The 461373-nt window shown below is 62.9% G+C and carries 422 protein-coding genes, 3 tRNA genes, 2 pseudogenes and 2 riboswitches (2 of these 429 running past the window's edge); of the genes and pseudogenes, 193 read left to right on the top strand and 234 right to left on the bottom strand.

Annotated features, from left to right (window positions below; translation table 11 throughout):
• Positions 1-727 carry the 3' portion of a LysR substrate-binding domain-containing protein gene (locus tag ACLGL5_RS18975; protein ID WP_069093368.1) on the top strand. Its footprint begins 191 nt before the window's first position, so only the last 727 of its 918 coding nucleotides appear in the window; the start codon falls outside the window, past its left edge; the stop codon is at positions 725-727.
• A gap of 18 nt (positions 728-745) precedes the next feature.
• Here the strand turns inward: ACLGL5_RS18975 and ACLGL5_RS18970 are convergent, their stop codons facing one another.
• The 8 genes from ACLGL5_RS18970 to ACLGL5_RS18935 form a co-directional block, all read right to left on the bottom strand.
• On the bottom strand, positions 746-1018 hold the full coding sequence (locus ACLGL5_RS18970) for a DUF3303 domain-containing protein (RefSeq protein ID WP_019857211.1): 273 nt from the start codon (positions 1016-1018) through the stop codon (positions 746-748).
• A 21-nt stretch (positions 1019-1039) separates the two neighbouring features.
• The gene (locus ACLGL5_RS18965) at positions 1040-2503 is read right to left on the bottom strand and encodes a RimK family ATP-grasp domain-containing protein (RefSeq protein ID WP_069091775.1); all 1464 of its coding nucleotides are present in this window, start codon (positions 2501-2503) and stop codon (positions 1040-1042) included.
• Positions 2500-3606 carry a peptidase C39 family protein gene (locus tag ACLGL5_RS18960; RefSeq protein ID WP_038645656.1) on the bottom strand — a complete coding sequence of 369 codons (1107 nt, stop codon included), beginning with the start codon at positions 3604-3606 and terminating at the stop codon, positions 2500-2502. Before ACLGL5_RS18960 ends, ACLGL5_RS18965 begins: the two co-directional genes overlap by 4 nt.
• A gap of 207 nt (positions 3607-3813) precedes the next feature.
• Positions 3814-4605 (bottom strand): anti-sigma factor family protein, encoded by a 792-nt coding sequence (locus ACLGL5_RS18955; RefSeq protein WP_069091774.1) that lies wholly within the window; start codon positions 4603-4605, stop codon positions 3814-3816.
• Positions 4602-5120 carry an RNA polymerase sigma factor gene (locus tag ACLGL5_RS18950; protein ID WP_038645651.1) on the bottom strand — a complete coding sequence of 173 codons (519 nt, stop codon included), beginning with the start codon at positions 5118-5120 and terminating at the stop codon, positions 4602-4604. The genes ACLGL5_RS18955 and ACLGL5_RS18950 overlap by 4 nt, the downstream gene beginning before the upstream one ends.
• Before the next feature lie 161 nt (positions 5121-5281).
• Positions 5282-8035, bottom strand: coding sequence for a DUF2339 domain-containing protein (locus tag ACLGL5_RS18945; RefSeq protein WP_069091773.1), 2754 nt, complete (start codon positions 8033-8035; stop codon positions 5282-5284).
• Between the two features lie 184 nt (positions 8036-8219).
• Positions 8220-8981 carry a DNA repair protein RecO gene (recO, locus tag ACLGL5_RS18940; protein WP_019857205.1) on the bottom strand — a complete coding sequence of 254 codons (762 nt, stop codon included), beginning with the start codon at positions 8979-8981 and terminating at the stop codon, positions 8220-8222.
• Positions 8982-9114: 133 nt separating this feature from the next.
• Positions 9115-10266, bottom strand: a complete 1152-nt coding sequence (locus ACLGL5_RS18935; protein WP_069091772.1) for a porin — start codon at positions 10264-10266, stop codon at positions 9115-9117.
• A 715-nt stretch (positions 10267-10981) separates the two neighbouring features.
• Between ACLGL5_RS18935 and ACLGL5_RS18930 the strand changes: the two genes are divergently transcribed.
• Together ACLGL5_RS18930 and ACLGL5_RS18925 are read left to right on the top strand one after the other, a co-directional pair.
• On the top strand, positions 10982-11785 hold the full coding sequence (locus ACLGL5_RS18930) for a CPBP family intramembrane glutamic endopeptidase (protein ID WP_038645647.1): 804 nt from the start codon (positions 10982-10984) through the stop codon (positions 11783-11785).
• Positions 11786-11916: 131 nt separating this feature from the next.
• A complete protein-coding gene (locus tag ACLGL5_RS18925) occupies positions 11917-13422 on the top strand; it encodes a winged helix-turn-helix domain-containing protein (RefSeq protein WP_069091771.1) in 1506 nt (501 codons plus the stop codon).
• A 184-nt stretch (positions 13423-13606) separates the two neighbouring features.
• Here the strand turns inward: ACLGL5_RS18925 and era are convergent, their stop codons facing one another.
• From era to rpoZ, 9 genes are all read right to left on the bottom strand, one after another.
• Positions 13607-14539: a GTPase Era gene (era, locus tag ACLGL5_RS18920; protein ID WP_010915105.1), complete on the bottom strand. Its 933-nt coding sequence runs from the start codon at positions 14537-14539 to the stop codon at positions 13607-13609.
• Complete coding sequence (gene rnc / locus ACLGL5_RS18915) at positions 14524-15237, bottom strand: ribonuclease III (RefSeq protein WP_069091770.1); 714 nt, start codon at positions 15235-15237, stop codon at positions 14524-14526. Before rnc ends, era begins: the two co-directional genes overlap by 16 nt.
• A 4-nt stretch (positions 15238-15241) precedes the next feature.
• Positions 15242-15991, bottom strand: a complete 750-nt coding sequence (gene lepB, locus ACLGL5_RS18910) for a signal peptidase I (protein ID WP_010915103.1) — start codon at positions 15989-15991, stop codon at positions 15242-15244.
• 78 nt (positions 15992-16069) lie between these two features.
• Positions 16070-16483 (bottom strand): holo-ACP synthase, encoded by a 414-nt coding sequence (gene acpS, locus ACLGL5_RS18905; RefSeq protein ID WP_064985015.1) that lies wholly within the window; start codon positions 16481-16483, stop codon positions 16070-16072.
• Complete coding sequence (locus ACLGL5_RS18900; protein WP_019857197.1) at positions 16480-17079, bottom strand: DUF2062 domain-containing protein; 600 nt, start codon at positions 17077-17079, stop codon at positions 16480-16482. Before ACLGL5_RS18900 ends, acpS begins: the two co-directional genes overlap by 4 nt.
• 263 nt (positions 17080-17342) lie before the next feature.
• Positions 17343-17723: a VOC family protein gene (locus tag ACLGL5_RS18895; RefSeq protein ID WP_019857196.1), complete on the bottom strand. Its 381-nt coding sequence runs from the start codon at positions 17721-17723 to the stop codon at positions 17343-17345.
• A 67-nt stretch (positions 17724-17790) separates the two neighbouring features.
• The gene (pyrE, locus tag ACLGL5_RS18890; protein WP_069091769.1) at positions 17791-18369 is read right to left on the bottom strand and encodes an orotate phosphoribosyltransferase; all 579 of its coding nucleotides are present in this window, start codon (positions 18367-18369) and stop codon (positions 17791-17793) included.
• A gap of 31 nt (positions 18370-18400) precedes the next feature.
• Complete coding sequence (locus ACLGL5_RS18885) at positions 18401-20629, bottom strand: RelA/SpoT family protein (protein WP_019857194.1); 2229 nt, start codon at positions 20627-20629, stop codon at positions 18401-18403.
• 128 nt (positions 20630-20757) lie between these two features.
• Complete coding sequence (gene rpoZ, locus ACLGL5_RS18880) at positions 20758-21159, bottom strand: DNA-directed RNA polymerase subunit omega (protein ID WP_019857193.1); 402 nt, start codon at positions 21157-21159, stop codon at positions 20758-20760.
• A 320-nt stretch (positions 21160-21479) separates the two neighbouring features.
• Here rpoZ and ACLGL5_RS18875 point away from each other — a divergent pair, with 320 nt between their 5' ends.
• Entirely contained in the window at positions 21480-22061 is a 582-nt protein-coding gene (locus ACLGL5_RS18875) for a LabA-like NYN domain-containing protein (protein ID WP_010915096.1), read from the top strand.
• 11 nt (positions 22062-22072) lie between these two features.
• A complete protein-coding gene (locus ACLGL5_RS18870; RefSeq protein WP_038645642.1) occupies positions 22073-22729 on the top strand; it encodes a uracil-DNA glycosylase in 657 nt (218 codons plus the stop codon).
• Positions 22730-22739: 10 nt separating this feature from the next.
• Here ACLGL5_RS18870 and ACLGL5_RS18865 read toward each other — a convergent pair whose 3' ends face one another.
• Entirely contained in the window at positions 22740-23753 is a 1014-nt protein-coding gene (locus ACLGL5_RS18865; protein ID WP_069091768.1) for a zinc-binding alcohol dehydrogenase family protein, read from the bottom strand.
• Between the two features lie 110 nt (positions 23754-23863).
• Here ACLGL5_RS18865 and ACLGL5_RS18860 point away from each other — a divergent pair, with 110 nt between their 5' ends.
• On the top strand, positions 23864-24226 hold the full coding sequence (locus ACLGL5_RS18860; RefSeq protein WP_171903274.1) for a winged helix-turn-helix transcriptional regulator: 363 nt from the start codon (positions 23864-23866) through the stop codon (positions 24224-24226).
• 31 nt (positions 24227-24257) lie between these two features.
• Here ACLGL5_RS18860 and ACLGL5_RS18855 read toward each other — a convergent pair whose 3' ends face one another.
• The 3 genes from ACLGL5_RS18855 to dapA all read right to left on the bottom strand — a co-directional run bounded on the left by ACLGL5_RS18855 (position 24258) and on the right by dapA (position 26474).
• Positions 24258-25001 carry a glycoside hydrolase family 25 protein gene (locus ACLGL5_RS18855; protein ID WP_069091767.1) on the bottom strand — a complete coding sequence of 248 codons (744 nt, stop codon included), beginning with the start codon at positions 24999-25001 and terminating at the stop codon, positions 24258-24260.
• 86 nt (positions 25002-25087) lie between these two features.
• Positions 25088-25567: an SsrA-binding protein SmpB gene (gene smpB, locus ACLGL5_RS18850; protein WP_006202221.1), complete on the bottom strand. Its 480-nt coding sequence runs from the start codon at positions 25565-25567 to the stop codon at positions 25088-25090.
• 25 nt (positions 25568-25592) lie between these two features.
• The gene (dapA, locus tag ACLGL5_RS18845; protein ID WP_494372954.1) at positions 25593-26474 is read right to left on the bottom strand and encodes a 4-hydroxy-tetrahydrodipicolinate synthase; all 882 of its coding nucleotides are present in this window, start codon (positions 26472-26474) and stop codon (positions 25593-25595) included.
• Positions 26475-26777: 303 nt separating this feature from the next.
• Here dapA and ACLGL5_RS18840 point away from each other — a divergent pair, with 303 nt between their 5' ends.
• Positions 26778-28808: a lytic transglycosylase domain-containing protein gene (locus ACLGL5_RS18840; protein ID WP_069091766.1), complete on the top strand. Its 2031-nt coding sequence runs from the start codon at positions 26778-26780 to the stop codon at positions 28806-28808.
• 367 nt (positions 28809-29175) lie between these two features.
• Positions 29176-30075 (top strand): alpha/beta fold hydrolase, encoded by a 900-nt coding sequence (locus ACLGL5_RS18835; protein WP_069091765.1) that lies wholly within the window; start codon positions 29176-29178, stop codon positions 30073-30075.
• Between the two features lie 71 nt (positions 30076-30146).
• On the opposite strand, the gene ACLGL5_RS18830 is transcribed toward ACLGL5_RS18835, so the two are convergent.
• Positions 30147-31223, bottom strand: coding sequence for a tyrosine-type recombinase/integrase (locus tag ACLGL5_RS18830; protein ID WP_171880396.1), 1077 nt, complete (start codon positions 31221-31223; stop codon positions 30147-30149).
• A gap of 241 nt (positions 31224-31464) precedes the next feature.
• On the bottom strand, positions 31465-32604 hold the full coding sequence (locus tag ACLGL5_RS18825) for a porin (RefSeq protein ID WP_494372741.1): 1140 nt from the start codon (positions 32602-32604) through the stop codon (positions 31465-31467).
• A 471-nt stretch (positions 32605-33075) separates the two neighbouring features.
• Between ACLGL5_RS18825 and ACLGL5_RS18820 the strand changes: the two genes are divergently transcribed.
• Positions 33076-33166, top strand: a tRNA-Ser gene (locus ACLGL5_RS18820).
• A 294-nt stretch (positions 33167-33460) separates the two neighbouring features.
• Positions 33461-34669, top strand: a complete 1209-nt coding sequence (locus ACLGL5_RS18815) for a porin (protein ID WP_019857181.1) — start codon at positions 33461-33463, stop codon at positions 34667-34669.
• 248 nt (positions 34670-34917) lie between these two features.
• Here ACLGL5_RS18815 and ACLGL5_RS18810 read toward each other — a convergent pair whose 3' ends face one another.
• Positions 34918-36582, bottom strand: a complete 1665-nt coding sequence (locus ACLGL5_RS18810) for a tetratricopeptide repeat-containing sulfotransferase family protein (protein WP_494372740.1) — start codon at positions 36580-36582, stop codon at positions 34918-34920.
• A 121-nt stretch (positions 36583-36703) separates the two neighbouring features.
• On the opposite strand from ACLGL5_RS18810, the gene ACLGL5_RS18805 reads away from it, so the two are divergent.
• On the top strand, positions 36704-37816 hold the full coding sequence (locus ACLGL5_RS18805) for a pyridoxal phosphate-dependent aminotransferase (RefSeq protein WP_069091761.1): 1113 nt from the start codon (positions 36704-36706) through the stop codon (positions 37814-37816).
• On the opposite strand, the gene ACLGL5_RS18800 is transcribed toward ACLGL5_RS18805, so the two are convergent.
• Entirely contained in the window at positions 37813-38343 is a 531-nt protein-coding gene (locus tag ACLGL5_RS18800; RefSeq protein WP_064985036.1) for a MarR family winged helix-turn-helix transcriptional regulator, read from the bottom strand. The two genes, ACLGL5_RS18805 and ACLGL5_RS18800, sit on opposite strands and share 4 nt — an antisense overlap.
• Positions 38344-38524: 181 nt before the next feature.
• Here ACLGL5_RS18800 and ACLGL5_RS18795 point away from each other — a divergent pair, with 181 nt between their 5' ends.
• From ACLGL5_RS18795 to ACLGL5_RS18765, 7 genes are all read left to right on the top strand, one after another.
• The gene (locus ACLGL5_RS18795; protein WP_019857177.1) at positions 38525-38809 is read left to right on the top strand and encodes an acylphosphatase; all 285 of its coding nucleotides are present in this window, start codon (positions 38525-38527) and stop codon (positions 38807-38809) included.
• Positions 38810-38892: 83 nt separating this feature from the next.
• Positions 38893-39534 (top strand): TetR/AcrR family transcriptional regulator, encoded by a 642-nt coding sequence (locus tag ACLGL5_RS18790; protein ID WP_038645625.1) that lies wholly within the window; start codon positions 38893-38895, stop codon positions 39532-39534.
• Positions 39535-39606: 72 nt separating this feature from the next.
• A complete protein-coding gene (locus ACLGL5_RS18785) occupies positions 39607-40770 on the top strand; it encodes an isovaleryl-CoA dehydrogenase (protein ID WP_019857175.1) in 1164 nt (387 codons plus the stop codon).
• A 2-nt stretch (positions 40771-40772) separates the two neighbouring features.
• Positions 40773-42380 (top strand): carboxyl transferase domain-containing protein, encoded by a 1608-nt coding sequence (locus tag ACLGL5_RS18780; RefSeq protein ID WP_069091760.1) that lies wholly within the window; start codon positions 40773-40775, stop codon positions 42378-42380.
• Between the two features lie 2 nt (positions 42381-42382).
• Positions 42383-42913, top strand: coding sequence for an O-acetyl-ADP-ribose deacetylase (locus ACLGL5_RS18775; RefSeq protein WP_069091759.1), 531 nt, complete (start codon positions 42383-42385; stop codon positions 42911-42913).
• A gap of 120 nt (positions 42914-43033) precedes the next feature.
• The gene (locus ACLGL5_RS18770; RefSeq protein WP_069091758.1) at positions 43034-43411 is read left to right on the top strand and encodes a hypothetical protein; all 378 of its coding nucleotides are present in this window, start codon (positions 43034-43036) and stop codon (positions 43409-43411) included.
• 46 nt (positions 43412-43457) lie between these two features.
• Positions 43458-45440, top strand: coding sequence for an acetyl/propionyl/methylcrotonyl-CoA carboxylase subunit alpha (locus ACLGL5_RS18765; protein WP_069091757.1), 1983 nt, complete (start codon positions 43458-43460; stop codon positions 45438-45440).
• Between the two features lie 82 nt (positions 45441-45522).
• Here ACLGL5_RS18765 and ACLGL5_RS18760 read toward each other — a convergent pair whose 3' ends face one another.
• Together ACLGL5_RS18760 and ACLGL5_RS18755 are read right to left on the bottom strand one after the other, a co-directional pair.
• Positions 45523-46644, bottom strand: coding sequence for a branched-chain amino acid ABC transporter substrate-binding protein (locus ACLGL5_RS18760; RefSeq protein WP_027046653.1), 1122 nt, complete (start codon positions 46642-46644; stop codon positions 45523-45525).
• A 425-nt stretch (positions 46645-47069) separates the two neighbouring features.
• On the bottom strand, positions 47070-47336 hold the full coding sequence (locus ACLGL5_RS18755; protein ID WP_010915070.1) for an SEL1-like repeat protein: 267 nt from the start codon (positions 47334-47336) through the stop codon (positions 47070-47072).
• Between the two features lie 438 nt (positions 47337-47774).
• On the opposite strand from ACLGL5_RS18755, the gene ACLGL5_RS18750 reads away from it, so the two are divergent.
• The 5 genes from ACLGL5_RS18750 (at position 47775) to ACLGL5_RS18730 (ending at position 51456) form a co-directional block, all read left to right on the top strand.
• A complete protein-coding gene (locus ACLGL5_RS18750) occupies positions 47775-48116 on the top strand; it encodes a DUF2147 domain-containing protein (protein WP_019857170.1) in 342 nt (113 codons plus the stop codon).
• Positions 48117-48341: 225 nt separating this feature from the next.
• Positions 48342-48497 (top strand): hypothetical protein, encoded by a 156-nt coding sequence (locus tag ACLGL5_RS18745; protein WP_019857169.1) that lies wholly within the window; start codon positions 48342-48344, stop codon positions 48495-48497.
• 41 nt (positions 48498-48538) lie between these two features.
• Positions 48539-48733, top strand: coding sequence for a hypothetical protein (locus tag ACLGL5_RS18740; protein WP_019857168.1), 195 nt, complete (start codon positions 48539-48541; stop codon positions 48731-48733).
• A gap of 116 nt (positions 48734-48849) precedes the next feature.
• The gene (locus tag ACLGL5_RS18735) at positions 48850-50313 is read left to right on the top strand and encodes an AMP nucleosidase (protein WP_236952097.1); all 1464 of its coding nucleotides are present in this window, start codon (positions 48850-48852) and stop codon (positions 50311-50313) included.
• Positions 50314-50379: 66 nt separating this feature from the next.
• The gene (locus ACLGL5_RS18730) at positions 50380-51456 is read left to right on the top strand and encodes an endonuclease/exonuclease/phosphatase family protein (RefSeq protein ID WP_245307112.1); all 1077 of its coding nucleotides are present in this window, start codon (positions 50380-50382) and stop codon (positions 51454-51456) included.
• A 141-nt stretch (positions 51457-51597) separates the two neighbouring features.
• Here the strand turns inward: ACLGL5_RS18730 and ACLGL5_RS18725 are convergent, their stop codons facing one another.
• The 3 genes from ACLGL5_RS18725 to ACLGL5_RS18715 form a co-directional block, all read right to left on the bottom strand.
• Entirely contained in the window at positions 51598-52194 is a 597-nt protein-coding gene (locus ACLGL5_RS18725; RefSeq protein ID WP_064985041.1) for a DUF922 domain-containing Zn-dependent protease, read from the bottom strand.
• 137 nt (positions 52195-52331) lie between these two features.
• Entirely contained in the window at positions 52332-54011 is a 1680-nt protein-coding gene (locus ACLGL5_RS18720) for an electron transfer flavoprotein-ubiquinone oxidoreductase (protein WP_069091756.1), read from the bottom strand.
• Positions 54012-54074: 63 nt separating this feature from the next.
• Positions 54075-54221, bottom strand: a complete 147-nt coding sequence (locus tag ACLGL5_RS18715) for a hypothetical protein (RefSeq protein ID WP_155249083.1) — start codon at positions 54219-54221, stop codon at positions 54075-54077.
• Positions 54222-54231: 10 nt separating this feature from the next.
• On the opposite strand from ACLGL5_RS18715, the gene ACLGL5_RS18710 reads away from it, so the two are divergent.
• Genes ACLGL5_RS18710 through ACLGL5_RS18700 form a run of 3 tightly spaced genes read left to right on the top strand, consistent with a single transcriptional unit; the run spans position 54232 to position 56673 of the window.
• Positions 54232-54876 carry a hypothetical protein gene (locus ACLGL5_RS18710; RefSeq protein ID WP_081296151.1) on the top strand — a complete coding sequence of 215 codons (645 nt, stop codon included), beginning with the start codon at positions 54232-54234 and terminating at the stop codon, positions 54874-54876.
• 51 nt (positions 54877-54927) lie between these two features.
• On the top strand, positions 54928-55803 hold the full coding sequence (locus ACLGL5_RS18705; RefSeq protein WP_069091755.1) for a uracil-DNA glycosylase: 876 nt from the start codon (positions 54928-54930) through the stop codon (positions 55801-55803).
• Positions 55804-55860: 57 nt separating this feature from the next.
• A complete protein-coding gene (locus ACLGL5_RS18700) occupies positions 55861-56673 on the top strand; it encodes a helix-turn-helix domain-containing protein (RefSeq protein ID WP_019857160.1) in 813 nt (270 codons plus the stop codon).
• Between the two features lie 83 nt (positions 56674-56756).
• Here ACLGL5_RS18700 and ACLGL5_RS18695 read toward each other — a convergent pair whose 3' ends face one another.
• Positions 56757-57716, bottom strand: coding sequence for a DMT family transporter (locus ACLGL5_RS18695; RefSeq protein ID WP_069093366.1), 960 nt, complete (start codon positions 57714-57716; stop codon positions 56757-56759).
• The gene (locus ACLGL5_RS18690) at positions 57713-60019 is read right to left on the bottom strand and encodes a xanthine dehydrogenase family protein molybdopterin-binding subunit (protein ID WP_069091754.1); all 2307 of its coding nucleotides are present in this window, start codon (positions 60017-60019) and stop codon (positions 57713-57715) included. Before ACLGL5_RS18690 ends, ACLGL5_RS18695 begins: the two co-directional genes overlap by 4 nt.
• Positions 60020-60170: 151 nt before the next feature.
• Between ACLGL5_RS18690 and pepN the strand changes: the two genes are divergently transcribed.
• Together pepN and ACLGL5_RS18680 are read left to right on the top strand one after the other, a co-directional pair.
• A complete protein-coding gene (gene pepN / locus ACLGL5_RS18685; RefSeq protein ID WP_069091753.1) occupies positions 60171-62816 on the top strand; it encodes an aminopeptidase N in 2646 nt (881 codons plus the stop codon).
• A 195-nt stretch (positions 62817-63011) separates the two neighbouring features.
• The gene (locus tag ACLGL5_RS18680) at positions 63012-65333 is read left to right on the top strand and encodes a PAS domain-containing sensor histidine kinase (protein WP_019857156.1); all 2322 of its coding nucleotides are present in this window, start codon (positions 63012-63014) and stop codon (positions 65331-65333) included.
• A 45-nt stretch (positions 65334-65378) separates the two neighbouring features.
• Here ACLGL5_RS18680 and ACLGL5_RS18675 read toward each other — a convergent pair whose 3' ends face one another.
• The 20 genes from ACLGL5_RS18675 to ACLGL5_RS18580 form a co-directional block, all read right to left on the bottom strand.
• Entirely contained in the window at positions 65379-65849 is a 471-nt protein-coding gene (locus ACLGL5_RS18675; RefSeq protein WP_494372739.1) for an EF-hand domain-containing protein, read from the bottom strand.
• Positions 65850-65988: 139 nt separating this feature from the next.
• Positions 65989-68949: a bifunctional [glutamine synthetase] adenylyltransferase/[glutamine synthetase]-adenylyl-L-tyrosine phosphorylase gene (locus ACLGL5_RS18670; protein ID WP_069091751.1), complete on the bottom strand. Its 2961-nt coding sequence runs from the start codon at positions 68947-68949 to the stop codon at positions 65989-65991.
• Entirely contained in the window at positions 68949-70427 is a 1479-nt protein-coding gene (locus ACLGL5_RS18665; RefSeq protein ID WP_019857153.1) for a sensor histidine kinase, read from the bottom strand. Before ACLGL5_RS18665 ends, ACLGL5_RS18670 begins: the two co-directional genes overlap by 1 nt.
• 8 nt (positions 70428-70435) lie before the next feature.
• Positions 70436-71110 carry a response regulator transcription factor gene (locus tag ACLGL5_RS18660; RefSeq protein WP_027046649.1) on the bottom strand — a complete coding sequence of 225 codons (675 nt, stop codon included), beginning with the start codon at positions 71108-71110 and terminating at the stop codon, positions 70436-70438.
• A 355-nt stretch (positions 71111-71465) separates the two neighbouring features.
• Positions 71466-73016 carry a Do family serine endopeptidase gene (locus ACLGL5_RS18655; RefSeq protein ID WP_069091750.1) on the bottom strand — a complete coding sequence of 517 codons (1551 nt, stop codon included), beginning with the start codon at positions 73014-73016 and terminating at the stop codon, positions 71466-71468.
• Between the two features lie 133 nt (positions 73017-73149).
• Positions 73150-73617 (bottom strand): cytochrome c-type biogenesis protein, encoded by a 468-nt coding sequence (locus ACLGL5_RS18650; RefSeq protein WP_038645598.1) that lies wholly within the window; start codon positions 73615-73617, stop codon positions 73150-73152.
• Positions 73614-75605 carry a heme lyase CcmF/NrfE family subunit gene (locus ACLGL5_RS18645; protein WP_038645596.1) on the bottom strand — a complete coding sequence of 664 codons (1992 nt, stop codon included), beginning with the start codon at positions 75603-75605 and terminating at the stop codon, positions 73614-73616. Before ACLGL5_RS18645 ends, ACLGL5_RS18650 begins: the two co-directional genes overlap by 4 nt.
• 38 nt (positions 75606-75643) lie before the next feature.
• Entirely contained in the window at positions 75644-76087 is a 444-nt protein-coding gene (ccmE, locus tag ACLGL5_RS18640) for a cytochrome c maturation protein CcmE (protein WP_010915048.1), read from the bottom strand.
• Between the two features lie 8 nt (positions 76088-76095).
• A complete protein-coding gene (gene ccmI, locus ACLGL5_RS18635) occupies positions 76096-77235 on the bottom strand; it encodes a c-type cytochrome biogenesis protein CcmI (protein WP_069091749.1) in 1140 nt (379 codons plus the stop codon).
• Between the two features lie 172 nt (positions 77236-77407).
• Positions 77408-77845 (bottom strand): RT0821/Lpp0805 family surface protein, encoded by a 438-nt coding sequence (locus ACLGL5_RS18630; RefSeq protein WP_038652364.1) that lies wholly within the window; start codon positions 77843-77845, stop codon positions 77408-77410.
• 208 nt (positions 77846-78053) lie between these two features.
• A complete protein-coding gene (locus tag ACLGL5_RS18625; RefSeq protein WP_069093365.1) occupies positions 78054-79424 on the bottom strand; it encodes an ATP-binding protein in 1371 nt (456 codons plus the stop codon).
• Between the two features lie 40 nt (positions 79425-79464).
• A complete protein-coding gene (locus ACLGL5_RS18620; RefSeq protein WP_019857144.1) occupies positions 79465-80130 on the bottom strand; it encodes a response regulator transcription factor in 666 nt (221 codons plus the stop codon).
• 71 nt (positions 80131-80201) lie between these two features.
• Positions 80202-80501 carry a hypothetical protein gene (locus ACLGL5_RS18615; RefSeq protein WP_019857143.1) on the bottom strand — a complete coding sequence of 100 codons (300 nt, stop codon included), beginning with the start codon at positions 80499-80501 and terminating at the stop codon, positions 80202-80204.
• A 172-nt stretch (positions 80502-80673) separates the two neighbouring features.
• Complete coding sequence (locus ACLGL5_RS18610) at positions 80674-81081, bottom strand: DUF3168 domain-containing protein (protein WP_038645591.1); 408 nt, start codon at positions 81079-81081, stop codon at positions 80674-80676.
• A 246-nt stretch (positions 81082-81327) separates the two neighbouring features.
• A complete protein-coding gene (locus ACLGL5_RS18605; protein WP_120145518.1) occupies positions 81328-82047 on the bottom strand; it encodes an SDR family NAD(P)-dependent oxidoreductase in 720 nt (239 codons plus the stop codon).
• 113 nt (positions 82048-82160) lie between these two features.
• Positions 82161-82967 carry an ABC transporter permease gene (locus ACLGL5_RS18600; RefSeq protein ID WP_069091748.1) on the bottom strand — a complete coding sequence of 269 codons (807 nt, stop codon included), beginning with the start codon at positions 82965-82967 and terminating at the stop codon, positions 82161-82163.
• Complete coding sequence (locus tag ACLGL5_RS18595; protein WP_069091747.1) at positions 82967-83800, bottom strand: ABC transporter permease; 834 nt, start codon at positions 83798-83800, stop codon at positions 82967-82969. Before ACLGL5_RS18595 ends, ACLGL5_RS18600 begins: the two co-directional genes overlap by 1 nt.
• Before the next feature lie 20 nt (positions 83801-83820).
• Complete coding sequence (locus tag ACLGL5_RS18590; protein ID WP_069091746.1) at positions 83821-84933, bottom strand: ABC transporter substrate-binding protein; 1113 nt, start codon at positions 84931-84933, stop codon at positions 83821-83823.
• A gap of 69 nt (positions 84934-85002) precedes the next feature.
• Positions 85003-86097: an ABC transporter ATP-binding protein gene (locus ACLGL5_RS18585; protein WP_019857137.1), complete on the bottom strand. Its 1095-nt coding sequence runs from the start codon at positions 86095-86097 to the stop codon at positions 85003-85005.
• Positions 86098-86233: 136 nt separating this feature from the next.
• Complete coding sequence (locus ACLGL5_RS18580) at positions 86234-87121, bottom strand: LysR substrate-binding domain-containing protein (protein WP_019857136.1); 888 nt, start codon at positions 87119-87121, stop codon at positions 86234-86236.
• Positions 87122-87196: 75 nt separating this feature from the next.
• Here ACLGL5_RS18580 and ACLGL5_RS18575 point away from each other — a divergent pair, with 75 nt between their 5' ends.
• The 14 genes from ACLGL5_RS18575 (at position 87197) to ACLGL5_RS18510 (ending at position 102059) form a co-directional block, all read left to right on the top strand.
• Complete coding sequence (locus tag ACLGL5_RS18575; RefSeq protein ID WP_069091745.1) at positions 87197-88783, top strand: zinc-binding metallopeptidase family protein; 1587 nt, start codon at positions 87197-87199, stop codon at positions 88781-88783.
• 40 nt (positions 88784-88823) lie between these two features.
• Positions 88824-89756, top strand: a complete 933-nt coding sequence (locus ACLGL5_RS18570; protein WP_010915034.1) for a dimethylarginine dimethylaminohydrolase family protein — start codon at positions 88824-88826, stop codon at positions 89754-89756.
• Positions 89757-89915: 159 nt separating this feature from the next.
• Positions 89916-90533: a cupin domain-containing protein gene (locus tag ACLGL5_RS18565; RefSeq protein WP_019857133.1), complete on the top strand. Its 618-nt coding sequence runs from the start codon at positions 89916-89918 to the stop codon at positions 90531-90533.
• A 140-nt stretch (positions 90534-90673) separates the two neighbouring features.
• Entirely contained in the window at positions 90674-91615 is a 942-nt protein-coding gene (locus ACLGL5_RS18560; protein ID WP_019857132.1) for an ABC transporter substrate-binding protein, read from the top strand.
• 92 nt (positions 91616-91707) lie between these two features.
• Positions 91708-92508, top strand: coding sequence for an ATP-binding cassette domain-containing protein (locus ACLGL5_RS18555; RefSeq protein WP_019857131.1), 801 nt, complete (start codon positions 91708-91710; stop codon positions 92506-92508).
• A complete protein-coding gene (locus ACLGL5_RS18550) occupies positions 92505-93518 on the top strand; it encodes an ABC transporter permease (RefSeq protein WP_019857130.1) in 1014 nt (337 codons plus the stop codon). The genes ACLGL5_RS18555 and ACLGL5_RS18550 overlap by 4 nt, the downstream gene beginning before the upstream one ends.
• A gap of 1 nt (position 93519) precedes the next feature.
• On the top strand, positions 93520-94608 hold the full coding sequence (locus ACLGL5_RS18545; protein WP_019857129.1) for a phosphotriesterase family protein: 1089 nt from the start codon (positions 93520-93522) through the stop codon (positions 94606-94608).
• Positions 94609-94641: 33 nt separating this feature from the next.
• Complete coding sequence (locus ACLGL5_RS18540; protein ID WP_038645574.1) at positions 94642-95412, top strand: glutamine amidotransferase; 771 nt, start codon at positions 94642-94644, stop codon at positions 95410-95412.
• 2 nt (positions 95413-95414) lie between these two features.
• Positions 95415-96326, top strand: a complete 912-nt coding sequence (locus tag ACLGL5_RS18535) for a ribokinase (RefSeq protein ID WP_069091744.1) — start codon at positions 95415-95417, stop codon at positions 96324-96326.
• Entirely contained in the window at positions 96323-97168 is an 846-nt protein-coding gene (locus tag ACLGL5_RS18530) for a BtpA/SgcQ family protein (RefSeq protein WP_069091743.1), read from the top strand. Before ACLGL5_RS18535 ends, ACLGL5_RS18530 begins: the two co-directional genes overlap by 4 nt.
• Positions 97165-98409 (top strand): Zn-dependent hydrolase, encoded by a 1245-nt coding sequence (locus ACLGL5_RS18525; RefSeq protein ID WP_069091742.1) that lies wholly within the window; start codon positions 97165-97167, stop codon positions 98407-98409. Before ACLGL5_RS18530 ends, ACLGL5_RS18525 begins: the two co-directional genes overlap by 4 nt.
• A 238-nt stretch (positions 98410-98647) precedes the next feature.
• Positions 98648-100801, top strand: a complete 2154-nt coding sequence (locus tag ACLGL5_RS18520; protein ID WP_019857123.1) for a transglycosylase domain-containing protein — start codon at positions 98648-98650, stop codon at positions 100799-100801.
• 111 nt (positions 100802-100912) lie between these two features.
• On the top strand, positions 100913-101497 hold the full coding sequence (locus ACLGL5_RS18515) for a DUF1214 domain-containing protein (RefSeq protein WP_019857122.1): 585 nt from the start codon (positions 100913-100915) through the stop codon (positions 101495-101497).
• The gene (locus ACLGL5_RS18510) at positions 101490-102059 is read left to right on the top strand and encodes a DUF1254 domain-containing protein (protein WP_038645568.1); all 570 of its coding nucleotides are present in this window, start codon (positions 101490-101492) and stop codon (positions 102057-102059) included. Before ACLGL5_RS18515 ends, ACLGL5_RS18510 begins: the two co-directional genes overlap by 8 nt.
• A gap of 51 nt (positions 102060-102110) precedes the next feature.
• Here ACLGL5_RS18510 and ACLGL5_RS18505 read toward each other — a convergent pair whose 3' ends face one another.
• Complete coding sequence (locus ACLGL5_RS18505) at positions 102111-102296, bottom strand: hypothetical protein (protein WP_083246684.1); 186 nt, start codon at positions 102294-102296, stop codon at positions 102111-102113.
• 210 nt (positions 102297-102506) lie between these two features.
• Between ACLGL5_RS18505 and ACLGL5_RS18500 the strand changes: the two genes are divergently transcribed.
• Positions 102507-103541, top strand: a complete 1035-nt coding sequence (locus ACLGL5_RS18500) for a DUF2336 domain-containing protein (RefSeq protein WP_069091740.1) — start codon at positions 102507-102509, stop codon at positions 103539-103541.
• On the opposite strand, the gene ACLGL5_RS18495 is transcribed toward ACLGL5_RS18500, so the two are convergent.
• The 3 genes from ACLGL5_RS18495 to ACLGL5_RS18485 all read right to left on the bottom strand — a co-directional run bounded on the left by ACLGL5_RS18495 (position 103519) and on the right by ACLGL5_RS18485 (position 106624).
• Positions 103519-103866, bottom strand: coding sequence for a DUF1491 family protein (locus tag ACLGL5_RS18495; RefSeq protein ID WP_019857119.1), 348 nt, complete (start codon positions 103864-103866; stop codon positions 103519-103521). The two genes, ACLGL5_RS18500 and ACLGL5_RS18495, sit on opposite strands and share 23 nt — an antisense overlap.
• Before the next feature lie 207 nt (positions 103867-104073).
• The gene (locus ACLGL5_RS18490; protein ID WP_064982929.1) at positions 104074-104886 is read right to left on the bottom strand and encodes a peptidoglycan-binding domain-containing protein; all 813 of its coding nucleotides are present in this window, start codon (positions 104884-104886) and stop codon (positions 104074-104076) included.
• Positions 104861-106624, bottom strand: coding sequence for a sensor histidine kinase (locus tag ACLGL5_RS18485; protein ID WP_038652361.1), 1764 nt, complete (start codon positions 106622-106624; stop codon positions 104861-104863). The genes ACLGL5_RS18490 and ACLGL5_RS18485 overlap by 26 nt, the downstream gene beginning before the upstream one ends.
• Positions 106625-107156: 532 nt before the next feature.
• On the opposite strand from ACLGL5_RS18485, the gene ACLGL5_RS18480 reads away from it, so the two are divergent.
• Both ACLGL5_RS18480 and ACLGL5_RS18475 read left to right on the top strand, forming a co-directional pair.
• A complete protein-coding gene (locus tag ACLGL5_RS18480) occupies positions 107157-107507 on the top strand; it encodes a DUF5330 domain-containing protein (protein WP_019857116.1) in 351 nt (116 codons plus the stop codon).
• A gap of 102 nt (positions 107508-107609) precedes the next feature.
• Positions 107610-108038 (top strand): SufE family protein, encoded by a 429-nt coding sequence (locus ACLGL5_RS18475; RefSeq protein WP_019857115.1) that lies wholly within the window; start codon positions 107610-107612, stop codon positions 108036-108038.
• An 82-nt stretch (positions 108039-108120) separates the two neighbouring features.
• Here the strand turns inward: ACLGL5_RS18475 and ACLGL5_RS18470 are convergent, their stop codons facing one another.
• A complete protein-coding gene (locus ACLGL5_RS18470) occupies positions 108121-108546 on the bottom strand; it encodes a Ros/MucR family transcriptional regulator (protein ID WP_019857114.1) in 426 nt (141 codons plus the stop codon).
• Between the two features lie 446 nt (positions 108547-108992).
• The gene (locus ACLGL5_RS18465; protein ID WP_038645559.1) at positions 108993-109361 is read right to left on the bottom strand and encodes an SH3 domain-containing protein; all 369 of its coding nucleotides are present in this window, start codon (positions 109359-109361) and stop codon (positions 108993-108995) included.
• Between the two features lie 114 nt (positions 109362-109475).
• Between ACLGL5_RS18465 and ACLGL5_RS18460 the strand changes: the two genes are divergently transcribed.
• From ACLGL5_RS18460 to ACLGL5_RS18440, 5 genes are all read left to right on the top strand, one after another.
• Positions 109476-111599: a S9 family peptidase gene (locus tag ACLGL5_RS18460; RefSeq protein ID WP_069091738.1), complete on the top strand. Its 2124-nt coding sequence runs from the start codon at positions 109476-109478 to the stop codon at positions 111597-111599.
• Positions 111596-112222 (top strand): LysE family translocator, encoded by a 627-nt coding sequence (locus ACLGL5_RS18455; RefSeq protein ID WP_069091737.1) that lies wholly within the window; start codon positions 111596-111598, stop codon positions 112220-112222. The genes ACLGL5_RS18460 and ACLGL5_RS18455 overlap by 4 nt, the downstream gene beginning before the upstream one ends.
• A 150-nt stretch (positions 112223-112372) precedes the next feature.
• Positions 112373-112762 carry an SET domain-containing protein gene (locus tag ACLGL5_RS18450; RefSeq protein ID WP_027046644.1) on the top strand — a complete coding sequence of 130 codons (390 nt, stop codon included), beginning with the start codon at positions 112373-112375 and terminating at the stop codon, positions 112760-112762.
• 231 nt (positions 112763-112993) lie between these two features.
• Entirely contained in the window at positions 112994-113473 is a 480-nt protein-coding gene (locus ACLGL5_RS18445; protein WP_069091736.1) for a hypothetical protein, read from the top strand.
• Positions 113415-114206, top strand: a complete 792-nt coding sequence (locus ACLGL5_RS18440; RefSeq protein WP_069091735.1) for a serine hydrolase domain-containing protein — start codon at positions 113415-113417, stop codon at positions 114204-114206. The genes ACLGL5_RS18445 and ACLGL5_RS18440 overlap by 59 nt, the downstream gene beginning before the upstream one ends.
• Positions 114207-114216: 10 nt before the next feature.
• On the opposite strand, the gene ACLGL5_RS18435 is transcribed toward ACLGL5_RS18440, so the two are convergent.
• The 4 genes from ACLGL5_RS18435 to ACLGL5_RS18420 all read right to left on the bottom strand — a co-directional run bounded on the left by ACLGL5_RS18435 (position 114217) and on the right by ACLGL5_RS18420 (position 117433).
• Complete coding sequence (locus ACLGL5_RS18435) at positions 114217-115167, bottom strand: cytochrome c (RefSeq protein ID WP_069091734.1); 951 nt, start codon at positions 115165-115167, stop codon at positions 114217-114219.
• 9 nt (positions 115168-115176) lie between these two features.
• Positions 115177-115614, bottom strand: coding sequence for a c-type cytochrome (locus ACLGL5_RS18430; protein ID WP_019857107.1), 438 nt, complete (start codon positions 115612-115614; stop codon positions 115177-115179).
• 162 nt (positions 115615-115776) lie between these two features.
• Positions 115777-116376, bottom strand: coding sequence for a superoxide dismutase (locus ACLGL5_RS18425; protein WP_069091733.1), 600 nt, complete (start codon positions 116374-116376; stop codon positions 115777-115779).
• Positions 116377-116554: 178 nt separating this feature from the next.
• Positions 116555-117433, bottom strand: a complete 879-nt coding sequence (locus tag ACLGL5_RS18420; protein WP_069091732.1) for a branched-chain amino acid aminotransferase — start codon at positions 117431-117433, stop codon at positions 116555-116557.
• Positions 117434-117587: 154 nt separating this feature from the next.
• Between ACLGL5_RS18420 and ACLGL5_RS18415 the strand changes: the two genes are divergently transcribed.
• Positions 117588-118247, top strand: coding sequence for a haloacid dehalogenase type II (locus ACLGL5_RS18415; RefSeq protein ID WP_019857104.1), 660 nt, complete (start codon positions 117588-117590; stop codon positions 118245-118247).
• A 174-nt stretch (positions 118248-118421) separates the two neighbouring features.
• Positions 118422-119252, top strand: a complete 831-nt coding sequence (locus ACLGL5_RS18410; RefSeq protein ID WP_019857103.1) for a L,D-transpeptidase — start codon at positions 118422-118424, stop codon at positions 119250-119252.
• A gap of 85 nt (positions 119253-119337) precedes the next feature.
• On the opposite strand, the gene ACLGL5_RS18405 is transcribed toward ACLGL5_RS18410, so the two are convergent.
• The 7 genes from ACLGL5_RS18405 to ACLGL5_RS18375 all read right to left on the bottom strand — a co-directional run bounded on the left by ACLGL5_RS18405 (position 119338) and on the right by ACLGL5_RS18375 (position 125441).
• On the bottom strand, positions 119338-120150 hold the full coding sequence (locus tag ACLGL5_RS18405) for a 3-methyl-2-oxobutanoate hydroxymethyltransferase (RefSeq protein ID WP_038645545.1): 813 nt from the start codon (positions 120148-120150) through the stop codon (positions 119338-119340).
• Positions 120151-120159: 9 nt separating this feature from the next.
• Positions 120160-120942, bottom strand: coding sequence for a hydroxypyruvate isomerase family protein (locus tag ACLGL5_RS18400; RefSeq protein ID WP_038645542.1), 783 nt, complete (start codon positions 120940-120942; stop codon positions 120160-120162).
• Position 120943: 1 nt separating this feature from the next.
• Positions 120944-121255 carry a MocE family 2Fe-2S type ferredoxin gene (locus tag ACLGL5_RS18395; protein WP_019857100.1) on the bottom strand — a complete coding sequence of 104 codons (312 nt, stop codon included), beginning with the start codon at positions 121253-121255 and terminating at the stop codon, positions 120944-120946.
• Positions 121256-121360: 105 nt separating this feature from the next.
• Positions 121361-122185: an ATP-binding cassette domain-containing protein gene (locus tag ACLGL5_RS18390; protein WP_069091731.1), complete on the bottom strand. Its 825-nt coding sequence runs from the start codon at positions 122183-122185 to the stop codon at positions 121361-121363.
• On the bottom strand, positions 122182-123186 hold the full coding sequence (locus ACLGL5_RS18385; RefSeq protein WP_064982938.1) for an ABC transporter permease: 1005 nt from the start codon (positions 123184-123186) through the stop codon (positions 122182-122184). The genes ACLGL5_RS18390 and ACLGL5_RS18385 overlap by 4 nt, the downstream gene beginning before the upstream one ends.
• Before the next feature lie 155 nt (positions 123187-123341).
• Positions 123342-124322, bottom strand: coding sequence for a sugar ABC transporter substrate-binding protein (locus ACLGL5_RS18380; protein WP_064982940.1), 981 nt, complete (start codon positions 124320-124322; stop codon positions 123342-123344).
• Positions 124323-124433: 111 nt separating this feature from the next.
• On the bottom strand, positions 124434-125441 hold the full coding sequence (locus ACLGL5_RS18375) for a sterol desaturase family protein (RefSeq protein ID WP_064982942.1): 1008 nt from the start codon (positions 125439-125441) through the stop codon (positions 124434-124436).
• 286 nt (positions 125442-125727) lie between these two features.
• Between ACLGL5_RS18375 and ACLGL5_RS18370 the strand changes: the two genes are divergently transcribed.
• The gene (locus ACLGL5_RS18370) at positions 125728-126765 is read left to right on the top strand and encodes a LacI family DNA-binding transcriptional regulator (protein WP_069091730.1); all 1038 of its coding nucleotides are present in this window, start codon (positions 125728-125730) and stop codon (positions 126763-126765) included.
• 37 nt (positions 126766-126802) lie between these two features.
• Here the strand turns inward: ACLGL5_RS18370 and ACLGL5_RS18365 are convergent, their stop codons facing one another.
• The gene (locus ACLGL5_RS18365) at positions 126803-128350 is read right to left on the bottom strand and encodes a helicase HerA-like C-terminal domain-containing protein (RefSeq protein WP_069091729.1); all 1548 of its coding nucleotides are present in this window, start codon (positions 128348-128350) and stop codon (positions 126803-126805) included.
• A 307-nt stretch (positions 128351-128657) separates the two neighbouring features.
• On the opposite strand from ACLGL5_RS18365, the gene ACLGL5_RS18360 reads away from it, so the two are divergent.
• Positions 128658-130100 (top strand): methylmalonyl-CoA mutase subunit beta, encoded by a 1443-nt coding sequence (locus ACLGL5_RS18360; RefSeq protein WP_027046642.1) that lies wholly within the window; start codon positions 128658-128660, stop codon positions 130098-130100.
• Positions 130097-132220, top strand: coding sequence for a methylmalonyl-CoA mutase (scpA, locus tag ACLGL5_RS18355; protein ID WP_069091728.1), 2124 nt, complete (start codon positions 130097-130099; stop codon positions 132218-132220). Before ACLGL5_RS18360 ends, scpA begins: the two co-directional genes overlap by 4 nt.
• An 11-nt stretch (positions 132221-132231) precedes the next feature.
• Here scpA and greA read toward each other — a convergent pair whose 3' ends face one another.
• Positions 132232-132705: a transcription elongation factor GreA gene (greA, locus tag ACLGL5_RS18350; RefSeq protein ID WP_069091727.1), complete on the bottom strand. Its 474-nt coding sequence runs from the start codon at positions 132703-132705 to the stop codon at positions 132232-132234.
• Between the two features lie 108 nt (positions 132706-132813).
• Between greA and ACLGL5_RS18345 the strand changes: the two genes are divergently transcribed.
• Positions 132814-134190, top strand: coding sequence for a TIGR03808 family TAT-translocated repetitive protein (locus tag ACLGL5_RS18345; RefSeq protein ID WP_069091726.1), 1377 nt, complete (start codon positions 132814-132816; stop codon positions 134188-134190).
• On the opposite strand, the gene ACLGL5_RS18340 is transcribed toward ACLGL5_RS18345, so the two are convergent.
• Both ACLGL5_RS18340 and ACLGL5_RS18335 read right to left on the bottom strand, forming a co-directional pair.
• On the bottom strand, positions 134183-135187 hold the full coding sequence (locus ACLGL5_RS18340) for an asparaginase (protein WP_064982951.1): 1005 nt from the start codon (positions 135185-135187) through the stop codon (positions 134183-134185). The two genes, ACLGL5_RS18345 and ACLGL5_RS18340, sit on opposite strands and share 8 nt — an antisense overlap.
• A gap of 29 nt (positions 135188-135216) precedes the next feature.
• Complete coding sequence (locus tag ACLGL5_RS18335) at positions 135217-136383, bottom strand: acetyl-CoA acetyltransferase (RefSeq protein WP_069091725.1); 1167 nt, start codon at positions 136381-136383, stop codon at positions 135217-135219.
• 200 nt (positions 136384-136583) lie between these two features.
• Here ACLGL5_RS18335 and betI point away from each other — a divergent pair, with 200 nt between their 5' ends.
• The 5 genes from betI to betB all read left to right on the top strand — a co-directional run bounded on the left by betI (position 136584) and on the right by betB (position 142888).
• Positions 136584-137174, top strand: coding sequence for a choline-binding transcriptional repressor BetI (gene betI / locus ACLGL5_RS18330; protein WP_019857087.1), 591 nt, complete (start codon positions 136584-136586; stop codon positions 137172-137174).
• The gene (betC, locus tag ACLGL5_RS18325) at positions 137171-138700 is read left to right on the top strand and encodes a choline-sulfatase (protein ID WP_069091724.1); all 1530 of its coding nucleotides are present in this window, start codon (positions 137171-137173) and stop codon (positions 138698-138700) included. Before betI ends, betC begins: the two co-directional genes overlap by 4 nt.
• A complete protein-coding gene (locus ACLGL5_RS18320; protein ID WP_083246683.1) occupies positions 138700-139701 on the top strand; it encodes a threonine/serine dehydratase family protein in 1002 nt (333 codons plus the stop codon). The genes betC and ACLGL5_RS18320 overlap by 1 nt, the downstream gene beginning before the upstream one ends.
• Entirely contained in the window at positions 139694-141346 is a 1653-nt protein-coding gene (gene betA, locus ACLGL5_RS18315; RefSeq protein WP_019857084.1) for a choline dehydrogenase, read from the top strand. The genes ACLGL5_RS18320 and betA overlap by 8 nt, the downstream gene beginning before the upstream one ends.
• A gap of 78 nt (positions 141347-141424) precedes the next feature.
• Entirely contained in the window at positions 141425-142888 is a 1464-nt protein-coding gene (gene betB / locus ACLGL5_RS18310; protein ID WP_069091722.1) for a betaine-aldehyde dehydrogenase, read from the top strand.
• Between the two features lie 7 nt (positions 142889-142895).
• Here betB and ACLGL5_RS18305 read toward each other — a convergent pair whose 3' ends face one another.
• Positions 142896-145136, bottom strand: a complete 2241-nt coding sequence (locus tag ACLGL5_RS18305; protein ID WP_069091721.1) for a mannose-1-phosphate guanylyltransferase/mannose-6-phosphate isomerase — start codon at positions 145134-145136, stop codon at positions 142896-142898.
• A gap of 41 nt (positions 145137-145177) precedes the next feature.
• Positions 145178-146077, bottom strand: a complete 900-nt coding sequence (locus tag ACLGL5_RS18300) for a LysR family transcriptional regulator (protein WP_019857081.1) — start codon at positions 146075-146077, stop codon at positions 145178-145180.
• A gap of 101 nt (positions 146078-146178) precedes the next feature.
• Here ACLGL5_RS18300 and ACLGL5_RS18295 point away from each other — a divergent pair, with 101 nt between their 5' ends.
• The 4 genes from ACLGL5_RS18295 to ACLGL5_RS18280 all read left to right on the top strand — a co-directional run bounded on the left by ACLGL5_RS18295 (position 146179) and on the right by ACLGL5_RS18280 (position 148767).
• A complete protein-coding gene (locus ACLGL5_RS18295) occupies positions 146179-147063 on the top strand; it encodes an NmrA/HSCARG family protein (protein WP_069091720.1) in 885 nt (294 codons plus the stop codon).
• A gap of 75 nt (positions 147064-147138) precedes the next feature.
• Positions 147139-147215: transfer RNA gene (locus ACLGL5_RS18290), tRNA-Pro, on the top strand.
• Positions 147216-147633: 418 nt separating this feature from the next.
• Entirely contained in the window at positions 147634-148086 is a 453-nt protein-coding gene (locus tag ACLGL5_RS18285; protein ID WP_019857079.1) for a pyridoxamine 5'-phosphate oxidase family protein, read from the top strand.
• A gap of 33 nt (positions 148087-148119) precedes the next feature.
• Positions 148120-148767, top strand: a complete 648-nt coding sequence (locus ACLGL5_RS18280) for a DUF6064 family protein (protein ID WP_069093364.1) — start codon at positions 148120-148122, stop codon at positions 148765-148767.
• 177 nt (positions 148768-148944) lie between these two features.
• Here ACLGL5_RS18280 and ACLGL5_RS18275 read toward each other — a convergent pair whose 3' ends face one another.
• Positions 148945-149160: a hypothetical protein gene (locus tag ACLGL5_RS18275; protein ID WP_141700919.1), complete on the bottom strand. Its 216-nt coding sequence runs from the start codon at positions 149158-149160 to the stop codon at positions 148945-148947.
• A 170-nt stretch (positions 149161-149330) separates the two neighbouring features.
• Here ACLGL5_RS18275 and ACLGL5_RS18270 point away from each other — a divergent pair, with 170 nt between their 5' ends.
• The 5 genes from ACLGL5_RS18270 (at position 149331) to ACLGL5_RS18250 (ending at position 152159) form a co-directional block, all read left to right on the top strand.
• Complete coding sequence (locus ACLGL5_RS18270) at positions 149331-149837, top strand: hypothetical protein (protein ID WP_141700918.1); 507 nt, start codon at positions 149331-149333, stop codon at positions 149835-149837.
• A gap of 120 nt (positions 149838-149957) precedes the next feature.
• On the top strand, positions 149958-150239 hold the full coding sequence (locus tag ACLGL5_RS18265) for a hypothetical protein (protein WP_069091719.1): 282 nt from the start codon (positions 149958-149960) through the stop codon (positions 150237-150239).
• 593 nt (positions 150240-150832) lie between these two features.
• The gene (locus ACLGL5_RS18260; RefSeq protein WP_038652355.1) at positions 150833-151048 is read left to right on the top strand and encodes a hypothetical protein; all 216 of its coding nucleotides are present in this window, start codon (positions 150833-150835) and stop codon (positions 151046-151048) included.
• 4 nt (positions 151049-151052) lie between these two features.
• Positions 151053-151490: a hypothetical protein gene (locus ACLGL5_RS18255; protein ID WP_038645501.1), complete on the top strand. Its 438-nt coding sequence runs from the start codon at positions 151053-151055 to the stop codon at positions 151488-151490.
• A 324-nt stretch (positions 151491-151814) separates the two neighbouring features.
• Positions 151815-152159: a hypothetical protein gene (locus ACLGL5_RS18250; protein WP_069091718.1), complete on the top strand. Its 345-nt coding sequence runs from the start codon at positions 151815-151817 to the stop codon at positions 152157-152159.
• 46 nt (positions 152160-152205) lie between these two features.
• Here the strand turns inward: ACLGL5_RS18250 and ACLGL5_RS18245 are convergent, their stop codons facing one another.
• From ACLGL5_RS18245 to ACLGL5_RS18230, 4 genes are all read right to left on the bottom strand, one after another.
• Complete coding sequence (locus tag ACLGL5_RS18245; protein WP_069093363.1) at positions 152206-153825, bottom strand: ABC transporter ATP-binding protein; 1620 nt, start codon at positions 153823-153825, stop codon at positions 152206-152208.
• A 17-nt stretch (positions 153826-153842) separates the two neighbouring features.
• Positions 153843-154964: an ABC transporter permease gene (locus ACLGL5_RS18240; RefSeq protein ID WP_069091717.1), complete on the bottom strand. Its 1122-nt coding sequence runs from the start codon at positions 154962-154964 to the stop codon at positions 153843-153845.
• A complete protein-coding gene (locus ACLGL5_RS18235; protein ID WP_069091716.1) occupies positions 154957-155880 on the bottom strand; it encodes an ABC transporter permease subunit in 924 nt (307 codons plus the stop codon). The genes ACLGL5_RS18240 and ACLGL5_RS18235 overlap by 8 nt, the downstream gene beginning before the upstream one ends.
• A 162-nt stretch (positions 155881-156042) precedes the next feature.
• The gene (locus tag ACLGL5_RS18230) at positions 156043-157635 is read right to left on the bottom strand and encodes a peptide ABC transporter substrate-binding protein (RefSeq protein WP_019857068.1); all 1593 of its coding nucleotides are present in this window, start codon (positions 157633-157635) and stop codon (positions 156043-156045) included.
• A 283-nt stretch (positions 157636-157918) separates the two neighbouring features.
• On the opposite strand from ACLGL5_RS18230, the gene ACLGL5_RS18225 reads away from it, so the two are divergent.
• Both ACLGL5_RS18225 and ACLGL5_RS18220 read left to right on the top strand, forming a co-directional pair.
• Complete coding sequence (locus ACLGL5_RS18225; protein ID WP_019857067.1) at positions 157919-158365, top strand: TadE/TadG family type IV pilus assembly protein; 447 nt, start codon at positions 157919-157921, stop codon at positions 158363-158365.
• Positions 158366-160135 carry a Tad domain-containing protein gene (locus ACLGL5_RS18220; RefSeq protein ID WP_019857066.1) on the top strand — a complete coding sequence of 590 codons (1770 nt, stop codon included), beginning with the start codon at positions 158366-158368 and terminating at the stop codon, positions 160133-160135. It abuts the gene before it with no gap.
• Positions 160136-160186: 51 nt separating this feature from the next.
• Here ACLGL5_RS18220 and bglA read toward each other — a convergent pair whose 3' ends face one another.
• The 10 genes from bglA to ACLGL5_RS18170 all read right to left on the bottom strand — a co-directional run bounded on the left by bglA (position 160187) and on the right by ACLGL5_RS18170 (position 176368).
• On the bottom strand, positions 160187-161833 hold the full coding sequence (bglA, locus tag ACLGL5_RS18215; protein WP_064982970.1) for a beta-galactosidase BglA: 1647 nt from the start codon (positions 161831-161833) through the stop codon (positions 160187-160189).
• Positions 161833-163830 (bottom strand): glycogen debranching protein GlgX, encoded by a 1998-nt coding sequence (gene glgX / locus ACLGL5_RS18210; protein ID WP_069091715.1) that lies wholly within the window; start codon positions 163828-163830, stop codon positions 161833-161835. Before glgX ends, bglA begins: the two co-directional genes overlap by 1 nt.
• Positions 163831-164002: 172 nt before the next feature.
• Positions 164003-165631: an alpha-D-glucose phosphate-specific phosphoglucomutase gene (locus tag ACLGL5_RS18205; RefSeq protein ID WP_069091714.1), complete on the bottom strand. Its 1629-nt coding sequence runs from the start codon at positions 165629-165631 to the stop codon at positions 164003-164005.
• A 3-nt stretch (positions 165632-165634) separates the two neighbouring features.
• The gene (gene glgA / locus ACLGL5_RS18200) at positions 165635-167080 is read right to left on the bottom strand and encodes a glycogen synthase GlgA (protein WP_069091713.1); all 1446 of its coding nucleotides are present in this window, start codon (positions 167078-167080) and stop codon (positions 165635-165637) included.
• A gap of 83 nt (positions 167081-167163) precedes the next feature.
• Positions 167164-168429 (bottom strand): glucose-1-phosphate adenylyltransferase, encoded by a 1266-nt coding sequence (gene glgC, locus ACLGL5_RS18195; protein WP_019857060.1) that lies wholly within the window; start codon positions 168427-168429, stop codon positions 167164-167166.
• 34 nt (positions 168430-168463) lie between these two features.
• Positions 168464-170683 (bottom strand): 1,4-alpha-glucan branching protein GlgB, encoded by a 2220-nt coding sequence (glgB, locus tag ACLGL5_RS18190; RefSeq protein ID WP_069091712.1) that lies wholly within the window; start codon positions 170681-170683, stop codon positions 168464-168466.
• A gap of 106 nt (positions 170684-170789) precedes the next feature.
• Positions 170790-173258 (bottom strand): glycogen/starch/alpha-glucan phosphorylase, encoded by a 2469-nt coding sequence (locus ACLGL5_RS18185; protein WP_069091711.1) that lies wholly within the window; start codon positions 173256-173258, stop codon positions 170790-170792.
• Positions 173259-173389: 131 nt separating this feature from the next.
• Positions 173390-174172, bottom strand: a complete 783-nt coding sequence (locus ACLGL5_RS18180; protein WP_019857057.1) for an ATP-binding cassette domain-containing protein — start codon at positions 174170-174172, stop codon at positions 173390-173392.
• Positions 174169-175230, bottom strand: a complete 1062-nt coding sequence (locus ACLGL5_RS18175; protein WP_019857056.1) for an ABC transporter permease — start codon at positions 175228-175230, stop codon at positions 174169-174171. The genes ACLGL5_RS18180 and ACLGL5_RS18175 overlap by 4 nt, the downstream gene beginning before the upstream one ends.
• 160 nt (positions 175231-175390) lie before the next feature.
• Entirely contained in the window at positions 175391-176368 is a 978-nt protein-coding gene (locus ACLGL5_RS18170; protein ID WP_394811859.1) for a sugar ABC transporter substrate-binding protein, read from the bottom strand.
• Between the two features lie 268 nt (positions 176369-176636).
• Here ACLGL5_RS18170 and ACLGL5_RS18165 point away from each other — a divergent pair, with 268 nt between their 5' ends.
• From ACLGL5_RS18165 to ACLGL5_RS18150, 4 genes are all read left to right on the top strand, one after another.
• Positions 176637-177863, top strand: a complete 1227-nt coding sequence (locus ACLGL5_RS18165; RefSeq protein WP_019857053.1) for an ROK family transcriptional regulator — start codon at positions 176637-176639, stop codon at positions 177861-177863.
• Entirely contained in the window at positions 177864-178310 is a 447-nt protein-coding gene (locus tag ACLGL5_RS18160) for an RbsD/FucU family protein (RefSeq protein WP_019857052.1), read from the top strand.
• Complete coding sequence (locus ACLGL5_RS18155) at positions 178307-179230, top strand: carbohydrate kinase family protein (RefSeq protein ID WP_019857051.1); 924 nt, start codon at positions 178307-178309, stop codon at positions 179228-179230. The genes ACLGL5_RS18160 and ACLGL5_RS18155 overlap by 4 nt, the downstream gene beginning before the upstream one ends.
• A 262-nt stretch (positions 179231-179492) precedes the next feature.
• Positions 179493-180635 (top strand): DegT/DnrJ/EryC1/StrS family aminotransferase, encoded by a 1143-nt coding sequence (locus ACLGL5_RS18150; RefSeq protein ID WP_069091710.1) that lies wholly within the window; start codon positions 179493-179495, stop codon positions 180633-180635.
• 13 nt (positions 180636-180648) lie between these two features.
• On the opposite strand, the gene cysQ is transcribed toward ACLGL5_RS18150, so the two are convergent.
• From cysQ to cysD, 3 genes are read right to left on the bottom strand one after another with little or no spacing between them, the layout of a single operon-like run.
• Positions 180649-181440 (bottom strand): 3'(2'),5'-bisphosphate nucleotidase CysQ, encoded by a 792-nt coding sequence (cysQ, locus tag ACLGL5_RS18145; protein ID WP_019857049.1) that lies wholly within the window; start codon positions 181438-181440, stop codon positions 180649-180651.
• Between the two features lie 10 nt (positions 181441-181450).
• Positions 181451-183388 carry a sulfate adenylyltransferase subunit CysN gene (cysN, locus tag ACLGL5_RS18140; RefSeq protein ID WP_069091709.1) on the bottom strand — a complete coding sequence of 646 codons (1938 nt, stop codon included), beginning with the start codon at positions 183386-183388 and terminating at the stop codon, positions 181451-181453.
• 2 nt (positions 183389-183390) lie between these two features.
• On the bottom strand, positions 183391-184296 hold the full coding sequence (gene cysD / locus ACLGL5_RS18135; RefSeq protein WP_019857047.1) for a sulfate adenylyltransferase subunit CysD: 906 nt from the start codon (positions 184294-184296) through the stop codon (positions 183391-183393).
• A 590-nt stretch (positions 184297-184886) separates the two neighbouring features.
• Here cysD and ACLGL5_RS18130 point away from each other — a divergent pair.
• The gene (locus ACLGL5_RS18130; RefSeq protein WP_069093362.1) at positions 184887-186140 is read left to right on the top strand and encodes an O-antigen ligase family protein; all 1254 of its coding nucleotides are present in this window, start codon (positions 184887-184889) and stop codon (positions 186138-186140) included.
• 18 nt (positions 186141-186158) lie between these two features.
• The gene (locus ACLGL5_RS18125) at positions 186159-187112 is read left to right on the top strand and encodes an NAD-dependent epimerase/dehydratase family protein (protein ID WP_069091708.1); all 954 of its coding nucleotides are present in this window, start codon (positions 186159-186161) and stop codon (positions 187110-187112) included.
• Here the strand turns inward: ACLGL5_RS18125 and ACLGL5_RS18120 are convergent.
• On the bottom strand, positions 187091-187645 hold the full coding sequence (locus ACLGL5_RS18120; RefSeq protein ID WP_171903273.1) for a sugar transferase: 555 nt from the start codon (positions 187643-187645) through the stop codon (positions 187091-187093). The two genes, ACLGL5_RS18125 and ACLGL5_RS18120, sit on opposite strands and share 22 nt — an antisense overlap.
• A 154-nt stretch (positions 187646-187799) precedes the next feature.
• Complete coding sequence (locus ACLGL5_RS18115) at positions 187800-189788, bottom strand: nucleoside-diphosphate sugar epimerase/dehydratase (RefSeq protein WP_069091707.1); 1989 nt, start codon at positions 189786-189788, stop codon at positions 187800-187802.
• A 397-nt stretch (positions 189789-190185) separates the two neighbouring features.
• On the opposite strand from ACLGL5_RS18115, the gene ACLGL5_RS18110 reads away from it, so the two are divergent.
• A complete protein-coding gene (locus ACLGL5_RS18110; protein WP_141700917.1) occupies positions 190186-191637 on the top strand; it encodes a phosphomannomutase in 1452 nt (483 codons plus the stop codon).
• A 197-nt stretch (positions 191638-191834) separates the two neighbouring features.
• On the opposite strand, the gene ACLGL5_RS18105 is transcribed toward ACLGL5_RS18110, so the two are convergent.
• Positions 191835-192767, bottom strand: coding sequence for a glycosyltransferase family 2 protein (locus tag ACLGL5_RS18105; RefSeq protein WP_019857041.1), 933 nt, complete (start codon positions 192765-192767; stop codon positions 191835-191837).
• 406 nt (positions 192768-193173) lie between these two features.
• Between ACLGL5_RS18105 and ACLGL5_RS18100 the strand changes: the two genes are divergently transcribed.
• From ACLGL5_RS18100 to ACLGL5_RS18090, 3 genes are all read left to right on the top strand, one after another.
• Positions 193174-194061, top strand: coding sequence for an ABC transporter permease (locus ACLGL5_RS18100; protein WP_236952106.1), 888 nt, complete (start codon positions 193174-193176; stop codon positions 194059-194061).
• Positions 194062-194066: 5 nt separating this feature from the next.
• A complete protein-coding gene (locus ACLGL5_RS18095; protein WP_010914947.1) occupies positions 194067-194768 on the top strand; it encodes an ABC transporter ATP-binding protein in 702 nt (233 codons plus the stop codon).
• Between the two features lie 339 nt (positions 194769-195107).
• Positions 195108-196271, top strand: a complete 1164-nt coding sequence (locus tag ACLGL5_RS18090; protein ID WP_494372944.1) for a sulfotransferase family protein — start codon at positions 195108-195110, stop codon at positions 196269-196271.
• A 95-nt stretch (positions 196272-196366) separates the two neighbouring features.
• On the opposite strand, the gene ACLGL5_RS18085 is transcribed toward ACLGL5_RS18090, so the two are convergent.
• The 14 genes from ACLGL5_RS18085 to ACLGL5_RS18020 all read right to left on the bottom strand — a co-directional run bounded on the left by ACLGL5_RS18085 (position 196367) and on the right by ACLGL5_RS18020 (position 214479).
• Positions 196367-198196 (bottom strand): rhamnan synthesis F family protein, encoded by a 1830-nt coding sequence (locus ACLGL5_RS18085; RefSeq protein WP_069093358.1) that lies wholly within the window; start codon positions 198194-198196, stop codon positions 196367-196369.
• A gap of 345 nt (positions 198197-198541) precedes the next feature.
• The gene (locus tag ACLGL5_RS18080) at positions 198542-200455 is read right to left on the bottom strand and encodes a rhamnan synthesis F family protein (RefSeq protein WP_245307111.1); all 1914 of its coding nucleotides are present in this window, start codon (positions 200453-200455) and stop codon (positions 198542-198544) included.
• A gap of 44 nt (positions 200456-200499) precedes the next feature.
• Entirely contained in the window at positions 200500-202434 is a 1935-nt protein-coding gene (locus ACLGL5_RS18075) for a rhamnan synthesis F family protein (protein WP_069093357.1), read from the bottom strand.
• 101 nt (positions 202435-202535) lie between these two features.
• Positions 202536-203594: an NAD-dependent epimerase/dehydratase family protein gene (locus ACLGL5_RS18070; RefSeq protein ID WP_069091702.1), complete on the bottom strand. Its 1059-nt coding sequence runs from the start codon at positions 203592-203594 to the stop codon at positions 202536-202538.
• Between the two features lie 292 nt (positions 203595-203886).
• Positions 203887-206394: a glycosyltransferase family protein gene (locus ACLGL5_RS18065; RefSeq protein ID WP_069091701.1), complete on the bottom strand. Its 2508-nt coding sequence runs from the start codon at positions 206392-206394 to the stop codon at positions 203887-203889.
• Complete coding sequence (locus ACLGL5_RS18060; RefSeq protein WP_069091700.1) at positions 206391-207263, bottom strand: hypothetical protein; 873 nt, start codon at positions 207261-207263, stop codon at positions 206391-206393. Before ACLGL5_RS18060 ends, ACLGL5_RS18065 begins: the two co-directional genes overlap by 4 nt.
• Before the next feature lie 70 nt (positions 207264-207333).
• Positions 207334-207957, bottom strand: a complete 624-nt coding sequence (locus ACLGL5_RS18055; RefSeq protein WP_083246678.1) for a class I SAM-dependent methyltransferase — start codon at positions 207955-207957, stop codon at positions 207334-207336.
• Between the two features lies 1 nt (position 207958).
• Positions 207959-208969 (bottom strand): glycosyltransferase family 2 protein, encoded by a 1011-nt coding sequence (locus tag ACLGL5_RS18050; protein WP_245307107.1) that lies wholly within the window; start codon positions 208967-208969, stop codon positions 207959-207961.
• A 301-nt stretch (positions 208970-209270) separates the two neighbouring features.
• Positions 209271-210149 carry a dTDP-4-dehydrorhamnose reductase gene (rfbD, locus tag ACLGL5_RS18045; protein WP_069091696.1) on the bottom strand — a complete coding sequence of 293 codons (879 nt, stop codon included), beginning with the start codon at positions 210147-210149 and terminating at the stop codon, positions 209271-209273.
• Positions 210146-211216 carry a dTDP-glucose 4,6-dehydratase gene (gene rfbB, locus ACLGL5_RS18040; RefSeq protein WP_069091695.1) on the bottom strand — a complete coding sequence of 357 codons (1071 nt, stop codon included), beginning with the start codon at positions 211214-211216 and terminating at the stop codon, positions 210146-210148. The genes rfbD and rfbB overlap by 4 nt, the downstream gene beginning before the upstream one ends.
• 19 nt (positions 211217-211235) lie before the next feature.
• Entirely contained in the window at positions 211236-211787 is a 552-nt protein-coding gene (gene rfbC, locus ACLGL5_RS18035; RefSeq protein WP_019857026.1) for a dTDP-4-dehydrorhamnose 3,5-epimerase, read from the bottom strand.
• 3 nt (positions 211788-211790) lie between these two features.
• Positions 211791-212672: a glucose-1-phosphate thymidylyltransferase RfbA gene (gene rfbA, locus ACLGL5_RS18030; protein ID WP_038645459.1), complete on the bottom strand. Its 882-nt coding sequence runs from the start codon at positions 212670-212672 to the stop codon at positions 211791-211793.
• A 132-nt stretch (positions 212673-212804) separates the two neighbouring features.
• The gene (locus tag ACLGL5_RS18025) at positions 212805-213824 is read right to left on the bottom strand and encodes an NAD-dependent epimerase (RefSeq protein WP_069091694.1); all 1020 of its coding nucleotides are present in this window, start codon (positions 213822-213824) and stop codon (positions 212805-212807) included.
• Between the two features lie 64 nt (positions 213825-213888).
• A complete protein-coding gene (locus tag ACLGL5_RS18020; RefSeq protein WP_027046626.1) occupies positions 213889-214479 on the bottom strand; it encodes a biotin transporter BioY in 591 nt (196 codons plus the stop codon).
• 113 nt (positions 214480-214592) lie between these two features.
• On the opposite strand from ACLGL5_RS18020, the gene ACLGL5_RS18015 reads away from it, so the two are divergent.
• Entirely contained in the window at positions 214593-215501 is a 909-nt protein-coding gene (locus ACLGL5_RS18015) for an MBL fold metallo-hydrolase (RefSeq protein WP_019857022.1), read from the top strand.
• A gap of 51 nt (positions 215502-215552) precedes the next feature.
• On the opposite strand, the gene ACLGL5_RS18010 is transcribed toward ACLGL5_RS18015, so the two are convergent.
• A complete protein-coding gene (locus ACLGL5_RS18010; protein WP_019857021.1) occupies positions 215553-216338 on the bottom strand; it encodes a DUF1499 domain-containing protein in 786 nt (261 codons plus the stop codon).
• An 80-nt stretch (positions 216339-216418) separates the two neighbouring features.
• Positions 216419-218047 (bottom strand): fatty-acid--CoA ligase, encoded by a 1629-nt coding sequence (locus ACLGL5_RS18005; protein ID WP_019857020.1) that lies wholly within the window; start codon positions 218045-218047, stop codon positions 216419-216421.
• A 323-nt stretch (positions 218048-218370) separates the two neighbouring features.
• Between ACLGL5_RS18005 and ACLGL5_RS18000 the strand changes: the two genes are divergently transcribed.
• Positions 218371-218727 (top strand): hypothetical protein, encoded by a 357-nt coding sequence (locus ACLGL5_RS18000; protein ID WP_010914922.1) that lies wholly within the window; start codon positions 218371-218373, stop codon positions 218725-218727.
• A 131-nt stretch (positions 218728-218858) separates the two neighbouring features.
• Positions 218859-219248 carry a DUF427 domain-containing protein gene (locus ACLGL5_RS17995; protein ID WP_019857019.1) on the top strand — a complete coding sequence of 130 codons (390 nt, stop codon included), beginning with the start codon at positions 218859-218861 and terminating at the stop codon, positions 219246-219248.
• Between the two features lie 31 nt (positions 219249-219279).
• Here the strand turns inward: ACLGL5_RS17995 and ACLGL5_RS17990 are convergent, their stop codons facing one another.
• Together ACLGL5_RS17990 and ppdK are read right to left on the bottom strand one after the other, a co-directional pair.
• The gene (locus ACLGL5_RS17990) at positions 219280-220020 is read right to left on the bottom strand and encodes a polysaccharide deacetylase family protein (protein ID WP_027046625.1); all 741 of its coding nucleotides are present in this window, start codon (positions 220018-220020) and stop codon (positions 219280-219282) included.
• A 208-nt stretch (positions 220021-220228) separates the two neighbouring features.
• Entirely contained in the window at positions 220229-222907 is a 2679-nt protein-coding gene (gene ppdK, locus ACLGL5_RS17985; RefSeq protein ID WP_069091693.1) for a pyruvate, phosphate dikinase, read from the bottom strand.
• 224 nt (positions 222908-223131) lie between these two features.
• Between ppdK and ACLGL5_RS17980 the strand changes: the two genes are divergently transcribed.
• The 3 genes from ACLGL5_RS17980 (at position 223132) to ACLGL5_RS17970 (ending at position 224160) form a co-directional block, all read left to right on the top strand.
• Positions 223132-223476, top strand: coding sequence for a VOC family protein (locus tag ACLGL5_RS17980; RefSeq protein WP_038645446.1), 345 nt, complete (start codon positions 223132-223134; stop codon positions 223474-223476).
• A 128-nt stretch (positions 223477-223604) separates the two neighbouring features.
• A tRNA-Gln gene (locus tag ACLGL5_RS17975) sits at positions 223605-223679 on the top strand.
• A gap of 112 nt (positions 223680-223791) precedes the next feature.
• Positions 223792-224160 carry a VanZ family protein gene (locus tag ACLGL5_RS17970; RefSeq protein WP_069091692.1) on the top strand — a complete coding sequence of 123 codons (369 nt, stop codon included), beginning with the start codon at positions 223792-223794 and terminating at the stop codon, positions 224158-224160.
• 49 nt (positions 224161-224209) lie between these two features.
• Here ACLGL5_RS17970 and smc read toward each other — a convergent pair whose 3' ends face one another.
• From smc to ACLGL5_RS17955, 3 genes are all read right to left on the bottom strand, one after another.
• A complete protein-coding gene (gene smc, locus ACLGL5_RS17965; protein WP_069091691.1) occupies positions 224210-227668 on the bottom strand; it encodes a chromosome segregation protein SMC in 3459 nt (1152 codons plus the stop codon).
• A gap of 117 nt (positions 227669-227785) precedes the next feature.
• The gene (locus ACLGL5_RS17960) at positions 227786-228529 is read right to left on the bottom strand and encodes a DsbA family protein (RefSeq protein WP_069091690.1); all 744 of its coding nucleotides are present in this window, start codon (positions 228527-228529) and stop codon (positions 227786-227788) included.
• Between the two features lie 154 nt (positions 228530-228683).
• Positions 228684-229193 (bottom strand): DUF721 domain-containing protein, encoded by a 510-nt coding sequence (locus ACLGL5_RS17955; RefSeq protein ID WP_019857012.1) that lies wholly within the window; start codon positions 229191-229193, stop codon positions 228684-228686.
• 55 nt (positions 229194-229248) lie between these two features.
• Here ACLGL5_RS17955 and mutY point away from each other — a divergent pair, with 55 nt between their 5' ends.
• Both mutY and ACLGL5_RS17945 read left to right on the top strand, forming a co-directional pair.
• Positions 229249-230382 carry an A/G-specific adenine glycosylase gene (mutY, locus tag ACLGL5_RS17950; protein WP_083246677.1) on the top strand — a complete coding sequence of 378 codons (1134 nt, stop codon included), beginning with the start codon at positions 229249-229251 and terminating at the stop codon, positions 230380-230382.
• Positions 230383-230392: 10 nt separating this feature from the next.
• Complete coding sequence (locus tag ACLGL5_RS17945) at positions 230393-231031, top strand: HAD family hydrolase (RefSeq protein ID WP_069091688.1); 639 nt, start codon at positions 230393-230395, stop codon at positions 231029-231031.
• A gap of 40 nt (positions 231032-231071) precedes the next feature.
• Here ACLGL5_RS17945 and ACLGL5_RS17940 read toward each other — a convergent pair whose 3' ends face one another.
• The gene (locus tag ACLGL5_RS17940; protein WP_019857009.1) at positions 231072-232205 is read right to left on the bottom strand and encodes a site-specific DNA-methyltransferase; all 1134 of its coding nucleotides are present in this window, start codon (positions 232203-232205) and stop codon (positions 231072-231074) included.
• Positions 232206-232381: 176 nt separating this feature from the next.
• On the opposite strand from ACLGL5_RS17940, the gene ACLGL5_RS17935 reads away from it, so the two are divergent.
• Positions 232382-233071 (top strand): HAD family hydrolase, encoded by a 690-nt coding sequence (locus ACLGL5_RS17935; protein ID WP_027046621.1) that lies wholly within the window; start codon positions 232382-232384, stop codon positions 233069-233071.
• 53 nt (positions 233072-233124) lie between these two features.
• On the opposite strand, the gene ACLGL5_RS17930 is transcribed toward ACLGL5_RS17935, so the two are convergent.
• Entirely contained in the window at positions 233125-233850 is a 726-nt protein-coding gene (locus ACLGL5_RS17930) for a hypothetical protein (RefSeq protein WP_027046620.1), read from the bottom strand.
• A gap of 129 nt (positions 233851-233979) precedes the next feature.
• Between ACLGL5_RS17930 and thrC the strand changes: the two genes are divergently transcribed.
• The 4 genes from thrC to ACLGL5_RS17910 are packed head-to-tail and all read left to right on the top strand — an operon-like array spanning position 233980 to position 240187.
• Positions 233980-235377: a threonine synthase gene (gene thrC / locus ACLGL5_RS17925; RefSeq protein WP_019857007.1), complete on the top strand. Its 1398-nt coding sequence runs from the start codon at positions 233980-233982 to the stop codon at positions 235375-235377.
• A 14-nt stretch (positions 235378-235391) separates the two neighbouring features.
• On the top strand, positions 235392-236684 hold the full coding sequence (locus ACLGL5_RS17920) for a M16 family metallopeptidase (protein ID WP_038645432.1): 1293 nt from the start codon (positions 235392-235394) through the stop codon (positions 236682-236684).
• Positions 236685-236698: 14 nt separating this feature from the next.
• Entirely contained in the window at positions 236699-237295 is a 597-nt protein-coding gene (locus ACLGL5_RS17915; RefSeq protein WP_069091687.1) for a GNAT family N-acetyltransferase, read from the top strand.
• Between the two features lie 3 nt (positions 237296-237298).
• Positions 237299-240187, top strand: a complete 2889-nt coding sequence (locus ACLGL5_RS17910; RefSeq protein WP_069091686.1) for an EAL domain-containing protein — start codon at positions 237299-237301, stop codon at positions 240185-240187.
• A gap of 21 nt (positions 240188-240208) precedes the next feature.
• On the opposite strand, the gene ACLGL5_RS17905 is transcribed toward ACLGL5_RS17910, so the two are convergent.
• On the bottom strand, positions 240209-240817 hold the full coding sequence (locus ACLGL5_RS17905) for a YqgE/AlgH family protein (protein ID WP_027046619.1): 609 nt from the start codon (positions 240815-240817) through the stop codon (positions 240209-240211).
• A gap of 171 nt (positions 240818-240988) precedes the next feature.
• Here ACLGL5_RS17905 and ACLGL5_RS17900 point away from each other — a divergent pair, with 171 nt between their 5' ends.
• From ACLGL5_RS17900 to ACLGL5_RS17890, 3 genes are all read left to right on the top strand, one after another.
• A complete protein-coding gene (locus tag ACLGL5_RS17900) occupies positions 240989-241795 on the top strand; it encodes a protein-disulfide reductase DsbD domain-containing protein (protein WP_019857003.1) in 807 nt (268 codons plus the stop codon).
• Positions 241796-241882: 87 nt separating this feature from the next.
• Positions 241883-242365: a peroxiredoxin gene (locus ACLGL5_RS17895; RefSeq protein WP_038645430.1), complete on the top strand. Its 483-nt coding sequence runs from the start codon at positions 241883-241885 to the stop codon at positions 242363-242365.
• 93 nt (positions 242366-242458) lie between these two features.
• Positions 242459-242935 carry a DUF2938 domain-containing protein gene (locus ACLGL5_RS17890; protein ID WP_069091685.1) on the top strand — a complete coding sequence of 159 codons (477 nt, stop codon included), beginning with the start codon at positions 242459-242461 and terminating at the stop codon, positions 242933-242935.
• 8 nt (positions 242936-242943) lie between these two features.
• Here ACLGL5_RS17890 and ACLGL5_RS17885 read toward each other — a convergent pair.
• From ACLGL5_RS17885 to coxB, 15 genes and pseudogenes are all read right to left on the bottom strand, one after another.
• Positions 242944-243248, bottom strand: a pseudogene (locus ACLGL5_RS17885) (type II toxin-antitoxin system RelE/ParE family toxin).
• Positions 243249-243270: 22 nt separating this feature from the next.
• The gene (locus tag ACLGL5_RS17880) at positions 243271-243519 is read right to left on the bottom strand and encodes a ribbon-helix-helix domain-containing protein (RefSeq protein WP_069091684.1); all 249 of its coding nucleotides are present in this window, start codon (positions 243517-243519) and stop codon (positions 243271-243273) included.
• A gap of 110 nt (positions 243520-243629) precedes the next feature.
• Positions 243630-244208, bottom strand: coding sequence for a histidine phosphatase family protein (locus ACLGL5_RS17875; RefSeq protein WP_064983019.1), 579 nt, complete (start codon positions 244206-244208; stop codon positions 243630-243632).
• Between the two features lie 40 nt (positions 244209-244248).
• On the bottom strand, positions 244249-244782 hold the full coding sequence (rnhA, locus tag ACLGL5_RS17870) for a ribonuclease HI (RefSeq protein WP_038645426.1): 534 nt from the start codon (positions 244780-244782) through the stop codon (positions 244249-244251).
• An 11-nt stretch (positions 244783-244793) separates the two neighbouring features.
• Positions 244794-245756 carry a homoserine kinase gene (locus ACLGL5_RS17865; protein ID WP_069091683.1) on the bottom strand — a complete coding sequence of 321 codons (963 nt, stop codon included), beginning with the start codon at positions 245754-245756 and terminating at the stop codon, positions 244794-244796.
• 5 nt (positions 245757-245761) lie between these two features.
• On the bottom strand, positions 245762-246772 hold the full coding sequence (gene ispH / locus ACLGL5_RS17860) for a 4-hydroxy-3-methylbut-2-enyl diphosphate reductase (protein WP_069091682.1): 1011 nt from the start codon (positions 246770-246772) through the stop codon (positions 245762-245764).
• Between the two features lie 88 nt (positions 246773-246860).
• Positions 246861-247616, bottom strand: coding sequence for an SURF1 family protein (locus ACLGL5_RS17855; RefSeq protein WP_064983022.1), 756 nt, complete (start codon positions 247614-247616; stop codon positions 246861-246863).
• On the bottom strand, positions 247613-247999 hold the full coding sequence (locus ACLGL5_RS17850; protein WP_019856995.1) for a DUF983 domain-containing protein: 387 nt from the start codon (positions 247997-247999) through the stop codon (positions 247613-247615). The genes ACLGL5_RS17855 and ACLGL5_RS17850 overlap by 4 nt, the downstream gene beginning before the upstream one ends.
• 2 nt (positions 248000-248001) lie before the next feature.
• Complete coding sequence (locus ACLGL5_RS17845) at positions 248002-248493, bottom strand: L,D-transpeptidase family protein (RefSeq protein ID WP_027046618.1); 492 nt, start codon at positions 248491-248493, stop codon at positions 248002-248004.
• 91 nt (positions 248494-248584) lie between these two features.
• A complete protein-coding gene (locus ACLGL5_RS17840) occupies positions 248585-249466 on the bottom strand; it encodes a cytochrome c oxidase subunit 3 (protein ID WP_019856993.1) in 882 nt (293 codons plus the stop codon).
• A 1-nt stretch (position 249467) separates the two neighbouring features.
• Positions 249468-250100 carry a cytochrome c oxidase assembly protein gene (locus tag ACLGL5_RS17835; protein ID WP_069091681.1) on the bottom strand — a complete coding sequence of 211 codons (633 nt, stop codon included), beginning with the start codon at positions 250098-250100 and terminating at the stop codon, positions 249468-249470.
• Positions 250100-250264: a cytochrome c oxidase system small membrane protein gene (locus tag ACLGL5_RS17830; RefSeq protein ID WP_010914891.1), complete on the bottom strand. Its 165-nt coding sequence runs from the start codon at positions 250262-250264 to the stop codon at positions 250100-250102. The genes ACLGL5_RS17835 and ACLGL5_RS17830 overlap by 1 nt, the downstream gene beginning before the upstream one ends.
• On the bottom strand, positions 250261-251205 hold the full coding sequence (locus ACLGL5_RS17825) for a heme o synthase (RefSeq protein WP_069091680.1): 945 nt from the start codon (positions 251203-251205) through the stop codon (positions 250261-250263). The genes ACLGL5_RS17830 and ACLGL5_RS17825 overlap by 4 nt, the downstream gene beginning before the upstream one ends.
• A 74-nt stretch (positions 251206-251279) precedes the next feature.
• Positions 251280-252932 carry a cytochrome c oxidase subunit I gene (gene ctaD, locus ACLGL5_RS17820; protein ID WP_019856990.1) on the bottom strand — a complete coding sequence of 551 codons (1653 nt, stop codon included), beginning with the start codon at positions 252930-252932 and terminating at the stop codon, positions 251280-251282.
• Between the two features lie 38 nt (positions 252933-252970).
• Complete coding sequence (gene coxB / locus ACLGL5_RS17815) at positions 252971-253855, bottom strand: cytochrome c oxidase subunit II (RefSeq protein WP_027046617.1); 885 nt, start codon at positions 253853-253855, stop codon at positions 252971-252973.
• 376 nt (positions 253856-254231) lie between these two features.
• Between coxB and ACLGL5_RS17810 the strand changes: the two genes are divergently transcribed.
• From ACLGL5_RS17810 to ACLGL5_RS17795, 4 genes are all read left to right on the top strand, one after another.
• Positions 254232-254792, top strand: a complete 561-nt coding sequence (locus ACLGL5_RS17810; protein ID WP_027046616.1) for an invasion associated locus B family protein — start codon at positions 254232-254234, stop codon at positions 254790-254792.
• 159 nt (positions 254793-254951) lie between these two features.
• Positions 254952-256364 carry a metalloprotease TldD gene (gene tldD, locus ACLGL5_RS17805; protein WP_019856987.1) on the top strand — a complete coding sequence of 471 codons (1413 nt, stop codon included), beginning with the start codon at positions 254952-254954 and terminating at the stop codon, positions 256362-256364.
• A 64-nt stretch (positions 256365-256428) separates the two neighbouring features.
• The gene (locus tag ACLGL5_RS17800) at positions 256429-256785 is read left to right on the top strand and encodes a Sir2 family NAD-dependent protein deacetylase (RefSeq protein ID WP_494372943.1); all 357 of its coding nucleotides are present in this window, start codon (positions 256429-256431) and stop codon (positions 256783-256785) included.
• 393 nt (positions 256786-257178) lie between these two features.
• Positions 257179-257853: a transglutaminase-like cysteine peptidase gene (locus ACLGL5_RS17795; RefSeq protein ID WP_171903324.1), complete on the top strand. Its 675-nt coding sequence runs from the start codon at positions 257179-257181 to the stop codon at positions 257851-257853.
• Positions 257854-257970: 117 nt separating this feature from the next.
• On the opposite strand, the gene ACLGL5_RS17790 is transcribed toward ACLGL5_RS17795, so the two are convergent.
• The 4 genes from ACLGL5_RS17790 to ACLGL5_RS17775 all read right to left on the bottom strand — a co-directional run bounded on the left by ACLGL5_RS17790 (position 257971) and on the right by ACLGL5_RS17775 (position 263195).
• The gene (locus tag ACLGL5_RS17790) at positions 257971-258240 is read right to left on the bottom strand and encodes a hypothetical protein (protein WP_069091678.1); all 270 of its coding nucleotides are present in this window, start codon (positions 258238-258240) and stop codon (positions 257971-257973) included.
• A 243-nt stretch (positions 258241-258483) separates the two neighbouring features.
• The gene (locus ACLGL5_RS17785) at positions 258484-261054 is read right to left on the bottom strand and encodes a caspase family protein (RefSeq protein ID WP_494372942.1); all 2571 of its coding nucleotides are present in this window, start codon (positions 261052-261054) and stop codon (positions 258484-258486) included.
• A 141-nt stretch (positions 261055-261195) separates the two neighbouring features.
• The gene (locus ACLGL5_RS17780) at positions 261196-262434 is read right to left on the bottom strand and encodes a class I SAM-dependent RNA methyltransferase (RefSeq protein WP_069091676.1); all 1239 of its coding nucleotides are present in this window, start codon (positions 262432-262434) and stop codon (positions 261196-261198) included.
• Positions 262431-263195: a TlyA family RNA methyltransferase gene (locus tag ACLGL5_RS17775; RefSeq protein ID WP_069091675.1), complete on the bottom strand. Its 765-nt coding sequence runs from the start codon at positions 263193-263195 to the stop codon at positions 262431-262433. The genes ACLGL5_RS17780 and ACLGL5_RS17775 overlap by 4 nt, the downstream gene beginning before the upstream one ends.
• Before the next feature lie 173 nt (positions 263196-263368).
• Here ACLGL5_RS17775 and ACLGL5_RS17770 point away from each other — a divergent pair, with 173 nt between their 5' ends.
• A complete protein-coding gene (locus ACLGL5_RS17770; protein WP_019856978.1) occupies positions 263369-263770 on the top strand; it encodes a GFA family protein in 402 nt (133 codons plus the stop codon).
• On the opposite strand, the gene ACLGL5_RS17765 is transcribed toward ACLGL5_RS17770, so the two are convergent.
• The 6 genes from ACLGL5_RS17765 to ACLGL5_RS17740 all read right to left on the bottom strand — a co-directional run bounded on the left by ACLGL5_RS17765 (position 263767) and on the right by ACLGL5_RS17740 (position 268732).
• On the bottom strand, positions 263767-264060 hold the full coding sequence (locus ACLGL5_RS17765) for a hypothetical protein (RefSeq protein ID WP_069091674.1): 294 nt from the start codon (positions 264058-264060) through the stop codon (positions 263767-263769). The genes ACLGL5_RS17770 and ACLGL5_RS17765 overlap by 4 nt on opposite strands.
• A 148-nt stretch (positions 264061-264208) precedes the next feature.
• Positions 264209-266122, bottom strand: a complete 1914-nt coding sequence (dxs, locus tag ACLGL5_RS17760) for a 1-deoxy-D-xylulose-5-phosphate synthase (protein WP_069091673.1) — start codon at positions 266120-266122, stop codon at positions 264209-264211.
• Between the two features lie 101 nt (positions 266123-266223).
• Positions 266224-267144: a pirin family protein gene (locus tag ACLGL5_RS17755; protein WP_069091672.1), complete on the bottom strand. Its 921-nt coding sequence runs from the start codon at positions 267142-267144 to the stop codon at positions 266224-266226.
• Positions 267145-267184: 40 nt separating this feature from the next.
• A complete protein-coding gene (locus tag ACLGL5_RS17750; RefSeq protein WP_010914875.1) occupies positions 267185-267451 on the bottom strand; it encodes a DUF2277 domain-containing protein in 267 nt (88 codons plus the stop codon).
• A gap of 99 nt (positions 267452-267550) precedes the next feature.
• On the bottom strand, positions 267551-267802 hold the full coding sequence (locus ACLGL5_RS17745) for an exodeoxyribonuclease VII small subunit (protein WP_027046614.1): 252 nt from the start codon (positions 267800-267802) through the stop codon (positions 267551-267553).
• A 3-nt stretch (positions 267803-267805) separates the two neighbouring features.
• The gene (locus ACLGL5_RS17740; RefSeq protein ID WP_019856973.1) at positions 267806-268732 is read right to left on the bottom strand and encodes a histone deacetylase family protein; all 927 of its coding nucleotides are present in this window, start codon (positions 268730-268732) and stop codon (positions 267806-267808) included.
• 121 nt (positions 268733-268853) lie between these two features.
• A riboswitch (cobalamin riboswitch) is annotated at positions 268854-269033 on the top strand.
• 101 nt (positions 269034-269134) lie between these two features.
• Here ACLGL5_RS17740 and bluB point away from each other — a divergent pair.
• Positions 269135-269713: pseudogene (gene bluB / locus ACLGL5_RS17735) on the top strand (5,6-dimethylbenzimidazole synthase); the annotation flags it as partial.
• A gap of 167 nt (positions 269714-269880) precedes the next feature.
• Here the strand turns inward: bluB and ACLGL5_RS17730 are convergent.
• The gene (locus ACLGL5_RS17730; protein ID WP_019856970.1) at positions 269881-270864 is read right to left on the bottom strand and encodes a hypothetical protein; all 984 of its coding nucleotides are present in this window, start codon (positions 270862-270864) and stop codon (positions 269881-269883) included.
• 94 nt (positions 270865-270958) lie between these two features.
• A complete protein-coding gene (locus tag ACLGL5_RS17725) occupies positions 270959-271567 on the bottom strand; it encodes a TetR/AcrR family transcriptional regulator (RefSeq protein ID WP_019856969.1) in 609 nt (202 codons plus the stop codon).
• Between the two features lie 119 nt (positions 271568-271686).
• Here ACLGL5_RS17725 and ACLGL5_RS17720 point away from each other — a divergent pair, with 119 nt between their 5' ends.
• Positions 271687-272910 carry an MFS transporter gene (locus ACLGL5_RS17720; RefSeq protein WP_069091671.1) on the top strand — a complete coding sequence of 408 codons (1224 nt, stop codon included), beginning with the start codon at positions 271687-271689 and terminating at the stop codon, positions 272908-272910.
• A 57-nt stretch (positions 272911-272967) separates the two neighbouring features.
• Here the strand turns inward: ACLGL5_RS17720 and ribB are convergent, their stop codons facing one another.
• Together ribB and aroC are read right to left on the bottom strand one after the other, a co-directional pair.
• On the bottom strand, positions 272968-274068 hold the full coding sequence (gene ribB / locus ACLGL5_RS17715) for a 3,4-dihydroxy-2-butanone-4-phosphate synthase (RefSeq protein WP_069091670.1): 1101 nt from the start codon (positions 274066-274068) through the stop codon (positions 272968-272970).
• Positions 274069-274144: 76 nt separating this feature from the next.
• Complete coding sequence (gene aroC / locus ACLGL5_RS17710; protein WP_069091669.1) at positions 274145-275260, bottom strand: chorismate synthase; 1116 nt, start codon at positions 275258-275260, stop codon at positions 274145-274147.
• A 184-nt stretch (positions 275261-275444) separates the two neighbouring features.
• Between aroC and ACLGL5_RS17705 the strand changes: the two genes are divergently transcribed.
• Complete coding sequence (locus tag ACLGL5_RS17705; RefSeq protein ID WP_019856964.1) at positions 275445-275705, top strand: DUF1344 domain-containing protein; 261 nt, start codon at positions 275445-275447, stop codon at positions 275703-275705.
• 10 nt (positions 275706-275715) lie between these two features.
• Here the strand turns inward: ACLGL5_RS17705 and ACLGL5_RS17700 are convergent, their stop codons facing one another.
• From ACLGL5_RS17700 to ACLGL5_RS17685, 4 genes are all read right to left on the bottom strand, one after another.
• Positions 275716-276303, bottom strand: a complete 588-nt coding sequence (locus ACLGL5_RS17700; RefSeq protein ID WP_064983034.1) for a histidine phosphatase family protein — start codon at positions 276301-276303, stop codon at positions 275716-275718.
• A gap of 52 nt (positions 276304-276355) precedes the next feature.
• Positions 276356-277174, bottom strand: a complete 819-nt coding sequence (gene fabI, locus ACLGL5_RS17695; protein WP_019856962.1) for an enoyl-ACP reductase FabI — start codon at positions 277172-277174, stop codon at positions 276356-276358.
• A gap of 105 nt (positions 277175-277279) precedes the next feature.
• On the bottom strand, positions 277280-278209 hold the full coding sequence (locus tag ACLGL5_RS17690; RefSeq protein WP_019856961.1) for a DnaJ C-terminal domain-containing protein: 930 nt from the start codon (positions 278207-278209) through the stop codon (positions 277280-277282).
• A 261-nt stretch (positions 278210-278470) separates the two neighbouring features.
• Positions 278471-278932: an RT0821/Lpp0805 family surface protein gene (locus tag ACLGL5_RS17685; RefSeq protein ID WP_027046613.1), complete on the bottom strand. Its 462-nt coding sequence runs from the start codon at positions 278930-278932 to the stop codon at positions 278471-278473.
• Between the two features lie 40 nt (positions 278933-278972).
• On the opposite strand from ACLGL5_RS17685, the gene pdxH reads away from it, so the two are divergent.
• Complete coding sequence (pdxH, locus tag ACLGL5_RS17680) at positions 278973-279590, top strand: pyridoxamine 5'-phosphate oxidase (RefSeq protein ID WP_069091668.1); 618 nt, start codon at positions 278973-278975, stop codon at positions 279588-279590.
• A gap of 12 nt (positions 279591-279602) precedes the next feature.
• On the opposite strand, the gene ACLGL5_RS17675 is transcribed toward pdxH, so the two are convergent.
• Positions 279603-280355 carry a crotonase/enoyl-CoA hydratase family protein gene (locus tag ACLGL5_RS17675; RefSeq protein ID WP_038645383.1) on the bottom strand — a complete coding sequence of 251 codons (753 nt, stop codon included), beginning with the start codon at positions 280353-280355 and terminating at the stop codon, positions 279603-279605.
• A gap of 31 nt (positions 280356-280386) precedes the next feature.
• Positions 280387-282156, bottom strand: coding sequence for an acyl-CoA dehydrogenase family protein (locus ACLGL5_RS17670; RefSeq protein WP_069091667.1), 1770 nt, complete (start codon positions 282154-282156; stop codon positions 280387-280389).
• A 214-nt stretch (positions 282157-282370) separates the two neighbouring features.
• On the opposite strand from ACLGL5_RS17670, the gene ACLGL5_RS17665 reads away from it, so the two are divergent.
• Together ACLGL5_RS17665 and ACLGL5_RS17660 are read left to right on the top strand one after the other, a co-directional pair.
• The gene (locus ACLGL5_RS17665; protein WP_064983566.1) at positions 282371-282607 is read left to right on the top strand and encodes a hypothetical protein; all 237 of its coding nucleotides are present in this window, start codon (positions 282371-282373) and stop codon (positions 282605-282607) included.
• A gap of 134 nt (positions 282608-282741) precedes the next feature.
• Positions 282742-283854 carry a glycoside hydrolase family 25 protein gene (locus tag ACLGL5_RS17660; RefSeq protein WP_069091665.1) on the top strand — a complete coding sequence of 371 codons (1113 nt, stop codon included), beginning with the start codon at positions 282742-282744 and terminating at the stop codon, positions 283852-283854.
• A gap of 17 nt (positions 283855-283871) precedes the next feature.
• On the opposite strand, the gene purD is transcribed toward ACLGL5_RS17660, so the two are convergent.
• Both purD and ACLGL5_RS17650 read right to left on the bottom strand, forming a co-directional pair.
• Positions 283872-285149 carry a phosphoribosylamine--glycine ligase gene (gene purD, locus ACLGL5_RS17655; RefSeq protein ID WP_069091664.1) on the bottom strand — a complete coding sequence of 426 codons (1278 nt, stop codon included), beginning with the start codon at positions 285147-285149 and terminating at the stop codon, positions 283872-283874.
• 154 nt (positions 285150-285303) lie between these two features.
• Complete coding sequence (locus ACLGL5_RS17650) at positions 285304-286125, bottom strand: phytanoyl-CoA dioxygenase family protein (protein WP_038645374.1); 822 nt, start codon at positions 286123-286125, stop codon at positions 285304-285306.
• A gap of 90 nt (positions 286126-286215) precedes the next feature.
• On the opposite strand from ACLGL5_RS17650, the gene ACLGL5_RS17645 reads away from it, so the two are divergent.
• Positions 286216-287127, top strand: coding sequence for a LysR family transcriptional regulator (locus tag ACLGL5_RS17645; protein ID WP_069091663.1), 912 nt, complete (start codon positions 286216-286218; stop codon positions 287125-287127).
• A gap of 68 nt (positions 287128-287195) precedes the next feature.
• Positions 287196-288179 (top strand): 4-hydroxybenzoate octaprenyltransferase, encoded by a 984-nt coding sequence (gene ubiA, locus ACLGL5_RS17640; RefSeq protein ID WP_038652324.1) that lies wholly within the window; start codon positions 287196-287198, stop codon positions 288177-288179.
• A gap of 196 nt (positions 288180-288375) precedes the next feature.
• Here ubiA and ACLGL5_RS17635 read toward each other — a convergent pair whose 3' ends face one another.
• The 3 genes from ACLGL5_RS17635 to ACLGL5_RS17625 form a co-directional block, all read right to left on the bottom strand.
• Entirely contained in the window at positions 288376-288942 is a 567-nt protein-coding gene (locus tag ACLGL5_RS17635) for a DUF6101 family protein (RefSeq protein ID WP_019856949.1), read from the bottom strand.
• Between the two features lie 184 nt (positions 288943-289126).
• A complete protein-coding gene (locus ACLGL5_RS17630) occupies positions 289127-290557 on the bottom strand; it encodes an FAD-binding oxidoreductase (protein WP_069091662.1) in 1431 nt (476 codons plus the stop codon).
• 31 nt (positions 290558-290588) lie between these two features.
• A complete protein-coding gene (locus ACLGL5_RS17625; RefSeq protein WP_069091661.1) occupies positions 290589-291542 on the bottom strand; it encodes an L-threonylcarbamoyladenylate synthase in 954 nt (317 codons plus the stop codon).
• Between the two features lie 216 nt (positions 291543-291758).
• Between ACLGL5_RS17625 and ACLGL5_RS17620 the strand changes: the two genes are divergently transcribed.
• Entirely contained in the window at positions 291759-292160 is a 402-nt protein-coding gene (locus tag ACLGL5_RS17620) for a hypothetical protein (protein WP_064983046.1), read from the top strand.
• 182 nt (positions 292161-292342) lie between these two features.
• The gene (locus ACLGL5_RS17615) at positions 292343-292732 is read left to right on the top strand and encodes a hypothetical protein (protein WP_027046609.1); all 390 of its coding nucleotides are present in this window, start codon (positions 292343-292345) and stop codon (positions 292730-292732) included.
• A gap of 77 nt (positions 292733-292809) precedes the next feature.
• Here the strand turns inward: ACLGL5_RS17615 and ACLGL5_RS17610 are convergent, their stop codons facing one another.
• Together ACLGL5_RS17610 and glyS are read right to left on the bottom strand one after the other, a co-directional pair.
• Complete coding sequence (locus ACLGL5_RS17610; protein ID WP_069091660.1) at positions 292810-293148, bottom strand: ATPase; 339 nt, start codon at positions 293146-293148, stop codon at positions 292810-292812.
• 200 nt (positions 293149-293348) lie between these two features.
• A complete protein-coding gene (gene glyS, locus ACLGL5_RS17605; protein ID WP_069091659.1) occupies positions 293349-295727 on the bottom strand; it encodes a glycine--tRNA ligase subunit beta in 2379 nt (792 codons plus the stop codon).
• Between the two features lie 194 nt (positions 295728-295921).
• Between glyS and ACLGL5_RS17600 the strand changes: the two genes are divergently transcribed.
• Positions 295922-296098 carry a hypothetical protein gene (locus tag ACLGL5_RS17600; RefSeq protein ID WP_019856943.1) on the top strand — a complete coding sequence of 59 codons (177 nt, stop codon included), beginning with the start codon at positions 295922-295924 and terminating at the stop codon, positions 296096-296098.
• Between the two features lie 3 nt (positions 296099-296101).
• Here ACLGL5_RS17600 and ACLGL5_RS17595 read toward each other — a convergent pair whose 3' ends face one another.
• A complete protein-coding gene (locus tag ACLGL5_RS17595) occupies positions 296102-297046 on the bottom strand; it encodes a glycine--tRNA ligase subunit alpha (protein WP_064989496.1) in 945 nt (314 codons plus the stop codon).
• A gap of 204 nt (positions 297047-297250) precedes the next feature.
• Here ACLGL5_RS17595 and ACLGL5_RS17590 point away from each other — a divergent pair, with 204 nt between their 5' ends.
• Positions 297251-297712, top strand: coding sequence for a GNAT family N-acetyltransferase (locus ACLGL5_RS17590; RefSeq protein WP_069091658.1), 462 nt, complete (start codon positions 297251-297253; stop codon positions 297710-297712).
• 110 nt (positions 297713-297822) lie between these two features.
• Here the strand turns inward: ACLGL5_RS17590 and ACLGL5_RS17585 are convergent, their stop codons facing one another.
• The 5 genes from ACLGL5_RS17585 to ACLGL5_RS17565 form a co-directional block, all read right to left on the bottom strand.
• Positions 297823-299598: a tetratricopeptide repeat protein gene (locus tag ACLGL5_RS17585; RefSeq protein WP_027046608.1), complete on the bottom strand. Its 1776-nt coding sequence runs from the start codon at positions 299596-299598 to the stop codon at positions 297823-297825.
• A gap of 183 nt (positions 299599-299781) precedes the next feature.
• Complete coding sequence (locus ACLGL5_RS17580; protein ID WP_064983053.1) at positions 299782-300219, bottom strand: DUF1284 domain-containing protein; 438 nt, start codon at positions 300217-300219, stop codon at positions 299782-299784.
• Entirely contained in the window at positions 300216-300809 is a 594-nt protein-coding gene (locus ACLGL5_RS17575; RefSeq protein ID WP_027046607.1) for a biotin transporter BioY, read from the bottom strand. Before ACLGL5_RS17575 ends, ACLGL5_RS17580 begins: the two co-directional genes overlap by 4 nt.
• Before the next feature lie 187 nt (positions 300810-300996).
• Entirely contained in the window at positions 300997-301665 is a 669-nt protein-coding gene (locus ACLGL5_RS17570) for a GntR family transcriptional regulator (RefSeq protein ID WP_019856938.1), read from the bottom strand.
• A gap of 108 nt (positions 301666-301773) precedes the next feature.
• A complete protein-coding gene (locus ACLGL5_RS17565; protein WP_019856937.1) occupies positions 301774-302790 on the bottom strand; it encodes a polyprenyl synthetase family protein in 1017 nt (338 codons plus the stop codon).
• 205 nt (positions 302791-302995) lie between these two features.
• On the opposite strand from ACLGL5_RS17565, the gene ACLGL5_RS17560 reads away from it, so the two are divergent.
• From ACLGL5_RS17560 to moaB, 6 genes are all read left to right on the top strand, one after another.
• Positions 302996-303220, top strand: coding sequence for a putative signal transducing protein (locus ACLGL5_RS17560; RefSeq protein ID WP_027041409.1), 225 nt, complete (start codon positions 302996-302998; stop codon positions 303218-303220).
• Positions 303220-304035, top strand: a complete 816-nt coding sequence (locus ACLGL5_RS17555) for a tRNA1(Val) (adenine(37)-N6)-methyltransferase (RefSeq protein ID WP_069091657.1) — start codon at positions 303220-303222, stop codon at positions 304033-304035. The genes ACLGL5_RS17560 and ACLGL5_RS17555 overlap by 1 nt, the downstream gene beginning before the upstream one ends.
• Positions 304036-304114: 79 nt before the next feature.
• Positions 304115-304975 (top strand): S49 family peptidase, encoded by an 861-nt coding sequence (locus ACLGL5_RS17550; protein ID WP_019856934.1) that lies wholly within the window; start codon positions 304115-304117, stop codon positions 304973-304975.
• A 140-nt stretch (positions 304976-305115) separates the two neighbouring features.
• Positions 305116-305301: a membrane protein gene (locus tag ACLGL5_RS17545; protein WP_019856933.1), complete on the top strand. Its 186-nt coding sequence runs from the start codon at positions 305116-305118 to the stop codon at positions 305299-305301.
• 26 nt (positions 305302-305327) lie between these two features.
• Positions 305328-306215, top strand: a complete 888-nt coding sequence (locus ACLGL5_RS17540; protein WP_069091656.1) for a 4-(cytidine 5'-diphospho)-2-C-methyl-D-erythritol kinase — start codon at positions 305328-305330, stop codon at positions 306213-306215.
• Position 306216: 1 nt separating this feature from the next.
• Positions 306217-306762, top strand: coding sequence for a molybdenum cofactor biosynthesis protein B (moaB, locus tag ACLGL5_RS17535; RefSeq protein WP_064983060.1), 546 nt, complete (start codon positions 306217-306219; stop codon positions 306760-306762).
• 31 nt (positions 306763-306793) lie between these two features.
• On the opposite strand, the gene ACLGL5_RS17530 is transcribed toward moaB, so the two are convergent.
• Both ACLGL5_RS17530 and ACLGL5_RS17525 read right to left on the bottom strand, forming a co-directional pair.
• Complete coding sequence (locus tag ACLGL5_RS17530) at positions 306794-307768, bottom strand: hypothetical protein (protein WP_069091655.1); 975 nt, start codon at positions 307766-307768, stop codon at positions 306794-306796.
• Between the two features lie 143 nt (positions 307769-307911).
• Positions 307912-308439 (bottom strand): glycosyltransferase, encoded by a 528-nt coding sequence (locus tag ACLGL5_RS17525; RefSeq protein WP_019856929.1) that lies wholly within the window; start codon positions 308437-308439, stop codon positions 307912-307914.
• A gap of 150 nt (positions 308440-308589) precedes the next feature.
• Between ACLGL5_RS17525 and ACLGL5_RS17520 the strand changes: the two genes are divergently transcribed.
• Positions 308590-309744 (top strand): PA0069 family radical SAM protein, encoded by a 1155-nt coding sequence (locus ACLGL5_RS17520; RefSeq protein ID WP_027046604.1) that lies wholly within the window; start codon positions 308590-308592, stop codon positions 309742-309744.
• A 153-nt stretch (positions 309745-309897) separates the two neighbouring features.
• Positions 309898-310593 carry a ribonuclease HII gene (gene rnhB, locus ACLGL5_RS17515; protein WP_019856927.1) on the top strand — a complete coding sequence of 232 codons (696 nt, stop codon included), beginning with the start codon at positions 309898-309900 and terminating at the stop codon, positions 310591-310593.
• A gap of 122 nt (positions 310594-310715) precedes the next feature.
• Here rnhB and ACLGL5_RS17510 read toward each other — a convergent pair whose 3' ends face one another.
• From ACLGL5_RS17510 to ACLGL5_RS17480, 7 genes are all read right to left on the bottom strand, one after another.
• Positions 310716-311207, bottom strand: coding sequence for a F0F1 ATP synthase subunit B (locus ACLGL5_RS17510; protein ID WP_019856926.1), 492 nt, complete (start codon positions 311205-311207; stop codon positions 310716-310718).
• A gap of 10 nt (positions 311208-311217) precedes the next feature.
• Positions 311218-311817: a F0F1 ATP synthase subunit B gene (locus ACLGL5_RS17505; protein ID WP_069091654.1), complete on the bottom strand. Its 600-nt coding sequence runs from the start codon at positions 311815-311817 to the stop codon at positions 311218-311220.
• Between the two features lie 67 nt (positions 311818-311884).
• Positions 311885-312109: a F0F1 ATP synthase subunit C gene (locus ACLGL5_RS17500; RefSeq protein ID WP_013896722.1), complete on the bottom strand. Its 225-nt coding sequence runs from the start codon at positions 312107-312109 to the stop codon at positions 311885-311887.
• A 76-nt stretch (positions 312110-312185) separates the two neighbouring features.
• Positions 312186-312944, bottom strand: coding sequence for a F0F1 ATP synthase subunit A (locus tag ACLGL5_RS17495; RefSeq protein WP_019856924.1), 759 nt, complete (start codon positions 312942-312944; stop codon positions 312186-312188).
• Positions 312945-313028: 84 nt separating this feature from the next.
• Positions 313029-313436: an AtpZ/AtpI family protein gene (locus tag ACLGL5_RS17490; protein WP_064983063.1), complete on the bottom strand. Its 408-nt coding sequence runs from the start codon at positions 313434-313436 to the stop codon at positions 313029-313031.
• A gap of 256 nt (positions 313437-313692) precedes the next feature.
• Positions 313693-314877 carry a cell wall hydrolase gene (locus ACLGL5_RS17485; RefSeq protein ID WP_069091653.1) on the bottom strand — a complete coding sequence of 395 codons (1185 nt, stop codon included), beginning with the start codon at positions 314875-314877 and terminating at the stop codon, positions 313693-313695.
• 177 nt (positions 314878-315054) lie between these two features.
• A complete protein-coding gene (locus ACLGL5_RS17480) occupies positions 315055-316314 on the bottom strand; it encodes an MFS transporter (RefSeq protein ID WP_245307104.1) in 1260 nt (419 codons plus the stop codon).
• A gap of 120 nt (positions 316315-316434) precedes the next feature.
• On the opposite strand from ACLGL5_RS17480, the gene ACLGL5_RS17475 reads away from it, so the two are divergent.
• Positions 316435-317352 (top strand): LysR substrate-binding domain-containing protein, encoded by a 918-nt coding sequence (locus tag ACLGL5_RS17475; RefSeq protein ID WP_038645336.1) that lies wholly within the window; start codon positions 316435-316437, stop codon positions 317350-317352.
• An 18-nt stretch (positions 317353-317370) separates the two neighbouring features.
• Here the strand turns inward: ACLGL5_RS17475 and der are convergent, their stop codons facing one another.
• Together der and ACLGL5_RS17465 are read right to left on the bottom strand one after the other, a co-directional pair.
• Positions 317371-318810 carry a ribosome biogenesis GTPase Der gene (gene der / locus ACLGL5_RS17470; protein ID WP_019856920.1) on the bottom strand — a complete coding sequence of 480 codons (1440 nt, stop codon included), beginning with the start codon at positions 318808-318810 and terminating at the stop codon, positions 317371-317373.
• A 63-nt stretch (positions 318811-318873) separates the two neighbouring features.
• Positions 318874-319539, bottom strand: coding sequence for a tetratricopeptide repeat protein (locus tag ACLGL5_RS17465; protein ID WP_069091652.1), 666 nt, complete (start codon positions 319537-319539; stop codon positions 318874-318876).
• Between the two features lie 236 nt (positions 319540-319775).
• On the opposite strand from ACLGL5_RS17465, the gene ACLGL5_RS17460 reads away from it, so the two are divergent.
• A complete protein-coding gene (locus ACLGL5_RS17460; RefSeq protein ID WP_069091651.1) occupies positions 319776-320783 on the top strand; it encodes a polysaccharide deacetylase family protein in 1008 nt (335 codons plus the stop codon).
• A 30-nt stretch (positions 320784-320813) separates the two neighbouring features.
• Here ACLGL5_RS17460 and sbmA read toward each other — a convergent pair whose 3' ends face one another.
• The 3 genes from sbmA to ACLGL5_RS17445 all read right to left on the bottom strand — a co-directional run bounded on the left by sbmA (position 320814) and on the right by ACLGL5_RS17445 (position 323688).
• Complete coding sequence (gene sbmA / locus ACLGL5_RS17455; RefSeq protein WP_019856917.1) at positions 320814-322073, bottom strand: peptide antibiotic transporter SbmA; 1260 nt, start codon at positions 322071-322073, stop codon at positions 320814-320816.
• A 114-nt stretch (positions 322074-322187) separates the two neighbouring features.
• Complete coding sequence (locus ACLGL5_RS17450) at positions 322188-323348, bottom strand: YbfB/YjiJ family MFS transporter (protein ID WP_069091650.1); 1161 nt, start codon at positions 323346-323348, stop codon at positions 322188-322190.
• A 115-nt stretch (positions 323349-323463) separates the two neighbouring features.
• Positions 323464-323688 (bottom strand): hypothetical protein, encoded by a 225-nt coding sequence (locus ACLGL5_RS17445; protein WP_019856916.1) that lies wholly within the window; start codon positions 323686-323688, stop codon positions 323464-323466.
• Between the two features lie 96 nt (positions 323689-323784).
• Here ACLGL5_RS17445 and ACLGL5_RS17440 point away from each other — a divergent pair, with 96 nt between their 5' ends.
• The 3 genes from ACLGL5_RS17440 to ACLGL5_RS17430 all read left to right on the top strand — a co-directional run bounded on the left by ACLGL5_RS17440 (position 323785) and on the right by ACLGL5_RS17430 (position 326420).
• Positions 323785-324699 carry a LysR substrate-binding domain-containing protein gene (locus tag ACLGL5_RS17440; RefSeq protein ID WP_069091649.1) on the top strand — a complete coding sequence of 305 codons (915 nt, stop codon included), beginning with the start codon at positions 323785-323787 and terminating at the stop codon, positions 324697-324699.
• Positions 324700-324784: 85 nt separating this feature from the next.
• Positions 324785-326041 carry an aminopeptidase gene (locus ACLGL5_RS17435; RefSeq protein WP_069093355.1) on the top strand — a complete coding sequence of 419 codons (1257 nt, stop codon included), beginning with the start codon at positions 324785-324787 and terminating at the stop codon, positions 326039-326041.
• A 22-nt stretch (positions 326042-326063) separates the two neighbouring features.
• Entirely contained in the window at positions 326064-326420 is a 357-nt protein-coding gene (locus ACLGL5_RS17430; RefSeq protein ID WP_019856913.1) for a DUF488 domain-containing protein, read from the top strand.
• A gap of 101 nt (positions 326421-326521) precedes the next feature.
• On the opposite strand, the gene ACLGL5_RS17425 is transcribed toward ACLGL5_RS17430, so the two are convergent.
• Positions 326522-326872, bottom strand: coding sequence for an ArsC family reductase (locus ACLGL5_RS17425; protein ID WP_069091648.1), 351 nt, complete (start codon positions 326870-326872; stop codon positions 326522-326524).
• A gap of 99 nt (positions 326873-326971) precedes the next feature.
• On the opposite strand from ACLGL5_RS17425, the gene ACLGL5_RS17420 reads away from it, so the two are divergent.
• Positions 326972-327097 carry an SRPBCC family protein gene (locus tag ACLGL5_RS17420; RefSeq protein ID WP_280949018.1) on the top strand — a complete coding sequence of 42 codons (126 nt, stop codon included), beginning with the start codon at positions 326972-326974 and terminating at the stop codon, positions 327095-327097.
• Positions 327098-327192: 95 nt separating this feature from the next.
• Here the strand turns inward: ACLGL5_RS17420 and ACLGL5_RS17415 are convergent, their stop codons facing one another.
• A complete protein-coding gene (locus ACLGL5_RS17415; protein WP_019856911.1) occupies positions 327193-327546 on the bottom strand; it encodes a SnoaL-like domain-containing protein in 354 nt (117 codons plus the stop codon).
• A 183-nt stretch (positions 327547-327729) separates the two neighbouring features.
• Between ACLGL5_RS17415 and ACLGL5_RS17410 the strand changes: the two genes are divergently transcribed.
• A complete protein-coding gene (locus ACLGL5_RS17410; RefSeq protein WP_069091647.1) occupies positions 327730-328434 on the top strand; it encodes an SOS response-associated peptidase in 705 nt (234 codons plus the stop codon).
• Between the two features lie 463 nt (positions 328435-328897).
• Here ACLGL5_RS17410 and ACLGL5_RS17405 read toward each other — a convergent pair whose 3' ends face one another.
• The 6 genes from ACLGL5_RS17405 to ACLGL5_RS17380 all read right to left on the bottom strand — a co-directional run bounded on the left by ACLGL5_RS17405 (position 328898) and on the right by ACLGL5_RS17380 (position 334762).
• The gene (locus ACLGL5_RS17405; RefSeq protein WP_069091646.1) at positions 328898-329983 is read right to left on the bottom strand and encodes an ABC transporter ATP-binding protein; all 1086 of its coding nucleotides are present in this window, start codon (positions 329981-329983) and stop codon (positions 328898-328900) included.
• Positions 329973-330581, bottom strand: a complete 609-nt coding sequence (locus ACLGL5_RS17400) for a cupin domain-containing protein (protein WP_069091645.1) — start codon at positions 330579-330581, stop codon at positions 329973-329975. Before ACLGL5_RS17400 ends, ACLGL5_RS17405 begins: the two co-directional genes overlap by 11 nt.
• 280 nt (positions 330582-330861) lie before the next feature.
• Positions 330862-331932 carry an ABC transporter substrate-binding protein gene (locus ACLGL5_RS17395; protein ID WP_069091644.1) on the bottom strand — a complete coding sequence of 357 codons (1071 nt, stop codon included), beginning with the start codon at positions 331930-331932 and terminating at the stop codon, positions 330862-330864.
• A 25-nt stretch (positions 331933-331957) separates the two neighbouring features.
• Positions 331958-332779 (bottom strand): ABC transporter permease, encoded by an 822-nt coding sequence (locus ACLGL5_RS17390; protein ID WP_019856905.1) that lies wholly within the window; start codon positions 332777-332779, stop codon positions 331958-331960.
• A complete protein-coding gene (locus tag ACLGL5_RS17385; RefSeq protein ID WP_069093354.1) occupies positions 332776-333660 on the bottom strand; it encodes an ABC transporter permease in 885 nt (294 codons plus the stop codon). The genes ACLGL5_RS17390 and ACLGL5_RS17385 overlap by 4 nt, the downstream gene beginning before the upstream one ends.
• A 196-nt stretch (positions 333661-333856) precedes the next feature.
• Positions 333857-334762: an SMP-30/gluconolactonase/LRE family protein gene (locus ACLGL5_RS17380; protein ID WP_069091643.1), complete on the bottom strand. Its 906-nt coding sequence runs from the start codon at positions 334760-334762 to the stop codon at positions 333857-333859.
• A 106-nt stretch (positions 334763-334868) separates the two neighbouring features.
• Between ACLGL5_RS17380 and ACLGL5_RS17375 the strand changes: the two genes are divergently transcribed.
• The 13 genes from ACLGL5_RS17375 to ACLGL5_RS17315 all read left to right on the top strand — a co-directional run bounded on the left by ACLGL5_RS17375 (position 334869) and on the right by ACLGL5_RS17315 (position 346940).
• Positions 334869-335591 (top strand): FadR/GntR family transcriptional regulator, encoded by a 723-nt coding sequence (locus ACLGL5_RS17375; protein ID WP_069091642.1) that lies wholly within the window; start codon positions 334869-334871, stop codon positions 335589-335591.
• Entirely contained in the window at positions 335588-336790 is a 1203-nt protein-coding gene (locus tag ACLGL5_RS17370) for a mandelate racemase/muconate lactonizing enzyme family protein (RefSeq protein ID WP_064983189.1), read from the top strand. The genes ACLGL5_RS17375 and ACLGL5_RS17370 overlap by 4 nt, the downstream gene beginning before the upstream one ends.
• A 25-nt stretch (positions 336791-336815) precedes the next feature.
• The gene (locus ACLGL5_RS17365; RefSeq protein ID WP_069091641.1) at positions 336816-337793 is read left to right on the top strand and encodes a sugar ABC transporter substrate-binding protein; all 978 of its coding nucleotides are present in this window, start codon (positions 336816-336818) and stop codon (positions 337791-337793) included.
• A gap of 78 nt (positions 337794-337871) precedes the next feature.
• The gene (locus ACLGL5_RS17360) at positions 337872-338849 is read left to right on the top strand and encodes an ABC transporter permease (protein WP_019856899.1); all 978 of its coding nucleotides are present in this window, start codon (positions 337872-337874) and stop codon (positions 338847-338849) included.
• Positions 338850-338852: 3 nt separating this feature from the next.
• Positions 338853-339584, top strand: coding sequence for an ATP-binding cassette domain-containing protein (locus tag ACLGL5_RS17355; protein WP_010914799.1), 732 nt, complete (start codon positions 338853-338855; stop codon positions 339582-339584).
• A gap of 15 nt (positions 339585-339599) precedes the next feature.
• Positions 339600-340355 carry an SDR family oxidoreductase gene (locus tag ACLGL5_RS17350; RefSeq protein ID WP_069091640.1) on the top strand — a complete coding sequence of 252 codons (756 nt, stop codon included), beginning with the start codon at positions 339600-339602 and terminating at the stop codon, positions 340353-340355.
• A gap of 16 nt (positions 340356-340371) precedes the next feature.
• Positions 340372-341241 (top strand): aldose 1-epimerase, encoded by an 870-nt coding sequence (locus tag ACLGL5_RS17345; protein WP_069091639.1) that lies wholly within the window; start codon positions 340372-340374, stop codon positions 341239-341241.
• A gap of 160 nt (positions 341242-341401) precedes the next feature.
• On the top strand, positions 341402-342559 hold the full coding sequence (locus ACLGL5_RS17340; protein ID WP_019856895.1) for a fumarylacetoacetate hydrolase family protein: 1158 nt from the start codon (positions 341402-341404) through the stop codon (positions 342557-342559).
• Between the two features lie 18 nt (positions 342560-342577).
• Positions 342578-342718 carry a hypothetical protein gene (locus tag ACLGL5_RS17335; protein ID WP_019856894.1) on the top strand — a complete coding sequence of 47 codons (141 nt, stop codon included), beginning with the start codon at positions 342578-342580 and terminating at the stop codon, positions 342716-342718.
• Between the two features lie 228 nt (positions 342719-342946).
• Entirely contained in the window at positions 342947-343882 is a 936-nt protein-coding gene (locus tag ACLGL5_RS17330) for a substrate-binding domain-containing protein (protein ID WP_019856893.1), read from the top strand.
• 120 nt (positions 343883-344002) lie between these two features.
• Positions 344003-344989, top strand: a complete 987-nt coding sequence (locus ACLGL5_RS17325; protein ID WP_020628799.1) for an ABC transporter permease — start codon at positions 344003-344005, stop codon at positions 344987-344989.
• A 3-nt stretch (positions 344990-344992) separates the two neighbouring features.
• Complete coding sequence (locus tag ACLGL5_RS17320) at positions 344993-345784, top strand: ATP-binding cassette domain-containing protein (RefSeq protein WP_019856891.1); 792 nt, start codon at positions 344993-344995, stop codon at positions 345782-345784.
• A gap of 133 nt (positions 345785-345917) precedes the next feature.
• Entirely contained in the window at positions 345918-346940 is a 1023-nt protein-coding gene (locus tag ACLGL5_RS17315) for a LacI family DNA-binding transcriptional regulator (RefSeq protein WP_038645303.1), read from the top strand.
• 328 nt (positions 346941-347268) lie between these two features.
• On the opposite strand, the gene ACLGL5_RS17310 is transcribed toward ACLGL5_RS17315, so the two are convergent.
• Entirely contained in the window at positions 347269-347859 is a 591-nt protein-coding gene (locus tag ACLGL5_RS17310) for a TetR/AcrR family transcriptional regulator (protein ID WP_069093353.1), read from the bottom strand.
• Positions 347860-348348: 489 nt separating this feature from the next.
• On the opposite strand from ACLGL5_RS17310, the gene ACLGL5_RS17305 reads away from it, so the two are divergent.
• Positions 348349-351525, top strand: a complete 3177-nt coding sequence (locus ACLGL5_RS17305) for an efflux RND transporter permease subunit (RefSeq protein WP_064983574.1) — start codon at positions 348349-348351, stop codon at positions 351523-351525.
• A gap of 15 nt (positions 351526-351540) precedes the next feature.
• Positions 351541-352695, top strand: coding sequence for an efflux RND transporter periplasmic adaptor subunit (locus tag ACLGL5_RS17300; protein ID WP_019856885.1), 1155 nt, complete (start codon positions 351541-351543; stop codon positions 352693-352695).
• 38 nt (positions 352696-352733) lie between these two features.
• Here the strand turns inward: ACLGL5_RS17300 and ACLGL5_RS17295 are convergent, their stop codons facing one another.
• Positions 352734-353648: a LysR substrate-binding domain-containing protein gene (locus ACLGL5_RS17295; RefSeq protein WP_032920999.1), complete on the bottom strand. Its 915-nt coding sequence runs from the start codon at positions 353646-353648 to the stop codon at positions 352734-352736.
• A gap of 101 nt (positions 353649-353749) precedes the next feature.
• Between ACLGL5_RS17295 and ACLGL5_RS17290 the strand changes: the two genes are divergently transcribed.
• The 8 genes from ACLGL5_RS17290 to ACLGL5_RS17255 all read left to right on the top strand — a co-directional run bounded on the left by ACLGL5_RS17290 (position 353750) and on the right by ACLGL5_RS17255 (position 363559).
• Positions 353750-354538: a HalD/BesD family halogenase gene (locus ACLGL5_RS17290; RefSeq protein WP_069091638.1), complete on the top strand. Its 789-nt coding sequence runs from the start codon at positions 353750-353752 to the stop codon at positions 354536-354538.
• A 121-nt stretch (positions 354539-354659) separates the two neighbouring features.
• Positions 354660-355352, top strand: a complete 693-nt coding sequence (locus ACLGL5_RS17285; RefSeq protein WP_069091637.1) for a GntR family transcriptional regulator — start codon at positions 354660-354662, stop codon at positions 355350-355352.
• A 37-nt stretch (positions 355353-355389) separates the two neighbouring features.
• Positions 355390-356493, top strand: a complete 1104-nt coding sequence (locus ACLGL5_RS17280) for a mandelate racemase/muconate lactonizing enzyme family protein (RefSeq protein WP_069093352.1) — start codon at positions 355390-355392, stop codon at positions 356491-356493.
• A gap of 1 nt (position 356494) precedes the next feature.
• The gene (locus ACLGL5_RS17275) at positions 356495-357679 is read left to right on the top strand and encodes a mandelate racemase/muconate lactonizing enzyme family protein (RefSeq protein ID WP_069091636.1); all 1185 of its coding nucleotides are present in this window, start codon (positions 356495-356497) and stop codon (positions 357677-357679) included.
• A gap of 265 nt (positions 357680-357944) precedes the next feature.
• A complete protein-coding gene (locus ACLGL5_RS17270) occupies positions 357945-359609 on the top strand; it encodes an ABC transporter substrate-binding protein (protein ID WP_019856879.1) in 1665 nt (554 codons plus the stop codon).
• Between the two features lie 71 nt (positions 359610-359680).
• The gene (locus tag ACLGL5_RS17265) at positions 359681-360634 is read left to right on the top strand and encodes an ABC transporter permease (protein WP_083246670.1); all 954 of its coding nucleotides are present in this window, start codon (positions 359681-359683) and stop codon (positions 360632-360634) included.
• The gene (locus ACLGL5_RS17260; protein ID WP_038645296.1) at positions 360631-361509 is read left to right on the top strand and encodes an ABC transporter permease; all 879 of its coding nucleotides are present in this window, start codon (positions 360631-360633) and stop codon (positions 361507-361509) included. The genes ACLGL5_RS17265 and ACLGL5_RS17260 overlap by 4 nt, the downstream gene beginning before the upstream one ends.
• Complete coding sequence (locus ACLGL5_RS17255) at positions 361502-363559, top strand: dipeptide ABC transporter ATP-binding protein (protein WP_069091634.1); 2058 nt, start codon at positions 361502-361504, stop codon at positions 363557-363559. Before ACLGL5_RS17260 ends, ACLGL5_RS17255 begins: the two co-directional genes overlap by 8 nt.
• Positions 363560-363684: 125 nt before the next feature.
• On the opposite strand, the gene ACLGL5_RS17250 is transcribed toward ACLGL5_RS17255, so the two are convergent.
• Positions 363685-364605 carry a LysR family transcriptional regulator gene (locus ACLGL5_RS17250; protein WP_069091633.1) on the bottom strand — a complete coding sequence of 307 codons (921 nt, stop codon included), beginning with the start codon at positions 364603-364605 and terminating at the stop codon, positions 363685-363687.
• Between the two features lie 113 nt (positions 364606-364718).
• Here ACLGL5_RS17250 and ACLGL5_RS17245 point away from each other — a divergent pair, with 113 nt between their 5' ends.
• The 5 genes from ACLGL5_RS17245 (at position 364719) to ACLGL5_RS17225 (ending at position 370798) form a co-directional block, all read left to right on the top strand.
• Entirely contained in the window at positions 364719-365423 is a 705-nt protein-coding gene (locus ACLGL5_RS17245) for a DUF427 domain-containing protein (RefSeq protein ID WP_245307103.1), read from the top strand.
• 88 nt (positions 365424-365511) lie between these two features.
• Positions 365512-366276, top strand: coding sequence for an SDR family oxidoreductase (locus tag ACLGL5_RS17240; protein WP_069091631.1), 765 nt, complete (start codon positions 365512-365514; stop codon positions 366274-366276).
• Between the two features lie 421 nt (positions 366277-366697).
• Positions 366698-367672, top strand: coding sequence for an ABC transporter substrate-binding protein (locus ACLGL5_RS17235; protein ID WP_019856871.1), 975 nt, complete (start codon positions 366698-366700; stop codon positions 367670-367672).
• Between the two features lie 76 nt (positions 367673-367748).
• Positions 367749-368822: a quaternary amine ABC transporter ATP-binding protein gene (locus ACLGL5_RS17230; protein ID WP_069093350.1), complete on the top strand. Its 1074-nt coding sequence runs from the start codon at positions 367749-367751 to the stop codon at positions 368820-368822.
• Positions 368819-370798, top strand: a complete 1980-nt coding sequence (locus ACLGL5_RS17225; protein WP_019856869.1) for an ABC transporter permease — start codon at positions 368819-368821, stop codon at positions 370796-370798. The genes ACLGL5_RS17230 and ACLGL5_RS17225 overlap by 4 nt, the downstream gene beginning before the upstream one ends.
• A gap of 134 nt (positions 370799-370932) precedes the next feature.
• Here the strand turns inward: ACLGL5_RS17225 and ACLGL5_RS17220 are convergent, their stop codons facing one another.
• A complete protein-coding gene (locus ACLGL5_RS17220; RefSeq protein WP_038645283.1) occupies positions 370933-372291 on the bottom strand; it encodes a trimethylamine monooxygenase in 1359 nt (452 codons plus the stop codon).
• Positions 372292-372554: 263 nt separating this feature from the next.
• On the opposite strand from ACLGL5_RS17220, the gene ACLGL5_RS17215 reads away from it, so the two are divergent.
• Entirely contained in the window at positions 372555-373268 is a 714-nt protein-coding gene (locus ACLGL5_RS17215; RefSeq protein WP_064983208.1) for a helix-turn-helix domain-containing protein, read from the top strand.
• On the opposite strand, the gene ACLGL5_RS17210 is transcribed toward ACLGL5_RS17215, so the two are convergent.
• The 4 genes from ACLGL5_RS17210 to ACLGL5_RS17195 are packed head-to-tail and all read right to left on the bottom strand — an operon-like array spanning position 373265 to position 377048.
• Complete coding sequence (locus ACLGL5_RS17210) at positions 373265-374305, bottom strand: heme-dependent oxidative N-demethylase family protein (RefSeq protein ID WP_019856866.1); 1041 nt, start codon at positions 374303-374305, stop codon at positions 373265-373267. The genes ACLGL5_RS17215 and ACLGL5_RS17210 overlap by 4 nt on opposite strands.
• Before the next feature lie 9 nt (positions 374306-374314).
• Positions 374315-375280 carry a PDR/VanB family oxidoreductase gene (locus ACLGL5_RS17205; RefSeq protein ID WP_010914761.1) on the bottom strand — a complete coding sequence of 322 codons (966 nt, stop codon included), beginning with the start codon at positions 375278-375280 and terminating at the stop codon, positions 374315-374317.
• The gene (locus ACLGL5_RS17200) at positions 375277-375873 is read right to left on the bottom strand and encodes a dimethylamine monooxygenase subunit DmmA family protein (protein WP_069091630.1); all 597 of its coding nucleotides are present in this window, start codon (positions 375871-375873) and stop codon (positions 375277-375279) included. Before ACLGL5_RS17200 ends, ACLGL5_RS17205 begins: the two co-directional genes overlap by 4 nt.
• A 41-nt stretch (positions 375874-375914) precedes the next feature.
• Positions 375915-377048 (bottom strand): aminomethyl transferase family protein, encoded by a 1134-nt coding sequence (locus tag ACLGL5_RS17195; protein WP_038645279.1) that lies wholly within the window; start codon positions 377046-377048, stop codon positions 375915-375917.
• A 287-nt stretch (positions 377049-377335) separates the two neighbouring features.
• Between ACLGL5_RS17195 and ACLGL5_RS17190 the strand changes: the two genes are divergently transcribed.
• From ACLGL5_RS17190 to ACLGL5_RS17115, 16 genes are all read left to right on the top strand, one after another.
• The gene (locus ACLGL5_RS17190) at positions 377336-377623 is read left to right on the top strand and encodes a hypothetical protein (RefSeq protein ID WP_027046594.1); all 288 of its coding nucleotides are present in this window, start codon (positions 377336-377338) and stop codon (positions 377621-377623) included.
• A gap of 12 nt (positions 377624-377635) precedes the next feature.
• The gene (locus tag ACLGL5_RS17185; RefSeq protein WP_019856864.1) at positions 377636-378013 is read left to right on the top strand and encodes a hypothetical protein; all 378 of its coding nucleotides are present in this window, start codon (positions 377636-377638) and stop codon (positions 378011-378013) included.
• 32 nt (positions 378014-378045) lie between these two features.
• Positions 378046-378207, top strand: a complete 162-nt coding sequence (locus ACLGL5_RS17180) for a hypothetical protein (RefSeq protein WP_019856863.1) — start codon at positions 378046-378048, stop codon at positions 378205-378207.
• 13 nt (positions 378208-378220) lie between these two features.
• Positions 378221-379618, top strand: coding sequence for an APC family permease (locus ACLGL5_RS17175; RefSeq protein WP_019856862.1), 1398 nt, complete (start codon positions 378221-378223; stop codon positions 379616-379618).
• Positions 379619-379662: 44 nt separating this feature from the next.
• A complete protein-coding gene (locus tag ACLGL5_RS17170; RefSeq protein WP_064983215.1) occupies positions 379663-380352 on the top strand; it encodes a hypothetical protein in 690 nt (229 codons plus the stop codon).
• The gene (locus tag ACLGL5_RS17165) at positions 380349-380678 is read left to right on the top strand and encodes a hypothetical protein (RefSeq protein ID WP_019856860.1); all 330 of its coding nucleotides are present in this window, start codon (positions 380349-380351) and stop codon (positions 380676-380678) included. The genes ACLGL5_RS17170 and ACLGL5_RS17165 overlap by 4 nt, the downstream gene beginning before the upstream one ends.
• Positions 380679-380763: 85 nt before the next feature.
• On the top strand, positions 380764-381660 hold the full coding sequence (locus ACLGL5_RS17160; RefSeq protein WP_019856859.1) for a class II glutamine amidotransferase: 897 nt from the start codon (positions 380764-380766) through the stop codon (positions 381658-381660).
• Between the two features lie 4 nt (positions 381661-381664).
• Positions 381665-382396, top strand: a complete 732-nt coding sequence (locus tag ACLGL5_RS17155) for a GltB/FmdC/FwdC-like GXGXG domain-containing protein (protein WP_019856858.1) — start codon at positions 381665-381667, stop codon at positions 382394-382396.
• Positions 382397-382402: 6 nt separating this feature from the next.
• On the top strand, positions 382403-383731 hold the full coding sequence (locus ACLGL5_RS17150) for an FMN-binding glutamate synthase family protein (RefSeq protein ID WP_019856857.1): 1329 nt from the start codon (positions 382403-382405) through the stop codon (positions 383729-383731).
• 34 nt (positions 383732-383765) lie between these two features.
• On the top strand, positions 383766-385073 hold the full coding sequence (gene glnT, locus ACLGL5_RS17145) for a type III glutamate--ammonia ligase (protein ID WP_019856856.1): 1308 nt from the start codon (positions 383766-383768) through the stop codon (positions 385071-385073).
• A 93-nt stretch (positions 385074-385166) separates the two neighbouring features.
• Positions 385167-386420 (top strand): sarcosine oxidase subunit beta family protein, encoded by a 1254-nt coding sequence (locus ACLGL5_RS17140; protein ID WP_038645276.1) that lies wholly within the window; start codon positions 385167-385169, stop codon positions 386418-386420.
• Between the two features lie 16 nt (positions 386421-386436).
• Positions 386437-386712, top strand: a complete 276-nt coding sequence (locus ACLGL5_RS17135) for a sarcosine oxidase subunit delta family protein (protein WP_019856854.1) — start codon at positions 386437-386439, stop codon at positions 386710-386712.
• Positions 386712-389693 carry a sarcosine oxidase subunit alpha gene (locus ACLGL5_RS17130; protein ID WP_019856853.1) on the top strand — a complete coding sequence of 994 codons (2982 nt, stop codon included), beginning with the start codon at positions 386712-386714 and terminating at the stop codon, positions 389691-389693. Before ACLGL5_RS17135 ends, ACLGL5_RS17130 begins: the two co-directional genes overlap by 1 nt.
• Positions 389686-390312, top strand: a complete 627-nt coding sequence (locus ACLGL5_RS17125; protein WP_027046593.1) for a sarcosine oxidase subunit gamma — start codon at positions 389686-389688, stop codon at positions 390310-390312. Before ACLGL5_RS17130 ends, ACLGL5_RS17125 begins: the two co-directional genes overlap by 8 nt.
• 267 nt (positions 390313-390579) lie before the next feature.
• On the top strand, positions 390580-392949 hold the full coding sequence (locus ACLGL5_RS17120; protein ID WP_069091629.1) for a trimethylamine N-oxide demethylase: 2370 nt from the start codon (positions 390580-390582) through the stop codon (positions 392947-392949).
• A gap of 248 nt (positions 392950-393197) precedes the next feature.
• The gene (locus ACLGL5_RS17115) at positions 393198-394907 is read left to right on the top strand and encodes a trimethylamine N-oxide permease (protein ID WP_069091628.1); all 1710 of its coding nucleotides are present in this window, start codon (positions 393198-393200) and stop codon (positions 394905-394907) included.
• Positions 394908-394979: 72 nt separating this feature from the next.
• Here the strand turns inward: ACLGL5_RS17115 and ACLGL5_RS17110 are convergent, their stop codons facing one another.
• From ACLGL5_RS17110 to ACLGL5_RS17090, 5 genes are all read right to left on the bottom strand, one after another.
• Positions 394980-396329 carry an LLM class flavin-dependent oxidoreductase gene (locus tag ACLGL5_RS17110; protein WP_069091627.1) on the bottom strand — a complete coding sequence of 450 codons (1350 nt, stop codon included), beginning with the start codon at positions 396327-396329 and terminating at the stop codon, positions 394980-394982.
• Positions 396330-396518: 189 nt separating this feature from the next.
• Complete coding sequence (locus tag ACLGL5_RS17105; protein ID WP_019856849.1) at positions 396519-399659, bottom strand: efflux RND transporter permease subunit; 3141 nt, start codon at positions 399657-399659, stop codon at positions 396519-396521.
• A 242-nt stretch (positions 399660-399901) separates the two neighbouring features.
• The gene (locus tag ACLGL5_RS17100; RefSeq protein WP_069091626.1) at positions 399902-401044 is read right to left on the bottom strand and encodes an efflux RND transporter periplasmic adaptor subunit; all 1143 of its coding nucleotides are present in this window, start codon (positions 401042-401044) and stop codon (positions 399902-399904) included.
• Between the two features lie 54 nt (positions 401045-401098).
• Positions 401099-401707 (bottom strand): TetR/AcrR family transcriptional regulator, encoded by a 609-nt coding sequence (locus ACLGL5_RS17095; protein WP_069091625.1) that lies wholly within the window; start codon positions 401705-401707, stop codon positions 401099-401101.
• Between the two features lie 185 nt (positions 401708-401892).
• Positions 401893-403533, bottom strand: a complete 1641-nt coding sequence (locus ACLGL5_RS17090; RefSeq protein ID WP_069091624.1) for an acyl-CoA synthetase — start codon at positions 403531-403533, stop codon at positions 401893-401895.
• Between the two features lie 203 nt (positions 403534-403736).
• Here ACLGL5_RS17090 and ACLGL5_RS17085 point away from each other — a divergent pair, with 203 nt between their 5' ends.
• Both ACLGL5_RS17085 and ACLGL5_RS17080 read left to right on the top strand, forming a co-directional pair.
• The gene (locus ACLGL5_RS17085; RefSeq protein ID WP_069091623.1) at positions 403737-404702 is read left to right on the top strand and encodes a sugar-binding transcriptional regulator; all 966 of its coding nucleotides are present in this window, start codon (positions 403737-403739) and stop codon (positions 404700-404702) included.
• Positions 404703-404789: 87 nt separating this feature from the next.
• Complete coding sequence (locus ACLGL5_RS17080; RefSeq protein WP_069091622.1) at positions 404790-406844, top strand: bifunctional aldolase/short-chain dehydrogenase; 2055 nt, start codon at positions 404790-404792, stop codon at positions 406842-406844.
• 66 nt (positions 406845-406910) lie between these two features.
• Here ACLGL5_RS17080 and ACLGL5_RS17075 read toward each other — a convergent pair whose 3' ends face one another.
• The 3 genes from ACLGL5_RS17075 to ACLGL5_RS17065 all read right to left on the bottom strand — a co-directional run bounded on the left by ACLGL5_RS17075 (position 406911) and on the right by ACLGL5_RS17065 (position 410600).
• Positions 406911-407963: a substrate-binding domain-containing protein gene (locus tag ACLGL5_RS17075; protein ID WP_027046591.1), complete on the bottom strand. Its 1053-nt coding sequence runs from the start codon at positions 407961-407963 to the stop codon at positions 406911-406913.
• Between the two features lie 48 nt (positions 407964-408011).
• On the bottom strand, positions 408012-409007 hold the full coding sequence (locus ACLGL5_RS17070; protein WP_019856842.1) for an ABC transporter permease: 996 nt from the start codon (positions 409005-409007) through the stop codon (positions 408012-408014).
• Positions 409008-409088: 81 nt separating this feature from the next.
• Complete coding sequence (locus ACLGL5_RS17065) at positions 409089-410600, bottom strand: sugar ABC transporter ATP-binding protein (RefSeq protein ID WP_069091621.1); 1512 nt, start codon at positions 410598-410600, stop codon at positions 409089-409091.
• A gap of 137 nt (positions 410601-410737) precedes the next feature.
• Here ACLGL5_RS17065 and mtnK point away from each other — a divergent pair, with 137 nt between their 5' ends.
• Both mtnK and mtnA read left to right on the top strand, forming a co-directional pair.
• Positions 410738-412012, top strand: coding sequence for an S-methyl-5-thioribose kinase (gene mtnK / locus ACLGL5_RS17060; RefSeq protein ID WP_038645258.1), 1275 nt, complete (start codon positions 410738-410740; stop codon positions 412010-412012).
• Positions 412009-413103, top strand: coding sequence for an S-methyl-5-thioribose-1-phosphate isomerase (mtnA, locus tag ACLGL5_RS17055; RefSeq protein ID WP_069091620.1), 1095 nt, complete (start codon positions 412009-412011; stop codon positions 413101-413103). Before mtnK ends, mtnA begins: the two co-directional genes overlap by 4 nt.
• A 12-nt stretch (positions 413104-413115) precedes the next feature.
• On the opposite strand, the gene ACLGL5_RS17050 is transcribed toward mtnA, so the two are convergent.
• Positions 413116-413655: an Lrp/AsnC family transcriptional regulator gene (locus ACLGL5_RS17050; RefSeq protein WP_027046589.1), complete on the bottom strand. Its 540-nt coding sequence runs from the start codon at positions 413653-413655 to the stop codon at positions 413116-413118.
• 48 nt (positions 413656-413703) lie between these two features.
• On the opposite strand from ACLGL5_RS17050, the gene ACLGL5_RS17045 reads away from it, so the two are divergent.
• The 4 genes from ACLGL5_RS17045 to dhaL all read left to right on the top strand — a co-directional run bounded on the left by ACLGL5_RS17045 (position 413704) and on the right by dhaL (position 417415).
• Positions 413704-414879, top strand: a complete 1176-nt coding sequence (locus ACLGL5_RS17045; RefSeq protein WP_069091619.1) for an MFS transporter — start codon at positions 413704-413706, stop codon at positions 414877-414879.
• A gap of 101 nt (positions 414880-414980) precedes the next feature.
• A riboswitch (FMN riboswitch) is annotated at positions 414981-415129 on the top strand.
• A gap of 78 nt (positions 415130-415207) precedes the next feature.
• Entirely contained in the window at positions 415208-415681 is a 474-nt protein-coding gene (locus ACLGL5_RS17040; protein ID WP_027046588.1) for a 6,7-dimethyl-8-ribityllumazine synthase, read from the top strand.
• A gap of 75 nt (positions 415682-415756) precedes the next feature.
• Positions 415757-416764 (top strand): dihydroxyacetone kinase subunit DhaK, encoded by a 1008-nt coding sequence (locus tag ACLGL5_RS17035; protein ID WP_069093349.1) that lies wholly within the window; start codon positions 415757-415759, stop codon positions 416762-416764.
• Positions 416765-416779: 15 nt separating this feature from the next.
• Positions 416780-417415, top strand: coding sequence for a dihydroxyacetone kinase subunit DhaL (gene dhaL, locus ACLGL5_RS17030; RefSeq protein ID WP_019856834.1), 636 nt, complete (start codon positions 416780-416782; stop codon positions 417413-417415).
• On the opposite strand, the gene derI is transcribed toward dhaL, so the two are convergent.
• From derI to ACLGL5_RS17015, 3 genes are read right to left on the bottom strand one after another with little or no spacing between them, the layout of a single operon-like run.
• Positions 417412-417855 (bottom strand): D-erythrulose-4-phosphate isomerase, encoded by a 444-nt coding sequence (gene derI / locus ACLGL5_RS17025; protein WP_019856833.1) that lies wholly within the window; start codon positions 417853-417855, stop codon positions 417412-417414. The two genes, dhaL and derI, sit on opposite strands and share 4 nt — an antisense overlap.
• A gap of 27 nt (positions 417856-417882) precedes the next feature.
• Entirely contained in the window at positions 417883-418641 is a 759-nt protein-coding gene (locus tag ACLGL5_RS17020; protein ID WP_069091618.1) for a triose-phosphate isomerase, read from the bottom strand.
• A gap of 48 nt (positions 418642-418689) precedes the next feature.
• Positions 418690-419460, bottom strand: a complete 771-nt coding sequence (locus ACLGL5_RS17015; RefSeq protein ID WP_027046586.1) for a DeoR/GlpR family DNA-binding transcription regulator — start codon at positions 419458-419460, stop codon at positions 418690-418692.
• Positions 419461-419734: 274 nt separating this feature from the next.
• Between ACLGL5_RS17015 and fba the strand changes: the two genes are divergently transcribed.
• Positions 419735-420799 (top strand): class II fructose-bisphosphate aldolase, encoded by a 1065-nt coding sequence (gene fba / locus ACLGL5_RS17010; protein ID WP_069091617.1) that lies wholly within the window; start codon positions 419735-419737, stop codon positions 420797-420799.
• A gap of 62 nt (positions 420800-420861) precedes the next feature.
• On the opposite strand, the gene ACLGL5_RS17005 is transcribed toward fba, so the two are convergent.
• The 23 genes from ACLGL5_RS17005 to ftsZ all read right to left on the bottom strand — a co-directional run bounded on the left by ACLGL5_RS17005 (position 420862) and on the right by ftsZ (position 449268).
• Positions 420862-421803, bottom strand: a complete 942-nt coding sequence (locus tag ACLGL5_RS17005) for a sugar phosphate isomerase/epimerase family protein (protein ID WP_038645243.1) — start codon at positions 421801-421803, stop codon at positions 420862-420864.
• 49 nt (positions 421804-421852) lie between these two features.
• On the bottom strand, positions 421853-422911 hold the full coding sequence (locus ACLGL5_RS17000) for a class II aldolase/adducin family protein (protein ID WP_032920996.1): 1059 nt from the start codon (positions 422909-422911) through the stop codon (positions 421853-421855).
• Positions 422911-424428, bottom strand: a complete 1518-nt coding sequence (locus tag ACLGL5_RS16995; RefSeq protein ID WP_019856828.1) for a glycerol-3-phosphate dehydrogenase — start codon at positions 424426-424428, stop codon at positions 422911-422913. The genes ACLGL5_RS17000 and ACLGL5_RS16995 overlap by 1 nt, the downstream gene beginning before the upstream one ends.
• 45 nt (positions 424429-424473) lie before the next feature.
• On the bottom strand, positions 424474-425514 hold the full coding sequence (locus ACLGL5_RS16990) for a 2-hydroxyacid dehydrogenase (protein WP_019856827.1): 1041 nt from the start codon (positions 425512-425514) through the stop codon (positions 424474-424476).
• Between the two features lie 15 nt (positions 425515-425529).
• Positions 425530-427083 (bottom strand): FGGY-family carbohydrate kinase, encoded by a 1554-nt coding sequence (locus tag ACLGL5_RS16985; protein ID WP_038645241.1) that lies wholly within the window; start codon positions 427081-427083, stop codon positions 425530-425532.
• Positions 427083-428207 (bottom strand): ABC transporter ATP-binding protein, encoded by a 1125-nt coding sequence (locus ACLGL5_RS16980; protein ID WP_038645239.1) that lies wholly within the window; start codon positions 428205-428207, stop codon positions 427083-427085. Before ACLGL5_RS16980 ends, ACLGL5_RS16985 begins: the two co-directional genes overlap by 1 nt.
• Positions 428204-429322, bottom strand: a complete 1119-nt coding sequence (locus ACLGL5_RS16975) for an ABC transporter ATP-binding protein (protein WP_064983245.1) — start codon at positions 429320-429322, stop codon at positions 428204-428206. The genes ACLGL5_RS16980 and ACLGL5_RS16975 overlap by 4 nt, the downstream gene beginning before the upstream one ends.
• Positions 429323-429324: 2 nt before the next feature.
• Complete coding sequence (locus tag ACLGL5_RS16970) at positions 429325-430182, bottom strand: carbohydrate ABC transporter permease (RefSeq protein ID WP_019856823.1); 858 nt, start codon at positions 430180-430182, stop codon at positions 429325-429327.
• Positions 430183-430191: 9 nt separating this feature from the next.
• Positions 430192-431115 (bottom strand): carbohydrate ABC transporter permease, encoded by a 924-nt coding sequence (locus ACLGL5_RS16965; RefSeq protein ID WP_027046585.1) that lies wholly within the window; start codon positions 431113-431115, stop codon positions 430192-430194.
• A gap of 159 nt (positions 431116-431274) precedes the next feature.
• Entirely contained in the window at positions 431275-432720 is a 1446-nt protein-coding gene (locus tag ACLGL5_RS16960; protein ID WP_069091616.1) for an ABC transporter substrate-binding protein, read from the bottom strand.
• A gap of 45 nt (positions 432721-432765) precedes the next feature.
• Positions 432766-433740: a sugar-binding transcriptional regulator gene (locus ACLGL5_RS16955; protein ID WP_019856820.1), complete on the bottom strand. Its 975-nt coding sequence runs from the start codon at positions 433738-433740 to the stop codon at positions 432766-432768.
• A gap of 239 nt (positions 433741-433979) precedes the next feature.
• Positions 433980-435215, bottom strand: coding sequence for a VWA domain-containing protein (locus tag ACLGL5_RS16950; RefSeq protein ID WP_069091615.1), 1236 nt, complete (start codon positions 435213-435215; stop codon positions 433980-433982).
• Positions 435208-437451, bottom strand: a complete 2244-nt coding sequence (locus ACLGL5_RS16945) for a DUF5682 family protein (protein ID WP_069091614.1) — start codon at positions 437449-437451, stop codon at positions 435208-435210. The genes ACLGL5_RS16950 and ACLGL5_RS16945 overlap by 8 nt, the downstream gene beginning before the upstream one ends.
• Positions 437452-437455: 4 nt before the next feature.
• Positions 437456-438535 (bottom strand): ATP-binding protein, encoded by a 1080-nt coding sequence (locus ACLGL5_RS16940; protein WP_038645231.1) that lies wholly within the window; start codon positions 438533-438535, stop codon positions 437456-437458.
• Between the two features lie 19 nt (positions 438536-438554).
• The gene (locus tag ACLGL5_RS16935) at positions 438555-439994 is read right to left on the bottom strand and encodes a DUF5691 domain-containing protein (protein WP_069091613.1); all 1440 of its coding nucleotides are present in this window, start codon (positions 439992-439994) and stop codon (positions 438555-438557) included.
• Positions 439991-441376 carry an SWIM zinc finger family protein gene (locus ACLGL5_RS16930; protein ID WP_244748247.1) on the bottom strand — a complete coding sequence of 462 codons (1386 nt, stop codon included), beginning with the start codon at positions 441374-441376 and terminating at the stop codon, positions 439991-439993. The genes ACLGL5_RS16935 and ACLGL5_RS16930 overlap by 4 nt, the downstream gene beginning before the upstream one ends.
• A gap of 123 nt (positions 441377-441499) precedes the next feature.
• On the bottom strand, positions 441500-442780 hold the full coding sequence (locus ACLGL5_RS16925; RefSeq protein WP_069091611.1) for an MGH1-like glycoside hydrolase domain-containing protein: 1281 nt from the start codon (positions 442778-442780) through the stop codon (positions 441500-441502).
• Between the two features lie 22 nt (positions 442781-442802).
• Positions 442803-443843, bottom strand: coding sequence for an ABC transporter ATP-binding protein (locus ACLGL5_RS16920; RefSeq protein ID WP_069091610.1), 1041 nt, complete (start codon positions 443841-443843; stop codon positions 442803-442805).
• Positions 443844-443864: 21 nt separating this feature from the next.
• The gene (locus ACLGL5_RS16915) at positions 443865-444701 is read right to left on the bottom strand and encodes a carbohydrate ABC transporter permease (RefSeq protein WP_441939092.1); all 837 of its coding nucleotides are present in this window, start codon (positions 444699-444701) and stop codon (positions 443865-443867) included.
• 5 nt (positions 444702-444706) lie between these two features.
• Positions 444707-445552 (bottom strand): carbohydrate ABC transporter permease, encoded by an 846-nt coding sequence (locus tag ACLGL5_RS16910; protein WP_019856811.1) that lies wholly within the window; start codon positions 445550-445552, stop codon positions 444707-444709.
• Between the two features lie 147 nt (positions 445553-445699).
• A complete protein-coding gene (locus ACLGL5_RS16905) occupies positions 445700-446971 on the bottom strand; it encodes an ABC transporter substrate-binding protein (RefSeq protein WP_069091608.1) in 1272 nt (423 codons plus the stop codon).
• Between the two features lie 35 nt (positions 446972-447006).
• A complete protein-coding gene (locus ACLGL5_RS16900) occupies positions 447007-448050 on the bottom strand; it encodes a substrate-binding domain-containing protein (RefSeq protein ID WP_069091607.1) in 1044 nt (347 codons plus the stop codon).
• Positions 448051-448230: 180 nt separating this feature from the next.
• On the bottom strand, positions 448231-449268 hold the full coding sequence (gene ftsZ / locus ACLGL5_RS16895) for a cell division protein FtsZ (protein WP_019856808.1): 1038 nt from the start codon (positions 449266-449268) through the stop codon (positions 448231-448233).
• Positions 449269-449658: 390 nt separating this feature from the next.
• Here ftsZ and ACLGL5_RS16890 point away from each other — a divergent pair, with 390 nt between their 5' ends.
• Together ACLGL5_RS16890 and ACLGL5_RS16885 are read left to right on the top strand one after the other, a co-directional pair.
• Positions 449659-450357: a GntR family transcriptional regulator gene (locus tag ACLGL5_RS16890; RefSeq protein ID WP_051726749.1), complete on the top strand. Its 699-nt coding sequence runs from the start codon at positions 449659-449661 to the stop codon at positions 450355-450357.
• A 288-nt stretch (positions 450358-450645) separates the two neighbouring features.
• On the top strand, positions 450646-452001 hold the full coding sequence (locus tag ACLGL5_RS16885; protein WP_064983262.1) for a glutamine synthetase family protein: 1356 nt from the start codon (positions 450646-450648) through the stop codon (positions 451999-452001).
• Positions 452002-452005: 4 nt separating this feature from the next.
• Here ACLGL5_RS16885 and ACLGL5_RS16880 read toward each other — a convergent pair whose 3' ends face one another.
• A complete protein-coding gene (locus ACLGL5_RS16880) occupies positions 452006-452866 on the bottom strand; it encodes a MurR/RpiR family transcriptional regulator (RefSeq protein WP_069091606.1) in 861 nt (286 codons plus the stop codon).
• A 164-nt stretch (positions 452867-453030) separates the two neighbouring features.
• On the opposite strand from ACLGL5_RS16880, the gene murA reads away from it, so the two are divergent.
• The 7 genes from murA to ACLGL5_RS16845 form a co-directional block, all read left to right on the top strand.
• Entirely contained in the window at positions 453031-454287 is a 1257-nt protein-coding gene (gene murA / locus ACLGL5_RS16875; protein WP_038645220.1) for a UDP-N-acetylglucosamine 1-carboxyvinyltransferase, read from the top strand.
• Positions 454284-455162, top strand: coding sequence for a glucosamine kinase nucleotide-binding domain-containing protein (locus ACLGL5_RS16870; RefSeq protein ID WP_069091605.1), 879 nt, complete (start codon positions 454284-454286; stop codon positions 455160-455162). Before murA ends, ACLGL5_RS16870 begins: the two co-directional genes overlap by 4 nt.
• A gap of 170 nt (positions 455163-455332) precedes the next feature.
• On the top strand, positions 455333-456256 hold the full coding sequence (gene murQ / locus ACLGL5_RS16865; protein WP_038645216.1) for an N-acetylmuramic acid 6-phosphate etherase: 924 nt from the start codon (positions 455333-455335) through the stop codon (positions 456254-456256).
• A 173-nt stretch (positions 456257-456429) separates the two neighbouring features.
• Entirely contained in the window at positions 456430-457947 is a 1518-nt protein-coding gene (locus tag ACLGL5_RS16860) for an ABC transporter substrate-binding protein (protein WP_069091604.1), read from the top strand.
• A gap of 34 nt (positions 457948-457981) precedes the next feature.
• Positions 457982-458941 carry an ABC transporter permease gene (locus ACLGL5_RS16855; protein WP_069091603.1) on the top strand — a complete coding sequence of 320 codons (960 nt, stop codon included), beginning with the start codon at positions 457982-457984 and terminating at the stop codon, positions 458939-458941.
• Positions 458941-459780 carry an ABC transporter permease gene (locus ACLGL5_RS16850; protein ID WP_069091602.1) on the top strand — a complete coding sequence of 280 codons (840 nt, stop codon included), beginning with the start codon at positions 458941-458943 and terminating at the stop codon, positions 459778-459780. Before ACLGL5_RS16855 ends, ACLGL5_RS16850 begins: the two co-directional genes overlap by 1 nt.
• A protein-coding gene (locus ACLGL5_RS16845) for an ABC transporter ATP-binding protein (protein WP_069091601.1) crosses the window boundary here: on the top strand, positions 459777-461373 show its 5' portion. The gene runs 152 nt beyond the window's last position; 1597 of the gene's 1749 nt are visible here — the first part of the coding sequence; the start codon lies at positions 459777-459779; the stop codon falls past the right edge of the window. The genes ACLGL5_RS16850 and ACLGL5_RS16845 overlap by 4 nt, the downstream gene beginning before the upstream one ends.

Raw genomic sequence — 461373 nt, 5'->3', positions numbered from 1 at the left:
CGGCGTGGAGATGCTGCCTCGGTTGACCATGGCCTTCCACGAAATCGGCAGTGTCTCGCGCGAATTGGGCGGCGATGCCTTCCGCCCGCGCCTGGTGGTGTCGGTGCCGCCTTCCATGGCGATGGGCTGGCTTTCGCAGCGTCTGTCGGGCTTCGTCGCAAGCCACGGCGCCGCCGACATCTCGCTGCGCGGCGACGACGACCCGGTGCCGTTCGACCGCGAACTGATCGACATCAGGCTCTCCTACGGTCCGCATTATCGCGAGCACCCGACCGAGGACATCACCCGGGACGCCGTCTATCCGGTCTGCGCACCGAGGCTTGCCAGCGCGATCAAGGCGGACGCCGGTCCGCTCGCCGGGCTGTCGCTGATCCACACCGACTGGGGACCAACCGGCGCCTCGTTTCCGTCCTGGCGCAACTGGTTCGAGGCTGAAGGTGTCCAACCTGGCCGGGCGGCGCAGCGGGGCCTGTCGGCCAACTCGTCGCGCGCCGCCCTCGACCTCGCCATTTCGGGGCTGGGTGTGGCACTGGCGCAAGGGGTCTATTGTGCCGAGGCGGTGGAGGACGGCAGGCTGGTTCGGCCCGCCGCCAGGGCGATCGCACTGCGCCAGCCCTATTGCCTGACCATTCCCGAGCGCAGCGCCAGGCGCGCTGTCGTGGCGGCATTCCGCGATTGGCTGATCGAGGAATGCCGTCGCGCCGTGGGCTCGCCGGCGCTGCGTTGACCCGTCGGGCTCGCGTGGTCACAGGTGACCGCTCAAGGCCGCCACCATTTCCTTGCTCGTCGCCACCGGAATGATCTCGAACTCGACCAGATCGGCCCATTCGATCACCCAGCGTTGCAGCAGCGTGACGTCGTCCGTCTCCACCAGCAGGAAGCAGCGGCTCATGTCCGCGGCGATCCAACTGTGGTGAACGACAAGCTCCTCCGGCTTCAGGCGGCCCCGATCGCGGAAACGGCGGTAGATATCCTTGCGGTCGCAGCCGGTGAAATCCTCGATCACGATGAACTGCATGTTTTCCCCTTGGTGGACTTGTTACCGCCCCGGCCGGTCGAGCCGCTCCAGGAACCACTGCGTCAGCCGCACCCAGACCTCGTCCTTTTCGCCGGAATCCTCCCAGCCATGGTCGAGATTGGGGTTGTCGTTGACCTCGATGACGAAGACGCCGTCCTTGGTCTCCTTGAGGTCGACGCCATAGAGGCCGTCGCCGATGCAGCGCGCCGCCTTGACCGCCGTCTCGACGACATGGGCCGGCGTCTCCTTCAGCGTGAAGGTCTTGATGCCACCTTGGTCGGGCTTGCCATTGGCCTTGTGGTTGACGATCTGCCAGTGCTTCTTGGCCATCAGATAGTGCACGGCAAACAGCGGCTGGCCGCCGAGCACGCCGACGCGCCAGTCATATTCGGTCGGAATGAATTTCTGCGCGATGAGGAGGTCGGAATCCTCCAGCCACTCGGTCGCAAGCCGTGTCAGTTCCTCAAGATTCTCGCATTTCTTGACGCCGCGCGAGAAGGACGAATCCGGGATCTTCAGCACGAGCGGGAAGCCCAGCGTCTGCGCGGCCACTTCGAAGTCGGAGGTGCCGGCGATCATCACGGTCGGCGGCACCGGTACCTTGTTGTAGGCCATCAGCTCGTTGAGATAGACCTTGTTGGTGCAGCGGATCATCGACAGCGGATCGTCGATGACGGGCATGCCTTCCTGCTGGGCGCGGCGGGCGAAACGATAGGTGTGGTTGGAGATCGAAGTGGTCTCGCGGATGAACAGCGCATCGTAGTTCGCGAGCTTGGCAAGATCCTTCCTGGTGATAGGCTCGATTTCGACGCCCATCTTTTCGGCGATCTTGGCCCAGTAGCGCAGCGACGAGATTTCCGACGGCGGCAGTTCCTCGTGCGGATCGACCAGCGTGGCGAAGGTGTAGCGCGCCGGCGTGCGCCCCTTGGTGTCGCGCCATTCACGGTTGGTGTAGGTCTCCAGGCACTGGATGAAGCTTTTTTCCTCGTCCTCGGTCATACGCGCCAACGGATGGAAGCCGATCTTGCGGATCGAAGCCCATTCGGCACTGTCCTTGATGTGAACCTCGAGCGCCGGCGCCCGGAACCAGTCGAACAACAGCTTGGCGAAGCGGTCCCAGACTTTCGACGGGCCGATGCCGAAAAAGATGCACACCTTGGCTGGAAAGGCGCCGCCGAGATCCTTGCGGCATTTGTTGAGCGCCAGTTCCAGTTCCGGCAGCGCATGTTCGTAGAGCTTGCGTTCGGACAGGTCGATCATCGTCTCAACGGTCGGAATGACCTTGTGGCCGCGCGAACTCGCCAGCAGCGAGGCATAGTAGCCGCGGCTCTGGTAGCCGTAATTGTTGGACAGGTTGATGACCTTCGGCCGCTGGCCGCGGAACAGCGACGGATGCGCGAGATAGTCGCGATTGGTGATGATCTTATGCGGTGTCGCCACCTGGTCGAGATCGCTCTGCCGGCCGGTAAGGATGACCCAGGTCATTGTGTGTCGCGCTTCCCCAGAGTGATGGCGGCACGCAGTCCGTCGCGGCCGAACTGCGCCATGTTCATGAAGATGCCGTAGGGCACGGGAATGTTGGCGGCATCAAGGATGGTTTCCTGCCTTTCGTCCTCGACCCAGGGATCGTGGATAAGAATATGATCGCCATCGTCGCCGATGGCCAGCACCCAGTGCGGCACCTTCTTGCCGAACATCAGGAAACCGCTGATCAGCACCAGCACCAGTTTTCCCTCTGATATCGCGGTTCTGATGTCATCGATGGTGAAGGAGCGGTAATTCACCGGGATGCCGTAAAGTTCCGCGCGGCGGCGAAAGTCGACCTGGGCCAGTTCCATCACGCGGCGCTTGTCCTCGCTGCGCACCGATTGCAGAAACAGCGCGCCGTAGAAGGAAACAAAGATCTCCGCCGCGAGCCCGCTTTCATAACCCGAGACAGCCAGGCCGAATGGTTCGCAGCCGCCCGGCCCCGACATCATGAAGACGGTCGTGGCCTCGCGCCAGAGGCGGATTTCCATCACCGGATCGGGCACGAAGTCGCGGTCGAAATTGGCCATGGCCATCATCAGGCAGCATGGGCCGCAGGTGAACTCGCAGGTCTGCTGGTAGAACGGCACCCTTGTGGCGACCGGAAGGTCGCCGCGCAGGGTTTTCTCATAACGAAGCGCGGTCGCGCCGTCCTCGTAATAGCCAGGCTCGCGGCCAATCTTGCGGTAGCCGGCCCGCTCGTAGATGCGGATGGCGCGGTCGTTGTCCTCGCGCACTTCGAGACGCAGCATCATGCGATCGTGCCCGAAGGCCGCTTCCTCCGCCGCAGTCAAAAGCTGGCGCCCGATGCCAAGCGCGCCGAAAAATGGACCGACGGCTATGGAATAGAGCCGCGCCACCCCACTGCCCTTGCGGAACAGCACGATCGCGTAGCCGGCGACGCGGCCGTCGAGCTCGGCGACCAGCGTCTCAGCGGTCTCGCGCTCGATGAAAAGGCGAAAGGATCGACGGGAAATGCGATCGCTCGAAAAAACGGCTTTCTCGATGGCGGCGAGATCATCGACGTCAGACGCGCGGGCCGTACGGATCTCGGCAGGCATGCGACTTGAGAAAACCTCGATTGCGTTGCGGAAACGGCCCCGATCAAAAGCGTCGCAAACACCGGCCGAAGCGCCAGTATTCATCAAGCGCTATCGCTCCTTGATTAGGGCCGAATTGTGACAGTTTCGGCGGCGGCAAGGAAGCTCGCGGGCTTTGAGCAGGATCCCTGTTTGATAGGCCACCGGCTGCGAACAATTGCGGCCAACTCAGCTTGCGAGACCCGACAGAAGCTGGCCATAGGCATTCTTGGCAACGACCGCCAATTGCTCGCGCGGCAGCGAGCCGACGACGGCGCAGCCATAGCCCTTGTCCAGCCAGTAGACGGCCTGCGGGCCGTCCTGCGCCGAAGCATAGGTGCCCTTGGCATTCTCCACCGATTCCGCGGTGACGAAGAGGGATATGCGCTCGCCCTTGTCGTCCTCGTAGAGCAGCATCGCGGCCTTGCTGTCGCCGGCCGGCAGCAAGCGGCCGCCAACCAGTTGGAAGCCGTTCGCGGTCAGGTCCGGCGCCACCAGCTTCAGCCCGACCCGGTTGGACAGCCAGGTCTGCAAATGATCCTTGTCGCTGGCCGGCACTTCCACGGCATGCCGCTTCTCGGCGGCGTAGATGACATGGGCGGCAATCGCCTGTTCGGCGAGCCGATCTTCCGCCGGGTCCTCCTGTCCGATGCCGTCCATGCCGGCAAAGTAGCCGCCAAATCCACCCGTGGCCAAAAGCACCGCCGCGGCAGCGGCAAGCCACCAGCGCGAGCGCGGCACCGCAGCCTTAACCGGCGCTTCGCCGAGGACCACCTTGCGCAAGCGCGCGGGAACAGGTTCATCCAGCACGCCGGCAAAGGCCGAGCGCAACGCCTCCCGGTCGGCTGTGAAGCGGGCGCTCCTGGCCTTCATCTCGGGGTTGGCGTCCAGCCAGGCATCATAGGCGGCGCGCTCGTCGGCCGGCAGTTCGCCGTCGAGCGCCATATGGATGTCACGTTCTGAAAAATCGCGGCGGATCATTTCTCGACGATCCTTATCGCGCGGCGACGCGCCGTGTCATCCAGCAAGCCGCGCAGTTCCTCACGCCCGCGCGCGATGCGCGACATCAGCGTGCCGGCGGGCACACCCAGCATGTTGGCGGCCTCGGCATAGGAGAAGCCTTCGATGGCGACCATGACAAGAGCCGCACGGCGATCGGGGCTGATTGCCTGCAGCGCGTTGATGATCTCACGCGAGGCGATGCCGTCCAACTGCTCTGCCGGCTGGGCCACCGCCTCGCCCGCTTCCAGGGGCAGCATCGCCGCTTCGCCGCGACGGTTCACCTTGCGCATCTGGTCGATGAACAAATGATGCATGATCGTAAACAGCCACCTCCTGGGGCTTTCTCCCGTCTGCCAGTTGTCGAGCCGCACGAGTGCGCGCTCGAGGCAGTCCTGGACAAGGTCGTCGGCAGAATCCCGGTCGCGCAACAGCGAGCGTGCGTAGCGGCGCAGGCGCGGTATTTCGCCAAGGATTGCTGCCTTCTTTTCGTCCATGACCGCTGGTTCTGAAATCGCCCTTGTTGATCCCGATTCAACGCGCCTTCCCGGCGCGACGCAAGCGGCCAGCGCGAAGCGGTCCACCGCCCCGGTCACCCAAGCAATGAGATAACGCTGGCGGGTACCGGTTTATTCCCGGCTTGATTGAACGCCTGCCGTCATTGCTCGACGACCGGTATCTCCTCCCTCGCCGCCCTGGTCAAAAGCCGCTGGTAGAACAGGCCAATGCCGATCAGCACGCCGCCGAGGCCGATGAAGGACAGCGCCCTGAGTACGCCCTCCAGTTCCGACATGTCGAAGAGGAAGACCTTCAGCACGGCAATTGCGATCAACGCGGCCGAGGCAATGCGCAGCACCTGCGACTTCAGCCAGACGCCGGCGGTGAGCAGCGCCACGCCGATCACCAGCCAGAGCGCCGAATAGGTGTAGGTTTCCAACTGGCCGAGCCCGCTCCACAGGCCGATGAACTCACCCTTGAACAGCCGCCTGACCGACAGGGTGGCATAGGCAAAGGCAAGCAGCGCCGCGACCAGCGCCAGCATTGCCGAATACCATTTTGGCCGCTTGCCCCTGACATAGAGCGCCAGTCCGCCGGCGGCGACGGCCGGCAGGAGATAGGCAAGGAACAACAGGTTGAAGACCGGGATCCGGCCGGTCGATTCGTCCGTAAACAGCGGATTGAGCACCACGAAGTGCCGGATGACGATCAGGGCGACCGAAACCACGCCCGCTGCCATCGAACCATAGCGCAGCACCGAACTTGGCGAGCGCATGTCGAGGGCGACCAGGATGGCGCCGGCGCCGATGGCAATCAGCGTGTAGATCGCCTGTTCGGCGAGCGTCATCGGACCCGTGTCGATGACACCGCCATGCATGGCGTGACGCACCAGCATGGCGACGGCAAGCAGCGCAAACAGCGCCGCCGCGGCTTCCATGACGAGGCGCGGCCGGCCATTGGTGGTGCGGGCGAGTTGCCAGGCGCCGAAGCCAAAGGCGAGCGCCGGGACGCCATAGCCCGGCAGCAGCCAGTTGAACACCGGTGTCGTCGACAGGAACTCGGCGCCGACGATGGTCGGATCGAAGGCGACGCGGCCAAGCACGGCGATCACCGCGCCAACCGAAATCCAGCCTAGCACCGGGTAGGAGCGCCAACGCGTGGCCATCGCCGGCACTATGACTGCTGCACCAAGCAGAATGGTGGTCCAGCCGGAATTGAAAGCCATGTGCAGCATCAAGAGGCCGGCGATCGCCGAGCCTCCGAGGGCAAACGACACCGCTATGCCGCCCTTGAGCGGCGGCTCTTCGGCGCGCGCGATCCACTCGCCACCGGCGGCGAAAACCACGACCAGCAGTGCTGCGGCGGCGGCGTAGACAAAGTCGCGGTCGAGATTGCCGAACGTGAACCAGAGCGCCAGCAGGATGACCAACGGCACGATGATACCCGATGCCGCCCATGAGGCGGATCGAAGCGAGGAAGATGCCGCGAATTTGCGGGCGGCCCAAAGGCCCGCGCCGATGAAGACCAGGCCGAGCGCAATGCCGATGCGCAAGGTCAGGGCATTGGACGTCGCCACGGGCAAACCATCGACACCGAGTGCGCCGGCCGAAAAGTCGGACACGATCGAGGTTGGCGGGATGATGCCGAGATAGATCATGACCGTCGCCAGTCCGGCGGCGTAAAGCAGCGGTAGCGCCAGCGGGCGATAAAGCGCGACGGCCACCATCGCCGCGAGGATCGCGGCGCCCGGCAAGGCATAGCCGGCCGCGGCGAAGGCTGGGTCGACCGACAGGCCCAGCGCCGAGAAGGCAACGAACAGGGCAGGCACGATGGACGGCCAGTCGAAGGCCCTGGCGGCGACGATTTCATCACGGCGACCGAGCCAGACAAAAGCGAGGACGGCCAGGGTGACGGCGTCGATGAACAGGATGGAGGAGAGGTTCGCAGCCGGCGCGTTGGTCATATAGAGAATGGTCCAGATGCCGGTGCAGAAAAAGGCCGCCGCCACCAGCGCTTTCCAGTCGCGCATGCGGGCGATGACGCTGGTGGCGGCGAGCACGATGGCGAGGTAGCCGAACAACGCCCAGGGGTTGGGCGCCTGGGAGGCGATCAGCATCGGCGTCACCATGGCGCCGACAAGACCGATGCCGGCCAGGGCCAGGCCATGGACCAGGGCAGCCGCGATCGTCGCCACAGCGATGGCCCCAAGCAGCGTGAAGGCAAGCGCCGGGCCAATGAAGCCGTAAATGCCATGGGCGGCATAGACAGTGCCGAACAGGATGAAGGCACCGGCCGCCGTCAGGATCGCCGGAACATAGGCGCCGGCAACGCCTTGCACCGGCACCTTGAAGCCGGTGCGGCGTATGAACTCGCCGCCGGCAACCAGCACCAGCCCAAGCACCGCCGCCATGGTGAGCCGCACGCCGGGGCCGAAAATGCCAGCCTCGATTGTGTAGCGGATCAGGAACAGGCCACCCAGTGCCAGCGCGATGCCGCCGACCCAGACCGCCCAGCGCGTGCCGAGTGCCGTCTCGATATCCGGCTTGCCGGGGGCCTTGGAGGCTGCAACCGGCTCGACAGGTTCTGCTGCCTTCGGAGCCTCGCTCGTGGACCAGGGGCCGGACACAGCCTCGCCAGCCGGAGCTTCCGTTTCTGTAGCCGGCGCCTGTACGACCGGTTCACTCACCGCCGGCGAGGCAATATCGGCCGTGGCCGCGACCACCGGCGCCGCTTCGGCCTTGCCATCGGCCGCCATCTGTTCTGCCGGCTTGGCCACCGGCGGCACGGCGCCTGAAAGGACGAGACTGCGCAGCGCGCCAAGTTCGCGTTCGATCAGACCGATGCGGCTCTGCTGACGCGAAATAATGACGAACAAGGCGATGATGGCGACAAGCCCGATCAGGCTTTCAAACATGGCGGTTCCCCCAAACCAGGCCAGTTTTCACTGACGTTTCATCTCACTGACATCCAAATACGGCGGCTAAACGGCTGAAAAACTCAACGCGCCGCCAGATTGGCGGCTGGAACATGTCTCGGTACCGAAAGCCAAGAGCTTGCCGCCGAGCGACGAATCCGACCCCGATAAAGTTCGACCTCCATCATGCGGCATTGTCTCCGGCAATGGCCTTGCGCGTCGCATGATGCTTGCGCAAGGCGGCGAGAAAGCCGGCGCGGGCATCGGGCTGTTCGATACCGCGCGGCTCATAGACGTGGCGCGTGAAGAAAAACCCGGTGAGCCGGAAGGCGTCCTCGATCGCGGCTGGATCTCCGCGCAGGCCGGAGCCGCGTTGCAGAAAGGCGGGCAGCGCCAGCATCTTGTCGCGCCATGGCGCGCCAGCTTCGCGCGACACCGCGCGGCCCGACTTCGGCGAGACATAGGCCAGATCCTGCCTTGTGCCGGTGGCGGCGCATTGGCTGAGGTCGAGGCCGAAGCCAAGTTCGTCAAGGATCAGAAGTTCGAAGCGCGCCACCAGTTCGCCGGCAGCATCGGGATCGTCGAGATGGACGATCATCACGGAAAGCGCCTCGTAAAGGCCGCCATGGGCGTCACGCTCGGGCAAGAGACGCAGATGCGCGGCCATGGTCTGCAGGCCGTAGACGGCAACGGCGCTGTCCATCAGCCTGGCAGCGTTCATCTCGATCGCCTCGGCCTGGAACGTGCCGAGATGCTCGTCAAGGCGCGCCCGCCATAAGAGATCGACGCGATTGCCGGGCTGGAGAACAGGTTGCTGCTTGCGCGAGCGACCGCCGCGCACGAGGCCGAGATGGCGGCCATGCACACGGGTCATCACCTCGAGTATGGCGCTGGTTTCGCCATGCTTGCGAGTGCCGAGAATGATTCCCTCGTCGCGCCATTCCATGCCCAGAGCTTTTCACCGATCGGGTGGCGAAATCAAGGTATGGGCTTGGCGCCTGGGCCGGCTCTCGCACCCACGCATAAAAAACCGCCCGCAGCGATACGCTCCGGGCGGCCTGGTAAGGTCAGTCGATCGGTTAGAACGAGCGCTGGAAGCGAACGATGCCGCCGACGCTGTCCTTCTTGTTGGCCTTGCTCCAGTTGCCGTAGAGGGACGGGTTGCCATAGTTGCCGTAGTGATCCCAGTCGACTTCGGTCGTGATCGTGAAGCCGGGGACGATGGTGTAAGCGACGTTCGCCGCAAGAGCGTAGTTCTTGTCGTCGTCAGCCGAAACCTGGACGTTGAACGCGGTCTTGTCGTTGAACTTGTAGGTGCCGCCACCCCAGACGGCCCAGTTGCCGCCCCACGGCTTGTACTGGCCACGGCCCTTGGAGAAGTCGCGGAGATTATCGTCAGTGCCATAGCCGCCCATGACGAAAAGGGCCAGTTCCTTGGTGACGTTGACATCCAAGCGAACCTTGCCGGCCACTTCCTCGTAGTTGCTGTCATAGGCGACGACACCGGTGATCGCACCCCAGTCACCCTTGTACTTCAAGCCACCGACGACATGCGGAACGTAGCTGTCGATCGTGTCGCTGATGCCCGAAGCATCGGTGCCTTCTTCGAGCGAGACGACGCCCGAGAAGCCGCTGCCGGCGTCAAAATAGTAGCTGATAAGGTTGGTGTCCTTGATACCATACGGGATGATGGTGTCCTGGATGACATTGCCGGCGTAGCCGATGAACGAGTCATACGTCGTCTCGTCCTTACCGACGCGCAGGCCGCCGAGCTGGATCCAGGCGAAGTTCAGCGTTACCGCCTTGTTAACAGCCTGCCAGTCGGTGGCGCCGCCAGTATAGTCACCAGACTTGTTGCCGAACTGGAAGCGGGTCTCGGTGAAGGTCTTCAACGTACCGAGCTCGGTTTCCTGACCGGTGTAGGTCCTCAGCGCGAAGCGCATGTTCTTGTAGTAGGTGTCGTGCCTACCGTCGCCCATGTGATCGGCAACGTTGTTGACACCATCCAGCGTGCCCGAATCGCCGACGCCGATGTCATAGCGGAGATAGCCGCCGATGCGCAGGCAGGTCTCGGTGCCGGGGATGTAGAAGTAGCCGGCGCCGTAGACGTCGCAGATCTTGACGTATTCGGCGGGTTCCGGTTCGGCGACGACGACCGCGTCGGCGGCGCGAGCGCCGGAGACCGCGATCAGGGCCGCGGCTGAGCCGAGAAGGAGGCTCTTGATGTTCATTTTCTGACCTCTCCAGTCATAGTTTAAATGGCTTCGGATTTGTGGCTGGCGGATATGTTTTCCCGCCTCACCTCCACAACGAAAAAGGCGCGCACCGCGTCCCCTTTTCGCGGCGAACATACCCATCAATCTTCCGCCTTCAATGACGGTTTTGAAAATAACGGCGATTCACGGAACAGTTTTATGCCGTGTTGCACAAATAACACTAGCTGCGGCACAATCGGAACAACGTCATAAAATAAATATATATGCCGAAAATTTCTCGGCTAACCATATTCTCGAGGCAATGTATTTTGGCACGTCCGCTGCAGTCGCCAATATAACATCGACTTTTCGAAGATATCCTTATTGCTTTTCGCAGAAATGACCATGGCAATTCATCATCGTTTGAGGGCACGCCAGTGCTGCGACGATGCCGGCGCAGCCGATCGGCTTTGCCGAGGCAAACCAGCATCGCCTGGAATGCTGCCCCATTGATAATCGCGTGACGGAGCAGACTGGACACGGCGCAAACAGGCTCGGCCCGCCATAAAATCGGAAATCTTTCAGAAAGCGCTCGGGATTCTTGGCTGCAAAAGCGCCAAAAATCCTGGGTCGGCCGATGTGGCCAACACGGCCTGCTGAACAATTCGGCTGGGTTGTTTCCAGAGGCATGTCGACCGATCGGGCAGTCCGGCGACCTCTCATAGATCCCTGCCCGCTGAGAGGACCTGCGATGACTTCCTTGTTGAGCCTGGTGCGAAGGCACCAGCTGACTGCCTTCTTTTCATTGACGATTGGCCTCACCTGGCTGGCCTTCATTCCGTTCTACATGTCGAATGGCGACAGCATTCCCTGGTTCACGTTCGGTCCGATGGTCTCAGGCTTTGTCGTCGCGGCTGTCTCCGGCGGCTGGAGTTCGGTCAAGGCCATCCTCAGCGCGATGGTGAGGTGGCGGGTTCGTCCGATATGGTATCTGGTGGCGTTCGGCCTGCCGTTCGGAACGCAGTTGGCCTCGATCCTGATCAATCCGATGCTTGGCGCAGCGGCGCCGGCCTGGAGCAACGTCCCGGCGCTGTCCGAGATGCTGCCGATCATTGCGCTCTACGCTCTCTTCAGCGGCCCGCTCGGCGAAGAGCCGGGGTGGCGCGGTTTTGCAACGCCACGTCTGCTTGCCAGTCAGCCGGCACTCGCCGGCAGCCTGATCCTCGGTGTGATCTGGGCTATCTGGCACTTCCCGCTCGGGCTTGTCGGCGACCTCAGCCTTTACGGCACGATCAACGTCGTCCTGGCGGGCGTGGTGTTCACCTGGCTCTATCAGAACACCGGCAGCGTGCTTCTTGCCATCATCATGCACGTCACGCACCAGAACAGCGTCCGTTTCCTAGGCAAGGTGTTCATCGGCGGTGACTATGTGCAGCAGCAGTGGATCGCCGTGGCGATCTGGGCAATCATCGCGGTGGCCATCGTCGCTTACTACGGCACCGAAAGCTTCGTCCGGCGGCCAAGGACGCAACTCGCCGTGGCTGGCGCGGTCTAGGCTCGTATTGAGCGCGGTGTCCGAAGCCGGGCGCCGCGCCTCTTCGTCGGCCGCTGGACACGTATGGGTCTTGACCCAGCCCGTCAGCCATAGCCCAATGCCGGCATGGCTTCCACGGAGCAGGCCTTTTGATGGCGGTCTTGGCCACCGACCAGATTTTTCAGTTCGGCGGTTTCACGCTCGATCTGGGCAAGGGCACGCTCAGCCGGGCCGACCAGCCGGCCTTTCTGCGGCCGAAGTCCTATGCGTTGCTGACGCACCTGGCCCGCAACATCGGCCGCGTGGTGCCGAAATCAGAACTGATGGACACGGTCTGGCCAGGCGTTTTCGTCACCGAGGATTCGCTGACGCAATCGGTGCGCGAAATCCGTAAGGTACTCGGCGAAGAGTTGGTGCGAACGGTGTCGAAGCGTGGCTACATGCTGGTGGCCGAGACTGAAGCGGTGCGCGAACCTGGCGCACAGCCGATCGTGGCGGTGCTTAGATTCCGCAATGACAGCGCGGATCCGGCCGACGACGCAATCGTCGACGGATTTGCAGAAGACATTATCAACAGCCTCGCCCGCTTCGGCACGGTGACGGTGCTGGCGCGCAACTCAAGCTTTTCGTTTGCGTCCCATTCGCCCGCCGAATGGCCGGCCATCCGCTCGCGCATCGGCGCTGACTATCTTGTCGAGGGCTCGGTGCGGCGGCAGGCGGACCGCATCGTCGCCGCGGTCAATCTTGTCGATGCAGCCAGCGCCACCCAGATCTGGGGCGATCGCTATCAGGCCGAGGCTGCCGGGCTGTTCGCCATCCAGCAGGATATTGTCGAGGAAATCGTCGGCCGGCTGGTGGTGCGGGTCACCAATGCCGGGCTGCAGCGCGCCGCACGACGACCGGTAACCAGCCTGGCCGCCTATGAGCTGGTGCTGCGCGGCGTCGCCTTGCTGCGCGACCCGGCGCAGAGCGACCTGCAAGGAGCGGCAGAGCTGTTCGAGGCCGCGATAGCCAAAGATCCGGGCTATGGCCTCGCCCATACCTATCTGGCGCTGTCGTATGTGCTGAACAGCGAATTCGGACCCACCAGCGATGCCCTGCTGGCGAAGGCCCGCGACCTTGCCGACAAGGGTATTGCGTTGTCCCCCGATCAGGCAACCGCACACCGCATTCAGTCACTGGTGCGGCTCAGCCTGCGCGACCACGAGGCGGCCGAGCATCATTTGCGGATCGCGCTTCAGCTCAATCCAGGCGACGCCGAATGCATCGGGCAGATGGGGCATCTGCTAACCATGCGCGGGCGGGCGCTCGAGGCGCTTGCCTGGCTGGCGCGCGCGATCAGGATCGATCCGCTCAATCCGCACTGGTACCAGTACGATCGATCGCTGGCGCTCTACATGCTGGGTGAGTACAGGCCGGCCGCCGAGGCGCTGGAACTGGCGACGCGGCCGACGCCATGGATCCGAACGCGACTTGCCGCGTGCTATGCGCAGCTCGGCAACATGGAAGCGGCAAGGCGCCAGGCCGCGCTGGTCAACGCCGATGGCTCCGATTTCTCGTCGGTCGAGTATGCGAGGTCTGTCGTTCCGTTCGAAAACAGGGCTGACGCGGAGCATCTCGCCAATGGCGTGTTGCTGGCGCTTGGACAGCCGCGGTAGTCTGATGTTCCTTTCCACTTGCGGGGAACAGGCCCCCGGCGGACCAAAGCCGTGTCAATGGTAAGCTTGCTATCCAAAGGCCGCTAGAGCGTTTCACCGTTTCATGGAAACGGCGAACCACTCTGACTCTTTGTTTTGACGCAATTCCGGACGGAAAACCGCTCACACTTTTCCTGGAATTGCTCTAGTGCGGGAATTCGAGCCCCATCTCGCGGTAACGCTCGGGATCATCGCCCCAGTTCTCGCGCACCTTGACGAACAGGAAGAGGTGCACCTTCTGCTCGAGGATACCTGCGATCTCCATGCGTGCCGCCTGGCCGATGGCGCGGATGGTTTCGCCCTTGTGGCCGAGCACGATCTTCTTCTGGCTGTCGCGCTCGACATAGATGGTTTGGTCGATCCGCACCGAGCCGTCCGGCTTCTCTTCCCATTTCTCGGTTTCGATATGCGAGGAGTAGGGCAGTTCCTGATGCAGCCGCAGATAGAGTTTTTCGCGGGTGATCTCGGCCGCGAGCTGGCGCATCGGCAGGTCGGAAATCTGGTCTTCCGGATAGTACCAGGGGCCGGCCGGCAGAGCCTGCGCCAGATAGTCGAGCAGGTCCTTGCAGCCGGAGCCGGTCAGTGCGGAGACCATGAAGGTGCGCTTGAACGGCACTTTCTCGTTTGCCGCCGCGGACAGGGCCAGAAGCGTCTCGTGCTTCACCCGATCGACCTTGTTGAGGATCAGCGCCATCGGCTGGCGCACATCCTTCAGCCGTTCGAGGATGGCGTCGGCATCACCCCGGATGCCGCGTTCGGCATCGATCAGTAAAAGCACGATATCGGCATCCTTGGCGCCGCCCCAGGCGGTGGTCACCATCGCCGTATCGAGACGCCGCTTGGGCTTGAAGATACCGGGCGTGTCGACGAAGACGATCTGCGCATTGTCATGCGTGGCGATACCGCGCACGATGGCACGCGTCGTCTGCACCTTGTGGGTGACGATCGACACCTTGGCGCCGACCAACTGGTTGACCAGCGTCGACTTGCCGGCATTCGGCGCGCCGATCAGCGCGACGAAGCCGGAATGCGTGGCGGGGGTTTCAGCAGTTTCAATATCGGTCATGCCGCGTTCCATACACCTTCGCGCAACAGAAGGGCAGCTGCGGCTGCCTGCTCCGCTTCACGTTTGGAACGACCGCTGCCGGTCGCCGGCTGAAATGCACCGACCCTGACACTGACGGTGAACAACGGATCGTGGTCCGGCCCCTCGCGGCTGTCGATCTGATAGGCCGGAACGGCACTTGCCGCCTGATGCGCCCATTCCTGCAATTCGGTCTTGGCGTCGCGGCGCGCGGCACCGGAAGCCTGCGAACGCGGGCGCCAGTATTTGTGAATGAAGGCGCGTGCCGCCTCGAGGCCACCGTCGAGATAGAGCACGGCGATCAGCGATTCCAAGGCATCGGCGCGCAGATTGACGCGCTTGCGCCCCTCCACCCCGCGCACATCCGATCCGGCGCGGATCAGGTCCGGCAGCCCGATATGTTCGGCTATCTCGGAAAGCGCCTCGGCGTTGACCAGCGCATTGAGCCGCAGCGACAATTCGCCTTCCGCCGCATCGGGAAACGCCGCCAGCAACATATCGGCAACGACGAGGCCCAGAACCCGGTCGCCGAGAAACTCGAAACGCTCGTAATCGGTGCCGGCATTGACGCCGCGGGCGCTGGCATGGGTCAGCGCGCGCTGCAGGCGCTGGCGGTCGGCAAAGGCGTGGCCCGTGCGTTCCACCAGCGCTTCGGCGAGCGCATCGGCGGTCAACCGTCTTGTTGCCGCCATGACCCTAGTTGACGAAATGGAACAGGCGCGAAACGCGCATCAGCGACGGCCATTTCCAGATTTCGAGAGGGCTCGCCTTGCCGGCGATCGAGAAGAAGACAAGGTTGGCGCGACCAACCAGGTTCTCAGCCGGAACGTAGCCGACGGTGAACCGGCTGTCGGCGGAATTGTCCCTGTTGTCTCCCATCATGAAATAGTGGCCGGGCGGCACGTCGAATTCGCGCGTGTTGTCGCCGATCGAATTCGGATTGAGGTCGAGCGTGTCGTAGCTGACGCCGTTGGGCAGGGTTTCCCGGTAGACGTCGATCGGCTGAGGCATTTCGGTGATATCGGGATTGTCGATCTGGCCGGTCTTTACGCGCGGCACGCCGACACCGTTGATGAACAACTGGCCATTCTTCATCTGGATCTTGTCGCCGGGCAGGCCGACCACGCGCTTGATGTAGTCGACGGACGGATCCGGCGGGAACTTGAACACCACAACGTCGCCGCGCTTGGGCTCGGAGCCCCAGATGCGGCCCGAGAAGAGGTCAGGCCCGAACGGCAGCGAATAGCGCGAATAGCCGTAGGACCATTTGGTGACGAACAGATAGTCGCCCTCCAGAAGCGTCGGCCGCATCGATCCCGACGGGATCGAAAAGGGCTGGAATAACAGCGTGCGGATGACCAGCGCGAGCAAAAGCGCCTGGACGATGACGCTGACGGTTTCGCCAAGCCCGCCGGATTTCTTCTGGGATTTTTCAGCCACGCTCATGTCGTCCTCGATTGTGCGTTGGATGGTATAGAGTCTCGGCGCGCGCTGGGCAACGTCAATGCCGGTCGTCAGATGCAATCAATGTGGCGCTTGTTCGACGGGCAACGCCTCGATGATCACAAAGGCTTGAGCGAGCGGGAAATCATCGGTGATGGTGAGGTGGATCGCCGCCCTGTGCCCTGGGGGCAGGATTTTTTCGAGCCGGGCCAGCGCGCCGCCGGTCAGCGCCATGGTCGGCGCGCCGCTGGGCAGGTTGACGACACCCATGTCGCGCCAGAACACGCCTTGCGCCATGCCCGTACCCAGTGCCTTGGCGCAGGCCTCCTTAGCGGCGAAGCGCTTGGCGTAGGAGGCAGCGCGGGCTCGTCGGTTTTCCGAACGCGCCTGTTCGACCTCGGTGTAGATCCTCTGGACGAAGCGCTGGCCGTGATGTTCCAGCGATTTCTCGATGCGCCTGATATCGATCAGATCACTGCCTACACCGATGATCATCGCGTAGCGGAACCAATGCTTGCTCCAGGATGAGGCGGTTGCTGGCGGCGGCTTGCGCGCTCGGCCAGCCGCTTGCGCCTCTGCTCGCGAAAGACATTCATGCCCCAGCGCGTGACGCCGTAGAACAGGAGGCCAAACACCAGCCCGAGCGGCACCGCGCCGATCAGCATGGGTTCCAGCACGGGATGCCACAGTTTCGCGAAAGAAAGCGTGTGCAGCATCTCGCCCAGATGCGCCGGCGGACCATGTGCCGGCAGGCGATCGTGCAGGATGAGCTTGCCGGTTTCCCAGGACGCGCCCCACAGAATGGGAAAAGTCAGCGGATTGCCGAAGAAAACAGCGCCCAGTGCCGCCGCCACCAGATTGCCGGCGATCACCCAACACAGAACGGCGGCAATGATGAAATGGAAGCCCACGGGAAAGAATGAAGCGAAGACACCAGCCGCCACACCGGCTGCCACCGCGTGCGGCGTGGCCTTCAGCCGCAGGATGCGCTTGGAGAAATACTGCAGCGAGCGCGAGAACGAGCGGCGCGGCCACAGATAGGTGCGCACCCGCTCCAAAAGACCATCAGGCTTGCGGCGACGAAAAAGCACTCTCTTCCTATTCCCGATACGTTACAGCTTGCGTTCCGGCTGTCTTCAGCCGGACTTCAACCGCCACATCTTGCGCTTTACGGTCACCCGAAGGCAATCGCGACTTTGATATAGCGATCCGCAACCCCGACAACAACCGAAGGCTACCTGTGCAGCGGCCGCGCCACCATAATCTTTGGTAAGGTTCACGTCTCCAACACCTGACAATCGCGGCGAATTTGAGAATGGCTTCGGCCTATTGTCGCAGCCGGATGTCTGAGACACTACCGCAAGTACTGGCTGACTTCGACAAGATTGCCGTCCGGATCGCGGAAATAGACAGACATCATCGGACCGCGCGCCCCGATGCGTTCGACCGGCCCCAGTTCGAGCACGACGCCATTGGCTTCGAGACGGGCGCGGATTTCGTCGAGCGGCCGTTCGGTGATCAGGCAGAAATCGCCTGACCCTGGCGTCGGCGCCTTTGCCTTCGGCTCGAAAGTGCGGCTGATCTCGTGGACATTGATCTTCTGGCCGCCAAAAGCCAGCGCTGTCGGCCGGCCCGGCGTGTCGATGCGCTCGAAACCCAGCACGCGCTGGTAAAAGGCGCAGGTCGCTTCGAGCGACGCCACTGTCAGCACGAAATGGTCGATCCCGACGATCATTTCGAATTGCCTTCACGCATGTCGTCACTCCCAAAACCGCCGCAGACTTTTTGGGCGACATGCATGGTCAGATATTGCGACTGCCAGGCTTGACCGCCGGTATCGCGGCAAGCTCCGGCGGCAGCCGGTCCGGCGGATAGGCCGGAACCTCGTATTCGGCGAGCGCGATCAGCGGCACGCCGACATGGGTCTTGCCGGCGGAACGGTCGATGATGCAGGCGGCCGCCGCCACCTCGGCGCCAAGCTCGCGCAGGCACTCGATGCTTTCGCGGATCGACAGGCCGGTGGTGACGATATCCTCGACGATGACGACGCGCGCACCCCTGGCGATCTCGAAGCGGCGCAGGCGGAACTCGCCCCCTTCCCGCTCGACCCAGATCGCCGGCACGCCGAGATGGCGCGAGGTTTCGTAGGCCGGGATCAGGCCGCCGATCGCCGGGCCGACGACATAGTCGATCTTGCCTGGCACCGCTGCCCGGATCTTTTCGGCCAGCGCCTTGCAAAGCCGCTCGGTCTTGTCGGCATGCATGAACACCCGCGCCTTCTGCAGGAAGACCGGGCTGCGCAGGCCCGACGTCAGGATGAAATGCCCCTCCAGAACAGCACCCGCCTCGCGGAAAATGCCCAGCACTTCATCGGTCTTCATCTGCGCCTGCCCCCCAGATAGATCAGCCATGTCAGCCATTCACACGCCGTGCGTCGCTGACGCTCGAATTGTCCTTGAGCTGCGACAGCAGCCGGTTGAGGTGCTTCAGATCCCAGACTTCGAGATCGATCAGCATTTCGGTGAAGTCGGGCGCCGTGCGCACCATCGACAGCGTATGGATGTTGGCGTCATTGGACGCAACGACCTGGGCGATATCGGCGAGCGAGCCCGGCGCATTGATGGCGGTGACCGAGACACGCGCGGGGAAGCGCTCCTTGGTGCGCTCGTCAATGTCCCAGCGCACGTCGATCCAGCGCTCGGGCTGGTCATCGAAAGCCTGCAGCGCCGGCGACTGGATCGGATAGATGGTGATGCCGGTGCCCGGCTGGACGATGCCAACGATGCGATCGCCGGGCACAGCACCCTCCGGCGCGAAGCGCACCGGCAGGTCGCCGCGTACGCCGCGGATCGGCACGGCGCCGTCACGCGGCTGGTCCTTGTCCTTGCGCGCGGCCCGGCCCGGAATCTGGAACAGCATGCCAGCGGCGTTGCGGATCTTCGACCAGCCCTCCTCGCGCTGCTTGGGCGCGGCCGGCGTGACGCGTTCGTCCTTGTAGTCTGGGAAGACCGCCTTCATGACGTCGGTGGAGGCAAGTTCGCCACGACCGACGGACGCCAGCACGTCCTCGATGTCCTTGCGCGCCAGCCGGTGCAGCACCGGCTTCAGGCTTTCCTTGGTGAAATTCTTGCCGGCGCGTTCGAAGGCGCGTTCGAGAATACGCGCGCCGAGGCCGGAATACTGCTTGCGAATGGCGTTCTTGGTGGCCCGGCGGATGGCGGCGCGCGCCTTGCCGGTGACGACGACCGATTCCCACGCCGCCGGCGGCACTTGCGCCTTGGAGCGGATGATCTCGACCTCGTCGCCATTCTTCAGTTCCGTCATCAGCGGCATGATGCGGCCGTTGACCTTGGCACCGACGCAGGTGTCGCCGACATCGGTGTGCACCGCATAGGCGAAATCGATGGGCGTGGCGCCGCGCGGCAAGGCAATCAGCATGCCCTTTGGCGTGAAGCAGAACACCTGGTCCTGGAACAGTTCCAGCTTGGTGTTCTCGAGGAAATCCTCGGGATTGTCGCCTTCGGCAAGCTGCTCGATGGTGCGCCGCAGCCAGGCATAGGCATTGGTCTCCTTCGAGATCGCATGGCCGGCACCGTTCGTCTTGCCGCCGGTGTCCTTATAGATCGAGTGCGCCGCGACGCCGTATTCGGCGATCTTGTTCATCTCGCGGGTGCGGATCTGCAGCTCGACGCGCTGACGCGACGGCCCGACAATGGTGGTGTGGATCGAGCGATAGTCGTTCTGCTTCGGCGTCGAGATGTAGTCCTTGAAGCGGCCGGGCACCATCGACCATGTGGTGTGGATGGCGCCAAGCGCGCGGTAGCAGTCCTCGACCGTATCGACCACGACGCGAAAGCCGAAAATGTCGGACAGCTGCTCGAAGGACAGCGCCTTGGCCTCCATCTTGCGGAACACCGACCAGGGCTTCTTCTGGCGGCTCTTCACGCCGGCGTTGATGGCATGCTTTTCAAACAGCCCCGACAGCGCCTTTTCAATGTCGGTCAGCACGCCCTTGTTGCGCTCGAATATCTCGGCAAGCCGCGCGGTGACGGCGCGATAGGCTTCCGGATTGATGTAGCGGAAGGCGATCTCCTCCAGCTCTTCGCGCATGCCTTGCATTCCCATGCGCCCGGCCAGCGGCGCATAGATGTCCATCGTCTCCTCGGCAATGCGCAGGCGCTTGGCCTCCGGCATGTGGTCGAGGGTGCGCATGTTGTGCAGGCGGTCGGCAAGCTTGACCAACAGCACGCGAACGTCTTCCGAGATCGCCAGAAGCAGCTTGCGCAGGTTCTCCGCCTGCTCGGCCTTCTTGGAGACGAGATCGAGCTTCTTCAGCTTGGTCAGGCCCTCGACCAGCTTGCCCATTTCGGGGCCGAACAGATCGTCGATCTCGGCCCGCGTCGCCGTGGTGTCTTCGATGGTGTCGTGCAACAGGGCGACGGCGATCGTTGCCTCGTCCATGTGCATTTCAGTGAGGATGGCGGCGACTTCGAGCGGATGCGAGAAATACGGATCGCCGGAAGCGCGCTTCTGGTGGCCATGCTTCTGCATGGCATAGACATAGGCCTTGTTGAGCAGCGCCTCGTTGACGTCAGGCTTGTAGCGCTGGACGCGCTCGACAAGCTCATACTGACGCATCATGGGCGGAATCTCTCAGCGATGAAATGAATCATGCGCCGCACTGCTGTACGGCGCATGTCATAGATAGCCACGAAACTGCCGGGACGGAAGTGCCGGAAACGCGTTCCGGGCAGGTCCAGAAAACTCTCTTAGTAGTCGTCGCTCTTTTCCGGCGGTACCAGACCTTCGATGCCGGCCAGCAGGTCTTCCTCGGTCATGCGATCGAAGGTGATGTTGTCCTCGGCATCGTCGGTTTCAGCGGCCGCGACAGCGCCGCCGGTCTGATCGGCGATCACCTCGCCTTCAGCCTCGGGCTCGTCGACCTCGACATGCTTCTGCAGCGAATGGATCAGATCTTCCTTGAGGTCGTCGGGCGACAGCGTCTCGTCGGCGATCTCGCGCAGGGCGATGACCGGGTTCTTGTCGTTGTCGCGAGGAACGGTGATCTGCGCGCCCTGGCTGATCTGGCGGGCACGGTGGCCGGCCAAAAGCACCAGCTCGAAGCGGTTGTCGACCTTGTCGATGCAATCTTCAACGGTTACGCGGGCCATGGACTGCCCCTTTCATGCCTGGATTTGATGGAAAACAGGGGCGGTCCATAACCCGAACGCGGCCAAAATACAAGCATCATGGCATTGGCGGGACTATTGGGTGCTCAATCCCTGCCCAAACACCGGATCTGGCAAACAGCCCGCGTCGTTCGTTCGACGCCGCGATCACAATTGCTTGCATTGCCGCATCACGCCTTGGATTGCCACCAAACTGGCGTTATCTCGAATGGACAAGGTCAGCCGGTTTATTATGAGCCTGACCGATAGTCGCTACCGCATTTCGTTTAGACGGCCGCATTTTTCGAAAAGGAATATTTTCCATGTTCGACCCACGTGAAAAAATCGCCTTGTTCATCGACGGTGCCAATCTCTACGCTACGTCGCGGGCGCTCGGCTTCGACATCGACTATCGCAAGCTGTTGTCGAGTTTCCAGAAGCGCGGCTATCTCTTGCGCGCCTATTATTACACGGCACTGGTCGAGGATCAGGAATACTCCTCGATCCGCCCGCTGATCGACTGGCTCGACTATAACGGCTTCAAGGTGGTGACCAAGCCCGCCAAGGAGTTCACCGATTCGACCGGCCGCCGCAAGATCAAGGGCAATATGGACATCGAACTGACGGTCGATGCGCTGGAGCTCGCCGATGTCGTCGACCACTATGTCATTTTCTCCGGCGATGGCGACTTCCGCACGCTGGTCGAGGCGCTGCAGCGGCGCGGCCGCAAGGTGTCGATCGTCTCGACCATGGCCTCGCAACCGCCGATGATCTCGGACGATCTGCGCCGCCAGGCCGACCATTTCATCGACCTGACGACGCTGAAGAACGAAGTCGGCCGCGATCCTTCCGAGCGGCCCGTGCGACGGCCCGAACCGGCTGAAGTCGATGAGGACGACTACTGAGGCCGGTTGCCTTGACCGCCCTCTCCCAAGCCGAACCGGGTCGCGACTGCCCGCTCTGCCCGCGGCTGCATGATTTCATTGCGCAGTGGCGGCAGCGCGAGCCGTCCTGGTTCAACGCGCCGGTGCCGACCTTCCTGCCGCCGCAGGGCGAGGACAGCGTCCAGCTTCTGATCGTCGGGCTGGCGCCCGGCCTGCGCGGTGCCAACCGCACCGGCCGCCCCTTCACCGGCGACTATGCCGGCGACCTGCTCTACTCGACGCTGATCGCGCACGGCTTTGCACGCGGTGAGTTCAAGGCGCGGCCCGATGACGGGCTGGAGCTTGTCGGCACCGCGATCACCAATGCAGTGCGCTGTGTGCCGCCGGAGAACAAGCCGGTGGGCGCCGAAATCTCGACCTGCCGCAGCTTCCTGGTGCCGACGATCGCACGCTTTCCCAAGCTACGCGCGGTGCTGGCGCTTGGGTCCATCGCGCACCAGTCGACCGTGCGCGCGCTGGGCGGGCCCGTCGCCGCCTATCCGTTCAAGCATGGCGGGCAGCTGCCGGCCGGCGGCGTCACGCTGTTTTCGAGCTATCACTGCTCGCGCTACAACACCAACACCGGCGTTTTGACGGAGGCGATGTTCGTCAGCGTGTTCAGCGAGATCGCGGCGTTCCTGCAGAAATAACCACCGCCCTTCAAAACCCCTCCAGCACGATCTTGCCCTTGGCCTTGCCGGTTTCGATCAGCGCATGAGCGCGCTTCAGATTGGCGGCATTGATGGTGCCGAAGGTTTCACCCAAGGTGGTGCGGATGACGCTTGCGTCGACCAGGCGCGACAGCTCGTTCAGATGTTCGCCCTGTGCGGCCATGTCCTGCGTCTCGAACAGCGAGCGAGTGAACATCAGTTCCCAATGCACCGAAACGCTTTTGCGTTTGAACGGATTGATATCGAGCGTCTGGGGATCGTCGATCAACCCGAACCGGCCTTGCGGTGCGATCAATTCGGCAATCTCGGCCAGGTGCCGGTCGGTGTTGGTTGTCGAGAACACGAAGGCCGGTGCGCCGATACCGAGTGCCGCGACTTCGGCAGCCAGCGGCTTGGAATGATCGATGACATGATGGGCGCCAAGCCCAAGCACCCAGTCGCGTGTCTCTGGCCTCGATGCGGTGGCGATCACCGTCAGATCGGTCAGTTGGCGCGCAAGCTGCACCGCGATCGAGCCGACGCCGCCAGCGCCGCCGATGATCATGATGGCGTTCGCGGCACCCACGACAGGCTTCTTCACGTCAAGGCGATCGAACAGCGCCTCAAAGGCGGTGATCGCCGTCAGCGGCAGCGCCGCGGCCTGCGCATACTCGAGCGAGCCGGGCTTGCGGCCGACGAGGCGCTCATCGACAAGGTGGAACTCGGCATTGGTACCTTGCGGCGCGAGCGCACCGGAATAGAAGACGTCGTCTCCGGGCTTGAACAGGGTGGCATCCGGCCCCGTTGCAACGACACGGCCGGCGGCGTCCCAGCCAAGCACACGCCAGCTTCCGGCCTCGGGTTTGGCACTCCGCCGTATCTTGGTGTCGACCGGATTGACCGAGATCGCCTTTACCTCGACCAGCAATTGACGGCCTTTCGGCTCCGGCTTGGGCAGGTCGATGTCGACAAGGGACGCCTCATCGGTGATGGGGGCTGGGACTTGATAGCCGACGGCGCGCATTTCGATCTCCGCAATTGCTGTTGAGCTTTGTATGCGGCAGAGATGCGGATTATGTGCGCAAGGCGCAAGAATGCACATATAAAGCGCATAGTGTCGAAAAGGATACCGTCATGCCGCGCATTCGCCATGAACGACTCGATTGCAGCCCTGGCTGCAGCGTGGAGGGAACGCTGCGCTATATCGACGGAAAATGGAAAGGCGTCGTGCTCTACCATCTGTTCGAAGGGACGCTGCGCTTCAACGAGATCCGCCGGCGCATTCCCAACTGCACACAGCGCATGCTGACCAACCAGCTGCGCGAACTGGAAGCCGATGGGCTGATTGCTCGCAAGATCTATCCGGAAGTGCCGCCGAAGGTGGAATACAGCCTGACGCCGCGTGGCAGAAGCCTGGGGCCGGTGATCACAGCCCTGAAAGAGTGGGGCGATGCGAATGTGACGCTGGCGCCGCAGGTTTCGCAGGCTGCAGCATAAAGCGGCAGTGAGCGCTGTCCCCTGAATGAGTTCACGGGGATGGCGGAGCTTCCGGAAGGATCGATCCCGGTGATGCTGTGGACAGCGCGGCCAGCACGGCCGGCCCGCCCTGCAGAACGTTCAGGTCGACGTCACCCTCGATGCCATCCACGCGGCCCCGGTTGTGGTACTGCCAATAGACCCAGTCGTGGCGGTCCGGTTCCACCAGCAGCGAGCGAAGCCAGAGCGGGCGAGCAGCGATCTGCCCGGCATAGGCAGCCTCAGCCTCATCGGTCAGATAGACGATCGCCGTCTTGCCGAACGCCGCCTCGACAGGTCCGAGGAAAGCCTGGAGTTCGGCATTCAACTGTTCGGGCGATGGGCGCTGCGGACAGTTGCCGCCGAACTCGACATCGACCACCGGCGGCAGCAAGGGCTGATCGTGCGGTACCACCGAGATGAAATTCTTCGCCTGGTCGGCGCCGGGCCGGCAGAAGGTGAAGAAATGATAGGCGCCTACGGCGATGCCGGCCGCACGGGCCTCACGTAGATTGGTGGCAAAAGCGCGATCGACATGATCGCCCCCCTCGGTCGCCTTGATGATGGCGAAGGCGACATCGTCGGCGGCAGCCCGCCGCCAGTCGATCTGGCCTTGATGATGCGAGACGTCGATGCCCCTGACCGGATATTTGTTACGGTCGGGAGAATAGGTGTGGAAGTAAAAGAAGCCGCCGGCCACGGCCATCGCTGCAAAAACCAGGCTCATCGATCCCCAGAGGATGATCCGGTTCTTCAAAGCGATCCCCCCTGGTACCTGCCGGTTGCGCCTCCCCGAAATTTGGAAGCCAACCTGGCTTTTCGAGGGCTACCGCCTGATGTCTCTCACCCACGCTCCTTCAAGAGCCGGCCCTTCTCGCGCGACCAGTCGCGCTGTTTCTCGGTCTCGCGCTTGTCGTGCAGTTTCTTGCCGCGGCCGACGGCGAGCAGCAGCTTGGCGCGGCCCTGATCGTTGAAATAGATTTTCAGCGGCACCAGCGTCATGCCTTCACGGTCGACGCTCTGCGACAGCTTGGCCATCTCGCGCTTGTTGAGCAGGAGTTTGCGCCGCCGCCTGGGCTCGTGGTTGAAGCGGTTGGCCTGCAGATATTCGGGCAGATAGGAATTGATCAGCCAGATCTCGCCGCCTTCGACCGAGGCATAGCTGTCCTGGATATTGGCCTGGCCCTGGCGCAGCGACTTGACCTCGGTGCCGGTCAGCACCAAGCCGGCCTCGATCGTGTCGAGCACCTCATAGGAAAACCGCGCCTTGCGGTTTTCCGCAACGGTCTTGTTGTTGGGATCGGCTTTTCTGACTTGATTCATGATGTGGAGAGGTGGCGCCTCATCCTCAATTAATCAAGCCGGCGTGCTTCATGGCCGCATCGATCTTCGCCGCGGTCAACTCCTCGACCGTGACCAGTGGCGAGCGCAGCACATTCTCGACCTTGCCCAGCTTCGACAGCGCGTATTTGGCGCCGGACACGCCGGGCTCCAGGAAGATCGCCTTGTGCAGGGGCAGGAGACGGTCCTGCAGCTCAAGCGCCTTCGCGCTGTCGCCGGAGAGCGTCGCCTCCTGGAATTCGGCGCACAGCCGCGGTGCGACGTTCGAGGTCACCGAGATGCAGCCGACACCGCCATGAGCGTTGAAGCCGAGCGCCGAGGCATCCTCGCCGGAAAGCTGGATGAAATCCTTGCCGCAGGTCATCCGCTGCTCGGACACACGCTCGACCTTACCGGTCGCGTCCTTGACGCCGACGATGTTCTTGAAGTCGTGCGCCAGCCGGCCCATCGTCTCCGGCATCATGTCGATCACCGAACGCGGCGGGATATTGTAGATGATGATCGGCAGCTTGGTCGCCTTGGCGACGGCGGCGAAATGCTCGTAGAGGCCGCGCTGCGTCGGCTTGTTGTAGTAGGGCGTGACGACGAGCGCAGCGTCGGCGCCAACCTTTTCGGCATATTGCACGAGGCCGACGGCTTCCGCCGTGTTGTTGGAACCGGCGCCGGCGACGACCGGAGCGCGGCCCTTGGCCACCTCGATGCAGACCTTGACGACATGGCGATGCTCGTCATGCGACAGCGTCGGCGACTCGCCGGTGGTGCCAACCGGAACCAAGCCTGTCGTGCCTTCCCCGAGCTGCCATTCGACAAAGGCGCGAAAGGCTTTCTCGTCGAAACGCCCGCTCTTTTCGAACGGTGTCACGAGCGCAGTAAGCGAGCCTCTCAGCATGTCGTCCAACTCCTTGGGACTTGTTTGTTTATGCATGTCGTTGTCCCAAAACCGGTATCCACTTTTGGGCGACATGCATCGGTGTTTTGTCGATCAGTTTATCGTGCGCGCCTTCTAACCGAAAGCGAAGCGGCGCACCATAGTCTCGACATGGTTGCGCGGCAAGCATCGCCATGGTGCCAGCAAGCGCAATTCGAACGGCCTCGATAACTCTTTGTTTACGAGCCCTTCACGACCTAAGTTTAGGCTTCGAGGCATCTTCGCCTGCTGGTAGAATGCTGGGATAAGGAAAGACACGAGACCATGCCGACCCGTCGGCCTCACCTCTTCGCACTGCTAGGCGCCATCGCCGCGCTGATGCCCGGCGTGGCGATCAGCGGCAGCGTGGATGCGCGGGTCACCTCGGCGATCCCGATGCCGAGCCCGCAGGACAGTGCGCAGCAGGCCCCCTCACCCAGCGTCGCCCCGTTGAAAACTGGGCTCGACGCACTGGCCGCCGGCGATATCCCCGGCGCTCGCGGTGTGCGCGATGCGCTTCCCCCCCAATCGCTCGACCAGCACATTCTGGCCTGGGCGATCGCACTTTACGGTGGCGACAAGGTTCCGAGCGGCGACATCGCCGCCGCCGCGAAGATGCTGCCCAACTGGCCGGGCACCATTGCCTTGCGCAAGAACAGCGAGCGGGCGCTCTATCGAGAAAACCCCGCTCCCGACATCGTCATTGCGGCGTTCGATGGCAGCCAGCCGCAAACATTCGAGGGCGTCATGGTTCTCGCCCGCGCCTATGTGGCGACGGGCAATGTCAAGGCTGCGCGCTCGGTGCTGTCGCCGTTCTGGCGCACCACGGTCCTGGAAGCCAAGGACGAGACGGCGCTGATCAAGGAATTCGGCGGTCTGATCCCTGCCGCCGACCACCGTTTTCGCATGGACCGTATGTTCTATGCCGACCGGGTGAATTCCGCGCTGCGCATTGCCGGCCTCGCCGGCGCCCAGCAGTTTGCCGAGGCCTGGGCCGCGGCCGATAGAGGCGACAAGAATGCGTTGAAACTGCTGACGGCCGTCCCGGTATCCCAGCGTTCTGCCGGCTATTTCTTCGCGCAGGCCGAATATCTGCGCAAGCAGGAGGATTTTGCCGGCGCCGCCGCCGTGGTGATGAAGGCGCCGACGGACCGCGAGGCTCTGGTCGACCCGGACGCTTGGTGGGTCGAGCGCCGGGTGCTGTCGCGCGAACTGGTCGACCAGGGCGACATGAAGACAGCGTACAAGATTGTCGCCACGCATGCCGCTGAAAGTGCGGCCAATGCGGCCGAGGCCGAGTTCCATGCCGGCTGGTATGCGCTGCGTGGCCTCAACGACCCCAAGCTTGCCGCGACGCATTTTTCGCGCATCGCCGACCTTGCCCAAGGGCCGATGACCCTGTCGCGCGCCTATTACTGGCTCGGCCGTGCCGCGGAAGTCGGCGGTCCCGGCAACGCCAAGGACTATTTTGGGCGCGCCGCCAACTACGGCACGACCTTTTACGGGCAGCTTGCCGCCGAACGTGTCGGCCGGCAGGCGCTCAACATCGTCTATCCCACGCCCAGTGCCGCCGACCGGCAGAATTTTGCCGGCCGCGAGGCGGTCAGCGCGATCAAGCGGCTGCAGGAGGCAGGCTATGATCGCTATGCCGAAACACTCTATCGCGACCTTGCCGGCCAATTGACCAGCCCGGGCGAACTGGCGCTGCTTGCTGTCCTTGCCGAGAAGCAGGGCAACCATTTCATGGCGCTGAAGGTCGGCAAGATCGCCGGCGCGCGCGGCATCGATGTCGGCGCGTTGTCGCATCCGCTCGGCGTCATTCCTGATTCGGCCAATATTTCCGGTTCGGGCAAGGCGCTGGCCTATGCGATTGCCCGCCAGGAGAGCGAATTCAACATCGGTGCCGTATCCAGCGCCGGCGCGCGCGGGCTGCTGCAGCTGATGCCGGGAACCGCCAAGCAACTGGCGAAGAAGGCCGGATTGCAGTTTTCGCAGGCGCGGCTGACCACCGACGCCGGCTACAACGCCACACTCGGCTCGGCCTTCCTCGGCGAGCAGCTCGATCGCTTCAACGGCTCCTACGTGCTGACCTTCGCCGGCTACAATGCCGGCCCCAACCGGGCCAGCCAGTGGGTGGCGAAGTACGGCGACCCGCGCGGCAAGGACATCGATGCGGTGGTGGACTGGATCGAGCGGATTCCCTACACGGAAACAAGAAGTTACGTGCAGCGCGTGATGGAGAATTACGAAGTCTACAAGATGCGTATTTCCGGCAAATACGACATCGTCGGCGACCTCGTGAACGGGCGGAGTTGAGGCTTCTCGGTGCCTCTCCGCTTGTGGGGTGAGCAGCCGGCTCGCGTAAGCGAATTCATCGCGCCGGTGGCACGATGAGAGACCAGCGAACGCCGGGACACAACAAGCAGCGGGGAAATCCAGTGGACCTTTTGAGGGGGTTCAACGCCCGAAGGCTGGGAGTCTGCGAAGGGCCGGATGGTGGCCGATCCGCCCGACGGCGAATCGGGTCTTCACAGTTCGAAGCTCGAAAAGCCAACGAATTGGCTTTTCGTCGGCTACGCGCCCCCCTCCCACCTGACAAGGGGAGAAGGAAAGGCCTTCATTTGACCGATCCTGCACTCGTCTGTAGCAGTCGAAAACAATCCGGCCAGGGAATCTTTTTCAGATGTCAAGCACCGAAGAATTTGGCGACTTCTTCTACGCCGCGCCTGACGGGCTGAGACTTCATGCCCGCGTCTATGGCGAAGCGAAGTCCGGACATTGGCCGGTCATCTGCCTGCCTGGGTTGACCCGCAATGCACGGGATTTTCATGAGCTGGCACTTTATCTTTCGATGCGATCGCCAGTACCGCGCCAAGTGGTTGCGTTCGACTATCGCGGACGCGGACAGTCGGCCTACGATCCCGATGTCAGCCACTACAATGTCGGCGTCGAGGCCAGCGACATCCTTGCCGGGCTGGCCGCGCTTGGCATTGAAGGGGCGGTCTTCATCGGCACCTCCCGCGGCGGACTGATCATCCATGTGCTTGGCGCGCTGCGGCCGGCCGTGCTGAAAGCCATTGTTCTCAACGACATCGGGCCGGTGATCGAGCCGGCCGGCCTCGCCCACATCCAGTCCTATCTCGAACGCGCACCGAGGCCGAAAACCTTCCCCGAGGCGATGGATGCCCAGCGCAGCGTTCACGGCAAGGATTTTTCCAAGCTCAGCGACGCCGACTGGAGGCGGATGGTGGGAGCGCTCTACCGCGAGACGGCTCAAGGGCTGTTGCCGGATTTTGATCCGAAACTGGTCGATACGGTCGCCAATCTCGACCTGTCACAGCCATTGCCGGCGCTGTGGCCGCAGTTCGAGGCGTTGGCCGCCATTCCCCTGCTCGCCATACGTGGCGCCAATTCGAAATTGCTGTCGGCTGAAACGCTGGACGGGATGCGAAAGCGTCATCCGATGATGGAAGCGATCACGATCGACGGCCAGGGCCACGCGCCGTTCCTTGAAACCGGCAGCCTCCCCAGCGATATAGCGACCTTCCTTGATCGGGCTGAGCGCGGGCGTCAAACGAAGTAGACCCCAAGACCAGACCTGGTCCTGGGGCCGCCATGACAGTATATGCAGGCCTTAGGAACTGTTTTGGGGAACTATTTGACCTTCGAGCTTTTCCCGGACGCTTTGGCTGGCTTCGCTGCGCCCGCCTCGCTCGTCTTGCCCCGCTTTGGCGCGGAAGCCGCGGTCAATGGTGACGAGAACACAGAGCTTTCGGCGTCGCGCGCCGACTCTTCGCTTCGCGGCGTTTCGAGCACCACAACGCAGCCGTCGAGATCATTGGTGGCCAGATGCGCGTAGCGCATGGTCATCGACAAGGTCTGATGGCCGAGCCACATCTGCACGCGCCTGATGTCTATGCCGCCCTGGACAAGACGCGAAGCACAGGTGTGGCGCAGGATGTGCGGCACGACCTGATCGTCGGCACCAAGACCGACTTCAGCCTTAGCCTCGTTCCAAATGGCACGATATTGCGCCTGGCTAAGCTTGGTGAACGGACCTTTGGGCCGGCGGCCCTCGGTCGGAGGCAGCTTGATCACTTCCTTGACCCGCTCGGTCATCGGAATGGTGCGGCTGCGGCCGGATTTGGTGATCCAGAAGGAGACGCGATGTTCCTGGATGTCGTTCCAGATCAGTCCGAGCGCCTCGCCAAGACGGCATCCAGTGTCGACCAGGAAGACGGAAAGCCTGTAGGCATCCTCGCTGCGGCTTCTGATGGCAGCGAACAGCCTTGCCTCTTCCTCCCTCTCGAGGAAGCGAATCCGTCCCGCCCGCTCCTTCTGGCGGCGGAACTCGGGCAGACTGTGGATATCTCCCATCTTGTAAGCCTTGCGCAGCAGTTTGCTAAGGGCAGCCATCTTTCGATTGATGGTTGCGTTGCTGTTGCCGCGCTGGCGCAATGTGCCGATAAGGTTGTCAAGGGTACTCTGGTCAAAGGCGCTGAAACACTCCCCAAGGAGGATCTCGTCTATCTCGCCGATGAAAGAGCTGACATTGTATTTATGCCGCCCATCATCCCACAGTATGTCTCGATAGGCTGAAAAAAGCTCTCCGACTCGGTACGACTTTACTTCTCTTATCTTGTTGTAAGTGTACTTAATCTTTGAATTCTGAGAAGAAAACATCGAAAACGGATCCGGGGGGCTACCCTCTTGAATCGCTTCGTTGGTCATAATTCGTCTCACCCCCGAGTGGATAGATCAGCCCTATCCGCTTGGAAGCGTCCTTTCAAGAGATTTAATCACGCGGTTGTGATCTCATCCGCCCATCTGCGAATCCCACGAAATCACTCTGCGGACTTGTTCAGCTACCGATTCCCCCTCTTCCTTCGTTTGCGTTGACCCAGTCACGAAACAAAAAACAGCCCGGGCGTTTGTGCGCCCGGGCTGGATTTCACCTGTAAGGAACCAGCCCTTAGAACGAGCGCTGGAAGCGGAGGATACCGCCGATGCCGTCGAAGCTGGAGTGATAGTCGCTGGCAGAAGCGTTGATGTAGTCAACTTCGCCAGTGATCGTGAAGCCGGGGACGATGTCATAGGCAATGTTGGCCGCCAGGCCGAACTTCTTGCCATCGTCATACGAAGCCTGCACGTTGAACGAGGTCTTCTCGTTGAACTTGTAGCTACCGCCGCCCCAGACTGCCCAGCTGCCGTCCCACAGTTTGAAGAAGTTGTGGCCCGTGTTCGGATCCGTGACGTCGTCCTTGTTTCCGAAGCCAGCCATCAAGAACAGCGACAGTTCGTTGGTGGCGTTCACGTCCAAGCGAGCCTTGCCGGCCCATGCTTCGTAGTTGCTGTCGTAAGCAGCAACCGCGGTGATCGCACCCCAGCCCTGCGTCCACTTCACGCCACCGACGACGTGCGGAACATAGCTGTCAATCGTGTCGGCGCCAGCGCCTTCTTCAAGCGAGACCACGGCCGAGAAGCCGTTGCCAGCGTCGAAATAGTACTGGACGACGTTGGTGTCGAACGAGCCGTAGGGGACAAGCGTATCCTGGATGACGTCGCCGGCGTAGCCGATGAACGTGTCGAAAGCCGATTCGTCCTTACCGACGCGGAGGCCACCGAGCTGGATCCATGCGAAGTTCAGCGAAACCGCCTTGTTGCCAGCCTGCCAGCCGTTCGGATTGTACCCGGTGGCGAAGGGCGCAGTCTGGTCAGCATAGTCGCCGCCGCTGTTGCCGAAGTTGAAACGGGTCTCGGTGTACGTCTTCAACGTGCCGAGCTCGGTTTCCTGGCCAGTCCAGGTCTTCAGCGTGAAGCGGGCGTTCTTGGAGTACGTGTCGTTGGTGCCGCCATCCAGATGGTCGGGAACATTGTTCACGCCGTCAAAAGAAGCAGCATCACCCACGCCGATGTCGTAACGGACATACCCGCCGATGCGCAGGCAGGTTTCGGTGCCGGGGATGTAGAAGTAGCCAGCGCCGTAGACGTCGCAAATCTTGACGTATTCAGCGGGTTCCGGCTCGGCGACGACGACGGCGTCGGCGGCGCGCGCACCGGAAACTGCGATCAGGGCCGCAGCGGAGCCGAGAAGAAGGCTCTTGATGTTCATTTTCTGACCTCCAGTCAAAAGTTAAAAAACGGGTCTGGGTATTCTTTGCTGAAGGACAGCGTTCCCTGCCCCATCCCCACTACCGAAAAAGATGCGCACCGCGCCGCTCCTTCGAACCCGACATTACCCATGAGGCGGCGGCGTTCAACAACGATCGTACCGGCGAAAGGGCTGTTCGGCTGCTATCCCCCAGCGTTGTTGCACAAATGACACGATTTGGCCTCACTCAGAAAGCTCTCGTTAACCATCAGGCCGGTCGCAGCCGCCAGTTTCCAGCCGAATCCGGCAACCGACTGACGGAATCAAGGCAAGGCCTCGAGTCATTAGCCGGAGATTTGCCGCAGAACCGCCTAAACCGGGAAAGGCGCGGTTCCGTGCGCTTCTTATTTTTCCATATTATGTTTCTTTTTCCGAGATAATGGCTGGGGCTTGTTGATTGTGCCGGCGCTTTTCTTTATCCAGCGGCGCAACGGAGAGGTGGCCGAGTGGTCGAAGGCGCTCCCCTGCTAAGGGAGTAGAGGTCAAAAGCTTCTCGTGGGTTCGAATCCCATCCTCTCCGCCATCCTGCTTCGCGCTGTGCGCTTCGAATCACATCAACCAGGCCATGTGGCGTCGACCAAGGCTCATCTGCCTGTCGTCTTGAAGGCGGGTATTTCGGTCGAAGCGGAGGCCAATGCACGGCAGCTGGAGCGGCATTTCAAGACCGGATCAGGCAAGGCTTTTGCGAGCAAGCGATTTTGGCGAACTGCGTCCCGCCGACGGCCCATGATGCTATCTATCTGAGATAAAACGAAAAACGGCCATTCTACCCGTTTTTCGCCGACCTCTACTCTCGATTCTGACTGGAGGTCAGAAAATGAACATCAAGAGCCTTCTTCTCGGCTCCGCTGCGGCCCTGATCGCAGTTTCCGGTGCGCGCGCCGCCGACGCCGTCGTCGTCGCCGAGCCGGAACCCGCAGAATACGTCAAGATTTGCGACGTCTACGGCGCTGGCTACTTCTACATCCCCGGCACCGAAACCTGCCTGCGCATCGGCGGGTATGTCCGTGAGGATATCGGCGTGGGCGATGCCGGCTCGTTCGATGGCGTCAACCACGTTTCGGACCACCAGGGCGATGGCGACCACTCGACCTACTGGAAGAACACTCGCTTCACGCTGAAGACCTGGACTGGCCAGGAAACCGAACTCGGCACCTTGAAGACCTACACCGAGTATCGCATGAACTTCGGGAACAACTACGGCGACTATGGCAGCTCCACCCTCGCAGGCGGAACTGAGCCAAACCCTAACGCCGGCACCGCCGGCTGGCGGGCTGGTAACAAGAGCAGCGCCCTTGAATTCGCCTGGATCCAGCTCGGCGGCCTGCGCGTCGGCGCTGACGAATCGGCCTTCGATACGTTCATCGGCTACGCCGGCAACGTCATCAACGATACGATCGTTCCCTACGGTGGTTTCCAGACCAACGTCATCCAGTACTACTTCGACGCCGGCAATGGCCTGTCGGCCGTGGTCTCTCTCGAAGAAGGTTCCGGCTTCGACACGATCGACAGCTATGTTCCGCATGTCGTGGGCGGCCTGAAGTGGACGCAGGGCTGGGGTGCCATCACCGGCGTCGTTGCTTATGACAGCAATTATGAAGAAGTGGCCGGCAAGGTTCGCTTGGATGTGAACGTATCCAACGAACTGTCGCTGTTCGCCATGGTTGGCTACGGCTCAGACGGCAATCTGAACGAAGTCCACAACCCAATCACTCAACCTGGGGCCATCGACGCGCTCGGTCGCGGCTTCTACAAGGTGTGGGGTGGCAATTGGGCTGTGTGGGGCGGTGGCACCTACAAGTTCAACGAGAAGACCTCGTTCAACCTGCAGGCGTCGTATGACGACTGGAAAGATATCGGCCTCGCGGCGAACGTCGCCTACACCATCGTTCCCGGCTTCACGATCACAGCCGAAGCCGACTGGCAGCGTGTTGGCCAGGGCGCCATCGACAACAACTCGGTTTGGGTCAGCGCGACCAAGAAGAACAATGTCGGCGGTATCCTCCGCTTCCAGCGCGACTTCTAATCAATTTCGACTTGTCGAAATCGAAACCCGGCGGGCAACCGCCGGGTTTTTTGTCAGGCGCGTCAAAAATGCAGACTTACTGTCACCAGGCTGAGTGCCTGTCTTGAAAGTTCGCGAGCGGCCGGAGCGGGCGGACGAAACCGGCGCAGCTCTGACAGTTTCGTTCGATGCCTCAGCCCATCTCCGTCACATGGTCGCGCTACGAGAGTCCCTGTCAGTCCAACAGCACTAAGAGCTTTCGTGCCCAATCAAACCCCAGCCAGATCACCCAACGCATCGACCAGCGGCTGGATTGCGCTTCCATAAGCCTTCCAGCGATTGACGGACGAGGTGTAGATCGGCTGCCGAACCTGCCAGCGGCTGAACGTGTTCACCGAACCGCCCTTGTCAAAGAATTGCAAGCAGGCGTCGTCCCAGCGCAAGCCCAGATGCTCTATCAGGCGGCGCGATTGCCCTTCCTGGTCGGAGACCATGTCCTCATAGCGGTTCTGTAGGATTTGCCCGGGGAAAACCGTATCCCAATGACGCATAAGCCGGTCGTACTCGCGATAGTATAGTCCGAGCGTGTGCAGATCGGCGGCATAGCTATTGTCCTCGTTGAAACTCAGGAAATAGCATGAGAGGCAATTGTCGATGGCGTCGCGACGGCAGTGAATGATGCGCGCCTTGGGAAAAAGGAGCCTTATGAGGCCGATTAGCTCGAAATTATGAGGCAACTTGTCGACGATTCGTGAAGCTTCCGGCGATTTTTGCCTGATGTGAATGAGATACTCTTCGGCCAGGGACTTCGACTGATCGACAGTCATATTGAGGATCGATCCGCGCAACTCCTCCGGCGAACGTGTCTTGGGCGCGAGCCTGTTGGTGATGCGCCGGAGTTTTGTCAGCTCGCCGGCGCCATAAGCATCGGGGTGGCTGGCACAGATCTGCTCGGTCAAAGTGGTGCCCGAACGCGGCATGCCAAGCACGAAGACAGGCACTTCGGAAGAGCTGCCATATCCTGCCCTGGCGGCCAGCATCTGCGGGCTGAACAGTTCGATCATGAAATCGATGCTGCGGCGGTAACCCTCCATGTCAAAGCGACGGGCCGAGCGTTTTGCCTGCCCGAAGTGGTCCATCGCCTCGTCATAGCGCCTGAGGTCGTTGAGCACCTTCCCCGCCGCATAGTGGAGCTGCTGAATGCTTTTCGCATCAAGCGCCGGATTTTTCAGCTCAGCCAGAATGGATCTGAATTCCGCCGGCTCTTCCGTGAATTTTCGGATGCTAACCAAGCCGTTGTAGGCAGCGGCGACATCCTGGCGATGGCTGATCGCCTCGTTCATGTAACCTGTCGCATCGTCCATACGGCCGAGGCTTACTAGCGCATTGGCCAGCCCCATTCGGACAAGAGGATGGCCGCCATTGATTCTCAGCGCCTTCTCATAAAGCGGCACCGCCATGTCGGCCTTGCCGAATTCGGTGTAGGCGCGACCCAGCGCGCAAAGCGCCTCAACCCAGTCGGCTTTCAGCTCGCAAGCACGTTCAAAATGCCTGATCGCATGCACATGCTCACCGACCTTCAAATAGGTCTCACCCAGTGTCAGATGGTAGTGCGGATTTTGAGGTACCTCTTTTACCGCTCGCTCAAAGCATCGAATGGCCATCTCGTCGTCCAGGCCGAGCGCAAAGGTTCCCAATAGATACAAGGCGAGAGGATGCCTCGGGTTATGAGCCAATACGCGCTGACAAAGTGCCTCCGCATCCAGCAACCGATTTGCCCGATGAAGTTCGACAGCCTGCCTGAGCAGTGCGTCATCGGCCTGCGCTTGGGATCGCGAGCTTGCTTTCGGTTGGGCCATTTTCGGCTGCGGGTTTTTCGGTCCGGACGGAGTTTTCAGATGCCTGGACCAGGCGGGCGGCAGACGATTGTTCATCGTCCTTCGCTAGCAAAAAGGGGTGACGGAATCCAGCGCTACGGCTGGAAACCGCAGGGTGCTTGCACGGTTAGGCCGGCCACGCTAGCAAGAAGTCCCCTTTTCCAAGCGAGCTTCCACCATGCGTTTGCGCCCTCCCCTTTCGCCGCTTATCGCAGCACTTCCCTCGACCGTGCCTTTTGTCGGCCCGGAAGCGCAGGAACGGGAGCGCGGGCGGGCTTTTCGTGCCCGCATCGGCGCCAATGAGAGCAGTTTTGGCCCGTCGCCACGCGTCATCGCCCGCATGGAGCGCGTCGCGCGCGACCAGTGGATGTATTGCGATCCCGACAATTACGAGCTGAAGGTCGCGGCTGCCGCGCATCACGACGTAGCGGTCGAGAACGTCGTTGTCGGCGAAGGCATAGACGGCCTGCTCAGTCTTGTGGCACGCATGTATGTGGCGCCTGGCGATGCCGTGGTCACCTCGCTCGGCGCCTATCCGACCTTCAACTTCCATATTGCCGGCGTCGGCGGGCGGCTGGTGACAGTCCCTTACGAGAACGACCGCGAAAGCCTGGATGGCTTGCTCAAGGCGGTCGTCAAGGAGAAGGCTCCGCTGGTCTATCTGTCCAACCCGGACAATCCGATGGGCAGTTGGTGGGAAGCGGACGAGGTGATCCGCTTCATCGAAGCGCTGCCGGAGACCACCATGCTGGTGCTCGACGAGGCCTATGGCGAATTGGGGCCTGCCTCGGCCCTGCCGCCGATCGACATCTCGCGACCGAATGTCATCCGCATGCGAACCTTTTCAAAGGCTTATGGGCTTGCCGGGATACGCTGCGGCTATGCGATTGCGGAGGCCCAGGTGATCCGCGACTTCGAGAAGATCCGCAACCACTATGGCGTCAGCCGCATGGCGCAGATCGCCGGCGTCGAAGCGCTCGCCGACCAGGCCTATCTCGAGACGGTGGTGGCGCGCGTGGCTGCCGGGCGCCGGCGCATCGCGGCGATCTCCGAGCAGAACGGGTTGAAGCCGCTGGCCTCGGCGACCAATTTCGTCACCATCGATTGCGGTCATGACGGCCCCTTCGCGCTGAAGGTGCTGCAAGGTCTGCTGTCACGTGATGTGTTCATCCGCAAGCCGATGGCGCCAGGACTAGACCGCTGCATTCGCGTCAGCGTCGGCCTCGACCACGAACTGGATATCTTTGCCGAGGAATTGCCGGGCGCGCTGGCGGCAGCGCGGGGGAACTAGGCGCTTTCGCGGCGTTCGGATGCTGGCGCTGCGCTTAGCAGATGCCTGACGCGTGCCAATATATCCGACAACTCGGCGGCTTCCTCGTCGCCCAGGTCCACGGTCAGGCGGGTGAGATCGCGATCCGCGGCCGACTGAAGTGCAGCGAGCGCGACCTGGCCGCGCATGGTGAGCGAGAGGACGCGCCGGCGCAGAGCATCGGGGCCGGCACGCGTTTCGGTGAGGCCGGCGGCAGAGAATTTTCGAAGGATTCTCGTGACATAGGCCGGATCCAGCTGGAGGTCCCTGGCAATGTCGGACGCTGCTGGTTCGAAGTCGATTTGAAGCACCCGTGCCAGAAAGCCTGCCTTGCCGCCGGAATTGGCTGCAATGCGGCCGGGTCGACGACCCAGTTCGAACAGCACCCGCGCCTCGGTCAGCGTAAAGGCGCTGTGCGTCAAGGTTTCGTCGAGCAGCCCGATCAGGCCGGTATAAAACCGGTTGAAGCATCTGAGATCGCGGACCAAGGCACTGCGATCGGCTGGCATGTCATGCGCCTTCCCTGAGATTCCACTTCGGTGGATCATTGCGTAAAAGTTGACCAAGTCAACTATTTATTGGATGGGGTCATCCACCTTGCGAGCAAGCCTCGGCTTCTGTTCGATAGTCCCCTTCAAGCCAGTTGCCTTCGCTCGATCCTGCGCCAGACTCTAAGGAAGGGAGCGCACGATGAACGATCGGAAAAGGGCCGTCCAGGCCCGCGTACACGGCAGGGTGCAAGGCGTCGGCTATAGGATCTGGGCGAGAGGCGAAGCGGCAAGGCTTGGGCTGGTGGGCTGGGTGCGCAACGAAAGAGATGGCTCGGTAACGGCATGGCTTGCCGGCGCCGACATGGCGGTTTCGTCCATGATCGAACGGCTTCGCCAGGGCCCGGCGGGCGCTTCAGTCTCGCGGGTAGATGTCGAGGAGATCGAGACCTGGACCGCGCCTGGAGATTTCAGGATCGTCGCATAGGCCCATGCGCATCGATTTACTAGTTTGGCACTCTTGAATTAATTGAACGTTCGTTTTATTATCGTCGAATTAACGAGGCGATCATGGCGCGCACCACGGGATCGGACGGCGAGCGAACCGAGGCGGCAGTCCGCGAAGCGGCGGTCAACCTGATCGCACGCTACGGCTACGAGGCGATGTCGATGCGCCAGCTGGCGGCCGAGGTCGGCGTGCAGGCGGCCGCGCTCTATCGCTACTTTCCGACCAAGGAAGACCTGCTGTTCACGCTGATGCGCGAGCACATGGAGGGGCTTCGGGAGGCCTGGGAACGCGCGAGGCCATTCGATGCGGATCCGGCGGAGCAGCTTGCGGCCTATGTGCGCAACCACATCGCTTTCCACATCGGGCGCCGGCATGCCACGCATGTGTCGAACATGGAACTGCGCAGCCTGTCGCCCGACAGGCTGACACAGATCCTCAAGCAGCGCACAGCCTACGAAAAGGAACTGCGCACCATCCTGCGCGAAGGCGCCGAGGCGGGCGACTTCAGCATCGAGGACACCGGCCTGACGGCCATGGCGCTGATCCAGATGATGACCGGCGTCATCGTCTGGTTTCGCCCAGGCGAGCGGCTGTCGGTCACTGAAGTAACGGCGACATATCTTTCAATGACAATGCGCCTGGTTGGCGCGAGGATGGACACCTACAGCGCCGCACGTCCCTTGGACGGGCAAAGGACGCAGTAGCACTTGAATTTGCGCATGATCCTTTCCGAAAATCGAAGTCGATTTTCGGGGTCATGCGGGAGGAGGAACGGCATGTACACGAACACGCTCAGCTTCGGGCATGACGAGGATATCGAGGCGCTGCGCGACCTGGTACGCCGTTTTGCCCAGGACAGGATAGCGCCGATCGCCGGCGATATCGACCGCCAGAACGAATTTCCGGCGCATCTGTGGCGCGAGCTCGGCGACCTCGGCCTGCTCGGCATCACCGCCGATCCCGATTTCGGCGGCAGCGGCATGGGGTATCTCGCCCATGTGATTGCGGTGGAAGAAATCTCCCGCGCCTCGGCTTCGGTCGGTCTTTCCTACGGCGCCCATTCCAACCTCTGCGTCAACCAGATCAACCGCTGGGCGACGCCGGTGCAGAAGGAAAAATTCCTGCCGCCGCTGTGTTCGGGCGAGCGCGTCGGCGCGCTGGCGATGTCTGAATCCGGCGCCGGCTCCGATGTCGTCTCGCTCAAGCTGCGCGCCGAAAAGCGCAATGACCGCTATGTGCTCAACGGTACCAAGATGTGGATCACCAACGGCCCGGACGCCGACACGCTGGTCGTCTATGCCAAGACCGATCCTGAGCGGAAATCGCGCGGCATCACCGCCTTCATCGTCGAAAAGGCTTTTGCCGGGTTTTCCGTGGCGCAGAAACTCGACAAGCTCGGCATGCGCGGCTCCAATACCGGGGAGTTGGTGTTCGAGAATGTCGAGGTGCCATTCGACAATGTGCTGCATGAGGAAGGACGCGGCGTCGAGGTGCTGATGTCGGGCCTCGACTATGAACGCACCGTGCTTGCCGGCGGCCCGATCGGCCTGATGGCAGCCTGTCTCGACGTGGCGATCCCCTATGTGCACGAACGCAAGCAGTTCGGCCAACCGATCGGCGAGTTCCAGCTGGTGCAAGGCAAGCTCGCCGACATGTACACGGTGATGAACGCCGCGCGCGCTTACGTCTATGCCGTCGCGGCGGCCTGCGATCGCGGCCAGACCACCCGGAAGGATGCCGCCGGCTGCGTTTTGTTCGCGGCCGAAAAGGCGACGCAGATGGCGCTCGACGCCATCCAGCTGCTGGGCGGCAACGGCTATATCAACGACTATCCGACCGGCCGGCTGCTGCGCGACGCCAAACTCTACGAGATCGGCGCCGGCACCAGCGAAATCCGGCGCTGGCTGATCGGTCGCGAGATCATGGCGGAGGGGGTGTGAGCATGGCCGTCCTGCAAACCCAGATCTCCCCTTCCTCCGACAGCTTCCGCGCCAATGCCGAACGCATGCGCGCGCTGGTCGCCGACATCGCCGACAAGGCCGCGATCGTCGAGCGCGGCGGCTCCGAAGAGGCGCGCGAGCGCCATATTTCACGCGGCAAGCTGCTGCCGCGCGAGCGCCTGGCACAATTGCTCGACACCGGTTCGCCTTTCCTCGAGATCGGCCAGTTCGCAGCGTGGTCAATGTATGGCGAGGAGATTTCCTCGGCCGGCATGATCGCCGGCGTCGGCCGGGTCGAGGGCGCCGAGGTGATGGTCGTCGTCAACGATGCCACGGTGAAGGGCGGCACCTACTATCCGCTGACGGTGAAAAAGCACCTTCGCGCGCAGGAGATCGCGCTGCAGAACAATCTGCCCTGCATCTATCTGGTCGACAGCGGCGGCGCCAATCTGCCCAACCAGGACGAGGTCTTTCCCGACCGCGAGCATTTCGGCCGCATCTTCTACAACCAGGCCAACATGTCGGCTGCCGGCATCCCGCAGATCGCCTGCGTCATGGGGTCCTGTACCGCAGGCGGCGCCTATGTGCCGGCGATGTCGGACGAGACGATCATGGTGCGCAACCAGGCGACCATTTTTCTCGGCGGCCCGCCGCTGGTGAAGGCGGCCACCGGCGAGGATGTCAGCGCCGAGGATCTGGGGGGCGCGGATGTGCATACGCGGCTTTCCGGCGTTGCCGATCATTATGCGATGGACGACGAACATGCGCTCGCCATCTGCCGGCGCATCGTCAAAAACCTGAATCGGAACAAGACCGTAAGCCTGAACTTACAGAGATCGATTCCACCGCTTCATCCGGCGGATGAACTCTACGGCGTCGTGCCGACCGATCTGCGCCAGCCCTATGACGTGCGCGAGGTGATCGCGCGTCTTGTCGACGGCTCCGAGTTCGACGAGTTCAAGCAGAACTACGGCACGACGCTGATCACCGGTTTTGCCCATCTCCACGGCATGCCGGTCGGCATCATCGCCAACAATGGCGTGCTGTTTTCCGAAAGCGCGCTGAAGGGCGCGCATTTCATCGAGTTGTGCTGCCAGCGTGGGATCCCGCTGGTCTTTCTGCAGAACATCACCGGCTTCATGGTCGGCCGAAAATACGAGGCCGGCGGCATCGCCAAGGACGGCGCCAAGCTGGTGATGGCGGTCGCCACCGCCAGGGTGCCGAAGGTGACCGTCATCATCGGCGGTTCGTTCGGCGCCGGCAATTACGGCATGTGCGGCCGCGCCTCTTCCCCGCGCTTCCTGTGGATGTGGCCGAACGCCCGCATCTCGGTGATGGGCGGCGAACAGGCGGCAACCGTGCTTGCCATGGTCAAGCGCGAAGGCATCGAGCGCAAGGGCGGCGAGTGGAGCGCCGAGGAGGAGGCGAAATTCAAGAAGCCGATCCTGATGAAGTACGAGCATGAGGGCCATCCGCTCTACTCGTCCGCCCGCCTCTGGGACGACGGCATCATCGATCCAGCGAAGACGCGCGGGGTGCTCGCACTCAGCCTTTCGGCGTCGCTCAACGCCGAGGTCGAGGACACGCGCTTCGGCGTGTTCAGGATGTGACGATGAGCAAGGCGCTGGACAGGATCCGCATCCACACCGGCGACATCACGAAGCTGGATGTCGACGCCATCGTCAATGCCGCCAACACCGCGCTTCTCGGCGGCGGCGGGGTCGATGGCGCCATCCACCGCGCGGCGGGTCGTGAGCTCGAGTTCGAATGCCGGATGCTGAACGGATGCAAGGTAGGCGACGCCAAGATCACCAAGGGTTACAAGCTGCCGGCTCGACATATCATCCACACCGTCGGGCCGGTCTGGCAGGGCGGCGGCAGGAGCGAAGCCGAACTGCTGGCCTCCTGCTATCGCAGGTCGCTGGAACTCGCGGCCGCCAATGATTGCCGAACGGTGGCGTTTCCGGCGATCTCGACCGGTGTTTACCACTACCCGAAAGATGAGGCGGCCGAGATCGCTGTCGGCACGGTCACCATGGTCATGGAAGAGAAAACCGTGCCTGAATCTGTCATCTTCTGCTGCTTCGACGAGCACATGGCGGAACTATACTGGCAAGCCGTTGCTGCGCTCCGGAAGGGTTGAACTGTATGGACCAACCGATTCACCAACACATGCAAGCTCGAACCCCCGACAACGAACTGGCGGCGAGGAAAAATATTCGTTACTGCTTGTCCCGCGCAATGCAACGGGGACAGGGTGGAAATGGAACTGAAATATTGCCGGGGGATGGCTGCCTCGATACTTGCAAGTTTGCTCATATTCGCAACACATGGCGCCGGTTCGGCGGAATCGCTGGCGGGCAAGATGGGCGACAAGCGGTTTTCCCCGACCTTGTCACTCGATCCGAAGGAAGCCTGCTACAAATCCTACCTCGCCTATATCGCGGCCAGCGGCCATTCGGTCTACGCCACGACGTTCTATTCGCGCGTCGTCGATCTCCACATTTTCTGCAGCGTGAAGCTGAACGCACCTTCGCAGAAGGCCGCGGAGGAAACGGCGTTGCGCGCCTGTCAGAGCGGCTTCGCCAAATGGAAGGTCAAGACCGCAAGCGGCGGCTGCGCGATCGCTGCGTCGAAGTAAGCCGGCGGCCAGGCTGGTGCCGCCCGAGGCAAACCCGGGAGGCTCCATGTTCGCCAAAATCCTGATCGCCAATCGGGGCGAGATTGCTTGCCGTGTCATCCGCACGACCCGCAAGATGGGGGTGCACACCGTCGCCGTCTATTCGGACGCCGACGCGAAATCCCTGCATGTCGAGATGGCCGACGAGGCCGTTCACATCGGCCCCTCGCCTGTCGGTGAGAGTTACTTGCGCGGGGACCGGATTGTCGCGGCTGCGCTTTCGACGGGGGCGCAGGCCATCCATCCCGGCTACGGCTTCCTGTCGGAAAATCCTGATTTCGTCGACCAGGTGGTGGCGGCGGGGCTCACCTTCATCGGTCCGTCGGCGGCCTCGATCCGCGCCATGGGGCTGAAGGATGCCGCCAAGCGGCTGATGGAGAAAGCCGGCGTTCCCGTCGTTCCGGGCTATCATGGCGAAGCGCAGGAGATCGTGCTGCTTGCCTCCAAGGCACGCGAGATCGGCTATCCCGTGCTGATCAAGGCGCGCGCCGGCGGCGGCGGCAAGGGCATGCGGCGCGTCGAGCATCCCGATGATTTCTCCGAGGCGCTATCCAGCGCCCGGCGCGAGGCAAAGGCTGCTTTCGGCGACGACCGCGTTCTGGTCGAAAAATATGTCGACAAGCCGCGGCACATCGAAGTGCAGGTGTTCGGCGATAATTTCGGCAATGCGGTGCATCTTTACGAACGCGACTGCTCGGCGCAACGCCGCCACCAGAAGGTGATAGAGGAAGCCCCCGCCCCCGGCATGACGCCGGCGCTGCGCAAGGCGATGACGGAAGCGGCGGTGAAGGCAGCCAAGGCGATCGGCTACTCAGGCGCCGGCACCATCGAGTTCATCGTCGACGCCTCGCACGGGCTGAAGGCCGACCGCTTCTGGTTCATGGAGATGAACACTCGCCTGCAGGTCGAGCATCCCGTCACCGAAATGGTCACCGGCATCGATCTGGTCGAGTGGCAGTTGCGGGTTGCCAGCGGCGAAAAGCTGCCGAAGACGCAGAGCGAGATCGCGCCGACCGGCCATGCCCTGGAGGCGCGCATCTATGCCGAGGATGCGGCAAAGGGGTTCCTGCCCGCAACGGGTACGCTGCATCATCTGAAGTTCCCTGACGCGGCCCCCGAAGGCGCCACAATGCGCGTCGAGACCGGCGTGCGGGCCGGCGATGCCATCTCCCCCTACTATGATCCGATGATCGCCAAGCTGGTGGTTCATGCCAAGGACAGGCAAGCCGCGCTGGAAGCGCTCGGCGCGGCGCTGTCGCGGACCGAAATCGCCGGTTCCACGGTCAACACCGGTTTCCTTGCCGCCCTTGCCGCCGATCCCGACTTTTGTGCTGGCGACGTCGACACCGGCCTGATCGGCAGGCATCAGGCGGCACTGACCGGGGTCGCGCCGCCGACCGGCGAAATCGTCTCGGCAGCAGCGCTCGCGGCCTCCGGTGCGGAAGCCTTGCCGCCATCGAACGACCCATGGTCGTCGCTTTCCGGCTATGCGCATTTCCACGTCGTGGCGCGGCGCACGCGGCTGAAGTTCGGCGAGACCGATATACTGGCAAAGGTTTCGGTGCGGCCGGACGGGCGCTTCCAGGTGGCGCTCGATGCGCCCTATGACAGCACCAATTCGCATGATTTCCGCGCCACTCCCCGCCTCGCCCGCTGGCCTGGCCACATCACGGTGTTCGAAGGCGCCGTCGGCTACACATTCGCGGTATCGGACCCCTTGGCACGCAGCGATGACGCGGCTGCCGCCTCCGGCAGCTTGCGCGCGCCGATGCCCGGGCTGGTCAAGCTGGTGCGCGTGGCGAAAGGCGACGCGGTGATCAAGGGACAAGCGTTGCTGATCCTCGAGGCGATGAAGATGGAGCACACCATCGCCGCCCCGCATGACGGAGTGGTTGCCGAGATCGCCGTGGAAGGAGCGCAGGTCACCGACGGGACGGTGCTGGTGCGGTTCGTCGAGGAACAGAGCGCGCCGACCGCTACTGCAGGCTGACAAGCGGAGCGCTTCGCGGACCGCAAACAAAATGGCCGGGGCGAACCCCGGCCATTTCCTTGGATTATCTCATTACCCGAGATTACTGCGCGATCGGCGCGTACTTGCCGTCATGCCACTGGTTGATGTCGTAGCTGGCGTTCTTGAGGTCGCCCTTTTCGTCGAAGGTGACGTCGCCGACAACGGTGCTGATCGGCGTGCCGTTCTTCAACGCTTCGGCAACCTTGGCCGGATCGTCGCTGCCGGCGCGCTTGATGCCTTCGGCGAACGCCTGGACCACGGCGTAGGAGAACAGCGTGAAGCCTTCCGGCACGAAGCCGCCGGCCTTGATCTTCTCGACGGCGGCCTTGGCTTCCGGCTTTGCCTGCGGGTCCGACGGGAAGACGAACATGGTGCCTTCGCCGGCCGGGCCGGCAACCTGCCAGAATTCCGGCGAGGCGATGGAGTCCGGCATGATCAGCTGGAACTTCAGGTTCTGTTCGGCCGACTGGCGCAGGATCAGGCCGGCTTCAGGATGATAGCCGCCGAAATAGACGACGTCGGCCTTGAGATCCTTCAGCTTGGTGACAAGCGCCGAATAGTCCTTCTCGCCGGGATTGATGGCGTCATAATAGACTTCCTTGAGGCCGCCAGTGTTCATGGTCGCCCTGACGGCATCGGCCACGCCCTGACCGTAAGCGCTCTTGTCGTGCAGGATGACGACGTTCTTGCCGGCATATTTCTTGGCGATCCACGGGCCGATGAAGGCGCCCTGTGCATCGTCACGCGTATAGAGGCGCATGATGGTCGGCCAGCCGGCCTTGGCGGCCGCGTCGGTCAGCACCGGGTTCGAGGAAGCCGGGCTCATCATCAGCGCGCCGGCCTCGGCATAGACGGCCGAGGCCGGAATGCTCGAGCCCGAGCAGGCATGGCCGTCGATGAACTTGACGCCGTTGGCGACGATGCGGTTGGCGACCGACACGGCCTGCTTGGGATCGCACTGGTCGTCCTCGATATCGAGCTTGATCATCGAGCCGTTGACGCCGCCCGCGGCGTTGATGGCATCGGCGGCGGCCTGTGCGCCCTGTTTGAACTGATCGCCGATGGTGGCGAGCTGTCCGGTCATCGGGCCGACCACCGAGACGGTGATGTCGTCGGCGAATGCGACGGGCGCACTCATCATCAGGCCGAAAATGGCCGCGCTCAAAATACTCATTTTTTTCATGGCAATAGAACTCCTCCACTCACGCGCGGCCCCCGGCCGCGCTTCTTCCAGAGAGGCGGGACAATTTCATCCTTCATTGGGCCTGTCTAGGCGCATTGGCGCCACTCGATTGGGCCTGCGAGCCCTCATCCACGCAAAAAGCCACGCCAGCCTTGTTCCGGCTGGTCGTGGCTTTTTTTGCCTATCGGGCGGTTTCCCAGCGCCCCCGCGCCGCGAACCCCAACGTAGCCTTCCCTGTCTTCCCTGTCATGATCCGAAGAACGGATACTTTTCGGGGTCATGGTCCGTCGCACGGCTTGGCCGATCCTGCATGCCGCATTCTTGTTGTTGATGGCCCGTGGCCTGGCTGTCTGCGCAGCCTTATCCCTGTTTTGGCCCGACCGTCTTGGAGCGGTCTTGGCCGGAGCGTCCCCGTCTGCCGAAACTCAGTGCATGGTCATCCATTCGCGGGCTTCGCGCAGCGCCTTGGCGATCTCGACCTTCGACATGGCGGCCGACAGTTCCGAGCGCAGTTCCGCGGCGCGGGCCGAGCCCTTTATGGCGGCGATGTTGAACCATTTGTGGGCGGCAACGACGTCGGTTTCGCAATCGCGGCCGGTCGCATACATCATGCCCAGTTCGAAAAGAATGTCGGCCTGGGCAGTTGCCCCCATGGCGCCGAAACCTGCTTCAAGCATTTCAAAACGTGCCATTTTAGTCCCCTGTCTGGCTCCCGAGAGCTGCCTCCGTTCGTCTTGTCCGGGCCGCTCTTTCGATGCTTCCGAGGATGCCGATCAGGCTTAAATCCGTCGTTAAATGGCGTGCTTAATTTGAAGAAAACAAAGCTAAAACAAGAGGTAAACGCGGAAATTCGTTAAGGATACGAAGTCAGCAATTCAGCCGATTTTCGTCAAATTCGACGAAAATTTTTCGAGCCTGGATCAACACTCCGCTAACCACGGGAAACAAACAGCACGTGCCGGTCGTTTTCATTTCCTCGCCGACGGAGCCAATTCAGGCGGCTTCAAAATCCCAAAGTCTTCCGTTGCGGCACCGCTTTTGTTTTGCCGGGAGCTGGATTAGCTTACGTTTGCGTAAGCGGCAGACCGGCGAGGCGGAGAATTCGGCCGGCTATCCAAAGGGAGCAAAACATGTTTCGAAAAGTGAGCCTGGCTCTTGCAGCCACATTGATCATCGCGGGTGCGGCGTGGGCCGATCCGATCGAGGGCAATTGGAAAACGCAAGCCGGCGATACCGCGGCCATTTCAGGCAGCGGCTCGTTTTCCATCACGCTCAAATCGGGCAAATATGCCGGCAAGACGATCGGCTCGCTCAAGGCGGCGGGCGACAACAAATATGCCGGCAGCATCACCGACCCTGCAAACGACAAGACCTATTCGGGCAAGGCGACATTGTCGGGCACCGCTCTCAAGATGAGCGGCTGCGTGCTTGGCGGACTGATCTGCAAGAGCCAGACCTGGCACAAGCTCTGATCGATCTATCCTTGCGACATCCATAACGGGGCCCGACGGGCCCCGTTTTCGTTTCACCGGCACGTCAAGCCCTGGGGCTCTTGCCCCCGCTGCCGGTGGCCGGCCGGCCGGCGACGACCCGCCCAGATCCCGTCAATCAATTTGAACCGCAGATGAACGCCGGCATCAGAGCCGGTTCAGAGGCGTTGGGGCATTCTCCGGCGTGTTGAAGGAGACACGACCCCAATGCTTGCTCGCCGCTTCACCATCGTCTGCCTGCTGATGAGCCTGTTTGGAATGTTCTTCGCCATCCTCGTCGCCGAAGCGGGCCGTTCTCCCCGCTCCTGGGACGAAGTCACCAGAATGTGCCGCCTCGCCTGCCCGACCGACCTTCGTCACTGAAACAAAGAAACCCGGACCTCGAAAAGAAAAGCTCAGACATCATGACCCGCATCGCCGCCAACACTCTCAAGACTCTTCGGCTCCTGCCGCGGGCGGCGCTCATCCTGGTGCTCCTGGCCGCGCCGGTCCTGGCGGTGCCGATGATGCGCGCGGATGCCGGCTCGACGATCGAGGCGCCGGCCCTGAGGAAGTCCGGCGTGGGTTTCGTTCTGCTGGTCAGCCTGCAGCGGGGATAAAGAAAAATGGCGCTTTGGGCGCCTTCGGCAGCGACACCCCTCCCAACCGCTCGTCCAAGTCTCTATATTGAGCCATGGAAAAGCGAATCTACCCTCAAGCCATCGAATCTGTCGTCATGCCGGAGCCTTTTGGCCGGCAAAGCTTCGACAGCGCCGAAAAAGCCGTTGCCGCACTGCAGTTGCTTTACGACCGCAACACCAAGTTCCTACGCGACGCCTTCTCGGCCCTGGCGGCCGCCGGCGGCGACAGCAGCAAGCGCTACCGCGCCTTCTATCCCGAGATCGGCGTCACCACGAGTTCGTTCACGCAGGTCGACTCGCGCCAGGCCTACGGCCATATGCCGACACCCGGCCATTTCGCCACCACGATCACACAGCCGCACCTGTTCGAGAGCTATCTGGTCGAACAGCTGCGCCTGATCATGCGCAACCACGGTGTCTCGGTCACGGTTTCGGAATCGACCACGCCAATTCCGCTGCATTTCGCCTTCCTGGAGGGAACTTACGTCGACGGAGCCGCCGCGGAGCGCATCAAGCGGCCGATCCGCGACCTGTTCGACGTGCCGGATCTCGACGGCACCGACGACCAGATCGCCAACGGCACGTTCGAGGTGGCCTTCGGCGAACCAAGGCCGTTGGCACCGTTCACGGCGCAGCGCATCGACTATTCGCTGCACCGCATGACGCATTATACGGCCACCAGCCCGCAGCATTTCCAGAACTTCGTGCTGTTCACCAACTACCAGTTCTACATCGACGAATTCGTCGCCCGCGCCCGCGACCTGATGGAGAAGGGCGGCGGCGGTTACGCGGAATTCGTCGAGCCTGGCAATGTCGTGACCAGGGCCGGGCAGAGTTCGCCCAGCGAAGGCGTTGGGCCGCAGCGCCTGCCGCAGATGCCGGCCTATCACCTGAAAAAGCCGAACCACGGCGGCATCACCATGGTCAATATCGGCGTCGGCCCTTCCAATGCCAAGACGATCACCGACCACGTCGCAGTGCTGAGGCCGCATGCCTGGGTGATGCTTGGCCATTGCGCCGGGCTGCGCAACACACAGGCGCTCGGTGACTATGTGCTGGCGCATGCCTATGTGCGCGAGGATCACGTGCTGGACGACGACCTTCCGGTCTGGGTGCCGATCCCGCCGCTGGCGGAAATCCAGGTTGCCCTGCAGGAAGCGGTCGCCGAAGTCACCGGCCTGTCCGGCTATGATCTGAAGCGCATCATGCGCACCGGCACGGTCGCCACCATCGACAACCGCAACTGGGAACTGCGCGACCAGCGCGGACCGGTGCAGCGCCTGTCGCAGTCGCGCGCCATCGCGCTCGACATGGAATCGGCGACGATCGCCGCCAATGGCTTCCGCTTCCGTGTCCCCTATGGCACGCTTCTGTGCGTTTCCGACAAGCCACTGCATGGCGAGTTGAAGCTGCCTGGCATGGCGACCGAGTTCTACAAGCGCCAGGTGGCGCAGCACCTTACCATCGGCATCAGGGCGATGGAGAAGCTGGCCGAGATGCCGATGGAGCGGCTGCATTCGCGCAAGCTCCGGAGCTTTTCGGAGACAGCGTTCCAATAGGCGGCCGCAGCGCCTGGGCGAGGCATTTCGTCGTCTTGCCCGGCCCGCAATTTGGCCGATAAGCAGATGGAACGGATCGTCAGGCGGCATTCGGCAGACACGACCTCGATGATGACAGGCGCGCGCTTGAAAATGATGGCTGGGTTGGCATTCCTGGCGATGACGGCGCTATCGGCCGCGCTGTTGGCCGGATTCTTCGGCACGCTGCATCCGGCTTTCGATTCCTTCTCGCATTTCCGCATTCACTTCAGCGTGCTCATGGCGCTTCTGGCACTGCCGCTGCTTGCCAGCTCGTTTCGGCTGCAAGCGGCAGCGGGGCTGCTGTTTGCCATCGCCTGCCTGGCCACGACGGCAAGCGCCCTGCCGAGGCTCTGGCCGCAACCGGCGGTTGCCAAGCCCACCGATCAGGCCGTCTACAGCCTGCTGCAGATGAACTTGCGCTTCAACAACCCGACACCGAAGAAAGTGCTCTCCCTGATCGGCCGCACCAACCCGGACGTAATCACCCTCGATGAGGTGTCGGAGATGTGGACGACCGAGCTTGGCACCATCGCCAGCGCCTATCCCTACCGTATCCTGTGCCCCTACCCGAACGGCATGTTCGGGGTGGCGTTGCTGTCGCGCCGGCCGTTCGTGGCCGGCACGACACCGCGCTGCGAGCCGCGCGGCGCGATGGCAACCGCCACCATCGACTTCGGCGGGATCGACGTTGATGTCGCCGCGATCCATTTGAGCTGGCCGTGGCCGAAGGAGCAATACTGGCAGATCGGCGAACTGGCGCAGACATTGGCCGGGTTGGGCGAGACCGCGATCATGGCCGGCGATTGCAACGCCGTGCCGTGGAGTGCTGCGGTGCGGCGGGTCGCGGCTCTCGGCGGGCTGACAGTGATGCCTTCCGCCGGCCCGACCTGGATCCACCGGACACTGCCCGACATCCTGCGCCGTTATGCGGGCCTGCCGATCGACCAGGTGTTCAGCAAGGGCGGGTTGACGCTCCTGTCTTCCAAGCGGCTGGAGGACACCGGCTCCGACCATCTGCCGGTGCTGGTCGAGTTCACGCTAAGGCCAGACGACAAGCAGCCTGAGAATGACCACGCCACCGCGCTCGCGGCGAGCGACTTTTCGGTGAAGCCGCAAAGCTGACACGCCAATCGAGCGGGCTGGCGGCAAGGACCCGCGATGGCGAGGGGTCTAGTCCTTGTTCTAACGCAATTCCCAAGGGAAAGCGCTACGGCGCTTTTTCCCGGGAAAACCGTTTTACACTTTTCCTGGAATTGCCCTGGTTCAAGGTTTTCCGGTCAAGGCAGCGATCAGATGCTCGACATGGCCGCCATCGCTGTGTTCGCGCCGATCGAAGGCGTTTTGTTTGGCCTCATATTCGGCATAGATCGCCTGGATGCGCAGCCGCGCCTCGCGGCGCGTCTTGTAGCAGGACGGGTCGTTGACGACTTGCAGGCCGGTTATCGACCTTTCCGTAGCGCGCATCATCTCCCTGGCGATGCGCCCATGTGTTTCCTCATGGGCGCGAACACCTGCGAAAAACTTGTTCCAGCGCCTCTTCAGCGCCGACGTCGCGGGTGAGGCAAGGCGCGGGAAGGTGTAGGAAAGATTCAGCGTGCCATTGACCCCTCGCATCCTACAGAAGCCGTTGCCCTGGCCGGCGTCGAGGTCCCAGTCGACGGTATAGGAGGTTGTGGCGATGGCATGCGTCATGAAGCCGTGCCGGGGGCCTTTTCTGTCCATCGCGTCGACGAGGGCGGTGCCCGAGCTTCCGGTGACGTCGTAGGTCCGCGTCTGGACCACTGCCCTTGTTCCGGCCGAGGCCTGTGGCGCAAACAGCGCTCCGATGGCGACGAGGCATGTCAGAACTGTCCGGCGCATCGGCCTTCTCCCTATCTCCAGAGAAGGAACCATAGACCGGTGGCCGTTTCAACGTTTCTGCTGGGCTGCATGCCCTCGCGGCCAGCCCTACCTGCATTTTCTTGCCGCCGAGGCCGAAACCGCCCTGCCGCGCGAGATCACATGCCCTGGTAGACCGGCCCCTCGCCGCCCTGCGGCGGCACCCAGTTGATGTTCTGGTTCGGGTCCTTGATATCGCAAGTCTTGCAGTGGACGCAGTTCTGCGCGTTGATGACGAAGCGGACGTCCTTTGCCGCCGGATCGGCGGCGGCGTTGCCGTCCTTGTCGACCCATTCATAGACGCCGGCCGGGCAATAGCGTGTCGAAGGCCCGGCGAAGACATCGTGCTCGGACCGCTTCTGCAGATCCATGTCGCCGACCAGCAGATGGACCGGCTCGTTCTCTTCGTGATTGGTGTTGGACAGGAACACCGAGGACAGGCGGTCGAAGGTCAGCACGCCGTCGGCCTTCGGATAGGCGATCTTCTTATGCTGGGCGGCGGGCTCGAGCGTGGCATAGTCGGCCTTGCCGTGCTTCAGCGTGCCGAAGGGCGAGATGCCGAACAGCGTATTCAGCCACATGTCGAGGCCGCCAAGACCGACGCCGACGATGGTGCCGAAGCGCGACCACAGCGGCTTGACGTTGCGAACCTTCTTCAAATCCTTGCCTATATCGGTCGCGCGCCAGGCTTGCTCGTAGGAAGTGAGTTCATCATTGGCGCGGCCGGCGCCGATCGCCTCGGCGACATGATCGGCCGCCAGCATGCCCGACAGCACGGCATTGTGGGAGCCCTTGATGCGCGGCACGTTGACGAAGCCGGCGGCGCAACCCATCAGCGCGCCGCCTGGGAAGGACAGTTTCGGCACCGACTGCCAGCCGCCCTCTGTGATGGCGCGCGCACCATAGCCGAGCCGCTTGGCGCCCTCGAACGTGCCTGATATTGCCGGATGGGTCTTGAAACGCTGGAATTCCTCGAAGGGCGACAGATACGGGTTCTTGTAATTGAGGTGGAGGACGAAGCCGACCGCCACCTGGTTGTCCTCGAGATGGTAGAGGAAGGAGCCGCCGCCGGTCTTCATGTCGAGCGGCCAGCCGAAGGAATGCTGGACCAGGCCCGGCCGGTGGTTCTCCGGCTTGACCTGCCAGAGTTCCTTGAGACCGATGCCGTATTTGCCTGGCTCGCGGCCATCGGAGAGTTTGTATTTGGCGATCAACTGCTTGGCGAGCGAGCCGCGCGCGCCTTCGCCGATCAGCACATATTTGCCCATCAGCGCCATGCCCGGCGCGAAGCCCGGCCCATGCGTGCCGTCCTTCTCGACGCCCATGTCGCCGGTGACGACGCCGGTGACGGCGCCCTCCTCATTGTAGAGCAGGCCGGCGGCGGCAAAGCCCGGATAGATCTCGACGCCGAGCGCCTCGGCCTTGCCAGCCAGCCAGCGGCAGACATTGCCGAGCGAGACGATGTAGTTGCCGTGATTGTTCATCAGCGGCGGCATCAATATGTTGGGCAGGCGGAATGAGCCAGCCGGGCCGAGCACCAGGAAATGATCCGCCGTGACGGGCGTCTTGAACGGGTGACCTTCCTCCTCGCGCCAACCGGGCAGCAGCCGGTCGATGCCGATCGGATCGACCACGGCGCCGGAGAGGATATGGGCGCCGACCTCGCCGCCCTTTTCCAGCACGACGACGGAAAGCTCGGGATTGACCTGCTTGAGGCGGATGGCCGCGGCAAGGCCGGCCGGACCGGCACCGACGATGACCACGTCGAATTCCATGCTTTCGCGTTCGATATCGCTCATCAACCCCTCCGCACTGGCTTGCCGCTGTTGCGTATCTTGCTGGCTCCTGCGCTGCATAGCGCATCAATTGGCGACAGGAAACCGGCGCAGACGTGACAATGCGGATTTGGCCAAAAAGTCGCGCATCTTGCGGCGGGGCAGGCATTTGCGCCCGGTAAGACCGGCCACGCCTGCGTTTTTTAATTGTTCGGCGGCTTGCTTATCGGCCATACTTCCCGCCATGCGCTTTCCTGGGCCAGCGGGCTTTTCTTCGACGCGCTTTCTTTTCCCGCCCGGCCGGGCCTGCCGGGCGATTCTTCTGGCCCTTCTGACGTCGGCACCGGGGCACGCCACAGCGAACGAGGTGAAGGTCTGGGCGACAGGCGCCTACTCCTTCTCCGACGAGCTTGGCGGCTTCCGCATCACCGGAGCCTCCGGCATCGGAACCAAGGACGATCCGCTGGTCATCACCGAAGAGCTGAATTCGGCAACACCGGTGACGCTGACCATCCGCACGACCAAGCCGATCCAGACGTTCGGCAAGGCGGGCGAATTCGCCAATGGCATCATGTATATGCGCATCAACGTGCTCAACAACAGCGGCCAGGCCTGGATCGAATTCCAGTTCGAACTTCAGGAGATATTGGATCAGCCGAGCGTGTTTGGAGACGGGTTTTCCTTCGACCAACGCAACAAGACGCCCGACAATATCTGGTCGAGCAATTTCGCCGATTTCGACCGGGAGTTCGAGCCCTATGACCGGCTGCTGTTCAAGAACGGCAAGGTCGACCCGCTGAGGACCGTCAGCTTCGAGTTCCTGATGACCGATTACACGCCGCGATGGACGTTCTATCTGGTGCAGGATCCGCGCATCCCGACGGGATAGGGTAAGCCGCCGGTCTTGCAAATTGCAGTCGTGCGGACGAATGTGCGCGCCATGACTGCCGCGTCCCCCAATAGCCCGACCGATATTGCCGACATCCTGGCCTTCTATGCCAGCGCCGGCGTCGACGAGGCGCTGGAAGACGCCCCGGTGAATCGCTTCGCCGAGGCGGCGCCGAGATCTGTCGAGCGCGCACCGGCGCCGGTGGCGCCACCTCACGAGGAGAAGGCGGCGGAGCGGCCAGCGGCACCGCCCGGACTGGATGCAAGCAACGTACCGGATGCGCCACCGGCGCGTTCATCGGTCGCCGCGGTGCCAGACGAGGCTCAGGCGGCGCTTGCGCGCCAGTTGGCGACAACCGCAACGACCCTGGACGAGTTGCGCCAGCACATGGCTGTCTTCGACGGCTGCAATCTCAAGGCCACCGCCAAGAACCTGGTGTTCGCCGACGGCAACCCGGACGCCGCGGTGATGCTGGTGGGCGAAGCGCCGGGCCGCGACGAGGACATTGAGGGCTTGCCCTTCGTCGGCCGCTCGGGCCGGCTGCTTGACCGCATGCTGGCCGCGATCGGGCTCGACCGCACTTCGGTCTACATTGCCAACGTCATCCCGTGGCGGCCGCCGGGCAACCGCACGCCGACGCCGCACGAGACTGAGATCTGCCGGCCGTTCATCGAGCGGCAGATCGAGCTGGTCAATCCCAAGGTGCTGGTCAATCTCGGCGGCCCGTCGGCCAAGACCTTGCTCAACACCTCGGAAGGCATTTTGCGGCTGCGTGGCAACTGGCGTGTCCACACCACCGCCTCCGGCATCGCCATTCCGGCCATGCCGACGCTGCATCCGGCCTATCTCCTGCGCACACCGGCGCACAAGAAGCTGGCATGGCGGGATTTTCTCGAGGTGAAGGCGAAGCTGCGGGCACTCTCGTAGATCGCCATAACCTCGCAGGTAATTGAAATGCCACCCCTGTCAGCCTAACCATCTCCCATGACATCAGCCCAAACCTCCGCCGGCAGTCTGATCCGCGAATGGCGCACGCGGCGCCGCATGAGCCAGCTCGACCTCGCCACGGAGGCCGAGATTTCGCAGCGGCATCTCTCCTTCGTCGAGAGCGGGCGCGCCGCGCCCTCGCGCGACATGGTGCTGCATCTGGCGGAGCAGCTTTCGATCCCGCTGAGGCAGCGCAACCAGCTGCTGCTGGCCGCCGGCTTCGCGCCGAGCTTCAGCGAACGGCCGCTCAGCGACACGACGCTGGCGCCGGCGATGGCAGCGGTCGAGATCGTGCTCAAGGGACACGAGCCCTTCCCTGCGCTGGCCGTGGACCGGCACTGGAACCTGGTCTCGGCGAATGCCGCGATCGCTCCCTTCCTTGCCGATGTCAGCGAGGCTTCGCTGCTGACGCCGCCGGTCAACGTACTTCGCCTTTCCCTGCATCCCGGCGGCATCGCACCGCGCATCGTCAATCTCGCGGAATGGCGCACGCATCTGCTTGAGCGTCTCAAACACCAGAATGATGCCAGCGGCGACCCGGTGCTGGTCGAATTGGAGCGCGAGCTGCGCAGCTATCCGTCCGGGCTGAAGGGCAGCAGGCCGACACCCGTCGAGCCGAATGCCATCGTGCATCCGCTCAGGCTCGCCCATGGCGATCAGGTGCTGTCGTTCATCAGCACCATCACCGTTTTCGGCACCCCGATCGACGTGACCTTGTCGGAACTGGCGATCGAGTCTTTCTTCCCGGCCGACGAGCAGACTCGTGCGGTGCTTGTGCGGCTGGCGAAGGAGCGGAGCGAACGGTCGTAACTGAGGAGACCGGCCCTCGCTCCGGGCGTTCGTCGTTCGGAAAGCCAAGCAATTGGCTTTCCGTCCGCTACGCGGACCTCTCCTCACCCCTGCGGCAGCGTCACCTTGCGCGTTCGCGTGCGCTCCAGGCCCAGTTGCCGCTCGCGCCAGATGATGAAGATGCCGGCGGCCACCACGATCGCACCGCCAAACAGCGTGTTGAGCGAGGTCACATCGCCGAAAATGAAATAGCCGACGACAACGCCGAGGATCATAGAGGTGTATTCGAACGGCGCCACCACCGAGGCCTCGGCGTGGCGATAGGCCGACGTCATCAGGATCTGGCCGAGGCCGCCGCAGAAGCCGGCCATGACGAGCAGTGCGGCTTGCGTCGGCGTCAGAGCTTGCCAGCCGAAAGGCAGTGTCAGCAGCGAGAGCACGCTGGCGGTCGACGAGAACCACAGGACGATGGTCGCCGTCTTCTCCGTCTGCACGAGATTGCGCACGAGCAGCATGGCGACCGCCGAGATCGCCGCGGCCACCAGCGCAGCCATGACGCCCAGGACCTCCTGGTCGTCGAGCCCTTCATCCGAGTTGAGCAGCGTCAGCTCCGGCCAGGAAATGATGAGCACGCCGACAAGACCAACGGCGACCGCGCTCCACCGATAGACGTGGATCGACTCGCCAAGGAAGACCGAGGAGAACACCACGACCAACAGCGGCTGCGCATAGTTCAGGGTGATCGCCTCCGGCAACGGCAGCCTGGTGAGCGCGAAGAAGCCCAGCCCCATGGCGCCGACGCCGACGACGCCGCGCGCGACATGGTTGAAGGGACGTTTGGTGACGAATGCCGTCGGCAGCTGTCCCTTCAATGCCAGGAAGGCAATGATCGGGAAGATGGCGAAGAAGGAGCGGAAGAAGACGATCTGCCCGGCCGGCACGTCACCGGCCGCCTTGATGCAGGTTTGCATGCCGACAAAGACCGCGACGGACACGATCTTCAGCGCGATGCCCCTCAGCGTGCCGTGGCCTCCCGTCGTTCCTGGTTCCGCCCCTGATGTCACGTCGGCGATGCGCCCCTGATCGCGGCCCAGATGCGCGCCGGCGTCGCGGGCATCTCGATATGCCTGATGCCATAGGCGCGCCACAGCGCATCGGTGACGGCATTGAGCGCCGCCGGTGTCGAGCCGATCGTGCCGGCCTCGCCCGCGCCCTTGATGCCCAGTGCATTGGTGGTCGAAGGCACGTTGCGGGTCTCGAAATGGAAGAACGGGAAATTGTCGGCGCGCGGCATGGCATAGTCCATGAAGCTCGCCGTCAAGAGCTGCCCATCCTCGCCATGGATGGTGTTCTCGGTCAACGCCTGGCCGATGCCTTGCACCACGCCGCCATGCACCTGGCCGGCGAGCAGGATCGGATTAACGGTGACGCCGAAATCGTCGACGATGGTGTAGCTGACGATCTCGGTCGCGCCGGTGTCGGGATCGATCTCGACCTCGCAGATATGGGTGCCGTTCGGATAGGTGCACTCGTCCTGCACGAACTCGCCGAACCCCTTAAGGTCATCCGGCGTCTTCGCGGCCTTGGCGATGCTCGAGAAATCGATGCTCCGGTCGGTGCCGACGATGCGGGCAACGCCATCGGACAATTCGATATCGCCGGCCGAGGCCTCAAGCTCGTCGGCGGCGATGCGCTTGATCTTGTTGGCCAGATCCTCGCCGGCGCGGGAAGCCGAGACACCCCCCAGCGGAATGGAGCGCGAGCCGCCTGTGCCGCCGCCCGCCTTTAATTCGTCGGTGTCGCCCTGGCGGACATGGATCTTGTCGATATCGAGATTGAGTTTTTCCGACAGGAACTGCGCATAGGCGGTGGCATGCCCCTGGCCGTTGGTCTGGGTGCCGATCTTCAGCGTCACCGTGCCGTCGCCATTGAGCTCGACAAAGGCCGGCTCCGAGCCCGGAAAGGCGCAGGCCTCGATATATGTGGCCATGCCGATGCCGCGGATCTTGCCGTCGGCTTTGGACCGTTCCAGCCGCTGCGGAAACGCCTTCCACTGCGACCGTTCGATGGCGCGGTCCATATGGCCTTCGAATTCGCCATTGTCGTAGAGACGGCCGGTCTGCGTGTGATAGGGAAACTGCTCGGGCCGGATGAAGTTGCGGCGGCGGATCTCTTCGACAGGCAGGCCGAGATCATGCGCGCAGGCGTCAACCAGTTTTTCCAACAGGAACGCCGCCTCGGGACGCCCGGCGCCGCGATAGGCGTCGACCGGGCAGGTGTTGGTGTAGAGGCCGGTCACCGAGACATCGAGCGCCCTGATATCATAGACGCCGGTCGACATGGTGACGCCGATATAGGGAATGAAAGGGCCATATTGCGAGATATAGGCGCCGATATTGGCAAGCAGCTCGATTCTCATGCCGAGGAAGCGGCCATCCTTGTCGAGCGCCATTTCGGCCGTCACCGCATTGTCGCGGCCTTGGGCGTCGGTGAGGAAGTGCTCGGTGCGGTCGCCAGCCCACTTCACCGGGCGGCCAAGCCGCTTCGCCGCCTCTAGCACTAGCGGATATTCGCGGTAGACGAAGCTCTTCGGCCCGAAACCGCCGCCGACATCGGGCGTGATGACGCGCAGCTGGTCCTTCTTGATCTTGAACACGCTGGCCAGGATGTACTGCATGGAATGCACGCCCTGCGACCCGGTGGTCAGCACAAAGCGGTTTTCCCCGACATTCCATTCGCCGATCGCCGAGCGCGGCTCCATGTAGTTGCAGACCAGCCGATTGTTGACGAATTCGATGCGCGTGACGTGAGCGGCCCCGGCGAAAGCCGCGTCCGTCTTCCTCTTGTCGCCGATATGATAGGTGAAGGCGCGGTTGGAGCCGAGTTCCGGCCAGACCAGCGGCGTGCCCTCCGCAAGCGCCGTCGCAGTGCCGGAGGCGGCGTCCTCGCCGTCATAATCGACCTCGATCAGTTCGGCGGCATCCTGCGCCAAGGCACGGCTGTCGGCGACCACAAAGGCAACCGCATCGCCGACATAGTTGACGCGGTCCCGGCACAGGATCGGAATGTCGCGCGTCGGCGCTTTGGTGCCGTCCGGCTGTGCCTGCATGACGCCGGACTTGAGATCGCGCAGATGGGTGAGATCCCCACCGGTCAGCACGAGATGGACGCCGGGTGCCGCCTTCGCCGCCTCAATCGAGCCGATGGTGAAGCTCGCCTTGGCGATCGGCGAGCGCAGGACATAGCCGTGCAGCACGCCGTCTGGCTTGATATCGTCGGTGTAGCGGCCTTGGCCCTGGATGAAGGCGGTATCCTCGCGCCGCAGCACGGAAGCGCCCATGCCGAATTTCGGTGTGACGACGGTCATGGCTGCCTCGCGGGGATGTGGAGAACGAATGCCTGAAATAGGCATCGTCCGAGTTTTGTCGAGGGACCATTTCGTGTAAAGAGCGCGGACTTCAAATTTCTTGGACCAGCGGGAACCCCGCGCCAACGCAATCGACAGGAAAAACAACGGAATGCGCACGGACACCGGCCAGGTCTTCAAGCTCGAAGACTATCGCCCCAACGATTATCTCATTCCGCAGACCAACCTCACCTTCCGCCTTTCGCCCGAGGCCACGATCGTCACCGCGACACTGACGGTCGAACGCCGCGACGGCGGAGCCGCGGCGGCGCCATTGGTGCTCGACGGCGACGGGCTGACGCTCAAGCGCGTCGAGATCAACGGCAAGAAGGCAAAACCAGCGGACCTGCTGGTGACACCTGATCAGCTCACCATTCTCAAGCCGCCGGGCGCGCGGCGCTTCCTACTGCTGATCGAGACCGAACTAGCCCCGGCGGGTAACGAGGCCCTGATGGGTCTCTACCGCTCGAACAACGTCTATTGCACGCAATGCGAGGCCGAGGGCTTCCGCCGCATCACCTATTTCCTCGATCGCCCCGACATCCTGTCCGTCTACACCGTGCGGATCGAGGCGCTCCGTGACGAGGCGCCGCTGCTCCTGTCCAATGGCAATCCGGGAGACAAGGGCGATATCGGCGACAGTTGGCATTATGCCGTCTGGCATGACCCCTTCCCCAAGCCATCCTACCTGTTCGCGCTGGTGGCCGGCAATCTTGGCCAGGTCGCCGACAGTTTCGTCACAATGTCGGGCCGCGAGGTCGAACTCGGCATCTATGTCGAGCGCGGCAAGGAGAAGCTGGCCGGCTATGCCATGGACGCGCTGAAGCGGTCGATGCGATGGGACGAGGAGGCGTTTGGCCGCGAATACGACCTCGACGTCTTCAACATCGTCGCCGTGTCCGACTTCAACATGGGCGCGATGGAGAACAAGGGCCTCAACATCTTCAACGACAAATATGTGCTGGCCGACGAGGAGACCGCGACGGACGCCGATTTCGCCAATATCGAGGCGATCATCGCGCATGAGTATTTCCACAATTGGACAGGCAACAGAATCACTTGCCGCGACTGGTTCCAGCTTTGCCTGAAGGAAGGCCTGACTGTGTTCCGCGACCATGAATTCTCCGCCGACCAGCGCTCGCGCGCGGTCAAGCGCATTGCCGAGGTGCGTACGCTGCGCGCCCACCAGTTTCCCGAGGACCAGGGTCCGCTGGCGCATCCGGTGCGGCCGCGCCGCTACCGTGAGATCAACAATTTCTACACGGCGACGGTCTACGAAAAGGGCTCCGAAGTGGTGCGCATGATCCGCACCATCCTGGGGGCAGATGTCTTTCGCGCCGGCATGGACCTGTATTTCGAGCGGCATGACGGCGAAGCGGCGACCATCGAGGACTTCATCAAAGTGTTCGAGGATGCATCCGGCCGCGACCTGTCGCAGTTCGCGCTCTGGTACCATCAGGCCGGCACGCCCAATCTGACGGTCAGTTCGACGCACAATCAGGCCGCGCAGGAATTCACGCTCGAAATCGAGCAGTCGGTGCCGCCGACACCCTCCGAAAGCCGTAAGCGGCTGATGCATATTCCTCTCGCCTTCGGGCTGATTGGCGCCGGCGGCAAGCCTGTCGCGTTTAGCGGCGTCGAGGGCGCCAGCGTCGAGGACGGCGTCATCCATCTACGCAAGCGCCGCCATATGGTGCGTTTCTCGGGCGTTGCTGAACGTCCGGCGGTGTCGCTCAACCGCGGCTTTTCGGCGCCGGTGACGCTGTCGGTCGAGCAGAAGGCCGACGACCAGTTCTTCCTTGCCCGCCATGACAGCGATGCCTTTTCGCGCTGGCAAGCCTTCAACACGCTGCTCACCGATGCGCTGATCGTTGCCTTCCGCGAGTTCCTTGGCGGCAAGCATCCGGTCTTCGCGACACGACTGACGGAGCTCGCCGGCAGCATCGCCGGCGATGAGACGCTGGAGCCTGCTTACCGGGCGCTTGCGCTGGCACTGCCGGGCGATGCCGACATCGCCCGCGACATCGGCAAGAACATCGACCCCGATGCCATTCATGCAGCCCGGCAGACCCTTGCGCTGGCGATCGCTACGGCCAATGGCGAGGCATTTTCCGAACTCTACCACAGCCTTGCCGACAAGGCCCCCTTCAGCCCGGACGCGGCGAGCGCGGGACGACGCGCCCTGCGCAACACTTTGCTGGACTATCTCTCGCTGCTGCCGGGCGGAGCGGCATTGGCGGCCGGGCATTTCCAGTCGGCGACCAACATGACCGACCGCGCGGCCGCCCTTGCCGTGCTCGCGCATCGCCACCACGCCTCGCCGGAGGCAAACAAGGCGCTGGCGGCTTTCGAAAAGACCTATGCATCCGATCCGCTGGTCATGGACAAATGGTTCCAGATCCAGGCCAGCGTGCCGGGGCCGCAGGCTGTGGACACGGTCCGGGCTCTAACCGCCCATCCGGCCTTCTCGATGGCCAATCCGAACCGGGTGCGTTCGCTGATCGGCACATTCTCCAGCGCCAACCAGACCGGCTTCCACCGCGCCGACGGCGAAGGCTACCGGTTCTTCGCGCAAACGGTGCTCGAGGTCGAGAAGCGCAATCCGCAAGTGGCGGCAAGGCTGGCGACGGCACTGCGGTCGTGGCGTTCGCTCGAGCCGGGCCGGCAGGCCAAGGCCAGGGAGGCGCTGCTTTCGATCGCCAATGCCGAAAACCTGTCGGCGGACCTGCGCGATATTGTCGAGCGCACGCTGGCCTAGGCGCCCTTGCCTTCTCCCGTGTGGGAGAAGGCCCAGCCGCCGCACCAGCAGAAGCGCATTATTTTAGTCGATTTTTAATCTTTTTTCGCCGGGCCACTGGACAAGGCGAATCACGTTTGATTCTTTACTGACGATTCGGAAGTGCGGCGTTTGCCGGATCACAAAGCAGCATAGGCAATTCGGGGAGTGCCATTTATGGCAAAGGCGGACGCGTGGGGCGCGCCCGGTGGGATGGTTTTTGCGCGTCGCGAGGCGCGCAGCGACGGCCTTGCCGGGAATACGCGGCTCATTGCCGAACCGGCCTACAAGCGGCTTCTGGCCGCCGAACCGCTGCTGCGCCGGTCGATACCGGCCCTCATCATCATCTTCCTGCTCGTCATCGCGGCGCTGCGCGTGCTGTCGCTGATGAATGAGCGCGACGATGTCGAACGCGACGCCAAGGCGATCCTGACGCTGGCGGCGGGCCAGCTGGCCAGTTCGCTGGCCACCACCTCGGACACCGTGCCCGGCGCTGTCCAGGACCTGCTGGAGACCACCAGCCGCCAGGGCGCGATGGGCCGCAGCCATGTGCTCGTCATCACCGACAGCGCTTTCAGGATCACCGCGGTGACGCCGCGCTCGATGCCCTGGCAAGGCCATTCGCTCGACGGCCTCGTCCAGGGCGGCCAGCCGCTGTTCATGTTCGGCGACCGTGCCGGCGTCATGGAGGTCAACATCGGCGGCCAGGACTGGTACGCCGCGGTCAGCGTGGCCAAGGATCGCAAGGGAGCCGCGGCGGCGCTGGTGCCGCAAGAGGCGGTCTTCGACACGTGGCGCAAGACCGTCTCGCTCAACGTCACCTTGTTCGTGCTGACGGCCGGCGTGCTGATCATCATCCTCTACGCCTATTTCGGGCAGGCGGCGCGCGCCCAGGCCGCCGACCGCATCTACCTCGAAGCGCATCAGCGCATCGACATGGCGCTGGTGCGTGGCCGCTGCGGCCTGTGGGACTGGGACATGGTGCGCGGCAAGATGTACTGGTCGCGTTCCATGTACGACATGCTGGGCTACGAGCCCTGCGATACGATGCTGTCCTTCGGCGAGGTCGACGAGATCATCCATCCCGAAGATGGCGACCTGTTCGAGCTCGCCAACAGAATCGTCGCTCGCGAAATCGACCACATCGACCAGGTGTTCCGGATGCGGCATGCCGATGGCCAATGGGTGTGGATGCGTGCTCGTGCGCAGGTCATGGATCCGGAGGCGCCGGAAATCCAGCTGATCGGCATCGCCGTCGACGTCACCGAACAGCGCCATCTGGCGTTGCGGTCCGAAGCCGCCGACCTTCGCCTGAGAACAGCGATCGAGAACATCAACGAATCCTTCGTGCTGTGGGATTCGGCGCAGCGGCTGATCATGTGCAACTCCAAATACCAGCAGGACAACGGACTGTCGGATCGCGACGTGATGCCGGGTGTGACACGCGCTTCGCTGGAAGGGCGGATGCTGGCCTTTGCGTCCGAACGCCGGCTTGCCAACACCAATGGTCCGCAAGGCGGCGCCACTTTCGAGCGGCAGCTGTCCGACGGCCGCTGGCTGCAGGTCAATGAGCTTCGGACCCGGGACGGCGGCATCGTCTCGGTCGGCTCCGACATCACCCAGATCAAGCTGCATCAGGAGAAGCTGGTCGACAGCGAACGGCGGCTGATGGCGACGATCCATGATCTCAGCCTCGCGCGGCGGGCCGAAGAGGAGCGGTCGCGCGAACTCGTCGACCTCAACCGCAAATACATGAAGGAAACCGAGCGCGCCGAGGCGGCGAACCGGGCCAAGTCCGAATTCCTGGCCAACATGTCGCATGAGTTGCGCACGCCGCTGAACGCCATCATCGGCTTCTCCGAGTTGATGGAACAGCGGCTGTTCGGTCCGCTGGGGTCGGCGCGCTACGAGGAGTACGCCACCGACATCAACAGCAGCGGCAAATACCTGCTCGGCGTTATCAACGATATTCTCGACATGTCCAAGATCGAGGCCGGCCAGTTCTCGCTGGACCAGGAGCAGATCGACCTCGGTCCGCTGATCAGCGAGACGGTGCGCGTCGTCTCGTTGCAGGCAGCGCAAAAGGCGATCACGGTGGAAACGCGCATCGCCGACGCTCTGAGTCTGTTCGCCGATCGCCGGGCGATCAAGCAGATCGTCATCAACCTTCTGTCCAACGCGGTGAAGTTCACCGGCCAGGGCGGCCATATATCGGTCAGGGCCCGCAACACATCGGGCGCGCTGGTGCTGACCATCGAGGACAATGGCTGCGGCATCCCGAAAGAGGCGCTCGGCAAGCTCGGCCGACCCTTCGAACAGGTGCAAAACCAGTTCTCCAAGAACCATGCCGGGTCCGGTCTCGGTCTCGCCATCTCACGTTCGCTGGCCGAGCTCCAGGGCGGCGCGCTGAAGATCCGTTCGACCGAAGGTGTCGGCACGATCGTGTCGGTGCGCATTCCGGTGAAGAAGGCGCCGCCGGCCGTCAGGGCCGCCGCTTGAGCAGCAGGCTCCGAGCGATATCGCCGGAGCCTTGATCAAACAATGTTATTGGACGCCGTCGTCATCATCCGATTGGCGGTGATGGCCAAGGCGATGGCCCTTCGGCAGTTCGCTCTTCTCGATCTTGCCGTCATTGTTCTTGTCGAGCATGGCGAACACCTTCTTCTCACGACCGGTGATGTCATCCGTGGTCAGCGTGCCGTCGCCCTTGGTGTCGTAGCGGGCGATGATGCGCCTGGCCATCCGCTCGAAGCGCGCCTTCTCCAGCGCGTCGGCGAGTTGGGCGACGGTCAGCTTGCCGCCATTGTCGGCAACGAGCTTCTTCAGCCGCGCGTTCATGGCGTCGGAAAACTGGTCGAAGGTGATGGCGCCGCCTGAATAGCTCATCGCCTTGTCGAGTTGGGACATCATGCCGTCGCGCATTTTCGCGCTGGCATTGTTTTCGGCATAGGCGGTGGTGCCGACGGCGCCGGCAAGTGCTGCGAAGGCGAGGGCAAGCTTGGTTGACTTTCTCATGGTCTTCTCCTGTTGCATCGTCACCCCCGATGCGAGAGCGGCGGATCTTCGATCCTGTTGCCGCTCTATCTCATTGTTCGAGCATCGGATTTTCCCAAAACCGGCTTCCACTTTTGGGTCCGATGCTTCGACAGTTATTTCATGGTCGTCCGACATGAAGCAAAAGATCAAAGTCCTTCCTGACCTTCTGCGACGTCTCCTTGAGATGTGCTTCCAGCACACCGAAATCCGGCAGGTCGGTGACCGCCAGAAGCAGATCCGAAAGCCCCGGCGGAACGTCGTCGCGCTCGAACGGGCCGGTGAGGCACAGCCGGGTCATCTGGGTCAGCGCCAGATAGAGTGCGAAGGCGGCACCAAGCTCTTGCCTGACCCCGGCACCGGCGAAGCCAGGCGCGAGGCGGGACAGGATCTCCGCCGTACCGGTGACACGCGGCCCGGCCTCGACCTTCCCGGTGAGGACAGCCACCTGGGCGATGAATTCGAGATCGATCAGCCCGCCGGGAATCAGCTTGATGTCCCAGAGATCGCGTGCCGGCTTTTCCTTCTCGATCATGGCGCGCATGTCCGAGGCTTCGGTCTTCACCTTTGCCGCATCGCGCGGCTGGCCAAGTACGGCTGCGACTTCCGCTTCGACCTCGGCGCACAGGCCGGCATCGCCGCCAATGGCGCGTGCCCGCGACAGCGCCATGTGTTCCCAGGTCCAGGCCTCCTGGCGCTGGTATTTCTTGAAGGCATCGATGTGGGTGGCCACCGGCCCCTTGTTGCCGGACGGCCGCAGCCGCAGGTCGAGTTCGTAGAGCACTCCTTCCGCCGTCGGCGCCGATACGGCCGAGATCAGCCGCTGTGTCATGCGGGTGTAGTAGTGGGAAGGCGCCAGCGGCTTGTCGCCGTCGGAGTCCTCGGCGTCCGCGTCATGGTCGTAGAGCAGGATGAGATCGACGTCCGATCCCGCGGTCAATTCGCGGCTGCCGAGCTTGCCCATGCCGAGCAGCGAAACCACGCCGCCGGCGATCGTGCCGTGGCGCGCCGCGAATTCGGCGGTCACCGCCTGCAACGCCGCCTCGATGGTGAGATCGGCGAGATCGGAAAAGGCGCGGCCGGCGCGGGCCGGATCGATCGAACCGGCAAGCAGCCGCACGCCGATCAGAAACTTTTGTTCCGAGGCAAAGATGCGCAGCCGGTCGAGCACCTCCTCATAGGCCCTGTCGCCTTCAAGGAAGGCGGAAAGCCGTGCCGAGAGATAGGCGCGGTCGGGGAGTTCAGTCAGCAAGGCCGGGTCGAGCAGGCCGTCGAAAACATGCGGCCGGCGCGTGATGATCGCCGCCAGCCGAGGCGCGGCGCCCATGATCGTCGCCATCAGCTTGAGCAGCGCCGGGTTGGACTGCAACAGCGAGAACAGCTGGATGCCGGCAGGCAGGCCGGCAAGGAATTCGTCGAAACGGATCAAGGCTTCGTCCGCCCGGCGCGTCTGGCCGAAGGCCTTGAGCAGCGCTGGCGTCAATTCCGTCAACCGCTCACGCGCTTCCGCCGACTGGGTGACGCGATAGCGGCCGAAATGCCAGCCGCGGATGACGCGGCAGATGTCGCTCGGCCGCTGGAAGCCGAGACCCTGCAAGGTCTGCAGCGTGTTGGGGTCATCGACATCGCCGGTGAAGACCAGATTGCCGATCCCCGCCGAAAGCTCCGGGGCCGTTTCAAACAGTGCTGCATAATGGCGCTCGACCTGCTGCAGCGAGGCGCGGAATGCCAGGGAAAACGCCGCCGCATCGGCAAAGCCCAGCATGTGGGCGATGCGCTCCAGCCCTTCATCGTCTTCCGGCAGCGTATGCGTCTGCTCGTCCGCCACCATCTGAACGGCATGCTCGACACGGCGCAGGAACCAGTATTGGCGGGCGAGTGCGTCACGCGCATTGGCGGTGATCCAGCCGCGCGCGGCGAGCTGGCCAAGCATCGACACCGTTTCGCGGCCGCGCAGTTCGGGGAAGCGGCCGCCGGCGATGAGCTGCTGGGTCTGGACGAAGAACTCGATTTCGCGGATGCCGCCACGGCCGAGCTTGACGTTGTGGCCCTTCACGGCGATCTCGCCATGGCCCTTGTGGGCGTGGATCTGGCGCTTGATCGAATGGACGTCGGCAATCGCCGCGTAGTCCATGTATTTGCGCCAGATATAGGGCTGGAGTTCCCTGAGGAATGCAGCAGCCGCAGCCAGATCGCCGGCCACCGGACGCGCCTTGATCATCGCCGCGCGTTCCCAGTTCTGGCCGCGCGCTTCGTAATAGCGCAGAGCCGCTTCAACAGGGATCGCCAGCGGCGTCGAACCGGGATCGGGACGCAGCCTTAGATCGGTGCGGAAGACATAGCCGTGCTCGGTGCGGTCCTGCAGGATGCGCACCAAGCGCCGCGTCAGCCGCGAAAACAGCTCTGTGGCGTCGAGCGGGTCGACCACGGCAGGCGCTTCCGGATCGAAGAAGACGACAAGATCGATGTCGGAGGAGAAATTCAGCTCATGCGCGCCAAGCTTGCCCATGCCGAGCAGGATCCAGCCCGATTGCAGCGACGGGTTGTCGAGATCCCGCAGTTTGAGCTTGCCCTGGCCATGCGCGTCGCGCAGCAGGAAGTCGACGGCCGCGCGCGAGCAGGCATCGGCAAGATCACTCAACCGCCGCACGGTCAGCGACGTTTCCGCCTCACCGGCAAGGTCAGCCAGCGCGATCAGGAAATGTGCCTCGGCCTTGCACTGGCGCAGTTCCATCATCAGGCTGGATTCGGAGACCGTCTCGGCCAACGGCGCCTGTTCGATCGCGGCGGTGATCGCCTCCAGGCGCGCCTCGACCGGCTGGTCAAAAAGGGCATCCAGGATACGAGGCCTGCGCCGCGCCGCGTCACGCAAAAACGGCGAGAGGTCGAAGACTGCGGCCAAGAAATCCTGGCCCTCCCCCTTGCCGGCCAGGAATTTGGCCAGCCGCGTCAACCCTTCTTCGCGTGCCGCCGCGGCGATTTCGGCCAGTTCCTGCCGCGACCTGGCTTCGTCGAGAGGGGCGAGCCCAAGGGCAGGCTTCAACTGCCAGTCCGTGACCGTCCGCTTCGCAACCGCAGCCATCAGTGATCCTCCCGTGAGGGGAAACTCATGACCACGGATAGTCCCGGATTGCCAGGCAAGAGATCAAGCCTTCCATGATGGAAACTCATGACCGCCTTGGCGAGGCTGAGGCCAAGGCCGGAGCCCGGTTGCGAACGGCTTTTCTCCAGCCGCACGAAACGTTCGGTCGCCCGGGCCCGATCGGCATCGTCCGGAATGCCCTGGCCGTTGTCGACGACACAAAGCCTGATCTCGCCATGGGTCCGCTCGAGCGTCACGCGAACGGCCGGCTTGGATGTGGAGTCCGTCGAATATTTGATCGCATTGTCGACGATGTTGGACAGCGCCTGGCCGATCAGCTCGCGGTTGCCGTCGACAAGAAAAGCGCCATTCACGTCGGCTTCGAGCGAAACGCCAGCCTCTTCCGCCACCGGCTCGTAGAGCTCGGCGACATCACGCACGGCCGCCGCCAGATCGACGCGATTGGTGTGCTCTGACGAATATCCGGCCTCGAGCCGGGAGATCATCAGGATGGCGTTGAAGGTCTTTATCAGCTGGTCGGACTCGGCGATGGTGCCTTCCAGCGCCTGGCGGTAATCGGCGGGCTTGTGCTTGCCCGAAAGTGTCGCTTCGGCGCGGTTGCGCAGCCGGGTCAGCGGCGTCTTCAGATCATGCGCGATGTTGTCGGAAACCTGCTTGAGGCCTTCGTTGAGCGTGGCGATCCTGGCCAGCATGGAATTGAGATTTTCCGAAAGCCGGTCGAATTCATCGCCGGCGCCGGTCACCGGCAGCCGGCCCGAGAGATCACCGCCCATGATGCGACGACTGGCCTCCGACACGCTGTCGATGCGCTTCAGCGCGGCGCGGCCGACAAAGAACCAGATTAGCAGTCCGCCGAGCCCCATCATGCCGAGCGCCAGCGTCAGCGCACGGCGGATGACGGCACGAAAGCGCTCCGGTTCGCCAAGATCGCGGCCGACCAGCATGATCATCTGGTTAGGCAGCCGCAGCACCAGCGCAATGGCGTTGTGGCCCTTCTCGCCTTCGGCCGGCACCGCGTTCTCGCCGGTCGCAGGCGGCGGCGTCTGGTCTGACGTTCCGCTGCGCAGGCGATCAAGCTCGCCTTCGCCAAAGCGCTTGTAGGAGAACGGCTCGGTCGTCCAACCCTCGGTGTCGATCACCCCCGGCTCGAGGCTCTGTACGTTGCCGGTTAGAATCTGGCCGTTGGCATCGGCGATGAGATAGAGGTTGGCCCCAGGCTGGCGGGAGCGGTTTTCGACCACGCGCACCAGCACGGGCAGGCCGCCGCGCTGATAGGCGCGGGCGAGGCCCAGCACTTCGTCGTTGATGGTCTCCTGCGTCTGCGCCGTCAGCATGCGCGCCGAAAGCGAGGTCATGTAGAAGACGAGCAGCACGGCGCAGAGCGCGAAGAGCAGAAGGTAAAGCGCCGAAAGCCGCGCTGCCGTCGTCCTCATGATGGCCGGCACGGAGAGAGCCATGCTGTCGCCTAGCCGCCCTTCAGCATGTAGCCGGCGCCGCGAACCGTATGCAGGATCGGCTTGTCGAAGCCTTTTTCGATCTTGCCGCGCAGCCGCGAGACGTGGACATCGATGACATTGGTCTGCGGGTCGAAATGATAATCCCAGACATTTTCGAGCAGCATGGTGCGCGTCACCACCTGGCCGGCATGGCGCATCAGATATTCGAGCAGGCGGAACTCGCGCGGCTGCAGGGTGATCTCGCGCGCCGCCCGGCGCACCGAATGCGACAGCCTGTCGAGTTCAAGGTCGCCAACCCGGTAGACGGTTTCGGCTTCCTTGGCACTGGCACGTCGGTTCAACACCTCGACGCGGGCCAGAAGTTCGGAAAACGCATAGGGCTTGGTCAGATAATCGTCGCCGCCGGCGCGCAGGCCGGTGACCCGGTCATCGACCTCGCCCAGCGCCGACAGGATCAGCACGGGCGTGGTGTTGCCGCGTGAGCGAAGACCGGCAATGACCGACAGACCGTCGCGGCGCGGCATCATCCGGTCGATGACCATCACGTCATAGTCGCCGGCATCCGCAAGCGCAAAACCGGTCTCGCCGTCACCGGCGACATGGGCGGTATGACCAGCCTCGGTGAAGGCTTTCTGCAGATAATCGGCAGCCTCGCGATCGTCTTCTATGACGAGAATCTTCATAGGGCCGTTATACGCGATTTCGCTGGAAGGTTGAGTGGCAGACATCTGCATTTTAGCCTTTGCCAAAGCGCATCGCGATCAAGATGATCGAGGTCCCGCGCGGAAGAATCTTACTCTGTGATTGTCTTCATCCTGGACACGCCCGCTTCGAGGCATGATCGGGCAAATCATCACATTCTCTCGGCTCAGGCCCGAGGCAGCGTTTTTGGGCGGCTTTTAGAATGTGCGGCAGCGGGCGATGGGAGGCCCGCTGCCGCTGGAGGAGAGCACGATGACTGACTAACGTACCCGGCTCCATGCTTTCCCGTGCGGCGGCTCGGGGGTGTTTGATACCGCCGCACCGGAAAAGTCGTTGTCAGCCCTTGGCGACGGGCAGCGCGACGAAACGGTTGTTGTTGTCGCGGGTTACCTGCATCAGCACCGCCTTGCGGCCGGACTTCACCGCCTCGGTCATCGCCTTGGTGACATCCTCGGTGCCATTCACTTCGTTCGAATTGACCGCGGTGATGATGTCTCCCGGCTGAATGCCGCGGTCGGCCGCAGCGCTGTCGGGATCGACATCGGTCACCACAAGGCCCTTGCCGTTTTCGGATTTGGTGACGGTGAGGCCGAGATCGGCCAGCGTATCAGGCTTCGCCGGAGCGGCGGGCTGCTGTTGCTGGTCGTTCGAGGCCTGCTTGTCGCTGGCCGGCAGCTTGCCGAGATCGACCTTGATCGTCTGGCTCTTGCCGCCACGCCAGACGGTGACGTCAACCGACTTGCCGGGCGAATAGGCGCCGATCAGGCGGGCGAGTTCCTTCGGCGAGGCAACATCCTTGCCGTCGACCTGGGTGATGACGTCGCCAGCCGTGATGCCGGCCTTCTTGCCGGGACCTTCGTCCTGGGCACTCGACACCAACGCACCATTGTTGGACTTCAGACCGAGCGATTCGGCGATGTCCGAGGTAACCGGCTGGATTTCGACGCCCAGCCAGCCGCGCTGCACCGCGCCACTCTTCATCAGGTCCTCGACAACCTGCTTGGCGGTCGAGGCAGGAATGTCGAAGGCGATGCCGACACTGCCGCCCGAGGGCGAGAAGATCGCCGTGTTGATGCCGACCACCTGACCGTTGAGGTTGAAGGTCGGGCCACCCGAATTGCCGCGGTTGACCGAGGCGTCGATCTGCAGGAAATCGTCGTAGGGGCCGGCGCCGATATCGCGGCCGCGCGCCGATACGATGCCGGCGGTGACGGTGCCGCCGAGGCCGAACGGATTGCCGACTGCCACGACCCAGTCGCCGACGCGAACCTTGGAATCGTCGGCGAAGTCGACATAGGTGAACTTGCCACCACCTTCGACCTTCAGCACGGCGAGATCGGTGCGCGGGTCGGTGCCGACCAGCTTGGCGTCGAGTTCCTTGCCGTCATTGGTCACCACGGTGAAGGCGGTGCCCTCTTCGACGACGTGGTTGTTGGTGACGAGGTAGCCGTCCTCGGAGATGAAGAAGCCGGAGCCCTGCGCCACCGGGCGCGGCTGGTCATTGCTGTGGTCGCGGTGACCGAAGCGGCGATGGCCTTCGTCATCCTGGCCGCCCTGGTCGCCAAAGCCCCGGAATTCCTTGAAGAAGCGGCGCAGTTGCGGATTGTTGGGAAGATTGTCGAAGCCGTCCTGGCCATCGGAGCCATCATCGGCGGTCGGCTGGATCTTGGCCTTCACCTTGACGCTGACCACGGCTGGCGACACGCGCTCGACGACATCGGCGAAACCTTGCACCTGCGGCGCCTCGACGCGTACGGCATCGGCCAGAACGGGGCTGGTTCCGCTGGTCAGCGCGCCAACGCCGATCACGCCGGCAACGGCGACGGAAGCGGCGGCAGCCAGGAGACGCTTGCGGGTGCGGGAGTATGAATTGGGGGCAATATTCATGGGGTCTCGTATCCTCTTTCAAAGGGACGCGGCTTGATCGGCATCCTCAGGAAAGGAGAATTAGAGCGGCGCACATTACCGCGCCATTTCCGACGCATGAAACTTTGGTAATGTTGGCGGTCGAAGGGAGCCGTCAGTCGCGGTGCAGGATAGCGTCCAATGCCGCCTGTTCATCGGCGGACAGGCTCTTTGTCGCCAGGGGTCGGCGCGAGCGCGCGGTCAGCACGATGAACACGCCTCCGACCAGCAGCAACAGCGCCGGCGTGCCCCAAAGCAGTGCGTTGCGCAGGTCGAAGCGCGGCTTCAGTAGCACGAATTCGCCGTAGCGCGAAACCACATAGTCCATGACCTGCTGGTCGGTATCGCCGGCGACGAGGCGCTGACGCACCAGGATGCGCAGGTCGCGGGCAAGGTCGGCGTCGGATTCGTCGATCGACTGGTTCTGGCAGACCATGCAGCGCAGGCCTTCCGACAGCGCCCGCGCCCGCGCCTCGAGCGCCGGATCGGCCAGCATCTCGTCAGGCTTCACCGCCAGCGCCGTGCCGGCAAAGCCGAGCGCCAGCATCAGGACGAGCAACGCGGCGCAGAACCTTGCCTTCATGGCAGGACCGTGGGCGCCACGACGTTCGCCTGCTTGCGCCGGCGCGAGGGCGCGCCGACACGCAGACGCCTGTCCATCAGCGACATGGCGGCGCCCGCCATCATCACCAGACCGCCGCCCCAGATCAGTGTCACCAGCGGCTTCCACCACAGGCGCACCACGACCGTGCCGTCCTTGGCCTCGTCGCCAAGCGATAGGTAGAGCTGGGAAAGACCAAGGGTCTTGATGCCGGACTCCGTCGTCGTCGTCTGCCGCACCGGATAGAAACGCTTGGCGGAACTGATTTCGCCGACAGGACTGCCGCTGACACCGATCAGCTCGAAGCGGCCACGGTCCTCGCTGTAGTTTGGCCCCTGCGCCGGATAAAGCCCGACGAAACGCAGCGTATGGCCAGACAATTCCACCGTCTCGCCGGCGCGCATGGTGAGGATCTTCTCGGTGCCGAAAGAGAGCGTGGCGACGATGCCGAGCAAGGTCAGGCCGAGGCCGAGATGGGCCAATGCCGTGCCGAAGACCGAGCGCGGCAGGCCGGCAAAGCGCCTGAGCATGACCGCCGGCGCAACCGATCCGACGCCGGACTTGACGGCAAGGTCGGTGAGCGCACCGGCGACCAGCCAGACCGCAAGGCCGATGCCGAGGGCGGCGAACACCGAGGCGCCGTCGATAAACAGGCCTGTGACGAGCATCGCCGCCAGCGCCGTGGCAAAGGCCGCCATAAGACGCTGAGACGCGGCGATGATGTCGCCGCGCTTCCAGGCGAGCAGCGGGCCGAACGGCACGAGGACCAGAAGCGGCAGCATCAATGGGCCGAAGGTCAGGTCGAAGAACGGTGCCCCGACCGAGATCTTGTCGCCGGTGAGCGCCTCCAGCGCCAGCGGATAGAGCGTGCCGACGAGCACTGTGGCGGTCGCCGTGGTCAGGAACAGATTGTTGAGGACGAGCGCGCCTTCACGCGAGATCGGATGGAACAGGCCGCCGGCGGTCAATCGCGAGGCGCGCAGCGCAAACAGCGCCAGCGAGCCACCGATGAAAAGCGTCAGGATGCACAGGATGAAGACGCCGCGCGCCGGATCGGTGGCGAAGGCATGCACCGAGGTGAGCACGCCCGAACGGACCAGGAAGGTGCCGAGCAGCGACAGCGAAAAGGTGAGGATGGCGAGCAGCAGCGTCCAGATCTTCAGCGCCGAGCGCTTTTCCATGACGATCGCCGAATGCAGCAGCGCGGTGCCCGCCAGCCACGGCATGAAGGAGGCGTTCTCGACCGGATCCCAGAACCAGAAACCGCCCCAGCCGAGTTCGTAATAGGCCCAGTACGACCCCATGGCGATGCCGCCAGTTAAGAACATCCAGGCGACCAGCGTCCATGGCCGCACCCAGCGCGCCCAGGAGGCGTCGATGCGCCCCTCGATCAGGGCGGCGACCGAGAAGGAAAAGCAGATGGAGAAGCCGACATAGCCGAGATAGAGCAGCGGCGGATGAATGGCCAGGCCGAGATCCTGCAGGACCGGGTTGAGGTCGCGGCCCTCGATCGGCGCCGGATTGAGCCGGATGAAAGGATTGGACGTCGCCAGGATGAACAGGAAGAAGGCAGCGCCGATAGCGCCCTGGACGGCCAGCACATTGGCGCGCAGCGTCGCCGGCAGATTGGAGCCGAAAGCGGCGACAAGCGCGCCAAAGAAGGTCAGGATCAGCACCCAGAGCAGCATCGAGCCTTCGTGATTGCCCCAGGTTCCGGTGATCTTGTAGATCATCGGCTGCAGCGAATGCGAGTTTTCCCAGACGCTCGCCACGGAGAAATCGGAGTTCGCATAGGCGCTCGCCAATGCGACAAAGGACAGCGCCGTCAGCGCGAAGCCGGTCACGGCGACAGGACCGCCGACAGCCATCAGGCGCTGGTTGTTGAGGCGTGCGCCGAACAGCGGCACGATCGTCTGCACCAGCGAAAGCGCAAACGCCAGGACCAGGGCGAAATGTCCGGTCTCAACCATGGTTGTTTCCGCAATTCACTCTTGCTCTCCCGCCAGGGCTATTCACTCTTGCTCTCCTGCCAGACGCCCTTGGCCTTCAGCCCGTCGGCCACTTCCTTGGGCATATAGCGCTCATCATGCTTGGCAAGCACGCTGTCGGCAACAAAGACGCCGTCCGGACCGAAACTGCCCTCGGTGATGACGCCCTGCTCCTCGCGAAAGAGGTCGGGCAAGATTCCGGTATAGGTGACCTTGACCGATTTGTGCGTGTCGGTGACCGAAAAGGCGACCGTCGCGCCCTGCCCGCGCTGGATGGTGCCTTTTTCGACCAAACCGCCGAGCCTGATGCGCTGGCCGGGCTGGACGCTCGCCGTGGTGAGGTCGGCCGGCATGTAGAAGTAGGAGGCCTTCTGGCCAAGCGCGTAGAAGGTCAGCCCGGTGGCGGCACCCAGGAAAGCCAATCCGCCCACGATGACCGACAATCGCTTCTGCTTGCGTGTCATGACACGTTTTACTCCGTCGCCGTCAGGCCGAGCGAGGCGGCAAAGGCGGTGAATTTCTTGGCTTCGTCGCTGCCGGCGCCAAAGACGGCGATGGCGCGACCGAGCGCCTCGCGCGCCTGATCGGTTTTGCCCAGCACGACATAGGAACGAACGAGCCGCATCCATCCTTCCGTGTCTCGCGGATTTTGCCGCAGTTTTTCGTCGAGGCCGGCGACCATGGTGTTGATCATGGCTTCGCGATCCTGCGGCGACATGGAGGATGCGGCGTCGACATCTGCGGCATCGGGGCCCTTCGCGGCCGCGCCGGAAGCGACTTCGGGGCTAGCGGATTTTGCCAGTGCCTGCTCGACGGCACTGCGCCATGGCGAATCCGGCGGCAAAGTGCCCAGCATCGCCTGCCAGGCCGTGGTCGCTTCCTTGTTGCGCCCCTCCTGCGCCAAGGCCACGGCCAGGTAGAAGCTGGCCTTGGCATTGGCGGGATCGAGCTTCAGCGCCGCCTCGAAGGCATCCTGGGCATCGGCGGAAACGATACCGCCCGCGGCACCGGCGATTGCCTCGCCGAGGCCGGCCTGGCGAACAGCGCTGTCGCCGGCGAGGCGGATGGCATTGCGGTACGCGGCGACCGCGTCGGAGAAGCGCTGCATGCGCAGATAGACCGGGGCCAGCACGTCCCACCCCCTGCCGTCGGACGGGTTGGCGGCAAGGTGGGCCTCGGCGCGTGCAACCAATTCGTCGACCGAACTGTCGGCCGGGTTCTTGGCCAGCCGTTGGCTGAGCGGCTGCGCCGGCAAGTCAGGCGAGCCGATCTGGCTGTAAACACCCCAGCTGACCAGCGGGACCGCCAGCACGGCCACGGTCGCGACAAGCCGCGCCGTGACCGAAGCCGGCCGGGCCGATGCCTTGCCGGCCGTATCGGCATTGTCGAGGCGCAGGATGCGGCGCGCGATTTCGGCGCGCGCCTCGGCCGCTTCCGCCGGCTGGATCAAGCCGCGCCCGGCGTCGCGGTCAAGCTCGGACAACTGGTCGCGATAGACTTCCAGATCGTGATCGCCACTCGACGACGTGCCCTTGGCTCCCGCGGCCAGCGGCAGCAGCACCGCCAGGCTCGCGCCGAGCGTCAGTATCGCGGCTATGACCCAGAACAGCATGGTTCTTCCAATAACGACAGAGCCCCGCCCTGCCAACACAGGCATCCTGCGACGCTTTGACGGTCAGCGCGCCTGACGTCCTTGATCGACATCAACCGGAGCTGGGCCGGTCCGTTTTTGGTGCATGTCATTGTCCCAAAACCGCTGCGCACTTTTGGGCGACATGCAGCTGTCAGGTTAGCGGCGTCCAGCTGCCATCGGCATTGCGGCAAGCGGTTCCGCGCGCCGTCACCCCGGCGCCGCCGGTGAACACCGTCTGCGTGTATTGGCGGCAGTCCTGCGAACCGACGCGATAGGGCTGGGCCGGAACCACCTCGCCATAGTGCGAAGCCTGATCGCCCTTCCACGCCACTTTCTGACCGCTCGTCGTATATTCAAGCGCCTTGTATTCGGCCTCGAGCGCACTGCGCTTCTCGGCGTCGCTGAGGCCATTGCCGATCGAGCCGCCGACGAGGCCGCCGTCCATCGCCGAAATGATCGACTTGGTGACCTTGCCGCTTGTCGGAGGCGTCGAGGCCGGTGTCGGCGTCACGGTAGGGCCCTTGCCGCTCAAGGTGGTGCAGCCGGAGACGGCCAGCAATGCGGAAACAAGCGCGACGCGAATCTTCATGCCAACAACCGGTTTTCTTGAGTTGGAGCCTGCCATGGATGCGCCGGGGGCCGCGTCATCGGAGAAGTAGGCGTGGCCATAGTATTGATATTTGTCGGAAATTTGGCCGCTGCCGGCAAGTTCGAGAGCAATCGGCATTGCTCCGGGATCAATCGATATACCGCCATGACAAACGCCTTCCATCGCTGTCGATTGGCCTGGGAAAGCGTCACTGAAGGCTCCGCAAGCGCACCACTGCCTTCAATCCACCCAGGTCGGACCGTTCGAGCGCGAGAACGCCTCCATACTCGTTGACGAGGTCGGCGACAATGGCAAGTCCAAGACCTGTTCCCGGTTTTGTCTCGTCCAGGCGCCTTCCACGCTTCAGCGCGTCGCGCGCCTTGTCCTCGGGAATGCCAGGACCGTCGTCGTCGATGCTGATCTCGAAAAGATTGTCGTCCTTGCCGGCCAGGGGCGCCACCGTGACCGAGACCGCGCTTTTTGCCCATTTCATCGCATTTTCGAGAAGATTGCCGAGCAGTTCCTCGAGGTCCTCGCGCTCCCCGGCAAAGACGATCTCGGTGGCCGGCAGGGACAGCGACAGGCTGGTCTGCGGATTGAGCTTCTGCAAGACCCGCACCATGCGCTGCACCAGCGGCGCCACCGGCGTACGATAGACGACGCTGTCGCGCTGAGCCGCGACGCGGGCGCGCTGCAAATAATGGTCGACCTGCTTCTGCATCGAGGCGGCCTGCTCGGCGATCAATTGTCCCTTGGCGCCGCCAAGCGCCCGGCCCTCATTGAGCAGCACCGCAAGCGGCGTCTTCAGCGAATGGGCGAGATTGCCGACCTGGGTTCGCGAGCGCTCGACGATGCGTTTGTTGTTTTCGATCAAGGCGTTGGTTTCGTTGGCTAACGGCTCGATCTCGGCAGGAAAGCGGCCGTCGAGCCGCTGCGCGGTGCCTTCGCGCACCATGGCAAGGGCGTTGCGCACCCGGCGCAGCGGCTGCAGGCCGAGCAGGATGGCAATGGCGTTGATGGCGATCATGCCGACGCCGAACAGGCTGAGATAGGTCAGCAGGCGGCGCTGGAAGGTGGCGATTTCCTGTTCGAGTTCGCTCTGGTTGCCCATCACGCGAAAACGCGCGGCGCGGTTCTTGGCATCGAGCACGAATTCGCTCTCGAACACTTCGAGCTGCTCGCCGTCTATCCCTTCGGCCGAATAGCTGCGCTGGAAGCTGGCATTGAAGGGCACCTCGGCGACGCTTGGCGACGGAATTTTGCTCGTCATCGACGACGAATGAAGGTCACCATGCACACCTTCCGAGGCAGGCTCGACCGACCAGTACCAACCGGAATTCGGCTCGGAGAAGCGGAGGTCGCCAAGGTCCGGGGCGCCGGTGAGCGCACCGGTGTCGGAAATGCCGATGGACCCGATCAGGTTGAACAGATGCGCCGAAAGCAGGCTGTCGAAGCCGCGCTCGCTGGCCTGGCGGTAGAGCGTGGTGATCAGGGTGAAAATGACGACAAGGGTCAGGATCGCCCACACGGTGGAAAAGGCGATCACGCGGAACGTCAGCGAACGCGGCCACAAACGCAGCGAAAGCGGCGCCCTTGCGGTTGGTTTGAGCGGTTCCGAGTTACGCCTCCGGCTCGCGCATGCGGTAGCCCATGCCACGCACGGTTTCGATCATGTCGATGCCCATCTTCTTGCGCAGCCGCCCGACAAAGACCTCGATGGTGTTGGAATCGCGGTCGAAATCCTGGTCGTAGAGATGCTCGACCAGTTCGGTGCGCGAGACCACCTCGCCCATATGGTGCATCAGATAGGCAAGCAGGCGGAATTCGTGCGAGGTCAGCTTCAGCGGCACGCCGTCGACATCGGCTTTCGAGGCCTTGGTGTCGAGGCGCAGCGGCCCGCAGGTGAGTTCCGACGAGGCATGGCCGGCGGCGCGGCGGATCAGCGCCCGGAGCCGCGCCAGCACCTCCTCGATGTGGAAGGGCTTGGTGACATAGTCGTCAGCGCCGGCATCGATGCCGGAGACCTTGTCGCTCCAGCGGTCGCGCGCGGTCAGGATCAGTACCGGCATCTTGCGGCCGCCACGGCGCCAACGTTCGACCACGCTGATGCCGTCCATCTGCGGCAGGCCGATATCGAGCACGACGGCGTCGTAGGGTTCGGTGTCGCCGAGGAAATGGCCTTCCTCGCCGTCGAAAGCACGGTCGACGACGTAGCCAGCGTCGACCAGCGCGTCCGCTATCTGCCGGTTGAGATCCTTGTCATCCTCGACGACGAGTACGCGCATGCGGAGATCGATACCTTTTGAAGGACTTGTTCAGATATAGGCCGATTCCGGCAGCCTGGGAAACGGGTGGGTCAGTTCTGCGGAACGACGATCTCGGAACGGCGCGGACGCTGCCCGTCCTTGCCAGGCACCAGCACGACGATGACGCAGACCGGCTGGCCACCGCGTGTCGACTGCGAGGCCTTGGCCAGCGTCCCGCCATTCTGCTCGGCCACCTGCTGGCCGATCGCGTAGCAGTCGGATGCGGCCAGGACGATCGGGCTGGACTGGTCGGGTGCGATCACCGACATCGCCGTCGCCTGCGACGCCAACAGCCCGGCCGCACAGAGCGCCAGGGTCGCGGTTCGAAAGTGGGAGCGAAGCGTTTTCATGGTCGGCGTTGTAACGCATCGGTGCTGAACGTGAAATGAACGGTGATCGATGCGAAAACCATGCCCGCTACACCCCTGAACGCCAGACGACCGATTGCCATTTCGACGCCCCGACCCGCAGAAATCCCGCAGACGCCAGTCTAGACTCCGTTTCGGTCAGATTGAAAGCGTGTCAGGCATTTTCCTGCGTTAGCGCGCGAAACCGCAGCAGCCCGTGATGCACGAGGAGTTCCTCGTCGTAACGGGCCTCGGTGAATTCAAGCGACAGCCGCGTCTTGCCGCGCCGGCCGACCACCAGTGCGGCGTTGGCAAGGCGGGCCTTGATGGCGGCCATGATGGCAAGGGTTTCGTCTTCACCATGGGCTTTCGACCAGACATGCAGCGTAATCAACTGATCGTCGTCGTTCTCGGCGCCGGTGTCCCAGTCAAAGGCACTGGTCTGACCAAAAGTCACGTAGGGAAAGGCGGCATTCTCGGTCGCCCGCTCAAGCAGCCCGGCGCCACCAAGCAGCGCAGACAGCGACTTATCGCTTTTGAGCCTCAGAAAAAGTGCCTGCAGCAAATCGCCGGGCGCGGTCATTTTTCGTCCCCCCTCGCCTGTCATGCCTTGAGCAAGCGGTTCGTCATATTGGCAAATTCACGCGCAGCGTACCGGCTCGTCAAGCCTGCGCCATATCGCATGATTCGTCCCGTCGCGATCATGATCGCCGATGATCTCGAAAATACGACCCCTGTGATGAACAGATTGCCATGCCGAGCAACCTTGGAGAGCCGATCTGCTCAGCCGGCATGTTGCCCGGGGATACTTTGATTCCCGCGATCTCTGTCAGTATCGGGCTCGGCCGCCCGACATGTCGAAAACAGCGCCGGTGTTGAACGCACTGGCATCCGAGCAAAGCCACACCACGAGCGCCGCTACCTCGTTCGGATCGCCGAGCCGCTTCAGCGGACTTGCCGATATCATCGCATCGACGGTTTCATTGCCGAGATCGCGGATAAGGCGCGTATCGATCGGTCCCGGAGCGATACAGTTGACGCGAATATCGGTATCGCTGATCTCACGCGACAGTGCTTTGGTAAAAGCGATGACACCGGCGCTGGCCGCGGAATAGGCCGCAAGGCTCGGCAGTCCCTCTTTCCCGGCAAGGGATCCCATGTTGACGATACGACCCTTTCCCGCTCGTCGCATAAGCGGGAGCACGCGATGCGTTACTTCGAACGTGCCAAGAAGGTTGACCTGCAGGATTCTCTGCCATTCCGCCGGTTCGAATTCCTCGAACGGCTTATAGCCACCCAGCCACCCCGCATTGTTGACGAGAATGTCGACCCCGACTTCACCCATGATGGTCAGCGCTTGCATGACGTTATCGCGTTTCGTCACGTCCACTGAAAGAGATCGTGTGCCTTCAAGCTCGACGGGCTCAATATCCCAGATCCAGACGTCCGCTCCACTCAAAGAGAGCTTGTGGGCTATCGCTCGACCGATACCACGGGCGCCTCCTGTGACGATTGCTGTTCGGCCCGAAAAATCATACGTCACCGACATCATCACCTCCCATGAAACGCCAGTGCTTTGTATATATTTAGTATATTTAGCGCCGTATCGTGAATGAAGTCGAGGAGACGGGCGAGGCTCGGCCGCATCTCGGTGCGGTTTGTCTAGGGCCCGGCGCGCTGCCTGGTCATCACACTGCGCACCGCCAGCACCAGCACCGTGATGATGATTAGGATCACCGAAAGGGCGGCGATCGCCGGGTCGATGTTGTCGCGCAGGCCCATCCACATCAGGCGGGGCAGCGTGATGGCGTTGACCGAGGTGATGAACAGCGTGACGCCGATTTCTTCCCAGGACAGTACGAAGGACAAAAGCGCAGCTGTGATGATGCCGAACTTGATGTTGGGCATGATGATGCGGGTAGCACGCTCCCAGACAGTTGCGCCAAGGCCGCGCGCGGCAAGGTCGATGCGGCGGTCGAGCTGGCTGAGCGAGACCAGGATCAACACGGTGGCGAAGGGCACCGTCATCACCGAATGGGCCATGGCGACGCCGAGCCAGGTGTCGTAGCCGAAGTACGAGCTGAAGCCGGAGATCGAGGTCAGCAGGAAGTAGAGCGTGATCGCCGACACCACCGGCGGCACCACCATCGGCAACAGCACGAAACCGACCAGTGCCGCGGTAAAGCGGGGCTGGAACATCCACACACCGAGGCTGAAGCAAAGCGCCAGCACTGTGGAAATCGCGCTGCTGACGATGCCGATACGGATCGACAGCAGGATCGACTGGAGCCAGCGCGGATCCTCGATCAGCGAGCGATAGTGGCGCAGCGACAGTTCGCCCGTCGGCATCGCCAGCATGCGGCTCGGCGTCAGCGACACCGGGATGACCGCAAGCAGCGGCATCAGCAGGAACAGCGCCACAAGGGCGGCGAGGATCAGCGAGACGGGACCGGGGCGATAGGTCGGCATCAAATCAACTGCTTCGGTCTGACATAGCGGAACAGCAGCGCCATCAGCGCGCCGACGAACAGCACCAGCACGACGCTGATCGCAGCCCCCAGCCCCCAGTCCGGACTCTGGAAGATCCTGAGATAGATCAGTTCGGCGATCATCACGCTGCGGCCGCCGCCGAGGATTGCCGGCGTGACGAAGAAGCCGAGCGAGAAGACGAACACGATGAGCGCCGAACCGATGATGCCGGAGCGTGTCATCGGCACGAACACCGTCCAGAAGGTGCGCGTACGGCTGGAGCCAAGCCCGCGCGCCGCAAGCAGCACGCGGTCGTCGAGGCTGCGCATGGCGGATGCCAGCGGGAAGACCGCGAAAGGAATGAGGAAATGCGCCATGCCGACGACGACGCCGAACTCGTTGCGCACCAAGGTCAGCGGTTCGGAGATGAAACCGATCGATTGCAGCCAGGTGTTGATCAGGCCGCGATTGGACAAAAGAGCCACCCAGCCGAAGGCCCGGGTCAGCACCGAGATCCAGAACGGCACCAGGATGCAGAATTCGGCGATGAGGCGCTGCGCCGGGCTGCCACGCACCCAGACGACCGTGATGGCGTAGGCGGCGGCGACGGAAACAACTGTGACGATCGCCGCGATGCGCAGCGTGCGGATGAACACCGACTGGACCAGATCGTCGGTGAGCAAGGCATCATATTGGCCAAGCCCCGGCGTCGGCAGAGTAAAACTCCACTTCACCACGCCGAGAAACGGCCAGGCATAGGCCAGGACGAGGAACAGGAGCAGCGGCGCCATCAACAGCGCCGCGCCCATCCTGTCGGAGAGAACGCCTCTCATCTCAGATCAGCATCCCGCTCTCAGGCGGAGATGATCTTGGTGTATTCGTCGAGCGCCGCGCCGTAGTTCTTGGCGTACCAATCCATGTCGAGTGCGATCTGCTTCTTCATGTTTTCGGGATCGACCGGGTTGATGCGCTTCTTGTCGGCGGGGATCAGCGCATCGGCCGCCGGGTTGGCCGGGCCCTGGCCGAGCTTGTCGAACATGACGAGCTGCTTTTGCGGATCCTGTGCGCTGGCGATGAACTTCATCGCCGCGTCCTTGCCGCCGGGATTGTTCTTGAGAACGGCCAGCGCGCCGGGCGAGATCAGGCCCTGGTCCCAGATGAACTTGATCTTGCCGCCGGAATCCTGCTCGATCAGTGAGGCGCGGGTCGACCAGACGATGGCCATCGAGGCTTCGCCATTGAGCAGCACGCTCTGGCTCTCGGCGCCGCCGCCCCAGTAGGCGACGACATTTTCCTTGAAGGCGGCGATCTTGTCATGCGCCCGCTTGAGGTCGAGCGGATAGAGCGAAGCCGGCGCGATGCCGTCGGCCAAAAGCGCCGCCTCCCAGCTCGACACGCCCCATTTGTAGAGCGAACGCTTGCCGGGAAACTTCTTCACGTCGAAGAAGTCGGCCATGCCGGTCGGGGCGTCCTTGCCGTATTTCTCGGAATCATAGGCGATGACATAGGAGAAGAAGTAGGTCGAGGCGGCATATTCCCAGCCGAAGCCGGGGCGCATCTTCGTCTTGTCGACGATCTTGTAGTCGATCGGCTCGAGTGCGCCCTGGGCGCCGAGCGTGATCGCCGAGAACGGATCGACGTCGACAAGATCCCAGGTCGGCGCGCCGCTCTTGAACTGCGCCGAGATGGCGCCCTCGGTCGGGCCCGAGCCGTCCATCTTGACGGTGATGCCGGTGTCCTTGGTGAAGGCCTGGCCGTAGGCCGCATCATAGGCGGTGATGGCGTCGCCACCCCAGTTGACCAGCACCAGTTCCTTGGCCGCGGCAAAGGCTCCGGTCGAGCGCAGCAGCATCGGCGTGCCGGCGAGCACGAGGGCTGCCAGCTGCGTGAACTGGCGGCGCGAGATCTCGCCGCGTCTGGCCCTTTCGGACAGCGTGTCGATGGCGTTTTTCTTGGTGTCGTTCATGTCAGTTCCCCTTTGTTTTCGTTGATTTCAGTCCGGAAGCCGGTGCGGCGGGTCAGGCCGCGCCGGCGCTCATTGTCCTCCGTCCGGAAGGAGGAAACCCTTTTCCGCCGGCCAGGTCAGCCAGACGGAATTGCCTTTGCTGAGTGCCGCGGCGGCAACCTCGTTCGGCACCGAGACGGTCACCTTGGCGCCCTGGCGTGTGGTCAGATCGAGCTTGGTGGCGGCACCCAGATAGGTGGAGGCGATGGCGGTCGCCGCAATCCCGTTTTCGCCGGCCGCCGCTTCGCGCGCGATCGACATGTGCTCGGGCCGGATCGCCAGGATGGCGTCACCACGGACCTTTTCAGCCTTGCAGTGCATATTGACCGCGCGGTCCTCGCAAAGGCCCGTCGAGCCATTGTCGGCGGGCTTGACCCCCTTCAGCGGCAGCATGTTGATCTCGCCGAGGAATTCGGCGACGAAGCGGTTATCCGGCCGGTCGTAGACTTCGTCCGGCGCACCGACCTGCAGCAATTTGCCGTGGTTGAAGATGGCGACGCGCGAGGACAGCGCCAGCGCCTCGCTCTGGTCGTGGGTGACGAAGACGAAAGTGGTACCGGTTTCCTGGTGCAGGCGCTTCATCTCGGCCTGCATCTGGCCGCGCAGGCTCTTGTCCAGCGCCGAGAACGGCTCGTCGAGCAGAAGCACGCCCGGCTCGAACACCAGTGCGCGGGCCAGCGCGACGCGCTGCTGCTGGCCGCCGGAGAGCTGCGAGGGCAGTTTCTTCTCATGGCCGACCAGGCCGACGCGCTCGATCATCTCGCCGACGCGCTTCTTGATGTCGGCGGCCGATTTCTTGCGCACCTTGAGCGGGAAGGCGATGTTGGCCTCGACGCTCATATGCGGGAACAGCGCATAGCCCTGGAACACCATGCCGGCGGCGCGCTGCTCGGCCGGGCGGTCGGTGATGTCGGTGCCGTCGCTGAAAAGCTTGCCTTCGGTCGGCTGTACGAAGCCGGCCAGGATCATCAGGAAGGTGGTCTTGCCCGAACCGGAAGGGCCGAGCAGCGTCAGGAACTCGCCGCGGCCGATATTGAGCGACAGATTGTCCAACGCACGGAACGAGCCGAAGCTCTTGCCGATTCCGATTGCCTTGATCTCTGCGGCCCGGCCGGGTTGCTGCATCCTGCCTCTTCCTCAGTCCCAGGTGAAATCGTAGGCAGGCTGGCGGCTCACCGCAACCGAATAGTTTTCGCTTGATCGGCAAATTTGATTCACGTCTGGCAGTTGGGACGCGTCCAATCTTCCCCTCCGGGGGAGATTAGAGTCGGCTCTCCGACAGCTTCGCCCTGAGCCAGTCGCTGAAGGCGTTGAGCACGGGATGACTGGCCTTGGCATGCTCGAAGACCAGGAAATAGGAGCGTGGCGAGGGCACGGAAGCTTCAAACGGCTTGACCAGCCGGCCTTCGCTGAGCGCCCGGCGGCCGGTCAGCTCGTCGCCCATGGCAATTCCCTGGCCGGCGACCGCTGCCGAAAAGACGAGGTTCATGTCGGAAAAGAAGATGCCGCCTTCGGTATCCGGGTTTTCCACCTTGGACAGCGCCAGCCAGCGCGCCCAGTCCTCGGTGTCGGAGAGATGCAGAAGGTTGGCGCGCAGCACGTCCGCCGGTTTGGAAAAGCCGCCGACCTTGTTGAGCAATGTCGGGCTGCAGAGCGGCGTGAAGTGGACTTCGCAGAGCAGCTCCACCGCCCGGTTCGGCCAGTTGCCGACGCCGAAGGCGATGAAGGCGTCGGCGTCCGGGTTCGAGACGTCATCGAGCCGGCGCGGCGTCAGCACCGAGAGCGCCACGTCAGGGTACATCTGCTGGAACTCGCCGATATGGGTGCACAGGAACATGGAGGCGAAGCCTGGCGGGCAGGAAATGGCGAAAGAGCCGCCGACGCCGGCGCCGTTCGTCTGCGCTCCCGCGTCGCCGAGCACGGTCAGCGCCTTCCTGACATCGGCGGCGTAGCGCTGGCCGCGCGGCGTCAGCGCCACCCCCTTGCCGATGCGCTGCAGCAGATCGAAGCCGAGATCGCGTTCCAAAAGCCGCAACTGGTGGCTCACCGCGCTGCGGGTGAGGTGCAGTTCGTCGGCGGCACGCCAGACGCTGCCGTGGCGGGCGAAACTGTCGAGGGCGCGCAGCGCCTGTGTGGATGGAATTCTCAAGAGGTGAACCGAATTTGCATGAACCGGGAAAACATATCACTTTTTGGCGAGCCGCTTCACTGCTTTCTTTGATGCATGGACAAACCGGTGACGACATCGGCGCAAGAGACCGCCCTTGCCTGCCTCGACGGCATCCAGCCGCTGCTGTCGGCTTGGACGCGCACCATCTTCGATTTCGGCGAGACCGCCTGGCGCGAATACCAGTCGGCCGCATGGTATGTGGAGCGACTGAAGCGGGAAGGCTTTACCGTCGAGGAAGGTTCCGGCGGCATGCCGACCGCCTTCTGCGCCCACTGGACGAATGGCGCCGGACCGACGATCGGCCTGTATGCCGAATATGATGCCGTGCCCGGCAACTGCCAGGACGCGGTGACGGTGAAGCAACCGCGGCCCGGCCTTGGCGTCGAGGCCGGCGGCCACACCGATCCGCATTCGGGGTTGGGCATGGCAAGCCTCGGCGGCCTGCTGGCCACCAAGGCGGCGATGCAACACCACGGCATCCCAGGCACGTTGCGCTTTACCGGCGAGCCGGCCGAAAAGGTGCGCGGATCGAAACCGATCCATGCGGCCAAGGGTTATTATGACGGCCTTGCCGGCATGATCTCGTTCCACCCTTTCTACATGCTGCCACTCTGCAATACGGCGCGCTGGGACACGCATTGTGGGGCAGCCTACGCCATGATCTTCCGCTTTGTGTGCGACGAACCCGAAAACTGGGTTCGCGCAGGCGACGGCGCACCGATCCCGCAGGCGCATTCGGCGGTCCGCGCCCCCGGCGCCAACGACGCGCTGATGACGATGTACATGGCTTCCAAGGCGCTGCGCGATTCCATGCTGCCGCACCAGGGCGGCTGGTCGATCAGCGAGGCGATCCTGACAGCCGGCCAGGCGACCGCCGATAATCTGCCGGCGGGGCTGGCAGAAATCCAGTACATGATCCGCGTGCCGACCATTGGCATGGCCGAGCAGGTGACAGCCGTGCTCGACCGCAATGCGGCGGCGGCGGCCGCGATCAGCGGCTGCCGTTACGAGCGCCACTGGGTGTCGAAGTCGCGGCCCGGCTTGGCCAATCATGCCATGGCCGGGATTGCCTATGAGGCGCTATCGACGGTCGGGCCGCCCCGCTGGGACGAGGCCGCCAGGGCGATCGGGCGCGAAATCCAAGTCAATGCCGGTGGTACCGCGACCGAGAACCCGTTCATCGACGAGTTGGAGCGGTTGATCGCACCACAGGAGGCGGAAGCGATCCTGCGCCGCGACCTGCCGCCCTCGCAGGTGAATTCAACCTCTGACGACTACACCGACATGAGCTGGCACGCGCCGACCTCGCGCTTTTACGTCGCCCGTCCGGCGCTGCGCTCGACGAATGGCCATACCTATCCCTCTTGGGTGATGAATGCGCTGGGCGGCATTTCCGCCACCATCGACCCGATGGTTGCCTGTGCGGCCAAGACGGTCGCGCTGGCGGCGCTGCGCCTGCTCGAGGACGAAAAAGCCCGCGATGCGGCGATGGACGAGTTCGTCACCCGCACCGGCGGCGGCATTGGCGGCACTAACTGGATCGCGCCGCTCTGCGACTACGAACCGCCGATCAACTTCCGCTGGCCGGAATATGTCACCACGGTGCGCGGCCGCGACTGGTGGATCCCGAACAGCGCATGACCCGACCAACTCTTGAGAACAAGCCCACGAGGAGAACCGCATGACCGTTCATGACCGCATCGTCGCCGAGCCGTTTTCGCTGCAGCGCCGCAACCCGGCCGGCGGCACCAAGCCGCTGACATCATGGGGCTTCGCCAACGAAACCGACGTGCTGACCGACGTGCTGCTGGGGTCGCCGAATTTCCTGCGGCATCTGTCGACCAGCTCGCTGTCGCGCAAGCATCTGCGCGAGGCGCCCTGCAACGTCCAGATCGCGCAGGCGCAGCACAAGGACCTGGTCGCCGCCTATGAGCATTTCGGCGTCAACATCCACTGGCACGAGCCGACGCCGGAACTGCCGATGCAGGTCTATTCCCGCGATTCCAGCGTCATGACGCCTTACGGCGCCATCATCACCGCCATGGCCAATTGGTGGCGGCGCGGCGAAAACTATGCCGCCATCCGCACCTACGAGAAGCTCGGCATCCCGATCTACGACATGGTCACGGCAGGCACCTTCGAGGGCGGCGACTTCAACGTCATCGAGGACGGCGTGGTGCTGATCGGCTGCGGCGGCGCCCGCACGCAGGAAGAAGGCGCCCGCCAGGTGCAGGCCTGGTTCGAGAAGGAGGGCTGGGAAACCCGCATCGCCTTCATCGACGAGTACTATGTCCATATCGACCTGATGGTGGTGCCGATCGCCGAAAAGCTCACAGCGGTCTGCTTAGCCTGCACCGAACCCGGCATCGTCGACTGGCTGAAGGGCAAGGGTCACGAGATCATCGATGTCCCCTTCCAGGACACGATGGCGCTCGGCTGCAACTTCATGTCGCTCGGCAAGGACAGGGTCATCGCACCGACCTCTAGCCAGACGTTGATCGGCCAGCTCAAGGCGCGTGGCTTCGAGGTCGCGGCCGTCGACATGAGCGAAATCTCCAAGACCGGCGGCGGCATCCACTGCATGGCGCAGGCCTTGAAGCGCGAAGCCGCGTAAGAGATCACCGCCCCGCCGGTGTTATACGGCGGGGCGCGGAGACTGCCTGGACGGGTCCTTGGCTCGATCCGATGCATCGTCTGTTTTTCGCAAGGATGGACAACGCACGGGATCGGTTTTACGAGTCAGCCCGACCAGCGGAGATGTTCGCGCCCCCCAATGAACAAGATCGATACCCACAACAGCAAGGGCGGCGACGAGCGCTCTACAGCCACCAGCCTGTTACGGCTCGGCACAAGGTTGAAGCTCTCCCGGCAGACGCGTGGCCTGACCTTGAAGGCGCTCGCCGCCGCAGCCAACTGCTCTGAAAGCCTGCTTTCCAAGGTCGAGAACGGCAAGGTCTCACCCTCGCTGCCCATGCTTCACCGGCTGGTCGAGGTGCTCGGCACCAACATCGGCTGGATGTTCGAGGAAGCCGATGGCGAGGAAGGCATCGTCTTTCGCGCCGGAGCACGGCCGTTGATCGCGCTCGATCCGCTGAGGCGCGGCGAAGGCATATCGCTGGAGCGCGTCATTCCCTATTCGCCGGGCCACCTTCTGCAGTGCAATATCCATCATATCGAGGCGGGCGGAGAAAGCGCCGGCCCGATCCAGCATGCCGGTGAGGAAGTCGGCTATCTCCTGGAAGGCGCCATCGAACTGATGGTCGGTGAAAAGACGTTTCGCCTGACCGCCGGCGATTCCTTCGTTTTCAACTCGGAACTGCCGCACTGGTACCGCAATGTCGGCGACGAACGCGCCAGCATTTTCTGGGTGAATACGCCGGCGACATTCTGATCTGGCCAGCCACCTTCTCCTTTCGCCGACGCTAATTCAAGTCACTTGACAAGAAATCAAGTATCTTGAATTATGCGTCTGCGCTCAGCGCCAGATGAGCCCGATCAAGGGCCTTTTCCGCAAAACCAAGGGGAACCGGAATGCGTCTTATCAAGATCCTTTCAGGCTGCGCCGCAGCCATCGCCATGACCCTCGCGCTTGGCTCCGCCTCGGCCATGGCCGAAACCTATGCGCTGGTCACTATCAACCAGCAGGCCCTGTTCTTCAACCAGATCAATGACGGTGCCAAGGCCGCGGCAAAGGCCGCCGGCGTCGACCTCGTCATCTTCAACGCCAACAATGTGCCGAGCGCGCAAAACGACGCGATCGAGAACTACATCACCCAGAAAGTCGACGGCATCATTCTCGTCGCCATCGATGTCAACGGCGTGAAGCCCGCGATCACCGCGGCCAAGGCCGCCGGTATTCCGGTGATTGCCATCGACGCGCAGATTCCGAATGGCGACAATGTCGCCTTCGTCGGCGTCGACAACACCAAGGCCGGCGAGGATATCGGCAAGTTCTACGCCGACTACGTCAAGACCAAGCTGAACGGAACCGCCAAGATCGGCGTTGTCGGCGCGCTTAATTCGTTCATCCAGAACCAGCGCCTGGACGGCTTCAAGAAGGCTGTCACCGAGAGCGGCCAGAAGGTAACCTTCCTCGACACGGTCGATGGCCAGAACGTGCAGGACGTGGCGCTGTCGGCCTCCGAAAACCTGATGACGGCCAATGCCGACATGACGACGCTTTATGCGACCGGCGAGCCGGCCCTGCTCGGCGCCGTTTCGGCCGTCACCAGCCAGGGCCGTACCGGCGACGTCAAGGTGTTCGGCTGGGATCTCACCAAGTCCGCGGTGCAAGGCCTCGAAGAGGGCTGGGTAATCGCCGTCGTCCAGCAGGATCCGGCCGGTGAAGGCAAGGCTGCCATCGAAGCCTTCGGCAAGCTCAAGAAGGGCGAGAAGATCGATCCGATCATCAATGTTCCGATCACCATCGTGACCAAGGAAAATGTCGGCCAGTTCAAGGACATGTTCAAGTAAGATCCTCCCCAGACCGCCGGGCCGCGCATTGACTTTGTGGTCGTTGCGCAGCCCGGCGACCGTTTGAACATGCCGCATTGAGAACTGGAACCATGATGAGCGATGGCGAGACCTACCGCGTCAGGATGACCGGTATTTCCAAACGATACGGGCCTATCCAGACGCTGGATGATGTTTCGCTGAACCTGAAACCTGGCGAGGTGCTTGGCCTGGTCGGCGACAATGGCGCCGGCAAATCCACCTTGAGCAAGGTTCTGTCCGGAGCGGTCATTCCGGATTCCGGCACGATCGAGATCGATGGCAAGGCCGTGTCCTTTTCCTCGCCGGCCGATGCCCGCGCCGCACGGGTGGAGATGGTCTACCAAGACCTTTCGCTCTGCGACACGGTGGATGTGGCGGGCAATCTCTTCCTTGGCCGCGAGCCTCGCCGCCACGTACTCGGCCTCCCCTTTCTCGACAACAGACGCATGCATGACCAGACGCGCGAGATGCTCGACCGGCTCGGCATCGTCATCGCCGACACCAGGCTCAAGGTCGAGAACCTGTCCGGCGGCCAGCGCCAGTCGATCGCTATCGGCCGCGCCGCCTCCTTCGATCCATCGGTGCTGATCATGGACGAACCGACAGCCGCCCTTGCGGTGGCGGAAGTCGAGGCGGTGCTGGACCTCATCCGCGCCGTCAGCGCCCGCGGCGTCAGCGTCATTCTCATCACGCACCGGCTGCAAGACCTGTTCCTGGTCTGCGACCGCATCCAGGTCATGTATGAGGGCCGAAACGTCGCCGAACGCAGGATCGGCGACACCAGCATCGAGGAGGTCGTCAACCTGATCGTCGGCCGCAAATTCACCGCGCGTTCGGCGCGCGCCAGCCGCGACGAGGGGGTACAGCCATGAACGTCACCTCCGCCGGTGTCGGCGCCTCGCCGCCCAAACGTGCCCACAACAGCACCTGGAAGGATGTGGCGCTAGCCAATGGCAGTGTTGTCTCCATCGCGCTGTTCTTCATCGTCGTCTGCGTGGTCTTCTCGCTGGTCACCGGTTCCTTCCTGACGACACCCAATCTGCTCAACATCGTGCGCCAATCGGCGCCGCTGCTGATCGTGGCGGCGGCGATGACCTTCGTCATAACCACCGGAGGCATCGATCTTTCGGTTGGGTCCGTGCTGGCGCTGACGGCGACACTTTCGGCCGTTGCGCTGCAGGCCGGCCTGCCATGGCCGCTGGTCGTTGTCGGCATGCTGGCGCTTGGCGGGGCGATCGGCGCCTTGCAGGGTTTCTTCATCGCCTATGAGCGCATCCCGGCCTTCATCGTCACCCTTGCCGGGCTCTCGGTCATCCGTGGCGTGGCGCTGCTGATCACCGGCGGCTATTCGATCCCGGTCGAGCCGACGAGCTTCTTCGTCAACATCGGCAGGGCCTGGTTCCTCGGTGTGCCGGTACCCGCATTGCTCGCCCTTGTCGTCCTGGCCATCGCCTATCTCGCCTTCAACCAGACGCCGTTCGGCCGCTATGTGACCGGCATCGGGGCCAACGCCGAGGCTGTGCGCCGCGCCGGTGTCGATACGCGCTTCATGACGCTCTTCGTCTATGTCCTGTCGGGCATGGCGGCAGCGTCGGCCGGCGTCATTCTGGCCGCGCGGCTGGGCTCCGGCTCGTCCAATTCCGGCCAGGGCTTCGAGCTCGATGTCATCGCCGCCGTGGTGCTTGGCGGCACCAGCCTGTTCGGCGGGCGCGGTACGATCATCGGCACCGTGCTCGGCGCATTGACCGTCGCTGTCATCGGCAACGGCCTGATCCTGGCGCACATGTCGCCCTTCCTGACGCCGATCGTCACCGGCACAATCATCCTCGTTGCCATCTGGCTGAATTTCCGCCTGTTCAAGGGCGCGACGCGGAGCCGCTGACATGGATCATTTGTTCGACAACACGCCAAGGCAAAGGGTGCCGATCGGTGTTCGCTCCGGCACCGTGATGACCGTTGCCGGCCCGGCCGCGATCGCCGACATGGGCGTGACGCTGATGCACGAACATATCCTGCTCGATGGTTCGACATCCTGGAAATGCCCCTGCCATCCCGACGACCGGAAGATCGCCGAGCAGCCGGTCAGCATGGAGATCATCGGCGAATTGCGGATGAACCCCTACATGAATCGCGACAATGTCTCGCTCGACAACAGCGACCTGGCGCTTTCCGAGCTCGCCAGGTACCGGGCGCTTGGCGGCCATACGGTTGTCGACGCGACCAATATCGGCATCGGCCGCGATCCGGTGAAGCTGGCGCGTATTGCCCGCGCCTCCGGATTGCGCATCGTCATGGGCACGGGCTTCTATCTGCAGCACACCCATCCCGACTGGCTGAAGGCGATGGACGTCGACGCCGTCACAGAATTTCTCGTCAACGATGTCGGCGGCGGCCCGACGCAGCCCGAGATCATGGCCGGCATCATCGGCGAGGTCGGCGTCAGCAAGGATTTCACCGAAGAGGAACGCAAGTCGCTGCGGGCTTCAGCGCGCGCGGCCAGGATCACCGGCGTCCCGCTGACCATCCATCTGCCCGGCTGGGAACGGCTGGCGCATGACGTGCTCGACGTGGTCGAGGCGGAAGGCGCAGATCTCAGACACACCGTCCTCTGCCATATGAATCCGAGCCACAATGATCTTGCCTACCAGAGAAGCCTCGCTGCGCGTGGCGCCTTCCTGGAATACGACATGATCGGCATGGATTTCTATTATGCCGACCAGGATGCGCAATCGCCTTCCGACGAGCAGAACGCGCAGGCGATCCGTTCGTTGATCGACATGGGGCTGGTCGACAGGATCCTGCTGTCGCAGGACGTCTTCCTGAAGATCATGCTGACGCGCTTCGGCGGCTTCGGCTACGGCTTCATCCTCAAACATTTCGTGCCAAGGCTGAAACGCCATGGTGTCGAGCAATCGGCAATCGACCGCATGCTCGTCGACAACCCAAAGACCGTGTTCGCCGCGAGCCTCTGAACCGCCGGCCACAGCAAAAAACAGGGAGTTTACATGTCCAGGAAGAAAGTTCTTCTCGCCGGCGAGTCCTGGGTCTCGACCGCGACCCACATCAAGGGCTTCGACCAGTTTCCGACCGTGACCTATCACACCGGCGCCGATGAACTGCTGGCGGCGCTGAAGGATGGTCCGTTCGACGTCACCTTCATGCCCGCGCACGAAGCGCAGCGGAATTTTCCCCAGACCATGGAGACGCTTTCGGCCTATGACGCCGTGGTGCTTTCCGACCTTGGCGCCAATACGCTGTTGCTTCACCCCGACACCTGGGTCCACTCCAAGCCGACGCCGAACCGGCTGCGGCTGCTGCGCGACTATGTCGGCAATGGCGGCGGCCTCCTGATGTTCGGCGGCTACTACAGCTTCCAGGGCATCAACGGCGGCGCACGCTACCACAAGACGCCGGTCGAGGACGTTCTGCCGGTGACCTGCCTGCCGGTGGACGATCGCGTCGAGGTGCCCGAGGGCTATGCGCCGGTCGTTGTCGGCCCCCAGAGCCATCCAATCTTGAAGGGCCTGGGCAAGGATTGGCCGATCCTGCTCGGCTTCAACGAGGTCACGGTCAAGGAGGGCGCCGAAGTCCTCGCCACCGTGTCTTCCGACTACCGTTCCATGCCCCTGCTGGTGACCGGCAAATATGGCAAGGGCCGCACCGTCGCCTGGACATCGGATGTCGGGCCACACTGGCTGCCGCCGGGCTTCATCGCCTGGAATGGCTACAAGACACTCTTCGAACAGATGCTGGGCTGGGCGACAGCCAGGGATTAGCCATGCGCGTCCATGTCGTCGGCAATGTCTGCGTCGATACGACGTTTCAGCTGGGCCGCTTTCCGCGGCCGGGCGAGACGTTGAACGCGTCCAGTCATATTGACGGACTTGGCGGCAAAGGGGCGAACCAGGCGGTGGCCGCCGCCCGCACCGGAGCCGATGTCCGCTTCCACGCGGCGATCGGCGACGACGCCGCCGGCCTTTGGATACGGGAACAGTTGAGCCGCGACCTCGACGCCAGCCATCTGACGATGCTGGCACTGCCCAGCGACCGGTCGACGATCATCGTCGATGTGCGGGGCGAAAACCTCATCGTCACCGGCGCCAGCTGCGCCGCCGCCTTCGATCCGCTGGCCGACGGCGGTTTCGCGACGTCGATCGAACGCGGCGACATTGCGGTGATGCAAGGCAATCTTCTTCCCGATGTAACGACAGCCTGCCTGCAAGCGGCGCGCAGCGCGGGCGCCATGACGATCCTCAATCCAAGTCCGCTTGCGGTGGGTTCGACACCGTGTATGGACGCCGTGCGCCTCGCTGTCGTCAACGCAGGCGAAGCAGAGCAACTGACCGGAACCGGCGATGCAGCCGCGGCGGCCCGCGAATTGATCCGTCAAGGCGCCGACAGCGCGATCGTGACGCTTGGTGCGGCCGGCTGCCTGGTTGCCGACCGCGAAGGACGGATCGACCGGTTCGCGGCGCCCAAAGTGGACGTGGTGGACACCAGCGGCGCGGGCGATGTCTTTTGCGGCTGCCTCGCAGGCTGCCTTGCGGCTGGCATCAGCCTCGCCGCGGCCGCGCGGATCGCGGTACGAGCCGCGGCCATTTCGGTCGGTCGCCCCGGCACGCTCGGCTCCTGCCCCGACAGGCAGGAGATGAAGATACTCATGGAAACGACGGAAGCGGAAACCGCATGACAAAATCCCCCAACTCCATCGGCTCCAAGCAGGGCGTCGACGCGCTGCAGTCGATCTTCAACAGAAGGAAAGTGGTCATCGGCGTCGTTCATCTGGCGCCCTTGCCGGGCGCGCCGCGCTACGATGGCGAGGCGGTCGAGACCATCTACCAGCGCGGCCTCGACGATGCCAAAGCCTATCTCGATGGCGGTTGCGACGGCGTGATCGTCGAAAACCATGGCGACGTGCCCTTCGCCAAGCCGGACGATATCGGCCCAGAGACCTCCGCTTACATGTCCGTCGTCTCCGACCGCATCCGCAGGGAACTCGGCCGGCCGATCGGCATCAATGTGCTCGCCAATGCCTCCATCCCCGCGCTGTCGATCGCCAGCGCCTCGGGTGCCTCCTTCGTGCGCGTCAATCAGTGGGCGAACGCCTATGTCGCCAATGAGGGCTTTATCGAAGGCGAGGCGGCGCGCGCCATGCGCTTCCGTGCCAGGCTTCGCGCCAACGGCATCCGCATCTTCGCCGATGCCCATGTCAAGCATGGCGCCCATGCGATCGTCGGCGACCGGCCGGTCGAGGAACAGGTCAAGGACCTGGTGTTCTTCGATGCCGATGCGGTGATCGCCACCGGTCAGCGCACCGGCCACGCCGCCGACCTCGGCTATATCAGGATGATCAAGCAGGCCGCCGGGTTGCCGACGCTTGTCGGCAGCGGCGTGACGCCCGAAAATGCCAACGACATTCTCGACATTGTCGACGGCGTCATCGTGGCCAGCTCGCTGAAACATGATGGCGTCTGGTGGAATCAAGTCGATCCGCTGCGGGTGAAGGCCTTCATCAGCGGCCTCAAGCGATGAGTTTGACGCCTCGGATCGACGGCGACAGACTGCTCGGGCGGCTTGATGCTTTCGCTGGGATCGGGGCGACACCAGCCGGCGGTGTCAACCGGCAGGCGTTCAGCGTCGAGGATCGCAGGGCCCGGCGCCTCCTGGCTGAGCTGGCGCTGGAGCGTGGCTTCACGGTCTTTCAGGATGGTATCGCGAACCTCTTCATTCGCCGCGAGGGTACGGATGCCACTCTGCCACCGCTCCTGATCGGCAGCCATCTCGACAGCCAGCCGACAGGCGGCCGCTTCGACGGTGCGCTCGGCACGCTTTGCGCCTTCGAGGTGCTCGAAGCGCTGGAGGACGCACAGACTGAAACCCGAATGCCGGTCGAGGTCGTCGCCTGGGCCAATGAAGAAGGCAGCCGCTTCGCGCCGGGCGTCATGGGCTCCATGGCTTTCACAGGCGCGGATGCAGCTACCTGGAAATCCATTGTCGGCGCCGACGGTGCGCTCCTCGCGGCTGAGCTGGACGCGACGATCACCGCCTTGCCGGAGGCTGCCCTCCGTCCAACCGGCATGCCGATATCAGGCTATATCGAACTCCATATCGAACAGGGGCCAGCGCTGGAAAAAGAGCAGTTGCCGATCGGTGTCGTGACCGCCGTCCAGGGTACGCGCTGGCTGGAAGTCTCCATCCAGGGCACTGCCGGTCATGCGGGCACGACAGACCTTGCCTACCGCAGGGATCCGATGGTCGCAGCGATTGCCGCGATCCACAGGCTGCAGACGACAATCATGCCGCTCGACAGCAGCGCGCGGCTGACGGTGGGCCGGATCGCCGCCAGGCCGGGATCGATCAACGCCATACCGCAATCGGTGGCCTTCACCGTCGATATCAGGCATCCGCTGGCAGAGCAGCTCGATGTCATAGAGACCGAGGTCCGCCAGGTCTGCGCGGCGGAAGCAGAGGCCCAACATTGCACGGCAATGATCAAGCGATCGTTCGACATGCCCGGGGCGGCCTTCTCGCCCGATATGGTCAACCTCGTCGAGGAGGCCGTCAATTCCCTGGGGCTTCCGCACAAGCAGATGATATCGGGCGCGTTCCATGATGCGCTGTTTCTCGCCCGCGTCGCGCCTGCCGCAATGATCTTCGTGCCATGCCGTGATGGGCTTAGCCACAACGAGGCGGAGTATGTGGAACCTGCCGACGCAGTGACCGGCGCACGCGTTCTGCTGCGGACGGCCATCATGGCCGCCTCGCCGCGATGACCATTCATAGCACCCGTCTCTGACAGGCTGATCGCAGTCAGCCGACCAAACGCGGTTTCGAGGTGGCGACCGTCGCCGATCATGGTTGCCCCTGCCCCCTCGTCGACAAACCTTGCAGCTGTGTCCTCACAGCCCTTGTGGGCACCCATAAAATGGATGAATAGTCGGGACAGGGCGCTGCCCTGAAATTGCAGGCTTGCGGTTTTCAGGTCACGCCACAGCCGAGCCGGGTTTTTGAATGGTCAGCCCTGAACCGCGCAAGAGAAGAGGTCCGATCGCGTCGCGCCTTCTGGCGCTGGACGCCTGGATCGATTCCTCGCTCTATGAGATCGGGTTCAAGGCGCGGCAGTTCTGGGAGGCCGCAACGATCTTCTCGCGGCGCTTCCGTCTCAAGGGCTGGCGGCGCGGCATCATCGAGATTTTGAGCGAAGGTTTCACGCTCGGCGCCGGCGGCATCGTGGTGATGCTGGCCCTGGCCATTCCGGCGTTCCAGGACACGGCCGGCGACTGGCGCGCCCAGGGCGATTTCGCCGTCACCTTCCTCGACCGCTATGGCAACGAGATCGGCCAGCGCGGCATCATCCAGCGCGATTCCGTGCCCGTCGACGAGATGCCCGATCACGTCATCAAGGCAGTGCTGGCCACCGAGGACCGACGCTTCTTCGACCACTACGGCATCGACGTACTCGGCCTGTCCCGCGCGATCTTCGAGAATGTGCGGGCGAACTCGGTCGTCCAGGGCGGCTCGAGCATCACCCAGCAGCTGGCCAAGAACCTGTTCCTGACCAATGAGCGCACCTTCGAGCGCAAGATCAAGGAAGCCTTCCTGTCGCTGTGGCTCGAAGCCAATCTGTCGAAAAAGGAAATCCTGCAGCTCTATCTCGACCGCGCCTATATGGGCGGCGGCACCTTCGGCATCGAGGCGGCGGCGGACTTCTATTTCGGCAAGAGCGTCAAGGACTTGAACCTGGCCGAAGCGGCGATGCTGGCCGGCCTGTTCAAGGCACCGACCAAATACGCCCCGCACATCAACCTGCCGGCAGCGCGCGCCCGCGCCAATGTGGTGCTGTCGAACCTGGTCGATTCCGGCTTCATGACCGAAGGCCAGGTGCTGCAGGCAAGACTGCATCCGGCCGACGTCGTCGACCGCGGCGAACAAAAAAGCCCCGATTATTTTCTCGACTGGGCCTTCGACGAGGTCAAGAAGATCGCCAAGCCGGGCCAGCATTCGCTGGTTGCCCATACCACCTTCGACGCCAACATCCAGAAGGCGGCGGAAGAGTCCGTCGAGTTCCACCTGCGCCAGTTCGGCAAGGAGTACAACGTCACCGAAGGTGCCGTGGTGGTCATTGAGACCAATGGCGCGGTCCGCGCCATCGTCGGCGGCCGCGACTACGGCGCCAGCCAGTTCAACCGCGCCACCAAGGCGCTGCGCCAGACCGGTTCGTCCTTCAAACCCTATGTCTACGCCACGGCGATGGAACACGGCTTCACGCCCAACTCCATCATTTCCGGCGGTCCGATCAGCTGGGGCAACTGGTCACCGCACAATTACAGCGGCGAATCAGCCGGCAACATCACGCTGATCATGGCGATGGCCAAGTCGATCAACACCGTACCGGTGCGGCTGGCCAAGGACCATCTCGGCATCGCGCCGATCAAAGCGATGGCCGAGGCGATGGGCGTGGAATCGCCGCTCGAGGCACACAAGACGATGGTGCTCGGCACTTCAGGCATGACCGTGATGGACCAGGCGACGGGCTACAGCGTGTTCGCCCAGAACGGCTTCGTCGGCTCCCGGCACGGCATCACCCAGCTCGTCACCCGCACCGGCGACGTGGTGTATGACTGGACCAAGGATGCGCCGCCGCCGCACCGGGTGCTGTCCGAGCAGGCGCTGAAATCCATGAACACCATGCTGGCGGCCGTGCCGGTGATGGGCACGGCGCGGCGGGCGCAAATTCCCAACATCGTTGTCGCCGGCAAGACCGGCACGACGCAATCCTATCGTGATGCCTGGTTTGTCGGCTTCACCGGCAACTACACGGCGGCCGTGTGGCTCGGCAATGATGATTTCACCCCGACCAAGAACATGACCGGCGGCTCGCTGCCGGCGATGGTGTGGCAACGCCTGATGGTCTACGCGCACCAGAACATCGACCTGAAGCCGATCCCCGGCATCGACAAACCTTTTGTCGACGAGGATATCGCGGCCAAGGCCGCGGAAGCGCAGAAGAAGAGCGAGGAACAGGCCGCGGCCGACGCGGCCGCCGAACGCCCTGCGGTGCTGTCCGGCCGGACCACGCAGACGCTGAGGGACATGACGCAGCTGTTCCAATCCGCACCCAAACTCAACGCCGCCGCCTCGCCCGAAACGCTCTCGGCGCTGTGACTTCGGCCTCGGCGCGGACCAAGCCAACAGGCAAATCCATCACGCCCGCTTGCCACAGGGCCCCGCGCCGCGATATCCCCGAACGGCAATCCTTCGCGCACGCGGCCCTTCATGCTCAAGAACGCCTTCCTGATGCTGCTTTCGCTTGCCATAGCCATTGGCGGCGGCGGCGCCAGCGTCTGGTATGCGCTGAAGATCCAGGACGGCGTCGGCGCCATCCGCATCGGCCAATGGACGGCCTTCCCCGACATCGGCACTCCAGCAGCCGACCCCTACTCGAAGGCCCGCGTGGCGCGCGAGGGCGTGCTTGCACTCGGCCGCGCCGAAGGCCTGTCCTTCGTCGCCGAAAATGACGCTGCCGGCGACCAGCTCAAGCGGGAATGCAGCTACAGGATAGAGGGCGGATTCCCGACCGCCCGCTTCTGGACGCTCTACGCCGCCGATCAATCGCTCGGCGTCGTCGAGACCGGCAAGCCGCGGCTTGCCGCGCTTCAATCCTACCAGGTGCTGCGCCAGGCCGACAATTCGGTGACCATCTCGGTCGGCCATCACCCCATGCCCGGCAATTGGCTTCTGACCGACGGTTCTGGACGGATGTATTTCGTCCTGACCTTCTACGACACGCCGATCGCCAGCAGCACCGGCCTGTCGGACGTCTCGCTGCCCAGGATCGTGAAGGCCGGCTGCGATGCGTAATGTCCTGGCCACGCTGCGCCGTCTTTTCCACGCTGTGCTGCTCGGCCTGGTCGGCGCCGGCATTGTCCACATCGTGGTGCTGCTCCTGGTACCGGAATTTTCGGAACGCGATGCCTGGTCGCGATTGTCCATGGCCTCCGATCTCTACCGGATGAACCGGCTCGATGCCGAGGCGGGCGGCGCGCCGGTGGTGAAATCGGTCGACCCGCTGTTCTACGCCACGGCCTGCCGGTTCGACCTCGAGGAAGGCATGGTCCGGATCAAAGCTCCGGGGAACGTCCCCTTCTGGTCGGTGTCGGTCTATGACCGCAACGGCCACAACATCTATTCCTTCAACGACCATACGGCGACCGGCGGCAAGCTCGATGCCGTGGTGCTGACGCCGGCGCAGATGATCGACGTGCGCAAGGATTTGCCCGAGGATCTGCAGGGAGCGATCTTCGTCGAAGCGCCGATCGACGAGGGCATCTTCGTCATCCGCAGCTTCGTCCCCGACGACAGCTGGAAGCCGATCGTGTCACGCTTTCTCGACCAGAGTTCCTGCGAGCTGCAGGATTTCTAGGCCAATAACCAGAGGCCCAGATCTAGTAGCCTGACGGAACGGACCAAGGCTTCAGTGGTGCGGCACCGGCGTCCGTGGCGATCCCGGCTTGTCGGGCCCGGCAGGCCGCGCTTCGCTGGTGCTGGACCGCTCATAGCGGATGCCTGGAAAGATGATCACAGCCGCCGGTATTTCGGTGGTTTGCTTGGCTCGATTGGTCGGTGCCGCACGCGGCACGAAAGACAGTACCATGCCCATGATTCGCGCATTCCTCTCGGTTTCCCCGGAGCACAACGCAACGCCTCCAAATATCATTAAGGCCGGCAGAGGGTTAACGGAGCGCTAACGGATCACCGCTAACTTGATCTTTGTCTTGAGGTCAGCAGGTTCTGACCAGGGCAATCGCTCAACCGACACAGTCCCGGTTGAGCGTGGTCAAGGCTGTGTATCGAGTATCGGGTATCCTTCGTGTCATCTTCGGACTTCAGGCAAATCGCGATACGGACGGAATCGGGCAAGGCCGAAAGGCTGTTCCGCGCCGCGGTGTCGGCGTTCTGCTCGCTGACCCGCCCGTCACGCCGCGAGATCGGCCAACTCGAAGACCTGACGCTGCCGCTGTTCGACGATGTGTCCGTCGAATCGCGACGCTACGTCGCCGCCGCCCTTTCCGAATGCGAATATGCCCCTGCGGCGCTCGTGCGGCGCCTCTGCGAGGAACCGGTCGACATTGCCGCACCGCTTCTGATCCGTTCGCGCGCCGTCAGCGATATCGACCTGATCGCGCTGATCGGCCGGCACGGGCTGCCGCACGCGCGCGCCATAGCGCGCCGCAAGGACCTGAACCCGACCATCGCCGATCTGATCCGGGCGCTCGAACGGCCGACACTGGTGCGGGTACGGGAACCGGACGTGCAAGCCCCCGCGGCGCCAACCGTCGCAGCCGTGAATGCGGAAGCTGCCGAGGACAGTGCTTCAAGCCAACAGTCTCCCGGCATTGCCGCCGAGAATGCCCGGCGCAGGCTGCGCTCGATGATGCGTACCGGCGACGAAGCATCGGCGGCGAAGGTCGATGCGTTCCCCGCCTCGGATACCTATGTCAAACTGCGCGAGACGGCGCTGACGGGAAACGCCGCTTTCTTCCAGACCGCGCTCGCGGACGCGCTCGACATTGATTTCTCGACCGCGCGCTCGCTGACTGCCAGCCAGAACTATGCCTCACTGCTCGCGGCGCTACGCTCGCTCGACTTCAGCGAGGACAGGGCCTTCCTGATCACCGTCGCCATCTACCCCAGCCTGTTCCCGCATCCGCAGGCCATCCGCACCTATCTCGACCGCTACCGCCTGCTGCATCGCGACGTGGCTCTGGACAGGGTGCGGGGATGGAAAGCCGAGGCCCTCTCCAGGATGGTTCGCGACGCGTCGCCCGCAAACAGCGACAGCCGCAGGGCATCGAACAGCGACGAAGCCTCAGCCCCCGCCCTCAAGGCGTCTTCACGGAAATAAGCTCCTCGACGGGAACGGTGCCGGCCTCGATCTCCACCACCCAGATGTCGGGATCGAACTTCTTTTCCCTCTCGAGACGGGCATCGAGCACGGCCGGATCGTCTTCGGCGGCGAGAAGGCTGAAGAAACGGTCGTCGGGCTTGGCCGAATCGTAGCTTGTCTGCGGCGCCGGCCCGTAGAGGGCGACGTCACCCAGCCTGCCCCGCGCCAGCACGAAAACAGCACCGGCCTCGGTCGCGCCACGGTTGACCACGGCGGCAAATCCGCCAGCGCCGAAAACGCGGCGCACCAAGGCAGAAACCCACAGATCCGATGTGACGCGCATAAGAAAGCTCCGAAAGCGTGCGGGCTATCTAAAGCAGATGGCCGTTTCAAGGAAACGGCCATCTGCTCTAACTCTTTGTTTTGACGCAATTCCCTAGGGAAAGCGCTACGCGCTTTTCCCGGGAAAACCGTTCAAACTTTTCCTGGAATTGCTTGCCGACAATTCCGCCGCTCGGCGAGCCGTCGTTTCGGCCTCGTTGGCCGGACCTTAATTGGTCAGGCCGATCTCGCGCATCTTGACGTAGACGATCTCGTCGGGCTCGCCGGTCTGCGGCAGGCCGAACAGCGACTGGAATTCCTTGATCGCCGCCTTGGTGCGCGCGCCGACGACACCATCCAACTGCATGTCGTCATTGCCGAACGCCTTGAGCCCGGCCTGGATCTTGACGATGCGGGGGTCGGGTCCCTGGGTCGGGGCGGCATCCGTCTGCCCGGAATTCGTTTGCCCAGAATTTGTCTGACCAGAATTTGTCTGGAGGGACACCGGAACGGCGGCCTGCGTATCCGGGCGCGGCTGCGGTTTGGGCACGGAGGCAGTCTTCGGCGTTGCACCAAGCTGATCGAGCAACAGGGCATCGATCTCGCCGGAAGCGTTGAGGCCGACCTTCTGCTGGTAGGCCTGTATGGCCTTGCGCGTGTTGGGGCCGGAAATGCCGTCGACCGTGCCGGAATAGAAGTCGAGGTCCTTCAATATGCCTTGCACCTGCTCGACCACCGGATCACCCTTCATCGGTGCGGGGGCCGCATTGGGCCGCACGATGTTGATCGTCGTCTCCGGCTCGTCGGAGGCAGTGTGCGGAAAACCCTGGAAATTGCGGGTGGCGAAGAACGCCCCGGCATGCGGGAAAGGCTGATACCACAGCGCATTCGCCGAGACATAGAACAGCGTCACCAGGAATGCCGTCGACCCGCCGACCAGGACCGGATTGCGCGAAATCATCCCGCCGACGGCCATGGCGCCGTCCTGGAAGGCGTTGCTGCGGCGTTTGACCGCCTTAGGCTGTTTTGCGGAGCGAGCCATTTCTGTCCCCTTTCGCCCTCGTCACCGGCATCGTCAGCACCCCTGCCTCGTTCGCCGGACGCCCCTTCGGCCCGTTGACCGGCAGGCTGATGGTCACCGTGGTGCCCTCGCCCGGCATGCTTTCGATCGACATGGTGCCTTCGTGCAGCGCCACCAGCCCCTTCACCAGCGACAGGCCAAGGCCGGTCCCCTCGAAACGGCGCGTATAGTCGTTCTGGATCTGCGTGAAGGGCTTGCCGAGATTGGCGAAATCCTCCTCGGCAATGCCGATGCCGGTGTCCCTGACCCAGAAATGCAGGCGCGAACCGATCCGCTTGGCGCCAACGACGACATCGCCGCCGTCGGGCGTGAACTTGATCGCATTCGAGACGAGATTGATCAGCATCTGCTGCACGGCGCGGCGATCGGCATTTATGTCGCCGGCGTCGGGAGCGATCTGCGTCTGCAAATCGATGTTCTTGGCCTGCGCCTGCAGCCGCATCATCGACTGGCACATCTCGACGGCTTCCATAAACCGGAACGGCTCCGGGTCCGCCGTGTAGGCGCCCGATTCGATCCTCGACACGTCGAGTATGGACGTCACGACAGCCAGAAGATGCTGGCCCGAATCCCGCACCAGGGTGACATATTCCTTCTGGCGCGGATCCTTGAAGGCGCCGAACATCTCATGCAGCAGCATGTCCGAGAAGCCGATGATGGCGTTCAGCGGCGTGCGCAGTTCATGGCTGACCACCGCCAGGAACCGGCCCTTGGCCACTTCCGCGGCTGCCGCCGTCTCATTGGCCTGCGCCAGTTCCTCACGCAGGCGGGCAGTCTCGTCATTCTCGCGCAGCACCAGCGTGAAGACGTCGCTCTGCTCCTCGCCACGCAGCAGTTCGAGCAGGAATGGCCGGTAATTGTCGGCCATCAAGCGACTGTCACTTTGGCGCGTATCATTCTGGCCGTTGCCGTTCTGGGGCAGCCTGACGCGCAATTCGAGGCGGCGCGAGGCAGCACCATCGCGCATATCCGCCAGGGCGCTGAGATAGGAGACACGGTCCGACAGGTGGACACGGTCGAACAAGCCGGTTCCGGAAAGCAGTTCCGGCGGCAATTTCAAAAGCGTGCGTGCCTTGGCGGACGCATCGAGCACCTCGCCATGGCGGGCGACGCGCAGGATCACCGCGTCGATGATGTCTTCCAGCCGGTCGCCGGTATCGAGCGTATCGGCCGCACCGGCGCTATCGCGAAACGCCGACAGGCGCGGGATCAGCGTCAGCGCCCAGGCCAGCGGCACCAGCCAATGCCAGGCAGCGATCTGCGCGCCCGCGAAGGGCAAGAAGGCCGCAGCCAGAGGCTGAAGGGCGATGGCGGCAATGGCCGAGACCGCTCCCCACAGGACCGCACGCCGCGAAGCGCCGATCCACCAGGCTTCGAAGGGCAGCGCCACGGCAAGCACGGCGACGGGAGAACTCAACCCGCCGGCGGCGGCGATCAGACCGCCAAGCGCAACGGCCGCCATCGCCAGGGCAACCGGTGCCGCCACGGGCATCTTGCCGGTAGCCGCCACCAGCAAGGCGACGAACCAGCACAGACCGAAGGCGGCGAAGATAGCGGCCATGGTCACAGCGGCGCCCATGCCTGATGTGACCAGCGTGACCGCGGCACCCGCGGCGAAGAATGGCGCTGCCAGCATGACACCGATGAAACGGCGTTGGCGCTCGCGGCCGCTCTGCCCGAGAATTGAGGGATGGACCATACGTTCGCAACCGGCGGCAATCGCGCCAGGCAATTCAGCGTATCTGGCCTTGATCGGCATCAACTCAACGCACTCGCACTCGTCGTGAACAGCTCTGCTTTTGCAGATTGTTTTGATTGGCTCCGAAACTCTCATCCAGCGTTTAAGGAATGGATAAGGCAGGGCCGACCAAAGCCCGGCCCGTGGCAAATATCGGGATCGCAGCGGTCGAAAACCCGGGCAAATGCCGCCATAGTAAATGGAGGGTTATCTGCGAACGCCTGCCGTCGCCGGATCATGGACGAGGTGAGAACCGACTGAATTCCAGAAAAATTCAATGGAAACAGCAGGATAAACGGTTATCAAGAGATAACGAAAATCGTCCCGATATGAAACAAATCCATGGCAAAACGCTTCGTTTCGAATTTGCCTAAAATTTGAGGAAAATTGTCGCTGTGCGCGCAAGCCGTCCTTTGTGCCTGTGTGCCAACATTCTGCCCATAAAAGAGGTCATGCCATATGATGCATGATCCGGTCACGACAAGAGGCGGGCATGTTCTTCCTGATAAGAATGGCTTTCTGGTTTTCACTGGTGCTGCTGGCGCTGCCGCTGGGTGTCGGTTCCGACGAGCCGGGGCAGGAAAGCGTCGGGCCGATCCAGGCCCTGTTCGCGGCACGCGACGCGGTGGGCGACATTGCCGGCATCTGCGAGCGCAAGCCCGACGTCTGTGAGACGGGCAAGTCGGCGATGCACACCATCACCGCGCGTGCCAAGGAAACCGCCAAGATCGCGGCCGCCATGCTGGACGACAAGTCCACCGGCCCCGATACCTCGACAATGACGGGCAGCGTGGCGGAAGAGATCGTCCTGCCCGAGACCGTCAACCTGCCGGTCAAGAATTAAGCCGTCTCGACGGCGCACCGCGGGCCGTCTGCCCTCTCGACGCCCGCGGTGTCCTTGTTTTTTTTCCGTGACGCGGGGCCGCCGCGTGACTATATCCGGGTCATGACGACCACGATCCAGACGATCCGCGACGACTTCTCCTTCCTTGACGAATGGGAGGACCGCTATCGTTACGTCATCGAGCTCGGCGAGGCGCTGCCTCCCTTTCCCGATGAAGAGCGCAATGCCGCCAACAAGGTCCCGGGTTGCGTCAGCCAGGTCTGGCTGACCACCGAACAGGGACCGGGCAGCGATCCGGTCGTCACTTTCACGGGGGATTCGGACGCCCATATCGTGCGCGGTCTGGTCGCGATCATGCTGGCGCTGTTTTCCGGACGGACCGCCAGCGAAATCCAGAAAACCGATGCGGAAGCCACGCTGAAGGCACTCGGCCTGGACGAACACCTGTCGCCGCAGCGCGCCAATGGCCTTCGCTCGATGGTCAAGCGCATCAAGCGCGATGCCGAGATGGCACTCAAGCAGACCGCCTGACGCCCTCCGGCCAGCCTGTTCCCCAAAATCAAACGGCGCCCAAAGGCGCCGTCGATGTCGGGTCGACCTGAGGGAACAGCGACTACCGCGCCTTGCGCTTGCGGCCAAGGCCCATCTTCTTGGCGAGCTGGGAGCGGGCTGCCGCATAGTTCGGAGCAACCATCGGATAGCTCGGGTCGAGATTCCACTTTTCGCGATACTGCTCCGGCGTCAGATCATAGTGGGTCATCAGGTGACGCTTGAGCGACTTGAACTTCTTGCCGTCTTCAAGGCAGACAATGTAGTCGTCATGAACCGAGCGCTTCGGGTTGACAGCCGGCTTCTGCTTGTCGGCGGGGGGCTGTTCGGCGGTTCCGCCCACACGCCCGAGAGCGGCATGGACATCGGATATGAGGTTCGGCAATTCGCCGACCGGCACGGGGTTGTTGCTGACATAGGCGGCCACCACATCGGCGGTCAGCTCGATCAGCGCATCGTTGTTTCTGGAAGGTGTTTCGACAATATCCATGGTCTTCAGGCCCCAACAAGAGTTACGTCGATATGCGCCCTTTTTTACAGGCAGGGCATCGCACGAATTTTGAGCAGGTAGTGTTTCTACGATTCGTGTCGTGGGCACATCAATGCGACCATGGAGCAAGTAAGTCAATTCGCCCTTTGCATTATATTTAGGAAATCTGATCAACTATTCGCCAGTCAGCTTCAATCTTTCGTGCATCATGTAATTTTTCGATATTTCGTTCGCCAAACCGGCACTGCCTGACGTTAGGTCAGCTGATCGTTACATTCGCGATAACTCACAAAGCAATTCCCAATGCTCTGGTTTGCTTTGTCAGGGCGCCGTCAATCTTGGTTGTTCACAACTGTGCACAAAACCATAGGTTGCCGCTCATCTTTTCGCAGACAACGAGGCGACCTGTCCCATCGGCCGCATCACAATCAATCGACGACCGTCAATCAATACGGGGTGATGTACTTCCCATAGGCCCAGCCGGTGACGAAAGCGCCGTTTTTGGCCGGGTCGTGCCAGACCTCACACCAGCGATAGCGAACCGTCTGGTGTTGCTTCCATGCCGGCTGATTGGCGATGTCGAGCAGGTTTACGCCGCCGGTGCATCGCCCGGTCATCTGTAGGACCGTGCCGTTCGGGTATGCGGCCTGCTTCTGGGAGGTGCCGGACGGATACTTGCGCACGTTGAGCGTGTCGCCGAACGGCACATTGGCCACTTGCCAAGCCGCGAATACGGTCGCATGAGACTGGCCGGCAAAGACCAGAGTCAGCGAAGCGACGGCGAAAGTCGCAGCGATCCGAGATCGAATAGTCATCATCTTCCTCCCGACCCACCTCATGGAGCCGACACCACCTCTAGGTTACGGCCCTTGAACCCACCCTGATCGGCGTGTTCACTCATCATTCAAGATATTCCCAAGCGAGACGCAATGACCAAGACTTCCGGATTTCCGATCGTCAGCCCGCCGACACCGCAGAAGCGGCCGGTTTTCGACACGCATCACGGCATCACGCGAACCGATGAATATGCCTGGCTGCGGGCCGACAACTGGCAGGAGATGTTTCGGGACCCGTCCCTGCTCGACGCGGGCATCCGCGCCGAACTCGAAGCCGAGAATGCCTACCAGTCGAAGCTGATGGCCGACACTTCAGACCTGCGGAAGCAGCTTTTCAAGGAGATGAAGGGCCGCATCAAGGAAGACGATTCTTCCGTTCCGATGAAGGACGGGCCCTATGCCTATGGATCTTCTTTCAAGCTCGGCGGCGAGCAGCCGCGCTATTTCCGCATGCCGCGCGACGGCGGAACCGAGCAGATCCTGCTCGACGGCGACCTCGAGGCGGAAGGCAAGGCGTATTTCCGGCTCGGCGGTGTCGACCATTCGGCTGATCACCGCAGGCTGTTGTGGGCCTTCGACGACAAGGGGTCCGAGTTCTACACGTTGTGCGTGCGCGACCTTGCCGATGGCAAGGACCTGGCGGACCAGATTCCCGCGACAGGCGGCTCGGGCGTATGGGACGCGGGCAATGACGGATTCTTCTACACGCGTCTCGACCCCAACCACCGGCCCTCGAAAGTGCTGTTCCACGCGCTTGGACAAGACCCTGGAACCGACCGCCTGATCTATGAGGAAACCGATCCCGGCTTCTTCATGAATGTCGACGGCACCCGCGACAACCAATGGATCATGATCGGCATCAACGACCACGAGACCTCGGAATATCGGCTGCTGAGCGCCAGCGATCCGTTTGCCGAACCCAGGCTGGTTTGTGCGCGAGAGACCGGCCTTCAATATGAGCTGGAGGAAGGCGGCGACATCTTCTTCATCCTGACCAATGCGGACGGCGCCAAGGACTTCAAGATCATGACGGCGCCGGCAAGCGATCCGGTCCGCGCCAACTGGCAGGAGCTGGTGCCGCATGAACCGGGCCGGCTGATCCTGTCGGTGATCGGCTTCAAGGACCATATGGTCCGGCTTGAGCGCAAGGAGGGCCTGCCGCGCATTGTCGTGCGCGACCGCACCAGTGGGGAAGAGCATCTTCTGTCTCTCGATGAGGAGGCTTTCTCGCTCGGCCTGTCGGGCTCCTATGAATACGACACCGAGATCATGCGCTTTTCCTATTCGTCGATGACGACGCCGGCGCAGGTGTTCGACTACAATATGCGCACTCGCGAACGTGTGCTGCTCAAGACCCAGGAAGTTCCGGCCGGTCATGATGCGGACCATTATGTCACCAGGCGGCTGATGGCGCCCGCCGCCGACGGCGAGCTGGTGCCGATCTCGCTTCTGCACCATCGCGACACGCCGCTCGATGGCTCAGCACCTTGCCTGCTTTACGGCTACGGCTCGTACGGCATCACCGTGCCGGCGGCCTTCAACACCAACTGCCTGTCGCTGGTCGACCGCGGCTTCGTCTACGCCATCGCTCATGTGCGCGGCGGCAAGGACAAGGGCTACGGCTGGTACGATGACGGCAAGCGGGCGCACAAGATGAACACGTTTACGGATTTCATCGCCTGTGCGCGCCACCTCGTTGCCGAGCGCTATAGCGCGCATGACCGCATGGTCGCGCAAGGCGGCTCGGCCGGCGGCATGCTGATGGGCGCCATCGCCAATATGGCGCCGGACTGCTTCGGCGGCATCGTCGCCGAGGTTCCCTTCGTCGACGTGCTCACCACCATGCTCGACGCGACCTTGCCGCTGACACCGCCGGAATGGCCGGAATGGGGCAATCCGATCGCGTCGGCCGACGACTACCGCACCATCGCCGCTTACTCGCCTTACGACAATGTCGCGGCCCTCGACTATCCGCCGATCCTGGCGCTCGCCGGCCTAACCGACCCGCGCGTCACCTATTGGGAGCCGGCCAAATGGGTCGCACGGCTGCGCGACCGCAAGATCGGCGACAATCCGGTGCTGTTCAAGATCAACATGGATTCCGGCCATGCCGGCGCCTCCGGCCGGTTTTCAAGGCTGGAGGAGATCGCCTATACCTATTCCTTCGCGCTGAAGGTTACAGGCAAGGCGCAGCTTATCGAGGAGACCCTCCGATGATCGATCTGTCGACATTGATCGCCTACATCGCCGTCGTGCTCGGCTTTGTCTTTATTCCGGGTCCGGCGACGCTGCTGACGATCGCCCGGGCAACGAGTTCGGGAACGAAGGTCGGGATCGCGACCGGCGCCGGGATCGCGGCCGGCGACATTTTTCACACTGTCATGGCGATGGTCGGCATCTCGGCGATCATCGCCACGTCGGCGACGCTGTTCAGCATCGTAAAATACATTGGCGCGGCCTACCTGGTTTATCTCGGCATCCGCGCCATCATTGAAAAAACGCCGGCCGATCCAGCTGCCGGCGCGCTCGCGATCTCGGCCGGCAAGGCGTTTCGGCAGGCCGTCCTGACCGAAGTGCTCAACCCCAAGACCGCACTGTTTTTCCTGGCATTCCTGCCTCAGTTCGTACGGCCCGAAAACGGAACGGTGATGCTTCAATTGGCCGTGCTGGGAATTGTCTTCGTCGTGCTCGGCCTTTTCAGCACGATCGTCTTTGCCGTGAGCGCCGGTCGTCTCGGCTCTTTCCTGCGCCGAAATCCGACCGTGCTGAAATGGCAGGGCAAGGTTGTCGGCGGAATCTACTGTGCCTTGGGCGTGCGCCTGGCCTTGCAGCAACGCTGAGGCTCCGGACAGCACGTTCACTTTTGGGTTCAGCGATCATGACTTTTTGAATTCCGCATTGCTCATTTCCACTCGCAATTGCGATGGTCGCGCGTTACCCCTGCACGACTTTCCCGGGCGATGAAGCCCGCACGCGCACAAGGGTCCATTATGCTGCTCGTCGACGTCTATCTCGACAAATCGCCGATCCAGGGCATCGGCGTCTTCGCCAAGCACCACATCCCCAAGGGCACGCTGATCTGGAAGCTCGACCCCCGCTTCGACCGGATCATCGACGTCGAGACCTATGAGGGCGAGAGCGGGCCGGTGAAGAACTATCTCGACCGCTATTCCTACCCGGACCGGCGCGATCCGGCCTATATCGTCTTCGAAGCCGACGACGCCCGCTACATGAACCACGACGACGAGCCGAATTGCGATGTCTCGTCACCTGAGGAAACCTATGCCTTGCGCGACATCGCACCCGGCGAGGAACTGACCTGCAACTACAACCATTTCTTCGAGACGGGCTTCGATTTCCTCGGCGATCGGCACCTCTAGTCTGAAAATGGGCATGGCCCCTAGAAGCCGGGGCCGGAGACTTCGATTGCCCGGCCCCTGTCTGGGCTGCTAGTTTGGGTCCTGATAAATTAGAGCCCAAAAATGCTGCGGTCATTCGAGCAACTGCGCGACACGGCAAAGGCCGATCTTCTGATTGCGGCCGACGAGGAGCACGCGGCTTTGGCCGGCAGTGGCGCCTACGCGATGCCGTGGCACTAGCACGATTGCCTGATGTTCATCCTACCAAGCCATGGAACGGTCGAGCTCAAGCACGAAGACCAGCGCGAAGGGACGTGGCTGTCGCAGGATCGATTCGCCGTTGTGCCGCAGAACAGAGCGCATGAGACCCGCGCCGGGATTGGCGCGCATCGCCATGTCGCCATCTATGTCACCGGCGCCATTCTACGCCGGCTCGACCGGGAGATCGGCTCGCTCAGCGAGTTCCATCGGCGCACCCGGACGACGGCTCTGGTTCGCCGCACCGCCACGGTGCGGGCCCTGCAGGCGCTCTCGCTTCGCAATGACGGCGGCGCCTACGGCAACTCCGGTGTAAAACATTCTGTGAGTTCCGCCCTGCTCGTTCAATGCATTGCCGAGGTGATGGCTGGCGAGATGATGCCTGGCGAACCAGAGCCGTCGTCCGGGTGCGTCGATGGAACTCGCTGGGCGAGCCGATCTCCCGGTCGAGCCGGCGCAGAATGGCGCCAGTGACATAGATGGCGATGCGCGGGTCTGCGATGTCCTCGACATGCGGGTGAGCCTGGATTTCGAGGAGATCTATCACGATCCGCGCGGCCCCTCCGCGCGCTATCGCCGGGCCTGCCTGCTGGACCCCTCCGAACCCGGTGAGGAGCCCGAGACGGTCGTCGGCTTCATCGCCGGGCTGAAAAAAGGCCGGGGGGACCACGGCGGCGTCTATCACTACGCCTCCCCCAACTCCGATGTTCTGGGCCTCGTCATCCAGGGCGCTTCCGGGCGGCGCTTTCCTGATCTTGCTTCGGAGCGCCTGTTTCAGCCGCTCGGCGCCAGGCAGGATGCCTATGTCACGGTCGATCGAGCCGGCACGCCGCGCACGGGCGGCGGCATCAACATGACGCCGCGCGATCTCGCGCGCATCGGCGAGATGATGCGGCAGGGCGGCGCCGCCAATAGACGCCGCATCGTCTCGCAGGCCTGGGTGAACGACACCACTACCGGCGGCTCTTCCAAGGCCTGGTCCGAAAGCACTTCCGCGAGCTGGCTGCCGAAAGGCCGTTACCACAACAAATGGTACCAGACAGGCAACGGCGCCTTCTTCGCACTCGGCATTCATGGCCAGTGGCTCTATGTCGATCCGCGGGCAGAGATGGTCCTCGCAAAGTTTTCATCACAACCCGATGCCATCGTCGACGACGCCAAGGATTTCAATCTCACTCTGTTCGACGCACTGGCAAAGATCGTCTGAGCCTGAACGCTCAATTCGCAGCCTGCTTGCGCGTGGGATAGCCGTTCGGGTGCGGCGGCACAGCTTTGAGATAGGCGGCGATCGCAGCCCGGTCCCCTGCTGTCAGCTCGGCCATGTTGCGCTGGACGTCGACCATCGCGCCGCCAACGGAATCGAAATTGGGCGTGAAGCCGGTTTCGAGGTAGTTGGCGATGTCGGCTTCGGACCAGTTGGCGAGGCCGCCCTTGCCCGATGTGATGTTGGGCACGATGCCCGAGCCCTCGGCCGCCACGGCCCCCGCCAGCCATTCGCCTTTCTTCGTCCCCCCTGCGAAGTTACGCGGCGTGTGGCATTCGCCGCAGTGGCCCGGCCCCTCGACCAGATAGCGGCCGGACGCCACCGGATCGGGCGCGCCATCGGCCAAGGCAACAACAGGCTGGTCGCTGAGATAGAGGCGCTTCCACAAGCCGATGCCACGCCTGACGTTGAACGGGAACGCAAGCGAATTGCCCGGCGCCTTGCCGGCGACGGCGGGCAGCGTCTTCAGGAAGGCATAGAGATCGGCAACGTCCGACGGCTTCATGCGGGCGTAGGACGCGTAGGGAAAGGCCGGATAGAAATGCTCGCCGGACGGTGAAACGCCCTTGAGCATGGCGTTGGCAAGGTCCTCGACCGACCATGCACCGATGCCGTCCTTGGGGTCTTGCGAAATGTTGGGCGGGACAAAGGTGCCGAACGGCGTCTTGAGTTGAAGACCACCGACCAGTTGAAGCCGAGCATCGCCCTGCGAACCCGGCTTCGCGTGGCAGGAGGTGCAACCGCCGGCGTAGAAAATGCGCTTGCCCTTGGTCGCGTCGCCCGGGCCGAGTTGCGCCAGGGCCGTCGCGTCCAGCTTGACCGGTGCCGACAGCAGCCAACCACCGACCGCGCCGACGCTGCCCAGAATGAGGGCCGCGCCGACCAGCTTCTTCAGCCATGCCATGTCAGGCAATCAGCCCTTCTTGATCCTGTAACCCTGATGGCAGGCGCCGCAATCCGAACCGATGGCGCCGACTTGCGCTTTCAGCGCGTCGACATCGGCGGGAGCCGCCGCGACCGCGGCCTTGACGTTGGCGAGATACTTGTCCTCGGCGGCCTTGAAGCCGGCCGTGTCTTCCCAGATTTTCGGCCCCGCCGTGGTGTCGCCGGCATCGCTGCCTTTCGGGAACAAAGCGTCGACGTCGAACTTCTCGGCATTCACCTGCAGCGCCTGCAGCTGCGTCAGCACGGCAGTGGCATCAAAGGAGTCCTCGCCCTTGGCGACTTTCGCCAAGCCGCCGACGATCTTTCCGCGTTCCTTCATCAGAGCCTGCCGGTCGATGATCGGATCGGCAAAGGCCGCCGAACCGGCGAAGGCGAGCATTGAGATGGCGATGACAAGCTTTCTCATTCATTTGGCTCCGTGATGAAGGTATTTGGGACACGACGTTAACGGATGCGGCGGACGGAATATTCCCTGTCCTCGGATGGTTTTTTCCGGGCCTTCGCAGCCACTGATATCGATACGGAAAAAGAAAGGCCCCGGGATTGCCGGGGCCTTTCTGACTGTCGATCACTTCGCCTTTTCGTAAAGTTCCAGCACATGATCCCAGTTGATCAGGCTGTCGACGAAGGCCTCGAGATATTTCGGGCGGGCGTTGCGGTAGTCGATGTAATAGGAGTGTTCCCAGACGTCGACACCGAGGATCGGCGAGGCGCCATGAACGAGCGGGTTTTCGCCGTTCGGGGTCTTCGAGATCGCCAGCTTGCCGTCCTTGACCGAAACCCAGGCCCAGCCCGAACCGAACTGCGTCGTGCCGGCGGCGACAAAATCAGCCTTGAACTTGTCGTAGCCGCCGAGATCGCTGTCGAAGGCCTTCTGCAGCGCGCCCGGCAGCTTGTTGCCGCCGCCGCCCTTCTTCATCCACTTCCAGAAATGGATGTGATTGTAGTGCTGCGCGGCATTGTTGAAGAGACCTGCATTCTTGCCGAACGACTGCTTGACCACCTCTTCGACCGACAGATCACCCATTCCGGCATCGGCAGCCAGCTTGTTGCCATTGTCGACATAGGCCTTGTGATGCTTGTCGTGGTGATATTCCAGCGTCTCTTTCGACATGTAAGGCTGCAAGGCCTCATAGTCGTAGGGCAGAGCGGGCAATTCAAAAGCCATGGGTAGTACTCCCTCGTGGAAAAAATCCGGTATGGATACCGGATTAAGATAGGACTGGATTGAGCTGGAACAACTCCGGAAGTGAAGCGCCGGTTCCCTTTCTAAGCGGGTTCCGGAAAACTGTCACACGGTTTTCCTGCGGCGAAGCGCGCAGCGACAAAAAGGCCGAAGCGGCGCGTCAGCCGGCCGACGCCGAATGCGCCCAATCCCAATAGAGCTCGCGCGCCTTCTTGGCCACAGGGCCGGGTTGCAGATCGCGATCCTCGATGCGCGTGATCGGCACCACCTTGGAGTGGTTGCCGGTCGAGAAGATTTCGTCCGCTTCGAGGAAATCGCGCACCGACAGCGTCTTTTCCGTCGTCTTGAATCCGTACTCGCCCAGCAGCGTCATCGTGCGCGAGCGTGTGATGCCGGACAGGAAGGTGCCGTTCGGCGCCGGCGTCAGCACGTGGCCATCCTTGACCAGGAAGATGTTGGAGCTTCCGGTCTCTGCGACGTTGCCCAGCATGTCCAACACCAAAGCATTATCGAAGCCGCGCATCTTGGCTTCGAGGATGGCGCGGCCATTGTTGGGATAGAGGCACCCGGCCTTGGCGTTGGTCGGCATGGTTTCGATCGTCGGGCGCCGGAACGGCGATACCGTCACCGAAAACCCGGTCGGCGAGATCATCGGCGATTCATAAAGGCAGAGGCAAAAACGGGTCGAAGCAGGATCGGCCGGCACGCCCATGTAGCCGCCATGCTCGGCCCAGTACATCGGCCTGATATAGACCGCCGTCTTGCCGTCGAATTTCTTCAATCCGTCCCAGGTCAGCCCGACGATCTGTTCGGGCGACATGTTCGGCTTGAGGCCGAGCGCGATCGCCGAGGCGTTCACCCGCCTGGCGTGCAGGTCGAGGTCGGGCGCCACGCCCTCGAACCAGCGCGCCCCGTCGAACACGCTGGTGCCGAGCCACATGGCGTGGCTGCGCGGGCCCAGAATGGCGACATTGCCCTCGTACCAGTCGCCGTCGACGAAAGTCCATGTCGCGGATTGCGCCGCTGCCGCCAGTGTCATCGCGTTATCCCATTCCGATCAATCTTGTGTGACAACATTGGATGATGCTTTGGCCGCTGCCGTCAACGGGCATCGGGGAGTTTTGTTGAGGCCAGCGGGGCCGCGATGCAATCAAGGCTTGCACCTTGCCCCGCCTCGCCTCAAAACTGTCGCCATGCAATACGCCGCCTATGTTTTCGACGCCTACGGCACATTGTTCGACGTGCACGCCGCCGTGCGCCGGCATGCCGACCGGATCGGCCCGGACGGCCAGTTGCTGTCCGAAATCTGGCGCGCCAAGCAGCTCGAATATTCCTGGGTGCGCTCGCTGATGGGCGCCTATGCCGATTTCTGGCAACTGACCGAACAGGCGCTCGACTTCGCCTTGCGCAAGGTCCCCTCCGCCGATCCCGGCCTCAGGACAAAACTGCTGGAAGCCTACTGGCGGCTGGACTGCTACCCGGAGGTACCGGCCGTGCTGAAGGCGCTCAAGGCCTCTGGAGCCAGGCTGGCGATCCTCTCCAACGGCTCGCCCGAAATGCTGGAAGCGGCGGTCAAATCGGCCGCGCTCGACCATGTTCTGGACGACATCTATTCGGTCGATACGGTGCGGCGCTTCAAGACCGATCCGGCGGTCTACGACATGGTCGCCACCGGCTGGCGCCTCTATCCCGGCGCGGTGTCCTTCCAGTCCTCCAATCGCTGGGACATTGCCGGCGCCACCAAATTCGGCTTTCGCACCGTGTGGATCAACCGCTCCAACCAGCCCGAGGAATACCGGGACTTTCCGCCGGCCTTGATCCTGCCGACCCTCGAAGCGCTGGTCACCGCCTGAGCTGTCCAGCTGTGACCCTGGCGCAACAGTGGCGGCGCAGTCACAGCTTCGCCTTTGTTTGTCCACGTTCGGGCCAGAATCGGAACCGCCTATCGCCTCAGGTGTTGTCAGGCACCCGCATAGCGGCAAGCGTATTCACGCTTTGTTGCAATTTGAGTCCTAAAGAAGGCAGCCATGTCCATAGCCGAAATCGAATCCTATCGCCTGAGCCGTCGCGGCTTCCTCAACGCCGCAGCATTGGGCGCCGCATCGATCGCGGTTTCCGCATGCGCCACCACCGGGCCAGGACCGGTCGAGCCTCCGCAGCCAACCTATGTCGAGCCGCCGCTCGCCGACTATGCGTCGATGTACGCGGCTGTCAGCGATGGCGGCTTCGACCTGCCGGCCATCCCCTTCGACAGGATCGATCCACAGTTCCTACGCCAGATCGTTCCCGATCCGACCGGGCAGAAGCCCGGAACGATCGTCGTCGATACGACAGGCCATTTCCTCTATCTGGTTCGTCCGGGTGGCCAGGCCATCCGCTATGGCGTCGGCCTCGGCCGCGCCGGCTTCGAATGGTCAGGCGACGCCGTCGTCCAGTGGAAGCAGAAGTGGCCGAAATGGACGCCGCCGGATGAGATGATCGCCCGCCAGCCGGAATTGAAGCCATACAGCGCCGACAATGGCGGCATGCCCGGCGGGCTGAAGAACCCGCTCGGTGCCCGCGCGCTCTATCTCTTCCAGGGCAATGTGGACACGCTCTATCGCCTGCACGGCTCGCCGGAATGGAAGTCGATCGGCAAATCGGTGTCGTCGGGCTGCGTGCGCCTGATGAACCAGGACATCATCGACCTCTACGACCGCGTGCCGTCGAAAACCCCTGTCATCGTGACCAGCGACGCCAGCCAGCCGATGGCGGCGGCAGCGACGGCCAACCACAAGGCCATCCCGATCGACGCCGGCGTGCCGGACGGATCGGTGCTGCTCGGCCCAGTCAAGGCAGTGACGAACGCGATCTTCTGAGTTTGTCGAAGGAGCGGCGGACAGTCGCCGCTCCTTCCATGCATGTCGGTGCCGCAGCCTAAAACGATTTCAAGGGCGGTATCCGTCAGAGGCCAAGCGGGGCCCTGAAGGCCGCGAGTTCTTCGTCGGCGATCGAGACGACGTGCTGCGGCTCGGGATAAGTGCCGGTCTTCACATCGGAGATGAACTCGCGATAGGCGGCGATGCGCTCGCGCTGCAGTCGCTCATACTCGGCGGCGAAGTTGCGGTAGGTCTTGGCGTGGCGTGGCCTGTGGCCTGAGGTGTGGCCGAGTACGTCCTCGCTGAACAAATACTGCGCATCGGCATGCGGTCCGGCGCCCATGCCAAGCATGATCATCGGCGTGCTTCTGGTGATCAGTTCGGCAATCCGGTCCGGCACCACTTCCAGCTCGGCGCCGAAGCAGCCGATGGTTTCAAGGCGCTTGACGTGATCCCACACCGCACGCGCGCTCTCGGCCGTCCTGCCGACGGCCTTGAAACCGCCGGTCCAGGTGCATTGCGAAGGGATCAGGCCGACATGGGCGACGACCGGCACGGCGTTGTCGCACAGCGTCTTCTGGATATCTAGCGAGGCGGCGCAGTAGAAGCAGTCGCCGCCGATGCGCATGAAATGGTAGGCGGTTTTCAGATAGTCCTCCGCCGTAACCAGATTGCCGGCTGGGCCGTAGGGAAGCCCGACCTGCACGAAGCAGCGGCCGGCCGCCTCGCGCATCTCGGGCGAGAAGAAGCGGCCCTCGATCGAAAGCATGTCGACGCCGGCCGCGTCGGCCGCCGCCGCCTCTTCGAGCGAGGTGACGTAGAGCATGGAAATCTTCTGCCCGCGGCCCTTCATGGCGCGGATGTCGGCGACGGTGGGCCGGGTATTTTTGCTGACCATTTTGTTCCCTCAGATGGTGAAAGCTTCGCGGAAGGCTTGCAGGGCGGCCTCAGGATCGCCTGAGGCGAACGCCTCCATGCCCACCGGCCCGCGGTAGCCCATGTCCTTCAGCGCATGGGCGATACCCCGGTAATTGATCTCGCCGCTGCCGGGCTCCATGCGTCCGGGGACGTCGGCCACCTGGACCTCGCCGATCCAGGGCAGGCAGGCGCGGCACAGCTCGATCAAATTCCCTTCGCCAATCTGCGCATGGTAGAGGTCGAGGTTGAGACGCAGACCGGGCCGGTTGACATCAGACACTAGCGCTAACGTGTCTTCCGCTCGTCCAAACGGCACGCCGGGATGGTCGACCGGCAGGTTCAAATTCTCCAGCGTGAAGGTCACGCCTTCCGCCTCGGCGAGGTCGGCGATGCGGTTCAGCGTGTCGCGCGCCTTGAGCCACATGGCACCGGTGACAGCCTCGCAAGGAGTGACCGGCAGGCCGCCTTCGCCGAGCCCCGTGCCGTGCAGATTGAGCCGCGCGACGCCGAGACGCTTGCCGACCGCCACCGTCTCCTTCGCCGTCTTCAACAGTTCGGCAGCGCCCTCGTCATCGGAAAGCCTGCCGCTGAGGTAGCCGTTCATGATCGAGAAGGTCGCGCCGGATCTTTCCAGCATCGCTAGGTCATGGTCCGGCCAGTTCCAGAGGCCGACCTGGAAGCCCAACTCGGTGAGGCGCTCGACGCGCCATTCCATCGGCCGGTCGCGCCACAGCATCTCGACACAGGCCGCAAGGGTGAAGGTATCGGACATGTCAGACCTCGATGTACACGCGGCCATCCTCGACCTTCGTGTTGTAGGTTTTCAGGTTCACGCAGACCGGTGCGCGCAGCGCTTCGCCGGTCCGGTAATCGAACACGCCGCTGTGCTTCGGGCATTCGATCCTGTGTTCCATAACCAGCCCATCGCTCAGATGCACCTTTTCATGCGTGCACAGCCCGTCGGTGCAAAAGAATGCATCGTCGGGGCTGTGGTAGATGGCGAATGTCCGGCCCTCGTGATCAAAGCGGATGACGTCCTCTTCGTCGATGTCATCGGTCGCGCACGCATCAATCCATTTTGCCATTGTCACTTTGCCGTCTGTTCTTTGGTTGGTCGAAAAGGCGGCCGGCGGGATCCCGCCGGCCGCACCGGAAGATGCCGGGGAGGAGGAGATGGGCACCTTCGCTGATCATACATGGCTCGCACCGCGCGGCGCATGCCCGTCATCAGCCGCCGAGAAGCTCTCGATCTCGGCTTCGAGCTCGGCCATTTGCTCGCCGCCCGCCATCAGGTCGGTGATCGCCTCGCGGCTTTTCTCGCCCTTACGGAAGTCGGCGGCCTTGGAGCCTCTGATGAGCACGGCGAAGTCATCGCCGACGGTCAGCGCATGGACGACATTGTGGGTGATGAAGATCACCGCGATGCCCTTGCGGCGCGCCTGGAGCACGATGCGCAGCACATGCGCCGCCTCCTTGACGCCGAGCGCCGCTGTCGGCTCATCGAGGATCAGCACGCTGGCGCCGAAATGCACGGCGCGTGCGATCGCCAGCGCCTGGCGCTCGCCCCCGGACAGCCCGCCGACGAGGCGATCGCCGTCGTCGATGCGGGTGATGCCGAGCTGACGCATCTCGGTGACGGCGATCTCGTTGGCCCGCTTGCGGTCGTAGATGGTGAGCGGCCCCCAGCGCCGCGTCGGCTCGGCGCCAACGAAGAAGGACCGACCGATGCTCATCAGCGGGAACGTGCCGCCGAACTGGTGGACGGTGGCGATGCCATGGTCACTGGCATCGCGGGGGGTGTCGAAGGCGACCGATCTGCCGTCCATTTCCATCGTGCCCGATGTCGGGCGGTGGACGCCGGAGAGAATCTTGATCAGCGTAGACTTGCCGGCGCCGTTGTCGCCAAGCAGGCAAAGCACCTCGCCTCTGTAGACCTCGAGCGAGATGTCGTGGAGCACGTCGATCGGGCCGAACGACTTGTTGATTCCAGTCAGCCTGAGCAGAGGCGTGGTCATCGGCGTGCACTCAGTTTGGTGCGCGGCGCGTAGGTCAGGGCCATGGTGCGGAAGGTGTTGTTCATCAGCACGGCCGCCAGCAGCAGGACACCGATGATCAGGCTCGCCCAGTTGGCGTCGAAGCCGGTGTAGAAAATACCCTGGTTGACGATGGCGAAGGTCAGGGTGCCGAGCACGATGCCGACCACCGAACCGTAGCCACCAGTGAGCAGCACGCCGCCGATGACCACCGCGATGATCGAATTGAAAATGAAGGACTGCCCCGCGGCCACCTGGGCGCTGTTGTATAGGATGGCCTGCGACATGCCGACGAAGGAGGCGCACAGGCCGCTGCTCATGAACAGCGCTATGGTCACCCGGTCCGTCGGTATGCCGGCATTGCGAGCGCTGACGGCGTCACCGCCCATGGCCAGGATCCAGTTGCCGAACCGCGAGAAATTCAGAATGAAGCCGACGATCAGGATGGCGGCGATCCACCAGAACAGCGTCACCTCGAACTTGCCGCCGAGATAGTCGCCGAACAGGAGTTTGGCGATCGGCCCGCTCTTCAGCGCGACGCTGGTGCTGCCGGACAGGATGACCGAGAGGCCGAGTGTCAGGCCGGCCAACGCGAACAGCGTGGCCAAGGTGACGACGAAGGACGGCACCTTGGTGCGAATCACCAGCACGCCGTTGACGAAGCCGACGGCGAGCCCAAGGCCGAGCGCGGCGAGGATGCCAACGATGATCGGCAGGCCGTAATGGCCCGACAGGATGGCAATGGTCATCGAACTGGCGGGGACCATCGAACCGACGGAGAGATCGAGATGCCCGGCGATCATCAGCAACCCGATGGGAAGCGCGATGATGCCGAGTTCCGAGGCGACGTTGAGCCAGCTCGCGGCCCCCCCGGACGACATGAAGTTGGCGCCGCCGAAGATCGAGAAGAAAAACAGAACGGCGATCATGCCGATCAGCGAGCCGACTTCGGGCCGGCGTACGAGACTGCCGATCGAGGGCATCGAAGAGCGCTGAGAGAGCGGCGCGGTAGTTGCCGCGGCGAGTTGGTCGTGGGCTTGGGATGTCATCGAAATGTCCCTGGCTTGAACAATGGAGAGCCTGGCGCGGGGCAGATGATGTCCGGCCCTCGGATGGGCCGGACACCAATCCACGCAAGCTAGCGAGCGCCGGCTGCGGCACCAGCCATTGTCGCGTCGACATTGGCAGCGTCGACGATCCCCGGTCCGGTCAGCACCGGCTTGGTCGGCAGGTCCAGCCCATAGTTGGCGAAGCCGTTCAGCAGCGAGACCGCGAGATAGCCCTGCAGATAAGGCTGCTGGTCGACCGCGAACATCTGCGTGCCGGCCTTGATGCGCTGCAGGCCGGTCTCATCCATGTCGAAGGAAGCGAGCTTCACCTTGTCGCCGGCATTGGCCTGGCTGATGGCGTTGGCTGCGCTGTTGGCATCGCCGGCGCTGATGGTGATGACGCCGTCGATGGTGTTGTCCTTCAGCACGGCCGCCTTGATCGCCTCGGCGACCGCAGTCGGGTTGCCGAAGCTGGACGAGGGCAGCGGCAATTGGGTCGATTTGCCGCCGCTCTTGGTAATGGCGTCGGCAATGCCCTTGCAGCGGTCTTCGGTGTTGGTGGCACCCGGCAAAGTATTGACGCACAGCACGTTCTTGGAACCATGGCTGCCGTAGTAGGTGCCGCCGCCTAGACCTGCGGCGTATTCTTCATTGCCGACATAGTTCATGGCGCCGAGCCGCTTGGCCGCGTCCATGCCGCCGGAATTGTAGATGATGAGCGGAACTCCGGCGGCAACGACCTCCTTGAAGGCGTCGTCCATGGCCTCCGGCACCCAGTCGGGGCCGACAATGGCGCTCGGCTTTTGGCTGAGCGCGGTGCGGATCAGCTTGGCCGCATCGGGGCCGAGATTGTCGTAGTTCTGCGGACCGAGCCAGGTCACCGAGCCGCCGGTCAGTTCGGCGACCTTGCCGGCGTCGTCGGCGCCCTTCTTGACCTTCGACCAGAACGGATCGTCCGCCTTGCCGCCTATGACGAAGATCTTCGCCCCGTCTGCCATTGCCGACGTAGCCGATGTTGCCGCCACGCCCGCAAGCATGATCGCCGTCAGCAGTTTCGTGATCGCTTTCATTTCATTCCTCCCGGTTGCCGTCGTCAGACGGATTAGAAAAACAGCTGCTTCGTCGCTCCATGCGCGCCTCTCTCCCGATTGCGCGTCACGAATGCTTCGCCTCGGTGTTGCTCACACCCTGGCGTTCATGCGTTCTTTCTTTTTCTGGAAGCGGGCGTCCATCATGGCTTCACCCTCTCGGGTGCCGTCGTGCCAGGTGCCGAACCACTTATCGAGCGGGATCAACCCGTCGCCGCCATAGTTCACCTCGAAATATTTGTGGTGCAGGTAATGTGTGTAGGCATGGCTGTTGACGGCCGTGTCCTTAGTCACTTCCAGCTTGTCGAAGCCGAGATGGCCATTGACGGCGCCGAAGCCAGCAACATGCAGCTGGAACAGCGCGACGATCGGATTGGACGGGATAACGAGGTGCCAGAAGGCGACCGCGTGGTAGAGGAACCCTTCCACCGGATGCATCGACAGCGACGACCAGGGCGACGGGTTGATCGAATTGTGATGGACCGAATGGATCCAGCGATAGAGCGGTCCCCAGTGGATCAGCCGGTGAATAAAGAAGAAATGCACCTCGTGGATGGCCGGCGCGATGAGCACCAGTGCGGCGAGGTACACCGGATGATCCTGCCAGCCGACCCACGGCACGTAGCCATTGGCAAAGCACCAAAGGAAGATGACTTCGACCACGGTCCATAGCGGAATGGTGATGAAGAACGAGCGCAGGAAGTTGTCGAGGTTCTGGCTCTGGAACCAGAACACGTCGGACGGCGCGTCGGCGGGGAATTTGTGGTTGTATTTGAACCGCGTCGCCTGGGCGCGCTTGATGTAGTAGCGCAGCTCGAAGATGCCGTAGAAGACGAGGATCGCCGCGGCGTTGACGGCATAGAGCCACAGTGCCCAGCCCCAGCTGATCGTCTTCATCGTCTCTACGCTCGGCACGATATAGAACCAGTAGAGCAGCGCCGTGAACATGTGGAAGGCATTCCACGGCCAGATGTAGCCCGGCAACCACGCCAGGATCTTCGGCAGCCTGGGCGGCCAGTTCCATAACGGCGCGCCCTCGATGCGTCCGTTCGGCTTCCAGTCGCCGCGCTTGTCGCGCACGCCGTATTTGAGATCGTCCATGCAATTTCTCCACCCGCAATGCCGCACCCGCAACGCCTTGGAATGGGCCGCACGTGCGCGCTGCCTCACACCGTTTGAGAGCGGTGGGCGAAAACCTGTCTGCGCTGTGCTGCTGCTATCCCTGGGCTGGCGGTGCGTCCGCCTTGCTTTCTTTTGACGAGATAAACATCTTGATCCAAAATGAATCAAGAATAGAATTTTTGTTCCAAATTGATTGTGTCATTCATATCAATCTCGCATGGACAATGATATTTTTGTATCAGATGCGACAGGCTGATGAGATAAAATGGATCAGGGCAAGCGGCCAACGATCAAGGATGTAGCCGCCGAGGCGAATGTTTCGGTGGCCACCGTCAACCGGGTGCTGAGCGGCTCGGGCGCCGTTCGCCAGGGCATGCGAGAGCGTGTCCGGCTGGCGGCCGAGCAAATCGGTTTCTACGGCATGGGCGCGCTGCGCAGCCGCGTGGCGGCCGCCCGGCCGCGCTACCGGTTCGGTTTCCTGCTGCACCAGCCCGGCCGCGCCTTCTACCGCAACATGGCCGAGGCGCTGCGCCTGGCAACCGAAGCGGTGCCCGATTGCGAGATCGAGCTGCGCACGGAGTTTCTGGACGATCTGTCACCGCAGAATGTCGCATCGCGGATGCTGGCGCTCGGCGCCGAATGCGACGCCGTTGGCGTCGTCGCCGCGGTTCATCCCCTCGTCACCCAGGCGGTGGACACATTGCATGCCCGCAACGTGCCGGTCTTTGCGCTGATCTCGCAGATTTCGGCGACCGGGCATGTGCGCTATATCGGACTGGACAATTGGAAAGTCGGGCGCACCGCGGCCTGGGTGTTCGAGCATGTCTGCCGCGCACCCGGCAAGCTCGGCATCCTTGTCGGCAACCACCGCTATCGCTGCCAGGAGATGAACGAGAGTGGCTTTCGCTCCTATTTTCGCGAGCACGCGCCTGGCTTCACGCTGCTCGAGCCGCTGCTGACTTTCGAATCCAGCGCCATTGCGCAGGAGATGACCGAAAAGCTGCTGAACGAAAATCCGGACCTGTTTGGGCTTTATGTCGCCGGGGGTGGCATCACCGGCACTATTGCGGCCCTACGCTCCACCGGCAGGGCCGGAAGCCTCGTTGTTGTCGGCTATGAACTGATGGAGTCGACCCGCCCGGCGCTGCTCGACGGCACCCTGACCTTCATCATCTCGCACCCCCTCGCCCGCATTGCGCAAGAGACCTTGGCCGGCATGATCCGCGCTGTCTCAACACCGAACGAAGGCGGGAATTTTACAAACATCCTGCCCTTCGAGATCTACACCCGCGAAAACATCTAGCAGGTTGCGCCCGACTTGCTACCGGCCCTGGCGCGGCTCAGCGCCCTCTCGACAGGCTTCCCAAAATCCCGCGCACGATGGCGCGTCCGACCGACGAGCCGACCGAGCGCACCACGGACTTGATCGCGGCCTCCGCCACGGTCTGGCGATTGGAGGGGCGCGGCGCCGGCGCGCGGCGGCCACCGGACGGCGGTGCGGGATCGTCATTGCCGAAGCCCGGTATGGTCCAGCGCGAGCCGCCTGTGCCTGCCTGCTGCGCCTGCTGCTCGGCGTCCTGTGCGTCCTTGGCCTTTTTCTGCAGCATCTCGAAAGCCGATTCGCGGTCGATGACCTGGTCGTACTGGCCAGTGACCGGACTTTCCGCGATCAGCTTTTGCCGCTCGGCGGGGGTTATGGGTCCAAGCCGCGAGGATGGCGGCCGGATCAGCGTACGCTGCACCATGGACGGCACGCCCTTGGCCTCCAGCGTCGAGACCAGCGCCTCACCGGTGGCGAGCTGGGTGATGGTGGTGGCGCAGTCGAAATCGGGATTGGGGCGGAACGTTTCTGCCGCTGTCCGAACCGCCTGCTGCTCACGCGGCGTATAGGCGCGCAGCGCGTGCTGGACGCGGTTGCCGAGCTGGGCCAAGACCTTTTCCGGAATATCCAGGGGGTTCTGCGTGACGAAATAGACGCCGACGCCTTTCGAGCGGATCAGGCGGACCACCTGCTCGACGCGGTCGATCAGCACCTTCGGCGCCTCGTCGAACAAAAGATGCGCCTCGTCGAAGAAGAACACCAGCTTCGGCTGGTCGGGATCGCCGACCTCGGGCAGTTCCTCGAACAGTTCCGACATCAGCCAGAGCAGGAAGGTCGCGTAGAGCCGCGGATTCATCATCAGCTTGTCGGCGGCCAGCACGCTGACGGCGCCCCGGCCGTCACGCGTGGTGCGCATGATGTCGGAGATGCGCAGAGCCGGCTCGCCGAAGAAGTTAGCCGCGCCCTGTTGCTCCAGCACCAGCAGCGTGCGCTGGATGGCACCCACCGATGGCTTGGTGACATTGCCGTAGCGTGCGCTGATCTCCTCGGTGCGCTCGGCGATGTTGGCAAGCAAAGCCTGCAGGTCCTTGAGATCGAGAAGCAACAGGCCCTCTTCATCGGCAATGCGGAAGGCAATGTTCATGATGCCCTCCTGCGCGTCGGTCAGGTTCATCAGCCGCGACAGGAGAAGCGGTCCCATTTCAGAAATGGTCGCGCGGATGGGATGGCCCTGCTCTCCGAACAGGTCCCAGAAGATGACGGGGAATTCCTGGAAGTCGTAAGGGTCGAGCTTGACCTGCGCGGCCCGCTTGACCAGGAAATCCTGCGCCGTGCCCATCATCGCGATACCGGACAGGTCGCCCTTGATGTCGGCGCAAAACACCGGAACGCCGGCATTCGAAAAACCTTCAGCCAGGATCTGCAAGGTGACGGTCTTGCCGGTGCCGGTGGCACCGGTCACCAGGCCATGGCGATTCCCATATTGCAGCAGCAACTGCTCGGGGCGCTGATAGCTGTCGTCGGGCTTGCGGCTGGCGCCGATGAAAATACTGGTGTCGTCAGCCATATATCCGATCTCCGCAAACTGATAAGTCAAAAGCCAGCCTTTGCCCGAAGGTATAGTGAGGCTGTCGCACAGCGACAATGCCAATTGTCCAGAGCGGGGCCAATCGTCCCAATCAGGCCTGTCGTCGAAATCGGATTTTGGAACTTGCGGATTTTGCTGGTGTTTGGCAATCGTTCATGGTTCGTCCATTCAAGCCGACCTATATCTGATGGATCGAATTCAGGCTCGGGATGCGCATTGCGATAACCGACCGGGAACCGTAGAGTGAACCGCCCGGCTGGTGCGGCCATATGAACGAGGAAGATGGATGGGCGCCGGAGCCTTGACCAAGGATGTTGAACCAGTTGGCGCCGAGCGCCAGCGATGGCTGGCCCTGGCGGAAAAGGCACTGGCTGGCGCGTCCTTCGAGGAAAAGCTGGTTTCGCACACCGACGACGCCATCCGCATCGAGCCCCTTTATGACCGCGCGACCGGGGCCGAACCGCTCGTGCGCACGAATCCCCGGTCGCCCTGGATCGTCAGCCAACGCGTCGACGACCCCAACGTCGATCGCGCCAAGGCCCAGGTTCTGGACGATATCGCGCAGGGTGCGACAGGACTGTCGCTCGTCTTCGAAGGCGCCCCGAACGCTTTCGGCTACGGTCTGCCGAGAACCGCTCAGGCGCTGGAAACGGTGCTGGAGGGCGTGCCTCTCAATCGGATCCAGATTCGCATCGACACGCACCCGTGGAGCCGCCCGATGGCCGACTGGCTGGTGGCGTTCCTGAGCAAGCGCCGCTCCGATCCGGCAAAGCTCAACCTGTCCTTCGGCATCGACCCGGCGGCGATCCTTGCCGGCACCGGCCGGCTGCGCATGTCGATCGAAGCGCTGCAGGAATCGATGCCCCAGTCGCTGGCGCACTTCTTCTCGATGGGCGTTCCCGGTGTGCTGCTGGAAGCGGACGGTCGCGTTTTCCACAATGCCGGCGCCACGGAAGCGCAGGAACTCGGCATCATGCTGGCTTCGGCGGTCTCGTATCTCAGAATGTTCGAGAAGGCGCGGCAGCCGCTTGTCTATGCCGCGCCGCATATCGGCTTTGCGCTCAGCGTCGACCAGGACCAGTTCCTCTCCATGGCCAAGGTGCGGGCCTTGCGCAGGCTGTGGGCACGCGTGCAGGAAACCTGCTCGATCCCCAACTCCACGGCCAACATCCATGCCGAAACGTCATTCCGCATGATGACGGCGCTGGATCCCGAAACCAACATCCTGCGCACGACGATCAGTTGCTTCGCCGCGGCGGCGGGTGGAGCCGATTCGATCTCCATCCTGCCGCATACGATCGCGCACGGCCTGCCGGCGCCTTTTGCCCGCCGCGTCGCGCGCAACGCCCAGCTGATCATGGCCAATGAAAGCCATGTCGATCATGTCGCCGATCCCGCCTATGGGTCCGGCGCGGTCGAAGCGCTGACGGCGGACCTTTGCGAAGCCGCGTGGGCGGAGCTGCAGGCGATCGAGGCCGAAGGAGGCGTATTGTCGAGCCTTCGGGACGGACACATCCAACAGCGCGTTCGCGCCGCCGCCGCCCGGCGCGACGCAGCCTTCAAGGCCGGTGAGCGGGCCATCATCGGCACCACACTCTATCCGCAGAAAGGTGAACGCCCGGTCGAGACGCTGGATGCGGAGCAGCGGCCTGCCTTCACCGAAGGCGTCGTGCTGTGCGAAGCGCTGTTCCCGGCCCGCATCGACCAATCCATCGAGGCTGCCTCTTGATCCCGGATTTCAGTCAGGTCGGCTGGGCGCCGCCGCGCCGCGCGTCGGTCGAGGTCAAGGGCCAGCGGGTGACGCCGGAAGGGCTTGTCGTCAAGCATCTGTACAATCAGGGCGACCTCAAGGGTCTGCCGCATCTCGACACCTATCCAGGCTTGCCGCCCTTCGTGCGCGGCCCCTACCCGACCATGTATGTCCAGCAGCCGTGGACGATCCGGCAATATGCCGGCTTCTCCACGGCCGAGGAGTCCAACGCCTTTTACCGGCGCAATCTTGCCGCCGGCCAGAAAGGATTGTCGGTCGCCTTCGATCTCGCCACGCATCGCGGCTACGACAGCGACCACCCGCGCGTAGCCGGCGATGTCGGCATGGCGGGTGTCGCCATCGATTCCATCCTCGACATGCGGCAGCTCTTCGACGGCATTCCGCTCGGCGACATGACGGTGTCGATGACGATGAACGGCGCGGTGCTGCCGATCATGGCGCTTTACATCGTCGCGGCGGAAGAACAGGGCGTCGCGCAGAAGGATCTGGCAGGCACCATTCAGAACGACATTCTGAAGGAGTTCATGGTCCGCAACACCTACATCTACCCGCCAAAACCCTCGATGCGGATCGTGTCGGACATCTTCTCCTACACCTCGAAGAACATGCCGAAGTTCAATTCGATATCGATCTCCGGCTATCACATGCAGGAAGCCGGTGCGACGGCCGACCTGGAGCTCGCCTATACGATCGCCGACGGCATCGAATATGCCCGCGCCGGCGTCGCGGCGGGCCTCGACATCGACCGCTTCGCGCCGCGCCTGTCCTTCTTCTGGGCGATCGGCATGAACTTCTTCATGGAAGTGGCCAAGCTCAGGGCCGCCCGCCTGCTGTGGGCGACGCTGATGAAGAAGAATTTTGCGCCGAAGGACGAACGCTCGCTGTCGCTGCGCACCCATTGCCAGACGTCCGGCTGGTCGCTGACCGCGCAGGACCCCTACAACAACATCATCCGCACCATGATCGAGGCGATGGCGGCGACCCAGGGGCATACCCAGTCGCTGCACACCAACTCCTTCGACGAGGCGATGGCGCTGCCGACCGACCATTCGGCGCGCATCGCCCGCAACACGCAGCTCATCCTGCAGAAGGAATCCGGCACCACGCGCTTCATCGACCCGTGGGGCGGCTCGGCCTATCTCGAACGGCTGACCCACGATCTCGCGGCGCGCGCGCTGAGCCATATCGAAGAAGTCGAGGCTCTCGGCGGCATGGCCGCCGCGACCGAACAAGGCATTCCCAAGCTGCGCATCGAGGAAGCGGCGGCGCGCACGCAGGCGCGCATCGATTCGGGCGAGCAGATGCTGGTCGGCGTCAATGCGCATCGCCCCGAGACCGACATCGAGGTCGACGTACTGAAGATTGACAATGCCGAGGTCAGGGCCCGGCAATTGTCCAAGCTGCAACGGCTGAAGGGCACGCGCGATGTCGCTGCGGTGGAAAGCGCGCTCGATGCGCTGACGCGCGCCGCGCAAGGCAATGAGAACCTTCTGGAGTTCGCCATCCGCGCCGCGCGTGCGAATGCGACCGTCGGCGAGATCTCGTTCGCGCTGGAACGGGCCTTTGGCCGCCACGTCGCTACGGTGCAGACCATTTCCGGCGTCTATCGCAAGGCGCTTGGCGACAGCCCCGTGGTCGACGGGCTGCAGGACAAGATTAGCGCTTTCGAGAAGAAAAATGGCGGCAAGCCGCGCATCCTCGTTGCCAAGATGGGACAGGACGGCCACGACCGCGGGCAAAAGGTGATCGCCACCGCCTTCGCCGATCTCGGCTTCGACGTCACCGTCGGCGCGATGTTCCAGACGCCGGAAGAGATCGCCAAATTGGCCGTCCAGCATGACGTCCATATCATCGGCGCCTCATCGCTGGCGGCGGGACACCTGACGCTGATCCCCGAATTGCGCGACGCGCTGAAGAAACTCGGTCGGGGAGACATGCTGATCGTGGCCGGCGGCGTCATCCCGCCGCAGGATTATGATGCGGTGCTACAAGCCGGCGCGGCTGAAATCTTCCCGCCGGGCACGGTCATTCCGGAAGCGGCGGACCGGCTGATGGATAGGCTGCTGGCAGCCAACTAGGCTATGCTGCTCTAACTGTCCGACAGCTTGACGATTTCCCATTCCTTGCCGTTGACCACGGCCACGTCGCCGACCTTCTTGCCGAACAGCGCGACCGCCATGGGCGAAACATGCGAAATGCTGCCCTTGGTGGGATCGGCCTCGTCCTCGCCGACGATCTTCCAATGCACCTTCTTGCCATCGTCGCCTTCCAGCGTGACGCCCATGCCGAAGCGGACGACGTCGCTGCCGGGCTCCGGCACGGACAGTTCGGCGTTTTCGCGCCGCGCCGTCCAGTAGCGCAGATCGCGTGACACCACCGCGATGCGCTCGCGGTCTGCCTTCCTCTCGGCTTTCGCCAGAACGTCGCGCAGATCGGCCAGATTCTCCTCGATCTGCGCCAGGCCGCGTTCCGTCACAAGGTTGCGGTGCGTGCTGATCGGCCGCTCGCCGACGCCGGCAATGGCATTCTCGCTGTCTTCTTCGCGGGTAAAAGCTCTGCTCATTGCCTGAACCTAGGCCTCGAGCGGCTGCTCGACAAGTCATTGTGAAAAGGAACGGAACGTTTGGCACGATTCCTGCGACGTCAGGTTGAACGCTGGGATTCTGTGCCGATGTTGAACAGACGAACGCTGCTAACCGGAACCGCCGGCTTTGCCGTTGTGGGCCTTGCGCTCGGCAAAGCGGCGGCCGCCGGCCTGACCGGTATCGAAAAAGCCTCGATGCGCGGTTCCATCAATGCCACCGAACTCGGCGTACAGCCCGGCACATTCGACGACCAGAGCAAGGCCTTCGCCAAGCTGCTGCGCGACGCGAACAGCCGGGACATGCCGGTGTTCCTGCCGGCGGGCACCTATGTGGTGTCCAATCTCTCGCTGCCCAGCCGCGTGCGCCTTTCCGGCGTGCCGGGCGCGACGCGGATCGTCTATGGCGGCGACGGCCATCTCTTCATGGCCGAACAGGCCGACCATATCGAACTGAGCGGGCTGGTCTTCGACGGTTCGAACCGCTCGATGGGCGACTATGCGCAAGGGCTGCTCGATCTGCGCCGGGTCGGCCATCTCGTCGTCGACAATTGCCAGATAACCGGCAGCGGCAAGAACGGGCTGGCGCTGGAACATGCGACAGGCCGCATCGAACGCTCCGACATATCGGGCGCGGCGGACGCCGGCATCTATTCGGTCGAGGCGGCCGGACTGACGATATCAGGCAACACGGTCTCCGACTGCGCCAATGGCGGCATCCTCGTGCATCGCTGGCAGGCGGCCGAAGACGGCACGATGGTGACCGGCAACCGTGTCGAACGCATCGCCGCGCGCAGCGGCGGGACCGGCCAGAACGGCAATGGCATCAACGCCTTCCGCGCCGGCAACGTCATCATTTCGGGCAATGTCGTCTCGGATTGCGCTTTTTCGGCGATCCGCGCCAACAGCTCCAGCAATCTGCAGATTTCCGGCAATACCTGTTCGCGCTCGGGCGAGACTGCGGTCTATTCCGAATTCTCGTTCGAGGGTGCGGTTATCAGCAACAACATGGTCGATGGCGCGGCCAACGGCATCTCGATCGTCAACTTCAACGAAGGCGGCCGCATGGGTGTCTGCTCCGGCAACATCGTGCGCAATCTGTCGACCAGCGGCCCCTACACGGCCGATCCGCCCGGCTTCGGCGTCGGCATCGGCGTCGAGGCAGACACCATCGCTTCCAACAACGTCATCGAGAACGCGCCGCTCTACGGCATGTCGATCGGCTGGGGACCGTATCTGCGCAATGTCGTGGCCACCGGCAACATCATCCGAAAGGCCGGCACAGGCATCGTCGTCAGCGTGGTCGAGGGTGCGGGCACGGCCGTCATCTCCGACAACGTCATCGACGGCGCGGTGAACGGCGCCGTCATCGGCCAGCGCTGGGCCGAGCCGGTAACAGCCGACCTGACCCAGTTAAGCAGCAGCGGTTTTGCGCATTTGACCGTTGAGCGCAACCGCGTCAGTTGAGGGCGGCAGTCGGCCTCACCGCGCCTACCTTGGCTCCGATCCGGCTTTGGATCGGCGCGTTTGCCAGTTCAGTGAGCTTCGCCGCCAGGGCCTGGTCCGCGCGCAGCAGCTTGGCGAGGACGGCGGCGACCATGGCTTCACTGGCGCGGTGGGCGCCATCATCGCATTTGAGCGCGATACCGAGGCCAAGCTCCGGAATTGCGGCACAATGGACACCTTCGGCGCCGCCTTTCGCAAAGATCCGCCCAGGTGCTGCTTCCATCAGCGCGACGTCTTCGCGGCCGGTGCCGGCGACATAGAAGGGTTCTGCCATACAGGCCGCCAGCAGCCGCTTTGCCGCCTTGGCCCGCTCGGGGCCGAAACCATTTGTCGTGGCCATGCGGGCAAAGCCGAGCGCGAAGCTCCTGAGCGGCACCGCATAGGTCGGGATCGAGCAGCCGTCGGTCGCCCGCTCATCAGCGCCATGGACGGCACCTGTGACCGACTGCATCGCGTCGCGCACCATCTCTTGCAGTGCGTGCCCCGCCTTGACGTAGCCACTGTGCGCAATGCCGGAATGGACGCAGGTGCAGAGGAAGCCGGAATGTTTTCCTGAACAGTTGTTGTGCAGCGCATTGGGCAAATCGCCGGTGCGGGCGAGTGCAATCTCGGCAGCATGGTTTGAAGGCCAATGCGCGCCGCATTCGAGCGCTGACCCATCGAGCCCGGCCCTGGCCAGCATGGATCGCGCCAGTTCGACATGCGCCGGTTCGCCCGAATGCGACGCGCAGGCCAGCGCCAGCTCACGGTTGCCGAAACCATAGACGTCGGCAGCACCGGTTTCCACCAGCGGCAAGGCCTGGATTGCCTTGACCGCCGAGCGCGGGAACACCGGCTTCGAGGTGTCGCCAATCTCCAGGACCGGTTTGCCGTCGGCATCGAAGACCGCGACAGCCCCGCGATGCGCGCTCTCGACGATCGCGCCGCGCAGAACCTCGATCAGAACCGGATTTGCCATGCCACCTCCAACGAATGTTGGGGGGCGGTTTACCTGATCCGGTCGAGAATGGAAACGTAGTTGGCGACCGCGGCCCCACCCATGTTGAAGATGCCGCCAAGCTTCGCACCCGGCACCTGGATGCCGCCGGCTTCGCCGACAAGCTGCATGGCGGTCAAGACATGCATGGAGACACCGGTGGCGCCGATCGGGTGGCCCTTGGCCTTCAGCCCGCCGGAGGGATTGACCGGCAGGCGGCCGTCCTTGGCCGTCGTGCCATCAAGCGCCAGCTTCGCGCCCTCGCCGGGCTTGGCCAGGCCCATCGCCTCGTATTCGATCAGTTCGGCAATGGTGAAGCAGTCATGCGTCTCGACAAAAGACAGGTCGTTGAGCGTCACGCCGGCGTTCTTCAGCGCGCGGGTCCAGGCCTGCTCGCAGCCCTCGAAAGCCAGGATATCGCGCTTCGACATCGGCAGGAAATCCTGCACATGCTCGTTGGCGCGGAAGGCGACGGCGCGGCGCATCTTCAGCGCGGTTGCCGTGTCGGCAAGGATAAGGGCGGCGGCGCCGTCTGAAACCAGTGAGCAGTCGGTGCGCTTGAGAGGACCGGCGACGAAGGGGTTCTTCTCGCTCTCCTGCCGGCAGAAATCATAGCCGAAATCCTTGCGCATCTGCGCATAGGGATTGTCGACGCCGTTCTTGTGGTTCTTGGCGGCGATCATGGCGAGCGCATCGGACTGGTCGCCATAACGCTGGAAATAGGCCTGTGCGATCTTGCCGAAGACACCGGCGAAGCCAGCGGGTGTCTCGCCGTCTTCAGGCAGATAGGACGCTTTCAGCAGGTTCTTGCCGATCTCGGGTCCGGGCGTCGTTGTCATCTGCTCGGCGCCGACCACCAGCACGATGCGGGCAACGTTGGCGTCGATTGCACGGATGCCTTGCCGGACCGCCGCCGATCCCGTCGCGCAAGCATTCTCGACTCGCGTTGCCGGCTTGAAGCGCAGCCGGTCGTCGGCCTGCAGCACCAGGCTCGCGGTGAAATCCTGCGCAGAGAAGCCGGCGTTGAAATGGCCAAGCACGATCTCGTCGACCTCGTCCGGACCGATGCCGGCATGGTCGAGCGCATCCGTCGCGACCTTGACGATCAGGTTTTCGAGCGTCTCGCCCTCAAGCTTGCCGAAGCGCGAATGCGCCCAGCCAACGATGCATGCGGTCATGGCGGTCTCCATCCTTGGCGCCAGCCTAGCATACCGGGCTCATGGCGCACTTCGCCTTTATTGTTCAAAGATAAACATTCTCGCCCAGACCGGGAAGGGCCGGAACAGGACAATCGCTTGGTACAGGTCGCGCTCACGTCGATTTTTTGTTGATTGACCCGTCAATAAAAAATAATCTCCGCGCAAAGATCGGAAACAGCATGCCAAAAGTCGGAATGGAGCCACTGCGCCGCAAGGCGCTCATCGACGCGACGATCTCGGCGATCGGCGAGCGCGGCTCGCTTGACGTGACCATGTCCGAGATCGCCGGGCGCGCCGGTGTGTCCTCGGCCCTTGCCCATCACTATTTCGGCGCCAAGGACGAATTGCTGTTCGCGACGATGCGGCACATCCTCGCCGAACTGGCCATCGACATGCGCCGCGCCCTGCAATCCGCCAGGTCCCCGCGCGAACGCGTTTCCGCCGTGGTCGCCGTCAACTTCTCCGACATCCAGTTCCAGGCCGAAACCATCGCCGCCTGGCTTGCCTTCTACGTCGAGGCGCAGAAATCATCGGCGTTGCGCCGATTGCTCAAGATCTATGCGCGGCGGCTGCATTCGAACCTGATGAGCGGGCTGACCGGCATCCTGCCCAGGGCCGAGGCCGACCGCGCCGCCGAAGCGACAGCGGCGATGATCGACGGGCTCTACATCAGGCGTGCGCTGAAGGATGGCGTGCCCAACGCCGCGACCGCGATCGCGCTGGTCGAGGACTATCTCGAAACCAAACTCGGCGAGCGGCAAAAACAGTGACAGCGAAGCGACCCAATTTCCTGATCGTCATGGTCGATCAGCTCAACGGGACCTTTTTCCCCGATGGGCCCGCGGATTTTCTGCATGCGCCAAACCTCAAAGCGCTCGCGGCGCGGTCGGCACGTTTCAGGAACAATTACACCGCCTCGCCGCTCTGCGCGCCAGGCCGCGCCTCGTTCATGAGCGGCCAGCTGCCGTCGCGCACCGAGGTCTATGACAACGCCGCCGAATTCGCCTCGTCGATCCCGACCTTTGCCCATCATCTGCGCGCCGACGGCTATCACACCGTGCTGTCGGGCAAGATGCATTTCGTCGGACCGGACCAGTTGCACGGCTTCGAGGAGCGGCTGACCACCGACATCTATCCCGCCGATTTCGGCTGGACGCCGGACTACCGCAAGCCCGGCGAGCGCATCGACTGGTGGTATCACAATCTGGGCTCGGTGACCGGCGCCGGCGTCGCCGAAATCTCGAACCAGATGGAATACGACGACGAAGTCGCCTTCCACGCGGTGCAAAAACTCTACGATTTCGCGCGCATCTCCGACGATGCGGCGCACCGGCCCTGGTGCCTGACGGTTTCCTTCACCCATCCGCACGATCCCTATGTGGCGCGGCGGCAGTACTGGGATCTCTATGGGGATTGCCCGGCGCTGGAACCCGAAGTGGGTTTCATCCCCTATGACAGCCAGGACCCGCATTCGCAGCGGCTCTACAAGGCGTCCGACTACGACAGTTTCGACATCACGGCAGAACAAATCCGCCGCTCGCGGCGCGGCTATTTCGCCAACATCTCCTATCTCGACGACAAGGTCGGCGAACTGCTGTCGGTGCTGGAACGCACGCGCATGCTCGACGACACGATCATCCTGTTCTGCTCAGACCATGGCGACATGCTCGGCGAGCGCGGCCTGTGGTTCAAGATGTGCTTCTTCGAGGGCTCGGCGCGGGTGCCGCTGATGATCGCCGGCAAGGACATTTCCGCCGGCCTGATCGAGGCGCCGGTCTCCAATCTCGACGTGACGCCGACGCTGTGCGATCTCGCCGGCATCGACATGAGTGCGATCGCGCCATGGACCGACGGCCAGTCGCTGCTGCCGCTGCTGAATGGCAAGCCGCGCACCGCGCCGGTGCTGATGGAATACGCCGCCGAGGGCTCCAACGCACCGTTGGTGGCGATCCGCGAAGGCCGCTACAAGTTCGTCCATTGCGAGATCGATCCGCCGCAACTCTATGATATCGAAGCCGACCCGCATGAATTGAGCAATCTTGCCGCCGATCCGGCACATGCCGATCTGGTGACGGCTTTCCTGGAAAAGCTGCGCGCACGCTGGGACATGGCAGCTTTCGATGCCGCAGTGCGCGCCAGCCAGGCGCGGCGCTGGGTGGTCTACCCGGCGCTGCGCAACGGCACGCACTACCCCTGGGAATTCCAGCCGCTGCAGAAGGCCTCGGAACGCTACATGCGCAACCACATGGATCTCAACGTGCTCGAAGAGCAAAAACGCTTTCCGCGAGGCGAATGATGGCAGGCCTTCTCGTCCCTTCGCTGGCCCATCTCAAACAGGCCTATGCCGTCACCTCCAGGGCGACGCAGATCACGCCGCTGCTGGAATCGACCGCACTGGCCAGGGAGACCGGTGCTGCCCGTGTTTTCGTCAAGCCGGAATCGCTGCAATGGGCCGGATCCTTCAAGATACGGGGCGCCTATTGGCGGCTGAAGCGGCTGTCCGCCGACGAGGCGAGGAACGGCGTCGTCGCCTATTCCTCCGGCAACTTCGCGCAAGGCCTGGCGGCCGCCGGCCAGGCGCTCGGCATTCCCGTCACCATCGTCATGCCGATCGATGCGCCGGCCGCCAAGCGTGACGCGACGGCGGGCTATGGCGCGCGCGTGGTGCTGACCGATCACGGCGAGCGCGCGCGCGAAGAGGTCGCCGCCGCCAAGGCGCGCGAGATCGCGGAAACGGAAGGGCTGGCCCTGCTGCATCCCTTCGACGATCCGGAGATCGTCGCTGGCCAGGCTGGCGCCGGCCTTGAAGCGCTCGACCAGCTTGAGGCCAAGGACGCCAGCGCCGACCTGCTGTTCTGCTCGGTCGGCGGCGGCGGGCTGATCGGCGGCGTTTCGCTCGCCTTCCACTATCTGTCGCCGGCGACAGAGATCATCGGCGTCGAGCCCGAAGGTTTTGATGGCATGGGCTCGTCGCTGGCGCATGGCAGCATCGAGACCATGCCGATAGGCCCGAAGTCGATCTGCGACGGGCTGATGTCGCGACGGCCGGGCGACGCGCCGTTCGCGGCGGTCAAGACCGCAGGTGTTCGCGGCATCACCGTCGACGATCAATCGGTGCGGCGTGCCATGCGGAACGCCTTCGAGCGGATGAAGCTGGTGCTGGAGCCGTCCGGGGCTGCGTCGCTGGCGGCGCTGCTCGGCGGCAAGGTGGACGTGGCGGGTAAGACCGTCCTTGTTGTGGCTACCGGCGGCAATGTCTCGCTCGCCGATTTTATGGCGCATATGAACCATGCTTGAAGCGGATTTCGTTATCATCGGCTCCGGCTCGGCCGGCTCGGCCATGGCCTATCGCCTGTCGGAAGATGGCAAGCATTCGGTCATCGTCATCGAATACGGCGGCAGCGATATCGGGCCGCTGATCCAGATGCCGTCGGCGCTGTCGATCCCGCTCAATATGAGCCTCTACGACTGGGGTTTCGCCAGCGAGCCGGAACCGCATCTCGGCGGCCGCGTCCTTGCGACGCCGCGTGGCAAGGTGATCGGTGGCTCGTCCTCGATCAACGGCATGGTCTATGTGCGCGGCCATGCCCGCGACTTCGATCATTGGGCCGAAGAGGGTGCAACGGGTTGGGGCTTCGCCGACGTGCTCCCCTACTTCAAGCGCATGGAGGACAATGACGGCGGCGAGGACGGCTGGCGCGGACATGGCGGGCCGCTGCATGTGCAGCGCGGTTCGCGTAAAAATCCGCTCTACGGCGCCTTCGTCGAAGCCGGCCGTCAGGCCGGGTTCGAGCTGACCGACGACTACAACGGCTCCAAGCAGGAAGGTTTCGGGCCGATGGAGCAGACCATAAGCGGTGGCCGCCGCTGGTCGGCTGCGTCAGCCTATCTGAAGCCGGCGCTCAAGCGGAAAAACGTGAGTCTGGTCAAGGGCTTTGCCCGTCGGGTGATCATCGAGAATCAACGCGCCATCGGCGTCGAGATCGAGGCTCACAAACAGATTCAGGTCGTTAAGGCGCGACGTGAGGTGATCGTTGCCGCATCGTCGATCAACTCGCCCAAGATCCTGATGCTGTCCGGCATCGGACCGGCCGAGCATTTGCGCGAAAACGGCATTGCCGTGGTGGCCGACCGGCCCGGCGTCGGCCGTAACCTGCAGGACCATATGGAACTCTACATCCAGCAGGAATCGACCAAGCCGATCACGCTGAATTCGGTGCTCAATCCATTCTCGAAAGCGCTGATCGGCGCGCAGTGGCTGTTCTTCAAGTCGGGCCTCGGCGCGACCAACCATTTCGAGGCGGCGGCCTTCGTGCGCTCACGCGCCGGCGTCGACTATCCAGACATCCAGTATCATTTCATCCCGGCGGCGGTGCGCTATGACGGCAAGGCGGCGGCGAAGTCGCACGGCTTCCAGGCGCATGTCGGACCGATGCGGTCGAAATCGCGCGGCGCGGTGACGCTGCGTTCGCCGGACCCGAAGGCAAAGCCGGTGATCCGGTTCAACTACATGTCGCATCCGGACGACTGGACCGAGTTCCGCCACTGCATCCGGCTGACTCGCGAAATCTTCGGCCAGTCGGCGTTCGACGCTTTTCGCGGCCAGGAAATCTCGCCGGGCAGCCATGTGCAGTCGGACGATGATCTTGACGTCTTCATCCGCGACCATGCCGAGAGCGCCTACCACCCCTGCGGCACCTGCAAGATGGGCCGCGCCGACGACGTGATGAGTGTTGTCGATCCGGAATGCCGGGTCATCGGCGTCGACGGGCTGCGGGTCGCCGATTCCTCGATTTTCCCGCGCGTCACCAACGGCAATCTCAATGCGCCGTCGATCATGACCGGCGAGAAGGCGTCCGACCACATCCTTGGCCGCACGCCGCTGGCGCCGTCCAACCAGGAGCCATGGATCAATCCGCGCTGGCAGGTGTCGGACAGATAGAGCATGATCCACCTGTCAGATTGAGCCGTCCCTAGATTGAGCCGTCCTTTTTGGGGCGCAGACATTCGGAGACTACCCATGCGCGCCCAGCCCACGGCATCGCACTATGTTAACGGACGCTACATCGACGACGAGCAAGGGGCGCCGCTGCCGGTCATCTATCCGGCCACCGGCGAGACCATCGCCATGCTGCGTTCGGCGACGCCGAATGTGCTGGAACTCGCCGTCGAGGCCGCGCGGGCCGCGCAGCCGGCCTGGGCGCGGCTGAAGCCGGTCGAGCGCGGACGCATCCTGCGCCGGGCCGCCGACATCCTGCGTGCCCGCAATGCCGATCTCGCCCGCATCGAGACGCTCGACACCGGCAAGGCGATCCAGGAAACGCTGGTGGCGGACGCACCATCGGCCGCGGACTGCCTTGAATATTTCGGCGGCGCGGTCGCCGCCTACAATGGCGAGGCCGTCGATCTCGGCGGGCCCTTCGCCTACACGCGGCGCGAGGCGCTTGGCGTCTGCGTCGGCATTGGCGCCTGGAACTATCCGATCCAGATCGCCGGCTGGAAATCGGCACCGGCGCTCGCCATGGGCAACGCCATGGTGTTCAAGCCGTCGGAAAACACGCCGCTTTCGGCACTGGCGCTGGCCGAAATCTACAGCGAGGCCGGCCTGCCCGACGGGCTGTTCAACGTCGTGCAGGGCTATGGCGACGTTGGCGCGGGCCTTGTCGGCCACGATGTCGTCGCCAAGGTCTCGGTCACCGGCTCGGTGCCGACCGGGCGCAAGGTGCTGTCGCTTGCCGGTTCGAAGATGAAGCACGCGACGATGGAGCTCGGCGGCAAGTCGCCGCTGATCGTCTTCGACGATGCCGACATCGAAAACGCCATTGGCGGCGCCATGCTCGGCAATTTTTACTCCACCGGCCAGATCTGCTCTAACGGCACGCGGGTCTTCGTGCAGAGCGGCATTCATGACCGCTTCGTCGAGCGGCTGGTCGAGCGGACGAAGAAAATCCGCATCGGCGACCCGCTCGATCCCGAAACGCAGATGGGACCGCTGGTCTCCAAGGCACAGCATGAAAAGGTCGTCGGCTATATCGCGGTCGGCAAGCAGGATGGCGCTGTTCTGGCCTGTGGTGGCAACGTGCCTTCGCTGCAGGGTTTCCAGGGCGGCTTCTTCGTCGAACCGACGGTGTTCACCGGTGTCACCGACACGATGCGCATCGCCCGCGAGGAGATTTTCGGACCTGTCATGAGCGTGCTGAAATTCGACGGCGAGGACGAGGTGATTGACCGCGCCAACGACACCGAATTCGGCCTCGCCGCCGGTGTCTTTACCCGCGACCTGCCGCGCGCCCACCGCGTCATCGCCGAATTGCAGGCCGGCACCTGCTGGATCAATGCCTATAATCTCACGCCGGTGGAAATCCCCTTCGGCGGCTTCAAGCAGTCCGGCATCGGCCGCGAGAATTCGCTGGCGGCATTGGCGCTCTATTCGCAGCTGAAATCGATCTATGTCGAGACTGGGGACGTGGCGAGCCCTTATTGAGCCGAACCTAGACCGCCTTCTTCGCCGTCCCATCCAGATACTGCGTCAGGGCGGAGACCAGATGATAGAAGATGCTGGCCGGCACGTCGGCCGCCAGCGAACGGCCGCGTTCGTCGACGCGATCGATCCAGAGGCCCAGCGGCGCCGGGTCGATGTGCCAGCGGAAAAGCCGGCCGACACGGGCTTCGATCTCGGGCTTCAGGTCGGGACCACCTGAGCCGTCCAACGCGATCGCCGCCTTGATGGCTTCGGCCTGCGGCCAGCTGCGCGAGATCAGGTCGAGCGGCAGGCCCTGCCTGGACACGGCGCCATAGGCAAGGCCGGTGGCCCGGTTGAGGCCGTTGGCGATGGCCGAAGCGTAAAGTTTCCTGGCGAAGCCGCTCAGTTCGGCCTGGCCGCTGCGTTCGGCGAAATCGACCAGGAGCGAAGCCCATTCGAAATGATGGCCTGGCTCGGTCCAGCCCCCTTTTTCGCCGGCGGCCGGTTTCCATTCGGCATCGAAATATTCGCCGAGCGTCCAGCTCTCGGCGTCGAAGAAATGGCTGCGGAAGAGGTCGATGATGCGAGCCGCGCGGCGCAGATGGGCGCGCTCGCCGGTCGCCTGATACCAGGCGAGGAAGGCCTCCAGCAAATGCATGTGTGGGTTTGAGCGCCGCGCACCCTCTCCGTCCGATGTCTCGAGGAAGCCGGTCATGCGGCTGTCCTCGAGATGTGCGTCGAGGAAGGCAAAGGTTTCCTCACCGAGCCGCAAGGCATCGGGATTGCCCGACATATGCGCATGCGCCAGCGCCAAGAGCACGCAGGAATGATCGTAGGCGTCTTCCGTGGCGTCGGCGACAGCACCGTCGACGTTCAGCGTGCGCACCCAACCGCCGCGTTCGGTGCGGCCCTTCCCTGCCATGAAGTCGATGCCATGCGCGATCAGACGCTCGGCCGGGCCAGTCCAGCCGCGCTCCTTGGCAACCGCAAAGGCATAGACCTGACGGGCCTGCGTGCGCATGCGCTTCGGCTTCATCAGCGGGGAACCGTCGAAGCCAAGCGCTTCATGGAAGCCGCCATGGCGCTCGTCGACGCCGGATGTCGACCACAGCGGCAAGGTTTCCTGGAACAGCCAGTGGTGCACGCGCCGCCGCCAGGCGCCGCTTTCGATGACGCGATTGTGCGCCGGGGTGAACCGGGTTTCCAGCCGGCCCGATTTCTCGAGCTGCTCGACCACCTTCTTGACATGCTGGCTGTGGCTGACCGGGGCGACGAAAGTGGCATCGGCCGTCGAAACGATGGCGACGTCCTTCATGCCGATCGCCGACAAGAGGCGCCCTTCGCTGCGGATGTAGGAGTTTTCGCAATCGATGGCGACGACATCGCCGACAATGACATTGCCCTGGTCGTCGGCAGGGCCGACATCGAGCAGCGACTGCCAGGAGCCGAGATCGTTCCAGCGGAAACCGGCGGGCACCATAGCGATGTCCCGCGCCCGCTCCATGATGGCATAGTCGATCGAATTGGACGGGATGGCCGCGTAGAGCTCGAGCGGCATGTAGAGGCCGGACAGATCCGATGTCGCCGCCTTGTAAGCGGCTTCGGTTGCCTGCCAGATGTCCGGCTGGAACACGGCGAAAGCGTCGCGCATGGCAGCGGCGCGAAACAGGAAGATGCCGGTGTTCCAATAGAAGTTTCCGGCTTCGAGATAACCCTGCGCGGTCGCCAGGTCCGGCTTTTCGACGAAGCGCGAAACGTCTGATACCCCGCCCTTCTCGGCGGAGACCTCGATATAGCCATAGCCGGTTTCGGGTTGCGTCGGCTTGATGCCGAACACAACGAGCCGGCCGGCGCGCGCCGCCTCGGCGCCTGCCTCGACGCTCTGCCAGAATTGCCCTGCCGTCGATATTTCGTGATCCGACGGCACCACCAGCACCAGGCTGTCGCCGAATTCGGACAAGGTGCGCAGCGTTGCAAGGGCCACCGCCGCGGCGGTGTTGCGCCCTGTGGGCTCGAACAGCGGACCGCCGCCGGCAAGATCGAGGCCGGCGAGATCGGCATGGACGCGGTCGGCGTGGCGCTCCGAAGCGATCAGGAAGATCGGAGTTTGACCGTCGGGCCTTGCCGCCAGGCGGCGCAAGGTCTTGGCCAGCATGGAGCCATCACCCGAAAAATCGTGAAACTGCTTCGGATTGTCCTCGCGCGACAATGGCCAGAGCCGCGAGCCGACGCCGCCGCTCATGACAAAACTGACGATGCGCTGACTCATTGGGGTCTCGCTGAGAAGTGGGTCGGAGGTAGCAGACATGCTTAAGCCGTGTTCGCCCGATTGGAAATCCGCTCGACCGCCAGGTCGATGAAGGCCTTAACCAGGGGTGAAAGGTGCCGGCTGCTGGGAAAGAGAACGTGCAGGCCGCCGGCCGGCGTCGTGTAGCCGTCGAGAACGCGCCGCAACCGCCCCTCGTTGATCAGCCCGTCGGCCATCGGCTGGGGCAATTGGGCGATGCCGAAACCCGCGAGCGCGGCCGCCACCACCGCCTGCATCTCATTGGCGGCGAATCGCCCGGCGACCACGACAGTTTCCTGGCCCTGTGGTCCATCCAGCACCCAATGAGCGCCTGAGACCGACGGGCCCGCGATGACGCATCGATGGCGGGCAAGATCGGCCGGGCCTTCCGGCATCCCGTAGCGTGCGAGATAGTCATGGCTGGCGCAGAGCAGCCTGTGCGTGGAACCCAGCTTGCGAGCGATGAGCGTCGAATCCTCAAGCCTTCCGGTGCGGAAGGCGAGGTCGATGCCGTCTTCGATCAGGTTGAGCTTGTCGTCGGTGAGGCGCAGCTCGACATTGGTCTTCGGGTACAGGGTCAGAAAGTCGACCACGGCGCGGATGAGGAAGTGACCGCCAAAACCAACCGGGGCCGAAATGCGGATCGTGCCCAAAGGCTCCGCCCTCGCCTCCGCAAGACGCAGGTTCGCCTCCTCGATCGTCCGCAGCCCCTGGCTGCTTTGCTCATAGTAGAGACGCCCGGCATCCGTCAGGTTGAGGCTGCGTGTGGTGCGCTGCAGCAGCCGCACACCGACCTCACGCTCGAGCGCGGCGACACGGCGGCTGACGGTTGTCTTGGGCATGGCCAGCAGGCGAGCTGCAGCGGTGAAGCTGCCGGCTTCGACGACGCGGGCAAATACGACGACATCGTTGAGATCGACCATTGTATTCATTATCGAGACAACATTTCCCAATTATAGGCAATTACGCATCAATGAGATAGAACCTAATTTTGCTCCTGACAAACCGACAAGGAGCAAATGAGATGACCAGCAAACGAAGCATTCTTGTGACCGGCGCCACAGGCCAGCAAGGCGGCGCCGTTGCGCGCGCCCTGCTGTCCAGGGGCCATCGCGTCAAGGCTCTGACGCGCAAGCCCGACAGCGATGCCGCACGGCAACTGGTCGCGGCGGGTGCCGAGGTCGTGGCCGGCGATCTTGCCGACGCAGCCTCCATCGTGCGGGCCGCAAAAGACGTCGACACCATGTTCCTGATGGGTAACAGCTACGAGGCCGGACTTGAGGAGGAGACCCGTCAGGGGATCCTTGCCGCCGACGCAGCGAAGGCCGCCGGCATCGGACACCTGATCTATTCATCCGTCGCCGACGCCGACAAGCAGACCGGAATTCCACATTTCGAAAGCAAGTATCTGGTCGAACAACATGTCAGGCAGCTTGGCATTCCCCATACGATCAGCGCGCCGGTCGCCTTCATGGAGAACGCCGTCGCACCGTGGTCTACCGGTGCGCTCAGCCAAGGCACTCTTGCCTTCGCCATGCCGCCGAAGCGTGTCCTCCAACTGGTTGCGCTGGCGGATATCGGCGCCTTCGTCGCCGCGCTCGCAGAGCGGCGGGAACAGGTGTTCGGCAAGCGCTATGACTTCGCCGGGGACGAATTGTCCGGCGAGGAGCAGGCAAAAATCCTGACCAAAGCCATCGGCCGTCCGATCCGCTATCAGGAGATCCCGATCGCTGCAGCCCGCCAGCAGAGCGAGGACGCGGCACTGATGTTCGAATGGTTCGATCGCGTGGGTTACGACGTCGATATCGCTGCCTTGCGCAGGCAATTTCCCGAGGTGCGGTGGCACGGTTTTGCCGACTGGGCGCGCGCGTTCGACTGGAGCGCCAGCGGCCTGCGCAGCGAAAGCTGATGAAATGCGACAGAAGCGCTGCCATTGCCGCTTGCAGGAATGAAGTGTGGCGGCTATAAGCCCGCCGTCTGGTCACGGAGTGTAGCGCAGCCTGGTAGCGCACCTCGTTCGGGACGAGGGGGTCGCAGGTTCAAATCCTGCCACTCCGACCAGAAAAAACAGACACTTAAATATCTGTTTCTCCCGATACCCCACAGGTTGGGATCGCGTTTCGCGCCCAGCGGGAGCGTAACCCTATTTCCTTCCTGCTCTCTGCAATGCTGCTCTGCGGTGTGCCGATCGTTCTGGACGGCGACACGATCGTGCTCGATGGGACGCGTGTCCGAATCGCCAGTATCCACGCCGTGAGATCCATCACTTCCATTGCGATGCGGAGCTGCCGCTTGGGTCAACGTCATCGCCGCCACCGCCCGGCCTTACAGCCAATACCGTGCTGACGCATGATAGGGTTGCGGGGCAGTTTGGTGCCGCAAGCTCATCTGCCGCGCTGGGTCTATTTGACCCGCATCAAAGCTGGCCGATCCCCGTTTGCACTACCATGGCCACGTCCTGCTGTTTTGGGGATCGACCATGGATCAGAAAATCAGAGACACAATTCTCAATCTGTTGAGCACGCACCGTATCATGACGGTTGCCACTTTACGGCCTGACGGCTGGCCCCAGGCCACCACCGTGGGATATGTGAACGATGGCTTGACCCTCTATTTCCTGTGCGGTCTTGAGAGTCAAAAGGCCAAGAATCTGGCGAGGGACAACCGGCTTTCCCTCACGATTGACCATGACACCGCCGATCTGATGGCGATCACTGGCCTGTCGATGGCAGCCCACGCCGAACCCGTGCTGGACCGTGCCGAAGCGGAGAAGGTTCTCAGCATGTTGCCGTTGAAATACCCGGACGCCCCGCCCTTGCCGATGAAGATGCCAGGCCCGGATGAGGTTCGGATATTTCGGGTGATGCCGACGATCGTTTCGGTGCTCGACTACACCAAGGGCTTTGGACACACGGACCTTGTCGCCTACTGACGCAACGCCTTCCTGCACAGTTTGGACATGAACATGCCATTCGGTGTCGAACAGTTCTTTGCAGTCTTCACCGCTTACAACAGGGCGATCTGGCCGACCCAGATTGTCGCCTATGCCTTGGGCGCGTTTGCCGTCGGTGCGATATTGAGCGGTCGTTCTCCTGCCCGCGAAAGGATCGTTTTCGCTGTCCTGTCATTTCTGTGGGCATGGAATGGGGTGGCTTATCAGTTGCTGTTCTTTTCGCCGGTCAATCCGGTGGCAAAAGTATTTGCCGGGCTGTTCATTGCCCAGGCCGCTCTCTTCGCTATGTATGCCGTCATCGGTCCTCCAGAACTCAGATTCGAGCTTCGATCGGGCTGGCAATCAATTGCCGGCTTAGCGCTGATCCTATATTCGTCGCTCGTCTACGAAATTCTTGGGATAGCGGCCGGCCATGGCCTGATGAACGGACCGTTGTTCGGAGTGGCGCCGTGTCCAAGCACGATCTTCACGATCGGCTTGCTGTTGCTGCTTAGAGGTCGATCTGTGATGCCGCTGTCGGTGATCCCTGTCATCTGGGCCTTGATAGGCACCGGTGCGGCGCTGATGCTTCAAGTCCGCGAAGATTTCGGCCTCGCAATAGCGGGCCTTATTCTAAGCGTCAGTCTCACTTCCGACTGGCTGCGATACCCACAATCGTGATGAGTGAAAGCTTCGCCGCCTAGCGCGCGAGCCGAGCGGGAACAAAACTGCCGCTGTGAACAACACATGGCGGCAACCAAGGGAGCCCCGGAGCAGCGCCCTCCGGTTATCGCCAACGCATTGCGGCAGGTGGGGTTGTTGAAAACGCCGACGCATTAGGCCGCTGCAGTCTGTCGGTCATCGGGAATGAATTTTCATTCGCCGCGCGGCATTGAACAACGCCGCGCCATTTGCCTCGATCCTGTCTACGAGTTCGCTGGCTTGGTCCGCGCTGATGCCTGTTTCACTGGACAGGAACCAGACGCGAAACCTCCTGTCTTCAGGTGGAAAAGGGACAGTAACCTCCTTGCCATCGTTTTGCTCTTCTGCCGATAGCCCGCGGCGCTTTCGCATTGTCCGCTTCGGCGACGGAGGGTCGATGGACATAGCTGACGTCGCGCTTATCGCAGGCCGAAGAAGCTCAATATCGCTATGACGATGACCACCGCTCCGACGAGCCAAATGATATTGTTCATGATCTTTCTCCGTTGCCTGGAAAAGCCCGCGCCTGTGGTGGAGGAGCGTTGGCCGACCAGCCGTTCCCGACTGATCTTCAGGAGACCCCAAGCGATGGTGTCTCCTGCAAGGGAGAACTATTAGGCAAGCCTAATGTTCCATCGCTTGGCAAGATCGAGAAATGGCCATGCAATTGCTTTTATATTAGCTGCGCTGCATGTTTCTCTGAGGAATGCCAGAACGCCGGTGACATAGGAGCCAATATGAAAAGACTGGTTTTCGCAGCAGCGGTGTTTGCATTTGCCTGCCATTGCGCGCCCTCTCGGGCGGACGATGAGCGGTCATGCCAGATCATGGCAGCCGCAGCCCTGCTTTCCGGGAAGACCAACTGCAGAGACGGCGACATCGCCACCATCTCCGGCGTCACCACCAAAGAGGTGCCGGAAGCGATAGCCAGGTATTGCGATTTTTGGGCACAGATCGTCGTGCTGCCCGACGCGAGCGCGTCCGATGCATCGAGCCATTTCGTCCTTTGCAAGTACCGTCAGCGAGAGGCGGCCCCTTCCCAGCCTTAGCCCATACGCTTCGTCCACTCGGTCTGCCGCAGGCGGTTCGACGGTCCTGGGATACCCGGAACCAAGGGCCTAGCAGCAGTTATCCAACGAAGGGCTAATCAAGGTAACGGAGAAATTGCAATGAAATCAATGATCATGTGCGCTTTGACGCTTTCCATCGGGTTGCCGGCTGTGGCTTCGGCGGCCGAAGCCGACGTAATCATCAGGACTCACCATCGCCACCACAGCAACGTCAGGATCATCAACGAGGACGGTCAGCGACTGCATCACCGCCACCATGGTACGGTGGCTTTCTACGATCACGGCCGCCGGCATCATCGCCCCGACGCCGTCGTTGTTACGAGTTCGGTCTACAAGCACCATCACCGCCGCCCCGTGGTGATCCAAAACAACGATTACTGATCGACCCAAGGCCCGGCTCGTTGTAGCCGGTCCTTCTGCATGGAATCTGACATGTCGCTGGTGACCTGGCGTGCCGACACACGGCATCATCAACGGACCGTCCTGTGAATACGATGCCATTCAGCCTCTCCGAAAAAAGGTCGAGGAATCTCGCCACGTAGGCTGGAATGCCGGCTACGGCGCCTGCAGATATTTAGGGTTCGCCCGCCACGCGGACGTGGCGGGCGAACCCTATTGGCGCAGGAAGGGACGTAGCTGCGCCAATCTGCCAAATACTCTCGGATGGTCAGCCAAAGGCTATTCCAATCGCCATGAAGGTGATGGGCATGGCGAAGATTACCGCGAGCAACCAGCGCGCTTGGCCAACACTCTTGTCCATCAGCCTCCTCCCGAACGTGTAGCCGACAACGGCCACGAACGGTGGCTGTTCCAAGCAGCACCACAGGCAGGACCATTGCATTTTGCAGCCGGACCAAAGTCCGGCTCTCTATCGGACCGAAGCCCAGCTAGGGAACGTTTTCGCTGCGACCCTGTTTCAAGTGGTTGGGCGCGGGGACGATCAAACGAGGAAGCGAAACTGGATGAACGTCACCATGTCTGGCAGTGAGGCCATACAATCCGATGTCTTGGGGGTGCGCGTAGCTGACCTCAAGGTCAGAATGCGGCAGGCCCGGATTACCATGAGCGAAATGAAGACCTTCCAAAAGGTCGCGGCCATGATGGTCGACGGAAGAGGCAGCATTGACGGCGACGACTTGATCGCCGCGTCCTTCGTTGCGGACATGTCCCTGGACGAGAAAACGTTCTGAGACCATGCGGACAATCAGCAAGCTTTTTGATTCCCACGCCGAAGCCGCCCAGATTGCTGGAGAGCTGGTGGCGGTCGGTGTTCCTCGCGTTCAGGTTGCCATTATCGGGCCCTACCAGGACGAACTAACAGTCCTAAGGTCTCCAAGTGTCATCCTTTGTGCCGTCGGTGCGGCATTGGCTTGCCTGAGCGCCCTCGCGGTCTACGGCGTCAGTTCTGTTCCGGCCGGACTGCCGGCAACAGCACTGGTTTGCGCGGTCTGCGGCGGCGGTGCCGGCGGGCTGCTCGGTGCCTTCATGACTACAGCGGCAAGGTCGGATGATCGGAGCGTTGCCGAGGGCATCGTCTTGGTGACGGCGCATGTCGATGAAAATGAAACCGGCATCGCCCAGGCTGTGCTGGGCGGTTGCGATCCCACCGCATTCATCGCCGAAGCAGCCTGACTTTCAGGCAGGCTGAACGAACGGCGCGGCATGACGGCCGGGCGCCACAGCAGCGCGAGCCGCTGAGATCGCGCCGGGGCAAGGATCGAGGAAAGGCCGCCCCGGCGTCAACCGGGGCGGACTCTCTTCGTTTCCAGTGATTGAAATTAGACACTCGACGGACACCAACTTCAGGTGGCCGAGAACGTTCCCACATCGGCTGGCCCGGTGGTCCCACGCCCGTAGGGCTCCTTTCGCGAGCCCAATCTTTGACGAAATAATCGTCGGCTCCAGATAGTTCGGTGGATATGATGAAGCCAGTGAAACGGTGAGCCGGGTGTGGATATGAATTTGATCGCGACGACGACCTCGACCCCGACTCTTGTGCTTGCAGTGCTTCTCGTTACCGGCTGTTCGTCGATCGGCAGGACCGCCGATCCGGCGACGTACGATAAGATGAGCTGCGCCGAGCTCAACAGCGCGCTGGGTGAGAACGCCATCGAAATCTCACAAACCGCCATCACCCGCGGCAAGGTCGCCAACACCAGTGTTCCGCGCTGGCTGCTTGGTGGTTCGCGCGTGAAGACCGCCGTCGCCAATCGTGAGACCGCCAGGATCGATCGGCTGAAACAGCGGCAGGATGCCATTGGCGCCGTGCGGGCGCGCAAATGCTCCAGGTCAGTGGGCTGAGCGAACGGACGCCGCCGTGATGATTGCCCTCACCTGAAGCGACGTCTCAGGCGCTCAGCCGAAAGCGCGTCACATCGATCGCCGCATTCATCAGCGTCTGCGTGTAGGGCGCTTGCGGGTTGCTGAAGATTGCCTCGGTCGGCCCCTCCTCGACGATCTTGCCCTGCTTCATGACGATGATGTAGTCGGCCATGGCGCGCACCACGGCGAGGTCGTGGCTGATGAACAGGTAGGACAGTTCATGGTCCGCCTGCAGCTTGCGCAGGAGTTCGACGATCTGTTTCTGCACCGAGCGGTCGAGCGCCGAGGTCGGTTCGTCCAGCACGACCATTTTGGGCTTCAGGATCATGGCGCGGGCAATGGCGATGCGCTGCCGCTGGCCGCCGGAGAATTCGTGCGGATAACGGTTGCGGGCGTTGGGATCGAGGCCGACTTCAAGCAAGGCCTCGACCGCGCGCTGGTCGCGCTGCTTGCCTGAAAGGTTGGGCTCATGCACCAGCAGCCCTTCGGTGATGACTTGGCCGACGGTCATGCGCGGCGACAGTGAGCCGAACGGATCCTGGAAGACGAGTTGCATCTGGCGCCGCAGCGGCCGCATCGCCTGGCGGTCGGCGGTCGAAATGTCGCGATCGCCGAAACGGATCAAGCCATCGCTCGGCAGCAGCCGCAGCAGGGCGCGGCCAAGGGTCGATTTTCCCGAACCGGATTCGCCGACAATGCCGATGGTCTGGTTACGCTGCAGCCGGATCGAAATGTCGTCGACGGCGCGCAGCATCAGCGGCTCGCCGGCCAGAAACCCGCCGCCGATCCTGAATGTGACCTCGACATGCCTGCCTTCGAGCACCACGGGGGCATTGGCGGGCGGCGGCGCCTTGCTTCCCGTCGGCTCGGCCGCCAGCAGCATCTTGGTATAGGCGTGCTGCGGGTTGGCGAAGATCGCTCCCGCCTCGCCCTCCTCGACCACCTCGCCCTGGCGCATGACATAGACGCGGTCGGCGAAGCGCCGGACGATGCCGAGATCGTGGGTGATGAAGACGATGGCCATGCCGAGCTTGCGCTGCAATTCGGCGAGCAGCATCAGGATCTGCGCCTGAATGGTCACGTCGAGCGCCGTGGTCGGCTCGTCGGCGATCAGGATGTCCGGATCGTTGGCGAGCGCCATGGCGATCATTACCCGCTGGCGCTGGCCGCCGGACATTTCATGCGGGTAGGATTTCATCCGCCGCTCCGGATCGGGAATGTGCACCAGCCGCAAGAGCTTGAGCGCCTCTTCGCGCGCTTCGGCGGCATTCAAGCCGCGATGCCTGCGGATCGGTTCGATCAGCTGATTGCCGATCGAATAGAGCGGATCGAGCGAAGTCATCGGCTCCTGGAAGATCATGCTGATCTTGGCGCCGCGGACCTTATTCAGGTCGGATTTGCTCAGCGTCAGCAGGTTGCGGCCACGATAGTCGACGCTGCCCGTGGCCTCGCCGTTCGAGGCGAGCAGGCTCATCGCCGCCATCATGGTCTGGCTCTTGCCGGAACCGGACTCGCCGACCACGGCGACGGTCTCGCCCGCATTGACGTGGATGTTGATGCCCTTCACCGCTTCGACCGCGCCGTCGAGCGTGCGGAAGCGGACGCGCAGGTCCTTGACGCTGAGGATCGTTTCGGGAGTGGCCATGTCAGCGGTGCCCATCTTTATCGATCTCTCGGGTCGAGCGCGTCGCGCAGGCCATCGCCGACGAAGTTCAGCGCAAACAGCGTCGAGACGAGGAAGAAAGCAGGAAACAAGAGCAGCCAGTTGGCGGTGCCGATGTTCTTGGCGCCGACCGAAATCAGCACGCCCCAGCTGGTCATCGGCTCCTGGACGCCGAGGCCGAGGAACGACAGAAAACTCTCCAGGATGATGACCTGCGGCACCAGCAAGGTCATGTAGATGACGACCGGGCCGAGCAAATTGGGAATGACGTGGCGCAGCAGGATGCCGCGCTGGCCGACGCCCATGGCTTCCGCCGCCTGGACATATTCCTGGCGGCGGATCGACAGCGCCTGGCCACGCACGATGCGCGCCATGTCGAGCCACAGCACCGCGCCAACCGCCAGGAACATCAGCACGAAGTTGCGGCCGAAGAACACCACCAGCATGATCACGAAGAAGATGAATGGCAAGGAATAGAGCACATCGACGATGCGCATCATCACCTCGTCGATCCTGCCGCCGGAGAAACCCGCGGCGGCGCCATAGATCACCCCGATCACCACCGCCACGACACCGGCGAGCAGGCCGATGGCCAGCGAGATGCGCCCGGCCATCAACGTGCGCGAGAGCAGATCGCGGCCGGTGTTGTCGGTGCCGAACAGGAAATATTGCTGCTTGACCGACGCGCTCATGGTCGCTTCGAGCCCGTCGGGCGACTTGCTCTCGATCTTGGTGTCGTCAAAGGCATCGGAGCGGTCAAGGTAGCGGATATTGCGGTCATCGATCGGCTTCGTCGACTTGACAGTGACGAAGACGTGATCGCCCTCCTGGTGCCATTCCTTGATATCGACCCGCATGCGCTTGATCGCATCATTGAGCGCGGACTCGATCATGTCGGGCTTCGGATAGGCTGACAGGCTTGGCGGCATCCGCACATAGTCGGCATAGATGGTCGTGTACTGATGCGGCACGAACCAGGGGCCGAACACGCTGACGAGCCCGATCAAGGCGAGGTAGTAGAGGCTGAACATGGCAGCGCGGTTGGCCTTGAGGCGCGCCCAGGCATCGCCCCACAGCGAGCGGCCGACGATAGCGGGAGCAGCGGCTGCGATGTCAGTCATAGCGCACCCTCGGGTCGACGACCGCGTACATGACGTCGACGATCAAGTTGAAGACGATGGTGAAGATAGCGATCACCACCACCGTTCCCATAACCAGCGTGTAGTCGCGATTGAGCGCGGCATCGACGAAGTAGCGGCCGACGCCGGGAATGGAGAAAATCGTCTCGACGATGACGGAGCCGGTCAAAAGGGCCGCCGCCGCCGGGCCGGTGAATGAAACGATCGGCAGGATGGCGCCGCGCAAGGCGTGTTTGACCACAACCGACCAGTCGGAAAGGCCGAGCGCGCGGGCGGTGCGGATGTGATGGGAGCGCAGCGATTCGATCATCGAGCCGCGCATGAGGCGGGCGACGATGGCGATCTGCGGCAAGGCAAGCGTCAGCACCGGGCCGACCTTGTTGATGAAGGCGCCATCGCCCCAGCCGCCGATCGGCAGGAGCTTCCAGGTCAGCCCGAAGAGAAGCTGGATCACCGGCGCGATGACGAAGGTGGGGATGGTGCTGCCGGCCGTGGCCAGAGCGATCACCGTATAGTCACCAAGCTTGTTCTGGTTGAGCGCGGCAATGGTGCCGAGCACGGAACCGAGCAGCAGTGCCAGGATCAGCGCCGAGGCGCCGAGCTGCACCGAAATGGGCAGGCCCTTGGCGAACAGTTCGGTGACGGTGAAATCCGGCATGTTGTAGCTCGGGCCGAAATTGCCACGCAAGAGATTGCCGAGATAGTGGACATATTGCAGCCAGAGCGGATCGCTGAGGCCGAACTGGGCTTCAAGATTGGCCTTGATCTCGGGGCTTAGCCCCCGCTCCTGGTTGAACGGCCCGCCCGGCGCCACGCGCATCAGGAAGAACGCCATCGTCACGATGACGAACAGCGTCGGTATGGCGGTCAAAAGCCGCCGGAATACATATCGCAGCATAGGTGCCCCACTTGATCCGGAACACGCCTGTCCGATTGGACCATTGTGCTCCAGCCTTCAAATCTTCGCACCGGATTTTCCGAAAATCGATTGCGCTTCCCGGCCGATGCGATGGCAAACCACCACCGCCGCGCACGAAGTGCGCGGCGGCTTGGCCAGGGATCAATCCTTGCTGACGAAACGCGACGGATGGACGTCCATTACATTGTCGACGAAGCCATGCAGCTTCGAGGACACGATGTCGTGGTAGCTGTAGTAGAGCAGCGGGATCTGGCCGACATCGTCGACGAGAATGCGCTCGGCCTCGGAGAGCTCCTTCATACGCTCCTCGGGCTTGCCGCCGGCGGCGGCTGCCTTGTCCATAGCTGCTTCATAGGCCGGGCTGTTGTAGTTCGAGTAGTTGTTGCCGCTCGCTTTGCGCGAGATGCCAAGGAAGGTTTCCGGATCCTTGTAGTCGGCGATCCAGGCGGCACGCGCCACGTCATAGTCGCCCTTCTGCTCGAGGAAGGAGTAGTGCGTCTTGGTGTCGGTGTTGAGCAGCGTGACGTCGACGCCAAGCGGCTTCAGCTGTTCCTGGATGGCGACCGCAGTGTTCTTGTGGTTCTCCGAGGTGTTGTAGCGGATTTCCATCTTCAGCGGATGTTCGGGCGTGTAGCCGAGTTTCTCGAGAATTTTCTTGGCTGCGTCCTCGCGGTCTATCTGCGGCATGTCGGCATATTTGGCCATCGCGGGCGTGTAGCCCTCGATGCCGGGAGGCACCATCGAATAGCCGGGCAGCATCGAGTTCTGCCAGACCTTTTCGGCAATGAAGTCGCGGTCGATCGCCATCGAGATGGCGGTGCGCAGTTCAGGATTGTTCCAGGGCGCCTTGTCGGTCTTGATCGCATAGTAGTAGGTGCCGAGATACGGGCCGACATGGATCTGGTCGCCGAACTTGGTCTTGAGGTCGGCGAGCTGCTCGGTCGGCAGATCGTCATAGCTGTCGAGTTCGCCTGCCTCGAAGCGCTTCATCGCCGATGAGCGATCTTCGGTCGGGATGTAGTTGACCACGTCGAACTTGACGGTCGCGGCATCCCAGAATTTCGGATTCTTGACCAGCTTCATGTGGTCGTTAGGAACCCATTCGGCCAGCGTATAGGCGCCGTTCGAGACCAGCTTGCCGGGCTTTATCCAGTCGGCGCCGAGCTTTTCGATCGAGGCCTTGCTGACCGGATAGGTCGCCTGGTGAGTCAGCATCTCCAGGAAGTAAGGCGTCGGCGCTTTGAGCGTCACTTCCAGGGTGGTGGCGTCGATCGCCTTGACGCCCATGTCCTCGGGCTTGCCCTTCTTGGTGTTGACGTCCTCGGCACCCTTCACCGGATACAGCATCGAGGCATATTCGGCGCCGGTCGCCGGGTCTTCCAGCCGGTGGAAGGCGTAGACAAAGTCGTCCGCCGTTACCGGGCTGCCGTCCGACCACATGCCGTCCTTGCGCAGCTTGAAGGTGTAGACAGTGCCGTCATCCGACACCGTCCAGCTTTCGGCGGCGCCCGGAATGAGGTTGGCCTTCTGGTCCTGCATGACCAGGCCCTGGAACAGGTCACGCAGCACATTGGCTTCATAGACCGTCGAGGTCTTGTGCGGGTCGACCGATTCCGATTCGGCGGCGGTGCCCCTGTTGTAGACGCTCTCGGCGAACGCCGGCGAGTAGAATGCGCCGGCGGCTACCGCCATGGTGGTGGCGAATACCGTCGCCTTCAGCATGTTTTTCAGCATGAAGTTCTCCCTGTCGGCGCTGCCGTGGGCGCGCCTTTGAGTGTTGACGCCCCGGAACCGATGCCTGGTTCCTTTGAGCGCGCCGCCGGTTCCCCCCGGCAGCTGGTGGCAGGAGACTAGACAGGAGGTAAGCTCTTTTCAACCGAGTACTGATTGACCCTAAGTCAATCCTCAGAATCGAAGAAGCAACAGCTAAATTAGAGCGGCCTTTTCAATCGCACGCATCTGCAGGTTGCACCGAGAGTTTTCGCTTTCTGCATGCGAACTTTGGCATGTTGGCATCATGGTTCAGAAGCTCATTTCCATGCTCCGAAGACGCGCGTTCCGAACAGACAATTCGGGGACGTCGGCGGTCGAGTTCGCCCTGCTGTCGCCGATTTTTATCCTTCTTCTGCTCGGAATGGTTGCGTACGGTATCTATTTTGGTGCCGCCAACTCGATCCAGCAGATCGCGGCGGATGCCGCCCGGACGGCTATAGCCGGGCTGAACCAGACCGAGCGGCAGACGCTCGTGGCCGCCTTCCTCGCCAACAATGCCGGTGGATACCCCTTCGTGGACGCCAGCAAACTGACCTATCAGGCCAATGACAGCGTGGCCGACGGCAGCCAGTTCGTGGTGTTGATTTCGTACGATGCGCGCAACCTGCCGATCTGGAATCTCTTCCCGGGCATAGCCTTGCCGGGGACCACCATCAAGCGTCAGTCAACGATCAGGGTTGGGGGTATCTGAATGCTGCAGCGTGCCGGCAAGGGCATCGGCCGGCTTGCACGGTCGATGATGGGGGACAGGAGGGCGAACTTCGCAGTGATGACCGCGCTGAGCGCGCCGGTCGCGCTGGCTCTGGCGGCTGTGGCCATCGATGAAGCCTCCATCTACTCCGAGCGCCGGCAGGCCCAGGCGATGGTCGATCTGGCGGCGATCACCGCCGCGTCGAACATCAACAATGTCAACACCGCGGTCGTCACCACGCTCACCGACAACGGCATGCCGGGTGTCGTCGTTCAAGCCTCTGGCCAGACCATTGCCCCGGCCGTCGGCAAGACGGTGGTGACGGTCACGCAAGGCCGATACGCCTCGACGACCACCAATGTCACCCAGCGCTTCCAGGCGGGCGTGACACCCTACAATGCGGTGCGTGTCACGCTGGCGAAAGTGCCCGCCCGCTATTTCGCGAGCTCGCTGATCCCCACTCCGGTCATCGGCACCCAGGCCACGGCCAGCATGACGCCGCAGGCGGCATTCTCGGTGGGGTCGAGACTGCTCAGCGTCAATGGCGGGATCCTCAATGCTTTGCTGAGCGGGCTCCTCGGCGGCAACATCTCGCTCAGTGTCATGGACTATAACGGGCTGATCTCGGCCGATGTCAGCGTCTTGTCGTTCATCAGTGCGCTCGCCACACAATTGAACATCACCGCCGGCACCTATTCGGACGTACTGGCCTCGAAAGCGACTGTCGGCCAGATCGCCACCGCCATGGCCAACGTCCCTGGCCTTGGCAACACGGCCAAGGTTGCCCTGCAGACCATCGCCTCCAAGTCGACCAGCACGGTCAAGATCCCGCTCTCCAGCCTTGTCGATCTCGGCTCCGTCGGCAGCCTGGGCCTCGGGCAACAGCCGTCCGGCTTCGGCGTCGATGCAAGCGCCATGGGAATGCTGACCGCCGCCGCTGTGCTCGCCAACGGCACCAACCAGGCCGCGGTAGATCTCGGCGCCACCATCCCGGGACTGCTCTCGACCAAGCTCAACATCGCCATCGGGCAGCCGCCGCAATCCTCGCCGTGGCTCGCGGTCGACGGCATCGGCACTGTCGTGCGCACCGCCCAGACGCGCATCAAACTGACGGCCTCCGTCGGTGTCGGCACGCCCGGCCTCGGTGGCGGCATCAGCCTGCTCGCCGTCAACCTGCCGCTCAATGTCGAAGTCGCCTACGCCGAAGCCAAGCTGACCGACATCACCTGTCCGGCAGGGCCTTCCAGCATCAGCGTTTCGATCGCGGCGCATCCGGGCGTTGCCCAACTGAACCTCGCCAACAGCAACAATCCCTCCGGCTTCGCCGATTTCAGCCAGCCGCAGACCTTCACCGATGCCGACATCGCGGATGTGAGCCTCCATCTGCTGCTGATCAACATCCCGCTGATCCAGGTGATGGGATCGGCCGCGACCGCGATCACCAACAACAGCCCACAGACCTTGACCTTCAACGCAACCGACATCGCCAACAAGACGGTGAAAACCGTTTCGACGCGCAACATCTCGCAGTCGCTCACCACGTCGCTGGTCAACAACCTGTCGCTTTCGGCCAATGTGCTTGGTCTCGGTATTGATCTCAGCTCCCTGCTCGGAACGGTCAAACCGGCAGTGGTGACCCTGCTCAACACCGTAACGGCGCCCGTCGACGACTTGCTCTACAATGTGCTGTCAGCGCTGGGAGTCGGCGTCGGCCAAGCCGACGTGCGCGTCACCGGCGCGACCTGCGGTCGGGCGGTGCTCGTTCAGTAAGGTTTTCGTGGCCAAGCGGGTCGCCTGGCCAAGGCGCGGTCGAGCGGCCAGTCAGTCGAGCCGGCCAAGGAAGCAACCGAGAGCCGGCAGCGAAAGCGCTTCCTCCTCGCCTGCAGCGGTGCCAGCCAGGACAGCAGCGACAGCGCCAATATCCGGTGGCAAGGGCCAATTCGCCGGCTCTCCAGCGAAATTGAAGACGCAGAGCAGTCTCTGCCCGCCGCCTTCCCGGATGAAGGCCAGCACGTCGCCTTCGGCGTCGAGAAAGCGGATCGAACCGCTGACCAGCGCCGGATGCTGCCTGCGCAAGGCAAGCGTGGAGCGGTAGGCGGACAGCACCGATTGCTCGTTGCCGTTCTGCACATCGGCGGCGCGGGCGCGATGGCTGGCTGGGACCGGCAGCCAGGGTTTTCCTGTCGAGAAACCCGCATTGTCGGCGCCGGCTTCCCAGACCATCGGCGTGCGACAGCCATCCCTGCCCTTCACACCGGGCCAGAAACGGATACCGACGGGATCGCGCAGATCCTCATAGGCAAGCTCCGCCTCCTCCAGGCCGAGTTCCTCGCCCTGGTAGAGGCAGATCGAACCGCGCAGGCAGGCGAGCAGCATGATCGCGAATCTGGCCACCGCATCGGCATCGCCGTCCGGCCCTGTCCAGCGACTGACATGGCGCACCACGTCATGATTGGAAAACGCCCAGCAGACCCAGCCGTCGGCAACCGCATGTTCGAAGGCCTCGACACAGCCGCGCACGTGCGCCGCCGAAAATTGCGGACCGAGCAGGTCGAAGGTGTAGGACATCTGCAGCTTGTCGCCGCCGGAGGTGTAGGCTGCCAGCGTCTGCAGCGAGCGGCCCTCATCGCCGATTTCGCCGACGGCGGCGCGGTCTGGATATTCGTCGAGCAGCGCGCGGAAACGCCTGAGGAAAGCCAGGTTCTCCGGCTGCGTCTTGTCGAACAAATGCTCCTGGTAAAGGTAGGTGTTGGTCTCGCCATTGGTGCCGGCGACGCTCGACGCCAGAGGCGGATTGCTGCGCAGCCAGCGGTCATGGACATAATAGTTGACCGTATCGAGCCGGAAACCGTCGACGCCACGCTCGAGCCAGAAGCGCACCGTGTCCAGCAGCGCGTCCTGGACCTCCGGATTGTGGAAATTCAGATCGGGCTGCGAGGCAAGGAAATTGTGCATGTAATATTGCCGGCGGGTCGAATCCCACTCCCAGGCCGGGCCGCCAAATACGGACAGCCAGTTGTTGGGGGCATTGCCGTCGGGTCTCGTATCGGCCCAGACGTACCAGTCGGCCTTGGGGTTGTCGCGGCTGGCGCGGCTTTCGATGAACCATTCGTGTTTGTCGGATGAGTGGGACAGCACCTGGTCGATGACGATTTTCAGGCCCAGCCGGTGCGCCTCGGCGACCAGAGCGTCGAAATCCTCCAGCGAACCGAACATCGGATCGACGTCGCGATAGTCCGAAACGTCGTAGCCCATGTCAGCCATCGGCGACTTGAAGAAGGGCGACAGCCAGACGGCATCGACGCCGAGCGAGGCGATGTGGGCAAGCCGCGTGGTGATACCCCTGAGATCGCCGCTGCCGTTGCCGGTCGTGTCCTGGAAGGAACGCGGATAGACTTGATAGATGACGCAGCCGCGCCACCATTCGGCCCCCTGCCCCGCCCAAGGGTCGGCATTGTTGTGGGCCATCACGACCTCTTTCTGGTGCGGCTCTTTCCAGTCCCGCGCTCAAGCATGAAATGGACGCTTCGGCCCGGCAGCGGCCGTGCAAGGTCGATCGCCTGCGTCTCGATCGCCGGCTGCCATTGGAAGCCGTCCCGCGCGGGCAAGGTGAAGACGCATTGCCGACGATCGCCGTTGATCATGATAGCAAGGCGGCCGCCTGCGTCACCCAACAGCATGACGAGGCGGTGCCGGGCGGGGTCGTTCCAGTCCGCCTCGGCAAGCAGCATGCCGGTCTCGGTCAGCCAGGCGACATCGGGGATGCCGGAAGCATCGGCCGGTTGTCCCGTCAGGAAATGCGTGTCCGACAGAGCGGGGACGGTACGGCGAAGGATGCCGAGCGCCGATGCGTGGCGCTCCAGCGCCTGGTCGCGGCCGGCCCAGTCGAGCCAGGTGATGGCATTGTCCTGCGCATAGGCGTTGTTGTTGCCCTTCTGCGAGCGGCCGAACTCGTCGCCCGCTGTCAGCATGATGGTGCCGCGCGAGGCGAACAGCGTCGCGAGCAGCGCGCACTGGTCGTCGAAGCGCGCCTTGGTGATCGCGGCGCTGTCCGTCTCGCCCTCGGCGCCATTGTTCCAGGACAGATTGTCGTTGTGGCCGTCGCGGTTCTGCTCGCCATTGGCCTGGTTGTGCTTGCGCTCATAGGCGACGAGATCGGCCAGCGTCATGCCGTCATGGGCGGCGATGAAATTGACCGTGCGGCTGGCCGGCTGGCCGGCCTTGCCAAAAACATCGGACGAACCGGCAAGCCGCGTCGCCAGCGCTCCTACCGCGCCGGCATCGCCACGCCAGAAGCGCCTGGCATCGTCGCGATAGCGATCGTTCCATTCGAGGAAGCGCGGCGGGAAGTTGCCGAGCTGGTAGCCGTCAGGACCGATATCCCAGGGTTCGGCGACCAACACGCGATCGGCCAGCATGGGATCGCCGGCGATCGCCGCGAGCAAGGGCGCCGCAGGATCGAACACGCCGTCGACGCGGCCCAGCACCGGCGCCAGGTCGAAGCGGAAGCCGTCGACGCCGGCATTGCAGACAAAATGCCGGAGCGTGTCGAGCACCATGTCCCGCACCGCCGGATGATCGCAGGCGACGGTGTTGCCGGTGCCGGTGTCATTGACCAGCCTGCCATCCGGTTGGTGCCGATAGTAGGCCTGGTTGTCGAGGCCGCGCAGCGACAGCGTCGGCCCCAGCCGGTCGCTTTCGCCCGTGTGGTTGAAGACGAGGTCGAGGATCGTGCCGATGCCGGCCTTGCGCAGCGCCGCCACGGTGTCGCGCAATTCCTTGAGGCCGCCGGGCGCGAGACGCGGGTCGAGCGCCATGAAGGTAACGGGATTGTAGCCCCAGGCGTTGCTCAGGCCCAGCGGCGGCAGGTGCCGCTCGTCGATCGACGCCGTCACCGGCATCAGTTCGACGGCCGACACACCGAGCCTTTGCAGATGCTCGATGACGACAGGATGAGCAAGTGCCGCGATCGTACCGCGCTGCGCTTGCGGAATGTCGGGATGCAGCTTGGTGAAGGCGCGCACCGGCACCTCGTAGATCAGGCCGCCTGGGCGGAACAGCGGCGTCAGCACTGGCATCGCTTTGGGCAGTGCTTTCGCCACGGTCTTGGGCATCAGCGGCGCGGTGTCGGCGCCCTCGTTGCGCCGCGCGGCGAGCCGCCAGTGATAGGCATAGGGTCGGTCGATTTCGACGGCGTAGGGATCGGTGAGCAGCTTGTCCGGGTCGAACCACAACCCGCGCTCGGGCGCATAGTCGCCATCGGCGCGAAAGCCATACCGCGTGCCCGCGGCAAGGCCGGGAACGAAGAGCGCATGCACCCCCGCGCCTTCCGGCTGCAGCTCCAGTCGGTCGAGTTCGCGGTTTCCCTGCCCGTCGAAGATCGAGACCCAGAGGCGACGGGCCGACGAGGACCAGGCGGCAAAGCGGATGCCTTCGCGGGTGACGGCTGCGCCGAGCTGGGTCATGCAGGCTCCCCCTTCTCCCCTTGTGGGAGAAGGTGTCGCCGAAGGCGACGGATGAGGGGTGCTCCAGCTTGGGAAAGACGGCGATCCGTCACGCACCCCTCATCCGTCTCGGCGCTGCGCGCCGATCCACCTTCTCCCACAGGGGGAGAAGGAAGAGCGCGCACCGCCACCCTCAAGTAATCACGCTCGGCTTGTTGCGGCCGGTGTGGCTCTTGATCCCGGCAATGTCGTCGGCGGCCGCGATGAGGTCGGCAAGGGCTGCCTGCGTGTCGAGGTCGTGCCTGGCCTTGTCCGGCTCGTAGCGCTCGATATAGACGCGCAGTGTCGCGCCGGACGTGCCAGTGCCGGAAAGCCGGAAGACGACGCGCGAGCCGCCTTCGAACAGGATCCTGATGCCCTGGTGCTCGCTGGTCGAACCGTCGACCGGGTCGTGATAGGCGAAATCGTCGGCCTTGGCGATCTTCAGGCCGTGCACGCTGGTGCCGGGCAGCGAGCCGAGCTTGGCCCTGAGTTCATCGACCAGAGCGTTGGCGCGGTCGCTCTCGACCTCCTCATAGTCGTGGCGCGAATAGTAGTTGCGCCCATAGGCCGCCCAGTGCTCGGTGACGACCTGCTTGCAGCTCTCGCCGCGCGCGGCAAGGATATTGAGCCACAACAGCACCGCCCACAGGCCGTCCTTTTCGCGCACATGGTTGGAGCCGGTGCCGGCGCTCTCCTCGCCACAGATCGTCGCCATGCCGGCATCGAGCAGATTACCGAAAAACTTCCAGCCGGTCGGCGTCTCATAGATACCGATGCCGAGTTTTTCGGCGACACGGTCGGCGGCGCCACTGGTCGGCATCGAACGGGCGATGCCCTTCAGCCCGTCCTTGTAGCCGGGCGCCAGACGGGCATTGGCGGCAAGCATCGCCACCGAATCCGACGGGGTGACGAAAATGTCCTTGCCGATGATCAGATTGCGGTCGCCGTCACCGTCGGAAGCGGCACCAAAATCCGGCGCGTCCGGTCCCATCATCTCGTCATAGAGATGCTTGGCGTGCACCAGGTTCGGATCCGGATGATGGCCGCCGAAATCCGGCAGCGGCTTGAAGTTGCGGCAGGTGCCGCTGGGCGCGCCGAGCCGGTTCTCGAGAATTTCCTTGGCATAGGGACCGGTCACCGCATGCATGGCGTCGAAGCGCATGCGGAAGCCCGATTTGAACAGTCTGCGCAGCGCGTCGAAATCGAACAGGCTTTCCATCAACTCGGCATAATCGGCGACCGGATCGATGATCTCGACCGTCATGCCGGCGGCAATGACGGTGCCCGTTGTATCGATGTCGATCGGATCGATGTCCGATGTCTTGAAGCTCGAAATCGCCTTGGTCTTGGCAAAGATCGCGTCGGTCAGCTTTTCCGGCGCCGGGCCGCCATTGCCGGCATTGTACTTGATGCCGAAATCCTCATGCGGGCCGCCGGGATTGTGGCTGGCCGACAGGATGATGCCGCCGAAGGTCTTGTACTTGCGGATGACATGCGAGGCGGCCGGCGTCGACAATATACCGCCCTGCCCGACCATGACCTTGCCGAACCCGTTGGCGGCCGCCATGGCGATGGCCTTCTGGATGACCTCGCGGTTGTAGAAGCGGCCGTCGCCACCGATCACCAGCGTCTTGCCCTTGAAGCCGTCCAGCGCGTCGAAGATCGACTGGATGAAGTTCTCGGCATAGTGCTCCTGCTGGAACACGGGCACCTTCTTGCGCAGGCCCGACGTGCCGGGCTTCTGGTCTGAATAGGGCTTGGTGGGGACGGTCCGTATCATGCTTCAGGCAACCCTTTTCGAAAGCAGCAGGCGATAGAGTTCAAGATATTTTTCCGCGCTCTTGTCCCATGACACATCGGCCTTCATGCCTTGGCGCTGGATGGTCTCGAAGGCCGCGGGGTCGGCGTAGGCATCGACCAGGCGGCGTATGGCGTGCAGCATCGCGCTGCCATTGTTGGGAGCAAACTGGAACCCTGTCGCCACGCCGGCGGCCATAGCCGCTTCGTTGGCGTCGATGATGGTGTCGGCAAGGCCGCCGGTGCGGGCGACCACCGGCACGCAGCCGTAGCGCAGGCCGTAGAGTTGCGTCAGTCCGCAAGGTTCGAAGCGCGACGGGATGATGATGGCATCGCAGCCGCCCTGCATGGTGTGCGACAGCCCTTCGTCATAGCCGATGACCACGCCGATGCGGCCACGGTGGCGTGCGGCGGCGGCAAGCAGCGCGCCTTCGAGGCCGGCATCGCCCGAGCCCAGCATGGCCAGCCGCGCCCCGGTCGCGACGAGGCCGTCGATCACCGTCGCCAATATGTCCATGCCCTTCTGCCAGGTCAGCCGGCTGATGACGCAGACGATCGGGCTGTCGTCGCGGTCGAGGCCGAAACGCTCCTCCACGGCCGCCCTGTTCGGCGCCCGGGCCTTGAGCGTCGCGGCCGTATAGTTCGACACCAGATGCTTGTCCGTCTCCGGATCCCAGATGGCGGTGTCGATGCCATTGACGATGCCATAGAGATCGCTGGAGCGCATGTTGATCAGGCCGTCGAGACCCATGCCGAATTCCGGCGAACGGATCTCCTGCGCATAGGTCGGGCTGACCGTGGTGATCGCCCAGGCCGCCTGCAGGCCGGCCTTGAGGAAGCCGACGCCACCATAATATTCGACGCCGTCGAGCGCCATCGCCACCGCCGGCAGGCCGAGTTCGCCGAAGATGCCGGCGCCGAACTGGCCCTGGAAGGCGAGATTGTGGACGGTCATCATCGACGGCGTGCCGACGGCCTTGCCGTAGCGCATATAGGCCAGCGTCATCGCCGACTGCCAGTCATGGGCATGGACGATGTCGGGCAAGTAGCCCGAGATGGCGCCGCCGGCGATATCGGCGCCGGCCTGGCTCAGTGCCGCAAAACGCCGCCAATTGTCCGGCCAGTCGGCGCCCGAAGCGTTGCCGTAGGGACCGCCCGGGCGGTCGAAGAGATGCGGCGCGTCGAGCACGAAAAGGTCGAGCCCGGCGATCTGGACAGCATGGATCGAAGCCTTGCCGCCCTGCAGCAGCGGGTATTGGTAAACAGCCTTCTTTTTCTTGAAGGCATCCATCACCACGGGAAAGCCTGGAATGAGCGTGCGCATGGTCACGCCCTTGGCCGCCAGCGCGACGGGCAGCGCACCGGTCACGTCGGCAAGCCCGCCGGTCTTGATCAGCGGAAAGATCTCGGGCGTGACCGACAGAACCTGCATGCGTCTATCCCGATCCTGTCCAATTCTTCGTTTCCAGGCAATTCCCGGATGGAAACCCGTTTCGCACTTTTCGCAGAATTGCTCTAGAGCCCGAGTTTGTTGATCATATCCTGTGTGATCAGGCAGATGCCCTTCTCCGAAACGCGGAAGCGCTTTGCGTCTAGCGCGGGATCCTCGCCGACGACCAATCCCTCCGGTATCCTAACACCATGGTCAATGACGACGCGCTTCAACTTTGCGTTCCGGCCGACATGAACGTCGGGCAGCATGACGACCTCTTCCAGCGTCGAATAGGAATTGATGCGCGCGCCGGTGAAGATCAGACTTTTCTTCAGTGAAGCGCCCGAGACGATGCAATCGCCCGAGACCAGCGAGGAAACGGCCGAGCCGCGCCGGCCATCCTCGTCATGGACGAATTTTGCCGGCGGTTTCAACTCGGCATACGTCCAGATCGGCCAGTCGCGGTCGTAAAGGTCAAGCTCCGGCGTGATATCGGTCAGGTCGATATTGGCTTCCCAATAGGCGTCGACCGTTCCGACATCGCGCCAGTAGGCTTCGTTCTCGGCGGTCGAGCGCACGCAGGATTTGGTGAAACGGTGCGCGATCGCCTTACCGTGCTGGACGATATAGGGGATGATGTCCTTGCCGAAATCGCGGCTTGAGCCCGGCTCGGCGGCGTCGCGGCGCAACTGCTCCATCAGGAACTTGGTCCTGAAGACATAGATGCCCATCGAGGCCAAGGCGAAGTCCGGATTGCCCGGAATGCCGGGCGGATCGGCGGGCTTTTCGACGAAGGCGATGATGTTGTCCTTGGCATCGACATGCATGACGCCAAAGCCTGTCGCCTCCATGCGCGGCACTTCGAGGCAGCCGACGGTGACGTCGGCATTGGCGTCGACATGCTGACGCAGCATCATCTCGTAGTCCATCTTGTAGATGTGGTCGCCGGCCAGAATGACCATGTATTCCGGGCCATAGGCCTCGATGATGTCGATGTTCTGGTAGACGGCGTCGGCCGTGCCTTCATACCACTGCGTTTCCGAGACGCGCTGGCTGGCCGGCAGGATGTCGAAGCTTTCATTTCGTTCCGGCCGCAGGAAGTTCCAGCCGCGTTGCAGGTGGCGGATCAGCGAATGTGCCTTGTACTGCGTGGCGACGCCGAGGCGGCGAATGCCGGAGTTGAGCGCATTGGAGAGCGCGAAATCGATGATGCGCGTCTTGCCGCCGAAATAGACCGCCGGCTTGGCGCGACGGTCGGTCAGTTCCTTGAGGCGGCTGCCACGGCCGCCGGCCAGTACATAGGCCATGGCATCGCGCGCCAGCGGCTGGGTCCGTTTCAAGTCTGCCATTTCTACCCTCCCAAGTTACTCAAGTCTCGCCCTGTTAGTCGGCCTCGGTCACGAGTTCGAGCATGATTGTCGATAGCGGCGGCAGAAGCATCGTTGCCGAGATGTTCTTGCCTTCCGCCCTTGCCTCGACTATGCCGCCATTGCCCATGCCGGAACCGCCATATTCGGATGCGTCGGTGTTGATGATCTCCCGCCACTTGCCGGCCTTCGGCAGCGGCACACGATAATTGTCGCGCGGCACCGGCGTGAAGTTGGAGATGACGGCCACCGGGCTGCCGCCCGGCGCGTTGCGCACCCAGGCGAAAACCGAGTTCTGGCTGTCGTCGACGATCAGCCAGGAAAACCCTTCCGGTTCGCAGTCGCGGCCGTGCAGCGCCGGGCGCGAACGGTAGAGATAGTTGAGATCGCGCACGGTCTGCCAGACGCCTCGATGCGGGCGGAAATCGAGCAGGTTCCAGTCGAGCGCGCGCGCCTCGCTCCATTCGCGGCGCTGCGCGAATTCCTGTCCCATGAACAAAAGCTTCTTGCCGGGATAGCCCCACATGAAGCCGTAATAGGCGCGCAAGGTCGCGAATTTCTGCCAGTCGTCGCCGGCCATCTTGCCCAGCAGCGTGCCTTTGCCGTGCACGACCTCGTCATGCGAGAGCGGCAGCACGAAATTCTCCGAGAAGGCGTAGGTCAGGCCGAACGTCAGGTCGTTGTGGTGGTGCTTGCGGAAAATCGGCTCCTTGGAGAAATACTCCAGCGTGTCGTGCATGAAGCCCATGTTCCACTTGAAGCCGAAGCCCAGCCCGCCTTCATGCACCGGCGCCGAAACCTTCGGCCATGAGGTCGATTCCTCGGCGATGGTCATGACGCCGGGATGGTGGCCGTAGACCTCCTTGTTCATCTTCTGCAGGAAAGAGACCGCCTCGAGGTTCTCGCGGCCGCCCTTCTCGTTGGGGATCCACTCGCCGGCCTTGCGCGAATAGTCGAGGTAGAGCATCGAGGCGACCGCATCGACGCGCAGACCGTCGACATGGTATTTCTCGGCCCAGAACAGCGCATTGTTGACCAGGAACGACACCACCTCGCGGCGGCCGAAATTGTAGATCGCGGTGTTCCAGTCGGGGTGAAAACCCTTGCGCGGATCGGCATGTTCATAGAGTGCGGTGCCGTCGAAATGAGCCAGGCCGTGCGCGTCGACCGGGAAGTGCGCCGGCACCCAGTCGAGGATGACGCCGACGCCGGCGCGATGCGCGCCATCGACGAAACGGGCAAAGCCGTCCGGATCGCCGAAACGGGCCGACGGCGCATAGAGGCCGGTCGTCTGATAGCCCCAGGACGGGTCATAGGGATGCTCGGAAATCGGCATGAACTCGATGTGGGTGAAGCCGGTCTCGACCACATAGGGGATCAGCCGGTCGGCCATTTCGTCCCATGACAGGAACGTGCCGTCGTCGTGAAGCTGCCAAGACCCAGCGTGGACTTCGTAGATCGAGACGGCTTCGCGCCGGGGATCGGCATTGCGCCAGTAGTTGCGATGCGCCTCGTCGCCCCACTCATGCGCCGGCGGCACGGCGACAACCGAAGCCGTGGCGGGACGCAGTTCGGATTTGAACGCAAACGGATCGGCCTTCAGCGGCAGCCTGACGCCATCGGGTCCAATGATCTCGTATTTGTAGGGTCGCCCGGCACCTATGTCGGGGATGAACACCTCCCATATGCCGGTGTCGCGGCGATCGCGCATCGTGTGGCGGCGGCCGTCCCAGTCGTTGAAATCGCCGACCACCGAGACGCGTCTTGCGTTGGGAGCCCAGACGGCGAAATGCACGCCGGTGGCGCCTTCGTGCTTGATGACGTGCGCGCCAAGCTTGTCGAACAGCCTGAGATGCGACCCTTCGGCGATATAGTAATCGTCCATCGGCCCGAGCACCGGGCCGAACGAATAAGGATCGGTCAGCCACCAGTCACCGCCGGCATTACGCGCGTGATAGCGCAGCGGCTGCCGCTTCCTGATCGACAGCTTGCCTTCGAAGAAGCCGGCATCGTCTCGCCTAAACAACGCGCCGGCCTCGATGCCCGTCAGCGTATAGGCAGTGACGGTCTCGGCATGCGGAACGAAACAACGGGCAAACAGGCCTTTGCCGACCTCATGGACACCGAGGACCGCGAACGGATCTCCGTGCGTGCCGGCGACAATCGCCGCAACATCGCTGGCTGGCGCCAGTCCGTCCGGCCCGCTTGTCGCAGCGGTCACGCGCGGCTTCCTCATCAGGCAGTGTCCCTCCCAGGGCACCAGGTGTCTATTTCTGGTGATGTGAGTTGGCATTCAACCCAAATCACCGGGACCACATTGTTCGTGGCCTCATGCAATCACATCAGGCAGGCACGTTCCAGATTTCTTTCGCGTATTGGCGGATGGTGCGATCGGACGAGAACCAGCCGACGCGCGCGACGTTGCGGATCGCTCTGGCATACCAGTCCGGGCTGTTGCGCCAGACAGCGTCGACATCACGCTGGGCGGCGGCGTAGGCGTCGAAATCGGCGGCGACCATGAACCAGTCGCTGGTGTAGAGGCCGTTGATGAGGTCGCGGTAACGGTCCGGGTCATCAGGCGAAAAGACGCCCGAGGAAACGGCCGAGACCGCCTGCGACAGTTCGGGCGAGCCCTCGATCACGGCACGCGGGTTGTAGCCATTGTTGCGCCGCTCGGCGACCTCGGCCGTGGTCAGGCCGAAGATGAAGATGTTGTCGTCGCCGACACATTCCTTGATCTCGACATTGGCGCCGTCGAGCGTGCCGATGGTCAGCGCGCCGTTGAGCGCGAACTTCATGTTGCCGGTACCCGACGCTTCCATGCCCGCGGTCGAGATCTGCTCGGACAGGTCGGCCGCCGGCATCATGACTTCGGCCAGGCTGACATTGTAGTTCGGCACGAACACCACCTTCAGCAAGCCGCGCACCGCCGGGTCACGGTTGATGACCCTGGCGACATCATTGGCGAGTTTGATGATCAGCTTGGCGTTGTGGTAGCTGGGCGCCGCCTTGCCGCCGAAGAATTTTACGCGCGGCATCCAGTCGCGCTCGGGATGCGAGCGGATCTGGTCGTAGAGCGCGATCGCCTCGAGGATGTTCAGAAGCTGGCGCTTGTATTCGTGGATGCGCTTGACCTGAATGTCGAACAGCGCCGACGGGTCGACCTTGATGCCGAGCCGGTCGGCGACGAGATTGGCCAGCCGCGCCTTGTTCTGGCGCTTGACGCCCGCGAACTTCTCCCGGAACGCGCTGTCATCGGCAAAGCCGTCGAGCCCTTTGATGGCGTCGATGTCGTCGAGAAAACGGTCACCGATCGCCTCGCGGGCGAGCGAGGTCAGGCCGGGGTTGCACTGGATCAGCCAGCGCCGCGGCGTGATGCCGTTGGTCTTGTTGTTGATGCGATCGGGATAGAGCCTGTGCAGGTCGGCAAACACCGTTTCCTTCATCAGCTCGGTATGCAGTGCCGAGACACCGTTGATCGAATGCGAGCCGACAAAGGCCAGATTGCCCATGCGCACGCGGCGGTCGCCATTTTCCTGGATCAGCGAAATGCGGCTGATCTGATCATCCGAGAACTGGTCGGTGGCGCGAGCCTCCAGAAGCACCTGCGCATTGATGGCGTAGACGATCTGCATATGGCGCGGCAAGAGCCGCTCGAACAGCGGCACCGGCCAGCTTTCCAGCGCTTCGGGAAGAAGCGTGTGGTTGGTGTAGCCGAAGGTGCGTTTGGTGATGTCCCATGCGAGATCGAAGTCCATGCCGTGGACATCCATCAACAGCCGCATCAGCTCCGGCACGGCAATCGCCGGATGGGTATCGTTCAAGTGGATCGCCGCCTTGTCGGGCAGCGACTTCAGGTCGCCATACTGGCTGAGATGGCGTTGCAAAATGTCCTGCAGCGAAGCGGTCGAAAAGAAATACTCCTGCCGCAACCTGAGCTCCTGCCCGGCCACGTGGGAATCTGCGGGGTAAAGCACGCGCGACAACGCGTCCGCCTTGTTGCTTTCGGCGAGCGCGCCGATGTGGTCGCCGGCATTGAACTTGTCGAGCAGGATCGGATCGACCGGCATGCCCGACCACAGCCGCAGCGTGTTGACGCGGTTACCCCGCCAGCCGACGACAGGCGTGTCGTAGGCGACAGCCAGGACATGTTCCGTCGGCTTCCAGACGTGACGCTCGAGCCGGCCGTCCTTTGACGTGATGGACTCCACCGAACCGCCGAAGCCGACTTCGAAGGAGCGTTCGCGCCGTTCGAACTCCCAGGGGTTGCCGTGATCGAGCCAGGTCTCGGGCAGTTCCACCTGCCAGCCGTCGTGAATCTCCTGGCGGAACATGCCATTGGCGTAGCGGATGCCGTAGCCATGCGCGGGAATGTCGACGGTCGCCATGCTTTCCATGAAGCAGGCGGCAAGCCGGCCAAGGCCGCCATTGCCGAGCGCCGCGTCGGGTTCCAGCGCCGCGATGAGATCGAGGTCGACGCCGAGCGACGACAGCGCCTCGCGCATATTGGCCATCAGGCCAAGATTGGAGAAGGCGTCGCGCATCAGGCGGCCGATGAGGAACTCCAGCGACAAGTAGTAGACGCGCTTTTCCTGCTGGTCATAGGCCTCTTTGGTTGCCTGCATCCAGCGATCGACGATGCGGTCACGCACGACCTTGATCGAGGCCGTCAGCCAGTCGTACTGGGTCGCGACGGTGGTGTCCTTGCCGACCCGGTATTTGAGGGCCACCAAGACTTCCCTTGCGAGCGTCTTCGGATCAGGATTTTCGAGCAGTGGCGGAAGGGTTTCGGATGTCATTGCGCGCGTCATGCTGCCTCTCGTGCGGTTGCAACGATCATACCGGCTTTCACCATTCATCCCAGCCCATGTTACCGCATCGCAACATATATTCAATCGATTTAGATGGACGTGCGCCGACTTACCCTGCGGCAATTTGACAATCAGGCGGCCAGTGCTGCCTCCGGAGGCGCCTTGGCGCCGGTCATGAAGGCGACGGCGTCGGACATCGTATATTGCTTGGGATCGATGACGGCGAGGCGACGGCCGAGGCGATGAATATGGACGCGGTCGGCCACCTCGAAGACATGCGGCATGTTGTGCGAGATCAGCACGATCGGCAGGCCGCGCTTCTTCACGTCGAGGATCAGTTCGAGCACACGGCGGCTCTCCTTGACGCCAAGGGCTGCCGTCGGCTCGTCCATGATCACCACGCGGCTGCCGAAGGCAGCGGCGCGCGCCACCGCGACACCCTGGCGCTGGCCGCCCGAGAGCGTTTCCACCGCCTGGCCGATGTTCTGGATGGTCATCAGGCCGAGTTCGGTGAGCTTGTCGCGAGCGCGCTTTTCCATCGCCGGACGGTCGAGCATACGCAGCCATTGGCCAAGGAAGCCGGGTTTGCGGATCTCGCGGCCGAGGAACATGTTGTCGGCGATCGACAGTGCCGGCGACAGAGCGAGATTCTGGTAGACGGTCTCGATACCGGCTTCGCGGGCCTCCATCGGCGACTTGAAGGCAACGGTCTTGCCTTCAAGCTGGATTTCGCCTTCGTCGGGCACGACAGCGCCTGAAATCGCCTTGATGAGCGACGACTTGCCGGCGCCGTTGTCGCCGATGACGGCGAGGATTTCGCCGGGGTAGAGGTCGAAGTCGGCATTGTCGAGGGCGGTGACGCGGCCATAGCGCTTGACCAGGCCACGCGCGGTGAGAATGGGGTCCTGGGTCATGCCGAAACCTTTCTGATCCATTGGTCGACCGCCACGGCGCCGATGATCAACACACCGGTGAGCAGCACTTTCCACTGCGGGTCGGCGCCCAGCATGTTGAGGCCCATGGAGACGACGCCGACGATCATCGCGCCAAACAGCGTGCCCAAGATCGAGCCGCGCCCGCCGAAGAGGGAAATACCGCCGATCACCGTCGCGGTGATCGCCTGCAGATTGTAGTCGGTGACGGCCGCCGACGGCGAGATCGAACCGTTGCGGCCGATGGAGACCCAGGCGGCGAAAGCGGCGATCAGCCCGGCAAGGGTGTAGACCGTCACCAGCACCTTTTTGGTCTGGATGCCCGACAGCTTGGCCGCCTCCTGGTCGTCGCCGACAGCGTAGACATGGCGGCCCCAGGCGGTGTGGTTGAGGACGTACCAAAGCAGCAGCACCAGCGCGACCATGGCGATGACGCCGAGCGTCAGCACCGCGGTGCCGACCTTGAAGCTCAGGGCGAATAGATGCAGCAGCGGCGCCTGGGTGTCGACGTCGGTGTCACGGATCGTTTCATTGGCCGAATAGATGAAGTTCGTGGCCATGACGATGTTCCACGTGCCCAGCGTCACGATGAAAGGCGGCAGCTTCATGTAGGCGACCAGCAACCCGTTGAGCAGCCCGCAGGCAGCACCGGCGGCAAGCCCGAGCGCCACGGCCACCACGCTCGGCAAGCCGTAGCTGACGGCGCAATTGCCCATGATCACGGCTGAGATCACCATGATGACGCCGATCGACAGGTCGATGCCGGCGGTCAGGATGACCAGTGTCTGCGCAGCACCCAGAATGCCGACGATGGCGATCTGCTGCAGGATCAGCGTCAGCGTGTAGGACGAGAAGAAGCGCCCCCCAATGGTGATGCCGAAGATGATGATCGACAGGACCAGCACGATCAGCGGCACCGCCGCCGGCGTCGAATGCAGGAAGTGCTGGACGCGCCTGACTGCGGATTTGTGTTCGTCGAACGCGGCAACGCTGGTGTCGCTGCCCGAGAGAACCTTCTCGAATTCCTGAGCTTGAGCCATGTTTCCTCCCCGTGAGGGGTCAGCCTAGCGCCGACGCCCGTCCACGCCTTTCCGGTCTGTCGCCGGGATTGTTCGCGGTCACGCGACCCATCGTCCACCCGAAGCGGCCGGGGATCAAGCCCCGACCGATCGAGTTCTGTAATTGCCGGTCAGACCAGCATCAGCCCCAGCACTTGGCGAGGCCTTCCTTGGTGTCGATGGACTTTACGCCCTTGGCCGGCTTGTCGGTCACCAGGTTGACGCCGGTGTCGAAGAAATTCTTGCCTTCGGTTGGCTTCGGCTTGGTTCCATCCTTGGCGAAGGCGGCGATCGCCTCAATGCCGAGCGCCGCCATCTGCAGCGGGTACTGCTGCGACGTCGCGCCGATGACACCTTCCGTCACCGACTTCACGCCGGGGCAGCCGCCGTCGACGGAGACGATCAGCACCTGCTTTTCAAGGCCGACAGCCTTGAGCGCCTGGTAGGCGCCGACTGCGGCGGGCTCGTTGATAGTGTGGATGACGTTGATGGTGTTGTCCTTCTGCAGAAGGTTCTCCATCGCCTTGCGGCCGCCCTCCTCGTTGCCGTTGGTGACGTCGTGGCCGACGATGCGCGGATCGGTTTCGTCGCCGATCTTGTTAGGATCCTTCACGTCGATGCCGTAGCCCATCATGAAGCCTTGGTCGCGCAGCACGTCCACGGTCGGCTGCGACGGCGTCAGGTCGAGGAAGCCGATCTTGGCGTCCTTGGCCTTGTCGCCGAGCGTCGCGGCGGCCCAGGCACCGATCAGCTTGCCGGCCTCGAGATTGTCGGTGGCGAAGGTCGCGTCGGCCGCGTCGATCGGGTCGAGCGGCGTGTCGAGCGCGATCACCAGCAGGCCGGCGTCACGCGCCTTCTTCACGGTCGGCACGATGCCCTTGGTGTCGGATGCAGTGATCAGGATGCCCTTGGCGCCGTCGGCAATGCAGCTTTCGATCGCCGCCACCTGGCTTTCGCTATCGCCGTCGATCTTGCCGGCATAGGTCTTGAGGTCGACGCCGAGTTCCTTGGCCTTTGCGGTCGCGCCTTCCTTCATCTTGACGAAGAACGGATTGGTGTCGGTCTTGGTGATCAAGCAAGCGCCGACGCCGGCCGCGGACGCGGACGACGCAAACGCCATCAGACCCAGGGCAGCCGCGGCAAACACGGTCGATTTCAACAATTTTGTATTGGTCACGATCTTCCTCCCAGTGGAACCATTCCGGATGCCGACCAACCGGCATCTACGGCGCATCCTACGAAATTCTCCCAGCGTGGACGCCGCCTCAACAGACACCAGACCGCAGCCGCTGTCAATAATTAAATCACTCTTATTTATTATTGACAGCCTTGCGTCGTTCACTCATTCTGGCCCAAAAGCATTGAGGGGAAACGATGGGAGGAACAGGGTGGAGACCGCCACTGCGAGGCACGGTTCGCCCGAAGCGAATGACAGCCTGATTCACCGCGGCACCAACCAGAGCGGCATGCGCGATCACAACGAGCGGCTTGTGCTCTCGCTGGTGCGCCAGCAAGGCAGCCTGGCGAAATCCGACATCGCCCGCATGACTGGACTTTCGGCGCAGACGGTTTCGGTCATTATGCGCGAACTCGAGGAAGAAGGCCTGCTCGTGCGCCAGGCGCCGCTGCGCGGCAAGATCGGCCAGCCCTCCATACCTATGGCGCTCAATCCGGAGGGCGCCTTCTTCATCGGCCTCAAGATCGGCCGCCGCAGCGCGGAACTGGTGCTGATCGATTTTCTTGGGCACGTGCGCTCGATGCTACAGCACTCCTATCGCTATCCGGCGCCGCGCGAGACGGTAGAATTCGTGACTTCAGGCATGAAAAAGATGCGCGGCGAACTGACACCGGCACAGGACAAGCGCATCGCCGGGCTCGGCATCGCCATGCCGTTCGAACTGTGGAACTGGGCCGACACCGCCGGTGCGCCGCGCGATGTCATGGACGAATGGCGCCACCGCGACATCAGGGCCGATATCCAGTCGCAATGCGATTTTCCGGTCTATCTGCAGAACGACGCCACCTCGGCCTGCGGCGCCGAGCTCGTCTTCGGCCAAGCAGGCGGCGCGCGTGACTTCGTCTATTTCTATATCGGCGCCTTCGCCGGCGGCGGCATCGTGCTCAACGGCCGGCTGTTTGGCGGGCCAACCGGCAATGCAGGCGCGCTCGGCTCCATGCCGGTGCCCGGACCAGACGGCAAACCTACCCAGCTGATCGACGTGGCGTCGATCGCCATGCTGGAAAAAGCGCTCAATGCCCGCGGCGTCGAGGCCTCGCATCTATGGACCTCGCCCGAGGACTGGGGCGAGATCGGTCCCGAACTCGCCGACTGGATCGCCAGCGCTTCACAGGCGCTCGCCTATGCCATCGTCGCGGCGTCCTCGGTCATCGATTTCGAGGCGGCGGTGGTCGACGGCTGGATGCCGCAGGCGGTGCGCCGCAGGCTGGTCGATGCCATCATCGCGGCCATTGCGACAATCGACGGCGAAGGTCTGAAACTTCCCGCCGTTCGCGAGGGGACCGTCGGCATTCATGCCCGGGCGCTCGGCGGCGCCAGCCTGCCGCTTTCCGAGCGCTTCCTGATCGGCTCGACGACCATTTCCAGGAGCGCCTGAATGCTTATCGGAATCCCGGCGCTGCTCGGTCCGGACCTTCTGGCGACACTGCGCGCCATGGGCCATGGCGATGAGATCGCCCTGGTCGACGGAAACTATCCGGCCGAGGAGCAGGCAAAGCGCCTGATCCGGGCCGATGGTCATCAGCTCATTCCCGTGCTCGATGCGATCCTGAGTGTGCTGCCGGTCGACGACGCCGTTCCGGAAGCCCTGTTTCGCGCCTCGGTCAAAGGCAATCCCTCGATTGCCGATCCAGTCCATCACGAGATCGAGGCGATCTGCGCCAAACACGCACCGGGCCGCAAGGTGGTTGCACTGGCCGGCGCCGACTTCTATGCACGGGTCAAGTCGGCGCATGCCATTGTCGCGACAAGCGAGCCCAGGCTTTACGCCAACATCATCATCCGCAAGGGCGTGATCTATCCGCCGGAGACCAAGACGCCATGATCCTCTGCTGCGGCGAAGCCCTCATCGACATGCTGCCGCGCGTCACGATGCAGGGCGAGCCGGCCTTTGCCCCCTATGTCGGCGGCGCGGTGTTCAACACGGCGATCGCGCTTGGCCGATTGGGCGCACCGGCCGGCTTCTTTTCGGGCCTGTCGTCGGATCTTTTCGGCGGCCAGTTCAGGGACGCGCTCGGAGCGAGCAAGGTCAGTTCCACCTATGCGCACACCTCGCCCAGGCCGACCACGCTCGCCTTCGTGCGGCTCACCAATGGCCAGGCGACCTACACGTTCTACGACGAGAACACCGCGGGGCGCATGCTGACGATCGACGACCTGCCGTCGCTCGGCAACGAGATCGAGGCCATGCTGTTCGGCGCCATCAGCCTGATCTCGGAGCCCGCCGGCGGCGCCTATGAAGAGTTCATGCGGCGCGAGCATGCAAGCCGCGTCATGATGCTCGACCCCAACATCAGGCCGAACTTCATCCCGGACAAGGCCAAGCACCTCAGGCGCATCCGCGAGATGATGGCGATGGCCGACATCGTGAAACTGTCGGACGAAGACCTCCAATGGTTCGGCGAAGCCGGCTCGCACGAGGATGTCATCCGCAACTGGCTCGACCGCGGACCCAAGCTGATCGTCGTGACCCATGGCAGCGAAGGTGCCGTCGGTTACACCAAAGACCACACCGTCACCGTGATGCCGGAAAAGGTCGAGGTGGTCGACACGGTCGGCGCGGGCGATACGTTCAACGCCGGCATCCTTGCCTCGCTGCATGAACAGGGCCTGCTGACGAAGGCGGCCATCGGCGGCCTTCCGCAAGACGCCATTCGCAAGGCATTGGCGCTTGGTGCCAAGGCAGCGGCAGTGACCGTGTCGCGCGCGGGCGCCAATCCGCCATGGCGGCATGAAATCGCCTGAGTAACGCTCAATTTAAGTTGAGCCAGCCGATCACTTTATGTTTCGCGGGGCCGCCCAGCGGGACTATAAGGGCGCAAATGCGCCCGACGAAGCCCGGATTTCCGGCATCTTGTGAAGATACGCCGGAAATCGGCGGTAACAGACTGCGACACCCAGGCAATTGGCGGCCCTGGGTGTCCGGCTTTCTCGGCAAGCACAACTCTGGTACCAGCGGGCCGTTATTTGGCTAGACCGCCCGGTTAAAATCGTTTTTGAGGCTGACATGCAGTTCATCGATCTTGGCGCACAGCGCGAACGCATCCGCGACCGGCTGAAGGCCGCGATCGACCATGTCGTCGAGGACGGCCGTTACATCCTGGGCCCGCAGGTTGCGGAGTTCGAGAAGAAGCTTGCTGCCTATATCGGCACCAAACATGTCGTGGCCTGCGCCAACGGCACCGATGCGCTGCTGCTGCCGCTGTTTGCCGCCGGGATCGGCCCGGGCGATGCCGTGTTCGTGCCGAGCTTCACTTTCGCCGCCACCGCCGAAGTGGTGGCCCTGGCCAAGGCGGAACCTGTCTTCGTCGATGTCGATCCGGTGACCTACAACATCGACATCGCCAGCCTCGAGGCGGCCATCGCCATGATCAAGAAGGAAGGCCGGCTGAAGCCGAAGGCGATTATCCCGGTCGACCTGTTCGGCCTCGCCGCCGATTACGATGCGATCATGGCGATCGCCAACCGCGAAGGGCTGTTGGTGATCGAGGACGCCGCCCAGTCGATGGGTGGGTCGCTTGACGGCAAGATGTGCGGTGCGTTCGGCCATGTCGGCTCGACCAGCTTCTATCCCGCCAAGCCGCTTGGCTGCTATGGCGATGGCGGCGCGATGTTCACCAACGACGACGAGATGGCCGACAAGCTGCGTTCCTTTGCCTTCCACGGCAAGGGCGAGACGCAATACGACAACATCCGCGTCGGCATCAATTCGCGGCTCGACACGCTTCAGGCGGCGATCCTCATCGAAAAGCTCGCCATTCTCGAAGACGAGATGGTGGCGCGCCAGCTGGTCGCAAACCGCTATGCCGAAGGGCTGGGCGACATGGTCACCGCAGCCCGCAACCTCGATGGTAGCCGTTCGGCCTGGGCGCAGTACGCCATCGAGACGCCCAAGCGCGACGGCCTGAAGGCGCATCTGAGCGAAAAGGGCATTCCGTCCGTCATCTACTACGTCAAGCCGCTGCATGCGCAGGTCGCCTATAGCGACTACCCACGCACGCCGACCGGTCTTGCCGTCTCGGAGGAGCTGCCGAAGCGCATCCTGTGCTTGCCGATGCACCCCTATCTCAGCGAAGCCGACCAGGACCGGATCATCGAGACGATCCGCAACTATATCGGCTCGAACTCGGCGCAGGCCGCAGCCGAGTAGTAGGCAGCGACTCTCAGGCGGGGCTCGCTCCTGCCCTGCCGCTGGCGATGAAATGCGGATTGGCGAAATCCTCGTCGTCGGCCTGGTCGCGTTTGCCGTAAGCCAAGGGCTTGCCGTCCAGCGTGCGTGTCGTACCGCCAGCCGCGCGCAGCACCGCGTCGCCCGCCGCGGTGTCCCATTCCATGGTGCGTCCAAAGCGCGGATAGACATCTGCCTCGGCGCTGGCAAGAAGACAGAATTTCAAGGACGACCCAACGGAAACGATCTCGGCGGCGCCGAGGTCGCGAATATAGGCTTCGGTTTCCGGCGTGTTGTGGGAGCGGCTGGCAACCACGGCCAGCGGTGACGCGGCCGCTCTCACCGAAATCGGCCGGCGGCCGATGATCTGATAGTCGTCATCGATTTCCAGGGCTTCCGCGCTGCCCGGCCGTCCCGAAAAGAAGCGGCCGGTGCAAGGCGCGAAGACGACGCCGACTTCCGGCACGCCATGGCGGACAAGCGCGATGTTGACGGTGAAGTCGGTGCGGCGATTGACGAATTCCTTGGTGCCGTCGAGCGGGTCAATAAGGAAAAAGGCCTCGCCGAGATCGGTCGGCATGATTCCAGCCGCCGCTTCCTCTTCGGCCACGCAGGGAATGTCGGGAAATGCCGCGCGCAGGCCGGAGAGGATGATCTTCTCGCTCTCGCGGTCCGCCTCGGTCACCGGCGAGGCGTCCGATTTCCGGTCGACGGCGCAGCCGGCGTGGAAGACGCGCATCACCTCACGTCCAGCCGCCAGGGCCAGCCGCTCGAAGATGTCGAGCATCGACCTATCGTCAGATACCGCCGCCACTTTCATATTGGTCTTCGGCAATGTCGCGCTCATTCAGCCAATGTTCCAGGGCATCTACCATCTCTTCCGCCGATTTGCCGAGCGTCTTCAGATGGATCTCCGGGTTTTCCGGTGCTTCGTAAGGTGAATCCACGCCGGTGAAATTCTTGATCTCGCCATTCAGCGCGCGCGCATAAAGCCCCTTCGGATCACGCCTGGCGCATTCCTCGAAGGGCGTGTCGACAAACACCTCGATGAACTCGCCATCGGCCATCAATTCGCGCGCCACGCGCCGTTCAGCGCTGAACGGCGAAATGAACGAGACAATGACGATCAACCCGGCATCGGCCATCAGCTTGGCCACTTCAGCGACCCGGCGGATGTTCTCGACGCGGTCGGCATCGGTGAAGCCGAGATCGCGGTTGAGACCGTGACGGACATTGTCGCCGTCCAGAATATAGGTGTGCCGGCCGGTGGCGAACAGCTTCTTCTCGAACAGGTTGGCGATGGTCGACTTGCCGGAGCCGGAAAGCCCGGTGAACCAGAACACGGCAGGGCGCTGGTTCTTCATGTCGGCGCGCACGCGCTTGCCGACATCGAGCGATTGCCAGTGGATGTTCTCGGCACGACGTAGCGAGTGCACGATCATGCCCGCGCCGACGGTGGCGTTAGAGATGCGGTCGATCAGGATGAAGGCGCCGGTGGTGCGGTTCTCGGCGAAGGGATCGAAGGCGATCGGCGCCCGTGTCGAGATGTTGCAGATGCCGACTTCATTCATTTCAAGCGACTTGGCCGCCTCATGGGCGAAGTCGTTGACGTTGATGCGGTATTTCAGGTCGGTGACGGTGGCGCTGGTCTGGTCGGTTTCGGTGCGCAGGATGTAGGAGCGACCCGGCAGCAGCGCATGCTCATCAAACCAGACGATGTTGGCTGCGAACTGATCGGCGACTTGCGGCCTGGCGGCCGGCGAAACCAGCATATTGCCTCTGGAGACCTCCACCTCGTCGTCGAGAACAAGCGTGATGGCCTGGCCGGCCACCGCCTGTTTGAGATCGCCGCCATGAGCGACAATGCGTTTGACATGCGAGGACTTGCCGGATTTGGCGACGACGACCTCGTCGCCTTGCACGATGGCGCCGGACGCGATCGTGCCGGCAAAGCCGCGGAAATCGAGATTTGGGCGATTGACGTACTGCACCGGAAAACGGAACGGCTGCTCGACGGCAGCCTCTTCGACCGAAACGCTCTCGAGGTGCTCGATCAGCGTCGGGCCGGAATACCACTGCATGTTGTCGGAGCGGCCGCTGACATTGTCGCCGTAGCGGGCCGACATCGGGATCGGCACGATGGTCTGGAAGCCGAGATCGCGCGAGAATTGGCCGTAGTCTTCGACGATCCGGTCGAAGACTGCCTGGTCGAAATCGACGAGATCGATCTTGTTGACGGCCAGCACGATGTGGCGGATGCCGAGCAGCGAGGCGATGATCGAATGACGCCTCGTCTGGCGCAGCACCCCTTGCCTCGCATCGATCAGCACGATCGCCAGATCGGCGGTCGAGGCGCCTGTCGCCATGTTGCGCGTGTATTGTTCATGGCCGGGCGTGTCGGCGACGATGAACTTGCGCTTCGGCGTGGCGAAGAAGCGGTAGGCGACATCGATGGTGATGCCTTGCTCGCGCTCGGCCTCGAGACCATCGACCAGCAGCGCGAAATCGATGTCATCGCCGGTGGTGCCGTGCTTGCGCGAATCGCGTTCGAGCGCGGCAAGCTGATCCTCGAAAATCTGCTTGGTGTCGGACAAAAGGCGGCCGATCAGCGTCGACTTGCCGTCGTCGACCGAACCGCAGGTCAGGAAGCGCAGCAGCGACTTCTTTTCCTGCGCGGCCAGGTAGTCGCGGATGCTGTCGGTGGGGGCGAGGCTTTTTGCCATGATGTGACGCATGGTCAGAAATACCCCTCGCGCTTCTTCTTTTCCATCGAGCCGGCTTCGTCACGGTCGATCAGGCGGCCCTGCCGCTCGGATGTGCGCGCGGTCAGCATCTCGCCGACGATGGCTTCGAGCGTGTCGGCATCGGATTCGATGGCGCCGGTGAGCGGATAGCAGCCCAAAGTGCGGAACCGCACCAAGCGGTTCTCCACTGTCTCGCCGGGGCGCAGTTTCATGCGGTCGTCGTCCTTGAGGATCAGCATCCCGTCACGCTCCACCACCGGCCGTTCCTTGGCGAAATAGAGCGGCACGATCGGAATGTTCTCCTGCAGGATGTACTGCCAGATATCGAGCTCGGTCCAGTTCGACAGCGGGAAAACGCGGATCGATTCACCCGATGCGATGCGGGTGTTGAAGATCTTCCACATTTCGGGACGCTGGTTCTTCGGATCCCAGACATGTTGGGCATTGCGGAACGAGAATATGCGCTCCTTGGCGCGCGACTTCTCCTCGTCGCGGCGGGCGCCGCCAAAGGCGGCATCGAAACCGTATTTGTCGAGCGCCTGGCGCAGCGCCACCGTCTTCATCACGTGGGTGTGGGTGTTCGAGCCGTGGTCGAACGGATTGATGTTGTCGCGCACACCGTCTTCATTAACATGCACCAAAAGGTCGAAGCCGTGTTTTTGCGCCATCTGATCGCGGAAAGCGATCATCTCGCGGAACTTCCAGGTCGTGTCGACATGAAGAAACGGGAAAGGCGGCTTGGCGGGATAGAACGCCTTCATTGCCAGATGCATCAGCACGGATGAATCCTTGCCGACCGAATAGAGCATGACCGGCTTGGCAAAGGCGGCCGCAACCTCTCGGAAAATGTGGATGGACTCGGCTTCAAGCCGCTGCAGATGCGTAAGCGCTGTTATCATAGACTGTGAGCGTTCTCTCGTGCCTTGCGACAGAAGTCCTTGCGTCAAATCATCGAGCTTTGTGCCCGGTTCAAGCGTCGCTTCTGGACAAAGTGTTTCGTGCGGGCGTTCTAGCAGATCGGCGCACGGCAAAACAATGCAAGACGAGCCCGGCAGCAGTCAGTTCGGGAATGATTTTTCCATGCTTTCGCCAAAACCCGGAAATTTCTGTTCGCAATGCCTGCAGCCGGGAAAAGGCCGGGAAAAAATTGCTCGGCAGACCATGACGACAGACGCTGCTTGAGCCCATTCCCAATCGTCGGGCACCGGCCGCCGATTTTAGGTGACGACAAGCTCCACCGCACTATCGAAAAGACAGCCCAGCCGCTATACAACCTCCGGAAGCGGGCAAGATGCGTCATCAGGCATGGGCAAATTTCAACGCGAGCACATTCGGTTCCGCCGAACAGGATGTGCCGCATAGAGCTACTCGAGAATAGCGGGCCCGAAACTTGACCGGTCTTTCGTCTGCAAGACAGCAACTCACGCCTTCGCGGATCAATATCTACTTCTCCATTCTTTGCTTCTTTTTTCCACCGGTTTTGGGATCGGTGGTCAGCTTCGTGTTCAATGGCGGCGCTCTGTGGTCCGTCCTGTTGCTCGCTCTCAGGAAAAGGCGCTTCAATATCGACGCGGCGATGATGGCGATGACCATCGCGATCTATGCCTATTGCGCGGCCAATCTGGTGGCGTCCATCGTCAACCACGCGATCGCCAGGGATGCATTGCACCTGATCCCGCTTGTCACCTTCCTGTTTTTCCCCATCTCCTATTCGACCTGGAGCATTACGCAGAAGACAACGCTTGTCCGTATCATCGTACTGAGCAGCATGGCGGCCTGTTTTGTCGCGCTGCTTCTGGCGGTCTTCCAACAACATTGGCTTGGTATCCGCGCCGAGGGTGGGGCCGGGAATGCAATTGTGTTCGCGGAGGTCCTCTGCCTTGCCGTGGTGGTCTGCGTGGCAGGCGCCCTGTCGGATACAGAGAGACACAGGATCGCCCTCATTTGTGCGGCACTTGGCGGGACGATCGCCATCATCTACTCCGGCACCCGAATTGTCTGGCTGGCACTGCTGATTGCCGGTATCGCCGTTCTGCTGATCAACCAGCATAGGCTCAAGGGAAGGAACGCCATTCGCCTGCTGGTGCTGTTGCTGGCGGCCGGCGCCGTGATCGCTGCTGTCGGCTTCCAGACCATATCCGGGCGTGTCGACTTTCTGCGTTCCGACTTGGACGCGCTCGCCCTCAAGGGTGACCACACGACGGCTATAGGATTGCGATTGGCCGTGTGGGACATTGGTCTGAAAGCGTTTCGTGAGATGCCGCTGTTCGGACATGGAGTGGGTGCCACCCAGGCCTTGATAAAACAGGGCTTCCACGATCAGTTCGGGATGGATGCAGGCTTCAATCATTTCCACAACGGCTTCCTGACCGCCCTGGTGCAGGCAGGACTTCTGGGCGCCTTGACGCTGGCGGCGATCTTCGTCGTTGCCGCCAGGAATGCAGCCGTGGTTTTGCGAAATAGCACCGATCCTATCGAGCGTTTTGGCGCTACGATGATTGTCATCGTGGTGATCACCTATCTCACGTCCGGGATGACAGGCATCCTGATTGGCCACGACATTCTGGACTCGGTGCTGATGGTCTTCCTGGTGTCGGGAACGTATCTCGCCTCGGGCCGTCAGGCTCCGTTGCCGCAAGACCAGGCGTTTCCGCCCGAGACGGAAGAGCGCGTGCTTCCGCCGGTGACGGAAGACGCCCTTCTTCCAAGGATGGAACATCGGGCGCTTCGCTTCACTCAATAGCCGTTCGGGGCAAGACCAATGAAAGTCCTGGTCACAGGCGCGACAGGCTTCATCGGTCGTCAGGTGGTGCATCGGCTTCGCGAGGCGGGCACCGAGCTCCGCCTCGCGTCCCGCTACCCGGAGAGGCTTGGTCCGGGACATGATGCCATGCAGATGCCCGATGTCGATGCGCCGGCGGCTGCCTTCCTGGCGCTTGCCAGGGGGGTTACCGATGTCGTTCATTGCGCGGGTCTGAACAATGATGAAGGCAACGCCACCGAAGCCGATTTTCGGGCGGCCAATGCGGAATTGAGCGCAAGGCTGGCGCAGGCTGCGGCCGAACAGGCAAGTGGACGGTTCATCCTGCTCTCTTCGATCCGGGCCGTGATCGGCGCGCGCGTCAGCGCAACGATCGACGAGGACACGATTCCCCATCCGCAATGCGCCTATGGGCGCTCGAAGCGCGAAGCAGAGATCGGGGTGCTGGACGCCTATGCGTCGCATGGCCGTTCCGACGCCACCGTATTGCGACTGCCCCCAGTCTACGGGGCCGGCATGAAAGGAAACCTGGCGGCGCTGATGCGCCTGGCCGATACGGGCCTGCCGCTGCCGAGAGGTGCCCTGACGGGAACCCGCTCGCTGCTGTCATCGCAATCGACGGCAGGCGCGGTATGGCATCTTCTCAGCCTTTCGGGGCGGCTGCGATCGATCTATGTCGCCAGCGATGTGCCGCCGGTTTCGATCGCCGACATTGTCGGCGCCTTTCGCGACGGTTTCGGACGGCCGAGGCGCCTTGTGGCCATGCACGCCAAGCCGTTGCGTGCAGCCGCGATCCTCTTGGGCAAGCGGGCGTCCTGGGACAGCCTGACCGCGACACAGATATGCGACCCTTCCCTGCTCGTATCCGAAGGCTGGCTGTCGGAAACCGGGACGCTGGAGCGGCTGGCCGAAATAGCGCGGCTCGGAGACGCTCAATCGCCCCCGTGGCGATAGAGCGTTCCAAATAGGATGCGAAGGTCGAGCGAGAACGACGCCGTCCTGAGATAGGCGGCATCCGTTTCGGCCAGAAGCTGCGGGTTGGACATGTCGATGCCCCTGATCTGGGCCATGCCGGTAATGCCCGGTCGTGCCGCCAAAACCCCCAGCTGCCGGCGGCGCTCGATCAGTTCCGTCTGTGTCGGCAGGCAAGGGCGCGGCCCGACCAGGCTCATCTCACCCCGAAGAACATTCCAGAATTGCGGCAGCTCATCGAGCTTGAACTTCCGCAAGGTCCTTCCGACCGAGGTCACGGCATTTGCTGGCGCCTCGTGCGAGGGCAAGGACGGCGTTCCCTGATACATCGTCCGCAATTTGTGGCAGCGAAACAACACACCATCGCGGCCGACCCGCGTCTGTGAAAAAATCACCGGACCGGGCGACGATGCCCGCACCGCAAGCATGCAGAGCAATAGAACAGGGGATGTCACCAACAACAGCAAGACTGCCGCGACGAGATCGAAGGCGCGCTTCAGTCCCTTCACGGCCATCCCCTGATCACTAGAGCCATTCCAGGAAGAGTGTGAAACGGTTTCCCCAGCAAAAGCCAGAAGCGCTTTCCCGGCGGAAATTGCTCCGACACCGCCGGCCGCGGAATCGATATCCAGGCAAAATCCCGCCATTCAACCGTCAGCTGCAACGTATCTAACCTGCTTGCCCGACCGTTCTCGGACCAGTTTCCTGCCGCGTGTCGGGCGCTGGCGTCTCCGGCAGATGGAGTTGCGCCAACACGGCAAGGGCGGAAGCCTTGTCCTGGCTCTTCATTGCCGCCTGCAACGCGGCCAGCGAGGCCTGAACCCTAGGCCACGCCACCACATCGGTCCTGAGACCGAAGATCTTGGCGATGTCGAGCGTGATGATCTCTTCATTGGCGCCCTGGAGCGTCTCATGCAGCTTCTCGCCGGGTCTGATACCGGTGAAGCGGATCGGGATATCCGCATAGGGCGTCTTGCCGGCCATGCGGATCATGGTTTCCGCGACTTCGAGAATCGGCACGGGTTTGCCCATGTCCAGCATATAGATGGCATAGTCGTCCTTGCCGTTACGCGACTGGGCGTCGGCGGCCGCCATGATGACGAGGTCGACGGCTTCCGCCACCGTCATGAAATAACGGGTCATGCGTCGATCGGTAATCGTGACCGGGCCGCCGGCTTCGATCTGTGCCTGGAAGATGGTCGCCACCGAGCCATTGGAGCCAAACACGTTGCCGAACCGCACGGCTATGAATTTGGTTCCGGAACGGCGCCCGTCCGGCGCGATTGCGTGGCTTTCGTGCAAGGAACTGACGAGTTGCTCGGCGGCTCTCTTTGTGATGCCAAGCACCGAGGTCGGATCCACGGCCTTGTCGCTCGATATGAGCAGGAACTGCGGAACACCGCATTTGGCGGCAACCTCAGCGCAGACAAGCGTACCGAAAACATTGGTCTGGATAGCTGATTCCCAGTTCTCCTCGAGCAGCGGAACGTGCTTCAGAGCCGCGGCATGAAAGATGATGTCCGGTTTGAATTCCGTGACGACACGAGTCATCTGACGCCGGTCCGCGACATCGACAATGCGCACCTTCAGGCGATCATGGTCCTTTTCCTCGACATACTGGCTCAACTGGAAGATGCCGAACTCGGAATTGTCGGCGACCAGCACCGCCCCTGCTCCCAGCTCCAGCGACCGCTTGACCAGCGTGCGGCCGATAGATCCGGCGCCTCCCGTCACCAGGACGCGCTTGCCGTCGACGAAGGCACCAATACGCGCGATATCGGACGGCACGGTCGGGCGGCGCAGGATCGTTTCCATCTCGACTTCGTCGAGAACGATCTTTCCCTCCTGCCCAAGCTGCGAAAGGCTCGAGAACTGCAAGACGGTTATGCCGCCATGCCGGGCGACACGCACAAGCTCGGAATATTCCTCGATCTCATGCTCGACACCGCTGCCGAAAATAAGCAGGTCGATGCTCCTGGTGCCGGCGGCGTAGTCCTCCAGGACATCGATCAGGCGTGGCCGGGACGCCACCACGGGAACACCTTGAATCCGTGTACCCAACGGTGCGCCACGCTCGGTCGCCATGATGCCGGCAATGGAATAATCGGTCGGCTCTGCCGTGCGCGTGAAGCGAATGATCAGGTCGGCCTCACCAAGCCGACCGACGAACAGCGCCCGCCTGGCCTGCACTTTGTCGACCCTGTGGGTAAGGATGCCCCAACTCGCGCCGTCGCGAAGAAATCGGTAGAACAGCCGCGGCGCCGATATGATGGTAAAGGAAACGAGGAAAAAGACGATGAATTGGCGTTCGTTGAGGCCAGCCACGGGCTGGATGAAACGAAACATCAACGAAAGAGCATAGAGCACGACCGTCAGAATCGCACAGCTCTTCAGAATGTTGAAAAAGTCCGGAGTCGAGGCAAAGCGCCAGATCGTGGTGTAGAGACCACAATATCTGAACAGCAGGTGACTGATGAGAACGATCCCGAGCCAGGTGACCAGACCTTGGTAGGAGAATGCATCGAACGAAAGGTCTGACCGGGAGAGGACGAGACTAAGCGCCACCGCAACCAGGACCATGAGCAGGTCCTGGACCATGATGATGACGCGCCGTATCTTCGGTCGAAATCCGAACACGGCTTCTGCATAGGAAGTCATTGGCGAGTATTGAACTCCAGGCGTGAGAACTTCAACACTAATGCGGCGTCAGATCGAATACCATCCGTCACCGGCCACCTGTTCTCAGCGTCAAATCCTCGGCCCCCGCCGTCGCTACCGCATAGCGTGGACGTGAGGTCATCGCCAGAGATTTCTTCACAGACGGTTCGATCGGGATCAAGTGTCGACCAGGATATCGCGCAACCGGCGGGGAGGTTTAAGGTTCACGCTGTTGCCAGGAGCAGGTCAGGCGATGCGATTGGCTGCCGTCTGACGCACTTTCTACAGCGCTGCCGTTGCCCGTTCGTTCATCGCGACGCACTATTTTTCAAGCTCTCGAGGAAACCTCGGGTGGGCGGCAAAGCGCTTTTCGGTTAACAGGGGAACCTACCTCAATATGACAACCTTCCCTCTCATCAGCCAAAGCGAAGTGATGAAATTTGGATCGAGTGGCCTCAGAGGCCTGGCTTCGGAACTGGTCGGGAACCCAAGTGGGCTTTATACTGAGGCTTTCGCCTGGCGCCTGGCTGCCGACGGGATTCAGCCAAATGCCATGGTGCTGGTGGGCCGTGACTTACGCGACAGCAGCCCCACCATTGCCGCCAACTGCATGGCGGCCCTGGCGGCAAGCGGGCTTCAACCGATCGATTGCGGCGCTATTCCAACACCGGCTTTGGCGCTGTACGGCCAGCAGCATGGCGCAGCGGCACTTATGGTGACGGGTTCGCATATTCCCGCTGACCGCAACGGCATCAAATTTTACGGCCCGCACGGCGAGATCAGCAAGGCCGATGAAGCCGCCATGGCACAATACGCCGCCGGAAGATCGGGAGCCTATCGCCCTCCGCCTCCGCCAGGAACGGCCTTGCCGACACGCCATGATCAGGCGATCGCCGCCTATCGCGCGCGCGCCGAGATCATATTGGAGCCCAGCTCCCTTTCCGGCATGAGGGTCGGCGTTTATCAGCACAGCTCGGTGGCGGCGGATCTGCTGGTCGAGATTCTCCAATCCCTTGGCGCTCATGTGACGCCTGTCGGGAAATCCGGGACCTTCGTGCCCGTTGACACCGAAGCCGTCAGCCCGACCACACTTGCCAAATTCAAGCGTTGGGCTGGGGAATTCGACCTCGATGCCATCGTGTCGACAGATGCCGATGCCGATCGTCCGCTTATCGCCGACGAAAATGGCGATCTCTTTCGCGGCGACCTGATCGGCCTCGCCACGGCCTTGTTCTTGCGGGCAGACGTCGTCGTGACGCCGGTGACCTCCAATTCGGGCATTTCGAAAGCTTTCGGTTTCGAGGTCGTGAGAACGAAGGTCGGATCTCCCTTTGTTATCGAAGGGATGGAAGCATCATACCATGCCGGTCGCATCGTCGTCGGCTTCGAGGCCAATGGCGGCGTTCTCCTGGGATCGGATTGTTCCCTGCGCGGAAAGACACTGACGGCATTGCCGACACGGGATTCCCTACTCCCGATCCTCGCCGTCCTGGGTCTGGTTGCATCGACAGGAAAAACGCTGTCGCAGCTGCGCGCGGTTTGGAAGCTTCCGGTTTGCGCAAGCGAGCGACTTGAAAACTTCCCGGTGGAAAGCTCGCACAGCTTGATGCGCCGCCTTGCGGATCGGGATGCATTGCAGCAATTCCTGGCGCCTTTCGGGACCGTTGCCGAAGTCGACGAGACTGACGGCTTAAGGATGCGAATGCAGACTGGTGAGATCATCCATTTGCGGCCCTCCGGCAACGCACCAGAACTTCGCTGCTATTCGGAGGCTGCAAACCCGGACAGAGCGGCGGCGATCGTGGCATTGACGCTTGAAAGGGCGCGGGCGATCACGTCCACGGATTAAACCGCGGGCGTCTCATGAGGATGGTTCTCGCACTGGCGCAAGCCCCTTCCGACGGCGGTCACTGCATTCGCTGGCCTCATGCGAGAACAGCTCGGCGTTCCTCGACGTATCGCCCTCAACTTGTAACAGCGAAGAAACGCTCGGGCCAATAGAGCACGAGGTCACCGCTCGACCACGCGCCTTGAAGCGATCCGATTTCAGATGCGACCCAGGACGAATGCGAGATAAAGCCCTAGGGTCCCGGCAAGAGTCTGCCGGTAGACACCGCTTGCGGGCAGAGTGCGCAAACGCTGGAAAAGACTGCCCTTCCGACCGCTTGCGAACAGGTCGAGGCACGCCGCGGCATCCGGCGTAAGGAGGTCGCGATTGACCGCCAGACCGGCAAGGTTGAGATCGGTCCAGTCGGCAAACTCGCCCTTGAACAGGCGCCCAAGCCGCGAGACCCTTGCCCGCCACGACACGTTGGCGCCGACAAGGTTCGCCGCGTGCTGCCGGTAGTGCACCAGGGGCCGCGGGTCGTAGTGGACAACGCCGCCGGCGCCGGTGACAACCAGATAGGCCCACCAGTCGTGGCTGACGAAGCCCGTGCGTGCCGAAGCCCTTGCCAACAGATCGCGTGCCGTGCGGTTGAGCAGGATGGTGTTGCCGCCGGCGATGCTTTGCACGAGCGCGTTGCGGAAGGATGGCGGCCGCCGAAACAATGGCGACTGGCCGACAAGGCTTCCCGTTTCGGTCATGGTCGCGGTTCGCGAGCAGAACATCAACGGCGTTTCCGCGCCGAACGCCTGCATCCATTGGATGGCACTTTCCAGCCTGTCCGGCTCCCAGACATCGTCCTGATCGCTGAAGGCATAGAAGTCGGCATCGATACGTCGGTCGAGTATCATCGAGCGGAAATTGGCGGCGAACCCTCGGTGCGGCCCCTCCACCAACGTCACTCGACCCTTTGTCCAGCGGGACTTCCAGGCTTCGATGATGGGAACCGTGCCGTCGACGGAGCCATCGTCGGAGATCCAGAGGTCGATGAGCGGATGCGACTGTGCGAGCAGGGATTGCAACTGCTCATCAATGAACGCCGCGCCGTCTTTCGTGCCCATCAGCACCGCTATGCGCAGATCTGCCCTATCCACGAATGTCGAACACCTTACTTGAGTTCTTCATGAAGGCGAGGCGCATCCGTGGCCGAAGTCCGAATACAGATTCCAGCTTCATCGGATGGCACCAGGCTCCAGGCTCGTGGACGTGAACACCAGCAAAGTGCGAACACGAAAATCGCTCATGGCCGTTCAGTTTTCTCAAAGCGCGATTTCCGGCCCGTCGCTTTGTATCGCATACTGTGGGCTCGAAGTCATAGCCAGAGGTTTTTTCGGCAAGAGCGGACGGTCAATGGAGAAGCGTGGTGCATCATTCTTGGGTGATTGCCGCGAGCCTGATATTAGTCTCAGCTAACAAAGAAACCGCACGGTATCAGCACGTGCCCAGTTTTGCCGCAGTTGACTCTGCTCTTGACCTCGTTACGACGCAATGCGTTGCCATATGCCCGTCGAAATGGCTATTAGAGATGGGTGTGGTGGTTCGCCATGGCCAGCGAAGGACAATGCGCCAGAACAACGGATTGCGATATTCCCAGCTATGATTGCGGCACTAAACGGCGCTTTTGACGACATCTCAAAAGCCATGAGATTACACCGAGTCTGGATCGCGCTTGCCCATGAGGACATCGGCGACCAGCACAGACGCACGACGCTCGGCCCGCTTTGGATGCTGGTCAACTATTTCGCTTTCGTCGGCACATTTGCCTTTGTTTTCGTGACCAAGGACGCAAGCAACCCAAGCTATATAGCCTATGTGGCCATCGGCATGCTGGTGTGGTTCTATCTTACCGAGACCATCACCATGAGTGTGTCTCTCTTCCAACGCGAAGCGAGCTTCATTCAGGGCACGACGCTGCCGTTGTTCGTGTATGTGATGCGCTTGACGATGCAATGCATTATTCGAGCTGGTTATTCGCTGGCGGGTTGCGTTCTCATTCTGCTTTTGAGCGGTTACGGAATCAACACAAACTGGCTGCTGTCCTTGGTGGGATTGTTGCTCCTCATCCTGGCAACCCCTGCATTTGTGGTGGTTTTTGCGTTCCTGGGCGCATTCTTTCCCGATAGCGAATTCATCGTTGGCAACCTGATGCGGGTGGGCATGTTCTTCACGCCTGTCTTCTGGGTCTATAGTGGGCAAGAGGGCGTTCAAGAATATGCCTATCACTGGAACCCGTTCACCTATTTCCTGGAGGGCGTGCGCGAGCCGATCACGGCGGGCATATTTCCGGGGCATTCCTTGGCGGTGACAGGTTATTTCTGCCTCGGCCTCTGGGCTATTGCGCTGCTGCTGCTGGGCCTTTATCGCAAGCGCATCGTTTTCCTGATCTGAGTTCCATGACCTCCATCACACTGAACAATGTCAGCCTCGTCTATCGACTGTTTGAAAAGTTGACGCTTTCGGCGCCCGGTCGGCGTCGAAGCGCTCTCGGCGGCAATATAGCCAAGTCGGGCACCAAACAGGTCGTGCAGGCGCTCGACGGTGTCAGCTTCGAGCTCAAGGCGGGCGACCGGTTAGGGCTTGTCGGCCCGAATGGCGCCGGCAAGACCACCCTGCTCAAGGTTCTATACGGAATCTACCAGCCATCGGGTGGTACGATATCGATCACCGGCAAGGTCGATGCCCTGTTCAACATCCACATAGGGTTTCGTCCCGAGGCCACCGGGCGCAGAAACATCGTGCTGAGAGGGTTGATCAGTGGTTGGACGGCGGCCGAGATCGAAGAGAAAATGGAAGAAATAATCGATTTCAGCGAACTGGGCGACTTCATCGACCTGCCGTTCAAGGCGTACAGCCAAGGCATGGCGGCACGTTTGGCGTTTGCAGCAGCGACCACTCTCGAGCCTGAAATCCTGCTGATGGATGAATGGATTGGCGCCGGTGACGCGTCGTTCCAGGAAAAAGCCAAGCGACGCATGGACGAACTGGCGGAAAAGGCCGGCATCATCGTGTTGGCAAGCCACGACGATGCGCTCATCCGGCGGGTCTGCACGAAGAAACTCACACTTCGAGCTGGCCGGGTGGAGTCGCTGGCTTAAGGCGTCTCGCGATATTCGATATCGAGGTCGAGCGAGGGCTCGATAGTCGTAGCATCCTCCTTTTCCGCAGGCCTTCAACGGTCCAAAACCACTGGCGAAGTCACGGCCGAACAACAGAGATCGGGTGCACCCTGTCAGCCCCGCATGCGATCTTCATAGAATTGACGCTTTGATAGAGCCTGGTCTAAGCGTACTGAACGTTGACCAACCGGACCGAAAAGCACCTTCAATTTGATAACCCCAACAGCCGGATTGCCACAGGGACCGAGGCGTCAAGCCATCTTAATCCTGGGAATGCACAGGAGCGGAACCTCGGCGCTTGGGGGCGTAATCAATGCATTGGGAGCAGCCGGCCCGAAGACCCCGCTGCCGTCGCACGCGGCCAATCCGCGCGGATTCTTCGAGAGCGCGCCCCTTGCCCTTGCCCACGACGAACTGCTCGCATTAGCAGGCTCATCCTGGCTTGACTGGCGTCAACTCGATCAGCAAAGGATGAACTCAAAGGCAACAGAGCCGTGTCGTCAGAAAATAAAACAGCTGCTCATCGACGAGTTCGGTGACGAACCATTGATCGTTATCAAAGACCCGCGGACATGCAGATTTGTTCCGTTCATGTCGTCGATCTTGGACGAAATGAATGTCAGCCCTGTCGCCCTTCTGCCGGTACGCAATCCTCTTGAGGTCGCATATTCGCTGCACCGGCGAGACAAAATCACACTGCCAGAGTCCCTGCTGTTGTGGCTCAGGCATGTGCTCGAAGCTGAATATCATTCACGACACATGCCGCGATATATTCTGTCATATGAAGGGTTCCTGGTCGACTGGCGAAAGCATATTGACCGCGCAGCTGAAAAAACAGGTGTCGTCTGGCCTGCTCAGCCCGACCAGTCGGACGTCAAGATCGAGCAGTTTCTGACGACAGACCTTTATCATGAAAGGTCCACGCTCGAAGATGTGCATAATCATCCGGATGTTACGTCGCTGGTCCGCGAGACCTATCAAATTCTGTCCACAATCGCCGCCGGGGATGAAGACAATGGCTTGCTTGCTCAGCTGGATATTATGCGGACGAGATTCGACGAAGCCTGCGAAACATTTTCGGTAGCCATGGCGACGGAGGAATTGGCGGTTGCGCAATTGCGTGGTGAACTCAGCGCGCGCAGCACCGAGACAGAGCAGGTCCGTCAAGAGAATTCGAGGCTTGCGAGCTTTCTGGAACAGCAATCCGTTGAAATCCGCGGCTTGGCGGACGAACGTGATGTTCTCGTCGGAACTCGCGACACTCTGATCGCTGAACGGGATGCCCTCTTAAACGCCCAAGCCAGCTTAATCGCTGAACGGGATGCCCTCGTAAATGCCCAAGCTAGCTTAATCGCCGAACGCGATGCTCTCCTGCGGGACATAATCGGCATCGCCAATGAGCGCGACGCGATACTCACGTCGCGCAGTTGGCGGCTGACCGCACCTTTGCGACTGATACGTGGTCTGTTCGCCCGTGGCTGATGCGGGCGCGGACAGTAAACGCGCGAGGCACTTGGAGCCCCTCACGAGCGACTTTGCCCACGTAAGAGAGCTCAGTTTGCTGTATCGCGATCTGGCTAATCCCCGAACGCGATTATCCTTCGTAGGCCGCGATAGAGTGGCCTGAGAATCCTGAACGCTATTGGCGATCTGGCTACAATCGATCTCTTGATCGAGAAGATGAGGCCACGAAAGGATCTTACCACTCCATAGTTTCCAAATTCCGCCGGAGCTCCGTTCTCGCATAGGGCTTGCAATTTAGCCTCCAGCATTACGTAGTTGTGAGCAGCATGCCCGGCAGTCATCACGTGCCGGAAGGTATAGCCGGCGTCGATTGCAACATAGGCTATGATCCGCTCTATGGCGTGGACCAAACTTCCATCCCGATAATCCATATTGGCAAAATCGTTCCAGCCCCACTTTTCTTCGAAAAGCTTCCTTAGAGCTGCAGGACGAAACCAGTACATCCCACCGTAAGGCGCGACAGGTGTACTATCATCCAGATGCACGATCAAACCCAACTGTCGGGCAAGCTTCGCTACGTTGGCTTTGTTGCCAGCCCATGAATTTCCAATGGTCGGATACCCAATATGAACCAACGGCGGCATGACGAGACCAAGCGCTGAATTGTTGGCAAAGAGTTCAAGCAAATTCGAGACATATCCAGGCGTATGAAGAAGGTTTTCAAAAGTGTGGAGTTTAAACAACTCTCCCCTCGGGCCGTCTTGGGGAGATCGCTTGGAATGGATCCGGCAGATCAAGTCGTACCGATCCTCGAGTACATAGTCCCGGCAACCGACAAGAAGGGCGGAAGTGTCCCTGCCATCGTTCCGGACGACCAGGACGACCGCATTCCTGGCGTTCGTCGCCTTCGCGACTGCTTGCTGAATCAATGCCTGCTTGTTGGCATTGTCGGTCGTGACGATCAGATCGTAGCCTTTCGGCACGTTTTCGGCATAGCCGAGAACCTCATCGATCATGTCGACGTGATACACATGCGCAAGAACTGCTATCCGATAATCGTCCCAATTCCTTTGCGCGCCAATATGGATGTCCGGCAGGACGGAGAGCAACGCGGCATTGCCATTTAGCGTACGAGGCGAGCCCAAGCGGCCAACGCTTTTCCATATCAGCGACAAATCATAATCAGATTGGTTTTCTACGATCTCCAAGGCACGCGGCAGGTTGATGGCCGCGCGCTCGAGGGACAGCGTGTCGTGAAAAAAGAGGCGACGCTTCAGTATCGGGCTCCGGTCCTCCAGCGTTTTGTCCGGCTCCATGAAAACCGGGTATGGCGTCCTGTATCGTTCCGGATCGAGCAATACCGAACAGGTGTAGCCCAAAGCCTGAAAATGCGCTGTGAACACCGTCTCGTGCTTCGCAACTGACTCCATATAGGAGTTGATGGACACCATCCGGGTCCAATAGTCACGAAACGCCTTCGACTGATGCAAGGACCGCCGCACTGCGATGAAATGGGAATTGAGATGGAAGGGCAGTTCCGATTTTCTGACGTCGATCGGATTGGGCTTTATCGCCTTGTGGGCGGAGATTCCCCAAAAGTCACAGTGACGTTGGTCCATCTCAGAGAACATTTCGGAAAAGGGGAAGATCGGCCCGTAGAAAGTGTGGTTGAAAAACAATATCTCGTCGAAGTGTGAAAGCTCATCCCACCCGATATGTTCGAGGGCAGCCCGATAGGCCCAGACATCGAACCCCTTGTTTTCCCTGATCAGAAAGCTGTCGGTAGCGTCAGAAAGGCGAGATCGGGCCTCGTCGTCTACCGGACCGTTGCAAACGACCAGCAGTTTTTCAACAAAGGGCCTTATCGATGCAATCAGGTGAAAATAATACTCATCTATCTTGCCTTCTTGATCGTAATAAAATGCGATTGCCAGGCGCCTCATCGACCTAATCTCTCTCTGGTGCAGATGGCACTTAGAATTAGAACGCTCCGATATGGGATCGCCGGCGGCACCGAACCACATCCTGCCACGCAAACATCATCGAGAGGCGGTGTTTCCAGGTTGCGCCCTCGATGCCCGTGATAGCGTTGAAAAACAGGTATTCCAAGACCGCTGGTTGGAATGGCACCATCTGGCAGGACGTCGACCGCACCCATTAAACCATTCGGTGCCGCCAAAAAAGGCCGGCCACATGCGATCTTCTACACGACGCCGACATGCGGCTTGCCAAATGATGCCAGCCTTCCAGGAAAAGCGCACAGCGTTTCGCCATGCCTGGAGTTTGATTTAGGGCTTGGCCACAGCTCGATAGATCGGTCTCAATATTTTGAACAGGGTAGGCGCTCTGAACCACAGAGAGTTTTTAATGGCCAAATTGAGTTTACCCAGAGAGCGCTTCACTGACGTTACCGACGTCTGCGACGATGACGCAGCGGGCGGCAGATGGTTTGCCACGGGATAACCGGCTTTCTTCCACTCAGACAACAAATGGCACTGCCAAGGGAAGTCGCCTGACGGCATCAGGCTGGCAAGTTTTTGCAGCTTGAACTCCAGCATGGTGTAGTTGTGCGCCGCCTGATGCGCGCACATGATGTGCCGCGTGGTATATCCGGCATCCTGAGCCGCGTAGGCGATCAGCCGCTCCAGCACATGGGCCAAGCCGCCGTCAACATGATTTGGCTCGGCATTGAAGTCTTCCCATTTCCACTTGTGTTCGAAGATTTTGCGCAGGGCGCGTGGCCGGAACCAGAACATGGTGCCATAGGCAGCGACCGGGGTGTCATGATCGAACTTGACCTTGATGTTCAAAAGCCGAGCGGTTTCCTCAACCTTTGGCCTGTTGAAGAACCATGCGTGCCCCATGGTCGGATAGGAAATATGAACGACAGGCGGAACGGCTAGTCCGACTAACGGATTGTCGTGAAACATATCCAAAACATTGTGGACATAGCCACGCGTATTCAGCAGATTCTCAAGCATATGCCGCTTGAACAGGTTGCTTCTCGACGCCTGCACTTGAGGCGACTTTTTTGTATGCAGGCGACAGACAAGGTCATAGCGGTCGTCGACGAGCAGATCGCGCAAGGAAATGAAAAGCGAGGACATGTCACGACCGCGATTTTTCTCGACGATGCGGACGATGACGTTCTTCACGCCAGGGCGTTTTGCCAGTGTGGCTTCAATCTCGGCCTTTTTTTCCGGCGTATCGGTCGTGGCAATGAAATCATAGGGCACCGGGATGTTGCCGGTCAGCGCCAGTATCTCTTCCAGCATGTCGGTGTAGTAAATATGCGCGCAGACAGCGATCTTGCCGTAGTCGGAAGGAGCGTCGCCGTCTTTGGCTCGCTCATCGGGCAAAACGCTCATCAGCGCGGCATTGGTGTTTAGATTCCTCAATTCCGAAGTGCGCAGGACATTGCGCCAAATCAGATTGAGATCGTAGTCGGATGTCTCTTCAAGCACTCGCAAAGCGCGCGGCAAATCAATGCCTTGAGCATTCAAAAACGTCGGATCATGAAAAAACGGACGTCGCTTTAGCAAGGGAAAGCGGTTGATGATTGTCTCATCAACGTTAATAAACGCCGGATAGTGCGAACCATATTTATCCGGATCGACATACGCTTCCGCCGAGTAGCCAAGATCTGTAAAATGCTTGGTAAACTGCGACTCGTGCAGCATGATAGCGTCGATGTAAGTTTTGATCGCGGGCAGATTTTCCCAGTATGTCTTGAAGGCACGTGATTTCAGCATCTTCTCGCGGACAGCAATGAAGTTTGCTGTGAGATGGCGGGGCAGATGGCCTGTTCCGGTAAACGGATTTGGCGTCATTTGCGAATGAGCAGCGCTGCCCCAGAAATCACAATCCCGGCGCTCCATTTCCGAAAACATTTCCGAAAACGGAAAAAGAGGCCCGTAGCAGGTGTCATTCAGCAGGATAAGTTCATCATACTCGGAAAGAGCGTCAAAGCCGACAGCGTCAATACCGGTCTTGTATCCCCATACGTCAAATCCCACGTTCTCCCGGACCAGAAGCTGATCACAACTGGCTTTGATTGCTATTTCCGAAAGCTTGGAAAGATTTCCGTTGGATACGACAACAATCCTCTCGACAAATTCGCGCAGCTTTTCGAGCAGGAAGATGACATAGTCATCGGCAATTCCATGCTCGTTGTAGAGAGAAAATACGGCAATACGACGCACCTTGATGCTCCTGACTAGATCGTGAACCTGTCTGATGCCCGCCATTATCCGCCACTACGCCGAGAGTTCGGTTTCAAAACCGCCCTCGTCCCGCGATAGATCGGCCGTAGTGCTTTGAACAGGATAGGCGCTCTGAACCTCAGAGAGCTTTTAACGGCCAAATTGAGTTCAGCCAGAGAATGCTTCACCGACGTCGGCATTGGTGCCGGAGTGGCCGATACATGGCTTCCCAAGGGATAGCCGCCCTTTCTCCACTCAGACACCATATGACACTGCCAAGGGAAGTCGCCTGACGGCATGAAGCTGGCGAGCTTTTGCAGCTTGAACTCCAGCATGGTGTAGTTGTGCTCGGCCTGATGCGCGCACATGATGTGCTGCGTTGTATATCCAGCATCCTGAACCGCGTAGGCGATCAGCCGCTCCAGCGCATGGGCGAAGCCGCCGTCGACATGATCCGGCTCGGCATTGAACTCCTCCCATTTCCACTTGTGTTCGAACATTTTGCGCAAGGCGCGTGGCCGGAACCAGAACATGGTGCCATAGGCAGCCACCGGAGTGTTCTCATCGAATTTGACGTCGATATTCAGAAGCCGCGCGGTTTCCTCAACCCTTGGCCTGTTGGCAAACCACGAGAACCCCATGGTCGGATATGAGATATGGAAGATAGGCGGAATGGCCAGGCCGACCGAAGGATTGTCGTGAAACATATCCAACACGTTGTGCACGTAGCCGCGGCTATTCAGCAGATTGTCAACCATATGCCGCTTGAACAGGTTGCCCATCGATGACTGCACTTGAGGCGATTTTTTTGTATGCAGGCGACAGACAAGGTCATAGCGATCGTCAACAAGCAGATCGCGCAAGGAGATGAAAAGCGAGGACATGTCACGGCCGCGGTTCTGCTCGACAACGCGGACGATGACGTTCTTCACGCCAGGGCGGTTCGCCAGGGCGGTTTCGATTTCGGCCTTTTTTTCCGGCGTATTCGTGGTGGCAATGAAATCATAGGACACCGGGATGTTGCCGGTCAGGCCCAGTATCTCGTCGAGCATATCGGTGTAGTAGATATGCGCGCAGACAGCGATCTTGCCATAGTCGGGAGCAGCACCGTCGCCTTTAATCCGCTTGTCCGGCAAGACACTCATCAGCGCGGCGTTGGTGTTGAGGGTTCTCAAATCCGAAGAGCGCAGAACATTGCGCCAAATCAGATTGAGGTCGTAGTCGGATGTCTCTTTGAGCACCCGCAAAGCACGCGGTAAATCGACGGCGTTTTTATCCAAAAAGGTTGGATCATTGAAAAAAAGGCGGCGCTTTAAAATTGGGCTTCTATCATTGTAAATCTGATCGACATCGATCATCACAGGGTACGCGGAATTGTATTTATCCGAGTCAAGGTATGTTTCAGATTTGTATCCCAGGTCCTCAAAAAAAACTGTAAAACGCGACTCATGCAAGAGAACAGATTCCGCATAGTCTCTGATTTTCGGCATTCTCTCCCAGTAGTTTCGAAAAGCGATCGACTCAAGCATCGCCTTCCGCACGGCGATAAAATGAGAGTTCAGATGGCGGGGCAAGACCCCTGTTCCAGTGAAAGGATTGGGAGTTACCTCCTTGTGATCGGATATGCCCCAAAAATCGCAGTCCCGGCGTTCCATTTTCGAAAACATTTCCGAGAACGGGAAAACAGGTCCGTAGAATGTGTGGTTAAGCAAAAGGATTTCATCATAATCGCCGAGCTTGTCGTAACCGATGAACTCGAGCCCTTGGCGATACGCCCCAACGTCAAATCCTGTATTCTCACGGATGATAGTCTCGTCAACCGCCGATCGCAGTGAAGCTTCCGATGATTTTGAAATCTCCCCGTTCGAGACAAAAATAATCGTCTCCACGAATGGCCGCAATTTTTCTAGAAGGTAGAATATATAGTCATCAACCTGGCCGCGTTCGTCATAGAAGAAAAATATCGCTGCACGCCGCATTGCAATTCCCTGCAAAATCAGATCCACGTGGTATAGGGACCACGTCTCCCATGGAAGCATTTTCGACGGCAGAACGCTTCCCTTGTCACGATCTCACAATTCTAGCCAAGTTGTGAATCGATCCACTCGGAAAGCTGGCCGATCCCCTCGTCTACACTTTTCAAAGGTCGCCATTCCAGTTCGCGCACCGTCCTGTCGATGTTGGCGACAGCGCAGCGAACGTCGCCGTTGCGGAACATGCCGTTGACGTGCGGTTCCGGCGCCCCGTATCTTTTTGCGACGATCCCTGCCAGGTCAAGAACCGTGGTCTTGGACCCGGTGCCGACATCATACGCGAGCGACTGTGACAGATCCGTGGCCGTGGCCTTGTCGAGAGCCGACGCCACATCATCGATGAAGACGAAGTCGCGTCCGATATCCCCGTCCTCATAGATCGGGATGCTCTTGCCTTCCTTCGCCATCCTGATGAACAACGACACGATTCCCGTGTAGCTGTTGGTCAGCGATTGGCCAGGACCATATACGTTCTGAAGGCGAAGCACGTTGACAGCTGTTCCGAACGAAAGAGCCCAAGCCCGCAATATCTGTTCCTGGGTTAGTTTCGTCGCTCCGTAGATGCTGGTTGGATTCGGTATCGTTTTTTCCGCGTCCATTGGCAGAGGTTCGAGCCCGGAAAAATCCCACTCCGCGCGTTCGAGCTGCTGTTTCGATCTCTGACCGGGATACGTTATCTCGTCTGTTTTCCTGGACCGCCATGCCCCTTCTCCATAGACGGCGCGGCTCGAAGCCAGGACAAAACGCTCTGGAACGTGCGATGCAGTGGCGAAGGCATCCAACATGCGGGTGGTGCCAAGAACATTTGCTATTGCGTGGCGAGAGGCCTCCGTGAGCGACTGACCCGTGCCCGTTTCGGCAGCCAGATGCACCACAACTTCAGGTCGGATGGTTTCCAGTGCCTGCGCCCAGGTCGAGGCCTCGGTCACATCGGCAACCACGAGTTCAATGCGAGGATCAAGGTCGGCGGGACGCTTTCGCTCTGCGTGGATCTGCGGATGCAAACTGTCGATGACAACCACGCGATCGAAGCGGTTTGCCAATTTGGTGGACAACGCGCATCCAATGAATCCAGCTCCGCCGGTCACCACGCATGTTTTGGACATTCAGGTAGCATTCCCGTTTCATTGACTTGGCCGTTCGTTATCAGCGTCAACCTCATTTGAATAGATACAAGAGGTCAGCTCCGGTCGAATTGGATTTTGGGGTGTCGCATTCGGGTTTCCCTCCTGCCTGCAGAGGGTTGCAGCAAACGGCGAATCTCTGCCGAAACGACCCGATCAGCGATCAACATGTTGCCTGCTTCCTGAAGCAATCCAGATTTATCGCGGTCCAGTCACGTGCAAAGCTATGCACCGGTCTGGTTTGCGGCCCCATTTTCGACACCCAGGCAACCGATTAGCCAGCGCCGGCTCGTGGCCTGGAAGCTCTGCCATTCACCATGATCAAGAGAATGACTGAAGCCGCAAAGCCGGCAGTGCAAAGTCCCAGCGTTTTCAGCAAGTGACTGCTGTCGTAATAGAAACGAATTTCGCTTGGCCTGTTCACCTCGACGGCAGGGAAAAAATCTAAAAACTTCCCCAGTTCGACCGGTTTTCCATCTAGCGTGGCTCGCCAATACTTATTGGTACGAATGGGGAAAACAACCCATCCATGGGCTGCGCCCGAATATTCCACTGTCAGGTCGTCCGGTTGATACGCCGCAAGGCGCACAGGGCCAAAATCTGCTTCCGGTTGTCCACTTAACCCGTCCACATAATAGCCCGAGCCTGAAACCGTGTGATTTTCAATAACGCTAACACCCCGCTCTGCCGACGCGATCGAGAAATTCTGTGGAAGACGCGCTCTCTCACCAATCCTCATTTTCGGGATGCCGGGGAATACACTCGATCCAATTTGATAAGTTGCCCCTCCAGCGGTTTCGAAGGCCCATGCACTGAGCATCTTCTGGCTATTGGGTTTGGCCATTGAAATGACGTACCGATACGTTCCGGCCACAAGAGGAACGTCTTGATTGAAATTAAAGGTGGCGTATTGGTTGTTGCGTATCGCCTCCGGTGTCAATTCAGCATGAGCCACGAGGAGCTTGTCTCGATAAAGATCAAACATCACCGCCGAAGGGGCGAAATCCCTATCATAAGTTCCGAATAACACTTGCATGTTCGTAGCGCTGATAGACTTGTCAATTACCAAGTCACCTTGAAGAGCGCCATTGGTGAGGGAGGCAGTAGCCCGCTGGCCTATGCCAGTGGTCTCGTAACTCGATTCAGTACAGCCTTCTTTGACAAGGAAGAAACGGACCGCAGCATAGGTAATCTCTGGGCTGGAAAAATTAATGTCAGAGCATTGAATGATGGAGGCCGTGTATGTTGTCTGAAAAGAAGGGGCTATGTCAGCGCCTATCTTGTTTTGAGCATCGGTACGAAATCCGTGAGCAAACAATTCTGGCAGCCGATAGTTTGACAAAAATCCCGAGACAAGGAAGCTTCCGTCCGCAATGATGCTTTGGCCTGGAAGGATCTTGGATGCCACATAGGATATCGATGGCGTGTCCGGGAAAAAAGTCTCGATGTCAGGTCGCGCATTAAGCTGCCTGAACCAATAGCCAAGGTTGATTGCCTGTAAGAGGCATATAAAAACCACCAAATGAAATCTATAAGGCGATTCAGGCTTTGGAGACTGTGGCGCTAAGAATTTCACGGAATATGAAGATAATACAGCTGCCGACAATCCAAATAAGACCGACCCCCTGCTCCACGCGTTGAAACCAAACCCTGGAATTGCGTTCACTATGCTGGCCGGAGCCATGCCAAATACGGTTGCTAGCATGAATACCGCCACGAATAGCCCAAAAACAGCAAATCGATTGGGTGACTTGAAAATGAAATAAAACGCGAGAAGGGTTAGGAGAGCAGCAGGTATTCCTGCCGAAAAGGTACGCTCGACGCCAAGATTGTTCACAAAGTCAGAGCCAAACATATTGACGATGTCATAGGGTGTGAACCAAGTTCCGCCTGTTCGGCTCGACAAATCAGTTGAATCGAGAATTTCTCTAACTTGCAAGAGGCCGGGAAGGGCAAGGAACGCACCCGCTATGCCTGCGAATCCCAGCCCAAAAATTCGCCTAACCGGAAGCTGATTGATGCCGGCGCTCCGGATTTCGGCAAAGAGGACTGCGATCGCCAGCATCAGGGACGATATACCTCCAAGGAGGGCGACGAATGGAAAACCGGCCAGACCTATCAAGGCGACACTGAGAGTGAACCCAAACGCCCAACCCAAACGGCCTGTTTGCCAATAGCGAAGCTGAGTGGCGAGAACCCAGGGAACAAGAGCGCTCGTTGTCAGGTGCGGCCAGTGTGCCCAAGCGATGTTGAACCCGCAAAATGCGAATGTAATGGCGCCGAAAACCGCAGCCACACGATTTCTGAACATGAAAAACAGCAGGCAATAGGCACCGAAAGCCGCCAGCAGATAATTTGACAAAAGTGCGAACGTATAGCCCATGGCCTCATTGGGCGTGAGGGCATAAACCAGGAAGGGTATTGACAGGCCTTCGTAAATCGGCGCCTGGATGCCCGGCGCACCCAGTTGGTGGAGTGGATTCCATAGCGGGATGTGCCCTTCCCGCAACTCTCGCCTGAACTCCCGCCAGTTTGGAAGCCGGTGATCCAAGGCGTCAGAACGCTCCGCATTGACAAGGTCGGTGTCGACCCCGGCATTGTCCCATCCTGGATAAGCCAACATCAAATCCATCGGTGCCAGCGTTTGCCGAAAAGGATTTACGCCCACGATCCCCAGGACAAGAGCGAAAAGAAGCACCATCGAAATGATGTGTCGCAAAAACGGAATCCGGTCCGGCAAATGGGTGTCTTGCACGGATGTCTCCGTCATTTGCGTCGTCATGCACTTTTCCCTTTTCGCAAAACCAACTCTGCCAAGGCGACCAGGCAATCTCCGAGAACGGTGACGAGCCGGTTGCCGAGGGCAACCGCGGTGGCCGATGGAAGCGGCAAACCCGCGGCAGTTAGTCCCATGATCAGAACGGCCTCGCGCACGCCAAGCCCTCCTGGCGCCCCCGGAACGACAAAACCAACGAGCCAAGCCGTGGCTCCTATGCCGATCAACTCAGCAATATGGCCTCCATCGTTTATGGCCCTCACAAGCGCGACGATCAGAAACCCATTGCCCATGAAAAACAATGCATAGAGGAAAAAGGCCTCTGCAGATGTAATGAGCGCCCTGCCTCCGATGTCCGCCATCCTGAAGCGGAACAAAAGTCCCATCCCAAACGCGATCGCCAAAAGACCGGCGGCGATCAATCCCACAGTCAAAGTAGGGTGGCCGGGACCATACCGCGCATACGCAGCTTGGAAAATCGGCCACGCCAGCAACGCGCCCGACCCCCCGGCGGCGAGAACAATGACGGACAGCTCCCCCATCTGGGCAACGGCAAGCGCCCTGTTCGAGGCCCCGGCACTGCGGGCAAGGGCGAAGCGACCAACCATATGCATCACATTGCTCGGCAGGTATTTGTAAATCTGCGTCCTTCCAAAAATGGCGAGCGCACGACCCAATCCAAGCGACGGTCCGTCGACGAGAACCAGGAACCGATACCAGGCGATGCCGACCAGTTGCAGAATGACTGCATAAGCGACAGCGCACCCCAATATGGCGATCAAGAAGAGCGGGGAAACGAACTGGCGTTGCACATCGCCGAAGGAGCGATGGATCGCCAGCCCCACGAAGACGAGCGCCGCGAGACTGACGGCCATCGCTCCAAGGCGAACTAAAGACTTTAGCCTGAGCCTGCTGCTTTTGGGTGGCTGTGCCGTCTGCGTTGGCTCAGTCACAGCGGCAAAGGACCATGGTCCAGGGAAAGGGCTTGCTGACTTTCACGACCTTTAGCGTCTTGCTCAACAGATCGATGAAAGACGCGGATGACCAGTGATTGATATGCCCTGGCGTGTTGCCAAACTGGGTTACATATTTTCCCCTGGCGACATTCAGGACCCGCCAGATCGGCTCTCGCGGCACGCTGACAAGGAGATACGGCTTGCCAAGCGATTTCAGGACCGAGAGCGCTTGTTGCGTATTTGGAACATGCTCGAGAACCTCACAGCATATTACCAATTCAGCGGAGCTCGCCTGCGGCGTCAGTTCGAAAAGCGAGCGCGTTTCAAACAACGGCGCTATCCCACGCTTGACGCATTGCTCATTGGCCTGCGAAACACTGACGCCTTCCAGATCGCTGCCGCGGACGTTCCACCCCCGATCATGAAGCCGAATGGACAAATTTCCTTCGCCACAGCCGACCTCGTAGGCATTGCGAACGCCTGTCTCGGCCGTCAACGCATCAAAGCTACTTAAAAAGCCATCCATCAAATATCGCGCAACCGGATTCCGGGTGTTGTACTTATCATAGTAATTACCTGGAACGTTATCGTAAGCGACCGGCGTATCATTCATCTTATATCGTTCCGCCTACACTTTCTTTCTTGATTTTGCTCTCTACTGTAAACGACCGGATCCTGGCCCTTGCACCATACTCTTGCTGCAATTGCCTGATCCTTATTTCTTCAAGCAATTGCCTGTTGACCGCGATGAGCTCGGAAATGATGCCGCTCATCGCAAGAATGCCGGCAAGCGCGAGCAGGGCGCTGGACAGAACGAGTGACTGGATGTTGCCACTGCCTTCGCCCATCAAATAGTGGACAAGGAACCGGATAACCCCGATCAACCCCGGCGCGGCGACGATTGCCGCACATGTCGAGAAGAAGCGCAGCGGGCTATAGACGACAAAAATCCTCACGACCGTTATCAACGAGCGCCGCACATAGCTCGGTATGCTCTTGACCAGCCGCGAGGGTCGAAGATCGCCGTTGACGCGGATCGGCACCGAGGTGATCGGGATGTTCCTGCGCCCCGCCTGGATGATCGTTTCCAGCGTATAGGTATAGCGGTTGAAGACATTGAGTTGTATCGCCGCGTCGCGATGAATGGCCCGGAAACCGCTCGGGGCGTCAGGCACCGTCGTGCCACTGGCAAGCTTGACAACGAAGCTGCCAAGCTTCTGCAGAAATTTCTTGACCGGTGAAAAATGCTCTATCTCGCTGATCGGCCTTGCGCCGATGACGATCTGAGCTTTTTTCTCCAGTATGGGCCGGACGAGATCGGGAATGCAGGAGGCATCGTACTGGTTGTCCGCATCGGTGTTGACGATGACGTCCGCGCCCAGTTTCAGCGCGGTTTCGATGCCGGTCATGAACGCTTTGGCAAGCCCCTGATTATGGGGCAGCGAGACCACGTGATCGACGCCGTTTTCCCGGGCGACCTCGACCGTGCGGTCGGTGGAGCCATCATCGATTACGAGCCATTCCACCGTGCTGAAACCCGCGACCTGACGCGGCAGATCGGCCAGTGTGACGGCGAGCGTCCCCTCCTCATTCAAGCATGGGATTTGAATAATAAGCTTTGACAATCCACCCTCTTCTTTCCGCAAGGCTGATAGGCTGCCGTATTCCATATGGACCTAAAGAACTTTGCTTCCGCGCGCTACCTGCTTTGGCAAAATATGCTGTTTTTGCGGCTGACAAAAACGGCGCGAGGAGTTCCGGGCGGCGCCGAGTTCATGGCGTTCAGGCGAACTCGCTCAGGGAGCCATTATGCATTGGTCACGAGCCGGATGGCGGGGGCCGCCGACATTGACCGACATCTGTTCTGAGCTTGCCGGTATTGCCCTGCGCCGGTGGCCGGTTTTGCCTTGCGCGGGTTCGCGTCTCTCAGGGCAGGACCCGACGCACCACTGCTTCCGTCGAAAGCCGCCAGTCCGGCGCAGACCAGCCGAAGGCGGAGGCGAACTTCGCGCTCGATAGCCGGGAATTGGCAGGGCGCCGCGCCTTGGTCGGGTAGTCCGTCGTCGTAATGTCGCGGACCCGCGCTGAAGGACCGCCAGACACGCGGCTCGTGTCGAGGATATGACGGGCAAAGCCGCTCCAGTTGGCCTCGCCGGTGCCGGCCAGGTGATAGATGCCGAACGCGGCGAAGTCCTTGTCGCGGTGCAGCGTGGCCGCGGCATGCAGGATCGCATCGGCGATATCCAGCGCTGAGGTGGGATTTCCCCATTGATCGGCCACCACTGAGATCTCGTCGCGGTCGGCCGCAAGCCGAAGCATGGTTTTGACGAAATTCTTGCCGAACGGACTGTAGACCCAGGCGGTACGCAGGATCAGGTTGCGCGGATTGGCGGCGGCCACCGCCTGTTCGCCGGCGAGCTTGGTAGCGCCGTATACGCTGGCTGGCGCGGTCGCATCGGTTTCGACATAGCTACCGGAAGCGCTGCCGTCGAAGACGTAGTCGGTCGAAAGGTGGATGACGGGAACGCCAAGCCGCGCCGCGGCTTGCGCCACCTTGCCGGCGCCGACGGCGTTCACCCTGAATGCCAGATCGGGCTCATCCTCGGCCTGATCCACTGCCGTGTAGGCGGCAGCCGAGACGACGACGTCAGGCCTGGCCGCAGCAATGGCTTCGATCACGGTGTCGGGGTTTGCCAGGTCGAGCTGCGGACGGCCAATGGCGATGACGTCTACACCGGCAAGCTGGCCGGCCTCCAGAAGGCTCGACACAACCTGGCCTTCGCGTCCGGTGACAACGAGCCTCACGCGGCCCCCTTGCGGGCTTCGCCCAGTCTTTCGCCGGCATAGTTCTGCTCTCGGATTGGCCCCCACCACCATTTGTTGTCGAGGTACCAGTCCACGGTCCTGGCCAGGCCGCTGTCGAAATTCTCGTTGGGCACCCAGCCGAGGTCCCGGCTTATCTTCGATGCGTCGATGGCATAGCGGCGGTCATGGCCGGGGCGGTCGGTGACGAAGGAAATCAGGTCGCGGTAGCTCTTGCCGCCGGCCCGGGGACGCCTGCTGTCGAGCAGGTCGCAGATCGTCTCGACGACGCTGAGGTTTGTCCGCTCCGAATTGCCGCCGACATTGTAGCTCTCGCCCGGCGCGCCCTTGGTGGCGACCAGTTCCAGGGCTCGGGCGTGATCCTCCACGAACAGCCAGTCGCGCACATTGGCACCGGCGCCATAGACCGGCAGCGGCTTTTCGTCGAGCGCGTTGAGGATGACGAGCGGGATCAGTTTTTCGGGAAAATGATAGGGGCCGTAATTGTTCGAACAGTTGGAGAGCACGACCGGCAGGCCGTAGGTCTCGTGCCAGGCGCGGACCAGATGGTCCGAGGCCGCCTTCGAGGCCGAATAGGGCGAGGACGGCGCGTAAGGCGTCTCCTCGACGAACATGCCGCCATCGAAAGGCAGGTCGCCGAACACTTCATCGGTCGACACGTGATGGAAGCGGAAGCGGCCCTTCCTGTCGTCGGCAATGCCGCGCCAGTATTCGAGCGCCGCATTGAGGATGCGGTAGGTGCCGACGATGTTGGTCTCGATGAAGGCGCCAGGCCCATCGATCGAGCGGTCGACATGGCTCTCGGCGGCAAGGTTCATGACGATGTCGATATCGTCACGGCGCATTATGTCGAGCACCGCTTTCTCGTCGCATATATCGACCTGGGCGAAGCGATAATTGTGCGCGTTCTCGATTTGCCGCAGCGAGGCCAGGTTGCCGGCATAGGTGAGCTTGTCGAGATTGGTCACCCTATAGGCCGGATTGGCGCACAGATGCCGACACACCGCCGAACCGATGAAGCCAGCCCCGCCTGTCACCAGAAAATTCATGCCGCTATCCTCATGCCCATCAGGCAAACACTTCGGCCTCGGCGAGCACCGGCGCCTTGAGGTCCTTGTCCGAAAGCTGGAATCCGCCAGCCACTGAAGGCCATTCGATGCCGATGATGGGATCGTCGAAGCGGACAGACCGATCGTGCTCGGGCGAATAGGTGTCGGTAACCTTATAGAGAACCTCGGTGTCGGGCACGAGCGTCACAAAGCCATGCGCGAAACCCTTCGGCACCAGAATCTGATTGCCCTTTTCGGCCGAAATCTCGCAGGCGACCCACTTCCCAAAGGTTTTCGAACCACGGCGGATATCGACTGCGACGTCGAGGATACTGCCGCGAATGACGCGCAGCAGCTTGTCCTGGGCCCGCGGCTCGAGCTGGTAGTGAAGCCCTCGCAAGACGCCTGCCGTAGCGGAATAGGAGTGGTTGTCCTGGACGAAAACCAAGTCGATGCCCGCCTGCGAAAACCGCTCGGCATTGTAGGTTTCCATGAAGAAGCCGCGTGCATCGCCATGTCGCTTGGGAACGATTTCCAGCACGCCATCGATGCCGAGGGACCTGATCTCCAAAGCTTAGCCCTCCAACAGATCGGCGACGCGCCGCCGCAGATAGGCGGCATATTCATTTTTGCCCAACCGAGTTGCGCGTTGCAGCACTTGCTCTGCCGTCAACCAGCCCTGCTCGAAGGCGATCTCCTCAGGGCAAGCAACCTTGATGCCCTGCCGATGTTCGATCGTGCGCACGAAAGAAGAGGCTTCGTGCAAACTGTCGTGCGTGCCGGTGTCGAGCCAGGCATAGCCACGTCCCAAACGGTGCACGTGCAGCTTGCCGCGCTCGAGATAGACATTGTTGACAGCCGTGATCTCGAGCTCGCCTCGCGCCGAGGGGCGGATCGTCGGGGCGATGTCGACCACGTCATTGTCGTAGAAATAGAGACCGGTGACAGCCCAGTTCGACTTCGGCTTCTGCGGCTTTTCCTCAATCGTCAGCGCGGTTCCGGTTGCCCTGTCGAAGGACACAACACCATAGCGCTCGGGATCCTCGACATGGTAGGCGAACACCGAAGCACCCGCTTCGCGCGCAGCGGCGGCGCGGCAAAGCTGCGACAGGCCGTCACCGAAATATATGTTGTCGCCAAGAATCATCGAGACACTGTCTTTGCCGATGAAATCACGGCCGATAATGAAAGCTTCCGCAAGACCATTGGGCTGCGGCTGCTCGGCGTAGGAGAACGCCAGCCCGAACTCCGATCCGTCGCCGAGTAAATCACGAAAAGCCGGCAGATCACGCGGTGTCGAAACAATCAGAATCTCACGGATTCCCGCGAGCATCAGTACGCTCAGCGGATAATAAATCATCGGCTTGTCGTATATCGGAAGGATTTGCTTAGAGACTGCTAATGTCAGTGGATAAAGACGCGTTCCACTGCCTCCAGCAAGGATAATTCCTTTCAAGAAGCTCTCCTTGACATGCTGAGCCCCCCGGCCCTGATCGACCGTGCTTAGGTTTCATTCAATGGCTTGTCAATGCGGCACCCGGCACAGGAGAGGTCTGTTTCGCACGCCAGGACATGACCTCCGCCACCCCTACCCAAAATACGCCTGGTACCACTCGACGAACCGCCCTACCCCGTCTGACACGGACGTGCCGGGGCGGTAGCCAACAGCCTCCTGCAGCGCGGAAGTGTCGGCGAATGTGTCCGGCACGTCGCCGGCCTGCAGCGGCAAGAGTTCTATGACGGCCTTGCGGCCAAGCGCGCTTTCCAACGCCTCGACATAGGCGGTCAGCCTCACCGGATTGTTGTTGCCGATGTTGAAGATGCGCCAGGGCGCGCTGCTCGTTGCCGGATCCGGATGACCGGAATCCCAGGCGGGATTGCCGGCTGCAGGGCTGTCGCTGGTCCGGATCACACCTTCGGCGATGTCGTCGATATAGGTGAAATCGCGCGTGTGGTTGCCATTGTTGAACAGCTTGATCGGCTCGCCGGCCAGAATGCTCCTGGTGAACAGGAACAGCGCCATGTCGGGGCGCCCCCAGGGGCCATACACGGTGAAGAACCGCAGCCCGGTCGTCGGCAGCCCGAACAGATGGCTGTAGCTGTGCGCCATCAGCTCGTTGGCGCGCTTGGTCGCGGCGTAGAACTGCAGCGGATGATCGGCCGGGCGGTGCTCGGAAAACGGCATGTCGGTGTTGGCGCCGTAAACGCTCGAGGTGCTGGCATAGGTCAGGTGCGCTATGCCGGCATTGCGGCAGGCCTCCAGCATGTTGGTGAAAGCGACGATGTTGCTTTCGACATAGGCGCGCGGGTTTTCCAGGCTGTAGCGCACCCCTGCCTGGGCGGCGAGATGGATCACCCGATCAAAGCCGTGAGCGGCAAAGCAGCCGTCCACGATTTCGTTGTTTGCAAGATTGCCGTGGATGAAATGATAGCCGGCATTGGTGCGTTGGCTGGCTTCGGCCAGCAGCCGCAGCCGCGCCTGCTTGATCCGCGGGTCATAGTAGTCGTTGACGCTGTCGATGCCGACAACCTCGTCGCCACGCTCCAGAAGCCGCCTGGCGACATGATAGCCTATGAAGCCGGCGGCGCCGGTGACCAGAACCTTCATCGGAAGCGCCCATCCTCGGGAATGGATCCCTGACGTCTATGGCACGCCAATCTTCCTACAGACCTCAGGAGCGTTTCAGCAGCGACCAGACGGCCGGCACAAGGCTTGCCGCCAGCGCAACCTTGATGAGGTCGCCGACGATGAACGGCACGACGCCGAACTGCCAGGACTTTTCCGGGCCGATCAGCAACGCCAGCCAGGCAAAGCCCATCGCCATCATCACCACTTCGGCAACCAGCATAGCGTTGAAAAGCTTGATCGGGTGGCGATCCCAGCCGCGATCCGCGGCCCAGCCGACAATCGCCGCCATGACGACAAAGCCCGCGAGATAGCCACCCGTCGGGCCGACCATGTAGGCAAGGCCAATGCCCTTCTCAGGCGTGCCCTGGAAGACCGGGAAGCCCATGGCGCCTTCCGCCATGTAGAGCAGCAGCGTGGCGACGCCGAGGCGAAGGCCGAAGGCGGCGGCGATCAGCAAGACGGCGAGCGTCTGCATCGAGATGTCGACGGGCCCCAGCACAACCTTGGTCTTGGCCGACAGGGTCAGCAGCAGCGTTCCGGCAATCGCCAGGAAAAGCTGTGTTGCCAGTCGCGCCGCGCCTTCCTGCGGCAAAGCCAGAGAAACAAGCGGGCGCATCGTCGTTGCAGTTGCCATGGTCTTCCCCATTCGGTCTAGCGCGATCCTATAATCGCGGTCCTGCGTTTTCCTATATTGGCTTGCGTGCTATGCGGCAATCGGTTTTGCCGTTCCGGGAACAATGTGCCGACATGGCTCTCAAATTCGATACCAGCTTCGATCCGCACTACGGCCAGGGTGTGAACGTCGGCCCGGACGTGCAGCGCGTCACGGTCCGGAACCCCAGCCCCTTCACCTTTCATGGCACCAACAGCTATGTCATCGGGCGCGACACGCTGGCGGTCATCGATCCCGGGCCGGATGACGAGGCGCATCTTCAGACCTTGCTCGGTGTGATCGCCGGCAGGCCGGTCAGCCATATCTTCGTCAGCCACACGCATCGCGACCATTCCCCGCTGGCGGCCCGGCTGAAGGAGCGCACCGGTGCTTTGGTGATGGCGGAAGGGCCGCACCGGCCGGCGAGGCCACTGCATATCGGCGAGACCAATGCGCTCGACGCCAGCGCCGACACCGCTTTCATTCCCGACATCGCACTCCCGGACGGCGCGTTGGTCGCCGGCGACGGCTGGGCGATCCGTACGGTTCTGACCCCCGGCCACACCGCCAATCACGCGGTGTTCGCGCTGGAAGAAACCGGCATCCTGTTTTCGGCCGATCATGTCATGGCGTGGGCGACATCGATTGTCGCGCCGCCGGACGGGGCCATGGCCGATTACATGGCGTCGCTGGACCGCATGATCGAGCGCGACGACCGCCTGCTGCTGCCTGGGCACGGCGGGCCGGTGACGAAGCCGCGCGCTTTCATGCGGGGACTGAAGACCCATCGCAAGATGCGCGAGCGGGCCATATTGGAGCGGGTCAGAGCCGGCGACCGGACGATTCCCGACATGGTGAAGGCGATCTATCGCGACACCGATCCCCGGCTGCATGGTGCCGCCGGACTGTCGGTACTTGCCCATCTCGAGGACCTGGTGGCGCGCGGGATGGTATCGACAGACGCCGCCCCCGCTATCGACGGCATTTTCATCCCAGCCCGATAGGGCCTGCCTCCCCGGGGGGCTCCCGAAGGCGCTGGATCCGTGGGAAAATGCCTATTCGGCCGGAGCCGCTCCGACCTGGCCGGCGACTTCCTGATCCAGTTCCGCCAGGAAATCGGTGATGCGCGCGGCATTGTCACCAAGGTCGTAGCGGCCGTAACGCGAGGCCGACCGCATGTCGACGATCACGCTATCGCCATCGTCCGTCACGCGGATCGCCACATCGGCCGGAAGGCCGAGCACGAAACCCTTCGCGACAGCGGTGATGGTCACGTCGCTTTGCCCGGCAAGGTCGGGATAGGGTTCGGAAAGATCCCAGCTGCGCCGGTCGAGCACGGTTTCGACGGCATTGACGATGGTCTCGAATGGCAGGTCGTAGCTGCGCGCGGTGACCAATGGATAGCTGTCGGCCTGCAGCCTCTGTTCGCCCGGCGTCGATGGGGACAGCACATTCATGTCCTTTGTCCGCTCGCTGACGTCGAGCGCGGGCGGCTCATCGAAATCGGTCGAAATGTCCCTGAGCGGCGGATAGATCGTCGCCCAGTAGGCGGCAACGCCATAGGGGACCAGCACCAGCAGTGCCAGCAAGGCGCCGACGGTCAGGTCGCGGCCGCCGCGATCGCCGAATTTCCATAGTCTCGAAAAGGCAAAGGCGGCGAACAGCAGCGCCAGCGCCGCGAGCAGCGCGACGATGCCGAGCACCCACAGGAACACCGGCGTCTCGACGAGATCGAAGCGGTGGCCGGCGAAGTCGGTCAGCAAAAGCACCGCTGAAAACGCGGCCGTGCGCCGCGACCAGCCGGCAGCCTTCGACGTTCGCCGTTCGGGAATGCTAACCATGGTTCTCTGCGTTGCCCCAACCCGGACGGAGGTTTAGTGCCTTTTCGCGGCGGCTTGAAGCCGAAACACGCAACATCCCCTCAATCCGTCGGCAAGCGGTAGTCCCTGAACTGCTGGCGCAAGGTGATCTTCTGGATCTTGCCGGTGGCGGTATGCGGTATTTCGCCGACGAAGGCGACATCGTCGGGCATCCACCACTTGGCCACCTTGCCATCCATGAAGTGGAGAATATCCGCCTTGGTCGGCTCCTTGCCGGGCTTAGCAACGACGACCAGCAAGGGCCGCTCGCCCCATTTCGAATGATGGACGCCGATCGCCGCAGCTTCCGCCACGTCCGGGTGGCCGACGGCCAGATTCTCGAGATCGATGGTCGAAATCCATTCGCCGCCGGACTTGATGACGTCCTTGGCACGATCGGTGATCTGCATGTAGCCGCCGGCGTCGATGTGAGCGACATCTCCGGTATCGAACCAGCCGTCCTCATCGAATTGCTCCGCCCCGGCGCCACCATAATAGGCGCGAGCGACGGCCGGGCCGCGCACTTTCAGGCGGCCAAAGGTCTTGCCATCCCAGGGTTGCGCATTGTTCTCGTCATCGGTCACCTTCATTTCGACGCCGAAGGGCGGGTAGCCCTGCTTTTGCTTGATATCAAGCCGAGCCTCGCCCTGGAGAGCGGTATATTCCGGCTTCAAGGTACACAGCGTGCCGAGCGGCGACATTTCAGTCATGCCCCAGGCATGGATGACCTCGACACCGTAATCGTCATGGAACTTCGTCATGATCGCGCGTGGACAGGCAGAACCGCCGATGACGACCTTGTTGAGATAGGGAAGCTTCTTGCCGGTCTCCTCCAGATATTGCAGCAGCATCATCCAGACGGTCGGTACGGCGGCGCTGAAGGTTACCTTCTCGGTGTCGAGCAACTCATAGATCGAGGCGCCGTCCATCTTGCAGCCGGGCATGACCAGCTTGGCGCCGATCATCGGCCCGCTCTGGCCAAGGCCCCAGGCATTGGCGTGGAACATCGGCACAACCGGCAGGATCGTGTCGCGCGACGACAGGCCCATCGCGTCGGGCATGGCGGCGATCATGGCGTGCAGCACGTTAGAGCGGTGGCTGTAGACGACGCCCTTGGGATCGCCTGTGGTGCCTGATGTGTAGCACATGCCGGCGGCGGTGCCTTCGTCGAAGGCCTTCCAGGCGAAGTCGCCATCGGCCTCGTCAAGCCAGTCCTCATAGGCGACGGCATTGGGCAAGGTCGTCTGTGGCATGTGCGCCTTGTCGGTCAGCACGATCACCTTCTTCAGCGATTTGACGGCACCGGCGATCTTTTCCAGCAAAGGAATGAAGGTGAGGTCGACGAAGACCGCCTTGTCCTCGGCATGGTTCATGATCCAGACGATCTGCTCGGGAAACAGGCGCGGATTGAGCGTGTGATAGATCGCGCCGACGCCCATGATGCCGTACCAGGCCTCGAGGTGGCGCGCCGTGTTCCAGGCCAGCGTGGCGATACGGTCGCCCAAGCCATAGCCGTCCCGCTCCAGCCGCTGGGCGACCTTGAGAGAACGACGATGGATGTCGGCGTAGGTGGTGCGCACGATCGGCCCCTCGATCGAGCGCGATACGATCTCGCGCACCCCATGTTGCCGTTCGGCGTTGTCGATAAGCTTGTGGCACAGCAGCGGCCATTCCTGCATCAGCCCCAGCATCCGGTTCCTCCTCCCTCGCGCATTTTGCGTCGTAGCTTTGGCGCATTGTGAAGCGAACCGGCGGATTGTCCAGTCACCCGCTCGCGCGGCACACGAATTTCAGGGTCCGTGCCGCAACGGCAAGCAGTTGAATTTTGACATGTTTTGGATTTTGGACTGCTGGGCATTCGTGCCACCGCGATGGCAGGAGGGTCGAAAACACTGCAGGCGCTACGGTGTCCTATCCCACGAATTGACTGGGAAATCCGCCACAATCCGGCCATCGTCGGCGTTAAGCTTCGTTAACGGGTAAAGGGGGCGATTGGCGACTGAAAGAGGTTCGCATGGACACGCAGCTCGACGACAAAGCCCTTGAGAGCACACTTGCCGAAAGCCTGGCCGATCTGGTGCCGGACGAAAAGACTGTTTCCGAAGACGAATTTGTTGAAGTTGTCGGCGGCGCGCTCGAAGCGGTCGGCGGCACGCTCCTGTTCAAGATGTGCGTCCAGAACGAGGGGGAAGGCCAGCACGTCGCGGCCGCATCCGTCGGCGCTGGAGGCAATCGCCAGTTCCTGCTGCTCACCTTGCCGACCGGCGGCGGCTCGCTGAAGGTCGAGACCGTTTCCAGGAGCAGCAACCCGGTTGCGGGCATCGCGGCCGCCTATGCCGGACTGATGGACGCATTCAAGACCGCCGCCTGAGCCACGGCTGCCACTCGAAGCGCTGCAGCGCCACGCCTTGGTGATTGGCGCGCCTGTTTTCGTGATGTGAACCCACCTTGCGCAACAGCTGTGCCCGCCACACTTTAAGGGGCCACGCAAGGAGAACCAGCATGGACAAGATCGCCAACCCGGCACCCGGCTTCCAGCGCAACCCCGACAAGATCATCACCATCGAACCCTATGTCGGCACCGTCACGGTGCGCGCTGGCGATACGGTCATCGCGTCGTCCACGAAGGCCAAGGTCCTGAGCGAAGCGCCCTATCCCGCCGTCTTCTACATTCCGTTCGCCGACATCGATTTCGACAGGCTGAGCGGCACCGAACACTCGACCCATTGCCCTTACAAGGGCGATGCCAGCTATTGGAGCGTGCTGCCTGCCGGCGAAGCCGGTCAGAACGCGATGTGGGCCTATGAGCGGCCTTTCGACGAAATGACCGAAATCCGCGACCACGGTGCTTTCTACGCCAGCAAGGTGACAATCGAAGCCACGCCGGGTTGAGTAGGGGTCAGTTCCAGCTCGTCCTGCGGAATTAGTCCGTGGTGCCGTGATTGCCTGTGCCGTCGGCATCGTCGAGGCGCACGAAGATCATGCCTTTGGCTTTCAGCGCCAGCAGGCCTTGCACCACGCCCTGGCCGGCGGCGTGGGTCGGCTGGTTGATGTGTGAGATGATGACGTCGCCGTCCTTGGCCGCGGCGATGCGCTTGGCGGTTTCCTTGGCGCCGAGCAGCGAACCGCCATCGCCATTGATCGAGAAGCCGGCAATCTTGAAGCCGAGCTTGCGGATCATCGCGATCGCCGAGGGGCTGTATTCGGCAGTTGCACCGCGGAACCATTTGGGCGTCGGCTCGCCGGTCCTGGCGAGTGCCGCGGCCCCCGACTCGACTTCGGCCAGCACGGCATCCGGGCTGCCGGCGCTCTTTATGCCATAGATCTTCTGTGGCGTGTCGACCGCCGGAATGTGGCGGCCGCCGTGATTTTCCAGTTCGAAAAGGTCTGGATGCGCCCGCATGATCTCGACGGCCGCGGCATTGCGCTTCAGCCAGATGCCGGTGACGAAAATCGTGGCGGGGATCTTGTTTTCCACCAGGGCCGAGAGAATGCGTGTGTCGGTCCGTCCGTCGCAAGCATCGAGCGTGAGCGCAACGCGGCCCGCTCCGCTCGCCGCGGGCTTGATGTGCAGCGTGGGCTCGACCAGCGTCGCGGCATGGGCGCTGGATACAGCCACCAACGACATGGCGATCATGCAGAGATGTCTTTGCAGCAGACGCATCAAACCGAATTCCTGATTGGCGATTTCAAGCCGGCATCCAAAGACCCGCATGAAGGCGGAAATCGGACGATGGATAGCAGAAAAATGCATGGCGCGGCAATTTGACTGCCCTGGTGCACGCGCCATTTCGGCAGCCTGACGAGCCGTTGCCCTTCAGACAGCGCGTTGCCGCTTCATCTCGGTGCGATTACGCAATGCCTTGATCTCCCTATCCGCGCCCCGCTTTCGCCACCTGTACCGCGGCCTGCGCGGCCGCCAGCCTGGCGATCGGCACGCGATAGGGCGAGCACGACACATAGTCGAGCCCGACCTCCTCGCAGAAGCGGATCGATGCCGGGTCGCCGCCATGTTCGCCGCAGATGCCGAGCTTGATGTCGGGGCGCGTCGCCCTGCCCTTTTGCGCGGCCATGCGCACCAATTCCCCAACGCCGTCGATGTCGAGCGAGACGAATGGATCCTGCTCGATGATGCCTTTCTGGCGGTAGGTCTCTAGGAACGAGGCCGCATCGTCGCGCGAGATGCCGAACGTGGTCTGGGTGAGGTCATTGGTGCCGAAGGAGAAGAACTCGGCTGTAGCGGCGATGACATGGGCGCGGATCGCCGCGCGCGGCAGTTCGATCATCGTGCCGGTGAGGTAGTCGATCTTGACGCCGCTCTCCTCCATGACGCTCTTGGCGACCGCATCGATGCGCGCCTTCACATAGTCGAGCTCCTTCACCAGGCCGACCAGCGGCACCATGATTTCGGGGACGACCAGCGCGCCGGCCTTCTGGCCGGCCTCGACGGCGGCCTCGAAAATGGCGCGTGCCTGCATCTCGGCGATCTCGGGATAGGAGACGGCCAGCCGGCAGCCGCGATGGCCGAGCATCGGATTGAATTCGTGCAAGGCCTCGGTGCGCTGCCTGAGCTTGTCGGGCGACACATTCATGACGGCCGCGACCTCGGCGATTTCGGCCTCGGTCTTGGGCAGGAATTCATGCAGCGGCGGATCGAGCAAGCGTATTGTCACCGGCAGGCCGGCCATGATCTCGAACAATTCCAGGAAATCCGAGCGCTGCATGGGCAGAAGCTTGGCAAGGGCGGCGCGCCGATCCTTTTCGGTGTCGGCCAGGATCATCTCGCGCATGGCGACGATGCGGGCGCCGTCGAAGAACATGTGCTCGGTGCGGCAGAGACCGATGCCTTCAGCGCCGAAAGAACGCGCCATGCGGGCATCGAGCGGGGTTTCGGCATTGGTGCGCACCTTCATGCGGCGCACGGCGTCCGCCCATTCCATGATGGCGGCAAAATCACCGGACAGTTCGGGCTGCAGCATCGCCACGGCGCCCTTCAGCACCTGGCCGTTGCCGCCGTCGATGGTGATGATGTCGCCCTTGCGGAAGGTCTGCCCCATCGAGAGCAGCGTGCCGGCCTTGTAGTCGACGCGCAGCGAGCCGGCGCCAGACACGCAAGGCTTGCCCATGCCGCGCGCGACGACGGCGGCATGGCTGGTCATGCCTCCGCGCGTGGTCAGGATACCTTCCGCGGCGTGCATGCCGTGGATGTCCTCGGGGCTGGTCTCGATGCGCACCAGGATCGCCTTGCGGCCCTGGGCCTTGAGATCCTCGGCATCGCCGGAGGAAAAGACGATCTCGCCGGTGGCAGCGCCCGGCGAGGCTGGCAGGCCGACGCCGATGACGTCGCGCGCGGCCTTCGGGTCGATGGTCGGGTGCAGCAATTGGTCGAGCGAGGCCGGATCGATGCGGGCGACGGCTTCCTCCTCAGTGATCAGGCCGTCCCTTGCCATTTCGACGGCAATCTTCAGCGCCGCCTTGGCGGTGCGCTTGCCCGAGCGGGTCTGCAACATCCACAGCTTGCCGCGCTCGATGGTGAATTCGAGGTCCTGCATGTCGCGATAGTGCTTTTCCAGGCTGTCGGAAATGGTGACGAAGGATTGGAAGGCGTCCGGCATCAGCTTCTGCAGCGACGGCTTGTCGGAACCGGCTGCGATGCGGGCGGCTTCGGTGATGTTCTGCGGCGTGCGGATGCCGGCGACGACATCCTCACCCTGTGCGTTCACCAGGAATTCGCCATAGAGCTGCTTTTCGCCGGTCGACGGGTTGCGCGTGAAGGCGACGCCGGTGGCCGAGGTCTCGCCCATATTGCCGAACACCATGGCCTGGACGTTGACCGCCGTGCCCCAGCTTTCGGGGATGTCGTGCAGGCGACGGTAGGTGATGGCGCGGTTGTTCATCCAGCTCGAGAACACCGCGCCGATGGCGCCCCAGAGCTGCTCCTGCGGATCCTGCGGGAACGGCCTGCCGAGCTCTTCCTCGACCTTGGCCTTGTAGAGCGCGATGACGCCTTGCCATTCGATGGCCGTCAGTTCGGTGTCGAGCTCATGGCCGAGGCTTGCCTTCTGGTCTTCGAGGATTTCCTCGAACACCTCGTGATCGAGGCCCATGACGACATCGGAATACATCTGGATGAAGCGGCGGTAGCTGTCATAGGCAAAGCGCGCATCGCCGGAATCGGTGGCCAGCGCCTCGACCGTTTCGTCGTTGAGGCCAAGATTGAGCACGGTGTCCATCATGCCCGGCATCGAGGCGCGAGCTCCGGAGCGCACCGACACCAGCAGCAGCTTCGAAGGATCGCCGAACCGGCGGCCGGTCAGCCGGCCGATGTGATCGAGCGCGACCGCGACATCGCCTTCCAGCCCCGCCGGATAGGCGCGGCCATTGGCATAATAGGCATTGCAGACCTCGGTGGTGATGGTGAAGCCTGGCGGCACCGGCAGGCCCAGGCTGCACATCTCGGCAAGGTTGGCTCCCTTGCCGCCCAGCAGATTCTTGTCGCCGGCACGGCCTTCCGCCGCACCATCGCCAAAGGTGAAAACCCATTTGGTCATGCTTTGCTCTCCGGTTGCAGGAGATTGGAAAGATTGGCGAAACGGAAAGTTCCACCCTGGTCCGACTTTGGAGCGATATGATGCTGCAGTGCGAAAGGCAAGCGCCGGCAGAGCCGTCCCGCCGCTACAATCGATTAAGAAAAGCCTCGCTTCGGCATGCGTCAAAAAGACTTGCCACCTCACCACTTGATGACTAGAACATAAAGGGAACAAAAAGGTGCCCCATGAAACTGACTGGAAAGCTCGACTATCTGGAAATGCCGGCGACCGGCGGCACGCTGGACCGGTTGAAGGCTTTCTACAGTGCCGCCTTTGCCTGGTCGTTCACCGACTACGGGCCGACCTATTCGGCCTTTGCCGAGGGTCTGGATGGCGGTTTTCAGGCGGATACCGCGGAAGCACCTGCCCAGCCACTGCCAGTGCTCTATAGCGACGACCTCGAGGAAACCCTCGGCGCGGTCGAAAGTGCAGGCGGCACGATCATCAAGCCGATCTTCCCGTTTCCCGGCGGCCGGCGCTTCCACTTCGTCGATCCGGCCGGCAACGAGCTGGCTGTCTGGGGAAAATAGCCTTCCCGAATGGGATCCGGTGGCATTTGTGGATTGCTCGATTTGGGCGTTCCTGCCATCGCTCATAACCATTGTGCTTTTCGGCTGCTCTGCTAATAACGCGCCGCACAAGCGACTCTGACGGCTATTGGGGCGTCGCCAAGTGGTAAGGCATCGGTTTTTGGTACCGACATTCCCAGGTTCGAATCCTGGCGCCCCAGCCATCCCATTGCCACCGGATGGTTGCGCCGCGGCCTGATCCGTGCTTGGCCTGGATCGTCCTGCGGCTCAAGGCCTCGGACCGATGTCAGCTCTCTTCGAAGATTGTTGGAGCAGATGAACTTTTATTCGGTGGCCATATCGACCGCCTTTATCGTCACGCTCGTTGCGGTTCTGGCCCTCGCACTACTGCCAGTGCCCGAGCTTCAGGAATTCGGGTTCGATATCGGTTTCGAAAATGACAGGGTCAATCACGCCAGCGCATTCGCCACCTTGGCTGCTCTTGGAGCTCTTGGCTGGCCCAGGCGCATAGTCACGCTGGTCATTTTCCTGGCGCTGGTCGGGGCCGCCATCGAAGTCCTTCAGGGCACGACGCTGATAGACCGCGATCTCGACATGTTCGACTGGGTTGCCGATTGCATCGGCATTGCGGGCGGCCTCGTGGTCGCGCTGTGTGTAAATTGGGTCATGCGCCGCAAAGGCTGATAGCCAACCGCACCCTGCTCTGCTGGCCGGAGCCGCCAATCCGAACGCTTCAGCTCGCCTCGCGCATCGCCTCGGCGGCCTGAAGGTCGACGGAAACGAGCTGGCTGACGCCCTGCTCGGCCATGGTCACGCCAAACAGCCGGTCCATGCGTGCCATGGTGATCGGATTGTGGGTGATGATGACGAAGCGCGTCTCGGTGGTCTTGGCCATCTCGTCCATGAGATTGCAGAAGCGCTCGACATTGTGATCGTCGAGCGGCGCGTCGACTTCGTCGAGCACGCAGATCGGCGCCGGGTTGGTCAGGAAGACGGCGAAGATCAGCGACATCGCCGTCAGCGCCTGCTCGCCACCGGACAGCAGCGTCATGGTCTGCGGCTTCTTGCCGGGCGGGCGGGCAAGGATTTCAAGCCCTGCCTCGAGCGGATCGTCGGACTCGATCAGCTGCAATTCCGCCGTGCCGCCGCCGAACAGATGCGAGAACAGCCGCTGGAAGTGGTTGTTGACCACATCGAAGGCGGCGAGCAGCCGCTCGCGGCCTTCGCGGTTGAGGCTCTGGATCGCCTGCCGCAGCTTGCGGATCGCCTCGATGATATCCTCGCGCTCGGTAACGATCGCTTCGAGCCGGTCGGAGAGCTCCTTCTGTTCTTCCTCGGCGCGCAGATTGACGGCGCCGAGCCGTTCGCGCTCGATCTTCAACCGGTCAAGCTGGCGTTCTATCTCGGCCATTTCGGGGATCGGGTCGTCGGCTTCCAGGCCGGTATGGCGGATGACCAGATGCGGCGGCGTGTTCAGCGTTTCCTGGATACGCGCCTCGACCTCGAGCCGGCGCTCGTCGGCCGCCGTCAGCCTTTCCTCGGCGCGGGCACGGGTCTCACGCGCCTCGGCCAGCGACTGGATGGCCGATGTGGCTCCCTTGTCCAGTTCGGCCTGCCGGTTTTCCGCTTCCTGCAGCCGGTCGGCGGCCGCCTTGCGCAAGGTCTCGGCCTCGGTGAGCTGCGACAGCAGCGCGCGCCGCTTGGCATCGATCTCATCGGGCGCATCGGCCAGCCGTTCGCGCTCGGCCTCGGCCTCGGCCTTGCGCTCGCCGAGCGAGGCGATCTGGGTCGAGGCGTTTTCGGCGCGTACCAGCCAGTTGCTGCGCTCGGCACCGATGGCATCGAGCCGGCGCGTCCGCGCCTCGGCCTCGCGCCGCAGCCCTTCATGGACGGCCCGCGCGTCGGCAAGCGTGGCGCGGTCGCGGGAGACATTGGCCGAGGACTGTTCAAGCTGCAATTGCAGGTCGCCGAGATCGGGCGCGTCCTGCAGCAGCATTTCGGCCTCGACGAAGGCCGCCGAGGTTTCCTCATGGCTGTCGACGATGCGCGCGCGCGCCTCATCGAGTGCCGCGCGCCGGCTCGCCAGCTCGCCGCCGGCCTTTTCGGCCTCGGCCAGCGCATTGCGGGCCGCATCCAGCCGGTGCTGAGCGTCGCGTCCAGCCTGGCGCGTGTTGCGTTCGGCCTCGCTTGCCTGGCGAAGCGCCTGCTCGGCCCGTGCTAGCGCATCCTCAGCCTGGCGCAGCACAAGTGTCGCTTGCACTGCTTCGGCATCAAGTTCGGCAAGCCGGTTCTTCTGCGCCAGCCTTTGTGCGGCCGCCGTCGGCGCATCGGCGCTGGCGGTCAGGCCGTCCCAGCGCCAGAGCGCGCCTTCACGGCTGACCAGTCTCTGGCCGGGCGCAAGCAGCGCCTGGAGCCGGCGGCCGTCAGCGGCCTCGACGATGCCGATCTGCGCCAGGCGGCGGGCAAGCTGCGCCGGGGCGCGAACCACGCTGGCCAGGCTCTTGATGCCTTCCGGCAGTGCCGCGTCGCCCGGCTGGATCTGGCTTTCGCCCCAATGCGCCGGCGCGCTGCGGTCGAGCGGCACGTCGAGGTCTTCGCCAAGGGCAGCACCCAGCGCCGTCTCGAAGCCGCGCTCGACACTGATTTGCTCCAGTACCGAAGGGAAGAGATCGCCACTGGCGGCATTGAGGATCTTGGCCAGCGTGCGTGCTTCGGTCTCGATCCGCGCCAGTTCGGCCCTGGCGTCCTGAAGCGGCGGGCGGGCAGCGCTTTCGGCGGCTCGAGCATCGATGACCGATTGTTCGGCCTGCGCCACGGCGGCTTCGGATTCTTCCAGCAGCGCCATGGCCTGTTCGACCAGCACGCGCTTTTCGGCCGGATCCGGCAGGCCGGCGACCTTGGAGAGGATATCCGACAATTCGCGGTCGACCTCGGCGAGCTGGCGGGCGAAGCGGTCGCGGCGCTCGGCCGTTTCGCGCAGCGTGCGCTCGATCTGATGGCGCGAAGCGGCGGCCTCGGCCCGTTCGGCGGTCAGCGCGGCAAGCCTGGCTTCGCTTTGCGCCAGCGTCGATGCCGCCTGTTCGAAAGCCGCGCGGGTGGTGGCCTCGCGCTCCGCGGCGCCGGCGTTCTCGGAATTCAGGGTAGCTTCTTCGGTGCGCAGCCGTTCGAGGACATCGGCATTGTCGCGCACCATCCGCTCCTCGCGAGCGATGTCGCCGTCGAGCTGCTGCAGGCGGCGCTCGATTTCGGCCTGGCGGTTGCGAATGCGTCCGGCTTCCTCCTCGATCTGCGACCTGGCGATCGACAGGCGCTGGAAGGCGGCGGCGGCGGCGGCTTCCGCGTCGCGCAGATCGGGCAGGCGATGAGCGCTGATGCCCTGCTCCTTGGCCGCGTTCATCTGCGCGGCGGCGCGGTCGCCGACCAGTGCCGTGGCAACAGCCAGCGCGGAACGTGCCTCGCCTTCCTGTGTCTTGGCGAGCGTCCAGCGCAGATGCAGCAATGTCGCTTCGGCCTTGCGGATATCGGCCGACAGGTTCTTGAAGCGCGAGGCCTGGCGCGCCTGGCGCTTCAGGCTTTCGATCTGGCTTTCCAACTCGCCGACGACGTCGTCCAGGCGTTCCAAATTCTGTTCGGCCGCCTTCAGCCGCAGTTCCGCCTCGTGGCGGCGGGTGTGCAGGCCGGAAATGCCGGCGGCCTCTTCGAGCAGCGCGCGGCGCGCCTGCGGCTTGGCCTGGATCAGTTCACCGATGCGGCCCTGCCCGACCATCGACGGCGAGCGCGCGCCAGTCGACTGATCAGCGAACAGAAGCTGCACATCCTTGGCGCGCGCTTCCTTGCCATTGATGCGGTAGAGCGAGCCGGCCTCGCGCTCGATGCGGCGCGACACCTGCAACTCGTCGGCATCGTTGAACGCAGCGGGCGCCGAACGATCACTGTTGTCGAGGAAAAGCGTGACTTCGGCGGTGTTGCGGGCGGGCCGCGTGCCTGAACCGGAAAAGATGACGTCGTCCATGCCGGACGCGCGCATGTTTTTGTAGGAGCTTTCGCCCATCACCCAGCGCAACGCCTCGACAAGGTTCGACTTGCCGCAACCGTTCGGCCCGACAATACCCGTGAGGCCGCGTTCGATGACGAACTCGCCGGGCTCGACGAAGGACTTGAAACCGAGGAGGCGAAGGCGCGAAAACTTCATTCGCGCCGCCCCGCAAGCGGGTTCCCCAAAAGTGTTCCGCGGTTTTGCGAATAGAGCCCGCGACAAGGCAAATGGATGGGCACGCCGAAGCGCTGCCGCTTCAGCGCTGCGCGAGCGTCAGAGCAGAGGGTCGATGATGGCCGACATTTCCTCAATCGACATCGCCCCTTTGTAGGTCTTACCGTTGATGAAGAAGGTCGGTGTCGAGTCGACCTTGAATTCATTGGCGCCGCGCTTCTGGACCGATCTCACATCGTCCAGAAGTTTCTGGTCCGTCAAGCAGGCCTCGAAGGACTCCTGTGTAAAACCGGCGAGCTTCGAGATTTGCAGCAGCGCATCCTTGGTGTTCGACACGCCAACCCAGTTCGCCTGCTGCCTGAACAGCACGTCCACCATCGGGAAATAGTTGTCCTTGGCGCAGCGCGCCAGCATGAAACCGGCTTCCGCGCTCGGGTCGAACGGGAATTCGCGCAGGATATAGCGTGCCTTGCCGGTGTCGATGTACTTCGTCTTCAGGTCCGGGAAGGTGGTTTCGGCGAAATGCGCGCAATGCGGGCAGGTCATCGAGGCGTATTCGACGATGGTGACCTTGGCGTCATCCTTGCCGAGCTGCTTGTCAGGCAGCGCGCCCGGCTTCAACAGTTCTGCCATATCGACATTGCCCTGGGATTCGGGAACCTTGGCGGCAGCCGGCGTGGCGGGCTTTGCGGGAGCGGCCGGATCCGCGGGCTTCACATCCGCCGCCTTGGCCTGCTCGCCGGAGTCGCTGCAGGCGGCAAGCAGGGCCACCGCCGGAATGGCGGCCAGCGAAGACAGGACGTTTCTGCGAGACAGACTTTTGCCGAACGGAGGACAGTTCATACGAATCACCTGACAAGGGTTGAATTTTGCAATGCAAAGGCACGAAAAGGCGAGAGTTGGCGCGAATTAAGGCATCTCCATCCCCAATCCAATCGTGAAACCTGACAAAGGCGATCACGAATGCGAGATGTTGACGACAAATCCATGACTGTCTTCAAGGGGTTTTTGACTTCCTTTCACCCAAAATGGTTGCGCCAAGCCTTTCCAGCGAGGCGCGCAGCCCGTCATCCTCGATCAGTTCGACCGTACTGGACAGTCTGGTCTGCTCCGCCGCCGTCAACGGCCTGAAGGTCGGTTTAGGCCGTCCCTTGTCCGTCGTCACCGGTTTTTGCACGATCCTGATGCGGCCTATTGCCGTAAAGCCGAGGAAAGCGTTGACCCGGTTGATGATCTCGCCGGTCTCGTGCTGCAGATGAAGTGCTGCCATGCCTTCGCAGGCAATGACCAATACCGCCGGCTCGAACGGATCGTCCTCATGCAGGCGGCGTGGCCATTGAATTTTCTCAGGCCGCGAGCGGCTGGCCAGGCGCGGCCCGGCGATCTCTTCCCAGGACTGGACAAGACCAATCGAGATGCCTGCCCGTTTGCGCAGCACCGGGTCGAGGATTTTGGTGGCAAGATCGCTCACCGGAACGGGATTGCCGTAGGGCGTTCTCCCTGCCATGTACGTTCTCCAGCCGCGACCCCAGCAGATTACCGGCAAGGCCAATACACGATCAATGGCACCAGCAGACCAGACCCGCAAGACCCAGGCACGCAAGGCCCAGACACGCAAGGCAATGCCGGACGATACCGCGTCGCGCCTGCTCGCCTGGTACGACGTGCATCATCGCGAGCTGCCGTGGCGGGTGAGCCCGCGCGAGCATGCACGCGGCGTGCGGCCCGATCCCTACCGCATCTGGCTGTCCGAAGTCATGCTGCAGCAGACCACAGTCGAGGCGGTGAAATCCTATTTTCGAGCCTTTGTCGAGAAATGGCCCGATGTCGAGGCACTGGCCGCGGCGCCGACCGAGGACGTGATGAAGGCCTGGGCCGGGCTCGGCTATTACTCCCGCGCCCGCAACCTCAAGGCCTGCGCCGATCTGGTGGCGGCACGCGGCGGCCGGTTTCCCGACACCGAGGCCGGTTTGAGAGACCTGCCCGGCATCGGCGCCTACACTTCGGCGGCGATCACGGCGATCGCTTTCGACCGCCCCGCTGCCGTGGTCGACGGCAATGTCGAACGCGTCGTATCGAGGCAGTTTTCGATCACCACGCCGCTCAGCGAAGCCAAGACCGAGATACGCGCCCATGTCGAGGCCATGGTGCCGGCGGCGAGGCCGGGCGATTTCGCCCAGGCGATGATGGATCTCGGCGCCACGATCTGCACCCCGCGCCGGCCGCGCTGCATGCTGTGCCCGCTGCGCGAGATCTGTAGTGCCGTCGTTTCGGGCGACCCTGAAAACTTCCCGGTGCGGCTGCCCAAAGCCGACAAGCCGCAGCGACGCGGTGCTGCTTTCGTCGCCATGCGCGAGGACGGGGCCATACTTCTGCGAAAACGGCCGGACAAAGGTCTGCTCGGCGGCATGACCGAGGTGCCGACAACGGGCTGGACCGCGCGGGTGGACGGAGCCACCACGCAGGCGGCGGCGCCCTTTCCCGGCGACTGGCGGCGCGCGGGGACAATCACGCATGTCTTCACCCATTTCGCGCTCGAGCTCGAAGTCTTTCACGCCCACATCAAAGGTGATGCGCCGGCTGGGCATTTCTGGTCGCACGCCCACGAGATTTCCGGGGAGGCCCTGCCCACTGTCATGAAAAAGGCAATCGAGGCTGCGATACCCGGCGCGACGAAAAAGCAACGCCCGCATTGAAAGAGGCTTCATGACCGAGATCCGCCACATCGTTTTCGACATCGGCCGCGTGCTGATCCACTACGATCCAAACATTCCGTTCAGCCGCCTCATCCCCGATACCGAAGAGAGAAAGTGGTTCTTCGACAATATCTGCACGCATGACTGGAACATCGAGCAGGATCGCGGCCGGAGCTGGGAAGAGGCGGAGGCGCTGCTGATTGCGGACTATCCCGCCCATGCGGAAAACATCCGCAATTTCCGCCGCCAGTGGCACGACATGGTGCCGCATGCCTATGACGACAGCGTCGCCATCATGCTTGGCCTGATCGAGAGCGGCCATGATGTGACCATGCTGACCAATTTTGCCTCCGACACTTTGGCGGAAGCCCGCGAACGCTTTGATTTCCTCAATCGGCCACGCGGGGTGACCATCTCCGGCGAGATCGGCAAGATCAAGCCGGATCGTGACATTTATGACCATCACGTGGCTGCGTTCGGGCTCGAACCCTCGGCGACGCTGTTCATCGACGACAGCCAGAAGAATGTCGACGGCGCCAAGGCCGCGGGCTGGCAAGCCGTGCTGTTCACCGATGCCAGGACGCTTCAAGCAGATCTTGAACGCTTGGGAATCAAGGCGCGATCTGAATCGCTTGCGGCGATGCGCTGAGATTTTGATTCAACGCAATACGCGATAATTCGGCAGGGGGTCAGCCCCCTGCCCGCTCCATGCCGAGACGGGCGATGCGGCGCAGTTCGTCGATCGGGGTCAGCCCGCCGCTGCGCTCATAATGCCAGAAGGTCCAGCCATTGCAGGCGTCCAGCCCCTGCACTTCGGCGCCGATCTTGTGGATCGAGCCGGCGCTGTCGCCGATCGCCACCGTGCCGTCGGCGCGCACCTTGGCCGCCCAGCGCTTCTTGGCGTCGTACAGCGTGACGCCCGGCTGCATCAGCCCGGTGTCGAGAAGGCTGACGAAGGCGACGCGCGGCTCGGCGCGCTTGCCGGTTAACACCGTCAGATCAGCATCCTCCAGCGGCCGCACCGCATCGATACGCTCGTTGGCGGCGTCGATATAGGCCTGCTCGCGCTCAATGCCGACGAAATGGCGACCAAGACGCTTGGCGACCGCACCTGTCGTGCCGGAGCCGAAGAAGGGGTCGAGCACGATGTCGCCGGGCTTGGTCGAGGCCATCATGATGCGGGCGAGCAGCGCTTCCGGCTTCTGCGTCGGGTGCAGCTTGTCGCCATTGTCGTTCTTCAGCCGCTCGCCGCCGGTGCAGATCGGGAACAGCCAGTCGGAGCGCATCTGGATGTCGTCGTTGGACGCCTTCAGCGCCTCGTAGTTGAACGTATAGCCCTTGCCCTTCTGGTCCCGGGAAGCCCAGATCATCGTCTCATGCGCGTTCTGAAAACGGCGGCCACGGAAATTCGGCATCGGATTGGTCTTGCGCCAGACCACGTCGTTGAGGATCCAGAAGCCCAGATCCTGCATCTTGGCGCCGACCCGGAAGATGTTGTGATAGGAGCCGATGACCCAGATGGTGCCGTTGGGCTTCAGCACGCGGCGCGCCGCCAAAAGCCAGGCCCGGGTGAAGGCGTCATAGGCCTCAAAATTCTCGAACTGGTCCCAATGATCGTCGACCGCGTCAACCTTGGACTGGTCGGGCCGGTGCAGATCGCCGTCGAGCTGCAGATTGTAGGGCGGATCGGCGAAGATGACGTCGATCGACTTTTCGGGCAGGCGGTCGAGAGCCGCGACGCAGTCGCCCTTGAGGATCGTGTCCAGCCATTCGGATTGCTGGGGAGCGTGGGACAACTCGTGGAGAAGACGCACGGCAGACATTTTTACACCCAAGGCACGCGTTACTGTTTACTCCCCGTTATGGTTACCGATCAGCGTAAATATTCGGTGAAGGCCGGCGCGATCGCCTGCCAGGTTTGCGAAGGCCGGGCCATTGGTGTATGCCGCGCCGCCTGAGGCCTTCCTGGCCGCTTCATCCTTTCTTTGTCCGGATCACCATGCCCCAGCCAGACCTTGTCATCTTCGATTGCGACGGCGTGCTCGTCGATTCCGAAATCATCGCCGCGCGGGTCGAGGCCGAGCTGATAACGCTCGCCGGATATGAAATCTCGGCCGAGGAGATTGCCGAAAGCTATGCAGGCCTGACGTTCAAGGACATACTGATGCGGATCGAGGAGAAGTCCAAGATTCCGTTCCAGGCGTCGCTGATCGACCGCGCCGAAGAGCTCGTCGACCGCAAACTGCGCAGCGATGTGCGTGCCATCGAGGGCGTGCGCGAGGCGGTCGCCTCGGTCACGGCGCAACGCTGCATCTGCTCCAACTCACGCTCGGAGCGGATAGAATTCATGCTGGAGAAAGTGCATCTGCTGACCTTCTTCGCCGGCCGCATCTTCTCGGCACTGGAAATACCGAGCAAAAAGACCAAACCCGCGCCGGACGTGTTCCTGTTCGCGGCGGAAAGACTCGGCGCGAACCCAGCCAACACTTTCGTCATCGAGGATTCCGTGCACGGCGTCGCCGGCGCCAAGGCAGCCGGCATGCGGGTGATCGGCTTCACCGGCGCCAGCCACAGCTACCCTGGCCATGCCGACGCGCTGACCGAGGCCGGCGCCGAAACGGTGATCCGCCGCTGGGCAGAGCTGAAAAGCGTGATCGCGGCGCTTTCGGAATGGTCGGCCGACGCCTGAGCACCGTGCGCCGCCACGCACGTTGCCCTTAAAGTATCAGGACTAGACCCCGACTAGTTTGTCGCCGCGGCCCTCTTCCTGTGGGTCTTCTTCGGCTTGTCCGTCGCCTTCGGCGCGGTTTCGTCATAGCCGGCATAGACCTGATAATCCTGCGCCGTCGGTGCCGGCACGACGACATTGGAATCGGTGAAGACGAACTGGGTGGCGACCGACGGATCGGTGACCTGGACCTGGTACTGGTGAATCTGCGAATAGAGCACGTCGGTGCCGTGCATCACCGCGGTGCGGATCGGCATGGTGATGGTGCCGGGCGTAAACTTCGCTCCCGGCACGATCTTGCCGGCAACCGCTATCTTCATCGTCAGCTGTCCGTCGGCACGGCTGCAATCGCGGGTCACGTCGGAAATCGACGCCTGGTAAATGATCCTCGCGGAATCATCAGGCGGTGTGGCAGCGGCGGCGTCAGCCGCGGCCTGCGCCGCGGCATCCGCGGCGGCGTCGCCGGTCTTCTTGAGCTTCGGCTTGGCCTTCTTGACCTCGTTGGCATAGGTGTTGAAAAAGGCCGTGCCGTCGCGCACCGTCACCCGCGGGCAATAGGCGTTCAGCTGGCTGGCCAGAATCTTGGGATCCTGCGGAGGCGGAGGCGCCGTCGGGTCCTTCTTGCCGAAACCGAGGTTAAGGATGCCATTGTCGCCCGATTGGCAGCCGGCGGCGGCGAGCATAAAGCCGGTGAGCGCAAGACCCGCCAAAAAGCGGCCACTTGATGTACGAAACGCCATGAAACTGCACTTCCCTCTCGTAAAGCTGGTGACGTATATCAACGGCGCGGCAAAAATGCGACTGGAGCCGGCACAGAAATTAACCACCTTGTGGTGAACGGAAAAGCCAAGCGGCAACGGGACTGAGATATGCAATATGTGAGTACGCGCGGGGAAGCACCCGCGCTTGGATTTTCCGATGCCGTGCTGGCGGGGCTGGCACGCGATGGCGGGCTTTACGTGCCGCGCGAGTGGCCGCAGTTTTCAGCTTCCGATATCCGTGCCATGCGTGGCCTTGCCTATCCCGATCTCGCGATCCGCGTGCTGTCGCCGTTCCTTGGCGGCGAAATTCCGGCGCCGGTCTTCGAGCGCCTGGTGCGCGAAGCCTATGCCACGTTCCGTCACGAGGCGGTCTGCCCGCTTGTCCAGACCGGCCCCAACACGTTTGTCCTCGAACTCTTCCATGGGCCGACGCTGGCATTCAAGGATGTGGCGATGCAGCTGCTCGCCCGGCTGATGGACCATGTGCTTGCCGAACGCGACCAGCATGCCACCATCGTCGGCGCCACGTCAGGCGACACCGGCGGCGCGGCGATCGACGCCTTTGCCGGGCGCAGCCGCACCGACATCTTCATCCTGTTCCCGCATGGCCGCGTTTCGCCGGTGCAGCAGCGGCAGATGACGACGTCGAAGGCGGAAAACGTCCATGCGCTAGCGATCGAAGGCAATTTCGACGACTGCCAGGGGCTGCTCAAGGACATGTTCAACGACCACGCCTTCCGCGACCGGGTGGCGCTGTCGGGGGTCAATTCGATCAACTGGGCGCGCATCATGGCCCAGATCGTCTACTATTTCTCCTCGGCCCTGTCGCTCGGCGCGCCGGACAGACCGGTGTCGTTCACCGTCCCGACCGGCAATTTCGGCGATATCTTCGCCGGCTATGCCGCCAAGAAAATGGGCCTGCCGATCGAACGGCTGGTCATCGCCACCAACGACAACGACATATTGGCGCGCACTTTCGCCACCGGCGAGTACCGCACCAAGGGTGTCTTTGCGACCACTTCGCCTTCGATGGACATCCAGGTTTCGTCGAATTTCGAACGCCTGCTGTTCGAAGCCTCCAACCGCGACGCGGCGACCGTGCGACGCTACATGGACGGCCTGAAGCAGTCCGGCGCCTTCACCATTGAAGCCCGTGAAATCAATGGGATGCGGTCGGAGTTCGACGCCGGCCGCGCCACCATGGACGAGGTCGCCGCCACCATCCGTTCGACGCTCGCGGCCAGCAATTACCTGCTCGACCCGCACACGGCGGCAGCCGTGCATGTCGCGGCTGGCAAGGCGGCAAGCGCCGTGCCGATGGTGGTGCTGGGCACAGCGCACCCGGCCAAATTTCCGGCCGCCGTCGAGGCCGCCAGCGGCGTCTCGCCGGCCCTGCCCGCATGGCTAGGCGGATTGATGACATTTGAGGAAAAATACACGGTACTTCCATCCGACCTGAAAATGGTGGAAGATTACGTCAGCCGCCGCGCGCGGGCGGCGCGTTAGGGAGTACGAACCATATGGGTGTTGAGGTAAGCCGTCTGTCGAACGGCCTGACAGTCGCCACCGAAACCCTTCCAAGTATCGAATCGGTTGCCTTGGGTGCCTGGGTCAAGTCCGGTGCCCGCAATGAACGTGACGAAGAGCATGGCATGGCCCATCTGCTCGAGCACATGGCGTTCAAGGGCACGAAGCGACGGACGGCCTTCGAAATCGCATCGGAAATCGAGGATGTCGGCGGCGAGATCAATGCCGCCACCAGTGTCGAGACCACATCCTACTACGCCAGGGTGCTCAGCGACGACGTGCCGCTGGCCGTCGACATCCTCGCCGACATCCTGCAGGAGTCCGAATTCGACCCGCAGGAACTCGAGCGCGAGCAGCACGTCATCCTGCAGGAGATCGGCGCCGCCCACGATACGCCAGACGATATCGTCTTCGACCGTTTCACCGAGACGGCCTTTCGCCACCAGACCATCGGCCGCTCGATCCTGGGCACGCCGGAAACCGTCAAATCCTTCACCTCCAAGCAGCTGCACGATTTCATCGAACGCCAATATGGCGCCGAACGGATGGTGATCGTGGCTGCCGGCGACATCAAGCACGACAATTTCGTGCGCGAGGTGGAGAAGCAGCTCGGCGGCTTCCGCAGCAAGGCCGACAGCACCATCCCGCAATATGCGCAATATGTCGGCGGCGATTTCCGCGAGGACCGCGACCTGATGGACGCGCAGATCGTGCTGGGCTTCGAAGGCCGCGCCTATCACGTGCGCGATTTCTATGCCTCGCAGGTGCTGTCGATGATCCTCGGCGGCGGCATGTCGTCGCGCCTGTTCCAGGAAGTCCGCGAGAAACGCGGCCTGTGTTATTCGGTCTATGCCTTCCACTGGGGCTTTTCCGACACCGGCATTTTCGGCGTCCACGCCGCGACGGGCCAGAGCGACATCGCCGAACTCGTGCCTGTCATCATCGACGAGCTGCAGAAGGCCGGCGAGAACATCCTGCAGGAAGAACTCGACCGCGCGCGCGCGCAGTATCGCGCAGGGCTGATCATGTCCGCCGAAAGCCCGGCCAGCCGCGCCTCGCAGATCGCAAGGCAACTGCTTTTATTCGGCAGGCCGATCGCGAAGGAGGAATTGATGGAGCGCCTGTCGGCGCTGACGGTGGGGCGGCTGACAGACCTGTCGTCGCGGATGTTCTCAACCAAACCGACGCTCACCGCTGTCGGGCCCGTGGGTACGCTGGCACCATATGAGGCGATCCTCGATTCGCTTCCGGGCACGCAGACCACGGCCCGCAGGCTCGCCGTCTAAGTCCCCCAAGCGCCGTGTTCGCGCTCCCTTTCTTTCGCCGTGACCTGCCGGCGCTGAAGGGCAATCTCGTCACGTTGCGCGTGCCATACACCAATGACTATCGGGAATGGTCGACGCTGCGCGGCGAAAGCCGCGCCTTCCTGGAGCCGTGGGAGCCGCGCTGGACCCCCGATGAACTCGACCGCACGGCATGGCGCCTGCGCATCAGCCGCTACCGCGAAGATTATGCGCAGGGAACCGCGATCGCCTTCTTCATCTTCGAGAAGTCGAGCGGCAAGCTGGCCGGCGGCATCACGCTCGGCAACATACGCCACGGTGTCTCGCAAAGCGGCCATGTCGGCTACTGGATCGGCGAGCGCTTCGGCGGCCGCGGCCTGATGACCGACGCGGTCAAGGTCGTGGCCCGGTTCGCCTTCGATACGCTGAGGTTGCACCGGATCGAAGCCGCCTGTATTCCCGACAACATTCGATCGATCCGCGTGCTTGAAAAAGCCGGATTCCGGCGCGAAGGACTGTTAAGATCTTATCTCAGGATCAACGGCATCTGGCAGGACCATTACCTCTACGCCCGGATCGCGGACGATCCGCTGGACGCAGGAACGAAGGGCTGATTTTTGACGAATTTCCTGCGAAACGGGCCGCTGTTCGCCTTTGTCCTCGCGGCAATCCTGACGCTGTGCGCGGCTTCGTCGGCCTTTGCCGTCGAACCGATCAAGATTGCCCGCGACGACGTCGCGCTCGACCTGTCGCGCGCCTTCGAGATCTACCGCAACCAGGGTGAGAACTTCCAGGTATCGACCGCGCCCGGGCCTGACGGCATCGTGCGGCGCATCGAGGTCGAGGCCAATGACGCGCGTTCGACCGGCGACTGGGCGGTGTTTGCGCTGGCCAACACCACCGACCAGCAGCTCGACAGGTTGATCGTGGCGCCGCATTTCCGGCTGGTCAATTCCGGCATCTTCTGGCCCGATCTCGGCGCCACCCGCATTGCGGCGATCACGCCCAGCGAGGGCTTCGCGCTCGACCGCCAGACCAGCCCCGACGCCGATGTGTTCCGGGTGACGCTGAACCCGGGGACGGTGATCACCTTCATCGCCGAACTCGCCTCGCCCAAGCTGCCGCAGGTCTATCTGTGGGAGCCGGAAGCCTACAAGGACTCGGTCAACTCCTACACGCTGTTTCGCGGCATCGTCATCGGCATTGCGGGCCTTCTGGCGCTGTTCCTGACCATCCTTTTCGTGGTCAAGGGGACCTCGATGTTCCCGGCAACCGCGGCCCTTGCCTGGGCGGTGCTTGCCTATATCTGCGTCGATTTCGGTTTCCTCAACAAGGTCATCGAAATCTCGCCCGGCAACGAGCAGATGTGGCGAGCTGGAACGGAGGTGGCGCTTGCGGCGACCTTCGTGGTCTTCCTGTTCGCCTATCTCAACCTCAACCGCTGGCACGGTCACTTCAGCTATGGCGCGCTGGTCTGGATCCTCGGGCTGGTGCTGATTGCAGGCGTGGCCATCGTCGATCCGGCGGTCGCCGCAGGCATCGCCCGCATCTCCTTTGCCGCCACCGCATTGACCGGGCTCGGCCTGATCATCTTCCTCGGGATTCGTGGCTATGACCGCGCCATCATGCTGGTGCCCAGTTGGGTCATGGTGCTGCTGTGGCTATGCGGGTCGTGGATGGCGATCACCGGCATGCTCGACAATGACATCGCACAGCCGGCGCTCGGCGGCGGGCTGATCCTGATCATTCTGCTCATCGGCTTCACCGTCATGCAGCATGCCTTTGCCGGCGGCGCGCTGCATCAGGGGCTGTTCTCCGACCTCGAACGCCAGGCGCTTGCGGTTGCCGGGTCGGGCGACACGGTGTGGGACTGGGACGTGCTGCGCGACCGCGTCGTTACCAAGCCCGATGTCAGCATCCAGCTCGGCCTGGCGCCCAACAGCCTTGGAGGTGCTGCGCGCAACTGGCTGCCGGTGCTGCATGCCGACGACCGCGACACGTTCCGCACGACGCTCGACGTGGTGCTTGAGCACCGGCGCGGCCGAGTGGCGCAGAATTTCCGCCTGCGCGGCGCCGACGGGCACTACCACTGGTTCGCCTTGCGGGCGCGGCCGGTCATCGGATCGGACGGTGAGGTCATCCGCTGCGTCGGCATCATGGTCGACGTCACCGAGCAGAAGAAGTCCGAGGAGCGGCTGCTGCACGATGCCGTGCACGACAATCTGACCGGCCTGCCGAACCGCGAATTGTTCATGAACCGGCTGGAAGCGATCATCTCGATCGCCCGCACCGAAGAGAAGGTGCGTCCGACCGTCTTCGTCATCGACATCGACCGTTTTAAGCAGGTCAATGACGGGCTCGGCATTTCGGCCGGCGACACCATCCTGCTCACCATAGCGCGCCGCCTGCACCGGCTGTTGAAACCGAAGGATTCGCTGTCGCGCTTTGCCGGCGACCAGTTCGCGCTGATGCTTTTGTCCGAACAGGACCCTGCCCGCATCGCCGGCGTGGCGGACGCCATCAAGCATGCGATCAACAACCCGATCACCTTCGCCAAGCGCGAGATCGTGCTGACCGCCTCGATCGGCCTGATCACCTGGACCTCGGCGCAGACTTCGGCCGAGGACATGGTCAAGGACGCCGAGCTTGCCATGCACCAGGCCAAGCGTTTCGGCGGCGACAGGATCGAGCCGTTCCGCCCGGCTTTCCGCACCGTCGGCACCGACCGGCTGCAGTTCGAATCCGACCTGCGGCGCGCCATCGAGCGCCGCGAATTCACGCTGGCCTACCAGCCGATCGTGCGGCTGGAGGACGGCAGCGTCGCCGGCTTCGAGGCCTTGCTGCGCTGGGACCATCCGCGCCGCGGCATGATCCCCCCGGCGGATTTCATTCCGGTCGCCGAAAGCTGTGGGCTGATCGTGCAGCTTGGGCTGTTCGCCATGCAGCAGGCCGCCGAGGACCTGGCCGGATGGCAAAAGCAGATCGGCGACGCGCCGCTGTCAGTCTCGGTCAATTTGTCCAGCCGCCAGCTGATCCGCCGCGACCTGGTCAGCGATGTCCGCTCGGTCATCGCGCGGGCCAATCTGAAGCCGCGCTGCTTCCGGCTCGAGCTCACCGAGTCCCTGGTGATGGACAATCCCGAGCAGACCGCCCATGTGCTGACCAAGCTGAAACAGCTCGGCATCGGCCTGTCGCTGGACGATTTCGGCACCGGCTATTCATCGCTCGCCTATTTGACGCGTTTCCCGTTCGACACGATCAAGATCGACAAGAGTTTCGTCGATGACAGCACGCCGAAGCGCGCTGTGCTGCTCAAATCCATGGTCAACATGGCGCATGAACTCGGCCTGTCGGTGGTCGCCGAGGGCATCTCGGACGAACGCGATGCGCTGGAATTGCGCCAGATGGGTTGCGAATATGTGCAGAGCTTCATGTTCGGCGCGCCGATGCCCGGCGACCAGGTGCTGAAGACGTTGAAGGAGCAGTATCCGCTGACGCAGGCTTAGAGGCTGCGTTAGCGTGACAGGTCAGGCGTGTCCGGCAGCCAGGCTGAGATGCGCCAGATCGATACCGATCGAGGCGAGGATGCGATCGTATTTGCGCTCGATGTCCGCGTCGAAGAGAAGTTCGGGACTGGCCGGACAGGTCAGCCAGCCATTCTCGGCGATCTCGGTTTCCAGTTGGCCGGCGCCCCATCCGGAATAGCCGAGCGCCATCAGCGCGTGACGCGGGCCGCGGCCCGACGATATAGCGCGCAATATATCGACCGTCGCGGTCAGGCAGATATCGTCGGAAACGGTCAGCGACGATTCCACGCGGTAGTCGCCCGAATGCAGGACGAAGCCTCGGCTGCGATCGACAGGCCCGCCATTGCGCACGACGAAATCGCGCGCCTGCGCCGGCAGGCGGATCGCTTCCTGCTCGTTCATGATGCCGAGCTGCACCAACAGATCCGGAAACAGCATCTGCTGTGTCTGGTTGATGATCAGGCCCATCGCGCCTTCATCGCTGTGGGCGCAGATGTAGATGACCGAGCGCGTGAAACGGTCGTCCTTCATGCCGGGCATGGCAATCAGGAACTGATCGTCGAGAAAGCCGCGTCCAGCAGCCGTCTTTTTGTGGCGCAACAAATCCATGACAGGGAGGGTACCGTGTTTCCCCGGCGCCGAAAAGATGCGCCGCGCCGGATTCGACCAAAGCCCATGGCGCCAGGCCGCCATGGCTTGCCACCAGGGGTCACGCAAATATGATGCCGGCAGGGCCATGAAATCATTGCACCGCCACGAACGGACGATCAAATCACCGCCATGCAAAGCTTGAAAATCCTGCTGCTCGGCGCCGCCATCGGATCGGCGAGCGTTCTCCCCGCCTCGGCCTCCTCGTCCGCCTGGTACAACAGCGAAGGCGGCAAGGTGCGGCTGGTGACATCAGGCAAAGCCGACGAGGCCGGCCGCATCCAGGGCGTTCTCGACATCGCGCTCAAGCCGGGTTGGAAGACCTATTGGCGTGATCCGGGCGACGCCGGTGTGCCGCCGCAGCTCGATGTTTCGGCCAGCACCAATATTGCCGATGCCACACTCTCGTTTCCGGCACCCCAACGCCACGACGACGGTTATGGCAAATGGGCAGGCTACAACTATCCGGTTTCGCTGCCGGTGGTGTTCAAATTGTCGGCAGCGAAGGATTCGGCCGTCATCGACGCCGACGTCTTCCTCGGCATTTGCGAAACGATCTGCATACCGGTGCAGACGCGGCTGACGGTCGACCCTGGTTCCGACCCCGACAATGCAGACGATGCAGCCCTGGTGAAGGCAAGTTTCGCGGCATTGCCGGCGCCCGCGAGATCGGATTTCGGCATCAATGTCCTGCCGGGCGATCACGAGACGCTGGTTGTCGAGGCGAATTTTCCCGGTGACCCCGACGCGGCGGATTTCTTCGTCGCCGGCGAGCGGGATTACATGTTCGGCGCCCCTTCCCGCAGCGAAAAGGACGGCAAGCTGATCTTCACCGTGCCGATCCTCGACCGCCCCTCGGCAACGCCAACGGATGGCGGACTTCACTACACGCTGACGAGCTCGGCGGGCGCCGTCGAAGGGCTGCTGCCTTTCCCTTGATCCAGCTTGCCCGAACGGTTGCAGGACGCCGCCGAGTTCGCTACGCAAGCATGCATCCTTCCTTCCCATTCCCCAAGCGAGGAACTCATGACCATTTCCGTCGGCGACAAGCTGCCCGAGGTAACCTTCAAGACGATGACCGACGACGGCGCCAAGACGATCACCTCAGCCGAGATTTTCCCGGGCAAGAAAGTGGTCCTGTTCGGTGTTCCCGGCGCCTTCACGCCGACCTGCAGCAACAACCACCTGCCCGGCTATCTCGAGAACCATGATGCAATCCTGGCTCGCGGCGTCGACACCATCGCCGTCGTTTCGGTCAACGACGTCCATGTCATGGGCGCCTGGGCGCGCTTCACCGGCGGTGAGGGCAAGATCCTGTTCCTCGCCGACGGCAGCGGCGATTTCGCCAAGGCGGTCGGCCTCGACAACGACCTTTCCGCCGCCGGCATGGGCCTGCGCTCGAAGCGGTTTTCGATGATCGTCGACGACGGTAAGGTCACCGCGATCAATGTCGAGACCAAGCCTGGTGTCGACGAGTCCGGCGCGGCTCATATTCTCGGGCAGCTCTAGGCGTCAACGGTCGCGTCGGGCGAAGCCGCAGGGCTGGCCTCGCCCGACGACCGCTTGCACCCCAGAACTTCCGGCTTTCGGGGGATCCCAACGATGTTCGACCTCTTCTGGCGCGCTGTCGTGATCGGCATCGGCGCCACGGTGCTGATGGATCTCTGGGCCATCCTGCTCCATAAGGCATTTGGCCAGCCACGGCCGAACTGGGGACCGGTCGGTCGCTGGGTCTGGCATCTCACCGACAAGGTCTTTCACGATGATATCGGCGACGCGGCACCCTACGCGCATGAAGTGGCGCTGGGCTGGGCGTTTCACTATTTCGTCGGCATCGTCTACGGCATCATCCTGGTCGTGCTGGCAGGGACCGGCTGGCTTGCCGCGCCGACCTTCCTGCCGGCCTTCATCCTCGGCATCGTCACCGTCGGCGCCGGCTGGTTCCTGTTGGCGCCCGGCATGGGTGCCGGATGGGCAGCCTCGAGGCGGCCCAATCCGATGCGGATCCGGGCGCTGAACCTGGTGGCGCACACGGTCTTCGCGCTCGGGCTTTGGGGCACGGCGCTGCTGATACGCTAGCTAGACAGCTAGAACAGACGGTTCAGATCCCGCCGCCCGTCCACCACACGGACAACCCACTCGACAGGGCCGTCGTCGGTGTGGGAATCGTTTCGTAGAGCAGTACAAACGGCGCCTCCACCAGCATTCGTGCGGAAGGCCTGATGTCCGGTCGCCTAACACCCATGCGCGGCTGGTCTGCCAGTTGCATGGCCCGCGCTTCCAACCGATCATAGTAGCGATCGGCCGCCCGTATGTTTTCGCTGCCTATCGTCACGTAGATGTCGATGAGGTCCGTCCTGGCTGCGGGTGACCAAACCAGCCTAACGGCCATTCGACGAGGCTTCCGTCAGCTTTCACCGGGCTTCCTTCCGCAACGCGTCGAAATCCACAGGCTCCGGTGGGCCGCTTGCCTTGCCTTCATCCCACCGTTGCCTCAGCCGGCGAATATTGTCATGCCGCAATTCGCGCTTGGCCTGCCAATCCCGCACCGCTTCACGCACAATCTCGCTAGCGGTGGCATACTCGCCGGCTTCCACGGCCTCTCGCATGGCAGCTGCCTGTTGCGGCGTCACAGCCACGCTCATTTTTTCCACGTTTGCCATGCTGAGTCCTTATGGCATTGCTCTATGGTAGGAAATTTTACTCCCATCCATGTCCTTGAGCCACCGCGACGGTGCCTGAAAGAGACTGTCCTAGCCCTATGCGTACTTGGTCAAGGCAGCCTGTCGATCGGCCGCCACCCATGGATGACGCGGCGGGCGCCGATATCGTAGGTAAAATAGTTGCCGCCGCCGGCCGGTTGGTCCGCCTCGCGGCTGATCTCCCGCCCGTTAAGCGACAGCAACAGGAGCGTTCCAACGCCTCCATGGCCCACAAAAGCAATGTCATCAGCGTCGTTGCCGTCGAGTACGACTGCGACCTCGCTCACGATACGGTGCTGAGCATCGATGGCCCGCTCCCACCCGCGAATGCTTTCGTGCGGGTTGGCGAAGAACTGGTCGGCGACTGCTTCGAACTCCGGCGGCGGCAGGAAGCCGGTCGCGGACCGGTCATTCTCATGCATCCGCTCCCTGACCTCGACCGCAAGGCGGAGATGACTTGCCAGGATTTCGGCCGTTTCTATTGCCTTGCGTTCGCCCGACGACACGATGCGCCGGATTGCACCGACCCATGGCTGATCGAGCATGGCAACAGCTCTCGCCCGCCCGACGCCGGACAGCCCCCATTCCGGCACGGGAATGGCGGCATCGATCTGAACCTGGGGATGCGTGACATAGTAGAGGATCGGCACGATCGAGGTTCCTGCCTGAAAGTGGACCGGCCGCCGGAACTCAATAGCTTTGGGTCGAACGACGCGCTTTCGTGGCCACCGGCTGCTTGGGCTGGGCATCCGGCTTCGGCGCTGATACCGCCGGCTTGAAAGAGCCCTTCTTGAACGGCGCCATGCCTTCCCGCGCGAGCTCGTCGGCGCGCTCGTTCTCGGTGTGGCCGGCATGGCCCTTCACCCAGTTCCAGGTGACCTTGTGGCGTCGGTTGGCTTCATCCAGCGCCTGCCACAGCTCGCCGTTCTTGACCGGCTTCTTGTCGGCGGTCTTCCAGCCGTTCTTCTTCCAGCCATGGATCCATTTGGAAATGCCGTCCATGACATATTTGCTGTCGGTGTGAAGCTCGACCGTGCAGGGCTCCTTCAGCGCATTCAGCGCCGATATGGCCGCCAGCAACTCCATGCGGTTGTTGGTCGTTTCTGCCTCGCCACCGGAAAGCTCCTTGGTGGTGCCGTTGAAGCGCAGGATGGCACCCCAGCCGCCAGGGCCGGGATTGCCCGAACAGGCGCCGTCGGTGAAGATTTCAACCTGTTTGCTCATGATACCCCATATCAGGCCAATCCATATTCCGAAGCAGATTTGATCGCCCGATGGAACCGCATCCGCCTGATATATTCGGTCGGGTCGCGTTTCATGACCAGGCCGCCATCGGGAACGGTCAGCCAGTCGTAGAGCCGGGTCAGCATGAAACGCAGCGCCGAACCGCGAGCCAGCATGGGTAGTGCCGCCTTTTCCTCTTCGCTCAGCGGGCGCACGCTCTGATAGCCGGCGAGCAGTGCCTTGCCCTTGGTGAGGTTGAAGGAGAAATCCTTCTCGAAACACCAGGCGTTGAGGCAGGTGGCGACGTCGTAGGCATAGAGGTCATCACAGGCGAAATAGAAATCGATCAGGCCGGACAGCTTTTCGCCCAGGAAGAAGACGTTGTCCGGAAACAGATCGGCATGGATGATGCCCGCCGGAAGGCCCTTAGGCCAGTTGCGCGCGAAATCGGCGAAGTCGGCGTCGACCTCCGCCGCCAGGCCTGGCTCGACCTCGTCCGCCCGGTCGCGGGCCGCGTTCCAAAGCTTGCGCCAACCGTCGATGGCGAGCGCATTCGGGCGGGTCATCGGAAAATCGGCACCGGCCAGGTGCAAGGCGGCCAGCGCTTTGCCGACCTCGGCGCAGTGCGTCGCCGTCGGGCGCCGCAGCGAAAGCCCTTCGAGAAAGGTGATGATGACGGCCGGCCGGCCGGCCAGCGTGCCGATGACGCTGCCGTCATGCGCGGTCACCGGCAGCGGGCAGGACACGCCCTTGTTGGCGAGATGGCCCATCAGCCCGAGGAAAAACGGCAAATCCGCCTTCTCGACCCGCTTTTCATAGAGCGTCAGTATGTAGGAGCCGCTGGAGGTGTGCAGCAGGAAGTTGGAGTTTTCCGTGCCTTCGGCGATGCCCTTGTAGGACAGGAGATCGCCAACCGGATAGTGCTTCAGGAAAACGCCGAGTTCGCCCTCCGCAACGTCGGTATAGACCGCCATCTGCCTTACGCGACCCCATTGACGAAGGCCATATCGGCCGGCGTCAGTTCGACATCGCGCAGTACCCGCATGACCGGAAAATCCTCTGTTTCGGTGGCCGTGATGGCGAGGTCGATGGTGACATCGAAGCGCTGGCGGAACGCGTCGATGATCTCGTCGACGATGATCTCCGGCGCCGATGCCCCAGCCGACAGGCCGAGCGTCGAAATGTTGCCGATGTCATTCCACGGAATCTCGGCTGCGCGCTGCACGAGAAGCGACATTGTGGCGCCGGCACGCTCGGCCACTTCGACAAGGCGCCGCGAATTGGAGGAATTGGGAGCGCCGACGATCAGGTAGAGATCTGCGCCAGGGGCGGTGTCCTTGACCGCTTCCTGGCGGTTGGTGGTTGCGTAGCAGATTGATTCCGCCGCCGGCGCATACAGATCAGGAAAGCGCTCCCGCAGCGCACGGATAATGCCGGCGGTGTCCTCGACTGATAGTGTGGTCTGGGTGACGAAGCCAAGCGCCTTCGGATCGGCGGGCACGAGCCTGGCGGCATCGGCCTCGGTCTCGACCAGCGTGACTGCGCCGTCCGGCAACTGGCCCATGGTGCCGATAACCTCGGGGTGCCCGGCGTGGCCGATCAACAGCACATGGCGGCCAAGCCGCTGATGGCGCATCGCCTGTTTGTGGACCTTGGAGACCAGCGGGCAGGTAGCGTCGAGATAGAACAGGTTGCGCGCCTGCGCGTCCGCCGGCACCGATTTCGGCACGCCGTGCGCCGAGAAGACGACCGGCGACTGCCGGTGTTCGGCCGGGATCTCGGAGAGTTCCTCGATGAAGACGGCGCCAAGGCTCTGCAGCCCTTCGACAACGTAACGGTTGTGCACGATCTCGTGGCGGACATAGACCGGCGCGCCGTATTTCTTCAGCGCCAGCACGACGATCTGGATCGCACGGTCGACGCCGGCGCAGAAACCGCGCGGCTGGCAGAGCCGGATCGTCAGCGGAGGCTTGTTGGTTGTCTGATGCATTAAATCCTGGCCGGTTCGTCAGCGCCGAAATGAGGTGCCTAGCCCTGCCCTGTCAAGGGCGTCGGTAGAAAGGGGGCGTCGCGCGCGGTCATTCTTCTTTCGCGGGACGGCGAAGCCGCAGGATGAGCACTGCGGCCAGTGCCGCGGCAAGCCCATACCAGGTCATCGCATACTGCAGATGGCTGTTCGGCAGGTCGATGATGGTGACGCCGCCGATCGGCAGACCGCCGGGATTCGGCGTCTTGTCGGCATCGATGAAGATCGGCACCAGCGTGAACCCGGCCGGCAGGCCGGCGCTCGCCGCCATGGCGTCGCGGTCCTTCCAGTAGAAGATGTTCTTTGCCACGTCATTGTCGGGAAGCATCATCGACGGCTTTGCCGGCAACGGATTGCGGGCAAGCCCGGTGATGGTCACCTTGCCTGGGATCTGCCCCTTGGCGCGCTTGGCCGGGTCTTTCAGATCATAGGGTATGAAACCACGATTGATCAGCACGAAGCGGCCATCATCGAGGGCAAGCGGCGTGTAGACGTTGAAGCCGGCATCACCTTCCCAGGTCGCGTAGAAATGCCGTTCGCCCGAATGCAGGAACGTGCCGGAGACCGTGACCGGCGTGTAGTCGACGTCGCCGGTGGAGGCGAATTCCTTCTCGACTTCGGCTAGCGGCAGCGGCGCAGAATGCGTGCGCTGGTCGATGGTCTGCAGGAGACCTTCCTTCCAGTGCAGGCGCTGGACCTGCCAGGTGCCGAGCGCCAGCAGGATCAAAAGCAGCACCAGGCCAAGGCCGAGCAGCAATGCCGATCGTGGCCGCGAACGGCCGGCACCTTTGATGGCTGCCTCGCTCATTCGCCGCGGTCCAGCCGGCCTTCGGCCGCCTTGTTGGCATATTGGAGAGTGAGCAGCACGCCCTTGATCAGCCGCAGCGCCGTCAGGCACAGCACCAGGGCCAGCGGGATCCAGACCAGCAGATGCAGCCACAGCGGCGGGCTCAGCGTCACCTCGACCCAGAGCGCCAGGCCGACGATGATGAAGCCGATGATCAGGATGACGAAGACCGCCGGTCCATCGCCCGCATCGGCGAAGGAATAATCGAGGCCGCAATTGACGCAGCGTTTGCCGACGGTGAGGAAGCCGGAAAACAGCCGCCCTTCGCCGCAGCGCGGGCAGCGGCCGTGCAGGCCGGCCGAAATCGGATCGATCGGAGGCCAGATCGCCTTGTCTTCACTCATCGCTACTGCTCGATCTCTATCGGTGTCCCATCGGCCACCATTGCCCAGATTTCGTCCATGTCGGAGTCCGTAACGGCAATGCAGCCATCAGTCCAGTCGACCAATTGAAGCAGCCAGCCCCACCAGCCGAAACCATTGGGCTGGCCGTGGATCATGATCATGCCACCGACGTCGACATTGCGCGCCTTTGCCGCCGCCAGATCGTCGGCACTGGGATAGGAGATGTGGATCGATCTGTGCGCGATGCTGTTGGGGTTGCGCCAATCGAGCATATAGCGCCCCTCGGGCGTGCGCTGGTCGCCCTCCTGGTGCTTATGGCCGACGGGATCCCCGCCAAGCGCAATGCCGTAGCGGCGCACGACCTTGCCGTCGCCGATCAGTTCCAGTAGCCGCTCCGCCTTGTGGACACGCACCAGATCGACCTGCTCAGCCGCAAAGGCCGGAAATGCCAGGAGGATGAACGCGCAAATCGCCCAGGGAATTGTCTGCCGCATGGGCAACCGATCGGCGATCATTGCGCCGAAAAGAAGAAGGCGGCCACGTCGCCGCGGCCGCCTTCTTGAAATCAAAATCCCAAAGGCCGGATCAGTGGCCTTCGATCACCGCACCAGCCGATCCCCAGACATAGATCGCCGAGAACAGGAACAGCCAGACCACATCGACGAAGTGCCAGTACCAGGCGGCCGCCTCGAAGCCGAAATGCTGCTTGGGGGTGAAATCACCCTTCATCGCGCGGATCAGGCAAACCAGCAGGAAGATGGTGCCGATGATGACATGGAATCCGTGGAAGCCGGTCGCCATGAAGAAGGTGGCGCCGTAGATGGAATCCTTGAAGCCAAACGGAGCGTGTATGTACTCGTAGGCCTGCACCATGGTGAACAGCATGCCGAGGCCGACGGTCAGCACCAGGCCGTTGATCAGGCCCTTGCGATCGCCATGGATAAGCGAATGGTGCGCCCAGGTGACCGTGGTGCCCGACAGCAGCAGGATGATGGTGTTATAGAGCGGCAGGTGGAAGGGATCGAGAACCTCCATGCCCTTCGGCGGCCAGACACCACCGGTAAATGTGTGGCGCGCATAGTTCTGCACCTCACCGGCAAAAAGGCTGGCGTCGAAATAGGCCCAGAACCAGGCGACGAAGAACATCACCTCAGACGCGATGAACATGATCATGCCGTAGCGCAGATGCAGCGACACGACACGCGTGTGATGGCCCTCATGCGCTTCCTTGATCGTGTCCGACCACCAGGCGAACATGGTGTAGAGGACGATCACCAGGCCGATGAAGAACAGCCACGGATTGGCGATGTTGTGGCCGAAGATCGGGAAGGAGCCGCCCTTCAAATATTCCATGAGGCAGACGCCGCCAAAGGCGGTGACGAGTGCGCCTACCGATCCCAGGAAAGGCCATGGGCTCGGATTGACCAGATGATAGTCATGCTGTGGTTTTGCGTGCGCGTCTGCCATATCAACCCCCGAGATTTGCTTCGGTATCTGAAACTGTCTTGCTGGTGCCTTGTACCGGCTCCGAAGAGGCGACCGGCTTGTTCTTCTCGGCCGGGAACATCGTGTAGGACAGCGTGATCGTCTTCACGTCCTTCAGTTCCGGCACATTCACGATATCGGGGTCCACGTAGAACAGGACCGGCATGTCCAGCGTCTCGCCAGGCTTCAGCGACGTATCGGTGAAGCAGAAACACTCGACCTTGTTGAAATACGGGCCCGCCAGTTCCGGCTGCACGTTGAAGGTGGCGCGGCCGGTGACGGGGCGATCGAACTTGTTGGTCGCCTGATAATGCGCCTGCACGGTCTCGCCTATCTTCATGGTCATTAAGCGCTGGACCGGCTGGAATTCCCACGGCACACCGGCAACATTGGCGTCGAAACGCACGGTGATCTCACGGTCGAGCACACGGCCGGCATACTGCTTCTCGACACGTTGCGTCGTGCCGCCATAGCCGGTCGCCTGGCAGAACATTTTGTAGAGAGGCACGGCGGCATAGGCCATGCCGATCATGCCTGTGAAGAAGGCAAGGCACACCGCCGCGACGATGCGGTTGCTGTTCTTGCCGGCAGTTTTTTTGGACGTCTCGACGCTCATCACATCGTGCCCAGATTGTGGCCGAACTTGATGATCGTGGCGATGTAGAAAATGACGACAAGCACCGCCAGCGCAACGCCGATCGCAATGGACCGGCTGCGCTGGGCCTTCCTCTGACGCTCGGTCAAGGTTACCGTCTCAAGCTTTTCCTCGACCATGATCATGCCCCACCCATGGCAAGCGCGCGTTCGACAACGCTGTCGGCCAGGTAGGCAGCGAAGATGGCGAAGAGATAAAGCAACGAATAGGCGAACAGCGCCTTGGCCGGCTTCATGGCGCGGTCGTCGTCGGCCATACCGAGCACTTTCCACGCATACCAGACAAAGCCAACCCCAAGCAGCATGGCGGCCACGCCATAGAAAGGCGTCGTGTAGCCGAGCAGCCACGGCGCCACGCCGACCGGGGCCAGCACCAGTGCATAAGCGAAAATCTGACGGCGGGTCGACGCGTGGCCGGCGACATTGGGCATCATCGGGATGCCGGCACGCTCATAGTCCCCCGACTTGAACAGCGCGAGCGCCCAGAAATGCGGCGGCGTCCACAGGAAGATGATCAGGAACAGGACGATGCTTTCGAGGCTGACCGATCCGGTCACCGCGGCCCAGCCGATCACCGGCGGAATGGCGCCGGCCGCGCCGCCGATGACGATGTTCTGCGGCGTCCAGCGCTTCAGCCACATCGTGTAGACGACGGCATAGAAGAAGATGGTGAAGGCCAGCAGCGTCGCCGACAGCCAGTTGACCAGCACGCCGAGCGTCATCACCGACAGCACCGACAGCACCAGGCCGAAGCTGAGCGCCTCGTGCGGCTGGATGCGGCCGGACGGCACCGGACGGCTTGCGGTCCTGGTCATCACCGCGTCGATGTCGGCGTCGTACCACATGTTGAGCGCGCCCGAGGCGCCGGCGCCAATGGCGATGGACAGGATGGCGATCACAGCCAGCAGCGGGTTGATGGTCACCGGGGCGGCGACAAACCCGACAAACGCCGTGAACACTACCAGCGACATGACGCGCGGCTTCAGCAGGGCGAAGAAATCGCCCGCCGTCGCTTCCGACATGCGGAAGCCCGCTTCGTCAATGCTGGTTTCGTCGACTAGGGCCATGCGTACTCAGTCCATCATTCCGTTGGCCAAAACCGCCGGCGGGCCGGCGGTTTTGTATTCGGGCGGGAGCCGCCTTACTTGATCTTCGGCAGCTGCTCCCACTGGTGGAACGGCGGCGGCGAAGGCAGCTGCCATTCGAGCGTGGTGGCACCCTCGCCCCATGGGTTGGCGCCGGCGATCCGCTTCTTCTGGAAGGCTTCGAACACGCCGTAGAGGAAGATCACCACGCCGACGGCCGAGATATAAGAGCCGATCGACGACACGTAGTTCCAGCCGGCAAACGCGTCCGGATAGTCGATGGTGCGGCGCGGCATGCCGGCCAGGCCAAGGAAGTGCTGCGGGAAGAAGATCAGGTTGACGCCGACGAAGGTGACCCAGAAGTGGGTGTTGGCGATCACGGGCGAATACATGTAGCCGGTCATCTTGGGGAACCAGTAGTACCAGCCGGCGAAGATGGCGAACACCGCGCCCAGCGACAGCACGTAGTGGAAGTGGGCGATGACGAAATAGGTGTCGTGCAGCGAGCGGTCGAGGCCGGCATTGGCCAGCTGGACGCCGGTGACGCCGCCGATGGTGAACAGAAAGATGAAGCCCAACGCCCACAGCATCGGCGTCTTGAACGAGATCGACCCGCCCCACATCGTCGCGATCCAAGAGAAGATCTTCACGCCCGTCGGCACCGCGATGACCATGGTGGCAAAAACGAAGTAGCGCTGCGTGTCGAGCGACAGGCCGGTCGTATACATGTGGTGCGCCCAGACGATGAAGCCGACGGCGCCGATCGCGACCATGGCGTATGCCATGCCGAGATAACCGAACACCGGCTTCTTCGAGAAGGTCGAGACGATATGGCTGATGATGCCGAAGCCCGGCAGGATCAGGATGTACACTTCCGGATGGCCGAAGAACCAGAACAGGTGCTGGAACAGCAGCGGATCGCCGCCGCCATCGGGGGCAAAGAAGGTGGTGCCGAAATTGCGGTCGGTGAGCAGCATGGTGATGCCACCGGCCAGGACCGGCAGGGACAGCAGCAGCAGGAAGGCAGTGACCAGCACCGACCAGGCGAACAGCGGCATCTTGTGCAGCGTCATGCCCGGAGCGCGCATGTTGAAGATGGTGGTGATGAAGTTGATGGCGCCGAGGATCGACGAGGCACCGGCGATGTGGATCGACAGGATCGCCAGATCCATGGCCGGGCCCGGCTGACCCGAGGTCGACAGCGGCGGATAGAGCGTCCAGCCGCCGCCGACGCCGTAGGCGCCCGGCGCGCTCGGCACGAACATCGAGGTGAGCAGCAGGATGAAGGCCGGCGGCAGCAGCCAGAAGGAGATGTTGTTCATGCGCGGGAACGCCATGTCGGGCGCACCGATCATGATCGGCACCATCCAGTTGGCGAAGCCGCCGATCAGCGCCGGCATGACCATGAAGAAGATCATGATCAGCGCATGCGCGGTGGCGAAGGCATTGTACATGCTCTTGCCGCCGTCGACCGCTGCGTCACCGTTCATGCCGTAGACCATCTGCGCCAGACCGCTGAAGATCTGGATGCCAGGCTCCTGCAGCTCCATGCGGATGGCGACCGACAGCGCGCCGCCGATGATGCCAGCCATGATCGCGAAGATCAGGTAGAGCGTGCCGATGTCCTTGTGGTTGGTCGAATAGACCCAGCGCACCCAGCCATGATAAGGCTTGTGGTCGTGGCTGTCGTGAGCTGCAGCGTCTGCCATGTTCCGCTCCGTTCCCTAAATCTTGCTAACCCGCGGCATCAATTGCCGGCGGCCGCTACCTTGTTCTGGCCATCGACCTCGGCCATCAGCGTCTTGTTGGCGCCGGGCAGATCGGTCTTGGCCGCAGCCAGCCAGGTCTTGAACTGCGCGTCGGAGACGACACGAATGGCGATCGGCATGAAGGCGTGGTCCTTGCCGCAAAGCTGCGAGCACTGACCGTAATAGAGGCCTTCCTTCTCCGCCTTGAACCAGGTCTCGTTGGTGCGCCCCGGAATGGCGTCGATCTTGATGCCGAAGGACGGCATGGCGAAGGAGTGGATCACGTCGGTCGCGGTGACGAGCACGCGCGTCATCGTGTTGACCGGCACCACCAGCTCATTGTCGACGGCGAGCAGGCGCGGATAGACCTTGCGATCCTCCTTGCCGGCCTTGGCGCGGTCGCCATCCTGGAGGATGGCCGAATTGAAGGAGAGCGTGTTGTCGGTCTGGTATTCATAGTCCCAGTTCCACTGGTTGCCGGTCGCCTTGACGGTCAGCTTGGCTTCTTCCGGCGGAGTGTACTGCGCGGTCAGGAGCTGGAACGAGGGGATGGCGAGACAGAGCAGGATCACGACCGGGCCGACGGTCCAGATCACCTCGATCAGCGTGTTGTGGCTGGTCTTGGAGGGAACCGGGTTTGCGCTCGCGCGGAACCTGACGATGCAGTAGGCGAGGAGAAGCAGCACCAGAATGGTGATCGGGACGATGAACCACATCGTGTAGTTCCCGAACCATTCGATCTGCCGCATCATGTCGGTCGCCGGCGCCTGGAAGGTCGTCTCCCACGCCACGGGCTGGTCTGCATGGGCGGACGTGACCGCGAAAAGCGCGGTGGCAGCCCCAGCACTGGCTAGAAACTTGGCGTCTGCTAGGAAATTTCTCATCGCCCTCTTCGTCTCCCAGTTCCTCGCGGCGGTGCCAACGAGAATAACGAACAATGCCGGGACGGGAATCCCGACAGTCTCAAACTGGTTCAAACCATACTCTTTTTCCCTCCGCAAGAAAGGAGCGGAGGAAACTGTGCGGCATTTTTGCGCGCAAGGTGAGACGGCTCTTCCGGGGCAGCGGCGATGGCGGCGAATTGCGTATGTCCGGCAGGCTGCTCGCCTCATGTTGGCGAGGTGCGCGATGCGTCGTAATTCAGGCGAATTTGACAGAGAAAAGCGCTGTATTGCCTGTTTCGGGACAGTTCGGCAGCGGTCTCGTCCTTTACTTGGCATTGGCGCGGCTTAAAGTGCCGTGATTCGCAATGGAGCCGTCATGAACTCTTGGCTTTCGAGACTGGGGCATACGAGACCGGAGCTTTCGAGCACCTTGGTCAAGGCCATGTTTCTTGCCGCTTTGTCCGCAGCCGGTCTGTTCGTGGCCGGTCAGGCCAATGCCGCCCAGCCGAGCGGCACGGTGCGCTCGACGCATGGCGCCTGGTCGATCATCTGCGACACGCCGGCGGGCGCCACCTCCGAACAATGCGTGATGATGCAGAATGTCGTCGCCGAGGACCGTCCGGAGATGGGGCTGTCGGTGGTCGTGCTGCGCACCGCCGACAACAAGGCCGAGATCCTGCGGGTGCTGGCGCCGCTCGGCGTGCTTTTGCCGAACGGGCTCGGCCTCAATGTCGACGGAAAGGACATTGGCCGCGCCTATTTCGTGCGCTGCTTCCAGGACGGCTGCTATGCCGAGGTCATCCTCGAAAAGCCGTTGCTCGACACGCTGAAGACCGGCACGTCGGCGACGTTCATCGTCTTCCAGACGCCGGAAGAAGGCATCGGCATCCCTGTCGACCTCAAGGGTTTTGCCGACGGCTTCGCCGCCCTTCCCTGATCCCGAGCTTGGCGCAGAACCAGGTTCTGACGCAGCTCTCCTGAATGCCGCATCGGCTGGCCGTCGTCATTCGCCGACGCCGATCGTCATTGCCGATTGTGCGAGCGCGGCTTCGCGCCTACATCGGGGGAAAGCAATCTTCCCACGGACGGACGCGCCATGAACAGCCTGATCGGCCAATTCGATATTTCCGACGATCGCATCAAGCAGATCGTCGCCGACACCATCAACGGCGCCGACGACGGCGAACTGTTTCTCGAATACAGCGAGAGCGAGGCGCTGATGTTCGACAATGGCCGGCTGAAGACCGCCAATTTCAACACCGACCAGGGCTTTGGCCTGCGTGCCGTCGCGGGTGAAGCCAGCGGCTACGCCCATTCGAGCGACCTCTCCGAGGCCTCGCTGCTGCGCGCGGCCGCTGCCGTCTCGACGGTCAAGGGCGGCTATTCCGGTACGCTTGCCGCCGCGCCCGCCCGCACCAACCGCCATCTCTACGGCGACGAGAACCCGATCCCCTCGCCCTCCTTCGAGGCCAAGGCAAAGCTGCTGCAGGAAATCGACGCCTGGCTGCGCGCCGAGGATCCACGCGTGCGTCAGGTGACGGCCTCGCTCGCCGCGTCCTGGCAGCATGTCGAGATCGTGCGCGCCGACGGCCAGATGGTGCGCGATATCAGGCCGCTGGTCCGCATCAACGTCTCGGTCGTCGTCGGCGACGGCGACCGCCAGGAAAGCGGCTCCTACGGCATGGGCGGACGCAAGGCATTCGGCGACTTCCTGATCGAGGACAGCTGGAAGCATGCCGCCAAGGAAGCGCTGAGGCAGGCGCTGGTCAATCTCGAGGCCATCCCAGCTCCGGCCGGCACATTCGACATCGTGCTGTCCAGCGGCTGGCCGGGCGTCATGCTGCACGAGGCCGTCGGGCACGGGCTGGAAGGCGATTTCAACCGCAAGAAGACCTCGGCCTTCGCCGGCCTGCTGGGCCAGCAGGTCGCCGCCAAGGGCGTCACCGTCGTCGACGACGGCACCATCCCGGAGCGGCGCGGCTCGCTCACCGTCGACGATGAAGGCACGCCCTCGGCCCGCAACGTGCTGATCCAGGACGGCAAACTGGTCGGCTACATGCAGGACCGGCAGAACGCACGACTGATGGGCATGAAAGCCACCGGCAACGGAAGGCGCGAAGGCTACGCGCACCAACCGATGCCGCGCATGACCAACACCTACATGACGTCAGGCGACATGGAACCGGACGAGATCATCGCCTCGGTCAAGAACGGCATCTACGCCGTCTCCTTCGGCGGCGGCCAGGTCGACATCACCTCAGGCAAATTCGTGTTCGGCTGCACCGAGGCCTACATGATCGAGAACGGCAAGGTGACGCAGCCGATCAAGGGCGCCATGCTGATCGGCAACGGGCCCGACGCCATGCACCGCGTCTCGATGGTCGGCAACGACATGAAGCTCGACAATGGCATCGGCATGTGCGGCAAGGCCGGACAGGGCGTGCCGGTCGGCGTCGGCCAGCCGCATCTCAGGATGAACCAGATGACGGTGGGCGGCACCAGGGTTTGAGGCTCGGGCCGTTCCGGTAACATCGCCCGCCAAAGTGATGTTTCCGAGTTGGGGCGGCCTGACAATGTCCAGATCCAAGATCGTCATCCTGACGGGCGCCGGCATTTCGGCGGAATTGGGCGTCGCGACCTTTCGCGATCCCGATGGCGTCTGGGCCAAATTCAACCTTGAGGACGTTGCGACGCCCGAAGGCTTTGCTCGCGACTCCGCCAAGGTGCAGGATTTCTACAACATGCGGCGGCGGCAGATGGACAGTGTCGGGCCGAACGCCGCCGAGGAGGCGCGCGCCGCCGGCGCCGTGACGATCGAACTCAACCTAAAGTGCGCCGGCTGGGCCTCCCGCTTCGACGAACAGTTGGAAGGACCGGCGACACAAGTGGTGCCGGCTTTCGTGGGGCGGATTCTTTCGGGCGTCGGCTGACAGGCCGTGTCGCCTCGGAAATCGGGGCGATCAATATCCGCGTATATCGAGAGAGGAACTATGATGGTCAACGGAAAAAAGCTCAAAGCCGTCAGTTCATCCGATGATCAAGTCACACAAGCTGCTCCGGTCCTTCCTTTAACGCGGCCTGAGGACGTGTTCGCGTCCCTGCCCCGGAGGGCCAAACCGAAGACGCTGGGAGAAATGGATGCGGGGGTGCTCGCCGAAGCACCCCGACGCCGCGTTAGCGATTGATGCCAATCAGATCGTCCGCGATCATCACCTTGAAGTGAACACAATTCGCATTAGGAAATTAGTAACTGTTAAACTGCCTGGGCTGCCTTTTTGCGCACGACGCAGCACCAGTTCCTCGTTGCGATGGTGGTTTCGGCAATGCGGCATTCTTCGGTCCTGACTTCGTCAATCCTGCTTGGCTTGGTTTCGTTGATCGGCGCGACAGCGCTGCAAGCCGCTCCGGCATCAGCACAGTCGACGTGGTTCAAAGTACGATCGACGCAATCTTCTGCCGTCACGGTCGGTGGTCCTACCAGCGTCCCCTACGGCTGGGTCGATTTCTGCCATCGCCGGCCAAAAGAGTGCAAGGTGCCCGCTCTGCCGGCCACGAACGTCAAGCTGACCGCGCAGAACCTGCGCACTCTGAAGCGGATAAATCAAAAGGCGAACAGTTCCATCAAGCCCGTCAGCAATTTCGACCACTGGGGCACGATGGCGGACCACTGGGATTACCCGGTTGACGGTAAGGGTGACTGCAAGATCTACGCACTCTACAAGCGCAAGCTTCTTCAGGAGGCCGGGTTCCCCCGGCAGGCGCTGCTGATGACCGTGGTGCACGACCTCGACAATGAAGGCCACACCATCCTGACGGTGAAAACCGACAAGGGCGATCTGGTCCTGGACAATCTGGTCGACGAAATCAGGCCGTGGAACGCGACCGGCTACTACTTCGTGAAACGCCAGTCGCAGCAGAACCCGAATATCTGGGTGTCGATCAACCAGCGGGGCGGCACGCCGCAGACCCTCACGAACGTTGCCAAGCTCGTAGATTGAGCAACCTTTATGGCCGTAGCAGTCCAGGCGCCACCGACGTCCGATGAGTTTCAGCGCTCGGGATGAAGGAATTGCCGCCAGCCTAGGCTGGCGGCAATAGCCGAAATCAGCTGTTGATCAGGTGGCCTTGCCACCGTTCTTCTTGCAATCGGCCCGGAACTTCTCGCGCGCCTTGCCGTGGAGCTTCTTGGCGTCCGCGAGTGCGGAACATTGCTTGGAAATCGCGGTCTTCTCCGGCGTCATGGCAGAGGCCGCCGACTTCTTCGCCGGGGCGGCCGTGGAGGCGGCCGGGGCAGTCGTGGTCGCTGCTGTCGTCGCTGCCGCGGCGACTCCCGTCGCAACGAACCCGGCCAGGGCGATGGACGTCAGAACGCTTGCAATCCTCATTGTGCTCACTCCGTTAAGGCCCCCCGGCGCAGACTGGGTACCAGCGGGCCGAGGCACTGCGCAATCTTGGCCGTGGCCAACCACGCAGTTGTGATCTGATCGCGGGTAGCCGTCACGGCCAGCCATGTTTTTGTCGCCGGCCGACACAGCCGGTTACCTCACACAACGCGACCAGCGACGCGTTTCAAGCCTTTGTCTCATGCATGTCCCGACCCAGGCCGAACCACCTCTGGCCGACATGCGCTATTTCTTGCAAGCGGGCTCATTGGGGTGCCCGCAAGATGGCTTCTTGACGGCCGGCGGCTGCGGCTGCGGCGGCCTTGGCTGTGCCTGCCGCTGCACCTGCTGCTGCATTTGCTGCTTCGGCTGGGCGTGGAACTCCGGCCTCTGCGGCCTGGGCTGACCCTGCACCTTCAGCTGCGGGTTGCCGTTGTTGACCTTGAATTTCTGCTGGACATTGCCACCGCCATTTCCGTTGGCAGGCAAACTGTGGAATTTGGGACCGTTGCCATTGCCCTGTGCCCCATTGCCTTGCCCATTGGCCTGACCGTTCGTCTGGCCGCCGCCCTGATTGTGAAGCTTCTTGAACTTGCCGTTGGGCGGGTTCTGGCCTGAATTCTGGCCAATAAGCGCTGGTGGGTTGTTCACCCCATTCGCCGCGGACGTGCCGTTGGCGCCCGGGATCTTGCGCAACTTGGCATCCTTGCCGGTCTTGCCGGTACCATTCTGGCCTTGCCCATTGCCCTGGCCATTGGCCCCGTTTTGCCCATTAACCACCGGGTTGCCGGTCACGGCGTTTCCACCTGCCGTGGCCTGATTGTTCAGGAGCTTCCTGGACTTGTTCTTCGGCAGGTTCTGTCCATTGAGCACCGGCTTGCCATTGACGAGCGGCAGCGTGTTGCCGTCGGCGCCGGGCAAGGCATGACCCGTCCGCTTGTCGGCAGGCAATGTCTTCGACAGCGGCGTGACACCGCCCGGCTGCTGGCCACCCTGCCCCGGCTTCAGCGGGAGGCCGCCCGGGTTCTGCTTCGGCAGATTCGGGTTGTTGGGCAGGTTCTGCCCATTCAGCACCGGCTTGCCATTGACGAGCGGCAGCGTGTTGCCGTCGGCGCCGGGCAAGGCATGACCCGTCAGCTTGTTGGCAGGCAATGTCTTCGACAGCGGCGTGACACCGCCCGGCTGCTGGCCACCCTGCCCCGGCTTCAACGGGAGGCCGCCGGGATTCTGCTTGGACAGCACGGTTTCCTTTTTCTGCAGGAAGGCCGGCAACGCGACCTTCGTTGCCAGCGCCGCCGCACCCAGGCCCACGGCGCCAGCAGTCAGTTTCTGGCCGGTGGTGAGGCCACCGCCCTGGTTGTTGTTCTCGTTGATCGTCGTGTTGTTGATGATCGTTGTGTTGTGGATGTTGTTGAAGATGACGTCGTTCGGCGGCGGGGAGATATCACGCGGCGGGTTCACCCAAGCAGGCACCGGCACGAAAACAGGCGTCGGCAGAAGGAAGATTCCGACTGGCGGCGGCGGCGGTGCCAGTTCAATGAAGTCGCGCGGCCGCGGCGGCAGGAAGATGACCGCCACGGGTGGCGGTGGCGCGAAATCGAATTCCGGGTCGTCGAAATAGAGCACGGGCCGGTCGACATAGACGATCTCATCGGGCGGTGGCGGCGGCACGTCGTAGGCGTAGACGGTAAAACCCTGCGGCGGTTCAAGCGCGGCGTCGAAATGCTCGAGCCTGCGCCTTGCGTCCCAGGCGTGCGGACCGTGCGGATAGCGATCGAGATAGGACCAGTAGGCTTCGGGCGTGTCCCTCAGCCAGGTCTGGCGCCAGGTGATCGCCTCGCGCCGCGCCGCCAGGATCGCGCGCACGCGCCTGGCCATCGGATCGTGGGGATAGGCGACCAGAAAATCCTCGTAGCCACGCATCGTGTCGCGATCGAGAGCCGCGATATAGGCATCATGCGCATCGAAGTCGCGGATTTCCTTGGTCCGCATGGCGCCGACCTCGGCTGACGACACCTGCTGCGGCGGGGCATCCGGCCCGCGGTCGAAGAAGACGAAAGGCTCCGTGATCTTGGAGGCGTTCCAGGGCAACTCCGCACCCTGCGTCACCTCGTTGACGCGCAGGCGCGTGCGGTCGAAAACATCACCAAGCTGCAGGCCGCCATCCCTGATCATCTCGGCAAGCGCCTGCGCATAGGCGCCGTAAGGTCCTTTGCCTTCCGGCGCGACCGTGCCCGGGGCGGCGTTGAAGGCGATCAGCATGTTCGGGTCGGGATCGACCAGTGCAAGGCCGCCAGCCAGCGGCTGGTTCGATTTGGCGAAGGAGTTTGGCCGCGCCGCATCGAGCACGACGATGTTGACCTTGGTCGGCAGCGCTGCAAGCGGCTTGGTGAGGTCGGAGATCCGCACCGCGGCCATCGGCACGTCAGCGGCGTTGGCGATCTGGGCATCGACGGGCGCGAAATAGTTCTCGCCCTCGAACTGCAGGCCCTGGCCGGCCAGATAGACAAACACCACGGCGTCGGGACCGGCTGCCGTCACCTTGGCGAGGAAATCGCGATAGGCGCCGCGCAGCGATTCCTGGTCGACGTCGCGCGCGCCGACCACGTCGAACCCCGCCGCTTGCAATGTCTGGGCAATCAGGCCGGCATCGTTGGCCGGCGTCGCCAGCGCGCCCGCCGGATAGGCGGCGTTGCCGATGACGAAGGCAAGGCGCTTCTGGCTTTGCGCCAGCGCCAGGGCTGTCGACCCGAACGCGAAAATGGAGAGGGCGAGGAAGAAAGCGAGAAGTTTCGAGACCGTCCGCATTACGATCATCCGTCAGTGAGAGTGCCGAATCTTCCGCCCCAACCGGACTAGGCTGGCACAAGAAGGCGGCTTTGCGGCGTCAATCCGGCCGCTTTGGGCCGGGAGAGGCCGAAGTGCCCGGTCTCAACGAAACGTGATCACGGGCCGGTCTCAGCCGCGCCTTCTCCTGGGCTTTTCCAGCAGGGCGACCGCCTCGACATGGGGCGACCACAGGAACTGGTCGATCGGCGTCACGCTCTTCAGTTGATAGCCGCCGTCGATGAGGATGCGCAGGTCGCGAGCCAGCGTCACCGGATTGCAGGACACCGCGGCAACGAAGGGAACATCCGAGCGGGCGATCTGCTTCGACTGGTCTTCGGCACCCGCGCGCGGCGGATCGAAGACAAGGCCGTCGAAGGCGTTCAACTCCTTGAATGTCAGCGGCCGGCGGAACAGGTCGCGGCGCTCGCCCGTCACCCGCTTCAGGCCGGTCGCGAATCGTGCCCCCCGATCGAGCGCCGAGAGAGCCGCCGCATCGCCCTCAACCGCATGGACTTCCGACTTGGCGGCCAACCGCAAGGCAAAGCTGCCGCAACCGGCGAAAAGATCGGCGACCTTCTTGGCGCGTTTCAGATGCGTGCCTACGATCTCGGCCATGGCCTGCTCGGCTGCCTCGGTCGCCTGCAGGAAGGCGCCGGGCGGCACGGCGACAGCGACGCTGCCGAACATCACCACGGGCTTCCTCGGCTCGATGACGATCTCGTCATCGATGGACAGCCTGGCAAAGCCTTGCGCCAGGACAAAATTGGAGGCGATGCGGCGCTGGTGTTCGCCGAGCTTGCCGGACTCATGCACCGCGACGTCGAGGCCGGAACCCGTCACCGTGACCGCCATCCGGAACGATTTGGTGGTGGCGCATATCAAGTCGGCGAGCGCCCTCAACCGGTCGAGTGCTGCGACGATCTCGGGCAGCGAGATCGGACATTCCGATATGGAAATGATTTCCGGTGACAAATGGCGATTGAAGCCGAGCAGCATGCCCGTCTCGCTGCGTCGGGCGGCAAGCACGACGCGGCGGCGCGTGTGCGGCGCGCAGGCGACCAGTTCGTCAATGCCGCAATCGATGCCCTTCAGGGCGTGCACCACCTTCTCGCGCTTCCACTGGCGATAGGCTTCGGCCTCGAAATGCTGGAGGGCGCAGCCGCCGCATTCGGTGAAATGGCGGCAGGCGGGTTCGATGCGCAGCGGCGAGGCTGCCAGCACCGCCATCAGCGCTGCACGATCCCGTTCGCGCGCGGCGGTAACGGTCTCGCCGGGCAGCGTGAAGGGGATGAACAGATCGCCGCTTTCGGTTTCGGCAATGCCGTCACCCTGGGCGCCAAGCTTTTTGATGGTGAAGCGCGCGCTCATCGATCCTTGATCCCACCAAGCAGGAATTCGCGATTGCCGTCGCCGCCTTCGATCGGCGACAGATGCAGGCCGAGCGAACGCCAGCCCGGAACGGCGTCCAGCCAATCCTGCAGCAGGCCGGCGACGCGGGCGGCATCGAAGGGGTCCTTCAACAGGCCGCCCTTGCCGATCGCCTCGCGACCCGCCTCGAATTGCGGCTTGACCAGAAAGACCGCGGCAGCCCCAGGTTCGGCAATCGCAAGCGCCGGCGGCAGCGCCAGTCTCAGCGAGATGAAGCTGACGTCGGAGACGATGAAATCCGGAATGCGGCCGGCAAGATCCGCGGCGGTGAGGTCACGGGCATTCAGTCCCTCGATAACCGTCACGCGCGGGTCCTTGCCGACATCGGGATGCATCTGGCCGTGCCCGACGTCGATCGCGGTGACATGGGAGGCACCACGCTCCAGCAGCACCTGGGTGAAGCCACCGGTCGACGCGCCGATGTCGAGGGCCTCGCGGCCGGCCGGATCGAGGCTGAAGTGATCGAGCCCGCCGATGAGCTTCAGCGCCGCGCGCGAGACATAGCCTTGCGCCGGATCATCGATGGCAACCAGGCATTGCTGCGAAACGTTCTGACCGGGTTTACGGGCAATGGTGCCGTCAACCGTCACCGTGCCACGCTCGACCGCGTCGCGGGCACGCGAACGGCTGGCAAACAGGCCGCGCTGGACGAGCAGGTCGTCGAGCCGCTGGCGTGTGCTGGCTGGCAGAGGCGAGTTCATCGGCCTTCATGGCGAAAGCCGGCAGCGAAGGCAAGGACATTGGGACGGACGAAGAACATCCTCGCACGCAGGCGAATGGGTCAAGCCGCCCCGGGGCTTGCTGGAATCGCTTTGGGTCCGGCACAATGTTAGGGAGGAGAGCCGTTTGCTGTCAGAACTCGGAGGAGGAACGAATGCTGACGGGAACCTGCCATTGTGGCGCAACCCACTGGACCCTGGAAGGCGATCCCGGGCCGGTGACGGCCTGCAACTGCACGCTCTGCCGTCGCTATGGCGTGCTCTGGGCCTACGACTATGTCGACGAACGCATTCGCGTTTCGGGCCCGACGGACAGCTATACGCGCGCCGGAAAGGCCACACCGTCGCTCGAAATCCTGTTCTGCCCGACCTGCGCCTGCGTGCTCGCCTGGCGTGGTTTGCGCGCCGAGGAATCTGGTCGCACACGCATCGCCGTCAATGTAAGGCTGGCGCCACCCGAGGCGGTCGCCGATCTGCCTATCGACCATTTCGATGGCCTCGACACATATGACGACCTGCCCCGCGACGGGCGTTGCGTGCGCGACATGTGGTTCTAGAAGATGGTGCGGGACACTTGGCGCTCGACGGCCGGAGACAAACCGTCGTCGCGACCCCCCGATGCCTGCACAGCAGGATGCTCGGTGGCATTGGCAGGCGGCGGAACATGATCCGGCAAGACCACAAGCTGCGGCACCTGCTTGTAGGAAAAGCCGCCGCGGATATCACCCATCTTGCTGGCAACGATGCCCAGCGCCGCCTTTTCGAGATTGCGATCATAGCGCGTCTCGGCGGCGGCCGGCGCGACTATGGTGGCCAAGAGGGCCACGCCGCACAGAAGCGTCTTCATTGTTCTTGTCTCCCTGCCTGACGCCGATCTAGCAGGGCGCCGTTGAAAAACGGCCAAGGGACACGGTAAGCAAAACGCCAAACGGCAGTGTTAACAATGCGTTACGAAATCAAGCCGGCAAACTGATTCAAGCGCTTCAGATTTTGAGTCAGGCGCGCTGGGCGCGGGCCGTATGATCGAGCGCGGTGAAAACGGTGCGCACGATGCCGGTGGCATCGAGCCCGGCATCGGCATACATTTTTTCCGGCTTGGCGTGATCAGTGAACACGTCAGGCAGCACCAGCGGGCGCACCTTCAGGCCGCTTTCCAGCAATCCCTCATGGGCAAGGAACTGCAGCACATGGCTGGCGAAGCCGCCAATGGCGCCCTCCTCCACCGTGACCAGAACCTCGTGCGAGCGGGCCAGCCGGCGGATCAAATCCTCGTCGAGCGGCTTGGCGAAGCGGGCATCGGCAACGGTGGTGGAAAGCCCGGCCGCGCCGAGTTCCTCGGCAGCTATCAGGCAATCCTGCAGGCGCGTGCCGAAGGACAACAGCGCCACCTTTGTGCCTTCCCTGACGATGCGGCCCTTGCCGAGTTCGAGAACCGAGCCGCGCTCCGGCATGTCGACGCCGACGCCATTGCCGCGCGGATAGCGGAAGGCGATCGGGCCGTCATCATATCTTGCGGCGGTGCGCACCATATGGCGCAGTTCCGCCTCGTCAGCCGCCGCCATCACGACAAAGCCCGGCAGGCTTGCCAGGAAGGTGGTGTCGAAGGCGCCGCAATGGGTGGCGCCATCGGCGCCGACGAAGCCGGCGCGGTCGATCGGGAAGCGCACCGGCAGTTTCTGGATCGCGACGTCATGGACGACCTGGTCATAGGCGCGTTGCAGGAAGGTCGAATAGATCGCCGCGAACGGCTTGTAGCCTTCGGTCGCGAGACCGGCAGCGAAGGTCACAGCATGCTGTTCGGCAATGCCGACATCGAAGGTCCGTGACGGGAACACTTCGCCGAACAGATCAAGCCCTGTGCCGCTCGGCATGGCGGCAGTGACAGCGACGATGCGGTCGTCCTCGCGGGCTTCCTGGATCAGGCTCTCGGCGAACACCTTGGTGTAGGCCGGTGCGTTGGCCGGCGCCTTGGCCTGCGCGCCGGTGATGACGTCGAACTTGTTGACGCCGTGATACTTGTCCGCGGCGGCTTCCGCCGGCGCATAGCCCTTGCCCTTCTGGGTGACGACATGGATCAGCACCGGGCCTTCGCCATTGTCGCGGACATTCTTCAGCACAGGGATCAGATGCTCGAGATTGTGACCGTCGATCGGGCCGATGTGGTAGAAGCCGAGCTCCTCGAACAGCGTGCCGCCGGTGACGTAGCCGCGCGCATGCTCAACCGCCCTTGTGATCGCACGATCGGCGCGCTTACCGAGATAGGATGTCAGCTTCTTGCCGAAGTCGCGAAGGCCGGCATAAGCCTTGCCCGAGGCGAGCCGCGCCAGATAGGCGCTCATCGCGCCCGTCGGCGGCGCGATCGACATGTCATTGTCGTTGAGGATGACGATGAGTCGGGCATCGAGCGCGCCGGCATTGTTCATCGCCTCATAGGCCATGCCGGCCGACATGGCGCCGTCGCCGATGACGGCGATGACGTTGTTGTGGCCGCCGGAGAGGTCGCGGGCGGCGGCCATGCCGAGGCCGGCAGAGATCGATGTCGAGGAGTGGGCGGCGCCGAAGGGATCGTATTCGCTTTCGGCACGGCGGGTGAAGCCGGACAGGCCGCCCTCCTGGCGCAATGTGCGGATGCGGTCGCGGCGGCCGGTCAGGATCTTGTGCGGATAGGCCTGGTGGCCGACATCCCAGATCAGCCGATCGTCCGGCGTGTTGAAGACGTAATGCAGCGCCACCGTCAGTTCGACCACGCCGAGGCCGGCGCCGAGATGGCCGCCGGTGCGCGACACCGCGTCGACCAGTTCGAGGCGAAGCTCGGACGCCAGTTGCGGCAATTCGCTCTCGTCAAGCGCGCGCAGATCCGCCGGAATGCGGACCTTGTCGAGAAGCGGCGTATGCGGCGTTGCGTTCACGGGTGCTCAGGCTTTCTGTTCAACGGCGGGATAAGCCGCCGGCCGGCGAAAGTAAATGCGTGTCGGTGACGCGGATCAATCAGATCCCCTCGCCGATTTCCTCAGCTTTCCGGCAGCGGGATGAACTCTTTCTCATCTCCAGGAACGATATCGAAGCGTCCCGTCTTCCATTCCTGCTTGGCCTGTTCGATGCGCTCCTTCGACGAGGAGACGAAATTCCACCAGATGTAGCGCTGCGAGCCAAGCGAGGCTCCGCCGAAAAGCATGAAATGCGCACCGGTTTGCGACGATATGATGATCTCGTCACCGGGCCGGAACACCAGCAACCGCTCTGCCGGAAAGACGTCGCCCGAAATCGCGACCTCGCCTTCCAGCGTGTAGATGGCGCGCTCTTCCGCGTCGGCGGGAATCTTTATACTGGCGCCCGGCGCCAGCCTAAGGTCGGCGTACAGTGTCTCGGAATCGGCTCTCACGGGGGAGCGCAACCCTTGAAAATCGCCGACGACGATGCGGCCGCGGACGCCTTCGGCATCGATCTCGGGCAGCCGCAAGGCAGCGGTGTTCTCGAAGACCGGGGCCACTTCCTCCTTGCCATCGGGCAAGGCGAGCCATGTTTGCAGGCCGGAGATCGACATCGGCGCTCCACGCAATTCCTCCGGCGTGCGCTCGGAGTGGACGATGCCGCGGCCGGCGGTCATCAAATTCACGTCGCCCGGCTGGATCACCATTTCGGTGCCCAGGGAATCGCGATGACGGATCTTGCCGTCGAACAGATAAGTCACCGTCGACAGGCCGATATGTGGGTGAGGACGGACATCGAGAGCCTGGCCTGCCCGCAGGATCGCCGGACCCATGCGATCGAAGAAGATGAATGGCCCGACCAGCCGCCGCCTGGCGGTCGGCAGAGCGCGGCGCACCTCGAAGCCGCCAATGTCCTTGGCATTCGGGATGACCATCAGTTCGATCTGGTCGCTGGCAAAGGCGTCGCCGGCTTCAGGGTCTTTTCCGGGAAAGAAGCTCATGGGCTCTCCTTGTCAGCGGTCGAGGACCGCTCTGGCCGCATCAGGCAAAGCGGATCGCCGCTTTTGCCCGCAGTTTGGCCGCCACCTCTTCGCGGTTGCGCGGGTGCTGATTGGTTTCGAGCGAATCGAGAAGTTCGCGCGCCGATGCCGCAATGGCTTCGACGGCGTGATCGAACGCATGCTGGTTCTGTTTCGAGGGCCGTGTCGTTCCGCTCAGCTTGCGAACGAACTGAAGGGCCGCGTCGCGCACTTCGTCATTGGTTGCCGGCGGGTCAAAATTGAACAGGGTCTTGATGTTTCTGCACATCGCTTCCGTATCTCCTCTTGTCCTGGAGCCGTTTCAATCGGGACGAGCTTAATCCTCAACCTTGATCGTGTCCAAAAACCGGTAAGGCTACTCCGCGCCTCAATCCGCGTCGAGCGGCTCGGTTCCGACCGGCTTGCCGTCGCGCGACAGCCTGATCTTCTCGACCTTGTCTTCGGCGGCCTTCAGCAGCCGGTCGCAATGCGCCTTCAGCGCCTCGCCGCGCTCGTAGATCTTGATCGACTGGTCGAGCGGCACGTCGCCACGCTCCAGATCATCGACGATCTTCTCCAACGCGTCGAGTGCCTGTTCGAAGCTCATCGCCTTGACGTCTTCGTTGGTTTCACCAGCCATCATTCATCCTTTCATCAGTCGCCCGACATGGGCGGCGACCGAAAATGCCAGTCCCTGCAGATCGTAGCCGCCCTCGAGCAGGCTGACGAGCCGGTTGCCGCTGTGGCGCGCGGCGCGCTGCATCAGCTGGCCGGTCGCCCAGTCGAAATCGTCCTCGGTCAGATTGATCTCGGCCAGCGGATCGCGGTGATGCGCGTCGAAACCGGCCGAAATGATGATCAGATCGGGCGCGAAATTGTCGAGCGACGGCAGCACCCGCGACAGGAAGGCATCGCGAAACACCTCACTGCCGGTCTGCGGCGCCAAGGGTGCATTGACGATGTTGCCGGCGCCGGTCTCGGTCTTCGCGCCAGTGCCGGGATAAAGCGGCATCTGGTGCGTCGAGCAATAGAGAACCGAGGGATCGTCCCAGAAAATATCCTGCGTGCCGTTGCCGTGATGGACGTCCCAGTCGACGACGGCGACACGCTCGGCGCCATGCTTCTTCTGCGCATAGCGCGCCGCAATCGCCGCCGTGTTGAAGAAGCAGAAGCCCATTGCGGTGGTCTTTTCGGCATGGTGGCCGGGCGGCCTTGCGGCGACGAAGACGTTGTCGGCGCGGCCTGCAAAGACGTCGTCAACGGCGGCGTTGGCCGCGCCGATCGCGGCGATCACCGCCTGCCAGCTCTTCGGGCTGGCGGTGGTGTCGGCATCGATGCGGGCAATACCCTCTTCGGGAATGGCGGCACGCACACGGGCGACGAAATCGGCGGGATGGGCGTAGAGGATGGTGGCCTCGTCGCCCTCCGGCGCTTTGACACGATCGAGCGCGGCAAAAGCCTCGTCGTCGAGCACGCGCTCGATGGCGCGCAGGCGGTCCGGCCGCTCGGGGTGACCGGGCGGTGTGATGTGTTCGAGGAAGATCGGATGCGTGTAGAGACGGGTTGTCATGCTCCCTATCTAGTGCCCCGGCGCCGCGATGGCCATGCATTGCAGCTTGATGGCTGGGGAAAATCGCGCCTGCGTCCATTGGCGTCGCTGCGGGGATTGGCGCGGCCGAGCCTTCGGCGTAAGGTCACCGCTACTGCCTGGTGCCCGTCGCAAGCGGGAGAATCGGGAACACGGTTGAATTCCGTGGCGTGCCCAACGCTGTGAGGGGGACCGCGCCGGTAAATGCCACTGTCGATGACGGGAAGGCACCGGACGCGGGTTGATCCCAAGCCAGAAGACCGGCCTGGCAGGCATCGTCATCCGCATGGTCAGGCGGACGGCATCAGAGCGACGTGCGTCCGCTTGGATGCACAAAGTGCGCTCTGACGGTGTGGAGCTATTGCAATCGCAAGGGGACGAGCGATGCCGGAACACATGACCGCTGCTATGGGTGATGGATTTGACCAGATGGCGCGCGACGCGGTTTACCGCGCCATGTTCACGCGGCGCGACGTGCGCAGCCATTTCCTGCCCACCGGGCTCGACGACGCGGTGCTGGCGCGGCTTCTGCTTGCCGCCCACCATGCACCGTCGGTCGGCTTCATGCAGCCGTGGAATTTCATCGTCATCCGCGACGCCGCGCGACGGGCTGATGTGCGCGACCTGTTCCTGGCCGCGCGCGAGCAGGAATTGCCTGAAATCGAAGTGGAAAGACAGGCGCTCTACCGCAAGCTCAAGCTTGAAGGCATCTGCGAAAGCGCCCTCAACATCTGCATCACCTGCGACCGCGAGCGCTCAAAAAACTCGCCGCTGGGACGTTGGCACAATCCGGAGATGGATCTCTACAGCACGGTCTGCGCGGTGCAGAATTTCTGGCTGGCCGCGCGTGCCGAAGGCGTCGGCGTCGGCTGGGTCAGCATCATCGAGCCGCAAGCGTTGAAGAGCCTGCTGTCCATTCCCGAGCACGTGACGCCGATCGCATATCTCTGCGTCGGCCGGGTTTCCGAGTTCGCATCCAAACCGGACCTGGAAACGCATGGCTGGGGCCGGCGGCTGCCGCTGCCCGATCTGATCATGAGCGAGACTTTTTGCGGGCAAGGAGAGACGCCACTCAAGTCAGCGGTGGCGCACCTCAACACGGTTGCTGCTGCGCAGGCGAATCCCGCCGATCAGTGCGTCGCGCCGGCCGTGCCCCAGCGCGAGCCGCCAAAGGAGGCCAGCGCCTTGTCCTTCAACTCTCGGAACTTCGACGACGCCTCGGCCAGCCGGGCATCCCAGGCCGGATCAGGCACCTGGCCGGCGATGGTCTTGAAATAGACCTGCATCAGGCAGGCGATGGCGAAGGGCTCGATGAAGGCCGCCTTGAAGGCCCAGGCAAAGACGATGGCGAGCACGAAAGCCCAGCCGGCGAGTTGCCCTGGCATGAGGAAAAGAATGGCGGCGGCCGGGGCCAGCATCAGCAGGAAGATGACGAAGGAGACACCCCACATGATGACCGCCAGCCAGACGGCGTTCTTGATCATGGTCTTGCCGTTCTGGGCGTAGAGCACCACGCCTTGCCGAGCGGTTTCGAACGGTGAGGACGAATTGATGCGGATGTTGTAGCCGAGGATGATCTCGTCGACATAGGTGAGTGACAGGCGGATCACCGTGTTGATGAAGGAGACCAGGCCACTCAGCCCCGGAATGGGCAGGAAGGCGGCGATGCCGCCGAGCAGGCCGGTGATGGCGCGGATGGCGCCCTTGACCAGCTGGTCGACGACGAAAAGGATGTTGGCCTCGGCGAAGCGCTCGGTCACGACCTGCCTGGCATAGGCGATCTGGTTCTGGCCGTCGGGAACATCCCGGCCATCAATCAGATGGACCATCACGGCGATATGGCCGGCCTTGACGACATAGAGGATGTATTCGCGGATCCAATAGACGGCGATCGAAACCACGCCGAAGCCGACCACCCCGCCCCACAGGGCAAAGGACATCGGCCCGTCAGGATCGGTGGAGATATGGCCGACGCCATAGCCGACGGAAGCGCCGGTGCCGGTCGCCATGATGTAGGCCAGCGTGATGCCGAAATAGACGATCATGCGGAAGACAATGAAAGGCCAGGTCCGCACCATGATGGACACCGACCTGCCGATATCGAAATCCCACATGCCCGAATCTCCCCTCAGAGATGGCTGGAAAGGATGCGCTCACCCCGAGGATTGTCAATCATGAGCGGTGGACAGCGGTGCGCCCAACGAGGATTTAGTTCTGTTGCGAACCCGGTTTTCTGAGCAGTCCCTCGAGCAGTTGCTTGAACGCCGCAACCACTATCTTCGACGTCGCTTCGGGGTCGTTAGAATTGGCGATCCGCTGCGCCGCCTGGCTGCTCGCCCCGTTGATCAGCCGTGCGGCGGTCTCGGGGTCGACGCCCGGGACGACCACCCCCTCCCCTTGCAGCGCGGTCAGATGATCGGTCATTGAGCCGACGCAGGCATTGGCATTCGACCATTGCGCCGGATCGCCCAAGACGGCCGGACCGTCGCGGAACATGATGCGCTGGATTTCCGGCTCCAGCGCCATTTCGATATAGGTCGTGCATTCGTCGACGAAATGCTGCCAGCGGGTCGGCGCTCTCGACGCCACCTCATTCACCCGGGCCGCCATCTCGCCGTCGATTTCGGCGATAACCGCCTCCAGCAGTCCCTTCTTGTCGCCGAAATGGTGATAGAGGGCGCCGCGCGTCAGCCCGGCCGATGCCGTGAAATCATCCATCGACGCTTCGGCATATCCGATCGTGCCAAAGGCCTGGCGGGCCGCAGCAATCAGCTTGGCGCGCGTTTCGGCGATCATTTCCTTGCGGGGTCTGTGCATTTCCGTCTGGTCCTATTCACATACGTTCCGTATGCCAATTGACATACGTCGCGTATGCTCTATCTAATCCTCATACGCTTCGTATGTAATTGTCGAACCGCCCTTTGTCGAGGAACCCCATGCAAAACCCCTATTCAGAAATCTTCCGCGCCCCTGGAGCGAGGGGCTTTGCGGCCGCCGGCTTCATGGCGCGCCTGCCGATCGCCATGGCGCCGATCGGCATCGTGGCAATGCTGTCGCAGACGCGTGGCGAATACTGGTTGGCGGGTGCCGTCTCGGCGACATTCGCTCTGGCCAACGCATTCCTGGCGCCGCAAATATCAAGACTGGTCGATCGCCTTGGCCAGACGCGGATCGTCGTGCCCACGACAATCATCTCCGTGCTCGCCTTCATCACTCTCATTGCGGCCGCCAATCAGGACTGGCCGGTTTGGACGCTGTTCGTGTCGGCGCTGCTGGCGGCGGCCATGCCCAGTATGCCTGCCATGGTGCGCGCGCGCTGGACGGAGCTTTTCCGGGGCCGGCCCGAGATGAACACCGCTTTCGCCTTCGAATCGGCGGCGGATGAACTGGTCTACATCGCCGGCGCATCGCTGTCGGTCGGCCTCAGCGCCGCCCTGTTTCCGGAAGCGGGCATGCTGGCGAGCACACTGTTCCTCGCCTTGGGGTCGACCGCGTTCATCCTGCAGAGATCGACCGAGCCGCAAGTGCGCCCGGTGGACCACGACTCGAGCGGCTCGGCGATCCGCCTGTGGCCAGTGCAGATCATCACCTTTGCCCTGATCTTCATTGGCGCCACCTTCGCGACGACGGAAGTGAGCACGGTGGCCATCACAAAAGAGCTCGGCCAGCCCGGCGCCGCCAGCCTCGTCATCGGCGTCTACGCGCTGGGGTCGTTCGTGCTCGGCATCATTGTCGGCGCGCTCAACCTGAAGGCTCCACTGCAACGCCAGCTTGCCATCGCGGTCGCCCTGGTCACGCTCGGCACGCTACTGCCGCTCACCGCCAGCAGCGTGCCGCTTCTAGCGTTGACCGTCTTCATCAGCGGCGTGGCGATCTCGCCGACCTTCATCACGGCCTTCGGCCTGATCGAACGGCATGTGCCGGAAGCGATGCTGACCGAAGGCATCACCTGGGTGACCACCGGGATCGGCATCGGCATGGCACTGGGCTCCTTCGCCGCCGGCGCCGTGGTGGATGCGTTCGGCGCCCAGAACGGGTTCTGGGTCTCGGTGGCATCAGGCACGATTGCGCTCGCCACCGTGCTGCTCGGCCAGCGCATCCTGGCCACGCAAAAATGCGAGCTGGACGGATGCGACGCTGCGGTCGCTCCCGCGGAGTGACAGGCAGGATAAGTTGAGATTCAGGTCAGGCCGACCTGACCCGAATATCGATATATTCTAGAGGATCTCGGTCTTGGCGATGTGGATGCCAAACCCTTCGAGGCCGACATAATGACGCTCGCGCGAGGCGATCAGGTTGATCGAGGAAATGCCGAGATCCTTCAGGATCTGCGCGCCGAGACCGATTTCACGCCATTCGTTTTCGCGGCGGCGCGCCTCTTCGTGATCTTCGCGGTCGCCGCTCAGCGGACGCTTGCGCTCCTGGTGCGCGACGCCGACGGAGCCCTCTCTGAGATAGACGATGACGCCGCGCTTGCGCTCGCCCATCGCTTTCATGATGCCGTCCAGGCGATGGCTGGTGCCGAAGACATCGGTCACCACATCCTCGGAATGCAGCCGCACCGGCACGTCCTCGCCATCGCGTATATCGCCAAAAACGACAGCGACGTGATGCATCGTGTCCCAGGGCAGCGTGTAGGTGAAGACCTGCGCCTTGCCGCCAAGCGTGTCGATATCGGAGCAGGCGACACGCTCGACCAGCGTTTCCTTGCGCTGGCGGTAGGCGATGAGGTCGGCGACCGACACCTGCTTCAGGCCGTGCTCTTCGGCGAAAGCCTGCACTTGCGGGCCGCGCTTGACGGTGCCGTCGTCGTTGACCAGTTCGGAAATGACGCCGATCGGCGGCAGGCCGGCGAGCTTGCAGAGATCGACCGCCGCTTCGGTATGACCCGAACGCATCAGGACGCCGCCTTCGCGGGCGATCAGCGGAAAGATGTGTCCGGGGCGGACGAAATCGGAGGCGCCGACATTGCCGTTGGCAAGGTTGCGCACGGTCAGCGTGCGGTCTTCGGCCGAAATGCCTGTCGTCGTGCCATGCTTGAAATCGACGCTGACGGTGAAGGCGGTGGTGTGGGCGGAATCATTGTCGGCGACCATCGGCTGCAGGTTGAGCCGCTTGGCTTCCTCACGCGGCATCGGCGTGCAAACAATGCCCGAGGTGTTGCGCACGATGAAGGCCATCTTTTCCGGCGTGCAGTGAACGGCGGCGACGATCAGGTCACCCTCGTTCTCGCGCCCGTCATCATCCATGACGACGACGATCTCGCCGCGTTCGAATGCGCGGATGGCTTCGACAATCTTCTTCTGATCGTAAGGCATGGGATGCTCGCTTCGCTCGCAGGGATTCGGCAGTAGGCAGAAGGGAAGAAAAAGGCTGTTTCGGGCGGCCTACTGCCTATTCCCTACTGCCTATTCCCTTCCCCGTCTGTCCCCTGTGCCGCAGATAGTGATCGGCAATCGCGCAGGCAACCATTGCCTCGCCGATCGGCACGGCGCGGATGCCGACGCAGGGGTCGTGCCGGCCCTTGGTCATCACCTCGACGTCGTTGCCGTCCTTGTCGATCGACTTTCGCGGCGTCAGGATCGACGAGGTCGGCTTGACGGCGAAGCGGGCCACGATCGCCTGACCGGTCGAGATGCCGCCAAGGATGCCGCCGGCATTGTTGGACAGGAACACCGGCTTGCCGTCATTGCCGATCCGCATCTCGTCGGCATTCTGTTCGCCGGTGATGCGCGCGGCCTCGAAACCATTGCCGATCTCGACGCCCTTGACGGCGTTGATCGACATCAGGCCCGACGCAATGTCCTGGTCGAGCTTGGCATAGATCGGCGCGCCAAGCCCCGACGGCACGCCGTCGGCGACAATCTCGATCACAGCGCCGACCGAGGATCCGGCCTTGCGGATACCGTCGAGATATTGCGTGAAGACGGGAACCGAAGCAGGGTCGGGCGTGAAGAACGGATTCTCCGCGTCGCCGATGAAATTCCAGTTCCAGTTGGCGCGGTCGATCGATTTTTCGCCCATCGAAACCAGGGCGCCGCGCACCACCATGCCGGGCACCACCTTACGGGCGAGCGCGCCTGCGGCGACCCTGGCGGCGGTCTCGCGGGCGGAGGAGCGGCCGCCGCCGCGATAGTCGCGTATGCCGTATTTGACGTCATAAGTGTAGTCGGCATGGCCGGGCCGGTACTGGCGGGCGATCTCGCCATAGTCCTTCGATCGCTGGTCGACATTCTCGATCAGCATGGAGACCGGCGTGCCGGTGGTGATCATCGTCTCGCCGTCCTCGTCGAGGACGAAACCGGACAGCACCTTCACCTCGTCGGGTTCGCGGCGCTGGGTGACGAAGCGCGACTGGCCCGGCCGGCGCTTGTCGAGTTCGGCCTGGATTTCGTTGCGCGTAAAGCGGATGCCGGGCGGGCAGCCATCGACCACGCAGCCAAGCGCTGCGCCATGGCTTTCGCCCCAAGTGGTGACGCGGAAAAGATGGCCGAACGTGTTGTGAGACATGGAAAAGTGCCCTGCCCGGCAGCGGAGCCGGTTGAAGCCTGCCTTCTATTGGCGTTTTTTGCGGTGGTCAAACTGTCATCCCTGCCGTTTAAGTTTTGACACATTCGGCTGGTTTCTGCTTTCTTCCATCCGCCGTTGAGGATCCGCCGCCACAGTGCCGGCGCAATGACCAAAGAGGACGATCATGCGTACCCTGATTGGCGCTGTTGCCGCCACCCTGCTCTATTCCACCGCCGCCTTCGCCGGACAGACCGAAGGCCTGATCAAGAAGGTCGACAAGGACGCGCTGACCCTGACGCTGGACGACGGTAAATCCTACAAGCTGAACGCCGAAACCGATCTCGACTCGCTGAAGCCGGGCATGGACATCGTCATCGCCTACGACGTGACCAATGGCGAGAATGTCGTGACCGATATGCAGTTGCCGGACAGCGACACGAACTAGGTCAGGCGGCTTAAAGCCACTCCAGGCTCTTGCCTTCGAGTTTGAGCACGCGATCCTGTGGTATTTCGAGGTTCGCGGCCTCGTCCTCGGCCATATCGAGCACGAAACGGAACAGGGTGCGCATGACGCCGCCATGCGTCACGCAAACCGTCTTGCGGTCGATCTCGTCGAAGCAGGGTTTCACCCGTTCGAGCAGCATCTGGTAGCTTTCCGCCCCCTCGCCCGGCGGCTGAAAATTCCATTTGTCCAATGCGCGGAACCGGCTTGCTCCGGGAGACTGTGTCTCGAGTTCGGCAAAGGTAAAACTCTGCCAGTCGCCGAAATTGACCTCGACCAGCCTGACATCGGTTCGATAGGCGAGCGGATCGAGTTTCATCGCGGCGCGGATGCGTTCCATCGTTTCGCGCGTCCGCCGCATCGGGCTGGCGACGAAGTCGAATTCCCCGGGATCGCCGACAAGGTCGGCCAGCCGACGCCCGTTTCCGGTCGCCTGCTCGCGGCCAAGGGCATTGAGATCGGTGTCGGCCTGGCCCTGAAGCCGGAATTCGGCGTTCCACGCGGTCTGGCCGTGGCGCACGATATAAACCAGCGGGTACATCAGGTCTTCCGGAGGTCGGGCCAGGGCCTGGGCGGAGGATGAGCGGAGGGCGTTATTCCTTGACCGTCGAAATATCAGGCGCGTCGACCGCCTTCATGCCCACCACGTGATAGCCGGAATCGACATGGTGCACCTCACCGGTGACGCCACGCGACAGGTCGGACAGGAAATAGACGCCGGAATCGCCGACCTCCTCCTGCGTGACCGTCTGCTTCAGCGGCGAATTGTATTCGTTCCACTTCAGTATGTAGCGGAAGTCGCCTATGCCCGAGGCGGCCAGCGTCTTGATCGGGCCGGCCGAGATCGCGTTGACGCGGATCTTCTTGCCGCCGAGATCGACGGCAAGGTAACGCACGCTGGCTTCGAGCGCGGCCTTGGCGACGCCCATGACGTTGTAGTGCGGCATCACCTTCTCGGCGCCGTAGTAGGTCAGCGTGAGCAGTGAACCGCCCTCGGTCATCAGCGCCTCGGCGCGCTTGGCGATGGTCGTGAAGGAGAACACCGAAATGTCCATGGTGCGCAGGAAATTGTCGCGCGTCGTCTCGACATAGCGGCCGGTCAGCTCGTCCTTGTCGGAGAAGGCGATGGCATGGACGAGAAAATCGAGCTTGCCCCAATGCTTGGCGACATTGGCGAAAACCTCGTCGAGGCTCGCCGGATCGGTGACGTCGCAATGGCCGGCGACAAAGGCGCCCAGTTCCGCCGCCAACGGCTCGACACGCTTCTTGAACGCCTCGCCCTGATAGGTCAGCGCGATCTCGGCGCCATGGTCGACGCATGCCTTGGCGATGCCGTAGGCTATCGACCTGTTGTTCGCGACGCCAAGAATAAGTCCGCGCTTGCCGGCCATCAGGCCCTGTCCACCCGCCATGTGAGCGCTCTCCGCAAGGTTTGTGCTTTGTGGAGTGCCTATCGCACAGGCACACAGCCCCTTCAAGCGCTCAAACCGGACAGTTCGGGGGACAAGAGCGCTGGATCAGCCTTTTTGACCACGCAGCAACGCTTCGAGAGCGCTGTCGCCGCCCTCCGGCAGCATGATGCGGACATGCGCGTAGAGATCGCCGTGGCCGCCGGCCTTTTCCGGCAGGCCCCTGCCCTTGAGCCGCAGGACCTTGTCCGAGCTCGACCAGGCGGGGACGTTGACCGCCAGCCTGCCGGTCGGCGTCTCGACCGGCACCTTGGCGCCGAGCACCGCATCCGCCAGCGACACCGGCAGATCGGCATGCAGGTCGCGGCCCTCGATGCGGTAGCGCGGATGCCGGCGGATATGGATCTTGACCAGCGCGTCGCCGGGCTGGCCCGGCCCCTGCTCGCCCTGCCCCTTCAGCCGGATGGTCTGGCCATCCTCGACAAAGGCCGGCAGTTTGACCGCCACCTTGCGGCCATCCGGGAACATCGCCGTCACCTTTTCGGCGGTCGCCGCTTCCTCGATGGTGACGTCGAGCGTGACGTTCAGATCAGCCGCCGTCGCCGGCTGGCGGCGGTCGCCCATGCCGGCACCGCGCGCGCCGGAAAAGGCGTCGCCGAAGATCTGGCTGAAAATATCGCTGTTGCCGTCGAACGGATCACCGCCCGGGCGCCCCGAACGGAATTCGAATCGCGAACCGCCGGCGCCTTGCTGGCGGCGAAACCCGGCAAAGGGGTCGCCGCCACCGGCGGCGCCCTCAAAACCCTGGAAGCGCGGCTTGCCGTCGGCGTCGATCTCGCCACGATCGAAAGCGGCACGGTTCTTCTCGTCGCCGACGATCTCATAGGCCTGATTGGCCGCGGCAAAACGGTCCTTCGCCTTGGGATCATTCGGATTCTGGTCCGGATGATGTTTCTTGGCGAGTTTCCGGTACGCCGATTTTATGTCCTTGGCCGATGCGTTCTTTGCAACGCCCAGGACCTCATACGGGTCGCGCATGCTTCCTGCCCTGGAAATGAGTTGAGTCCATACTTGCCCCCTATATGCGCTCGGATAGGAAGAAATTCCAGTAGCGGGTGGCCATATTGAAGGCGGAAAATCAGAGCCTGATCCGAAAGTCGGCGGCTGAGGCTTGGCGAGGGATTTTTGCCGATCCGGAAGGAGCCGATCGCAGCCGATATCGGGATATCGGCAAGATCGGCGACGCGCTGGGCGGCGAAAAGACCCGCCAAGCCGACCCGATCGACTTTCGGATCAGGCTCAGAGCGCCTTGAAGCCCTGCATGCGCCAGCCGCCGGCGCTGGCCAGGCAGAGCTCGCCCTCGAACATGGCAACGCCGTCAAAGCTTTCGCGCGAAGCCTTGAAGCGGCGGCAGGTCTGGCCCCGGTCTTTCAATTCCGCGAGTTCGGTGATGGAGCCGCGTGAACCGGTGCCGGCATTGGCCCACGGCACGGCCTGGCCGCCGAGCTGCTCGATGTCGGCGGAGGACACCGCATTGCCGATCGTCGTCTGGTCGGAGTCGCGATCCGAATCGGCAGGCGCCGATTGAGGCTGCGTGCTGCTGGTCAGGATCGAGCGGTCGACTTCGGCTTTTTCCAGGCTGAAGCCACCCGCGCCGCAGGCGGCAAGCGGCAAGGCGGCCGCCACGATCGCCGCTTTCGCGCTGGCCGAAGCGATAACGCTCCATTGCCTGCTGTCAAAAGCTTGCGCGATACGCGACAATCGGCAACCTCCCTGATTTCGTGACAATTTGAGAAAAACTATGAGTGACACAGAGTTAACAACCAGTGACTTTACCGAAGTGGCTGAGCCGTTTCGCCTCTTTGCCGCATGGCTTGACGACGCCACCAAGAGCGAAATCAACGATGCCAACGGCGTGGCGCTGGCGACCGTCGACGCCGAAGGCATGCCGGATGTGCGGATGGTGCTGCTGAAGGGGTTCGATGAAGGCGGCTTTGTTTTCTACACGAATTTCGAGAGTGCGAAGGGCCAGGAGATTCTTGGCAGCATGAAGGCGGCGATGTGTTTCCACTGGAAATCGCTGCGCCGCCAGGTGCGCATTCGCGGCCCGGTGGAGATCGTCAGCGATGCCGAGGCCGACGCCTACTACGCGACGCGCCCACGCGGCAGCCGCATCGGCGCCTGGGCGTCGAAGCAGTCACGGCCGCTGGAAAGCCGCTTCGCGCTGGAGAAAGCTGTCGCCGAATACACGGCGCGCTACGCCATCGGCGAGATTCCGCGCCCGAAGCACTGGTCGGGTTTCCGCATCGTGCCGAAGACGATCGAGTTCTGGCACGACCGTCCATTCCGGCTGCATGACCGGGTGGTCTTTACCCGCAACGCCCAAGGCGATTGGGACAAGACGCGGCTCTATCCCTGAAAGGGCAAGGCCTCAGCTCTTCTTCCTGGTCATGAACGCGGTGAGCGCGGCGCGCGCCTCATCCGACTTCAGCCGATCGCGAAAATGCTGGCTTTCCTCGCCGATGCGGGCAACGAGGTCGTCGCGCGAGCCGCGCATGAGATCGCGCGCGATCTTCAGCGCCTGCGGCGGCTTAGTGGCGATCTGGCTGGCGGCCGCAAGGACCGAGGCCTCCAGCGCGGCCTCCTCGACCACATCGTAGATCAAGCCGGCGGCCTTCGCGCGCTCGGCGGAAAAACCTTCGCCTAGGCCGAGCAGCGCGAAAGCGCCTTGCTGACCAAGGATGCGTGGCGCCAGCAAACTGGAGCCAGCCTCGGGCACCAGGCCAAGATCGACGAAAGGCGTCCTGAAGACGGTGCGCGGCGTGGCGAAGGTCAGGTCGCAATGCAGGTTGATCGTCGTGCCGATGCCGACCGCGATGCCGTCGACGCCGGAGACGATGGGTTTTTCGACCCTGGCCAGCGCCATCAGGAAATCCCAGACTTCCGTGCCGCCGTCACCGCCGGTGGCGACAACCATGAAATCGGCAAGATCGTTGCCGGAGGAGAAGGCGCCGGGCACGCCGAGGAAGACATGGACGCGGATCGCCGGATCGGCGTCACCCTCGGCAAGCGCCGCCGACATCTTTGCGTACATGGCACGCGTCAGCGCGTTCTTCTTGTCCGGGCGGTTCATGCGGATGATCTGGATGGCGCCCTGGCGCTCGACGAGGATATGGTCTGTCACGGTCTTCTTCCCTGGTGAGCGCTAAGAGAATTCAAGCTGATATCAGCGCCTTGCCGGCGGCAGCGAGGCTCTCCGCGCCGTCGATGACACGCTCCTTCAAGGCGCGTGCCTCGCCGAGCAGGTTTTCGGCGAAGAAGCGGCACAGGGCGATGCGATCCTGATCGGCAAGAGCGCCGCGCGCCAGATAGGCGCCGCCGGCGGCAAGCGAGATCAGCCTGAGATACGGCGTCGCTCCCGCCAGCACCTCTTCCATCCGGCCGTCGGCCGACGGTTTCTGCAGGAAGCGCGTCGCTTGCGTCAGGTCGCTAAGGGCTGCGTCGAGAGCATCGGCGGTGCGGCCGAAACCTTGCAGGTTTGAGGTCCGCACGGCGTTGGCGACGGCGGCCAATTCGCCGATGAAGCCATGCACATGTTCGCCGCCGCCGAGCGGCAGCTTGCGGGTGACCAGATCGATCGCCTGGATGCCGTTGGTGCCCTCGTAGATCGGCGCGATGCGCGCGTCGCGGTAGAAGGCTGCCGCACCGGTTTCCTCGATGAAGCCCATGCCGCCATGCACCTGCACGCCGAGCGAAGCCACCTCGACGCCGACATCGGTCGAAAACGCCTTGGCCAGCGGCGTGAGCAGGTTGGCGCGATCACGCCAATGCGCAGCCTGATCACCATCCGAGACGCGCGCCATATCGATGGCGTGGGCGCAGGAATAACTGATCGCCCGCGCCGTCTGCGTCAGCGCCTTCATGGTCAGGAGATTGCGCTGCACGTCGGGGTGATGGACGATCGGCGCCATGCCGGCGCCGGCATAATCCGCCGCCTTGCCCTGGCGGCGCTCATTGGCATAGGCGATCGCCTTCTGGGTGGCGGCTTCCGCGACCGCGACACCCTGCATGCCGACGGCCAGGCGGGCATTGTTCATCATGGTGAACATGCAGGCGAGACCCTTGTTTTCCTCGCCGATCAGCCAGCCGATGGCGCCGGGTCCGGCGCCCTGGAAACCGTCGCCATAAATCATGGTGCAGGTCGGCGAAGCATGGATGCCGAGCTTGTGCTCGAGGCCGGAACAGAAGACGTCGTTGCGGGTGCCAAGCGAGCCATCATCGTTGACGAAAAATTTCGGCACCAGGAACAGCGAGATGCCGCGTGTGCCGGCGGGCGCATCGGGCAGCCGAGCCAGCACCAGATGGATGATGTTGTCGGTGAAATCGTGCTCGCCATAGGTGATGAAGATCTTCTGGCCGAAGATGCGGTAGGTGCCGTCGCCAGCGGGCTCGGCGCGGGCGCGCAAGCCGGCGAGATCGGAGCCCGCCTGAGGCTCGGTCAGGTTCATCGTGCCCATCCATTCGCCGGAGACGAGCCTTTCGAGATATTTCGCCTTGAGCGCTTCGGAAGCGTGCTTGTCGAGCGCTTCGACCGCGCCCATGGTCAGCGTCGGGCCGATGCCGAAGGCCATGGCGGCCGAGTTCCACATTTCGAGCGCGGCGACGCCCAGCATGGTCGGCAGCGCCTGGCCGCCATACTCTTCCGGCCCCGACAATGCGTTCCAGCCGCCATCGATCCAGCGGCGATAAAGCTCCTTCCAGCCGCGCGGCATGGTGACGGCGGCATCCCTAAGCACCGCACCTTGCTCGTCGCCGATCTTGTAGAGCGGTGCCACCTCCTCGGTGGCGAAACGGCCGGCCTCGCCAAGGACGGCGTCGACCAGGTCCTCGCCGAGATCGCCGAACCTGCCGGCATCAAGGGCGGATTTCATGCCGGCAACATGCTTCAGCGTGAACGCGATATCCTCGACCGGTGCCCGATACATGCCGCTCGATCCTCCTGATGCACCGGCCTCGCCAATCCTAGAGCCGGCGCGGCTGCAAAACCATCCGCCTTTGGGCGGTCTCCCCGTTTCTTTTTACGTAAACGTCAAACTTTGTCACGTGGATTTTGCAATCGCGCCGGCCTGTATTAAATTCGATAGGCGCCGCATCAAGCCGACCGGCGACAGACCAGAACCAGCCGACCGGAACAAGCCCATGCTCGCCAGACCCGACGCCTATCGCTGCATCGAATGCGGCTTGCCTTACCGCGCGACAGGGTTTTGGCATCATGGCGGCCAGTTGGAGCACGGTGCGGCCTACTGGTCGGATCGCGGCATATTGTGCTCGCCGCAATGTTCTCTTGCCCACCACCGCAAGCGCGCCGCCGAAGGCACGCTGCAGCAGGAGCCCGCGCCCGATCCGTTTGAATTTCAGCCCTTCAGCCGGCGCTAGCTTCCCAACGGCCTCTGCATCGAGAAGCATTTCCTTAACCATAGCGGTTCACCATCGGTGTTTGATCAACGGGGACCCCCTGTTTGAAAACGCCGGCGCACCTTCTTCGCCGCTCAGCGATCGCTCTTGCGGCGATGATGGCGCTGATATCGGCGTCAAAGGCTTCGGATTTCTCCGAGCCGTGGAAGAACGCCGACCGCGCGCTGGTGATCGACGCCTACGAATACAATTCCATCGACTGGGCGCAGTTGGCCACCGACAAGCGCATCGCCGCCTTCATCAACAAGGCGTCGGACGGCATGCCGCCGCCCTATTTTTGTTTCGGCAGCGACACCGACGTGAAGCTCTGCAAGGCGCTGTGGAAACGCCATGCGGTGACGCGCGAACTGTTTCAGACGCGCCGGGTCGTGGCCAAGGCGCTGGGACTGAAATGGGGCGCCTATCATCTCGCCCGCCCCGGCAATCCGGTCGAGCAGGCCAATAATTTCCTCGATTTCGCCGATCCGGCACCGGACGATCTCATGGCGCTCGACATCGAGGGCATCGATCCCTCGCAATGGATGTCGCTCGACGATGCGGAGGAATTCGTGCGCCAGGTGCATCGGCGCATCGGCCGCTTCCCGGTGCTCTACACCAACGGCAAGACCGCGCAGTACATCGCCGATAACCGCTACAAGTACCGGCTCTTGTCGCGGCTGCCGCTTTGGTACGCACGCTACAAGCCTGATATCGACGTGCATTTTCCGATGGGCAACTGGCAGGGCTACGCGCTCTGGCAATTTTCCGCGCAAGCCAATTGCGGCCGCTTCCGCTGCCCCTACAGGGTGGCCGGCACGCCCAATGACATCGACGTCAACGTCGTGCCGGCGGATGCCGCCATGCTGCGCCAGCAATGGCCCTTTGGCGGGCTCATCGACGTGCCATCCGACTATCTTGCCAGCGTGCCGGTGCCGCTGTCGCGCGAAGCAGCGCTCGCCGGCAAGACCACCCTCATCTATGCGGATGTAGCAACGCCGCCGACCTTCGAGGAAATGGTCGCGGTGCTCGGTTCGCGCTGGTCCAAATTCCGCGACGGGTTCCGCATGCCTGTTGTGAAGACGGTGCCGCGCAGGCCGGGCTTCGGCATCGTGCAATATGTCGCCTGGAAGCGGACCGGGCAACGCCCACCCGAGCAGTTGGACGCCGCCCTTGCCGCGGCCGACCCCGTGAGCACCGGTTCGACCGAAATCGATCGCGGTCAGCCGTAGGCCGCCGCTCCGAAATCTCAGCTCGCCCGCTCGCGCGCCACGGCCTGCCAGCCGATGTCGCGGCGGCAAAATCCGTCCGGCCAATCGATCCGGTCGAGCGCGGCATAGGCCCGCTTCTGCGCCTCGCCGACCGTGGCGCCGGTGGCGGTGACATTGAGGACGCGGCCGCCATTGGCGACCAGCGCGCCGCCGTTGATGGCGGTGCCGGCATGGAAGATCTGGGCGCCTTCGCCCGCCGCTTCCCCGACGCCGCGGATGACCGAGCCTTTTTCCGGCGTGCCGGGATAGCCCCGCGCCGCCATCACTACGGTGAGTGCTGCCTCATCGCGCCAGCGTATGGACGTGTGCGCCAGCTGACCGTCGACGGCGGCATTGAGCAGCACCAGCAGGTCGTCCTTGAGCCGCATCATCAGCACCTGGCATTCCGGATCGCCGAAGCGGGTGTTGTATTCGATCAGCTTCGGCCCCTTGTCTGATATCATCAGCCCGGCAAAGAGAATGCCGGCGAAGGGCGCGCCAAGCTCGGCCATGCCGCGCATCGTCGGCTCGATGATCTCGCGCATGGTGCGCTCAATCATTTCCGGCGTCATCACCGGCGCCGGGGAATAGGCGCCCATACCGCCGGTGTTGGGGCCGACATCGCCGTCGCCGACACGCTTGTGGTCCTGTGCCGTGCCGAAAGGCAGCGCGGTCGTGCCGTCGCAGAGGCAGAAGAAGCTCGCCTCCTCGCCGGTCATGAATTCCTCGACCACCACCTCCGCACCGGCTGCGCCGAAGGAGCCCTCGAAGCAGGCATCGAGGGCCGCCCGCGCCTCGTCCAGCGTCATGGCGACCGTGACACCCTTGCCGGCGGCGAGCCCATCGGCCTTGATGACGATCGGCGCACCCGTCTTTTCGACATAGGCCTTGGCCGAGGCAAGATCGTTGAAACGGCCATAGGCGGCGGTGGGGATGTCGTATCGGGCGCAGAGGTCCTTGGTGAAACCCTTGGAGCCTTCCAGCCGCGCGGCGGCCTTCGAAGGCCCGAAGACGCGGATGTTTTCGGCGCGCAAATCGTCCGCGATACCGGCGACAAGCGGCCCTTCCGGACCGACGACGACGAGGTCGATCTTCTTCTCCCGGCAGAAGGAGGCGACAGCGGCGTGGTCGGTGATATCCATCTTCACCAGTTCGGCCCCAGCGCCGATGCCGGGATTACCGGGGGCCGCGTAAAGCTTGGTCAGCAGCGGCGAGGCGGCGATCTTCCAGGCAAGCGCATGTTCGCGGCCGCCGGAGCCCAGAAGAAGAACGTTCATGGCCACCTCTTGATGCTAACCCTGGAGAGCACCCGCTATTGCTCTCCGGGCGACGGGTCAAGGCATCAGGGTGTTTTGATCCGAATTGCGCACGGGAACGTTATCCCCGGCCGAATATGGGCGCCGAATTCCGGCGCCCATATTCTGGCCCGCTTCAGCCGGGAAAGACCACCGGGAACCAGTCTTCGCGCAATTTCTGCCCCGGCCGCATGCCATGGCCGTGATAGGGCGGCGAGGTACGACCCGGCCGCTCGACATAGTGGGCATCGTCGCCGACCCAGCGCAGCGACAGCGCCCGGCGCCGCGCCGCGGTTAGATTGCCGCGCGCGCCATGCGCGGTGCGGAAGTCGAACAGGATGGCGTCGCCCGGCTCCATCTCCCATTCGAGCACTTTCATCGACGGGTCGTTGTCGGGATCCGGCACCGGCAAATAGTCGCCTTCGCCGGCATAAAAATTGCTGTCGTCGAGCCAGCGCACGGGCAGGATCATCTTGTCCCATTTGTGCGAGCCGGCGATCAGGCGCAGCGTTGCCTCCTTCACCGGATCGATGGGGATCCAGAAGCTGACCGTCTGCTGGCCATCGACGAAGTAATAGGGGATATCCTGATGCCAGGGCGTCGGCTTCTGCGTGCCGGGCTCCTTGACCAGAACGTGATCGTGGAAGAACTGCGCGGTGCGCGACTGCATCACCGCCGCCGCCAGTTCGGCGGCCGGCGACTTCCGCACCAACTCGACGAATTCGGGAATGCGCTCCCAGTTGCAGTAATCGTCGAAGAAACTGCCGCGGCCATTGGCGATGTCGGACGCGGTGGCGCTGCGGTTTTGCATGTTGCGCTCGATGCCGGCGGCAATCGTGTCGACCCAGCCCTTGAACGCGCCGCGGATACAAACCGCGCCGTCACGCTGGTAGTCGGCAATCGTCTCCGCATCGATCAGGCTGGTGTCGATGGCGCGGGCAGCAGTCTGGGGAGCCATGGTGTCCTCCTTTCAGGATCGGGACGACTATCGCAACCCGCATTCATTCAGTAAAATAATAACTTCTCATCTGATACATAGAATCAGACTATGAGAATCAGCCTCACCCAATTACGTTATCTGGTCGCTGTCGCCCGCCACGGCAGCGTCACCGGCGCGGCCAGGGCGTTGAACATTTCGCAGCCCTCGATTTCGGTGGCGATCGACGCGATCGAAAAGGATTTCGGGCAAAAACTGTTCGTGCGCCAGCGCGGCAGCGGCGTCTCGCTGACCTCCTTCGGCCGCGTCGTCGTGGGCAAGGCAAAACAGGTTCTTGCCGAGACCGACGAACTGATGAGCCTGGGGGCGGGCAATTCGGCCGTCGGCGGCGAGTTGGTGCTTGGATGTTTCGAGGATCTGGCGCCCTATTTCGCGCCGGGTCTGATCCGCGCTTTTTCCGAACGCCATCCAGACGTCACGGTGATCGTTCGCGACGAAACGTTCGAGACGCTCGGGCGGCGTCTGACGGATGCCGCCATCGATCTCGGCCTCAGCTATGATCTTGGCCTGCCCGCGCATTTCGCCCGCATCCTGCTGCACGAGCTGCGGCCGCATGCATTGCTGCCGGCAGGTCATGCGCTGGTGGACTATCCCGAGGTCAGCCTGGCGGATCTGGCGGCCTATCCGCTGATCACGACGGACCAGCCGCACAGCTGGCAGCACATGCTCGACCTGTTCCGTGGCCGTGGCCTCTCGCCGGTGGCCGACAGGGCGACAAGCTCGTTCGAACTCCAGCGCAGCATGGTAGCGAACGGATTTGGCGTCGCCGTCAGCTACACCCGCCCGCACGGCGACCGCAGCTATGATGGACTGCCCCTGATCTGCAAGCCGCTGTCGGATCCTCTGCCGATGCAACGCATCATCCTGACCTATGACACGCATCAGCGCGTGTCGAACGCGGCACTGGCATTTGTCGAGACGGCGAAGGCCTGGTTTTCCACGCGCGACATCTTCGCGTCGTGACGGGTTGGCGGCCGTCCCTCGGCCGCTTGCCGCTTGACGGTTTCCGCGGCTGCTGCCACTCCATGGACATGGAACCTATCCAGTCGAAAGCGGCTCAAGGCCGTGTTGCCGATGCACCGAACGGACATTGGGTCTATCGCGTGCTGCCGCGCGCGGTTTGGCCCTATGCGCAGCTCGCGAGATGGGACAGGCCGATCGGCTGGCAATTGCTTTTGTGGCCGTGCTGGTGGTCGGCGGCGCTCGCGGCAAGCGCCTATCCCCGCCCCGGCGACCCGCTGCTCTCGCTGCTGCCGGCGCCATTGTATCTCGTGCTGTTCCTGGTCGGCGCCATCGCCATGCGCGGCGCCGGCTGCACCTATAACGACATCGTCGACGAAGGCATCGACAACCAGGTCGAACGCACCCGCTCGCGTCCGCTGCCGTCGGGCCAGACCACACGCCGTCGGGCCTGGCTGTTTCTTGTCCTGCAGGCCCTGGTCGGCCTTGCCGTGCTTCTGCAGTTCAACAGCTTCGCCATCCTGCTCGGCATCTGCTCGCTGGCGATCGTCGCTATCTATCCATTCATGAAGCGGATAACCAACTGGCCGCAATTGTTTCTCGGCCTTGCCTTTTCCTGGGGCGCGCTGATGGGATGGGCGGTCGAGTTCGGCGATCTCGATGGCCCCGCCATCATGCTCTATATCGGCTCGATCCTGTGGGTGATCGGCTACGACACGATCTATGCGCACCAGGACAAGGAAGACGATGCCATTGTCGGCGTGCGCTCGACGGCGCGGCTGTTCGGCGACAACACCAAGGCGTGGCTGGCCGGGCTTTATGGCGGCACCCTGATCTGCTTCGCCATCGCCTTCGCCTCGGCGCAGGCGCCCGTTGTAGCGCTCGCCGGACTGATCGCCGCCGGCGCCCACATGGCGCGGCAGATCGCGGTTCTGGATATCAACGATCCGGACCAATGCCTGCGGCTGTTCCGGTCGAACAACCAGGTCGGCTGGCTGATCTTCCTCGGCCTGATCGGCGGCGCATTGTGGGTGGCGCTGAAGCCGCTGGTGTAGTCTTCCTTCTCGCCGTCACTATACGGGGAGAAGGTGGCGGCAGCCGGATGAGGGGCAGCGCCAACCTTCGAGGTGAGAGGTTCAGCGGCGACACAACTCAACTAAGTCTTAAGGTAGTGACCAAACACTCAGGTCGGCGCTGCCCCTCATCGCCCTGCCGGGCACTTCGCCCCGTATAGTGACGGGGAGAAGAAGGCTAGTCGCGTGAAATGATCTCCTGGCCGTCGATGACCAGCCTGAGACCGAGGTTGCCGGCCCTGCGGCGGGCAAGGAAGCGCGGGCGGCGCGTGTTGGAAACGCGGCCCTTGCGGCGATCCTGCGGCGGCAGCGTCTTGATGGCGGCGCCGAGCGATTCTTCCAGGGTGCGGGCGACGCCGTCCGATTCGATCAACAGCATCGGCAGGCGGTAGGCATCGGCCCAGGCGCGCCAGTCGGCGGCGACATCGTCGAGATCGTCGGCCACCAGCAGCGGCACCGACAGCATCGGATCATTGTGCAGGAGTTCCAGGGTCACCGTGACATTGCCTTCCGGATCCTCCATCGCGCGGGCGGCGACGCCGCGGAACGCATTGGCCGGCAGGGCGATGATCGCCGGTAAGCCGCTCATCTCGAGCATGCGGCGGATCACGGCGCCACGGTGGTCGATGGTGAACGTCACGTCGCCATAATCGTCGCGCGTGGCGTAGCTGACCATCTGGGGCAGTCGGAATGGGTCGAGGCGCATGTTGCGTCCCGCCCAGACTGGCTTCAGTCCGGTGTTCATAGAGTGCCTTCCTGTCTGTCTCCTGAGAGCCGGTGTCCGGTTCTCTCCGGGCCAGTTTTCCCGGCCTCGTTATGGGGAAACAGTAGCGCGGGCTCCTTACCGCCGCGCTTAAGAAAGTCGGTTAAATTTTGCTGATCTCAGGGATGGTTATCGGAATGCCACCGGCCACAAGATGTTGAAAGGATCAGATAACCTTACCGGGATTCATGATGCCGGCGGGATCAAAGGCAGCCTTTACCCGGCGCATCAGATCGATGGCCATCGGCGGCGCCGTGGCGATCAGTTCGTCGCGCTTCAACTGGCCGATGCCGTGCTCGGCCGAGATCGAACCGTGGAAGGAGCGCACGACATCGTGCACCGCCTTGTTCATAGGATGGTAGAGGGCGAGAAACGCCTCGTCGTCGCCATCGACGGGCCGCGAGATGTTATAGTGAAGATTGCCGTCGCCCATGTGGCCGAAGCAGACCACGCGGGCGCCGGCGCTGACCGACGCCACCGCGCCGGCCGCCTCTTCGATGAAGCGCGGGATCGATGCGATCGGCACCGAAATATCGTGCTTGATCGAGGCACCCTCCGGCTTCTGGCATTCGGGCAGCGTCTCGCGGAAATTCCAGAAAGCGTCGCCCTGGGCAAGGCTGGCCGCGACCACCGCATCGCCAACGATGCCTTGCTCGAGACCATCCGCCAGCACCTCCTCGATCAGTTCCCGGCCATCGGCTTCCGAGCGGCCGGAGGAAACCTGCATCAAGACATACCAGGGCCAGTCGTCGGCCAGCGGCCGCACGACACCTTGACCATGCCTGAGTGTGAAATCGTAAGGTCTCTTACCGATCAATTCGAAGGCGGTGAGCGAAGCGCCGGCGCGGTCCATGGCCAGGCTGAACAGCGACAGTGCCGCTTCGGCAGACGACAGGCCGGCGAACGCGACCTCACGCCCCTTCGGCTTCGGGAACAGCTTCAGCACGGCGGCGGTGATGACGCCGAGCGTGCCTTCGGCACCGACGAACAGGTCCTTCAAATCGTAGCCGGTGTTGTCCTTCTTCAGCTTGCGCAGATCGTCGAAGACCTCGCCTGTCGGCAGCACCACCTCGACACCGAGGCAGAGTTCACGCGCATTGCCGTAGGCAAGCACACCGGTGCCGCCGGCGTTGGAGGAGAGGTTGCCGCCGATCTGGCAGGAGCCTTGCGCGGCGAGCGACAGCGGAAACAGCCGGTCGGCGGCGTCGGCCGCTTCCTGCAGCGTCTGCAGAATGACGCCGGCCTCCGCCGTCACCGTGTTGGACAGGACGTCGATCTCGCGGATGCGGTTCAGCCGCGAAAGCGACAGGATGATCTCGCGACCGGATCTGTCGGGCACCTGGGCGCCGACCAGCCCGGTGTTGCCGCTTTGCGGCACGACCGGCGTTCCGGTCTCGGTCGCCAGCCTCATGATGCGGCTGACCTCGTCGACACTGCCCGGCCGCAGCACCAGCGACGTCGCGCCATGCCAGAGCCCGCGCCGCTCGATAAGATAGGGCGCGATGTCCTGCTCATCGCGCAGCGCGTATTTGTCACCGACGATCGCTGCAAAGCGGTCGATGAGAGCGGGATCGAGTTTTTGCAAAATTTCGGTCATGCGGCAAAACTATGTTGTGGGGTGTGCGTTGTCACCGGGGGGCGGCTGCACGCGAGAGCCGGTCGTTGATGGCCTCGCCGAGCCCACCGAAGGGAATCGTCTCCACAGCGATGGTGCGCGCGCCGCTGCGATCGAGTTCCTGCATATAGGCGAAAAGATTGCTCGCCGCCTCGCGCAGGTCCCCTGATACGGACAGGTTGAGGAAGGCTGTAGCATTGCGCCAGCCTTCGGCCCGGTTGCCGCCGAAGCCGAGCAACGCTTCGCCCTCGCCGACCATTCCGGCATTGAGCCGCATGGCAGCACCTGGCGCATAGTGCGAGGCGAGCATGCCTGGCGCCTCGATGCCCGCCCCTCCACCGCGCAACAGCTCCATGCCGATGGCCGCCTCGATCTCCTCGGCGGCAATGCCGCCGGGCCGGAGCAGGCGCACTCCTGCCCCTTCGGCCTTGACGATGGTCGATTCCAGCCCGACCGGCGTCGCGCCGCCATCGACGACCAGCTTGATGCGGGCGCCGAGATCGGCCGCCACCGCTTGTGCCGTGGTCGCGCTGATCCTGCCGGAAGAATTGGCGCTGGGCGCGGCAAGCGGCCGGCCGAGCTTTGCGATCAGGTTGCCGCCAAAGCCCCTCGGCATGCGCAAGGCGATCGTGTCGAGCCCGGCCGTGACCAGCGGATGGATGCCGTTGCCAGGCCGCTGCGGCAGCACCAGCGTCAGTGGACCCGGCCAAAACGCCTGCGCGAGTTTCTTCGACAGCGGATCGAACAGGGCGATGCGCTCGGCCATGGCCATGTCGGCGACATGGGCAATCAGCGGATTGAAGCGCGGCCGCCCCTTGGCCTCGAAGATACGCGCCACGCCGATGCCGTTGGTGGCATCGCCGGCAAGCCCGTAGACGGTTTCCGTCGGGATGGCGACGACATCGCCGCCCTCAAGCAAAGCCAGCGCCCGCTCCAACGCCTCGCCGACGGCAAGTATCTCAGCCACTCTCGTCACCTCGCAGATGCCGGCTGCGTAGTACGATGGCGGCTGTTGGGCAAGCCGGCTGTTCGGCAAGAGAAGGTCTTGGCGATTTATCAATCCCTAAAATGCTATGTTTGTGCGAAAGCCGGCATCAATTCCGGCCTGCTATTGAGCAGCTTCTGGGCAAGGGGAGCTATATCAGTGTCTGTGCGCGTATTGCTGGGAATAACTCTGGCCACGATGGCCAGCGGAGCTCAGGCCTCGTCCCTGGTCTTTCCCGGCGCCCCGGCCGCGACGCCCTCCATCCTGGTGCTGAAGGCGGCTGATATCAAGGCAAGCGATGTGGTGTCCGTCGTCGCGCTCGGCGAGCCCGACGTCACCTATGAGAAGGTTGCGGCGATCCCCAACGCGCCCGAGGCACGGCACGGCTTCATGCCAAGCCCGATGATCATCCGCGGCGGCATCGTCGGCGGCGATTTCTCGACGCCGACGCAAGCCAAGGCACCAGCCGCGACCACCGCTGCGGCTCCGGCCCCGGCCCAGGCGACCGCCTCGGCGGCTCCGGCGTCGGGCACGCAGAGGAAGCCGGCCGCACCGGCAGCCGCACCGAAGCCCGTTCCCGGGGTCGGCAAGGTCAAGTAGCGGCCACGAATTGCTGGACTAGTCAGCTCGTTGACAGCTTGATGGTGCCCTGCGCACCATTGTCGCGCGAGTTCGTGCCGGCATATCTGGCTGCTCGAAGCCGCCGCCTGAATTTGGTCAAGCGATTCAGGAAAAGGGGTGGCTCTGGCAGACGAGCTTCGTCGTTTCAAAGGGGGTTGATCATGAGACTATCCAAGACCGTTACCGTGGCCGGGCTTCTGCTGGCATCGCTGCTGGGCGCCGGTACAGCGCAAGCCGATGACATGCTGGGGTCCTATGTCGCGCGCATTTCCGATCGGGATCATCAGGCGAGCGACGGCTATGCGCTGGACAGCGCCGCGCAGATGGTGCGGCAGGACCGCGCCAACTGGCACAAATTCCATCGCCGCGACAGCGACGATGAGGGTGATGCCTGGTTCAGGACCAACGACCAGCGCGCCGATCTGCAGCGCATGCTGGAACGTCCCGGCGCGATGAGTTCGTCGACCAAGCGCGCCATCGTCAATGGCGAACCTCTGATCCAGGTCGACGTCTACGAGGACAGCGTGCGCGTCAGCATCCTGGAGAACTGACAAGCGCCCGGGAAGACGGATAAAAAAGGGCGGCGCCGATGCGCCGCCCTTCTTCTCGACAGAGCCGGATTGAAATCTCAGGCCGCTTCTTCCTTGTCGTCCTCGTCTTCCTCGGACGCGCTGTCTTCGGATTCTTCGTCGCCTTCGGCCTTCACGGCGTCGTCAGCGTCGTCCTCGTCTTCGTCGTCATCGCCCGAGAGCTTGGCGGCTTCAGCGCCGTCTTCGTCAGACTCTTCGCCGTCTTCGTCTTCGTCGTCGCCTTCTTCTTCGTCGCTATCCTCCTCGTCGTCAGAGTGATCGGCGGCATCGGCCGCCGTGGCAGCGGCATGGTCGAGGACGGTTTCGGAAGCGGATTCAAGCGCCTCGGCGGCGGCCGAGGTTTCTTCAGTCACTTCGATGTCGTGATCGGAATTCATGGAAGCCTCCGTTGGGTTGGGGAACATGTCCCTTTTGCCACGGAGAGATCATCGTCATATGACTGTAAGCCGGCTCGAACGACCGGCTCGCAGATATTATTTTTCTCAGGCCTGCGGCCTTTTTATCTGAGCATGATCGCCGGACAAACGAAAACCGTTTGTCCGAGAAAACCGGCACCAACTTTTTTGGATCATGCTACTCAGCCGGCGATTTTCGCGAAGTCCGCGACCTGACCGGTGGCCGCACGGATGCGAGCGAGCAGCGCCAGACGATTGGCACGTACGGACAAGTCCTCATCATTCACGAGAACATGCTCAAAAAATGAATCAACGGGTTCGCGCAACGCGCTAAGCGCCAGCATGGCGGCGGAAAAGTCTTCGTTTTGAATCGCTTCGCCGGCTTGCTTCTCGGCCTGATTCACCGCCGAAAAAAGCAATTTCTCGGCATTCTCCTTGAACAGAGCCGGCTCAACGGTTTCGGCGACAGCCGTTTTCTTCTTCTCCTCGGCGGCCAGGATGTTGGCCGCGCGCTTGGTGCCGGCAAGCAGGTTCTTGCCGTCCTCGGTGTCGAGGAAGGAGCCGAGCGCTTCGACGCGGCGGACGATCTGCAAGAGATCGTCGGACTGTGGGGTGATGACGGCGTCAATGAGGTCGTGTCGGGCGCCCTGGTCGCGGAGGTAGACTTTCAGGCGGTCGTGGAAGAAGGCAACGAGGTCGGCGATGAATGGCGACAGCGATGTATTCAGCTCCATCAGACGCTGGCCATCGAAGAACTCTCGCTCCTGATCGGCGGAGCCAAAAGTTTCTGCACTTGCGTTGGCCAGCCCGCCTTTCAACAAGTTGGAAATCAGGCCTGATTCCGACAACAGCTGGCTTGTCCCCTTGTAATCGCGAATGCGGGAATCGAGCATCGCGACCACGCCACGGCTGTCTGCGCCTTCGCCTTTTTGTTCGTATACAGCGAGGGCCGACGAGACCGCGGCCGCAATGGCAACGCCCAGCGAAAGCTTGAGCTTGTTTTCCAGAATGGTCCTCACCACGCCCAGCGCCGCACGACGCAGAGCATACGGGTCCTTCGACCCCGTCGGCTTTTCGTCGATGGCCCAGAAGCCGACCAGCGTATCGAGCTTGTCGGCAAGCGCGACGGCGACCGACACCGGATCGCTCGGCACGTAGTCGGACGGGCCTTGCGGCTTGTAATGTTCCTCGATGGCCGCGGCCACGGACGGGTGCTCGCCTTGGAGCAGCGCATATTTGCGGCCTATGGCGCCCTGCAATTCGGGGAATTCGCCGACGACTTCAGTGGTGAGATCGGCCTTGGCGAGAACCGCCGCGCGAGCGGCGAGAGCCGGGTCAGCACCGACGGTCGGCGCCAGTTCTTCGGCGAGCCGCCTGATCCGCTCAACCCGCTCGCCTTGTGTGCCGAGCTTGGCGTGGAACGTCACATTGAGATGGTCGAGCCGGGCCATGCGCTGGTCGAGCGGCTTTTTCAGGTCGAGGTCAAACTTTTTCGCCGAGGCTTCGAGCCGGCCCAGATCAGGCAGATCGCCCTGGTCGGTCGTCCAGAAATAGAGCGCGTCGGAGAGGCGGGCGCGCACCACCTTGCCGTTGCCGTGCGCGATCTCCTTGCCACCGTCCCTGGCCTCGATGTTGGCGGTGAGGATGAAGCGGTTGGACAGCGCTTCGCCTTCACCTTGCGGGCGCGTGACAAAGCATTTCTGGTTGGCGCGGATGGTCAGCCGGATCACCTCGGCCGGAATGGCGAGGAAATCCTCTTCGAACTCGCCCATCAGCACGACAGGCCATTCGACGAGACCGGACACTTCCTCCAACAGCCCTTCATCCTCGACCAAATCGAGCCCATTGGCGAAAGCGAGGTTGCGGGCGTCGGCAAGGATGATCTCCTTGCGCCGGTCGGCGTCGAGCACGACCTTTGCCGCTTCCAGCTTGCTCACATAATCGTCGAAGCGGCGTACGGTGATTTCGCCCGGTGCCAGGAAGCGGTGGCCGTAGGTGATGTTGCCGGAGCGGATGCCGTCGATCTCGAAATCGACCACGACCGGCTCCTCGGTTTCCGGGCCGAAGGTGCACAGGATCGATTGCAGCGGCCGCACCCAGCGCAGCGAGCCTGGCTTGGCCGAGGCGGGCCCCCAGCGCATCGATTTCGGCCAGGGGAAATTGCGAATAATGCCCGGGACCAGTTCCGCGATGATCTCTTCGGCCGCCCTGCCCGGCTTCGAAATGTGGGCGACATAGAAGTCGCCCTTCTTCGGGTCGGAATGGACATGCGCCTCGGCGACCGAGGACAGCCCCGCCTTGCGCAGGAACCCCTGGACCGCCTGCTCGGGCGCCGTCGTCGATGGTCCCTTGATCTCTTCGCGGATGTCCTTCGAGCGCGCCGTCAGGCCCCTGATGTCGAGCGTCAGGCGCCGCGGCGTCCAGTATTCGCGCGCCGCCTCATAGGTCAGCCCCGCCTCGACCAGACCGTCGGTCAGCATCTTCTTGAGATCACCCGCCGCCTTGCGCTGCATGCGGGCGGGGATTTCCTCGGAGCGAAGTTCTAGAAGCAGGTCAGGCATAGGGTCAGCTCATGCGGGAGAGTGGTCCGGGCGGGGCATAGCAACTCGGCTGGCCGCTGTCACCCTTTCCGGAAATTTTGGCTGCCCTGTCGGGACGCGGCACCCCAGTCCGTCCTTGGATCAAAGATTTCCATGAACCGAACGCAGCGCTGAAGCGACCCACGCTCAGGCAGGGAACTATTGGCTGAACGACCATGAAAACGGCATCCAGACTTCTGCAGATCCTCGCGCTCAGCGCCTGCTTCACCGCGCAGGTCCATGGCGCCTTCTCGATGCCGGGTGTTCGGCAGGCATTGCGGACAATGGCTGGCCCGAGCGGCCAGATCCTGTCACCGATCAACGCTTCCCTCGAAACGATGAGGTCTGCCTGAAGCTCAGGCAGCCAATCCACCCGCCTGCGTCTTCAAAAACGCCTCGCCGCAGGCCTTCGCCAGATTGCGCACCCGCAGGATGTAGCTCTGCCGCTCGGTGACCGAGATCACGCCGCGCGCGTCGAGCAGGTTGAAGACATGGCTGGCCTTGATGCACTGGTCGTAGGCCGGAAAGACCATCTTGTGCATCGGCAGATTGTCGTTCGACGCCGGCGCTCCGGCCTCGAGCAGTGCCTTGCACTCAGCCTCGGCGTCTTCGAAATGCCTAAGCAGCATCGCCGTGTTGGCGTATTCGAAATTGTGGCGCGAATATTCCTGCTCGGCCTGCAGGAAGACATCGCCATAGGTCACCTTGTCGGCACCCTCACGGCCGTTGAAGTTGAGATCGTAGACATTGTCGACGCCCTGCACATACATGGCCAGCCGCTCCAGCCCGTAGGTCAGTTCGCCCGCCACCGGCGCGCATTCGATGCCGCAGACCTGCTGGAAATAGGTGAACTGCGAGACTTCCATGCCGTCGCACCAGCATTCCCAGCCAAGCCCCCAGGCGCCCAACGTCGGGCTCTCCCAGTCGTCCTCGACAAAGCGGATGTCATGCAGCAGAGGATCGACGCCGATCGCCGCCAGTGAGCCGAGATAGAGCTCCTGCAGGTTCGGCGGGTTCGGCTTCAGGATCACCTGGTACTGGTAATAATGCTGCAGCCGGTTCGGGTTCTCGCCATAGCGGCCATCCTTGGGGCGGCGCGAGGGCTGGACATAGGCGGCGTTCCAGCGACGCGGCCCGAGCGCGCGCAGCGTCGTTGCCGGGTGAAAGGTGCCGGCGCCGACCTCCATGTCGTAGGGCTGGAGGATGACGCAACCATAGGCCGCCCAGTAATTGTGCAAGGTCAGGATCAGCCCCTGGAACGAGCGGCTGGGGTGCATATGGGCAGGGATTTCAATCGTCACGGGTGGCCTCGACAGCAAAGGCTAGCTTGCCGGCACGTCCTAGAGACACGGCGGCGAAGCGTCAAGCAAGGGCACGCCGGATGCGAGCCTCCATGGGTATGCCGCGCGGTGTTGAAGGTTTGCCGAGGGCTGGCCCATTGCCGACCTCGGGGGCCTGAGGTCTGTTCGTTCCTACAGTCCACATCAACGACGATAGGTCCAGCCATGCCGAGTTCCATCATCGTCCGCCTGGTCACGCGACAGGATTTCGATCGGTGGCTGCCGCTGTGGGACGGTTACAACGCATTTTATGGCCGCTACGGCGAGACGGCGCTGGCGAGCGAAATCACGGCGATGACATGGTCGCGCTTCTTCGATGCCTATGAACCGGTCCATGCGCTGGTGGCCGAAAGCGAGGGAAAGCTCCTCGGCCTTGTGCACTATCTCTTTCACCGCAGCACGACGGCGATCGCCCCGAACTGTTATCTGCAGGATCTTTTCACCAAGGAGGCTTCGCGTGGCAAAGGCATAGGCCGGGCGCTGATCGAAGGCGTCTATGAGCGGGCGCAGGCCGCCGGCTCCGGGCGGGTGTATTGGCTGACGCACGAAACCAACCAGACCGCGATGAAGCTCTACGACAAGGTCGGCGAGCGCTCCGGCTTCGTCGTCTACCGGAGGCTATTCTAGGGTCTGCTGATATTCAGGTGATGCCGGCCTGACCTGAATCTCAACAGCCCTAGACTGGAAACGAAAACGGGGCTTCTAAAGAAGCCCCGTTCGCATTCAAACATCCGATCTCAGCCCTTCGGGACAGGCACCGGCTCGGGCTTGACCTTGGGTGTCTCCTGCGCCGTGTTGGATTCGATCGGCGGCAGGCCCTTCATCAGCTTCTGCTGCAAGGTGGCCAGCACGTCGGGATCGGGCTTGAGGTCGCGGGCCTGATTCCACTGGAAGGTGGCTTCCAGCTTGCGGCCGACGCGCCAGTAGGCGTCGCCGAGATGGTCGTTGAGAACCGGATCTTCCGGCTTCAGCGATACGGCGCGTTCCATCTCGCGCACCGCGTCATCGAAGCGGCCGAGGCGGAAATAGGCCCAGCCCAGGGAATCCACGATGTAACCGTCGCTCGGTCTGAGGTCGACGGCCTTCTGGATCATCGCCAGGCCTTCCTTCAGGTTGGTGTTCATGTCGACCCAGGAATAGCCGAGATAGTTCAGCACCTGCGGCTGGTCCGGCTGCAATTCCAGCGCCTTGCGGAAATTCGGTTCGGCCTTCGGCCATTCCTTCAGCCGCTCATAGGCGATGCCGCGCTGGTAGAAGATGTTCCAGTTGGCAGCGGTCGGCGTCTTCAGCGCCTCGACGGCCTTGTCGTAGAGGTTGGCGGCCGAGCGGAAATCCTCCTTCGAGGAATAGACCCCGCCAAGCGCCAGATAGGCGCGCATGTCGTTGGGATGAGCCTCGACGAAGGCCTTCAGATGAGTGATCGCCTCGTCATGGCGGTCGAGATCGGCAAGGTTGAGGCCAAGCTGCAGGTCCGAAAGCTCCTTCAGCGGCGAAGAATCGGGAATCCGCCGATAGAGCGCTATGGCACCCTCGCCGTCCTTCAGTTGCTCGGCGACGGCGGCGAGTTGCACGAGAGCCGCGTCGCTGTCGGGCCGCAGGGCGAGCGCATATTGCAGATAAAGGCGAACGAACGGCTCGCCGCCGCCCCGGTTGAGCGCGGTGGCAAGGTCGAGCAGGATTTCGGAAGCACCGTCGGACGGACCGGAAACGAAGGGCGCGATCTTGTCGCCCTTGCTGATCCTGTCGCGCAAGGCGACGATTTCGAGCTTACCCGGCGAAAACGCCTCGGCCTGGTCGAGCACCGAGATCGCCTTGGCCTTGTCGCCCTTGCGGGCCAGGAACGAAGCATAAGCCTGCGCGTTGCGCATCCAGGTTTCGGGCGCGGCACCGCCGGCGGCGGTATCCTGCATAGTCGCGGCGTAGATCGCCTCGGCCTTTTCGGGCATGTTGGAGGCATCGGCGATCAGGGCGCGGTGGAAGGATTTGAACAGGCCGAACCAGTCCGGGCCCTGAAGCTTGTCGATCGAAGCCATCGCGTCGCCGGCTTGGCCAGCACCCTGTTCGGCCCAGCCGGACATCACGCCGGAGATCAGCCGGTCAAGGTCGGATTCCAGTGACAGCTTCAGCCAGTACTGTGCCTTGGTGAAATCCTTCTTGTGGAAAGAATCGACGGCCAGCGCCAGGCGCGAGAAGCGCTCGACATCGGGCACTTCCTTGAGCTTGTCGGCATAGACCAGGGATTCGTCGAAGCGGCCTTGCGCGATCAGCGACAGCATCAGGCTCTGCTGCAGGCCGGTGTCGCTCGGATCGAAGGCCAGGGCCTGCTTGTAGTAAGCGATGGCGCTGTCGAGGTCGTTGTCGCCTTCGGCGATCCGGGCTGCCAGATAGGCGCCCGAGAACGACGAGATCTTGACCGGTTCGGTGGATTGCTTGGCATAGGCCGGCAAAGCCGAAATCGCCATGCCCGTCACAATTGCCAGCCTTGTCAGCCAGCGCGCACGTCCTTGCTGCATCGTATCCCTTTCAGCCAGGCGCCATCTCCGCGTCAGCGGGATCGACGTAGACTCGATCTTTCCGGGCAAAGCATGGCCTTTTTGGGGTCGCGCTTCAATCCGCCTGAAATTCACAATCGAGGCAGCCGATTAACAAACCATAGCTGAAGGTGATTTTCGACTGGGGAAAAGCCGGCGTCAAGGTCAGTCCTGCACGATGGGCCGCCGCACCTTCGTCTCGGCAAAGCCGCCGGCCGCAATCGCGCCGCACAGCTCGCTCCACTCGCAGCCGCCGCAAGCCTTGCGCACGCCACCAACGGAGAACGCCTGTCGCAGCCGCGCCAGGATTGCCGCGTCGAGATCGAGGCGGACGCCGGGCTGGATTGGCAGGGCCAAAACATCCCCGACATCGCGTGCGGCAAGCCGGTCCCGTTCGACGACGCTCTCGTTGCGGCAATGCGGCTCCGGCCCGTCGAGCAAAGGCGCGCAGATGTCGTCAGGACCGGAAACGAGGAGGATGTCCTCGCCCCCGCTCAGGCGCTCCGCGATCACGTCATAATTAACGGTGAAGGCGGGGCTGTATCCCTTGCCCACATAGGTGAGCAGGCAAAGGAGATGATGGGCGCGCAGCCTGATCGTCACGGATTGGCCGGCTTCGCCTTGCCGCCGCGAAGTGCCATCAGAGTCGCCGCACCAAGCGCCGACTTCAGCAAGCCGCCGACAATAAAGGGCAGGAAGCCGAAGGTGATGGCCTTCTCAGTGCCGATCATGACGGCAAGCCATGCGGTACCGAGCACCAGGCAGGCAAGATTGCCGAGCAGCATGGCGGCAAAGGCAAGCACCACCCTGTTGCCGTTCCAGCCGCGTTCGGCCAGCCAGCCGACCAGGGCGCCGGTGATCGGGAAGGCGAAGAGATAGCCGCCGGTCGGCCCGACGAAATGCGCGACGCCGGCGGCACCTCCAGCCAGCACCGGAAAGCCGGCAGCGCCCTCGACAAGCCATGCCGCGATAGTGACCGCGCCAAGCCGCCAGCCATAGAGCGCACCGATCAGCGTCACCGCGAAGGTCTGCATGGTTACGGGAACCGGCACCATCGGCACTTCGATGTAGGAAGACAGCGCCAGGAACAGCGTGCCAAGCACGACGGCTCCGACCTGCCAGGCGAGCGAGCGGTCCTGAAGCCGAAGCGGGCTGAAGGACGGCTTGCGGGGCGTGAATGCGATGTCTGTCATGAGGGTCCCTTCGGTCGATTTGAAATTATAGATAATTTCTATTTTCGATCTATTATCGAATCCACATTTCTCGCGACATAGCAAGCCTTCCCACGACAAAGAGCGTCTGAACTGCGTCGCGATGTGCTTCAGGCCATTGCTTTGTGGATGTCGCCCCAAATTGAGGGCCACTTTTGGGTGACAGGCATCAACCAACGATCGCGAAGGCTTCACGCGTCGCGCCGGACGCCGTCTTGACCGGCTTGCGGCCAATCCACTGGACATGCCGACCCAATGTCGCCGCGGCCGATTCGGTATTTCCCTGCCGCAAGGCGGTCAGGATCGCCCGATGGTCCTGATCGGTACGCGTTTCCCACTCCGATCGCCATGCCGCGAAAAGGAAGCGGGCGCTGGCCGCATGCAGATCGTCGATGGTGGCGAGCAGGCGCGGCATGCCGCACGGCGCCAGGATCAGCCGGTGAAAGTCGCGGTTGGCTTCCTCCCAGGATCGGACGTCGCGGGACTTGTCGCCTGCCTTGGTCGCCTCCTCGGCGAGATCGAGAATGGCTGACGTCAGATGCGGCGCGGCGTGGCGCAGCGCCAGCACTTCGAGGGCGGCCCGCATTTCGGCGACCTCCTTGACCTCGCCGAGATCAAAAGCCGCGACGCGCACGCCGCGGCGCGGTTCGCTGACGGCCAGGCCTTGCGCCTCCAGACGGCGGAAGGCCTCGCGCACCGGAACATGGCTGGTGTTGAATTCCTCGGCGACATGATCCTGGCGCAGCCGCGCTCCAGGCTCGATCGCGCCCGAGATGATGCGGTCCGCCAGCGCCTTGCTGATGCGCACCGCGATGGTGTCGTCCGTGCCCTTTGCCATGTTTTATAGATATTTGCGGCAAGGCACCTTGTCGAGACGGCGAAGCCGTGTTCGCCAAGGTTCTCCCCAGTACAAAGCGAGGGGAAATTCGGCGAAAGGTCGGCCTTCTCAGTTCACCCGGCTGATGCAGAAATCGATGACGTCGATCAGCGCCGATTTCTGCGGCGTTTCTTCGAGCGGCGCCAGAGCGTCGCGGGCGATCTCGCCGAAATGACGGGCGCGGCCGATCGTGTCGGCGATGGCGCCGTGACGAGTCATCAGGCCGATCGCCTTTTCCAGACCCGCGTCGTCGACGACATTGTCCTCGATGGCGCGCTTCCAGAAGGTGCGCTCGGCCTTGGTGCCGCGCCGGTAGGCGAGGATGACCGGCAGGGTCACCTTGCCCTCCCGGAAATCGTCGCCGACATTCTTGCCCAAATCCTTGCTGGTGCCGCCATAATCCAGCGCATCGTCGATGAGCTGGAAGGCGAGCCCGAGATTCATGCCGTAAGAGCGCAGTGCAGCGCGATCATTACGCGTTGCCTGGGCGATGACCGGTCCAACTTCGGCGGCGGCCGAAAACAGCGCGGCTGTCTTGGCCTTGATGACGGCGAAGTGCTCGTCCTCGGTGGTTTCAAGGTTCTTGGCGGCGGCGAGCTGCATGACCTCGCCCTCGGCGATGATCGAGGCGGCGCTCGACAGGATGTCGAGCGCTTCGAGCGAGCCGACATCGACCATCATGCGGAAGGCCTGGCCAAGCAGGAAATCGCCGACCAGCACGCTTGCCTGGTTGCCCCAGATCATGCGGGCGGTCTTCTTGCCACGGCGCATGCCGCTCTCGTCGACGACGTCGTCGTGCAGCAAAGTCGCGGTGTGCATGAACTCGACCGAGGTGGCGAGTTTGACATGGCCTTCGCCGGCATAGCCGAACATCTGCGCGGCGGCGAGCGTCAGCATCGGCCTGAGCCGCTTGCCACCGGACGAGATCAGATGGTTGGCGACCTCCGGAATCATCTCGACGTCGGAGCCGGCCTTGGACAGGATCAATTCGTTGACGCGTCCCATATCGGCCGCCGTCAGATCGATCAGATCCTTGATGGAGGCGGGCTCCCGCTTCCCGTTTTCGATGTTGAGAACGACACCCACGACAATCACTCCCGTCTTGTTGTAACGCGTGCGACGGCACCCTTAATCCCTATCCAGACTCTAGGGCGGCGGACACGGCCACGGCAAGTGGCGAATTGGCGCGGCGCCGGCGACAGCCTGTCAACCGGCACGGGAGGGAGCGAGGCTCCGCCACGGAAATCCCCTGCCCGTTTACATCAATGACGCAAACTGCGAGTTTCATATGATGATAGAACTTGTCCGTACCAACGATGCCGTGATCATCTCCTTCGTCGAATCGCTGATGCGCGACGCCGGTATCGCCTGCTTTGTCGCCGATCAGAATATGAGCATTCTCGAAGGGTCGATCGGTCTTTTGCAGAAGCGCGTCATGGTCGACGCCGACCAGGCCGATGCCGCACGTCGCATCCTCAGGGATGCCGGCATCGCCAACGAGATCCGCACAAAATAATGTCGGCCGCGCCAGCCGCCCCTGCCCTTGACACCCTTGGCCCGGACACGCCGGCCCATACGGTCGATGCCTTCCATCGCGGCCGGTTCTGGCTGGTGCAGCCCAAGCATGGCGGCCATCGCGCCGGCATGGATGCGATGATGCTTGCGGCGTCGGTGCCGTCCGTCTTTGGCGGACGTCTCGCCGATTTCGGCGCCGGCGCCGGCGCTGCCGGCCTGGCGGTGCTGTCGCGCTGCCCGGCTGCCCAGGCCGTTCTGGTCGAACGCGCGCCGGAAATGGCCGCCTTCGCATCGGCCACCCTTGCTCACCCCGGCAATGCGCATCTCAGCGATCGCGCATCCGTGCTCGTCGCCGACGTCACGGTTTCAGGCCGGGCCCGGGTGGCGGTCGGTCTGGCCGACAATGATTTCGACTTCGTCATCATGAACCCGCCCTTCAACGCCGCCCGGGACCGCGCCACGCCGGACCGGCTGCGAAAGGAAGCCCATGTCATGGAGGACGGGCTGTTCGAAAGCTGGATCCGCAGTGCGGCGGCGGTGGTCAGGCCGCGCGGCGGGCTTGCCGTCATCGCGCGTCCCGAACAGCTCGGCGCCATTCTCGACGCGATGTCGGGCCGTTTCGGCGATGCCGAGATGCTGGCCGTGCACCCTCGCCCCGACGCAGCGGCGATCCGTATCATCGTGCGGGCAGCGCTCGGTGCGCGGGGAAAGCTCGCCATCCGTCCGCCTTTGATGCTGCACGCGCAATCGGGCAACGGCCCCGACGAGCGAAGCGAAATGATTGCCAACGGTCTCGCCTCGCTGTTTGGAGATTGAGCTATTCTTGGCCGCCGCATTGCCGTTGGCCGGGAAATCCCTACATGCCTGCAACCGATCGACCGGAGACCACGCCCTCGTGAAACGCCTTTTCAACCGCCTGCTGCCGAAATCCTGGCGCTCCACCGTCGTCACCATTCCGGTCATCCGGCTGCATGGCACGATCATGGCCGGCGGTCAGTTCCGGCAGAATCTGTCGCTGGCCTCGACGGCCGGCCTCATCGAAAAGGCGTTTTCCTTCGATGCGCCGGCGGTCGCCATCTCGATCAATTCGCCCGGCGGCTCGCCGGTGCAGTCGCGGCTGATCTTCAAGCGCATCCGCGACCTGGCGGTTGAAAAGAACAAAAAGGTGCTGATCTTCGTCGAGGATGTCGCGGCCTCGGGCGGCTACATGATCGCGGTCGCCGGCGACGAGATTTTTGCCGATCCTTCCTCCATCGTCGGCTCCATCGGCGTGGTCTCGGCCTCGTTCGGCTTTCCCGAACTGATGAAGAAGATCGGCGTCGAACGCCGTGTCCACACCGCCGGCCAGAACAAGGCGGTGCTCGATCCGTTCAAGCCCGAGAAGAAGGAGGACGTCGAGCGGCTGAAGGCGCTGCAGCTAGAGGTGCATGAAACCTTCATCGATCTGGTCAAGGAGCGGCGCGGCACGAAGCTGAAGGACGATCCAGATCTGTTCACCGGCCTGTTCTGGACCGGCAAGAAGGGTCTGGAGCTCGGCCTCGTCGATGCGCTCGGCGACATGCGCACGGTGCTGAAGACCCGGTTCGGCGCGAAGACCCAGCTCAGGCTGATCACCGCGCCGCGCGGTTTCCTCGGCCGTTTCGGCCTGTTCGGCTCGAGCAAGGGCTTTTCAGCGCCCGATATCGCCGCCGCTGCCGCCAGCGGCGTCATCGATGCGGCGGAAGAGCGCGCATTGTGGGCTCGCTTCGGGCTTTGAAAACCGCGCAAAAGCGTCTAGCATGAAGGTTTGAAGTCCTATGCATGCCGTTTTCCCAACACCGGACACAGTTTTGGGCGACATGCATCAACCGACCCGACCGGCCGCCTTCGCCGGCCCAGCGTGGTAGGAGTTGTGACATGCCGCAGATCATCTTCTTCGCCGTCGTTGGCGCCGCCGCCTATTTCGGCTACCGCACCTTCATCCGGGAAGCGGAGCGTGTGACGGCCAAGGTACGGCGCACCGAAAAGCAGGCGGCCAATGGCGCGATGGGAACGCTGGTCAAGGACCCGAAGACCGGCGAATACCGGCTGGCCAAGGACTGAGCATCATCCCCCATACGACTGACGCCGTGGACACCGAGATCGGTTCGCGCACCTGGCACGCGCACGCCAAGATCAATCTGGCGCTGCATGTCACCGGCAGGCGTGCTGACGGCTATCACCTGATCGAAAGCCTGGCGGTGTTCACGCGCTTCGGCGACAGGGTCGAGATCGCGCTCGCCGATAGCGACGATTTCGCCGTGTCCGGCCGCTACGCGCCAGCGGTTCCCCTCGACGCCAGCAATCTTGTGCTCAAGGCGCGCGATGCCTTGCGGCGAGAGGTTGGCTCCGGGCGAACTCCGCCCGTCTCGATAAAGCTGGAAAAGAACCTGCCGGTTGCCTCCGGCGTCGGCGGCGGGTCGAGCGATGCGGCGGCCGTGTTGCGCGGACTGGCGCAGGCATGGGCCCCGGACATGGACGACGCCGGCCTGGCGCGGATCGGCCTTTCGCTTGGCGCCGACGTGCCGATGTGTCTGGCGGCAAAGCCGCTGGTGGCGCGCGGCATTGGTGACGAGCTGTCGATGGTGCCGGACTTTTCGGCGCTGGGACTGGTGCTGGTCAATCCGGGCACGCCGGTCTCGACGGCGGATGTCTTCGCGGCCCTGTCACGCCGCGACAACGAGCCCCTGCCGCCGCTGCCGCGCAGCATCGATTTTCATAGCCTGCGCAACTGGCTGGAGATTACCCGCAATGATCTGGAGCCAGTTGCGCTTGCGCTGCAGCCCGCCATAGGCCGCGCGCTGTCATGGCTTGATAAGGCCGGATCAGGCTTTTCACGCATGTCGGGATCAGGCGCGACCTGTTTCGGCCTGTTCGAGACCGGCAATGTCGCCAAGCGCGCGGCGGCCGAAATCCGCAGCCGCCAGCCCGACTGGTTCGTCGCGGCGACGCGCAGCATGTCATCGGAGGCTGAGTGAAATGGCTGGGATCAACGAGAGCCGTTCGTTCGTTCCGGTGCGTATCGCGGTGCTGACGGTTTCGGACACGCGCAGCCTTGCCGACGACAAATCCGGCCAGACGCTGGCCAACCGCATCACCGAGGCCGGCCACATACTGGCCGCCCGCGATATCGTCACCGACGACCGCGACAAAATCCGCCATACGGTGCTGGCGTGGTCGCGCGACAAGGCCATCGATGTCGTCATCACCACCGGCGGCACCGGCTTTACCGGGCGCGACGTGACGCCGGAGGCGCTGGAGCCGATCTTCGAAAAGCGCATGGATGGCTTTTCCGAAGTGTTCCACCGCATTTCCTACGACAAGATCGGCACGTCGACGATCCAGAGCCGGGCAACCGGCGGCGTCGTCAACGCCACTTTCGTCTTCGTGCTGCCGGGCTCGCCCGGCGCCTGCAAGGATGCCTGGGACGGCATCCTCAAGGCGCAGCTCGACTACCGCCACATGCCCTGCAACTTCGTCGAGATCATGCCGCGCCTGGACGAGCATCTGCGGCGCGGGAAGTAATACGCGGAATTGCGCTTCCAACAGTCCGCCCTCAGCGGATGACTGGTTCACCATGAAAGCGCCGGCGCGAGGGGCGTGAGACGCCGAAGCCGACTTCCATCATCAGCCTCGGCGTGCGCGCCGGCACGGTGCCCATGTGGAAGCCGAACGGATCCTCGACGAAGCCGAGGCCGGCTTCGCCGGTCAGCGTTACCGGACTTTGCTCGCCATAGACGTCCAGCACCTCCTGGGCGGGATGGCCGACCAACAGGGTGAGCTGGTGCTTGATGGCGCGGCGCCTGTGGCTGCCCCTGACATAGACATGCGGCCCGGTGTCGGCGTCGACCGGCTTGAGGTAGAAGAAGAACTTCAGCATGCGCCAGTCGTCGAGGTCGAAGTGATACTTGCCGAGCGAGGCAAGGTTCTTGTCGGCGTCCGAGGCTTCGCCGGTCGGAAAGCTCCACCAGACGCGTGTCGTGATCAGTTTCGCCTGAGCGCCGAGATAGTGCGCGGCGATGTCGAGAAGCAGCGGATCGCGCTGTATGGCGAGTGCGGCCGGGCAGTCGAGGATGCGCTCGAAATAGTGCCCGCTGAGCAGAGAGCGGCCCAGGCGTTTCTCGGCCTGGGCATGCTCGCCCGGCATGAATTCGAGACGGCGGTCGAAATTGCCGAAGCAAGGCGTGCGCCCCGCGAAATCCGCGATCTCTTCATGGATCGCCGGCGGCAGGACCAGGCCTGAAAACAGGCCGTCGGAACGCAAAGCATCGACCACCGCCGCCCGCGCGACACCGGAAAACATCGTATCCCCGACATTGTCGGCAGGACGCGCGCGCTTTGCGCCCAGCCAATGCATCCGGCGCCCAGGCATGGTGCGCGCGAGCATGAACATCGGCAACCAGGCAGGGTTTTCGCGCAGGTCCGTGAGATAGGTCGGAATGCGCACGGCAATGCGCCGCAGCAGGCTGCCGTTGCGCGCAATGGCCTCGAGACTGGCGGCTCCGGATTCGTCAGGCGTTGAAAGGGTCATCGGGTCCTCTTCCATGAGGGTGACACCGATGCCGCATCGGTGCCCACCACTCGCATGACCCAAACCCAATTCACCCACCTCGGGAAGGCTAACCTCGCGTCAGATTTTGTGCAATGCACAATAAACAGAGCAGGTGCAAAAAATCACTTCGGCGCCCGGGGCTGCTGCTTGGGCGGCGCCACCCAGATCTCGGCTTCGAGCTTCTTCGTCGCCAGGCCACGCGCCAGCGCCTCGGCGCTGCCGGCGTTTTTCGACAGGGACGCCGCCTGGCGCTTGCTGATCACCAGCCCGTCGGCGAGCGCGCGGTTTCCCGAAAAGACCCGGGCGAGGAACGGCGCGCGGCTGCCGCGCGCGCGAGAAAACCGTGCCGCCATGGTTTGCCTCGCCGTGTGGGCGACGACCGCGTCGATCCAGCCCTCCACCAGCCGCGCGCCCGGCTCCAGCAACAGCAGCCAATCGCCCTTGGCCTGCCTTATCCCGGCGGCGATGCCGCCGCTTGCTACGTAGTGGCAGCCAGCATGCTCGGCGACATGATGCGTCTGGTCGGTGGAGCCGGTGTCGCAGACGATGACGTCGCGCACCACGCCCTCCACCGCGCCGCCGATCAGCGAGCCGAGCGTACGGGCGAGAGCCTCCTCGTCATTGCGGGTTTCGATGAGAACACTGAGCATATTTAGCCGAATAGCGGAAAGCCGCGCACAGCGCCAGTTTTTGCGGCGCAGCATAAAAAGTTCTTGCTTTGTTCTCATCGGCAAAATAGGAATAATTTCATGAGCAGAGCGATTCGAAACAACATGGACAGTCCCTGGGAGCGGGCCAAGATGGAACCGATCGTGCGCGCCGACATTGCAGCCTTCGGGGCAGGGCGAGCCGAAATGGCCAATGCGATGATCGAGCAGAGTGGCATGCGCATCCGTCCGGACCGCAACCGCGGACGGTCGGCGGGCATCAATCCGTCCGGCCGCTTCGAACCGGTCAGCCGGCATGTGTTCGACGATGGCTGGAGTTCGCTGGAGGAACTGCCGCCGTTCAAGACCGAGGTGCAGGTGGAGAAGCCGCGCACCATCATCACCCGCAACGAATCGCCCGACATCTCCTTCGACCGGTCGATCAACCCCTATCGCGGCTGTGAACATGGCTGCGTCTATTGTTTCGCGCGGCCGACGCATGCGTTCATGGGCCTGTCGCCGGGGCTGGATTTCGAATCCAAGCTGTTCGCCAAGCCGGATGCGGCGCGGCTGCTTGACAAGGAACTTTCGAAGGACGGCTACCAGCCGCGCACCATCGCCATCGGCACCAACACCGATCCCTACCAGCCGATCGAGAAACAGTACCGGATCATGCGCGAGATCCTGGAAGTGCTGGAAGCGCGCGGCCATCCGGTCGGCATCGTCACCAAATCCGCTCTGGTGACGCGCGACATCGACATATTGTCGCGCATGGCCGAACGCGGGCTGGCCAAGGTGGCGCTGTCGGTGACGACAATGGACCGCATACTGGCCAGGACGATGGAGCCCCGCGCGTCGACGCCGACCAAGCGGCTCGAAGCGATCCGGCAGCTTTCTGACGCCGGCATTCCGGCTTCGGTCATGGTGGCGCCGATCATCCCCGGCCTCACCGACCAGGAGATGGAGCGGATCCTCGATTCGGCGTACGCCGCCGGTGCGCGCGAGGCAGGTTACGTCGTGCTGCGTCTGCCGCTGGAGGTCAGCCCGATCTTCAAGGACTGGCTGCTGCGCCACTATCCCGACCGTTACCGCCACGTGATGTCGCTGATCCGCTCGATGCGCGACGGCAAGGATTACGATTCGGAATGGGGCAAGCGCATGAAGGGCGCTGGACCCTACGCCTGGCAGATCGGCCGCCGCTTCGAAATCACCGCCAAACGGCTTGGCCTCAATACCGAACGGCGCACGCTGCGCACCGACCAGTTCGTCGCCGCCGGAAAGGACCAGGAGCAGCTGATGCTGCTGTGAGACTGCAATTCGCCGCGGCGGTTTGAGCTGCCACGGCGCACAAAATCCCGTCCGGCCTGCCCCGGCCTGCAGACGGTGCCCTCCCGGTCCGGCGCCCCACCCGACCCGGAGGGACTTGCGGAGAATCGGAGCCGATGCGAACCTCGCCGCAACATGGCTCGCGCGCGTTCCGATTCTCCGCTTCTCTTCGAAATCGTCGAGAAACCCGATTTCTCCTTCGAAACGAAGGCGATGGCGGATGGGCTTTGGCCGGTCGCCGGGATGGACGAGGCTGGCCGAGGGCCGCTGGCTGGACCGGTGGTCGCGGCAGCGGTGGTGCTCGACCCAGCCAACATCCCCGAAGGCCTCGACGATTCCAAACGGCTCAGCCATTTGCAGCGTGAGGCGCTGTTCCTGCGCATCCTCGGCTCCGCGCAAGCGGTCTCGATGGCCTCGATCAGCGCCGAGGGCATCGACGGCAGCAACATCCTCAAGGCGAGCCTCGAGGCGATGCGCCGCGCTCTGGTCGGGCTGTCGGTTCGACCGAAGCTCGCGCTTGCCGACGGACGCGACGTGCCGCCTGGATTACCCTGCGACGGACGCGCCTTGATCAAGGGCGACCAGCGCTCGCAATCGATCGCCGCCGCCTCGATCGTCGCCAAGGTGATGCGCGACCGCATGATGTGCGGCTGCGGCAGCCACCACGACCGCTACGGCTTCGAGGTCCATATGGGCTACGCCACGGCCCGCCACCGCACGGCGATCGAGGCGCATGGCCCGGTTGCACGGCTGCACCGCGTGTCGTTCGCGCCGTTCAGACTGGGCGGGGCGGAAGTGACCGAAGAAGAGAGCTTCGCAGAGCTCGATTGAGCAAACTGGCCGAGTGGGCGATCTCCGCTCTCGTTCGGAGATCGATAGCGTTGACCTCAGCGCTGAAACAAAAAAGCCGCCAGGTTGCCCCGGCGGCTTTCTGATTTCCAAATGTTGTCAGCCTAGTTCAGCTTGGCCTTCACATCCGCGAGCGAAGCCTTGAACAGGTCGGCTCCGGCCTTGACGTCGACCTTGGCGGCGAGCAGCGCGCGGGCGGCTTCGACGGCGATGTCGACGGCACTGGCGCGCACCTCGGCGACCGCGTCACGCTCGGCCTGACCGATCTTCTGCTCGGCAAGTGCCGTGCGCCGGGCAACATAGTCTTCGGTCTTCTTGTGCGCTTCGGTGGCGAGCATTTCGGCCTCGCGCTTGGCGGCCGCGACGATGTCGGCAGCCTCCTGCTCGGCTTCCTTGCGCTTCTTCTTGTACTGGCCGAGCAGTTGCTGGGCCTCGTCGCGCAGTTTGCGGGCCTCATCGAGTTCGCTGCTGATCCTGGCAGCGCGGGCGTCGAGCGCCTTGGCGATCAGGCCGGGCACCTTGATGTAGATGGCGACGCCCAGGAAGATGATCAGGGCAATCGTGGCCCAAAGCGTTGCGAGAGATGTAGCGTCCATGATGCGCTCCTCACCGGGCCACGGATTTGACCGCGGCCGCGATCTCGGCCTTGCTGGCCTTGCCGCCGACCAGGGCCTCGACGATCGCCGAAGCAGTGTCCTCGGCAATGCTGCCGACTTCCTTCATGGCGTTGGCCTTGATGGAAGAAATGCGCGCCTCGGCTTCGCCAAGCTTCTCGTCGAGCGCGGCCTCGATCTTCTTGCGTGCGGTCTCGGCTTCCGCCTTGGCAGCATCGGCGGCCTGCTGGCCGATCGAGCTGGCGTTCTTCTTGGCGTCCGCCAGTTCCTGCTCGTAGGCAGCAACGGCGGCGTCGGCCTCGCCCTTCAACTTCGCTGCCTGATCGAGGTCCTGGCTGATGCGATCGTTGCGGACATCGATGATGCCGCCGACGCGCGGCACCACGACCCGCTTCAGGAAGAGGTAGAACAGCCCAAAAGTGATCGCCAGCCATAGAAGCTGCGACGGGAAAGTCGCAGGATCGAAGGGCGGAAATGCGCCATGCGCTTCGGCAGGCACGCCGGTACCGGAGTGCGTATCGGCTCCGGTCGCAGCATGGCTGGTATCGGCTGATGGCGCGGACTCTTGCGCGAAGGCAGATGTCACGAACATGGACTATCCCCAGATATCAGGCCCGCCGCTCGCGCGGCCGGCCTGTCCAATCTTCCCAAAGCCTGGCTCAGCCGAACAGGGCCAGCAGCGCGATGAGAAGCGAGAAGATGCCCAGAGCTTCGGTCACGGCGAAGCCGAAGATCAGGCGGCCGAACTGGCCATCAGCAGCCGACGGGTTGCGCAGCGCGCCCGACAGGTAGCTGCCGAAGATGTTGCCCAGGCCAATGCCTGCGCCACCCATGCCCAGGCAAGCGATGCCGGCGCCGATGTACTTTGCTGCTTCTGCGTCCATTTGTTCAACTCCTTTGGATCTGAAATTCCGTTGCGTTTCCATCCGGCGCCGACGTCGTTGGGCCGGAAACTTTTCCTCAATGCCCGGGATGCAGGGCGTCGTTGAGATACATGCAGGTCAACACCGCGAAGACGTAGGCCTGCAGGAAGGCGACCAGCAATTCAAGCGCCGTCAGCGCCACCGCCATGGCCAGCGGCAGGACCGAGCCCGCGACGCCGACCGCGCCGAGAGCGGATAGGCTGACGACGAAGCCCGAAAACACCTTCAGCGTGATGTGACCGGCAAGCATGTTGGCGAACAGACGAACCGAGAGGCTGACCGGCCGCGAGACGAAGGAGATGACTTCGATCAGCACCACCAGCGGCAGCAAGAACACCGGCACGCCATGCGGCACGAAGAGTTTCAGGAAGCCGAGACCGTGCTTCATGAAGCCATAGACCACCACGGTTCCGATCACCAAGGCGGCGAGGCCGAAGGTGACGATGATGTGGCTGGTGACGGTGAAGAAATAGGGGAACAGGCCGAGCAGATTGGCGACCAGCACGAACATGAACAGCGAGAACACGAAGGGGAAGAACTTCATGCCCTGCGTGCCGGCGGCATCGCGCAGCATGTTGCCGACGAATTCATAGGCCATCTCGGAGATCGACTGCAGGCGGCCGGGAACCAGGCTGCGGCTCGATGTCGTGAGGAACAGGAACGCGGCGGCGACGACCACGGTCGCGACCATGAACAATGCCGAATTCGTGAAGGACAGGTCGTAGCCGCCGATGTTAATCGGAACCAGCTTGATGATATGGAACTGGTGGATCGGATCGACCTTGTCAGCTGCCACGTTCTAACCCCGTCAATGCCGCGTACGGCCAAATTACCATTGCCGCACGAGGGCGGCTATTTCCGAATGCCGCCTGAAGGGCGGTCATTTGCTGTCGTCCCGGCCAGAGCGCGATTTATCGCCCTGTCCGAATTCTGCCACAACGCCCGCTGAACGCATGACATTGAGCACGCCGGCGCCAAAACCAAGCAGCAGGAAAACGATCAGACCCCACGGCGATGTCCCCGCCATACGGTCGATGATCCAGCCGATGCCGGCGCCCACCACCACACCAGCGATAAATTCACTGGAGAGTTTGACCGCCTGGCCATAACCGGCCGCACTGCCCGCTTTCGCGTCGTCTTTCCCCTCGAGCCGGTTCGGCCGCCTTGTCGCAAGCGATGCTTCAAGTTCACGCCGACGTCGCTCAAGATCGTCGTCGCGGATGCCGGTTTCATGCTGCTTGCCGCGGCCGGTTTCTCCGGTTCCGTCTGGCCCATTTTTGTCGGCCATCGCAACCCCCCTGCCCGGTCAGACCGTCACCGTCCGTCCGCTTCTAAAGTCGCCGGCAACATAGTTAGAGGGTTTGCGCCCGTCAAGCCACGGGCGGAAGATCATTGCCATGTATTTTAGGCAATAAAATCAACAAATTAGAGAGGTGCGACATCGTGCCCGTCGCGATGATGTGGATGCGCCGCACGAATCCCCCCGGCAACGGCTCCCTGATCGAGCCTGTGGCCGGCGAAAAAGACCATCGGCCGGCGAGCCCTCAGCTCCAGCCGCCGCCATAGGTGCGGTAGAAGATATGCAGGCCGATCTTCGTCATCTTCTGCATGGTGCGCGCCCAGCCCGGATGGACATATTGGGCATAGTAGTGGGTCGACGATCCGACCTCGGGAATGAATATCTTGCCGGCGGTGACGGCCATGGCGATATCCTGCGCGGTCTTGTAAGCGGCAGGGCTGTCGATGCGCTTTCTCCTGCCGTCGCAGGCGAAGGAGAACTGGCAGCGGTTGAACCAGCTGTCATTCTGGTAGACCACGCCGCAGATCGAATTGGGATAGGCCGGATTGCGCACGCGGTTGAGGATGACCTGGGCAACGGCGGCCTGGCCGCGCACGGATTCGCTCCTGGCCTCGAAATAGATGCCATTGGCCAGGCATGCCTGTTCCTTGTTGGAGAAGACGCTGGCCGGAAGCGGGTTCTGGATCCACGAATGGTCGCCCTTGGCCATCGGCGGAATGAAGCGGCCGCTGTTAGGCTGCTCATCCTGAAGCAGGGCTTCGAAGGGCGAGGCCTTGGCATAGTCCGGCTCGGATTGCGCGTAGGCCGTCGCCAGAACATCCGGATGATCGTTGTTGACCAGGGCGGCAAGCATAGCCGGCACGCCGGGATCCGGCTTCTTGTCCTCACGCGCGTGGAATTCCGCGGCGATCTGGATTTCCTTGCCTTTGATCTGCGGCTTGGCGAAAGCCATCTTCAGGCCGCCGTCCATGCTCGGCCGCATCAAGGAAGAGGTCCGCTGGAAGATCGAACCGGCGTTGAAGTTTTTCGGCGGCGCAACGGGAGACACCTGGACGATGCGGCCTTTCTTGTCGGCGCGCACCACGCGGTCCTCGTCGGGCGAGCCACTGACCTTGCCGCCCTTGCCGCGAAACGACACGTTGCCGACGCCAGCCAGATGAATGCCCGATCCGGAGATCGAGCCGGTGACGTCGGAATCGACAAAGGGCATCTCGGCGGCATGGGTCGAACCGGCGACGGATCTCTCGACATAGGAATTCCAGCGCGCGGTCGGCGATTCGAGGCCGGAGACGAGACTGGTCATGTCCTGATAGGCGGCAACGGTCGGGAAGCCGATCCAGATGCCGAGGCCGATGATGAAAGGAGACACAAAATTGCGTTTCTTCTCACCGGCGGCGGCGACAAGCCGCTTCAAGACGCGTCGATGCACGGAACTCTCTCCAGGAACGCTACTGACCCCACTGGAGAGCAAAATGATGCATTAACCTTGATGGGACGTTAACGGGATCGATCGGGTTTTCTCAGTCGGCTCAAGGTCGTGGTTTCGAAGTCGGGCGGTTTTAGGGCCGGAGCGTTCAGGCGGGTCGCAGGAAGACCGGCCAGGCGATCAGCGCGCAGACGGCAGCCGACAGCCAGACACCGGACCAGGACCAGAGTTGCAGCAACCCCGGAATGGCCACCGGCACAAGGAAGAAGCCAACGAAGACAAGGTGTTAGCCAGGCTGAGCGCGGTTCCGACATGGCCGGCGCCGGCAAGCGTGGCAAGCTCGGTATAGGCGACACCATGCCAGGCGGAGACCGAGATGCCCGCGACAATCAACACCAAGGGAAGGACGGCGATCAGAAAGGACTGGCCGCCCGGCAATGCGGGGCTGGCCAGGACCATCAGCCAAAGCACAGAGAAGGCCAACCCGCTGAGCGCACCGCACGAGCGCAGAAACTGGCGACGGTTGCCATGGCGGTCGGTGAAGCGGCCGCTCCAGACGCGCATGACCATGGCGCCGATCTGCACGGCTGCGAGGCTCGCGCTGATCGCCGCTGTCCCCAGCCCGACGAAGTCGTGCAGGAACACCGATGCGAAAGTAAGCACCGCCACTTGCGGGAAGCAGAGCAGGCCGATGGCGGTGGCGATGCGCCAGACCTCGATGTTGCGCAGCGGCGCCGGTCCGGCCACGGCGGACGTAACGACGTGACCCGTCGTTGGCGGTTCGTGCAGCCAGCGCCAGGCAAACAGCGCGGAGAGAGCGGAGGCGCCGGCCAGCAGCGCGAACACCGCAGAAAAGCCGAAAGCAAGCGCAAGCGACGGCAGGACAAGCGCGCCGAGACCGCCGCCGAGTGGCACCGCCGTCTGCCTTATGCTCATGGCGAAACCGCGCTCGTTTTCCCGGAACCAGCCCATGATGGCGCGGCCGCTCGAGCCGTTGACGCTGCCGCCGAGCAGTCCGGTGAGGAGCAGGCTTGCCGACAGGAGCATGACATCGGGAACGCCCGACCTTGTCGGCACAACGAGCATGGCCATGGCAAGGAGCCAGGCCGCCGTCGCGCCAAGCCCGATCAGGAGCACGCGGCGATCGCCCCAGCGATCCGTGAGCAAGCCCCAGGGCAATTCGCTGAGCGCAACGCCCAAGCCGAGAAGGCCGAGTGCCAGGCCAAGTTCGGCATTGCTTAGGTGGTAGCCCTGACGCAGCACGACCGCCGTTGCCGGTATGCCGGAGAAGGTGGCCGAGAAACTGGCGTTGGCGGCGACACCGATGCCCAGGACCTTCCAGCGGTGGCCGGGGCTGAACACCCTTCCGGCAGGGCCGGCAGCACTGCCTCCCAGCAATTTCTGCGTGTCTTTGTCGGTGCAGTCGAGGATGGCGGACATGGTTTCATTCCCGTGACGGCCCAGTCGCCTGGACCTTGACGGCATTTCTCTAACGCCATAGGTTTATCCTTAAAATCAGGAAGTTTTTGACTATCAATCCTGAAAAGCAGGACGTTTTCCATGCAACGCGTGACCTTCGACCTCGACGTTCTCCGCAGTTTTGTCACCGGCATGGAGCTGGGCAGCTTTGCCAAGGCCGCCGACCGGCTTGGCCGGTCGACCTCGGCGGTCAGCGCGCAATTGAAGAAACTGGAAGAGCAGGCAGCGACGCCGATCTTCCGCAAATCGGGGCGTGGGCTGGCCTTGACCGAGGCCGGTGAGACTATGCTCGGCTATGCGCGGCGGCTGCTCGAACTAAATGACGAGGCGGCGGCGGCCATCCACGATGTCGAACTGGAGGGCTGGGTGCGGCTCGGCCTGCAGGAGGATTTCGGCGAGGCGGTGCTGCCGGACGTGCTCGGCCGCTTCGCCCGCGCCCACCCCAAGGTCAAGATCGAGGCCAGGATCGCGCGCAGCCACGAGCTTGCCGAAAGGGTGATGTCAGGCAGCCTCGACCTCGCTCTCGCCTGGCACAGCGGCCAGACGCTGCCCTACAGCGAGCATGTCGCCGATGTTCCAATGCGCTGGATCGGCCCGGCAAAGCGCATCGAGACCAGTTTGCGCGACGGAGAACCGCTGCCGCTGGTGGCGCTCGAGGCGCCATGCCTGTTGCGCACGGTGGCGACGGAAACGCTCGACCGCGCCGGGCTGCCCTGGCGCATGGCCTTCTCCAGCCCGAGCCTTGGCGGCATATGGGCGGCTGTCGCGGCGGGGCTGGGGCTGACGATCCGCACCGATATCGGCCTGCCGGCCAGCGTCAGTGCGATGACGCCAGAGATTGCCGGTCTGCCGGCGCTGCCCAAGATGGCGTTGTTCCTGCACCGCCGGGATGCCGAACCCGAGCCGGTGGCGGCCCGCCTCGCCGACATATTGCTGGAGGCGGCACGGCAGGCCTTGCCGGGCAATGCGCGGACTGTGGGCTTGCGTGCGGTCGCCTGATCGGACGAGTACCGACGCTCAGTTGCGCTTCTTGGCCCGGCCGGCGAACGGATTGTCCGAGGTGCGCAGCGCGATGCGGATCGGCACGCCTGGCATGTCGAAGGCTTCGCGCAGGCTGTTGGAGAGATAGCGCACATAGGATTGCGGCATCGCATCCGGCCGCGAGCACTGGACCACAAAGCCCGGCGGCCGCGTCTTGGCCTGGGTGACGTACTTGACCTTCAGCCGGCGCCCGGCAACGGCGGGCGGCGGGTGATGCGCCAGTATGGCTTCCAGCCAGCGGTTGAGCTTGCCAGTTGAGACGCGGCTGTTCCAGACCTTGTGGGTCCGCAATACCGCATCCATCAGCTTGTCGAGGCCGCGCCCGGTCTCGGCCGAGACCGGCACCGCCTGGATGCCGCGCACCTGCGGCAGCAGCCGCTCGGTCTTCTCGCGCAGTTCCGCCAGAAGCTCCTGCGGATGATCGATCAGGTCCCATTTGTTGAAGGCGATCACCGGCGCCCTGCCCTCGCGGATGATCAAATCGGCGATCTGCAGATCCTGCTTCTCGAAGGGAATGGTGGCATCGAGCACGATGATAACGATCTCGGCGAAACGAATGGCGCGCAAGCCGTCCTGCACCGACATCACTTCCAGCTTTTCGTGGATCCTGGCCTTGCGGCGCATGCCGGCCGTGTCGAACAGCTTCAGCCGACGGCCATGCCAATCCCAGTCGACGGAGATCGAATCGCGGGTGATGCCGGCTTCCGGTCCGGTCAAAAGCCGCTCCTCGCCGATCAGCGCATTGATCAGCGTCGACTTGCCGGCATTCGGGCGGCCGACGACAGCGATGCGCATCGGCTTGGTGTCGTCGTAGGTGTGCACATCCTCGGCGTCAGGGTCGGCAATGTCCTCGCCGATCAGCACCTCGGTGGCGGCGATCTCGTCGTCTTCGCCCTCTTCGTCTTCGCCGAAGGCGCGCGCCTCGCCGATCGCCGCGATCACAGCATCGCGCAGATCGGGCATGCCCTGGCCATGTTCGGCCGAAACCGGGATCGGTTCTCCCAGCCCGAGTTCCCAGGCCTCCAGCATGCCGCCCTGCGCGCCCTTGGCCTCGGCCTTGTTGGCGACCAGCACCACCGGCTTGCCGGACTTGCGCACGATCTCGGCGAAGGTCCTGTCGTCGGGCAGCAGGCCGGACTTGGCGTCGATGGTGAAGAAGATCAGGTCGGCTTCGTGGATAGCGATCTCGGTCTGCGCGCGCATGCGGCCGGGCAAGGTCGATGCGCCGGCGTCCTCGAAACCAGCTGTGTCGATGACATCGAAATGCAGATCGTAAAGCTTGGCGGCATGGACGCGACGGTCGCGGGTGACGCCCGGCGTGTCGTCGACAAGCGCCAGCTTCCTTCCCACCAGCCGATTGAAAAGGGTCGATTTGCCGACGTTAGGTCTGCCGATGATGGCGACTTTGAAGGTCATACGGTCCTACAATCATGCATGTCGTTGTCCCAAAACCGCTGCACACTTTTGGGCGACATGCACTTACGAGGCATTGCCCGAGCCGCGGATCAGCTCGGACATCAGCGTTGCCCGCTCGCGGGTGTTGCGCGGGGCTCCGTCATCGGCCGCGATCTGGTCGAACAGTTTCAGCGCATCCTGGGTCTTGCCTTCCTTCCAGGCGGCAAGGCCGAGCGCCTCGCGCGCCGTGTGGCGCAGCGTGTTGGTGTCCGATGTCAGCGCCTCGACGCGGCTGGAGACGTCGGCGAAGGAACCGTGGTCGACGAGCAGCAGCGCTGCCCTGAGCCGCGCCATGTCGCGAATGCCCTGGGGAATGGCGGTGTCGGCGGCGACATCGTCGAAATCCTTGACGGCGGCAGCAGTGTCGCCCTTGCTCGCCTTGACGGTGGCGGCACGCATGCGAGCAAGCAGCGGATAGGCGCCGTAGCCATCCTTTTCCAGCTGGTCGAGCGCGGCCAGCGCCTCGTCGTTCTTGCCGTCATTGGCCAGCTTCAGCGCCTGCGAAAAGGCATCGCCGGAGCGGTTGGCGCGCGTCTCGTCCCAATAGCGATAGCCAACGAAGGCAGCGGTGCCGAGCACCACGAGGATCGCGATGCCGAGCAAAGCCGGGCCGAAACGGTCCCACAGCTTCTGCGCCTGCTCGCGACGCATCTCGTCGTTGACTTCACGGATAAAACTGTCGTCGGACATCAATCAAAACCACTTTTGCCCCGGGCCGGGGCGGTTCATGAGCCCGCGTTTTAGCGAAATTTTGTCGGCATGGAAGGGGTTCGGCCGGAAAATCGCCTATTCCCCAGGGGCAAACGGATGTTTGGCCGGGGGAAACGGATGTTTGCCCGGCCAAACCGCCCAAAAAGCCCAATCGCACCCACGCCACAATTCGGGGATAGCCGGCTTGTGACCGCCCGGAGCCTGTAAGTTTGCCGATGCCCAGTTTGTCCCGCGTTGCTGCGTTCGCGCTTGCCTCCCTCGCCTGTGCCGGCGCCGCTCTAGCCGATCCGCCCGCACCGCCAATGCCGGCAAAGCCGAAGCAGGTGGTCATCATCTCGTTCGACAGCGCCCGCGACATCTCGCAGTGGAAGCGCAGCCGCGCTCTGGCGCAGCGCACCGGCGCGCATTTCACCTATTTTCTCTCCTGCGTCTTCCTGCTGTCGCCGGAGACACGCAACGAATACACCGCACCGGGCAAAACAGCAGGTAAATCCAATATCGGCTTTGCCGCTTCCAAACAGGAGGTGGCCGAGCGGCTGGAACAGATCGGCCTCGCCGCGCATGAAGGCCACGATATCGCCAGCCACGCCTGCGGCCATTTCGACGGCAAGGACTGGAGCAAGGCCGACTGGCTGAAGGAATTCGCCTCGTTCGCACACATTCTCGAGAACGCCTATGCAATCAACGGCATCGCACCTGAACCCGCCGGCTGGCGCGATTTCGCCCGGCATTCCGTGGTCGGTTTCCGCGCGCCCTATCTGTCGGCCAGCAAGGCGCTTTACGAGGCGCTGCCCGCCGCCGGCTACGAGTTTGACGCCAGCGGCGTCTCGCAAGGGCCTGTCCAGCCGCCGACCATCGGCGGCATCACCCGCTTTTCACTGCCGCAGATCCCGGAAGGACCGAAATTAAGGCCGGTGATCGCCATGGATTACAATCTCTATGTCAGGCATTCCGGCGGCTTCGAAAAGCCGAGCAAGGCGGACGAGTTCGCCGAGCGGACCTATCAGGCGTTTCGCGCCGCCTTCGACGCGCAATATCAGGGCAAGCGCATTCCGCTGGAACTTGGCTTCCACTTCACGCTGATGAATGACGGAGCCTACTGGAACGCGCTGGAGCGCTTCGCCGGCGAGGTCTGCGTCAAGGCCGACGTCGAATGCATCAGTTTTCACGACTATATCGCGCGGCAGGCTGCCGGCCAGAAGCAAGCCTCGGTTGGCGGCTGAGCCGCCAACCCGGTTTACGTCAAACCCTTACTATGCCGGATCTTCGGCGCCCTGCCTTGCCAGATAGCGCTGATCGATATCGGGCAGCGGCTCGCCCAGCAGAGTCGCCTCGAAGGCGCGCAGGCGCTTATGGACCGATTGCAGCTCGACAATGGTCGACCACGAGGTGAGGAGGAACTGCAGCGAACCCGTCACCTTGCCGAAGGCGTTTGAGATCTGGTTCAGCGCACCGAACGTTATCTTGTGCGCGACCAGTGACGGACCCAGGATCAGCAGCGAGAAGATGTTGTCGGCCTGCAGGTAGGTGTACCGGACGACGTTGAAATAGATGTAGTGGAAATAGAGCCTGAAATAATTGTGGCGGACATTGGCGAACAGCTCGGCGGTGGTGGCAGGCTGTGCACGATCCACATGATCCTCGCCGTAAACCAGTTCCTTGCGGTAGGCGGCTTCGACGCGCTGGTTGCGGAACTGCAACCCCGGAAGTTTCAGGCCGGCAATCATCACCGAGATCGTTCCGAACAGACACCAGGCAAGCGCCGCGACCACCAGGGGCTGCGGGATCGCGCCGATGATCGGCAATTCGCTGATATGGGCCTGCAGCTGGATCATCACCGGCAGGAAGGCGATCAAGGTCATGATCGACTGGACGAAGCTGGAGCCGAGATCTTCCATGATCTGCGAAAACCGCATCGTGTCTTCCTGGATGCGCTGCGAAGCACCCTCGATATGGCGCAGCCTAGCCCAGTTCTCGATGAAGTAGTTGTTCATCGCCGTGCGCCAGCGGAAGATCCAGTGGCTGACGATAAAGGCATTGACCACCTGCACATTCATGCCGACCAGCGCCAGCCAGGAAAAGTCGGCCAGCCCGGTATAAAATTCACCGTTGGTCGATTTTCCGGTCCCTGACATCAGCCCCTGCACATAGTCGAAGAAAGGCCCGTACCAGGCGTTGACGGCGACGCTGACCTGCACATTGAAATAGATGAAGAACAGGATGACCGCCGTCATCAGGATCGACCAGCGCTGCCACGGATGCGGCGAATACCAGCTCCAGAATGCGTAGAAGATGGCGACGCAGGCCACGAAGTAGATGTAGAACCAGAGGAACGGCTTCGACACGAGAACGGCGATACCGATGATGGGCGGCGCGTCGGCGGCGGCTGCCGGCAGGCCAAAAATCGCGCCCAATTGCTCACCGCCGAAAAACCAGAACAGGATCGCCGCAAGGCTCCAGATGGCGGCCGAAGAGAAGAAGAGCTTCGGCTGCGGGAAGAAGGATACGAACACTGTGGCGAATTCCTTGCTTGATGGGCAAATCAGCTGACTTCGGCGGGCATAAAGTCACACATTAGGGGGAAAGAAAATGCCTGCCCGATGCCCGGCGCAGAGCAAGACCACAAATCATGGCGATTTTGGCACGGCCGACCACGTGATGACGCCGGAGACCACCAGCATGGCCGCAGCGACAATCGAAGCGAGGAAGAAATTGCCTGACATCTGCGCCAAAAGGCCGGCGGCGATCGGGCCGACGATCTGGCCAAGGCCGAACGACGCCGTCATCAAGGCAAAGATGCGCCGGGGCGCCTGTGGCGCCTGCTGGCGGGCGGCCTGCAGGCCAAGCGCGGTGATGGCGATGAAGGTGCCGCCAAGCAGCAGACCGCCAAGCAGCGGCCCGGAATATCCGCCAAGCGCCACGCTGGCGGTGACGCCGATCACTTCTATGAAACATGCCAACGCATAGGCTGCATTGAGCCCGACCCGTCCGGCTATCTTCTGCCACAACCAGGTCGAGGGAAAACCGGCGAGGCCGGCGACCAGCCAGACCATGGCCTCGAAGACGCGGCTGCCGCCGCCCTGGCGGACGATGGCGACCAGGAACGTCGCCGTCACCACATAGCCAAACCCAAACAGGCCGTAGGCGACGATCATCTTCATCAGCGACCGGTCTTTCGGCAGGGCCGGCTCACGGACGGCTTGGCCGTTGGCCAGCGGGCCTTCGTTCGTCAGCAGCGTCACGACCACGAAGCCGCAAGCTGAAATTGCCGCCGACCACAACCAGCCCGCTGCCCAGCCGGCATGCTCGGTGACCAGCACCGCCATCATCACCGCGGAGATCGCGATGCCGAGGCCGACACCGCCGAAATGCCAGGCCTGCAGGTCGCCACGACCGGCGGCATTGATGTGGCTGAAAACGATGCTGGCCATGAACACCATGACGAAGGCGCTGGCCAGACCGGCCAGAAAGCGGATGAGGAGAAAGGCGACCATGGCGTCGGTCAGCCCCATCAGCGCCGCCAGGACGGTGCTGGCGCCAAGACTGCCCAGCATCAGCAGACGCTCGCGGCCATGCGCCCAGCCGCCCGCCGCCACAAAGGCGCCGACGAGGTAGCCGAGATAGTTGGCCGAGGCGATCCACCCGGCATTGGCCGGCGACAGATGCAGCTCTTCCATCATGCCGGGCAGGATCGGCGTATAGACGAAGCGGCCGATGCCCATGGCCACCGCCATCGCAATCATACCGGCGACGGTGAAGCGCAGCGCTGTTGAGGTAACCGGTCTCATTGCAGCGCACAATAAATGCAGGGATCGCTGAAACAATCCATCATCCGTTGGGCCAGTGCGCGCGGAGAGGCGCGACGGGTTCGACTCCTAATTGAGCTGAAGGCGCGTCATCGGCTTAGCTGCGCCCACCCAAACCGGCATGCAACGAAGCGGTCTCGTGCACCGTTCGCCGGGCCGTCAGCCTGAACGGCACGTCGCCCAATTCACGCTCCGACATGGTGTTCAGCACGGGATGCGACAGCGGATCGGTCAGCCATGTCTGCGTGTCGTTCTGCGCGCGCGACCCGGACGGCGTGCCCATGGCGAACAGAACCTTCAGCGACGACAACAGCCTTGACATTTCCGGCTCCTCGGATCTGGCTCCCATCGATAAAGTCTGCCGTTCCCTCTCGTCATTCAATTGAGATTTCAGCCGGAACGGTTTAGAAAATCTCAAATGGCCATGCTCAACCGCGTTCATCTCAACGGCCTTCGCGCCGTCGAAACCGTAGCCCGTCTCGGCTCGCTTGCTGCGGCCGCCGGCGAGCTCAACGTTTCCGTCAGCGCCGTCAGCCAGCAGATAAGCCGCACCGAAAAGCAGCTCGGCCAGGCGCTGTTCGAGCGCACGGCAAGTGGTCTGGTGCTGACCGAGTTCGGCGCCGTCTTCGCGACCCGCCTCGGGGCTGGATTTCGCGAGCTTGCGCAGGCCGTGGCGCTGGCCGACGAAGCGAGCCAATGCACATTGGTCGTCTCGGCGGCACCGGCCTTCGCTTCGAAATGGCTGCTGCCCAGGCTGTCGCGTCACTTCGACCGCCATCCCAATGTGCTGTTGCGCATCGACGCGTCGGTGCGGCTGGCCAATCTCGACCATTCCGACGTCGACATCGCCATCCGGCTTGGCGACGGCAAATGGTCCGGCGGCCAAGCCGAACTGCTCCTGGCGCAGGAAGTGTTCCCGGTCTGCGCACCTGACATCGCCCGGAAACTGAAGTCGATCGAGGACCTTGCCCAGACCTGCGCCATCACCGACGAGCGCGCGATGATCAACTGGGAGAGCTGGTTCGCGGCAGCCGGTGTTGCGCCCGTCAACTTCCAGAAAGGCGCGCGCTTCACCGACCCGATGCTGTGCCTGGAATCGGCGATTGCCGGCCATGGCGTGATGCTGGGCTGGCAATTGCTGACAGCGGATGCGCTGGCCGACGGGCGGCTGGTGGCGCCGTTCGGCATCCGCGCCCAGAGCGGGCTCGGCTACTGGATGGTGACCGCGTCGGCCAAGACAGAGAGCCGCAAGGTCCGGGATTTCAAGGCCTGGATCAAGGAAGAGATCGAGGCGACGATGGCGCAGTTCGGATCACTCGAAAGCGCTGCTTAAGCTTGGCCCACCGCAAACCTGGTGGAAAGGATCATGGCAGCGGTCTATGTATGGGTCAGATTCCCACATCACGGCAGGCAGGATCATGACCACACATTCGCGCGGCGTTTCCGCAACGATCGACCCGGTGAAGCTCGACAGGCTGGCGGAAGTCGCCATCAAGGTCGGCCTGCAATTGCAGCCCGGCCAGGATCTCGTACTGACCTCGTCGATCGCGGCCCTGCCGCTGACCAGGCGCATCGTCGAGCATGCCTACAAGGCCGGTGCCGGTCTGGTGACACCGATCTTCAATGACGACGAGATGACGCTGGCGCGCTACCGCTTCGGCGCCGATGCCAGCTTCGACCGCGCCGCCGGCTGGCTCTATGAAGGCATGGCGAAGGCTTTTTCCAACAATGCCGCCAGGCTTGCCGTGCGCGGCGAGGATCCGTCGCTCCTGTCGGCGCAGGACCCGGCAAAAGTGGCGCGCGCCAACAAGGCCAATTCCATGGCCTACCAGCCGGCGCTGGAAAAGATCACCGGCTTCGACATCAACTGGAACATCGTCGCCTATCCGGACCTCGCCTGGGCCAAGCAGGTGTTTCCCGGAGATGCCGACGATGTCGCGGTGGCGAAGCTCGCCGACGCGATCTTCGCGGCGTCGCGGGTCGACGTGGAAGACCCGATCGGCAATTGGAAGGCGCACAATGCCGCGCTGCGCGGCCGCACCGAATGGCTGAACGGCCATAATTTCCATGCGCTGCATTTTACCGGACCGGGCACCGACCTGACGGTCGGGCTGGCGGACGGCCATGAATGGATGGGCGGTGCCTCGACCGCCAAGAACGGCATCACCTGCAATCCCAACATCCCGACCGAGGAGGTCTTCACCACGCCGCATGCCAGGCGCGTCGAGGGCCATGTCTCCTCGACCAAGCCGCTGTCCTACCAAGGCACGCTGATCGACGAGATCTCCGTGCGTTTCGAAGAAGGCAGGATCGTCGAGGCCAAGGCGTCGAAAGGCGAAGATGTCTTGAAGAAAGTGCTCGACACCGACGAGGGCGCCCGCCGTCTCGGCGAGGTCGCGCTGGTGCCGCATTCCTCGCCGATCTCGGCCAGCGGCCTGTTGTTCTTCAACACGCTGTTCGACGAAAATGCCGCCTGCCACATCGCGCTCGGCCAGTGTTATTCCAAATGCTTCGTCGACGGCGCCTCGCTCAGCCAAGACGAGATCGCCGCGCGCGGCGGCAACAAGAGTTTCATCCACATCGACTGGATGATCGGCTCGGACAAGATCGACATTGACGGCGTCCACAAGGACGGCAGCCGCGTGCCCGTGATGCGCAAGGGCGAGTGGGCCTGAGGGTTCGGCGTAGGGAGGTCGAATGGCTTTCGACCTGATGGTCAAGCGGATTTACGAGCCGCCCGCTGCCGATGACGGGCAGCGGGTGCTGGTCGATCGCATCTGGCCGCGCGGCGTCAGCAAGGAGCATGCCGCGCTGGCGCTGTGGCTGAAGCAGATCGCGCCGAGCGAAGCGTTGCGGAAGTGGTTCGGGCACGAGCCGGAGCGTTGGGCGGAATTTCGGAAGCGGTACGGGGCTGAGCTGGACGGGAATGGTGAGGCGGTGGCGACGCTGCGCGACCTGCTTCGCGAGGGCAAGGTGACGCTGCTCTACGGCGCGCATGATGAGGCGCACAACAATGCGGTCGCGCTGGCGGAGTATCTACGCGGTATGGGCTGAGGCGGCCGGACCTTTCTGAGGCCGGCGGGACAGCGCGCCCCCCTCTGTCCTGCCTGACATCTCCCCCACGAGGGGGAGATCGGACGTCGCAATGCTTTCGCCTACTTCCCGACCGCCTGCTCATAAACTTCCGGCTTGAAGCCGACCAGAACCCGGTCCCCGACTTCCAGCACCGGGCGCTTGACCATCGTCGGCTTGGCCAGCATCAGCGCCTTCGCCTTCTTTTCGTCGAGGCCTTGCTTGTCATTGTCCGCCAGTTCGCGGAATGTGGTGCTGCCCTTGTTGAGCAGCTTTTCCCAGCCGACCTTGCCGACCCATCCATCCAGCCGCTTCGCGTCCAGCCCCTCCGCACGAAAATCGTGAAAGCGATAGGCAACGTCATGGCTCTCCAGCCAGACGCGCGCCTTCTTGACCGTGTCGCAGGTGGTGATGCCGTAAATCGTGATCGTCAAAGCGCGTCCCTCAAGCTGACAGTCGAATCCGTCCCACAGCCTAAAACCGCCCTTCCCGCTTTGCCAGCGCCCAGGCCCGCATCGTCGGAATTTTTGGACTTGCCAGTACTAAAGATTTTCCTCCACCGCGACGACGCGACCCGCAAAAACCATGAGGAAATGGGTTTCTTCAACGGCTGGGGTACGGTGGCCGACCAGTTTGCCAAGTATGTGAAGACCATTTGAATTTGCATGGCGGCCAGGGGATTGCCCCGGACGCCATGCTCATTTTTCAAACTTGCAACGAAGAGAGCAAAGGTCGGAAAGCCTGACTCCCGGCCTCAGTAGTAAAAGCGCTCTTCGGTGATCTTGCCGTTCTTGACCGTGTAGAGGCCAACCTCATCCATCGTGACGCGCTGGCCGGTGGCCTTGGGCGTAATGTCGAACGTGAAGCGCACCGCGAACTGGTCGCCGTTGACATAAGGGCCTTCGACCGAACCACCGTGGACTTCGTGGTTTTCCTGCCACCATTGGCTTTTCTGCCTGAGGGCCTCCTTGCCGTGGCTGACGGCCATCGGCCCCTCCATGGCTTCGTAACTGGCGATATCGTCGGCATTGTATTTTTCAGCAGCGCCATTGTGATCGCCCTGCTTGAGGAGCTCGGTGAAATCCTTGGCAATTTCCGCGATGGTCATGTGTATTCCTCCTGTTCAGACGCACTGCAATTAGGGAAGAGCCAGCCCGTCTGCCACGTGTGCCCACATGACAGCTGACAAGGTGTGTCAGGACGATCGATATAACGCGGCTCTGTGACACGAATTGCAGGAGCGCGGGCAGCGGCGGTTGCAGACACAAGCCAATTCCGCAATGCTAGGTGCGTGTGCAACCTCTACAACATCACCACAGCGCAAGAGGCGATCCGCCAATGGACGCGCGCATTACGCGATATCAGCGGCAACCTTGAACCTTCCGTTGACATCTATCCCAATCAGCCCGGCCCGGTCGTCCGCAACACGGCAGACGGGAAGCGTGAGCTGGCGAACCTGCTTTGGGGGTTGCCGACGCCTCAAGAGCGTATGAAGGGTAAGGCCGACTACGGCACGACCAACGTTCGCAATCCACAATATTCGCACTGGCAACAGTTTGTCGGGGTCGAGCATAGATGCGTCGTACCGGTCACCAGTTTTGCCGAACCCAGCCCGACACCGAGCGACAAGGACCCGGAAACAGGCATCCAACGCAATTACTGGTTTGCCCGTGACGAAAGCCGGCCTCTGTTCTTCTTCGCCGGCTTCTGGACCCGTTGGCAGGGTGTTCGAAAGGTCAAGGACGGACTCGGCGACTTCGAGTTATTTGCCTTCATGACAACCAAGCCTAACGCCCTCATCGCGCCGATCCATGAGAAGGCTATGCCCGTAATACTGACCACTTCGGAAGAGACCGAGGCCTGGCTGACAGCACCCTGGGCAGAAGCACGGCATTTGCAGCGAACAGCGCCAGACAACGCGTTGGTCATCGTTGAGAAGCCAGCCACACAAATCAAGTTTCCGCAGCAGGCACCAGCCCAAGGGTCTCTGTTCTAGGCTGAAGGGATAGCCGCGCTCCTCATTCCTCGTCTCGCCATATTACACGGCGAACCATGCGGATTTCGACAAGGCGTCTCACGCGAATCTTCAAGCGCTCGGCAGCACTCGGCAAAATTATGTCGGCATCAAGCTCGCGAAGCTTGCAGCGCTCGCACCGCATATGCCGTTCGACATCCCAAAAGGGAATGTCACCAACAAGCTTTGCAAGGTCGCCGGGCAGATAGTGCCGGGTGATGTTGCAGTGCCGGCATCGGACACGAATGAGTTGCCCCACTTCGTGCGCGAGGCATAGGGTTTGCACATTTCGGCGCGGTCGGGTGCTCAATTCCGGCATCAACTAATTTAGGAATGTCTTCCTAGCTTAGTCAATTCCTACTTAATTCCATGGTCTTTTGTTCACATGTCGATCAGACCAGCCGCGCCCACAGCCGTGCGGGCGACCTTGCACAGGTGGATGAGGCTAGCTCGGCAGCATGGGGCAGTTGGCGCCACGGCGCAGGCTGACATGCGCCACGTCGCCGACGCTGAATTGAAAACCCTCTGCCTGGCGCGGCGCATCGATCACCACCGGCAACCCCTGCCCCAGTTCAGCATGCAGCCGCAAGGTACGGCCGTGGAAAACGATGCTGTTGACGCGGGCCGGCGCGGTGCCGGGCATGGCCTCGGTGGCCGCGAGCAAATCCTCCGGACGCACGCCGATGGTGCGCATTTCGCCTTCGCCGGGTGACTGGCCGGTTTCAGAAATTGCCTCCAGCGGCAAGGTGCCGGCGGTGAAACGGAGGCGCTCGCCATCGCGGCCGACAAAGCGCGACTGCAGCAGGTTCATGGTGCCGATGAAGCTCGCTACGAACTTCGTCGCAGGCCGGTCATAGAGCGTCGCCGGCGGCGCGATCTGCTCGATGCGGCCCTTGTTCATGACGACGATGCGATCGGAGATCGACAGCGCCTCGGTCTGGTCATGTGTGACCATGACAAAGGTCGTGCCGAGCCGCGATTGCAGCCGCTTCAACTCGACCTGCATCTGTTCGCGCAGATGCGCATCGAGCGCCGACAGCGGCTCGTCGAGCAAGAGCACGCGCGGCTCGCAGACGATGGCGCGAGCAAGTGCCACGCGCTGGCGCTGGCCGCCCGACAATTCGGAGACACGGGCGCGAAGCTTGTCGGCGAGACCGACCATGTCCAGCGCTTCGCCGACCCGCTTTGCCTGCTCGATTCCCGACAACTTGCGCAATGACAGGCCAAAGCCGACATTCTCGGCGACATCCATATGCGGAAACAGCGCGTAGTCCTGGAACACGGTGTTGACAGGCCGGTCGAAGGGCCGAAGCGCCGTGATGTCGCGGCCGTCGAGTAAGACCTTTCCGCTCGACGGGCTTTCGAAGCCGGCGATGACGCGCAGGCTGGTGGTCTTGCCGCAGCCGGACGGCCCGAGCAGCGTGATGAACTCGCCGCTGATAATGTCGAGATCGACGGCATCGAGCCCGACGATGCCGCCCGGGAAAACCTTGGAGACCGCCTGCAGCCGGACGAGTGGATCAGGCGCCATCGCGAACCTCGGAAGGCTTCGTGGTGTTGACCCACAGGATCTGGCATTGCTCGGCGCCGGGATTGCGGAAGGCATGCAACAGCGTGCTCTTGAAGGCAAAGCTGTCGCTGGTCTTCAGCCCGTATTTTGTCGAGTCCACCACCAGTTCGACCTCGCCCGAAAGCACATAGCCGAATTCATGGCCGGCATGGGCATAGGCTTCCGCCGTGCCGCCTCCGGCCTCCACCGTCACCAGCATGCCGGTGAGCGTCGCACCCGGCGGCGATAGCAGCGCCTTGGCGATGCCTTCCGACTTGACGGGAATGGAGCGCCGCTTGTCGGCGCGCACGCAATAGAGATCGTTGACGGCCTCGTCGCCATCGGCGATCAGCGCCGAAGGCTCGATGTCGAGGGCGGCGGCGAGCGGCCAGATCACCTTGACGCGCAGCGAGGACATGCCGCGCTCGATCTGGCTCAGCGCGCCGATCGACACGCCGGCTTTTGCCGCCAGTTCGGCCAGCGACAGGCGCCGCTCCAGCCGCAGCGCCCGCACACGGCGCCCGACGCGAACATCGGCATCGTCCTTGGGTTTCTCGGCGGCCTCGTCGACTATGTCCATGCGTCGATCCTTGTTGCGTCTAAGGCCAGCACCAGACGACGGCCGGCCTCGGGATTGAATTCGTACTTTACCGGGCGTTGGCGCCGCCCTCACCGCCTGCCGGCATCCTCTCCCCGTATAGTGACAGGGAGAGGGACGCTCTTATCGCCGGTTTCGCCAATCACCAGCGTCGCAAGGGATCGCCAGCATTGCGGCCAGCTCCTTCTCCCCGTCACTATACGGTGAGAAGTGCCCGGCAGGGCGATGAGGGGCAGCGCCAGCTTCCGAAATTAACCGCCGATCACCCGCCAGCCTTCACCTTCTCGAACATCTTGGCCACATCGTCGTTCTGCTTCATCGGCCCGGTGAAGATGGTGCTCTTCAGCATCACCTCGGGATCGGACGGCAGCTGCAGTTTCTCCAGTTCCTCCTTCGTGACGCCGGCGAAGGCGGTGCTCAGCGAACTGCCATAGCCATAGGACTGAATGAGATATTTGCCCGAATCGGCATCCAGCCGGCTGTTGATGAAATCATAGGCGAGATCGACATTCTTGGCGTCCTTCAGCATCACGAAGCCGCAGGCCCAGGTCAGCATGCCTTCCTTCGGCTTCATGAATTCGACCGGCACGCCCTGCTTCTTGAGCGAGGTGGCCGAGGCGTTCCAGGTCATTGCGGCGACCAGTTGGCCGCTGGCAAGCGCCTGCTCGACCGACGTCATGTCGGTGGTGTAACTCGACAGCATCGGCCGCTGTTCGCGCAGCTTTGCCGCGACCTTGTCCATCTGCTCGGGCGTCATGTCGAACGGATTGACGCCGGCCAGAAGCGCGGCGACGATCGGCGTGTCGTGCACGGCGTCGATGGTCGCCATGCGGCCGGCATATTGTTTGTCCCAGAGCAGGTTCCAGCTTGCCTCGGGGTTCTTCACCAAATCGGTGCGGTAGAGGATGGAAGTGTTGCCCCAGTCCCACGGCACCATCCACACCTTGCCATCGCCGGCCTGCAGGTCGGGCAGGTTCTTGAACACCGGGAAGATCGAATCCCAGTTCTTGATGCGCTTGGTGTCGATCGGCTGCAGCAGGCCTTCCTTGTTCCAGCGCGCCACCTTGTCGTAGCAGGGGTGCGCGATGTCGGGCCGGAAGCCGGCCTTGACCTTGGTGAAGGCATCGTCGTCATCGCCAAAGATCGAGGCCTCGACGCCATCGGGATGCGCGGCGAGGAAGCTCTTGTTGAAATCGGGCAATTCGTAACCCGACCAGGTGAAATATTGCAGCTTTTCGGCGGCCAGCGCCACGGTCGAAGACAGTGCGAGCGCCAGCGCGGCGAGGCCGGCGCGCGCCTTGTGTCCGGTTATCGATGTCAGGTGGAATGTCATTTTCGTTCTCCTCTCATTGTTATGGTCAGGCTGGATTGCGGCGCGTGGCACCGAGCCCGCGATGGCGCAAGATCTCGGCGGTGCCGGCGATAATGAAGGATGTGGCCAGGATCACCGTCCCCAGCGCCATGACGGTCGGCAACGAGCGGGGGAAGCGCAGCTGGCTCCAGATATAGAGCGGCAGGGTCGGCTCGGTGCCGGCAAGGAAGAAGACGACGATGAATTCGTCGAAGGAGATCAGGAAGGCCAGCATGAAGGCCGACAGCACGGCGGGCAGGCTGAGCGGCAGCATGACCCGCCGGAACGTCGTCCAGTCGGAGGCGCCGAGGTCGAGCGCCGCCTCGCGAACCGTCCTGGGGATGGCGGCGAAACGGCTGCGCATGACGACGACGGTCGTGGGCAAAGCCACCAGTATGTGGCCGAGCACGATGGCGATGCGCGACGGCCCAAGGCCGATGAGGTTGATCAGGATCAGCAACGATATGCCAACGATGACGCCGGGGATCAGGATCGGCAGGCGGGCTATGGCGCTTATGGTGGCGGCAAGCGGCGAGCGGCCGTAAAGGTCCATATAGGAAACGGTGATGCCGCACAGTGTTGCACCGGAAGCGGCGACAGTGGCGATGACGAGGCTGTTCACGAGCGCGCCCGACAGCGCCGGATTGCCGTAGAGCGTCTCGTACCATTGCAGCGTGAACCCCTGGAGCGGAAACGCCGCCTGGATGGAATCGTTGAAGGAAAACAGCGGGATCAGCAGGACCGGCAGATATAGGAACACCAGATAGGCAAGCACGTAGAGGCCGAGCCAGCGGCCATCCCGTTTCGTCCCGGCCCGGTCCACTCTCATGTGCGGCTGCCAAATCTGCGGTCGGCGTTGCGCGCGACCAGCACCACGACGAGGATGACCAGCATGACGCAGACCGAAAGGGCTGCGCCGAACGGCCAGTCATTGGCCTTGCCGAACTGCGACTGGATCAGCGTGCCGATCATGGTGCTGGCCGGGCCACCGACCATGGCCGGCGTGACATAGTCGCCGACTGTCGGCACGAAGACGACGAGCGCGGCCGCCAGCACGCCCGGCATCGAATTCGGCAGCACGACGCGGCGGAAAGCGGTGAACGGCCGCGCGCCGAGGTCGGAGGCAGCCTCGAGCAGCGATTTCGGGATGGTGTCCAGCGCCACGTAGATCGGCAGGATGGCGAAGGGCGCATAGGCGTGAGCCAGCGTGACGACCACAGCGGCTGGCGTGTTGAGAAATGCCAGTGTCGGCTCCGACCAGATGCCGCTTTCGATCAGCGCCGAGTTCAGGACGCCATTGTACGCGAGTACGATCTTCCAGGCGAAGACGCGCAGGAGATAGCTGGTCCAGAACGGCAGCGTCACCAGGAACAACAGCAGGCCGCGCCGGCGCCCGGCATGGAAGGCAAGATAGTAGGCGACGGGATAGGCGGTGGCGACGGTTGCCAGCGTCACCAGGCCGGCGATAACCAACGAGCGCAGCGTCACCGTCCAGTAGAGCGGATCGGTGGCCACGGTGACGAAATTATCGACGGTCAGCCCAACGCCGAGGAGCGAGCCGTCATTGCCGCGAAAGGCAAGGAACAGCACCAGGCCAAGCGCGAACAGGATCAGCAGGAAAGTGACCAGCGCCCCTGGCAACAGCATGGCGAGCCGGAAGCCCGATGAAGACCGGGCCTCTGGCGCTTGTGCTGCAACTAAGGCCGACATCGACCAGCTCACCAAATTTGAAATTGGCTAACAGTTTTTCATATTCGTGAAACTGTCAAGCGGAATCCGGCTTTCCTGAATTGGTCGCCATCAACGTTCCAGCGACTGCCGGAACGCTGCGCTTTGCCCGGATTGGTCGAAAAGCCGTAGCCGACCTGGTAAGCCTGCCGTTCTCGGCCGCGTCAGTCAGGTTATCTCATCCGAACCGTTTGGTCGGTGTGCCTCGAACGCCTGCGCGCACCGCGAACAACCCGCCCTCCTGCGGGTTGGCCTGCAAATGCCTCTCGCTCATGGTAAACCGCGCCGAAGTGACGAAGAGGATATCAAAATCCTCGCCGCCGAAGGTACAGCTCGTGGGCCAGCTGCAGGGCAGGTCCACCACCTTGTCCAGAACCCCGTCAGGTGAAATGCGAACCAGGCAGCCGCCCCCCGCAACGCGACAGTTCCAGACATAGCCCGCCGCATCCATGCACGACCCATCCGGCAGGCCGCGTGGAAAGTCCGAGAAGAAAGGGCGCCTGTCGGTTATTCGCGACTGCACCCTGTCCCAGTGATAGCGAAAGATCTGGTTCTTGGTCGTGTCCGCCGTGATGAAGGTATCATTCGCTGTCCAGACCATCGTGTTGGTGATGCCGAAGCGATCGGCGCTGAGCGCCTCGACGATGCCGGCCGTGTCGACGCGATAGATCCGCCCCGCATCTCGCCAAACATCGCGTGGACGATCGTCGGCATCGATGTTGTTTTCCATGGTGCCGACCCAGAATGAGCCATCCGGGGCGACAATGCCCTCATTCAACCGTGTGTCAGGACTGTCCGGTTCGATCGTCGCGATCGTCCTGAAGGCTTTTCCAAAATCCCACAGAGCCACATCCTTTCGCAGCCCGACGATCGCGCCACCGTCCCTACGCAGGCCAATCGAGGTTGCGAGGTCCGGCGTCGGCCAACTCCGATGATCGCGAGTAACCGGATCGAGCTGGTGGATGCGTCGCCCGATGATATCCACCCAGATCAGCGTCTTCCTGTTCTCGTCCCAGAGCAGGCTCTCACCGACGATATCCTGGGCATCGAACACGAAGCCTGGCTGTTTCTCTCCGCTATCCACTACCCTTTTCCCTTCCTAACTGTCGCGTAGTCAACCGCTATTGACAGACAAGATTTCACAAAGATATACCCATTTCAAGAAAACATGTCATACAGGTTTTGGGCAAATGGTAAGCGATCGCGGCATAGGGCCTGACGAGACAAATCCCGGGCTGGTGAGTACCGCAATTCAGGCCATCACCCAGCACATCCGCGTTGAAGGCCTTGGCCCTGGCGACCTCTTGCCCAGTGAAGCCGACATGACCCGCAAGCTCAGTGTCTCGCGGACGGTGGTGCGGGAGGCGTTTCGGTCGCTGTCGGCGATGCGCCTCATCGACATGAGCGCCGGCCGGCGCGCCAGCGTTGCCAAGCTCGACATTGGCGCCATGTCGATGGTGATCGAGCACGGCGTCACGACCGAACAGATCAGCGTCCAGCAGGTTTATGATGTGCGCCGCACCATCGAAATGCGCACGGTGGCGCTCGCCGCACTCCGGCGGACCGACGCGGAGGCGGCTGAAATACAGAAATGCGCGCGGCTGATGCGCGAGAATTACCGTGCGCCCGAGATCGTCATGGAACACGACATCGCATTCCATGAGGCGATCGCGCGGGCCTCTCACAACCCGGTGTTTTCGTTGATCATCAACGCCTTCAGCGGCGTCACGCGACGCACTTGGGTGATCGGCTGGCGTACGCGTGTAACCGAGGAAGAACAGATCAAGATGATCGAGGGGCACGCGGATATTGCTCGGGCGATCATCGCGGGGAACCCGCAACTTGCCGCCGAACATATGGCCGCGCATTTCGACAAAAGCGTCAAGGCATTGATCGATGCGGGGATCGCATGAAAATCCGCTCGCTTGAGACCATTCGCATCGAAGAGCGGCCCAATCTGCTCTGGATCGAGGTGCATACCGACCAAGGCATTACCGGCCTTGGCGAAACCTTTTTCTTGGCCCGCACGGTCGAGGAATATGTCCATGAATATGTCGCGCCACGCGTAATCGGCCGCGATCCACTGCAGATCGATCTGCTTTCCGCGGACCTGGTTGGCTATCTCGGTTTCCGCTCAAGCGGGGTCGAAGTCCGCGGCAATTCCGCCTTCGACATCGCGCTCTGGGATATTTTCGGCAAGGCCATGAACCAGCCGATCGCGCAACTCCTGGGAGGCTTTTCGCGCCGGTCCATCCGTACCTACAACACCTGCGCCGGCACCGAATACATCAAGGACGGCAAGGGACAGACCACCGCGAATTATGGTCTGGGCACAAGGCAAGGATACGACGACCTGAACGGGTTTCTCCACCGCGCCGACGAATTGGCGGCGGAGCTGCTTGAGGACGGCATCACGGCCATGAAGATCTGGCCTTTCGACCATGCCGCCGAGAAAAGCCGGGGGCAAGACATCACCGCCGGCGACCTCAAAGCCGCGCTGCAGCCCTTCGAAAAGATCCGCAAAGCGGTTGGTGACAAGATCGACATCATGGTCGAGTTCCACTCCATGTGGCAGCTCTTGCCGGCGATCAAGATCGCCAAGGCGCTCGGGCCTTATGGCACGTACTGGCATGAGGATCCCATCCGCATGGATAGCCTCGCCGATCTCAAGCGCTACGAGGCCGCGAGCCCGGCACCGATCTCGGCGTCGGAAACCCTGGGCAGTCGCTGGGCATTCCGCGACCTTCTGGAGACCGGCGCCGCAGGCATCGTCATGCTGGACATTTCCTGGTGCGGCGGGCTTTCCGAAGCACGCAAGATCGCCGCGATGGCGGAGGCCTGGCATTTGCCGGTCGCGCCGCATGACTGCACCGGACCAGTGGTCCTGGCGGCATCCACGCATTTATCCCTCAACGCGCCCAACGCGCTCGTACAGGAGAGTGTGCGGGCATTTTACAGGACCTGGTACCGCGACCTCGTGACCGCGCTACCGGAAGTCAAGGACGGCATGATCACCGTGCCGCCTGGCCCAGGCCTCGGGCTGGAACTCAATCCCGACCTCGGTCGGGCCTACACCGTCCATCGCCGCGTCTCCGACAAGACGGACATCTGAAGAACACTCAACGGGAGGAATAGAAATGAAACGACTGACTGCAACGCTTTTGCTCGCCACGACGCTGCTTGCCGGGCCTTCCGTCGCCAGTGCCGACGGGCTCAACATCGTCTTTACACACCATTCGTCGGCCTCGAACACCTTCTGGCAGGCGGTGAAAAAGGGCTTTGACGATGCCTGCGGCAAGGTCGAGGCCAAGTGCAACATGATTTTCACCCAGACCGAAGGCTCGGTCGAGCAACAACTCGCCAACATGCGCGCCGCACTTGCCGCCAAGCCGGATGCCCTGCTGACCTCGATTGTCGACAACAAGGCGTTCGACGACGTCATCAAGGAGGCGCGAGATGCCGGTGTGTTGGTGATTGCCGTCAATGTCGATGACACCGAAGGCGCCAAGGGCAATGCGCGGCAGGCCTTCATAGGGCAAGGTTTCAAGCCGGCGGGCTATTCGCTCGGCAAGGCGATTTCCGAAAGCTTCCCGAAAGAGGGGCCAATCAAGGTTCTGGTCGGCATTTCCGCACCCGGCCAGAACTGGTCCGAAAGCCGTGGCGCAGGCGTGATGCAGTTCCTGGAAGAGTACAAGGCGGCCCATCCCGACCGCCAGGTCTCATGGGAGCGGATCGACAGCGGAACGGACCTCGCGATTACATCCGATCGTGTCGGCGCCTATCTCAATGCGCATCCCGACACCACAGCCTATTTCGACACCGGCTTCTGGTGCGCGGGCGTTGCGCGGTCGCTGCAGGACCGCGGCGTCGCGCCGGGCAAGGTACTCCTTGGCGGTTTCGATCTGGTGCCGGAAGTTCTGCAGCAGATGCAGAAGGGCTACGTACAGGCTTTGGTGGACCAACAGCCCTACATGCAGGGCTTCATGCCCGTCATGGAAGCCTACTTGAACAAGAAGGTAGGTCTGGCCCCCTCCGACATCGATACGGGTCAAGGCATCGTGCGCCCGGATCAGGCCGACGCGATCATGACGCTTTCCTCGCAAGGTCTGCGTTAAGCCCACGCGCGCCATGTGTTCGCCCGGCAGTGCTCGCACCGCCGGGTGGTCCCTTGCCTCGAATTCCTGGAGCCTGCCTTGAAACGCCTCTTCAAGACCTATCTGGAAAAGCCGGAACTGGCGGGACTGATCCTGCTGGTGCTTCTGGTGGTGATTTTCGAGATCCGCTCGAATGGCGTGTTCCTCAACCAGGATAACCTTCGCGGCATACTCGGCATTCTGCCGGAAACGGGCCTCGTCGCCATCGGCGTCACGATCTTGATGATCAGCGGCGAATTCGACCTGTCGGTCGGATCGGTGTTCGCCCTGATGCCGATGTGCATGGCGGTCCTCATGGTCGAAGGGGTGCCTTTCCCACTTGCCTTGCTGGCCGGGCTTATCGTTTGCGCGGTGATCGGATTTATCAACGGCTATGTGACGATCTGGTTCGAGATCCCGAGCTTCATCACCACGCTCGGCATGCTTTTCATCGCCCGGTCGCTGACGATCGTCGTCTCGGGCGGGTTTCCACCCTTGCTTCCCGCCGATCTTCCGAACTGGCTGTTCACGTCGTTCGTCGGCCCCGGCAACATGTTCCGCATGTCGTTCCTGTGGTTTGCGGGAATTGCCCTTTTAACGTCACTGATGCTTTCCAGAACCAATTTCGGCAATTGGATAAAGGCCACCGGCGGCTTCCACCCGGCTGCCGCCTCGATGGGCATCCCGACAGCGAGAGTAAAACTCGCATGCTTCGTGCTTTGCTCGATGCTGTCGGGTTTCGCCGGCATGTTGCAAGTGCTGAGGCTGGGCTCTCCTTTGCCTTCCATTGGCGAAGGCCTGGAACTCCAGGCGGTGGCCTCGGCGGTCATCGGCGGCGCTTCGCTCGCAGGCGGCATCGGTACGGTCGCTGGCGGCATCATCGGCACGATCCTCATCCGCATCATCGACAACGGGCTGGTGCTCTCCAATGTGGACGCGAACTGGTTCAAATTCGCGATCGGCTTCCTGACCATTTTCGCCGTCGTCGCCAATGCCTGGATGCGCAAGCGCGCCAAGGCGATCAAGATGGAGGGCTGAGCCATGGAAGACGCAATCATCTCCGTCCGCAATCTTCACAAATGGTATTCCGGCGTCCATGCGTTGAAGGGCGTGAGCCTCGACCTGAAGCGAGGCGAGGCACTTGGGTTGGTCGGCGACAACGGTGCCGGCAAATCGACGCTCATCAACATTCTGTCGGGCGTCCATACCGCCGACGAGGGCGAGATCCTGGTCGAAGGCAGACCGGTGCGGATCGCCAGGCCGCGCGACGCGATGAACCTCGGCATCGAGACCATCTACCAGTACAATTCGATGGTTCCCACCATGTCGATCGCCAGGAACCTGTTTATCGGCCGCGAACCGACGCTGTTTTCCGTATTCGGCGTCGGCATACTGGATCAAAAGAAGATGGGCAGCGAAAGCATCAAGGCGATCGCCAATGTCGACCTGCATCTGCGCTCGCCCGACGCACTGGTCGGTGAACTGTCAGGCGGCCAGCGGCAGGGCGTCGCCATCGCGAGGGCCATGCATTTCAAGTCGAAGGTGATGATCCTCGACGAGCCGACCAATCACCTTTCGGTCAAGGAGACCAGCAAGGTCATCGGCTTTGTACGTGGATTGAAGGCACAAGGGGTGACCGGCGTTTTCATCAGCCACAACATGCATCACGTTTTTGATTGCTGTGATCGCGTGGTGGCGATGGCGCGCGGCGAGGTCGTTCTCGACAAACGCATCGAGGAAACCTCCATCGATGAAGTTCACAACGTGCTTTGAGGGGCGGGAACGGTGATGACGAACCTTTCCGGTAAAGTTGTGCTCCTGACCGGCGGTCTGGGTTCGCTCGGCCGCGCCCAGGCTGCCGCGCTTGCCCGCGCTGGCGCGCGCGTGCTTCTGCTTGACCGGCCGGAGAATGCAGAAGGGCCCGGAATCGCAGCGGAATTGTCGGCGGCGAACAAGGGTACGATCGTCTATGTCGGTTGCGACTTGAACCAGTTGGCCGAAGCCGAGACAGCGGTCAAGGCGCTCGCCGACGAAGAAGGCACGATCGACATTCTGATCAACAACGCGGCGCTCATCATCAACCGTCCGTTCGAGGAATTCTCACTTGGCGAGTACGAGGACCAGATCCGTGTGAATTCGTCAGCCGCCTTCGCGCTGGCGCGCGCCTGCGCGCCTGGCATGAAGAAGAAAGGCCAGGGCAGGATCGTCAACTTCTGCTCGGTGACGCTGAACGGTCGCTGGGACGGCTACGTTCCCTACGTGGCTTCGAAGGGAGCCATGCTGGGACTCACCAAGTCGCTGGCGCGGGAATTGGGACCACACGGCATCACCGTGAACGCGGTGTCGCCAGGCGCCGTCGTTTCCGAGGCAGAGGAGCGCGTCTTCGGAGAACGGCTCGAGGAATACAATGACTGGATCCTTGCCAACCAATGCCTGAAGCGACGCATCGAGCCGCAGCATATCGCCGATCTCGTGCTGTTCCTCGTCTCCCCGGCATCGGACATGATCAGCGGTCAGAACATCAACATCGATGGCGGATGGTAGCCATGGCTGCTTTTCAATGAGCAATGGCGATGAGATCGAACTTGCCGATGGGCGTGCGAGCGTCGTGGTGCGCCCCCGCGAGGGCGCTGCCATCCTGCGCTACGACGCGCTCCGCACCGGCCGAGCACCGACGCCTGTGCTTGAGCCATCGAGGGGTCTGCTGAAGTTCGGGTCCCAACTGCTGATCCCTTGGTCAAACCGCATTTCCGGCGGCGGCTTCGAGTTTGACGGGCGCTTCCATGCGATAGAGCCCAATGTCAACGGCGAGCCGTTCCCACTCCACGGCGACGCATTTCAAAGGCCGTGGCGGTTGACGAGGCGAACCGGCACTGAAATGGAGCTGGCTCTGGAGGATGGGGCGATCGGACCCTACCGCTACCATGCGAGCGTCCGCTATGCATTGGAGGATGGCGCGTTGTCCGCCGTGCTGGCTGTCGAGAACCGAGCCGCCATACGCCTGCCCTACGGGCTAGGCTTCCACCCCTGGTTTCCGCGCCGCCCGCGCACTCTGCTCCAAGCATCGGCGCGCAGTGTCTGGTTGGAGGACGACCGACACCTGCCGACGGGGGTGGTGCCGCTGGCCTCCCGGCCGGACTGGGATTTTTCGCAAGCCGCGCCGCTTCCCGACGCCTGGGTCAACAATGCCTTCGAAGGCTGGAACGGGCACGCCTCGATCATCCAGCCGGATGACGCTATCGCCGTCACGATCGAGGCGTCGCCCTCGCTGAATGTCTTCGTCCTCTATTCGCCGGCACGAGACGCTGATTTCTTCTGCTTCGAACCCGTTTCACATGTGGTGGATGCTCATCACGGCAGCGGCCTGACCACGCTGGAAAAAGGCGGATCGACAAGCGCGCATTTGCGGTTACGTTGGGATGAGCTGTAGCGCCACATCGGAAGTCGCGACGCAGTGCAGTGACATCGTGACAAAGGCCATTTTCGTTGATCGCCTGTCGCTTGGTACATGCTGCTTCAGGGCGTGTCGGCTTGAAGAGGCCATGCGCACCTCATAACATCGAACCATCCTGCGTAACGACGAGAGTGCAATGACAAACATGACGTTTCTGCCTGACGATGGCGTCTTTCTCGGCCGCGCTCGATCGGCTGATGTGCCTCACCCACTCGTGGTCACGGTGCGTGACGCCACCGTCTTCGATATCACCTCGATCGCAGCGCCGACCGTGCGGGACATCTGCGAAATGGCCGATCCGGCAGGTCATGTGCGCTCGGCCAAGGGCAAGCCGATCGGCTCGCTCGACGACATCGCGGCCAACAGTTTTGCGGCCAATCGCGATCCGGCAAAACCCTATCTCCTCTCCCCGGTCGACCTGCAGGCGGTCAAGGCGTCGGGCGTCACCTTCGTCGTCAGCCTGCTCGAGCGGGTGATCGAGGAACAGGCGCGCGGCTCGGCGGAAAAGGCCGACGCCATCCGCGCTGACATTGCCGGGCTGATCGGCCATGATTTGTCGAAGCTCAAGCCGGGTTCGCCGGAAGCCATGGAGATCAAGGCCAAGCTGATCGCGCGCGGCGCCTGGTCGCAATATCTGGAAGTCGGTATCGGTCCCGACGCCGAGATCTTCACCAAGTGCCAGCCGATGGCCTCGGTCGGCTTCGGCGCCGATGTCGGCCTGCACCCGGTGTCGACCTGGAACAATCCGGAGCCGGAGATCGCCATGATCGCCGCCTCGAGCGGCAGGATCGTCGGCGCCACCATCGGCAACGACGTCAATCTGCGCGACGTCGAAGGGCGCTCCGCGCTGCTGCTCGGCAAGGCCAAGGACAACAACGCTTCGGCGTCGCTTGGACCCTTCATCCGACTGTTCGACGACACCTTCTCGATCGACGACGTGAAGCGCGCCGTGGTGCGCCTCAAGGTCGAGGGCGAGGATGGCTTCTCGCTGGAGGGCGCAAGCTCGATGGCCGAGATCAGCCGTTCGCCCGAAGAACTGGTAGCCGCCGCTATGGGGCCGCACCACCAGTATCCGGACGGGCTGGCGCTCTATCTCGGCACCATGTTCGTGCCGTCGAAAGACCGCGGCGAAAAGGGCAAGGGGTTTACCCACAAGGTCGGCGACATCGTCACCATCTCGTCGGAAAAGTTCGGCGCGCTGGTCAACCGGGTGCGGCTGTCGCCCGATTGCCCGCACTGGACCTACGGCGCCAGCCATCTCATGCGCGACCTGGCAAAGGCCGATCTGATCTAAGAACCTGCCCACAACGCCATGACCTTGCTTGGCGTGGATGCCATCTGGGCCGCCTTCACCACCGGTGCTCTGGTCGTGCTTGGCTTGGCGATCGACCGGCTGATCCGGCCTTGGCGCCACTGGCACGCCGGACACAGCGGGGACAATCCGCTCGGCTGAGCCTCGCCGCCAATCATCATCCGGCCGCCCGGAAAAATCACCCCGACTGATGCAATCTGATGGGACCGTTGATGGCGCCGCGTCAGGCGCCAACTACATCTGCAGATGGAGGCTTGCCATCCGTCGAAAAAGGGAATGCTCTGAGGCATCCGAGCGGCGCTGGCAAAAGACGCAATCCGGCCGACGCCGGAACAAGAGACGGATCATCTTCAACCGGGAGGAAATCAAATGCTGACAAGACTGAGACTTGTGCTCTACGGCCTGCTGGTCGCGCTGACGGTCATTCCGGCAGCGGCGCAGGCCAAGACCTTCTACTGGATTTCGCACGGCGGCCCGGCCGACCCGGTCTGGACCTACTTCCTGGCCGGGGCCAAGCAATGGGCCAAGGACACCGGCAACACCGTCAACACCTCGTTTCACAATGGCGACGTCGCCTCCCAGCAGGAAGCGGTTCGCGCCGCCCTCTCGGCCAAGGCCGACGGCATCGTCACCACCAGCCCCGATCCGGGCAGCCTCGTCGAGATCGTCAAGGAAGCCCGCGCGGCCAACATCCCTATCATCAACTTCAACACGCCTGATCCAAAAGCCAATTTCAATGCCTATGTCGGCGGCGACAACGTCACCTTCGGCAAGCATTGGGCGCAATATCTGGTCGACAAGGGCCTGGTGAAGAAGGGCGACTTCGTCTGGATGCCCGTCGAGATCCCCGGCGCCACCTATGGCGTCCAGGAAGAGGAAGGCATCAAGAGCGTGTTTGGACCGCTCGGCATCACCTACGAAGTGACCGAAGCAACGCTCGACCAGGCCGAAGTGATCAACCGCATGGTCGACTACCTCACCGCCCACAAGGGCAAGGTCAACGCCATCATCGGTCTCGGCGACCTCGTCACCGGCTCGATCAAGCGGGTGTTCGACCAGGTCGGCGTCAAGCCGGGCGAAATCCCCGTTGTCGGCTGGGGCAACTCGCTCGACACCACGCAGGAAGTGCTGAACGGCTACGTCAATGCCGGCCAGTGGCAGGACCCGCAGGCGACCAGCTATGTCGCGCTGTCGCTCGCCAACATGGCGGCGTCAGGCATTCCTCCGGGCTTCAACGTCATCACCGGCGCGCTCTATGAGAAGGACACCGCCGGCATCTACGACAAGATACTGTCCGGCAAATAAACCGCGATCCCTGGCGCCGTGTCCGTCTGGCTCGCGGCGCCAGATATCTTCTTGCGTCGCGACAATCCATCCGAGGCGGTGGAGATCGCGGCCCGTTCCAAACCATGTCGCGGGTTCCCAGTGGAAAATCATTCGCTTGTCCAACGCCTGATTGCGCGGCCTGAATTCGGTCCCTTCGTGCTGCTCATCGTCGAGATCGGCGTTTTCTGGGGCTTCAATCACGACTTCCTGTCGCCGCAGAACATCTCCAACACCCTGGCCTTCACCGTCGAGCTCGGCCTGATCGCGCTGGCGATGACCTTGCTGATGACGTCAGGCGAATTCGACCTGTCCGTCGGATCCCTGTTCGGCTTCTCGCCCGTGCTGATGTGGACGCTGTTCAACAGCGGCGTCACCTCGCTGGAAATGGGCTTCGTTGCCGCGCTGGTGGTTGCCGCCCTGATCGGCCTGGTCAATGGCTGGTTCGTCACGCAACTCAAGATCCCGTCCTTCCTGGTCACGCTCGGCATGCTGCTCGTGGTGCGCGGCAGTGCGCTTTTCATCACCGACGGTTTTCCGCAGCGCACCTGGAGCGCCGAGGGCAGCTGGCTGGCAGAGGCGCTGGTCGGCGACTTCTTCATCGGGCCGTTCCGCATCTACATGTCGCTGTTCTGGTTCATCGCCGCGGCGATCGCGCTCGGCTATGTGCTGACGCAAAGCCGGACCGGAAACTGGATCCAGGCGGCGGGCGGCAATCCCAACGCCGCGCGCGCCCGCGGCGTCAATGTCAACCGCGTCAAGATCGGCCTGTTCGTGCTGTCGTCGCTCATGGCCTCGCTGGCCGGCGTCATCTCCTCGCTGCGAACTTCCGCCGCCAATCCCAATAGCGGCACCGGCTACGAACTCGAAGTCATCGCCATGGTGGTGATCGGCGGCACGGCGCTGACCGGCGGACGCGGGACCATCATCGGCACCGTGCTCGGCATCCTGATCCTGCGCGTGATGCGCAACGGCATCGTGCTGATCGGCGTGCCCGGTCTTGCCTACAATATCTTCATCGGCGCGATCATCCTTGGCATGATGGCGCTCCACTCATGGCTGGAACGCCGGCACCAGGCAGGGACTTGAACCATGGCCGAGCCATTGATCCGCATGCAGAACATCCGCAAGTCCTACGGCCGCGTGCAGGCGCTCGAGGACGCCAATTTCCATGTCAACGAGCGCGAGATCGTCGGCCTGCTCGGCGACAATGGCGCCGGCAAGTCGACGCTGATCAAGGTCTTGTCGGGCGCGGTGCCGCTGACCAGCGGCGACATCTTCATCCGCGGCAAGAAGGTCACCTTGCGCAGCACCAGCGACGCCATCGCGCAGGGCATCGAAACGATCTACCAGGATTCCGCGCTGGTCACGCAACTGTCGATCGCCCGCAATTTGTTTCTCGGGCGCGAGCCGATCAAGCCGCCGCGCTTCCTCAACCGCATGGACCAGGAGGCGATGAACACCGTCGCCCGCGACCTGCTCAAACAGGTCGGCATTTCGAAGAACATTCCGCCGACGACGCCGATCGGCTCGCTCTCCGGCGGCGAACGCCAGGCGGTGGCGATCGCGCGCGCCATGCATTTCGACAGCGACCTCATCATTCTCGACGAGCCGACCAACAATCTCGGCGTCGCCGAGACACAAGGCGTGCTGAGCTTCGTGCGCAACGCTCGCGATTCCGGCCATTCCTGCATCTTCATCGCGCACAACATCCATCATGTCTTCCAGGTGGTCGACCGCATCGTCGTCATGCGCCGGGGCAAGGTGGTCGCCGATGACATCGACCCGAAGAAGACAACCGTGACGGAAGTCGAACGGATCATCACCGGCATGTCGGACAAGGAAATTCGCGAAGCCATCGCCGACGGCATGCCGCCGCACTGAGGGCGGAAGCCGCCTTGTCGAAACAGCCAAACGCGCATCGCGGTGATGGTTGTCGATCACCCGTCCCTCGGATCGCATCGGCTGCGAAATTGCTTGTCTGGCGCACGATCGCATCGGCGCATAGGGTTGCGGCATGAAGGCCACCGTCTCCGACATCGCCAGGAATTGCGGACTCTCGACCGCGACGGTCGACAGGGTGCTCAACAACAGGCCGGGCGCCAGCGCCGCCAACCGGCAGCGCGTCATGGAAGCCGCCAAGCAGCTCGGCTATCTGCCGGTCGCCGACCAGGTTACGCTTCCCTCCAAGCCCGCAAACCTTGAATTCTTCCTGCCGATCGGCGGCAACGCCTTCATGCAGGATCTGGCAAGGCACATCGAGGACTATGCATCGCGCCTGCCGCTGGTCGCTTCGTGCCGGATCCACAACCTCGCCGGCATCTCGCCGAACGCACTGCAGAGCGCCGTAGAAAATCTGTCGCTGAGGGCCAATGGCGTCGGTGTCATCGCCATCGACCATCCGCGAACCCGCAACATCCTGCGCGACATTGTCGAGGCCGGCATCCGCCTGGTGACGCTGGTGTCCGATATTCCTGCCGCTCCCCGCTCGGCCTATATCGGCATCGACAACCGGGTGGCGGGCCGAACGGCGGCACTTCTGATGGGCCGCTTCCTCGGCGGCCGCGAGGGCCATCTGGCGATGGTCGTCGGTTCGCGCTCCTATCGCGGCCATGAGGAGCGTGAAATGGGCTTTCGCTCAGTGCTCGGCGAAGAGTTTCCCAACCTCACCGTGACCAGTGCCGTCGAGATCAACGACGAACCGGATGCCAGCTACGCCGAAACCATGAAGGCGCTGCACAACGAACCGGAACTGCTCGGCATCTATTGCGTCGGGGCCGGACGCTCCGGCGTTGCCAAAGCCATCCGGGAAGCCAGGCCCAACCGCAAGCCGGTGTTCATCTGCCACGACCTGACGCGGGAAACCCGCGGCTATCTCGTCGACGACCTCGTCGACGTCGTCATCGACCAGAACGCCAGGCTGATCGCCGAACAGTCGGTTATCCGCCTGCTCGGCTCCATCGCCTCATCGGCGCCCTATCTCACCCGGAAATTCATCGAGCCGCGCCTGATTTTCAGGGAAAACGTGCCGGTGCAATAAGGCCGGCGCCTCGGAAAAGCCGGCTTCTTGGATTTGTCTGATAATTGATACGGCAAATCTGCACAGCTGCTATGCACAATTCATTGTTGCCGAATCATTGGGCAACTCGTAAGTTTTGGTTGTCGGCCATCTACTCCTCCCAGATGCGATGCCGACGCTGAATGGGGTGCACCTCCTCCCGCGCCACATTCGAAATCGAGCCCGCTGCCACCTCCTCCCGGCAGCGGGCTTTTTTCATTCAGCATCGGAAATTCCTTTGCCCGCGCCAAAGGGCGCCAAGCATCGCCTCGATCATACGCCGGCAAATCGCCAACAGTCGCGGCGGATTTCAACCGGCGGCGGCGCCCCGGAAGGAAACGATCAACCCTTCGGCCATCCGCACGAACTGCGTGCTCGGACCTTCGGCGCCCACGGTCTGCACGCTGACACGGGCGCCTTCGAACAGCAGCGACAGCGTATCGGCAAGCAGTTCGGCCTGACCGATGCCCGCACCCCGGCATAGCGTCACAAGGCGTTCGCGCTGGGCTTCCTTGAGTTCCTTGATCACCAGCCTCGCCGGATGGTCAGGCTCGGTCAGCTCAGCGGCGGCATTGGCCATGTCGCAGCCGCGGCCGTCGGTATTGAGCATGGCAGCCGCCTTGCCAACCCAGGCATGCAGCTGCGCGAGCTTGTCGCCGGGAAACTCGGCCTCGAAAGCGTCCCACATGGCGCCGGCCTTGGCCGCGTTGGCGCGCAGGCACTCGACGATCAGTTCGTCCTTGGATTCGAAGTGACGATAGAGCGTCATCTTGTTCGTGCCGGCAGCTTCGGTGATGGCGTCGACGCCGACGCCCTTGATGCCGTGCTTGTGGAACATGTCGCGTGCCGTCTCCAGAATCCGATCCCGGGGACGAGAGCGCTCCACGACGCCGTCTGTCATCATGATCTCCTTTCGTTTCCAAAAAACCCTCGGCCACCTCTTGACTAGGGTGTTACCGGTCTGTAACTTCCAGAATGTTACTTACTGGTAACACCTATGTCGCCCGCCGTCAATAACAAGGCCGTGAACTGGTCCTGCCAGATGAGACGGACGAGAAACTGCCAATCATGCGGCTCCGGCCGGTGAGGAAATGAAAAACGGTTCGCGAGCATGGGCTGCGAATCGACAGACAAGGAGCCGGCCAATGCCACAGCGCCGCGATCTTACCATAGATGAGGCCGTCCGGGATCCGATGATCCGGCTGGTCATGAAGGCAGATGGGGTCGACCCCCGCGCCCTCGAGAAGATGCTTCGCTCGCTTGCCGATGGGCAGCGTCGCGAGGTGCCGTTGCTGCGTTCACGGGAAGTCTCCCGTGACGGGCACGGCCAGTTATCCAGAGTTGCCAGCGCCTTCGGGCGGGCAAGAGCAGCCGGCGAGGCATGTGTGTCGTGGTAAACTTCTTCATTCACCGTCCGATCTTCGCCTCGGCGATCGCCATCATCATGGTGCTCGCCGGGACGATTTGTTATTTCCTGCTGCCGGTCTCGCAGTTTCCAGACATCACGCCGCCCCAGGTCGTGGTCAGCGCCCACTATCCGGGCGCCAGCGCGCAAGTCGTGGCCGACACGGTGACGACGCCGCTGGAGCAGCAGATCAACGGCGTGCAGGGCATGACCTACATGTCGTCGACGAGCTCCAATGACGGCTCCTCGACCATCACCATCACCTTCGATGTCGGCTACTCCCTGAGCACCGCCGCCGTCGACGTCCAGAACCGCGTCTCGCAGGCGGCCTCGTCGCTGCCGGCGATCGTCAACCAGGGCGGCGTGACGATCAAGAAGCAGAACCCGAACTTCGTGCTCATCGTCAACCTCACCTCGCCCGACAAGTCGGTCGATCCGGTGGCGCTGTCGAACCTCGCCTACCTGCAGGTTGTCGATCCACTGAAGCGGCTGCAAGGCGTCGGCGATGTGCAGATTTTCGGCGAGCGGCGCTATTCGATGCGCGTCTGGCTCGATCCGGACAAGCTTGCCAATCTCGGCATCACCGCCGTCGACGTGCAGAATGCCATCTCCGAGCAGAACGTCCAGGTGGCGGCCGGCAAGATCGGCCAGTCGCCGGCGCCCGCCGGCACCGCCTTCGAGATGCAGGTCAACGCTGTCGGCCGCCTGAGCGACCCGAAGGAATTCGGCGACATCGTGGTGCGCGCCAACACCGACACCGGCTCGCTGGTGCGGCTGCGCGACGTCGCGCGCATCGAACTCGGCGCGCTGCAATATTCGTCCTCGGCCTTCTTCGGCAAGGACCCGACCGTGGTGCTCGCGGTCTACCAGATGCCCGGTTCCAACGCGCTCGACCTTCAGCAGCGCGTCAAGGACAAGATGCAGGAACTGTCGGCGCGTTTCCCGAAGGGCGTGTCCTACGCCATGCACTACGACACGACGCGCTTCGTCTCGGCGTCGATGCATGACGTGCTGATCACGCTCGGCGAAGCGCTGGTGCTGGTCGTCGCGGTGGTGTTCATCTTCCTGCAGAGCTGGCGCACGACCATCATCCCGACCATCGCCATTCCGGTGTCGCTGGTGGCGACACTGGTCGTCATGGAGATGCTGGGCTTCTCGCTCAACATGCTCTCCCTGCTCGGCATGGTGCTGGCGATCGGCCTTGTCGTCGACGACGCCATCGTCGTGGTCGAGAATGTTGAACGACAACTCGAGGCCGGGCTGAAACCATTGGCGGCGACGAAGGCCGCCATGGCCGAAGTCACCGGTCCGATCATCGCCACCACCGCCGTGCTGATGGCCGTGTTCGTGCCGGTCGCCTTCATTCCGGGCGTCTCGGGTCGGCTCTACAACCAATTCGCGCTGACGGTGGCGATTTCGGTTGGCATCTCGGCTTTCAATTCGCTGACGCTGAGCCCCGCGCTCAGTGCCGCTTTCCTGCGCCATAGGCATGGGCCACAGTTCTTCCTGTTCCGCTGGTTCAACACCGGCTTCGACAAGCTGTCGCATGCCTACGCCCATGGCGTGCGCTTCCTCATCCGCCTGCGCTGGATCATGCTTGGCCTGTTTGCGGCCGGGCTGGTCGCCACCTATTTCGTCTGGCAGAAGCTGCCCTCGACCTTCCTTCCGGTCGAGGACCAGGGCTATTTCTTCGTCGTCATCCAGTTGCCCGACGGTGCCTCGCTCGAGCGCACCGACGCGGTGGCCCAGAAGGCGCGCGACATCCTGCAGGCGACGCCCGGTGTCGACATTGTCGGCTCGATCAGCGGCCTGAACTTCCTGACCAGTGCGGCGCAGTCGAACTCGGCGGTCGAGTTCGCCATCCTCAAGCCCTGGGAAGAGCGTGGCCCCGACCAGAGCGCGTCGAAGCTCGTCGCCGACGTGCGCGGCAAGCTGATGCAGATTCCGGAAGCTTTCGCGCTTTCCTTCGATCCGCCTTCGATCCCGGGCATCGGCACGACCGGCGGCTTCGAATTCGTCGTCGAGGACCTCACCGGTCGCGGCAGCACCGCCCTTAACGACGCGACGCAAGCCGTGATCGCCGAGGCGCGCAAGCAGCCGGAAATCAATCCGCAGCAGCTGTTCTCGCCGTTCTCGACCTCGACGCCGCAATTCAACTACGACCTCGACCGCAGCAAGGCCAAGCTTCTCGGCCTCAACCTGCCCGATGTCTTCAACACGCTGCAGATCTATCTCGGCTCGCTCTACGTGAACGACTTCAACCTGTTCGGCCGCACCTTCCGGGTGACCATCCAGGCCGACAAGGATGCACGTGCGGGCGCCGCCGACATATCGAGGCTCTATGTGCGCAATGCCTCGGGCGGCATGGTGCCGCTCTCGACGCTGGGCAAGCTGGTGCCGTTCGTCGGGCCGGAAACCGTGCCGCACTACAACAACAACGCCTCGGCCTCGATCAATGGCGGTGCCGCGCCGGGCTTCTCCTCGGGCCAGGCTGTCGCTGCCATGGAACGGGCGGCTGCCACCGCGCTCCCCAGGGATTTCGGTTTCGAATGGACCGGCATCACCTTCCAGGAACTCAAGGCGGGATCGATCGCGTCCGTCGTCTTCGGCCTCGCCATCGTCTTCGTCTTCCTGATCCTGGCGGCGCAGTATGAGAGCTGGGCGATGCCGTTCATGGTGCTGCTGGCGGTGCCATTGGCCTTGTTCGGCGCCTTCGCGGCCCTGTCGGTGCGCGGCATGCAGATCGACGTCTACTCGCAGATCGGCTTCGTCATGCTGATCGGCCTGGCGGCCAAGAACGCGATTCTGATTGTCGAGTTCGCCAGGCGGCGGCGCGAGGAGGGCCTCAGCATCGTCGAGGCGGCGATGGAAGCCGCGCGGCTGAGGCTGCGGCCGATCCTGATGACGGCCTTCGCCTTCATCCTTGGCGTGCTGCCACTGATGTTCGCCACCGGCGCCGGTGCCGCAAGCCGCCAGTCGATCGGCACCACGGTGTTTGGCGGCATGGTCGCCGCGACCATCCTGTCGCTGGTGTTCGTGCCGGTCTTCTACGCGGTCATCGAACAGTTGCGGGAGCGCCGCGAAAGCGGCGAACCCGCCTCCAAGCATACTGAACCAACTGCCGAACCCGCCTTCCCTCCCCTGGCGGAAGCGGCCGAATAAGATTGGAGAAATATTATGCGTAAATGGAAAATTGCTTTGGGAGCGGCTGTCGCGCTGGGCGCGATCTCCGTGGCCAGCGTCCACCTGCTCGATATGGGAAATCTCAGGCTGAGCACCGGCACGGCCGGTGCGGCAACGCCCGCTCCGGCGGCATTCGTCATGCCGGTGCCGGTGGCGAGCGTGGTCAAGAAGACGATCCCGATCTATCTGGACTATGCCGCCCGCATCGAGCCTATCCGCAGCATCACGCTGCAGGCGCGCGTGCCCGGCTATTTGCAGGAACAGACGGCGCAGGACGGCGCGGATGTGCGGCAAGGCGACGTTCTCTACAGGATCTCGCCCGACGACTTCCAGGCCGCGCTCGACCAGGCGAAAGCCCAGGTCCAGCGCGATACGGCGACGCTCGACTATGCGCGGTCCAATCTCGGCCGCGGCACCGAGCTTGCCAAGAGCGGTTACCTGGACAAGGACAGCTTCGACCAGCGCACCAGCACCTTGCGCGAAGCGCAGGCGTCGCTGGCGCTCAACCAGGCGGCCGTGCGCACGGCGGAGCTCAATCTGAGCTACGCCGAGATCCATGCTCCGTTCCCCGGGCGCCTTGGCCGCAACCAGGCTTCGGTCGGAACGCTGGTCAGCGTCGCCGGCACGGTGCTCAACACGCTGGTGCAACTCGACCCGATCTATGTCACCTTCAATCCGAGCGAGACGGATCTGGCCGAGATCGAGCAGGCCCGCGCGGCCGGCCCGGTCGATGTCGAAGTCCTGCTGCCGGGTCAGACCGAGACCAGCCAGACGGGCGAACTCACCTTCATCGACAACACGGTCGATCACTCGACCGGCACCATCACCGCGCGTGCCACCATCGGCAATGCGAAGTTCACGCTCATGCCTGGCCAGTACGTCCGCGTGCGGCTGCATATCAGGCAACAGCCGGACGCGCTGATGGTGCCGCAGACGGCGCTGGGTTCGAGCCAGCTCGGCAAATATCTCTACGTCGTCGGCAAGGGCAACACGGTCGACCAGCGGCTGGTCTCGCTCGGGCCGACCAGCGGCGACCTTGTAGCTATCTTGAGCGGCGTCTCGGAAGGCGACCAGGTGATCACAGGCAATCTGCAGAAGATCGGACCCGGAATGCCGATCTCGCCACTGCCACAGAAACCGGCTACCTGACACCCCCGCAGGCCCGGTTTCCGCGCGGCGCCCTCGACCTACCCACGGGTCGTGGGCGCCGTATTCACAAGCAGGCCGACAAGAGCGGCCACATCGGCACGGTCGGCCTTGGCCGGCGGCATGAAGGCGCAATAGGGGTTACCGAGGCGCACCGAGACCGATGACAGCGCGATCAGGCGCCCAGCCTCCAGATCGGCCTGCGCCATCACACGCTGGCCGAGCGCAATGCCCAGACCCAACCTCGCCGAGGCGATCGCCAGGCTGGACAGGCCGACGCGCCGGCCATGCGACGGGTCGGGCGAGCGGCCGCCTCCACATGCCGCGAACCAGTCCGCCCAGCTTGGGTGCGAGGCATAGTTCGGCCCCCAATTGGTGTGGATGAACAGGCTCTCATGCAGGTCCGTGAGCCCCGGATCGCCATTGCCGTGCCGGTGCCAGAATTCCGGCGCGCAGACCGGTAGCACATCGTCATGGACGAGGCGCACCATCCTCAGGCCGGGATAGTGATAATCGCCATAGGAGATGCGCAGGTCGACATTCTGGCGTACCAGATCGATCGGATCGTCTTCGGCCCGCACATCGATCGCCATATGCGGGAAGGCCTCGAGAAGAGCGGCCAGCCTCGGCGCCAGCCACAGCTCTGCCAGCGAGAACGGCACGCTCACGACAAGCCGTGTCCTCAAGCCGCCTTCCAGCATGCGCTGGGCGATGGCGGCAATGTCACCCAATGCCCGCGCGGTCTGCGGGTAGATGGCGTGACCGGCGTCTGTCAGGGTGATGCGGTTGCCAGTGCGTACGAACAGCTGCTTGCCGAACCATGTTTCGAGATTGCGGATCTGCTGGCTGACCGCCGCCGAGGATACGCCAAGCTCACTCGCGGCCAAAGTGAAGCTGCCGGCGCGGGCCGCGACCTCGAAGGCCTTGATCGCGTTCAGTGGCGGCAGTTTTTCCATGCCAAGCTCCATAAGTTTTTCTTGCTCATTCCTAATAATTTTCGCCGTTGAGAGAAAGAATTTTTTGTGATCTTCTGTGCCCAACCGATGGAGCACGCGACATGAAAGACATTCTCGATCTCGACCGTTATCCGCTCGACCGCGAAGGCAGCGCCGAATGGAAGCGCCTCGTCGAACAGTCGATCGAAGCCCTCCGGACCGACGGCATGTTCAATCTCGAAGGTTTTCTGCGGCCCGGCGTCGCCGAACAGGCGGTGCGGGAAATCAAGCCGGTGATGGACACGCAGTCCCATGTCCACAAGCGCATGCACAACATCTACTTCAAGCCCAGCATTCCCGAACTCGCACCCGACCACCCCGCTTTGCGCAAGGTCGAAACCATCAGTCACACTGTGTGCGCCGACCAGATTCCGGACAGCACCGTGCTTGCCATCTACGAATACGAGCCGCTCGTGCATTTCCTGGCGGCGACGATGGGCAAGGCAAAACTGCATGTCATGCAAGACCCACTGGCCCGCACCAATGTCATGGCCTATCGCGTCGGCGAGGCGTTGAATTGGCATTTCGACCGCTCGGAATTCACCACGACGCTGCTTTTGCAGCAATCGCAACGTGGCGGCGACCTCGAATACCGCACCGATCTCAGATCGGATGACGACCCGAACTATGAGGGCGTCGCCAGGCTGCTCGAAGGCCGTGATCCCGACGCCAAGATCCTGCGCATGAAGCCGGGTACGCTCAATGTGTTCCGCGGCAAGAACACCGCGCACCGCGTCACCACGGTCGAAGGCGAGCGCGAACGCATGATCGCGGTGTTCTCCTACTACGAAAAACCAGGCGTGATGTTCAGCGCCGAGGAGCGGGTCGGCTTCTACGGCCGCGCGGCCTGAGCCGTCCAAACCGCGTCCGTATCGGAAATGCCGGACGACGATGAAAAATCCGAAAATGCCATCTTGTTAGATTGTCGACAATCTGATTGTCTTGCCCAGTGTACTCGCTGGAGTGGGCCGGATGGTGACGACGGATTTCAGCCCGATTGCCGATACGACGCGTCGCGCCGAAATCGTCGCGCTGCTGCGGCGCGCCATCCTGACCGGGCAACTGCAACCTGGCCAGAAGCTCAACGAACTGAGGATTTCGGAACAGATGCGGGTCAGCCGCGCGCCATTGCGCGAGGCGATGCGCGAGTTGGTGCAGGAAGGCATCCTGACCAGCATTCCCTATGCTGGCACCTTCGTCATCGACGTCACCGCCAAGGACATCGACGATGCCTATTCGCTCAACCAGGTGCTGGATGAGTTCGCCATCGAACGAACATGGCCCCAGCGCGACCAGCGTTTCTTCGATGAACTTGACCGGCGCCACGAAGCGGTGAAGCAGGCGACACGCAACCTCGACACCACAAGGCAGATCGAAACCGCGCTGCAACTGCACGGACTGATCTATGAATGGGCCGACAATTCAGTGCTTCTGGAAACCTGGCAACGACTGACCAGCCGGCTTCAGATGTATTTCGCGCTGCACCAGCATGCGCGCAACGAGCCGGTGCCGGCCGAAGACGTCCATGAGATCTACGTGCAACTGATGAAGGGCGCCGATATGCGCGCTGCCCAGCGTCATGCACGCGAACATATCAATCTCGACTTCGAGCAGTTGCTTTCCTATGCGCGCAGCCTCGAACAGCGTCCGTCAATGGGCGCCTGACCAATTCCCAGACATCGCAGCCAGCGGACAGACAGAAGTGCAGATCAAATCCATCAAAGCCTACCATGTCGTGCAGCCCTTCGTGGACGGCCCCTACCGCATGTCCAAGGGGCGCCAGGCCGACGCCTTTGACACGGTGATCGTCGCCATCACCGCCGATAGCGGCCTGACCGGCTGGGGTGAAATGGCGCCGCTCGGCAATTTCTACTCGGCCGCGTTTCCTGCAGGAACACGCGCGGGCGTGCCGGAAATCGCGCCGCATCTCATCGGCCACGATCCGCGCGGCCTCGCCAGCATCGGCCGGCTTATGGACACGGTGTTCAAGGGCCATCCCTACATCAAGTCGGCGCTCGACATGGCCTGCTGGGATCTCGCCGCGCGCGCCGCCGATGTGCCGCTGGTGACCATGCTAGGCGGCCGCGAGAGCGACATGGCGGAGACCTACCGGGTCGTCACCCACGGCACGCTCGATCAGATGGCGGCACTGGCAAAAAGGATCAGCGCGGAGGGCTGTCGGCGTTTGCAGGTCAAGGTCGGCGGCAATGTGCACGACGACATCGAGCGGGTGACGACGGTCGCCTCGGCCGTGCCGAAAGGTACGGTGATTTTCTGCGACGCCAATGCCGGCTGGACACCCTATCAGGCACGGCAGTTCGCCGATGCCACGCGCGGCATCGACTACACGTTCGAGCAGCCCTGCACGACGATCGAGGAGAACATGTCGGTGCGCCGCATGCTCGACAAGCCGATGGTGCTCGACGAATCCGTCACCTCGCTGGAAGCGATGCTGGAGATTCACCGCCTGGGCGCGGCCGACGGGTTGACGCTGAAGATCTCGCGGTTGGGCGGTGTGACCAAGACCCGGCAGATTCGCGACGTTGCCGTCGACCTCGGCTTCATGATCACTGTCGAAGACACAGGCGGCGCCGAGATCGACACGGCAGCGATGGCGCATCTGTCGCTGTCGACGCCGGAGGAGCGCCGGCTGCATGCCATTGCCTTCCATCAATGGGTGACGGTGCGCACGGCCTTCAACGCCCCGCCGGTCACCGGCAGCCATATGGGCGTTCCAGACGGACCCGGCCTCGGCATCGACGTGGACCCGAGCCTGCTCGGCAAGCCATTCTTCGAGATCGGCTGAGATGAAAATCCGCGGTATCACGGCAACGCCGATCAATCTTCGTCTCGAAGCGCCCTATGGCTGGGTGTTCGGCGAGCTCGACGGGTTTTCGCAGACCATTGTCGAGGTCGAGACCGAGGAAGGGCTGATCGGCCTCGGCGAGGCGCCGACGCCAGCGGCGGCCGCGATCATCAACGATGTTCTGGCCGCGCGCCTGGCGGGCCGCGATGCCTTCGACATCGCCGGCGCCGAGCATGTCTGCCTGCCCTACTGGACCGGCGTGCAGTCGATCAACGACCGCACCCGCATCATGGCCTTCGGCGCAATCGAGATGGCGCTGTGGGACCTGCGCGGCAAGGCGTGGAAGCAGCCGCTTTATCAGCTGCTCGGCGGCGCCGTGCGCAAGGATATCCCGTTCACCGACTATTTTTCGCTGCGCGGCGATGGACCCAAGGTGAAGGGCGAGACGACGCCGGAAGAAGTCGCCGACTATTGCGTCGAGCTGCACGAGACGCATGGCACGACCTTCTTCGAAGGCAAATTCTCGACCGAAGACCCGAAAGTCTCGCTCAGAATGGTCGAGCTGATCCGTGAAAAACTCGGCGACGAGGCGATGATCCGCATCGATTCCAACCAGGCCTATTCGCTGGCGACGGCGCGGCGGCTGGCGCGGCCGCTGGAAGAGCTCGGCGTGCGCAACTGGGAGGATCCGGTGGCGACGATCGAGGAGATGCGCCAGTTGCGGCAGCATTGCTCGATCCCGTTCTCGACCCACAACATCGACATTGCGCGCGCCATGGACCTCAAGGTTCCGGATGCCTTCGTCGGCAATCCGACGGCGCATGGCGGCATCGGCCGCCTCACGCGTTTCGTCGGCGCCTGCGAGCACGCCGGCGTCGATTTCTGGTGCTACAGCGGCGACAGTGGCATCGGCAGCGCGGCCTATCTGCATCTGTGCGCGGCGCTTGGCTGGATCCGGGAGCCGAACCAGTCGCTGTTTCGCATGCAGCCCATGGACATTACCGAGGAAGGGCCGTTTTCGCCGAGGAACAATGTCGTGCGCGTCCCGGAAGGCCCCGGTCTCGGCGTCACCTTATCGCGGAAAAACCTCACGGCATGCCATCGCGATTTCGTCGAGAACGGCCCGTGCAACAAATATCATGACCCGGCGAAGCCCGGAACATATCGCCGCCTGCCGCTGAACTAGGAGACCGAGAAGGAAAGGAGACTAGCCAACACAAGGGTCGGCCGCGGCAATTTGGATCGCCACGGCAGGGCCTGACGGGTGAAAGCATGGCCTCAAGAAAATCTGAACCCTGCGCCGCCAGGATCGGATGGACCAGAAAAGACAGCATGCTACAGTCCCGGTCGACCGACTTCGTTGATGACCGGGACAAGGAGAACTCCACGGAATTTCGTCAACTGGAAGTGCATTCTTCAGCCATAAGAAACAAGGGGAAAGGGTTAAACCCATGAGCAAGAACTACCGCATTCTCGACCTGATCCGGCGCAATCGCTCGCCGCTCGAAAACCATCTCATCGACGGTCTCGTCGACGGCCGCGTCAGCCGCCGCGACTTCATTCGCCACGGCAGTCTGCTCGGCCTGTCGCTGCCGCTTCTGGGCGGCATCACCACCGCTGCCGGCCTTAGTGGCATGCCGTCGCTCGCCCGCGCCCAGGGCGCGCCCGGCGCGACCATCCGTGTCGGCAGCAGCGTGCCGGCGGCAACCATCGACCCGGTCACCATCGCCGATGCCGGCGGCCTGCTGATCATGCAGCAGGTTGCCGAATTCCTCTGCGTCGACGGCCCCGACCTGGTGCTCAAGCCGGCACTGGCCGAAAGCTGGAAGCCTAACGACAACGGCACGGTGTGGACCTTCAAGCTGCGCAAGGGCGTCAAATTCCACTCAGGCGGCGAGATGAAGGCCGACGACGTCGTAGCCAGCATCGACCGCCTCGCCGACCCGGCAAACTCGTCCAACGCGTTGTCGGTGTTCACCGGCATTCTGCAGAAGGGCGCCACCAAGAAGGTCGACGACTACACGGTGGAATTCCATCTCGACGCCCCGAACGGCAACTTCCCCTACATGGTGTCGTCCGACAACTACAACGCCGTCATCATCCCGGCGAGCTACAAGGGCGACTACGAGAAAAGCTTCGACGGCACCGGGCCGTTCAAGATCGAAAAATACACGGCCAAGGTCGGCGCCTCCTTCGTCCGCAACGAGGACTATTGGGGCGAAAAGGCTCTGCCGGAGCGCACCGAGTTCACCTTCTTCGCCGACATGCAGCCGCAGATCCTGGCGCTGCAGGGCGGACAGATCGACATCATCAACCAGATGCCGGTGCTCGCGGGCGTCGCCCTGCTCAATGATCCGAGCGTCGACATCATCAGCCTGAAGTCGGTCGCGCACCAGCAACTGCATCTGCGCTGCGATTCCGATCCGTTCAAGGACCCGCGCGTGCGCCGCGCCATCGCGCTCAGCCTCGATCGCGACAAGCTGGTCGCCGGCCTGATGAAGGGCCGCGCTTCGGCCGGCAATGACAGCCCGTTCGCGCCTGCCTATCCTTCGACCGATACCAGCGTGCCGCAGCGCAAGCAGGACATCGCGCAGGCCAAGCAGCTGATGGAAGCGGCCGGCGCCGGCAAGGGTTTCAAGGTGACCCTGACCACCGAGCGCTACCTGGAAATACCGGAATACGCCCAGCTCATCCAGAACTGGGTCAAGGAGATCGGCATCGAGCTCGAGCTCAACATCCTCGACCAGGGCGCGTATTACGGCGACGCCGTATTCGGCAAATCGAACTGGCTGGATTCGGTGATGGGCATCACCGACTACGGCCACCGCGGCGTGCCGAACGTGTACCTTGCAGCACCGCTGAAGAGCGACGGCACCTGGAACGCCGCGCACTTCAAGAACAAGGACTATGACACGCTGGCGACCAGCTATATCGCCGCGCTCGATCTCGAGGCGCAAAAGGCGACGGCGGGCAAGATCCAGAACCTGCTGCTCGAGGAAACGCCCGTCATCTTCGGCTATTTCTACGACTATCTGACGGCGACGGCGAAGGGCGTGGCCGGCGTGCAGCCGACCGCCATGTCGCAGCTGTTCCTCGAGAAGGCATCGAAGGCCTAAAACGAAAGGGAAAGCCAATCCTCTAACAGCCAGCTCCCGCGTGGGGGCTGGCTCCACAAGGAGTCTTAGCCATTCTCTCCTTCTTTGCACGGCGTGTGTCGCTGTCGCTGGTTACATTGTTCCTGCTCAGCATCATGGTGTTCCTGGGCGGCCAGGTGCTGCCCGGCAATGTCGGGCGCGCGATCCTGGGGCCGTTTGCCGACCAGCGCGCTGTCGACGCGCTCAATCACACGCTGGGCGTCGATCGGCCGCTGCTCACCCAATATGCGACCTGGATCTGGAATTTCATCTGCGGCGACATGGGCACGTCCTACATCTTCCGCTCGCCGGTGGCGCCGTTCGTCATCGATGCCTTGGGCAATTCGATGAAGCTGGCCGCGGTCGCCTTCGTGCTGGTGGTGCCGATCGGCATCCTCGGCGGCGTCGTGGCCGCGCTCAACCTTAACCGCCCGCTCGACCGTATCATCAGCCTGGGCGGCCTGTCGGTGACGGTGTTGCCGGAATTCGTCACCGGCATCATCCTGATCCTGATCTTCGGCGTCTGGCTGCGCTGGCTGCCGATATCGGCGGCATGGCCGAAGAACGCCGGCTTCTTCACCCAGCTCTACTATCTGATCCTGCCGTCTCTGCCGCTGTTCCTGGTGCTGTTCGGCTATATCGCGCGCATGGCGCGCTCCGGCATGATCGAAGCGCTCGATTCCGACTATACGCGAACGGCGGTGCTCAAGGGCCTGCCCTGGCGCACGGTGATCTGGCGCCATGTGCTGCGCAATGCGCTGCTGCCGACCATCACCGTCATCGCCACCCAGACGGGCTATCTCATCGGCGGCCTGGTGGTGATCGAGACGCTGTTCCGCTACCAGGGCATCGGTTCGCTGATCTTCACCGCCGCGCGCGGCAAGGATTTCCCGATGCTCGAATCCGGTATCCTCACCATCGGCATCGTCTATGCCGTGGCGACATTGATCGCCGACTTCCTCTATTCCGTACTCAATCCGCGTATCCGGCTGGGGTCAGACCAATGAGCGCCGTCCAGACAACCTCCCCTCCGCAAGACGATACGCGCCGGCGCAGCCCCATGGCGGAAGTCTTTTTCTCGCTCATGCGCTCGCGCACCTTCCTTGTCGGTCTCTTCATCGTGCTGTTCTGGGTCGCCTGCGCACTGTTCGGCGAGCACTTCGCACCCTACGACCCGCTTGCCGACGACATCATCAATGCGTTGGCGCCGCCCTCGTCCGAACACTGGTTCGGTACCGACCAGATCGGCCGCGACGTCTTCTCGCGCGTCATCGTCGGCTCGCGCGACATCCTCACCGTCGCCCCGCTGGCAACCTTGCTGGCGACGGTCGCCGGCACGGCACTCGGCCTGCTCACCGGCTATTTCCGCGGTATCGTCGACGATGTCGTCAGCCGCATCCTGGAAGCCTTCATGGCCATCCCCGTGGTCATTGTCGCGCTGCTCGCGATCGTCGCGCTCGGCACCTCCAAGGCCACCGTCATCGTCGTCATCGGCCTGAGCTTCGCGCCGATCATCGCCCGCACCGTGCGCTCGGCGGTGCTGGCCGAGCGCGAACTCGATTATGTCGCCGCCGCGCAGCTCAGGCACGAGAGCGCCTTCCACACGATGTTCGTCGAGATCCTGCCCAACGTCATCCCGCCGATCCTGGTCGAGACCACCGTGCGGCTGGGCTACGCCATCTTCGCGGTCGCCACGCTCTCCTTCATGGGCTTCGGCATCCAGCCGCCCTCACCCGACTGGGGGCTGTCGATCTCCAGCAACTACGGCATGATCGGCGGCGGCTTCTGGTGGACAGTGCTGTTCGACGCGCTCGCCATCGCCTCGCTGGTGATCGGTGTCAACCTTGTGGCCGACGGCGTGCATGGAGCGCTCAATGACTAGTTCCGCCCCGACTAAACCGGCAAAGGCTGAAAACGCCCTCGAACTGCACGACCTGTCGGTCGCCTACCGGGTCGCCGGGCGCAACCGCGCCGTGCTGCGCAATCTCAGCCTCAACATCAGGCAAGGCGAGGCCTATGGGCTGGTCGGCGAATCCGGCTGCGGCAAATCCACCGTGGCGCTCACCGTCGTGCGCTATTTGCCACGAAATGGCTCGATATCGGGCGGCGCGATCTCGCTCGACGGCCAGGACGTCATGAAGCTCGATGCCGAGGCCTTGCGGCGGGCGCGCGCCGAAAGCGTCTCAATGGTCTATCAAGATCCCGGCAAGGCGCTGAACCCGTCGATCCGCATCGGCCGGCAACTGACCGAGATCTTCGAGCTTGGCGGTATCACGGGACAGGCGGCGACCGATCGCGCCATCGCCATGCTCAACCGCGTGCGCATCTCCGATCCGCCAAGCGTCATGCAGCGCTATCCGCACCAGCTCTCCGGCGGCATGCAGCAGCGCGTGGCGATCGCCATGGCGCTGGCCAACGATCCCTCGATGCTGATCCTCGACGAACCGACCACCGGCCTCGACGCGACGGTGGAGGCCGAGGTGCTCGACCTCATCGCGCAGCTGCGGCAAGAGCTGTCGGCCTCGATCCTGTTCATCAGCCACAACCTCGCCGTCGTCTCCAACATGTGCGACCGGGTCGGCGTGCTCTATGCCGGCATGCTTGTCGAGGAAGGCCCGACGGAGGTCGTGTTCAACGATCCGCGCCATCCCTATACGGTCGCGCTGCTGCGCTGCCTGCCACGCGGCGGCCAGCGCAAGGACCAGGGCCGGCTCGACACCATCCCGGGCTTCCTGCCCGGCATAGGCGCCGACATCAAGGGCTGTGCCTTTGCCGACCGCTGTGCGCTCGCCGACAATCGCTGCCGTACCGAATTGCCGCCGCTCTATGATTTGAGCGACGAGCGCGGCAAGCGCCTGTCGCGCTGCTTCCATCACGACAAGGCGCAGGCTCTGCCGCGCGCCACACCGAGCGATGTTGCGACAGCGCCCAAGCCGACAACCGCGCCTGTGCTGCGCGTCGCCGGGCTGAACAAGACCTATGCCAGCCACGGCCATCCCTTGCGCGCCGTCAAGGATGTCTCGCTTGATCTGCGGCCCGGCGAGACGCTGGGGCTGGTCGGCGAATCCGGCAGCGGCAAGACCACTTTCGCCAGGCTGCTGCTCGGTCTGGTGCCGCCCGATGATGGCGGCACCATCGAACTCGAGGGCAAGGCGCTGGCGCCGAGGCTGGAGAACCGCGGCGACGACCAGGTCAAGGCGATGCAGATCGTCTTCCAGAACCCGGACTCCGCGCTCAACCGCTCGCATTCGATCCGCCACATTCTCGGCCGCGCCTTGAAGCGGCTGGCCGGCCTCTCCGGCAAGGCGCAGGAGGCACGCCTCGACGATCTCGTCCGCTCGGTGCGCCTGACCGACCGGCATCTCGCCGTCAAGCCGCGCCAGCTGTCAGGCGGCCTGAAGCAGCGCGTCGCCATTGCGCGCGCCTTTGCCGGCGATCCGCGCATCGTCGTCTGCGACGAGCCGACCTCGGCGCTCGACGTCTCGGTCCAGGCGGCGATCCTCAACCTGCTCGCCGACCTGCAATCGAAGGAAGATGTCAGCTACATCTTCATCTCGCACGACCTTGGGGTGGTGCGTTACCTCTCCGACAAGATCGCCGTGCTCTATCTCGGCCGCATCATGGAGATCGGACCTTCGGAGGAAGTCTTCTCCGGTCCGCATCATCCCTATACCGAGGCATTGCTGTCGGCTGTGCCGAAGCTCGACCAGACCGAGACGGCGCGCATCCGGCTCGACGGCGAAATCCCCAGCGCCACCAACCCGCCCCCGGGCTGCGTCTTCAACACACGCTGCCCGCGCAAGATCGGCCCGATCTGCGAGCAGCAGGAGCCGCCGCTGGCCGAAGCGCAGCCCGGCCATTCCATCCGCTGCCATATCCCCTACCCGGAACTTGCCAGGCTGCAGAAGGCCGCCGTGATTGAACCGGCATAGCAGGATATTGCCGGCCGGCTACCTCAGGCCGGCCATGCCTAGAGCAATTCCAGGAAAAGTGTGAAACGGTTTTCCCGGGAAAAGCGCGTAGCGCTTTCCCTTGGGAATTGCGTCAAAACAAGGAGTTAGAGCAGTTCATCGTTTCCGCGAAATGTGAACTGCTCTAAGGAACGGTCGCCTTCCGAAAAACCCTGTTCGCTGGTCCAGTCCCTGGCCAGCGAGCGCAAGCCCGTCAGGGCGACATCCAGAACATCCGACGAGACGGGATTCGATGGATAAGCGAGATAGATCGGCCGCTGGAACACCGGCGTGTTGTCCATACGCCGCATCTCGCCGCGCTCGATGTGAGTGCTGACGGCGCTGAGCGGCAGATAGGCGGCCGCTTGCCGCGACAGCACATGCTGCAGGCCGATGAAGACCAGGCCAGCCGAGATGCCTGGCTTCACCATGCCGGCAAAGGCGCGGTCATGCTCGATGCGGAATTCGAGCCCCCAATCCATCAGTATGTAGTTTTCGGTCCATGGCTTGGTCTGCGCCGCATGCTGGACGAGCACGACCTGATCGACGGCCAGCGTCTCATAGACGATGCCGGGATGCGGGCGCGGCAGATAGAGGATGCAGATGTCGAGCAGGCCTTCCGCCAGCTGGTCGATCGCCAGATCCGGGAAACTGCCCTCGAGGCGCAGCGCCACGTTCGGCCGCCTGGCGCGCATCCACTCGACCCATGGCGAAGTGATCCGGTCCCACAGGTAGGCGGGAGCGGTCAGCCGCAGCAGGCTGTCATAGCCATCGGGAACGGCGATATCCTGCCTCGATTGCTCCCAGGTGCGGGTGATGGACGAGGCGTGCGGCAGGAATTGCCGGCCGGCGGGCGTCAGCTTGACGCCGTCGCGGTCGCGCACGAAAAGCCGGCGCCCCAACTGCTCCTCCAGCCCCCTGATCCGCGCGCTGACGGTCGACTGCGCGAGATTGAGCCGGCTGGCCGCCACGGTGAAGCTGCCATGTTCGGCGACCTCCAGGAAACTGCGCAGGTTCTCTGTATCCATGGCTTAGACCTTGCATCGAAGATTTCACCTATTATGACAGCGGCAGCTACCAGCTGGTTTTCCAGACCGCCGAATTCCTGTGCATCACGCAGCCGGATCTCACCCTGAAGCCGGTGCTGGCGGAAAGCTGGTCGCCGGCGCTGGTGCTCTACGAATCCGATCATCTGCCGGTTTACTACTTTCCGATGGGCGACGTGCGCGAGGAGTTCCTGCTGCCGAGCAGGACGACGACAGAAAGCCCGTTCAAGGGCGTCGCCACGCATTATTCGCTGAACACCGGCATCACGCTGGTCGAGGATGCCGCCTGGCGTTATCTGGATCCGGTCAAGGGATCACCTGACCTATCGGACTACATGTCCTTCTATTGGCCCAAGATGACGCACTGGTACGAGGAAGACGAAGAGATCTTCGTCCACGCCCGCGACCCGTTCCGCCGGGTCGACTGCCTGCCCTCCTCGCGGCGGGTGCAGGTCATTCTCGACGGCGAACAGGTCGCCGATTCACGCCGTGGCATATTTCTGTTCGAAACCGGCCATCCGGTGCGCCACTATCTGCCGATCTCGGACACGCGGCTCGATATGTTCGCGCCCAGCCGCTACATTTCGCGCTGCCCCTACAAGGGCATCTCCAACTACTATCACGTGACGACGCCCAAGAAGCGGCACGAGAATCTCGTCTGGTACTATCCCGAGCCGGTGCATGAGGCCGAGCGCATCAAGGGACTGGTCTGCTTCCACCACGAACTGGTCGACAAGATCCTGGTCGACGGCGTCGAGATCCCGAAAGAGGCGACGGCGGCATCGGACGGTTATTTCTAGGCATCGCCGCCCCTTGCCGGCTTACGCATTGAGCGCTTGATCGAAACATGGCCCAGCGCATACCTTCCCTGAAACGGGAGGGCTATCGATGGATCTTTTCAAGCTGGATGGCGATGTCGCGCTGGTCACCGGTGCCGGCAGCGGCATTGGCCAGGCAATCGCAATTGGATTGGCCGAGGCAGGAGCCGACGTCGCGTGTTTCGGTCATGCGTCGAAAGGTGGGCTTGAGGAGACCGCGCACCAAGTCACGGCACTTGGCCGCAGGGCTTTGGTGCTGACCGGCACGGTCGCTTCGGCGAGCGATCTGGCGGCGGCAATCGATCGCGTCGAGGCCGAACTCGGTGCATTGACCGTTGCCGTCAACAATGCCGGCATCGCCGGTTCGGAACCGGCCGAGACCTTGTCGCTCGAGACATGGCAGAAGGTGCACGAGGTCAACGTCGCCGGCGTGTTCCTGTCCTGCCAGGCCGAAGCCCGCAAGATGCTGGCGCGCCGCAAAGGCTCGATCATCAACGTCGCCTCGATGTCCGGCACTATAGTCAATCGCGGATTGACGCAGGCGCACTACAACTCCTCGAAAGCCGCCGTCATCCACATGTCCAAGAGCCTTGCCATGGAGTGGGCTGATCGCGGATTGCGCGTCAATGTCGTCAGCCCAGGCTATACGCTGACACCGATGAACAAGCGGCCGGAGGTGGCGGAGGAGATCAAGATCTTCAAGCGCGACACGCCGATGGGGCGCATGGCCGCGCCGGAGGAAATGGTCGGGCCGACGGTGTTCCTGGCCAGCCGCGCGTCGAGCTTCGTCACCGGCCTCGACCTGATCGTCGATGGCGGCTACGTCTGCTGGTAGGGCCACATCTCGCCGAACTTCGCCTGCAGTCTGAATTTGTGCATCTGCGAAGCGTTAGTCGTTGCGCGAGATGAACGTTGGTATATATAATTTCATCCTATGAAAGGGCTTGGCGAGATGGGGCTTGCCATGCCGACAGCCGAGATCATGGGACCTTGATGGCTTGCACCTTGCCGGGCGCCGCAAGACTGGCAATTGATCCTCAGATGATCGCTCCACCAGCGGTCTGTCGGCAGCCATGACGCGGACGGCATATTCCATCATCACGAGAATTGAGCACCATCTTGCCTGCGCTGGCCAAGGCCAGGGCGACAATTTTGGCGCCGACGGACTTGCGCAGCGAACCGCCTTTCCAACACAATCAAGAAAAGCCGCAAGAAGGGAACGACCGATAACCGTCACAGCTTGAAGGAGAACAAGCATGTCATTTCGCAGTCGAGTTTCAAAACTATCGATGGGCGCCGTTGCGCTCGCAACGCTGAGTCTGCTGACACCTTCCGCCCAGGCCGCCGCACCGGAATCCAACGACCCGATCAAGATCGCGCTGTTCGACTGGACCAGCGTCAATCTCAACGCCAAGATCCTCGGCGGCATCCTGGAAAAGCTCGGCTATACCGTTGAATACCCGACCGCCGACTACCTCTCCAGCCTGACCACCGGCCTCACCAATGGCGACCTCGATGTCGGCCTGGAGTTCTGGGACACGACAGCCGGCGAGGCGATGAAGGCCTCCGATGCGACCGGCCAGACCGAGCGGCTGGGCAAGCTCGGCCCGAAGGCCAAGGAAGAGTGGTGGTTTCCTGAATACATGAAGGAGAAATGCCCAACCTTGCCAGACTGGCATGCCTTGCTCGACGCCACATGCGCGGCTTCGTTCTCGACGGCGGAGACCGCACCAAAGGGGCGCTATCTCGGCGGCCCAGTGACCTGGGAAGGCTTTGACGACGAGCGCGTCGCGGCACTGAAACTGCCCTTCACCGTCATCCATGCCGGTACCGATGCGGCGATGTTCGCCGAACTCGATTCCGCCTATCAGCGCAAGGCGCCGATCATGCTGTGGATCTATTCGCCGCACTGGGCGCCGGCCAAGTACAAGGGCGAATGGGTGCAGTTCCCCGAATACACGCCTGAATGCTACAACGATCCGAAATGGGGCGTGAACCCCGACGCCAAATATGATTGCGGCAAGCCGCATGGCGAGATCTGGAAATATGCCTGGAACGGCATGAAGGACAAATGGCCGGTCGCCTACAAGGTGGCCAAGGCCTTCACGATCGATACCGACGAGCTCAACAAGATGAGCGGAGAGATCGACCTTGACGGCAAGAAGCCGGAAGATGTCGCCGCCGCCTGGATCGCCGCCCACGAGGCAGACTGGAAAGCCTGGGCGCAGTGATCGTTCCGACTGGAAAGCGAGACCCGGCCGTTGATCGGCCGGGTCCCAAGTTTTGATGTTCCAGAAGGACGATTGGATGACGACTGAACAGGGATCGACCCAACCAGGCACCAACGATCGCCCGGTAAAACTTGCCTGCCGCAATGTCTGGAAGCTGTTCGGGACGAACGCGGCCAGTTTCATCCGCGAGCGCGACGGCAAGGCCAGCATGGCCGATGTCAGTGCTGCCGGACTGGTCGGCGCCGTGCGCGCCGTCGATCTCGAAATTCGCCAGGGCGAGATCTTCATTATCATGGGCCTGTCGGGCTCCGGCAAATCGACGCTGGTGCGCTGCATGTCGCGGCTGGTCGAGCCGAGCCATGGCAAGATCGAATTCGAGGGCAAGGACCTGCTCAAGATTTCCGATGCGGCGCTTATCGAATTGCGCCGCCACCGCATGGGCATGGTGTTCCAGAATTTCGCGCTGCTGCCGCATCTCAATGTGCTCGACAACATCGCCTTTCCGCTCAGCATCCAGGGGCAGGACCGGGCAACGCGCGAGGCGCGCGCCCGCGAGGTCATCGAGCTGGTCGGCTTGCGCGGCCGCGAGCATTTCTACCCACGCGAATTGTCCGGTGGCCAGCAGCAGCGCGTCGGCATCGCCCGCAGCCTGGCGACCAAACCGGAGATCTGGTTCCTCGACGAGCCGTTCTCCGCGCTGGATCCACTGATCCGGCGCGAGATGCAGGACGAGCTGATGCGGCTGCAGACCATGCTGCACAAGACCATCGTCTTCATCACCCATGATTTCGACGAGGCGATCCGGCTGGCCGACCGTATCGCCATCATGAAGGACGGCGAGGTCATCCAGATCGGCACGCCGGAGGAACTGGTGGTCAATCCGGCGACCGACTATGTCGCAGAGTTTACCCGCGACGTCGACCGCGCCAAGGTGATTTCGGCGCGCAGCCTGATGCGGACTTGCGATGGTTCGGAGCATGGCGGCACGGTTTCGCCTGATGCCAAGATCGCCAGTTTCTCGGCCAACATCGTCTCGGCCGGCAAGCCGTTCGCGGTGATCAACGGCACCGGCAAGCCGATCGGCGAAGTGACGCCGCAAGCGGTCATCGATCTGCTGGCCGGCATCGAGCACGCGAGAGCCGGCGCATGACGGTGGCGGCAAGCGCCAGCGAGGCCAGGCCGCCACTTCAGCGGTGGCTGCTCGTCTGGGCGGCGGCCCTTGCCGCTGTGCTGTTGGTGTTCCTGCTGCAGGACAGTGTCCCCTGGGCTGTCAACTATCCGGCCAGCGCCGTCGTACCGGTCGCCGACTGGGTCAGCGCGCTGATGGGCTGGATCAAGTCGAACCTGTCCTGGCTGACGCGCTCGATCACCGCGGTGCTCGGCGTGCCGCTCGATTTCGCGCTCAATCTCTTGGCCAAGAATTTCAAGATCGGCCATGGCGCGGACGCCTATGTCCTGCCGCGCCTCTCCTGGGTTGGCGTCTGCGCCGTCGCCTTCATCGCCGGACATGCCGTAGGCGGTCGGAAACTCAGCCTGCTGGTCGGCGGCTGTTTCCTCTACATCGCGCTGTTCGGCCAATGGACCAGCGCCATGCTGACGCTGGCGCTGATCTCCATCGCCGTGCCGTTCTGCATCGTCACTGGCCTGTTCGCCGGCATCTGGGCCTGGCGCAAGCCTTGGGCGGAAAGGCTCATCGTCTCCCCTGCCCTCGACCTGATGCAGACGATCCCGACCTTCGCATATCTCATCCCGATGCTGCTCCTGTTCGGCAACAGCCCGGTATCGGCGATGATCGCCACCGCCATCTTCGCCACGCCGCCGATGGTGCGGGCGACGATGCTCGGCCTCACCCGCGTGCCGCTGGAGATCGGCGAATTCAGCGACATGGCCGGCTGCACGGCGCGGCAGAAACTCTGGCGGGTGCTGTTGCCCTCGGCGCGGCCGACGCTGATGGTCGGCGTCAACCAGGTCATCATGCTGGCGCTCAACATGGTCATCATCGCCTCGATGATCGGCGCCGGCGGCCTCGGCTACGACGTGCTTCTGGCGCTGCGCGCGCTGAAGGTTGGCGAGGCGATGGAGGCTGGTCTCGCCATTGTGGCTCTGGCGATCGCGCTCGACCGGCTGAGTCAGGCCATCGCCCACAAGCAGGCGAAGGGCCATGTTCATCAGGCGGCGAACCCGAGCTTCTGGCGGCGCCATCCCAATCTGTCGCTGGCCATCGCCATCCTTGCCGTCACCACGCTGCTCGGCCTGTTCGTGCCGGCCTTCGCGGCGGTGCCGAAGGCGATCACCTTCACCACCGCGCCGCTGTGGAAGGCAGCGGTGAACTGGGTGACGATCAACTTCTTCGATGCGATCGAAGCCTTTCGCGTGGCGCTGATCCTCAACGTGCTGAACCCGGTGCGTGCCTTCTGCGAAGGCTTTCCCTGGCTGGGCGCGGTGTTCCTGCTCGGCCTTGCCGGCTATCAGCTCTCGGGCCTGCGCCTGGCGGCCCTGGTCGCCGCGCTGACCGCTTTCTGCGCCGTCACCGGACTGTGGGAAAAGACCATGGCCACCGTCTATCTCTGCGGCATCTCGGCCTTCATCGCATGCCTGATCGGCATCCCGGTCGGGCTGATGGCCGCGCGCAGCGACCGCTTCGAGAAGATCGTCACGCCCATCATCGACACGCTGCAGGTACTGCCGTCCTTCTGCTTCATCATCCCGGTGGTGATGCTGTTCAGAGTCGGCGACGTGACCGCCATGATTGCAACGATAGCCTTCGCCGTGGTGCCGGCGATCCGCTACACCAATCACGGCATAAGACAGGTGCCGCCGGCTCTGATCGAGGCGGCCAAGGTGTCGGGCTGCACGCCGCGCCAGACCTTCTTTCGCGTGCAATTGCCGCTGGCGCTTCCCGAGATCATGCTCGGCGTCAACCAGACCATCCTGATGGCGCTGGCGATGATCATCATCTGCGCCATGGTCGGCACGCGCGACCTCGGGCAGGAGGTGTTCATCGCGCTGTCCAAAGCCGATTCCGGCCGCGGCATTGTCGCGGGCCTGGCAATCGCCTTCATCGGCATCGTCGCCGACCGGCTGTTCAACGCCTGGACGGCGAAGGCGCGGGCAAGGCTGGGTTAGAGCAATTCCAGGAAAGTGTGAGCGGTTTTCCGTCCGGAATTTCTTCAAAAACAAAGCGCTAGAGCCGCTCACCGTTTCCGTTAAACGGTGAGCGGTGAGCGGTGAGCGGCTCTAGGTTGGAAGATGCGCCGCGGCTACTCCGCCGCGACGCCCTTCACCTCGAGATAGCTCTCCATGGAATCGTCCAGCGCCTGCAGCCAGGGCGTATGGTGCAGCGGCGCCATGGTGCCGGTCATCAGCGAACGGTAGGCGTGGTCGCGGAAGCCCATAATGTCTTCCGCCTTGTGGTGTTCCCATTCCATGAAAGTCTGGTTGACCGCCTCGACATCGAAGCCGGGATAGTCGGTCTGGTCCATCAATTCCTTGGTATAATCGCCCTGGAACCAGATCATCTGCTCGGCGTCTTCCAGCGTTTCCTCGCGGGCGCGCCATTTGGCGCTGTGCTCGGCCATCGCCTCGACTGACGGCAGCTTGATGCGGCCCATGATCACATCGCGGGCGAACCAGGCCTGCGCGTCGAACATGTTGAAGGTGTAGAACTGGTCCTGCATGCCGATATAGAACAGCTTCGGATTCTTTTCCCACACCACGCCTTCATAGAGATCGAGCGGCCACATGCGGTTGGCGGTCTTGAGCTTGAGGTCGTCGGTGAGGAAGGGGAAGGAATGGAGGTAGCCGGTGCACAGGATGATGGCGTCGACGTCCTTGGTCGAACCGTCCTTGAAGTGGGCTGTCTTGCCGACGACCTTCTGCAGCAGCGGCACCTCCTTCCAATTCTCCGGCCATTTGAAGCCCATCGGCTTGGAGCGATAGCTGGAGGTGATGGATTTGGCGCCGTATTTGTAGCATTGGGAACCGATGTCCTCGGCCGAATAGGAGCGGCCGATGATCAATATGTCCTTACCCTTGAATTCCATCGCGTCGCGGAAATCATGGCTGTGCAGAATGCGGCCGTTGAAGGTGGCAAAGCCCTCGAAATAGGGAACGTTGGGGACGGAGAAATGGCCTGAGGCGACGACGACGTTGTCGAACTCTTCGGAATAGGTGACGTCGTTGGCGCGGTCATGCGCGGTGACGGTGAATTTCTTGGTCTCGTCCGAGAAGGTCACCATGCGCACCGGGCTGTTGAAGCGCACCCATTTGCGCAGGCCCGATTTTTCGACGCGGCCCTTGATGTAGTCCCACAAAACGGCGCGCGGCGGATAGGAGCCGATCGGCCGGCCGAAATGCTCCTCGAACGTATAGTCGGCGAACTCCAGGCATTCCTTCGGCCCGTTCGACCAGAGGTAGCGGTACATCGAGCCATGCACGGGATCGCCATGCTCGTCGAGGCCGGTGCGCCAGGTATAGTTCCACAGGCCGCCCCAGTCCGACTGCTTTTCGAAGCAAACGATTTCAGGGATGTCGGCGCCCTTGTCCTCAGCCGACTTGAAGGCCCTGAGCTGTGCCAGGCCGGACGGTCCGGCGCCGATGACGGCAACACGCGTTTTCATTTCAAGGGCCTCCTCATTTTTTGATTTCCCCAGCGAAACAAATTTCACTGACAGTGACACTAATTGGCCCTTCGGTGCTGTCAACTGACATCTGCGGGAACAGCGTTTGCCCGCAAAGGATTCCTGGCGAAAAACCTACGCGGACAGAATCCATGGGATCGTCCGATGGCACTTAAGACGGCTTGCCGACACCGCCGCGCTGCTGTATCGCCAGCTCTGATGTTCACCTTGAGTGAAATTAATCCGCGAAATCCGGGAGCGACATGGCGAAAGACAGTTCCAAGGCCGGGCTTGCCGGTGCCAAGCCGAAGCCCCAGCCAAAGGTCTCGGCGGACGGCAAGACCATCCGCGCACCGCTGACGCAGAACCCACACGCCATCCGCGACACACGCGAGAAAGTTCTGGAGGTGGCTATCGGCCGCGAGGTGCGGGCGTTCCGCAAGAAGCTCGGTATCACCGTCGCCGATCTCGCCGTCGCCACCGACATTTCGCTGGGCATGCTGTCGAAGATCGAGAACGGCATCACCTCGCCGTCGCTGACCACGCTGCAGGCGCTGTCGCGGGCGCTCGGCGTTCCCGTCACCGCCTTCTTCCGCCGCTTCGAGGAGGAGCGCAGCGCTGTCTTCGTCAAGGCCGGCGAAGGCCTGGATGTCGAGCGCCGCGGCACGCGCGCCGGCCACCAGTACAATCTGCTCGGCCATATCGGGTCGAACACCAGCGGTGTCGTCGTCGAACCCTACCTGATCACGCTGACCGAGGATTCGGATGTGTTCCCGACCTTCCAGCACGAGGGCATGGAGTTCCTCTATATGTTGGAGGGCGAAGTCGTTTACCGGCACGGCAGCAACCTCTATCCGATGAAGCCGGGCGACAGCCTGTTCTTCGACGCCGACGCGCCGCACGGCCCGGAGCAGCTGACGAAACTGCCGATGCGGTATCTGTCGATCATCTGCTATCCGCAGAACAGCGCGGGTTAATCGGGCCCAAAACCCGGGCTGGTCGCGCTGCCATCATCCAGCTTCGACAGCCACTCGACCAGCGTCGGCCGGTACCGTGTCAGACCCTTGTAGGTGGCGAGTTCCTCGGGCAGGTCGCGGATGACGCGGTGCAGGCGGCGTGCCCATTTCGGCTGCGTCACCAGCTCGTCCATCTTGATCAGGTAGCAGCGGATCGGGAAGACGATGCCGTTGGAGCGCGGCAGCCGCCAGAAGCTTTGCAGCTCGACGCGCAGATGCACCTTGTCGCCGACATTCTCGGGCGTCACGGTCGTCCGGTCCGGACCCCATTTGTGGTAATTTTCCGGGCTGGTATCGAGGCGCGGATTGATGGTCATCGTCCAGTTGAGGCGCCGCGCCGGCTTGCCCTGCTGGATGTTGGTGAGGAATTTCAGCGCCCGCGTGAAAATCCCCTTCTCATGCGCCAGCGGCACCGGTGCATGCCACTCGAAAAAATTCATGCCGATGTCGAAATCCAGCGACCAGTCGGCCTGGGTGGTGACCATGCCGGCATCCATCCACAGATTGCCGTCGCGCTGATCGAGGATGCAGAAATCGCCCTGGCTCTGGCGGGTGATGTATTCCATCGGCCCGTAAGGCAGGGTCGAGGTGTCGCCGAATGTGAAGGTGTCGTCGATGCCGAGCGGCCGGTTGATCCAGCGCCAACGGTCGCCGTCCCGCGTCAGCGTGAAATGCTCGGGATAGCCCAGCGCCTGCTGTTCCATCAGCAGTTCGAGCAGATCCCAGCCGGCCAGCGTCATATGCGGCAGCGACTGGCAGCGAAGCGGATCCTCGGCGAGCACCAAAGCGCGGTCCTGCATCTCGGCGACGTAGTGCTCGTCGACATCGATCAGATTCTCCAGCACGCTGCCCTTCGGCCCGACGACGTGCGGCTCGATGTTGACCGCATACATGTAGGCGTCTTCATGGAACGGGAACGGGAACCGCCTGATGTGCTCCGGGCTGTTCCTGAAGGTGAAATCGTCGCGGAAGGTTTCCTTGCGAAAGGTGATGCCCAAGCTCGCCTCCTATCTTTCCAGCACCAGCGACCGGCCCTCGAAGCGCGACACGCATGGCATGATCTTGCAGCCCGAGCGGTGGTCTTCCTCGCTCAGCCAGTGGTCGTTGTGGATGAACTTGCCATCGTAAGAGATGACATTGGTTTCGCATTGGCCGCAGACGCCGCCTCGGCAGAGATAGGGCGGATCGACACCGGCGGCCTCGATCGCTTCCAGCAGGCTCTGCTGTTCATCAACGCGGATCGTCTTGCCGCTGACAGCCAGCGTCACATCGAAAGGCAGGCCGGGCTGGGGTGCCGCGAAATGCTCGAAATGCACGGCCTCCGATGGCCAGCCCAAGGCGGCCGCGCGGTCGCGCACCCAGTTGATCATGCCAGCGGGGCCGCAGACATAGAGATGCGTGCCGAGCGGCTGCGTCGACAGCAGCCGGTCGAGATCGATGCGCTCGTCACGGTCGTCATGGTAGAGCCGGATGCGCCTGTCGTAGCGCTCCCGCAGCACGTCGGCATAAGTGCCCAGAGAGGCGGTCCGGCAGGTGTAGTGCAGTTCGAAATTGCCGCCCTCGCCCGCCAGTTGCGCTGTCTGCGCCATGAAGGGCGTGATGCCGATACCGCCGGCCAGCATCAAGTGCTTCTTCGCCCTGAGATCGAGCGAAAACAAATTGACGGGATAGCTTATCACCATCTCCAGGCCCGGCTTGACGGACCGGTGCATGAACAGCGAGCCGCCGCGGCCGACATCGTCGCGGCGCACCGAGATCGTGTATTCGCGCGTGTCGAGCGGCGAACCCATCAGCGAATAGGGATTGAGCCTCGTGCGATCGCCATCGCGCATCTCCACCACGACATGCGCACCGCCGGAAAAGGTCGGCAACAGCTCGCCGTCGCGGCGACGGAAATGGAAGCGGGTGACCAGTTCGTTGACCGGGACGACATCGCTGACGACGACATCGAGCTTGGTGGTGCCGGTGCTCATGGGAAGGCCTCCTCGATTGGAGGGATCTCCGAGCGATCCTCGGCGTTGATGCAGACACCCTGGAAAGCGGCGAGGCGCCGCGAATAGTGATCGCGCACCAGAAGCAGCAGGCCGCAATGCGAACAGGCTGCTGGCTGTGTCGTGACGTTCTCGGTGATGCCCTTGCAGTGCACGCACTGCATGCGCCTGGCCAGCGAGCCGCGATGCTCGGTCTGCATCGAGGTGTGGTCGATACCGGCTTCGAGCGCCACCTGCATGGCCTGGCCGATCAATCCCTCGGTGCCGGCGAGGTAGAGGCGCAGGCCCATATGCGCATTGCCCAGCGTCTGCTTCAGCCTCGGCAGCAGGCTGGCAAAGGATGGCGCGAGATGAAACTGCGCCGGCTTCAGCGCTTCGAGGGTGGCGACGTGTTTGTTGTCCGGACCCGGGATAAAGTCGACTTCGGCGCCATCGAAAAACCCGGCGGGCGCTTTTGCGGCCATATCTGAAATAGCGAGCGCACCTTCGGCATCGGCGATGAAAAGATGATGTTTGCCGGGCTGCGGAGAGAGCGTTCCGTAGACCGGCCGGCTGATGATGCTTTTGGCTGCCATTTAAGTCTTCGTGCCTCGAACCTCTCGCTGTTGAGTATGCCTCAGCCTTTCGCCGTGCGCTTGGTCTTCTTGGGATCGTCGAACGGCAATGGCTGCGCCGTCGCTTTGATCGATCCGCTCTTGTTGCGGATTTCGAGCTCGGTGTCCTTGACCGCGCAGTCGACGTCGAGACGGGCGATGCCCATCGATTTCTTGACCAGCGGCGAATACATGGCGCAGGTCACCACGCCGACCTTTTTGCCGTCGCGATAGACCGGCGCGCCCTCGTCGGCCGGCTCCTTGCCGTCGAGCAGCACGCCAAAAATCTTGAAGCGCTCCTTGCCCTTCAGGCGGTAATGTTCCTCGGCCCCACGGAAGCCGGTCTTGCCGGGGCTGACGGTGAAGTCGAGGCCGAGTTCCCACAGCGTGTCGCCAGGACCTTCATTCTCGAACGGATATTTTTGCGAATTGTCGTAGGGATAGAACAGCAGGTAGCTTTCGACCCGCAGCATGTCGAGCGTGGTGAAGCGGCAGGGAATGATGCCGACGCTCTTGCCCTCGTCGAGGATCCTGTCCCAGATCGTGCCGGCATCCTGGCCGCGGCAGAAGATTTCGTAGCCGCGCTCTCCGGTGTAGCCGGTGCGTGAGATCATGACGGGGAAACCGAACAGCTGCGTCTGCATGTGATGGAAATAGTTGAGGTCGCGAATACCCGGCACATGCTTGGCGAGATAGTCGACCGCGGTCGGCCCCTGCAGCGACAGATCGTGCAGATTGTCGTCGAAGCGCAGCGAGACATCGCGGCCCATCGCGGCGCGCTGCAATTCCTCATGGCCGGTGCCCGAACCATGCACGACCATCCAGCTGTTCGGGCCGGTGCGGTAGAGGATGCAGTCGTCGGTGAATTTTCCCGCCTCGTTGAGCATGCAGGCATAGGCCGATTTGCCGGGATAGATCTTTTCGACGTCGCGGGTGGTTGCGAGATCGATGAGATGCGAGGCGTGCGGCCCTGTGATGTGCACCTTCTTCAGGCCCGACACATCCATCAGCCCGGCCTTGGTGCGGATGGCGATGTACTCTTCGTCAGCATCCTTGTCGTAGGTCCAGGCGGTGCCCATGCCGCTCCAGTCTTCGAGCTTCGAACCCAGCGCGCGATGGCGATCCGCCAGGGTCGAAAATCTCCAGGATGCCGTCATCCGATCGTCCTCCGTTCAAAAATCCACTGTTCCCCGCTCCTTGGCTTGAAGGCCGGAGCTTTGGGTTGAATATTGACCGCAAACGCGGGAGGGCCGCAATCCCCTGAAAGCAAATAATTTCATTGTCAGGCAAAATTCATCACCCCAAGCAAACGGTTAACTCAGCGTAAATTCGTCTTGACAATTGCGGTAAACGGCCTGAATTTATGAAAAAAATTTCACTCTCTTGAAAGAGAGCGATGCGCGGTGGATTCGGAACCGGGGCGTCGAAAAAAGGGGAAAAACCGATGTCAGACCTGCAGCAGCGCATCGAGGTGCTGTACCGTTCCGATTTGCGCGGATCCGCGCTGCTGATCATCTGCCTGTGGGCGACGATCCTCTTCGTCCTGTTCATGACGTGGCCATACATCCCGCACGCCGGCATCAAGGCCGTCGTCGCGATCGCCGCTGCAGCCGTGCTGATCTTCAACACGGCCGCGATCCTGGCGATGGTCAAACACTACAAGGAAGACAAGGACTTCATCTACGGCCTCGACATCAAGAACGCCGACGCATCCCGCAACCGCCAGTCCTGAGGGGTACAAGAAATGTCGCGCTATACGCCGCCGGAGCAGAGCAAGGCCGGCCAGGTTTTCGATATCGTCGTCGTTGTGGTCGCCATCTTCGTGGCGTTGTGGCTGCCGCTGAAGCTCGGCCTTGCCGGAGCCGCCAAATCCATCGACGCGCTCGATGCCAAGACCTGGGAAGCGCTTGGCCAGAACCCGACCATGGCCGCCATCTGGGAGAAGCTCGGCTACACGCCCGAGACGGCGCATGACGTCATCCAGAACCGGTTCCACTATGTCATCGACTGGCCGACGCTGATCATCATGGCGGCGGTGCTGATCGGTTATTTCGTCTTCCTGTTCCGAGCCTCCGACCGCGAATATCGCGACGTCATCAACGAAAAATTCGACGACAAGTAAGAGTTCCGAAGACAAGCAATCGGGGACGCACCATGTGGATTTCACTCTCTTACGCATGCTGGGGCATCTCGATCGTGCTCGCGCTGTGGATGCTCTACGACTGGTTCAAGGTCGACACGACCTATTCCGAAGACGTTCTGACCTCGTCACGCGAAGGCGAGCTTGAAGCCGTTTCCGAGAAACACCGGATTTGAGTGGGGACGAACAATGACGACGACCGTACTTGAACCGGCAATTCACGGCGACAGGGTTTCACTGCTGCGGGTGCTCGGCCCGGCCCATGTCTGGGCACTCGGCGTCGGCATCGTTCTGGTCGGTGAATTCACCGGCTGGAATTTTTCGGCCGACAAGGGCGGCGCGCTCGCCGCGCTGATCGTCTGCTGGATCGTCGGGCTGCTCTATACCTCGGTCGCCATGATCGATTCCGAGGTAACGTCGACGGTCGCCGCGGCCGGCGGCCAATACGCGCAGGCCAAGCATATTGTCGGGCCGCTGATGGCCTTCAACGTCGCGCTGTTCCTGGTCTTCGCCTACACGATGCTCGAAGTCTCGGACGCGATCCTGCTGGGCGACACCATCGTCGCCAAGGCCGGCGTCGAAGGGCTCACGCACAATTCCTTCATCGCCGCCACCATCGTCGTGCTGGCCTGGCTCAACTATCGCGGCGTGCTGATGACGCTCAACGTCAACTTCGTCATCACCGCAATTGCCTATGTCTCGATCGTCATCCTGTTCTTCTCGGTCAGCCCGTGGACGCAAGGCGCGGTGCTGAAGCTCAACGAGTTGGTGACGCCGGGCAATGCGCTGCCCTATGGCTGGATCGGCGTCATCGCCGCCTTCCAGTTCGGCATCTGGTATTATCTCGGCATCGAAGGCACCACGCAGGCGGCCGAGGAAGTGCGTTCGCCGGCCCGCTCGCTGCCCTACGGCACGATGGCCGGCATGATCACGCTTTTGATCGCCGCCGCCATGACCTGGTATGTCTGCGCCTCGCTGATGCCCTGGGAATATCTCGGCATCACCTATTATCCCTTGTGGGACGCCGGCAAGCTGACCGGCAGCCCGCTGCTGGAAAACCTCTTGTTCATCGCAACGCTGCTGGCGGCGCTGGCCTCCGCCAATGGCTGCATCAACGATGCAGCGCGCGCATGGTTCTCGCTCGGCCGCGACCGCTATCTGCCGAGCTGGTTCTCGGCGGTGCATCCGAAATACCGCACGCCCTACCGCTCGATCCTGTTCCTGCTGCCGATCGCGCTTGCCTTCGCCTTCATTGCCGACCTCAACCAGGCGATCACCTTCTCGATCCTGTCGGGCGTGCTGCAATACACCTTCATGAGCATCAACATCATGATGTTCCGCAAGAAGTGGCCCCTCGGCACGATCCGCCGTGGCTACACGCACCCGTTCCATCCGCTGCCGGCGATCGTGCTGTTCTGCCTTTGCGTGGTGACCTTCTTCGCCATCTTCCTCGGTTTCGGCTCGCAGCTGATCGCGATGACCATCTTCTATTTCCTGATCTCGCTGTGGTTCCATTTCTACCGCTACAAATTCGTGCGGCGCGGCGACCAGTTCACCATGCCGTGGCCGAAACCGCAGGGCTATTGATGGGAGACGGCCCGTCCCGATCCTTGGCGGGCCAGACATGACAAATGTCCGAAGTGACATCAGCACTGCTCGCCGGGGTCATTGTCCTGGCTCTCGTCCTCCATCTTGCGTGGCTGGCGCGGCGCAGCCGCAACAGGGCATTGGCGGCACTCGCCGCCGAGGAGGCCAGCATACGCACCATTGTCGCCGACGCCGCTGATGTTTTGGACGGCACCGCCGGTGTCGTCACCTGGGAAGGCTCGTGGAACGGCCAGCGCGTCCAGTTGCGCACCATCGTCGACACGCTGGCGACACGAAAACTCCCGGCGCGCTGGCTCAGCGTTTCGATCACCGAAAAGGTAGCCGTGCCAGCGACGTTCGACATGATGATGCGGCCGGGCTCGCCGACGACCTTCTCCAATTTCGATCACCTCCAGCATACGCTGCCGAAGGCGCCGGGATTTCCGGCCGAGGCGGTGCTGCGGACCGACCGCCGCGGCACGCGTTTCCCGCAAGGCATCATCGCCGAACATCTGGAACCCTTTTCGGAAGGGCGCGCCAAGGAACTGCTGATCACGCCAAACGGCGTGCGCATCGTGTGGCTGCTGGCCGAGGCCGAACGGGCGCGCTACGGCGTTTTCCGGCAGGCCGCGTTCGGTGAGGCACAGATCGATCCAGCGCTGATCGAGCGGCTGCTCACCTCGCTCTCGGCACTGCGCGACGCCATCAACCAAAGCGAACGGCAAGCCGCATGACCAGTTTGAATACGCAGCCGGCACCGGTGAGCCCTTATCTCGTCCTCGGCGCGTCAATCGTGCTGCCGGCAAGCGGCCATGTCATTCTGGGCGTGCCGGTGCGCGGGCTGCAGTTCCTTTTCTTCATGGTGATCCTGGCTTGGGTGACCGCCAAGATCGCGCCGCCCGACGCCAGCTTCATCGGCCGTCACGCCGGCGGCTTGCTGATCTATGCGCTATCCATCTTGGACGCCTACAAGCTCGCCCGTATCCGCCATGCCCAATGGGTTCACAATGCCGCGCAGGGCAGTGATAATTCGCAAAGCGGCATTGCGCCACATACGTAACTACAGGAAAATTTTTTTCATATGATTGAATTTGCGGGACTCATCCGATACATCATCTTCTAGCTACAAACGCCGGGAGGCTGACATGTGTGGAATTGTCGGACTGTTTTTAAAGGACAAGTCGCTGGAGCCGAAGCTCGGCGCGATGCTGTCGGAGATGCTGGTATCGCTCAGCGACCGCGGGCCCGACAGCGCAGGCATCGCCATCTATGGCGCGCCTTCCAGCAATGAGGCCAAGATCACCATCCAGTCGGCGAAGCCCGCGCGCGATTTTCGCGACCTCGATACCGAGCTTGCCAAGGCCATCGGTGCGCCCGTGAGCATTGCGGTGAAGTCGACCCATGCCGTTGTCAGGACCGCGCCTGCCAAGATCGACGAAGCGCGCGAGGCGATCCAGGCGCTGCGCCCCGACATCCGCATCATGGGCGCCGGCGACGTCGTCGAGATCTACAAGGAAGTCGGACTGCCGGAGGCGGTTGTCGATCGCTTCGACGTCCGCAAGATGAGCGGCACGCATGGTATCGGCCACACCCGCATGGCGACGGAATCCGCGGTGACGACGATGGGCGCGCATCCCTTCTCGACCGGCGCCGACCAGTGCCTGGTGCACAATGGCTCGCTCTCCAACCACAACAATGTCCGCCGCGAGCTGATCCGTGAGGGCATGAAATTCGAGACCGAGAACGATACCGAGGTCGCGGCCGCCTATCTCTCCTCGCAGATGGCGCATGGCAAGAACCTCGGCGAAGCGCTGGAAGGCACGCTTTCGGACCTCGACGGCTTCTTCACCTTCGTCGTCGGCACCAAGAACGGTTTTGGCGTGGTGCGCGACCCGATCGCCTGCAAGCCCGCCGTCATGGCCGAAACCGACCAGTATGTCGCCTTCGGCTCGGAATATCGCGCGCTGACCAAACTGCCCGGCATAGACAATGCGAGGGTCTGGGAACCGGAACCCGCAACCGTCTATTTCTGGGAGCATTGAGTTCATGCCGGCAACCAAACTTTCAAAGGCGGCGTCGCACGACCAGGCCTCCCGGATCTTCGATCTCGATGTGTCGTCGCTGCGCGAGCTTAACCAGGCGCTGCACAATCTGACGCCCGGTTCCAACGAAACGGCGTGGGAAGTGCTGCATCCAAAGGGCAGCCATTCGGTCGCCGTCGGCGTCGACCAGCCCGTCACCATCGATGTGCGCGGCAGCGTCGGCTATTACTGCGGCGGTATGAATTCCGGCAGCACCATCACCGTGCACGGCTCGGCCGGACCCGGCGTCGGCGAGAATATGATGTCGGGCTCGATCATCGTGAAAGGCGACGCCAGCCAATATGCCGGCGCCACCGGCAAGGGCGGCCTGCTGGTCATCGAGGGCAATGCCTCGTCGCGCTGCGGCATCTCGATGAAAGGCATCGATATCGTCGTGCACGGTAATATCGGCCACATGTCGGCCTTCATGGCACAGTCCGGCAATCTGGTGGTGCTGGGTGATGCCGGCGATGCGCTGGGCGACTCCATCTACGAGGCGCGGCTGTTCGTGCGCGGCAAGGTCGACAGCCTCGGCGCCGACTGCATCGCCAAGGAGATGCGGGCCGAACACCTGGAACTGCTTCAGGGGCTGCTCGACCGCGCCGGCGTCACCGGCGTCAAGCCATCGGAGTTCAAGCGCTACGGCTCGGCGCGCACCCTCTACAATTTCAATATCGACAACGCCGACGCGTATTGAGGCAGCATGACCTATCGCAACCCGCCGACGACGCCGCGCAAATCCGCGACCTTCGACGACTACACGCTTTCCGAAATCCGCCGTGCCGCGGCGACCGGCATCTATGACATCCGGGGCGCCGGCGCCAAGCGCAAGCTGCCGCATTTCGACGACCTGCTGTTCCTCGGCGCCTCAATCTCGCGCTATCCGCTCGAAGGCTATCGCGAGCGCTGCGACACATCAGTCGTGCTCGGCTCGCGCCATGCCAAGAAGCCGATCGAGTTGAAGATACCGATCACCATTGCCGGCATGAGCTTTGGTTCGCTCTCCGGCCCGGCCAAGGAAGCGCTCGGACGCGGCGCGACCCTGGCGGGCACCTCGACCACCACGGGCGACGGCGGCATGACCGAGGAAGAGCGCGGCCATTCCAAGCAACTGGTCTATCAATATCTGCCGTCACGCTATGGCATGAATTTGCGCGACCTGCGCCGCGCCGATGCGATCGAGGTGGTTGTCGGCCAGGGCGCCAAGCCCGGCGGCGGCGGCATGCTGCTCGGCCAGAAGATTTCCGACCGCGTCGCCGAAATGCGCACCCTGCCCAAGGGCATCGACCAGCGCTCGGCCTCGCGCCATCCCGACTGGACCGGCCCGGACGATCTCGAGATCAAGATCCTCGAACTGCGCGAAATCACCGACTGGGAGAAGCCGATCTACGTCAAGGTCGGCGGCGCCCGCCCCTATTACGATACCGCGCTTGCGGTGAAGGCCGGCGCCGATGTCGTCGTCGTCGACGGCATGCAGGGCGGCACGGCGGCAACGCAGGAAGTGTTCATCGAGAATGTCGGCCAGCCGACGCTCGCCTGCATAAGGCCCGCGGTGCAGGCGCTGCAGGATCTCGGCATGCACCGCAAGGTGCAGCTGATCGTCTCCGGCGGCATCCGCAACGGCGCCGATGTCGCCAAGGCGCTTGCACTCGGCGTCGATGCGGTCTCGATCGGCACGGCTGCTCTCGTCGCGCTCGGCGACAACGATCCCCGCTGGGAGGCGGAGTACAACGAACTCGGCACCACGGCCGGCGCCTATGATGACTGGCATGAAGGCCGCGATCCCGCCGGCATCACCACACAGGACCCGGAGCTGATGAAGCGGGTCGATCCGATCGCTGCTGGACGGCGGCTCGCCAACTACCTCAAGGTGATGACGCTTGAGGCGCAGACGATTGCGCGGGCCTGCGGCAAGAACAGCCTGCACAATCTCGAACCCGAGGATCTCGTCGCCCTGACGATCGAGGCAGCCGCCATGGCCGGCGTGCCGCTCGCCGGCACCAACTGGATACCGGGGAAGAACGGCTTCTAAAACAGCATCCAAATACCATAAGCGAGGAACTATAATGGGGAACGATCTCGCCGCTTTCGCCAAAAAGAACGGCGTCAAATATTTCATGATTTCATACACCGACCTGTTCGGTGGCCAGCGCGCCAAGCTGGTGCCGGCGCAGGCGATATCAGACATGCAGAAGGATGGCGCCGGCTTTGCCGGCTTCGCCACCTGGCTCGACCTGACGCCGGCGCATCCCGACATGCTCGCGGTGCCGGATCCGGACTCGGTCATCCAGTTGCCATGGAAAAAGGAAGTGGCCTGGGTCGCCGCCAACTGCATCATGGACGACAAGGAGGTCGACCAGACGCCGCGCAACACATTGCGGCGGCTGATCGCGGAGGCGGCCGGCGACGGCATGCATGTCAAGACCGGCGTCGAGGCCGAGTTCTTCCTTATCTCGCCGGACGGCAGCGTTATATCAGACCAATACGACACGGCCTCGAAGCCCTGCTACGACCAGCAGGCGGTGATGCGCCGCTACGACGTCATCGCCGAGATCTGCGACCACATGCTGGAACTCGGCTGGGGCCCCTACCAGAACGACCATGAGGACGCCAACGGCCAGTTCGAGATGAACTGGGCCTTCGACGACGTGCTCGCCACCGCCGACAAGCACTCCTTCTTCAAATTCATGGTCAAGTCGGTGGCCGAGAAGCACGGCCTGCGGGCCACCTTCATGCCCAAACCCTTCCAGGGCCTGACCGGCAATGGCTGCCATGCCCACATCTCGGTGTGGGACAAGGCGGGCAAGACCAATGTCTTCGCCGACAATTCGATGGAGCTCGGCCTATCGGCCAAGGGCAAGCACTTCCTCGGCGGCATCATGAAGCATGCCTCCGCACTCGCCGCGATCACCAACCCGACGGTCAATTCCTACAAGCGCATCAATGCCCCGCGCACGATTTCCGGCGCGACCTGGGCGCCGAACACGGTGACGTGGACCGGCAACAACCGCACCCACATGGTGCGCGTGCCGGGCCCCGGCCGCTTCGAGCTGCGCCTGCCCGATGGTGCGGCAAACCCCTATCTCTTGCAGGCCGTGATCATTGCCGCCGGCCTCGACGGCATCCGCTCCAAGGCCGATCCCGGCAAGCGCTACGACATCGACATGTACCAGCACGGCCACACGGTGAAGGGCGCGCCGAAACTGCCACTCAACCTGCTCGACGCACTGCGCGAGTTCGACAAGGACAAATCACTCAAGGCGGCGCTGGGTGAGGAATTCTCGTCGGCATACCTAAAGCTGAAGCACCAGGAATGGAATTCCTATGCTTCGCACTTCACGCAATGGGAGCGCGACCACACGCTGGATATCTAGGCGCATCGGACCGAAAAGTGTCACACGGTTTTCGGGCAAATCCGATGCGTCAAGAAAATTCCCTGCCGGTGCGAGCGATCTCGGAATGAACTGATGAAATACTCGATCTTCTCGCTCGCCCGCGCCGCCTTGTCCGGCCACAAGAACTGGCAGCGCACCTGGCGCGACGCCACGCCGAAAGATCGCTACGACGTGGTGATCATCGGCGGTGGCGGCCATGGCCTGGCCACCGCCTGGTTCCTGGCCAGCGAGTACGGCATCAGGAATGTCGCGGTGCTGGAAAAAGGCTGGATCGGCTCCGGCAATGCCGGCCGCAACACCACAATCATCCGCTCCAATTACGGCCTGCCCGGCAATACCGGCTTCTACGAATTGTCGATGAAGCTGTGGGAGCGGATGGAGCAAGACCTCAACTACAATGCGATGGTCAGCCAGCGCGGCGTCATCAACCTCTACCATTCCGACGCGCAGCGCGACGCCTATGCGCGGCGAGGCAACACCATGCGCATTAACGGCATCGACGCCGAACTGCTCGACCTCGCGGCGGTCAAGAAGATGATGCCGTTCCTGAACTTCGACAATGCGCGTTTCCCCGTGCAAGGCGGGCTGTTGCAGCGGCGCGGCGGCACGGCGCGGCACGATGCCGTGGTCTGGGGCTATGCCCATGCGGCGAGCGAACTCGGCGTCGACATCATCCAGAATTGCGAGGTGACCGGCTTTGTCAGGGATGCCAACGGCAAGGTGAGCGGCGTGGAGACCTCGCGCGGCAGGATCGGCGCCGGCAAGGTCGGCATGGCGGTCGCCGGCTCCTCGTCGCGCGTCGCTGATATGGCGGGCCTGCGCCTGCCGATCGAAAGCCACGTGCTGCAGGCCTTCGTCTCCGAGGCGATCAAGCCGCTGATCCCCAACGTCATGACCTTCGGCGCCGGCCATTTCTATGTCAGCCAGTCGGATAAGGGCGGCCTTGTCTTCGGCGGCGACATTGACGGCTACAATTCCTACGCCCAGCGCGGCAATCTGCCTGTGATGGAGGATGTCTGCGAGGGCGGCATGGCGCTGATGCCGATGATCGGGCGCGTGCGGCTTTTGCGCCAGTGGGGCGGCATCATGGACATGTCGATGGACGGCTCGCCGATCATCGACAAGACGCCAGTTGAAGGCCTCTATCTCAACGCCGGCTGGTGCTATGGCGGCTTCAAGGCGACGCCCGGCTCAGGCTTCGTCTTTGCCCATCTTCTGGCCCGCGACACGCCGCATGAAGAGGCTGCACGGTTCCGCCTCGACCGGTTCCGGACTGGCGCCATGATCGACGAAAAGGGCCAGGGCGCCCAACCGAACCTGCACTGAGGACGGCCGGAAAATCATGCGCATTGTCTGTCCCTTCTGCGGCGAACGCGAACTCGGCGAGTTCACCTATCTCGGCGACGCCAAACCGGTGCGGCCGGCGGCGGATGCCGGTGAGGAAGCGGTCTACGACTATGTCTATCTGCGCGACAATGTCGCCGGCGTGATGAGCGAGAACTGGTATCACGGCGGCGGCTGCCGGGCATGGCTGAAGGTCACCCGCAACACGCTGACGCATGAGATTTCTGTGGTCGAGCCGGCTGCGGGCGCCGGTGCGGCGAAGGTCGGCGCGTGATGGCCGGCGCGCAGACAAACCGGCTCGACAAGGGCGGCCTAATCGACCGCTCGGCGCCGCTGAACTTCCGCTTCGACGGCAAGAGCTTTTCCGGCTTCCAGGGCGACACGTTAGCATCGGCGCTGGTTGCCAATGGCGTCAAGCTGGTCGGCCGATCGTTCAAATATCATCGGCCGCGCGGCATCCTGACAGCAGGCTCGGAAGAACCCAACGCGCTGGTCGAACTGCGCACCGGCGCACGGCGCGAGCCGAACACCAAGGCGACGACGGCCGAACTCTATGAGGGGCTCGAGGCCGCCAGCCAGAATCGCTGGCCGTCGCTGCGCTTCGACGTGATGTCGGTGAACCAGCTGTTCGCGCCGATCTTCGTCGCCGGCTTCTACTACAAGACCTTCATGTGGCCGGCGAAGTTCTGGGAAGCCATCTATGAGCCGGCGATCCGCCGCGCCGCCGGCCTCGGCCGCGCTGCGGGCGTCGCCGATCCCGACCACTACGACAAGGCCTGGGCGCATTGCGATGTGCTGATCGCCGGGTCCGGTCCGGCCGGTCTGGCGGCGGCGTTGGCCGCCGGCCGCAGCGGCGCCCGCGTCATCCTGTGCGAAGAGGATTTTGCGTTCGGCGGCCGCCTGCTGTCGGATGGCGGCACGATCGATGGCCTGCCGGCCGCCGAATGGCTGTCGCGGACGCTGGCCGAACTGGCGGCAATGCCCGATGTCCGCATCATGACCCGCACGACGCTGTTCGGCGTCTATGACGGCGGCACCTATGGCGCGCTGGAGCGGGTCAACGACCACCTGCCCTCGCCACCCGAACATCAGGTGCGCCAGCGGATGTGGCGCATCGTGGCCAAGCGCTGCGTGGTCGCGGCCGGCGCCCTCGAGCGACCGATCGTCTTTGCCGGCAACGACACCCCCGGCGTGATGATGGCTTCGGCAATGCGAACCTATGTCGGACGCTATGCCGCCGCTCCTGCAAAGCGCATCGGGCTGTTCACCAACAATGAGGATGGCTGGCGCACGGTCGAGACAGCACTCGGCGCGGGATTGCAAATCGCGGCGGTGATCGACGCGCGGCCTGACGTGTCGCCCGCACATCGCTCGCTCGCCTCCAAGGGTGGCTTCCCGGTGCTGCACGGCTCCGTGACCGGCGTCGATGGCGGCAAGGACGGCGTCAAAAAGATCGCGGTGTCGCTGACCGGCGGCGCACGCGCCGAAGTCGAGGCCGACGGGCTGGCGGTTTCCGGCGGCTGGAACCCGGCGGTCGGGCTCACCTCCTATCATCGCGGCCGGCCGAAATGGCGCGACGACATCGCCGCCTTCGTGCCCGACGGCGCGCCTCCCGGCATGGTCGCGGCGGGCGCCGCCAACGGCGATTTCGGACTTGGCGTCTGCCTCGCCCAAGGGTTTGCCGCCGGCGCGGGCGCGGCGCACGATGCCGGACACAATGGCAAGGCAGGCACCGCGCCTGTCGCCGACGACGAAGCCTTTTCGCTGACGCCGCTCTGGCACGTCACCGGCAAGGGCAAGGCCTTCGTCGACTACCAGCACGATGTCACCGCCTCCGACATCGAACTGGCGCAGCGCGAGGGTTTTGAATCGGTCGAGCATCTGAAGCGCTACACCACGCTCGGCATGGCGACCGACCAGGGCAAGACGTCCAACGTCGCCGGCCTCGCCATCATGGCTGCGGTGACCGGCAAGTCCATTCCTGAGACCGGCACCACCATCTACCGGCCGCCTTACGTGCCGGTCGCCATCGGCGCCTTTGCCGGCCATCATCGCGACGAGACCTTTCATGCGACGCGGCTGACGCCGTCGCATCACTGGGCCGCCGAACAGGGTGCTGTTTTCGTTGACACAGGACTCTGGAAGCGGGCGCAGTGGTACCCCCGCGCCGGCGAGAAGGACTGGCTGGAATCGGTGACGCGCGAGGTCAAGGCGGTGCGAAGCGGCGTCGGTTTCTGCGATGTCTCGACACTCGGCAAGATCGACGTGCTTGGCCCGGATGCCGGCGCCTTCCTCGACCGCGTCTACATCAACACCTTCTCCAACCTCGCGGTCGGCAAGGCGCGCTATGGGCTGATGCTGCGGGAAGACGGCATCGTCTATGATGACGGCACGACCTCACGGTTGGCCGAGGATCATTATTTCATGACCACCACCACGGCCAAGGCCGGGCTGGTGATGCAGCATCTCGAATTCTGCCGGCAGGTGCTGTTTCCCGAGCTCGACGTGCAGCTGACCTCCGTCTCCGACCAGTGGGCGCAGTTTTCCATTGCCGGCCCGAAGACCCGCGACCTGCTGAAGGAGATCGTCGACCCGACGGAGGACCTGTCCAATGAAGGCTTTCCGTTCATGGGCGCGCGCGAAGTCGCCTTGCGCGGCGGCATCAAGGCAAGGCTGTTCCGCATCTCCTTCTCCGGCGAGATGGCGTTCGAGATTTCCGTTCCGGCACGCTACGGCGAGGCGATGGCGCGCAATCTGATGCTGGCCGGCAAACCGTTCGGCGTCACGCCTTACGGCACCGAGGCGCTCGGCGTGATGCGCATTGAAAAGGGTCACATCGCCGGACCGGAACTGAGCGGCACGACAACGGCCGCCGATCTCGGCCTAGGCAAGATGATGTCGACCAAGAAGGACTTCATCGGCCGCGTCATGGCCGGCCGCGAGGCGCTGGCCGCGCCCGACCGGCAGGTCGTGGTCGGCATCAAGCCGACGGACAGAGCGCGCCGGCTGCGCTCGGGCGCGCACATCATCCCGAAGGGGCAGACGCCCGGACCAGGCAACGACCAGGGCTATGTCACCTCGGTCTGCTTCTCGCCGACATCAGACCAGTGGATCGGGCTCGCGCTTGTCGAGCGCGGACGCGAGCGCATCGGCGAGATCGTCCATGCGCATGACCCGATACGCGGCGAGGACTATGACGTCGAGCTCTGCAATCCCGTTTTCTACGATCCGGATGGAGGGCGCCAGCGTGGCTGAGTTTTCCTGGGACGTTCGCAGTCCGCTCGATCGCGTGCTCGCGGTGGGGCGGTATGGCGCGCATGGCGATGCCGGCGTGACGCTGACCGAGATCCGCAATTTCGACCTCGTCCAGGTGATGGCGCGGCGCGGCAAGACGGCGGAGCTGGCCAAGGCCGCCAAAGGTCGCTTTGGTGTTGCCGCTCCAGAAACGCCGAAGGCGGTCGGCACGGCTGATGCCACGCTGATCTGGTCGGGACCGGATCAGTTTTTCATTCTGTCGAAGGGACGCAAGCACGCGATGGCGGCGCTCGCTCCTCTCCGTGCTGGATCGGCTTCACTGTCCGACCAATCGCATGCGCGGGTGCTGATCGCCGTCTCCGGCGCCAAGGCGCGAGCGATGTTGGCCAAGATGTCGTCTATCGATCTGCATCCCAGTGTGTTTGCTGTCGGTGCGGCGGCGGCCACGTCGATGGATCACACCAGTGTCACGCTGTGGCGCGGAAATGATCAGGCAGATGGGCAGGCTGTGTTCAACGTGCTGGTGTTCGCGACTTTCGCCGAAAGCCTATGGCACACGATGCTGGATTCGGCTGCTGAGTATGGCGTGGTTGTCGGGCATTCAGAAGATTTGGCGTAGCGCTCGTGCGCGCTCCTCCCTTCTCCCCTTGTGGGAGAAGGTGGCCGAGCGAAGCTCGGTCGGATGAGGGGTGTTCCAGCTTGGCAATGACGGCACTCCGTCACGCACCCCTCAACCGTCTCGGCACTGCGCGCCGATCCACCTTCTCCCACAAGGGGAGAAGGGAAGATGCGCCCTTCGCCTTGCCAAACGCAATCGCGCTGCTATTCTTGCTGCTAAAATAATTTCACACACAGGCAAACTTGTTTCTCGAACCGCAAGGCTGAGATGAGCCAGTCGCCCTACCCAACAATCACAGCCGGACCGCCGCGCCCGAGCCTCATCCTGAGGCCCGGCCAGATCGCGCTGCCGCCGGGCCTGGAACGCTACACGATCCAAGGCAATGGCGCGGTACTGATCGAGGTCGAAGCCGGCGACACGATCACGGTGCGCAATGCCGAAGGCGGCCAGGCCTGCGAGTTGCTGGCCTGGGACACCACAGGCATCACCGATCCCGGCATCTTTGGCGAGAAATCCAACAGCAATGCCGCGGGTATCAAGGCGCTCCTCGCCGAGGGCGATGACAGCCTCGCGTCCCTGCGCCGCGGACTGGCGCGCCGGCAGGTGGTGCTCGATCAGGCAAAGGCGCTGCGCGTGTTCGGCAGCACAACACCCGCCGGTACGGAACAGAGTTTCACCGTCACGCGCGACGGCTCTATAATCATCGCTGCGCCCGGCGGGCCGATGCTGGTCGACGGCCATGATACGGCGACACCGCTCACCGTCATCGTGCGCCGCGCCACGATCCGCCTGAAAACAAAATCGCAGTTGGCCAATCCCCTCGCCGATCCGGTGCTCGATCTGCGCGTCCATTCGGCAACGGCGGAATCCTACTTCGTCAAGGCCGGCGACTATTTGCAGATCATCGATGTCGACGGGCGCCAATGCACCGATTTCCAGTGCTTCTCGGCGCGCAAGCTGGACAAGGGCCTCGACCATCCGCTCGATGTGACGACGACCCGCACGCTGATGGGGTCGAGCTATCCGATGCCCGGCCTGCATTCCAAATATTACGACCAGGACATGGAGCCGCTGGTCGAGGTGGTGCAGGACACTTGCGGCCGGCATGATGCCTTCGCACTGGCGTGTGCCGCCAAATATTACGACGATATCGGCTATCCCGGCCACACCAACTGCTCGGAGAATTTCAACAGCGCCCTGTCGGACAAAGGTGTGAACCCCCGCGCCGGCTGGATGGCGATCAACTTCTTCTTCAACACGGCGATCGATGCGCATGGCGTGATGGTTTCCGACGAGCCATGGTCGCGGCCGGGCGACTATGTGCTGCTCAGGGCGCTGACCGACATCATCTGCGTCTCCTCCGCCTGTCCCGACGACACGACGCCGGCCAATGGCTGGGATCTCACCGACATCCATGTGCGGACCTATTCCGGCCAGCACAAATTCTCGCGAGCGATCGCCAGACGCATGACGCCCGATTCGGAACCGAAAATGACCCGCGAGACATCCTTTCATTCGAGCTTTGCCAAGCACACCCGCAATTTCTCGGAATACAGGGGCTACTGGCTGGCCAATTCCTTCGCTAGGGAAGGCGCCATCGCCGAGTACTGGGCCTGTCGGCAGGACGCCGTGATCATGGACCTGTCGCCGCTCAGAAAATTCGAGGTCACCGGCCCGGATTCCGAAGCGCTGCTGCAATACACGCTGACCCGCGACGTGAAAAAACTTGGCGTCGGCCAGGTCGTCTACTCCGCCATGTGCTACGAGCATGGCGGCATGATCGATGACGGCACGCTGCTCAGGCTCGGCAAGGACAATTTCCGCTGGGTTGGCGGCGACGATCTGTCCGGCGAATGGCTGCGCGAAACGGCGACAAAGCTCGGCCTCAACGTGCTGGTGCGGTCGTCGACCGACCAGATGCACAATGTCGCCGTACAGGGTCCAAAGAGCCGCGATATCCTTAGAGAAGTGATCTGGACTTCGCCGCTGCAGCCGTCGATCGATGAGCTCGAATGGTTCCGCTTCGCGGTCGCCCGCATCGGCGGCGGCAACGGCATTCCGATCGTCGTCTCGCGCACCGGCTATACCGGCGAGCTCGGCTATGAGATCTGGTGCCATCCGCGCGACGCCGAAAAAGTGTTCGACGCCATCTGGGAAGCCGGCCAGCCGCACGGGCTGAAGCCGATGGGGCTGCAGGCGCTCGACATGGTGCGCATCGAGGCCGGGCTGATCTTCGCCGGTTATGAATTTTCCGACCAGACCGATCCGTTCGAGGCCGGCATCGGCTTCACCGTGCCGCTGAAGAGCAAGACCGACGATTTCATCGGCCGCGACGCGCTGATCCGACGCAAGGAGAACCCGCAGAACAAACTGGTCGGGCTCGACATCGACAGCAATGTCGCGGTCGGCCATGGCGATTGTGTGCATGTCGGACGTGCCCAGATCGGCGTCGTCACCTCGGGCATGCGCTCGCCGGTGCTGAACAAGAACATTGCGCTGGCCAGGCTCGACGTCACCCATGCGGCTGTTGGTACCGAAGTCGAGATCGGCAAGCTCGACGGCCATGCCAAGCGGCTGCCGGCGCGCGTCGTCGCCTTCGCCCATTACGATCCGCAGAAGACCAGACCTCGCTCGTGACTGCTGCCTTCCGGACAGGCAAAACCGCGCGCCGGCGGTGCCGCGAGACGTATTGTTGCGTACGCGCGCAAGCGTGATGTGCACGGCGTCACAAAACGCTTGACGTGAAAGCGCGCCGGATCAATCTTCACTCCTAAGAAAAAAATACGACTGAGTGGAAACACCGGAGTCGTCATTTGCCGGGCAGCAAGCTTCGCAAAGTCGAGGCATCGCTGGCGGGGAACACTGGAAAAGGGGAAGTCACTGACATGAGCACCATAAGCACGGCCCTCGAGCAGCCTGCCGAAAGCAAGCTGCTCAGGCATATCGACTGGCGCGGCGCCTTCTGGGTGGCGAGCGGCGTTCCGGCGCTGGTCCTGTTTTCGATCGGCGGCATCGCCGGCACGACGGGGACACTGGCCTTCCTGATCTGGACGGTGTCCATGATCATGGGCTTCCTGCAATCCTTCACCTATGCCGAGATCGCCGGCCTGTTCCCGAACAAGTCGGGCGGCGCCTCTATCTACGGCGCCACCGCCTGGCTGCGCTACTCCAAGTTCATCGCGCCGCTGTCGGTGTGGTGCAACTGGTTCGCCTGGTCGCCGGTGCTGTCGCTCGGCTGCTCGATCGCCGCAGCCTATATCCTCAATGCGCTGGCGCCGGTGCCGCTGTTCACCGAGACCTCGCCTGATGTCGTCGCCTATATAGCGGCGCATGCCGGAACGGCGCCCGCCGACGCCATCACCGCGGTGACCGCGGCCGCGACACCGGCGATCCGCAACTGGACGCTGTACAGCCACACGCTGGGTCCGGTTTCCTTCACGCTCAACGCGACCTTCTTCATCGGCGCGGTGCTGATGCTGATCATCTTCTCGATCCAGCATCGCGGCATCCTCGGCACGGCCAATGTGCAGAAATATATCGGCCTGCTGGTCATCATCCCGATGCTGATCGTCGGCGTCGTGCCAATCTTCACCGGACAGATCAACTGGGCCAACTTCTCGCCGCTGGTGCCGCTGGCCGCCGCCTATGCGCCGGACCCGGGCACCTGGAACATCGCCGGCTGGACGCTGGTGCTCGGCGGCATGTTCATCGCCGCCTGGTCGACCTACGGTTTCGAGACCGCCGTCTGCTACACCTCCGAGTTTAAGAACCCCGGCACCGACACGTTCAAGGCCATCTTCTATTCCGGCCTGCTCTGCATGCTTCTGTTCATCCTGGTGCCCTTCACCTTCCAGGGCGTGCTCGGCTTGAACGGCATGCTGGCGACACCGATCGTCGACGGCTCCGGCGTGGCGGATGCACTGGCCGGCATGGTCGGCGGCGGCAAGATCATCCACAGCCTCTTGGTGATGCTGATGATCCTGGCGCTGGTCCTGTGCATCATGACGGCGATGGCCGGCTCCTCGCGCACGCTCTATCAGGGCTCGGTCGATGGCTGGCTGCCGCGCTATCTCAGCCACGTCAACGAACATGGCGCCCCGACACGGGCGATGTGGACCGACCTCTGCTTCAACCTGATCGTGCTGGCCATCGCCTCGGCCGACGCGACGAGCTTCTTCTTCATCCTCGCCGTGTCGAATTGCGGCTACATCATCTTCAACTTCCTCAACCTCAATGCCGGCTGGATCCATCGCATCGATAACGGCCATATCGCACGGCCGTGGAAAGCGCCGACCTGGCTTCTCGGGATCGGAGCGATCTTCGCCTACGTCAACGCCGTCTTCATGGGTGCCGGCGCCAAGGTGTGGAACCCGATGGCGCTGTGGGCTGGGCTGATCACGGCGGCGCTGATCATCCCGGTGTTCTGCTTCCGCCACTACATCCAGGACAAGGGCAAGTTCCCCGACCACATGCTGGCCGATCTCGGCATGACGGGAGCGGACCTCGCAGTGAAGAAAGCGGGCATGCTGCCCTATCTGACGCTGATCGCCGGCGTGGCGGTGATGCTGATCGCCAACTGGATATTCGTCATCTGACAGGCCGATTTATCAGACATAGGGCGCGCTTCGGCGCGCCCTATTTTTTTGGTCTCAAGCCGAGACCTCACATCAACCAGCCTTGCGGATCGTCGTCTTCTCGAAGAACCCGTTGGGCGGCCGCTTCAGGCCGAGATTCTCGCGCAGCGTCGATCCCTCATATTGCCGCCTGAAGATGCCGCGCCGCTGCAGCTCGGGCACCACCTTCTCGACGAAATCGTCGAGCCCGGCGGGCAAATAGGGAAACATGATGTTGAAGCCGTCCGATCCCTCGGTGACCAGCCATTCCTCCATCTCGTCGGCAATGGTTTGCGGCGTGCCGACGAAGGCGAGGCCGGAATAGCCACCCAGCCGCTGGGCAAGCTGGCGCACCGTCAGGTTTTCGTTCCGGGCAAGCTCGATGACGCGCTCGCGGCTGCTCTTCGAGGCATTGGTCTCCGGTATTTCAGGCAAAGCGGCGTCAGGATCAAAAGCCGACGCATCATGCCCAAGCGCGATCGATAGCGAGGCAATGCCGCTCTCGTAATAGACCAGGCTGTCGAGCTTCGCCCGCTTGGCCCGCGCGTCCTCGACACTGTCGCCGACGATGACGAAAGCGCCAGGCAGGATCTTGATGTCGTCGCGGGAGCGGCCGAGTTTCTGTGCCCTGCCCTTGACGTCGGCATAGAAGCGCTGCCCGGCGGTAAGATCGCCATGGGCGGCGAAAATCACCTCCGCCGTCTCGGCCGCCAGCTGCCGCCCGGCTTCCGAGGCACCAGCCTGAACGATGACCGGCCAGCCTTGTACCGGCCGCGCAATGTTGAGCGGCCCGCGCACCGAGATGTGCTCGCCCTTGTGGTCCAGCACATGCAGTTTGGCGGGATCGAAATAGAGCCCGCTTTGGGCATCGCGGATGAAGGCGTCGTCGGCAAAACTGTCCCACAGGCCGGTCACGACATCGTAGAATTCCCGCGCCCGGTGATAGCGCTCGTCATGCTCGACATGTTCGTCCAGCCCGAAATTGAGCGCCGCATCCGGGTTGGACGTGGTGACGATGTTCCAGCCGGCACGGCCGCCGCTGATATGGTCGAGCGACGCGAAACGGCGCGCAATGTGATAGGGCGCGTCGAAGGTCGTCGACGCGGTGGCAACGAGACCGATATGATCGGTGACGGCGGCCAGCGCCGACAGCAGCGTGAACGGCTCGAACGAGGTGACGGTGTGGCTGCGGCGCAGCGTCTCGATCGGCATGTTGAGCACGGCCAGATGGTCGGCCATGAAGAAGGCGTCGAACTTCGCGGCTTCCAGCGTCTGGGCGAAGCGCTTCAGATGCGCGAAGTTGAAGTTGGCGTCGGGATAGGCGCCGGGATAGCGCCAGGCGCCGGTGTGCAAGCTGACCGGGCGCATGAAGGCGCCAAGCCGCAATTGCCGTTTTTCTGTCATGGAAAGACACCCTGATGAGGACGAGCGTTGCCGCTCCGGTGTCGCGCAGGATGGAACCGCTTTGCGGCCCTGGGAAGGAATTCTGTTTTGCAGAATCGGCAGCGGGGAGCATTTTCATCGGCGCAACGGAGCAGCCGTCACGCCGCATCATCCGCCATAGCCGATGGCGGATGATGCCATAGAACAGCTCTATTCCGCGGCCAGGGCCAGTTGCGGCCGCTCGGTCGCCAACTCTGGTTCGGGCGCCTGCTCGCTGTTCACCGCCTTCTTCGGCTCGCGGCCGAAGAACAGCGCGTAACCTGCCGGCAGCACCAGGATGGTCAGCACGGTGGCAACCACGATGCCGCCCATCATGGCGTAGGCGAGCGGGCCCCAGAACACGGCGCGCGATATCGGGATCAGCGCCAGCACCGCCGTCATCGCCGTCAGTACGATCGGCCGGAAACGGCGCACAGCCGAGCCGATGATGGCCTCCGAGCGCTCCATGCCTCTGGCGATGTCCTGGTCGATCTGGTCGACCAGGATGATCGAGTTGCGCATGATGATGCCGAGCAGCGCGATCACGCCGAGGATGGCGACGAAGCCGAACGGCGCACCGCTGATCAAAAGCGCGGCAGCCGCACCAATGATGCCGAGCGGACCGGTGGCCAGCACCAGCATCGCCTTGCCGAAGTTCTGCAGCTGGATCATCAAGAGCACCACGATGATGGCCAGCATGATCGGCGCCTTGGCGGCGATCGAGGCCTGGCTTTCGGCCGAATCCTCGGCACCGCCCTGGATCTCGATCTTGTAGCCGGGCGCCAGGCCGTCGCGCAGGCCCTGCATGTCCTTGTACATCTTGGTGACGACATCGTTGGACTGCACGCCGTCGGGCAGCGTTGCCCTCACGCTGATGGTCGGCAGGCGGTCGCGGCGCCATTCGATGCCTTGCTCCAGCACCGGCACCACCTTGGCCACCTGCGACAACGGCACGAAGCCGCCGAAATCGGTCGGGATATACACCGAGTCGACCGAGGACAGCAGGCTGCGGCTGGCATCCGGCTCGCGGGCAACGATGGAGACCGTCTCCTCGCCGTCGCGGAAGTCGTCGAGCGGCGCACCGGCCATGGTCGCCTGCAGCATCTGGCGGATGCGTTGCGAGGTGACGCCTAGCGCCCGGGCGCGATCCTGGTCGATGACCAGCTTCATCGCCGGCACCGGCTCAAGCCAATCGTCATGCACCGCGCCCAGCAACGGATCCTCGCGGAATTTCGCCTTCACCTGGTCGGCGATGCGGCGCACCTCCTGGCGGTCGGGACCCATGACGCGCATCTGAACCGGCCAGCCGGTCGGCGGGCCGAGGAACAGGCGGTCGACCTTGGCGCGGATCGAGGGGAAATCCTCGGCCAGAACCGTGCGCAGCTTGACGATCAGCCGCTCGCGCGCCGGCTCGTCATTGGCCATCACCAGCATCTGGGCGAAGTTTGGGTTGCGCAGTTGCTGGTCGAGCGGCAGGAAGAAGCGCGGCGCGCCCTCGCCGATATAGGTGGCGATGAAGCGCTTGTCCTTGTCGTCCATCATCTTGGCTTCCAGCGCCTTGGCCTGCGCCTCGACCTCCTTGATGCTGGTGCCTTCCGGCAGCCAGAGGTCGACCAGGATTTCCGGCCGCGACGATTGCGGGAAGAAGTTCTGCGGGATGAACTGGAACGCCCACAGGCTGGTGCCGAAAGTCACCAGCGTCATGACGAGCACGATTATGCGGTGGCGCACCGCCCAGCCGACGGTCGAGCGCAGCCGGCGGTAGAAGCGCGTGTCGAAGACATCATGATGGCTGCCGGCATGCTTGCGCTGCTTGAGGATCATGTTGCCGAGCCACGGGGTGAAATAGACCGCGACGAACCACGAGACGATCAGCGCGATGCCGACGACATAGAACAGGGTGCGCACATATTCGCCGGCCGTGGAGGCGGCGAAGCCGACCGGGATGAAGCCGGCGGTGGTGATCAGCGTGCCCGTCAGCATCGGGAATGCGGTCGATGTATAAGCGAAGCTCGCGGCCTCGATCTTGACCAGCCCCTCCTCCAGCTTACGCTCCATCATCTCGACGACGATCATGGCATCGTCGACAAGCAGGCCGAGCGCGATGATCAGGGCGCCCAGCGAAATACGCTGCAGGTCGATGCCGAGCTCGTACATGATGGCGAAGGTAGCGGCCAGAACCAGCGGAATGGCGATGGCGATGACCAGCCCCGAACGCCAGCCGATCGACAGGAACGAGACGACAAGCACGATCAGCAGCGCCTCGCCGAGGGCATGCATGAATTCGGCCACCGCATCCGTGACGACGCCCGGCTGGTCGGAAATCTGGTCGACCGACACGCCATAGGGCAGCGCTTCTTCAAAGCGCTTGTAGGTCGCCTCGACATCCTTGCCGACATCGGTGACCTTGAAACCCTTGGCCATGACGACGCCAAGCTGCACGCTGTCATGACCGTTGAAACGGTATTTGCGCTGGAAGGGATCCTCGAGCCCGGAGGTCACGGTGGCGATGTCGCCGAGACGGGTGACTTGCCCGCCGGCACGCAGGCGCAATTCCCTGATATCGGCGGCCTTGGTGACGTCGCCTTCGACGGAGATGCGCACCGAATTGACGCCGGTGTCGACGGCACCGGCCGGATCGACATTGTTCTGGCCCTTGATAGCGTTCTGCAGGTCGGGCAGCGTCAAGCCACGCTCGGCGAGCGCCTTGGACGAAACGTCGATATAGAGCTTTTCCGGCTGATCGCCAATGATGACGGCCTTCTCGACGCCAGGCGTGGTCAACAGCATGTCGCGCGCCTGGATGGCGAACTTCTTCAGCTCCGGATAGGAGAAGCCGTCACCGCTGATCGAATGCAGGGTGATGAAGGTGTCGCCGAACTCATCGTTGAAATAGGGACCGAGCAGGCCTTGCGGAAGGTCGCCGGAAATGTCGCCGACCTTCTTGCGCACCTGATAGAAGGCGTCCGCCACCTCGGCGGCGTTGGTGTCGCCCTTGATCTGCACGGTGATGATGGCACTGCCGGCACGGGTGAAGGAGCGCACGAAGTCGAGATGCGGTGTTTCCTGCAGCTTGCGCTCGATCTTGTTGACGACCTGGTCTTCCATCTCCTGGATCGAGGAGCCCGGCCAGATCGCCTGCACGACCATCACCCGGAAGGTGAAATCAGGGTCTTCCTTCTGGCCCATGCGCATTAGGCCGAGCGCTCCGGCGATGATGATCAGCCCGAACAGGAAGCGCGCGATGGAGGGATGGCCGATGGCCCAGCGCGACAGGTTGAAGGGCCGCTTTTCTTCAGTGGAGGTCGTCATCGTTGCAGGTCCACTTTGCTTGTTTGCCGGCGCCTGGCCCTTCGAAGAAGCGCCGCGCGCGAAACGAAATCATCTGCGTTCGATCTGGCTTCCGGGCGGCGAGGCCTTCCGAGCGGAGAGACACTCATCGCGGTGGGACGCTAGGTCGATGCGGGGGTACATCGGCCGTGACGTCTCAACCTTCGGGCGCACGCCGCCCGGAAACCTGCGGCCGCGAGAACGCGCGGCCGACCTATCTGTCCTCAGCGCAGCCGGCTGGCGTCGTCGCCCTCGGCGGACGCTGATTGCTGCGCCACGCCGCCGGCGAGCTTCACCCTGAGATTCTCGGTCATGAACTGCGTCCCCGCGGCGACCACGATATCGCCGGGCTTCAATCCCTCGGCCACGCGCACGCCATCGGCGGCGAACTTGGCAACCGTCACCGGACGGGCATGAACGGTGTCGGCGCCACGATCAACGGTCCAGACGATCGACTGGCTGTCTTTCTCAGCCAAGGCGCTCAAGGGGATCGAAACCAGTTGCTTTTCGTTGGCGGCCGACGCGTCGATATTGGCGGTCATGCCTAGAAGCACGCGGGGATCATTGGGCAGGCTGACACGGACGGCGAAGGTGCGCGACTGCGGATCGGCGCTGCCGGCAACCTCGCGGACCTTGCCGTCGAGCGCCAGCGTGCTGTCGGACCAGAAGCCCGCCTTGACTGACTTGCCCGGCTTGAACTCGGCGATCTCCATTTCCGGCACCGCGATCAGCACTTCCTTTTCGCCGTCGACCGCGACAGTGACCACAGGCGTGCCGGAGCCGACCACCTGGCCGACATCGGCGTTGACAGCCGTGACGATACCGTCCCTGTCGGCCTTGAGGTCGGTATAGCCGACCTGGTTCTTGGCCTGGTCAAGCGACGAACGGGCGGAGTCGCGCGTGGCGACCGCCTGGTCATGGGTCAGCGTCGCCTGTTCGAGCTGCGATTTCGGCGCGAAGTTTTTGGTGAAAAGCTGCTCGGCGCGCTTGCGCGCTAGCTCCGTCGTCTCGACCTGCCTTTCGGCGGCATCAAGCGCTGCCTGCGCGCTTTTTACCGAAAGGTCGTAGTCGGTGGGATCGATACGGGCGAGCACATCGCCCGGCGCCACGTGCTGACCGATGTCGACAAGGCGCTCGGTGATCTTGCCGTTGACGCGGAAAGCCAGGGCGCTTTCGGTGCGGGCCCGCACGGAACCCGAATAGGAGAGCATGCGGGAGTCATGCACCTGGGCGATTTCGACGACCTTGACCGGGCGGATGATCTCCTTGACCTCGGCCTTCTCCTGGCTGCAGCCGGCAAGCGCAAGCGCCGCGACGAACAGGCCCGCGACCGGCAACCGGCGGATAATGGAATGGGACAAAGACACCTTGGCACTCCCGAACTGGAGATGAACTGTCGACCGGCGCCCGGCGGGCGGCGGCTATTTCTTCAAGGCCTTGATCGCATAGTCGATCAGGTCGTCGGGCATCGCCCGGTTGGTCTTGGCAAGGCACTGCGCCACCATCTGCGGATGGCAAAGGATGATTGTGGCGGCGCCGAAGCAGCGTGACGCGGTCACCGGGTCCTGCTCGGCGAACTCGCCGGTCTCGATACCCTCGCGTATCACCTCCGCGAAGAGATCGTGGATGCTGTCGATGTGCTTGTCGATGACGCCCCAGTCGCGCTCCAGCGCGACGATGACCATCTCATGGACCTTCTGCGCATCGAGCATGGTCTCCAGCGTCATCTTGTATTGCGCATGGATGTAGCGACGAAGCCGCTCCTCGGCACCAATCGGCAGGTGCATGATCTCGTAGGCCATCTTGTAGCTGGCGCCGAGCATCCGGCCGCACACCGCCTGGTGGATTTCCACCTTGGAGGCAAAGAAACGGTAGATGTTGGCCGGCGACATGCCGAGTTCGCGGGCAATGTCGGCTACATTGGTCTTGCCGTAGCCGTAGTGCCGGAACAGGCGTTCGGCGCAGTCGAGAATGCGCGTCACATTCTCCTGTCTGGCGGCATCGACCATGATGTTGGCGGCTTCGGACATAGCTCTTTCGTTTGACAAGTGACGAATTTCAATTTTCGTCAGTCGTAAATTGAAGAAGATGGGATGTCAACGCGAAATCGACGTACGCGTACAAGATAGTGACAGATGGTGACATCCAACAGACGTCACCAAGCGGCCCAAGGATGCGGGCAACTCAAAATATTTTTGAAGAAGCCGCCGGCGCTTCAGGCGAGTTTGGCCATTTCCCGCAGCCGGAATTTCTGGATCTTGCCGGTCGAGGTCTTTGGAATCTCGGCGAAAATCACCGCTTTCGGCACTTTGAAGCGGGCAAGCAGCGAACGGCAGTGCTCGATGATCTCGGCCTCGGTCGCCGTCTTGCCGGGCTTCAGCTCGACATAGGCAACCGGTACTTCGCCCCATTTGTCGTCATGGCGCGCCACAACGCCGCAGGAGGCGACGGACGGGTGCTTGTAGAGCGCATCCTCGACCTCGATCGAGGAAATGTTCTCGCCACCCGAAATGATGATGTCCTTGGAACGATCCTTGAGCTGGATGTAGCCATCGGGATGCATGACGCCGAGATCGCCGGAATGGAACCAGCCACCGGCGAAGGCTTCGTTGCTCGCCTTGCGGTTCTTGAGATAGCCCTTCATGACGATATTGCCGCGGAACATGACCTCGCCGATGGTTTCGCCGTCGGCCGGCGTCGCCTGCATCGTCTCGGGATCCATGACGGTCAGGCCTTCGAGCGCGGCATAGCGCACGCCCTGCCTTGCCTTCTTGGCGCTGCGCTCGCCCTTGGCAAGATCGTCCCATTCGCCGTGCCATTCGTTGACCACGGCCGGGCCATAGGTCTCGGTCAGGCCATAGAGATGGGTGACGGCAAAACCGGCATCGGCCATGCCCGACAGCACGGCTTCTGGCGGCGGCGCGGCCGCGGTGTTGAAGGTCACCGTCTGCGCGAACGTGCGCTTGTCCTCATCCTTGGCATTGATCAGCACCGACATGACGACCGGCGCGCCGCAGAGATGGGTGACGCCGTGATCGGCGATAGCATCGTAGATCGGCTTCGGCCGCACCCAGCGAAGGCAGACATGGGTGCCGGCCTGGACGGCCAGCGTCCATGGAAAGCACCAGCCATTGCAGTGGAACATCGGCAGCGTCCAGAGATAGACGGCGTGCTTGGCCATGCCGGCATGGATGGTGTTGGTGTAGGCCATCAGGGCGGCGCCGCGATGGTGATAGACGACGCCCTTCGGATTGCCCGTCGTGCCCGAGGTGTAGTTGAGCGAGATGGCGTCCCATTCATCGTCGGGCATCGACCAGACGAAATCCTCATCGCCGCCGGCGACAAAATCCTCATAGTCGAGCGCGCCAATCCGCTCACCCTTCGGATAGGGGGCGTCGGCGGCGTAGTCGGGATCGTCATAGTCAATGACCAGCGGCTTGACCTTGGCCAGATCGAGCGCCTGCCGGACGACGCCGGAGAATTCGCGGTCGACGATCAGCACCTTGGTCTCGGCATGGTCGAACTGGAATGCGATGACCGCGGCGTCGAGGCGGGTGTTGAGCGAATGCAGCACCGCCTTGGTCATCGGCACGCCGAAATGCGTCTCCAGCATTGGCGGCGTGTTGGACAGCATCACGGTGACCGTGTCGCCCTTGCCGATGCCGTGCTTTTGCAGCGCCGAGGCGAGCTTCAGCGAGCGGCGCCAGAAATCGCGGTAGCTGATGCGCTGGCGGCCGTGGATGATGGCTATGTGGTCGGGATACGTCCTTGCCGCGCGCTCCAGATAGGTGAGCGGCGTCAGCGGCTGGTGGTTGGCCGCGTTCCTGTCGAGATCCTGTTCGTAAGGATTGCCCATCCCGTCCTCCCCAAAAGTCCTTTTCGAGCTTTCTAACCTTAGGGCTCTCGTCAAGCCATCCCCCTGAATGGCCGAAAATGCTATGCTGTCCTGGCTTTGTAGAACGACCATCCCGGATGCGTTTTGTTTAGAGGCGATCGCACTCACGCATGCCAATTTGACTTTTGTCGAGAGCCGTGACTAATGTCAGCCGAGGAGGCGGCATGGCGATCCGACCGGCAGAACAACTCATTCACAAAGCCGCCTGGCTCTACTATGCGCATGGCCTGCGGCAGGACCAGGTTGCAAGCCAGCTTAACATTTCGCGTGCCTCGGTGGCCATGTATCTGCGCAAGGCGCGCGAGACCGGCATCGTCAACATCTCGACCTCGACCCAGTTGTTCACCGACGACGTGATGGCGCGCAGGCTCGAGGACGCCTTGAAACTCGACGCGGTCTGGATCGCGCCGGAGAACGGCCATATCCCGGACCCGTCGACTGATATCGCCGTGCTGGCGGCGAGCGTCTTTCTCGAACTGGTCAAGAAGGGCGACCGCATCGGCGTCGCCTGGGGCCGCACCGTCTATACGATCGCCGACATCATGTCCTATGCCGACCTGCAGGATGTCACGGTGGTGCAGCTCTGCGGCAATCTCGGCGCGCCCTACTCCTATCGGCCCGACCAGTGCACCATGGAGATCGCGCGGCGCCTCAACGCCAAGGGGCTTAATTTCTATGCGCCGCTGGTGCTGTCGACGGAAGAGCTGGCGCGTGCGCTGCGCGCTGAGCCGGTGATCCGCGAACAACTGGCCGGCATCAGCGATTGCAACCTCGCGCTTTTCTCCGTCGGCACCGTCGATGCAGACAGCCACGTCGTCAAATGCGGCGCGCTCAACCCGGACGAAATGGCCGCGCTGCGCGGTATCGGCGCCGCCGGCGTGATCGCCGGACAGATCATCGACGCCAAGGGCGAGGCGCTCGACTGCAGCTATAACCGCCGGGTCATTTCGGCTGACCTCGCCTCGCTGCGCGCCATCGAAAAACGCCTGGTGGTGGTGCAGGAGGACAGCAAGTTCGAGCCATTGCTGGCGGCGCTCGCCGGCGGGCTTTGCACGCATCTAGTGGTCGGCGCGCATATGGTGCAGCGGCTGCTCGATCATGCCGGAGCGGCACCACAAAACGCATCCTGAAAAAGCAACCCTTCGCCGGCGCATTGTCATCAAGGCGTCGCGGCATTCCTGTTTCACCACCCAAGACAGCAACTGGACGAAGCGAACATGAAGAATTTGTGGAACGACGACACGGCCGAGAAACTCGTCGCCGACTATGCGCAAAAGGGTGTCGGCCGCGACCTCGCGCTGCGCGTCTACACGACGCGGCTGCTGGGCGGCGTGCCACAGCTGGTCCTGCATGGCGGCGGCAATACGTCCTGCAAGATGAAGGCGACCGATCTTGTCGGCGATGAATGGGATGTGCTGTGCGTCAAGGGCAGCGGCTGGGATATGGCCGTCATCGAGCCGCAGGGCCTGCCGGCGGTCAAGATGCGCGCCCTGCTCAAGGCGCGCGCGCTGGACAAGCTCGCCGATGAGGACATGGTGGCGCTGCAGCGGGCGAACCTCATCGACCCCTCCTCGCCCAACCCCTCGGTCGAGACGCTGCTGCATGCCTTCCTGCCGCACAAATTCGTCGATCACACCCATTCGACCGCCATCCTGGCTATCGTCGACCAGGAAGATTCGAAGCCGTTGGTGAAGACGGTGTTCGGCAGCAAGATGGGCTATGTGCCCTACATCATGCCGGGCTTCGACCTCGCTAAGGCGGCGGCCGACGTCTTCGATGCCGACCCGACGGTGGAAGGACTGATCCTCGACAAGCATGGCATCTTCACCTTCGGCGACGATGCCAAACAGGCCTATGACCGGATGATCCACTATGTGAACGTCGCCGAGGAGTACGTCGCTGAGAATGCCAAGCCGAAGGCTGCCAAAGCAGCGTTGCCGGCAAAGCTCGCGACCCCGGCTTCCATTGCCCCGATGCTGCGCGGCGCCGTTGCGGTGGCGCGCGGCGAAGGCCGCTTCGATCGCATGATCTCCGACTTCCGCACCTCCGACGCGATCGTCGATTTCATCAATTCGGCCGCCATCGCCGACTATGCCGGACGCGGCGTGTCGACACCGGATCTGTCGATCCGCATCAAGACCGGACCGATGGCGGTGCCCGCGCCAGACGCCGACAAGGTTGGCGACTACAAGGGCGTCATCAAGAGCCATGTTGACGCTTTCGCCAAGGAATACCGTGCCTATTTCGAGACCAATGACGCACTCGACGACGTCAAGCGCACCATGCTCGACCCGATGCCGCGGCTGACGCTGGTGCCGGGGCTCGGCATGTTCGGCCACGGCCGCACGCTGAAGGATGCCAGGATCGCCTCCGATGTCGGCGAGATGTGGATCGAGGCGGTGCGCGGCGCCGAAGCCGTCGGCCGTTTCCATCCGCTGTCCAAGGCCGATTTGTTCCCGCTCGAATACTGGTCGCTCGAACAGGCCAAGCTTGCCTCCAACAAGCCGAAGCCGCTGACCGGCCAGGTGGTGCTGATCACCGGCGGCGCCGGCGCGATCGGGGCTGCGACGGCAAAATTGTTCGCCGACAATGGTGCCCATGCGGTCGTGGTCGATCTCGATGCCGAAAAGGCCGCTGAAGCCGCCAAGAAAGCCGGCAACAATTCGATCGGTGTAGGCGCCGACATCACCGACCCGGTCCAGGTGCGGGCCGCTTTCGACAAAGCGGTCGCAGTCTTCGGCGGCGTCGACATCCTGGTCTCCAATGCGGGCGCGGCCTGGGAAGGCCGGATCGGCGAGCTCGACGATGCGCTGCTGCGCAAGAGTTTCGAACTCAATTTCTTCGCCCATCAGTCGGTGGCGCAGAACGCCGTGCGCATCATGCTCGAACAAGGCACCGGCGGTGTGCTTCTGTTCAACACCTCCAAGCAGGCGGTCAATCCCGGTCCGAAATTCGGCGCCTATGGCGTGCCGAAGGCGGCGACATTGTTCCTGTCCCGGCAATATGCGCTCGACTACGGCGCCCATGGCATCCGCTCGAACGCCGTCAACGCCGACCGTATTCGCTCCGGCCTTTTGACCGACGCCATGATCGCCAGCCGCTCCGGCGCGCGCGGAGTGTCGGAGAAGGAATACATGTCCGGCAACCTGCTTGGCCAGGAAGTGACGGCGCAGGATGTGGCGCAGGCCTTCCTGCATCACGCGCTTGCCGAACGCACCACCGCCGACGTGACGACGGTCGACGGCGGCAACATCGCGGCGGCGCTGCGATAGGCTTTCCAGCAGACAACAAAAAGGGCGGCTCGCAGGCCGCCCTTTTCATATGCGCTATGACGCCACCTACTTCGCGTTCGGGTTCGGCATCCAGGCCGGCATGGCGACATCGGCATGGGCGAACTGCGGCAGCTTGGCCGACAGGTCTTCCATGTTCTTGATGTCCTTGTCGATCAGTTCCTTCTGGGTGATCAGCGTCGGCGGCACGATGACGTTGTGGCCGGGATCTTCACCGGCGAGCAGTTGCGCCAGAGCGCGCACCGAGACCTGGCCGACGACGGCCGGGTTGGTCGCCGCGGTCGCCGCCCAGGCGCTATCGGGCTCGCGCATCGCCGATATATCCGATGTCGAGATGTCGGCCGAATAGATCTTGATGCCCTTGTTCAGGCCGGCCTCGTCGACGGCGATCTTCACGCCCTTGGCGAATTCATCATAGGGGGCGAACATCACCTTGATGTCGGGATGGGCCGACAGCACCGAGCGCGCCTGGTTGGCGACGGAGTTGGCGATCGGGTTGTCGAGCGTGCCGAACATCGCGACTTCCTTGATGCCGGCATATTTCTTCTTCACGTCGACCCAGGTCTCGTTGCGGCGGTCGAGCGGCGCGATACCGGCGACGTAGACATAGCCGGCATTCCAGCTATCACCATTGTCCTTCACCGCCTGCTCGAGCGCGAGACGGGCAAGGTCTTTATCCGATTGTTCGATCTGCGGGATCTTGGGGTTTTCGACATTGACATCGAATGCCACCACCTTGATGCCGGCGTCGACCGCGCGCTGGGCCGCATCCTTCATCGATTCCGTCAGGCCGTGCTGAATGATGATACCCTGCACGCCAAGCGCGATGGCCTGGTCGACCATATCGGACTGAAGGGCGGCATCCTGGCGGCTGTCGAGCACGCGCAGGTCGATGCCAAGCGCCTTGGACTGCGCCTCGACGCCCGAGAGATAGGCCTGGAAGAAGTCGCCGGTCGAGAGATAGCGCACCAGCGCGATCTTGACGCCGGGCTTGTCGAACGGCGCCGGCTTGTCCGCGGCAAAAGCCGGGACCTGCATCAGCATGGTTGCGCCGGCCAGCCCGAGCGCCACCTTCCCCAGAAGTCTTCTCGTGATGTTCACCTTGTTTTCCTCCACTCTTGTTGAACCCAAAATCCTGTCCGGTCGAGACTACCCCCTGCCCCTGCCCGAAAGGGCAAAGGTGAAGACAAGGGCGACGACCAGAACCACGCCCTTGACAAAATCCTGCGTGTAGTAAGGCGCGTTCATCATCGTCAGGCCTTGCAGCAGGATGCCGACGAACAGCGCGCCGACGGCCGTGCCGAAGGCGTTCGGCTTGGCGGCACCGAGCACCGCGTAGCCGATCAGCGCCGCGGCAACCGCATCGAGCAGCAGATTATTACCCGAGGCGATGTCGCCGCGTCCAAGCCGGGCGGCGAGCAAAATGCCGCCGATCGAGGCAAAAACTCCTGAAATAACGTAGGCCCAGATCTTGTATGCCTTGACAGGCGCACCGGCGAGTTCGGCGGCACGCTCGTTGGAGCCGACCGCGTACATCATGCGGCCGAACCGGGTGTATTCGAGGAAGAACCAGATCAGCAGGGCCAGCACCAGCAGCACCACCACCGACACCGGAATGAGGTTCGGGATGAAGAAGTCGAAGCGGTGGCGGCCGAGCGCCAGGAAAGCGTCGCCGAACTTGCCATTGGCGACCGAACCGTCTGGCATGGTCATGCCGGTGGCGATCGAGCGGCCTTCGGTCGGGATGCGCTGCAGGCCGACCAGCAGGAACATCATGCCGAGCGTCGCCAAAAGATCGGGCACGCGCATATAGACGATCAGCCAGCCGTTGATCAGCCCGACAATGGCACCGATGAGCAGGCAGACAACGACCGCCACGACGGCGTTCTGCTCCAACACCACCATGACATAGGCAGCCGCCATCATGGCCGATGTGGCGACCGAGCCGATCGACAGGTCGAAGCCGCCGACGACCAGCGTGGCGGTGACGCCGAGCGCCAGCACGCCGGTGATGGCGACCGACTGGAAGATGAAGACGGCACTTTGCGGCGAGACAAACCCATCGGCGGCGATCGCGAAATAGGCGACGAGCCCGAACAACAGGACGATAAACCCATAGCGTATGGCGTGGTCGCGCAGCGTCATTCAGCGCACCCGCGCGACGCAGCCATTCCTATCCAACTCGGACGCATAGTCTCTCCATTCCAATTCTAGCCGCTGCCACGCTCAGGCGGCGCTGTGCAGCGGCCCGCCGGCAACCTCGGCCAGCAGGCGATCGAGATCGACTTCGGCGTTGCGGTGTTCGCCGACGATTGTGTGTTCCGACATCACCAGGATGCGGTCGGCCGTCTCCAGCGCCTCGTCGAGTTCGGTGACGAACAAGAGCGTCGCGCGGCCATTGGCGCTTGCTCTCAGCTTGGCGGCAATGTCGCGCCTGGCCGAGATGTCGACGCCCTGAAAGGGCTCGTCGAGGATGAACAGCGCGGCATTCTGCGCCATCCAGCGGGCAACCATGACCTTCTGCTGGTTGCCGCCTGACAATGCCGACATTTCGTCTTTCTCGGAACGGCAGACGATGCTGAGTTCCTCGATCTGCCGGCGCGCGATGGCGCGTTCGAGGCGGCGCTCGAGCACGCCAAGAGTCGACATGCGCTTGAGGAAAGGCAGGCTGACATTGCGCTCGATGTTGAAGCCGCTGACGATGCCGCTGGTGGCGCGATCCTTGGCGACGAGGAACACGCCGGCGGCGATCGCATCGCCGGCCGATCGCGGCGCATAGGGCTTGCCGTTCATCGTCATGGTGCCGGTCAGCGGCTTGCGCACGCCGAACAGCGTCTCGGCAAGTGCTGTCTTGCCGACGCCGACGAGGCCGGTGATGGCGACGACCTCGCCATCGCCAAGCGTCAGCGAAATCGGCCTGGCGCCTTGCCCGATGCGCAGGCCTTCGACCGTCAGGACCGGCTTGGCCGAACTCCTGGCAACGATCTGGTCGAGATGGATCTTGCGGCCGAGCATGGCATTGACCGCGCCTTCATAGTCGAGCGGTTTGGTGTCGAAGGCACCTGAAATGACGCCGTCGCGCATCGAGACGATGCGGTCGGCAAGCCGCCTGATGTCCGACATGCGGTGTGAGATGTAGAGGATCGCCACGCCTTGCTCGCGCAGCCTGTCGACCAGCGCGAACAGCCGGTCGGCCTCGGCGCTGGAGAGCGAGGAGGTCGGCTCGTCAAGGATCAGCACTTTCGGCTGATGCGCCAAGGCCCGCGCGATCGCCACCATCTGGCGATCGGCCAGCGAAAGGTCGTTGACGCGGGCCTTGAGATCGATAGCCAAACCCATGCGGTCGGCGACGGCCTTGGCCTCGCGGCGCACGCGGGCCGGATTGAACAGCGTCGGCACGCCCTTGCCGCTCAGCCTGTCGAGTGTGAGGTTTGTGGCGACGTCGAGGTCGGCGACCACACCGTCATTGATGTTCTGGTGCACGGTGACAACACCGGCGCGGATCGCCTCCGCCGGCGTGTTCGGCGCAAAATCCTGGTCCGCGAGGGTCATCGTGCCGCCGCCGCGTTCGTAGACGCCGCTGATGATCTTGACGAGGGTGGATTTGCCGGCGCCATTGGCGCCCATCAGCACGGTGACTTGGCCGGAATGCAGCTCGAGCGAGATGCCGCCAAGCACCTCGTTACGGCCAAAGGATTTCCTCAGTCCCTCTACACGGAACACGGCATTGCCGACCATGCGTTCCTCCCTGACCATGACGCTATGGGCTATATCGGCAATTGTCAACACGATTGACAATTGCCAGATCGCTTCCTAGCTTGGCCCCGCCGTCAAGGCTCCCTTATGATCGGAGCGCACAGGCGGGAGGGACACGAATGACCGGAAAATCGCCGTTCGAAGCACTGTCGGTGGAGACGCTTGCAACGCGCCTCGGCACGAACGAGGCGCTGTGCGCCAAGATCGGCAGGGACACGACACAGTGGAAGGTCCGCGAGGTGGGCGACGGCAATCTCAACCTCGTCTTCATCGTCGAGGGCGCCGGCGGCGCGGCGGTGGTCAAGCAGGCCCTGCCCTATGTCCGCCTGGTCGGCGACAGCTGGCCGCTGCCGCTGAAGCGCTCCTTCTTCGAGTATCACGCGCTGACAAGGCAAGAGGCGCGCGCGCCGGGCTCGGTGCCGGCGATCTATCATTTCGATGAAGGCCAGGCGCTGATCATCATGGAGTATCTGGCGCCGCCACACATCATTCTCAGGCGCGCCCTGATCGACGGGCGCCAGTTGCCCAACATCGCCAGGGATATCGGCCTGTTCATGGCCCGTACGCTGTTTCGCGGTTCCGACCTGTCGATGGTGACCAAGGATCGCAAGGCCGATCTCGCGCTGTTCGCCGACAATGTCGAGCTCTGCGACATCACCGAGAACCTGGTGTTTTCCGATCCCTATTTCGACGCCAAGATGAACCGCCATACGTCGCCGCAGCTCGACGGCGTCGTCGCCGAACTGCGCGCTGATCGCGACCTCAAGGTCGAGGCGCAGCGGCTGAAGCACATTTTCGCCGCCAATGCCGAGACATTGCTGCATGGCGACCTGCATTCCGGCTCGATCATGGTCACCGACACGGAGACCCGGATGATCGATCCGGAGTTTGCCTTCTACGGACCGATGGCCTTCGATGTCGGCATGCTGCTCGCCAATTTCTGGATGTCGTTCTTCTCGCAACACGGACATGAGGAGAAGGGCAAGCGCGATGCGATGCGCGCCTATCTGCTTGGGGTCACCGCAGAGACATGGGCGGTGTTCCGCGCCGAATTCTCGCATCTGTGGCGCAGCGAGCGCACCGGCATGCTCTACCAAAAAAGCCTGTTCGAGGATCAGGGCGACAGGCTGGGTGCCGAACAGGCGCTCGACCATATGCTGCACCAGATCTGGACCGATCTGCTCGGCTTTGCCGGCATCGAGGTGCACAGGCGCATCCTCGGCCTCGCCCACAATGCCGATTTCGAGACCATTGCCGATGAAGAGCTTCGCGCCAGTTGCGAGGCAAAGGCGCTGAAATTCGGCCGTCACATCGCCGTCAACCGGCGCCAGATACACAGCATCGACGAGGTCAACACCCTGGCCGCGCTGATCGAACAGGAGAGCAGCATTTGAACGTCGGCGACCGCCACTACCGCACCATCTGGCTGAGCGACGACGGCCGTTCGGTCGAGATCATCGACCAGCGATGGCTGCCACATGATTTCCGCATCGAGACGATCGGCACGGTTGCCGGAATCGCCACCGCCATCCGCGACATGTGGGTGCGCGGCGCGCCGCTGATCGGCGTCACCGCGGCTTACGGCGTCGCCATGCAGATGGCGGATGATCCGTCCGACGCAGCGCTCGATGCCGTGTGGGAGACGCTGCACGAGACGCGTCCGACGGCGATCAATCTGCGCTGGGCGCTGGACGAGATGCGGCGCTTCCTCAAGCCGCTGCCAACGCAACAACGCGCCGCGGCCGCCTATCGGCGCGCCGCCGAGATCGCCGACGAGGATGTCGGACTGAACCGCGCCATCGGCGAGAACGGTCTCGCCATCATCAAGGCGATCGCGGCGCGCAAGCAGCCGGGCGAAACGGTCAATATCCTGACCCACTGCAATGCCGGCTGGCTGGCGACCGTCGATTACGGCACTGCCACCGCGCCGATCTATCTGGCAACGGAAGCCGGCATCCCGGTCCACGTCTATGTCGATGAGACCCGGCCGCGCAACCAAGGCGCCCAGCTCACCGCCTGGGAGATGGCCGGCCACGGCGTTCCGCACACGCTGATCGTCGACAATGCCGGCGGCCATCTGATGCAGCGCGGCGCGATCGACATGGTCATCGTCGGCACCGACCGCACCACCGCCGACGGCGATGTCTGCAACAAGATCGGCACCTATCTGAAAGCGCTCGCCGCCGCCGACAATGACGTGCCGTTCTATGTCGCGCTGCCCTCGCCGACCATCGACTGGACGGTGCATGACGGGCTCGAGGAGATCCCTATCGAGCAGCGTTCGGCCGACGAGGTCTCGCTGGTCTGGGGCAAGACCGCCAGCGGCGAGATCGCCCAGGTACGTATCTCGCCCGAAGCGACGCCGGCCGCCAACCCGGCCTTCGACGTGACCCCTGCACGGCTAGTGACCGGGCTCATCACCGAGCGCGGCATCGCCAAGGCCTCGCGCGAGGGCCTGAGGGCAATGTTCCCAGAACGGGCATAGCGCCGAAACCGGCTAGTACAACGGCTTGCTCATGTGCCCCGGCGTCGGCCATGTGTCGGTGATGCCGGGCTGCACCGGACGCTCGAGATAGGTCGACAGCACCACATAGCTGCGCGTCGAGGTGACGCCGGGCGTTTCGTAGAGGCGAGCAAGCAGGCCTTCCAGCGCCCTCGTATCTTCCGTGCGGACCTTCAACAGCATGCAGGTATCGCCGGCGACGGTGTGGATCTCCTCGACTTCCGGATATTGCGAAACCGCCATCAGCTCCGGGGTCTTGCCCCAGCCCCTGGTGTCGATATGCACGAAGGCGAGCAGCGGCTTCTTAACCGCTTTGGGGTCGATGATCGCTGCCGTGCCGCGAATGGCGCCGCTGCGCCGAAGGCGTTTGACCCGTTCATGCGCGGCTGGCGGCGAAAGCCCGACCCGATCGCCGAGTTCGGCATAGCTGACCGTCGCGTCGTCGACGAGAACACCTAATATTTTTCGGTCAATCGCATCGATATCGCGGGGCGCAGGCCTGTTCTGCAGAACGCCATCTGTTTCTTCATCCATGTCGACAATCCTGATTGCCACGGAATTTAATACGGCCATTATGAGGATATGTCGAACAGCAATCAAGCCACAGTCCTGGCAGCAGACGCCAGGCCGCCGATCCCAGCCCTCGCCTATCTGTTGACCGGCTGCATCGCCGTGATCGGATCGAATTCGCTGGTGCTGGGGCCCATAGCTCCGGCGGTGGCCTTGTCCTTCGAAAGCAGCGTCCCGACCGTCATGGTCGCGGCGGCTGCTTTTGGCCTCGGAACCTCGGCGAGCGCCCTGTTCCTTGCCCGCTACATCGATCGGCTCGGCGCCCGCCGGATGCTGCAAGGAGCGTTGCTGTTGCTGGCCATTGCCCTCGTTGCCAGCGCGGCAGCACCGACGGTGATGATGCTTGTCGCGGCGCAACTCATCGCCGGCATCGCCGCCGGCGTCGCCATGCCGGCGATCTATGCGAGTTCAGCGGCGATCGCGCCGCCGGGCCGCGAAAGCGGCACCATCGGCGTCGTGCTGACCGGATGGACGCTCAGCATGGTGGCCGGCGTCTCGCTCTCGGCCGTGCTTGCCGATCTCGTGCATTGGCGCGCCGTCTTCGCCGCCGTCGCGGTGCTGGCAATGCTGGCGCTGGCCAGCCTCACCATGACGTCGCTGAGCGACATCAGGAAGAGCGGCCCGGCACCGACGCCGCTGGCGGCACTCAGCATTCCCGGCATTGTGCCACTTCTCATCGCCTGCGCGGCCTTCATGACCGCGTTCTATGGCGTCTATGGCTATCTCGGCGACCACCTGCACAGCGGACTGGGCAAATCGGTGAGCGCCAATGGCTGGGCCGCGCTCGCCTACGGCATCGGCTTCGGCACGGCTGCCCTCCTCGACGGCGTGATCGATCGCCTGGGCGCCCGTCGCGTCATGCCGTTCGCCTATCTTCTTGTCGCCGCCGTCTATGTCGCCATTGCCGCGACGAGCGACAGTTTCGGCCTGACGCTGGCCATGGTGGCTATCTGGGGGCTTGCCAATCATTTCGGGCTGAATGTCCTGGTGATGCGCCTCTCGGCGCTCGACCCCTCGCGGCGCGGCACGATCATGGGCCTGAACAGCGCGGTGACCTATCTGGCGGTCTTCATCGGTACCACCGGCTTCGGGCCGATCTATTCCAGCTTCGGCTTTGCCGTCTGCGCGGTGGTTGCGGCGCTGCTGATGCTGGTTGCCGTAGCGGCGGCTGCGTGGCGCACGCGATAGAGCGGTTCTTTTACGGAATTGTTCCAGTTGACAGAACGTGATTGGCCACCGGCCCGTCGCTCGGTTGACAGCGGCACCCCTGCCCTTCCATACAAGCCCGTTAATGTTCTCAGGGCGGGGTGAAAATCCCCACCGGCGGTAATGGTTTCGGCCAAGCCCGCGAGCGCTTTCCGAAAAGAAATCGGAAAGGTCAGCAGATCCGGTGTGATTCCGGAGCCGACGGTTACAGTCCGGATGAAAGAGAACGAAACGGAAAACGGACCCGCTCCGGCGGGACGAATTCCGTATCGTGCGTCCTGATTCTGGTTCGAAACGGAAGGATGGACCCATGAATCAGCATTCCCACAAAGACTATGAAACTGTTCGCATCGCCGTCATCCGCGCGCGCTGGCACGCCGACATCGTCGATCAGTGCGTCAACGCCTTCGTGGCGGAACTGGCCGACATCGGAGGCGATCGCTTCGCCGTCGATGTCTTCGACGTGCCTGGCGCCTACGAAATCCCGCTGCATGCCAAGACCCTGGCGCAGACCGGCCGCTATGCCGCGATCCTCGGCACGGCCTTCGTCGTCAATGGCGGCATCTACCGGCATGAATTCGTCGCCAGCGCCGTCATCGACGGCATGATGAACGCGCAGCTATCAACCGGCGTTCCGGTGCTTTCGGCGGTGCTGACGCCGCACAATTATCACGACAGCGCCGAGCACCATCGCTTCTTCTTCGAGCACTTCACCGTCAAGGGCAAGGAAGCGGCCAGGGCCTGCGTGGAAATTCTCGCCGCGCGGGAAAAGATCGCGGCATGAAATCTTCCCGGCCGGGTGGAAATCGCGATAACACCCGGTAGTATTTGCGAAATACCGAGTTCGGGGAGGATGCCGGTGCAGACCAAGAAGATCATCAATGACGGCAATCGCGCCGTCGACGAAATGCTCGAAGGGATCCTCGCCGCGCATCCTCGCCACCTCAGGAGCGCTGACGGCAGTCCGCGCTCGATCATCGCCCGCGACGGGCCGCGGCCCGGCAAGGTCGGGCTGGTGATCGGCGGCGGCTCAGGCCATGAGCCGACCTTTCTCGGCTTTGTCGGCAGGGGATTGGCGGATGCGGCGGCCATCGGCAACGTCTTTGCCTCGCCGCCGCCCGATCCGATCCTCGAATGCGCCAAGGCAGTCAGCGGCGGCGTCGGCGTCTTGTTCATGTACGGCAACTATGCCGGCGACGTGATGAATTTCGACATGGCGGCCGAGATGGCAGCGATGGACGACATCGAGGCGCGCACCGTCCTGACCACCGACGACGTCGCCTCGGCGCCGCGCGACCAGCGGCAGAAGCGCCGTGGCGTCGCTGGCAATTTCTTCATCTTCAAGGCGGCCGGTGCGGCCTGCGACCGGATGCTCTCCCTGGACGAGGTGGAGCGCATCGCCCGCAAGGCCAACGACCACACCTTCACCATGGGCGTGGCGCTGTCGCCCTGCTCGCTGCCGCAGACAAGGCGGCCAAATTTCGAGATCGGCGCGGACGAAATGGAGATCGGCATGGGCATCCATGGCGAACCCGGCATCGCCCGCGGCAAGCTCGGGACCGCCGACGCGATCACCGACGAGATGCTGGACAAGATTTTCGCCGAGATGGCGCCCAAGCGCGGCGACAAGGTTGCTGTGCTGGTCAATTCGCTCGGCTCGACGCCACTGATGGAGCTCTACATCATGAACCGGCGGGTCAAGCAGCGGCTCGACGATATCGGTGTTTCCATTCATGCGACATGGGTCGGCAATTACTGCACGTCACTGGAAATGGCCGGCGCCTCGGTAACGCTTTTTCATCTCGATGAGGAATTGCAGACCATGCTCGATCACCCCTGCGACTGCGCCATGTTCCGTGCCGGCTGACGAAAGAGCAAAACCGTGACCATCGACACCGCTGACCTGAAAAGAATGTTCGATACGATCGCGGTGGCGATCGAGGCCGACAAGGACCGGCTCTGCCAGCTCGACGGCGTCATTGGCGACGCCGATCACGGCATCGCCATGGCGCTCGGCTTCAACGCTGTGCGCGATGCGCTGGCCTCGCTCGACCTTGCGGCGACCGAGCCGACGGCGCTGCTCAACACGGCGGCGAAATCATTCCTCAATGCCGTCGGCGCTTCCTCGGGCCCGCTGTATGCGACGGCCTTCATGCGCGGCGGCGCCGCCGTCAAGGGCAAGGCGACGCTGGCGGACGCGGACTTCATCGCCCTGTTCCAGGCCATGGCACAGGGCATCAAGGATCGCGGCAAGGCCGAACCGGGCGAAAAGACGATGGTCGATGCCTGGCAACCGGCGGCCGAAGCGGCCGCCGCGGCCAGTGCAGCCGGCAAGACCTTGGCTCAGTGTCTCGAGGCGGCCCTGGCAGCCGCCGAGCGTGGGGCGGAAGCAACCAAGGACATGATCGCCGCCAAGGGCCGCTCCTCGCGGCTCGGCGAGCGATCGCTCGGGCATATCGACCCCGGCGCGGCATCGGCCGTCACCGTGATCGGCGCGATACGCAAGAGCCTGAGCTAACGTTTCGCCGCCGCGTCGAGCCTGTTGATCGCCTGGACGTTGCCGGCCGAGGGCCCTTGTTCGTCGAACTCGGAGGCCAGCCACGTATCGACGATCGCCTTGGCCAGTTCCGGGCCGATGACGCGGGCGCCCATGGTGATGATCTGCGCGTTGTTGGATTTCGCCGCGCGCTCGGCCGAATAGGTGTCGTGGGTGAGCGCGGCGCGGATGCCCGGCACCTTGTTGGCCGAGATCGAGACACCGATGCCGGTGCCGCAGAACAGGATGCCGCGATCGTTCTCGCCGTCGATGATGGTCTGGGCGAGTTTTTGCGACAGGTCGGCATAATAGCCGGCCTGGCTGAGATCGCTGACCGTCAGGCCGGATTTGGTGGCAAGGTGCGCGGCGATGACATCGAGCAGCGGCTTGCCGGCGCTGTCGGCTCCAATGGCTATTTTCATGTTTTTCCCTTTCGTGTCCGGACGGTTTCAGATCGCCGCCGAGGCGCGGCCGAGAATGTCGATGTAGCCGTCCGCCTGCCAGGCGGAACGGCCGATGAAGAGGCCGTCTATATTGGGCTGGCCGACCAGCTCGGCGGCATTGCCGGGATTGACGCTGCCGCCATAAAGCACCGGCGGCACCGACGGCAGCAGGGCGCCGGCCACTGTCTTGATCAATGCCTGCTGCTTGTCGGCATAGTCGGCGCTGGCCGGAATGCCCTTGTCGCCGATCGCCCAGACCGGCTCGTAGGCGAAGAGGATTTTCCCGCCCTTCGCCTCGCCTTCAAGGAATTGCAGCGCGCCCTCGACCTGGGCGCTCAGCACGGCATCGGCCTGCCCGCTTTCGCGCTCGGCCAGCGTCTCGCCGACACAGATCAACGGTATCAGTCCGTGCTTCACGGCGGCCGCCGTTTTCAGGCCAACCGTGCGGTCGGTCTCGCCGAAATGCTCGCGCCGTTCGCTGTGGCCGAGTTCGACCAGATCGAGCCCGCAATCCCTCAACATCAGCGGCGAGATCTCGCCGGTCCAGGCCCCGGCGTCGGCCCAATGCATATTCTGGGCACCGACCTTGATGTGCGTCGACGACAGCGCCTGCTTGACCTCGCGCACCGCCGTGAAGGGCGGGATGACGAAAGGCTGGATGCGGTCATCGAAACCGGGAATGAAACCGGCCAGGCGCTGCGCGAAATCCAGCGCCTCGGCGAGCGTCTTGTTCATCTTCCAGCTTGTACCGATCCAGTAAACCACGCGTACTACTCCTTAACTTTGCTGATCACGATCCGCCGATTTCCGGCATCATGATCCCTTGTCGATCACCGTCAGCGAAACGCCGGCGGCATCCAGCACCGCGCGCACGCCCGGCTCGGGCGCCCGGCCGGTGAAGACCGCGTCGAATGCGCTGAGATCCGTCAGGAAATGCAGCGCCGTGCGGCCGAACTTGCCGTGGTCGACCAGCAGATATTTGCGGGTCGCCGCCACCATCATCAGCCGCTTGGCCTGCACCACCTCCTGATCCTGGTGGAAGGCGGAAGCGCCATGGATGGCCGAAGACGACAGGAAGGCGACGTCGGCGCGCAGCGATTTGAGCGAGGCCTCGGCCAGCAGGCCGAAGAAGCCGTGGAACTTCTTGCTGTATTGGCCGCCGAGAGCGATCAGGTTGATCCCTCCGGCGCCGGCCAGTTCCTGGATGACGGCCAGATTGTTGGAGATCACCGTCAGCGGCCGCAGGTCGGCGAGATGGCGCGCAATGCCGCCCGCCGTCGAGCCGTCATCGATGATCACTGTCTGGCCAGGTTCGATCATGGCCACGGCAGCTGCGGCCAGACGCTGCTTTTCCTCGGTCGCCTGCTTCTGCCGGTAGCGGAAATCGCTTTCGAACAGGCTGCTCGGCTGGATCGAAGCACCGCCGCGCACCTTGCGCAGGAAACCGCTTTCCTCGAGCTCGTCGAGGTCGCGATGCACGGTCATCTTCGAGACGCCAAAGCGCAAGGCGAGATCGTCGACGCCGGCCTGACCGGCGTCCATCAGAAACTCCATAATGCCTTGCCGCCTGATGTCGCTTTTCATTGCCGCTGACCGCCCACGCCCGAAGCGCGGCTCCTTGATCGAGCGCAAGATATAACAGCTGCCGTCGCAAAAGTATCAAATATTTTGTGATAATGGGATAAATTTCTGGGATATTCCGCTTGCCCCGATCGCGGCTCTGTAACAAGAATTGCTGCCGCGACGGCCGGTGACGGTTGCGGTTGCGCGGAAATCCGGCCAGAAGCATCGGTGGGCTGGACGACGCGCGGACAGCCCGCAACCACCAGGTTTGAAACCAGATACGGGAGACTATTCGTTGGCTCGCATCACATTGAGACAATTGCTCGATCACGCCGCCGAATACGGCTATGGCGTGCCGGCCTTCAACATGAACAACATGGAACAGGGCCTCGCCATCATGGAGGCGGCGGAAGAGACCAAATCGCCTGTCATCCTGCAGGCAAGCCGCGGTGCGCGTGCCTATGCCAATGACGTGGTGCTGGCCAAGCTGATCGACGCGCTGGTCGAGATCCATCCCGACATCCCGGTCTGCATGCATCTCGACCATGGCAACAACGAAGCCACCTGCGTCACCGCGATCCAGTACGGCTTCACCTCGGTGATGATGGACGGCTCGCTCAAGGAAGACGGCAAGTCGCCGGCCGACTACGCCTACAATTCCGGCATCACCAAGCGCGTCGTCGACATGGCGCATTGGGGTGGCGTGTCTGTCGAAGGCGAGATCGGCGTGCTGGGATCGCTGGAGAGCGGCGGCGGCGAGCAGGAGGACGGCCACGGCGTCGAAGGCGCGATCAGCCACGACCAATTGCTCACCGACCCGGTGCAGGCCGAACAGTTCGTGCGCGACACCCATGTCGATGCGCTGGCGGTGGCGATGGGCACCAGCCACGGCGCCTACAAATTCTCGCGCAAGCCGGACGGCGCGGTGCTGGCGATGAACGTCATCGAGGAGATCCATCGCCGCCTGCCGAACATGCATCTGGTCATGCACGGTTCGTCCTCGGTGCCGGAGGAATTGCAGGAGATCATCAACAAATATGGCGGCCAGATGAAGCCGACCTGGGGCGTGCCGGTGGAAGAGATCCAGCGCGGCATCAAGCACGGCGTGCGCAAGATCAACATCGATACCGACAACCGCATGGCGCTGACCGGTGCGATCCGCAAGGTGCTGACGGAAAACCCGAGCGAGTTCGATCCGCGCAAATATCTGACGCCGGCAATGGCGGCGATGCGCAAGCTTTGCAAGGAGCGCTTCGAGCAGTTCGGCACCGCCGGCAACGCACCCAAGATCAAGCCGCTGCCGGTCTCGGAAATGGCCAAGCGCTACAAGTCTGGCAGCCTCGATCCGAAATTCGGTTGAGTTCTGGCTACTTCAATCTGCTGAGTTCATCGGGCAGGAGCCGCATCGGCCCCTGCCCGTTTCTATTCGGCCTTTGGCAGAAGATCGGACCTGCCTGTCTCGATGAACGGCGCCCAGTAGTCGACGGACTCGCGGATCATGGCGACCACCTGATGGTCGACCGGCTCGCGCTCGCGGAATGACAGTTCGAGGCAGATCTCGTTGTCGGTGCCGCCGCCGCGCCGCACCGTGTCCAGCAGCCTTTCAGGCGTGATGCGGCCATCCCTGTTGTAGGCTGATGTGAACGGCCAATGGCCGCCCTTGTTCATCGACGACTGCTTGATGTGGATGATCGGCGATTTCCTGGGAAAGGCTTCGGCCCAGGCATAGGGATCGATGTCGGCCGGATTGCTTGAGGTGACGTCGCCATGGTCGATGTCGACCATCATCTCCAGCGGGATCGCCATGCCGGCGACGTCGATAGCACCTTGCAGCATCCGGCAGTTCTCGATGGTGTGGCCGAACTCGCGGCCAACCGACATCGGTTCCCAGAACAGATAGGTCAGGCCGGCCGCACGAGCATGCTCGGCGACCTCGCGCCAGCAATCCAGCGCGATGTCGAACAACCGCGCGCGGCGCTCGGGGTCGTCAAAGTCGCGATGGGTGAAGATGGCGAATTGCGTGCCCATGCCACTGGCGCCAAGCTCGGCCGAGATGTCGGCAAAGGTCTTGAACCAGTCGACATAGTAGCGGCGCACATCGGCATCGGGATGGCCGAAATGATTGAGCCGGCCATAAGGACCGGTCATGCCGGACGTGACACGCACGCCGGTGCGGGCGAGCGCGCCGTGAAACAGGCGGACGAATTTGACGATCGTCGCCGCCGGCCAGCCGGGATTTACGAACTCATGCGTGAGCTGCACGTCCCTTATGCCGATGTCATAGGCGATGGTGTCGATCAGGTCGTCAGGATCGGCGAAGCGATTGACCAGCGGATTGGTGTTGAGGGAGAGCGTGAAGGCCAAGGTCGCTATCCCTCCCCGACACAAAGCAAGACACTGGAGCGGAATGCCGTCATTGCAGCGTCGTCCCTTCGCGGTTGAGTTGCTGGCGGTATTTCTCGGCGTCCCAGTTCAGCAGGTCGGCATTCTCCTTCGGACTGAGATAATTTACGCGCGCAACGCCATCGACGCGCGCGACGACGTCGGCCAGGCAGCGCGCCATCGCTTCGGCGCCGGCATTGGCATCCCGGCGCATCAGCACGCCCTTGCCGGGAAAGAGGATGGATGTCGGCGCCGCTGCATTGCGGGCGACGACCGCCGCCGCGTTCTCGCCAGGGCCGGCGATCACCGAGCCGATACCGAGGAAGATGACATGATCCGGATAGAGGCTGCCGGAGGCGGCGATACGGCAACTGGCGAGGTCGGTCGCAACGGCATGCGCGGCGGTCGAGGCCGGCAGCCGGTAGTCGCTGCCGGAGGCGAGCCTCAGCAGCGCATCGAGATCGGGGGGCGGAGCCGGGCGCGGCGGCCGCGCGAGCAGCCCGGTCACCCGTTGCAGCAGCAAGGCTGCTTCGGCGACCGTATCGGCGGCGACCACCAGGCCGTGATTGCCAAGCACGAGCACGTTGGTCGCGGGCTTCAGCCGCTCGGCGATTGCCTGCGCCAGCGGCAGGCCGGGCCGGCGATAGGGTACGAAGGCCCAGTCGAGGCCGCGCAGGCGCCCTTCCAGCAAGGCTTCGGCGTTGGCCTGCACGGCGATCGAGATCGTCTCGACGCAATGGACGTGGACCACGATCTTCTGCGGCAGCAACGCATGCACCGTCGTCTCGATGGAGGGCCGCAACTGGCGAGGGTTGAGGTCCGCCAGCGTGAACTGCCCCGCGGCCTCCGCCGCCGGGCTGCGATGCGCCACGGCATCGAGCAACGGCGCCAGCGCGACCGGCACCATGATCTCATCGTCGCGCGCGTTCTTCAGCCAGGTGCCCGAGGCCTTTATCCACAGCACGCCGGACTGCTTGATGGAGGTGTTGCCGCCGGCGCCCTGAACCAGCAACGGGTCGGCACCGATGCGGGCGGACAAGGAGCGCAGCATGCGGAATTCACTGGCGCCGGTATCGACGGGATGGACCATCAGCCTGCCCTCGCCAGCCGGTTCGCACACCAATGCTCGAAGGCCGCCCTTTCCTCGGCGGACAGATGCAGGCCGTGCTTGGTGCGACGCTCGAGAATATCGGCTGACGTCACGGCCCATTCCCGGTCGAAGAGATAGGCGGCCTCGCGCTCGAAGAAATCCTTGCCGAAGCAGCGCCCGAGCTCATCGAGCGAACGCGCCGCGCCAACCAAAGCCCGTGTCCTGGTGCCGTAGAGCCGGCCATAATGCTTCAGCAGAGACGCCGGCATCCAGGGATATTCACCTGCGAGGTCGCCGAGAAACTGTTCGAAATCGGCATTGGCGATATCGCCGCCGGGCAGATGCGCTTTCGCGGTCCAGGGCTTGCCCATATGGGGAAAGAACGGCGCGATCCTGTCCAGCGCATGCTCGGCCAGTTTGCGGAAGGTGGTGATCTTGCCGCCGAAGACGGAGAGCAGCGGCGCCTGCGCATCCGGCGCGTCGAGCTCGAAAATATAGTCGCGGGTCACAGCACTTGGGTTGTCGGCATTGTCGTCATAAAGCGGCCTGACGCCGGAGAACGAATAGACGACATCGCCGCGTGCCAGGCCGCGCTTGAAATAGCGGTTGACCACCTTGATCAGGTAGTCGATCTCGCTCTCATCCGCCGCCACGTCCTCGGGGCGGCCCTCATAAGGGATATCTGTGGTGCCGATCAGAGCGAGATCGTTCTGATAGGGGTTGATGAAGATCACGCGCTTGTCGCTGTTCTGGATGAGATAGGCCTGCCGCCCCTCCCAGAATTTCGGCACGACGATGTGACTGCCCTTGACCAGGCGTACGTTGCGCCTGGAGTTCTGGCCGGCAACGCGGTTGACGATGTCATTGACCCAGGGGCCGGCGGCATTGATCAGCGCACGCGCCCGAACCACCGTCCTGATGCCCGTCCTGCCGTCCTGCATCTCGACAACCCACAGGCCGTTCTCGCGGCGGACGGCGGTGCAGGCGGTGCGGGTGAAAACCCTGGCGCCGCGCTCGGCGGCGTCGAGCGCATTGATGACGACGAGCCGGGCATCGTCGACCCAGCAGTCGGAATATTCGAAGCCGCGCCTGAAGGCATCCTTGATCGGCGCGCCCTCGGGCGCGGTGCGCAGGTTAAGCGTTCTAGTCGCCGGCAGCCGCTTGCGCCCGCCGAGATGGTCGTAGAGGAACAGGCCGAGCCGCACCAGCCAGGCCGGCCGGTCGTCAGGGCTGTGCGGCAGCACGAAGCGCATCGGCCAGATGATGTGCGGCGCCGATTCCAACAGCACCTCACGCTCGATCAGCGCCTCGCGCACCAGGCGGAACTCGTAATATTCGAGGTAGCGCAGGCCGCCATGGACGAGCTTGCCGGAGCGCGAGCTGGTGCCTTCGGCGAGATCGTCCTTTTCGCACAGGATGACGGAAAGGCCGCGGCCCGCTGCGTCGCGCGCGATACCGGCGCCGTTGACGCCGCCGCCGATGACGAAGAGGTCGACGATTTCAGGGCCGCCGTTCATGTCGCAGTAGCCTCGATGTCGATTTGAAAAGTCATGGCCACCGCCTCAGCACGGATTGACCGGAGGCAGGCCGGCGAGGTAGCGGCGCACCTCTTCGGCGGCCTTTTCGGCGGCATAAGTGACGGTGCGCACCGAAGCGCCGGCGATGTGCGGCGTCAGCGTCACGTTGGGAAGCAGCAGCAAGGGCCAGTCCGACGGCACCGGCTCGACCGCGAACGTCTCCAGCATGGCGCTGGCGATCTGCCCTGAAACCAGCGCCTCGTAGAGCGCGTCATAGTCGACCAGAGGCCCGCGCGCGGTGTTGATGAGAATCACGCCCGGTTTCATCAGCGCGATGGTGTCCTTGCCGATGAGGCCGCGCGTCTCCTCGGTCACCCGGGGATGCAACGTGACCACGTCGGAGCGGACGAGGAGATTGTCCAGAGCGACGAGTTCGACACCGGCATTGCGGTCGTCGGCACTCAACTGCACATAGGGGTCGCAAACCAGGACGTGGCAGCCGAAGGCGCGCAGCAGTCGAACGACCTTGGTGCCTATGTTGCCATAGCCGATGACGCCGACGGTCATTTCGCTGAGCTCGCGGCCAGTGCGGTCGGCGCGGTAGAGGTCGCCGCGCCATTCGCCCTTGCGCAAGGCCTCGTGGCCGACCCGGATCAGCCGCGTCTCGGCCAGGATAGCGCCGAGGGTGAACTCGGCGACGGCCGTCGCGTTTCGGCCGGGCACGTTGACCACCGTGATGCGATGTGCCCTGGCCGCCACCATGTCGATGTTGATCGGGCCGCCGCGCGAAACCGCGACCAGTCTAAGCGCCGGCAAGCGCCGCATCATGGCCTCCGACAGGGGCGCCAGCTGGGTGACGAGGATCTCGGCATCGCCGATGAAATCAACGATCTCGTCGGGATGGCCGAAATACTCCTTGACCTTGTCGAGGCCGAGCGCCGGATTGCCGAATTCCATCGGTTCATCGGGCCAGGCCGTCTGCAATGTCCTGATATCGAGGTCGCCACGCGAGACTTTCTCGATCTCGGTACGGAAAACCTGCGGAAGCATGAAGTTGTCGCCAATGATCGCTATTTTCTTACGCATACTCGACTTCTCAATTCAATTTGCCTGCGACGCCGCCATTGCGCGCCAGACCGGCCGCAGCGCCTGGTGTGCCAACATGTAGGACGGGGTCATCTTGTCGTAGATCGCGGCGAGGCTGCGGTCGCTCGGCTCGGCCTCGCCAAGCAGCGGTGTCACCCATTCGCCGACGCATTCGTCCATGGACGGGTAGAGACCGACGCAGACAGCGGCGATCATTGCCGCGCCCGCGGCGCCCGCCTCCTCGCGCGCGCTGGTGCGAATATCGGCCCCCACCGCTGCACCCAGGATCTTGCGCAGCGCCGGGCTTCTGGCCGCACCGCCGGTCAGGCGGACTTCGCGCGGCAATGGCCCCATGGCGGCGTAGCAGTCGCGTGCCGCGAAGGCCAAGCCCTCGAAGACGGCGCGAACGAGGTCGGCATAGCCGTGCCGTGAGGAAATGCCGACAAAGCCGGCCCTGGCATTGGCATCGACGAACGGCCCCCGCTCACCGGCTTCCGACACATAGGGCTGATAGAGCAGCGAGGCCGGCTGCGCGGCCGCGATCCAGGCATCGACCAGCGCGATCATCTCGCCATTGCTGCGCGATATGCCTTGCGAGGCGAGAATGCCCGAGGCGAGCCCAAGCACCCAGTCGATGTTGAGCGTCGCCGCCATGTTGGACTGCATCTGCGCGAACACGCCGGGCGCCGGCATCGCCATCGTATAACCGGTCGCCGCTTCGTTCAGTTGCACGTCCTCAGGGGTTTCGGCCAGCCGCATATGCATGCCGGTGGACCCGATGATCGAGCAGCCGGGCTTGCGCAGGCGGTCGAGCAGGCCGGCGCCGAGCGCGGTGCAGACGACGTCGACATAGCCGAGCACGACCGGCGTGCCGGCCAGCATCCCGGTGGCGTCGGCCGCTGCCTGCGACAGGGCGGTGCTGTGCCTGGTGCCATCGACGATCGGCGGCAGCAGATGCCGGAGATCGGCGACGCCAAGCACGTCGAGCACATCGTCGCTATAGTCGCGGGTGTGGAAATCGCCGAAGGTGAAGGTGCCCTCGGACGGATCGGTGGCGCGTTCACCGGTCAGCTTGAAATAGAGCCAGTCCTTGCAGTGGAAGGCGGTTGCCGCCTTGCCGAGCATTTCGGGCATGGTGCGCTTCATGAAGACGAATTGCGAACCCTGCTGGCAGGCGGCGAGCCCGCTGCCGGTCTTCTCGAAGCGGAGCCGATCCTCGGGCCGCGCGCGGATTTCCTCGACAATGGCCGCGGCGCGCGCGTCGAGCCAGAGCCAGCCCTTGGCGACCGGCTCGCCCTTGGCGTCGATCAGCCAAGTGCCGTCGCCTTGGCCGGTCACCGCGATCGCCACGGTCCGGCTGGCGAGATTGGGCACTTTGTCGGCGAGCTGGCGCAAGGTCGTGGCGGCATCGCTCCATGTGCGCGCCAGATCCTGTTCGGCGCCGCCACCCGGCAGCGTTTCATAATGGTTCGGCAGCGCGGCGGCGGCAATCTGCCGGCCAGACGTGTCGAAGGCGATTGACTTGATGACGGAGGTGCCGGCGTCGATGCCGATCAGTATGTCACGCATCAGGCAAGCTCCATGCCGTGCGAAATCGCCTTGCCGCTCGCCTGATCGAAGACATGAAGATTCTTCGGATCGATGCTGACATTGATCGGCGCACCCAGATCGAGGCGGGTGCGGTCATGCTCGACCAGGACCAGCGAGCCGCCGGCAAAATCGGCGGCTATGTGGGTCTGGTCGCCGAGCCACTGGTTGGCCGAAACCCGGGCGGGAACACCCTCCTTCGAGCGCCGGACCGCGTAAGGCCTGATGCCGATCACGACCCGCTCGCGGCTGAGCAACTGATCGCGAACCGGAGCGCTGAAGGCGTCCTTGTCGTAGTCGAGCGACAGGCCGTCGGGAAGCTTGAGATTGATGCGGCCTGCGGCGGTTGCGACATAGGCCTCGAAGACGTTCATCGGCGGCTCGCCGACGAAGGTGCCGGTGAACAGGTTTGCCGGACGTTCCTTGATCCGGTCCGGCGTGTCGAACTGCTGCAGCACGCCGCCTTCCATCACCGCGATGCGGTCGGCAAGCGCATTGGCTTCGGTCTGGTCGTGGGTGACCAGGATCGCGGTCAGGCCGCGCTCCTTGATGAAGTGTTTGATGCGGCCGCGCAGCACGGCGCGCAACTGCGGTTCGAGCTGCCCCATCGGCTCGTCCAGCAGATGCAGGTCGGCCTCGCGGATCAGAGCCCGGCCAAGGCTGGCGCGTTGCTGCTGGCCGCCGGAAATCGAACTCGGATAGCGCTCCAATATGTCCTCGATCTCGAGCAATTTGGCGATGCTGGCGACCTTGGCGTCGACCTCGCTTTTCGGCAGCCGGGCAGCCTTGAGCGCAAAAGCCATGTTCTCGCGCACGGTCAGCGGTGGATAGAGCGAATAGCCTTCGAAGGCCATCGCCACATTGCGTTTGACCGGCGGTAAGGTGTGCACCTGACGGCCGCCAACCGAGATGGCGCCCCGCGACACCTCCTCGAAACCGGCGATCATGCGCAGCGTCGACGTCTTGCCGCAGCCGGACGAGCCAAGCAGGGCGACGATCTCGCCCTTGCCGATTTCCATCGTCAGGTTCTTGACCGCGTGCACGCCCCTGTCGATCGGACCGTAGAACTTGTCAACACCTGATATGGTGAGCGCGCTCTGGCTCATGCCGCTTCTCCATTGCGCAAGGCGACGACGTTCTTGGAACCGATGCGGTCGCCGCTGGCGTGATCGAACAGCAAGGCGCTCTTGCCGTCGACGGCGATATGGGCCTTGCCTTCGCTGCGGCCCGGCGTTCCGGCCGGGCGCGAGACCAGGATTTCGCGGCCGCGCACGGTGCGCACAAGGGTGACGATCTTTTCGTTGAGCGGCGTCTCGGCCTCGACCGTCACCGGAATGGCGCCAGGAATGCCCTCCTCGACGAAACTCAGCGCTTCCGGCCGCAGACCGATGACGCAATCGCGGCCAACCGCCGCGTCGTAAGCGCCGGACAGATGGACCTGGACGTTCGACAGGCCGACATAGATGCCCTTGGCATCGCGCGAAGGCTTGACGTCGAGCAAGTTGATGGTGGGGTCGCCGAACAGCCGCGCGATCTCGATATTGGCCGGTTCGCGATAGATCTGCTCGGGCGTGCCGAGCTGCCGGATGACGCCTTGCGACATCACCGCGATGCGGTCGCCGAGCGCCATGGCTTCCTTGTAGTCCTGGGTGACATAGACGACGGTGGCGCCGCGATCGGCAAGCAAACGCGGCAGTTCGAGCCGCATCTCGAAACGCAGCTTGGCGTCGACATTGCGCAAGGGGTCGTCGAGCAACAGAAGCGGCGGCGAACCGACCAAAGCGCGGGCAAGCGCCGTACGCTGCTTCTGGCCGTTGGAGAGCGCGCGCGGCTTGTGGGAGAGCACATGGGCGATCTTCAACAGCTTGGCGACACTTTCGACGCCGGCCTTGATGGCGCCCGGCGAGGACCGCTTTGCCTCCAGAGGCGTTGCGATGTTGTCGAACGCGCTCATATGCGGAAACAGCGCGAAATTCTGGAACGCCATGCCGACGCCACGAAATTCCGCATCGACATCGGTCATGTCGTCGCCGCCGATGAAGATCTTGCCCTCATCCGGATCGATGACGCCGGCGACCAGGCGCAGCAGCACCGTCTTGCCGGCGCCGGACGGGCCGAACAACACCAGGGTTTCGCCGTCGGCAACCGTCAGCGACAGATTGTCGAGGACGGTCTGGCTCTTGTAGCGCTTGACGATGTTTTTGAGTTCGAGGCTGGCCATGTCTATCCTTTCACCGCGCCAAGCGAGAGGCCTTCGACGAGATAGCGCTGCGCATAGAGGGCGAGCGCCAGCGTCGGCGTGATCGAGAGCACGATGGCCGCCGAGATCTGGCCGTACTGGATGCCCGAGGAGGTGATGAAGGCAAGCGCGCCGACCGTCACCGGCTGCTTGTCGGCCGAGGCCAGCACCAGGGCGAAGACGAAATTGTTCCAGGCGAAGATGAAGGCGAGCAGGCCGGCGGCGGCGATGCCGGGACCGGCGAGCGGGAGCGCGATCTTGCGGAAGGTGGCGAACCAGGAATGGCCGCCGATGCGGTAGGCATATTCGATGTCGGCCGGAATATCCTCGAAATAGCCGCGCACGATCCAGAGGATCAGCGGCAGGCAGATCAGCTGGTAGACCCAGATCAGGCCGATATAGGTGTTGGCGAGCCCGAGCTTCTGGAAATAGAGGGTGAGCGGCAACAGCACCAGAAGCGCCGGCGCGAATTTGAACGACAGCAGCGTGAAGGCGATGTCCTCCGAGCCGCGGAATTTGTGGCGCGCGAAGGCGTAGGCCGCCGGCACGCCGAGCAGCAACGAGACCGCCACTGAGGTCACCGACAGGAACACCGAATTCCCGAGGTTGCGCATGAAGGCGATGTCGAGCGTGCCGGCGGCGGTCATCAGCTTGCCGGTGATCAGCGCGGTGTAATTGGCGAGCGTCGGCTCGAAGATCAGCTGCGGCGGGATGCGCAGGATCGTCTCGTTGGTCTGGAACGACATCATGAAAATCCAGACGATCGGGAACATGAAGAAGATCACGACCAGCGTCAGGGCTATGCCACGCAGGATGCGCTCGAGAAGCGAGGTATGTTCCATCCCGGCCTCCTATGCCTGGCCACGGGCGCGTTCGCGCAGCCGCAGCCAGTTCTTGATGAAGATGTTGGAGAGGAAATAGGTGATCGCCCACAGGATGATCATCAGTGCCGCCGAACGGCCGACATTGGTCGACTGGAAGAAGTTGAGATAGGCCTCGACCTGGAAGACGGTCAGCGTGTCGCCCGGCCCCCCTTGTGTCATGGCATAGATGATATCGAACTGCTGGATGGAATCGAGCAGCCGAAACAGCGTCGCCGTCAGGATGTAGGGCGTCAGCATCGGCAGCGTGATGCGGAAGAAGACGAAGCTTCGCGGCACGCCATCGAGCGCCGCCGCTTCGAAGGGCTGCGTCGGCAGGCTGCGCAGGCCGGCGAGCAGCAGGATCATGATAAAGGGCGTGTAGACCCAGATGTCGACGAGCACCACCGTGAACAGCGCCGTCGACGGCGACGACGCCCAGCGGAAATCCTGCAGGCCGATGAGGCTGGCGAGATAGCTCAAGACGCCGAAGCCGGGATTGGTCATCAGCTTCCACATCAGCGCGGCAAGTGCGGGCGCCGTCATCAGCGGCATCAACAGCATGATCGAGATGAAATTGTTCAGCGTCGAGCGCTTCTGTAGCAGCAAGGCGATGGCGAGGCCGAGAAGCAGTTCCAGCACGACGGTGGTGCCGGCATAGAGCAGCGACACCTTGAGCGTGTTCCAGAATTTCGGATCGGTGAAGAAGGAGATGTAGTTGTCGCCCCAGTTGAACTGCCGCGCCCAAGGCTGGCTGAGCCGGTAGCGCTGGAAGGAATAGACCACCGAGGTCAGGAACGGGATCAGGATGCCGATGCAGACGAGCAAGGCCGGCAGGCTGAGCACATAGGGCAGCACCTTCTTGCTGATCCTGAAGCCGGATGGCTTGGGCCTTTGCGATACCACCGCAGTCATCGAGCTGCTCCGTTGTTGCTGTCGCTTCGCCCTGCCGGCCGCCCAAGGGAGCAAGGCGACCGGTCGGGCGAAATAGCGGTCACCTTCCGGCACCGCATCGCAAGCTTGAAAAGGTGTGACGAGGGCCAGCCCGCCAGGCAGGCCGGCCCTCGTTGCGACTTAGCCGAGGCCGGCTTCCTTGAGCTGGCCATTGATGCTTTCGGCGAGCTTGTCGAGGCCTTCGTCGACCGGCACCTCCTTGGCCACCATCTTCTGCAGCGTCGCCGCCCATTCGGTGGTGAGATCGAAGAACAGCGGCTGCGCGGTGAACTTGATCGAGGCGCCGGGCGCGGAGGCGTCGAACATCTCGACATAGCCGGGATAGCTCTTGTTCAGCTTCTCGCGGAACATCTCGTCCTTCCAGACCGACTGGCGGACGGGATTGACGAAGTCCATCTTGGTCGCGCCGAACAGCCCATGCTCCGGCCCGGAGGCCCATTGCATGAAATACCAGGTGGCGTCCTTGTCCTTCGAGAAATTGGACATTGCCAGCGACCAGATCCAGATGTTGGGTGTCGCCGCCTTGGCTGCCGGGTTGGCCTTGAAGCTTGCGAAGGCGAGCTTGCCGGCCATCTTGTTGTCGCCGCCATTCATGAAGTAACCGAGGATATCGGCGTCGAAGATCATCGCCGAGGCGCCGGCGCCGAGATCGGTGCCGACCTGATACCAGGTGTAGGTCGACCAGTCCTTGGGGCCGCTCTCCTGGATCATCTGAACCCACTGCTTGTGGAAAGCCTTGGACTGGGCGGTGTTCATCGCGGCCGACAATTTGCCGTCTGCCGAAACGTTGAGGTCCTTCTGGTCAAAATTGGCGTAGGCCGACAGGAAGCCGGGATGGATCGTCGCCCAGGAACGCGAGCCACGCACGCCGATGCCGTAGACGCCGCCACCGACATCCTTGGTGAGCTTGGCCGCCGCGGCGACCATCTCATCCATGTTGCCGGGAATGGCGACGCCGGCCTTGTCGAACATCGCCTTGTTGTAGGTGATGTTGTTCTGTTCGAAGCCCCACGGAATGCACCACTGCTTGGCATCATCCGAACCCAGCGCGCCGCCGGGCTTGCCATTCCAGGCACAGGAATTCTTGACGCCGGGCAGGAAGTCGTCCCAGGCATAGTTCGGGTTGGTCTTGGCCGGATCCTTGATCCATTCGTTGAGGTCGGTGATCCAGCCGGCAGGGCCATAGGTCCAGGTCATGTAGGCGCCGGTCATGAAGGCATCATATTCGGGCGAGCTTGCCGAAAGGGCTGCCGTGACCTTGTCGAAATAGACGTCTTCCGGGAACACGTCATAGACGACGTTCATGCCGGTCAGCTTCTTGAAGTTCTCGAGATCGGCGATCATCGCATCGGCATAGGGATGCTTGTTGAGCAGGAGCTTGATGGTCTTGCCCTTGTGCGCCTGCCAGTCGAAGTCGGCGGCGAGCGCGCGTGTCTGCCCCAGATTGAGCAGCGTGCCGGCGGTGCCGGCGGCAAGGCCCATGGCACCCAGGCCCTTGATCAGCCCGCGACGGTCGACTTGTCCGCGCAGGAAGGCATCAATCAGGTCTTTCTCTTTCTCATGCATTTCGTCTTCTCCTCCACAGGGTAGTTTCAACTGAACCGTTGCCGGCTACCCGACCGGCGTCTCTTCCACGAGCGATCGCGCCGTCCGCTCGTCTGTTATCAGGCCCTTGAGATAGCGGCCTTCGAGCACCGACTTGATGGCGCGAACCTTGATCTTGCCGCCGGCGACGGCGACGATCCGGCGGCTGGCAATGTCCTCGCGCGTCAAGGCCAGCGCCCGGTTGGAAACGGTCGTCGCCACCGCCTTGCCGGCCTTGTCGAAGAAATGGCCAAGCAATTCGCCGACGCCGCCATTGCGGCGGATCTCCTCCATCTCGCCCTTTTCGATCATGCCGGTGGCAACCAGCGACGCCTCGCGCTCAGCGGTGCCAATGCCGGCGAACAACAGGTCGGCGGAGCGCGCGAGATCGAAGACCTCGCTGATGCCCTTCTGCCCGAGCAGGACGGTGCGGTCCTCGGCCGTGTTGGCGAACATCGGCACCGGCATGACATAGGCTTCGGCGCCGGTGCGTTCGGCCAGGCGGTGAATGACGTCATGCGGATTGGCCGAGAATTTACGCGTCAGGCCGCCCAGCAGCGAGACGAAGCGGATCTTGTCGGTCGAGGTGCGCGGCAGATATTCGACGCAGGCGGCAAGCGTGCGGCCATGGCCGACGCCGATCAGCGCTTCCTCGCCGCGCTCGATCTCGCGCTTGAGGAACTGCGCGCCGGCAATGCCGAGCGCCTTGAGCGGCAGATCCTCGGAATCGAAGTCCGGAACCACCTCGCAATAATCGAGGCCGTAGCGGCGGGACAGTTCATCCTCGAGCTCGACGCATTCCGACACTTCGCCGTCGATATAGACCTTCACCAACCCTTCCTGGTTGGCCTTGGTGATGAGGCGATGGGCCTTGAGGCTGGTCAGCCCCAGCCGCTTGGCGACCTCGGACTGGGTCAGGCCGCCGGCATAGTGAAGCCACGCGGCACGCGTCGCCATGCTGGTTTCGTCGTCGCGCAGGAGGCCGTTGCCGAACCCTACCATTTCCACCCTATGATATTTTTATCAGTTGCTGCAAAATTTTTCACAACGAGCGGTCGGAGTCAAGCGACCCCTTTTGCGAAATCGCGGCATGGCGATCGAAACGAGCTTTGGCCTTCTGTCTGGCGATGCCGATGAATGGCGATACGAGCGGCCCTATCCGGCGTGCAGTTCAGCACCGCCAGCTGTTCAAGCCAGGTTCTGGATTGCCGTTTTTTGATCGCGCCAGGTCGAGCGCGTGCTTACGCGTTGGCCGCCGAACTCTCGTCCTCGGCGCGGACCAGCTTGATGTCGGCGCCTGCCGCCCATACGCCGACATCTTCCCGTCGCAAGGCCGCCGCCATCATGTCGGGAAACAGATCAGGCGTGCAGGCGAAGACCGGGATGCCCAGTGCCGCCACCGAGCCTGCCGTCTTCGGGTCATAGCCCGGCCTGCCCTGATCGGTTAGCGCCAGAAGCACCACGACATTGACACCGGAGCGAACGAGTGACCCCAGCCGCTGCAGCAATTCCTGGCCGTTGCCGCCCTCATAAAGGTCGGTGATCAGCACCATATGCGACTTGGTCGGCCGCTCGATACGGTCGGCGCAATAGGCGACGGCCTGGTTGATGTCGGTGCCGCCGCCAAGCTGCACGCCGAACAGGACCTCGACGGGATCGCTGAGTTCCTCGGTCAGGTCGACGATCGCCGTATCGAAGCAGACGAGCTTGGTCCGCACCACAGGCAAGGAAGCCATCACGGCGGCGAATATCGAGGCGTAGATCACCGAACTTGCCATCGAGCCGGACTGGTCGACGCACAGCACCACCTCGTCCAGGTCGACCAGTCTACGCTGCTTTCGCATGAAGCCGACCAGCTTCTCCGGCACGATTGTCTTGTGCTCGGCCTGGTAATGGCGAAGGTTTGCCGAGATGGTGCGCGGCCAGTCGATGTCGCGCTGGCGTGGACGATTGGCGCGTTGCGACCGGTCGAGCGCGCCGCGGATCGCCTCGGCGGTCTTCTGTTCCAGCCGCTGCATCAGCTTGGCGACGATATCGGCGATGATGGTGCGCGCTATATCCTTGGTCTTGGCCGGCATGACCGAACGCAGCGAAATCAGGTCGGCGACGAGATTGACGTCGGCCTCGATCGCCTTGAGGAATTCCGGCTCCATCAGCATCTGCTTCAGATTGAGCCGCTCGAACGCATCCTTCTGGACGATCTGCACGACCTGCGCGGGAAAGAACGACCTGATATCGCCCATCCACTGCGCCACCCGGGGCGCCGAGCGGCCGAGCCCGCCGCGCCGCTTGCGCGGATCGGCCACCGTATCGCCGGCGCCATCGCCGTAGAGCGCATCGAGCGCCGCCGACAGTCGCTTGTCGGTGTCTGACAACGCCGACGATTTCTCATCGTCGGCACCGATCGCCAGGCGCCAGCGGCGCTCCCGGCCGTCACCCGAGGGCTCCGTTTCGCCGATGTCGACTTCCTCATCCATTGCCGTTCCCGCTCATCAGCAAAGGTCCAAGTCGTTCCAGATGCCGGCGCCAGGCCTCATCGCCGTTTGGCGTCGGCGTCAGCCCTACTGGCAGGCGTCTGATACGACCGAGCACCGCTTCGATCAGCCGCCGCCGCTCCATCGAATCCAGATGCGAAAACACCCGGCGCAGCAGCGGCAGATGCGCGATGAAGGCGTCTTCGTCGAGGGATTTGAGCCAGGCATCGACCGCCCCGCGCAGGCTTTCATCATAGATCAACCTCTGACCAGCAGTGCTGAAAAAACCCTCGAAGAAGCCCGCGGCCTCAGTGACCGGCGTGCCCGGAGAGAGGCGCCGCTCGATCAGGCCGGCCGCGGCTTCGGCGGACAGATGGCCGGCTTCGTAAAGCAGGTGCGCGGCACACCCCGCGACCAGCGCCGTCGATCGAGATCCGTCGAGCACGGTCGCCAGTCCGTTGCGCCAGGCGTTCAGAACGTCCTGTGCCGGTTCGACGAGCTTGATCGCCTCATGAGCCTTGCGCATGGCGCCGACCAGGGCCGTCGAAGCCTGGGCATCGAGGTCGCGAGCGGCATAGGCGAGCGCGATGCCGCCTTCGATGATCAGCCGCTCCAGCAGGCCGGACAAGCGTGCTGTTTCTGTCTTGCGGGCTTCACCATAGCGGATGATGTCGGCGAGCGGCGGCACCGACGCCAGGATTTCCAGGCATTCGCTGCTGCGCGCCGCGCGTTCCTCCAGTGCCGCCAGGCCGGCGGTCGAAGCCTCCGATAAATTGGCCGTAATGGCGCCCTGAACCAGCGCCGCCAGCGCGTCGAGCGATGTCGTGGCGCCGATCATCTGAACTAACCGGCCGTTGGCGGCCTTTTCGATGGTCGGTCCATGGACGAGGTTCTCGACCAGGCGAACGGCATATTCCGGCTCCCATGACATGGTCCAGCGCTCGCGAAACGTGCCGCGGCTGCGGCCGCTGTCGGTGAGTTTGCCCCAGTGCACGCCAAGCACGTTCAAGCGATGCAGCAAGGTCGACCGGAACAGCCCGCTGTCGCTGCGCAGGTCGACCGACAATTCGCGCTCCAGCGCCTCCGGCTTCAGCCGCGCCGCCTTCTGGTTGCGCTGCAGATCCTCGATCAGCGGCGCCAGCGGGGTGTGGGGTGGAATTTCACCGACATCGGCGCCCAGAAGCAGCTCGGCTTCGACCAGCGCCCACAGCACCGCTTCGCCGTTGAACAAAGCGGCGATCGCGGCGTCACGCAATTCCTCGAAGCCGGGCTTTGGCCGCTCGCGGATCGCAGCCAGCGTGCGTGCCAGCCTTTCGGCTTCGATCAGCGAGGCGGTGGAGACCATATGCCCCTTCGCCCGCAGCACCGCCGCGATCATGGCGAGCCACAGCGTCGCCGCGTCATGCCGGCCGCGCGTCTGCCACAGATGCTTGCACCAACCGGGCGCGACGACACCGGCCCCGTAACCGAAACCGAGCGCCAGGCGCGGGCCTGTCCATGGCGCCCAGGTCATCGTGCTCTTGCGCCGGGCCAGCCCCTTGAGCAGGGCCTGGTCCTCCTTCTGCGGTCGCGTCGCCTGCAGTGCCGGCACATGGAAAGCGCCGCAGACGACAGCGATCGGCCCGTCGAATTCCTTGCGCGCGGCGGCGATTTCAAGCCGCATATGGGCTTCGCGTTTCGCCTCGAATTCCGCAAGCGGACCTTCGCCCTCGCGCAGCGTCGTCATCGCATCGGCGATCGCCGCGAAGATCGGGCCGGGCTGCGGGTTCTGCTCGATGATGTCGGCCCACCAGCTTTCGCCATCCTCATAGCCCGCGGCCTGCGCCAGCGTGCCGATCGGGTCGCGCAGATGCGGCGCCATCTCAACCTCGACAGCGACTTCCGTTCCATCGGCTTTTTCCGCAGCCTCAACCGGTGCGACCCGCGCCGAAGACGGCAGATCGATGAACCGGACAGTGGCTTTGTTGGCGAAGGCCCAGAGCGTGGCCTGATACTCCGGCGAGAACTCGGCAAAGGGCCAGAAGCTGGTCGCGGCCGGATCGTCTTCGGGATAGCACAGCAACGCCACCGGCGGCTGCATTTCGGGGCGGGCGAGAAATGACAGCAGCGCCGATGCGTCGGCCGGCCCCTCGATCAGTACTGCGGCCGGTTTCAACTCCTGCAACGCCTGCACCAGGCTGGCGGCGGAGCCGGGCCCGTGATGGCGTATGCCGAAATAGGAAACGTCGCTGTCCACCATGACGTCAGATCGCGGCGTTCAAGGCGGTGTAATAGCCGGCGTAGTCGGGCCGCTTCTTGAGCACGGTTTCCAGATACTCCTCCAGCACCAGCTTGTCCTGCACCGGATCCTTCACGATCGCACCGACAAGGCTGGCAGCGAGGCCTTCGGCGCCGAGCTTGCCACTGTCGAACCAAGCGGCCTGACTGAGCCCGCCAACCATGGTGGCGATTGCCTCCGCCGTGGACAGCGACCCGGACGGCGTCTTCAACGTCACCTTCCCGTCCGCCGTCGCGCCGGAGCGCAACTCGCGGAAAATGGTCAGCACGCGGGCAATCTCCTCGCCGACATTCTTCGGCACCGGCAGGTCGAGACCGCCGGCCATCTCGCCGACGCGCTTGGAGACGATCGCCACCTCCTCCGCCATGTCTTCGGGCAAGGGCAGCACGACGACGTTGAAGCGGCGCTTCAGCGCCGAGGACAATTCGTTGACGCCCTTGTCGCGGTTGTTGGCGGTGGCGATGATGTTGAAGCCGCGCTGCGCGTAGATCGAGGTGTTGAGTTCAGGGATCGGCATCATTTTTTCGGACAGCACGGTGATCAGCGTGTCCTGCACATCCGAACCCATGCGCGTCAGTTCCTCGAGGCGGCAGAGCTTGCCGTCCTGCATGGCGCGGTAGAGCGGCGTCGGCACAAGCGCCTCCTGGCTTGGACCCTTGGCCAGAAGCTGCGCATAATTCCAACCATAGCGGATCTGGTTCTCGTCGGTGCCGGCCGTGCACTGCACGATCAGCGTCGAGTCGCCCATGATGGCTGCGGCGAGATGCTCCGACACCCAGGATTTGGCGGTCCCGGGAACACCAAGCAGCAACAATGCGCGGTCGGTGGCAAGCGTCGCCACGGCGGTTTCCATCAACCGGCGGCGGCCAACATATTTGGGCGTTATCAGCGTGCCGTCGTCAGCCTTTCCGCCAAGCAGGTAAGTCAGCACCGCCTTTGGCGACAGGCTCCAGCCGGCGGGCCTTTGCCGGTCGTCGTTGCGCGCGAGCGCCTGCAATTCGGCGGCGTAGGCCTGCTCGACCGGAAGACGGATGGCTGCGTTCATTTGCTGTTCTCCGGATTGATCATGTGTCGGTTGAAGGCCCTGCCAGGGATGCGTTGAGGCGCAGAAGACCAAGAGAAGGTGCTGCCGGCGCCATGCCGGCCGTGACGACATCGCCGATCAATCTTTCCGACGCCGCGGCGGTGGCGAGAAAGCCCAGCGTTTCCAGAAGCTGGTCGGCGCCGCGCTTTGCGGCCTCATCGTTTCCCGCGACGGCAGCGCACAGTGCCGGCAGCGTCTTGCCGTTGGTCAGGTCGGCCCAGTCCAGCCAGCCTGCCTCGACGCCCTCGGCCAGGCTGAGCGCACCGAGATAATACGTGTCCTTCAAGATCAGCCTGATCAGGTCCCGCTGCCTGCGACTGTCCAGGCGCGGCATCAAATGCAGGGCGAAAAGCGCCGGCTTGCCGCCCTCGGCGGCAAGCGTGTCGGCCATGCGCGCGACCGCAGCGTCGCTGCCCGACGCGGCGACCATGCGGGAGACTAGGATATCGACATTGTTGTCGGCGCCGAACTGCCACGCGCCTATGAAGTCGGCTTCGGTGACGCCGAAGCGCGCTGCGAGGTCGATCAGGTTCCAGGTCTCGAACAGTTCGGCGCGGCGCCGCTCCTGCGCCGGGGATTTCAGCTTCGCCGGCGCGTAGGTGGTGCGGCGGCGGATGAAGCCGGATTTGCCTTCCGTGATGAAGGCGGCGAGTTCGGCTGTTGGATCTCCCGGCCCGCCATCGCCTGGCTGGCCATGCTCGCCCAACCGCGCCAGTATCCGGCCGGCCAATTCGCGCACCTTGCCGGAGCGGTCGGCGGACAGGCTTTTCAGGAACGGCACGTCACCGGCGCCCAGGCCGAAATGCATGAGCGCAATGAGCACAAGCCTGATCTCGGCTGGTTCGCTTGATCCCTTGGTCTCGATCAGTTGCCGGGCCACAGCGGGTGCTGTGCGGCGCATGTCGGCCAGCGCACTGCGGCGCGCGGCGGGATAGAATTCGTCCCAATTCTCAGCCGTCAGTTGCTCCCGGCTCGTGCGTTTTTCGCCGTCGACGCCCGCCTGCCAGTCGATCCAGGGTGCATAGACATCCGGACTGGTCTGATCCGACGCGGCCGGCATCCAGTCCATCGGATGCAGCACGAACCCGCGGCTGGCGACGAGGGCCACCACGCGCGACTTGCCCCTTGCGTCGTCGGCGTGTTTCAGCGCCGCCCGCAACAACGGCCGCAGCCGCCCCGGCAGCATCGGCAAGGCGAGTTCAGGCAGCGGCGGGCGACGCTTCAGCGTCTTCGGCGCGGCCGGCCGCAAGGCGATTTCGAGGGCTTGTGCGGCGATCGCCAGCAATCGGCGCTCACGCTCGTCGGGGCTGGCACCGGCGACGAACTCCTTCCAAGTGGCCGGAGCCAGCTCAAAGCTCGTTCCGCCGGTGATCCAGCAATCGCGCATGGTCGCAAGGCCTGTCTGCTCGATCTCGTTCACGACAGATCAAGCCTCCCGAAGCCGCTTTGCGCCGCCAGAAGATGAAGCCGGCCGCCGCTCCAAACCGCTGCCGTTGCCGCTAGGTCGAGACCAAGCAGCGTGGGACTGATGGTATCGGCGATCGGCAAGGCGATGCCGTGCGGATCGTCAGTGGATTGCCACCAGGCGTCCCCCCGATCGTCCAGCAGGATCGCGCCGGGGGGCAACAGGACAGGGCAATCGGTGAGCCAGGGGGCCGTGTCCTGGTGAGCGACATGGGCCGCGAGCGGATCGGCTGCGCCCAAGCCGAAATCCGGCCATTGCCCTGACGTGACGTCGCCCCTGCGCTCCGCAACCAGCGCCCGCAAGAGCTGGCGCGCGGGATAAAAGACGAGCGTTGCATCGAAGCGATCGCCCGGCGTGAAGGCGTTAGACCGGCGACCGGCCGAGGCCGGGAAATAGTCGAGCAGGAGAGCAAATCGCGGGGCGGCGCTCTTCAGGTCGAGCAGCCAGGTCGAATGACTGACAAGGCCGTCACGGCGCGTCTCGATCTTTTCGCCGAGCACCTCCCAGAGGCTTTCGACCTGGATCGCGTCGGGATTGGCGAGCACCTGCTCGCGGCTTTCGGAAGTGGACACCAGCCGCCTCAGTTCGGCGTCGTCAGGTGCCTGTCGCCAGGCCTTGGCCAGCAGCACGAGCTTGCCGAGTTCGCGGATTGCGGCGTCTGGCCGTTCCTCGCTGCGCAGACCCATCAGCCGGGACGGAATCTCATCGATGCGGCCAGCAAGCGCCGTCGCCTTCATGTCGACCAGCCGCGCCGCAATGCGGCGGCACCGATCACTGCTGTTGTCGACAAAGCCTACAAGACCAAGCCGTAGCTGATCCGATATCCATTGATCGAGTTCGTCCAAAGCCGCCGAGACCGAGGACCGCGTATCCTCGGCGCGCTTGCGCTGCGCCGTCTCCCGGCGTTCGATCGCGGCTGCGTCCTCGACAGCGGCGCCTTCGTCGTTAAGCGAGGCCTCGCCGATGCTCTTGCCTGCCGCGCCGGGCGTCGGTGCAACCGGCGGCGATGTGGTCTTCCTGCGACGGCCGAGCCAATCGTTCACCCATTCCGGCGTCGAGCCGGCGGCGGCGAAACTCGCTGGCGCGGTGGCGGCGATCCACATCAGCGCCAAAGTGTGCTTGCAGGGAAATTTCCGCGACGGACAGGTGCATTTGTAGCCGTGGTCGCTGGTGTCGACGACGACGCGATAGGGGTTGGAGCCGGAGCCCTGGCATTCGCCCCAGATAAGCGCCAGTTCTTCGTTCTTTTCGAGCCGTGGCCAGTTCGATTGCTTGGTCAACTTGGACGCCGCGCTCAACGACGCCTGGTCGGGCGCGAGCGCTTCGATGGTTTTCAAGTCAAATTCCAAGCCGCGCCTCTCGTCGCTCGAACGAATTCCGGTCGCCAGTATAGATGGCCCGATATGACGGATTCTTGTAGCAGCAGAGGGATAGAGGTCGATACAGCGGGCTGCAAGCACTCAACTGGCGTTGCGCAGAAACTCTATCACCATTGCCGCCGTCCAGGTGAAGCGGCCGCCGCCAAGCGGCTCGCCGGTGAGAGGGTCGTAATATTCGGCAAAACCGCTTTCCCGGATCAGATCCAGGCTGGACTGGGTGATGCGTTGCGCGACCTTACCGTGGCCGGCGGCGGCTAGGCCATCTGATATCATGTAGTTGACCACCAGCCAGACCGGGCCGCGCCAATAGCGCTTGGCGTCGAAGAGCGGATCGCCGGGATCATGCGACGGCACGACATAGCGTGCCTTGCCGGCAAGGCGTTCGACGGTTGCGGCGATTGCGGCGGCACGAGGCTTGGGGATGGCCGCGAAGGCCGGCAGGAGGCCGCCCACCGACGCGCTATCGATCAAAGCGCCGGTGACGCGGTCGAGGCAGACGTATTGGCCACGCGCCTCGCTCCACAGCCGCTCCATGGCCGCCAGGCCCTTTTGCGCGCGGGCGCGGTTGGCGGCGGCAATTTCGGTTTCGCCCAGTTCCTCGGCGAGATCGGCAAGATCGGCCGCGGCGCGGATCAGGATGGCGTTGAAGCCGGGATCGACGACCTGGAAGGGCGAGGCGACATGCAGCCTGGCATTGTCCCAACCGAGTCCGCGAAAATGCTGAACCAGCCAGATGTAGCGGTCATACTGCTCGCGCGTTGGCCGATGCGCCGGATCGGCGTGCAAGGTGTCGCGGCGGGTGTAGGGCTCGACGCCTTCGGTCGGCACGCGCTCGAAGGCATCGTCCCAGTCGATGGAATTGTCGCGGCCGGACTCCCAGGGATGGATGATAGCGACCAGCCCCTCTCCCTTGGGATCGCGGTTCTCATAGAACCAGCGGTGCCAGGCATCGATTTTCGGCAGCAATGCGCGAGCTCGCTCCGCAGCCAGTTTCTTGTCGTTCGCCCGGTCGAACAGGCGGCGCGCGGCAAAGCCGGCGACCGCCGGCTGGGTGATGCCGGACGTCGCTGTCGGACGGCCAGTCCGCCAGACCTCGGGGCCGGGAAAATAGCCGTCGTTCCAGACATGAAAGACGATGTGCGGCACCATGCCGTCCGGCCACTGATGCGCGAACAAGGTCTCCATTTCGGTCCAGGCGCGCGCCTCGTCGTAGTGGGCAAGGCCGAGCGCGGTCAGGCAGGAATCCCAGTTCCACTGGAAGGGGTAGAGACCCTTTGTCGGGACGGTGTAGGCGCCCTGGTCGTTCTCTTTCAGCACCTCGACGGCGCGGGCGATGATGTCACTGGTGGCGGAAGCAGTCATGGATGCTCGTGGGCTTTCGATGTCAAAGGGCATTGGTGGTTGCAGGATCGAACCAGCGGATGCGGTCGGGTTTGGGCGCCAGGCGCAGGTGATCGCCGACCTGGACGCTGGCGTTGGAGTCCAGGATGGCGCGGAACAGGCCGCCCTCGACATCGCAGGTGACCAGCGTGTGCGGCCCGAGCGGCTCGATGACGCGCACGGTGGCGTGCAAGCCCTCGCCGCCCGCGTCGACATCCTCGGGACGGATGGCGAATTCGAGCTTCTGCTTGCCTGATCTGGGACCTGGCAGCGTCAGCCCGGCAACGGTCCAACTGCCGTTCGCGGCCTTGGTCGCCGGGATAAAATTCATCGGCGGATTGCCGATGAAGGAACCGACGAAACGCGCGGCCGGATTGCGGTATACCTCGACCGGTGAGGCCGCCTGGACGATGCGGCCCTGATGCATGACGGCGATGCGGTCGGCAAGGCTCATCGCCTCGACCTGGTCGTGGGTGACATAGATGGTGGTGGTCTTCGACGCGGCGAGCACGCCCTTGAGCTCGGCGCGCATTTCCAGCCGCAGCAGCGCGTCTAGGTTCGACAGCGGCTCGTCCATCAGGATGACGTCGGGCTCCATGGCGAGCGCGCGTGCGACCGCGACACGCTGGCGCTGGCCGCCGGACAATTGGCCGGAATAGCGCTTCAGCAACTGCTCGATATGCATGAGCTCGGCGGTGCGGTTGACGCGGCGCTCGACCTCCTGCTGCGGCAATTTCTTCATGCGCAGGCCGAAGGCGATGTTCTCGAACACGGTCAGATGCGGAAAGACGGCATAGCTCTGGAACACCATGGCGATGCCGCGCTCGCGCGGCGGCAGATGGTCGACACGGCGGCCGCCGATCCAGACCTCGCCCTGGCTCGACCTCTCCAGCCCGGCGACGATCCTCAGCAGCGTGGTCTTGCCGCAGCCCGAGGCGCCGAGCAGCACCACGAATTCCTGGTCTGATATTGTGAGGTCGACCTGATGCAGCGCTGTGAAGCCGCCGAAGCGCTTGGCCACGCCCTTGATTGCGATTTCAGCCATGGGCCGTCTCCGTATAACGCGTCATCGGTTGGCGATCCCCCACATGGCGAAAAGGTATTTGCGGACGGCGAAGATGAAGATCAGCGCCGGCACGACCAGCGCCGCGCCGCCGGCGAATTTGAGATAGACCGGCGATTCACCAAGGCTCTGCAAAAGGAAGGCGGTCAGCGTGCGGTTTTCGATGGTCAGCACGGCGGCCGCGAATACCTCGTTCCAGGAGATGGTGAAGGCAAACACCGCCGAGGCGGCGATGCCGGGCAGCGCCAGCGGCAGGATCACCTTGCGGAACGCCTGCCAGCGCGTGCAGCCGAGCGTCCAGGCAGCCTCCTCGAGCTCGACGGGAATGCCGGAAAACAGCGAGAAGGTGATCAGTACGGCGAACGGCAGCGCCAGCGTGGTGTGCACCAGCGCCAGCCCGATGGCGGTGTCGTCGAGGCCAGTGCGGATGAACATCACCGCCAGCGGCAGCGCCAGAAGCGGCAGCGGGAAGGCGCGGGTCATCAGCACCAGGAAGCGGAACGCGCTCTTTCCCGGAAAATCGAAGCGCGACAGCGCATAACCAGCCGGCGCGCCGAAGCCGATGGCCAGGATCATCGTCAGCGTGGCGACGAGCACCGAGTTCCACAGCGCTCGGGCGACGCCGGCGAAATTGATGAAGAACGAGAGGCTGCCGAGATCGAAGGACGGGAAGAAGCGCTTCGGGAAAGCCGTCACCTGGTCGGGCGACGACAGCGCGTTGACGATCAAGAGATAGATCGGCAGCAGCACCCAGACGCAAAGCAGGATGGCGGTGGCGACCAGCAGCCAGTCGCCGGCCTTGCGTGCGTCGGCTGTCGCCGCAACCGGCGATTCGGTGATGGCGTTCATATCCGTGCTTCCTTGGGCACACGCAGCACCCTGAGGAAAAACAGCGTGAAGCCGATCGAGATGGCGAGGATGAGCAGCGCCGAGGCGGCGGCGACATTGCGGTCCTGCAGCGTGAATTGCCAGTTGTAGGTCTCGCCCATCAGCACCGGCAGATTGGTGCCGCCAAGGGCTGCGACGACGGCGAAAACCTCGAAGGCGAGGATGACGCGCAGTATGATCGCCGTCTGCAGGCTGGGGCGCAGCAATGGCAGCGTGATACGCCGGAAGCGCTGCCACGGGCTTGCCCCGAACACCTCGGCCGCCTCGTAATATTCCTTGGGGATCAGGCCCATGCCGGCAACAAGGATGACCATCATGATTGCCGTGGCCCGCCAGATCTCCGCCAGCGCCACGGCGATGAAGATGGTCAGCTTGCTCTGGTAGCCGAGGAACATGACCGGCCTGTCGACGACGCCCAGGCTGGAAAGCAGCGTGTTGAGGAAGCCGGACTGATCGAAGATGGCGAGCCAGATCAGGCCGGCGGCGAGATCGGAAATGCCGAGCGGAATTGCAAAGACATAGAGGGCCGCGCTGCGCCCGGTCTCCAGCCGCGACACCACGCTCGCCATCAGCAACGCCATGACCAGCTGGATCGGCACGACGATGGCCGCCAGCAGCAGCGTATTGCGGACGGTGACTGGGAATTTCCAGCTGCCGGCCATGGTGCGGAAATTGTCGAGGGTGAAGGCGCCGTCGCGGCTCACCGCCTCGAAGGCGACCAGCGCGAACGGGTAGAGGAAGAAGATGCACAGGAACAAGGTCGCCGGCATCAGCAGCAGATAGGGCAGAGCCTTGCCGTGCATGGTGGTGTCCTTCGCGTGCTGCGGTCGAGTGCTGCAGTCTGGGCGCCCGGAGTGCAACAAACTCCGGGCGCCCCCTCGGGAGGATTCCTACTTTTGTTTGACCATGATCTTTTCCGAAAACCGATTTCCACTTTTCGGGATCATGGTCTAATCGACCGGGCAAGCGCCGGCGGATGGCTTGTCGGGCGCCCAGCACGGCGCCTTCGACTGGTCGATGATCGCCTTGAGCGCCGCTGCTTCTTCGCCGAGCACGCCATGGACATCTTCGCCGCCGAGTACGATGCGCTCGAAGCTGTCGGTGTAGACCTGGTTGAACTTGCCGCCGAGGTCCCCGAGCCCCATCGGCAGCAGCGCCGGCAGCGCGTCGGGTGCAGCGGTCATGGTGGCGATCGCCGGGCCGAACGCCTTCACCGAGGCCGGCATGTCGTCGGGCAGCTTGACGTCGACGACCGGAAAGAAATTGGTCGCCTTGAGCGTGGCGATCTGGGTTTCAGGCTTCAGCATATAGGCAACCAGCGCCTTGGCCTTGTCCATGTCCGGCGCGGTCTTCGGAATGGCGACGCCGGCCACGACCGGCATGAAGCCGCGACCGGCAGGCCCGGCCGGCGCCGGGAAGGCGACGAAGTCGTCGGGCTTCTTGTTGAAGGCGTCGGCGAGCCGCGCGACATGGTCGAACGCCACCCAGACTTCGCCCGAGAGCAGCGGCTCCTGCATGAAGGCGTAATTGGTCGAGTTCGGGTTGGTGTACTGCCACAATTCCTTGAACTTGTTCCACGCCGTCTCGGCCTCGGCCGAACGGAATTTCGTGACCATCGAACCGGTGTAGGACGGATAGAGAAAGCCCTCGAAGAAGCGATGCTTCAGCCCCTTGGGGCCGGCCGGAAAGCCGAATTTCGGCGACCCGGTCTTTTCGGCGATATTCTTCGACCATTCGATCAGCTGGTCATAGGTGATGGTGTTGAGATCGGTGCCCGCCGGCAGATATTGCAGCGCCTGCTTGTTGGCGGCCATCAGATAGGTGGCCTGCATCCAGGGCATATATTTCTGTTCGCCGGTGCCGAGCATGCCGAGTTTCTTGTAGGCCTCGTTGACCTTGACCCCGCCGACATCGACAGCCGACAGGTCGACAAGGTTGGCGCCGACGGTGGAGAAATCGCCGTGCAGGCCGCCAAGCAGGCCGATGGTGCCGGAGCCGGCCTGCAATTCCGCCTGCAGGCGGGTGAGCCAGGGACCGTCCTCGGCGACCTGATAGTCGACGGGACCGTCGAAACCCTTCAGCACCTCGTCGCGCATCTTCTGGGTTTCCTCGACCGGCCGCGCCTGCGTCGACCAGAACAGCACCTGCTGGGCTTGCGCGCCGCCCGAAGCGGTCGATAACGCCAGCGCGGCGCCGGTCAGTGTCTTCAACGCTTTCATCATGGTCTTCCTCCCTGGATATGCGCCGTCAGGCGGCGTCAGCTTCTTGTCTGCGGTGCGGGTCCATGGCTTGCCCGCGCAACCAGCGTCGGCCGGATCAGCCGCGTCAGCGGCTTGCCGGGTTTTTCGGCGATGACAGTGAGCAGCATGTCGGCGATCTCGCGCGCGCATTGCCGGATCGACGCGTCGAAAGTGGTCAGGCCCGGCGGCGCATAGGCCGACGCCGCAATGTTGTCGAAGCCGATGACGGAGAGCTCGCGCGGCACGCTGAAACCAGCGCGGGCAGCCTCCTCCATCACGGTCAACGCCAGTTCGTCGAACAGAGCGACGATGGCCGTCGGCCTGTCGGGGCCCCGCAACATCCGGTTGACGGCCTCGATGCGCGCCTGCTGGTCGAAGCGCGGCGCCGTGACCACGTCGAGCCGCACCGAGGGGTCGCCCCGCCGGGCGATGGCCGCGGCGAGGCCATCCTGCCTGAGATGGCGAAAGGTCATCGCCTCCGAGATCGTCACCAGGCCGAAGTGGCGATGGCCGAGCTCATAGAGCATGTCGAAGGCTTCGCCGAAGGCGTGCGCGCCATCCGTGTCGAGCCAGTTGTAGTCAAAGTCGCTGTCGAGCAGCCGGCCGTGCGCGACGAACGGAAAGCCACGCTCGCGCAGATAGGCAAGGCGCTCGTCGGTCTCGGCGATGCGGGTCACGACCACGCCATCGGCGCGCCCGGATTCAACGACGTGGCGCAGCACCGACAGCTCGGAATGGCCAAGCGCTGCCGTGGCCAGGATCAGGTCGGCGCCGTGCGACACCAGCCCTTCGCCGAGCCCGGTGACGAATTCGCCGAGGAAGGAATCGACGAGATTGGGGCCGCGTATCGGCAGGACGAGGCCGACGAAGCCGCTGCGGCCCGAGACAAGCGTGCGCGCTGCGGTGTTGGGCACATAGCCGGCCTGGCGCGCCGCCTGCGCGACGCGCTCACGCGTCTTCAGCGCAATCTGCTCATGGCCGGCAAGCGCCCGCGAAACCGTCGTGATCGACAGGTCGAGGCTTGCCGCAAGCTCCTTCAGCGTGATGACGCGGGTGGTCATCGATCCTCCCTCAGGCGAGTTTGAAACGTTTGTAATTGCCTTTTGCAAAAATGCAAACGTTTTAAACTTCGGTCGGGAATGGCCGTTTTGGCCAAAGTGGGGAGCGCAAGCGAATGCAGCGCGCCTGCGTCATTCCGCAGGCCGCCTGCCCGAGGCTCCCTTAAATTCGAAGAGAAAAAGCTACTGCAAGATCCTTGCGGCGGACGGCATGGAATGGTCATGCGCGATGCCGGCATCGGCGTCGCCCACGCCGAGCGCACGGTCGAGACCCGTCGCCACCACCGAGACCCTGAAGCGGCCTTCCATGCTCTTGTCGAAGATAGCGCCGACGATGATGTCGGCATCCTCGTAGACCTCCTCGCGGATGCGGGTGGCGGCCTCGTCGACCTCGAACAGGGTCATGTCGCGGCCGCCCGATATCGAGACCAGCACGCCCTTGGCGCCCTTCATCGACACTTCGTCGAGCAGCGGGTTGGCGATCGCGGCTTCAGCCGCTTTCATCGCCCGGCTTTCGCCCGACGCCTCGCCGGTTCCCATCATGGCGCGGCCCATGCCGCGCATGACCGATTTGACGTCGGCAAAATCGAGATTGATCAGACCTTCCTTGACGATGAGATCGGTGATGCAGCTGACGCCGGAATAAAGCACCCGGTCGGCGATGACGAACGCGTCGGCGAAGGTGGTCTTGGCATCGGCGATGCGGAACAGGTTCTGGTTCGGGATGACGATCACCGTGTCGGCGGCTTCGCGCAGCCGCTCGATGCCCTCCTCGGCCATCTGCATGCGGCGCCGGCCCTCGAAGGTGAAGGGCTTGGTAACGACACCCACCGTCAGTATGCCGGCCTTGCGTGCCGCCTGGGCAATGACCGGGGCAGCGCCGGTTCCGGTGCCGCCGCCCATGCCGGCGGTGACGAAGCACATATGCGTGCCGGCCAGATGATCCATGATCTCGTCGAGCGATTCCTCGGCGGCGGCACGGCCGATCTCAGGCAGCGATCCGGCACCAAGGCCTTCGGTGACGTGCGCGCCAAGCTGGATCAGCCGCGTCGCCTTCGACATGGTCAGCGCCTGGGCATCGGTGTTGGCGGCAATGAATTCGGTTCCCTGAAGCTGCTCCGCGATCATGTTGTTGATGGCGTTGCCGCCGCCGCCGCCGACACCGATAACGGTGATCTTGGGCCTCATCTCGGAGATTTCCGGCTTCTTGAACTCGGCCATGCCTGCTTCTCCTTCGCCAATTGCGCGCGCTTCACGACCCACGAGCAGACTGTCTGCAAGACATTGCAATCGAGCGGCATGACGCGAATCAGTCCGTTCGGATGGGTGCCCCAAAAAGCCAGAGAGCGGCCGGACGTGCAAGTGCGCGCAAGGTCAAGATTTGTGATCGCGATATTGCAAACCGCTACGCGGCTACCGCGTGCGCCGGAATCGTGCCGCGCGACCTGCCCTTGGCCGCATTGCTAACGGCTTGCCGCGTAACGATTGAGGCGTCTATCATGCGCCGATATATCGCTGACTTCGGCGCCCGCCGTGCTCGGCCAATCAGGATCACCTGCGGCTGCCGTCGTCAGGCCAGATTTCAGAACGAATGAAGTAGCGCCCCCGCCAATGGCCGACAGAACACAATTCGGGTTGAGCGCCATCGACAGCGTACCCCTGCATGAGAAGGTCTATCTGGAGCTTGTGCGGGCGCTGATGTCCGGCCAGTTCACGCCGGGCCAGAAGCTGACATCACGCAGGCTCGCCAAGGAACTCGGCACCAGCGACATGCCGGTGCGCAGCGCTTTCATGCGGCTGCAGGCATTGCGGGCGCTGAGCCCGATGCCGAACGGCAGCGTCGAGGTGCCTGTCATTTCGGCCGAACGGTTTTCGCAATTGACCGCCGTGCGCACGATCCTGGAAGGCTCGGCGACCGAGCTCGCGACAAAGCGCATCAACGGCAACAATCTGCGGGCGATCCGGCGCCACAGCAGCGAATTGACCCTGGCGGCGCGCGAGGGCGATATCGACGATTATCTCAGGAAGAATTACGCCTTCAAATTCTCGATCTATCGCCATTGCGGCAACGAACAGATGATCTTCCTGATCGAGACCGTGTGGATGCAGGTCGGCCCCTTCCTCAGGAACCTCGCCATGGGGTTCGAGGACGATCTCTCCTCCATCCTCGACATCGACTATCATGAGGAAGTCGTCGCCGCGATCGAGGCGCAGGATGCCGCCCGCGCCCGCTCAGCCATCGTGCGCGACATCGAAGAAGGCGCGGCGCACATCCTGCGCCAGGCCAGATTTCCGGGCGCCGGGCGCTAGGATCGCCGGGTGATAGTCGCTCGACCCAAAGGCCGATCAGGCCTGCCCGGCGGCAAAGCCGGCATGCCGAATGCCCCTTGGCTTTCCGCTTCCTAGCCTCTATGTTGCGATCGCAGATCGCGCAATTGGTTTTGAAATGCCTCCCGACATCCCAGCTAGTGACTTGAAAAAATAAGGAAAAATATCCGGCAGTGGCTGGATAGGCTTTCCGAAAACTCACAAGCATTTTTACCAGGGATAGCGCAGCCGGCAGGGCTTGGGCACCTTCGAAAACCAGAGGTTTTAAAATTGAGCGATGCAATTGCGGACGTTCTGAGCTGGCTTGAAAGCAGAAGCGACATACAGAGCCTGAGGGCGGCGGTGTGCGACCTCAACGGCGTCATGCGAGGAAAACGCATACCCGTGGAGCAGGCCCGCAAGGCGCTGGAAGGCAAGCTGCGCATGCCCTATTCGCTGATCGGGCTCGACATCTGGGGCGAGGACATCGAAGGCAACAGTCTGGTTTTCTCGACCGGCGATGCCGATGGCCTCTGCCAATGGACGGGACGCGGCATTCTGCCGGTGGACTGGACGGCGCATCCGACGGCACTTGTCCCGCTCTGGCTCGCCGATGAAAGCGGCGCGCCCTATCTCGGCGATCCCCGGCGGGCGCTGGCCCGCATCCTCGACCGCTACAAGGCGCTCGGCCTGACCCCGGTCGCGGCAACCGAACTCGAATTCTATCTGGTCGATCCGCAATCGCAGCGGCCGGTCGGGCCGGTGTCACCGGTCACCGGGCGGCGTCTCGATTCCGACGCAGCGCTGTCGATCGATGAGATCGACGATTTCGAAGCCTTTATTCATGACGTTTACGAAGCCTGCCGGGCGCAAGGCATTCCGGTCGACACGGCCATTGCCGAAAATGGCGTCGGCCAGTTCGAGATCAATCTAAACCATGTCGCCGACGCGCTGCGGGCGGCCGACGACGCGGTGCTGTTCAAGCGCACGGTGAAGGGCATTGCCCGCAAGCACGGCTTTGCCGCCTGCTTCATGGCCAAGCCCTATGGCGACCGCGCCGGCAACGGCTTTCACGTCCATTTCAGCCTTGTCGACGCCGAAGGGCGCAATGTGTTCGACGACGGCACCGATCAGGGCTCGGAAACGATGCGCCACGCGGTCGGCGGGCTGCTGGCGGCGATGGCCGAGAGCACGCTGGTGTTCGCACCGCACTTCAATTCCTACCGCAGGCTCCGCCCGCGTTCCTATGCGCCGACCGCGGTCGCCTGGGGTTACGAGAACCGCATGGTCGCGATCCGCATTCCCGGCGGCCCGACCGGGGCGCGCCGCATCGAGCATCGCGTGTCAGGCGCGGATGCCAATCCCTATCTGGTGCTTGCTGCCATACTGGGCGCGGCCCTGATCGGCATCGAAAGGCAGATGTCGCCGGGCGAGCCGACCGGGAGCGACGGCCAAGGCGCGGCACCAGCCAAGCTGCCGCCGGACTGGGCCTCGGCGATCGCCACCTTCGAAAGCGGGACACATGTGGCGGAGATTTTCCCGGCGATCCTGCGCGACTCCTTCGTCGCCTGCAAACGCCAGGAGTTGAATACGTTTGCTCTCAACGTCAGCGATTTCGAGATCGAGACCTATCTCGAAAGCGTCTGAGACCTTACGAGGACCGCTCGGCCTTCAGCACCGAGACCGCCGCTTCGCTGTTGTGGACATAGTCGTTGGCGTCGGGCTGCTTCTGCAGCAAAAGGATGAACAGCAGATCGGTCAGCGTCAGCTGCGCATCGCGCGCGGTGATGGAGGAGGAGCGCGCGCGCTCCTCGTCGGCGATGGTGTAGAGGCGGATGTCGGCGACCCGGCTCAGCGGATTGTCGTGCAGGCCGGTGACGGCGATCACCGTCGTCCCGCGCTTGGCGGCGAGTTCGGCGATGCGCAAGGTTTCTATGCTGGCGCCGGAATAGGAGAGCGCGAACAAAATGTCGCCAGGCCCGAGCGTCGCGGCATTGGCCATCTGGATGTGGCTGTCGCTGTCATGCAGCACGTTGCGGCCGAGCTTCATCAGCTTGTAGGAGAAATCGCGCGCCACCAGCGACGAGGCGCCGACGCCGACCAGATGAATGCGGCGCGCGCCATCCAGCAGCTCCAGCGTCCGGGAAATGATGCGCTCGCTGTTGGCGGCGACGGTCTGCTGCATCGACAGAAGTTTGCTGCCGATCAGTTTCTTGAGGATGACCGGATAGGTGTCGCCGACCTCGATCGAGCCATGGATGACGCCGGCCGGCACCTGCCAGTCCTGCGCCTTGGCCTCGCTGACGGCGAGCTTGAGCTCCTGGTAGCTGGCATAGCCGAGCTTCTGGCTGAACTTGACGACGCTCGACTGACTGCGCCCGATCTCGGCGGCAAGCGCTGCCGTCGACAGGCGCAGCATCTGGTCGGGATTGTCGACGATGTACTGGCCGATCTCGCGATCGCCTGGCGCCATGCCGTCGAGCTTCGCATTGATCTTCTTGAGAACGGACATGGACCCTCTGCAGCGCTTCGGCGCTCGGAGGAATAAAATATTCCAATTTCGATTGACAGCCAAGAACGCAGAATTAATTCTCGAACCGGCCAGGTTCGGGAATCGAATGGCTCTTCCGGAGCGACCGGACCGCCGCCCGGCTTTCGCCATACGAGGGTTCAGCCATGGACAGATTGCGGATCGTCGGCGGACGAAGACTGGAAGGCGCGGTCACCATTTCCGGCGCCAAGAACGCTGCCTTGCCGCAGATCGCGGCCGCCCTGCTCAGCCCCTACCCGCTCGAACTGACCAATTTGCCTGATGTGACCGATGTCGAGAACATGCTGGGCGTTGTGCGGCTTCACGGCGCCGACGTGACGCGATCGGCCCATGCCGCGACGATCGACACCAATGCCGCCGTTTCGAAGGAAACGTCCTATGACACGGTGCGCAAAATGCGCGCGACGGTGCTCGTTCTGGCGCCGCTGCTCGCCCGGTTCGGCCACGCCCGGGTTTCGCTGCCGGGCGGCTGCGCCATCGGTGCGCGGCCGGTGGACATGCATGTCGCCGCACTCGCGGCACTCGGCGCCAAGATCGCCGTCGAGAACGGCCTGATCGTCGCCTCGGCGCCGAACGGGCTGACCGGAACGCGCATCGTGCTCAGCTCGCCGTCCGTCGGGGCAACGGAAACCGCCATCATGGCGGCAACCACCGCCAAGGGCGAAACCGAGATCCTCAACGCGGCGCGCGAGCCCGAGGTGGCCGATCTCGCCGCTTGCCTCAACGCCATGGGCGCACGCATCGAAGGCGCCGGCACGCACCGCATCCTGATCGCCGGCGACACCGGTTGGCACGCGGCCCGGCACGACATCATTCCGGACCGCATCGAGGCCGGCACCTATGCGATCGCCGCGGCGATCACCGGCGGCCAGCTTGAGCTCACACACGCCCGGCTCGAGCACATGGCCTCGGTGGTGCAATTGCTGGAAGCCACCGGCGTCAGCGTCTGGCCCGGCGATCGCGGGCTCATCGTGTCGCGCGAGCGGCCGCTCAAGGCCGCCGATCTCACGACGGAACCCTATCCGGGCTTTCCGACCGACCTGCAGGCGCAGTTCATGGCGCTGATGTGCTGCGCCGAGGGTGCGTCGCTGCTGCGCGAAACCATCTTCGAGAACCGCTTCATGCATGTGCCCGAACTGATGCGGCTCGGCGCCAACATCAAGTTGCAAGGCACAATGGCTTTGGTGCGCGGCGGCGAGAAGCTGCATGGCGCGCAGGTGATGGCCACCGACCTGCGCGCTTCGGTGTCGCTGGTGCTGGCGGCATTGGTGAGCGAAGGCGAGACGATTATCAACCGCGTCTATCATCTCGACCGTGGCTATGAGCAACTCGACCGCAAGCTCCGCCTTTGCGGCGCCGACATCGAGCGGCTGAGCGCATGAGCGGCGCTGACTATCTTCTCGGCGTCGATGGCGGCGGCACCGGCTGCCGGGCTCGTATCGAAGACGCGGACGGCAACGTGCTGGGACAAGGCTTGTCCGGCCCGGCGACGACGCGGCTTGGCATTGACGCGGCATGGGCCTCGATTGCCAAAGCGTTTGGCGCGGCGATCGAGGAGGCTGGCTTTGGACCGACCGAAATCGCTCGGACCCACGCCGGCATCGGGCTTGCCGGCATTGGCCGCAAGGGCGCGCTGGAGGCGTTGCGGGCAATCGCGCACCCGTTTGCCAGCATCGATTTCGTCAGCGACGGCGTCGGCGCCTGCCTGGGCGCGCATTCCGGTCAGGACGGCGCCATCGTCATTGCCGGCACCGGTTCGATCGGCCTCGGCTTTGTCGAGGGGCGTGACCTGCGCGTCGGCGGTTACGGCTTTCCGATCTCCGACGAAGGCAGCGGCGCCCACCTTGGGCTGAAAGCCGTGCAAATGGCGTTGCGCGGTCATGACGGCCGGCACGAGCGGACGGCGCTGCTGGCGGAGGTGATGCAACGTTTCGAGGGTGACCCGATGGCGGCGGTCGCCTGGATGGATCGCGCCAGCGCCACGGATTACGCCGCTCTGGCGCCGATGGTCATGCGCCATGCCGACCAGGGCGATCCAGCCGGGCGGCGCATCGTGCAAAATGCCGCCGAGCAGATCGACACGCTGGTGCGGGTGCTGTTCGAAAAAGGCGCGCCTCGCGTGACCTTGCTGGGTGGCCTCGCCAGCCCGCTCGAACCGTGGCTTTCGCCCGATGTAAGGCGCCGCCTGAAGCCCGCCGACGGCGACGCCGTATCCGGCGCGATCATCCTTGCCAAGAGATCGCCCCGCGTATTGTAGGCTTAGCAAAGAGATAGGAATAAAATATTCCAATCTCCTGTTGACGATACGAATATCAAATTCTAGAAAGTTAACAAAGAAAGACTGTGATTACGGATCAGACGTCCGTGTGCCCTGGCGCCCGTTGAGCCATGCCGGACGCCGGCAGCAGAATTTTTGAAAGCGCTGGAATGACCGAGCAAGGTTTGATGTCTGAGCTGGACCTGCTGGTTTCCGAAGGCCGCAACCCGCGGACAATGGATATCGACCTGCTGCCGACCATCGACGTGCTGCGCAAGATCAATGATGAGGACAGGCTTGTCCCGGCTGCTGTTGAAAAGGTGCTGCCGGAAATCGCCGCGGCCGTCGACCGGATCGTTCTTGCCTTCCAGAAGGGCGCACGACTGATCTATATCGGCGCCGGCACCAGTGGCCGGCTCGGCGTTCTCGACGCTTCGGAATGTCCGCCCACTTTCGGCGTGCCCGAGGGCATGGTGATCGGCCTGATCGCCGGCGGTCCGGACGCCTTGGTGCGGTCGACGGAAGGCGCCGAGGATGATCCGAAAATGGGCGCGAAGGTGCTGCAGGAGATCGGACTAGTACGCAACGACGTGGTGGTCGGCATCGCGGTCAGCGGGCGCACGCCTTACGTTATCGGCGGACTGAACTATGCCAAGCAGGTCGGAGCAACCACGGTTGCCCTGTCGTGCAATCCGGCATCGACCATTGCCGGCATCGCCGACATCGCCATCTCGCCGGTCGTCGGCCCGGAAGTGCTCACCGGATCGACTCGGCTGAAGTCGGGAACCGCGCAGAAGCTGGTGCTCAACATGCTGACCACCGCCTCGATGATCCGCATCGGCAAGAGCTATGAAAATCTGATGGTGGACCTCAACCCGTCCAACAAGAAGCTGGTGGCGCGGGCAACCAGGATCGTCATGCAGACCGCCGGGTGTTCGGCGCAGCAGGCCAAACAAGCACTCCATCTGACAAACAATGACGTGAAGCTGGCGATACTGGTGACGATCACCGGCCTTGATGTCGAGGCGGCGCGAACTGCCCTCGGCAAGGCCGGAGGCTTCCTGCGAAAGGCAATCGGCGATGGGACGGCATGAAGCCGCCCGGGACAAGACGGCAACAAGCCGCTTTAGACAAGACGGCAAGAAGCCGCTTTAGACAAGACGGCGTGAAGCCGCATAGACTGGGCCGATACTCCGAAGCATGTGTGTCTTGGAAGCGGTCGGCGGAAACTGCAAGGCATCAAGTCAAATCATAATGGGAGACGAAAATGACAAGGCATCTCACAAGAACATTGCTGTCGGGCATCACGGTTGCCGCGATGCTCGGCATGGCTGTGGTTTCGACGCAGGCCGCGACGCTGCACATGGCGTGGTCGCAGGACGCCACCGGGCTTGATCCGCACAAGCAAACGGCCTTCTCGTCGCTGCGGCTCCTGGAACTGATCTATGAGCCGCTGGTGCGCGTCGATGCCAGCCTGCAGATCATTCCGGCAATCGCCACTTCCTGGGAATTCTCGAAGGACGGCAAGGAACTGACCTTCAAGCTCGATCCCAAGGCGAAATTCCAGGACGGCAAGGCCGTCACCTCCGCTGACGTCAAAGCCTCGTTCGAGCGCATCCTCGACGAGAAGACGGGCGCGGCCGCCCGCGCCAATTTCCTGTCGATCGCCAGCATCGACACACCTGATGCGGCCACCGTCGTATTCCATCTGTCGCAGCCCGACGTGCCGATCCTGACGGCGATGAGCGACGTCAACGCGGCCATCGTTCCCGCAGCCGAGATAAAGGCCGGCTCGATCGGCACCAAGGCGGTCGGCTCGGGCCCGTTCAAGCTCGACAAATGGGACCCCAACGCCAAGGAAGTCTTGAGCACCAACAAGGATTGGGCGGGGGGTGCTACCGGTGTCGACGGCATCGAGATCAGCGTGCTGCCCGACGAAGCGGCGATCCTGGCCGCCATGCGCACCAAGCAGATCGATTTCGCCCTGCTCAACGACCCGCTGGTCGCGACGCTGGTGCCGAAAGAGGCCAGCCTGCAGCTGAATCGCGTACCGGTGCTTGCCTATCACGTGCTGCAGCTCAACCCGTCGCGCAAGCCGATGACCGAGCTCAAGGTGCGCCAGGCGATCTCCTGCGCCATCGACCGGCAAGAGGTGCTGGACACCGCATCGCTCGGCGAAGGCAAGGTCACCGGACCGCTGACCATCCCGGCGCTCGCCACCGATCCGACCCAGCTGTTCTGCTACAAGCGCGATGTCGAAAAGGCCAAGAAGCTGATGGCCGAGGCCGGCTTTGCCGACGGCTTTTCGGCAACAGTGATCGGCGCCACCGGCGAGCCGCCGACGGCGGCTGCGGAGGCCCAGGTCATCCAGTCACAGCTCGCCGAAATCGGCGTCAAGCTCGACATCAAGATGATGGAGCTCAACGTCTATGTCGACGCCTGGCTGAAGGGCGATTTCGACATGGCGATCGCGCTCAACGGCGGCCGCGCCGACCCCTACACCATGTACAACCGCTACTGGACCAAGGCCGGCAATCTGCAGAAGGTAGCCAACTACATCGACGACACGCTGGACAGCCAGATGCAGCAGGGGCGCGCCGAGACCGACCCGGCCAAACGCAAGGCGATCTTCGCTGCATTCGAGAAGCACCTCGCCGAGATGTCGCCGTGGATCTGGCTCTACACCTCCTATAGCTACACGGCCCAGCAGAAGAACATCGCCGGCTTCGTGCCGACGCCGACGGGCACTCTGTTCAGCCTGAGCAAGGTTACCATCCAGCAGTAGCCTCGGCAGGCATTGGACGAGAGGACTTCTTCGCGTGAATTATCTGATGCGACGACTGGCGACGTTTCCTCTCGTCCTGCTTGGCGTGTCCATCCTGGTCTTCGTTGCGATCCGGATGGTACCGGGCGATTCGATCACGGCGATGCTGGGCACCGAAGCCGGGCTGCTGACGCCGGCACAGCGGGATTCGCTCGCCGCCTATTTCGGCATCGACCAGCCCTGGTTCGTCCAGTACTGGCGCTGGATCGGCGGCATCCTGTACGGCAATTTCGGCATTTCGGTCACCTATGGCAGGCCGGTGCTCGACGTCATCCTCGAACGCTTTCCGCTGACACTGGAGCTGGCTCTGCTGTCGATGACCATCGCGCTTGCCGTTGGCATGCCGGCCGGCATCTACGCCGCCACGCATAGCGAAAAACCGTCCGATCTTGGGGTGCGCATCGTTGCCATGATCGGCCAGTCGACGCCGAGCTTCGTGCTCGGCCTCTTGATCATCTACACGCTGTCGGCCGGCTTCGGCGTGCTGCCGGCGATGGGCGAATTCGCGCCGCTCTGGCAGGATCCCTTGCGCAATCTCAGCCAGCTGATCCTGCCTGCGATCACGCTCGGCTTTGCCTTCGCCGCGTCGGTCACGCGCATATCGCGTTCGGCCATGCTCGACGTTTTGAGCGACGACTATGTGCGCACCGCGCGCAGTAAGGGCGCTTCGGCGCGCAGCGTCATCTGGCGGCACGCGCTGCCCAATGCGCTGATCCCGGTGGTGACGCTGAGTGGCATTGAATTCGGCTATCTCCTCGGCGGCGCCGTCATCGTCGAGCAGATCTATGCCTTGCCCGGCCTCGGACGCATGGTGCTCGACGCCATCCTGCAGCGCGACTACGCGCTGGTGCAAGGCGCTGTGCTGTTCATCGCCTTCAACTTCATGATCGTCAATCTCCTGGTCGACCTCGCCTATGTCGGGCTCGATCCGCGCATCCGGCTGGGAGAACAGTGATGCGCACCCTGTGCGCTATCTTCGGCCATGGCAGCGGCCGTATCGGCGGCGTCATCGTCAGCGTCTATTTGCTGATCGCCATCCTTGGCCTGTTCGGGCTGACGCCGCACAATCCGATCACGCAGTTCCGCGTCGACCGGCTGCACGCACCCAATGGCGCCTACTGGATGGGCACCGACCTGTTCGGCCGCGACGTGGCCAGCCGGCTGATGGCCGGCATCGGCCAATCCTTCACGGTCGCCTTCTTCTCGGTGGCCTTCGCGACTTTTGCCGGCACCGTGCTGGGGCTGGCGGCAGCCTGGCTCGGACGCCGCTGGGACGGCGTGGTGATGCGCATCATGGATGTGCTTTTGGCCTTCCCAGCGATCCTTCTGGCATTGCTCATTGTCACCGTCGCCGGGCCAGGCACCTGGACCAGCGTCGTTGCCATCGGCATCGTCTACACGCCGATCTTCACGCGCGTGGTGCGCGGCCCTGCCCTTTCGCTCAAGGCCCGCGAATTCGTCGATGCCGCGCGCACCTTCGGCAGCAGTTCGAGCTACATCGTCACGCGCCATCTGTTGCTCAATCTGGTGGCGCCGCTGACCGTGCAAGTGACGCTGGCGCTGGCCTGGGCGCTGCTCACCGAAGCCGGCCTGAGCTTCCTCGGGCTGGGCACGCAGCCGCCCGCCGCCTCGCTCGGCCTGATGCTGAGCGACAGCCGCAATCTGATGGAGACCGCGCCCTGGCTGATGATCTTTCCAGGACTGACCATCATGATCAGCATTCTCGGCTTCAACCTGCTGGGTGACGCCTTGCGCGATATCCTCGACCCCAGGATGCGGAGGGCGCCGGCATGACGCCGCTGTTGTCGGTTCGCGATCTGCACGTCGGCTTCGGCCGCGATCCGCAAGCCAATGAAGTGGTGCGCGGCATCAGCTTCGACCTTGCCGATGGCGAAACACTGGCCATTGTCGGCGAAAGCGGCTCCGGCAAATCCGTCACCGCGCTGTCGATCAACCGGCTGATCGATTTCGGCGGCGGCCGCATCACCGGCGGCGCGATGAAGCTGAAGCGGGCCGACGGCAGTCTCTTCGACCTGACGAGCGCCGCCGAACCGCAGCTACGCGGCATTCGCGGCGCCGAAATCGGCATGATCTTCCAGGAGCCGATGACCTCGCTCAACCCGGTGCTGACCATCGGTTCGCAGATCGAGGAATCGTTCCGGCTGCACCGCGGACTGACCGGCCGGCAAGCCACGGCGGCGGCCAAAGATGCGCTCGACCGCGTGCGCATTCCCGATGCCGCAAGGCGGCTGGAATACACGCCAAACCAGCTATCGGGCGGCATGCTGCAAAGGGTGATGATCGCCATTGCGCTCGCCTGCAATCCGCGCCTGCTGATCGCCGACGAGCCGACCACCGCGCTCGACGTCACCGTGCAGGCGCAGATCATGGCGCTGCTGGCCGAGTTGAAGCGCGAAACAGGCATGTCTGTGATCTTCATCACCCACGATATCGGCCTGGTTGCCGGCATCGCCGACAAGGTCATGGTGATGCAGAACGGGCAGGCCGTGGAGCAAGGCGAGCTGAACCAGATCCTCGACAGGCCGCGGCACCCCTACACCCAGCATCTGCTGCAGGATGTGCCGCATTTTGCGAGGGGAGGCGCGACCCGCGCGGACGGACAACGCGACAAGGATCCACACGCAGAACCGGCCTTGAAGGTCGACGGACTGGTGGTGCGGTTTCCCCTCAAGAGCAATTTCTTCAGCCGCGCCACCGGCGCCGTGCATGCCGTCGATGGCGTCGACTTCGACCTGATGCCGGGCGAGACTTTGGCCATCGTCGGCGAGAGCGGTTCGGGCAAATCGACCACCGCGAAGGCGGTGCTTGGGCTGGTGCGCTCGACGCGCGGCAGCTTCTCGATCGGCGCACGAAAGGCTTCGGCCGAGCGCAGCGCCAAGCCCGTGCAGATGGTGTTCCAGAATCCCTATGCCTCGCTCAATCCGAGGCTGGCCATCGAGAGCATCCTGGCAGAACCGGTGATCGCGAACGGTGGTCGTGTGGACACCGAGACACGCGCCAAAATGGCGAGCCTGCTGGAACGCGTCGGCTTGCCCAGGAATAGCCTGGAGCGCTATCCGCATGAATTCTCCGGCGGCCAGCGGCAGAGGCTGTGCATCGCGCGTGCGCTGATGCTCAACCCGTCCGTGGTCGTTCTCGATGAGGCCGTGTCGGCGCTCGATGTCTCGGTGCAGGCCAAGGTGCTGGAGCTGCTGGTCGAGCTTCAGCGCGAATTTGGGCTGGCTTATCTCTTCATCTCGCACGATATGGCAGTGGTCGAGCGGATCGCGCACCGCATCGCCGTCATCTATGCCGGCCAGATCGTCGAGATCGGCGATGCGGCCTCGGTGCTGTCGAAGCCGAAGCACTCCTATACGAAGAAACTGA

The organism is Mesorhizobium sp. U510, assembly GCF_059180695.1.
Note: the sequence above shows the minus strand (reverse complement) of the source record. Positions and strands in the feature narration are given on the sequence as shown.

Coding starts and splice junctions, on each gene's coding strand:
- ACLGL5_RS18115 (WP_069091707.1), bottom strand. CDS start 189,788: ATGACTTCCTATGCAGAAGCCGTGTTCGGATTTCGACCGAAGATACGG.
- ACLGL5_RS18100 (WP_236952106.1), top strand. CDS start 193,174: ATGCCCGTCGAAATGGCTATTAGAGATGGGTGTGGTGGTTCGCCATGG.
- ACLGL5_RS17105 (WP_019856849.1), bottom strand. CDS start 399,659: ATGACGACCTCCACTGAAGAAAAGCGGCCCTTCAACCTGTCGCGCTGG.
- ACLGL5_RS17070 (WP_019856842.1), bottom strand. CDS start 409,007: ATGACGCTGCGCGACCACGCCATACGCTATGGGTTTATCGTCCTGTTG.
- ACLGL5_RS17170 (WP_064983215.1), top strand. CDS start 379,663: ATGTCCGAAGTGACATCAGCACTGCTCGCCGGGGTCATTGTCCTGGCT.
- ACLGL5_RS18675 (WP_494372739.1), bottom strand. CDS start 65,849: ATGAGAAAGTCAACCAAGCTTGCCCTCGCCTTCGCAGCACTTGCCGGC.
- ACLGL5_RS17175 (WP_019856862.1), top strand. CDS start 378,221: ATGACGACGACCGTACTTGAACCGGCAATTCACGGCGACAGGGTTTCA.
- ACLGL5_RS16920 (WP_069091610.1), bottom strand. CDS start 443,843: ATGGCTGAAATCGCAATCAAGGGCGTGGCCAAGCGCTTCGGCGGCTTC.
- ACLGL5_RS17555 (WP_069091657.1), top strand. CDS start 303,220: ATGTCGGCCGCGCCAGCCGCCCCTGCCCTTGACACCCTTGGCCCGGAC.
- ACLGL5_RS17270 (WP_019856879.1), top strand. CDS start 357,945: ATGAGCAAGAACTACCGCATTCTCGACCTGATCCGGCGCAATCGCTCG.
- ACLGL5_RS18055 (WP_083246678.1), bottom strand. CDS start 207,957: ATGAATGATACGCCGGTCGCTTACGATAACGTTCCAGGTAATTACTAT.
- ACLGL5_RS18665 (WP_019857153.1), bottom strand. CDS start 70,427: ATGGCTCTCTCCGTGCCGGCCATCATGAGGACGACGGCAGCGCGGCTT.
- ACLGL5_RS17215 (WP_064983208.1), top strand. CDS start 372,555: ATGGCGAAAGACAGTTCCAAGGCCGGGCTTGCCGGTGCCAAGCCGAAG.
- ppdK (WP_069091693.1), bottom strand. CDS start 222,907: ATGACCAAATGGGTTTTCACCTTTGGCGATGGTGCGGCGGAAGGCCGT.
- ACLGL5_RS18510 (WP_038645568.1), top strand. CDS start 101,490: ATGCGTAATGTCCTGGCCACGCTGCGCCGTCTTTTCCACGCTGTGCTG.
- ACLGL5_RS17400 (WP_069091645.1), bottom strand. CDS start 330,581: ATGGACATAGTCGACGAGGCCGCCGAGAAACCCAAGGACGATGCCGAT.
- murA (WP_038645220.1), top strand. CDS start 453,031: ATGGACAGATTGCGGATCGTCGGCGGACGAAGACTGGAAGGCGCGGTC.
- ACLGL5_RS18745 (WP_019857169.1), top strand. CDS start 48,342: ATGCTTGCTCGCCGCTTCACCATCGTCTGCCTGCTGATGAGCCTGTTT.
- ACLGL5_RS16945 (WP_069091614.1), bottom strand. CDS start 437,451: ATGGTGGACAGCGACGTTTCCTATTTCGGCATACGCCATCACGGGCCC.
- ACLGL5_RS17865 (WP_069091683.1), bottom strand. CDS start 245,756: ATGGCGGTCTATACCGACGTTGCGGAGGGCGAACTCGGCGTTTTCCTG.
- ACLGL5_RS17345 (WP_069091639.1), top strand. CDS start 340,372: ATGAGCAATGGCGATGAGATCGAACTTGCCGATGGGCGTGCGAGCGTC.
- ACLGL5_RS18470 (WP_019857114.1), bottom strand. CDS start 108,546: ATGGATATTGTCGAAACACCTTCCAGAAACAACGATGCGCTGATCGAG.
- ACLGL5_RS17050 (WP_027046589.1), bottom strand. CDS start 413,655: ATGGATGAAGAAACAGATGGCGTTCTGCAGAACAGGCCTGCGCCCCGC.
- ACLGL5_RS17220 (WP_038645283.1), bottom strand. CDS start 372,291: ATGAAAACGCGTGTTGCCGTCATCGGCGCCGGACCGTCCGGCCTGGCA.
- ACLGL5_RS18285 (WP_019857079.1), top strand. CDS start 147,634: ATGGATCAGAAAATCAGAGACACAATTCTCAATCTGTTGAGCACGCAC.
- ACLGL5_RS16980 (WP_038645239.1), bottom strand. CDS start 428,207: ATGAGCCAGAGCGCGCTCACCATATCAGGTGTTGACAAGTTCTACGGT.
- ACLGL5_RS18760 (WP_027046653.1), bottom strand. CDS start 46,644: ATGAAAAAAATGAGTATTTTGAGCGCGGCCATTTTCGGCCTGATGATG.
- mtnK (WP_038645258.1), top strand. CDS start 410,738: ATGACCGGAAAATCGCCGTTCGAAGCACTGTCGGTGGAGACGCTTGCA.
- ACLGL5_RS17955 (WP_019857012.1), bottom strand. CDS start 229,193: ATGGCAGGGAGAACGCCCTACGGCAATCCCGTTCCGGTGAGCGATCTT.
- ACLGL5_RS17545 (WP_019856933.1), top strand. CDS start 305,116: ATGCCGCAGATCATCTTCTTCGCCGTCGTTGGCGCCGCCGCCTATTTC.
- ACLGL5_RS17225 (WP_019856869.1), top strand. CDS start 368,819: ATGACGGTGGCGGCAAGCGCCAGCGAGGCCAGGCCGCCACTTCAGCGG.
- ACLGL5_RS18430 (WP_019857107.1), bottom strand. CDS start 115,614: ATGAGAAAGCTTGTCATCGCCATCTCAATGCTCGCCTTCGCCGGTTCG.
- ACLGL5_RS16880 (WP_069091606.1), bottom strand. CDS start 452,866: ATGTCCGTTCTCAAGAAGATCAATGCGAAGCTCGACGGCATGGCGCCA.
- ACLGL5_RS18435 (WP_069091734.1), bottom strand. CDS start 115,167: ATGGCATGGCTGAAGAAGCTGGTCGGCGCGGCCCTCATTCTGGGCAGC.
- coxB (WP_027046617.1), bottom strand. CDS start 253,855: ATGAGAAATTTCCTAGCAGACGCCAAGTTTCTAGCCAGTGCTGGGGCT.
- ACLGL5_RS18965 (WP_069091775.1), bottom strand. CDS start 2,503: ATGACCTGGGTCATCCTTACCGGCCGGCAGAGCGATCTCGACCAGGTG.
- ACLGL5_RS17845 (WP_027046618.1), bottom strand. CDS start 248,493: ATGCGGCAGACAATTCCCTGGGCGATTTGCGCGTTCATCCTCCTGGCA.
- ACLGL5_RS18705 (WP_069091755.1), top strand. CDS start 54,928: ATGACTGCCGCGTCCCCCAATAGCCCGACCGATATTGCCGACATCCTG.
- ACLGL5_RS17740 (WP_019856973.1), bottom strand. CDS start 268,732: ATGACAACCCGTCTCTACACGCATCCGATCTTCCTCGAACACATCACA.
- ACLGL5_RS17250 (WP_069091633.1), bottom strand. CDS start 364,605: ATGGATACAGAGAACCTGCGCAGTTTCCTGGAGGTCGCCGAACATGGC.
- ACLGL5_RS18970 (WP_019857211.1), bottom strand. CDS start 1,018: ATGCAGTTCATCGTGATCGAGGATTTCACCGGCTGCGACCGCAAGGAT.
- ACLGL5_RS16965 (WP_027046585.1), bottom strand. CDS start 431,115: ATGACTGCGGTGGTATCGCAAAGGCCCAAGCCATCCGGCTTCAGGATC.
- ACLGL5_RS17745 (WP_027046614.1), bottom strand. CDS start 267,802: ATGGCTGGTGAAACCAACGAAGACGTCAAGGCGATGAGCTTCGAACAG.
- ACLGL5_RS17235 (WP_019856871.1), top strand. CDS start 366,698: ATGTCATTTCGCAGTCGAGTTTCAAAACTATCGATGGGCGCCGTTGCG.
- ACLGL5_RS18220 (WP_019857066.1), top strand. CDS start 158,366: ATGCTGCAGCGTGCCGGCAAGGGCATCGGCCGGCTTGCACGGTCGATG.
- pepN (WP_069091753.1), top strand. CDS start 60,171: ATGCGCACGGACACCGGCCAGGTCTTCAAGCTCGAAGACTATCGCCCC.
- ACLGL5_RS17775 (WP_069091675.1), bottom strand. CDS start 263,195: ATGAACTCGCCTCTGCCAGCCAGCACACGCCAGCGGCTCGACGACCTG.
- ACLGL5_RS17890 (WP_069091685.1), top strand. CDS start 242,459: ATGTTCGACCTCTTCTGGCGCGCTGTCGTGATCGGCATCGGCGCCACG.
- ACLGL5_RS17365 (WP_069091641.1), top strand. CDS start 336,816: ATGAAACGACTGACTGCAACGCTTTTGCTCGCCACGACGCTGCTTGCC.
- pyrE (WP_069091769.1), bottom strand. CDS start 18,369: ATGAAGACCGATGAAGTGCTGGGCATTTTCCGCGAGGCGGGTGCTGTT.
- ACLGL5_RS18735 (WP_236952097.1), top strand. CDS start 48,850: ATGCCGGAGCCTTTTGGCCGGCAAAGCTTCGACAGCGCCGAAAAAGCC.
- ACLGL5_RS16975 (WP_064983245.1), bottom strand. CDS start 429,322: ATGGCCAGCCTCGAACTCAAAAACATCGTCAAGCGCTACAAGAGCCAG.
- ACLGL5_RS18730 (WP_245307112.1), top strand. CDS start 50,380: ATGGAACGGATCGTCAGGCGGCATTCGGCAGACACGACCTCGATGATG.
- rnhB (WP_019856927.1), top strand. CDS start 309,898: ATGGCTCGCGCGCGTTCCGATTCTCCGCTTCTCTTCGAAATCGTCGAG.
- ACLGL5_RS17115 (WP_069091628.1), top strand. CDS start 393,198: ATGAGCACCATAAGCACGGCCCTCGAGCAGCCTGCCGAAAGCAAGCTG.
- betA (WP_019857084.1), top strand. CDS start 139,694: ATGCTTGAAGCGGATTTCGTTATCATCGGCTCCGGCTCGGCCGGCTCG.
- ACLGL5_RS18750 (WP_019857170.1), top strand. CDS start 47,775: ATGTTTCGAAAAGTGAGCCTGGCTCTTGCAGCCACATTGATCATCGCG.
- ACLGL5_RS18250 (WP_069091718.1), top strand. CDS start 151,815: ATGAATTTGATCGCGACGACGACCTCGACCCCGACTCTTGTGCTTGCA.
- ribB (WP_069091670.1), bottom strand. CDS start 274,068: ATGCCTTACGATCAGAAGAAGATTGTCGAAGCCATCCGCGCATTCGAA.
- ACLGL5_RS18960 (WP_038645656.1), bottom strand. CDS start 3,606: ATGCCTGCCGAGATCCGTACGGCCCGCGCGTCTGACGTCGATGATCTC.
- ACLGL5_RS16850 (WP_069091602.1), top strand. CDS start 458,941: ATGCGCACCCTGTGCGCTATCTTCGGCCATGGCAGCGGCCGTATCGGC.
- ACLGL5_RS17180 (WP_019856863.1), top strand. CDS start 378,046: ATGTGGATTTCACTCTCTTACGCATGCTGGGGCATCTCGATCGTGCTC.
- ACLGL5_RS18950 (WP_038645651.1), bottom strand. CDS start 5,120: ATGGACGAAAAGAAGGCAGCAATCCTTGGCGAAATACCGCGCCTGCGC.
- ACLGL5_RS17780 (WP_069091676.1), bottom strand. CDS start 262,434: ATGAGCGCGCGCTTCACCATCAAAAAGCTTGGCGCCCAGGGTGACGGC.
- ACLGL5_RS17130 (WP_019856853.1), top strand. CDS start 386,712: ATGGCCGGCGCGCAGACAAACCGGCTCGACAAGGGCGGCCTAATCGAC.
- ACLGL5_RS18060 (WP_069091700.1), bottom strand. CDS start 207,263: ATGGCCGTCAGTCTCGCGGCGCTCGTCTTCGTGGGGCTGGCGATCCAT.
- ACLGL5_RS16905 (WP_069091608.1), bottom strand. CDS start 446,971: ATGATGAAAGCGTTGAAGACACTGACCGGCGCCGCGCTGGCGTTATCG.
- ACLGL5_RS18485 (WP_038652361.1), bottom strand. CDS start 106,624: ATGGTCCATCCCTCAATTCTCGGGCAGAGCGGCCGCGAGCGCCAACGC.
- ACLGL5_RS18530 (WP_069091743.1), top strand. CDS start 96,323: ATGACAAAATCCCCCAACTCCATCGGCTCCAAGCAGGGCGTCGACGCG.
- ACLGL5_RS17880 (WP_069091684.1), bottom strand. CDS start 243,519: ATGGCAAACGTGGAAAAAATGAGCGTGGCTGTGACGCCGCAACAGGCA.
- ACLGL5_RS18170 (WP_394811859.1), bottom strand. CDS start 176,368: ATGGCGTTTGCGTCGTCCGCGTCCGCGGCCGGCGTCGGCGCTTGCTTG.
- ACLGL5_RS17430 (WP_019856913.1), top strand. CDS start 326,064: ATGGCTTTCGACCTGATGGTCAAGCGGATTTACGAGCCGCCCGCTGCC.
- ACLGL5_RS18630 (WP_038652364.1), bottom strand. CDS start 77,845: ATGAAGATTCGCGTCGCGCTTGTTTCCGCATTGCTGGCCGTCTCCGGC.
- ACLGL5_RS18460 (WP_069091738.1), top strand. CDS start 109,476: ATGACCAAGACTTCCGGATTTCCGATCGTCAGCCCGCCGACACCGCAG.
- smc (WP_069091691.1), bottom strand. CDS start 227,668: ATGAAGTTTTCGCGCCTTCGCCTCCTCGGTTTCAAGTCCTTCGTCGAG.
- ACLGL5_RS17500 (WP_013896722.1), bottom strand. CDS start 312,109: ATGGACGCAGAAGCAGCAAAGTACATCGGCGCCGGCATCGCTTGCCTG.
- ACLGL5_RS17785 (WP_494372942.1), bottom strand. CDS start 261,054: ATGATCGTAATGCGGACGGTCTCGAAACTTCTCGCTTTCTTCCTCGCC.
- ACLGL5_RS18550 (WP_019857130.1), top strand. CDS start 92,505: ATGAACGTCACCTCCGCCGGTGTCGGCGCCTCGCCGCCCAAACGTGCC.
- ACLGL5_RS17510 (WP_019856926.1), bottom strand. CDS start 311,207: ATGGACGCTACATCTCTCGCAACGCTTTGGGCCACGATTGCCCTGATC.
- ccmE (WP_010915048.1), bottom strand. CDS start 76,087: ATGACACGCAAGCAGAAGCGATTGTCGGTCATCGTGGGCGGATTGGCT.
- ACLGL5_RS18000 (WP_010914922.1), top strand. CDS start 218,371: ATGGACACGCAGCTCGACGACAAAGCCCTTGAGAGCACACTTGCCGAA.
- ACLGL5_RS16995 (WP_019856828.1), bottom strand. CDS start 424,428: ATGAACGGCGGCCCTGAAATCGTCGACCTCTTCGTCATCGGCGGCGGC.
- ACLGL5_RS17150 (WP_019856857.1), top strand. CDS start 382,403: ATGACCTATCGCAACCCGCCGACGACGCCGCGCAAATCCGCGACCTTC.
- ACLGL5_RS18565 (WP_019857133.1), top strand. CDS start 89,916: ATGAACAAGATCGATACCCACAACAGCAAGGGCGGCGACGAGCGCTCT.
- ACLGL5_RS17635 (WP_019856949.1), bottom strand. CDS start 288,942: ATGAACACCGGACTGAAGCCAGTCTGGGCGGGACGCAACATGCGCCTC.
- ACLGL5_RS18295 (WP_069091720.1), top strand. CDS start 146,179: ATGACCAGCAAACGAAGCATTCTTGTGACCGGCGCCACAGGCCAGCAA.
- ACLGL5_RS17665 (WP_064983566.1), top strand. CDS start 282,371: ATGCTCGCCAGACCCGACGCCTATCGCTGCATCGAATGCGGCTTGCCT.
- ACLGL5_RS18085 (WP_069093358.1), bottom strand. CDS start 198,196: ATGAGGCGCCTGGCAATCGCATTTTATTACGATCAAGAAGGCAAGATA.
- ACLGL5_RS18865 (WP_069091768.1), bottom strand. CDS start 23,753: ATGCGCGCCGTCGGCTATCAAGTCCCAGCCCCCATCACCGATGAGGCG.
- ACLGL5_RS17935 (WP_027046621.1), top strand. CDS start 232,382: ATGCCCCAGCCAGACCTTGTCATCTTCGATTGCGACGGCGTGCTCGTC.
- tldD (WP_019856987.1), top strand. CDS start 254,952: ATGAACAGCCTGATCGGCCAATTCGATATTTCCGACGATCGCATCAAG.
- ACLGL5_RS17440 (WP_069091649.1), top strand. CDS start 323,785: ATGGCCATGCTCAACCGCGTTCATCTCAACGGCCTTCGCGCCGTCGAA.
- ACLGL5_RS18830 (WP_171880396.1), bottom strand. CDS start 31,223: ATGACCAACGAAGCGATTCAAGAGGGTAGCCCCCCGGATCCGTTTTCG.
- ACLGL5_RS18710 (WP_081296151.1), top strand. CDS start 54,232: ATGCGCTTTCCTGGGCCAGCGGGCTTTTCTTCGACGCGCTTTCTTTTC.
- betB (WP_069091722.1), top strand. CDS start 141,425: ATGCGCGCCCAGCCCACGGCATCGCACTATGTTAACGGACGCTACATC.
- ACLGL5_RS17645 (WP_069091663.1), top strand. CDS start 286,216: ATGAGAATCAGCCTCACCCAATTACGTTATCTGGTCGCTGTCGCCCGC.
- ACLGL5_RS17045 (WP_069091619.1), top strand. CDS start 413,704: ATGTCGAACAGCAATCAAGCCACAGTCCTGGCAGCAGACGCCAGGCCG.
- ACLGL5_RS17320 (WP_019856891.1), top strand. CDS start 344,993: ATGGCCGAGCCATTGATCCGCATGCAGAACATCCGCAAGTCCTACGGC.
- era (WP_010915105.1), bottom strand. CDS start 14,539: ATGGAACGCGGCATGACCGATATTGAAACTGCTGAAACCCCCGCCACG.
- ACLGL5_RS17315 (WP_038645303.1), top strand. CDS start 345,918: ATGAAGGCCACCGTCTCCGACATCGCCAGGAATTGCGGACTCTCGACC.
- ACLGL5_RS17335 (WP_019856894.1), top strand. CDS start 342,578: ATGACCTTGCTTGGCGTGGATGCCATCTGGGCCGCCTTCACCACCGGT.
- moaB (WP_064983060.1), top strand. CDS start 306,217: ATGGCTGGGATCAACGAGAGCCGTTCGTTCGTTCCGGTGCGTATCGCG.
- ACLGL5_RS16960 (WP_069091616.1), bottom strand. CDS start 432,720: ATGCATGAGAAAGAGAAAGACCTGATTGATGCCTTCCTGCGCGGACAA.
- ACLGL5_RS18645 (WP_038645596.1), bottom strand. CDS start 75,605: ATGGTTGAGACCGGACATTTCGCCCTGGTCCTGGCGTTTGCGCTTTCG.
- ACLGL5_RS18660 (WP_027046649.1), bottom strand. CDS start 71,110: ATGAAGATTCTCGTCATAGAAGACGATCGCGAGGCTGCCGATTATCTG.
- ACLGL5_RS18015 (WP_019857022.1), top strand. CDS start 214,593: ATGGCTCTCAAATTCGATACCAGCTTCGATCCGCACTACGGCCAGGGT.
- ACLGL5_RS18375 (WP_064982942.1), bottom strand. CDS start 125,441: ATGGACGATCTCAAATACGGCGTGCGCGACAAGCGCGGCGACTGGAAG.
- ACLGL5_RS18265 (WP_069091719.1), top strand. CDS start 149,958: ATGAAATCAATGATCATGTGCGCTTTGACGCTTTCCATCGGGTTGCCG.
- ACLGL5_RS18740 (WP_019857168.1), top strand. CDS start 48,539: ATGACCCGCATCGCCGCCAACACTCTCAAGACTCTTCGGCTCCTGCCG.
- ACLGL5_RS17905 (WP_027046619.1), bottom strand. CDS start 240,817: ATGGATTTGTTGCGCCACAAAAAGACGGCTGCTGGACGCGGCTTTCTC.
- ACLGL5_RS18815 (WP_019857181.1), top strand. CDS start 33,461: ATGAACATCAAGAGCCTTCTTCTCGGCTCCGCTGCGGCCCTGATCGCA.
- ACLGL5_RS17900 (WP_019857003.1), top strand. CDS start 240,989: ATGCAAAGCTTGAAAATCCTGCTGCTCGGCGCCGCCATCGGATCGGCG.
- ACLGL5_RS18475 (WP_019857115.1), top strand. CDS start 107,610: ATGACGACCACGATCCAGACGATCCGCGACGACTTCTCCTTCCTTGAC.
- ACLGL5_RS17390 (WP_019856905.1), bottom strand. CDS start 332,779: ATGAGAGTGGACCGGGCCGGGACGAAACGGGATGGCCGCTGGCTCGGC.
- ACLGL5_RS17340 (WP_019856895.1), top strand. CDS start 341,402: ATGACAAACATGACGTTTCTGCCTGACGATGGCGTCTTTCTCGGCCGC.
- ACLGL5_RS18755 (WP_010915070.1), bottom strand. CDS start 47,336: ATGGCACGTTTTGAAATGCTTGAAGCAGGTTTCGGCGCCATGGGGGCA.
- ACLGL5_RS17945 (WP_069091688.1), top strand. CDS start 230,393: ATGACCGAGATCCGCCACATCGTTTTCGACATCGGCCGCGTGCTGATC.
- rfbB (WP_069091695.1), bottom strand. CDS start 211,216: ATGAATTTTCTGGTGACAGGCGGGGCTGGCTTCATCGGTTCGGCGGTG.
- ACLGL5_RS18255 (WP_038645501.1), top strand. CDS start 151,053: ATGCGGACAATCAGCAAGCTTTTTGATTCCCACGCCGAAGCCGCCCAG.
- ACLGL5_RS18680 (WP_019857156.1), top strand. CDS start 63,012: ATGGCAAAGGCGGACGCGTGGGGCGCGCCCGGTGGGATGGTTTTTGCG.
- ACLGL5_RS17110 (WP_069091627.1), bottom strand. CDS start 396,329: ATGACAGAAAAACGGCAATTGCGGCTTGGCGCCTTCATGCGCCCGGTC.
- ACLGL5_RS17810 (WP_027046616.1), top strand. CDS start 254,232: ATGAACTCTTGGCTTTCGAGACTGGGGCATACGAGACCGGAGCTTTCG.
- ACLGL5_RS18365 (WP_069091729.1), bottom strand. CDS start 128,350: ATGGCTGACGACACCAGTATTTTCATCGGCGCCAGCCGCAAGCCCGAC.
- ACLGL5_RS18180 (WP_019857057.1), bottom strand. CDS start 174,172: ATGACCCAGGACCCCATTCTCACCGCGCGTGGCCTGGTCAAGCGCTAT.
- ACLGL5_RS18425 (WP_069091733.1), bottom strand. CDS start 116,376: ATGGCTTTTGAATTGCCCGCTCTGCCCTACGACTATGAGGCCTTGCAG.
- ACLGL5_RS18615 (WP_019857143.1), bottom strand. CDS start 80,501: ATGAAAACGCTTCGCTCCCACTTTCGAACCGCGACCCTGGCGCTCTGT.
- glnT (WP_019856856.1), top strand. CDS start 383,766: ATGGGGAACGATCTCGCCGCTTTCGCCAAAAAGAACGGCGTCAAATAT.
- ACLGL5_RS17690 (WP_019856961.1), bottom strand. CDS start 278,209: ATGCGCGACCCGTATGAGGTCCTGGGCGTTGCAAAGAACGCATCGGCC.
- ACLGL5_RS18595 (WP_069091747.1), bottom strand. CDS start 83,800: ATGAGAGGCGTTCTCTCCGACAGGATGGGCGCGGCGCTGTTGATGGCG.
- ACLGL5_RS17205 (WP_010914761.1), bottom strand. CDS start 375,280: ATGAGCACCGGCACCACCAAGCTCGATGTCGTCGTCAGCGATGTCGTC.
- ACLGL5_RS18860 (WP_171903274.1), top strand. CDS start 23,864: ATGCCGCGCATTCGCCATGAACGACTCGATTGCAGCCCTGGCTGCAGC.
- ACLGL5_RS18895 (WP_019857196.1), bottom strand. CDS start 17,723: ATGATCGTCGGGATCGACCATTTCGTGCTGACAGTGGCGTCGCTCGAA.
- ACLGL5_RS17155 (WP_019856858.1), top strand. CDS start 381,665: ATGCCGGCAACCAAACTTTCAAAGGCGGCGTCGCACGACCAGGCCTCC.
- fabI (WP_019856962.1), bottom strand. CDS start 277,174: ATGGCGGGTGGACAGGGCCTGATGGCCGGCAAGCGCGGACTTATTCTT.
- glgB (WP_069091712.1), bottom strand. CDS start 170,683: ATGAGGAAGCCGCGCGTGACCGCTGCGACAAGCGGGCCGGACGGACTG.
- ACLGL5_RS18175 (WP_019857056.1), bottom strand. CDS start 175,230: ATGGCTCAAGCTCAGGAATTCGAGAAGGTTCTCTCGGGCAGCGACACC.
- ACLGL5_RS16890 (WP_051726749.1), top strand. CDS start 449,659: ATGGCCGACAGAACACAATTCGGGTTGAGCGCCATCGACAGCGTACCC.
- ACLGL5_RS18420 (WP_069091732.1), bottom strand. CDS start 117,433: ATGACACTGGCGGCAGCGGCGCAATCCGCGACATGGACTTTCGTCGAC.
- ACLGL5_RS18340 (WP_064982951.1), bottom strand. CDS start 135,187: ATGGCAAATCCGGTTCTGATCGAGGTTCTGCGCGGCGCGATCGTCGAG.
- ACLGL5_RS17290 (WP_069091638.1), top strand. CDS start 353,750: ATGAAAGACATTCTCGATCTCGACCGTTATCCGCTCGACCGCGAAGGC.
- ACLGL5_RS16870 (WP_069091605.1), top strand. CDS start 454,284: ATGAGCGGCGCTGACTATCTTCTCGGCGTCGATGGCGGCGGCACCGGC.
- ftsZ (WP_019856808.1), bottom strand. CDS start 449,268: ATGGCCGAGTTCAAGAAGCCGGAAATCTCCGAGATGAGGCCCAAGATC.
- ACLGL5_RS18690 (WP_069091754.1), bottom strand. CDS start 60,019: ATGACCGTCGTCACACCGAAATTCGGCATGGGCGCTTCCGTGCTGCGG.
- ACLGL5_RS18280 (WP_069093364.1), top strand. CDS start 148,120: ATGCCATTCGGTGTCGAACAGTTCTTTGCAGTCTTCACCGCTTACAAC.
- ACLGL5_RS17240 (WP_069091631.1), top strand. CDS start 365,512: ATGGATCTTTTCAAGCTGGATGGCGATGTCGCGCTGGTCACCGGTGCC.
- ACLGL5_RS18390 (WP_069091731.1), bottom strand. CDS start 122,185: ATGACCACGCCTCTGCTCAGGCTGACTGGAATCAACAAGTCGTTCGGC.
- ACLGL5_RS18780 (WP_069091760.1), top strand. CDS start 40,773: ATGGCCGTCCTGCAAACCCAGATCTCCCCTTCCTCCGACAGCTTCCGC.
- ACLGL5_RS18490 (WP_064982929.1), bottom strand. CDS start 104,886: ATGGCTCGCTCCGCAAAACAGCCTAAGGCGGTCAAACGCCGCAGCAAC.
- dapA (WP_494372954.1), bottom strand. CDS start 26,474: ATGCTGAGAGGCTCGCTTACTGCGCTCGTGACACCGTTCGAAAAGAGC.
- ACLGL5_RS18245 (WP_069093363.1), bottom strand. CDS start 153,825: ATGGCCACTCCCGAAACGATCCTCAGCGTCAAGGACCTGCGCGTCCGC.
- ACLGL5_RS17840 (WP_019856993.1), bottom strand. CDS start 249,466: ATGGCAGACGCGCACGCAAAACCACAGCATGACTATCATCTGGTCAAT.
- ACLGL5_RS17135 (WP_019856854.1), top strand. CDS start 386,437: ATGCGCATTGTCTGTCCCTTCTGCGGCGAACGCGAACTCGGCGAGTTC.
- ACLGL5_RS17310 (WP_069093353.1), bottom strand. CDS start 347,859: ATGACAGACGGCGTCGTGGAGCGCTCTCGTCCCCGGGATCGGATTCTG.
- ACLGL5_RS17200 (WP_069091630.1), bottom strand. CDS start 375,873: ATGGCAGCCAAAAGCATCATCAGCCGGCCGGTCTACGGAACGCTCTCT.
- ACLGL5_RS17140 (WP_038645276.1), top strand. CDS start 385,167: ATGAAATACTCGATCTTCTCGCTCGCCCGCGCCGCCTTGTCCGGCCAC.
- ACLGL5_RS17450 (WP_069091650.1), bottom strand. CDS start 323,348: ATGAGACCGGTTACCTCAACAGCGCTGCGCTTCACCGTCGCCGGTATG.
- ACLGL5_RS17895 (WP_038645430.1), top strand. CDS start 241,883: ATGACCATTTCCGTCGGCGACAAGCTGCCCGAGGTAACCTTCAAGACG.
- ACLGL5_RS17465 (WP_069091652.1), bottom strand. CDS start 319,539: ATGTCCGACGACAGTTTTATCCGTGAAGTCAACGACGAGATGCGTCGC.
- ACLGL5_RS18075 (WP_069093357.1), bottom strand. CDS start 202,434: ATGCGGCGTGCAGCGATATTTTTCTTCTATGACGAACGCGGCCAGGTT.
- ACLGL5_RS18835 (WP_069091765.1), top strand. CDS start 29,176: ATGTCAAGCACCGAAGAATTTGGCGACTTCTTCTACGCCGCGCCTGAC.
- ACLGL5_RS17405 (WP_069091646.1), bottom strand. CDS start 329,983: ATGGCGCCTGATCCACTCGTCCGGCTGCAGGCGGTCTCCAAGGTTTTC.
- ACLGL5_RS17575 (WP_027046607.1), bottom strand. CDS start 300,809: ATGACAGACATCGCATTCACGCCCCGCAAGCCGTCCTTCAGCCCGCTT.
- ACLGL5_RS18670 (WP_069091751.1), bottom strand. CDS start 68,949: ATGGCTGCGGTTGCGAAGCGGACGGTCACGGACTGGCAGTTGAAGCCT.
- ACLGL5_RS18805 (WP_069091761.1), top strand. CDS start 36,704: ATGCGTTTGCGCCCTCCCCTTTCGCCGCTTATCGCAGCACTTCCCTCG.
- greA (WP_069091727.1), bottom strand. CDS start 132,705: ATGAGCAGAGCTTTTACCCGCGAAGAAGACAGCGAGAATGCCATTGCC.
- glgC (WP_019857060.1), bottom strand. CDS start 168,429: ATGGCAGACTTGAAACGGACCCAGCCGCTGGCGCGCGATGCCATGGCC.
- ACLGL5_RS17995 (WP_019857019.1), top strand. CDS start 218,859: ATGGACAAGATCGCCAACCCGGCACCCGGCTTCCAGCGCAACCCCGAC.
- ACLGL5_RS18535 (WP_069091744.1), top strand. CDS start 95,415: ATGCGCGTCCATGTCGTCGGCAATGTCTGCGTCGATACGACGTTTCAG.
- bglA (WP_064982970.1), bottom strand. CDS start 161,833: ATGGCCCACAACAATGCCGACCCTTGGGCGGGGCAGGGGGCCGAATGG.
- ACLGL5_RS18405 (WP_038645545.1), bottom strand. CDS start 120,150: ATGGTCAGCAAAAATACCCGGCCCACCGTCGCCGACATCCGCGCCATG.
- ACLGL5_RS18160 (WP_019857052.1), top strand. CDS start 177,864: ATGCTTATCGGAATCCCGGCGCTGCTCGGTCCGGACCTTCTGGCGACA.
- ACLGL5_RS17275 (WP_069091636.1), top strand. CDS start 356,495: ATGAAAATCCGCGGTATCACGGCAACGCCGATCAATCTTCGTCTCGAA.
- ACLGL5_RS18725 (WP_064985041.1), bottom strand. CDS start 52,194: ATGCGCCGGACAGTTCTGACATGCCTCGTCGCCATCGGAGCGCTGTTT.
- ACLGL5_RS17650 (WP_038645374.1), bottom strand. CDS start 286,125: ATGGCTCCCCAGACTGCTGCCCGCGCCATCGACACCAGCCTGATCGAT.
- ACLGL5_RS17300 (WP_019856885.1), top strand. CDS start 351,541: ATGCGTAAATGGAAAATTGCTTTGGGAGCGGCTGTCGCGCTGGGCGCG.
- ACLGL5_RS18380 (WP_064982940.1), bottom strand. CDS start 124,322: ATGAAAGCGATCACGAAACTGCTGACGGCGATCATGCTTGCGGGCGTG.
- ACLGL5_RS16910 (WP_019856811.1), bottom strand. CDS start 445,552: ATGCACGGCAAGGCTCTGCCCTATCTGCTGCTGATGCCGGCGACCTTG.
- ACLGL5_RS18065 (WP_069091701.1), bottom strand. CDS start 206,394: ATGACGACGCAAATGACGGAGACATCCGTGCAAGACACCCATTTGCCG.
- ACLGL5_RS17835 (WP_069091681.1), bottom strand. CDS start 250,100: ATGAGCGTCGAGACGTCCAAAAAAACTGCCGGCAAGAACAGCAACCGC.
- ACLGL5_RS18555 (WP_019857131.1), top strand. CDS start 91,708: ATGATGAGCGATGGCGAGACCTACCGCGTCAGGATGACCGGTATTTCC.
- ACLGL5_RS18775 (WP_069091759.1), top strand. CDS start 42,383: ATGAGCAAGGCGCTGGACAGGATCCGCATCCACACCGGCGACATCACG.
- ACLGL5_RS18240 (WP_069091717.1), bottom strand. CDS start 154,964: ATGACTGACATCGCAGCCGCTGCTCCCGCTATCGTCGGCCGCTCGCTG.
- pdxH (WP_069091668.1), top strand. CDS start 278,973: ATGAGTGACACAGAGTTAACAACCAGTGACTTTACCGAAGTGGCTGAG.
- ACLGL5_RS17765 (WP_069091674.1), bottom strand. CDS start 264,060: ATGAAGACGCTTCTGTGCGGCGTGGCCCTCTTGGCCACCATAGTCGCG.
- ACLGL5_RS17525 (WP_019856929.1), bottom strand. CDS start 308,439: ATGCTCAGTGTTCTCATCGAAACCCGCAATGACGAGGAGGCTCTCGCC.
- ACLGL5_RS18875 (WP_010915096.1), top strand. CDS start 21,480: ATGTTCGACCCACGTGAAAAAATCGCCTTGTTCATCGACGGTGCCAAT.
- ACLGL5_RS17190 (WP_027046594.1), top strand. CDS start 377,336: ATGTCAGACCTGCAGCAGCGCATCGAGGTGCTGTACCGTTCCGATTTG.
- ACLGL5_RS17230 (WP_069093350.1), top strand. CDS start 367,749: ATGACGACTGAACAGGGATCGACCCAACCAGGCACCAACGATCGCCCG.
- ACLGL5_RS16990 (WP_019856827.1), bottom strand. CDS start 425,514: ATGCGTAAGAAAATAGCGATCATTGGCGACAACTTCATGCTTCCGCAG.
- ACLGL5_RS18275 (WP_141700919.1), bottom strand. CDS start 149,160: ATGCGAAAGCGCCGCGGGCTATCGGCAGAAGAGCAAAACGATGGCAAG.
- ACLGL5_RS17445 (WP_019856916.1), bottom strand. CDS start 323,688: ATGTCAAGGCTGTTGTCGTCGCTGAAGGTTCTGTTCGCCATGGGCACG.
- ACLGL5_RS18455 (WP_069091737.1), top strand. CDS start 111,596: ATGATCGATCTGTCGACATTGATCGCCTACATCGCCGTCGTGCTCGGC.
- ACLGL5_RS18930 (WP_038645647.1), top strand. CDS start 10,982: ATGACTTCCTTGTTGAGCCTGGTGCGAAGGCACCAGCTGACTGCCTTC.
- ACLGL5_RS18585 (WP_019857137.1), bottom strand. CDS start 86,097: ATGCAGCAACCCGGCCGGGCCGCAGAGATCAAGGCAATCGGAATCGGC.
- ACLGL5_RS17415 (WP_019856911.1), bottom strand. CDS start 327,546: ATGACCATCGCGGAAATTGCCAAGGATTTCACCGAGCTCCTCAAGCAG.
- ACLGL5_RS17015 (WP_027046586.1), bottom strand. CDS start 419,460: ATGAAAAGCGACATCAGGCGGCAAGGCATTATGGAGTTTCTGATGGAC.
- ACLGL5_RS17505 (WP_069091654.1), bottom strand. CDS start 311,817: ATGTTCGTGACATCTGCCTTCGCGCAAGAGTCCGCGCCATCAGCCGAT.
- ACLGL5_RS17435 (WP_069093355.1), top strand. CDS start 324,785: ATGACCACACATTCGCGCGGCGTTTCCGCAACGATCGACCCGGTGAAG.
- ACLGL5_RS17285 (WP_069091637.1), top strand. CDS start 354,660: ATGGTGACGACGGATTTCAGCCCGATTGCCGATACGACGCGTCGCGCC.
- ACLGL5_RS17255 (WP_069091634.1), top strand. CDS start 361,502: ATGACTAGTTCCGCCCCGACTAAACCGGCAAAGGCTGAAAACGCCCTC.
- ACLGL5_RS17850 (WP_019856995.1), bottom strand. CDS start 247,999: ATGAGTGAAGACAAGGCGATCTGGCCTCCGATCGATCCGATTTCGGCC.
- ACLGL5_RS17930 (WP_027046620.1), bottom strand. CDS start 233,850: ATGGCGTTTCGTACATCAAGTGGCCGCTTTTTGGCGGGTCTTGCGCTC.
- ACLGL5_RS16955 (WP_019856820.1), bottom strand. CDS start 433,740: ATGGTAGGGTTCGGCAACGGCCTCCTGCGCGACGACGAAACCAGCATG.
- ACLGL5_RS17790 (WP_069091678.1), bottom strand. CDS start 258,240: ATGAGGATTGCAAGCGTTCTGACGTCCATCGCCCTGGCCGGGTTCGTT.
- ACLGL5_RS18360 (WP_027046642.1), top strand. CDS start 128,658: ATGGGCGCCGGAGCCTTGACCAAGGATGTTGAACCAGTTGGCGCCGAG.
- ACLGL5_RS17670 (WP_069091667.1), bottom strand. CDS start 282,156: ATGTATCGGGCACCGGTCGAGGATATCGCGTTCACGCTGAAGCATGTT.
- ACLGL5_RS17080 (WP_069091622.1), top strand. CDS start 404,790: ATGAAGAATTTGTGGAACGACGACACGGCCGAGAAACTCGTCGCCGAC.
- glgX (WP_069091715.1), bottom strand. CDS start 163,830: ATGACCCAGCTCGGCGCAGCCGTCACCCGCGAAGGCATCCGCTTTGCC.
- ACLGL5_RS18445 (WP_069091736.1), top strand. CDS start 112,994: ATGTTCATCCTACCAAGCCATGGAACGGTCGAGCTCAAGCACGAAGAC.
- ACLGL5_RS16940 (WP_038645231.1), bottom strand. CDS start 438,535: ATGAACGCAGCCATCCGTCTTCCGGTCGAGCAGGCCTACGCCGCCGAA.
- ACLGL5_RS17120 (WP_069091629.1), top strand. CDS start 390,580: ATGAGCCAGTCGCCCTACCCAACAATCACAGCCGGACCGCCGCGCCCG.
- ACLGL5_RS17590 (WP_069091658.1), top strand. CDS start 297,251: ATGCCGAGTTCCATCATCGTCCGCCTGGTCACGCGACAGGATTTCGAT.
- ACLGL5_RS18305 (WP_069091721.1), bottom strand. CDS start 145,136: ATGAGTCAGCGCATCGTCAGTTTTGTCATGAGCGGCGGCGTCGGCTCG.
- ispH (WP_069091682.1), bottom strand. CDS start 246,772: ATGCATCAGACAACCAACAAGCCTCCGCTGACGATCCGGCTCTGCCAG.
- ACLGL5_RS18480 (WP_019857116.1), top strand. CDS start 107,157: ATGTTCTTCCTGATAAGAATGGCTTTCTGGTTTTCACTGGTGCTGCTG.
- ACLGL5_RS17705 (WP_019856964.1), top strand. CDS start 275,445: ATGCGTACCCTGATTGGCGCTGTTGCCGCCACCCTGCTCTATTCCACC.
- ACLGL5_RS18320 (WP_083246683.1), top strand. CDS start 138,700: ATGGCAGGCCTTCTCGTCCCTTCGCTGGCCCATCTCAAACAGGCCTAT.
- ACLGL5_RS16985 (WP_038645241.1), bottom strand. CDS start 427,083: ATGCGTGACATACTGATCGGCATCGACGCCGGCACCTCCGTCATCAAG.
- ACLGL5_RS17830 (WP_010914891.1), bottom strand. CDS start 250,264: ATGATCATGGTCGAGGAAAAGCTTGAGACGGTAACCTTGACCGAGCGT.
- ACLGL5_RS18020 (WP_027046626.1), bottom strand. CDS start 214,479: ATGGCAACTGCAACGACGATGCGCCCGCTTGTTTCTCTGGCTTTGCCG.
- ACLGL5_RS17630 (WP_069091662.1), bottom strand. CDS start 290,557: ATGACCGAAATTTTGCAAAAACTCGATCCCGCTCTCATCGACCGCTTT.
- ACLGL5_RS18700 (WP_019857160.1), top strand. CDS start 55,861: ATGACATCAGCCCAAACCTCCGCCGGCAGTCTGATCCGCGAATGGCGC.
- ACLGL5_RS17795 (WP_171903324.1), top strand. CDS start 257,179: ATGCGGCATTCTTCGGTCCTGACTTCGTCAATCCTGCTTGGCTTGGTT.
- ACLGL5_RS17800 (WP_494372943.1), top strand. CDS start 256,429: ATGTCCAGATCCAAGATCGTCATCCTGACGGGCGCCGGCATTTCGGCG.
- glyS (WP_069091659.1), bottom strand. CDS start 295,727: ATGCCTGACCTGCTTCTAGAACTTCGCTCCGAGGAAATCCCCGCCCGC.
- ACLGL5_RS18345 (WP_069091726.1), top strand. CDS start 132,814: ATGTTGAACAGACGAACGCTGCTAACCGGAACCGCCGGCTTTGCCGTT.
- ACLGL5_RS17185 (WP_019856864.1), top strand. CDS start 377,636: ATGTCGCGCTATACGCCGCCGGAGCAGAGCAAGGCCGGCCAGGTTTTC.
- ACLGL5_RS17295 (WP_032920999.1), bottom strand. CDS start 353,648: ATGGAAAAACTGCCGCCACTGAACGCGATCAAGGCCTTCGAGGTCGCG.
- ACLGL5_RS17825 (WP_069091680.1), bottom strand. CDS start 251,205: ATGGCCCTAGTCGACGAAACCAGCATTGACGAAGCGGGCTTCCGCATG.
- ACLGL5_RS18440 (WP_069091735.1), top strand. CDS start 113,415: ATGGAACTCGCTGGGCGAGCCGATCTCCCGGTCGAGCCGGCGCAGAAT.
- ACLGL5_RS17770 (WP_019856978.1), top strand. CDS start 263,369: ATGCTGACGGGAACCTGCCATTGTGGCGCAACCCACTGGACCCTGGAA.
- ACLGL5_RS17620 (WP_064983046.1), top strand. CDS start 291,759: ATGGCCAGCGGAGCTCAGGCCTCGTCCCTGGTCTTTCCCGGCGCCCCG.
- ACLGL5_RS18590 (WP_069091746.1), bottom strand. CDS start 84,933: ATGAACGACACCAAGAAAAACGCCATCGACACGCTGTCCGAAAGGGCC.
- ACLGL5_RS18185 (WP_069091711.1), bottom strand. CDS start 173,258: ATGACGCGCGCAATGACATCCGAAACCCTTCCGCCACTGCTCGAAAAT.
- ACLGL5_RS17855 (WP_064983022.1), bottom strand. CDS start 247,616: ATGAGCGAGGCAGCCATCAAAGGTGCCGGCCGTTCGCGGCCACGATCG.
- ACLGL5_RS17195 (WP_038645279.1), bottom strand. CDS start 377,048: ATGACGGCATCCTGGAGATTTTCGACCCTGGCGGATCGCCATCGCGCG.
- ACLGL5_RS17260 (WP_038645296.1), top strand. CDS start 360,631: ATGAGCGCCGTCCAGACAACCTCCCCTCCGCAAGACGATACGCGCCGG.
- ACLGL5_RS17000 (WP_032920996.1), bottom strand. CDS start 422,911: ATGGTCCATCCCGTCGATACCGGCGCCAGTGAATTCCGCATGCTGCGC.
- ACLGL5_RS17165 (WP_019856860.1), top strand. CDS start 380,349: ATGACCAGTTTGAATACGCAGCCGGCACCGGTGAGCCCTTATCTCGTC.
- ACLGL5_RS18230 (WP_019857068.1), bottom strand. CDS start 157,635: ATGCTGAAAAACATGCTGAAGGCGACGGTATTCGCCACCACCATGGCG.
- ACLGL5_RS18605 (WP_120145518.1), bottom strand. CDS start 82,047: ATGTCGGTGACGTATGATTTTTCGGGCCGAACAGCAATCGTCACAGGA.
- ACLGL5_RS18505 (WP_083246684.1), bottom strand. CDS start 102,296: ATGGGCATGGTACTGTCTTTCGTGCCGCGTGCGGCACCGACCAATCGA.
- ACLGL5_RS17090 (WP_069091624.1), bottom strand. CDS start 403,533: ATGGGCAATCCTTACGAACAGGATCTCGACAGGAACGCGGCCAACCAC.
- ACLGL5_RS17585 (WP_027046608.1), bottom strand. CDS start 299,598: ATGCAGCAAGGACGTGCGCGCTGGCTGACAAGGCTGGCAATTGTGACG.
- ACLGL5_RS18810 (WP_494372740.1), bottom strand. CDS start 36,582: ATGAACAATCGTCTGCCGCCCGCCTGGTCCAGGCATCTGAAAACTCCG.
- ACLGL5_RS18260 (WP_038652355.1), top strand. CDS start 150,833: ATGTCTGGCAGTGAGGCCATACAATCCGATGTCTTGGGGGTGCGCGTA.
- ACLGL5_RS16860 (WP_069091604.1), top strand. CDS start 456,430: ATGACAAGGCATCTCACAAGAACATTGCTGTCGGGCATCACGGTTGCC.
- ACLGL5_RS17520 (WP_027046604.1), top strand. CDS start 308,590: ATGGAACCGATCGTGCGCGCCGACATTGCAGCCTTCGGGGCAGGGCGA.
- ACLGL5_RS18225 (WP_019857067.1), top strand. CDS start 157,919: ATGGTTCAGAAGCTCATTTCCATGCTCCGAAGACGCGCGTTCCGAACA.
- ACLGL5_RS18840 (WP_069091766.1), top strand. CDS start 26,778: ATGCCGACCCGTCGGCCTCACCTCTTCGCACTGCTAGGCGCCATCGCC.
- ACLGL5_RS17610 (WP_069091660.1), bottom strand. CDS start 293,148: ATGAATTCCGATCACGACATCGAAGTGACTGAAGAAACCTCGGCCGCC.
- ACLGL5_RS16970 (WP_019856823.1), bottom strand. CDS start 430,182: ATGGAACATACCTCGCTTCTCGAGCGCATCCTGCGTGGCATAGCCCTG.
- ACLGL5_RS17490 (WP_064983063.1), bottom strand. CDS start 313,436: ATGGCCGACAAAAATGGGCCAGACGGAACCGGAGAAACCGGCCGCGGC.
- ACLGL5_RS17725 (WP_019856969.1), bottom strand. CDS start 271,567: ATGCACAGACCCCGCAAGGAAATGATCGCCGAAACGCGCGCCAAGCTG.
- ubiA (WP_038652324.1), top strand. CDS start 287,196: ATGGAACCTATCCAGTCGAAAGCGGCTCAAGGCCGTGTTGCCGATGCA.
- betI (WP_019857087.1), top strand. CDS start 136,584: ATGCCAAAAGTCGGAATGGAGCCACTGCGCCGCAAGGCGCTCATCGAC.
- ACLGL5_RS18785 (WP_019857175.1), top strand. CDS start 39,607: ATGTACACGAACACGCTCAGCTTCGGGCATGACGAGGATATCGAGGCG.
- ACLGL5_RS17530 (WP_069091655.1), bottom strand. CDS start 307,768: ATGACCCTTTCAACGCCTGACGAATCCGGAGCCGCCAGTCTCGAGGCC.
- ACLGL5_RS18070 (WP_069091702.1), bottom strand. CDS start 203,594: ATGTCCAAAACATGCGTGGTGACCGGCGGAGCTGGATTCATTGGATGC.
- ACLGL5_RS18025 (WP_069091694.1), bottom strand. CDS start 213,824: ATGAAGGTTCTGGTCACCGGCGCCGCCGGCTTCATAGGCTATCATGTC.
- ACLGL5_RS17920 (WP_038645432.1), top strand. CDS start 235,392: ATGGGTGTTGAGGTAAGCCGTCTGTCGAACGGCCTGACAGTCGCCACC.
- ACLGL5_RS18790 (WP_038645625.1), top strand. CDS start 38,893: ATGGCGCGCACCACGGGATCGGACGGCGAGCGAACCGAGGCGGCAGTC.
- ACLGL5_RS17475 (WP_038645336.1), top strand. CDS start 316,435: ATGCAACGCGTGACCTTCGACCTCGACGTTCTCCGCAGTTTTGTCACC.
- ACLGL5_RS17350 (WP_069091640.1), top strand. CDS start 339,600: ATGACGAACCTTTCCGGTAAAGTTGTGCTCCTGACCGGCGGTCTGGGT.
- ACLGL5_RS18715 (WP_155249083.1), bottom strand. CDS start 54,221: ATGGCCGATAAGCAAGCCGCCGAACAATTAAAAAACGCAGGCGTGGCC.
- purD (WP_069091664.1), bottom strand. CDS start 285,149: ATGAACGTTCTTCTTCTGGGCTCCGGCGGCCGCGAACATGCGCTTGCC.
- ACLGL5_RS18570 (WP_010915034.1), top strand. CDS start 88,824: ATGACCGTTCATGACCGCATCGTCGCCGAGCCGTTTTCGCTGCAGCGC.
- cysQ (WP_019857049.1), bottom strand. CDS start 181,440: ATGCTCGACATCTTCGAGCGGCTGGCCCTGGCGGCTGGACGTGAGGTG.
- ACLGL5_RS18925 (WP_069091771.1), top strand. CDS start 11,917: ATGGCGGTCTTGGCCACCGACCAGATTTTTCAGTTCGGCGGTTTCACG.
- ACLGL5_RS18935 (WP_069091772.1), bottom strand. CDS start 10,266: ATGAACATCAAGAGCCTCCTTCTCGGCTCAGCCGCGGCCCTGATCGCG.
- ACLGL5_RS17970 (WP_069091692.1), top strand. CDS start 223,792: ATGAACTTTTATTCGGTGGCCATATCGACCGCCTTTATCGTCACGCTC.
- ACLGL5_RS18495 (WP_019857119.1), bottom strand. CDS start 103,866: ATGCGCGTCACATCGGATCTGTGGGTTTCTGCCTTGGTGCGCCGCGTT.
- ACLGL5_RS18515 (WP_019857122.1), top strand. CDS start 100,913: ATGCTCAAGAACGCCTTCCTGATGCTGCTTTCGCTTGCCATAGCCATT.
- ACLGL5_RS17570 (WP_019856938.1), bottom strand. CDS start 301,665: ATGGCAAAGGGCACGGACGACACCATCGCGGTGCGCATCAGCAAGGCG.
- ACLGL5_RS18575 (WP_069091745.1), top strand. CDS start 87,197: ATGGACAAACCGGTGACGACATCGGCGCAAGAGACCGCCCTTGCCTGC.
- ACLGL5_RS18945 (WP_069091773.1), bottom strand. CDS start 8,035: ATGTTTGAAAGCCTGATCGGGCTTGTCGCCATCATCGCCTTGTTCGTC.
- ACLGL5_RS17560 (WP_027041409.1), top strand. CDS start 302,996: ATGATAGAACTTGTCCGTACCAACGATGCCGTGATCATCTCCTTCGTC.
- ACLGL5_RS18120 (WP_171903273.1), bottom strand. CDS start 187,645: ATGGCCGTGAAGGGACTGAAGCGCGCCTTCGATCTCGTCGCGGCAGTC.
- ACLGL5_RS16900 (WP_069091607.1), bottom strand. CDS start 448,050: ATGACCACCCGCGTCATCACGCTGAAGGAGCTTGCGGCAAGCCTCGAC.
- ACLGL5_RS18155 (WP_019857051.1), top strand. CDS start 178,307: ATGATCCTCTGCTGCGGCGAAGCCCTCATCGACATGCTGCCGCGCGTC.
- ACLGL5_RS18110 (WP_141700917.1), top strand. CDS start 190,186: ATGACAACCTTCCCTCTCATCAGCCAAAGCGAAGTGATGAAATTTGGA.
- ACLGL5_RS17095 (WP_069091625.1), bottom strand. CDS start 401,707: ATGTCCGAAGCCGCCAACATCATGGTCGATGCCGCCAGACAGGAGAAT.
- ACLGL5_RS17040 (WP_027046588.1), top strand. CDS start 415,208: ATGAATCAGCATTCCCACAAAGACTATGAAACTGTTCGCATCGCCGTC.
- der (WP_019856920.1), bottom strand. CDS start 318,810: ATGACCTTCAAAGTCGCCATCATCGGCAGACCTAACGTCGGCAAATCG.
- ACLGL5_RS18010 (WP_019857021.1), bottom strand. CDS start 216,338: ATGGTTAGCATTCCCGAACGGCGAACGTCGAAGGCTGCCGGCTGGTCG.
- rpoZ (WP_019857193.1), bottom strand. CDS start 21,159: ATGGCCCGCGTAACCGTTGAAGATTGCATCGACAAGGTCGACAACCGC.
- ACLGL5_RS17960 (WP_069091690.1), bottom strand. CDS start 228,529: ATGAACTGTCCTCCGTTCGGCAAAAGTCTGTCTCGCAGAAACGTCCTG.
- ACLGL5_RS18795 (WP_019857177.1), top strand. CDS start 38,525: ATGAACGATCGGAAAAGGGCCGTCCAGGCCCGCGTACACGGCAGGGTG.
- ACLGL5_RS18770 (WP_069091758.1), top strand. CDS start 43,034: ATGGAACTGAAATATTGCCGGGGGATGGCTGCCTCGATACTTGCAAGT.
- ACLGL5_RS18395 (WP_019857100.1), bottom strand. CDS start 121,255: ATGGCAAAATGGATTGATGCGTGCGCGACCGATGACATCGACGAAGAG.
- ACLGL5_RS18620 (WP_019857144.1), bottom strand. CDS start 80,130: ATGCGCGTACTCGTCGTCGAGGATGACAAGGATCTCAACCGGCAGATA.
- ACLGL5_RS18765 (WP_069091757.1), top strand. CDS start 43,458: ATGTTCGCCAAAATCCTGATCGCCAATCGGGGCGAGATTGCTTGCCGT.
- aroC (WP_069091669.1), bottom strand. CDS start 275,260: ATGTCTCACAACACGTTCGGCCATCTTTTCCGCGTCACCACTTGGGGC.
- recO (WP_019857205.1), bottom strand. CDS start 8,981: ATGGAATGGCGCGACGAGGGAATCATTCTCGGCACTCGCAAGCATGGC.
- ACLGL5_RS18720 (WP_069091756.1), bottom strand. CDS start 54,011: ATGAGCGATATCGAACGCGAAAGCATGGAATTCGACGTGGTCATCGTC.
- ACLGL5_RS18825 (WP_494372741.1), bottom strand. CDS start 32,604: ATGAACATCAAGAGCCTTCTTCTCGGCTCCGCTGCGGCCCTGATCGCA.
- ACLGL5_RS18465 (WP_038645559.1), bottom strand. CDS start 109,361: ATGACTATTCGATCTCGGATCGCTGCGACTTTCGCCGTCGCTTCGCTG.
- ACLGL5_RS18235 (WP_069091716.1), bottom strand. CDS start 155,880: ATGCTGCGATATGTATTCCGGCGGCTTTTGACCGCCATACCGACGCTG.
- thrC (WP_019857007.1), top strand. CDS start 233,980: ATGCAATATGTGAGTACGCGCGGGGAAGCACCCGCGCTTGGATTTTCC.
- ACLGL5_RS18205 (WP_069091714.1), bottom strand. CDS start 165,631: ATGATACGGACCGTCCCCACCAAGCCCTATTCAGACCAGAAGCCCGGC.
- ACLGL5_RS17330 (WP_019856893.1), top strand. CDS start 342,947: ATGCTGACAAGACTGAGACTTGTGCTCTACGGCCTGCTGGTCGCGCTG.
- ACLGL5_RS17370 (WP_064983189.1), top strand. CDS start 335,588: ATGAAAATCCGCTCGCTTGAGACCATTCGCATCGAAGAGCGGCCCAAT.
- ACLGL5_RS18415 (WP_019857104.1), top strand. CDS start 117,588: ATGCAATACGCCGCCTATGTTTTCGACGCCTACGGCACATTGTTCGAC.
- ACLGL5_RS18300 (WP_019857081.1), bottom strand. CDS start 146,077: ATGGTCGATCTCAACGATGTCGTCGTATTTGCCCGCGTCGTCGAAGCC.
- ACLGL5_RS18095 (WP_010914947.1), top strand. CDS start 194,067: ATGACCTCCATCACACTGAACAATGTCAGCCTCGTCTATCGACTGTTT.
- lepB (WP_010915103.1), bottom strand. CDS start 15,991: ATGAGCGTGGCTGAAAAATCCCAGAAGAAATCCGGCGGGCTTGGCGAA.
- murQ (WP_038645216.1), top strand. CDS start 455,333: ATGACCGAGCAAGGTTTGATGTCTGAGCTGGACCTGCTGGTTTCCGAA.
- ACLGL5_RS18540 (WP_038645574.1), top strand. CDS start 94,642: ATGTCCAGGAAGAAAGTTCTTCTCGCCGGCGAGTCCTGGGTCTCGACC.
- ACLGL5_RS17085 (WP_069091623.1), top strand. CDS start 403,737: ATGGCGATCCGACCGGCAGAACAACTCATTCACAAAGCCGCCTGGCTC.
- ACLGL5_RS17940 (WP_019857009.1), bottom strand. CDS start 232,205: ATGTCTGCCGTGCGTCTTCTCCACGAGTTGTCCCACGCTCCCCAGCAA.
- rnhA (WP_038645426.1), bottom strand. CDS start 244,782: ATGAGCAAACAGGTTGAAATCTTCACCGACGGCGCCTGTTCGGGCAAT.
- ACLGL5_RS17730 (WP_019856970.1), bottom strand. CDS start 270,864: ATGTGGGATTTCGATATCGGCAGGTCGGTGTCCATCATGGTGCGGACC.
- ACLGL5_RS18370 (WP_069091730.1), top strand. CDS start 125,728: ATGGATCAGGGCAAGCGGCCAACGATCAAGGATGTAGCCGCCGAGGCG.
- cysN (WP_069091709.1), bottom strand. CDS start 183,388: ATGCGTCACATCATGGCAAAAAGCCTCGCCCCCACCGACAGCATCCGC.
- ACLGL5_RS18410 (WP_019857103.1), top strand. CDS start 118,422: ATGTCCATAGCCGAAATCGAATCCTATCGCCTGAGCCGTCGCGGCTTC.
- ACLGL5_RS17615 (WP_027046609.1), top strand. CDS start 292,343: ATGAGACTATCCAAGACCGTTACCGTGGCCGGGCTTCTGCTGGCATCG.
- ACLGL5_RS18005 (WP_019857020.1), bottom strand. CDS start 218,047: ATGCTGGGGCTGATGCAGGAATGGCCGCTGCTGTGCCACAAGCTTATC.
- ACLGL5_RS18450 (WP_027046644.1), top strand. CDS start 112,373: ATGCTGCTCGTCGACGTCTATCTCGACAAATCGCCGATCCAGGGCATC.
- ACLGL5_RS17395 (WP_069091644.1), bottom strand. CDS start 331,932: ATGACATTCCACCTGACATCGATAACCGGACACAAGGCGCGCGCCGGC.
- ACLGL5_RS18650 (WP_038645598.1), bottom strand. CDS start 73,617: ATGAAGGCAAGGTTCTGCGCCGCGTTGCTCGTCCTGATGCTGGCGCTC.
- ACLGL5_RS17375 (WP_069091642.1), top strand. CDS start 334,869: ATGGTAAGCGATCGCGGCATAGGGCCTGACGAGACAAATCCCGGGCTG.
- ACLGL5_RS18525 (WP_069091742.1), top strand. CDS start 97,165: ATGAGTTTGACGCCTCGGATCGACGGCGACAGACTGCTCGGGCGGCTT.
- ACLGL5_RS18125 (WP_069091708.1), top strand. CDS start 186,159: ATGAAAGTCCTGGTCACAGGCGCGACAGGCTTCATCGGTCGTCAGGTG.
- ACLGL5_RS17750 (WP_010914875.1), bottom strand. CDS start 267,451: ATGTGCAGAAACATCAAGACCCTGTTCAATTTTGACCCGCCGGCAACC.
- glgA (WP_069091713.1), bottom strand. CDS start 167,080: ATGCAGGTTCTGTCGGTCACGCCCGAGATCTTTCCGCTGATCAAGACC.
- mutY (WP_083246677.1), top strand. CDS start 229,249: ATGGCACCAGCAGACCAGACCCGCAAGACCCAGGCACGCAAGGCCCAG.
- ccmI (WP_069091749.1), bottom strand. CDS start 77,235: ATGCTGTTCTGGGTCATAGCCGCGATACTGACGCTCGGCGCGAGCCTG.
- smpB (WP_006202221.1), bottom strand. CDS start 25,567: ATGAATCAAGTCAGAAAAGCCGATCCCAACAACAAGACCGTTGCGGAA.
- ACLGL5_RS17660 (WP_069091665.1), top strand. CDS start 282,742: ATGATGGCGCTGATATCGGCGTCAAAGGCTTCGGATTTCTCCGAGCCG.
- rnc (WP_069091770.1), bottom strand. CDS start 15,237: ATGGCGGCAACAAGACGGTTGACCGCCGATGCGCTCGCCGAAGCGCTG.
- ACLGL5_RS18885 (WP_019857194.1), bottom strand. CDS start 20,629: ATGATGCGTCAGTATGAGCTTGTCGAGCGCGTCCAGCGCTACAAGCCT.
- ACLGL5_RS18955 (WP_069091774.1), bottom strand. CDS start 4,605: ATGATCCGCCGCGATTTTTCAGAACGTGACATCCATATGGCGCTCGAC.
- derI (WP_019856833.1), bottom strand. CDS start 417,855: ATGAAAATAGCCATTGGAGCCGACAGCGCCGGCAAGCCGCTGCTCGAT.
- ACLGL5_RS16950 (WP_069091615.1), bottom strand. CDS start 435,215: ATGGATGAGGAAGTCGACATCGGCGAAACGGAGCCCTCGGGTGACGGC.
- ACLGL5_RS17065 (WP_069091621.1), bottom strand. CDS start 410,600: ATGGTCGGCAATGCCGTGTTCCGTGTAGAGGGACTGAGGAAATCCTTT.
- ACLGL5_RS16925 (WP_069091611.1), bottom strand. CDS start 442,780: ATGACTGCTTCCGCCACCAGTGACATCATCGCCCGCGCCGTCGAGGTG.
- ACLGL5_RS17700 (WP_064983034.1), bottom strand. CDS start 276,303: ATGTACCCGCTGGTTTATATCGTGCGCCACGGCCAGACCGCGTGGAAC.
- ctaD (WP_019856990.1), bottom strand. CDS start 252,932: ATGGCAGACGCTGCAGCTCACGACAGCCACGACCACAAGCCTTATCAT.
- cysD (WP_019857047.1), bottom strand. CDS start 184,296: ATGATAACAGCGCTTACGCATCTGCAGCGGCTTGAAGCCGAGTCCATC.
- ACLGL5_RS18520 (WP_019857123.1), top strand. CDS start 98,648: ATGGTCAGCCCTGAACCGCGCAAGAGAAGAGGTCCGATCGCGTCGCGC.
- ACLGL5_RS18560 (WP_019857132.1), top strand. CDS start 90,674: ATGCGTCTTATCAAGATCCTTTCAGGCTGCGCCGCAGCCATCGCCATG.
- ACLGL5_RS18150 (WP_069091710.1), top strand. CDS start 179,493: ATGCAGTTCATCGATCTTGGCGCACAGCGCGAACGCATCCGCGACCGG.
- ACLGL5_RS17980 (WP_038645446.1), top strand. CDS start 223,132: ATGAAACTGACTGGAAAGCTCGACTATCTGGAAATGCCGGCGACCGGC.
- ACLGL5_RS17755 (WP_069091672.1), bottom strand. CDS start 267,144: ATGAGCTTCTTTCCCGGAAAAGACCCTGAAGCCGGCGACGCCTTTGCC.
- ACLGL5_RS17460 (WP_069091651.1), top strand. CDS start 319,776: ATGCCCAGTTTGTCCCGCGTTGCTGCGTTCGCGCTTGCCTCCCTCGCC.
- ACLGL5_RS18400 (WP_038645542.1), bottom strand. CDS start 120,942: ATGTCCGATACCTTCACCCTTGCGGCCTGTGTCGAGATGCTGTGGCGC.
- acpS (WP_064985015.1), bottom strand. CDS start 16,483: ATGATCATCGGTGTAGGCAGTGATCTGATCGATATCAGGCGCATCGAG.
- ACLGL5_RS18335 (WP_069091725.1), bottom strand. CDS start 136,383: ATGACCGCATGCATCGTTGGCTGGGCGCATTCGCGCTTCGGCAAGCTT.
- ACLGL5_RS17600 (WP_019856943.1), top strand. CDS start 295,922: ATGAAAACGGCATCCAGACTTCTGCAGATCCTCGCGCTCAGCGCCTGC.
- ACLGL5_RS17990 (WP_027046625.1), bottom strand. CDS start 220,020: ATGCGTCTGCTGCAAAGACATCTCTGCATGATCGCCATGTCGTTGGTG.
- ACLGL5_RS17385 (WP_069093354.1), bottom strand. CDS start 333,660: ATGTCGGCCTTAGTTGCAGCACAAGCGCCAGAGGCCCGGTCTTCATCG.
- ACLGL5_RS18800 (WP_064985036.1), bottom strand. CDS start 38,343: ATGCCAGCCGATCGCAGTGCCTTGGTCCGCGATCTCAGATGCTTCAAC.
- ACLGL5_RS18385 (WP_064982938.1), bottom strand. CDS start 123,186: ATGCCCTCGATCGGCAGTCTCGTACGCCGGCCCGAAGTCGGCTCGCTG.
- ACLGL5_RS17720 (WP_069091671.1), top strand. CDS start 271,687: ATGCAAAACCCCTATTCAGAAATCTTCCGCGCCCCTGGAGCGAGGGGC.
- ACLGL5_RS18655 (WP_069091750.1), bottom strand. CDS start 73,016: ATGAATATTGCCCCCAATTCATACTCCCGCACCCGCAAGCGTCTCCTG.
- ACLGL5_RS18600 (WP_069091748.1), bottom strand. CDS start 82,967: ATGCCGACCTATCGCCCCGGTCCCGTCTCGCTGATCCTCGCCGCCCTT.
- ACLGL5_RS17160 (WP_019856859.1), top strand. CDS start 380,764: ATGTGTGGAATTGTCGGACTGTTTTTAAAGGACAAGTCGCTGGAGCCG.
- ACLGL5_RS17355 (WP_010914799.1), top strand. CDS start 338,853: ATGGAAGACGCAATCATCTCCGTCCGCAATCTTCACAAATGGTATTCC.
- ACLGL5_RS18545 (WP_019857129.1), top strand. CDS start 93,520: ATGGATCATTTGTTCGACAACACGCCAAGGCAAAGGGTGCCGATCGGT.
- ACLGL5_RS17480 (WP_245307104.1), bottom strand. CDS start 316,314: ATGTCCGCCATCCTCGACTGCACCGACAAAGACACGCAGAAATTGCTG.
- ACLGL5_RS18610 (WP_038645591.1), bottom strand. CDS start 81,081: ATGACCGCGCCCGGCGATTTGCTGCAGGCACTTTTTCTGAGGCTCAAA.